A 459,916-nucleotide genomic window follows, 5' to 3' on the forward strand; every position below is an offset into this window, starting at 1 on the left:
TCAGCGAATGAAGGAGCATCCACGGGAGACATGAGACTCGACGACAGCGAATGGCCCGGGCCAGAGCTGGCCTCAGCGAAGTACTCCGACTCCCCCTCGGCATGCCGCTGGTCGATCTCGATAATGGCCTCGCGCAGCTTGTCCAGCTTCGCGGTCGGCGCATCTGATCTCGCCGAGTCTCCCCCGCGGGGTCGCGACTCGGCGAGGTCGCTGTCGCGATCAAGCGGCTCAGGAGACTTCGACGTCATCCGATTTCGAGCTCTCTGCTGCGGTGTCGTCAAGCTGGTCGACCTCTGCCTCGGCCTCGGGCTCGTCAACCTTGATCAGACCCATCTTGTGCTTGATCTTGAGTTCGATCTCCTCGGCCAGGCCTGGGTTGTCGCTGAGGAAGGTTCGCACCTTCTCCTTGCCCTGCCCGAGTTGGTCGCCGTCGTAGGTGAACCAGGATCCGGATTTGCGGATGATGCCGTTGTCGACGCCCATATCGATGAGGCTGCCTTCGCGGGAGATTCCGTGACCGTAGATGATGTCGAACTCGGCCTGCTTGAACGGCGGTGCGATCTTGTTCTTGACGATCTTGGCACGGGTTCTGTTGCCGACCGCTTCCGTGCCCTCTTTCAGGGTCTCGATGCGTCGCACGTCGATGCGCACGGAGGCGTAGAACTTCAGAGCCTTACCACCGGAGGTGGTCTCTGGTGAGCCGAAGAAGACACCGACCTTCTCACGCAGCTGGTTGATGAAGATCGCGGTGGTCTTCGACTGGGACAGTGCGCCCGCGATCTTGCGCAGGGCCTGTGACATCAGTCGTGCCTGGAGGCCCACGTGACTGTCGCCCATCTCGCCTTCGATCTCAGCCTTCGGAACGAGAGCCGCGACGGAGTCGATGACGATGACGTCGAGGGCTCCGGAGCGGATGAGCATGTCTGCGATTTCGAGTGCCTGCTCACCGGTGTCCGGCTGAGACACGAGCAGCTGGTCGGTGTCGACGCCGAGCTTCTTCGCGTATTCAGGGTCGAGTGCGTGCTCAGCATCGATGAAAGCCGCGATTCCGCCGGTCTTCTGCGCATTGGCGACAGCGTGCAGAGCCACTGTGGTCTTACCCGAGGATTCCGGGCCGTAGATCTCGACGACGCGGCCGCGCGGCAGGCCCCCGATGCCCAATGCGACGTCGAGTGCGATGGAACCGGTGGGGATGCAGGCGATCGGTTCGCGAACGCCTTCGCCCAGACGCATGATTGCGCCCTTGCCGTAGTTGCGATCGATCTGTCCCAACGCGGCGTCAAGCGCCTTCGACTTATCTCCGCCGGTCGGGATCTGCAGGTTCTTCGGTGTACGAGCCATGGTCTCTCCTAAAAGTTTCGTTTTCCGTTGAGACCAAGGCTAGAAGGTGGCACTGACATAACAACAGAGGAACGAATTCCCCCGTGGATAATCAGCCACTCATGGTCACAGGTCCCGTGATTCATTACCAGCATAACCGACATGGGAACAAGTGTTCTATATGTCGGCGCGTGTCGCACTATTTCGCACCTGACGACACTCCGCTCCCTGCCCAGCCACACTGCTCAGTCACCCGCGATCTCGCACTGCGAAGAGGCAGGATTCGAATGATGAGGAACAGTTCTGGGGACGACAGTCCCACGGAGGGACAACCCTAGAAGGGACGTGAACGCGGTTTCTCTTTGCCCAGGCGATGTGATTCGGGCACCCCGGAGGCATCACAGACAGCGATCCAGATATCGCGAGGTTCGATGCCTGCTCGGAATGCCTCTTCGGCGGTCCGAGAACCCAGGCTGCTCAGCGCGAGGTCCGTGTGCAGCGATGCAGCACGAGCCTCTCCGAACTCCTCGTTCATGAGGACCCAGTAGAGGGTGTGACGCATTACGGCTTGGCTGCCAGTCGTGGCACCGGGTATCCACCTGGGCGACCGAGGATCTTGTCGGAGAGTTCCTGTGGAATGGTGTCGGGAATCTCGACGCCCTCTTCGAGCGCGAAACGATCGGAGACCGATGACAGCAGAGCCGACAACGGCAGATCGAGTGCTTCACAGATCGCGGAGAGAAGCTCCGAGGAGGCTTCTTTCTGTCCGCGTTCGATCTCACTGAGGTAGCCCAGCGATACGCTGGCTCCCGTGGAGACATCGCGCAGGGTCCGCCCCTGGCGCCGGCGTACGGAGCGCAGTGCGTCACCGATTTCAACTCTCAGTAGCATTGCGCGTCCCTCCCTTTGTCTCCGTGAACAGTCGTGATGGTGTGGTCAACTTTACAGCCCGGTCGATGCCGAGCGCCAACCTGGGTACGTGACCTGATGGTTTTGCCAGTCCATTCGAAGGTGCCGATGTGTATTCGTCCAATTGCCATTACCTGGTCAACTTCGCCGAGGTCGAACTTATTCCGCGGCTGCACCGTCATGATTCTTCGGGCCCGTTCGCGTCGGGGCCGAACGCCAGCTGGGTGACGAAGTCGTCGAGGTCTGCCACCATGGCCGCGACCGTCTGTGCGCGCACAGTGTCTCGATCTCCGACGAAATGATGCTCGCTGACCTGCGCTTTTCCGGCGAAGGCGATGGCCGTGTAGACAAGACCGACCGGTTTGTCGTCCTGCGGCTCGGGTCCGGCGACTCCGGTGCAGGCCACCCCGATGTCGGAGACGCATTCCCTGGCCGCACCGGCCGCCATCTGAGCTGCGACGACTTCGTCGACGGGTCCTGTCTCTTCGAGCTGGTCGGCATCGACGCCGGCAAGCCGCGATTTGAGGTCGGTGGCATAGGCGATGAGTCCACCGCGGACCACGGCGGAGGCTCCGGGAACATCGACGAGCGTGGCGACGAAGCGACCGCCGGTCAGTGATTCAGCTCCAGCGACCGAGAGTCCCACCTGCGCACAGGTGGTGATGAGGTGCTGACTTCGGGAGAAGAGTTCGGTCTCGTTCACAGGTTCACTTCGGACTCGGGTCGGAGGCTCCGGTCTCGGCAGTTCCGTTGCCGCCACGCGATTCCTTGGCAAGTTTCGCGGCCTGGAGGCAGTAGTCGATTCCCGTCACGACTGTGACGACGATCGCGGCGACCATGATCAGCCAGGCCAGGATCAGCAGTGCGAAGGTCGCGCCTTCCGGGATGATCTGCGCCACGGGGCGCAGGAGGAGGAACAGCCCGATGGCGACGGTCTGCAGCACGGTCTTGATCTTGCCGCCTCTGGATGCGGGCATGACGGCGATGCGGATCATGAAGAACCGCAGCACGGTGATGCCGAGTTCCCGGACGAGGATGATGATGGGAACCCACCAAGGGATCTCAGCGATCGCGGCCAAGCCGATGAGTGCCGCAGCCATCAGAGATTTGTCGGCGATCGGGTCGGCGATCTTGCCGAAGTTCGTGATGAGGTTGTACTTGCGTGCGAGATCTCCGTCGATCTTGTCCGTGGCCATCGCCAGCAGGAAGACGACCAATGCCCACCACCGCATGGTCATGTCCTGGCCTCCATCGGCCAGGAGGAGGACGAGGAAGACGGGGACGAGCAGGATCCGCAATACGGTCAGGGCGTTGGGAACATTCCACGGGCTGGGCTCTGCCGGTGCGTGTCCCGGGGCGCCGTTCTCTGATCGATCATTCACGTATCAAGCCTATCGGAGTGACATGTGAATGGCGTGGAGCCGGCCACTCGTTTCAGAGGCCGGCTCCACGCCGAATTCAGATCTTCAGTTGTGCTGTGTCGCTGAAATCAGCGGCCTGTGAGCGACCAAGCGTCCTCACCGCTGGTCTCGACGACTTCCAGCCCTGTCTCGGGGTCGACGTCGCCGACATGCAGGTCTTCGGCATGCCCGACTCCCGTCGCATAACGATCCTCGGCACGGGAGCCTGAAGACCTCGCCGAGGTGTCTGCCCCCGAGCCTCCGAAGTCATCGAACTCCTCATCGTAGTCTGCCGCCGCCGACTGCCCGCCTGCATCATGCGCTCGGCTGGCGCCGTAGCCGTCATCATCCGCACCGCCGCCAGCCTCCGGGTTCGTGTCCTCGTCCGGCGGGGTCTCGCCCTTGATGATCGCCAGCGTTCCCGGCAGATCCTCGGGCCGCACGAGCACGTCGCGAGCCTTCGACCCTTCGGAGGGTCCGACGATGCCTCGTGATTCCATCAGGTCCATGAGACGCCCGGCCTTGGCGAAGCCGACGCGCAGCTTGCGCTGCAGCATCGAGGTCGAGCCGAACTGCGTGGTCACAACCTGCTCGGCCGCCTGGAGCAGGAGTTCGAGATCGTCGCCGATCTCCTCGTCGATCTGCTTCGTCGGCTTCTCCACCGCAACATCTTCACGGTAGTTCGGCTTGAGTTCGCCCTTGACGTGTTCGACGACCTTCTCGATCTCCGACTCGTTGACCCAGGCACCCTGGACACGCATCGGCTTGGCAGCCCCCATGGGCAGGAACAGTGCGTCACCCTGTCCGATGAGCTTCTCCGCGCCCGGCTGGTCGAGCACGACTCGGGAGTCAGCCAGGGATGAGGTGGCGAACGCCAGGCGTGAGGGCACGTTGGCCTTGATCAGTCCGGTGACGACGTCGACGCTGGGGCGCTGAGTGGCCAGGACCAGGTGGATACCGGCCGCACGCGCCAGCTGGGTGATGCGCTGGATCGAAGCTTCGACGTCGCGTGGGGCAACCATCATCAGGTCGGCGAGCTCGTCGACCACGACCAGCAGGTAGGGGTAGGGCTGGAGCACCCGTTCCGATCCTGCAGGAACTTCGACGCGGCCCTCCCGGACGGCCTTGTTGAACTCGTTGATGTGTTTGAACCCGAAGTTCGCGAGGTCGTCGTAGCGAGCGTCCATTTCGCGCACTACCCATTCGAGCGCCTCGGCGGCCTTCTTGGGGTTGGTGATGATCGGGGTGATGAGGTGCGGGATGCCTTCGTAGATCGTCAGCTCCACGCGCTTGGGGTCGACGAGGATCATACGCACCTCGTCAGGGGTTGCGCGCATCATGATCGAGGTGATCATGGAGTTCACGAAGCTCGACTTACCGGCACCGGTCGCACCGGCGACCAGCAGGTGAGGCATCTTCGCCAGGTCGGCGACGACGAATCCGCCTTCGACATCCTTACCCACGCCCATGACCAGGGAGTTCTCAGTCTTGCGGGCGGCCTTCGAACGCAGCACGTCGCCGAGGGAGACGTTCTCGCGGTCGGAGTTCGGGATCTCGATGCCGATGGCCTTCTTGCCGGGAATCGGCGAGAGGATGCGGACATCGGCACTGGCCACTGCGTAGGCGATGTTCTTCGACAGCGCCGTGACCTTCTCGACCTTGGTGCCCGATCCCAGCTCCACCTCGTACCGGGTGACCGTGGGGCCACGTGAGAAGCCGGTGACCTGTGCGTCGATCTTGAACTGCTCGAGCACGTCGCGCAGTGCTTCTACGACACGGTCGTTGGCCTCGGATCGCTCCTTTGCGGGCGGGCCGGGGGTGAGGTTGTCCGAGCTCGGAAGCGTGTAGGTGACGTCCCCGGCCAGAGTGAGCTGCTCGACGCGTTCGGGCAGCTGTTCGGTGGGTGGCGGCGCCGGATTGTTCGTCACCGGCACCGGCGCCGAGGCGTCACCTGGTGCGGCCTTGTTCGTGACCGTGGCGGCATCATCGTCCATGCCGATGGTCTTCTTCAGCGCAGCTGTTTCCCGCTCGGCCTTCGTCGGTCGACGTTCACCCGGCTTGAATTGCGGCCGTTCGATGACGGTGGTGTCGGCTTCTTCATCGCTGACATCGTTTTCATGGATATAGGCCTTGTCGTAGGCCTTGGTCGTCGTGTCATCGTCGGGATGTTCACCCTCGGGCAGGTCGGTCTTCTTTTTCTTGGTCCGACGTTTGGTGCCCATGACGGGCTTGAGGGTGGAGGTGCGCGCGTTCTCAGCGACGAGGTCGGTCGAGTCCTGTCCGTCCTGCTTCTCAGAACTGGGGCGCGCTCCCCCGGTCAGACGCAGGTAGAGATCCATCAGGCGCGTGGGGATCGAACGCACGGGTGTCGCGGTGATGACCAGCAGGGAGAAGAGTCCGAGCAGCACAAGCAGCGGCACGGCCACGAAGACGGTGGTCGCGATGACGAGTGGCGATGAGATGACGAATCCGAGTGCGCCGCCGCCGTTGGCCATAGCATCATTGGAGTTGGTGAAGGTGGGGTTGCCCGCGGAGATGTGGGCCAGTCCGGATGCGGAGAGCAGCAGGAGGATGATTCCGATGAGGATCCTGTTGTTTCCCCGGTTATCGTCTCCGCGCAGGAACAGTCGAATCGCGTAGCAGGTGAAGATCACCGGCAGTGCGAGTGCCACCCTGCCGAAGGTGCCTTCGACGACGTTGCGGACGACGTCACTGATGGCGCCGGGGATGTTCCACCATTCGAATGCTGCGATGATGATCGAGAGACCGATGAGGAAGAAGGCAGTGCCGTCTCTCTTGGTCGGTGACTGATCACTCGGTTCGTCACTGAGGATCTTTCGCGCACGGTTTCCGGCCATGTGGGCCACTCCCCTCCACGCACCGGTGACAACGTTTGTCCCGGGGTCTTCCTTGGTCCCCGCTTGCCCGGTCCGACCAGCAGTTTTGCGCGCTGTGCCTTTTCCTTTACCAGAAGCGGGGGAAGTCGTTCTGGTCGCCATGCTTCTCATCTTAGGGCGATTATGCGCTCCTGCCCAGTAAATCCGCAGGGTTCGGCGCGCCGAGGCCGGCTCGATACACCGTTGGATCGAGAGTCGTTCAACCCATAGCAGGATGCGTCTTCACAGCATTCAGGCCACAAAGACGCACCCGTGCCGTGGACGGTCCGGCGCATCCCGGACCTCGTTGATCCGGTGACTGGTCTTCATATCAGGAGTCGTCTGAGTTCTCAGCAGCAAGCCGATCGATGTCACGCCCGGATGTTTCACTGGGGTGCATGGCGATGAAGAGGGCCCACTGCTGTGCATCCTCGGTTTTGCGTCGAGATTTGAAATCCTCAAGCAGCTCCCGAATGCGGTCCCTGAACTCTGCTATTTCGTCCTCGGTCAGCATCGCGGCCATGCGCGCCATCGTGCGGTCTTCATAAGGCGCAGAATCGAATTCGGCCACAAAGGCATCGATCATCGGGTGCGTCATGTCACCGGTGTTGACGTACCAGCTCTTACCGGTGGCGCGATATGGGATTTCGCGTGATCCGCGCTTGCCCCGACGCTCCTCCTGAGCCTCAAGAAAGCCTGTCCCCACAAGCATTCTCACATGGTGCAGAGCTGTGGCCGGATTGAGGTCGAGCTCGGTCGCGATCTCTCGATTGCTCAGCGGCTCATCCAAGCACAGCCGAAGAATGCGCAGGCGCACGCCGGATGCCAGCGCCTTTGCCTCGGCGTCGGTCGCGTCTCGGCGCTCGAATTCGGGCATCGAATATTCGATCGACTGCTCGTTGCCAGTCCTGTTCGACGCCTCGTCTTTCATGGCTTCAACGGTACCAGCGGTGGGCTCAGACCAATCAGGCAAACTGAAGTGATTGACTTATCCCAATCGGTGCGCTTTGATAAGTGATTGAGAGACGCCAATCGGTGCGCTTTGATAAGTGATTGAGAGACGCCAATCGCTCGCCTAGGAGCCGCACAGTGCCGACCGACGACGTGCCCGACCGACTGCCGACAAACTCCGAAGGTCAGCCACACGACGCGGCCCGGCCCACACCCCCACCGCGGAGCACGCTGTTTCGACACCACGACTTCCGACAGCTGTGGATGGGCGATACCGTCTCAGTGTTCGGCGTCGAGTTCGTCACCTTCGCCATGCCGCTCATCGCCGTACAGCTCCTGCATGCGGATGCCTTCCAGATGGGGGTGCTCTCAACCTTGGAGTCCCTCGCCTTTCTTCTCATCAGTCTGCCGGCTGGTGCATGGGTCGACCGCTTGCGCAAAAAACACGTGATCGTCGCCGGCGACGTCCTCAGAGCACTCGTCCTTCTCACCATTCCCGTCGCCTGGGTCGTTGATGCCCTGTCCTTCGTTCATCTCTGCATCGTCGCCACCGTGATCGGAATCGTCACTGTCTTCTTCGACGTGGCCAACCAGTCCTATCTGCCCTCGATCGTCTCGAGCGACCAGATTGCCGACGGCAATGGAAAGCTGCAGGCCACCCAGCAGACGGCCCTGGTCGCAGGCCCATCGCTGGCTTCTGGACTCGTCAGTCTCATCGGGGGTCCGCTGACGGTCGGAGCCACAAGTGTGTGCATGGCGCTGTCGAGCCTGTTCATCAGCCGGATCCACCACCGCGAGCACCGGCCGGAGGAACGGGAACGCTCCAGCCTCCTCGCAGAAATCCGCGAGGGCCTTTCCCTGGTCCTCGGACACACACTGCTGCGCCGTATCGTCGCCTGCACGGGACTGTCCAACTTCGCGTCCTCGGCGATCTTCGCTCTCATCGTCCTCTATGCCCTGCGCACACTGGGTCTCAGCCAGTTCCAGCTCGGGATCGTCATGTCGGTCGGTGCGGCCGGCGGCATTCTCGGAGCCATCAGCACATCGTGGGTGCAGCGAATCGTCGGCGAGGGCCGTTCGATCGCCGTCTCCGCGGCACTGAGCGGGGTGTGTTTTCTGACAGTGCCCGCCGCTGATCTGCTTCCCTCGATGCCGACTCTGTTCATCGGCTGGTTCTTCATCTCGTGGGCCGTCGTCGTCTACAACGTTACCCAGGTCAGCTTCCGCCAACGGCTGTGTCCGAAACCCCTTCTCGGACGCATGAACGCCTCGATTCGGTTTCTCGTGTGGGGCCCGATGCCAGTCGGGGCCTTCCTCGGCGGAGCGATCGGACATGCGATCGGGATCGTTCCGACCCTGTGGATCTTCGCCGCTGCAGCCGTGTTCTCCTCGCTGCCCGTCCTCATCTCCCCTCTCATCTCGATGCGCGTCCTTCCGGACTCACTCAATCTGCTCGATGACGATGGGGATGATGATCAGTCGAGCTGATCCCTCAGCCCACTCCGTAGAGGTGCTCCGGCCTGCCTGTGCTTCCGTATTGGAGTGAGACGGTGACTGCCCGGGACTCGGCCAGTTTGGCTAGGTGGCGCTGGGCAGTCGCGCGGGAGGTGCCCACGACATCAGAGACCTCCATCGCCGTCAGCGAACGATCCGCGCCTTCGAGCGCCTCGAGGATCCGACCGCTGGTCGACGAGCCCGAGCCTTTGGCCGGTGCACTCCCCGGCGAGGAGACGTCATGCAGACTGCGCAGCTGACGTTCGAGCTCCGGCTGGCTGACCTTCTCGCGGTCCCAATAGCGCCTGAAGCGGGCATAGCGCCTGAGGAAATCCTGCAGCTCCTCGGCAGCGAAGGGTTTGATGATATAGGTCATCGCTCCTGCCCGCAGAGCCGAGCGCACCACGTCGGGATCAGCCACAGCCGAGAGCACGATGGCATCGACATCGGTCTCACGGATCAGTTCGACACCGTTGCCTTCGGGCAGAACGTAGTCGGCCAACAGCAGGTCCACATTCTCCTCGGCGATGATCGTGCGCGCGGTACGCAGATCTCTGACCGGTTCCAGGGCGTGGAATCCGGCAACCTCGTTGACGTACCGGCAGTGGATCTGCCCCACATAGAAGTCGTCGTCGAGTACCAGAACGTTGACCATCATCTCTCCTTGTCGTCCGCGGATGTCACGTCTGCGGGAATATCGTCTTCGTGGTTGCCGCCTGTGGAGATGTCGTCGTCCGCATCCTCGCTGAGCACATCGGGCAGGCCCATGGCGAAGCCGGCACCGCCGAGGTCTGGATCGTGGCCGCTGAGCAGCCACACTCTGCCGTTGTGTCTCCGGGCGGTCCTTCGGCACAGCGCCAGACCGATGCCGTGGCCATGTTCCGGGTCGAGACCGTCGGCGCTGCTGATCCCCTCGTCGAAGATGGACTCCGCATCAGCGTCATCGACTCCCCCACCGGAGTCGGTGACGACGGCATGCAGCTCCGGACCGGAGCCGAGCAGCGTCACCTCGACTCTGCCGAACACCTCGTCGGTTCGAGAAGCACCCTCAGCATCGCTGCCGCTTGCATTCGTTACCACAGCGCGCACCGCATTGTCGATGAGATTGCCGAGGATGAGTGTGACGTCCTCGGGCTCCTTCACCCGACCCAGCACCAAGGAATCCGGGGTGACTGCAAGGGTCACACCCGCCTCGGCGGCGGTGGTTCCCTTCGCCTCGAGCAGCGCACGAAGATACGGGTCTGTGATCACCTCGATGCCTTCGACGGGGGTCGCGATCGGTCCGGTCCGCAGGATCGTGGCGAGGTAGTTCCGTGCCTCATCGGTGGCCCCTGTGTCGACGAGGCCGAGGACGGTGTGCAGCCGGTTGGCGAACTCGTGGCGCTGAGTGCGCAGGGCCCGAGCCATCGACGTCACCGATTCGAGCTGACGGGCCATCGTCAGCACCTGGGTCTCATCGCGCAGGGTGACGACCCCGCCCACGGAGACCCCATCACGGCTCACCCGCACAGCCGTGGCCAACAGGATCCGATCGCCGACGGTGACTCTCCGACGCAGGGCACCGTGATCGGGTGCCTCGAGCATCATGCTCCTGATCACCTCAGGTACGTCCGCCTGCGAGGCGTTCGCGGCCCCGCCCGTGACCGAGGCCGTGGTGTCCTCGCCTGTGTCGACGCCGTCCTCGTCGGCATCGACATGGGCTATCCCGAGCAGCTCTTCGGCCGTCGCATTGCTCAGAGTCGGCTCCCCGGATGAGCTGAAGGCCAGAACACCGTCGTCGAGGCCGCGCAGAACTGCACCCTGATCACGTGCCATCTCCGCGAGTTCCTCGGGACCCACGCCCAGAGTCTCGCGGCGCAGCCTGCGCCCCAGAGCAAGCGAGGCGATCACGCCGATGGCCAGGGCGAGGACGGTGACAGAGCCGAGCACGAGGAATTCTCGTCGCAGGTCGGCATCAAGCACCGAGGCGTGGATGCCGACTGAGACCTGTCCGACGACAGTCTCATCATCGGAGGAGGAATAGATCGGCACCTTCGCCCGCACGGTCTCGCCGAGGGTTCCGCGCTCATGGCTGATGTTCTCCCGCCCGGCCAGTGCATCATCCGGGGAAGTCGACACATGCTTGCCGATATTGTCCCGGTCCGGGTGGGTCAGTCGGATTCCACGATCGTCGGTGATGACCGCGAAGACGATGCCCGAAGAGTCCCTCAGGTCGTCGGTGATCGTGATCAGCGCCGAAGTGATCGCGTCATCAGGCTCCTGTGCATGTTCGGCCGAAGCCCGAGTCGCGCCCCTCCTCACCTCTGGATCGATCGCCAGCGTCCGCGCCGTCGCCAGGGCCTTGGTCTCGGTGACCTCGGTGACCGAGCGCGCACCCATCCAGGCGAAGACTCCGGTCACCAGCGCCAGCGTCACCACAATGACCGCGAGCTGGCTGAGCAGCACACGGCGTGAGAAGGATCGGGTGGGACGTCGCACCGACCCACACTAACCACGCATGAGCGAAATGCGCAAAAGGTGCCGAAAAGGCAGAACGTGTTCAGTGCACACAAACGCGCGCCGCAGCAGAACGCGATCTAAGGTGTATCGGGCATCACATCCGCCTTCATAGGAGAAGCACGTGCTCGTAGTTCTCGGTTTCGCAATGATCATCGTCTTCATGACGCTGATCATGACGAAGCGACTCTCACCGATCCTGGCGCTGATCATCGTCCCGACCGTGTTCGGACTGTTCACCGGCGCAGGGCTGGGAATCGGCGAAATGGTCATGGACGCCATCGCGGACATGTCGTCGACGGCAGCGCTGCTGCTCTTCGCCATCATCTACTTCGGCATCATGATCGACGTCGGACTCTTCGACAAGCTCGTCGAGTTCATCCTCAGGGTCGCAGGCAACGATCCCGTCAAAGTCGTCATGGGCACCGCCCTGCTGACCGGAGCGGTCTCCCTCGACGGCGACGGATCGACGACGTTCATCGTCGTCACCGCCGCAATGCTGCCGATCTACCAGCGCCTTGAGATGTCGCCCGTGGTGCTGACCTGCGTCGCGGGACTGATCAACGGCACTCTCAACATCGTCCCCTGGGGCGGTCCGACGGCACGCGCCTCCTCTGCCCTGCAGATCGATGCCAACGAGATCTTCGCACCGATGGTCCCGGCTCTCGCTGCGGGCCTGCTGGTGTGCTTCGTCTTCGCCTACTTCCTCGGCATCTCCGAACGACGCCGTCTTGCCAAGAACGGTGTGGCCTGGGTCGATGAGTCCAGTTCGGGATCGAAGCGCTCCGACCTCGTCGGTGCCGTGGCCCGCTCGAGCACGGGTTCAGCTTCTGGTCCCAGCACCGGGTCCTCGGCGGGATCCGATCACGGCGCGCCAGCCTGGGCGGGATCATCGCTCGCGGAGACCGCGGGTGCCCATGACGGCTCAGAAGCCGGTTCCGGTTCCGGTTCCGCTCTGACCGACACCGCGCTCGACCCCAACCGAGCAACGCTGCGTCCCAAGCTCTTCTGGTTCAACCTGACACTGACCGTGGCCGTGATGGTCATGCTCATCGCCGACCTGCTGCCCCTGCCCTACCTGTTCATGATCGCCATGGTCATCGCCCTCATGGTCAACTTCCCGAATATCAAGGCGCAGCAGGAAGAGCTGGCTTCGCACGCCTCGGCGATCATCGCCGTGGTCGCCATGGTCATGGCCGCCGGCGTTCTCACCGGCATCATGAGCGGCACCGGCATGGTCGACGCCATGGCCGAGTGGCTCGTCGATGTCATTCCGACATCCATGGGCCCCTACATGGCCGTCATCACCGGGCTGCTCTCGATCCCGATGACGTTCTTCATGAGCAATGACGCCTTCTACTTCGGCATCCTTCCCGTGTTGGCCGAAACCGCCAGTCACTTCGGCATCTCCGCGGCTGATATGGCCCGAGCCTCCATCACGGGCCAGCCGGTGCACATGCAGTCACCGCTGGTGCCCGCGATCCTGCTCCTCGTCTCACTCTCGGGAGTCGAACTCGGAGACCACCACAAGAAAGTCCTGTGGCGTGCCCTCATCGTGTCCCTGGTGATGCTGACCGTCGGCGTCCTCATCGGCGTCATCGCCATCGGATAGGACCACGACCGACATGACTGATTTCTACTCAGCCCCTCGTCACCGCTTCCCGGCTCCCTCGCTGCGGGTAGCGGCCTCGGCCGGCATCGACGATGCCCAGGCCACGGTCATCCTGGCCTACCGGTCGGATTCCTCCACGGCACTCCTCGAGCAGGCGATCGCCGGCGCCCGGCGAGAGAACGCGGCTGTGCGCGCTGTCCACTTCGAATCGGATACGACGACCGCTCCGTCGACCGGTGCCCTGTCTCAGACGAAGGAGCTGGCCGATCGGCTCGCCGAGGCGGACCTCGAGTTCGAGATCCAACGCGCCGATTCCGATGTGGCCTCCCAAATCATCGACCTCGCCGAGGCATGGCAGGCGAAGCTCATCGTGTTGCCCTCCAAGCGCCGCTCCCCCGTGGTCAAGCTGCTTCTGGGCTCAAGCACGCAGAGGGTGATCCTCGAGGCAGAGTGCCCGGTGCTCATCGTCAAGTAGCGCGGCACCTACTCACGCAGCGTCCTCCAGCGGCCGCAGCAGACCGGGTGCCTCACCGCGTCAACAGGTCCCGGGCTCCTGCACCGGTGAGTGAGGCGTCGAGGAGTTCGATCGTGTGTGCGCTCGGCAGTGTGGCCTCTCCCTGTCGGCGAAGCGCGTCGGTGACCTGCAGCAGACAGCCGGGATTGCCGGTGACGACGATATCGGCTCCGGTGGCGGCGATGTTCGTGGCCTTCTTGTCCCCCAGTTCGCGGGCTGCCTCAGGGCGCACCAGGTTGTAGATTCCGGCCGAGCCGCAGCAGGTGTCGGCGTCCTTGATCGCAGCCAGTTCGACCCCGGGGATCTGCCCCAGCAGCTCACGTGGCGGGTTGCGCACACCTTGGGCATGGGAGAGGTGGCAGGCGTCGTGGTAGGCCACACGCAGCCCACCGCCGGCCACCGGGTGCCGTGGGGCGCTGGGTCCGAGTTCGACAAGGATCTCGGTCACGTCCCTGACCTTGTCCGCCAGCCCCTTCGCGCGCTGAGCGTAGGCGGGATCATCGGCGAGGATGTCGGCGTACTCCTTCATCGTCGAACCGCAGCCTGCGGAGTTGACGACCAGATAGTCCACGTCCGCCGAGGTGAATGTGTCCACGATTCTGCGTGCGAAGTCCTCGCCCTCTTCGCTGCGCCCGGCATGGACGGACAGGGCACCGCAGCAGCCCTGTGACTGGGGCACCACGACCTCGCATCCTTCCATGTTGAGAACACGCACCGTTGCGGCGTTGACCTGGGGGTAGAAGGTCCGCTGCACACATCCCAGCAGCATCCCCACCCGCGACCGGACAGGCAGACTTTCGCCCTCGGCCGTACGCGGCGGGTTCGACGCTGGAATGGTGACCTTCTTGGTCACCGGCGGTGCGATGGCCTCCATCGTGGCCAGAGTCGGTGAGAGCTTCTCGAGGATCTTGGATTTGCGGATGACCGAGGACAGTCCCGTCCGCTGGTAGAGCTTGAGGGGTGCCAACATGGTCCGGAGACGATCGGGATACGGGAACAGCTGGAAGATCGCCTCCCGCAGCGCAACCTCACCGCGGCTGCGATGCTGTTTGCCGTTGCGTTCGACCTGTCCGCGGGTGGCTTCGATGAGCTTGTCGTACTGGACTCCTGACGGGCAGGCGCTGACGCAGGCCATGCAACCCAGACAGGCGTCGAAGTGTTCGACCATGGACGCACTCATCGGCCCCTCCTCCAGGCCCTTCTCCATGAGGTAGATGCGTCCGCGCGGTGAGTCCTCCTCATTTCCCCACAGCTGGTAGGTCGGGCAGGCGGGAAGGCAGAAGCCGCAGTGGACGCAGTCGGCGATGAGACTCGGGTCCGGCGGGTTGAAGACGTCGAAGGCAGAGTGGTCCATGGTCGGCGGAGCCATCTCCATCGTTGCCTGACCCCCGGTCGCCATCGTGGCCTCCAGCGGTGTCGGGCCGGTCGCTTCACTGGGCGCTCCGCCGCCTTGGCAGCCTCCTGCGCCACCGCAATCGCATGACATCACAGTCCTCCTATTCCACGTCCGGGTGAGAGCAGACCGTTCGGATCGAACTGGTCCTTGATGGTGGCCATGAGCGCGAACCCTGGGATCTCGCCCCAAGCGTCGATCTCGTTCCACACTGCGGGCGGTGCGCACAGCACAGTCGCAATCAGCTGCTTCCGGTCCCAGGTCCGCAGGTGCTCGAGGACCACCCGTGTCGCGATCGCAGGGTCCATGTCGGGGGCGCCGACGCCGAGGTCGAAGACTCCCATGGCGGACCCGCGCAGCTGGATCGGATAGCCGATGGCGTCTTCGAGTCGGGCGATCTGAGCCACCAGCTCCGGCACCAGCGCCGGTGAGACCGAGGCCCGTATCGTCACGGGGGCCTGAGCTCGCCGTGCCCACCAGCTCGGTTCGATGCCCGCCTTCGCACCGGAGTAGGCCGCGATGATCTGCCGGGTTCGGGACTCGACCGACTCCGGGAGTCCTTCGACCATGACGACGGTCGTGGCCTCTGCACCAGGCGACCGGTCGATTTCGACCGCCGCCGGCGCGATCTGGGAGCCGAGGATGCCCAGCGCGGCCTCGGCGCCGGGAATCTCGACGTAACCCTGGGTTTCCGGCTTCGGGTACAGCCGGATCGCTGCGCTGGCGATGATCCCCAGCGTGCCCCAGGATCCGGTCATGAGCTTCGACAGGTCGTAGCCGGCCACGTTCTTCACCACCTTGCCACCGGCCTTCGCGATGGTGCCGTCGGCGAGGACGACGGTGACGCCGAGGACGACCTCACGCAGCGGCAGACGGCCGATTCGCCGTGGCCCCACGGCTCTGGTTGCGATGGCGCCGCCCAGCGTCGACCCGGAGTCGATCCGATCCGCAGGAAAGTCCGAGAGGAGTTCCTGGGCACCGGTTTCGGCGACGTCCTTGAGATCGGCGATCGTCGCACCTGCCTCGGCGACGAGAATGAGGTCTCCAGGAGAATGTTCGATCACCCGGTTGAGCCCGGTCATGTCGATGAGGAGACCCGGTGTCTCACCCGGCGGGTGGTCGTCGAGGGCTGTCCCGCCGCCGCAGACGGCGACGCTGTGTCCGTCTCGGTGTGCATTCGACATGATCTCGGAGAGCTCCTCGACGCTCTCGGGTCGAGCGAACCTGGGAAGTTCCTCGGTCAAAACAGCTCCGCCTTTCCTGCCGCCTGGAGGGGATGCTCCCCCGATGTTCGCCGAGGTGGTTCCCCGCACAGTCGTGGTGTCGGGAACACCTTTCCCGGGTTGGACAGATAGTCCGGGTCGAAGGCACAGCGCAGGATCTGCATCGTGTCCAGATCCTCATTCGTGAACATGCGCGGCATGAACTTGGCCTTGTCGGATCCGACCCCGTGTTCGCCTGTGATCGAACCGCCTTCGCTCAGGCACAGGTCGAGGATCCGACCCGAAGCGGTCTCGGCCAACTCGGTCTGGCCCTCGATGCTGCCATCGAAGAGCACAAGCGGATGCAGGTTGCCGTCGCCGGCGTGGAAGACGTTGGCGACGCGCACGCCGCATTCCTCCGCGATCGTCGAGATCGATGCCAGGACGGGCCCGAGCCGCGACCGTGGGATGACTCCGTCCTGGACGATGTAGTCGGGGCTGATCCGGCCGACAGCAGCGAACGCCGATTTCCGGCCCTTCCAGATCAGACCGCGTTCGACATCGTCGACGGCGACGCGAACCTCACCGGCACCGTGGTCCTTCGCTCTGGCGATAACCGTCTCCCGTTCGAGATCGACGTCGATGGCCGGCCCGTCGAGTTCGACGACGAGGACGGCACCTGCACCGTCTGGATAGTTGCAGGCCACGGCCTTCTCTGCGGCCTCGATGGCCAATGCGTCCATCATCTCGATCGCGGCGGGCATGATCCCCGCGGAGATGATGTCGCTGACCGCCTCCCCTGCCGCATCAGTCGACTCGAACCCGATGAGCAGCGTCTCCACGGCCTCGGGCAGCCGGGTCAGACGCACGGTCACCTCGGTGACGACCCCCAGCGTCCCCTCTGATCCGCAGAGCACGCCGAGGAGGTCGAAGCCGGGGTATTCGGGGGCCTGTCCCCCGATGTCGACGATGTCGCCCTGGGCGGTGACGAGGGTGAGGCCTGTGACGTGGTTGGTGGTGAAACCGTATTTGAGGCAGTGGGCACCGCCGGAGTTCTCTGCGACGTTGCCTCCGATCGAGCACACGCTCTGGCTCGAGGGATCCGGGGCGAAATAGTAGCCGTCGGGGTTGGCCTCATTGGAGAGATTGAGGTTGATGACGCCTGGCTGCACGATCGCGCGCTGGGCGGCAGGGTCGATGTCGAGGATGTCCCTCATCGTCGACATGACGATGAGCACGCCTTCTGCGTGCGGCTGGGCCCCACCGGAGAGCCCGGTGCCCGAACCGCGGGCGACGAAGGGGACGTCGAACTCGTGGCAGGCACGCACGGTCAGGGCCACCTCGGCGGTGGAGGTGACGCGGATGACCAGCGCTGGGACGGTCCTGTGCACTGCCAGACCGTCGCACTCGTAAGTCTTGCGCTCGTTCTCGTCGGTGACGATCGCCCCTGGTGGCAAATGTGGTTCGATCCGTGTGAGGACCGATTCGATTCTGCTCATGTCCACTCCCGCCTCCTTGCGTCGATGGTGTCGAGCTTAGCGAAGAACGCCGTCGAAAATGTGCTCCGCGGCACATTTTCGACGGCGTTCTTACGTGGTGAGACTCCTGAGCCGCGCAGATTCAGGGCCTGCACGGTCCTGCCTGTCAGGGCATGCTGGCGTATGCCGGCAGGGTGAGGAAGTCAACGTATTCCTCGGCGACGGCCACGGACAGGAACATGTCGACGGCGTCCTTCCAATCGGCCTCTTCGCCCGGCAGCTTCGCAACCTCTTCGGTCACGACCTGGTGCACGAAGTCGGCAGTGACGGTGACTCCGGTGTCGAGTTCGACTCCGGCGTCCACCCACTGCCAGACCTGGGAGCGTGAGATTTCAGCGGTCGCTGCATCTTCCATGAGCCCGTTGATGGCGACGGCGCCGTTTCCTTCCAACCAGGCGCGCAGGTACTGGATGCCCACGGAGACGTTGGTCCGCAGACCCTGCTCCGTCATCGACCCTGGGGTCGACTTGACGTCGAGGAGCTCGGCTGCGGACACGGAGACGTCATCGCGCTTGTTCTCGATCTGGTTGGCGTTGGCACCGAGCGTCTCGGTGAAGATCTCCTTGCACAGTGCGACCATGCCGGGGTGGGCCACCCAGGAGCCGTCGAAGCCATTGCCGGCCTCACGGGACTTGTCCTCGCGCACCTTGTTGAATGCGGCCTCGTTCGCCTCTGGGTCCTTCGCCGGCACGAAGGCGCTCATGCCGCCGATGGCGTGTGCGCCGCGCTTGTGGCAGGTGTGCACGAGGAGTTCGGTGTAGGCGCGCATGAACGGCACCGTCATCGTCACATCAGAACGGTCGGGCAGCAGGAAGTCAGCACCGCGGGCGCGGAAGTTCTTGATCACGGAGAAGATGTAGTCCCAGCGGCCGGCGTTGAGGCCTGAGGAGTGCTCGCGCAGTTCGTAGAGGATCTCTTCCATCTCGAAGGCCGCGGGGTAGGTCTCGATGAGCACGGTGGCACGGATGGTCCCACGGTCAAGACCGAAGGAGTCCTCTGCGTGGTCGAATACCTGGTTCCACAGGCGAGCTTCGAGATGGGATTCCATCTTCGGGAGGTAGAAGTAGGGACCCTTGCCCTTCTCGATCTGGAGCTGTCCGGCGGTGGCGAAGTAGAGCGCGAAGTCGACGAGCGAGCCCGATGTCTCCTCGCCGTCGACGAGGATGTGCTTCTCCGGCATGTGCCAGCCGCGAGGACGGACGACGATTGTCGGCAGCTCCTCGTCGGGGGCCAAGGTGTAGCTCTTGCCCTCGGGCGAGGTGAAGTCGATCTCGCGGTTGAGTGCATCGAGCAGGTTGAGCTGTCCGCCGATGACGGAATCCCACTGTGGGGTGTTCGCATCCTCCTGGTCAGCCAGCCACACCTTGGCTCCGGAGTTCAGTGCGTTGATCGTCATCTTCTTGTACGTCGGTCCGGTCATCTCCACGCGCCGGTCCTCGAGACCGGGTGCCGGTGGTGCGACCTGCCAGTTGGGATCGTTGCGGATCTCGGCGGTCTCGGGGAGGAAGTCGAGGTCAGCGCCGGCGGCAATCTGAGCCTGGCGCTCCTTGCGAGCCTCCAGTCGTTCGAGGCGGACCCCATTGAACTTCCGGTTCAGCTCGACGATGAGTTCGAGGGCTTTGGAGGTGAGGACCTTCTCTGCCCCGTCCGGCAGTTCGCCGGTGATCTCCATGCCTTCTGGAATGTCCAGATTCTCGATATGAGCAGTCATCGGTGGTTCTCCTTAGTCGGCACTTTCACTAGTGCATCGCTGATCGCTGGCAACGGGGTTTAGCCTGCGAAACTTTTCACATCGTGAAATTTATTGTTCACACACCGAAAAGAATAGGAGGTGATACACGTCTCGTCAAACGCTACCCTCGAGGTGAGACAGGCGAGTCCCTTGACGGTACAACACACCACCAGGCACGATGAACGCAGGTACTTCGTTTGCAGAGTCAGCACCATATCGTCTGCTGTTCAACCGATCAGAGGCGCCGGGGCGGACTCAACGACCAAGCGGCAATGACGCCGCGGATCGGATTCACGATGGACAACCTCGCTGTCGCGGCGCTTCTGGCGCTCGCCCCCATCCTCCTGGCAGGAATCCTGCTCATCGGATTTCGCTGGCCCGCGAAATATGCCATGCCCATCGGGCTGGTCGCCGCCGCACTCGTCGCGAACTTCGCGTGGCAGATCGATTGGGTGACGATCAGCGCTTCGGTGGTCCAAGGACTGTTCACCGCCGTCGGGCTGCTGTGGATCGTCTTCGGTGCCCTGCTGCTGCTGGCCACCGTCACGCGCTCGGGCGCGATCCAGACGATCCGTGCCGGTTTCGTCTCGATCTCTCCCGACCGACGCGTCCAGGTCATCATCATCGCCTGGCTCTTCGGTTCCTTCATCGAAGGAGCAGCGGGCTTCGGTACCCCCGCCGCGGTAGTTGCCCCGCTGATGCTCGCCCTCGGCTTCCCAGCCATCGCCGCGGTCCTCGCCGGTCTCATCATCCAGTCCACTCCGGTGAGCTTCGGCGCTGTGGGTACACCCATGGTCGTCGGAATCGGCACCGGGCTGTCGAAGGAAGACGGCAGCATGTCGGCCGATGTTGCCGCGAGAGCCTCCGAACTCGGGCTCAGCCAGTCGGAATTCATCGCCCACACGGCCACCCAGGTCGCCCTTATGCACGCCATCTGCGGAATTCTCATCCCGCTGCTGCTGTCCTGCATGCTCACAGGCTTCTTCGGTCGCACCAGGCGCTTCGCCGATGGCCTGGCCATCGCTCCGTTCGCCATCTTCTCGGCCCTGGCCATGATCGTGCCCTACCTCCTGGTCGCAAATCTGCTCGGTCCCGAATTCCCCTCGCTCATCGGCGGACTCGTCGGACTGGCGATCGTCGTCACCGCCAGCAAGGCCGGATTCCTCATGCCGAAGAAGACCTGGGACTTCGCCCCGCGCGAGATGTGGCCCATGCACTGGATGGGCACTGTGGACCCGGCCGATGAGGCGGCGGAGCTGACGAAGAAGATGTCGATGATCCGGGCATGGTCGCCCTATCTCATCGTGGTTGCGCTCCTGCTCTTCACCCGCAATGTGCCCCCGGTCAAGGAATTCCTCACCGGACCTGCCGTCATCACGATCAAGGAGATCTTCGGCACCGCGATCGGTTCGGATATGGATTTCCTGTGGTCCCCGGGCTTCATCTTCGTCATCGCCTGCCTCTGCACCTATCTGATTCACCGGATGAGCGGTTCGCAGATCGCCGGTTCGTGGAAGATCGCAGGGTCGCAGATCGCCGGTGCCGCCGTGGCGCTGCTGTGCTCACTTCCCCTGGTGCGTGTGTTCATCAACTCCGGCAGCGACTACAACGCCTCCGGTCTGGACTCGATGCCGGTCACCCTGGCCGAGGCGGCCGCGAGCACGGTGGGCAGCGGCTGGCCGCTGTTGGCCCCCTTCGTCGGAGCCTTGGGCGCATTCGTCGCCGGTTCGAACACGGTCTCGAACATCATGTTCTCGCAGTTCCAGTTCTCCACCGGTTCGGCGATCGGGGCGGCCAGTCCCGAAACGGTCGTTGCCGCTCAGGCTGTGGGTGGTGCGGCAGGAAACATGGTCGCCGTCCACAATGTCGTGGCCGCCTCTGCCACAGTTGGCCTCATCGGACGCGAGGGCGAGCTCATCAGACGCACCTCCATCCCGATGCTCGTCTATTCACTCACCGCCGGCGCCTTGGCATTCATCGGCATCAACGGACTCGGATTCAACGCCGGAACCGTGGTCTTCGGAGCAGTGCTCGTGGGCCTGATTGCGGCCGTCCTTCTCGTCCGGAGATCGCCTGGCAAGGAGCTCATGGCCACGGCGGAAGCCCGGGCCGCGAAGAAGGCGACGTCGATGCCGAAGGCCCAGTCCTCAGACTCCTGAGGCGTCGGCACGCCGCCATTTCACCGCCTCGGCACCCTGAACCTGCAAAAGCTCCCCACATGTGGGGAGCTTTTGCAGGTTCAGGTATCTGAAGAAGACTCGACAGTCGCCGAGGCGGTGCGCGGCGGGCGTTCTGTGTGTGCTTTGGCGAACGAACTGCGTCGAACGAACTCAGACGATGACGACCATGGGGACGATCATCGGCTTGCGGCGCAGCTTCGAGGACGCCCAGCGTCCCACAGTGCGGCGCACGACCTGCTGCAGCTGGTACTGGTCGGTGTTGCCGTCCTTGAGCGCATCCTCGACGGCCTTCGTGACCTTCGGCATGATCGAGTCGAAGACCGCATCGGACTCGGCCACACCGCGGGCGTGGATCTCGGGACCGGCGATGAGGGACTTGGACTGGCTGTTGATGGCCATGAAGATCGTGACGAAGCCTTCGCCTGAGAGCACGAGACGGTCTTTGAGGTCCGCTTCGGTGATCTCGCCGACCGAGGAGCCGTCGACGAAGACGAAGTTGCAGTCCACAGCTCCCACGACCTCGGCGTGGCCGTCCTTGAGGTCGACCACCCAGCCATCGTCGGCGAGGACGATGTTGTCCGGGTTCACTCCGGTCGCCTCGGCGTGCCTGGCGTTGGCCAACATGTGTCGCCATTCGCCGTGGACGGGCATGACGCCGCGGGGCTTGACGATGTTGTAGCAGTAGAGCAGCTCGCCGCCGGAGGCGTGTCCGGACACGTGGATTTTGGCGTCTGCCTTGGAGATGACGTTGGCACCCAGCTTCATCAGCCCGTTGATGACCTTGAACACGGAGTTCTCGTTGCCGGGGATGAGCGAGGAGGCGAGGATGACGGTGTCGCCGTCGCCCACCTCCACGCGGTGGCTGCGGTTGGCCATGCGTGAGAGCGCAGCCATCGGCTCACCCTGTGAACCGGTGCACATGAGCACAACCTGGTCATCGGGGAGCTTGTCGACCTCTTTGATGTCGATGAGAGCGCCACGGGGAACCTCGAGGTATCCGAGGTCCTCGGCGATCTTCATGTTGCGCACCATCGACCTGCCGACGAGTGCGACCTTGCGGCCATGTGCGTCAGCGGCGTTGAGCACCTGCTGGACGCGGTGGATGTGCGAGGAGAACGAGGCGACGATGATCCGACGCTCGGCATGACCGAAGAGGTTCTCGAGAACCGGCCCGATGTCCTTCTCCAACGCGGTGAACCCGGGAACCTCGGCGTTCGTCGAGTCCGTCATGAACAGGTCGACGCCTTCCTCGCCGAGGCGGGCGAAGGCGCGCAGGTCCGTGATCCGGCCGTCGAGCGGGAGCTGGTCCATCTTGAAGTCGCCGGTGTGGAGGATGTTGCCCGCGCCGGTGCGGATGAAGACCGCGAGAGCATCGGGAATCGAGTGGTTGACGGCAACGAACTCAAGGTCGAAGGGACCGAGCTGATCAAGGTCGTCTTCCTTGACCACACGGGTGATCGGCTTGATCCGGTGTTCCTTGAGCTTGGCCTCGATGAGAGCGATCGTCAGCTTCGAACCGAGGATCGGGATATCGGCCTTGCGACGCAGCAGGTAGGGCACGGCGCCGATGTGGTCTTCGTGGCCGTGGGTGAGCACGAGTCCGACGATGTCGTCGAGGCGATCATCGAGGTAGGCGAAGTCGGGAAGGATGAGGTCGACGCCGGGCTGGTCCTCTTCCGGGAAGAGGACGCCGCAGTCGACGATGAGCAGCTTGCCGTGGTACTCGAACACGGTCATGTTGCGGCCGACTTCGCCGAGGCCGCCGAGCGCGACGATGCGGACGGCTTCCGCGTCCATCTTCGGCGGAAGCTTCAGTTCTTGAGTCAATGCATTATTCACTGAGGTAACCACTCCTGGTCAATTGGGCGGTCACGAGGGCCATCTGCTCATCATCTGCTGGGAGCAGCGGCATTCGCGTACCGCGGTTGTCAAGTATTCCTTGGGCCTGTAGTGCGGCCTTGGCCGAGATGACTCCCGGCATGTGGTTCATGAGCGCGTCGACCATGTCTGCCGTTTCATGGGCAATCGCGCGGGCTGTGGTGAGGTCGTTGTTCGCCACGGCATCGACCATGTCAGCGAAGCGCGGTGTGCAGACATGGCCCGCCACGGAGACGACGCCGAGGGCACCCAGAGCCAGCAGCGGAAGGTTGAGCGCATCCTCACCCGAGTAGTAGACGAGGGAGCTGCGGTTCATCACCTGCGCCGAGGCGAAGAGATCGCCCTTGGCGTCCTTGACCGCGAGGATGTTGGGGTGATCGGCCAACTCGAGGAGAGTTTCCGTGCGAATCGGGACTCCCGATCGTCCCGGAATGTCGTAGAGCATGACGGGAAGGTCGGTGGAGTCGGCGGCTGCGCGCATGTGGGCGGCAATGGCCGGCTGTGTCGGCTTCGAATAGTAGGGCGTGACAATGAGGATTCCATCCGCACCGGCCTCTGCCGAGCGCTTGGACAGATCGATGGTGTGCGCGGTGACGTTGTTGCCGGTACCTGCAATGATCTTCGCCCGGTCGCCGATGACACCGCGGACGACCTTGAGCAGCTCGATCTTCTCGTCATCGGTCGTCGTCGGTGATTCGCCGGTGGTTCCGGACACCACGAGCATGTTGTTGCCGAGGTCGACAAGGTGGTTCGCAACCTTCTCCACGGCAGGATAATCAATGGTTCCGTCGTCCTTGAACGGCGTCACCATCGCCGTGCCGACCGTACCGAACGCATCAATTGCAGCGGCTGCTGCGTTGTCACCGAGAATCGCCATACGAAAAGGATACCGCGCACAGCTCACGACTGCGGCAGCGGCCGTGCGCGCGCCACCAGTGCATTTCCTTACCGCCTGCTGTCACCCGTGGCCGCATGCCGCTCATCGGCGGTGTGCGGGAGCGTCAGCTTCGACCTTTCATGACGGCGAGGCCACGAGAGACAGATCACACCGGCCGGGCTCTGACCCCTGCATCGGCTCCGGCCCTATCGTCGACGCCCAGCAGGCTTCGGGCGGTGAGTTCGAGGGATGCCGCGATCCGATCGGACGTCGGGGAACTGCGACCTGCGGCCACGCCGACATCGAAGCCGTCGATGACCGCGATGAGAGTGTCGACGATGAGATCCACATCGGCGTGCGGCCGGAAACTCCCGTCGTCGATGCCGCTGGCGATCAGCGCCCGGAAGTGGGCACCCCATGTGTCGAAGATCGCGTCGACCGAGCCTTGCAGGTACTCGTTGCGGGGCGAGGCGGCGACGAGCTCGATCCACACCTGCGAGCGCCGCTGCAGGTCACCGATCCTCGGGACGGCGCGCAGACTCGATTGCAGCCTGTCCCACGCTGTCCCCTGCTCCTGGGTAAGGCCCGCGATGGCGTCGACAATACTGCTGCTGTGGGTCGAGAAGGCGTGGTCGAGCAGGGACTCCCGGGACCCGAAGTAGTATTGCAGGGTACCCACCGACAACTCAGCTGCCTCGGCGATGTCCTTCATCCGCACGGCTTCCGGACCGTGCTGGGCAATCTGATCAAGGGCGGATTCGACGATGGCGCTGCGCTTGGACGCGACCTCTGCCGCGGAGTGCTGAGGACGCGGGCTCACGAGATGGCCGATCTCACGATGTTCACGAGACGGCCGCCAAACTGCTCGCGGCCTGCAGTCCTTCGAAGACGGCTTCCTCCACCGTCCGCGGTGCCACGGCATCCCCGATGGTGCGAACGCTTGCGGACCCGAAATCGAGATCTGGGGTCACGGACTGCGGTGCGCCGGAGACGATAGTGGCTGCCACGCCGTCGACCTCGTGGACGATCTCGCACAGCGTCGACTGCAGGTAGCCGGTCGACGCATCGACTCCGACGAGGCGGGCGTCGTTGAGGAAGTCGACTCCCGCCCGCAGAGCCTGGGACATGAGCAGTGTGCGTGTGTACTGCTGGATTGCGGCTCCGGCGAAGTTCGCCGCAGTCGCCAGTGTCACCGGTACGCGGGCTTCGGCCAAGCGCAGTGCGATGCCCAGACCGATCCAATCGCCCTTCCAGTCGGTGACGAGCACACGGCCCGAAGGCAGACTCGGCTGGGTGCTCAGATAGTCGCGGGCACCGATGACGACAGCCTCATCGTCGACCTCAAGTCGTGGCATACGCGCCTTGGCACCCGTCGCGACGATCACGTGATCGGGTGCAGACTCGGCGAGAATCTGCTGGGTCACCGGCGTCGACGTTCGAATGTCGACTCCCGCGCGTCGTGCCTCGGCGCTCAGGTTCGTCGCCGCTCCCCCGAATTCGGACCGGTAGGGCAGCTCCTGTGCCAGCAGCACGGCCCCGCCGAGGTGGGGCTCGCGTTCGCAGAGGACGACGTCATCGCCCTGTTCGGCTGCCACCGCTGCCGCCTTGAGCCCGGCGGGTCCTCCGCCGATGACGAGCACTCGACGTCGGGTCCTCACCCTTGGCCGAGGCAGGAACGTCAGCTCCCGACCCGATTCGGGGTATTGGATGCAGGAGATGGGCACGCCCATCTGGAAGTGCCCGATGCAGGCCTGGTTGCAGCCGATGCAGGCTCGGATCTCGTCCACGGCGTCGCCCTGGGCCTTGTTGGCCATCGCCGGATCGCAGATCATCGCCCGGGTCATGATCGCCATGTCGGTGCGGCCTTCGGCGATGGCCTTCTCTGCTTCGTGGGGCTGGTTGATCCGTCCGGCGACCATCACCGGTCGGTCGGTGATCTTCTTGACCTGTTCGGACAGGGTCGCGGCATAGGCCGGGTCGATCTGCATCGAGGGGACGATGTGCACCGCACCCTGCAGGGTCGAGGAGTCTCCGGCGGTGATCGAGAAGTAGTCGAGGCAGTCCATCTGCTCACCGGAGCCCCCATGCGCGACCTTCATCGCGTCGAGGTGGCCGATGAGGTCGAGCACCTCGGTGGCGACCAGACCGTCCTCGGTCTTCTCCTCTCCCGAGATCCTCAGGCCCACCACGATGTCTGGGCCCACCGCTTCGCGAACCCCGGCGACGACCTCGGCGAGGAAGCGACGGCGATTGGCCGGGCTGCCGCCGTATTCATCGGTGCGCGTGTTCACTCGCGGGTTGAAGAACTGAATGGGCAGGTATCCATGGCTGGCCACGATCTCGACTCCGTCGATGCCGGAGCCGGCGATGCGCTTCGCGGCACTGGCATACCCGGCGATGATGTCCTTGATCGCGGAGGTGCTCAATGCCTCGGGGACGACCTTGAACCTCTCCTGTGGTTCGTCGCTGGGAGCCACGGCGCGAGGTGCCATGCCGCGCTCACCGTCCATGACCTCACGGCCCGGGTGGAAGAGCTGTGCGAAGATGGCGGCACCGTGACGGTGGACCGCCTCGGCGACGGCCTGGTATCCGGGTACCGAGGAATCGTCGGTGGCCATGAGCACATGGTTCGTGTAGCGGGCTGTCTCGTGGACGCCGGAGACCTGGAGGACGATCAGTCCGCAGCCGCCCCTGGCTCGCTCTTCGTGATAGGCGACAAGATCGTCGCCGATCATCCCGTGGTCGTCGAGTACGGTGTCGTGGCCCGAGGACACGATGCGGTTGCGGATGGTCTTCGGTCCCAGCGTGATGGGTGCGAAGAGGTGAGGGAACAGTGAAGACATGATCTTCCTTGATGCATGCGGGGTAGGTCCTGACAGATAATTCATATCACGGTATTAATTACGATGGAAGGCCACGGTCTTGATGACGGTGGAGGGCCTGGACAGGTGGGGGCTCGGCTACAGGTTCGCGCCGTTCCCGCCGAAGGTGTCACAGCTTCCGAGGCCGTTCTCGTATCCGCTGGTGAACCATTTCTGGCGCTGCTCGCTCGAACCGTGGGTGAAGGACTCGGGGTTGACCGAGCCCGAGGACTGTTTCTGGATGTGGTCATCACCGACGACGAAGGCTGCGTTGAGGGCATCGTCGATCTGTTCTTGGGTGGGTGTCTCCAGATACGGGGTGCCGTTGTCGTCGGTCAGGGTGGTGACGTCGCCGAGCCACGCTCCGGCGTAGCAGTCGGCCTGGAGTTCGACGCGCACGCCGTTGCTGTCTGCTCCGGTGCCGTTGTTCGGATGATCGCTCATCGTGCCGGTGATGTTCTGGATGTGGTGGCCCCACTCGTGTCCGACGATGTAGAGCTGGGCGAGCTCGCCGGCAGAGGCACCGAATTGCTGCCGCATGATCTCGAAGAAGCTCGGATCGATGTAGACGCCCTGCTCAGGCGGGCAGTAGAAGGGGCCCACCGCGTTCGAGGCGGTGCCGCACTGGGTTGAGGTCTGACCGTCGACGATGGTCAGCTGGGGTGGTTCGTAGCCGTCGACGTGCTGGGACCAGTAGTCGTCGAGGACGACCTGTGCCCCGGCCATCCGGCAGTCGGTGGACGTGTTCGCGTCCTCGCCGGTGTCGCATTGGGCCATCTCTTCGACACCCGAGGACTGCGATGACTGCTCGCCGTCGAGCATGCCGCCGCCCACGAGCCCGGTGACATCGACACCGAGCAGCGGGCCGATGAGGAAGACGAGGAGGCCCACGATTCCGACGCCACCGCCGGCGATGGCGGTGTTGCGTCCTCGTCGGCTGGTCTTGTTGCCCGAGATGTCAGCATTCGGATTGAAGGTCATAGCCATAAAGATACAACGGCTTGTCACCTCTCATGTGAGAATCGAGGCATGAGCTCACACCGCTCCCCCACCTCGGCGACTGCTGGCAGCACAACGGCGACTGCTGGCAGCACAACGGTCCGTGATCGCCTGAGCCCTGCCGGGCGACTCATCGGCCTCGACGCCGCTCGCGGAATCGCCCTGTTCGCGATGATGGTCACGCACATCTTCGCCCTGTCCGATCCCGAGGGCCTCCCGACCTGGGCCGCCGTGTTCGCGGGGCGTGCCTCGGCGCTGTTCGCGGTCCTGGCCGGCTGTTCGCTGGTGCTCTCAACTCGGTCTCGGATGGCAGCTTCGGGACGTCTGCGCGATGCCGTTCCCAGTGTGCTCATCCGGGCGGGAGCGATCGTCATCATCGGACTGTGCCTGGGATCGATCTCGTCGCTGCTGGCCGTCATCCTCGTCAACTACGGGGTCATGTTCGCGATTGCGATGCTGTTTCTGCGCCTGCGCGCCAGCACACTCTTCGGCATCGCCGGTGCCTGGATGGTCCTCAGCCCTGTGCTCTCGATGCTCATCCGCAGTGAGTTCGGCCTGGAGCCGATGTATTCGTCGATGTCATGGTTCGACTTCGCGCGCCCTCTGACCATGCTCCATGACCTGGTTCTCACCGGCTATTACCCGATACTGCAGTGGCTGTCGTACATCGTGTTGGGGATGGCAGTCGCGAAGGTCGATATCGGCAAGCACCTCATGTCGCTCTTCGCCGCCGGTCTGGGGCTGTTTCTCGTCGGCAAGGGAGTCTCCTGGCTGCTCATCAACGTCGCTGGAGGCGGTCCTGTTCTGGTTCGGGTTTCCGAGCTGTACGGGACCGATCTCAATGCGGCGCTGTTCACCGGCAGCTATGGGGTGACGCCGACGACGTCGTGGTGGTGGCTGGCGATCGCGGGCCCACACTCAAGCACGCCCTTCGACCTGCTGTCCACGGCCGGGACCGCGCTGACGACCATTGTTGTCTGTCAGTCGCTGGCGATGCTGCTGGGGCGAAGCACCTGGGTGCTGGCGCCGCTGACGGCTCCTGGCTCGATGCCCTTGAGCGTGTACTCCGCCCATGTCGTCCTGCTCGAGATCACACGCCCCTGGATCGAGGCCAATCCGATGCTCGGCGGTGAGGCGATGTCGCCGCAGACCCTCGAGTTCGGTCTGCATGCTCTCGTGTTCATCGGCTTCGCTCTGATGTGGAAGCTGGCGATCGGTGCCCATGGCCCGCTTGAGGGTGGAGTCGCAGCGATCATCCGGTCCGCGTCACCGGTTCCAGGACCTGGGCCGGTGCCGGGGTCTGAGCCAGGGTCTGGGCCGGGGCCGGGGCCGGGGCCTGGACGTAGCCCGGGCCGTTCAGGGCCCGAGGCCGACTAGGAATTCTGCTTCACACCCGCTCGATGCATATTGACGGCCTTGCGCATCGTTGATCTGGCGCGCTTGCGATCTCCGCACGCATCGTAGGCGCAAGAGAGGCGGAACCATGAACGCCAGTTCTCGGGTGCGGCCTCTGCCTCGGCCTGGTACTGGCCGAAGGCTTCGTCGGCGGATTCGCGGATGATCCTCCCGCCCGGCGTTCGCGGCAGATCATCGACGGGCAGTCCACCCTCTGATTTGAGGATGCGCGCCAACTTCTCGGTCCGTGCACCGAACATGAGTTCGACGATCAGCGTCCAGGCTCCGATGAGCGGCAGGACGAAGAGGGCGATGCCCATCAGTCGTGGAATCAGATCGGGTTCCCTGACCAGCACCCATGCTCGATGCCCCATGAGGACGAAGTAGAAGACGAGCACCACTGAGACGACGATCGCCCCGATTTTCCCTTTGGACATCAGAGGTCGAGCATGGTCTCGAGGCCGTGCAGCAGGCCGGTGTAGTCGGAGATCGACCGCACTGCGGTGACGATTCCCGGCATGAACGCCGAGGTGGAATGTGAGTCCGTCCGGATGCTCAGGGCCTCGCCGCTGGAACCGAAGTGGATCTCCTCCGAGGCTGTCATGCCCTGCTGGCGGATCGCGTGCACGTGGATGCCGTCGACGACTGCGCCGCGAGCACCGTTGGGATCGATTTCGGTGGCGTCGGGTACCGGAGGCAGGCCGGCATCGTTCCGGGCTGCCGCGATTCGCTGCGCGGTGTGGTTGGCCGTTCCCGACGGAGCGTCGAGCTTGCGTGGGTGGTGGATCTCGACCACCTCGGCGGAGTCGAAGTACGGTGCGGCCAGCTCAGCGAAGCGCATGGCCAGGACCGCGCCGATCGAGAAGTTCGGGGCGATGAGCACGGCGGTGTCAGCATGCTCGGCTAGGAGCTCTTCGAGACCGGACAGCTTCTCAGCGTCCCAGCCGGTCGTACCGACCACGGTGTCGATGTCGTGCTCGACGAGGAAGCGCACGTTCGCCTCCGTCGAGGCGGGAACTGTGAGTTCGACCGCAACGTCGACGCTCTTCTCGAGCAGACTCTCCAGGGAGTCGCTGCTGCCAAGGGTCGCAACGAGTTCGAGGCCCTCGGCCTCGGTGATGGCGTCGACAGCTTGGGCGCCCATGCGGCCCTGCGCTCCGATGACGGCTACCCGAATCGCGTTCATAAGTTCGTAACTCCTTGCTCGACGTTCTCCGCAGGCCAGTCTAACGACTCACGGCGCTGCCACCGTCATCAGGTGCCGTGATCGGCAGCCGACGACCCGAGGGGCGTTGATCGCCACGCAGGCGGGCACATACCTCGGTGTCGAACCGGAACCCGTCGTAGAGAAGGCGCTCGCGTTCTCTGCCTTCGACTGCAAATCCTGCGCTCTTGGCAACTCTGCCCGATGCGGGATTGTCTACGCGGTATCCCAGTTCCAGGCGATTGACGTCCAGGTCGTCATGGAGATGGTCGATGAGACTGCGCAATCCGGCCGCGGCCAGTCCGTGACCGCGAACACTGGGATCGAGCCAGTAGGAGATCCAGGCCGTCGAGTGACGCTGCTCGATGGCTGTTGCCATGACATTGCCGACCGGAGTCAGGTCAGCGGCCACGATTGCGTAGGCCGCCACTGTCCCCTCGTCCTCGGCACTTCGGATCCTATCGAGCCATGCCTGCGCACCTGCTGGTGAGCGGTCGTCAGGGATGTTGCTGCGAAGGTCGGTATCGGCCCGGACGTAGATGTCGGCGAGAGCGCCCACATCATCGCGGCGCCAACGTCTGAGGAATTCGGCTATGGACACAGCTTAACGAGGCCATGGGCACAGCCTAACGGGCGCTCGGGTGCAGCCTGTCGGCGTCGGCGGGCCAGTCAGCGGATACGCAAAACGGCGGCCCCGCCGCGATGGGTCGGAGCCGCCGTCTCAGGGTCTGTCCGGCTATCAGCCGAGCAGGAGTCCCTTGGTCTGAGCCACGGCGCGGTCGAAGCGTGCGCCTGCGTCTGCCCAGTTCACGATGTTCCACCAGGCCTTGACGTAGTCAGGCTTGACGTTCTGGTAGTCGAGGTAGAAGGCGTGCTCCCACATATCGAGCTGGAGAACCGGGGTTCCGCCGAGCTGGATGTCCGACTGCTGGTCCTTGAGCTGCTCGATGAAGAGGTTTCCACCGAGCTGATCGTAGACGAGCACGGCCCAGCCGGAGCCCTGGATCGTGGTGGCTGCCGTGGTGAAGTGCTCACGGAACTTGTCGAAGGACCCGAACTGGTCGTCGATGGCTGCTGCGAGTTCGCCTTCGGGCTTGTCGCCGCCGTCTGGAGACATGTTGTTCCAGAAGATCGAGTGGTTGACGTGTCCGCCGAGGTTGAACGCGAGATCGCGGGTCAGCTTCGGCACGTTGGCGAGGTTTCCGCTTTCGCGGGCTTCTGCCAGCTGTTCAACAGCGGTGTTGGCACCCTTGACGTAGGTTGCGTGGTGCTTGTCGTGGTGCAGCTCCATGATGCGAGCCGAGATGTGCGGCTCAAGTGCGGAGTAGTCGTAGGGCAGTTCCGGAAGGACGTACTGCTCAGCCATGAAATTCCTCCTGAAGAGAATTGATGTCCGCCAAGGTCGGCGGCTTCATTTCGACCCTATAGCAGGGTCTCATCTCGAACAACACGGTAGTCGTGAGGACTATTCCAGATGACGCCAAGTGACATCGCGGCGCCACACGAAATCACTCACAGTGTCAGGGCAGATTCCGCGAGATCAGCAGCCGCATGATGTCTGAGGTCCCCTCTTCGATCTCCTCGAGCTTCGCATCACGCATCCACTGCTCGACGGGGTGCTCGCGCGAGTAGCCCCATCCGCCCAGGGTCTGGACTCCGGCCCAGGTGCAGAACATCGCCGTCTCTGATGCGCCCAGTTTGGCCATGGCTGCCGAGGCGGTGACCTTCTCCCGCGGCACGCCGTCACCGGCATCGATCATGCGGGCGGCGTTGAGGACCTGCAGCCAGGCGGCGTCGATGCGCGCGGCCATGTCTGCCAGCCGGAAGGCCACGGACTGGTGTTCGATGATCGTCCTGTCGAACTGTGTGCGTTCACGCGCATAGTCGCGGGCGTATTCGTAGGCGGCTCTGGCCGTGCCCAGTGCCGCGGCGCCGAGGACCACGCGGGAGATGTCGAAGGTGCGCATCAGTCCGTAGAAGCCCTGCCCCTCCGCGCCGAGGCGATTGGCGCTCGGAACGAACGCGTCGGAGAAGAAGATCTCCCGGCACACGATCGCGCGCTGGCCCATCTTCTTCATCGGTGCCCCGAACTCCATGCCTTCGGTCTCTCGCGGCAGGAGAAAGGCGGTGACTCCTCGTGAGCGCTGCGCAGGGTCTGTCTTGGCGAAGACGACATAGCCTTCGGCGAGTCCCGCGTTCGAGATCCAGGCCTTCTGTCCGTTGAGCAGGTACCCGCCGTCGACAGGCTCGGCCCTGGTGGTGATCGAGGCGGAGTCGGATCCGGACCCCGGCTCGGTCGTCGCCAGCGCGGTGAACATCGGTTCCGGCCCGGTCAGAGGGCGCAGCCAGGTCTCCTTCTGCTCTTCTGTTCCCAGCGCCAGGATCGGATCGGCGAAGAAGCCGTTGGAGCACAGAAGGTTGCCGATGCCGGGGTCCCCGAAGCACAGCTGCTCTTGGACGAGGCATTGTGTGAAGACGTCGGTGAAGCCGCCTCCGCCATACTCCTCGGGGATCATGAAGTCTGTGATGCCCACGCGAGCGGCCTCGTGGAACAGCTCGACCGGAGAATGGATGTCTGCCTCGTCGACGGCAGGACCCGCGGGACGGATCTTGTCCTTCGCAAAGGTCCGGCACAGTTCGATGATGTCGTTCTGCTCATCACTCAGCGGCCAGGGTGTGTAGCTCATGGCTCTCTCCTCGTCTCGTTCGAATTCTCACTCGGCTGGGTCGCACCCAGCATGTCCGTGGCCGCGCGGGAGTCCTCGGTCATGTGGATCAGGGTGGGTCCGGCGAAGTCCTCGGCCTGGCGCAGTGCCGTCGCCAGCTGCTCCTGGGTCTCGATGTGGAGACCGCGAGCGCCCATCGACTCGGCCAGAGCCGGGAAGTCGGGTCCCAGCAGTGCCACTCCCGCAGGAGTATCGCCCCGATCGACCATCTCGTTGCGGATCTCCCCGTAGCCGCCGTTGTCGACGATGATGAGGGACATCGACACCTGGGCCTGCACAGCCGCGGCGAGTTCGACGATCGTGAACATCGCTCCTCCGTCGCCCTCGATCGCCACAACACTGGCCTCTGGCACGGCGAGTTTCGCACCGATCCCCGCAGGCAGGCCGAATCCCAGGGTTCCGGCGCCTGCCGGGTAGAGGAAGCGATCTCCTCTGCGTGCCGCCCATCCGGTCTGCACTCCGTAGTAGCAGCACATCGTGGAATCCGCGGCGACGATGACAGGAGAGCTCGCCGAGGTGGTGTAGTCGTTGAGTGCTCCGCACAGCGGTGCCCAGGCTGCGCCTTCGGTCGTGGCAGCGGCCGTGATCGTGTCCTGCCAGCCGCGCAGCCACTCGATTGCCGCCCGGGTGAGGTTGGTCGACCTGGTCTGGTGCAGCCGGTGCGTCAGTGCGATCGTCGCGTCCTTCGCGTCGGCTGGGATCGGGTGGCTGACGCGGGCGTTGCGCAGCATCTGCACCTCGTCGAGGTCGATGCGAACGATCGTGCGCGGCAGCGGCATTGGCTCGGGCCAGAAGTCGCTGGGAGCCAGTTCCGTGCCGATTGCCACCACCGCATCAGCAGCACCGAGCACCTCCGGCAGCGCTTCGAGGACTCCGATGGCGCCGAGGTTGTTGACGAACTCATCGTCGATCGTTCCCTTCGCGTTCGAGGACAGGATGACCCCAGCCCCGAGTACCTGGGAGAGCTCTTCCACCTCCGCGCCGGCGCTGCGGGCCCCGGCCCCGACGATGAGAAGAGGGCGCTGGGAGCTTGCCAGCGCCTCGGCGGCTGACCTGATCGCCGACGGCTGCGGAGTCGGGTTGGGACGGGCCAGAGCCGGGTGCAGCCAACCGGGTCCGGTGGCTTCGATGAGGTCGAGTGGGATCTCGATGTAGGCGGGGCGGGTTCGTCCGCTGCGCATGCGTGAGAGCGCCTGTCCGACCGCCAGGGACACCTCACCGGGGCTGGTCACCCGGTGGCTGTCGCCGAGGACGGCGTCGATGGCCTGGCTCTGGTTGCGCACCTCGTGGAGGAGTCCGTTGCCGCGTCCGGGATGGGTCAGGGGCATACCGGGGCTGATGAGCAGGACCGGGACCGAGTCGGTGAAGGACTGCAGCAGAGCGGTCAGCGCATTGAGCACCGCCGGTCCCGTCGTTGTGACGACGACCTGCACCTCACCGGTGACTCGGGCCGCGCCGTCGGCCATGTACCCGGCTCCCTGTTCATGGCGCGGTGAGACGATGTCGATTCCCTCGGCAGCCAGCTGTGCGAAGATCTCGAGATTATGGGTCCCGGGGATCCCGTAGACCCGTGTGATTCCCTCGGCTCTCAGTGCCCGAGCCAGGTGCGCACCGCCGGTGATCTCTGCCTGTTCCTCTGTCATCGTGACTCCTTGTCGGGGTTGTCGGTGCTGCTGCTGTCGTTATCAGAGCCGCTGTCGTTGTCGGTGCTGCTGTCGTTGTCGGTGCTGCTGTCGCTGTCGTTGCTGCTGTCGTCTTCGTCTCGGTTCGTGACGACGAGCGCGTCGACGGCCAACGCCCCGTCCGGGGTGACGCGCACCGGGTTGATCTCGATCTCCTGGATCTCATTGCTGCCGGCGATCAGACGGGAGACCGAGACGATGATCTCGGCCAATTCGTCGAGGTCCGTCGCACGCCGACCTCGCCATCCTGTGAGCAGCCGGTAGCACGTGAGTCGGGAGACCATGTCGAGGGCCTCGGCATGCGAGACCGGCGCCAGCTCGAGCCAGGTGTCGCCGTAGAGCTCCGTCTCGGTGCCTCCGGCTCCCACCATCACAATCGGCCCGAAGTTCTCGTCCTGGCGTCCGCCGACCAGGATCTCGACGGCCCCATCGCGGGTGTCCATCTCCTCGACGATGTACTCACCCTCGCCGAGGCGACCTACCATCTTCACGTAGGCGTCTTCGAGAGCTGCGGCATTGCCGAGGCCGAGGGCGATCGCCCCGAGTTCGGTCTTGTGTGCAGGCCAAGAGGCCTTGAGCACGAACGGCGGTGTCAGGTCCGAGCCGGCCACCACCTCGGCGAGTTCGGCTCCGCGACTCAGCGTCAGCGCCCGCGGCACCGGCACCCCGGCCGCGCTGATCGTGTCCCGGGCCGCACCGTACCCGGTCCCCCAGGGTGTGACCGGACCCGACCGTTCCAGAGCCTCGGTGATGCGCCCGGAATGAGAGGCGTAGAACCCGGCTCCGGCGACGACGCGCATGACCGATTCGATCGAGGTGTAGACGGGTATCGAGTTCTCCCACAGGGCAGCGACGGCCTGTGAGTCGGCACTCATCGAGTGGACGATGAGAGGCTTGCGATGACTGTGCACGGTCTCACTCAGCCGGCCCACCTCGGCCAGCTCCGCATCGAGGAGAGCAGGAATGTCCTCGCCGTAGCAGCCGAAGTATCCGCTCAGGACGACTGCGTCGATGGCCTCATCGGCCAGGAGCGCATCGACGAGACGCGAGTGCACGGACAGGTCGGCCTCCCCTGCCCCGTCGAGGTCGATCGGATTGTCGATGTGACCGGCGTGCGGCAGATTCTCTGCGACCCGGGTGCGTGTGAGAGCGTCAAGGACGGTGACGCGCAGACCGTGGGACTCGGCTCGGTCTGCGGCGATCGCGCCCTGCCCGCCTGAATCGGAGATGACGGCGATCCTCCTCCCTGCGGGCAACCAGGACGTGGCGAGGAAACCGGCAAGCTCGACCGCCTCTCCGGGTGTCGAGAGTCGGATTGCACCAGCGGCGCGACAGGCGGCATCGACGGTGTCGATCGCCGAGGTGAGCGATCCGGTGTGCGATCGCGCGAGCCTGGCGCCGGCGTCCGATTGGCCCGTGGTGAGGATCATCGTGGGCTTCCCTGCCGCACGCAGTGCCTGCATGGCCGACACCAGGGCGCTGCCGCCGGTGAAGGACTCAAGATAGAGCACGACCTGCGTGGTGGCGGCGTCGTCGACCAGGGAGGACAGGATCTCTGCGGCCCTGACGTCCGACTGTCCGCCGATGGAGGCGAAGCGTGAGATCCCGAGGCCGCTGCGTGCTGAGAGGGTGGCGATCTCTGTTCCAAGTTGGCCGCTCTGCGTCACCACGGCCAGGGACCCGGGGGTGAAGTTGCCCCAGGCCAGAAGCAGATCATTGCTCGCATCGACGACGCCCAAGGACGAAGGGCCGATGAGGCGGGCTCCTGCGGAGATGATTCGCTGGGCCACCTCGGCGGCGCCGGGCACCCTGGCCGAGATGATGAGGAAGGCTCGCACTCCTGCGGCCAAAGCATCATCGACGACGGCCGGGACCCCGCTGCCCGGGATCGAGATGACAAGGAGCTCCGGCGTCTCAGGCAGCTCAGCGAGGCTGGGGAAGGTGGGTTCACCCTGGATCGAGGCGACTCGTGAGTTGATGAGATGGACCCGGCGCCGATGTGTTCCCTTCAACGCTCCCGCGGAGAGCCAGAATCCCCATTTGGCCGGGTCGTTCGAGGCTCCGAGGACGGCGACGCTGCCGGGGTCGAAGAACCGATCCATGGCTCTAACGCTCTGCCTTGGCGGCGGCCATCTGATCAGTGTCCCCTGAATCGACCCCGATCGCTGAACCGACCCCGATCGCTCGATCAGGCTCGGCCCGGAGCACTTCGAGGTTCGCATCCACCCGGGACTGTGCCGCCTGCCGGGGAGTGATGCCCACACGGTCGGCATCACTGAGCACCTCGGTCGTGAGTTCGCGCAGAGTCTCGATGACCAGGGACCGGCTGTCGTCCCAGCTGCCGTCGACATCGCCGAACGTCACCCACCACCACCATGCATTCGTCGCGGAGTTCGCGAGGAAGTCGGGAACGACTGTGACCCCTCGGGCCTGCAGGCGCTCTTCCGCATCGGGCAGCACGGGCATGTTCGCAGCCTCGACGATGAGCCCGGCGGTGATGGCCTCACAGTTCTCACGCGTGATCGCGTAGCTGACTGCCGCAGGGACAAGCACATCACAGTCAGCGGCCAGCCAGTCTCCGCGGTCACCGTCACGATCGTCGGGACGAAGTGCGGCTCGGTCGATGCCGCCGAAGGGATCGCGTGTGTCCAGCAGGGCCTCGACGTCGAGTCCGGCCGGGTTGGACACGAACCCGTCGGCATCGGCGATGCCGACGATGCGCACTCCCGCCTCGGCGAGGAATCGGGCGCTCGCCCCACCCATCGATCCGAATCCTTGGATCACCGCGGTCGAGTCGGCCGGGTCCCTCCCCTCGGCCTCGAGTGCGGCGATCGCCGAGGTGGCCACTCCCAGTCCGCCGACGAGCTCATCCTGAGCGAGACCGTCGACGATGACAGAGAAGGCGGTGGCCGTCCGCGCCCTGGCCGCTTCCGGGTCAGTCAGCAGCTTCTCCACGGCCGACAGGCCGCTGCCGAGTTCACGCTTGGCAAGGATGTCGTCAATATCGTTCTGGCGTACACCCAGGTCCTCGCCGAGGGCCCAATAGGCGCGCATGATCGGGTTCACGGCGACGAGGAACCGCTCGAGGATGTCGGTGGCTCCGGGGGCACGTGGGTCGAAGTCGATGCCGCCCTTCGCACCGCCGACGGGAACGTAGCGCCGGCCCGGCCGCAGATGGATCGCCTCCTTGCGCGTCATCCCCTGAGCCAGACCCCGCACCTCATCGAGAGTGCATCCCTGACGCATCCTCAGCCCGCCCGAGGCTGTTCCCCTCACCAGCGTGTCGATGACGACGAATCCGTGTGCTTCGGTGATCGGATCCTGCCAGGTGATGTCCATGAACATGTCGCTCCCAAGGGTTTTACTGAATCGCTGTTCAGTTAGGTTCAGATCACCAGTCTGACCGTCGGAGGGCTGCCACGTCAAGCGCGTCTGAGCGAGAGTTCCGGGCTCATTCCAATTCGCGTGCGACGAAAGCATCGACCCAAGCGGACAGGGTCTGAGGCGACACGCTTTCAGGGTTGAAGATGAGTTGGACTGCGAGCCCGTCGAGGTACGCGAGGATCCTCGTGGCGCAGTCATCGGCCAACTCCGCGACGGTGGTGCCTGTGGGCTCATGCGCGGACGCTTCCGTGGCCATGCGGCCGTGGCTGAATCGGAATTCCTCTGCCTCGAGCCCAGCGACGATGAGCTCGGACAGTATTGTCTTCCACTCTCGATCAAGGGTGGAGAACGTCGACTTCACCCCATCGTCGAAGAGTCCGGCAGACCACCCGTCGATCCAGATCTTCCAGCTCCTCGTCGAGCCTGTCGGCATGTACCACTGGACGACGTCTCTGAGCCGCTGCGATGCTGGCTTCTGCGTCGCGGCGAGTCGACGCGCGCGATAGAGGTCGTTCTCCCCGGCGTGTGCGAAGGCTGCGGCGACGAGTGCTTCCTTCGTCACGAAGTGGTAGATGACCAGGCTCGGACTCAACCCCAGCCGTGCAGCGACATCGGCGACTCGGAGGGTGCGCAGGCCGGTGCTTTCGATCTCCTCCACGGTCGCAGCCAGGATCTCGTCCCGACGCACCGATGCGCTCTTTCGCGACATGAATCTCTCCCCCACACAGACAGAAATGGCTGTACAACACGATTCATGTTGTACAGCCATTCTAGATGCTCACGGTTCGGAGCCTGCGGGCATCGCCTCAGGCCAGCGTCATCTCATCCTCAGCGCAGAACGACGTCGGCCTGCGGTCCCACGAGGGACAGCGACTTCGGGCGAGACATGAGGTCTCCTGCCATCGTCGACACCTGCTCAGCTGTGACCGAGCGGACGCGTTCGATGAGGTCGAGCGGAGATTCGAGGGAGATTCCGAAGATCTCCGATCGGGCCAGTCGATTCATCCGTGCCGCCGAAGACTCGAGTCCGAGGACCATCGAACCCGAGAGCTGGGAGACGATCGCGTCCAGCTCGGGGCGACTTGGCACCTCCTGCGCCAGACGGTCCCATTCGGCCAGAGCCAGATCGACGACGGCCTGCCCGTTCTCCGGCGTGCAGCCGGCGTAGATGCCGAACGTTCCGAAGTCAGTGAACTGGCTTGCCACACAGTTGACGGCGTAGGCGAGACCGCGTTCTTCTCGCACGCTCTGGAAGAGTCGAGAGGACATACCTCCGCCGAGCATCGTCAGCAGCACCGAATAGACGAAGCGATCCGGATGGCCCTCTTCGAGACCCTCGCAGCCGAGCAGGATTCCCAGCTGTTCGGTGTCTTTGACCGTGTGTGAGCGACCCGAATGGAACGTCGGCACCTCACGTGTGCCGCGGCCGGCCACCCCGCCTGCTGTCGCGGCGGGACTGTCCCAGGTGTGTGAGCCGGCCGGTGAGCCGACACCTGCCTGAGCCAATGCGTCCTCGACCATGCCCAGGACCTCCCCGTGGGTGGCACCGCCGGCTGCGGCGATGACCAGACGCGGGGGAACATAGGTTGTCGAGTGGTGTTCGAGAAGCGTGTGATGGCCCAGCACGCGGATCTGGTCCTTCGTCGCGCCGACCGGACGTGCCAATGGGTGGTCGCCGAAGACGAGTTCGTCGAAGTCATCGAAGAGGACGTCGCCGGGATCGTCGGCCGACATCGCCAACTCCTCGATGATGACGCCGCGTTCGCGTTCGAACTCCTCGGCATCCAGGTTCGAGTTCGAGACCATGTCGACGAGCAGCGAGGTGATGTCCGACAGATCCGTCACCAGGCAGCGCGAGTAGTAGCAGGTGAGCTCCTTGGCCGTGATGGCGTTGGAGTCTCCCCCGGTCCGGTCGAAGGCAGCCGCGATCGTCTTCGCGTCCTTCGTCGGCGTTCCCTTGAAGAGCATGTGCTCGAGGAAATGGGTCGATCCGGCGGTCTCGGTCGATTCGTCGCGCGATCCTGCCGCGACCCAGATGCCGATGGTCTCCGACGCCAGTCCGGGCATGTGTTCGGTGGTCACTGTCAAACCACCGGGGAGGACAGACCGATCGATTCGGCTGCCCTCCCCGGTGTGAGAATCCTTGAGTATCAGTTGTCTGATTCCTCTTCTGCTTCTTCGTCATCGTCGCTGACAGGCGAGAGTGACAGCTTGCCGCGGTCGTCGATCTTCGTGATCTCGACCTGGACCTTCTGGCCGACTCCGACGACGTCTTCGACGTCCTCGACGCGCTTGCCATCGTTGAGCTTACGCAGCTCGGAGATGTGCAGCAGGCCATCCTTGCCCGGTGTCAGGGAGACGAATGCGCCGAAGCTCATCGTCTTCACGACGGTTCCGAGGTAACGTTCGCCGACCTCGGGCACCTGCGGGTTGGCGATGGCGTTGATCATCGAGCGGGCGGCATCTGCGGCTGCTCCGTCGGCGGCACCGATGAGGACGGTTCCGTCGTCTTCGATGCTGATGTCAGCGCCGGTGTCTTCCTGCATCTGGTTGATCATCTTGCCCTTGGGTCCGATGACCTCGCCGATCTTGTCGACCGGGATGTTCACCGAGATGATGCGCGGAGCAGTCGGAGCCATCTCTGCCGGAGCATCGATGGCCTCGGCGATGACGTCGAGGATGACCATGCGGGCTTCCTGCGCCTGCTTGAGCGCGGCACCGAGCACCGAGGCGGGAAGGCCGTCGAGCTTGGTGTCGAGCTGGATCGCAGTGATGAAGTCACGCGTACCGGCAACCTTGAAGTCCATGTCGCCGAAGGCGTCTTCGGCACCGAGGATGTCAGTCAGTGCCGCGTATGCGGTCTGATCTCCGGTGTCGGTGGAGATGACATCGGAGACGAGTCCCATGGCGATACCTGCGACAGGAGCCTGCAGCGGCACACCAGCCGAGAGCATGGCCAGAGTCGATGCGCAGACCGAACCCATCGAGGTCGAGCCGTTGGATCCGAGTGCCTCTGAGACTTCGCGGATGGCGTAGGGGAAGTCCTCGCGCTTGGGCAGAACAGGCACGAGTGCACGTTCAGCCAGCGCACCGTGTCCGATCTCGCGGCGCTTCGGGCTGCCCACACGACCGGTCTCTCCGACCGAGTAGGGCGGGAAGTTGTAGTGGTGCATGTAGCGCTTCGTGGTCACAGGCGACAGAGAGTCGATGTGCTGTTCGAGCTTGAGCATGTTCAGCGTGGTGACACCGAGGATCTGCGTCTCTCCGCGCTCGAAGATGGCCGAGCCGTGAGCGCGTGGGATCACGTTGGTTTCGGCGGTCAGCGGACGGATGTCCTTGAGACCACGACCGTCGATGCGGATCTGCTCGGTGAGGATGCGCTTGCGCACGACCTGCTTCGTCAGCGCGTTGAGGGCCCCGGCGATTTCCTTCTCGCGGCCGGCGAAGCGTTCGCCGAGCTTGTCGAAGAGCTCAGAGAGCAGATCTTCGCCTGCTGCTTCGCGTTCCTGCTTGTCAGCGATCTGGAAGTTCTCGGTCTGCTTGGCTTCGGCGAGTTCGCGCACAGCCTCGTAGACGTCGTCCTGGTAGTCCTTGAAGACAGGGAACTCGACAGTGGGTTTGGCTGCACTGTCAGCCAGCTCCTGCTGCGCACGGCAGAGTTCGCTGATGAAGGGCTTCGCGGCTTCGAGTCCCTCTGCTACGACCTCTTCGGTCGGTGCGGTGGCACCGGACTTGATGCGGTCGATGGCGTTGTCTGTGGCTTCTGCCTCGACCATCATGATCGCCACGTCGTCACCGACGACACGGCCGGCGACGACCATGTTGAAGACGGCGTCATCGAGCTGCGAGTGGTTCGGGAAGGCAACCCACTGGCCGTCGATGAGTGCGATGCGCACGCCGCCGATGGGGCCGGAGAAAGGCAGTCCGGAGAGCTGAGTCGACATCGAGGCCGCGTTGATGGCCAGTGCATCGTAGATGTGGTCGGGGTGGATCGACATCACTGTGACGACGACCTGAACCTCGTTGCGCAGTCCCTTCACGAAGGAGGGGCGCAGAGGGCGGTCGATGAGGCGGCAGGTGAGGACCGCGTCGGTCGAGGGGCGTCCTTCACGGCGGAAGAACGAACCGGGGATGCGACCCGCGGCGTACATGCGCTCTTCGACGTCGACGGTCAGAGGGAAGAAGTCGAAGCCCTCACGGGGGTTCTTGCCCGCCGAGGTGGCCGAGAACAGCATGGTTTCGTCGTCGAGGTAGGCGACGGCAGAACCGGCGGCCTGCTGTGCAAGCCGTCCTGTTTCGAAGCGGATGGTGTGTGAACCATAGCTGCCATTGTCAATGTGCGCTACGGCGGATTCAGGGTTGAGTCCCACGTATTCTCCTTGTTTGTAACCGGTACGCGGACACCTTCGAAGAATGAAGGCGAAAGAAGCCCGCGTCTATCCGGTGGATATTGGCTCGGACAACCCCATGGATCCAAGCCGGTCATCGATCGGGGCCCACGGAAGCAGCATGCGCATGCGTGCTCTTCCGGAAGCCACTACCGAGGACCGAAACGTCCATGGCATGGTTGTCCACGTTGAAGTCTACCGCAGTTGCCCCTGTGAGCCATTGCCTCGCATTCCACTCGGTTATGGCATCGGCAGTCGAACGGCCGGGGACAACGAAGAAGCGCCCTGCATGATGCAGGACGCTTCGTTTCGTCTGAGGTGACTCGTTCGAGTCTGTGTCAGTTCGTCGGAGTCACGCTCAATGTCATGGGGCTGGTCTCAGCGACGCAGGCCCAGGCGCTTGATGAGCGAGCGGTAGCGCTCGATCTCCACGCGCTGCAAGTACTTGAGCATCCGGCGGCGCTGGCCGACGAGGAGCAGCAGGCCACGACGCGAGTGGTGGTCGTGCTTGTGATCCTTGAAGTGTTCGGTGAGCTCGGTGATCCGGCGGGTCAGCAGCGCAACCTGAACCTCGGGAGAACCGGTGTCGCCCTCGTGAGTTGCATATTCCTTGATGACTTCTTGCTTTTCAGCAGTACTGAGAGCCATGGACTTCTCCTTTTGATCGTTGCGCGGCGCCGAAACCTGTCAGTCTCAGCACTATCGAACCGCGGCCGGTGAAAACGGCAAGGTTCAGTTTATCAGGTGTGGAGCACCTCGCGCACATCAGCAATGTCCTCGTGCATCTTCACGACGAGCTCGTCCATGCCGGTGAACGTCACCTGTCCACGGATTCGTGAGACGAACTCGAGGATCATGTGCTTGCCGTAGACGTCGAATTCGCCGAACTCCTTGTCGAGGACGTGCGCCTCGACTCGTCGGACGTTGCCTTCGAACGTGGGGTTGGTGCCCACCGAGATGGCTGCGGGGTACGCCTGGTCCTCATCGGAGAATGTCGCCCACCCGGCATAGACACCATCGGCGGGAATGAGGCCCTCGGCATCTTCGGACAGGTTCGCGGTCGGGAATCCGAGGTCGCGACCGCGGGCGTCGCCGTGGACGACGGCCCCCTCGACCCGGTGGTAGCGACCCAGCTGATCGGCAGCCTCGGCGACATCTCCGCCGACGATCTGATCCCGGATCCGTGAGGAGGAGTACCGTCCCCCGCGCCCGACCTCTTCGATCGTCTCGGTCCGGAACCCGTATTTCTCGCCGAGGTGGCGCAGAGTCTCGATGGTGCCTTCGTTGTCCTTGCCGAACCTCACGTCATCACCGACGACGACGATCTCACAGCCCAGGGCCTCAACGAAGTAGGTGCGCACGAACTCCTCGGCACTCTGGGCCGCGAAGTCGAGGTCGTAGTGCTGGACGAACAGAGCGTCGATGCCGGTCTCCGCGATGAAATCGGCCTTCTGCTCGGTGCTCGTGATCATCAGCGTCGGCTCATCAGAGCGGTGGACCGTGCGCGGGTGCGGGTCGAAGGTCATGGCAACAGAGCGCAGAGAGCGCTCACTGGCCAGTGCCGCTACGGCTTGGAGAACAGTCTGGTGGCCGCGGTGGACCCCATCGAAGTTGCCCAGGGTCACAACGGTGCCGACATCGTCGGTCCCGACCTCATTCAGTCCGTGATAAAGCTCCACTCGACGTTTGCTCCTTCCGTGCACCGACTCAGGTTATCGCAGAGATGTTCTCACGTGCTAACCCACGCACGCCTCAGGAGATGACGGCCCAGCCGATCACGCCGACCAGGGATGCGATCGCGATGGAGAGGAACGTTCCGATGATGAATCGCTCGCCCGCGGCCGCCGAGGATTTGATCTCCGCGAAGCGTCCGAGCCCTTTGACTGCGACGACGACGGCCATGAGTTCGGGCCTGCCCAGCACGATGGCTCCGGCGATGAGGGCGCGCTCGACGATGCCGATCCACATTCCGCCGCGCAGGACGTCGATGTCCTCGCTGCCGGTGCGTCTCGGCTTCGAGCCGGGCCCGTCATGGGTCATCCGCAGGAACAGCGGAACCAGCAGGTAGCCACCCGCTGCCGACACGATCGCCGCAATGGCAGCGATGAGTAGGTCAAACCACATGGTCACCTGCCTGAAAGTCGCGGTCCCCGGTCTCTCCTATATGGGCCAGGTGGAAGGTCGACAGCGCGCAGGCACCCTCGATGAGCTCCACACCGCCTGGGGAGAGCACCCTGGACACAGCCTGTTGGGAGACGTCGAAGTGTTCAGCGATGTCGTGCTGAGTGGAGTCGGGATGGTCGAGCCTGCGGTCGATGTAGCGCCGAGACTGGGACCGGATATTCTCGAACGTCCAGACCACCAGGCGCAGAGCGCTTTCAGCCAGGCTCGAGTGCGCTGTCTCCGGGTCGACGACAAGATGAGCGGGTGCACCCTTTGCGGCCTCGACCGCGCGCCTGGCTGCATAGAAGGCCTCCCCCCTGCCCTCGGCAGTGGAAGACGGCAATGGAGTGTCGACCGGGCCGACTCCGATTCCGATATGCCACCCAGTTCGTGCGGCCAGCAGACGGACGGCCAGAGTCACCTGCTCGGGTGAGTCGAGAACGCCCTGCACCTCGTCGCCGATCGTACGTTCGAAGCCCCTCTGGGTCTCAACCCGGGTCAGAACGTCGAGCAGCTCGGGCACCTCATCAGTGCGTTCACGAGATCCTCGCTGGTCGATGGTCATGACGTACATGACTCAAGTACACCAAAGTCCACGACGATAGACAACCGTTTCAGTTGTATCTATCGAATACAAGCGAGTACGTTGTATTGCTCGCAGCATCGTTGCGCTCTCAGGCGAGGTCGATGGCGAAGGCCGTCTGAGACTTCAGCACTCCCCCGGCCCGCACCTCGGCGATCGAGACGAGCTCCTCGCCGACGATCACGGCCACCTCGTTGCCCTGATCCGGGCTCCGATCGGTGCCGATCGTCTTGCCCTGCATCAGGGCCTTGGCCTCCGCGGACTCGACGCACACGGTCGGAAGCAGGGCCCTGGCCACCTCGGCGAGAGAAGTCAGCGTGGGAGCCTCGATGTCAAGATCGTCGGGGATCGTCACCGCTTCGTCGAGGCTGAAGTCCCCCACTCGAGTGCGCCGCAGAGCGGTGAGATGTCCATGGACGCCGAGGCTGCTGCCGAGATCTCGCGCCAGCGCACGAACATAGGTCCCCGACGAGCAGTCGACTTCGACGTCGACATCGATGTGGCCCTGCGCAACGGAATAGCGAGTGGCGAGGATGGTGAAATCTGAGATCTCGACCCGGCGCGCCTTGAGCTCAACGTCTTCACCGGCACGGACGCGGGCGTAGGAGCGTTGGCCGTTGACCTTGATCGCGGAGACCGCGCTGGGGACCTGATCGATGGAGCCCCTCAAGGCTGAGACGCCGTGAGCGATCCCATCATCAGAGACTGCCGCCAGTGCCGCAGGCTCGGCGAAGAGGTCCGGCTCGGAGTCCGCATCATCGGTCGGCGTGGCCGAGCCGAGACGGATCGTGGCCAGATAGGTCTTGGACACGCCGGTGATATAGCCCAGGAGTTTGGTCCCACGCCCCAGCCCGAGGACGAGCACGCCCGTGGCCATAGGGTCGAGGGTTCCGGCATGCCCGACCTTGCGGGTGCCGTACCAGCGCCGAATCCGAGAGACGACGCCATGGGACGTCAGGCCTTGGGGCTTGTCGCAGACAAGGACACCCTGCGGGGAAGTATCGCTCACGCGTCAGGCTCGATCAGTTGAAGGAGACGTGCACATGGTCGAAGTGGTTGTCCGTGGGTGAACCACGGTCTTCCATGCTGCTCCAACCGCTGCCCGGGTTCCAGATGCGCTGTTCCCAGATCACGTACTTGACGTTGAGTGCTCCGGAGTTCTGGATCAGGTACTCGGCGATGCGGTCTCCGGTAGCGCCGGTGATCATGATGTCGACGGCTCCGCCGGTGTAGTGGTCCGAGGTGCCGGAGCCAGGCCGAACGCCACCGTAGGTCTTGACTTCGGGGAACTTCGCACACACGGCGCGGTAGCCGTTGACGGCATTGGGCTGCAGTCCGGATTCGATCGAGGATGAGACCGAGCAGGGTTCGTTCGAGATGCCCTCTGGAGTGCCTGAACCCTCTGATGACTTCTCATCCGAATCGGAGGACTTCTCGTCGGATGACTTCGCGCTGCCGGACTCCGTCTGCGCCTTCTCCGTCGTCGGGGACGGCTTGGGCTTGGGAGTCTTGACATCGAGTGTCGTCTTCGAGGTCTTGTTCTTGTACTTGGGATCGTCCTTGACGTCCTTGAGGTATTCTTCGCCGGCCTTCTCGCGCTGGGCGTCGATCTCATCCTGGCTGACGGCCGAGGGGCTCGACTTCGACTGCTGTGCAGAGGTGTCAGCGGCCTCGGTCGTGACATTGCCGGCCTCGGGCGGGCTCATGACGACGGTTGAGCCGACGACGGCGGCGGTGGCTGCGGCCGGAACCGCGATCGCGGCAACGACGGGACGCTGCCTGACAGTTGCCAGCACAGAGGTGGCGGTCGACGGTGCGTCCGAGGAGTGCCGACCGGAAGAGCGCTTGCTGGCGGGGGTCAGGTCCCGGACCAGCTGCTTAGCAAAGCCAGGCTTTGGCGAAGAGTGCTTACCCAATTCAGAAATCCCTTAACAGAGTCGTAATCATTTCGTTACCAGAAAAAGTCTAAACTAGAAGTGAAAGATTACAAAACTGTTACGTGAGGTTTTTTCGCGAGAGTGACAGAAGTCGCGGTTGCGCGCACGAGTCCCGCCGCGCTCAGCTGGGACGACACAGCCGAAGCACTGTCGCATCGATGGTCCGTTACAGCGCTGTGACCAGTCAGTCTTCGTCGTCGGCCTTCTTGTAGGGGTCTTCGTCTCCTGCGGGCTTCGCGTCCTTGGCCAGTCCTGCCACCCGAGCGTCATCTGCTGCGGCCTTGGCGAGAAGACCGTCGAGGTGAGCGGCGGCCTCCGGCACGGCGTCGGCAATGAATTCGAGGCTGGGAGTCAGTCGGATCGTCAGGCCCTTGCCGACCTCAGACCGGATGAAGCCCTTCGCGGACTCCAGGGCTTTGCCTGTGGCTTCGAGGTCCTGCCCGTCTCCGAAGACAGTGTAGAAGATCGAGGCGTGCTGCAGATCTCCGGTCACGCGCACATCGGTGACCGTGACGAAACCGAGACGGGGATCCTTGAGTCTGCGTTCGATCGTGCTGGCGACGATGACCTTGATCTGGTCGGCGATCTTACGCGCCCGAGTTGCATCTGCCATGGTGACTTCCTTCTTCGTCTGAACTGTGACAGTGACTGAGTTCGATTGGAACTGCCACTTGAGTATCCGTATCTGTGTGTACCTGTGTCTGTGTGTCTGGCTGGTGCTGTGGCCCGTGGAGCACTCCCCCGGCACATTCTCTCATCGTCGGCGACGTCCGTGCGCAACAGCACAGAGGCCTGCGAACCGCAGACCGGGTCCTGCCCGGGAGGTGCGCGGGCGAGTGGACTCATGCCACCCGCTCGCACATTCCCCGTTCAGAACCCGGTATGGGAAAGCGACGTGTCGATCAGTCGCGAGGCTTCTCACGCATCTCGACGGTCTCAATGATGTCGCCGACGCGCAGATCGTTGAAGCTGCCCAGGCCGATACCGCACTCGAATCCTTCGCGGACCTCGGTGGCATCGTCCTTGAAGCGACGCAGGGACTCGATCTTGACCTTGTCCCCGACGACCACTCCATCACGGGTGACGCGAGCAGACGCGTTCCTGGTGATGTGACCATCGCGAACGATGGAGCCGGCGATGTTGCCGAACTTGGAGGACCGGAAGACTTCGCGGATCTCCGCAGTGCCTGTCTGGACCTCTTCGTATTCCGGCTTGAGCATGCCCTTGAGCGAGCTCTCGATGTCGTCGATCGCCTGGTAGATGACCGAGTAGTAACGGACATCGACGCCTTCGCGCTCGGCCAGGTCGCGAGCCTTCGCCTCCGGACGGACATTGAAGCCCAGGACGATGGCGTTGTCGACCGTGGCCAGGTTGATGTCGTTCTCCGTGATCGCACCCACACCGCGATGGATGATGCGCAGGTCGACGTCGTCGCCCACATCGATCTTGAGCAGCGAATCCTCCAGCGCCTCGACGGCACCGGACACGTCGCCCTTGAGGATGAGGTTGAGCATATCGACCTTGCCCTCGGCCAGCGCCTTGGTGAAGTCCTCGAGGCTGATGCGCTTGCGACCGCGAGCCTGAGCAGCATTGCGCTCGATGGCGTCACGCTTCTCAGCGATCTGACGGGCGGTGCGATCGTCCTCTGTGGAGATGAACGTATCGCCGGCACGCGGCACGGAGGACAGACCCAGCACCTGGACGGGACGGGATGGTCCCGCCTCCTCGACGAGGTTGCCGTTCTCATCGAACATCGCACGCACACGTCCGTAGGCGGTGCCACACACGATGGCATCTCCCTGACGCAGTGTGCCGGAGTCGACGAGCACGGTCGCAACCGCGCCACGGCCCTTGTCCAGCTTGGCCTCGATCGCAATGCCGCGAGCCGACTTGTCCGGGTTCGCCCTCAGGTCCAGCGCAGCATCGGTGGTCAGCAGCACGGATTCGAGCAGCTGGTCGATGCCCTCGCGCTTGAGCGCAGAGATCGGCACGAACATGGTCTCGCCGCCGTATTCCTCGGCAACCAAGTTGTACTCGGTCAGCTGCTGCATGACCTTGGCGGGGTTAGCGCCTTCCTTATCGGTCTTGTTCACTGCGACCACGATCGGAATGTTCGCCGCCTGAGCGTGGTTGAGTGCCTCAACGGTCTGCGGCATCACGCCGTCATCGGCCGCGACCACGAGGATCGCGAGGTCGGTCGACTTCGCGCCACGGGCTCGCATAGCGGTGAACGCTTCGTGACCTGGGGTATCGAGGAAGGTGATCTTGCGATCGATGCCCTCATGTTCGACCTCGGCCTGGTAAGCACCGATGTGCTGGGTGATTCCGCCGGCTTCACGGCCAGCCACGTTCGCAGAGCGAATGGCATCGAGCAGCTTGGTCTTACCGTGGTCGACGTGACCCATGACCGTGACGACCGGTGGACGTGCTGCGAGATCCTCGTCTGCTTCGTCCGCGGCTTCCGCGTCAAGGTCGATGTCGAAGGTTTCGAGCAGCTCACGGTCTTCGTCCTCGGGTGAGACGATCTCGATCTTGTAGCCGAGTTCCTCGCCGAGGACCTCGAATGTGCCCTCATCCAGAGACTGGGTGATGGTCGCCATCTCGCCGAGGTGGAAGAGCACCGTCACGAGGTTCGTCGGATCGGTGTTGATCTTTTCAGCGAAATCGGCCAGTGAGGATCCGCGACGCAGGCGCAGTGGAGTGTTGCCGTCGCCGCGTGGAACAGAGACGCCACCGACCGACGGTGTCTGCATCTGCTCGAACTCGGCGCGCTTGGCCCGCTTCGACTTGCGTCCCTTCTGACGAGGACCGCCTCCACGGCCGAATGCACCCTGGGTGCTTCCGCGACCGCGACCTGAACCACGACCGCCTGGACCGCCGCCGGGTCCACCACCGGGTCCGCGACGACCTGCAGGTGCGCCGCCTGGAGCTGCACCCGGCGCACCGGGTGCGCCGCCGCCGGCGGGCGCGTTGCCGCGTCCTCCGCCTCGACCGCGGCCTGGAGCCGGCTTGTTCAGTGCGGAGTTCTTCATCATCGATGGGTTCGGGCGAGGTGCGCCCGGACGTGGTGCCGGACGTGGGCCTGCTGCGCCTTCCTCACCGGATGCACGAGGTGGCTTCTGACCTGGCTTCGGCATCCCCTGCGAGTTGGCGAACGGGTTGTTGCCCGGGCGCGCACCAGGACCGCCCTGGCCGCCCTGGCCGCCGGGACGATTGCCGGATTTCGGTCCGCCGCGTCCTGCCGGTTTGGGCATGCCCTGTGCTGGGGCGAAGGGATTGTTTCCGGGTCGGGCCGGCGAGCGACCGCCCGGTTTCGGAGCAGAGCCAGGCTTGGGTGCCGAACCTGGCTTAGGAGCCGCGGCGGGCTTCGCAGCAGCACCAGGCTTCGGCGCGTTCGGACGCGCGGCAGGCTTGGTCTGCTCAGCAGGGGCATCGGCAGACTTGGTCCCTGCAGCGGACGCGGCCGTGTCAGCAGCCTTGGCATCTGCATCGGGTTTGGCTTCTGCAGCGGGCTTGGCATCTGCAGCGGGCTTCGCGCTCGGCTTCGCACCGGTCGGCTTAGCTGCAGGCTTCGCCTCTGCTGGCGTGGATTCAGCAGCTTCGGTCGGTGCCGAAGTTGGCTTGGCACCGGGCTTGGCTCCTGGCTTGGCCGAAGTCTTTGCACCGGGCTTGGGAGCTCCGGGCTTCGCGGCAGGCTTGGCGCCTGGCTGAGCAGCCGGCTTCGAGTCGGCGGATGCGCCGGAAGTCTTGTCGCCGGAGCCGGCCGGACCGGACTCGGCGAACGCTTCTTTCACCTTGCGCACGACGGGTGCTTCGAGGGTCGAGGAAGCGGAGCGAACGAATTCGCCCAGGCCCTGGAGTTTCTCGAGGACGTTCTTACTTGTAGTGCCGAGCTCTTTTGCGAGCTCATGGACACGGGGCTTTGCCACAGTTCTCCTGTCCGGGTTCTTTCCCGGTCAGGAAAGAACCTCATCAATGAAGAGCAGTTCTCATTTCACTGCTCTCTCGAATTCCGATAGCGGTGTCATCGCACGACACTCACAACTTGTCATCCATTCGGGCTACCCGCTCTTCTTGGGTTCGGTATCCATCCTCGGCAGGTCCGAGGCGGTGACCTTCGTTCGAAAGGCTCGAGCAAAGGATGCGGTCGTCAATGCCTTCTTCAGGCATGTGGCGTCCGGGTGCACCCAGGCTCCTCGTCCCGGAAGTGTCGCTGACACGTCATGGACGATGGCCGGATGCTGATCGGGTCGAATCACAAATCGTGTGAGTTCGTCCCGGTCGGCCTTTTGCCTGCAGGCGATGCACGTCCTTCGAGGTGCCGCGCCCACAATCACAGTACATAATTCTACAGCACTTCCATCCCCACCCGCGCCACACCCCGAGTGGTTCAGATCACGCCCGATGCCTATTCGCCTGGGACGATGTCGATCTTCCAGCCGGTGAGCTTGGCCGCCAGGCGTGCGTTCTGCCCTTCCTTGCCGATGGCCAGGGAGAGCTGGTCACGGGGGACGACGGCGCGGGATTCCTGCAGATCGGCATCGAGGATGTCGACCTTCGTCGCCTTGGCTGGTGAGAGTGCATGGCCGATGAACTTGGCCGGGTCATCGCTGTAGTCGACGATGTCGATCTTCTCCTGGCCCAGCTCGTTCATCACGGCCCGCACGCGGGAACCGAGTTCGCCGATGCACGAGCCCTTCGCATTCACACCTGGCTTCGTGGCGCGAACTGCCAGTTTGGTTCGGTGGCCGGCCTCACGAGCCAGGGAGACGATCTCGACAGTGCCGTCGGCGATCTCCGGTGCTTCGTGCGCGAACAGCCGGCGGACGAGGTTCGGGTGCGTACGCGAAACAGTGACCGACGTTCCCTTCGGTCCCTTGTGGACGTCGGCGATGTAGACGCGCAGGCGCGTTCCGTGGCGGTATGACTCGCCGGGAGTCTGCTCGTGCGGCGGCAGGACCGCCTCGACATCACCGAGGTCGACCTGCACCATCTGCGGGTCCCGGCCCTGCTGGATGGTGCCGGAGACGATCTCACCCTCGCGGCCCTTGAAGTTGCCGAGCACCGATTCGTCTGCGACATCGCGCAGACGCTGGTGGATGACCTGGCGAGCCGTCTGCGCAGCGATGCGTCCGAAGCCCGTGGGAGTGTCGTCGAATTCGCCGATCGGGTTGTCATCATTGTCGAACTCGACGGCAAGGATGCGGACTTCGCCGGAGGTCTTGTCCAGTTCGGCGCGGGAATCCGGCCACGCGCCCTCAGTCTTCTGATAGGCAAGGAAGAGAGCTTGTTCGATGAGTTCGATCAGAGTATCGAGCGGAATCTCCCGCTCTCGCTCGATAATGCGCAGAACACTGAGGTCGATATCCATGGCCTATATCCTCTCCGGCTCCCTCGAGCATTGAATTGTCGGTCTTCATTTATGCAGGCGTGACATTCTATCTCAGATTACGCTCACCGAAATTTGAGTTCGACCTGCGCCTTGACGATGTCACCGAGCGAGACTGTCCGCTTCTCCCGACTGGCGGGATCGATTCCAGAAATTGAGTTCTCGCCCACATCATCGAGATCGAGCTTGAAGGAGTCCTTCTTCGTGCTGATTTCGAGTCGGCGACCAAGCACCCGTTTGAAGTGCCGCGGGGATTCGAGTTTCCTCGTTGCTCCTGGACTCGTGACCTCGAGCTGATAGGGCTTGTCGCGGAAGACCTCGACCTCGTCGAGGGCGTCGCCGACGAGTCGGCTGGATTCGGCGATCTTCTCCATCGACATGGGTTCTGTGCTGGACTCATCAAGGTCGACGACGACCGTCAGCGCCCGACGTTGTCCGGCAGCCACGGCCTTCACCGACTCCAGGTAGAAACCAGAGGTCTGCAGCGGCTCCCGCAGAATCTTCTCTATCTGCGCCACGTCCTCGTCCATGTGTCCTCCAGTCCTCGTCCCGCTGACGACGGTGTGCCCCGCGCGGCGACGTCTCTTCTGCCCTGCCAATTGCCTTAGCACCACCCTAAGCGACTCCCCGGGCGAGGTTAAGCATCCGCTAGGATTGGCCTATGCGTTTTCCCGTCAGCCGCCGCGCTCTTCTCCTCTACGGTGTGGGCGGGGCGAGTCTGAGCCTGCTGTCGGGATGCGGTGTGAGAATCGATACTCCTCCGGACGTGCCGACCCTCGATGAGACGGACCAGCTGCGCAACCGCATCGCCAGAATCCTCGCCGCCACCACCGCCGGAGACAACGACCCGGAGACCGCTGGTGAGGACCTGCAGAAACTCCGGGACGCCATCGGTCCTGTGTGGTCGCCACCAACCGAAATGGCCACCGAGCCCCCACCGTCGGAAGATCCCCGCACCTACATCGAAGCCGCCGAGGTGGTGTCGGATGCCGTCTTCACCGCCCTACCGACATTGGGCTCGACCCTCATTCCGGTGCTCGTGGACGTGGCAACCGGTTTGGCGCTGACTGCGGGCACCGAGCACGCAGAGTTCATTCGCAGCGCCGACGCCCTGATCCGTGACTCACGCAAATCCGGCGCTGCCGACGCTTCCGGCTCATCGGAACCCGCGGCGGCTTCGAACTCACCCGAGTCGCAGCCGCCATCCGCGGACGATTCGACCTCTCCCCCGGTGTGGAATGACATCCTCAACCAGGCCAGGGCAGCGACTTATGGCTATGAGCGGCTCGCTGTGAACTTCGACACGAAGTCACGCGAGCGCAGCAGTGCCGTGGCGCGACTGGAGTCCTTAGGCTCACTGGCCGGCGAGATGCTCGAAAAGCTCGGTGAGAAGAACGCTGAACCTGATGCTCCCTCGTGGAAACTCGACCCCATCCCACGTGACCCGGAGACCGCGAAGGAACTGGCTCTGGCCCTCGAAGACGGTGTGGCAGCAGCGATCCTTCCCTGGCTGCAGAGGGATTCGGAGGCCGCTCTGCGGCTGTGGGAGTCGGCTCGAACACGCACCATCTTCGCCAGCCCGCAGGTGCTGCGGTACTCGTATCCCGGAGATTCGGGAGAGGCAGAGGCGCAGAAGTGAAGGTCCCCCCGGTCCTGTACAACTCCACTCGCGACATCATCGGCGAGTACCGCACCTCGTCCTGGGTCGCCGCACTGGATTTCATGGCCAATGAGCTCACCGACCGGTGGAAGCTGAGCTTCGACGAAGTACCGGGCTCACCCTGGGCCGGCTGCGAAAGCCTCGTCATCCCGGTTCTGACTCAGGAGAACTATCAGGGGGTGCTGCGCTTCGCCGCCCCCACCTCGGCGGCATCGGCTGCACATGCGCAGGCGCTGCGGGCGCTGAAGATGTGGAACGGGCACGGCGCTGTCCGGGTGATCAGGGACGATCACAGCTTCAGGGTCACCCTGCAGGAGCGGTTGCGAACGAAGGACAATCTCTCCGTGTTGCCCCTGGCCGATGTGCCCCCGGTCTGGGGTGCCCTGCAGAAGTCGCTTGAGATCCCCTCGGGTTCCGATTTCCTGCGTGTCCAGGATGTGGCCGCAGGATGGCTGAGCACCTTTGACGCCGATGCGGGTCTGCTCAGCGGCTGGACTGAGGCAGGCCCTGGTGATTCTCTCCTGCTCTCCTTCGCGCGCAACTGGATGCGCACTCTTGCCGCGTCTGAGGAGAATTGGCTCATCCACGCCGATCTGCACTACTACAACATCCTCGCCGGCAACCCCGATGCCGCGGGCATCTCGACCTGGAAGGCCATCGACCCGCAGCCCTTGTCCGGACCGACCGCCTACACCTTGGCGCCGGTGCTGTGGAACCGTCTCGCGGAGATTCCGTCCCAACATCCGCAGGCCCAGGCCGCGTGGCTGCGCGGATTCGCCACCGACCTCGCGCTGTGCGCGGGCATGGACCCGCAGTACGGGATGGGTGCGGCCGTCGCTCGGGAGGTCACGAACATGTTCTGGTACCTCAGGTCAGCCCGCAGCGGATCGACCGGTGCGTTGGCCGATGCCGCGAGGTCTCTGTGGGTTGCCCGGGCACTGTCGGGAGCAGACGTCGCCGGCGTCAATGCCCACGCGCTCAAACCCATCGGCTGAGCACCCCCACTCAACCTCCCCGACGTCACTAATACCGCATGGCGCCGGGCGCAATCAGTGACGTCGGGGAGGTTGAGCGAGGGGATGCCTCAGTGGATGAGGCCGGAGACCACGTCGTAGCCGAGTTTGATGATCATCGCGGAGACCACGACGACGAAGACGACCCGCACGAATCCGGATCCCTTCTTCAGTGCCGTGCGCGCACCGAAGATTCCACCGGCGACGTTGCCCACGGCGACGACGAGACCGAGCGCCCATACGACCTGGCCATCGGGGATGAAGAAGACCAGTGCCCCGAAGTTCGTCGCCCAGTTGATGACCTTCGCAGTGGCTGAGGCCTGGAGGAATGAGAACCCGATGACTGTGACGAACGCGATGACGAGGAAGGATCCGGTGCCCGGGCCGAGCACTCCGTCATAGACGCCGATCGTGAGCCCGATCAGCCACGACAGCCCGTGATGACGTTTCGAGGATTCGCCGAACCGCAGGCTCGCATCGGCGCCGAGGCTGGGGTTGAGGACCGTGAAGACTCCGACCCCGATGAGAGCGACGAGGATGATCGGTGTGAAGAGTTCACCTGGGACCAAGGTCGCGAGTTTGGCGCCGAAGACGGCTCCGAGGAATGCCGTGGCGGCGGCAGGGATCGTCGCCGACCTGTCCGGGGTGATCGTGCGCAGATAGGTCACCGCCGAGGCGGTCGTACCCGCAATCGAGCCCACCTTGTTCGTGGCGACCGCTTGGACCGGTGTCATTCCCGGCACCAGCAGCAGTGCCGGCAGCTGGATCAGACCTCCGCCGCCGACGACGGCATCGATCCAGCCGGCCAGAACTCCTGCGGCCAGGAGCCACAGAAGCATACCGAGGGTGACATCGATGCCTGCGGTGAGTGCCTCCATCACCTGCGTCGGTTCACCGTGCGGCTGGTTCCGCGATTGCGGCGTCTGCCGCAGCGGCGGCCGTGGCGTAGGCGTCACGGATCGTGGCCACGGTGGAGGCGACGACCTCGGCGACGGGCTGTTCTGACTTCTCATCGGCCAGACGGTTGCGGACTTCGACGACTCCGTCGGCCAGGCCACGACCGACGACGATCACGGTCGGGATGCCGATGAGTTCGGCATCGGCGAACTTGAAGCCGGGTGAGACCTTGAGGCGGTCGTCGAGGAGAACGGTCACGCCTTCCGACTCGAATTCGGCCGTCAGCTTCTCGGCGACCGCGGCGATGTCCTCACCCTTGCCTGCGGCGATGATGTGAACATCGGCTGGGGCCAGGTGCTGGGGCCAGAGGAGACCGGATTCGCTGTGGTATTCCTCCGCGATGCAGGCCATGACACGGGTGACGCCGAGGCCGTAGGAGCCCATGGTCACGGTCGTGGCCTTGCCGTTCTGGTCAAGGACCTTGAGATCGAGGGACTCCGCGTACTTGCGGCCGAGCTTGAAGATCTGACCGATCTCGACACCACGGGCCAGCTCGAGCGGGCCCGAACCGTCGGGTGCGGGGTCGCCGAGTTCCACCTCGGCGGCTTCGATGGTGCCATCAGCGGTGAAGTCACGTCCGGCGACGAGGTCGAAGACGTGCCGGCCGGGTTCGTTGGCGCCGGTGATCCACCGGGTGCCCTCGACGACACGTGGGTCGAGGAGGAAGCGGAGCTTCGAGGTGCCTTCGAGGCCGAGAACCTGGTTGTCGAGGTCCAAGCCCGGTCCGATGTAGCCCTTGACGAGCTCCGGGTGAGCGACGAGGTCTTCGGCTGTGGCGGCTTCGAGGTCGACTTCACCATTGCCGAGCATTCCGGTGCCGGCGGCGCGGTCGAGGTCGACGTCACGGTCACCGGGCAGGCCGATGACGATGATCTCGCGGGTGCCGTCGGGGTGGGTGACAGCGCAGACGACGTTCTTGAGCGTATCGGCGGCGGTCCAGGCGCGGTCCTCGCGGGGGTGGTCTGCGTTCGCGGCGGCGACGAGGGACTCGATGGTGGGTGTGTCAGGGGTGTCCTCGACGTGAGCTGCAGGTGAGTTCTCGAACGGGATCGCCTCGGGCACGATCGAGGTCACGGCCTCGACGTTGGCGGCGTACCCTCCGGGTGATCGCACGAAGGTGTCCTCACCGACCTCGGAGGGGTAGATGAATTCCTCGGTGCCCGATCCGCCCATGGCTCCGGGGGTGGCCTTGACCGGCAGGCAGGGCACACCGAGTCGGGCGAAGGCCCGCAGGTAGGCGACGCGCATCGCTTCGTAGGAGGCGTCGAGTCCGGCATCGTCGATATCGAAGGAGTAGGCGTCCTTCATGATGAACTCGCGTCCGCGCAGCAGGCCTGCGCGGGGCCTGGCCTCGTCACGGTATTTGGTCTGGACCTGGTAGATCGAGAGCGGGAGATCCTTGTAGGAGGAGTAGAGGTCCTTGACGAGGAGGGTGAAGACCTCCTCGTGGGTGGGAGCGAGGATGTAGTCGTTGTCCCTGCGGTCCTTGAGGTGGAACAGATCGGGCCCGAAGGCCTCCCAGCGTCCGGACTTTCGGTACGGATCTGCAGCCAGCAGTCCAGGGAAATGGACTTCCTGTGATCCGGCTGTGGCCATCTCCTCGCGCACGATGGCTTCGATCTTGCCCAGGACCTTCAGTCCCAGCGGCAGCCATGTGTAGATCCCCGGGGCCGATCGGCGGATGTATCCCGCACGGTGCAGAAGTTTGTGGCTGGCGACCTCAGCTCCGACCGGGTCCTCCTTCTGGGTTCGCACAAACAGGGACGACATGCGCAGGGCCATGGGTGATACTCCTCAACTTGTCAAGACTCAGATCGAACACTATCGCACGCGAGTATCCGCACGGCAATTATGAGGCAAAACCGATCAGACCGGCGACGCAGAACAGTCATCTGGCAGGTCCGAATCTGCCGTCATCCGACCATGGATCCGCCCAGCTGTGGGCCTGGATTCGTCAGGTGGTGGAAGCGAATTAGACTGGTGGGCACACACGTCCACCAGGGCCTGAGCGATTCAGGCCGATTCGCTGTCCGACCGACTCGCTGACCGATACGAAGAGCATGCCTGATTCCACTCAACTGACGCAGTTCCCGCGGCCCTCGGTCGCGGTCGACACCGCGGTCCTCTGCCCCGTCCCCCGACGTGGCCTGCACGTGCTCCTCACTCATTCCGGCGACGGCGCGTGGCAGCTGCCGGGGTCGATCCTTCGCCCCCAGGAGCGACTCGCCGAGGCGGTTGCCCGGTGCCTGCGCGAAAAGGCGCGGCTCATCGACCGCGCCCCAGTTCAGCTCCACGTCTTCGACCAGCCCGATCGTGACGATCGGGGGTGGGTGATCTCGGTGGCCCACCTCGACGTACTGTCGACGAGAGATGTGGGATTCGGAGACGCAAGCTCCCCGGAGACCGAGCCCGACCCGCAGGACGCACGCCGGCGCAAACTCGCACCCGTGCATTCGGTCCGTGAGCTCAGCGCCGAACATCAGGAGATCGTCCGAGTTGCGGTCCACCGCCTGCGTTCGCTGCATGAGCGCACGCCGGACCCGTTCGGGCTGCTGCCAGAGGAGTTCTCGCTGCGGCAGCTGCGTGAGTTGCATGAGATCGTCTCGGGAGAGGACCTGCAGGCAGACACCTTCCGCCGCACGATGCTGCCGCTGCTGGCACCCACCGGGCAGGCTGTGTCCCAGGGGCGCGGCCGCCCCGCCCAGACGTTCACCCGCCGCACCGAGATCGCCCTGCGTCGCGATGTAGACATCGTGGGTCCGAGCACCGGCGCTGAGAATGACGGACGCTGACGGTGGTGCTCATACGCAGCGGAGGCTGTCTGTGGTGGACACTGTGGTAGTGCACACTGAGGTAGTGGAGGCTGACTGTGGAGATTGACCGCTCACCCGGCAAGCACGTTCGCGTGGACGTGTGGCTGTGGACGACAAGGATGTTCAAGACCCGAAACCTGGCTACTCAGGCCTGCCGAGGCGGTCACGTCCAAGTCGAGGGTCAGCGTGTCAAGGCGGCGCAGAAGGTCTCCATCGGACAGGAGGTGCGCGTACGCAAGGCCAGCACCGAGTTCATCTGGAAGATCACCGGCTTCGTGCCCACTCGTCCGCAGTCATCGATCGCCGTGCAGTGCTATGAGGATCTCACCCCGCCGCCGGATCCTGCTCTGCGCGGATTCGTCCCCCGCAGAGACAAGGGCTTGGGTCGGCCGACGAAGAAGGACCGCCGGGAGATGGAGAAGTTCCTGGGCGACATGGCCAAGCCTCGGAACCGAGATCGCCGAGACACCTGAAGCCGTCGCTAAGACCCCTGCCGTCGCGGCGGCTACTGCGGTGACTGCGGTGACTGCGGTGACTGCGGCCGGTCAGTACATGATCGTGGCGAAGGTGCCGACCTGCTCGAAGCCGACCCGTGTGTACATGCGCAGGGCCACCTCGTTGTAGTCATTGGCGTAGAGGCTCACGGTGGGGTGTCCGGCCGCCCTGGTCTGCGCCACGACTGCCGCCATTCCGGCAGCGCCCAGGCCCTGCTGACGCACGTCGGGATGGACCCAGACGCCCTGCACCTGAACGATGCGCGGCGCTCGGATGCCGATGTCTGCTTTGAACAGCACCTGCTCGGCCTGGTCCGTCGCCGGCCAGCGGCGCACCGGACCACCTTGGGGCAGTGTGTCCGAGATGCGAGCGAAGCAGTTCTTGCCCCTGATGATGTTGCGGACACGAGCCAGATAGCTTGACTGGCCGCCTTCGATCGGAGAGAAGCCCACCTCGTTGGTGAACATGTCGACACTGGCTGAGAACACCGCTGGCAGCTGTTCCACCGTGACCAGATGTACTGCCTCGTCGGGTTCGATCAAGGGGTCGGAGCTGATCGCCAGCAGCGGCTGCCGGTCACGGACGCCGCGGGGGCGTCCCCAGTTCAGGCGGCTGTGCAGATCGAGGATGATCTCACGGGAACCGATGAGGGAGCAGGAGTAGCGCCCATCGGCATTGAGCTTCTGCGCCAGGGCCTGATTCGTTCCCGGGGTCGCAGCCACGGGAATGATGTTGCCGCCCACCCAGTAGGCTGCCACCGGCTGGTCGCCGTCGAAGACACCCAGCAGGGAACCGGCGGGTGAGCCCATCTGCGCTGTCCCCGTGACTTCGAGCAGCGCGATGAGGTAGACGTTCTCACACGGGTTGAGCGCGAGCAGACTCTTCAGCCAACCGGTGTGCTGATGTCCCAGACGAGTGACTCTCAGCACGGGAGAGCCTCCTTGTTCTGATCCTCACACACCGGGCAGCTTTTCGGACAGGTCGGGTATCAGCCGACGACGACGTCGGGAGACCCGGACGGGGCGTCGGACTCAGCTGCGATGCGATTGGCCTCTTCGATGAGAGTCTCGACGATCAGGGCCTCTGGCACGGTCTTGATGACCTCACCCTTGACGAAGATCTGACCCTTGCCGTTGCCGCTGGCCACACCGAGGTCGGCTTCGCGCGCTTCACCGGGACCGTTGACCACGCAGCCCATGACAGCGACTCGCAGCGGAACTTCCATGCCTTCGAGGCCAGCTGTGACCTCGTCCGCGAGGGTGTAGACGTCGACCTGGGCGCGTCCACAGGACGGGCACGAGACGATTTCGAGTTTGCGAGGTTTGAGGTTGAGGCTCTCCAGGATCTGATTGCCGACCTTGATCTCCTCCACTGGTGGTGCGGAGAGCGAGACGCGGATCGTGTCGCCGATGCCCTGCGACAGCAGTGAGCCGAAGGCGGTGGCGGATTTGATCGTGCCCTGAAAGGCAGGACCGGCCTCGGTCACACCCAGGTGCAGGGGCCAGTCACCGCGCTCCGCGAGCATCTCGTATGCCCGAACCATGACCACAGGGTCGTTGTGCTTGACGGAGATCTTGAAGTCGTGGAAGTCGTGCTCTTCGAACAGCGATGCCTCCCACACGGCGGACTCGACGAGCGCCTCCGGAGTGGCCTTGCCGTACTTCTCCATGATCCGCTTGTCCAAGGATCCGGCGTTGACACCGATCCGGATCGAGGTTCCGGCGTCACTTGCCGCCTTCGCGATCTCCTTGACCTGGTCGTCGAATTTGCGGATGTTGCCGGGGTTGACGCGCACAGCAGCACAGCCGGCGTCGATCGCGGCGTAGACGTACTTCGGCTGGAAGTGGATGTCGGCGATGACCGGAATCTGCGACTTCTGCGCGATCGCCGGCAGTGCCGCAGCATCATCGGGTGACGGGCAGGCCACACGCACGATGTCACACCCCGAGGCGGTGAGCTCGGCGATCTGCTGCAGGGTGGCGTTGATGTCTGTGGTCTGAGTCGTCGTCATCGACTGGACGCTGATAGGGAAATCGGAACCGACGCCGACCTTTCCGACCTGGATCTGTCTCGTCTTCCGTCGCGGCGAGAGCACGGGAGGTGGTGGAGCAGGCATTCCGAGGTTGACCGATGTCACGAAGACAATCCCTTCATTCTCACTGGTGACCAGACTGATCGTTCGAGTCATTCATATTGTAGGACTTCAAACCGTGTCCGGGCTCCTCGACCACGGTGTGATCTCTCACCACAGCACCATTTCGCAGGTATTGTGAAGGAAACTTGCCAACCGATCAGAAGATCCGAGCAGAGGAGATGTCTGTGAGCCGAGGAGCCTCCGTGCCGTTCACCCACCCCGATGTCCAGGCCATCGTCGGTCGCCTCGAGACTGCAGCCGATGCCCTCGCCAAGCAGGGCGGAACACTCGCCTGGGGTGTCTTTCGCCGAGGCGAGACCGGGATGGCTGCCAATGGCGACGTTCCGTACCGGATCGCGTCGATGACGAAGTCGTTCACGGCCGCCGCGGTCGGTCTCCTCGCCGCCGATGGTCTGGATCTTGACAGCCCATTGGACCGGATCATCCCCGAACTCGAAGGCACATCGATTGCCGACCGCACCTGCCGTCAGGCGCTGACGATGGGCACCGGGTTCACGAAGGACGACCCTTGGGCCGATCGGGTGGAAGCGATGACGCGCACCGAACTCATCGACTACATCAAGCGCGGAGCCATCCCCATCGCTCCAGCCGACACCGGATACGAGTACTCCAACCTCGGCTACGCACTCCTCGGGCTCGTCACGGAGTCCGTGACCGGGAAGTCGTTCATCGAATTCGTCACCGCCGAGGTGCTGCATCCAATCGGTCTCAGGCGCACCGGTTTCGACGTCGCCGATTTCCCAGACCTGATGTCAGGCATCCGCATCGACCGCAACGGCGAGGGCCACCCGGCCGAGCTCACCGGCCCTGGCGTCTTCTCCCCCATCGGCGGAATCATCTCCACAGTCAACGACATCGGCACGTGGATGAGTGCCCATATGGACGCCCTGGACGACCTCGACGCCTACGCGACGGGAGCACTGCCGCGGATACTGACGGACAACCAGCAGTCGCATCGGCTCGTCGAAGTGCAGAGAAGCGAGCACCATACCGAGTCGGTGAACTACGGCTTCGGCCTGCAGCCCCGTCTCGATTCCCGTTTCGGTCGCGTCGTCTGCCATTCCGGCGGCTACCCCGGGTACGGCTCGCACATGCGCTGGTTCCCGGACCTGGGCCTGAGCATCGTCGTATTCGGCAATACGACGTACTACCCGGCCGAAAGCACCGTCAGAGACGCCGTCGACGCCGGCTGGGCCGCGGCCACGGGCGATCCCGATCTGCGGCTGACACGCACAACCACCTCGGTGCCGGCACCTCACCACCCAGTCGCACCCGAACAGTCCGCGACCGTGCTGCGGGCAGCGAACCTGGTCATCGACTTCGAGGAGAGCGTCGTCGACGAACTCTTCACCGTCAACATGGACCTCGATGAGCCCCGTGCCGAACGCCGTGCACGATTCGACGCATGGAGAGACGAGCTGCAGCTGACGCAGCCCTTCACACCTGACGATGTCACTATGACGACCCCGCTGAAGGGGACCGTGACGGTTCCTGACGCGCAGATCGGTGGCGAATCCGACTCGGCGAACACGACGGCGACGATCACGGTGAGCTTGGACCACCTCGGCGAGGTGCAGACGATCTCGCTGAGCAGCTGAGGGCGCCTATCCGGGGTCTGCCTATCCTGAGTTGAAGATCGCGTCGAGGGTGACGGGTTTGACGAGGTCGACGTAGACGAGCAGCGCCGTCATGCACAGCATCAGACCGATGACGACGTAGGTCAGAGGCAGCAGCCGGGCCGTGTCGAAGGGGCCGGTCTTGCCGCGCCCGCGGATCTTGTTGATCTGCCGGCGGGCGCCCTCGTAGAGGCCCACTGCGATGTGTCCGCCGTCGAGCGGCAGCAGCGGGATCATGTTGAAGGCGAAGAGGAAGATGTTGAGTGATCCCAACATGCCCAGCCCCACCTGGGCCTTGTCGACGATCTGGAGCTGGTCCGTCGACACGATCTCGCCGGCAATCCGACCGACTCCGACCATCCCGACCAGCCCCTCGGCGTCACGTTCCTTCGAACCGGTGGCCACCTCGGCGATGTCGACGAGCTTGACCGGCAGGGTCACGATGGCGTGGAAGACGCCGCTGACCTGATCCCAGACTGCACCGGGGAACTCGTTCAGCGGCAGCCCCTGACGCTCTTGGACGGGACCCACGCCGAAGAATCCTTCGGTCACGGTCTGTGGTGTGCCGTCGGCGTTCAACACGGGCTGTCCGCTGTCATCGACGCGGGCCTGCTCATGGGCGATGATCGGGACGTTGACGTTCTGAGTGTGACCATCGCGGGTGAACTCCACGTCGACCCGCTGGCCGGCATGGTCCTTGATGACGCTGGAGAGTTCGTCCCAGCTGTCGGTGGAGACACCGGCGACGGAGGTGATGTCATCGCCTGGTTTGATTCCGGCTTCCCACGCGGGGGTGAGCGGATCATCGTCCTGACAGGTCTTCTTCTGATCCGCAGGACGCTCCGCTGCTTCAGAGGCGGGAACCGCGCATTCGACGACGGTCTGCACCGTGGTCGTCGGGGTCATGATCCCGATGCCGATGAGTGAGATCGCCATGATGATGATCCCGAGTACGAGGTTGACCAGGGGGCCTGCGAACATCACGACGAGCCGTTTGGGCACGTTCAGGGCGTAGAAGGTCCGGTGCTCCTCTCCCGGTTCGATCTCCTGGTTCGAGAAATCCCGGGCATCGGCCATCGTGTTCTCGAACAGGCGTCCGCGCCGCTGCCTGCGCGGGTGGCTGGGAACATCGGTGGCGAGGTCGGTGTTGGCGGTTCCTTCAGCCGCGCCATCGCCGAGGTGGTCATCGCCGAACGCGGCATCAGCGTGTTCGGCAGAGGCGTCCGAGGTCGAGTCGGCCCTGCGCGTCGTCGCCTTGAGCGGGGGGTACATTCCCGGCATGGCGATGAATCCACCCAGAGGAAGTGCCTTGATGCCATACTCCGTCTCGCCGCGGCGGAAGGAGAATACCGTCGGGCCGAAGCCGACCATGTAGTGGGTGACCTTGACTCCGAACTTCTTCGCCGGTGTCAGGTGGCCGAGCTCATGGAGTCCGATCGAGATCGAGATCCCGATCAGGAACAGGACGATGCCGATGATGTAGAGGACGACTGTCATATCAGGAGCCGCCGAGAGTCTTGCTCTGTGCGGTTGCGGTCTGGGCGACCAGGTCCTGCCGGGCGAACTCGCGAGCCCAGGCGTCGGCGGCGAGAACGGTCTCGACCGTGTGCTCGGCCGCGGGTTCGTGGGCCTGCAGCGCCCGGTCGATTCCCTGGTCGATTCCGGTGAATGGGATCTCACCGCCGATGAAGGCCTCGACGAGGACCTCGTTGGCGGCATTGAACACCGCGGGGAAGCTCTTGCGCTTCCGTCCTGCTTCAACGGCCAGGCCCAGCGCCGGGAAGGCGATGTGGTTGACGGGTTCGAAGGACCAGTGCATCGGCTGCCCCCAGTTGTTGGCCACCGCCCCGGATGCCAACCGCCGAGTCTGACCGTCACTTTGAGTGCCGAGGGCATAGGCGATGGGCAGGCGCATGTCCGGCGGGGAGATCTGCGCAATCGTCGAGGCGTCGCTGAACTCGACCATCGAGTGGATCTGGGACTGCGGGTGGACGACGACTTCGATGTGGTCGAAGTCGATGTCGAAGAGCAGATGGGCCTCGATGACTTCAAGGCCTTTGTTGACCAGGGTCGCGGAGTTGATGGTGATCATCGATCCCATCGACCAAGTGGGGTGTTTGAGTGCCTGAGCCGGGGTGACACGGCGCAGCGCATCGCGGGTCATGCCGCGGAAAGGGCCGCCGGAGGCTGTGATGACAAGCTTGCTGACCTCGCCGTGGGTGCCCGAGCGCAGGGCCTGGGCGATCGCGGAGTGCTCACTGTCGACGGGGATCAGGGCGGCTCCGGTGCGGGCCGCAGCATCGAGGACGATCGAGCCGCCGATGATGAGGGACTCTTTGTTCGCAAGCGCCACGTCGGTGCCGCGGTCGAGGGCGGCCAGGGTCGCACCGAGTCCGGCGGCTCCGGTCACAGCGTTGAGGACGATGTCGGCAGCTGCCCCGGCGACCACCTCGGCGGCATCGGAGCCCACGTGGATCTCACTGACGGGATCGCTGATCCCGCGTTCACCTGCGGCCTGCTCCAGACGCCGCCGGATCTCGCTCGAGCCACCCTCAGGTGGGCTGGTGAGACCGATGACGGGGACCGAGAAATCGAGAGCTTGGACGACCAGCGCATCGAGTTGGGTTCCGGCAGCGAGGCCGATGACTTCGAAGTCCGCTGCGTTCTCTGTCAGGACATCGAGGGCCTGGGTGCCGACCGAACCGGTCGAGCCGACTACAATGATTCTACGTTTGCTCACGCCTACCGATCATGCCAAAGTTCTCTGGGAAATGACTCGACATCGGCGTCATCGGCGACGTGAGATATGCAATGCGAATCAATGGCGAGAGAGGTTTTTATGAGTGCAACGCTGAGCCCCGACGACATTCTGGGATTGGATTCGGTCTTCGAGGACGATGACCTCGAGTTCGCGTCGATCGTGAAGAAGTGGCTTGATGAGAACGTTCGCGACAAGATCGGCGACTACTTCCTCGATGCCACGATTCCTGCCCGAGAGCTTGCTGAGGGACTCGGAGAACTCGGCCTCCTCGGCATGCACCTCGATGGCTACGGCTGCGGCGGATCCACCGCCACCCAGTACGGTCTGGCCTGCCGCGAGCTCGAAGCCGTGGACTCGGGTTTGCGCTCGCTCGTATCAGTCCAGGGATCACTGGCGATGTTCGCCATCCACCACTTCGGCTCCGAGGCGCAGAAGGAAGAATGGCTGCCGAAGATGGCAGCAGGCAAGGCCATCGGCTGCTTCGGTCTGACCGAACCGGATGTCGGCTCCGACCCCTCGGGCATGAAGACGACCGCGAAGAAGGACGGGTCCGATTGGATCCTCAACGGCGCGAAGATGTGGATCACGAACTCCCCCGTCTCCGATGTCATGGTCGTCTGGGCCAAGACCGAGGAAACCGATTCCAAAGGCAAGCCCGTTGTCCGAGGATTCGTCGTCCCCAGCAACACCGAGGGTGTCCAGACGCCAGAGATCCACCGCAAGATCTCACTGCGTGCCTCGATCACCGGCGAGATCGTCCTCGACAACGTGCGCCTGCCCGAAGACGCCATTCTGCCCAAGGCCAAGGGCTTGAAAGGTCCGCTGTCGTGCCTGTCCGAGGCCCGCTACGGAATCGTCTTCGGCGTCACCGGCGCTGCCCGCGACGCCCTGCAGTCTGCGCTGGAATACACCGGGACACGCATCCAGTTCGACCGTCCGCTGTCTTCGTTCCAGATCAGCCAGCAGAAGCTCGCGAAGGCCTTCGGCCAGTACTCGCAGATCACCCTGCTCGCCGCTCATCTGGGCAAGCTCAAGGACTCGGAGAAGGGCGTGCGTCCCGAGCAGATCAGCCTCGGCAAGATGGTCAACGTCGACACCGCGATGAACGTGTGCCGCGACCTGCGCGCGCTCTTCGGCGGTTCGGGCATCACCAGCGAATACCCACCGCTGCGCCATGCCGTCAACCTCGAGACCGTGCTCACCTATGAGGGCACCCACGAGGTCCATCAGCTCACGTTGGGCCGCAGCCTCACCGGAATCAACGCCTTCGCAAACTGACGCTCACGCGCCGAACGCTGCAGTTGCGCTTACTCTGAGCGCCGAACAGCAACCGCTTGTCGAAAGTGTGTACGTAGAGCACAAGTGCAGTACGTACACACTTTTGGCAAGCGGTTGTCGTCGTCGCGCGGGCACAACCGTCGGGCGTCAGGTGCAGCTGCCGGGTGCTTGGCACAACAATCAGGCGTCAGCTGACGTCGTGTGGCGTGCTGGCGCGAGTCTCCTCAGCTCGAGCACCGTGGTCTGCTCGTCCTCGCCGAGGATGCAACTGGCGCTGAATTCCCGGGCCTCTCCGAAACCAGCGGCCGTGTGCCGCTGTTCGCGGCCGAGTTCGATGAGCAGCACTCCTCCCGGGGCCAACCACTCGCCTGAGTCCCGGATGAGGCTGCGCACAAGATCCAAACCGTCAGCTCCCCCGAACAGCGCTGTCGGTGCCTCGTGCTCGATCGCCTCTCTGGGGAGGAACTCCGCGGCAGCGTCGGGAACGTAGGGCGGGACTGCGGAGATGACGTCGAAGCTGCCCAGCAGAGACTGCGGCAGACCCGACAGACATGTGAGTCGGTGGCAGTTGACACTTGCTCCGACGTTCCTCCGTGCACACTCAAGCGCCGTTTCGTCATGATCGCCGAGGTGGATCTGCGTGTCCGGGAGCGCCCGGGACACCGTAGTGGCCACCGGCCCGACCCCACAGAAGGCTTCGAGGAACCGTGCCCCAGCCCCGGCTGCCTCCACCGCGCGCATCGTCGCCCCCGCCAGCAGCGCAGTCCTCTGCCGGGGCACGAACACGCCGGGTGCCACGTGCAGTCGCTGCCCCGCGAATTCGACCCATCCGACGATCTGCTCGAGAGGTTCGCCGGCAACTCGGCGGGCGATCAGCTCAGCCAGGAGGCTATTGCTCCTCTCAGCTGCGAGGCCTGACGATCTCGCCACGTGCGCAGAGGACATCGCAGCATCGATGAGGATGCGGGCTTCGTCCTCGGCGAAGACGCACCCTGCCGCGCGCAGTCGGGCCACCACCGTGGGCTGATCCAACTGCGCAGATTCGTCTGGAGCGGAGGAGTCAGGCCTCAGCGAGGATCTCCCGCGACAGCCACTCGAGGCTTGATCGTGCGTCGAGGGATGTCTCATCGGTGTGGATGAGAGCCTGGTCCGGAGTCAATGCGACCACTTCTGTCGGTTCGACTCGTGAGTCTCTCATTGCCTGGTCGAGGTTCGCTGTCTCCCCCGCGATCGCGATTCCCACGCCTTCGAAGCGTGAGCGGATGGCCTTGACCGAGGCCCGTCCCGATTCGACGGGTGGTGCTTCGATCGCGTAGACGAACACCGATGTGCTCTCGTCAGCGGCGGGTTCCGAGCGCACATCTACGCTCAGTCCGATTCGGACGGCACCGAGGATGCTCAGTGCCCGTGAGATCGGCGGCACATCCTCGGCGATGAGGATCCGTTCGCCTTCGCCGCCGGTGATCCCCATTGCACGGAGGACTCCGGCGAACTTCGCGCTCCGGTCGAGCACCTCGGCGCGGTCGAGCTCATCGGGTTTCGACAGTGCTTTGATCAGCCGCGGATCGGTGACCTCGCGGCCATCGACCATCGGTCGCTCCGGAGTCGGACCGGTCAGGACGATCTCATCGGCACCGCCCATGACGATCGGGTAGTCGAGCAGCTCGAACACAGGGTTGAGTGTGCCCGAGGACGTGTCGCTAGGCTGTTCGAAGTAGTGGAAATCAGTCAACGGAGGCCATCACTTCGACGACGCGGTCGATGAAGGCATCGACTTGATCCTCGTCGTAGGCCTTGTTGCCCTTGGCAGTCTTGAACAGAACACGGCGAACCTGGTCGACGCTCATCGCGACACCCTGCGTGAAGTAGGCGTTGACCTTCTCGCACATATCATCGACCTGTTCGATGTCGTAGCCGATGACGCCGGGTGCCGGATTGTCGAAATGCTCACCGGGTTCGCGGACCAGGCGGCCCCGCAGCGACGAGGCCACACGTGTAAGTTCGGATACCCAGGCATCTTGGCCCGACTGTGCGATGAGGCGGTCACGTGCCTGTTTGGCGAAGGCATCTTCGAGTCGGTCGAGTGCGGCATCGACGACGGCGACGTGGTATCCCTTGCGCACCAGATCGAAGCCGACGGTGCGCACCGCCCGGGAGTCGAGGTCGCCGGGCTGCGGGGTGGGACGTTCGAAGGATTCACGCGCACGTTTGAAGAAGCTGTCGACCTGTTTCGGGTCGTAGCCGTTCTTCCATCCGGACATTCGGGGGAAAGTCGTGTCCGCCATGTTGCCTCCAGAAGCGAATCGCCGTAATGGTCATTTCCACCATGATAAATGGCGGACGCGGAAAATGCGTGTTCGCAGCTTCTCAGTCGGCGGCAGCGAGCTGTCCGCAGGCTCCGTCGATGTCCGATCCGCGGGTATCACGGATGGTCGTCGGGATCCCCTGGTCGATGAGTCTGCGCACGAATTCGTCTGCCACCTCCGGCTCCGACGCGGTCCACACGGAGCCGGGAGTCGGGTTGAGCGGGATCGGATTGACGTGGACCCAACCGCGACCGCGAGCGTTGAGCTTCTTCGCCAGCAGCTCTGCACGCCAGGGGTGATCGTTCATGTCCTTGATGAGCGCGTATTCGATGCTCACCCGACGTCCCGTCACCTGGTAGTAGTTGTACGCGGCGTCGATGGCCTCATCGGCCTTCCACCGCGTGTTGACCGGGATCATCTCGTCGCGCAGCTCGTCATCGGGTGCGTGGAGGCTGAGGGCGAAGGTGACGGGGATGTCCTCGGCCGCGAGCTTGTTGATGCCCGGGACCAGACCGACGGTGGAGATGGTGATCCGGCGGGCCGACATTCCCAATCCCTGCGGTGCGGGTTCGACGAACCGGCGCACCGCGTTCATCACTCGCTTGTAGTTGGCCAGTGGCTCGCCCATTCCCATGAACACGATGTTGGAGACCCGTTCGGGTCCCGTCGCCGAGGTGGTCGTGCCCGATGCATCGACCGTGGCCTCAGAGGTCTCGCCCTGGTCCTCATCGGATTCGGCACCGAGTGCTGTCTCCCCCTCCGCCGGCATGTCGCCTGAGGGTGCCGGTGCGAGTTCGCCGGCGGCGATGACCTGGTTGGCGCGGATGACCTGCTCGACGATCTCGGCCGCGGACATATTGCGCGTGAGTCCCTGCTGCCCTGTCGCGCAGAAGGGACAGTTCATGCCGCAGCCGCACTGGCTGGAGACGCACAGGGTGACGCGATTGCGGTAGCGCATCAGCACCGACTCGACGAGCGCGCCGTCGTAGAGGCGCCACAGGAATTTGATCGTGTCGCCGTTCTCGGTTCGCAGACGACGAACCTCGGTCAGGAGGTGGGGAAAGAACCGTTCCTGCAGGTCCGCCCGCAGGTCCTTGGGCAGGTCCGTCATGGACTCGACGTCGGTCTGGTAATGAGAGAAGTAGTGGGTCGAGATCTGCTTCGCGCGGAAGGCGGGCAGTCCCATCTCCTTGACCGCGTCGATGCGTTCGTCCATCGTCATGTCGGCCAGATGCTGCTTCGGCTGACTGGCTCGCGGAGATTTGAAATTGAGCAGCGGACGGCCATCACGCGTCGGTGTCTTCGATGTCGTGCCGTCTGCGTGTTCGACGACGGGCCGGGTCTGCCTGTTACCTGCTTGAGAACTCACACGTCCATTGTCTCATGAGAGCAATTCTCGTGGGGTGTGTGCGCCGCCACGGCGGATGAGCGGGCGCCATCAGCAACTAAGGGGCGCCAGTACGCCTCGGTGCGAGTCGGTGCGAGTCTGACCGAGACGGATCAGAGATAGCCGGGCAGAACCGAGAACATCACCAGAGCAACAGGGGCGGTGGGCAGGATCGAATCGAGTCGATCCATGACACCGCCGTGTCCTGGCAGCAGAGTTCCCATGTCCTTGAGGTCGAGATCGCGTTTGATCATCGATTCGCTGAAGTCGCCGAGCGTGGCGAAGGCTGGGATGACGACGCCGAAGACCAGTCCGGTCCAGAACGGCGCATCGAAGAGGGTCACAGCCAGGGTGGTCGCGACTGCTGCGGCGAAGACCACCGAGCCGATGTAGCCCTCCCAGGACTTCTTCGGGGAGATCCTCGGGGCGATCGGATGTTTGCCCCAGAGGACGCCGAAGACGTAGCCGCCGGTGTCCGAGGCCACCACGCTGGCGAGGAACAGTATCACGTAGAGATTGCCGTCGGGTTGGGTCAGCAGATACACGACGAAGCAGGCCATGAGTCCGACATAGGTCAGCGCGAACAGGGACAGCGAAACATCCTTGACCGCGTTCTTGCGTCGCTCGACCATGGTGAAGAGCATGACCGCGCCGGCGCTGGCGGCGAAGGTCACCCACAGCGCCTCGCGGCCGCCGACGAAGGTCGCGAGCACCATGCAGGCGGCTGAGACCATGGTCGGTATCCGCGACACGAGTGATCCAGAACGCGACAGCGCGTTGGCCAGCTCCCACATCGCGGCGACGATGGCGATGAGGATGATGAAGAGGAAGGAGATCGGGAAGACGATGAGGGAGACCAGGACGACTCCGCCGATGAGCAGCCCGATGCCGATCGCAGCCGGCAGGTTCCGTCCGGCCTTGCCGTAGTCCTTCTCTGCCACCTCGGGGATGTCCTGCCCGGTCTCCGCGGCCGGGTTGGTCTCCGGATCGTCCGGTGAGTAGTCCTTGCCGGAGTTGCGCAGGTCTCTGCGCTTCGGGAACGGGGTGTCAGGCCCTGACGTATGCGGAACCGGATCCGGCTCCCCGAGGGGAGCCGGATCTGGTGCTGGATTGTCTGGCCCAGTCAACGAAATCATCAGACCTCGAGGAGCTCAGCTTCCTTCTGGGAGAGAAGCTTGTCGACACTGTCGACCTTGCTCTTCGTCAGATCGTCGAGTTCGGAGATTCCGCGTGCGACTTCGTCTTCACCGGCGTCTCCGTCCTTCTTGATGCGCTCCAGTGTTTCCTTGGCGTGCCGACGGATGTTGCGAATCGACACTTTGCCGTCTTCGGCCTTGCCCTTGACGATCTTCACGTATTCCTTGCGGCGTTCCTCGGTGAGTTCCGGAAGCACCACACGGATGACGTTGCCGTCGTTGGCGGGGTTGGCGCCGATGTCCGAGTTGCGCAGTGCAGTCTCAATGTCACCCAGCGCTCCACGGTCGTAAGGAGTCACGAGGATCGTGCGGGCTTCCGGGGTCTGGAATGAGGCCAGCTGCTGCAGCGGCGTCGGCGCACCGTAGTATTCGATCTCGATGGAAGCGAACAGCGCGGGATTGGCGCGGCCGGTGCGGATGGACGAGAAGTCCTCCTGCGTGAATTCCACGGCCTTGTCCATCTTCTCTCTGGCCTCTGCCAGTGTTTCTTCAATCACGACTCACTCTTTCCGTCGATGGGAGCTTTGGGTTCATTCTATGGGTCATAGCTCACGAATGCCGCACTCGATTGGTCCAGGGAGAGTCCTGGATTTCGTCTGAGGAGGTGTTTCGAGGCGATGAGTGCCCAGGGCATTGCGCCCTGGGGCTTTATTTGACTACGGTGCCGATCTTGTCGCCGACAATTGCCTTGCGCAGATTGCCTTCGCCTTCCATGCCGAAGACGTGCATCGGCAGCTTGTTGTCCATGCACAGGGAGAATGCTGTTGCGTCAACGACTTTGAGGCCCTTCTGCAGCGCCTCCTGGTAGGTGATCTCGCTGATCTTCTCTGCGGTGGGGTCGATGTTCGGGTCGGCGGTATAGACGCCGTCGACGCCGTTCTTGGCGATGAGGACTTCGTCGGCGTGGATCTCCAGCGCACGCTGCGCGGCAACGGTGTCGGTGGAGAAGTACGGCAGTCCGGCTCCGGCGCCGAAGATGACGACTCTGTTCTTCTCCATGTGGCGCATGGCCCGGCGCGGAATGTAGGATTCGGCGACCTGGGACATGGGGATCGCGGTCTGAACCCGGGTATCGACGCCTGTCTGTTCGAGGAAGTCCTGCAGTGCCAGACAGTTCATCACGGTGCCGAGCATGCCCATGTAGTCGGCGCGCGTGCGGTCCATGCCCCGCTGGGACAGCTCTGCTCCGCGGAAGAAGTTTCCGCCGCCGACGACGATGCTGACCTCCACCTCGTCGACGGTGGGGGCGACTTCTCTGGCGACAGCGGCGACGACATCGGGGTCGACTCCGATCTTGCCTCCGCCGAACACCTCACCCGAGAGTTTGAGGAGCACACGGCGGCGATGAGTGCGGACTGGTCTGCTGGCGTAGCTGGATTCGTGAACCGGGGTGGATGTCATTTAGTCCTTCTTCCGTCTGGGCAGGTAAGAGCCCGGATGAGTCGTCGGTGTCAGTGTAGCGAAAACGGGGCCGGACCGAATGGTCCGACCCCGTCAGCCGCTTATGAGTTCACTCTCAAGCGAGACGACTGCTGCGCGGGTCGGAAAACGACTCGCTCAACGGTCAATGGTGCTTCAGGCTCCGACGCGGAAACGCAGGAATCCGGTGGCCTTGACGCCGGCAGCTTCGAGGACCTTGCTCACGGACTGCTTGGGATCCTTGGCGAATCCCTGGTCGAGCAGGCAGTTCTCTTTGAAGAAGCCGTTGACGCGGCCTTCGATGATCTTGGGCAGAGCCTGCTCAGGCTTGCCTTCGTTCTTCGCGGTGTCCTCAGCGATGCGACGTTCGTTCTCCACGAGGTCGGCGGGGACATCGTCACGGGAGAAGTACTTCGGGCTCATCGCTGCGATGTGCACGGCGACATCGTGTGCGACAGATGCGTCGTCACCTTCGTATGCCAGCAGGACGCCCACCTGAGGGGGCAGATCCTTGTTCGTGCGGTGCAGGTAGGACTCGACGTTTGCGCCTTCGAGTCGTCCGACGCGACGAAGGGCAACCTTCTCGCCCAGAGTCGCACCGCTTTCGGTGATGAACTCCGAGACGGGCTTGCCGTCCTTCGTGGACTCGAGAAAAGCCTCGGCCGAATCAGCGTTTTCAGCAACTGCCAGGGCCAGAACTTCCTCGGCGAGTGCAACGAAGGGATCGGACTTCGCAACGAAGTCGGTCTCCGAGTTGAGCTCGATCATCGTTCCGACGCCGCCGTCGATCTGTGTAGCCACGAGACCGTCGGAGGTGGAGCGACCTTCACGCTTGGTAGCGCCCTTGAGGCCCTTCACACGGAGGAACTCAATGGCCTTCGACTGATCGCCGTCAGCTTCGTCAAGAGCCTTCTTGACATCCATCATTCCGGCGCCGGTCTTCTCGCGCAATGCCTTGATGTCAGCGGCAGTGTAGTTTGCCATTCTTTCTCCTAAAAGTTGGTGGAGTTAAAGGAAATCAGGACTCTGTCGACTCGGTGGAGTCCGCTGCAGCTTCTGCGGCGGGCTCTTCCGTTGCTTCGGCAGCAGGTGCAGAGGCTTCTTCAGCAGCAGGCTCCTCAGCAGCGGCGTCTGCGGCCGGAGCGGCAGCGTCGGCAGCTGGGGCAGCGGCTTCCTCGGAGGCTGGAGCGTTGCCCTCGAGCAGTTCACGTTCCCACTCAGGCATCGGTTCGACGGCGGAGACGTTCTTCTCTCCGCTGTCGTCGTCTGAGGAGTGGCGGGCGATGAGGCCCTCTGCCACTGCGTCGGCGATCACGCGGGTCAGCAGGGACACCGAGCGGATGGCGTCGTCGTTGCCCGGGATCGGGTAGTTGACGTCGTCAGGGTCGCAGTTGGTGTCGAGGATCGCGATGACCGGGATGCCCAGCTTGCGTGCTTCGTCGACAGCAAGGTGTTCCTTCTTGGTGTCAACGATCCAGACAGCCGAAGGGGTCCGCTGCATATCGCGGATACCGCCGAGAGTCTTCTCCAGTTTGTCCTTCTCACGACGGAGAATGAGCAGTTCCTTCTTGGTGTGCGAAGAACCTGCAACGTCATCGAAGTCGATCTCTTCGAGTTCCTTCAGGCGGCGCAGGCGCAGCGAGATGGTCTGGAAGTTGGTGAGCATACCGCCGAGCCACCGCTGGTTGACGTAGGGCTGTCCCACGCGCTTGGCCTGTTCGGCGATCGATTCCTGTGCCTGCTTCTTGGTGCCGACGAAGAGGATCGACCCACCGTGGGTCACGGTTTCCTTGACGAATTCGAATGCAGAGTCGATGTAGCCCAACGACTTCTGCAGGTCGATGATGTAGATGCCGTTGCGCTCGGTGAAGATGAAACGCTTCATCTTCGGGTTCCAACGACGGGTCTGGTGTCCAAAGTGAACGCCGCTGTCGAGCAGCTGGCGGATGGTGACGACGGCCATGCCGACGCCCTCCTTTCTCTCGCGCCCGAAGGCGCTTTTACGTCAGTGTTATCCGCCGGCTTTGAGCCGTCGGCAACAGTGACCTTTTCGGTTGATTCCTAGTATTCGGTTCATCCGCCCCACAAATTCGCCCTCGCGGACTATTTGCACCATGGGATGGAGAAGAAATCGAATACGCGTAGTCAGAAGACACGCTTCTGCTGAGGCCATCCTATCCCTGTTGCCCAAGGCTTTTCCAATCGATCCGGCACCTGAGGAATGGGCTGCATCACACCCTGCGCGGCATTTGGCCCGCCCGGCGGAGGAGAAATCTTTCGACTCGTGTCCACGCAGGTGTGGAAATCTTGGGTCCACCTTGGTACATCTGCACTGATGATAGCTCGCTGGTTCAGGGTCAGCACCTCCGCACCTGTCTGAGCAAAGGTTTCGCTTGGTCACTCTTTCGTTGTCTTCTGTGGATAGTCCCGACACTTGTGGTCGTTTCACCTGTGCACGTCAGAGGGTCGTCCACAGGCCCTGTCCGAGCGCCTGACATCTCGACGCGACCGAGCTTCCATGGGTTCATGGACTTCTTCGTCGATTCTCCTCACACCGTCCGTTCCACGTCGGATCGAGCACGGCCGGCATCGTCGCGGCTGCGTCTCATTGCGGCAATGACTCTGATGGTCCTGGCCCTCACCTTCGCCGAGGTGGGTGCACCGGTCCGGACGGCAGCTGCCGAACCAGCGTCCGACGTTCGACCGACGTGGGTCTCGCCCGTCCCTGCGATGGAGATCACCGAGGCTTTCGATCCACCTTCAGAGGCATGGTTGAAGGGACACCGTGGCATCGATGTGCTCACAGTCAGGGGTGAACCGGTGCGTGCGCCAGCTGCAGGCACCGTTCGCTTCCGAGGCACTGTGGCTGGCACCGCGATCACGAGCATCGAGACGGACTCCGGATACGTCATCTCCTTCCAGCCGGCTGAGTCGACGCTGGAGATGGGTGAGGCATTTCCCGCCGGCGCGGAGATAGCAGCAGTTGCCGAAGGCGGTCACTGCGACGAATCCTGCCTGCACATCGGCGTCTGGAAGTCCGCAGGTGTGAAGAAGTACATCGACCCAGCAGGCTTCTTCGGGCAGGAGGCGTCGATCCTGCTGCCGCTGTCACGCAAACCGGCAGAGGAACACACCGGGGATTCCACGACTTCAGGTGCAGGTGCCTGGGGTGGACATCGCAATGGTCGAATCCCCGCCGCTGCAATGTGTGTGGTGAAGTCGGCACCCGGACAGATGCTGCGCTGTGATGCCCAAGCGGCGTTCGACCGGATGTCCCACGCCTATGAAGCCAGATTCTCGACTCCGATCTCCGTGACGGATGCCTACCGTGACTATGACACCCAGGTCATCCTGAAGAGGCGCAAAGGTCGGATGGCGGCGACTCCCGGAACCTCGAATCACGGTTGGGCACTGGCCGTCGACCTCGGAGGCGGAATCAACTCGTTCGGCACCGCCGAGCACCAGTGGATGCGTGCCAACGCACCCAAGTTCGGATGGATCCATCCCGGATGGGCCCGCCAGACCGGTTCGCTGCCTGAGCCGTGGCACTGGGAATTCCGACAATGAAGTCCCCCAGCGAGTGAACTCAGGCCCGGGGGTGTGCCTGCCGATAGGTCTCCTGCAATCGCTGCATCGAGACATGGGTGTAGATCTGTGTGCTGCTCATCGTCGAGTGCCCCAGCAGCTCCTGGATCTGTCGCAGGTCTGCTCCCCCGTCGAGCATGTGCGTAGCCGCCGAGTGCCGCAGCCCGTGCGGGCCGATATCGGGTGCGCTGGGATCATCGGAGCCGTACCGATGAACGAGTTCCCTGACCTGTCTGGCTCCGATTCGTCCGCCTCTCACGCCCAGGAAGAGCGCATCACCGCTGGCGTTCGAGACCAAGGTCTCCCGCAGTGTCAGCCATTGCTGCAATGCCGATTGGGCGGGTGCGCCGAAGGGAACGCGTCGTTCCTTGTTCCCCTTGCCCAGGACAGTGATCATCGAGCGCTGATGGTCAACGTCGTTGCGGTTCAGCCCGGTCAGCTCAGATACGCGCACTGCCGTGGCATAGAGCATCTCCAGGATGGCTGCGTCCCTGGCCCACTTGGCTGCGTCAATGGGATCGCTGCTGTCCGCCTCCGTGTGAGCGGTACGCCCCCGGGACACCAGATCGGCAGCCTGCTGAGGCTTGAGGACGGTGGGAAGACGAGAGTCCTTCTTGGGAGTCCGCAGCCGCGCCGCCGGATTGTTCGTCAGTCCCTTGTGGTTCACGCAGTAGGCGAAAAAGGACTTCACAGCCGCGATCTTCCGGGCCACGGTCGACTTCGCCGCTCCGGCATCGTCGAGGGTGATCAGCCACGAACGCAGATCGTTGAGATCGATGTCGCCAACACTGGGCTCGGAGGTGCCCGCTCGGGTGCGGGCTGCCGCCGAGTGGGATGCATGGTCGAAGAAGTCTGTGACATCTGAGACGTAGGCCCGCGAGGTGTGGGTGGAGACGTCGCGTGATCTCAGGTGGTCGGCATAGCCGGACACCACCTCGGAGATGGTCATCGGTTGGGTCACAGCCCCAGGTTACGCGATCGCTCGGGCCACGCGGTGGACCTTCACTCAGCGGCGGGCTCCTCATCGAGGACTCAGCGCTGTCGGCTTCGACCTCTTATCGCTGTCTGCTGAGAAAAGTCATTTCTGTCTGTTTGGAAGAGTCATTTCTGTCTGCGCAGTTTGACCCAGCCGGAATCGCGGCGAGCGCTCAGGCCAGCAAGTTCAAGGAGGGCGAGCGCGGAGAGCGTGTTCGGCACTGTCAGTCCGGCCCGAGCCGCCACCGTTCCGACATCCAGCGCCTTGGTCGCCGAGAGCACATTGAGGCAGATCTTCTCTCGTTCGGCGAGGTCATCGATCGGATCTGCCGGCGACTGGCTTGGCCCCTCGGAACGGAGACGCGGGCCTTCGGTTGGAAGGCTGCCGTCGTTGAACAGCATCGGCTGGGCACCTTCGATGAGTTCGATGACGTCTTCGCAGCTGGTCACCAACTCCGCTTCATGGTGTCGGATGAGTCTGTGGGTGCCCGTCGATGACGCCGAATACACGGATCCAGGGAATGCCGCGACTTCACGTGAAAGCTCGAGTGCGTGTCGGGCGGTGTTGAGTGCTCCGCTGCGCCAACCGGCCTCGACGATGATGGTGACTTGGGACGAGGCGGCGATCAGACGGTTGCGGAGCAGGAAGCGGTGGCGCATCGGAGTCATCCCGGGCGCGGTTTCGGACACGATCGCGCCACACTCAAGTACTTGGTTGAACAGTTCGGTGTTGGCAGCTGGATAGAAGCGGTCGACTCCCCCAGCCATGAAGGCAATCGTGGTGCCGTCGCGGGCGATGGCTGCCCGATGGGCGGCCGCATCGATCCCGAATGCTCCGCCGGAGACGATGGTCAGGCCCCTCGCCGCCAGATCCCAGGCCAGGTCTGAGGCACATTTGGTGCCGTAGTTGCTGGCCGCTCGTGCTCCGACGATAGCCGCTGCCCGTTGCAGCACCGCGTCCAGTCGCGCCTTACCCCTGACCCACAGTCCCAGTGGTGCCGCCGGTCCGAGGTCTCTCAGAGCAGGTGGCCATTCGTCGTCGCTGGGGATGACGAGTCGCCCACCCAGTCTCTGCACTGCCTCGAGGTCACGTTGTCCCTGCGCATCCGCGCCTCGCACCGCCCACCGGTCGAAGGCCTCTCCGAGCTGTCCGCTGCCCGCGACCGCGTTCACGATCGGCGTCAGGCTGTCGGCGGCCTCGACTGCTGATGATTTTCCTGCTGCCACTGCCCGGATCAGTTCGAGCACTGCAATCGGACCGACCTCGTCAACGAGCCCTGTGAGCAGTCCGTCGCCGGGTTCGCCTATCCTCAGCAGAGCGGCCACAGCCGCTCGGATGTCTCCACTCTCGTCGTTCATTCTGTCGTCGTTCATGAGTCCTGTGTCCTCAGAGCCAGCGCCGCCGTGATCTTGTCAGGTGTCGGCACCATGGCCCCTTCTAGGTCGGCCAAGGTCGTTGCCACCCTGAGCACTCGGTCGTATCCGCGCATGGTGATCCTTCCTGTCTCGAGTGCGCGGTCCAGGTCGCGCAGACTGTTCGGACTCAGGGAGAAATGCTCACGCAGCCAGGCCCCGGGTGCGTTCGAGTTCAGCGACCACTCACAGTCGACGTATCGATCAGCTTGTCGCTGCCGGGCGAGTCTGACCCTTGCGGCGACGGCAACGCTGTCCTCCTGTACCCCACCGAGGCGGATGTCGGCCGGTGAGACTGGAAACAGTTCGAGTTGCAGGTCAACGCGATCCAGCAGAGGACCGGAGAGTCTGTTGCGGTAACGGCGCTTGTCCATCGGAGTGCATCGGCACGTGGAGTCGGCTCCGCGCATTCCAGCTCCACAGGGGCAGGGGTTCGCCGCCATCACCAACTGGAACGATGCTGGAAGCACCATGGAGCCCCAGGCACGATGGATGTGGACCTGTCGAGCCTCCATCGGCTGACGCAGTGCTTCGAGTACATCCCGTGAGAACTCGGGCGCCTCGTCCATGAAGAGGACGCCGCGGTGGGCCCTGCTGAGAATTCCTATCGACCCGGGTCTGCGCCCACCGATGAGCGCCGAGGCGGTGCTGCGGTGGTGGGGCGCTTCGAAAGGAGGCCGATGGTCGAGCCCCTCGCCGCTGTGCAGCTCTCCTCGCAGCGAGCGCACCGCCGCCACTTCGACCGCCTGCGGGTCGTCCAACGGTGGAAGGATCCCCGGCAGACACTGGGCCAGCAGCGTCTTCCCGGCTCCCGGTGTGCCTCGCATCAGCAGATTGTGCCCACCGGCCGCCGCGACCTCGAGCCCGAATCGTGCCTCAGCCTGCCCTTGGACTTCGGAGAGGTCGTGGCGTTCGGAGATTTCCGGGTCGGCAGTGTCGGCGCCAAGGACTGGTGGGAGCATCGGGACGTTGAGATCTCCGCCGTAGATGTTGATCAGTTCGGCCAGCGAGGCGATGGCTCGGACCCTGGCTCCCCCGAGCAGTGCTGATTCCTGACTGTTGCCCACGGGCACGACGAATCGTTCGAAGCCGGCCTGCAGGCCGCTGTGCAGGCTCGGCAGCACACCGTTGACGGGGCGGATGCGCCCGTCAAGGCCCAGTTCACCGCAATGGATGATCGATTCTGTGTCGGCTTCGTCGATGATGCCTTGCGCTTTGAGTACGGCCACGGCGATTCCCAGGTCGAATCCGGTGCCGATCTTCGGCACCGTGCCTGGAGTGAGGTTGATCGTCAGATGCTGTGTGGCCACGGGGATGCCCAGATAGGCGAGTGCGGCGCGAAGTCGTTTCCGGGATTCGCTCACGGAAGCGTCGGGCAGACCGACGATGTCGATACCCGGCAGGCCGGCGCTGACGCAGGCTTCGATGGACACGATCTTCCCCGCCAGCCCCCAGAGAGCGACGGCGGAGGCGCGCCCGATCACGTTGAGCTGCGCTTCTTCGCTCACGAGTCGACCTGCAGGTCACGGCGATGAGAGTAGTCGGGCTCGGGTTCCATGACGATGCCGAGGGCATCGATGCGGATGGCGGCGAAGAAGTCGCGCTGCCCGCGCAGCCAGATCGCCGACAGCATTCTGATCCGATTGAGCTTCGCCCTGGTCACGGCCTCGAGGGGAGATCCGAGGGCGAGCGTTCTGCGGGTCTTCACCTCGACGAAGACGATGGTCTCACCGTCTCGGGCGATGATGTCGATCTCTCCCCGTGGGCATCTGAAGTTGCGTTCGATGATGACCATGCCCTGTTGTTGCAGGAACTCTGCTGCCAGGTCCTCCCCTGTCTGTCCCAGAGCGCGCTGACGCATTCCCGGTGTCGTTGTGCTACGTCTGCCAGATGTTGGTCCCATGAGTGACAGATCACCACCGGCGATGCAGACGTGACAAGAGCAGACGATCGGCCTGTGGACGGCGCTACGTCGTCCACAGGCCGATCACGTGCAAGTCACGGTCCAGCCCACAGGCCGGCGCGTGCGAGTGCCTCTCCTGAATCGGCTGCTGGCCGCCGTCAGCTCCTGATCGACGTCGGTGGTTCCAGATCGCTCTTGGCGATCTCCTCGATGTTGACGTCTTTGAAGGTCAGCACGTGCACTGTCTTGATGAAGCGCGCCGACCGGTAGCTGTCCCACACCCAGGCGTCTCGCAGCGTCAGTTCGAAGTAGACGTCGCCGGCGTCGTTGTGGGCCTTGAGATCAACGTGGTTGGCCAAGTAGAAGCGACGTTCGGTCTCGACAACGTAGGCGAAGAGTCCTACGACATCTCGATACTCCTTGTAGAGCTGAAGCTCCAGTTGCGCTTCGTAATCGTCCAGATCATCAGTGCTCATGACGATCCCTCCTTCGCATCGTGCGCCGTTAGCAGGCGGAAGCTTCTCCGGTGGTGAATGCTGGGGCCGAAGTCGGCGATGCCCCGACGGTGTCTCATGGTTCCGTACCCGACATTCGACTCCCAACCATACTGGGGATGAGCCTCGGCGAGTGCGATCATCGCCTCATCTCGGTGCACTTTTGCCACAATACTTGCCGCGGCGATGACGGGAACGCTGCCGTCACCTTTGATCACGGTCCGCACTTGAGGCAGCTCCAGGTCTGCTGCGGGCCCGAATATCCCCAGGCAGTCGAGCGTAAGTGGAGCTGAAAGCCAGTCGTGTTTGCCGTCGAGGAGCACCATAGTCGAGGGCGGAAGAACCGCTGAGCCGAGCAGAGGCATCAGCATGTCAGAGAGTGCTCGACGACCGGCCAGGTTCAGTGCCATCGTCATTCCGAGCTCGTCGAGTTCGCTCGGCGTCGTCGACCCTACTGCCGTGGCTCGCGCCCACCCGTTGACGCGATCGGTCGCGGTCTGACGGGACAACGCGCTCAGCTGCTTCGAATCATGGATGCCTGCTGGCACCTCGGCGTCGGTGAGCTCTCTGAGGTCGAAGAGGGCCACACCCACACTGACCGGCCCTGCCAGTGCTCCACGACCGACCTCGTCGATGCCGATGACGAACTCGTAGCCTTCTGCGAGCAGGGCGCGCTCACAGCTGAGGTCGTGCAATCCGATCTGTGCCATCAGCTGCCGGTGATTCCTTCAGAGTCGGGGACATCGGCGAAGACTGACTCAGGCGTGGACATCCAACTGAAATGTTTGAAGGGCCAGTTGATGAGGAAGACGGTGCCCACCACGTTGTCCTCGGACACATAGGGCTGTGTGTCGACGTGGTACCGGGAGTCTGCGGAGTTGCTGCGATTGTCACCCATCACCCAATAGTGACCCTCTGGGACGGTGACTTTGAAGTCCACCTCCGAGGGGGCGGTGCCGTCGTCGAGGTATGTCTCATCGATGGGTTCACCGTTGACGAGGATGCGTCCCTGCGCATCGCAGCATTCGACGGTGTCCCCGCCGACGCCGATGACGCGTTTGATCAGCTGCTGGCCCCCGTCAGCGGGAGCCAGTCCGACGAACTCGAGGAGAGGGTTGGGCTCATACTCCGAGATCTCTTCAGGACTGAGCCAATGGTCTGGGTCGTCGAAGACGATGATGTCGCCGCGGTTGGCCGGCCCGAAATTCGGCGCCAGCTGATTGACAAGGACCCTGTCATCGATCTGCAGGGTCTCCATCATCGATCCCGAAGGGATGTAGAACGAGCGGACGACCCAGGTCTTGAGTGCGGTGGAGATGAGGATGGCGACGAGAATGATCGCTGCGGTCTCGAGCAGGCCACGGAGGAATCTCTTCGAGGCTGACGGTGGAGAAGCTTCTGATTCGGTTGACATTCGTTCGCTTTCGCATCGGACCACAGGTTCCGCATTGGGACTGAAATGAGCGTACCAGCACCCCGCCGCACCATCGTTCAGGCGGCGGTCATCTCAGTCGACCGAGGAACCATGCCCGATCACGGGCCCGATGACACGGTCGAGCGGAATGAATCCGCCTCCTGGCTTGCCCATGAGTGCGCGCGAGTCTGCGGACTTGTTCCGGTTGTCCCCCAGCACCCACATGGTGTCGGCGGGAATCTCGATCGAGAATTCGGTGGATGAGGCCGGGTGCGGCGCATAGCCCTCTTCCAGGGGTTCGTCGTTGAGCAGGAGCCGTCCCTGGGCATCGCAGCATTGGAGCGTGTCACCGCCGACCGCGATGACGCGTTTGACGTAGTAGACGTCTCGGTTCCCGAGCCCCACCCATGACCCCACCTTCTGCAGCGGGGTCGGCAGAGCATCGTCGACGAAGGAGCCACGGCCGTCGAAAACGACGATGTCTCCGCGTTGGATGTCTGAACTCAGCGCATCGGGACGCCACACGGTGATGTCATCGCCGACGTCGAGAGTCGGCTCCATCGATTCGCTGGGGATCGTGAACCGTTGGATGACGAAGCCACGAATCGATCCGCCGATGACGATGATGAGAATCGCGATGACAGCCACGATCTTCCAGAGGCGGCCCGAATAAAGAAGACGCGACCCGAAGGTCGCGTCTTCTCGGTTATTCGGCACCGCGTGATCACTCCCCACAGTGCCAGGCAATAATCAGGCCTTTTCGCGGATGCGTGCAGCCTTGCCGCGCAGTTCGCGCAGGTAGTACAGCTTGGCGCGACGAACGTCACCGCGGGCGAGGACTTCGAGCTTCTCGACGATGGGCGAGTGCACTGGGAATGTGCGCTCGACTCCGACGCCGAAGCTGATCTTACGAGCGGTGAAGGTCTCGCGGATTCCGTCGCCCTGGCGACGGATGACGATTCCCTTGAACACCTGGATACGCGAACGCGATCCTTCGATCACGCGCACGTGAACGTTGAGGGTGTCGCCTGGGCGGAACTCAGGAACGTCAGACTTCAACGAGGCTGCATCAACAACATCAAGCTTCTGCATTGTGTTTCTCCATGTGTCCCCAGCTTCAGGTCGAGGACACGCATATCGGACCGGTTGAACCGGTGATTGGATCGTCTGTCGGGATCACTCCCCGAAATTCTCCGATGCTGACACCTGAGAACGGTCTTGGGCATCCATCCCCCTGAAGCAGGTGAATGCCAACAAACGCGACGACCTATTCTTTCACGGAATCGTCCCCGGACTCAAACCGTTGCAGAACGGCGCGATCATGCTTGTCGAGACCGTTGAGTCCGGCCAGCAGATCCGGCCTGACCTCGGCTGTGCGTTCGAGTCTGCGGTCTCTGCGCCACCGTGCGATCGCGCCGTGGTTTCCGCTGAGCAGGATCTCGGGCACGTCCCGGTCTCTCCAACTGGCGGGCTTCGTGTAGATCGGGTATTCGAGGAGTCCGTCCTCATGGCTTTCCTCTGTCAGCGACTCGGGGTTGCCGATGACTCCGGGGATGAGGCGGCTGACTGCCTCGATCATCACCATTGAGGCGACCTCTCCCCCGTTGAGCACATAGTCTCCGATGCTCATGGGGCGAAGATCGTAATGTTCGCCCGACCAGTCGATGACTCGCTGGTCGATCCCCTCATAACGTCCGCACGCGAACACGAGGTGATCGGCAACGGAGAGTTCCTCTGCGATGCGCTGGTTGAACACTGGGCCGGCCGGGCTGGGCACGATGAGGATCGGCCTGCCCGCTGCGGCAGGGTCTTCGTCACCGGTATCTGCACCGACCGTCTGCTCGACGCTGGTTGTCCCCGGAGATTCCCTGCCGAGGATGTGCTCGAGTGCCAGCGCCCACGGCTCGGCCTTCATCACCATTCCGGCACCCCCACCGTACGGTGAGTCATCGACGGTGTTGTGCCGGTCGAAGGTGAAGTCACGCAGGTCGTGAACGCTCAGGTCGAGCACCCCCTGATCCACGGCCTTGCCGATGAGGGAGAGCTGAAGCCCGGCGAGATACTCCGGGAAGATGGAGACGACGTCGATCTTCATGGCTGGACTCACGAGGCGTCGAAGAGACCAGCCGGAGGCGTGACTCTGACCCATCCGCCTTCAACGTCGACCTCGGGGACGATCTCAGTGACGAAGGGAATGAGCGCCCGGTGTCCGTCGATGTGCTTCATGTGGAGCAGATCCTGTGCGGTGCCGTTGGTGACGTCGACGATCTCCCCGACCTGAGTCTCACCCTCGAGTACGCGAAGTCCGATGAGGTCTTCGAGGTACCAGGCGTCATCCTCGGCCTCGTCCTCGACCTGATCGCTGAGGATGAGGGTGTTGCGGATCTCCTCTGCCCGATTCCGATCGGGGACTTCATCGAAACTCAGCAGCAGACGGTCCCGGTGCCACCTCGCCGACGTCAGAGTCAGCTCACCGATATCGGGATCGGTGGAGTAGGTCTGACCGGGGACGAATCGCTCATCCGGTCGGTCGGTGCGCACCTCGACGGTGAATTCGCCTTTGATGCCGTGCGGTTTGCCCAACCGGGCGATCACCGTGTCCATACTGCTCCTCGTGTTCATGAAAGCGCTCGTTCATGAAAGCGCTCAGATTCGTGCGTGTGAAGATGCGTGACCGCAACGATGCCGCTACGCAGTCACTTCCAGCACACAGTTTAGTCCGCTGGCTTTGTCATATCTGCGCCGCATCCGGATTGCAGCGAGCATCGTCGCCGACAGAAGTGCGGTGAATACAGGAAAGGGGGACGCGGCGATGACACGCCGCGTCCCCCTTTCCCGATGAAGGTGTTACGCCTCGATGAGGTCCACTCGCACCGACTCGCGGCCGGCAAGAGAGTTGATCACGGTACGCAGAGCCTTTGCGGTTCTCCCCGCGCGACCGATGACACGGCCGAGGTCTTCCGGGTGAACCCGGACCTCGAGCGTGGTCCCGCGCTGTGACGAGCGGGATCGAACAGCAACATCGTCGGGATGATCGACGATGCCGCGGACCAGGTGTTCGAGCGAATCAGCCAACATGTCAGGCTTCAGCGCTCTCTTCGGAAGCAGCAGGTGCTGCTTCTTCAGCAGGTGCTTCCGCAGCCTTGTCCGAACCCTTAGGAGTGATAGCCTCCTTGATCACCGATCCGGCAGTGGGAGCCACGTAGGCTTCCTTCTCCGGCTGTGGCTTCACAGTGTTCACTGCTTCGCCGACGCCGGTGTGCTTCTGCCAGTCTCCGGTGAGCTTGAGCAGGGTGCGAACCTGATCGGTCGGCTGAGCGCCGACGGAGAGCCAGTGCTGAGCACGCTCCGAATCGATCTCAATGACCGAAGGGTTACGTGTCGGGTGGTAGATGCCGATCTGTTCGATGGCCTTGCCATCGCGACGTGTGCGCGAATCGGCCACGACGACGCGGTAGTGCGGTGCACGGATTTTGCCCATGCGGGTCAAGCGAATTTTGACTGCCACTTTAGTGGTGTCTCCTTTTGTGTTTTTGTTGCACAGAGGTTCCAGAAGAATCGTGGGGTTGACCTGTTGGAGTCTGTGACCTGGACTATCACCTCAACGTGGAAGAGAGGGCCCACGTCGGAAGCAAAAGTACAAGACCCAATTGTGCCAGAAAGCCCTATGACTTTCCACCTGGGAACATCCCGCCGAAGCCCTTCGGCAGATTCTTCATATCGAACTCTTCGTCACCGTCGAGATCGACGCCGCCGAAGGCCGAGCCGACCGGATCCTTCGTCTTTCCGGACTTCTTGTCCTCAAGCGCCTGAGCCTGCTGGGCACGCTTGGCGGGGTTGCCCGACTGGCCGCCCTTGCGACCCTTCTTCTTCCCCACAGCCTTCTTCTTGCGATTCGCTCCGCCGGCGGGCATTCCGCCCATTCCAGGCATTCCACCCATCCCCGGCATCCCGCCGCCTCCGCCCATTCCGGGCATACCGCCGCCGCGAGTCATCCCGCGCATCATCTTCTGCGCTTGAGTGAATCGTTCCATCAGCTGATTGACCGCGTTCACTGTGGTGCCGGCACCCTTGGCGATGCGCGAGCGGCGTGATCCGTTGAGGATCTTCGGGTTGGTGCGCTCTGCCGGAGTCATCGACCGAACGATGGCTTCGACGCGATCGACTTCGCGTTCGTCGAAGTTCTCGAGCTGATCTTTGTACTGACTCATGCCGGGCATCATGCCCAGCATCTTCTTCATCGAGCCCATCTTCTTCAGGCCCGACATCTGCGTCAGGAAGTCATTGAGGTCGAAGTCTTCACCGGCTTCGACCTTCTTCTGGAGCTTCGCAGTCTCCTTCTCATCGAAGTTCTTCTCGGCCTGCTCGATCAGGGTCATGATGTCGCCCATATCGAGGATCCGGTCAGCCATCCGATCGGGATGGAACTGTTCGAACTCCTTCATCGACTCACCGGTCGACGCGAACATGATCGGCTTACCGGTCACCTCGGCGACGGACAGCGCGGCACCGCCGCGTGAGTCACCATCGAGCTTCGAGAGCACGACACCGGTGAAGTCGACGCCTTCGAGGAAGGCCTCGGCGGTCTTCACCGCGTCCTGACCGATCATCGCGTCGATGACGAACAGAACCTCATCCGGGTTGACTGCCGAGCGGATGTCAGCGGCCTGCTGCATGAGCTCCTCGTCGATGCCGAGACGACCGGCAGTGTCGACGATGACGACATCGTGGAGCTTCGACTTAGCGACTTCAATGGAGTCGGTGGCCACCTGCACCGGGTCGCCTGTGCCGTTGCCGGGCTCGGGTGCGTAGACGAAGGCGCCTGCACGCTCGCCGACGATCTCGAGCTGGTTGACCGCGTTCGGCCGCTGCAGATCGGCGGCGACGAGCATCGGACGGTGGCCTTCGGACTTCAGCCAATAGGCGAGCTTGCCGGCCAGGGTGGTCTTACCCGCACCCTGCAGACCAGCGAGCATGATGACCGTGGGCGGGCGCTTCGCGTAGTTCAGTCGACGAGTCTCCCCACCGAGGATGCCGACCAGTTCATCGTTGACGACCTTGACGACCTGCTGGCCAGGATTCAGCGCACCCGAGACCTCTTCGGACAGCGCCCGCTCGCGAATGCGTCCGGTGAATGCACGAACGACGGGCAGGGCGACGTCAGCGTCCAGAAGGGCGCGACGGATCTCGCGGATGGTGCCATCCACATCGGCTTCGGACAGCCGGCCCTTGCCGCGCAGGTTCTTGAACGTCGCGGTGAGCCTGTCGGAGAGAGAATTAAACACGTACAAGCCTTCTTCACGATAATTGGTCGACTCCCTAGCCTAACAACTCACCGGTGTCCGACTGAAACCGAGAAAGCTGGGAAAGCGCCCACAACCCCCTCATCCCGGAACCTGTCGATGGGCCGTGAATGACCGATCGCCTCGGCGGGGTGGCTGCTTCCACCCCACCGAGGCGATCGGTGAGTACGCTCACGCACTCCCCCTCACCGAGGCGGCCGGTGAGACCGACCGGCCCCCTGGCGGGAGATTTCGGGGTTCAGCGGAACGAGTAGGCCTGCTCCGCGTGTTCGAAGGCATCGATGCCCGACAGCTCGTCTCTGGGGTCGATGCGCAGCCCCATGGTCTTCCGCAGGACGAGAGCAATCACCAGGGTCACGCCTCCGGCGTAGATCAGGGCCACGATCGTGGCCACGATCTGCGATACGAGGAGACCGAGTCCTCCACCGTAGAAGAGGCCGGCGGCCGAGTCTGCGCTCGGGACCGCGAAGAGTCCGATCATCACCGTGCCGATGACACCGGCGACGAGGTGGACGCCGACGACGTCGAGAGCATCGTCGTAGCGGAGGCGGTTCTTCGCCTCCACAGCGAGCACAGCTCCTGCGCCTGCCGCGATTCCGATGATGATCGCCGCGTACGGTTCGACGTTCGCACAGGCGGGGGTGATGGCCACGAGACCGGCGATCGCGCCGGAGACGCTGCCGATGCTGCTGGGGCGAGTCGCCCGTATCCGCTCGATTGCGATCCAGGTGATCATTCCGGCGGCAGGGGCGGCGAGGGTGTTGACCCAGATCAGTCCGGCCTGCTCGATCGTCGAGGCGGCTCCACCGTTGAATCCGAACCAGCCGAACCACAGCAGCGCGGCGCCGAGAACGGTGATCGGAATGTTGTGGGGTTTGTGCGGTGTCGAATACCGGGCCCGGCGGCCCATGACGACGACGAGCACGAGGGCGGAGATTCCCGCGTTGATATGCACGACCGTTCCACCGGCGAAGTCGATCGCGGGCCCGAAGGCGCTGCCGATCACACCCGATTCGCTGAGCAGTCCGTCGCCCCAGACCATGAAGGCCAGAGGGCAGTACACCAAGGCGACCCACAGTCCGGCGAAGACCAGCCAGGTGGAGAACTTCGCTCGATCAGCGACGGCACCGGCGATGAGTGCGATCGCAATCATCGCGAAGGTCGAGCCGTAGCCGATGGAGATGAGGGCTTCAGGTTCGTTGGCGACTGCGTCGGCGAGGCCGATCTGGGACAGCGGATTGCCGAAGATCCCCAGCACGGAGTCCCCGGAGCTCAGTCCGTATCCGAAGAGGACCCAGACGAGCCCACCCATCGCCATTGCCGAGAACACCATCATCATCATGTTGATGCTCGAGGTGATTCGGGTCATGCCGCCGTAGAAGAAGGCCACACCGGGGGTCATGAGCAGGACCAGACCGGCCGCGACCATCATCCAAACATTCACTGCGTCGAGTTCCATGTCGTCTCTTTCACGTCTCTGTCGGCTCCGTTTAGAACCGAACAGTGACAGTGTCCATGACGGATGTCACACCAGTGAGTCGACCATGTTTCCAGCATGTGACACAGGTGCTCTCACGCTGGAGAATACGCTCAGTCGAGCAGTGCGTCGACGAACCCTTCGGCAGTGAACGGCGCCAGATCGTCGGCACCCTCACCGAGGCCGATGAGCTTGACCGGAACCCCGAGCTCACGCTGGACGGCCACGACGATTCCGCCTTTGGCGGTGCCGTCGAGTTTGGTCAGCACGATGCCGGTGATGTTGACTGCCTCGGCGAAGACCTTGGCCTGCTGCATTCCGTTCTGCCCCGTCGTGGCGTCGAGGACGAGGAGCACCTCGTCGATCTCGTGTCCCTCGCCCAGAGGGCGTGTGGCCACACGCTTGACCTTGCCGAGTTCGTCCATCAGGCCGATCTTGTTCTGCAGGCGTCCGGCCGTATCGATGAGCACGACGTCGGTGCCGTCTTCCTTGCCGCGTTCGACGGCGGAGTAGGCTACGGAGGCGGGGTCGGCGCCCTCCTCGCCGCGGACGGTCTGCACGCCGACGCGACCGCCCCAGGTGGACAGCTGCTCGGCGGCCGCGGCACGGAACGTATCGGCAGCACCCAGCAGCACGCTCTGCTCTTCAGCGACGAGCACACGGGCGATCTTGCCCACGGTCGTCGTCTTGCCGGCACCGTTGACTCCGACGACGAGCATCACGGCTGGGTCGCCGTCGGTACCCGCGGTGGCAAGTTCACGATCCATGGAGGGATCGACGAGTTTGATGAGTTCTTCCCGCAGCAGTCCCCTGACCTCTTCCGGCTCACGGGTGCCGAGGACCTTGACGCGTTCGCGCAGTCTGTCGACGAGTTCGGTGGTCGGATCGACTCCGACATCGGCAAGGATGAGAGTGTCTTCGATCTCTTCCCAGGTCGATTCGTCGAGGTTGTCGCGCGAGAGCAGGCTGAGCAGACCGCGGCCCAGTCCGGAGTTGGACTTCGCGAGGCGTTCGCGCAGGCGAACGAGCCGGTTGCCAGGTTCGGTGGGAACCTCGGATCCGCGTGTGGCAGCCTTCTCCTTGGCGACCGCTTCGGAGATGTCGTCGATCTTGAGTTCGCCGGTGACATCGGCGTCGATGCTGCGCTCATCGCGCAGACCCTTCTTCTTGGCGTTGACGCGCAGGGTGAAGCCCAGCCCGACGACCAGAATGAAGACGATGGCTGCGACGATGAGCAATATGATCGGCTGATCCATTGACGTACGTCCTCCTTTGATTACCTTCCCTGGCCCCACGTTCTCGCGCGGTGGCCGCCGGTCAAGGGTGCTGTGCCGGTCATGGTGCGCACATCGGCGCGAAGCCGTTGTGCGTTCCGGTGGCCCGCACCCCAGCGCCCCGCTGTCTCGGGGCGCGTGTGATGATGTCGTGTGGTTCGGTCAGGAACCTCGGCTGCCGAAGAGCAGTCCGGCCGTGGTTCTCCACCCTGTGCCGGATTCTGGGATCTTCCAATGACGGGTGCGCGGCCTCACCGTCAGCAGTGAGGGTGCGGCGTGCCGGCGCGGTTGGGGCCGCAGGACATAGGAATGGTCGCGGATCGCGGTGACCGCAGCCTGTTCCCGAGTCGCCAGGTGAGAGGTGCCGTCGTCATGACCGAAGAATTCGTGGACCTCGTCGTCGTACCCGGTCCATTGTCCCGGAAGTCGGAACCGCTGCACATCGGATGAGTACTTCAGGCGACCTTCAGCTCTCAGTCCCGGCAGTGCGACGAGGAGCACGACGATGAGTGCCAGCGCGAATGATACGGCGAGTCCGACAATGACGACGAGTACTGCATTCATGCTCGCGAGTCACCTCGTGATTCAGCCGACTCGGCCATGGACGTCCCGCTCCTCAAGCTTTTCGACAATGCTTCCCTGCGCTCAAGTCTATCGTCCAAATCCACGACATTCGTGTTCGAGGGCCGTGAGCCTGTTGGAGAATTCCCTGGGACTCCCCTGGACATCTCTGCCGAATCGGCCTCCCGCGAACGGCTGCCGCTCATGGGATCCGCTGCGAGATGACCTTCGACACGCCATCTCCGTGCATCGTCACCCCGTAGAGCGCATCGGCGATCTCCATCGTTCGCTTCTGGTGGGTGATGACGATGAGCTGAGACGAATCCTGCAGCTCTTCGAACACGGTCAGCAGGCGGGACAGGTTGAGATCGTCGAGTGCAGCCTCGACCTCGTCCATGACGTAGAACGGGCTGGGCCGGGCCTTGAAGATCGCCACCAGCATGGCCACGGCGACCAGTGACCGCTCACCGCCGGAGAGCAGGGACAGTCGCTTGACCTTCTTGCCCGCGGGCCGGGCGTGGACGTCGACGCCGGTGGTCAGCATGTCGTTGGGGTCGGTCAGGCTCAGGGATCCCTCACCGCCGGGGAACAGGCGGGAGAAGATGTCTTCGAACTCCCGCGCGGTGTCCGCATAGGCCTCGGCGAATACTCGTTCGACGTGCCGATCGACCTCGTCGACGAGCTTCATCAGGTCCTTCCTCGAGGACTCGATGTCGGTGATCTGCTTTTCGAGGAACTGGTGCCTCTCCTTGAGCGCCTCGTACTCCTCGAGCGCCAGGGGGTTGACCGTTCCGATGCGCTTGAGGGCTGCGGTCGCCTGCTTGTGTCGCTTCTCGACCTCGGACCGCACGTAGGGACGCTCCTCCTCGCCTTCGTCGAAGGCAGGGACCGGAATATGAGGACCATAGAGCTCGACCAGCCGTTCGAGGCCGAGTCCGGTCTCCTCTCCCGCCCGGTTCTCGATCTCTTCGAGTTTGAGTCGGAATCGTTCCTTGGCGAGTTCAGCTTCGGCCGCAGCGTCCTTGAGTCGCTGCAGTTCTGTTCGCGTGGTGCCCAGTTCCTCACCGAGGCGGCCCTTCTCCTCTCGCAGCTGCCCGCGCTCTTCGACGAGGACCTGGATCTGGGAGCCGAGTTCGGACACCGTCGTCTCTGCGGCTGACGTCGTGTTCTGTGCAATCTCGACGATGAGCAGCGCCGAGGCGGCCGATCTGTTCTTACGTGCGATGGTCCGCTGGGTCTGCTCGCGTGCGGTCTCCTCTGCCGTGGCCTGGCGAAGCAGGGAGTCGACCCTGTCGGAGAGGAATCGTGCCCGGTCCGTGGCCGCCTTGTGGCTGATTCGGGTCTCGATGACGTCTTCGGAGGATTGGGACACCTTCTGGCTCAGTTCATCCCGTTCAGTGGTGTCGACGACCTCTTCGACGTCATCTGCCCCGGCGAGCGCGGATTCGGCGGTGCGGGCCTCGCGTTCGGCAGTCTCCAGGCGTGTCGCGAGCTCCGCTTCGTTGTCCTTGGCCCGCTGCAGGCGAGTCTGGGCCGTAGTGATGTCACCCGCGATCCGGGAGACCTCCTCCCCGGCAGCCATGATCGCCGCGTCCGAGGAGTGCAGTTTCTCAAGAGCTGCGGAAGCTGCTGTCTTCGCCTCGGCCAGCTTGGCCTCGACGCGCGCGATGTCCGCATCGATTCGGGTCCGAGTCTGCTGCAGTTCGGTGATGGACGAGCGCGTCTCCTCGAGCGCGGTCTGTGAGGCCAGGCGGGTGCCCGAAGCGGTGCGAGCCCGGCTGACCCGGGTTGCGGTGAGGATCTCACCGCCGCGGGTGACCACCGTGAGTTCGGGGCGCGAATCGATGATGGACAGCGCGCTGGCGGCATCGTCAACGCACACGACCGTCTCCAGCGCGGAGTTGAGCAGTTCGGTCAGTTCGGGCACGTCGCTGCTGACCACATCGCTGAGCCACCGGACCGACGGTGCGCCGTCGCCGGTCCCGCTGAGTTCGGGCAGCGTGGACGCAGAACTCGTGCTGCTCGCCTGGTTCGCGCCCTTGCCGGCCCTTGCACCGGCGCCTGCTGCAGCACCCGCCCTGGCCGTCGCCCCTGCCGGGATCGTGAGGTGGACATTGGTGTCCTCGCCGAGGTGGTCGAGCACTGTCAGTGCCACCTGACCGGAGTCGACGAGCACACCGGAGACCGTGTTCGACAGGGCTGCCGCCACCGCCATCTCGAACCCGTTGGTCACGGACAGGCGTTCGGTTACGGCCGAGCCGACTCCCGGCAGATCCGCGTTCACGATGTCCTCGAGGTCGGCCTCCAAGGCTGTGCCGAGTGACAGCGCCTCTGCTCGGGCCTCTGCCGAAGCCAGTTCCGATGCGGTCTTCGCCTTCTGCGCCCGGAGTCCCTCGAGGTCGGTCTCCAGCGTGGTCTGGGCCTCCTTGGCGGATTCGTACTCCGTGTCGAGTTCGCTCTCGCCTGCTTCGACCCCTTCGACGGCCGCCTCAGCGGTGCTCAGTTCCTCACGGCGTTCGGTGATGCGTCTCGACGCGGTGTCGATCTCGGCCCGATTGGATTCGATCCGAGCCGTGAGGTCGCTGATGCGTTCACGCGCCTGGGAGCTCTTCGACTGCAGTGCCGACCTGTTCTTGATCGCCTCGGTGATGGCCAGCTGTGTGGCCTTGACCTCGTCTTCGGCCTTCTTCAGGGCCAGTGCGAGCTCTTCTTTGCGCATCTGACTGCGATCCAATGCCGCCGCTGATTCCTCGACCGCCTCCTCCGCGGTGCGAAGCTCCTCCTTGTGGTGCTCGGCTTGGGACCTCAGCTCTTCCGGCGACTTCGTCTCCCGACGGCCCAGGCTCGCGACCTCGGAAAGCAGGTGCGAGCGTTTGTCCTCGGCACGCTGGGCAATTCCTCTGGCACGCACGATCTGGGTCTGTGTCCGTGATTCGGCGGTGCGCAGGTCCTCGAGCTCGGCGTCAAGAGTGCCCAGACGTGCCTCGATCTCCTGCAGACGCTGCTCAGTGCGGGATCGGCGATGCTCGAGATCGCCGATGCGGTCGCTGCCGTCTTCGCCGTCAGCGCTCGAGGTGGAGGCCAAGGAAGCCTGCAGCCGCACGGTGTCATCGGCCAGCAGCCGTGCAGCGGAATCGCGCAGGGTGGCTTGGACGGTGGCGGCCTTCTGCGCGGCCTCGGCCTGGCGTCCCAGCGGCCCCAGCTGCCGGTTGAGTTCGGTCCGCAGATCGGAGAGGCGATCAAGGTTCGTCTGCAGGCCGGTGAGCTTGCGCACGGCCTTGTCCTTGCGTCTGCGGTGCTTGAGGACGCCGGCGGCCTCTTCGATGAAGCTGCGACGTTCGATCGGGTCAGCGTGCAGAATCGCGTCGAGACGCCCTTGCCCCACGATGACATGCATCTCTTTGCCCAGTCCCGAGTCGTTGAGCAGCTCCTGGATGTCAAGGAGTCGTGCCGGTGTCCCGTTGACGGCGTATTCGCTTCCCCCAGTGCGGAAGAGTGTGCGGGAGATCGTGACTTCGGTGTAGTCGACGGGAATGGCTCCGTCGGTGTTGTCGATGGTCAGGGCCACCTCGGCGCGGCCCAATGCCTGACGCTTCGAGGTTCCGGCGAAGATCACGTCGTCCATCTTGCCGCCGCGCAGATTCTTCGCCCCCTGTTCGCCCATCACCCAGGACAGAGCGTCGACGACGTTGGACTTGCCGGATCCGTTGGGGCCGACAACGCAGGTGATGCCCGGCTCGAATCTGAGAGTCGTGGCCGAGGCAAAGGACTTGAATCCTCGCAGGGTCAGGCTTTTGAGATGCATTGTCCTCCCAGCATATCCCGAAGGAGTTCCGACAATTCTCGAATCTTTTGATAGAGTGTCTCCTCGTGCGCCGAATTCGGTGCCTTTCCTCCGTAGCTCAGTTGGCAGAGCATTCGACTGTTAATCGAAGGGTCGCTGGTTCGAGCCCAGCCGGGGGAGCTGATCAAGGCCTCGTCGTTCGCGACGGGGCCTTGACCATGCCCGGGGAGATTCTTCGCAGCGGCGAAGTCTTGACCCGCCTCGCATCTCATCTGAGAAGATCATTGGTGTGAACCGACAGGAAACTGACAAATCGGGCTAATTTGGAGTGAGCGCCCCACGTCGCCCGATGACAATCAATGCCGTCCAGGAACAGGAAGGAGCGCCGATCACGATCGCCTGCAGGACACCTGCGGCGCCACTGACCGGCAAGCATCCCTATGAGCACTGAAACTACGAAGACTCAGGAGCTGATCAAGCACCTGAAGAATCCGACGACCAAGCTGAGGCCGTTCAAGCGCGAAGGCCTCGACAAGGTCGTCTTCTTCGTCGCCGGCATCCTCGCCGTCGCGTTCGTCGTGTGGGGCTTCATCTCCCCAGACAGTCTTGGATCGGTCGCCGGCACCCTGCTGACCGGAGTCATGGACAACTTCGGGTGGTTGTTCGTCATCGCCGCGACGATCTTCACGATCTTCGTCATCATCGTCGCCATGTCCAAGTTCGGGCGGATTCCGCTCGGCAAGGACGATGAGAAGCCCGAGTTCAAGACCGCCTCGTGGATCTCCATGATGTTTGCCACCGGCATGGGAATCGGCCTGGTCTTCTCCGCCGTCGGCGAGCCCCTGTTCTTCTACATGTCTCCCCCACCTGCGACCGTCGACGGCTCGAGTCCCGAGGCGATGGGCACCTCGATGGGCACCACGCTCTTCCACTGGACCCTCTACCCCTGGGCGATGTACGCCATCGTCGGTCTTGGCGTGGCATATGGTTCGTTCCGCCTCGGACGGTCCCAGCTCTTCTCTTCGATGTTCACCTCCATCTTCGGCGAACGTGCGGTCAACGGGTTCGGCGGCAAGGTCATCAACATCCTCGCGATCCTCGCAACCCTCTTCGGCTCGGCCTGCTCGCTGGGTCTCGGCGCAATCCAGATCGGCGGCGGCATCGAATCGGCCGGCATCATGTCCGATGTCACTTCGCCAGTGCTCGTCATCATCATCGCGATCCTCACCGCTGCCTTCGTCGCTTCGGCCGTGTCCGGTGTCGAGAAGGGCATCCAGTGGCTGTCGAACATCAACATGGTCCTGGCGATCATCGTCGCACTCATCGTGTTCATCGGCGGGCCGACCCTGTTCATCCTCAACGTCATTCCGTCCTCACTCGGTTCATTCATCCAGGACCTGCCGCAGATGGCGTCGCGAACCGCAGCCAATGGTCCGGACGTCAACACCTGGCTGTCCTCGTGGACCGTCTTCTACTGGGCCTGGTGGGTCTCATGGTCACCCTTCGTCGGCCTCTTCATCGCCCGCATCTCCCGCGGCCGTACCGTGCGTCAGTTCGTGCTCGGCGTTCTCATCGTCCCTTCGGTCGTTTCGACCATCTGGTTCGCCATCTTCGGCGGCGGTGCCATCGGCATCCAGGAACGTGCAGAGCGCGGCGAAGGCACGGTCAAGGCCCTCGCGAACATCGTCGACGGAGAACCGGACATCAACATGGACACGATCCTGTTCGATCTCCTCGGTGCGCTGCCTCTGCCCAACGTCATCGCCATCGTCCTGATGATCGTCACCGTCATCCTCATCGCGATCTTCTTCGTCACTGGTGCCGACTCCGCGTCCATTGTCATGGGCACACTGAGTGCCAACGGCGTGCAGGAGCCCGGCAAGGGCCTCGTCATCTTCTGGGGTACGGCCACCGGAGCTGTGGCTGCGGTGATGCTCCTGGCAGGAGGTTCCGATCCCGCCGAGGCGCTCGAAGGGCTGAAGAACGTCACGATCGTCTCTGCGCTGCCCTTCGTCATCGTCATGCTGGTGCTCTGTGTGGCGTTGTGGAAGGACCTGTCGAAGGATCCGCTCATCATCCAGGGGCAGCTGGCCAGCCATGTCCTCGAGCAGTCGGTCGCGACGGCGGTCGACGAGTACGACGGCGAGGTCTTCGGACTCGAGACGTCCGAACTGCCTGCAGACGTCATCGCAGCAGACAATGAAGACGCCGAGTCAGGTTCGTCAGAGTCGTCTGATCTCAACGATGCCGATCACGAGCACGGTGACACGGTCAGGTAACTCCTTGTCGCGGCGCTGACCGCGCGTAATCGGTGATCGCCAGGGGCGGCCGGTGAGACTCGATGAGAGTCTCACCGGCCGCCTTTCGCCTGGATCAGCAGCTGCTGGGACGGATCACCACGGCACGACCCCGTCGTCATCGAAGAAGCCGCCACGAGGTCCGTCGTCAGGGAGAGTCGCGAGCCTGATCGCGACAGCGGCCCCCTGCTCTGCAGTGCGATCCGAGGCATGGCCTGTGAAGTCGGTCGCGACGTAGCCAGGGCAGTAGGCGTTGACGATGACATCGGTGTCGGCGAGTCTGCGGCTGTATTGGGCGGTGATGCTGTTGAGCATGCTCTTCGACGGCGCATAGGCGGCGAGCTGGGGGCCGGTCTGCAATGCCAACGACCCCATATTGCGCGAGGCGTTGACGATCCGTGGCGACGGTGACAGGCGCAGGAGCGGGAGCATGGCGTTGGTCACCCGCACCACGCCGAATACGTTGGTGTCCAGGACAGATCGCAGGACGTCCAGATCGAGGGTGGTCGGGTCCTGCTCACCATTGAGATAGCTTCCGCCGATGCCGGCGTTGTTGACAAGGACATCGAGGCGGCCAACCGTCTTCTCGATGGCTTCGGCCGCCTGCGCCGCGCTGTGATCTGAGGTGACGTCGAGAGCGACGCCGAATGCGTCCACGCCCGACGCGCGCAGACGGTTGACAGCATCTGCACGGCGAGTATCGTCCCGTGCGCCTACCGCGACGGCGAACCCGAGCTTGCCGAGACCCTCTGCCACCGCAAATCCGATGCCTTTGTTCGCACCCGTCACCAACGCTGTCTTCTTCATCGCATCACTCTTCATGAAACCTATCGTCGCCTCCAGCGATCGGAGTCGTCCAAGATCGATTCGGTGGTCTGTGATACCTGACAGATATGACGAGTAGGGTTGATCCATGCTTGACCTCGAGACGCGCGAGTTGCGCTACTTCGTCACCATCGCAGAGGAACTGCACTTCCGACGCGCTGCCGAACGTCTGGGCATGGCGCAACCACCGTTGTCGCGGGCCATCGCTCGCTTAGAGCGCCGCCTCGGCGTCCAACTCTTGGAGAGGAACCGCCGCGGGGTCAAACTCACCGACGCAGGATCGGTGCTGCTCGGAGAGGCTCGGAAGGCACTCGACGCGATCTCTGCCGCGGCAGAACTGACAAGGCGTGCTGGAACGTCACGTCAGTCACTCATACTCGCCACTCAAGCTGGTGCATCGCATGAATTGCTGCAGCGGCTGCTCGAAGCAGTCACGAACGAACACGGCCCCGAGTGTATGGAGGTGCAGCTGTGCGAGGTCGGCGAGCAGGCCGAGATGCTTCGTTCAGGGGCCGCAGACGTGGCTATCATGCACAGACCTGTCGATGACCTCATCGGGTTCGACACCGTGGACCTCTGCACAGAAGACCAGGTCGTGATCCTCCCCGCCATCCATCCTCTCGCACGCCGCAACGAGGTCACCTTCGCCGAATTGCAGAAGGAACACTCGGTGCCGTTGGCCAGATGGCCCCGCCTGGACGGCACCTATCCCGATGGGCCCGGGCCGGAGGTGCACACACAGTCTCAGATCGCCCAGCTCGTCGCCCTGGGGAAGGCTCTGCTCATCATCCCCGCATCCAGTCGTGCATGGCAATGGCCCGAGCATGCGGCCGTGGCAGTCACAGACGCACCACGCATCACAACGCTTCTGGCGTGGCCGGCTGGCAGCCGCTCAGCCGCGATCGCCGGACTCGTCCAGGTCGCTTCCGGTTTGGGAGACACAGAGGGCCACGGCGATTGGGCACCGCGATTGCCGAAAGGCGGATAGCGCCGACTGAATCTGCTGGGGCACTCGGGTGACGAGCCGTCGTGGAACGTCGCGAACTCCACCGAGGCAAGCACGTGTTTCACCTCGAGAAGGCACCGGTCGGTGACGCAGCACTCGAGGGACAGATCTGCCGTGCGTGGCGGCGGCCTCAGCGGTACCGCGGCGGCTTCTGGCAGTTCGGGCAGAAGTGGCTGCCTCGTCCGCCGATCGTCATCTTCTCGATCTCGGTGCCGCAGCGCACGCACTCCTGGCCGCCGCGCCCGTAGACGAGCAGGGCACGGTCGAAATAGCCGGACTCCCCGTTGACGTTGACGTAGAGTGCGTCGAAGCTGGTCCCACCCACGGCCAGCGCATCACTCATCACCGTCGCCGCAGAGTCGAGGACGGCGGCCAGGCGGGACTTGCGAGTGCGAGCGGGGATCGCCAGCGGGTGGATACAGGCCCTGAAGAGCGCTTCATCGGCATAGATGTTGCCGATGCCGCTGACCAGGGACTGGTCGAGCAGCGCTGATTTGACCACCGTGCGCTTATGAGAAAGCTGCTCGAGAGCGAGGCCGGGTTCGAAGGCCGGTTCCAGCGGATCGGCGGCAATGTGATTCGCCGAGGCGGGCACGAGCCGACCGTAGGCGTGCACCAGGGGCTGTACGCCGAGATGGCCGAAGATCCGTTGGTCGATGAAACGCAGCTGAAAGCTCTCACTCCCCCGCTCGAGGCGGAGGATCGCCCGGGTATGCTTGTGGACCTCGTCAGCGCCGTCGTGCACGCGCAGCTGTCCGCTCATGCCGAGGTGAACGAGCAGGCTGAGTTCAGGGGCAGCTGGCTCGGCAGCCGGGCCGGCTCCAAGGTCCTCCCCCAGGGTCAGCCACATGAACTTGCCACGACGTTCGGCGCCGATGATTCGCCGCCCGGTCACCGCTGCGACGAACTCGTCGGCTGCGGAAGCATTGATGCGACGCTGGGACGTGGTGCCGAGAATTCGGGGGTCGATCACCTCGGCGCCGGTGATGGTGGTTCCGGCGGTCCATTCGTGGACGCCGAGGCGCACGCTCTCTACCTCGGGAAGCTCGGGCATCAGGAATGCCTCAGCGCGTGTAGTCCGGATAGATGGTGCGGATGGCTTTGACGGCGACTTCCGCGGCTGCCGCCTCGGCGTTCTTCTTCGAAGAGCCGTCGCCGGTGCCCCAGCCGTTGTCACCCAGCAGGGCGGTGGCGGTGAAGACCATGGCGTGATCGGGTCCCGAGGAGACGATCTCGTAGCTCACGGCGCCCAGATCAAGATCGGCCGCTGCTTCCTGCAGAGTCGTCTTGTAGTCCATTCCGGCACCCAGATTCACCGCATCGGAGAGCATCGAATCAATGAGGCGGTGGACGAAGGCGAAGGCCTCTTCACGTCCGCGGGCAACGAAGGTCGCGCCGATGAGGGCCTCGACGGTGTCGGCAAGGATCGAGTCCTTGTCGCGACCGCCTGTCAGCTCTTCGCCCTTGCCCAGAAGAATGTGGGGGCCGATCTTGTGTCTGCGCGCGATCGACGCCAAGGCTTTGGTGTTGACGACGGCGGAGCGCATCTTGGCCAGTGAACCTTCGGCCAGATCCGGGTTGTCGTAGTACAGCGATTCGGTCGCCACGAGGCCCAGGACGGAGTCGCCGAGGAATTCGAGTCGCTCGTTCGTGGGTATGCCGCCGGCCTCGAAGGCGAAGGAGCGGTGAGTCAGGGCCAGACGAAAAGTCTCGGGATCAATATCGATCCCGAGACTCTTCTGCAGTTCTGCTGTGGTGTCAGTGTCCACAGGTCAGACGTCAGCGACCTTGCGTCCCTTGTATTCAAGGAACAGCGGGGTGCCGGCTGCGTCTTCGACAACTTTGGCCTGGTGAGGGCGCGAGTACACAACGCGACCGTTCTCCACAGTCTTGACCAGGCTGGGAGCCTGTGCCTTCCACTGCGAACGACGGTGGCGGGTGTTGCTGCGCGACAATTTACGCTTTGGAACAGCCACGTCTAGCTCTCTTTCTTCTCATCCAACAAATTCTTCAATGATGCGAACGGCGAATCCGATTCGCTGTCATCGACCTCAAGGTCCTCACCGAGGGTGAAGCTGAACTCATCACTCCTGTCCTTTGACGGACTGAAGGGCAGAGCCATGACGACAGCGTCTCTGATCGCGGGCTCGAGGTCGAGCTGATCGCGGTCGATGAGGTAGGAATCCTCGTCGCCATCGGCCTGCTCATAGACGTACATCTCTTGGATGTCGACATCTATAGGCAACTCGATTTCGTCGAGAGTCCTCACATCTTCGCCGCGGGCCGTGGCCGAGACTGTACCCGACACGTAGATTCCCTCCGACACGCTTTCGAACATCAGCTCGAGTGTCAGTGGTGAACCTTCTGCGACCCCGATCACTTCGATCTTGAGATCCGCTGGAGCAGACAGGGTGGTGTTCACCCGTTCCCATTCACCAGGATGACCAAGCAATCCCATCGACCTGAGATCGTAGACGAACTCAGACTGCTTCTTCATGCTCACTCCTCCTTTACGTGATTGAGGATGCTTACTCCTGCGTTCACACGCGACTCACCATTCTAGTCATCATCGGCGGTCATTACCAATCGAGCCTGCGAGGCTGCGCAGGTGTTCCTGGTCACCATTTCTCGTGCTGGTTGCGCCAGGTCACCCCACCGGCAGCCAAGAGCAGTGCCCCGGAGATCGTGAACACGATTCCGGATCCGGCGACGACGGTGAGCAGGGAGGCCGCCGAGGGGATCGCCACCTGACTGAGACGGTTGCCGGCAAGTCGGATCGACAGCACCGCTGCCCGGTTAGCCGGGTCCGACAGGGTCGAGACCCAGGTCATCGTCAGCGGCTGGGTGAGTCCGAAGCAGAATCCGGCCAGGATCAGCAGGATCGCCAGCATCCACGGCTGAGTGAACACCGGGATGAGAATGATGCAGACACCCGCCGCCACCGAGGCGGTCCACAGCAGCGAGAGGCTGCGCCACCTGCGTGTGAGCATGCCGATGATCAGCCGCGAGACCACCGAGGCCAGGGTGCGCAAGGTGAGCAGCCACGTCACTGTCGTCACCGACAGTCCGTTCTGCTGGCCGATGAGCGGCAGGTAGGCAGTCATCAGGTCGACGGCGGCCAGGGTGGTCATCGAGGCGAGGATCGCGGGTTTCATCCCTCGTATCGAGAGCAGGGACCAGGGCGTACGGGCACCTTTGGCCGCCTCGGCTCGGGAGACGTGGGGTGTCCGGCCGCGGAGCATGACGATGACCGCAGCAACCAGCGTCAGCGCGGAGATCCCCGTCATGAACCACAGGGCATTGACGATCTGCGGGGCACCGTCCGTCGCGCCGGCGATGGCACCTGCCACGGGCAGACCGATCGTCTGCCCGATGGAGACGCCGAGGGTGAGGTAGCCGAACTTCGAGGTCAGCGCCGAGGCAGGGAAGCTCTGTGGTATCAGTGCCTGCGAGGCAACGGTGGTCAGCAGCTGCCCCAGGCCCAGGCACATCGTGGCGATGAGGAGGACGCCGAGGTTGGGCGCCATCGCTGCGAGTCCGACGGGCACGATCGACAGGATCGTTCCCGTCCACAGCACAGCGGTGGCGTATCCGCGGTCGACGAGTCGGCCGACGAGGAGCGCCGTGAGCAGCGGCACGAGGGAATAGCAGGCGGTCATGAGACCGAGGACGACTCCGCTGCCGCCGAGTTCAAGGGTCCGGTAGGAGATGAGGACGCGCACGCCGTTGTAGGTGGCATGAGCGACCACGGTGTGGAAGATGAGGCCGAGGAACCACGCCCGAGAGGAGGAAGAGGGAAGCGGCATGCGTCAGCGGCTGGCGTTCAGCGCCGACAGCACTGCGCGTGGAACGAGACCTTCGATGTTCCCGCCGCCGGAGTGAACTTCCTTGATGAGCGAGGACGAGACGTGTTCATACTCGGGGCTGCCGGGGACGAAGATGGTCTCCAGCTCGCTCAGATGCTTATTCATCAGCGCCATCGGCAGTTCGTAGGCGAAATCCGTGCCCGAGCGCAGCCCCTTGACCACTGCAGGCGCTCCGATGGAGGCGCAGTAGTCGACGAGCAGGCCCCCGGCGACGGTCTCGATGGTGACGTTCCTCGCCTCTCGGGTCCGCTCATCGTCCTCCAGCGAGCGGCGGATGAGATCGGTGCGGACCTCGGGATCGAAACGTCCGGACTTCTTGGGATTGTGCACGACGGCAACGACCACCTCGTCGAAGAGACGGGCGCTGCGGGCAATGACATCGAGATGACCCATGGTGATCGGGTCATAGGAACCGGGGCAGACAACCTTCATGCCCTCATCGTATCTCTCAGCTGTGACCACTGGTCGTCGACGAGCTTGTCCTGATCGTCGGCCCTGACGATGACAGCCTCGGGTTCCGTCAGCGGGTTGTGCAGTCGGGCAGCGGCTCCGGCCATGACCCTTCCCACGACCGCCAGGGCTCGTGGTTCGTTCCCGGCTGCGATCGACTCGTTCAGTTCTCTGTGTGTCTCGATGAGGTCGCACCTGACCTCATATCCACGCGGGTCGGAAAGTGAGAGCAGTCGAGTGTGGACCATAGAGACCTTCATCAGATCACTGAGCCTGACCGACCCGGAGCAGGCGACGATCGAGTGATGGAAGTCGAGGTCGGCGTCGCCGATGGCGCGGGCGGTGTTCTCCTCGATCGCGAGCTCGAGTGTGGCCAGTGCCTGGTGGATGCGGGCAATCGGCTTGCCCGAGCGGATGACGATCTTCACCGCCTGTGCTTCGATGGCTTCTCGGACCGCATAGACGTCATCGATGTCGTCGGACGTCATCCGCTTGACCCAGACACCGCGGCCTGGCGCGTGAGTCATCACCCCTTCGCTGACGAGTCGCTGCAGAGCCTCCCGCAACGAGGGACGGGAGACGACGAGGAGCTCGGCTGTGCGCACCTCGTTGATGGATTGCCCCGGTGCCAGGGAGCCGCTGTAGATGGCGTTGCGAATCTGGTCGGCGATGAGGTCGATCGTCGAGGATCTGATGACCTTGCGCAGGACAGGGAGCTCCGAAGTCGCGGGTGAAGGCATATCACGATCATATAACGTTGTCTGACAGTGTGACATCCGGACAACGAAAGTATTGAATAGTGTTCTTGAGACGCATGTCACGAAGATGTGTCGACGTTCAATGAAAGGGACAGCTATGAAAGCCATCAAGGGGCTTGCCGCCGCGACCTCGATCATCGCCCTGACGCTCACACTGGGGGCATGCGGTGGAAGCGATTCCGATAAGAGCGCTCTCCAGAAGGCCATCGATGACGGGAAGATCTCCGTCGGCTTCGCTGGTGAGGCACCATACAGCTTCGAGAAGGACGGCGAACTCCAAGGAGCTTCCGTGGCAATGGCGAAGGCTGTCTTCAAGGAACTCGGCGTCGACGACGTCGAGGGTGTCAACACCGAATTCGGCTCACTGATCCCTGGTCTCAACGCCGATCGCTTCGGCGCGATCTCCGCCGGAATGTCGATCCTGCCCGACCGGTGCGAACAGGCTGCCTTCGGCAATCCTGAGTTCATGTACACCACCGCCCTGATGACCAAGGAGGGCAAGCAGGATGGAATGAAGAACCTCGACGATGTCAAGGAGAAGGGTGTCAAGCTCGCGACGATGACCGGAGCAGTCGAGTCCGACTACGCCAAGTCCCTTGGCCTCAAGACACAGGAAGTCGGCACTCCCCAGGACGGTATGGACGCTGTGACCACGGGCCGTGCCGATGTCTTCGCCCTGACCGGCATCTCGCTCAACTGGATGGCGCAGAACAACAAGGACGCCGGGGTCGAAGTCAGCGAATCCTTCGTCCAGGAGATCGATGGAGTTCCCCAGATCGGTGCCGGCGCCACGGTCTTCCGCACAGATGACACCGAACTTCGGGACAAGTGGAATGAGAAGCTCGACGAGATCGTCGGCGACGAGAAGAAGTACCTCGATATCGTCGGCGACTTCGGCTTCACGAAGGAAGAGCGCCCTGACGGCGAGATCACGACCGACCAGCTGTGCAAGGGCGAATTGCCCACAGCCAAGTCCTGATCCGGTCCTTGGTCATTCCCGATCATGACTGACAATGTCACAACGTTGCTGAATTCCCTCCCACAGCTGTGGGAGGGAATTCAGACAACGCTCATCCTCACCATCGCCGGATCGATCGGCACCATCATCATTGCGATCATCCTCGGACTCGCGATGACCTCTCCTCACGGCTGGATGCGCATCCCTGCCAGGATCATCGTCGAGTTCTTCCGCGGCACATCTCTGCTCGTGCAGATCTTCTGGCTCTTCTACGTCTTTCCGCTCCTGGGAGTCGAACTCGATCCCCTGATGTGCGGTATCGGTGCCCTATCACTCAACTACGGTGCCTACTCTGCCGAGGTTGTCCGATCGTCGATCAAAACGGTCAATCCCGGCCAGTGGGAGGCGGCCATCGCGCTCAGCCTCTCGCCGGCACGGCGCATGATCCGCGTCATCTTCCCCCAGGCGTGGGCCCTGATGATCCCCTCCCTGGCGACCCTGCTCATCCAACTCCTCAAGGGCACGGCAGTGGTCTTCTTCATCACGCTCAGTGACCTCACGGACAAGATCCAACAACTCCGGCAGTCAACAGGCGACACCGTCTTCGCGTTCACCGTCGGCCTCGTCATCTACTTCGTCATCGCCTGGCTGATTCAGGAGCTCATGAACCTTCTCGAACGCCAAGCCACCAAACGGCTGGGACGCAGACGCCCGAACTCCCGGTCCGATCGACGTGAAGCCCGTCGAGATGCTCGTGCGGAATCGAAGCGCGAAGCCGGTGCCACGACGGTTCCCGGCCCGAGTTCCGGGAACGTCGGATACGGAGGTGCCCTGTGACCTGGAACTGGGAATTCGCGGTCGAGGCGCTGCCGATCCTCCTCCAAGGGTTCGTCAACACACTCATCGCCACCGTCGTCGGCACCGTCATCGCCGCAATTTTGGGCCTCCTCATCGCCGTTGCGATCCGCACGCTGCCCCGTTGGATCAACTGGCTGGTCAGACTGCTCGTCGCCTTCGTCCGCAATACACCGCTGATCGTGCAGCTGATGTTCGTCTACTTCGCGTTCTCGGACATCCCGGGCCTGGTCAGCATTCCGGCGCTTGCCGTCGGCTGCATCGTCATCGGCATCCACTATTCGACGTACATGTCCGAAAGCTACCGTGCGGGCATCGACTCCGTGCCGCCTGGGCAGCACGAGGCCGCAACGGCTCTGTCTCTGCCGCCGGTGCGCACATTCACCGCTGTCGTGCTCCCGCAGGCTCTGCGCGCTACGATCCCCTCATTGGGCAACTACGCCGTGGCCATGTTCAAGGACACCCCGTTCCTGTTCGCGATCTCGGTCGTCGAACTCGTCACCTCGGCGAAGCAGTTCGGTGGTTCCACGTTCGCCTACACGGAGGCCTTCACCTTGGCCGGGATCATCTTCCTCGCCGCCAGCTACCCGACGTCCCTGCTCATCCAACGATTGGACAAGCGCCTTGCCACCTACTGAGAGCACCTCATCAACTCCGACGGCAGACCCGACGAGCTCGGCCACACCGGCGATCGAGTTCAAAGAAGTGGAGAAGTCCTTCGGCAAGACCACCGTCCTCAAGGACCTCAACTTCACTGTCGCGCCCGGGGAGCGTGTGACGCTGATCGGGCCCAGCGGTTCGGGGAAGACGACGATCCTCCGTCTGGTCATGACCTTGGAGGAGCTGACCGGCGGCTACATCTTCGTCGACGGCGAGCCGCTGACGCATACAGAGAAGAACGGCAAGCGAGTCGAACTGCCGTCGAAGACGACCCGCGCCATGACGACGCGGATCGGAATGGTCTTCCAGCAGTTCAACCTCTTCCCCAATATGACGGTGCTCGAGAACATCATCGAGGCGCCCATCCATGTGCTGGGCAGGTCCAAGGCCGATGCCGTAGCAGAGGCGAAGTCGCTGCTGGACAAGGTCGGACTCGCAGACAAGGCCGATGAGCATCCCACTCGCCTTTCGGGCGGTCAGCAGCAGCGTGTGGCTATCGCACGGGCACTGGCGATGAGTCCGGAGATCCTCCTCCTCGACGAGGTGACATCCGCACTCGACCCCGAGCTCGTGGGAGATGTCCTCGGAGTCCTCCGCGATATCGCAGAGACGACAGACATCACGATGCTCCTGGTCACCCACGAGATGCAGTTCGCCCGAGAGGTCTCACACCGGGTGATGATGTTCGACGGCGGCCAGGTCCTCGAAGAGGGTCCGCCTGATCAGATCTTCAACAATCCGCAGCATGAGCGCACGCGTACTTTCCTCTCCAGCGTGCAGTAACTCAGCTGCGGAAGCGGCGCACGAGCCACCAGATCCTCACGACGACGGCACAGGCGATGAGCACCATCGCCACCCAGAACAGGATGTCCGAAGGCCCGGCCCAGAACACATCGGAGCGCCTCACTGGGTCCGCTGCATTCGTGCCCGCGTCGGACCTGCCTGCACCTGCATCAGTGTCCGACTGACTCGTCAGCCACCTGAGTGCCAACCAGAGGAGCAGCAGACCCACCCCGCAGGCTGCGAACACCCAGGGCGTACGGTACCAGGGACGGTGAGAGCTCATGCCGACTCGTCTGCTGCCGTTGCACCTACTCCGCTGGCGACATCGGCCGCCTCTTCCGATTCGGCCGTGAGCTGGACGAAGTACAGTGCGGTCTCACCGAAGGTCTTCGAACGGAAGACCTCAAGGGCGGCCGGCATCGTCGGTTCGGGCGCTCGTGATGCCCGCTCGACCACAACGATGGATTCCATGTCGAGGAGCCCAACGAGTCGACGCAGGATCTGGGTTACGGCGTCCTCCCCCAGCGGGTAGGGCGGATCCATGAACACAAGGTCGAAGATGCGGCCCTCATCGCGATCGCTGCGGGCCTCCAACACCTGACCGTCCTGAACCTCGTCAAGGCCGCTGACAAGCTGTGCTCCCCCTGCGTGCTCCGCTCCTCCTGCGTGACCTTCGGAGTCTGATCCTCCTGCGTGTCCTTCGGAGTCTGCTCCTCCTGCGTGTCCTTCGGGTCGTCTGTGCACCGACGCGTGCAGTCCCAGAACACGCTGGGAGCTGAGGAAGGAGACAACATCCGAGGAATGGATCCGAGTCGAGTGAGCGATTCCGAGCTTCTGGGCATTCGATTGGACTGCTCGAGCCGAAGCGATGGCCGAATCGACGAAATCGACTTCCGCCGCACCCCTGGACATTGCTTCGAACCCCAGTCCGCCGGAGCCGGCGAAGAGGTCGAGGACATTCGCGGCTTGAAGGACCCCGTAGCCGTCGAGCATGGAGAACAGGGATTCCTTGACCCGGTCTGAGGTCGGGCGGGTATTGGACCCACCCGGTGCGACGAGCTTGGATCCTTTGAACGCACCGGCGATGATTCTCATTGCGCTTCCTCCTCAGCGGGGTGGTCCGACATCAGTTCGCCTCGATGAAGTGGGCTGACTCGGCGGGCAGGACTCTCTTGATGAAGGTACGCAGGGCCGGCAGTGAACTCAGATCAGGGTCGACGGAGATGATCTTCTCCGCAATGGTTCTCGCCTCTTCGACGATCGGCGCATCGCGCAGAATGGACAGGTGCTTCAGCGACGATCCTCCCCACTGCGAGGCTCCGAGCACATCGCCTTCTCCCCGGGTGCCGAGATCGTACTCGGCCAGGGCGAAGCCGTCGAGGGTGCCGGCGACCTCACTCAGGCGCTCGAAGCTCTCATCGGATTCGGAAGCCTGGGTGAGCAGGAAGCACATGGCTGCGCTGCCGTCTCGTCCGACGCGGCCGCGCAGCTGGTGGAGCTGAGCGACACCGAATCGCTCCGCTTCGAAGACGACCATCATGGTCGCCCGCGGCACGTCGACTCCCACCTCGACGACGGTCGTGGAGACCAGGATGTCAGTCTCGCCGGAGACGAATGCCGCCATCGTCCGGTCCTTCTCCACCGGTGACATCCGCCCATGGAGAAGCTCGATCGAACGAGCCCGGAGCTCATCGGAGTTCTTGAGCTTGTCCCGCAGGTCCTCAATTCCCTCTCTGCTGCCGACCACTTCTCCCGTTTCGGGATCTTCGATGTCGGAGGGGTCAATCCGCGGGAAGACGACGAATGTGCCGCGGCCGTCCTCGGCCGCCTCGTCGATGAGTTGGAGGACCCTGCCCAGCCAATTCGGATGGTCCCCCAGTGACACAGCGTGGGTGGTGATGTCCTTGGTGCCGGCGGGCATCTCGTCGAGAGTGGAGACGTCGAGATCGGCGAAGACGGTCATCGCGACGGTCCGCGGGATCGGCGTCGCGGACATCACGAGCGTGTGCGGGACCTTGAGCCCGGCTTTCGCCCGCAGTGCCTCGCGTTGTTCGACGCCGAACCGATGCTGCTCGTCAACGACGATGAGGCCCAGTCTGTCGAACATCGTCGTATCCGACATCAGCGCATGCGTGCCGACGACGATGTCGATCTGACCGGTGGCGAGATCGAGCGCCAGCTGTTTTCGTTCGCGGGCCGGCATCGACCCCGTCATCAGCGCCACCCGCACCTGATCATCGCCCGAGAGCAGAGGACTCAGCGCCATCTGGTCGCGAAGGAGGCTCTCAATGGAGCGGAAATGCTGAGTGGCGAGCACCTCTGTGGGCGCGAGCATCGCGGCCTGGGCTCCCGAATCGACGGCAGTGAGCATGGCCCGCAATGCCACGACGGTCTTGCCGGAGCCGACGTCGCCGTGGAGGAGGCGATGCATCGCCGAACGCCTGCCCATATCTGCCTCGATCTCCTCGCCGACCCGCAGCTGAGAGGCGGTGAGGTAGAAGGGCAGACTGTTGTCGAACCGCTCGCTTCTGGCTCCGACGTTGAGCAGAGGTGTGGCCTCGAGCTTTTCGTAATCGGCCTTACGGGAGACGAACTCCGCCTGCAGGGCGAGCGCCTCTTCCCATTTCCAGCGCTGTTTCGCCTTCTCCGTCGCCGCTGCAGACCTGGGCCGATGCATATCGTTGAATGCGGTGCGCAGGTCGGGCAGGTCAAGGTTCTCTCGCATGGCGGTCGGCAGGGGGTCCTCGAACTCGGCAGGGTCCGCGACGTCGAGGAGAACCTTGATGGCCTTCCACAGTCGTGTCTGAGCGATGCCCTTGACTCGTGAATAGACGGGGAACGGTGAGTTGAGGTCCTCCGGGGTCCACTTCTCATCGTGTTCGTCCCGATTGAGCCAGGTGGGCGAGTTCAGGGTCAGCTGCCCGCGGTATTCCTCGACCTTCCCGGCGAAGACGACGGTGAGTCCGGGCACCAGCTGGCTGTCCAGCCAGCGCTGGTTGAAGAAGGCGATCTTCATCGACTGCTGTCCGTCGTGGACGATCACATCGGTGATGGTGCCGCGGCGCTTCTGCATGCGCCGGGTGTCTACGGAGATGACCTCGGCCTGGAGGATCGCGGTCTCCCCCAACGGGAGTCCGCCCAGAGGCGTCTTCTCTCCGGGCACGAGGAATCTGCGCGGGAAGAAGCGGAAGAGATCCGCCACCGAGGTGATCCCTCGCTTCTTGAGTGCACCGCGGTCTCGTGCGGTGAAGTAGTCGTCGAGGCGGGCGCTCATTCGACTCCCATGATGAGGAGCGTCGCCCGGTCTCTCGAGTCGATGTCCTGGAACCTCACCTGAGAGTGTGATTTGCGGATCCAGTCCCGCAGGTGCGAGAGGACATCGGGTGCGCACCCGGGACCGTGGACGACGGTGAGGAGCTCTCCCCCGGCACCCAGGAGGCGATCGGCGAGCTTCTCGACCAGGGTCGTGAGTTCGGTGCTCTGAGTCTTCACCTTCCCGTCGATGAAGACCCGGTAGAACTGCGAGGGATGGGAGAGCGGGATCCTGCGCATGCCCACCGTGCTGGAGTCGAGCATCGATCCAGGCTCCGAACCCGCTCCCGGAACGTCGTCGATGACCGGCAGGGCACCTGTCGGCGGATTGAGGGCAAGCTGTTCGGCCGAGACGATGGTGCCCACACGGGTGCCGGCAGCAGCCTCGGTCATATCGGCGAAGATCTCTGCGGACGGGGCGAAGGGATCATGGACCGTGAGTGCCGAGAGCAGAGTGGCGAAATTGCGGGAGCGGACCACTTGTCCACCGGAGACCTGTCCCAGTGCTTTCAGGACGGTCGTCGAGCTGGGGACGACGATGACCGCACGGTCTTCCTCGGCGATGATGTCCCTGGTCATGGCCCGCACGTCACCGAAATCCGGCGTCAGGGCACTTGCCCCGTTGAGCGCGCAGTGCATGAGGAGCCCGGTGCCCGAGACGATGGCCACCAGGTGGGTTTCGCCCTCCTCCTCGTGCAGACGCAGGTCTTCCATGTCCAGACGGGCGATGCCGTAGCCGGCGAGGTGGTCGAGAATGGTCACGGCGGTGGCCTCGTCGGCGACATGGACGTGAACCTTGGGTCCATTGATGACGATCGATGTCCCGCCGAGGTCATCGAGCACCTCGGCGAGGGTGTTCGTCTTTTCGGAATCGGTGGATGCCGGATAGGTGGCCAGGATGGCGACGATCTCGAGTTCATCGGCACTGGCCTGATGGACGATGCGCGGTGACCTGGTGACTTCGCCGAGCATCGAATCCTGCGGTGTCCGGCCGGTGACCGTGGCGTAGAGGAGATCGAAGAGCTCCACGATCCCCGTCGAACCGGCATCGACGACCTCGGCTTCACGAAGCACTGGCAGCTGCCCGGTGGTCTCGCGCAGTGCCGAGCGGGAGCGCAGGCGCACCGCAGAGATGAGGTCGATGAGATTCGCCCCATTCTCGGCCTTCTCTGCTGCCTCGGTGGCCATGGCGTCGAGGACCGTGAGCATGGTGCCGTCGACGGGCCGGGCCACGGACTGCCGGGCCCTGGCGGAGGCGAGTTCGAGGGCTGCGGCCATGGCTTCGGGCGTCGCTACGGTCACGCCCTCCAGGGCATCGGCGACGCCTTTGAGTGCGACTGCGAGGATGAGTCCGGAGTTTCCGCGGGCACCGCGTCCTGCCCCCTCTGCGAGAGCCGCGACGACCTGGGGCAGTGTGACGGGTCCGGTGAGTTCTTCGACGGCCAGGTAGGCGGCGCGCAGGGTGTGGTACATGTTCGTGCCGGTATCACCGTCGGGGACAGGGAAGACGTTGAGTTCGTCGATTTCGACGCGTTCCTTGCGCAGACGATCAACGGCCCGCCGAGCCCACCTGGCGGCCAGACGCCCGTTGAGGCCGATGGCTTGATTGGGTCCGCTCATGTCACTTCCCGAAATGGCTGAAGCCGCTCGTCGGCACCGGTGCGCCGTCGAGACTGACCCCGCTGCCGACTCTCATCTCTCCGATTCTCCGCCAGCCTACCGGAGGTGTGTCGAACTGCGCCGACGACGCGACGAAGCCATGGTCCTCTCCCCCGTTGAGCACCCAGGCCAACGCCAGCTCCTCAGCCTCTGCGGCAGCCTGCGCGGCCCCTTCGCCTGACTGGGCACCCTCGATGGCGCCCGTCAGGTGCCGTGCTGCAGGCAGCAGCTCATCGATGAGCTCGTGGAGTGAGGAGCGGTCGATGCGGGCGTGGACGCCCGAGGCCGACGCGATCTGCCCCACGTCCGTGCTCAGCCCATCGGAGACATCGACCATCGCCGAGGCTGCCCCCATGTTCAGGACGGCCGCATAGTCCGGCTGTGGAGCCAATTGGGTGGTGATGAGTGACGTCAGGCTCTCATCGAGATCAGCATCCCCGTCGACTTCAGCATCCCCGTCGACGCCGGCGAAGAGGAGATCCAATCCGGCTGCGGCACGTCCGATGGTCCCCGCCAGGTAGATCGAATCGCCCGGCCGCGCACCCGAGCGGGTGATCGCCGCACAATCGGCGACGGTGCCCAAAGCGGTGATCGCGATGACGATGAGGCCCGAGGATGAGAGGTCTCCGCCGATGATCGGGATCTCGCAGCCCAGGTCGTCACCGGCACGCTCCGCCTCGGCGACAATCCCGGCAAAGAGCGCTTCGAGGTCCTCTATCTCGGTCGAGTTCGGCACGGCCAGTGACACCAGCAGCCCATGAGGTCTGGCGCCCATGACGCACACATCGGAGAGGTTCTGTGCTGCGGCTTTGATCCCGAGCCTGCCCCAGTCGAGCCAGGCACGAGTGAAATCCTCGTTCTCCACGAGCATGTCCGCGGTCGACACCAGGTTGCCGTCCACCGCGGTCACCGCGGCATCGTCTCCGGGTCCGATGACCACCTGCGAACCGCTGCGATTGTGAGAGAGGATGCGTTCGAGCACGTGTGATTCGCCAAGTTCGGACAGTCGGGTCATGGCTCAAGGTTATCGGGAGATACGGTAGTTGTATGAGATCTCGTCGCCTCCGCCCGTCGCCTCAACGTTCGACTCGTAAGGCGCGCACCATCGCCCTGGCCGCCATCGCCACCGTGGTGGCCGGAGTCAGCCTGGCAGGGTGTGAGCGCACGGTCGTCGTCGAGCCTGCTCAGGACGCGCAGAATCCCGACTGCGCCGACATCATGCTGCGTATGCCCGATGAGATCGCCGGCGCGAAATCACGCACGACATCCTCCCAGGGCACGAAGGCATGGGGAGATCCCAATATCGCAGTGGTCCGCTGCGGAGTCACCCCGCCCGGACCGACCACCGATCAGTGCGTGAGCGTGAGCAGCGTCGACTGGATCTCCAAGGCCTCCGAGGAGGACGACACTTGGGTCTTCACCAGCTACGGTCGTACCCCGGCAGTCGAGGTCCTCGTCAACCGCAAGGCGGAATCGGGCAACAATGTACTCGCAGCGATCTCGCCGGCGCTGACTGCTGTGAAGCCTGAGGCCAAGTGTGTGGGAGCCCAAGACCTCGACAGCTGAGCAGGTGTGCTCAGGGACGGCAGAAGCCCCAGATCCAGCGCGACTGAATGGGTGCGCGACTCGGGGACTCAGTGGGTGCGGGCGTGGTCGGCCAGGGCGATGGTGATGAGCTCTGAGATGAGCTCCGGGTATTCGATGCCGGAGTTCGACCACATGAACGGGTACGCCGAGGTGGGGGTGAACCCCGGGAGCGTGTTGATCTCGTTGATGAGGACGTCACCGGCATCTGTGACGAAGGTGTCGACTCGTGAGAGTCCTGTGCAGTCGAAGAGCCGGAAGACCTGGGCCGAGAGTTCTTGGATCCGGGCTGTCGTCTTCTCATCGACGCGTGCCGGGCAGGTCAGCTGCGCATCGGCGAGATTGAGGTATTTGGCCTCGAAGTCATAGAACGAGTGTTCGCCGGAGACTTCGATCTCTCCGGGGAACGAGACACGGACCTCACGGTCATGAACCGAGCCGAGCACCGCGCACTCGATCTCACGGCCGACGACCTGTGGTTCGACGATGACCTTGGAGTCATGCTCGAAGGCAGAGCGCAGCGCCTGATCCAGACCCTCGGCGGACTCGACGCGGCTGACTCCCATGGACGATCCTGCCCGTGCCGGTTTGACGAATACGGGCAGACCAAGTCCGGTGATACGAGCCTCGGCGTCGGCCTGCTCTGATTCCCACATGGTCTCGGTCACGAGCTCCCAGGGGCACGTCGGAATTCCGGCGTGGGCCATGAGGGACTTCGTGTAGTGCTTGTCCATGCTCGCCGCCGAAGCGAAGACCCCGGAACCGACGTAGGCCGTGTCGCTGAGCTCGAACAGGCCTTGCAAGGTTCCGTCTTCCCCGTACCGGCCGTGCAGGAGAGGGAAGTAGACGTCGACGGATCCGAGTTCGGTGTACTGCCCCTCGGCGTCCCGCTGCAGCAGAGGTGAGCCCTGAGCGGAGATCGGGGGGATGACCTCGGTTCCGTTGTCAACGACCTCTGGCATGTCAGCCGGGTCGAAGGCCATCGTCGACCAGTCTTCGACGATGCGCCACACACCGGCCTTCGTGATGCCGATCGGCAGAACGCGGTAGGCGTCGGTGTCGATGGCCTGGATGACCCCGGCAGCAGTGACGCAGCTGACGGCGTGTTCGCTCGATCGTCCGCCGAAGAGGACTGCGACGAGTGGCCGGTGATCAGATTCAGGCATAGAAATCCTTGGTCGTTAGCGCGCGTGACCGTTTGTACGGACTGGAAAACTCTAGCTCACTTGAGCTCGAACGTGCATTCCAGGGATGCACGAGCGATGCCTTTGAAGAACATGTTGAACCCGGCGAAGGCCGGCGAGGCAGATTCGTCGAGGCCAAGCGGCTGCGCCAGTGCTGTGACGATGAAGAAGTAACGGTGCGGTCCGTGACCCTGTGGTGGGGCGGCACCGACGAAGCGAGGTTCGCCCGCATCGTTGCGCAGGGTCACTGTTCCAGCAGGCAGAAGGTCCGCCGAGGGATCGCCGGCGTTGGCGGGCAGGCTGGTTGTCGACGCGTCGAGATCGGTCACGACCCAGTGCCAGAAACCGGAGCCGGTGGGTGCGTCCGGGTCGTAGCAGGTCACGGCGAAGGCCTTGGTCTCTTCGGGGAATCCCGACCAAGACAGCTGCGGGGAGACGTCCTGGCCGCCGTCGACGCCCATCGCGCCCGAGAGCTGAGGTCCGCTCAGTTCGCCCCCGTTCTCGATGTCCGTGCTGGTGAGAGTGAAGGTCGGAACTTCGGAAAGGTTGTAGAACGGTGAGTTGACGCTCATGTCTGCTCCTTGTCGTGCGGTGTAGTGGTCGTACGATGTCGTGGTCGTGCGATGTGGTGCCGGACGGCCTGAGGTGCTCAGGCGGGTGGTCCCTCGTGCTTACGCTTCCGAGACAACAGCAAACCAGCGAGTTCGTCAACCCTCAGCTGTCCTCCGAGGACCGCACACACGGCTTCGGTGATCGGCAGGTCGACTGAGTACCTGCGTCCCAGAGCGAGGATGGCGGGCGCCGATTTCACTCCCTCAGCGGTCTGCGAGGTGTGAGCGATGACATCGTCCAAGCTCATGCCCTCGCCGAGGTGGCGCCCGAATGTCCGGTTCCGCGACAGCGGCGAGGCACATGTGGCGACGAGGTCGCCGAGTCCGGCCAGACCCGAGAGGGTGTGCGGCTGGGCACCCATGGCAGCGGCCAGACGAGAGGTCTCGGCCAGGCCGCGGGTGATGATCGAGGCTTTCGAGTTGTCGCCGAGCTTCTGACCGTCGGCGATGCCGACTGCCAGGGCGATGACGTTCTTCACGGCACCGCCCATCTCGACGCCGACGACGTCGGTGTTGGTATAGGGCCGGAAGTAGCCGTTCGCGCTGATCTCAGCGACCACCTCGGCGGTCTCGATGCTCTCCGAGGCCACGACAGTGGCTGTGGGCTGACGATCGGCGATCTCACGGGCCAGGTTCGGGCCGGAGACGACCGCGATCTGGGTGGAGTCCACCTCGGCGACCTCGGCGATGACCTCGGACATGCGTTTGCCCGTGTCGACTTCGATGCCCTTCATCAGGCTCACGAGCTTCACTCCTGGGCGCAGGTGCGGCTTCCACCGGCTCAGGTTCTCCCTCAGGGTCTGCGCGGGAACGGCGAGGACGATGACCTCGGCGTCTGCGACGGCGGCGATGTCATCGGCGGTCGCGCTCAGCAGCTCAGGCAGGACCCGGTCGCCCAGGTACCGTTCGTTGGTGTGCGAGGAGGTGATCTCCTCGGCGACCTCGGACCGGCGAGCCCAGAGGGTGACGGGGAATCCAGCATCGGCGACGACAGCGGCATAGGTTGTCCCCCATGATCCGGCGCCCAGCACTGCGGTCTTCTCGACGCTCATTCGCCGACCTCCTTGTTGTGGAATCTCGCCGGCAGCTCACGGTTCGAAAGCTCGCCGACCATCCCTGCGATGGTGTTCGTCAGACGGTGGGTGAGCACCGTCTTGGCCCTCTTCTCCTCGCGGTGGGGCCACAGGTCCTCGTAGTCGAGGGAAGGCCCGAATCCGACGATGCAGCTGTGGCTCAGCGGTTTGAACCTCGGCAGTCGAGATCCGCGCGGATAGATTCCGTTGAGTCCCCAGTGGGCGACGGGAATGATCGGCGCCCCGGTTTCAAGGGCGAGTCGGGCAGTGCCGGATTTGAAGTGCTGGGGCCAGAAGTCCGGGTCCTTGGTCAAGGTTCCCTCGGGGTAGATGACCACGGTCTGGCCGTTGGCCAAAGCATCTTTGGCGTATTCGAGCGAGTCCCCAGCCTGTCCTGAGGCTCGCAGCACGGGGATCTGGCCGATCGTCTTGAGGATCGTTCCGAGTACGCCGGAGAACAGAGACGACTTCGCCAGGAAATGCGGCATCCGACCGTGACGTTTGAGGGCCAGGCCCACGAGGATCGGGTCGAGGTGGTTCGCATGGTAGGCGGCGATGATGGCGGCCTTGCCCGGCGGCGGCAGATGTTCGGCCCCCGTCACCGTCATCTTCGTGGCCGTGCGCATGAGCCCGAAGGCTGCGGTGGCGGCGATGGTGCCGGCCCGGTTCTGCGCACGCACTGAGGCGGGATCGAAGGAGACGAGGTCGTGATCATTCGAGTCCGGCTCGGTCACCGCACTCATGCGGCTACCTCGGCCCCGAGACCGAGAAGCTTGTCGAGGAAGTTCTCGTATCCGCGGTTGATGAGCTCGATGCCGTGGACCTGGCTGGTGCCGCGTGCTGCCAGGGCTGCGATGAGGTGGCTGAACCCACCGCGCAGATCGGGCACGTCGATACGTGTTCCGGTGAGTTCGGTAGGCCCGGAGACCACGGCTGAATGCTGGTAGTTGCGACGCCCGAACCGGCAGGGTGTGCCGCCCAGGCATTCGCGGTACAGCTGGATCTGGGCACCCATCTCACCGAGCGCATGGGTGAAGCCGAAGCGGTTCTCGTACACGGTTTCGTGGATGATCGACAGTCCCTCGGCCTGGGTCATGGCAACGACGAGCGGCTGCTGCCAATCCGTCATGAAGCCCGGGTGCACGTCGGTCTCCAGCGCGAAGGACGTGAGCTTGCCACCGGGGTGGCGGAAACGGATCCCGGTCTCCTCGACCTCGAATTCGCCGCCGATGCGCCGGAAGACGTTGAGGAAGGTGATGAGCTCGGGCTGAGAGGCACCTTCGACGAAGATGTCTCCGCCGGTGGCCAGCGCGGCAGAGGCCCACGAGGCGGTCTCATTGCGGTCCGGCAGCGCGCGGTGGATGAAGCCGCGCAGGGTCTCCACGCCCTCGATGCGCACCACACGGTCGGTGTCGACGGTGATGATGGCGCCCATCTTCTGCAGCAGGGCGATGAGATCCATGATCTCGGGTTCGATGGCCGCATTGCGCAGCTCGGTCACGCCTTCGGCGCGGACCGCGGTCAGCAGAACCTGCTCGGTGGCACCCACAGAGGGGAAAGGCAGTTCGACCTTCGTGCCCTGGAGTCGTCCTCGGGTGGTGAGCATGATGCCGCCGGAGGTCTTGTCGACCTCGGCACCGAACTGCCGCAGCACATCGAGGTGGAAGTTGATGGGACGATCACCGATGTGGCAGCCGCCCAGATCCGGAATGAAGGCTTGGCCCAGGCTGTGCAGGAGGGGTCCGCAGAAGAGGATCGGGATCCGAGAGGAACCGGCGTGCGCATCGATGTCGACGATCGATCCCTGTGCCATATCGGAGGGGTCCAGGTGAAGTTCACCATCGGACAGCTGCCCATCGGCCCCGGGCGTGACCCGAACCCCGTGGAGCTCGAGCAGACCGGTGACGATCTCAACGTCCCTGATCTGCGGCACTCCGCGCAGCACGGAGGGCGTCTCTCCCAACAATGAGGCGACCATGGCCTTGGGAACCAGGTTCTTGGCACCTCTGACCTGGACGGTTCCACCTAACGGGTTACCGCCGCGAACTTCGAGCATGTTCCTCCCTGCGTCACACTTGCACCCGGTAGGATCCGGACGTCGCCCAGACTAGTCCGGACTCGTCCAAGACTAGCGCAGACGCGGCGTGGGTCCCCTGTGGCACGGCTCTCAGACCGTCGCGTTCGACGATTCGAGCCTCCACTGAAAGGGCTCAGACCTTCACTGAGAAAGCGTCAGACTTTCGCTGAGGAAGGTTCAGACCTTCGCGGGCAGAGTCGTCGGCTTGAACCTCGCCCGTTTGGACTCGAAATCGGAGATCTCGGATTCCTTGGCCAAGGTCAGGCTGATGTCGTCATGGCCTTCGAGGAGGCGCCAGCGCGTGTAGTCATCGATCTGGAACGTCACCGTGACCGAATCGCAGGTCACGGTCTTCGCGTTCAGGTCCACGGTGATCGGGGTGCCCGGGTGGTTCTCCAGGATCTTCCAGATCAATTCGATGTCGTCCTGTTCCAGCTGAGCCGCCAAAAGGCCCTCTTTGCCGGAGTTGCCGCGGAAGATGTCTCCGAAGCGCGAGGAGAGGACGACGCGGAAACCGTAGTCCTTCAGGGCCCACACGGCGTGTTCACGCGATGAGCCAGTGCCGAAATCAGGTCCGGCCACGAGGACGGAGCCGGCCGAGAAGTCAGGGTCGTTGAGGACGAAATCGTCGTTCGTCCGCCACCGGTAGAACAGCGCGTCCTCGAACCCGGTGCGGGTGACCCGCTTGAGGAACTTCGCCGGGATGATCTGGTCGGTGTCGATGTTGGCGCGACGCAGCGGGACGCCGATGCCGGTATGTGTGCTGAAAGCTTCCATCAGTCGTCAGTCCTTAAGCGTTCGCCGAGGTGGGGGTCGGTGTCAGTGTCAAGGTGGGCTTATCGTCCGTCCACGCCACCGGTTCGGCGTCGCGTGGGAGATCCTTGACGTCACCGGGCGAGGACAACGTCCCGCGCACGGCGGTGGCCGCTGCCACGAGCGGGGACACCAGGTGGGTGCGCCCGCCCTTGCCCTGACGGCCTTCGAAGTTGCGGTTCGAGGTTGAGGCACAGCGTTCACCGTCGGCCAGCTGGTCCGGGTTCATGCCCAGGCACATCGAGCAGCCAGCGAAGCGCCACTCACCTCCGAAGTCCTTGAAGATCACGTCGAGGCCCTCGTCCTCGGCCTGCAGACGGACCTTAGCCGATCCGGGAACAACCATGAAGCGGACGTTCTCGGCCTTCTTCCGACCGCGAACCACCTCGGCGGCGGCACGCAGGTCTTCGATGCGTGAGTTCGTACACGAACCGAGGAACACGGTGTCGACTTCGATCTCACGCAGCGGGGTGCCCGGCGTCAGACCCATGTAGGCCAGAGCATTGGCGGCCGATGCCTTGTCGTTCTCGTCGGCGAAGTCATCGGGTGAGGGCACCGAGGCCGACAGCGGCAGACCCTGGCCCGGGTTGGTTCCCCAGGTCACGAACGGCTCGATGTCCTTGGCCTCGAGGACGACCTCATGGTCGAAGGTGGCGCCCTCGTCGGTGTACAGAGTCTTCCAGTACTCGACTGCGGCGTCCCAGTCTTCGCCCTCGGGTGCGTGCGGACGGCCCTTGACGTAGTCGAAGGTGGTCTCGTCCGGGGCGACCATGCCGGCGCGGGCTCCGGCCTCGATCGACATGTTGCAGATGGTCATCCGCGCTTCCATCGACAGCGCGCGAATCGCCGAACCGCGGTATTCGAGCACGTAGCCCTGCCCGCCGCCGGTGCCGATCTTCGCGATGATGGCGAGGATGATGTCCTTGGCGCTCGAGCCTTCGGGCAGTTCCCCGTCGACGGTGATCGACATCGTCTTGAACGCCTTGAGGCTCAGCGTCTGAGTGGCGAGCACGTGCTCAACCTCTGAGGTGCCGATACCCAGTGCCAGCGCACCGAAGGCGCCGTGAGTGGAGGTGTGCGAGTCACCGCAGACGACGGTGGTGCCCGGCTGGGTCAGGCCCAGCTGTGGGCCCACGACGTGGACGATTCCCTGGTCGGCATCGCCGAGGCTGTGCAGCCGGATCCCGAATTCCTGCGTGTTCTGCCGCAGGGTTTCGATCTGCGTGGCAGAGGTGGGCTCGGCGATGGGCTTGTCGATGTCCCAGGTCGGAGTGTTGTGATCCTCCGTGGCGATCGTCAGGTCGGGGCGGCGCACTGGGCGCCCGGCAAGTCGGAGACCGTCGAATGCCTGCGGGCTGGTGACTTCGTGGACGAGGTGGAGGTCGATGTAGATGAGGTCGGGCGCACCGTCTTCGCCCAGGGATACGACGTGATCGGCCCAGACCTTCTCGGCCAAAGTGCGTGGCATGATTCCTCCCGCTGGTACAGGGATTGCCTGTACGTGCTTACTGCTGTGACGACCCGTTTTCGGGCGTGGGTGACATTCGATCTGACCACTCGGCGAGTGCGCGATGTGCGCTCGACGAGTTCGTACAGGAAACCTACTCGCCCGTATCGCATTTCGAACTTGCATCTCGCCCACTGAGACGCGCACAATAGTGTCTATGACAAGCAATGGTAGCGGCGTCGGAGTCATCGACAAGGCCGCAATGGTTCTCTCCGCCCTTGAGGCTGGACCCGCGTCACTGGCCGAGCTGGTCTCACTGACCGGACTCGCCCGACCCACTGCCCACCGTCTGGCCGTTGCGCTCGAATTCCATCGCATCGTCGGGCGTGATCTGCAGGGTCGCTTCGTCCTCGGCCCACGCCTGGCCGAACTCTCCTCAGCCGCTGGCGAGGACCGCCTGCTCGCCGCGGCCGGACCGGTGCTCGGCCAGCTGCGCGACCAGACCGGCGAGTCCGCCCAGCTCTTCCGCCGCCAGGGCGACCTGCGCCTGTGCGTAGCCGCCGCCGAACGCCCCGTTGGCCTGCGCGACTCGGTGCCGATCGGTGCCACCCTGAGTATGCGCGCGGGTTCCGCCGCCCAGGTGCTCTTGGCCTGGGAGGAACCCGACCGCCTGCATACCGGTCTGCGCGGTGCCCGCTTCTCCGCCACCATGCTCTCCGGTGTCCGTCGCCGAGGCTGGGCCCAGTCGATAGCCGAACGTGAACGAGGAGTCGCCTCCGTCTCGGCCCCGGTGCGCGGACCCAGCAATCGCGTCGTGGCCGCTGTGTCGATCTCCGGCCCCGTGGACCGCCTGACCCGTCAACCCGGACGCCTGCACGCGAAGTCCATCATCGAAGCGGCCCGGACCTTGAGCGAAGCCCTCATCAGAGGCTGAGGACAACCCCATGATCGCCGCCCAAAGACGAAACGTGATCATCGAGACGATCGAACGAGACGGCGCCGTCTCCATCGCCGCCCTTTCGGATCTGCTGAGCACCTCAGCGGTGACGGTCCGTCGTGATCTCGATCAGCTCGCTGATGAAGGACGCCTGACCCGTACCCACGGAGGCGCGGTCGCCTTCTCCAGTGCCCGCGAATCGACGTATGCAGAGAAGCTCGAGCAGGCACTGGCGGAGAAGACTGCGATTGCGCGGGCCGCAGCCAAACATGTGCGCAACGGCGATGTCGTCGCCCTGGGCCCCGGCACCACGACCGAGCTGCTTGCCAAGGAACTCAGCGATCGCTCGGGCATCCGCATCGTCACCAATTCCCTCCTCGTCGCCGAGGCGATGGTCTCCTCCCCCGACGTCGAAGTCATCGTCGTCGGTGGAATCCTGCGGCACTCGATCCGAGCCTTCGTCGGCGGCGGCACGGTCTCAGCGCTTTTGGGCCTGAGAGCGGACACGGTATTCCTCTCGGGCAACGGGCTGGCCGCGGACTTCGGCCTCTCCACTCCCGCATTTCCTGTGGCCGACACCGACCGAGCCATGGCCGCCGGAGCCGGAAAGGTCACCGCGCTCGTCGACCACACGAAGGTCGGCCTGCGCTCCTCGGTGCTCACGGTCCCCACGGAGGAGATCGACCAGCTGATCACGGATTCCGGCAGCGACGGCGCCGAGCTGGATGCACTGCGCACCGCCGGCATCGATGTCGAGGTCACCAGCACCTCAGCGAGCTGACCGGCGACTCGCGCCCAGCTCGCCGGAGCCTCTCGACCTCTCGATCTGATGACGATCAGGTGTCACTTCTTGATTGTTTTGTTGTGATTCTGATAACTTCTGATCAATCGCGGCGATGGCGCCGTGCTGGACAGAAGAGGTACCTATGAAAACCGCACCACCGCGTTCAGTCCTCCAGGCCACTGCATTCCGAGTGTCCGCAGTCGCGGCAGCAGGTGCTCTCCTGCTGTCCGGCTGCACGAACGAAGGGTCGACGTCCGATCCGACGAGCAGCGGCGAGGCCGCCCAGGCAGCCGACAGCGCAGGTTCTTCAGGCCCCACCTGCACGATGGACGACTACGGAGTCGACACGATCGATCTCAAAGGGGCCAAGATCGGCTTCTCCCAATCAGAACCGGACTCTGCGAGCTTCAGAGCCGCAGAGACGAAGTCACTCAAAGACGCAGCCAAAGAGGCGGGATCAGATCTCGTCGTCACCAATGCCAACAATGAACTGCCCAAGCAGATCAGCGATATCGAGAATCTGCTCAGCCAGGATATCAAGGCACTGGTCATCGCCCCGGTCAACTCCGACGGTCTGGACTCTGCACTCAAGGCGGCCAAGGAGAAGAAGGTTCCTGTGGTCACCATCGACCGCAAGGTGACCAACAAATCCTGCGATGACTACCTCACGTTCATCGGCTCGGACTTCGTCAAACAGGGCGAGCGCGCCGCCGACGCCCTGGCGAAGGCCACAGACGAAAAGGCCAAGGTCGCGGTTCTGCTCGGCCCCTCGGGCAACAACGTCACCGATGGTCGGCAGAAGGGCTTCAAGGACCAGGTCAAGGCCGAGTATCCCGACATCGAGATCGTCGCGGAGCAGACGGCCAACGCCTCACGGTCGGAGGGCCAGGAAGTCACGGCTCAGCTTCTCCAGTCGAATCCCGAGATCGACGCCGTCTACGCCTTCAACGACGAAGAGGGCCTGGGCGCGATGGCTGCGATCCAGGAAGCGGGCAAGACACCGGGTGAGCAGGTCAAGATCGTGTCCATCGACGGCACGAAGAATGCGGTGGAGGCCATCGTCGACGGCAAGTACAACGCGGTCATCGAATCCAACCCTCGGTTCGGTCCGCTGGTGTTCGACACCCTCACGAAGTTCTACGACGGTGAGAAGATCCCTGAGGACATCATCATCAAGGACGGCGAATACACCTCCGACAATGCACAGCAGCAGGTCGGACAGGCATTCTGACGTGGCGGAGCCCGGATCCCCCTCGGCCGAGACTCAGCCGGCATCGGCAACCCAGCCTGTGCTGTCTGCGCGTGGACTGAATAAGTCCTTCTCCGGCGTGCATGTGCTCCGCGATGTCGACTTCGCTCTCGGCCCCGGGACCATCCACACGATTGTGGGTGAGAACGGGGCTGGGAAGTCGACCCTGATCAAGTCGCTGACCGGGGTCTATCAGGCGGATTCCGGCAGCATCGAACTTGCCGGGACCCCGGTGTCATTCAACCATCCGTCCCAGGCTCAGGACGCGGGGATCTCGACCGTCTACCAGGAGGTCAACCTCGTCCCGCTCCTCTCGGTCGCGCGCAACATCTTCCTCGGACGTGAGCCTCGCACGCGCCTGGGACTCATCAACCTCAAGGAGCTGAATTCTCGTGCCGCCGAGGTGGTGGCCGACCTGGGAATCGACGTCGACGTGACCGCCGAGCTAGGTGCGCTGGGGTTGGGGGTCCAGCAGATGATCGCGCTGGCGCGGGCCGTGACCACCGAGGCGAAGGTCATCATCATGGACGAGCCGACCTCCTCACTCGAACGGCGCGAGGTCGACGTCCTCTTCGGAGTCGCACGTCGGCTCCGGGATCAGGGTGCTGGGATCGTCTTCGTCTCCCACCGTCTCGACGAGCTGTGGGATCTCTGCGACGAGGTCACGATCCTCCGCGATGGTGAGGTCGTCCACACCGGTGCGATGGCTGACCTTGATCGCCGATCCCTCATCTCGGCCATGCTGGGCCGCGACATCGCCGAGCACGGCATGACATCGTTCGCTGAGGATTCTCCCTCCGCTGCAGACTCTTCCCCCACCGCCGAAGTGGTGCTCGAGGCAATCGGACTGAATGCTCCGGGACATCTGCACGACGTCGATGTCGAGGTTCGGGCCGGTGAGATCATCGGCCTGGCCGGACTGCTGGGATCAGGACGCAGCGAAACCGTCAAGGCGATCTACGGTGCCCTCGACACGAGCGCCGGTTCGGTCGCCGTCAACGGTGCACCCATTCGACGACAATCGGTGCCTGCGGCACTGAAGGCCGGCATCGCTCTGCTCTCCGAAGACCGCAAATCCGAAGGCATCGTGCCTGAGCTCTCCGTCCGCGACAACATCGTCCTGGGCATCCTGTCCCGTGTGGCCACTGCCGGAGTGCTGTCGCGAAAGAAGATCGACGAACTCGTCGACACCTACATCGATCGTCTGGGAATCAAGGTGGCTTCGCCCAGACAGCTCATTTCGGAACTCTCGGGAGGCAACCAGCAGAAGGTCCTCATCGCCAGATGGCTGGCCACCCAGCCGTCGGTCTTCCTCCTCGATGAACCCACCCGCGGAATAGATGTCGGAGCCAAGCAGGAGGTCCAGGCACTCATCGACGAACTCGCTGATCGGGGGATGGCCGTCGTCCTCATCTCCTCGGAGACCGAGGAACTCGTGGCCGGATCCGAATCCGTCATCGTGCTGCGTGACGGTGAGATCAGCGAGATCCTCACCGGCGATGAGGTCGACAACACGCGCCTCCTGCAGTCTCTGGTCTCGGGAGGTCGGGAATGACCGGAGCCGCAGCCACCACCTCGGCGCCGGTGAGACGCTCAACCTCGGTGCGCACGTGGATCGCCGCCTACGGTGTCTACCTCGCTCTTGCCCTGCTCGTCGTCGTCAACGTCATCATCACCCCGCACTTCCTCACCGTGTCCAACCTGCGCCTGCAGCTGATCCAGACCGCGCCGGTGCTCATCGTCGCTCTCGGGATGGCGATGGTCATCGGCACGAAGGGCATCGATCTCTCCGTCGGCAGCGTCATGGCCCTGTCGGCCGCGGTCATGCCGCTCTACATCGGGTATGGGACGATGCCGGCGATCATCGTGGGCATCGTCGCCGGTGGGCTCAGCGGGCTGATGATCGGCCTCCTCGTCTCCCATTTCGGGCTCCAACCGATCGTCGCCACCCTCGCCGTCCTCATCGGCGGACGGGGTTTGGCCAATGTCATCGGCGGTGAGATCAAGAATCTCTCCGATCCCGGCCTCGCGGTCCTGGGCACCGGTTCCATGTTGGGCGTGCCCTATTCGGTGCTCAGTGCGATCGTGTTCGTCATCCTGGTCGGCTTCCTCATGCGCCGGACCTCGTTCGGAGTCATGATCGAGGCGATCGGCGGCAACAAACGTGCAGCTGAGCTTGCCGGCATTCGGATCAAGTCGGTGCTCGTCACCGTCTATGTCCTCTCCGGCCTGCTCGCGGCCTTCGCCGGGATTCTCGTCGCCGCCCGGTCACAGGCCAGCGACCCGCGCACCCTAGGTCTGCTCATGGAGCTCTCCGCCATCGCAGCCGTCGTCATCGGCGGAACGTCGCTGGGCGGCGGCCGCGTCAGAGTCCTCGGCACCGTCGGAGGCGCACTGCTCATGCAGCTCATCGTCTCCACCTTGGTCTCCCACAATGTTGCGGACTCGATCTCGCAGATGGTCCAGGCCGTGGTGATCGTCGTCGCGGTCGCGCTCCAAGTCGGGAGGAGGAGAACATGACGAACCAGGATCCCATCGATGTGGTCTCTGCCAACCAGACGGCTCGCTCACGCATCGAGATGCTGGCCAGACTGACCCAGCGCAACGGCGCCCTGGCCATTCTGCTCGGACTCGTGGTGATCACGTCGATCGCGTTTCCGTCCTTCGCCTCGGCGGGGAATCTGTCTCAGATCGCCCTGCAGTCCGCATTCCTCGCTCCCCCGGCCCTGGGGCTGACCTTCGTCATCTTCACCGGCGGAATCGATCTGTCCGTCGGATCGGTCTTCGCCCTCGGCGGCGTGCTTGCGGCGTGGGCCTCGCAGTACGGCTTCCTTGCCGCGGTGCTCCTGCCTCTCATCGTGTGCACACTGATCGGGCTCATCCAAGGGGCAATCATCGCCGGCACGTCGATCCCGGCATTCATCGTCACCCTGGCCGGACTCCTTTTCGCCCGGGGTCTGCTGCTGGCGCTGACCCAGGAGGGCTCTGAAACGTACAAGGTGCCCGCCGAGGCGGCGTTCCTCCAGCTCAGCCGCGGCTCGTTTCTGGGATTGGGCTATCCGGTCTGGATCGTCATGGTCCTCTTCGCCATCGGCGTCCTCGTCCTGCATCGGACCTCCTATGGCTCCACCCTCCTGGCGATCGGAGGCCAACCGGATGCCGCTTCGCTGATGGGTCTGCCCGTGCTGCGCTCGACACTCATCGTCTATGCGGTCAGCGGCACGATGGCAGGTCTGGCCGGCGCCTTGACGGCCTCATACACGGCCTCCGGTGTCACGACTCTGGGAGTGGGCCTTGAACTCACCGCCATCGCCGCGGTCGTCCTGGGCGGGACCCTGCTCACCGGCGGGGCCGGCACGGTCGTCGGTTCGCTGGTCGGCGTCACGCTGCTGCAGGTAGTCGCCAATCTCATCAACCGCCTCGGGCTGACGAATTCGAACTGGCAGGCCGTCGTCAACGGTGCCGTCCTCCTCGTCGTCGCGGTCGCACAGGTTCTCCTCTCGCGGGTCCAGGCAACGGAGCGTGAGCGCAGACGCGGAGGCGAGGTCGCGGGTATCTCCGACACGCCGGGGGCAGGGGGAGAATCCCCGCTCACAGGCGAGCGATCATAAACAATCAAAACTTTTCATGTTCGATCACTGGAGATCGGTCGATCCGTCCTCTAGAGTATCCGTTTGAGGTGGCTTTGATCACAAGGAGCCATTCACCGAAGACGTTGGAGGAACCTTGGAAGACATCCGCCTGGACGCTCAGTGGATCGACTATCTGCTGATCGCGATCTACTTCGTATTCGTCCTCGGAATCGGCTGGTTCGCCAAGCGCGGCATCTCCTCGAGCATCGAGTTCCTTCTCTCCGGGCGCAGCCTTCCGGCATGGGTGACGGCCTTGGCCTTCGTCTCGGCGAACCTCGGTGCCGTCGAGATCATGGGGATGTCGGCCACCGGCGCCCAGTACGGCATGCCGACGATGCACTACTTCTGGATCGGCGCGGTCCCGGCGATGCTCTTCCTCGGTGTGGTCATGATGCCCTTCTACTACGGCTCGAAGGTCCGGTCCGTTCCCGAGTTCATGCGCAGACGCTTCGGCACCGGCGCCCACCTCGTCAACGCGCTGTCCTTCGCCGTCGCTCAGATCCTCATCGCCGGCGTCAACCTGTTCCTCCTCGGCACGATCGTCAATCGTCTCCTCGGTTGGCCGCTGTGGATCGCCCTGGTCGTCGCTGCCGCCATCGTCTTGTCATACATCACGCTCGGCGGGCTGACCGCTGCCATCTACAATGAGGTGCTTCAATTCTTCGTCATCGTCGCGGCTCTGCTGCCGCTGACGATCATCGGCCTCAATCGCGTGGGCGGTTGGGACGGTCTTGTGGCGAAGGTCAGCAATGACGGCATGCTCGGGGCCGAACAGCTGAGCAGCTGGCCGGGAGAGCAGCTCTCCGGGTTCTCCAACCCGGTGCTCTCGGTGGTCGGGATCGTGTTCGGGCTCGGCTTTGTGCTCTCCTTCGGCTACTGGACGACGAACTTCGTCGAGGTCCAACGTGCCATGGCTTCGAAGAGCATCAATGCCGCACGACTGACTCCGATCCTCGGCGCCTTCCCGAAGATGCTCATTCCGTTCATCGTCATCATTCCCGGAATGATCTCGGCGGTCCTCGTGACCCAGATGACGAAGTTCAAGCAGATCGCGTCCAGTGTGGACGAGGCGACCGCCCAGTCCCAGACCGGAGTGACCTACAACGATGCGCTCCTGCTGCTCATGCGCGAGGTTCTGCCCAACGGTCTGCTCGGCGTCGCCATCGCCGGCCTGCTCGCCGCGTTCATGGCCGGCATGGCCGCCAACATCTCCGCGTTCAACACCGTCTTCAGCTATGACCTGTGGCAGCAGTACGTGGTCAAGGACCGCGACGACGCCTACTACCTCAAGGTCGGCCGCTACGCCACGGTCGGCGCCTGCATCGTCGCGATCTTCACCGCTCTCATCGCCGGCAACTTCGCCAACCTCATGGACTACCTGCAGACTCTGTTCGGCTTCTTCAACGCACCGCTGTTCGCCACCTTCATCCTCGGTATGTTCTGGAAGCGCATGAGCCCGACTGCCGGCTGGGTCGGACTGGTCGGGGGCACCCTCTCGGCCGTCGCGGTATTCGTCCTCAGCGAGACCGGCGTGTTCGACCTGCCCGGTCAGGGCGCAGCGTTCCTTGCCGCCAGCACGGCGTTCGTCGTCGATATCCTCCTCTCGGTGATCGTCACCTTCAGGACCACACCGAAGCCTGCCCATGAACTGCGAGGGCTCGTCTATTCGGAGACGCCGAAGACCGACTTCGAAGATCTCAGTGAACCGAAGCCCCCGATCTGGAAACGCCCGGTACCCGTTGCGGGAGTCGCGCTGGTCCTCGTCATCATCCTCAACGTGGTCTTCGGCTGAAGGAGCAAGTGAGAACAATGAGCAAAGCCAACGAACTGACCAAGACCGCAGGTGCCTTCGACATCCGAAATTTCATCGGCGTGCTGCTGGGGATCTTCGGAGTCATCCTCGCCATCGCAGGTGTGGTCGACTACACCCCCGACGAGGCGGAGCGGACCGGCGGAATCGATGCCAACCTCTGGACGGGAATCGGCCTCATCCTCGCTGCGGTCTTCTTCATCGCCTGGGCCAGGCTGCGTCCGATTCGCATCATCGCCGATGAGTCGACCGAGGTGGCCGAGACCGGCGAGACCCGCGCCTAGTCCGGCCATGCGTTTCCACTGCCTCGTCGGCCGATTGTCCTGCCAGGTCAGGCGATTCTGCCCGCACCCTTTCCCGGACTGACTGCGAAGATATCGGGCCTGCGGAATCCGTGGTCGGCGAACGTCGCGCGGACGGCCTCGCCAACCTGGTCGACATTCGCCGTGTCGACGAGTGCGATCGCCGAACCCCCGAAGCCGCCGCCGGTCATCCGCGCTCCGATCGCACCGGCCGACATCGCTGCCGCGACAGCGGTGTCGAGTTCGGTGCACGAGACCTCATAGTCGTGGGCGAGGGAATCGTGTGAGGCAAGCAGAAGGTTTCCGATTCCGCGAATGCCGTGGCTCTCGCCGCCGCCCTCTAAGAGGTCGACCGTGGCTCGGACCCGGGCGTTCTCAGTCAAGACGTGCCGCACCCGCTTCTTCTGCTCCTCGTTGAGTGGGCCAAGGTCCACGCTCTCATCGAGTTCGCGCAGACTCGCAGCTCCGAGGATCCTGGCGGCCTCCTCACAGGTGCGGCGCCGGTCGCCGTATCCGCTCTCACTGTGAGAGTGGGACACGCGGGTATCAATGACAAGCAGCCGCAGCCCTTCGGCTTCGAGGTCGAAGGGGATCTGTCGAGTCCGAAGGTCCCGACAGTCGAGGAAGAGTGCATGCCCAGCCTCGGTCATGATCGAGGCCGCCTGATCGACGATTCCGGTTGGAGCCCCGACGAAGTCGTTCTCGGCGCGCTGGGTGAGCAGTGCCTTCTCTCGGTCGTCGAGTCCGATCCCGCAGATCTCGTCGAGGGCGATGAGAACCGCCACCTCGAGGGCATGGGAGGAAGACAGACCGGCTCCTACGGGGACACTCGATTCGATGTAGAGGTCGATGCCGCCGACGATCGTGCCCGTCGTCTTGGCGATCTCATCGACGACACCCGCCGGATGGCTGAGCCAGCTCGGCAGAGCTCCGGGGAGGAGTTCTTCGGCCGTGAACTGGCCTGCGAGCCTCTCCCCCGACTCGTCTCGATGGTCGGAGACGATCCGAATGCTCTCCTCGCGCCGAGGCGGTGCCGCAGTTCCGTGTCCATGATCCTCCGAACGGCACTGAGGACGCCGGCCGATGGCCACGTGAACGGCCCTGTCAATGGCGATGGGAAGGACGAACCCGTTGTTGTAGTCGGTGTGTTCTCCGATGAGATTCACGCGCCCGGGAGCCCGGAAGCAGTCGTTCGGCGGATAGCCGAACACCGCCTCGAACTCGCGGCGCAGGCTGGGATCCGTCGGAGCGGTGGCCGCGCTCATCTGGGACCGTCTTCGAGCGCGGTCGACACCGCACGCAGCCGTGCCGCGGTCTCTTCGGCGGAGACGTCACCGACGAAGGCTCCCATGGCCGCTTCGGATCCAGCGAGGAATTTCAGCTTGTTCTCGGCACGTCTGGGGCTGGTGATCTCGAGATGCATCCATTCTGCCGAGCGGTCCGCACAGTTGACCGGCGCCTGATGCCAAGCTGCGATGTATGGGGTGGGAGTCGAATACAGATTGTCGATCCTTCGCAGCACCTCGGGGTAGATGCCAGCGAGGTCGTCGCGTTCGGCATCACCTAGTTCGTCGAGTCCCAGCACCTGCCGGTGCGGGACGATGTGGACTTCGACGGGCCACCGAGCTGCAAAGGGCACGAAGGCAGAGAAGTATGCCGACTCAAGGACCATCCGCTCCCCCGAGCCGCGTTCGAAGTCGAGGACGTCGCCCAGCAGCGGCCTGCCCGTCTCACGCTTGTGCTGCACCGCTCGAGCCGAGGTGATGACGGTGTGCGGGGTGACGAACGGATAGGCATAGATCTGGCCGTGCGGGTGATTCATCGTCACACCGATCTCCTCGCCCCGATTTTCGAACACGAAGACCTGCTCGATCCCCTCTTGTGCGGCGAGCTCGCTGCTCCGGTTCGCCCAGGCGTCGATGACCGTGCGGGCACGTGCCGGGTCGAGGTCGGCGAACGATCCGTTGTGCTCGGACGAGAAGACGACGACCTCACAGCGTCCGTGGGCAGGGGCGGTCAGTGCGGGTTCGGAGGCCGCCTCGGCGAATTTCTGCCGTGGATCGGCAGGCACCGCTCCGAGTGATGGCCCCAGCGAAGGGAACCGATTCTCGAAGACGACGACATCGTAGTCGGCGACAGGGATCTCGGTGGGTCGTCCGGGTGCCGAGGGGCAGAGGGGACATTCGGCGGCCACGGGAAGATGCGTTCGTGACTGTCGATGTGTGGCCACGGCCACCCACTCGCCAGTGAGCAGGTCGAAACGCAGCTGTCCGCCGGTAGGACGTGGTTCTGCCGGTCGATGGTCCTCGGCAGGTGGTGCCGCCGTCGAATCTGCGTCCTGGAAGAACAAGATGTCTCTGCCGTCGGCAAGCGTGCTCCGACGAACCTGTGTGCTCAACGGACACCCACGAGTTCGGCGGCTCGTCGGTGGAAATGAGAAAAGCTGCACTGACCCATCAGACCTCCCAAAACTGATCATTTTCGATCATAATGCTAACATCTGCATGGGAGAGATCCCAGATCTCGCGTAGAATTCTGGGACACCGGAATATCCGCTCACCACCTGCTCAGGAGTCGCATGACCGATCTCATCGAGCTCGCCCTGGGCGACGACAGCGCCGTCGTCTCCACAGACGGAGCAGCTCTGCTCGACTACACCGTCGGGGATCGTCCTGTCGTCGTCCAGATGTCCGCCTTCGACGGCGCCGTGCTGGCACCGTGGCCGAACCGTATCGCCGATGGACGCTATGACTTCAACGGCAGCTCCCACCAGCTGCCCATCACCGAGGTCTCACGCGGAACGTCCCTGCATGGTCTTGTGGCTGAGACCGACTGGAAGGTGAGTCACCGCAATGATGCCTCGGTACGGCTCGACACAGACATCTCCGGCCCGCCGGGGTATCCCTTTGAGTTGTCCCTTGAGGTGACCTACACCCTTGTCGAGAGTGAAGACGAGGGCGACGGTGCGAATGAATGCGAGGGCAGAGGCGAGCTCCGGGTCCTGGCTCTCGCGCGAAACATCGGGCACGAGACCGCCCCCTTCGGTTTCGGCTTTCATCCCTGGATCCATCCAGGCGCGGAACGAGTCGATCAGGCGCAGCTCCTCATTCCGGCAGAGACCTGGTTCGAGACCGATGACAGACTCATCCCCCAGACGGTCAGGCATTTCGACACCGGATCGTACATCCCCGCCGATCACGGGCCCGAAGAAGCATCCTGCGTCCTCTGCAAAGACTTCCGCGCACTGCGCACTCTTGGCCCGGCGATCCTCGACGACGCCTTCGGCACCCCGCAGCGCGGTGACGACGGGTGGTCGCGCGTGAGGCTGAGAGGAGCCGACGACAGGACGGTCACCATCGGAATGGATGAGAGCTTCCGGGCTTGGCAGCTGTGCACCGGAGACGAACTCGACCAGCCGCTTCGCCGCAGCGCCATCGCCATCGAACCGATGACGTGTCCTCCCAACGCCTTCGCCTCAGGTTCGGACTTCGATGCCATAGAGGCGCAGGGCGAACTCAGCGCGGAATGGACCGTCTCCTTACGTTGAGAGTTCTGGCTGCAAAGGCAGCCTGCACTGATAAGTTGCCACTATCGGCTTCAACTCGTGCGAAGGAATATTATGTCGACACCACAGAACCCGTACTCCGGTTCGGATGCAGAGAACAATCAGAACATCCCGGGCGATCAGCCTGCACCTGACATGAACCAACCGCAGGAACCCGCGACTGGCGAACAGACGGCTCACGAACCAGCTGCTCACGAACCCGCAGTCGGCGAACAGCCAGGTGACCACCAGTCGCATGCTGGCACTGCCCAGTATGGCCAAGGCTCACAGTTCAGTCAGAGTGATCAGTACAACAGCCAGCAGACTCAGTTCGGTCAGTCGGAACCGTACAGCCAGCCGAGCCAGTTCGGTCAGCAGCAGCAATTTGGCCAAGGCGGTCAGTACTCGCCTCAGGATCAATACGACCAAGGCAGTCAGTACGACCCACAGAACCAGTACGGTCAGTACGGACAGTCAGCTCAGCAGGGTCAGTACTATCAGGATGCTGACTACGCTGCATACAACCAAGGCAATTACGCCGGCTCCCAGCACGCTCCGGTGGGCAATTTCCAGCAGCCGGCAGCGCCGCAGAAACCTGGCGGAAGCGGCGGTTTCTTCAAGTCGCTCTTCGACTTCCGCTTCGATAATCTCATCGCCGTGCGATGGGCGGGATTCATCTACATCATCGCCATCGTTGTGGCTGCGTTGTCATGGCTGGGATCCATCATCGGCGGAATCGTCACAGGTGCAGCAGCAGGAGCGGCGACCAGCTATCTCAGCGATGGCCCGAGCTTCAGTCCGTGGCCGCTGCTGCTGGCGATCATCTTCGGCTGGATCATTCCCGCGCTCTGGGTGATCTTCGTCCGATTGGCACTCGAGCTCATCGTGGCCAACGTCAAGACGGCGGAGAACACGAAGAGGATCGCGGACTCCCTCGGGCGCTGAATCACCTCAGCATTCTCTCGGAGTGCATTCGCCCTGAGTTCGTTCGCTCTGAGTTGCAGTGATCGGCGTCGAAGCCGAGCTCTGTGACTCAGAGCGAGCTGATTCAAAAAGGTCTGGACCCGCGAGGCTCAAGACGGCTCGCGCATCTGCAGAAAAATGGCCGTGAATTAGAGCGAGCCCCACACCGATTCCTCGATGCGGGACTCAACCGTACCCCCGAGCAGGTTCGAACTGCCGTTTCCGCCTTGAGAGGGCAGCGTCCTAGGCCACTAGACGACGGGGGCCGATAAACAGCTCAGAGTCATACTCCCGATGCTGTCCGCTGGGGTACCAGGACTTGAACCTAGACTAAATGTACCAGAAACACTCGTGCTGCCAATTACACCATACCCCAATGTCATTCAGGCTCATCCCCGAAGGAATTTCCCTGAGCAACGAGATATAACTCTACACAAACCCCCCGCTCGACTCCAAATCATCGGGGCTCATTTTCGGTGTGACCTTCTTAACACCGCTTCTCGCGAGAACGATTTGCCTCTCACTCGAACGATGTGCCACCTGCACGAACGAATTCACGCCCGCGCCAGGGAGATGAGACGATCGAGCACCCGGTATCCGTCTGCACGCAGTCCGTTGTGCTCGTACTCATTCGTCACCCATGGCTTCACCCCATCGAGAAGGTCCGCTGTAGCCAGTGAGTACTCCGGAGGAACGTAGGCGTCCTCGAAGTACACCGCTGCGCCTCCGCGCACGTTTGAGGACCGGAGCGCATCAACGTCGTAGAGCCTGGGCCATTCGTGCTGTGCCACGAGCTGGGCCACTTCGGCGAAGGGGGCAAGCTCCGGATCCTCGGCAAGTGACTCGGGCCCTGCGTGCTCGCCTGCCAAAAGGGTCGGATCGGCTTCGACGTCCGCAGGCATTGCCCTCCGAGCTGCCCAGTCGGTGACCGAGCCGTCGGCCCAGCAGGACTCGTGGACCACGGCGTAGAGCGGATTTCGTCCTGAGAACGGCAGTGCGGCAGCCAGATCATGACGGAATGCCGCCGAGGCGGGGTCCAGGTCCAGCAGGTAGTGCAGCTTCTCAGGTCCGTCAGAGGCTCCGAGGAAGTGCCCGAGGAGCCGGATGCGCTCCGTCGTGGCGCGGGCTCCGCCGGGCAGTGCGATGCCCCCATCGGCCTCGGCGAGGTCGATGACCCGGGCGAGCTTGTCGCGGTCACCGGGGAACGCTCGGTAGAACTGCTCCGACTTCCGCTTCATGCCTTCCCACGTCGTGGCATACACGGTGGCGGGGTCGGTTCCTATCGCCGGCAGTCCGCCGGTGAAGTAGACCTCGTTCAGCGATTCCGAATGCGCGGAGACATACCGCAGGGCGGTGAATCCTCCGAACGACTGACCCAGCAGCGACCACGAGTCGACTCCCAACCCGCGGCGCAGGATCTCAGCGTCCTCGACGATCGAATCGGCACGGTAGTGGCTCAGCGCCGCAGCGATGTCTGCAGGAGCCTCGCCGACTCCGTCGAGACCGGTGATGCGTCCGTCCACGGAGCCGATGGGGCTCGATCTCCCGGTTCCGCGCTGGTCGAGCATGACGACTTGGAAGTCCTCGAGTGCTCGCGCCAACCAGGTGGACTCGCCGACGGGGGCGGTGGGCCTGAGTGCTTCGACACCTGGACCGCCCTGCAGGAACACGAGGTACGGCTTGGTGCTGTCCGCCTCGGTCGCGGTGATCCGGGCGAAGACCTCGATGTGCGCCGAGGCGACCGCGGACAGCCCCGCTGGCCCACCGAAGTGGTCGAGCGGGGCTTCGAAGGTCACGTCCTTCAGGTGCAGTCCCCCACGCGTCCAGGCCGCCTGTTTGAACATCGTCACAGCTGGGCTGCCAGCGCCCGCAGGCGAGTCAGTGACGAGTCCTTACCGAGGATCTCCATGGACTCGAACAGAGGTGGTGAGACCTTGCGTCCGGACACGGCCACGCGCAGCGGACCGAAGGCCAGTCGAGGCTTGATCTCCATCTCGGTGACCAGTTTGACCTGAAGCGTTTCGTGCAGCGTGTCCGTCGTCCAGTCATCGACTCCTTCGAGGACCTCGATCGAGGCGGCGAGCACCTCGGGAGCCGAATCCTTCAGGGTCTTCAGGCCGTCCTCGGCCATGGTCAGCTCGGCATCGGGAGTGAACAGGAATGCGAGCAGGTCAGGAGCTTCGCCGAGGAGGTTCATCCTCGTCTGCACGAGCGGAGCCGCATGGCTGAGGATCTCCAGCTGAGCCTCCGATGGCTTCTCCGGGAGCACCTCGGCGGCCTGGAGATAGGGCACCAGACGGTCACGGAAGTCGCTGACGTCGAGGAGCCGGATGTGGTCGGCGTTGATCGACGTCGCCTTCTTCACATCGAAGCGGGCGGGGTTGGGCAGAACGTCGTGGACGTCGAAGGCCTCAACGAACTCCTTGACGCTGAAGACGTCTCGGTCGGGCCCGATGGACCAGCCGAGCAGGGCCAAGTAGTTGATGATGCCTTCGGGAATGAAGCCGTTGTCGCGGTGGAGGAACAGGTTGGATTCCGGATCGCGCTTGGACAGTTTCTTGTTGCCATCGCCCATCACATAGGGCAGGTGACCGAACTCGGGGGTAGCCTCGGCGACGCCGATGTCCTTGAGCGCCTCGTAGAGCACGACCTGACGTGGGGTCGAGGACAGCAGGTCCTCACCGCGCAGCACATGGGTGATGCCCATGAGGGCGTCGTCGACGGGGTTGACCAGGGTGTACAGCGGCTGGCCGTTCGCTCGGACGACGACGTAGTCGGGAATGGTGCCTGCACGGAAAGTGATCTCTCCGCGCACCAGGTCGGTGAAGGTGACGTCCTCGGCCGGCATGCGCACACGCCAGACGGGTTCGCGGCCTTCGGCCTTGAAACCGGCGATCTGCTCGGCGGTGAGGTCCCGGTCGTAGCCGTCATAGCCGAGCTTGGGGTCGCGGCCTGCGGCCTTGTGCCTGGCTTCGACCTCGTCGTTGGTCGAGTAGGACTGGTAGATGTGTCCGGCGGCCTTGAGCTTCTCGATCACGCCGGCGTAGATGTCGCCGCGCTGGGACTGGCGGTAGGGTCCGTCGGGTCCGCCGACGTCGATGCCTTCATCCCAGTCGAGGCCGAGCCACTTCATGGCCTCGAGGACCTGGCCGAAGCTCTCCTCGGTGTCACGGGCGGCGTCGGTGTCCTCGATGCGGAAGACGAACTTTCCGCCGGTGTGCTTCGCATACGCCCAGTTGAACAGGGCGGTGCGGACCATACCGACGTGCGGGGTGCCGGTGGGTGATGGGCAGAAACGAACTTTGACGCTCACTGTGATCCTTCGGTCTCTGGTGCTGCGAGTTGTGCGGCTGCTGCGTTGTGGGGCTGCTGCTTGGTGGGGCTTGAGCTGGTGATGTGTGCTGGGCTCAGGCGTCCATGACCATGTTGGTGAGGACTCCGAGCCCGTCGATGGCGATATCGACACGGTTTCCGGCGACGATCTGACCCACACCAGCGGGAGTGCCGGTGAGGAGGACGTCTCCGGGCAGCAAGGTGATCGTTTCGGACAGGTGCTCGATGATCGTCGGGATGTCGAAGATGAAATCGGCGGTTGTGCCGTCCTGCTTCAGATCCCCGTCGACCCAGGACCGGATGGAGAGGTCATCGACATCGAGTTCGGTCTCGATCCATGGTCCAAGTGGGCTCGAGGTGTCGAAGCCCTTCGCCCGGGTCCATTGATTGTCCGACTTCTGGATGTCCCGCAGTGTGACATCGTTGCTCGCGGTGTAGCCGAGGACGTAGTCGAAGGCGTTCTCTGCCTTCACACCTTTGGCGACGCGGCCGATGATGACGGCCAGCTCTGCTTCGTAGGACACGTATTCGCTGATGGCGGGCAGTCGGATCGGGTCTCCGGGGCCGATGACCGAGGTGTTGGGCTTGAAGAAGGTCAGCGGGCGCACGGGCACCTCATTGCCGAGCTCGGCGGCGTGGTCGGCGAAGTTGCGGCCGACGCCGATGACCTTCGACCGCGGCAGGATCGGGCTGAGCAGACGAACATCGTCGAACTTCAGCCGCTCCCCCGTCGACTGGGCCGGAGCGAAGAACGGGTCCTGGTCGAGAACGGCGAGGCTGAGGCCGGACGTGTCCCACGTGCCGTCCTCAATCTGCGGCACGTCGCCTTCGACGACTCCGTATTTGGGTTCATCCTGGTGCACAAATCTGGCAATACGCATGTGCCCCAGTCTAGTCAGTCGCTTGAGTCCCTGGCACACGGGCTTTCCGGCTGTCGGCTGAGACACTGGGGGCATGCCCGATTCTCGACCCTTCGACCTGCAGACCATCTCTGCGGGCCTGCCCGCTGCTGCGCTCATCGACCAGTTGGCGCACTCCTCTGTCGGCAGCTTCCCCCGTCTGGTCGTCGAAGCCCCGCCAGGAACCGGCAAGACCACTTTGGTGCCCCCGCTCATCGCCGAGCACCTGTCCGCGAGTCTGACAGGGCCCGCTGGTTCATCCGCTGACCTGGGGCGCATCATCGTCACTCAGCCAAGACGCATGGCGGCTCGAGCAGCGGCCAGGCGACTGGCGACGCTGACGGGGACCCGCCTCGGCGAGGACATCGGGTTCACGGTTCGCGGCGAATCGCGGACCTCGGCGCACACGCGAATCGAGTTCGTGACCACTGGAGTTCTGCTGAGCAGGCTCCTGCGCGACCCCGAGTTGGCAGGGGTCTCAGCGGTCATCCTCGATGAAGTGCACGAACGGCAGCTGGACACCGATCTGACGTTCGCGCTGTGCCGAGAGCTCATCGATCTGCGTGAGGACCTTGGTCTCGTCGTCATGTCGGCAACCCTTGATGCCAGGATGTGGGCGAGACGCTTGGGCTCCGGAGACAACACTGTCGGAGACAGCACCGCCGGAGACTTCTGTGACGGGATCTCCTCCGACGAAGATGGGGAGCCTGCGGTGATGCTCTCAGTCGCCGCCGAGGTCCATCCCCTCGACGTCAGATGGGCACCGGCGAAACAGCGACCACTGGATGCACGCGGGGTGACCTGGGACTTCCTCGACCACGTGGCGCGAACAGCCGTCGATGCCCTGTCTCGGCACGACAGTGGCGACGTGCTCGTTTTCGCCCCCGGTGCCCGGGAAGTCGAGGAGATCGCTTCACGGATCACCCGGTCACTTCACACCGGCGCGGGCACAGAAGTCCACACTCTGCTCGGACGCACTCCGGCCAAGGATCAGGATGCGATCCTGCGCCCCCATCCCGCCGAGGCTGGCCATCGTCGCGTGATTGTGTCGACCTCGGTCGCGGAGTCAGCTCTGACAGTTCCCGGAGTGAGCATCGTCGTCGACTCGGGGCTGGCCAGAGGTCCACGGTTGGACACTCGTCGCGGAATGTCGGGGCTGGTCACGACCCGCGAGTCCAAGGCCTCGGGAACCCAGCGTGGTGGTCGTGCCTCACGGCTGGGCCCGGGCACTGTCTATCGCTGCCTGTCCGAACCGGATTGGGCGAGTCTGCCCGAGCACACGCCGGCAGAAATTGCGACCTCCGATCTCACTTCGGCGGTCCTGACCCTCGCGGTGTGGGGCGGCGACACGGACCTGCTGCCGGATCCGATGCCAGAGGGCCCGCACCGCCTGGCCATAGAGAATCTCGTGGCCCTCGGGGCGATCGAGGTCGCAGAATCCGCAGAGTCGACGGGCGGTGAAAGCAGGGCGAGCGCCGAGGCTGGGGCCTTCGAGGACGCCGCTGTCACCGTGACGGAGCTGGGGCAGGCCATCGCTCGTATTCCCGCCTCTGTGTGGTCGGCGCGAGGCCTCTTCGACGGAGCCGCAATGCTGTCCCCGACCGCGGCAGCCGAGGCGATAGCTGTGATCGAATCCGACCACCGTGCTCCTGGCGCCGATCTCGTGGCCACACTGCGCGAACTGCGGCGCAGCAAGGACAGGCGGTTCATCCACGATGTGAAGCGCTTCGCGGGCCTGGCCACGGAGTTCTCGGATCCGCCCGGCGCTGCCGCACGCGACGCAGCAGTCAACCAAGCGCAAGGCCACAGCCCAGTACGGGGTGGTTCCCTGCGCCCCGATGATCTGGGTCTCGTGGTGGCGCTTGCCTACCCGCTGCAGATCGGACGGCTGCGCAGTTCCTCTGCTTCCGAGTATCTGCTGGCATCCGGCACGGCGGCGTCCCTGCCCCGGAACTCGTCCCTGCAGGGCAGCCCGTGGTTGGCGATCTCCGATGTCGGACTCTCGGGCGGTCGCGCCGTGATCAGGGCTGCTGTGGTCATCGACGAGGACACCGCTGAACTGGCAGGCGCCGGACTGATGGCGACCGAGGAGACTGCGACCTTCGAACACGGGAAGGTGCGTGCGGTGCGACGGACCCGCCTCGGCGGCATAGAACTCACTGCCACGCCGATCAAGGCGAGCCCGGATCTTGCTCGGTCGGCGATCGCAGCGTCTGTGCGCCAGCGCGGGGCCCGCGAGATTCTGCGACCCAGCGAGGCATTCGAAGAGCTGCGGTCACGATTGGGGCTGCTGCATGCCGTCTATGGGGCTCCGTGGCCGGACGTGCGCTGGTCGCGGCTGTCCCAGACTCTGATCGACTGGTGCCCGGCGGCCCTGGATCGGATCGCACGAGGGGCGGACCCGGGCAAGGTCGATCTGGTGTCGGCGCTGCGGACGCTCCTGCCCTGGCCGCAGGCGGCCCGGCTCGAGGAGTTGGTGCCGGTGAGCATCGAGGTGCCCAGCGGTTCACGGATCCGCCTCGACTACCCTGATCCCGACCTGGTGGATTCGGATTCCGAGTATGAGCAGGGACCGGTTCTCGCGGTCAGGCTCCAGGAGTGCTTCGGTTGGCAGACGGCTCCGAGCGTGTGTGAGGGCCGGGTTCCTGTGGTTGTCCACCTGCTGTCCCCCGCCCGCCGACCGTTGGCGGTCACCAGTGATCTCGCATCCTTCTGGGCAAATGCGTATTCCCACGTCAGAGCGGAGAACCGCGGACGGTATCCGAAGCATTCATGGCCCGAGGATCCGCTGACGGCACCCCCGCTGCGCGGGACCAAACGGTCTGGGACAATGAAGGGGTGACCTCCACCGCCTCTCTGACAGCCGACAGCACCGACGCACTCGGTGCTGCCGATGGGGTTGCCAGTGGTGCTGCCGAAGGAACCGGTGCTGCGATCAGCGCGTCCAGGTGGCGTGCGCTGCGTGATCATCACGCAACCCGGATCGCAGAGAGGACCGATGCGCACCTCGCCCGGCGGTTCAAAGGCGAGAAGCACCCGGTCGAAGACTTCCTATTCACCTACTATCCGTTCAAAGCGGGTCAGTTGGCCAAGTGGAATCCCGGCCCCGGCGTGCGGCTCGAACTGGCCAATGACGCCGACCGGTCCTATTTCGACCGTCGCTGGTACCAAACGAACCCTGCTGGCACGATCGCCGAGGTCGATGTCGAAGCCTGGCGCGAAGACCGGGGCGATGGAGCGAAGTTCATCGCCTCACTGCTCCAGTCGACCCTCCACCGTGAGGCGAATTTCGGGTGCTTCGGCATCCACGAATGGGCGATGGTCTACAAACTCAGCGAAGAGCAGCGCCGCCACCAGCAGGTGCCGTTGCGCCTGAGCCACGCGGCCACCGATGCCGTCGTCGAGAGCCACCGGATCCAGTGCTCGCACCACGATGCCTTCCGTTTCTTCACCGAACCCGCCCGGCCCCGCAACACCCTGCAACCCACCCGCGAGTCCATGGTGGCCAACGAACAGCCCGGCTGTCTGCACGCGGGAATGGACCTGTACAAATGGGCGATGAAGATCGGCCCCATCGCCCCCTCCGACCTCGTCGTCGACTGCTTCGATCTGGCGCTCGACATCCGCACCCTCGATATGGAGGCCTCGCCCTACGATCTGCGCGGATGGGGCTACGGTGTCGTCGCCATCGAAACCGCCGCGGGCAAGACCGAGTACATGGTCCGGCAGAAAACTTTCTCCGTACGTGCCCAGGCTCTGCGGCAGCGACTGCTTGACGCTCTGAGCCACGTCGGAATCCACGCCCGGTAGAGCTCGTCGGCCGGCACACAGTGTGGACCGCGCTGTGCAGCAGGAACGCCTCTGCATAGGATCGATGTGTGCGCGCAATCGTCTATGAAGAATTCTCTGTCCTCCCTCAGCTGAGAGACATCGAGCCTCCCTCCACCCCCAGTTCTGGTGTCGTCATCGACGTCGAAGCCACCGGAGTGTGCCGCAGCGACCATCACGCCTGGTCAGGCCACGATTCGACGATCACACTGCCCCACGTGCCCGGGCACGAGCTGGTCGGACGCATCGCCTCGGCGGGACACAAGGTCACGAAATTCCACACCGGCCAGCGTGTGACTGTGCCCTTCGTGTGCGGCTGCGGTCGCTGCCGGTGGTGCGTGAGCGGGAACGCACAGGTGTGTCCCGATCAGACTCAGCCCGGGTTCACCCACTTCGGTTCCTGGGCAGATCAGGTGGTCATCCACAACGCCGATGCCAACCTCGTCGCTGTCCCAGACGATCTCCCCGCCTCGGCGATGGTGGGACTGGGCTGCCGATTCGCCACCGCCTTCCACGGACTGCGCGTGCGGGCGAACCTTCACGAGGGTGAGACGGTTGCCGTCTTCGGCTGCGGCGGAGTCGGCCTGTCTGCGATCATGATCGCCCGTGCCATCGGTGCTCGGGTCGTCGCGGTCGACGTCAGCGATGCTGCGCTTGACCGGGCACGTGAGCATGGAGCCTCGCACACGGTCAACGCCACCGGTAAGAACCCGGACGAACTCTCCGCCGAGGTGATCGCGCAGTTCTCGGATCGATGCCCCGATGGTGTGGCGGTGAGCGTGGATGCCCTCGGCCGTGAGGACACGATCACTGCCGCGATCGCCTCGCTGGCGCCCTTGGGTCGGCACGTTCAGATCGGACTGCTGGCCGCGCCACCTGTCGTCGACGTGGGACGTGTCATCGGTCTCGAGCTCAGCGTGCTGGGTTCCCACGGGATGGCCGCGGCCGAATACCCGGAGATGCTCGACCTCGTCGTCGAGGGCAAGCTGCGCCCGCAGGATCTGGTCACGAACATCATCGGACTTCAGGACACGCCTGCAGCCATGGAGGCTCTGGGCTCGAACACCGGTTCGGGGATGACGATCATCGACCTCAATCGGTGAAAACGGGTCGTTGAGCCAGTGGATTCTCGTCGTCGACCCAGTGCATTCCGGCCGCTGCGTTGGCTCAGCGATCTTCCAGCGCCGACCTCATCGACGCTGCCAGGTCCTCGTTCAGCTCGGCGTCACCGCGGACACCGGGTGCGAACGGCAGCCTGAGCCGGTCCTTGCCCTTGTCGCGGTAACGCGGAATGACGTGCATATGGAAGTGGAACACCGACTGCCAGGCGTCCTTGCCGCAGCAGTTGAGCAGGTTGACTCCATCGGCACCCCAGACGTCGAAGACCTGTTTCGCGATGCGCTGCGATTCGATCGCCACGTCGGCAAGGTCAGCGGGCGGGATGTCGCACAGATCGGTGCTGTGACTTTTCGGGACGACGAGCAGATGCCCGTCGGAGCCCGGCTGGATGTCCATGAACGCGAAGGTCGTATCCGTCTCAGCGACCTTCGCGCTCGGCACGTCACCTGCGACGATCCCGCAGAACAGGCAGTCCTGACTCATCGACGCATCAGCCCGTCACACCATGACGGCGAGGACGACCGCGGACTCCTGCCCCGACCAGCGGCCCAAGAGCAGTCCCGCATCAGATCCCTCAGCCGGAGAGTCGAGATTGAGCTCATACAGCACCTGTACGTCTTCGGCACCGGCCAGCGGACCCGTGCCCCAGGCATGAGCCACATCGGTGATCTCTTCGATTCTGTTGCCCTCATCGTCGACGCGGTACTGCTTCGCAGACGTTCCAGCGGTGGCGATCGTGTGGTCCAGTCGCTGCCGGAAGAGAGGATCGCCCATCCCGGCGTAGACCCAGCGCTTGCCGAGGATGGAATGTTCCATGGTGGCGATCAGGTGCTTGTCGGCACCTGACAACTCTGCGCCGCGGTAGGTCAGGGGCACCTGGAAGACACGGTCACCGGCGGCGACGATGTGGATCTCGGCTCCAACCTTGCCTTCCGGATCATCCAACCGGTAGGAAGTGACCTTCTGCAGCGAGTCGGGAGCCACATCGGCCCCGGCTGCCCACGCCTGCTTGGTCAGCCAGGCAGAGATGACGTCGAGTTTCCCGGGGTTGAGTTCGGCGTTGTAGATGTCAGCCATGTCATGCCTTTCGGGTCCCGGGGATCCATTCCCCGTCGACCACTTCATAGTCGGAGAAGATCGCTGGGGCCTCTTCGAGCATGGCCTCACCGATCTTATTGAACACCAGTCGGATCTCTTCCTCAGCGCCCTTGGCGGTGCGCATCTCGATGACGTGACGCAGGGAGCGGAGGTTGGCGGTGTAGACGATGCCAGTGGCCAGGCCCTCTGGAGCGAAGCGACGCATGAAGGAAGTCATGTGCTTCTTATGGGAGAACTTGGTGCTGGCTTCGTCGAGTTCGAAGTGCTCGGCCATCCACTTCTGGTGCTCTTCGAGCGTGTCGAGGACCGTGAGCGAGCGTTCCATGAGTTCCGAGTCCTCACGCGCCCATTCGGGGAACCAGAACGGAATGTCGGCCAGGCGGACGTAGCGCAGGGATTCCTGCGAGAACGCTGATCCTGCACGGTGGCGGATCAGTTCGTGTGTGAGCACTCGCGAGACGTTGTGCAGCACGAAGGTGAAGTTCGCGTGTTCGAGCACCGAACCATGCTGGGAGGCGATGACGTTGCCCAGGTACTGGGCCGAATCCGTGCGCACGCGGGACACGTTCGGGTTCAGTCCCGGCTCCCACGAGCGGTAGCACATGCGCCCGGAGAACTCGAGCAGATCCTCGGCGTCGGGAGAATCGGCCTCTTCGACTCGATCCGCCCAGGTAGTTCCGCCCACCTCGTCGAGGTATGTCCTCATCGATTCCCAGTCGATGCTGGGTTTTGCGAGCAGTTCTACGGACGGTTCGACCTGGCGCATGGCTCTCCTTGTGCAGGGTATGGCTTGATTGATTCCCAATCCTACAGACCAGATCGCCGAGGTGGTCCGACGGTCCGTGCCGAATGTTTCCAGACACCGTCATCGCCTGCGAAAAGGCGAACTGTCAGGAGGGCTGTTCCGCCGGCGAGGAAGGGGATACGGCGCTGGCTGGGGAGGGGCATGCGGCGCTGGCAGACGAAGGGTACGCGGCGCCGCGCGGCTGCCGCTGAGCGAAGGCGTGTGCCTCCGTCTGCTGCTCACCCTTCATCGCAGCACCTGTCTGGGCACAGTGCCGGCGTGGGTGTGGGTGCTGTTCGCAGGATCGTTGTCGACGCCGGCGTCGAGTCGTGTTTCGCCTCGGCCGTCAACGACGTAGGCGTGTGCCTCAAATTTCTCCGCAATCACCGAGGTGGCTCTGGAGTTGTCGAAGACGACCGCAGCATGGTCATCGATGGCAAGCCCGGGTCCCGGAAGCTGGCCGGCTTCGATCCATGTTCGGAAAGTCTCAACCCGCCCGGGTTCACCGTGATAGTGCGGACAGGCGCTTCCGGGGATGAGTCCGAAGCCGTCGTTCAGCGGAGCCAGGGGCCCGAATGAATCTGTCGACGAGGCCTCGAACCAGCAGTTGGCACCGGGTGTCAGAGCATCATCCTTCATCGCCCTGTGGGCCCGTGAGGTCGTCTGCTCTGCCATTGGTCTCGGGCTTCCCGCCCCGTTCGGCCAGCCTTCACCAATGCCACGACGGCGCCGATTCCGAAGAACAGGAAGCCGATTGCTGCGACGACGAGCACCACGATCTGATGACCGTTCGCCCCGTAGGTCAGCGCTGATAAGAGTGTGAAGATGAACAGGAGTCCCATCCCGAGCCCCATCAGCAGCGCCACCCACAGGGTGAGCACGAAGGTGGTCCGGGAATTGGAGCCCCTGCGCATCAGGATGCCGCCGAAGAGACAGGCACCGAAGAAGACCAGACACACCAGGCCGATCAAGCGGAGAACGCCGACGAACATACACAGCAGCGAGACCGCCACGAACACGGCCGAGACGATGATGAGCACGGTTCCCTGCCATCGCTCCCGGCGTTGCGCTTCCACGGCAAGGGCCATCGCTTGGGCCTGCCACCAGGGGCCTTGATCGCCTGGGGACACACTCATGGCACCCGGTGTGTCCACTTCTCGGTGCCGAACTTCTCGTCAACCAAGGCCTGAGCCTTGTCCAGTTCGTCGGCGGTGAAAGTGTCGAAGCTTGCCCCATAGCGGTCGGCGAAGGTGTTGGCCATGACGTCGATGATGTCCTTGCGGGCTTCACCGGTCTGGCTGCGGAGGGGGTCGACGCGCTTCTTGGCACTCGCGACTCCCTTGTCAGAGATCTTCGCCTCACCGATACGCAGGACTTCGACCATCTTGTCGGCGTCGATGTCATAGCTCATCGTCGCGTGGTGGAGCAGAGTGCCATCGCGCAGTCTCTTCTGTGCCGCACCGCCGATCTTGCCACCGGTAGAGGAGATGTCATTGATCGGTTTGTAGAAGGCTTCGACACCGAGGCTCTTCAGCGCTGCCAGCACCCATTGGTCGAGGAAGACGTAGGACTCCTCGTAGTCGAGGCCGGCGACCAGCGATGGCGGCACGAACATCGAATAGGTGATGCAGTTCCCGCCTTCCATGAACATCGCTCCCCCGCCGGAGATGCGACGCACAACCTGTACGCCGTACTTCTCTATGCCTTCTGGGCGGAGTTCGTTGACATACGACTGGAAGGCACCGATCACTGTGGCGGTGTCGTCCCACTCCCAGAATCGCAGCGTCGGTTTCCGGCGTCCCGCCGCCACCTCCTCCAGCAGCACCTGGTCGAGAGCGACATTGACCTGCGTGGGCAGCACCTGGCCGCGGATGACCTGCCAGTCGAAGTCGGTGAAGTTCGCCGCCGACCCCAGAGCACGGCGGACGACGGTGGCGATGTCCGAGGTGGAGAATCCGTGCATCGCCAGTTCAGAGCCGTACCCGGCAAGTGCCGCATCGAGGCGCTGCCGCAGATTCGCGTTGTCGGCGATGACGCTGGCGCCCACAAGAGCTGGGGCAAGGTCGAAATAGGCCTCTTCGGGTTCGAGGAAGAAGTCACCGGAGATTTTGATCTCGGTGATGTGCTTCCCATCGGTCTCCACATCGGCGACAACAAGCTTCCCGCCGATGACCTTGTATTCGGCGTGAAAACGCTCGGGTTCGTGCATGTCGTTCGTCATGTCTCCAAACCTACTCTCGGGGCCTTCTTCGAGGCTGTGAACTTGATCACTCGCCGGTCAGTGAGTTCCACAGGAACCGGTAGCTCAGGGCCCGGGTGAATGCCGCCTGTCTGTTGTCCGATGCCGCTGAGTGTCCCCCTTCCGTGTCTTCGAAGAACCACACATCCGAGATTCCGCGATCCTGCATCCGCGCGGCCATCTTCCGTGCCTGCACCGGTCCGACACGATCATCAGAGGTTGCCGTCCAGAACAGAACGGGCGGATAGTCTGCGCCGTCTTCGAGCAGATGATAGGGCGAGAACTTCTGGATGAACGCCCAGTCCTCGGCCACATCTGGGTCACCGTATTCGGCCTTCCACGAATAGCCAGCACTCAGTCTGGTGTAGCGGCGCATGTCCAGAAGAGGCACCCCGCACGAGATCGCTCCGAAGAGCTCGGGGTGCTGCGTGAGCATGTTCCCCACCAGCAGCCCACCGTTCGATCCGCCGGCACAGGCCAGTTTCGACGGGCTCGTCACCCCACGTGTGATGAGGTCCCGGGCAACGGCAGCATAGTCCTCATAGGCTCGCATCCGGTTCTCCCGCATCGCCGAGGTGTGCCACCGTGGCCCGTATTCTCCACCGCCGCGGATGTTGGCGAGAACATAGACCCCGCGACGTCCTGCGGGAATCGGTGCCTCGGCGGTCTCATCGGCCTGCCGATCGGCGGGATCCTGTCGGGTTGCAGTCGTCGTGCGACCCAACCATCCGATGCCCATGACTGGGGAGTAGACCGGGGTCCGGCTGACTTCGAAACCTCCGTAACCGTCCAGGAGGGTCGGGTTGCTCCCATCGAGCACCAGCGTGCTGTCGGCGATCTGGAAGTAGGGGATCTTCGTCCCGTCCTCGCTGGTGGCGAAGTGCTGTTCCACACTCAACCCGTCGCTGGGAAAGAGTGCTGGTGCCGACTTGATGACGACGGGCTCACTGTCACGTTTCGAAGATAGCAGGCTCCCATACGACAGGGTCGATGGAGTCAGAAACCCCGTACTCACCAGCCAATAGTCGTTGGCGCTCGCGTCATCATGCTTGTCGACGGCTACCAACCCGACCATGTGATTGGCGGGGACTCCTGGCAGGGAAGACGACGAGAAGTCGTCATTCGGGTCAAGAACTGTCAGTTGCGACTGCACATCGGTCAGCAGCTCGAGGATCAGGTAGTCCCGTGTCCACGTCCATGACTGCAGGGCCGTGTGCTCATCCGGGGTGAAGATGACGGTCGGTGCGATTGTTCCGGCCTTCACCTCGGCGATGTCAGCGACGGCCAGACCTCCGGCCGGGACCGAGAGTTCATCATGAATCCACTCTGATTGGGGACGGAAGAGGACGTGGTCCCTTTCGAGCCCGACTTCCACATCGGTCGGCACCTCGACGACGGTCCAGTTGTTCTCCCATGCCGAGGCGACGGTTGAGACGGACCCCGACTCATCGGTGACTGCATCGAGGTCGATGAAGCTGAGCTGCGTATTGAAGAAGTCGATGGCATCGATGGCGAACGCCCTGTCAGTGACATCGGCCGCTGTCGATCCCACATCGCTGCCCACGAAGATAGCGACGTGCTCGCGGGGCACTTCGGCGACGATCGGGGCATCGGAGATGGCCTGTCCGCGTGTGAGGACACGTGCCTGACGCGGATAGGACGATGTGGTCAGTGAGTCTTCGCCGGTATCGGTGGCGACGATGATCGTGTCGTCGTCCAACCACGCGAAGCGAGTCTTCGCCGAGGGCAGGTCGAAGCCGCCGTCGACGAAGGTCTTGGTCACCAGGTCGAATTCGCGCACCCGGTGGGCGTCGCCACCGTCGGGAGACAGTGAGACGAGCGCTCGGGAATCGTCCGAACGACGCACCGACGCTCCGGCCCATACCCAGGCCGTCTCCTCAGTTGTCCCGAGTTCGTCGAGATCGATGAGGATCTCCCACTCGGGGGAATCCGAGACGAAGCTGTCCCATGTGGTTCGCCTCCACAGGCCTTTGGGATTGTTGGAGTCACGCCAGAAGTTGAAGTAGTGCTCACCGCGTTTGGCCACCATCGGGATCTTGCCCTCGGAGTCCAAGGCTGTCCGAATCTCTCCAGCGATGGAGTCAAACAGGTCGTCCTGGAACCGGGAGATGGTCTTCGCGTTCTGGTCCTTGACCCAGCCCATCTGTGCGTCACCGTGGATGTCTTCGAGCCACAGGTTCTCGTCGTGTGGCATCGGGGCAGTGTTCTGCGACTCCGTGGCCGTGGTGGAGGTTTCGGTCTTCTGATTGTCTGACGGAGCTTCTTTGCGCATGCCACCATCCTAGTGAACGGTTCGGCTCAGGCTGCTGGTCTGAACATCACCAGCCCGGGTTGGCCGTTGGGTGCCTGCGGCCCATGACCGAGTGTGAAGAAGCCGAGACTCTCATAGAGTCGGCGGGCGGGGCTGTCGATGTCACTTGTCTGCAGCCAGCAGCTGTATCCGCTGATTCCGGCCAGCCATGTCTGCAGAGTGGCCCGTCCGAGACCAGAACTGCGCAGAAGAGGATCACGTGCCAAAAGGTTGAGCGCGAACGACCATTCGATTGTCTGAGCGGCGTGTCCAAGAGCCGAATGGAGCTCGTGGGCCCAGTCGTAATCCTGTTCCAGCCACGACCAGAAATGTCCGTAGGCAATCGATCTTAAGCGCCCGCCAGATCGCCCTGCCACGACGAGGACCTGACCGTTTCGGACCGAGAGGTCGTAGAGATTACCGAACAGTGCCGCGTGCTTCGGATCTTCGCTCAAAGGAGGTTCGGCTGCCGCCGTTGCATAAAGTTCTTCGACCTCGTGGGGAGGAGGCAGCAGTCCCGGGACTCCAGCTGCGGAGCCGACGGGTTCCCAGCTTTGGCCCAGCCCGCCTGGCACGCCCCACACGAGTTCGACGTTGAGCTCTGCAGGTGAAGTTCCAGGAACTTCACGCTCGGCATATTCGTCCATGCTCCCAGCCTAGCCACGTCGGCAGTCGCGCAGTTGAACTCAGAGGGAATTCTCGCTGCGCGGCCAAGGACATGATGCTCTGCTGATGACATGGTGCTGTGCCAGGTGGATCAGAGTGCAGAGACGAATTCGGCCAGTTGTCCGACAAGGCACATTTCCACCTCGCTCGGCGGCTCTTCACGACTGTGCCACATATCTACCTTGAGGGATTCGAATCTTCCCTCAAGCCTCGGCGCTTCGACCTTTCGATATGGAGGAATCCTCACCGTGAAGGTGTTGGGTGTGCTGACTTCATCAATCGTCTGGTCGTTGGCGAGGTTGGAGCGAGGTAACTCACTGGAATTCGTCGTCGGGGTCCCAAGCGGCCTGGTGCCGATCTGATATCTGTGTCCTGTGGGAGTTCGTACGACCAGCTCTTCTGCTGTGGCCTCGTGTCGCCAACCTGGCAGCTCCTTGAGGAAGTTGCAGGCAGCGCATAGTCCCGATGCGTTGTCCCAGACGGTCTCACCACCAGCGGCGAATGCCTGCGAGTGGTCCGCGTGTTTGATCTGGGCATCGCACCACGGTGATCGGCAGACGTCATCGCGGATCACCACCATGCGTCGAAGCAGTCCGGAGAATTCACGTCGCTTCGAGTCCATTCGGACCAGCTGTCCGTCGGACGGACGCGTGTACAACCTGCGAATGAAGACTGCGGCTTCGTTCCGGGCGATGAAGTCGCGTGCCGTCTTTGCCGGAATCGGGCCGAAGCCGGGAAACCATGCCGGAGTCTCACCTGGGTCGAAGAGGCTGTTTTCATTCATCACCACGTGGACTTCGGTAGGGATAGCCTCAGCACTGTCTTGGCCCGTGGTTCTCTCGACCAAGAGATCGGCCATAACCTGTCCTTGAGTTCGCCCTTCGGATTGTCCTGTCCCGACGATGGACTGTGCCGATTTCGACAGGTTGGCATACGCTGCCACAGCCTGCGACAGGGGCAGGAGCGCTGTCAGATAGGCCATATTTCCTGGTGCAGGACGCACGGTGACGGCACGTTCTTCCACACATCTGTCGAGGTGTTCGACGGCTGCTTTCTGGTCGAGTTGCTGAGCCAGAGCGCGAACTTCGTTGCCGAGGCGACCGACGCCCACCTCGGCGAGGCGGTCGGCCATCCGGTCATCGACCTGGTGACGCTTGTCTCTGGGAAGCCAATCGGTCTCCTTCGCTACAACTCGCGCCTTCTCCTCTGAAATGTCTCCGCTCTTCAATGAGGCATAGGTCTTCGGCAGATCCAGCAGCAGGGACCGGGCGAAGCCGAGCAGGTTGCTGCCTCTGGCCCGCGACACCTTCCGAGCCAATCCGATCTCGGCACCGAGGCCCTTGCCCTGCCTGCGGCTCGACATACCTTCTTCGGCTTCACGATTCCGACGGTGCATGTCGAATGTCAGCGTCTCTCTGGCCTGAGCTGCCGCACTCGCTGAGGTCAGTTCTTCCAGCGCAGTGATTCTGTCGATCGCTTCGTCCTCCGTCTGCGCCGGAGGCAGATCGGACAGCACTTCGTGCCACCGATGAATTTCAGTGATCACGTCTGAAACCGACTCCGCTTCCATATCAAATACAGTAGCGGTCGGTCCTGACACGAGATTCTCGATCAGTGTCAGCCCAGGTCAGAGGTGAAGCCAAGCGACTGGAGCCTCAACCGAGCGCTTCGCCCGTGGTCTCGCGCGCAAGCAGTCCCATCAGCACCACCGCCACGATCACGAGCAGTCCCGTGAGGATGAAGGTCACTGTCAGTCCGAGGACTGGCCACATGAATGCACCGAAGACCAGCGGAGCGATACCGGTTGCAATGCGTGAGGCCGCAGATGCCCAGCCGAAGCCTGAACCTCGCAGACGCGTCGGGTACAACTCCGACACATAGGTGTAGAGAGTGGGAATCGCGATCTGCACGACGAACCCGAACCCGATGATGCTGGCCTTGGCAGCGAAGGTCAGCTCTGAACCCGAGGCCTCGATGGACACTGCCGCGCCGACCAGAAGGAGGGCGGAGACGATCGAGGTCACTCCGAGCACCCATTTTCGACCCACGCGTTCGACGATCAGAGCCGAGACGATGACGCCGAGGATGCCCACCGCGGTCATCGACCCGGTGACCATGAATGCTGCCTGATCGCCCAAGCCCTGCTTCTTCAGGATGCCCGGCAGCCACGTCAGTGCCGCGTAGTAGACAAGGAGAACGGACACGAACAGCGACCAGGAGACGAGAGTCGTCTTCGCCGAGTACTGCCAGAGCTGGACCAGCTGGCCGCTGGCTGCACGAAGCTGCTTGTTGACGGACGTCACCGTTCCAGCCGAGTCCGATGGCTTCACCGGCACCTGGGCCGCGCCGGTGACGTCGCCCGTACCGGCGGTCCGGGCTGCAGTCGTTCCGGTGGCACCTGAAGTGTCGGTCGCGCCCACGGTGGGGACATCGTGGGTCCACGTCGTCACCTCGGCGCCGGTGCGCTCGACGAGTCGGGAGATGATGGCGTCAGCCTCGGCGTACCGCCCGACGGAAGCAAGGTAGAGGGGCGATTCAGGAATTCCGAAGCGTACGGCCACCGTCAGCAGCGCGGGCACGATCATGACGAGCATGATGAGGCGCCAATCCCCCACGTCCAGCAGCATTGCAGAGACGAAGGCGCACAGCGAGGCGCCGATCGGCCACCAACCGTCCATTGCCGTCAGGACCCGACCACGGTGCTTCTTGGGGGTGAATTCCCCGACGAGGGCATAGTCGACGGGGATGCATCCGCCGAGCCCGAACCCAGCGAGGAATCGGAAGAGGATGAACCAGCTGAACGCTGGAGAGAAGGCGCCAGCGACGGTGAAGATCGAAAACACGAGGAGTGTGAGCGTGAAGGCCTTCTTGCGACCGATCACGTCAGCAATGCCACCCCAGATGAAGGCGCCCAACGCCATGCCGATGAGATTGGCCGTAGCGATCCAGGCGGCCTGGCCTACGCTCAGGCTCCAGTAGTCGCTGAGCAGTGGGATGAGGAACCCGTTGAGGGCCACGTCCCAAGCATCGAACATGAACCCGAGGCCGCCGATGATGAAGATGGCACCTTGGGTTCGCCACCGCCACGGAAGGTTGGCGACGACTTCGGAAGCGGTCGGCGTGGACGCCGAGGTTGCAGTAGACACGAGGCCACAATACCTCTTTAACGCATTTGTGAGTAAAATTCTCCAAATCTTGTCTGCCTGCTTCGATGCAGCAATGGAAGACGGAGACTCAGCACCCGAGTCCCGCCTTCGTCGGCGATCGTCGATGCACTTGCAACGGGAATCCCACCCAGGCGGGTTCGACTCAGCGCCAGTGCATGCGGAATCTTCTTCGCCGGCATGGCCCAGTGGCTGGGAATCACGCTGCTGCTCCCACCTGAGCCAGGTTCGCTTCTCTCGATCATCCCGATCTCAATCGGCCTTGGCACTGCGGTGACAATCGTCTTCACTGATGTGCACCGTCGTTGATGCAGCTCGTCGCTGATACACCACAAGGGCCGGGCGCAGCTCAAGAAGGTCAGGCGCAGCTCAAGAGGGTCAGGTGCAGCGATCGGAATCGCAGCACCCAACCCTCTCAACGCGGGGCAACGTGAGCCACCATGTCTGAGCAGCCCTCAGGCCCAAAGCCCTCTGCCCTCAAGCCTTCAGGCCTCAAACCCAGCCTTCAGGCCAGACGAACCATCCAGTTGTTCGTGTCCTCGGCGCGGCCATACTGGATGTCGAGCAGAGTCTTACGGAATTCCATGGTCTTCTCACCAGGCTCTTCACCGTGGTCGATCGTGAATTCGCTGCCGATGACACGGCCGATAGGAGTCACGACTGCGGCGGTGCCACAGGCGAAGGCTTCGACGATGTCGCCATTGGCAGCTCCCTCACGCCATTCATCGACGGAGATCTTGCGCTCTTCCGGCTTCAGACCCAGCTGCGGGGCGAGGTCGAGCAGGGACCGGCGAGTGACACCGTCGAGGATGGAATCACCGAGCTCCGGAGTGAGCAGGCGGCCATCCTTGGTCACGAGCATGAGGTTCATTCCGCCGAGCTCATCGACGTATTTGTTCTCTGCTGCATCGGTGAACAGCACCTGCTGGCAGCCCTGGGCTGCAGCTTCGTTCTGCGCTGCCAGCGAGCCCGCGTAGTTGCCGCCGCACTTGGCGAATCCGGTGCCGCCGGCGCCGGCGCGGTTGAAGTTCTGCGACAGCCAGATCGAGACGGGCTTGATGCCACCGGAGAAGTAGGGTCCGGCGGGGCTGGCGATGACGTAGTAGTCGACCTCATGGCTGGAGCGCACGCCCAGGAACCGCTCGGTGGCGATCATGAAGGGGCGCAGGTACAGGCTCGACTCGTCGGCCTCGGATTCAGGGGTGGGAACCCACTGCTGATCGAGTGAGACCAGTGCCTTGATCGATTCGATGAAGTCGGATTCCGAGATCTGCGGCAGCGCAAGACGTTCGGCGGACTTGTTGATGCGCGCAGCGTTGCGCTCGGGACGGAATGTCCAGACGGAGCCGTCTGCGTGGCGGTAGACCTTCATACCTTCGAAGATCTCCTGCGCGTAATGGAACACTGCAGCTGCAGGATCGAGCACCAGCGGGCCGTACGGCTTCACCTCGTGAGCGTGCCAACCATCGTCAAGGGTGTACCTGACATGGGCCATGTGGTCGGTGAAGTAGAGCCCGAATCCGGGGTCCTTCTTGATGTTCTCTCGCACCAGCTCGGGTTGCGGCTGGACATTCTTGAGAACGGCAAACTTGGTCATAAGAACTCTTTTCTCATTTGTGATGAGTGACACTGTCAGGGTAGTCCATCACCCCGGTGCGCGTCGCACCGGGGTGATGGCTCACGAATCGTCCAGTCGGCCCTCGCCGCGCCGAGGTGGTCGTGCCCGACCTCGGCCCCTGCAGGCCGCGTCAGCTCAGGCGGGCAGCGATCGCGTCGCCCACCTCGGCAGTGGAGCGCTTGGTTCCGTCGCGGTCGGCCAGATCGGCTTCGACAGCGGCCTCGATCGACTTCGCCACGACATCGAGCCCCAGGTGCGAGGCCATGAGCGCACCGGAGAGGATCGAGGCGGTCGGATCGGCGATCTGCTCTCCGGCGATGTCCGGTGCCGATCCGTGGATAGGCTCGAACAGGCTCGGTCCCGTGCCTTCGACGTTGAGGTTGCCCGAGGCGGCCAGGCCGATGCCGCCGGTGACTGCCGCGGCGAGGTCGGTGAGGATGTCACCGAAGAGGTTGTCGGTGACGATCACGTCATAGCGGCCGGGGTCGGTGACCATGTAGATCGTGCACGCGTCCGTGTGCTCGTAGTTGAATGTCACTTCTGGGTATTCCGCGCCGACCTTCTCGACGACGCGACGCCAGAGGTGACCCGCGTGGACCATGACGTTGTGCTTGTGGACGTAGGTGAGCTTCTTGTTCCTGGCCTGCGCACGTTCGAACGCATCGCGGACCGCCCGCTCCACGCCGTACCAGGTGTTGATCGAGACCTCGGTCGCGACCTCGTAGGGAGTATCGGTGCGCACCGAGCCGCCCATTCCGGTGTAGGAGCCTTCGGTGCCTTCGCGGACGACGACGAAGTCGATCTCGCCGGGGTCGGCCAACGGGCTGGTGACTCCGGCGAAGAGCTTCGAGGGACGCAGGTTGACTGCGTGGCTCAGGCCGAAGCGCATTTTGAGGATCACACCTCGCTCGAGCACACCCGACGGCACGCTCGGGTCACCGCAGGCGCCGAAGAAGATGGCATCGTGGGACCGCAGCGATTCCAACTCGTCGTCCGTGAGCGTCTCGCCGGTCTCGTGCCAGCGCTTGGCACCGACGTCATAGTCCGTGAGATCGAGTTCCACGGGTTCGCCGGACACCTCGATGGCGCGCTTGAGGACCTTGAGACCTTCGGGGACGACCTCGTTGCCGATACCGTCGCCGGGCATGACTGCAATTGAGAACTTCATGGTCTCAGACTAGAACTCATCTCAGCATGCAACTTGATCGTCCTACTATTCGGACACATGTCGACTGCCGGGTTCAGCGAATCCCGTCATCGACAATTTCATGTCTCAAACTTCGTTCCCGACTACAATTTCGCGGCCAGAGCGTCGAAGATGGGAGAAACACCTCGAAGCCCCCAGAGAAAGTCGATCATTGACAGAAACGATCCGCAACGCCCGAGCCGCCGCACTTCCCGCCAAGCTCTCACGCTCCTGGCTCTTGGTCAACGCGGCCAAGGAGGAGATCTTCACCGAGGCGCAGATCTCAGAATCGGATTCCGTCATCTTCGACCTCGAGGCCTCGGTCTCCGACGACAAGAAACTCGCCGCCCGCGACAATGTCGTACGTGCCCTTGAAAGCGGCATGTCCGCCTGGGTCCGGATCAACAAGATGGACTCTGAGTTCTGGGACGACGACCTCGCCTCCATCGCCATGCTCCCCGGCCTGCGCGGAGTGATGCTTCCCGAGACGGAACGTCCCGAGCAGGTCTCCTACACCGCGATGCGCGCGAAGGCAGGACTCCCGGTCATCGCTCTGCTCGAATCTGCGATGGGCGTGGAGAACGCGACCAAGATCGCCGAGGCACCGGGCACATTCCGCCTTGCCTTCGGAACGAACGACTTCCGCAAGGACACCGGCTTCTCCGGCGATCCGATGGCACTGGCCTATGCCCGCTCACGACTGACCATCGCCTCGCGCATGGGTGGACTGCCCGGTGCGATCGACGGCCCTTCAGCAGCCGTTGCCAGCGATGAACAGGTCCGCACGGACGCCGAGGTGACCCACATGATGGGCATGACCGGAAAGCTCGTACTCAACGTCGATCAGGTCGTGACGCTCAACGAGTCGATGAGCCCGAGCGAGGACGAGCGCGACTGGGCCCGCCAGCTGCTCGAGGCTGCCGAGGGCGGTTCCGAGATCACCGACGGCTCATACCTGCCACGCCTGGCCCGCGCCAAGAAGATTGCGTCCCTGGCATCGACCTACGGACTCTGGAACGCCTGAGTTCTCAGGAATGTCGGTCCGTCAACCCTCGTGGATTCTGTGGTCCACCCTGCCAGCGGTCCTCCTCGTCGTTGCCTTCGGCCTGTGGCTGAGAGTCAATGTCTCCGGGCCCACGACGGTTGACCAGGACTGGCTGAATCTCGTCGGACTTGAGCCCGACACCACCGGATACTGGCTGGCGGTCATCCTCGCCGAGGTGGGCGGGGGTACGGGGGCCGTGATCTGCACCGGCCTGCTGGCTGCGCTCTTCATACTCCTGCGACGATTCCGCTCCGCGGGCGTGCTCGTGACCACCATGCTCCTGGGAATCGTCCTGTCTGAGCTTCTCAAGGCCGTGGTCACCCGGGTCCGCCCCAGTGAACAGCTCTATGATTCTCTGGGCTATTCGTACCCTTCGGGCCACTCGATGGGTGCGGCTGCGTTGACCCTGGGGCTCGCCTTCATCGTCTCCCGAGCGCACATGCTCCGGCTGGCGGGAGTGGGCGCGGTTCCCCTTGTGGCGATCTCGCCAGAGGACAAAGACGACGCCGCGGCGCTGAGCACCAATGTCGACGAATCCAGCACTCTAAACGCGAGCGCGGCAGTTCCGACCGAGATCGCTCCCCCGCTCGAACCTGTGCGACTGCGGTTCCACTGGTCGATGATCCTGGCCTTCGTATGGATTGCGCTGATGATGTGGTCACGCACCGCGCTGCAGGTGCACTGGCTCTCCGACACGATTGCCGGGGCTCTCATCGGCGCCTCGGCCGCGGTACTCGCCGACGAACTGTGGACCTGGGTCACGATCAGGACCCGTTCACCTCATCGTCTGAGGTGAACGGGTCCTATTCGATCTGCTGTTACCGGCGGAGGTCAGTCCTCGCTCAGTGAGACTCCACTGAATGCGGAGGCATTGACTGCCCCGGCCACTGCCTTGACGACTTCCTCGGATACTGCCGAGTCGACTGCCAGCACGGAGAGTGCATCGTTGTCGGTCGCCGAAGGCGAGACCTGCATACCAGCGATGTTGATGTCATTGGCACCGAGAGCCTGGCCCAACTGACCGATGATTCCGGGACGGTCCTCATAACGGAAGATGAGCAGGTTGTCGGTGAGCTCGATCTCCAGGTCGAAGTCGTTGACCTCGGTGAGCTTCTGCACGAGCTTCGGTCCGGTCACTGTGCCCGAGACCGAGATCCGCTGCCCTTCGCTCGTCGTCGCGGTCAGACGGGTGACGTTGCGGAAGGATTCGCAGTACGGATCGGTGACCAGTTCGACGCCGATGCCGCGCTCCTCGGCCAGCAGAGGTGCGTTGACGTAGGAGACCTGATCGGACACGACGTCCTTGAACAGACCCTTGAGCGCGGAGAGCTTGAGGACGGACACGTCCTTGTCTGCGATCTCACCGTTGACCTCGACCTTGAAATGAGTGACAGAGGAGTTCGCCAGTGAGTTGACGACTCGGCCGAGTCGTTCGGCCAGGGGAATGCCCGGGCGCACGTCCTCGTGGATGGCTCCGCCGGCAACGTTGACCGCGTCGGGAACAAGTTCTCCGGCCAGGGCCTTGCGCACGGACTTGGCCACGGCGACGCCGGCCTTCTCCTGTGCTTCAGCGGTCGATGCGCCAAGGTGGGGCGTGACGTTGACGGCGTCGAGTTCCATCAGCGCCGAGTGCTCCGGAGGTTCGGTGTTCCACACGTCGATGCCGGCACCTCCGACCTCACCTGCGGCGATCGCCTCGGCGAGGGCGTCCTCGTCGATGATGCCGCCGCGAGCCACGTTGATGAACCGTGCACCCGACTTCGCGGCCTTGAATTCCTCGGTGCTGATCATGCCGACCGTCTCCGGGGTCTTTGGCATGTGGACGGTGACGAAGTCGGACACGGCCAACAGCCCGGGCAGGTCGACGACCTCGACGCCCATCTGTGCCGCGCGTGCCTGCGTGATGTAAGGGTCGTAGCCGACCAGACGCATGCCGAATGCCTTCGCACGCTCGGCCACGAGACCGCCGATGCGGCCGAGTCCGACGATGCCCAGAGTCTTCTCGTAGAGCTCCACGCCCGTGTACTTCGAACGCCTCCACTCCCCCGCCTTGAGCGAGGTGTTGCCGGCGCCGAAGTATCGTGCGGACCCGAGGATGTGGGCCATGGTGAGCTCAGCCGCGGAGATGATGTTCGAGGTCGGAGCGTTGACGACCATGACACCCGCCGAGGTGGCCGCCGGAACGTCGACATTGTCGAGTCCGACTCCGGCGCGAGCAATGACCTTGAGACTCTTTGCCGCACCAATCGCTTCGGCATCGACCTGAGTGGCGGAGCGGACGAGAATCGCATCGGCATCGACGATGTCGTTGAGGAGCTGAGAGCGGTCAGCACCTTCGGTGTGACGGATCTCGAAGTCGCCTCCGAGGGCATCGATGGTGGCCGGTGACAGATTTTCGGCGATGAGCACGATGGGCTTGGGCACTGAGTTCCTCCTGAAGCGTGTGGGACGCGTCCATCTTATGAGACTTTGTGAATGCTTTCACAAAGTCTCAAACTCTGGGAAGTGAGTCTCGGCACACTCAGGCGTTGGTGTCAGGCACATCGCCCACGACAGGGCCTCAGAAACCGTTGACTGAGCTCAGAAGCCGTTGGGTGAGTAAGGCATCCGACCCAGGTTGAACATCGAGCTGGCACGTACGGCAGCGCCCGGCACATTCTCGTCGATGCGTCCTGCGCGGGCGAGGATGACAGGATCGGCGCCGCCGAAGTAGAGGGAGCCGAGTTCCGCGATGCCCATGCTCAGATCGGCAGGGGCCGAATCCGGGGCGGTTTCGACGACGGCGTTCTCACCGTCGGAGGTGATCGTGTAGCGGCCACCAGCCAGATCCAGCGAGTCATCGATCTCGAGTACCAATGTGCCGGGCACGTACCAAGGTCTGGCCTCGAGTGCTGCCTTGACATCGAGGATCCGGATCCAGATGTTGTCCTCCGTGGACACGGTCCGAACGCGGCGGGAGTCTGTAAGCAGCCAGGGCAGCGGTGAGTCCTCGGCGGATTCCCCGAATGTCACTCTCGTCGACAGATCGATGGCGGCCAGGAAGGACCAGAGTGAGGCATAGGCGGCGTCGGTGACCGCGACGAAGTCGATGAGATCGATCGTCGGCGGATTCTTCGACCAGCCGGCGAACTTATAGGACACGTAGCCGTCGACTTCTCCCTGCTCGTTGAAGTGCAGGGCGGCACGCACACCGCGGTCGGCTTCGCCTGTGTCGGTGTTCAATGCACCGGTGGCACGCTCGATGTAGGTCTGTTGGCGTTCCATGGCACCGGGCGAGGTGCGCATGAACTCTCCGTAGATCCTCGGAGCCAGTTCGCGCAGTTCGCTGGGCAGGCACATCTCGACTCGGCGGTCGGGTTCGTGGACCATCTTGAAACCGGGCGAGGTGTCGACCTCGATGGAGTGGGCCCAGGTGGCGACGCCGAAGCCGAAGCGGGAGTAGATCCCACCTTCGGTCGCAGTCAGTGCGGCGAACGGGTATCCGTCGGCCTTCGCCTCGGCGAGGTCGGTCGTCATCAGTGACCGCAGCAGTCCGCGCCGGCGGTGCGTCGGGCGCACTGTCACCCATGTGATCAGATGACCGGGCACCAGACGCCCACCGCCCACGTTGACCAGCTTCTCGAACCACGCGAAGGTCGCGACGGGCACGCTGGTGTCGAGGGCGTGCTCGTATTCCTGCTTCGCGTAGACGGCGGTGAGATTCCGGCCGTCGGCGATGGCACGCTCGACACGGTTCTTCAGCGCATCATCGGTGGACCGGGCGTCATGGAATCCCACACTCGTCGACGCGAAGTATCCCTGCGTGCGTTCATCGGGGGCGCCGGTGGACTCGTCGAAGGCGGGCTTGAAGTTCTCGAACCTGTAATTCGTCACGATTCCAACAGTAATTCACATCACCAGGATTGAGGGTCCGCAATGAGTGGAAATAGTCGCCTCCCACCAGGAGCGGGTAAGACGAAGCCCCGGAGGCCAAGCGGCCTTCCGGGGCTTCGTGGTGTGACGATCAGCGAGCGGCAGTGCCCTCGGTGTAGTCGTCATCGGAGTCCTTGAGCCAGGCGAACATCTTGCGCAGTTCGCGGCCTGTGGTCTCGATCGGGTGCGTCTCTTCCTTCGAGCGCAGTTCCTTGAACTCGGCCGCACCGTTCTTCTGGTCATTCATGAAGCGCTCGGCGAACTTGCCGTTCTGGATGTCCGCGAGGACGGCTTCCATGTTCTTCTTCACGTCCGGGGTGATGACGCGAGGTCCGGACACGTAGTCGCCGTACTCAGCGGTGTCGGAGATCGACCAACGCTGCTTGGCGATGCCACCCTCGACCATGAGGTCGACGATGAGCTTGAGCTCGTGGAGAACCTCGAAGTAGGCGATCTCCGGCTGGTAGCCGGCTTCGGTGAGGACCTCGAAGCCGTACTGCACGAGGTGGGAGGTGCCACCACAGAGAACGGTCTGCTCGCCGAAGAGATCCGACTCGGTCTCCTCGGTGAAGGTGGTCTTGATGCCACCGGCACGCAGTCCGCCGATGCCCTTGGCGTAGGAGAGCACGAGCTCCCAGGCGCTGCCGGTGGCGTCTGCTTCGACGGCCACGAGAACGGGGACGCCGCGCCCATCGACGTACTCGCGACGCACTACATGTCCGGGACCCTTGGGTGCGACCATGATGACGTCGACGCCCTCTGGAGGCTGGATGTAGTCGAAGCGGATGTTGAAGCCGTGGGCGAAGAGCAGAGCGTTGCCGGGCGACAGATTAGGTGCGATCTCAGCATTGTAGATCTCGGCCTGAACCTGGTCAGGAGCGAGGATCACAACAAGGTCGGCCCATTCGGAGACCTCGGCCGGGGTGCCGACCTCGAGGCCTTCGGCTGCGGCCTTGTCGCGGCTGGCTGAGCCTTCCTTGAGGCCGATGCGGACCTCGACACCGGAATCGCGCAGGCTCAGTGAGTGCGCGTGGCCCTGGCTGCCGTAGCCGATGACGGCGACCTTCTTGCCCTGGATGACGGACAGATCTGCGTTGTCGTCGTAATAGCGTTCTGCTGCCATAGTTCTCTTGCTCCTTCAGAGGTTTGGGGTACTCCCCATTGTTTCACAGTTCGGTACTGCTGTTCACTTGTTGAGATGGTTGACGTTCCACGAAGTGGAACGTGAAGACCTCAGCTGCGCAGTGTCACATGATCAGCTGCGCAGGGCGCGGTCGGTGATCGATTTCGATCCGCGGCCGATGGCCACGGTGCCGGACTGGACGATCTCCTTGATCCCGAACGGCTCGAGGACTTCGCGCAAGGCCTCGACCTTGCCCAGCTCGCCGGTGGCTTCGACGCTGACGGAGTCGGGCCCCACGTCGACGATCTTGGCACGGAACATCTCCACTGCCGCAGCGACCTGCGGACGGGTGGTGGCATTGGCCTTGACCTTGTAGATGACGTGGGCTCGACGCACCGAGGTGGCCGGTTCGAGCTCGACGATCTTGATCACGTTGACCAGCTTATTGAGCTGCTTGGTCACCTGCTCCAGCGGCACGTCCTTGACGTCGACGACGACCGTGATGCGCGAGAGCTCATCATGTTCGGTCACCCCTACGGCGAGGCTGTGGATGTTGAAACCGCGGCGGGCGATGAGGCCGGTGAAGCGAGTGAGCACGCCGGGCTTGTTCTCGACCAGGACTGAGAGTGTGTGCCGGTTGTTCATTCCAGGCCTCCTTCGATCTGTGCCACGGAGCGAACCGTGCCGTCTTCTTCCGTGCCTGCGTCCGCGATCTGACTCTCGGCCTGCTCGTCGCCTTCGCCGTCGAACTCGGGGCGAATGCCGCGTGCGTATTCGATCTCGTCGTTGGAGACCCCGGCGGCGACCATCGGCCACACCATGGCGTCCGGTGGGACCGTGAAGTCGAGCACCACGGGACGATCATTGGTCTCCAGCGCCGTCTTGATCGCCGCATCGACGTCGTCGTTGCTGTCCACGCGCAGGGCCAGGCAGCCGTAGGCCTCGGCGAGTTTGACGAAGTCGGGGATCCGGATCGTCTCATGTCCTGTATTGAGATCGGTGTTCGAGTACCGGCCGTCATAGAACAGGGTCTGCCACTGACGAACCATGCCCAGTGACGAGTTGTTGATGATCGCGACCTTGATCGGGATGTCGTTGAGCGCGCATGTCGCGAGTTCCTGATTGGTCATCTGGAAGCATCCGTCGCCGTCGATGGCCCAGACCACCCGGTCCGGTTCGGCGACCTTCGCACCCATCGCTGCAGGCACCGAGTAGCCCATGGTGCCGAGGCCACCGGAGTTCAGCCAAGACTTGGGGCGCTCGAACTCGACGAACTGGGCGGCCCACATCTGGTGCTGGCCGACACCGGCAGCATAGACCGCCTCAGGTCCGGTCAGTGCCGAGATCCGCGAGATCACATACTGCGGATCGCAGAGTTCATCCTGTGTGTCATAGCCCAGCGGGTAGGTCGTCTTGAGACGGTTGAGGAAGCGCCACCAGGGCTCGCGCTGACGCTCGAGAGCCTTGGGGAACTTGCCGCGCATCTCGGTGAGCATCTCCGCAAGCACCTCGCGGGCATCACCGACGATGGCGACGTCGACGTCACGATTCTTCCCGATCTCTGCCGGGTCGATATCGGCGTGGATGACCTGCGCATTCGGTGCGAAGGAATCGAGGTTGCCGGTGACTCGGTCATCGAACCTGGCGCCGATGGTGATCAGGAGGTCGGATTTCTGGAAGGCGGTCACGGCGGGCACACTGCCGTGCATACCCGGCATTCCCAGGTGCAGCTGGTGCGAATCGGGGAACGCGCCACGGGCCATCAGGGTCGTGGCGACGGGAATGTTGGTCGCCTCGGCGAGCTTGAGCAGCTCCTTCTCCGCCTGGGAGCGAATGATACCTCCGCCGATGTAGAACACGGGGCGCTGGGCATCCGAGATGAGCCGGACGGCTTCGCGGATCTGCTTCGCATGCGGCTTGAGGATGGGACGGTACCCGGGCAGCTGCGGCTCCTCGGGCCAGACGAAGGGAGCGGTCCCAGTCTGGGCGTCCTTGGTGACGTCGACGAGGACTGGACCCGGCCGGCCGGTGGTCGCGATGTGATGGGCGTTGAGTATCGCCGAGGGAATGTCCTCGGGCTTGGTCACGAGGAAGCTGTGCTTGGTCACCGGCATCGTCATTCCCACGATGTCAGCTTCCTGGAAGGCATCGGTACCCAGCAGCTTCGAGCTCTGCTGACCGGTGATGGCCAGGATCGGGACGGAATCCATATGGGCGTCGGCGAGCGCTGTGATGAGGTTCGTCGCACCCGGACCCGAGGTTGCGATGCACACGCCCAGCTTGCCCGATGCTGCGGCATAGCCTTCGGCCGCGTGCCCGGCTCCCTGCTCGTGACGAACGAGGATGTGGCGGATCTTGTCGGTCTCGAACAGCGGGTCGTAGGTCGGAAGGATGGTACCGCCGGGAAGGCCGAAGACCGTCTCGACCTCGAGGAGCTCGAGGCTGCGGACGATCGCCTGAGCTCCGGTGAGGACCTCAGGGGTCGAGTTGCGTCGAATGCTTGACGGGGTCGCGGTCACCGGGGCTGGGCTGGGCGCAGTGCCAGTTCCCGCTGACTGGGCCGAGGGCGTGGCTGCCATCGTTTCGTATCCTTCCTAGTGATCCATCTTGTCTCCGCATGAAAAAAGCCCCTCCGGTTTCGGTAGGGGCGCGCGGAACGTGTCGTGTTGACAGGCTACGGAAGATCCGCGCGCTGGTGAATAACGACGACAAGAAGGTGAGTCATGGCTCAATAGTTCACTGCTGACAATAAGCGTGTCAAACGTCGCAATGGATCGTCTCGAAACTTGGGACTGACATCGACTGAAGGGTGAGATCGCAGGGCGGGGTCTGCAATCGCGCCCATGAAGCCGCCCATGGAGGAGGGGAAGGTTCGATTGTGAGAGCCATGGACTACGACACGCGCCCCGACTAGGCTCTCAAAGGTGCGTCCCCTCTTACGTTTCTGGCCCGATCTGCGTTCTCGCATCGGCGTGTACATCGCTGTACTCGCCCTCACCCTCCTCGCCAACGGCATCCAACTCATCATCCCTCTGATCACCGGTCACATCATCGACGGCCCCATCGCCCACCGCGATCTCTCGGGTCTGTGGCTGCCCGTGCTCGGCGTCCTCATCATCGGCATCGCCGAGGCGGTGGCACTGTGGGGTCGCAGACTCCTCGTCGCTCCCGTCGTCGCCCAATGGGAGATCACCTGGCGATCACGTCTCTTCGACCGACTCCAGTACACCTCGGTGGCCATCCACGATTCGTGGGAATCGGGGCAGCTGCTCTCGCGCGCGATCAATGATCTCTCGCAGCTGCGCCGGTTCTTCGCCTTCGGGATCCCCTTCCTCGTGACGACTCCGCTGATCATCATCATCGGCACCATCATCCTCACTTTCCTGCAGCCGGTCTTCGGTCTGATCATGCTGATCATGGCCATACCGACGATTGCGACGGTCACGGTCTTCGAGAAGCGCTACCGGGAGGCCTCCCGGCTCTCCCAGGACACCGTCGGTGAGATCACCACCGAGGTCGAGGAGTCGATTCAGGGGATCCGGATCCTCAAGTCCTTCGGCCGCTCCCCCTGGGCGGCACAGCGGTTCTCCCTTCTGTCACGGAAGTTCCAGGGCATCGAGGTGCGCAAGGCGAAGCTCGACTCCTGGTTCTGGAGTGTGCTGATCCTTCTGCCCACGCTCGCCCAGGCAGCCATCGTGGCGGTCGGCACGTGGGGCGTCGTGCAGGGGTGGACGACGATCGGCACCGTCGTCGCCGGCGTGACCATCTCGATGGTGATGCGGATGCCGATCGAGATGCTCGGCTTCCTCCTCGCCGATGCACTCATGGCCCTGACCGCTGCGGCCAGATACTGGGAGGTCATCGATATCAGGCACGACATCACCGACGCCGACGGTCGGATCGCCGATGCTCCCGATGTCGGTCGCTACAAGGGTGAGCTGGATTTCGAGGATGTCGACTTCCACTTCGCCGACACCGACCGCGAGACCCTGAAAAACCTCAACCTGCATATCGAGCCGGGCCAGACCCTTGCCATCGTCGGTGCGACCGGGTCGGGGAAGACGACCTTGGCCTCCCTCGTCCCACGTCTGCAGGATGTCACCGGCGGATCCGTGCGCGTAGACGGCACCGATATTCGCGATCTGCCTGTCAACGAGGTGCGCAATCTGGTGTCCGTGTCCTTCGAGGACCCGATCCTGTTCTCCACCTCGGTGGCTGAGAACGTGAGCATGGGTGCGCCCGGGGTCGACGACGACGCGATCTGGCGGGCCTTGGAGATCACGGCCGCGAAGGACTTCGTCGAGCGGCTGCCGGAGGGACTCGATACGCAGGTCGGCGAGCAGGGCCTGTCTCTGTCCGGTGGGCAGCGACAGCGGCTGGCCTTGGCGCGTGCGGTGATCGGTGCGCCCCGCATCCTCGTCCTCGACGACCCGCTGTCCGCGGTCGACGTCGATACCGAGGATCGGGTGCAGCGGGCGCTGCGGGAGATCCTGCCCGATTCGACGACGCTGATCATCGCCCACCGACCGTCCACCTCGGCGCTGGCCGATGCCGTTGCCGTCCTCGACGAGGGTCGCATCGTCGCGTTGGGCACCCACGATGAGCTGCTGGGCTCCTCCCCGCTCTACCGTGAGCTCATGGGTGCCTCGGGTGCGGCCGATCACGCGACGGTCGAGCGCTCTGCAGCCGAACACTCCTCGGAAGGGGGCACGCGATGAGCATTCCCCGTCTCAATGAGGACGAGGTCGAGCAGCTTCCGCCGGACATTGCGAAGAAGGCCCGTGCGCTGCTGCTCTCACTGGTGCGACCGCATCTGCCGATGGCGATCTTCCTGTTCGTCATCGTCGTGCTCACCGCTCTGTTCCTCGTCATCGGTCCGATCTTCATCGCCGATGCTCTCGACAACGGTGTTCCGAAAGCTGTGGAGGGCGATCCGGGACCGCTGATTCGGGCTGTCTCCGCCTTCATCATCTCCGCAATCGCCTCGGCGGTGCTCGCTTTCGCCTCGACGAGGCTGGTCGGCATCACTGCGCAGAAGGTCGTCTACACTCTCCGCTCTCGCCTGTTCGGACACATCCAGCGCCTCGACCTTGGCTACCACGAGCGGTCGACCTCGGGCCGGCTGGTGTCACGACAGACCTCCGACATGGAGTCGGTGCAGCAGTTCCTCACCTATTCGCTCTTCGACACGGCGCTGGCCCTGTTCGAGATGACGTTCATCGCCGTCACTCTCATCGTCCTCGACGTGCCCCTGGCCATCGTGGTCTTCCTCGGTTTCATCCCACTGTTCTTCATCACCAAATCCGCCCACACATCACAGCGCAACGCCTACCGCCGGACTCGGACCTCGATTGCCAAGGTCATCGTCCACTTCGTCGAGACCATGGGCGGGATCCGTGCTGTTCAGGCCTACCGCCGGCAGCCCGATCGCCGCGGCACCCTCAAGGACGAGGACACTGCTTACCGCGACGCCAACACCGATGCCCTGCGCGGCGTGGCCTGGTTCGCGGGCTGGACGCGGCTGGTCGGCAATGTCACGCAGACAGTCATCATCATCGTCGGCGCGTGGCTCGTCATCGAGGATTGGACTCAGGTCGGCGTGCTCGCGGCGTTCATCCTCTACCTGCGCCGGTTCTACGGTCCACTTGACGAACTGGTTCAGTCATTCAACCTCTATCAGTCCGCCTCGGCGGCGTTGGAGAAGATGGCCGCTGTCCTCGACACCGATCCCGAGGTGGTGGCACCGTCGCACCCGAAGACCCTGCCCGCGCACAGCTCCCACCAGGTCTCAGGCGCCACCTCGGCGGCGGAGGAGCTGGCTTCGAAGCCCAGCGGACGCTCGATCGATCTCAATCATGTCCGCTTCTCCTACGGCGACGGTCCCGATGTCCTCCCCCGGTTCGACCTGCGCATCCCAGCGGGAGAGATCGTAGCCCTCGTGGGCGCCACGGGCGCAGGCAAGTCGACCTTGGTCAAATTGGTCACGCGGTTCTACGACCCCAGTGAAGGTCGGGTCACGATCGATGAGGTGGACCTGCGTGATCTCGACGATACCCAACTGCGTGCGAGCGTCGTCATGGTCACCCAGGAGTCGTTCCTGTTCGCGGGCACGATCTCGGACAATATCCGCATCGGCAATCCCGATGCCGGTGATGACGAGGTCATCGCTGCGGCCACAGCCGTCGGCCTGGATCCCTATATCCGCAATCTGCCCGAGGGCTACGACACGGACGTGAAGAAGCGCGGCGGTCGGCTGAGTTCAGGACAGCGTCAGCTCGTGTCCTTCGCCCGCGTGTTCCTCGCGAACCCGGACATCGTCGTCCTCGATGAGGCGACCGCCCATCTCGACATCCCCTCCGAACGGCTGGTGCAGAAGGCGCTGGCGACTGTTCTCGAGGGACGCACCGCGATCATCATCGCCCACCGACTGTCGACTGTGGAGATCGCCGACCGCGTCCTCGTCATGGACTCCGGGCGAATCATCGAAGACGGCACACCGGATGAGCTGATCTCCGGGGCAGGCAAGTTCGCCCAGCTGCACAAGGCGTGGCGAGACTCGTTAGTGTAGGGCTGTGGAGAGACTCGTTGGTGTAGGAGGGCTGTGGCGGTCGCGGGACTCATTCTTGACGCCAAGGGCTCGGTCTCGGTCGTCGATCAGCGGGACGAACCGATAGAGCCCGTGCGCGGAGGTGAGGCGAGTGCGGGAGCGGGTGCGGATGACTTCAGCTACCCCAACCTGCGAAACGACTCCACCTGCACGGTGCTTTTGCGGCCTCACGTATCCAATGACTGCGCGACTCGCGCATTGACCAATCGGGCAAGCTCCGTGAACCTCCGCTGCCGGAAGAGATCCTTCCAGAACACCCTCACCACGTGGTAGCCGAGTTCGCGAAGCTGCCGCTCACGTTCGCGCTCTCTGTCAAAAGCCGCTCTGTGGTCACGATCATTGAGGAAATATTTGGCTCGCCCATCGAACTCGACGATGATCATCGCCTGCCGATGGAGGAAGTCAACGCGGGCCACGAATCTCCCCTGAGCATCGCGAACGTCGACTTGCGGCCGGAATCCGAGGATCTGGTTTTCGAAGAACCGCACCGCGACCATCGACTCGGCCGGTGACTCCCTGAGCGGATCCGTCAAATCGATCGCAGTAATCAAACGATTCCTGTTCCTCACCTCGTTGGCCGTGTCGACGACATCGAGGAGTTCTCGGTTGGTCACAAGGTTCCGGCGCAGTGCATTGTCGAGCATCGGAACACTGACATCCAAGCTGTAGTCACGAGCGATGTCAATGAGCGTCCTCGCAAGGGACGTAACGGCAACATCTCCGATTCTGTCGACGTGCTCAGGCGGGAGCTTTCGCTTCCGGACGAGCAGATTGGTGTGACGCCGACTGATTTCCGGTCGCATCACCTCAACACGTTCGTCGACCGGACGAGAGACCTCCAACTCCCAGAGGAGGGCTGCAGAGATGTGAGAGAAGACTTCACTGTGCAAATTGCCACTGGCAACCTGTTGCAGGCTGTTGATTCTGTCGGCTCGTGCCCTGATGAGAACCTTCAGCCTTTCGAGTACGTCACGGAAGTCGTTCTTCAGCTCAAGCAGGCTCGAATCCTCTTGGTCGATTGATTCCCAAATGCGTCGGTGGCGTTCGTCTTCACACCTGCGCCGGACTGCAAATCGACCGCGAGCCACGCGCTCCAGGCAGCAGTCGGCCGCCCTGCGAACTTCACGATCGGAAAACCCCAGCCTGAGCAAGCTTGCCGTGTCAAACACTTGATACATGCACCCATAGTGCAGCTAATATCATCAAATAACAATAAACAACATTCATCGGGTTTACTTCGAATACCTCAACCTGCGAGACAACTCCACCTGCACGGTGCTTTTGCAGGTTCGGGTGGCCGACGGCTGCCCCGGCTCGTGGGAGGTCTTCAATCTCGGACCAATGGGACGAAGCGGTACCGGCCGTGCCTTGTGATGGTGACACCGTCCACTTCGGCATTGGAGCGCTGGACCTTCAGCATCTCACCCTGGACCGGTATCACCATGACGCCTCCCTGCGCCAGCTGGTCAACAAGCTCCCGCGGCAGCATTTCTGCACCGGCTGAGACGAGGATACGGTCGAAGGGCGCTTCGTCAGGCAGCCCAAGGACGCCTGCGGTCGCGGTCCTGATCTCAACTCTGTCCACGTCGCCATTGTCCGCTCTGGCCAAGCTCAGTGACTTCCGGGCACGCTCAATGAGCTTCGCGTGTCGTTCAACACCTGTCACATGGCCATTGGGACCGACAAGGACGCCGAGGAGAGCCGTCGTCCATCCCGAACCTGACCCCACGTCGAGGACCCGATCACCGAGTTGCGGGTCAAGGAGCTCGAGCATGTCGGCGACCGTGCTCGGCTGGGAGTTCGTCTGGCCATGTCCAGCGGTACGTTGCTGGAGGCGGAGCCTCGCTCCTCCCTCGGCAGAAACAACTCGCGGGGTACCTGGGAAAAGGCCTCTGTGACCGAGACCTGTGGGTGTTTGGGTTCCACTGCGACCTCCGATCCGGTGGCGTCTACGCTACTCCCCACCGAGTATCGTTGCTCACCACCGAGTATCGCCAGCCCCCACCGAGTATCGTTGTCCCGTGACGAATACCGATCTCGAACGCGCACAGACCCTGATCACTTCGATTCCCGACTACCCGCAGCCGGGGGTGAACTTTCGCGATATCTCACCGCTCATCGCTGATGGTCCTGCACTGCGTGCCGTCACCGAGGCGCTCATCGCACCGTTCGAGGGCCAGTTCGACATCGTCGGCGGCCTTGAAGCTCGCGGCTTCCTCTTCGCCGGAACGATTGCGGCGATGACAGGAGTCGGGATTCTGCCCATCCGCAAGGCAGGCAAACTGCCTCGCCCGGCCGCAGCAGTCTCCTACTCACTCGAATACGGAACTGCGACCATCGAGGGGCCCGATGTCCTCAAGAAGGGCGAGCGTGTGCTCCTTGTCGATGACATCCTGGCCACAGGCGGAACCTTGTCCGCTGCTCAAGCTCTTGTGAAGGAGCTCGGGGCAGAGGTGGTCGGCTCGGCAGTCGTCCTCGAGCTCAAGGATCTTCGCGGTCGGTCGCTGACCGGGGATGTGCACACCGTCTTCGCCGACTGACGGACAGCGGCCGCAGGCTGTCCCGCTCCCCCGCGCCGAGGCGGTTCATTCTTCGGGTTCGCTCGTCCTCCGGCTACGCTCGTCGACAGAGCACCGAGACACGGATCACTCAAGTCGGGTTCGGCAGTCAGGAATGCATGGACACCATCGTCACGTTATAAGCTCGCAGAGGCACCGCCACCGCGGTACCTGGCACTGGCATCACAACAGACCACCAATTCGTGACGAAAGGCGGCACCTTGACGGTTCCAACACTCACACTCAATGACGGCAAGACCATTCCCCAGCTGGGCTTCGGCGTCTTCAAGGTCGATCCCGAGGAGACCGAGCGCATCGTCACCGACGCACTCGAGGTCGGCTACCGCCACATCGACACGGCTGCCGTCTACGGCAATGAAGAGGGCGTGGGCCGAGCCATTGCGAACTCCGGCATTGCCCGCGATGAGCTCTTCGTGACCACCAAGCTCTGGAACGACCGCCACGGTGCCGAGGAATCGAAGCGCGCCCTGGGCGAGAGCCTCGAGAAGCTGGGCCTCGATCATGTCGACCTCTACCTCATCCACTGGCCGACACCGGAGAACAACAACTCGGTCGAGACCTGGGAGGCCTTCCCCTCCTACCGCGATCAGGGCCTGACCACATCGATCGGTGTCTCGAACTTCGATCACCGCTACCTCCCGCAGATCCTCGAGACCGGGATCATCCCGGCCGTCGACCAGATCGAGTGCCACCCGCAGTTCCAGCAGGTCGAGACCCGTCCGCTGCTCACCGAGCACGACATCAAGGTCGAGGCCTGGGGACCGCTGGGACAGGGCAAGGTCGACTACGCAGACACCGTCATCGGTGAGATTGCGTCGACCCATGGCAAGTCCTGGGCGCAGACCATCATCCGGTGGCACCTGCAGCGCGGACATGTCGTCTTCCCGAAGTCGAACAACCGCGACCGCATGGCCCAGAACTTCGATGTCTTCGACTTCGAACTCACCACCGCCGAGGTGGCCGCCATCGACTCGCTGGAAAACGGCGGTCGCGTGTCCGGTGATCCCGCCGACGTGAACTGAGCCAGTCGCATCGGCTTCGCGCCGAAGGACTGCGGTCAGGGCCCACTTGGAGCATCATCGCTCCGGGTGGGCCCTTCCCTTGCGCCTGGGCCGACCCTTCGCCGTTGGCGGACGTGCCCGGCTCAGGTGAGCTGACGGATCGGCTCGGCCGCCTGCCATGCCGCGATGTCTTCGACTGCCTGGGTGAAGAGGATTCGGTACGTGTCCTCGGTGACGTAGCCCAGATGCGGGGTCAGCACGGTCCTCGGAGTGCTGCGCAGAGGATGGTCAGCTGGCAGCGGTTCAGTGTCGTACACGTCGATCCCCGCGCCGCGAATACGACCTTCTGCCAATGCGTCCTGCAGTGCTTCCATGTCGACGAGGCCCGCCCGTGAGGTATTGATGAAGATGCTGCTCGGCTTCATCAGCGACAGCTCTGCGGCAGAGACGAGTCCGCGGCTGCGCTCGCTGAGCTTGTAGTGCAGGGTCAGCACATCAGAGGTGGCGAAGAGCTCCTCCTTGCTCACCGCATGTGCCCCGACATCGGCTGCCCGCTCCTCATCGAGATTCTGACTCCAGGCCACGACATCCATGCCGAAGGCGGCACCGACACGGGCGATCTGGGTGCCCAGTCTGCCCAATCCGATGACCCCGAGCCTGTGTCCGAAGAGGTCACCGCCCACGGTGGACTGCCAGCCGCCGGAGTGCATGGCAGTGTCTTCGCTCGGGATGCTGCGCAGCACGGAGAGGATGAGTCCCCAGGTCAGCTCCGGAGTCGCCGAGGTGGTGGATTCTGTTCCGCAGACCGTGATCCCCTGCGCTCGGGCGGCGTCCAGATCGATGGAGGCGTTGACTCGGCCCGTGGTCACCAGCAGCCTCAGATCCCGCAGGCGTGACAACCGGTCGGCGGAGAAGAGGGTACGCTCACGCATGGCAACGACAACCTCGGCGCCGGCCACCGTCTGCACGAGATCCTCGGTGTCACGGATCGGGCGGGAGACGAAGTCGATCGAAGCCCCAAGCGCCTCCCAATTCGCGTAGTCAGCCGCCACGTTCTGGTAGTCGTCGAGCACAACGATGCGCATGCCTGTCCCTCTCCTCTCGGTCGGTCCCTGATGATCGCCGAGGCGGTGCGGACCGATGTCCGCACCGCCTCGGCGATGGATGGCTCTCCCTCACACAGCACCGGATCGCTCCCCTGCTGCTGCGGAATCACACGTCGATGATCAGACCATCGGGTGTTCCCTGCTCAGAAGCAGACGGCCCCGGTCGAAGCCGACTGCACGAGCTTGGCGTACTTGCCGAGCACACCGGTGAGGCGGTGGTTCTCGGGGATCGTCCAGGTCGTGCGACGCTCGGCGAGGACCGATTCTTCGACATGGAGTTCGATTGAGCGGGCCGCGATGTCGACGGTGATCTTATCGCCGTCCTCAACGAGCGCGATCGGTCCGCCGTCGACGGCCTCGGGTGCGACGTGGCCGATGCACAGTCCTGTCGAACCCCCGGAGAACCTGCCATCGGTGATGAGCAGAACGTCCTTACCGATGCCTGCACCCTTGATCGCACCTGTGATGGCGAGCATCTCGCGCATGCCGGGTCCGCCCTTGGGCCCCTCGTAGCGGATGACGACGACGTCACCCTTCTTCAACTCACCGTTCAGCACGGCATCCATGGCCGGCTTCTCCTGGTTGAACACACGAGCCGTGCCTTCGAAGACATCGGCATCGAATCCAGCAGACTTCACGACAGCACCCTCGGGAGCCATCGAACCCTTGAGCACGGTGAGGCCGCCGGTGGCATGGATCGGATTGTTGAGCGCACGCAGGATCTTGCCGTCGGGATCCGGCGGATTGATGCTCTCGAGGTTCTCCGCGACGGTCTTGCCTGTCACGGTCAGGCAGTCGCCGTTGAGCAGACCCGCGTCGAGCAGGGCCTTCATCACCACGGGCACGCCGCCGATCTTGAACACATCGTTCATCACGTACTGGCCGAAGGGCTTGACGTTGCCCAGGTGCGGGACCTTGTCGCCGATGCGGTTGAAGTCATCGAGGTCAAGTTCGACTCCGGCCTCGTGGGCGATGGCCAGCAGGTGGAGAACGGCGTTGGTTGAGCCGCCGAAGGCCATGACCACGGCGATCGCGTTGTGCAGCGATTCCCTCGTGATGATGTCCTTCGTCGTGATTCCCTGACGCAGCAGGTTGACGACGGCGTCACCGGATTTGCGCGCGAACATCGTGCGGTCACGGTGGATGGCCGGTGGTGCGGCCGAACCGGGCAGGGACATACCCATGGCCTCCGCGGCCGAGGCCATCGTGTTCGCAGTGTACATGCCTCCACAGGCGCCTTCACCTGGACAGACGGCGCGTTCGATGGCATCGACGTCGCCTTGGGTGATGGTCCCCGCGCGGCAGGCGCCGACAGCTTCGAAGGCGTCGATGAGGGTGACTTCCTTTTCGCTGCCATCTGACATCTTCGCGGTGCCCGGCATGATCGAACCGTTGTAGAGGAAGACGCTGGAGAGACCGAGGCGGGCCGATGCCATGAGCATGCCCGGGATCGACTTGTCACAGCCTGCCATGAGGACGGATCCGTCGAGACGTTCGGCGCTCATCACCGTCTCAACGGAGTCGGTGATGACCTCGCGTGAGACCAGCGAGTAGTGCATGCCCTCGTGGCCCATGGAGATGCCGTCGGAGACGGAGATCGTGCCGAACTCCAGGGGGAATCCACCTGATTCGTGGACGCCTTCCTTGGCAGCCGCACCAAGACGCTGCAGGGACATGTTGCACGGGGTGATCTCGTTCCACGAGGTCGCGATGGCGATCTGCGGCTTCACCCAGTCGTCATCGCCCATCCCGACTGCCCTGAGCATGCCGCGTGCGGCAGTGGCTTCGAGTCCGTCGGTGACGTCGCGAGATCGGGGTTTGATGTCCGGGGCGGTGGAGTTCGTATCAATGCTCATGCAGGCACTCTACGCCCGAGTCCATCATGCATATGCCAAGTTCTCGCATGTTGGAACTTGTTTTGAGCAGTTCATCGAGAAGTGATCAGCAGTTCCTCGAGAGCTGCTCCGATCACTGCGTGGAGACGAGGTTGAGCGGCGCTTCGCCGTCATTGAGACGACGGACCTGCTCGGCCAGGATCTTGACCACCCGAGGCTCGAACGCCGAGGTGTCGCCTCCCTCATGAGGTGTGATGAGAGTGTTCGGAGTCCCCCACAGAGGATGGTTGTCCGGCAGCGGTTCGGGATCCATCACGTCGAGGGCGGCATGGAGACGACCTGTGCTCAGTTCGGCGACCAGCGCGTCGGTGTCGACGACCTTGCCTCGAGCGACGTTGACGATGAGGGCGTTGTCGGGCAGCTGTGCCAGGAAGTCCTTGTCGACGAGCTTGTTCGTCGAGTCGGTCAGAGGCGTGATGAGGACGACCACCTCGGTGTGGGGAAGCAGCGTCGGCAGCTCCTCGACGCTGTGGATCTTCCCGCGATCGTCTTCGCGTGCCCTCGTCGCGACCCGTGTGAGGTCGACTTCGAAGGGTTCGAATCGATCGGCGATCGCCGATCCGATCTCACCGGCGCCGATGATCATGACGCGACGGTCCTGCAGCGAACGGTTGCGCTTGTGGTTCCAGATCCTTGCACTCTGCGCGCGCACGGCATCATCGATGCCGCGCAGGCTGGCCAAGGTCAGAGTCAGCGCGAGCTCGGCAGTTCCGCCGGTGTGCACTCCCGAGGCGGTCGCCACCTGGATGCCGCGCTCGGGCAGGTGCGCGACTGGGTCGTAGCCGGTGGTCTGGGTGACGACCAGGCTCAGGTTCGGCAGCTCGTCGAGCAGTTCGATGGTCGGTCCCGAATCGAGGTACGGAAGCACGACGACATCGACATCGTCTCGGCTCAGCTTCGCCGACTTCTCAACATCCGAATAGACGACCAGGTCGACGTTGGCGCGCTGGTGCGCCGGAATCCGGGCGATGACGCGGTTGCGGAGTTCGGAATCTGGGAAGGCAATGGTCTTGATCGACATAGACACATTGTCCCACGAACAGCCTCACTCGGGCAGGCCCGGACAAGGAGATCCTATTCGGGCAGCGCCTTGCCGATCCTTGCGAATACTCGCTCGATGACCTCGAGTTCATCATCGTCGACGTGGGAGAGGAACACCTCGTCGATGTTCTCCCGGTGCTGACGTCCCGCGCTGAGGAAGGCCTGCGCACCAACCTCGGTGAGGCCGACGTTGTGCGCCCGCTTGTCCTCCGTGCATTCCGTCTTCGTCACCAGACCGGCGTCTTCCAACACCTTGATCCGGTAGTTGAGCCGTGAGGGTGAGAACACCAGCTTCTTGGCCAGCACACTCATCGTCAGCAGGTGAGTCGGCTCTTCCCACAGCAGCAGCAGCGTGTTGTAATCGCTGACAGTCAGACCGGCCCTGTCCTTGAGGTTGCCCTCGAGGTTCTGCCGCAGGCGCTGCGAGGTCTCGAAGTACAGCCGCCACGATCTCTGCGCGAGCGCGTCACGATCGCGGCCGAGCTTGATCTCGACCATCGTCATCCCTCGAGAAGCTGGGCGAAGGGGGTGATGAGCTCGGGATTGAACTCATCATCGATGCTCGGATGCCGCCGCGCGCCGCGCCGGCCGAACTCGCCGGTCGTCGTGGACGCAGAGTCGGTGTCGGCACCCTTGTCAGCAGGGCCTGCGCTCGAACCGGCGCCGACGCCGTTCAGGCTCGCTGCCAATCCGATCAGCTCCTCGCTGGCCTGTGCGATCCGGGCGTTGAGGCTGCGGCCGCCTTCGATGCTGCCCCAATCATCGGTCGCGGCGAAGACCGTCGTCGGCACGACGATGCCCTTGAGGTAGGACAGCATCGGACGCAGCACGTTCTCCCCTGCCAGTGAGTGCCGCGGTGTGCCGCCGGTCGAGCCGATGAGCACGGGCTTGTTCGCCAGTGCCTTTTCGTCGATGAGCTGCCAGAACAAGGTGTGCAGGCCCACCGGTGCGACCTTGTACACAGGTGCGACGGTGACGATCACGTCCGCCTCGGAGACTTGCGCGAAGGCCGCTTCGAGGTTCTCCGAACGGAATCCGGTCAGGGCCATATCGGTGAGGTCCGAGCTCAGGTTCCGCACGTTGATGTGGTCTGCCTCCGCACTCAGACCCGCAGAGTCTGCCGCCGAGGTGGCCGCCGCGATGATCTTGTTCGACAGTTTCAGTGTGGTCGAGTCCTCGCTCAGCGAGGTCGTGATGCTGAGGATGCGCATCATCGTTCAGCTCCTTGGGTGTCGTTCTTCTCTGCAGCCTTGGCCTGACGGTCGGCATAGGCGCGCGATCCGGGACCGCCGCCGGGGATGGGATCCCGGCCCTCGCGGTGACGGATGACGAGTGATTCGTGTGTCGGTGCGTCGGGAACGTCGGCCGGACGGTCCTTCGCGAATTCCTTCCGCAGGACCGGGACGACTTCCTCACCCAGGATGTCGAGCTGTTCCAGCACCGTCTTCTGCGGCAGGCCCGCGTGGTCGATGAGGAAGAGCTGGCGCTGGTAGTCCCCGGCCCAATCGCGGAAACTCAGTGTGCGTTCGATGACCTGCTGGGGCGATCCGACGGTCAACGGGGTCTGCGTCGAGAAGTCCTCGAGGCTGGGGCCGTGGCCGTAGACCGGTGCGTTGTCGAAGTAGGGACGGAACTCCTTGACGGCGTCCTGCGAGTTCTTGCGCATGAACACCTGACCGCCGAGTCCCACGATCGCCTGGTGCGCAGCTCCGTGGCCGTAGTACTCATAGCGCTGACGGTAGAGCTGAACCATGCGGGCGGTGTGCGACACCGGCCAGAAGATGTTGTTGTGGAAGTACCCGTCGCCGTAGTAGGCGGCCTGTTCTGCGATTTCGGGACTGCGGATCGAACCGTGCCACACGAACGGCGGGACATCGTCCAGCGGTGTCGGGGTGACGGTGAACCCGTTGAGAGGAGTACGGAACTTGCCCTCCCAGTCGATGTTCTTCTCGCGCCAGAGGCGGTAGAGCAGGTTGTAGTTCTCAACTGCCAACGGAATGCCCGAACGGATGTCCTTGCCGAACCACGGGTAGACGGGCCCGGTGTTGCCGCGCCCCATGACTAGGCTGATGCGTCCCTCGGAGAGGTGCTGAGCATAGGCATAGTCTTCGGCGATGCGCACCGGGTCGGTCGTCGTGATCAGGGTGGTGGCCGTTGACAGATGCAGCCTCTTTGTCTGTGCCGCGATGTTCGCAAGCAGGACCGGCGGGTTCGCGGGTGCGACGAACGGCGGGTTGTGGTGCTGACCGGTGGCGAAGACGTCGAGGCCGACCTCTTCGGCCTTCTTGGCGATCTCGACTGTGTTCTTGATGCGCTGATTCTCAGACACCGTCGTCCCATTGGTGGGATCGGTGGTGACGTCGCCGATGGTGAAGATTCCGAGTTCCATGTCTGCTCCTTCTGCTCGCTGCTCGCGAACTCTCCTTGAACTGAATAACTTCAGTTTTGAAGTAACTAGTTGAAAGTTTAACAGACACCGCCGGAGAAGTATTCCCGAGCTTCGTCACACAGCAATCACGCGGCACGCTTAGACGCTGTGAGACAGCAATCGCCGGGCCCTGGGAGTCGAGATCCCTCAGGGATGCCGACGGGGTGGGCCCGGCGAAGATTGTGCTGGCGGGTGAGGCAGAAGACTGTATTGCTGGGTGAGGCAGAAGACCGTGCTGCTGGGTGAGGCGGTTGAACGGGCCTCCCGCTCAGAAATGGTTGGCACTCAGACGCAAATAGCGCTCAGATCTGGGTGGCACTCAGATCTGGGTGGCACTCAGATCCAGATGGCGGGGTCGATGAGTTCGAAGTCGGCGTACGTGGACCGTGCACCATCGGCATCCGTCGTGGCCGCCTCGGCGCCGGTGGGCTTCTTATAGGGCCTGACCTTTGCCGGGATTCCGACTGCACTCGAGTCGGCGGCGACGTCCTTGACGACGACCGCATTCGCGCCGACTGAGGAGTTGTCGCCGACGACGACAGGTCCGAGGATCTTCGCACCGGCTCCCACGAGGACGTGATTGCCGATGGTCGGGTGGCGCTTCGTCTGCTCCATCGACGTTCCACCCAGGGTGACCTGGTGGTAGAGCATCACGTCGTCGCCGATCTCAGAGGTCTCGCCGATGACGACTCCGTTGGCGTGGTCGATGAAGAAGCGTCGCCCGATCTGCGCACCGGGATGGATCTCGACGCCAGTCAGAGTTCGCACAGCCTGGGACATCAGCCTGGCCGGCACCTTGGTGGTGTCGTTCTGCCATAGTCGGTGCAGCCCGCGGTGCGCCCAGATCGCATGCATGCCTGGGTAGGAGACCAGCGAGACGAAGTCGTTCCTCGCCGCAGGATCGCGCCTGCGAACTGTGTCGAGGTCTTCGCGCAGAGCCGCGCGCACTCCGGGTCGGCTCAGTCCGTAGGCGGCTGCGCCGATCGCCCCAGCCGCCAGAGTCCACAGTGCCTTCATCTCAACAGTCCTTCACGCTCGTGATCGTCAATCCTCAATGCGGTGAGGGCGCCAAACATGTGTTTGACGCCCTCATCGGTCAGACCTGCATCTGCCTCAGGCAGCGCTCGGCCGAAGTCCCTCTGCTCAGTCCATGTACTCGGCGAACAGCGGAGTCGACAGGTAGCGCTCGCCGAAGTCGGGCAGAACCACGACGATGCGCTTGCCTGCGTTCTCAGGGCGTGCACCCAGCTGCTCTGCGGCGATGAGCGCGGCACCTGACGAGATTCCGACGAGCAGCCCCTCTTCCTTCGCGACCTCGCGGGCGCGGGTGAAGGATTCCTCGTTCTCGATGGTGATGACCTCATCGTAGATCTTGGTATTGAGCACGCCGGGGACGAAGTTGGCACCGAGCCCCTGGATCATGTGCGGGCCGGCGTCTCCTCCGGAGAGCAGCGGGGAGGCTGCAGGCTCGACAGCGACGATCTTGATGTCCGGGATGGCCTCACGCAGTGCGGCGCCGGCTCCCGTGATGGTTCCGCCGGTGCCGATGCCCGAGACGAAGATATCGACCTTGCCGTCGGTGTCGGCCAGGATCTCCGGACCGGTCGTGGCGCGGTGGATGTCGGCATTTGCCTGGTTCTCGAACTGGCGGACGAGGACCGCTCCCTCAGCAGCAAGCTCTTCCGCCTTCTCGACGGCGCCCTTCATGCCCTTGGCCTTCTCAGTGAGGACGAGTTCAGCACCGAAGGCGCGCAGAAGTGCACGGCGTTCCTTCGACATCGACTCCGGCATCGTCAGCAGGACTTTGTATCCGCGTGAGGTGCCCACCATGGCCAATGCGATGCCGGTGTTGCCGGAGGTCGCTTCAACGATGGTTCCGCCCGACTTGAGTTCACCCGAGGCCTCGGCGGCGTCGATCATCGCGACACCGATGCGGTCCTTGACCGAGTTCGCGGGATTGTAGGATTCGAGCTTAGCGACGATCTCTGCGCCGGAACGTTCGCTGGCCTTGTTCACGCGAATGAGCGGAGTGCGGCCGACCAGTTCGGAAACATTGTTGAAGATGGTCAAGACATGTCCTTTCAAGCTTGTTTGTTCGCCCGGTGCTGACGCCTGTGACGAATCTGTCACGCGACCATCAGCCGAAGGCTTCAGCTGCTGATCTCGTCTCGTGGACCGAGACGGTTCATCACCATCATAACCACTGCTCATTCGAGGTTGTTCCCACTGCGGTTGCTCAACAATCCATGTTCGCTTCGGGCGAAATATCATGTCATCACGAGTCATCGTCAATGAACAACCTGTTTCTGGTCGCGGCGAAGAGCGCTTGATCCGAGAGAACCGCTGAACAATCAGGGCTGCTTTTGCCTATCCCGTCTCGCCCTGAGGCTCCGACTTCGGTACTGAGAACCACGGTTTCGGCACTGCCGGAGGAGTGCGAATCTGAGACGCCGAGACGATCGTGGATCTGCGAGCGCCCGTGCAGAGCGCCGAGCGAAAAGGCAGGCGCAATGCCGTGGGGAAAGCCGATACGATTGTCCTCATGCCTATTCATCCCATCGTCATCTACGGCGAGCCCGTGCTGCACCAACGTGCGGAGAAGATCACCGACTTCGACGACGAGCTCGCTACCCTGATCGCCGATATGCATGAGACCCTCGACGCCAGCAATGGTGTCGGCCTGGCCGCTCCGCAGATCGGCGTTGCTAAGCGCATCTTCGTCTTCAACGCCGAGGATGACGCGGGAGTCCGCAGACGCGGCACGTTCATCAACCCCCTGCTCATCGCCTCGAAGATCCCCGACACCCGGCCGGATCCCGATGAGGAGACCGAAGGGTGCCTCTCGGTGCCCAGTCTCGACTTTCCGCTCAAGCGCGCGGATCGTGTCACGGTCAACGGTGTCGATGAGACCGGCAAGTCGGTGTCTCTGACCGCTGAAGGTTGGTTCGCCCGCATCATGCAGCACGAATACGATCATCTGCAGGGCACACTCTATGTGGACCGACTCGACAAGCGCTGGTCGAAGAAGTGGAAGAAGGAGCAGGCCGCCAACGGGTACAACGTTCCCGGCCGTTCATGGACGCCGGGTGTCGATCCCGATCCCTTCGGTCACTGATCCCGACGTCACTGGCCCCGACGTCCGCATTCGGTTCACTCCAGGCGACGGTCCTGCCCCGGTGAGGGCGTGGGTTCGAATGCATCGATCGACTCCTGGGCAGCTGCCAGTCGTGTGTCGAAATCGTCGAAGTCGTCTGCAGTCTGGTCGAGCTCGGCAACCAGGCCCGAGATGATCGAGGACTGTGACTCAGCGTCGATCCGCAGTTCCCTGAACTGCCAGTCCGCAGAGTCGTCGGCTGCTGTCCGGGACAGAACGTCGAGGACGCGGTCGCCGAGTTCACGCGAGCGTTCGGAATTGTGAAGCAGCATGAGCTGCTCGTCGAGAGCGATGAGATGCTCATAGTATTCGTGCATCGACAGCACACGGTTGGCCATCGAGGTAAAGGCCACTGCGAGTTTCGACAGGTATGTCTCCACCGACTTCGCGGTGCCCGCGTCCCTGATGCTCTCGATCTCCTCGCGCAGCCGGACCAGTTCGGCCAGTCGCACTCCGATCGAGGCGACAGCATGGTCGAGGTCGACACGTGAGACGTGGTCCCGCAGGATGGGGTGGGTCCAGGCGCGTGTCCGGACGATCTTTCGCGCGATCGTCACGGCGAGGTGGAACAATCGCTGTTCGTCGGTGTCGCGGCCCTCTTTGCGGCCAGGTTGGAACCCCAGCGAAGCTGGCGTGATCCACTGTGCCTGTCCGACCTGCTGACGGTTCTTCCGGCTCAGCCGTTTGGGATCACGGAAGTACTTCGGTCCGGTGACTGCGGCGAACACACCGGTACCCACTGCGGTCGCTCCTCCGAGAGCTCCGAATGTCAGCGCGGCGTCGGCCATTCCGGCCAGCAGCGCCAGCCCGCCCGGCGCTGCGAAGCCCGCAGTGACGGCGGCTCCGGTTCCTGTGCCGCCCTTGAACAGCATGCTGGAGCGGAAGAAGTTTCGACGCATTGCCCCGGTGAGCATGATCGCGCTCGGTGCTCCGGCGGTGTAGCGGTACCCGCGAGCGTTCCACGCCTTCACGATGCTCTGATTCACGCTTTCGGGCACGAGGATGCGATAGATCGGGATCGACTTCCCGCATTCGCTCTTCCACAACGACTTCCATGACTGAGACACCGCATTCACCTCCACGTACGGATGGCACCCTCACGCCTGATCCGCCGGATCCTGGTCCGGCGGAGTCGGCGTCTGGCCCGTGAGAATGCGAACAGCCACACCCTCCGGACTTCTGTGGTATCCGAGTCTAGAGGGTGTGGCTGGATCAATCCTGAGTTCTGTTCAGTCGCCTACTGAAGCGGCCGCCTGCGAATTCAGCCGTTGATCTTGGCCAGGATCAGGTCCTTGGCCTTCCCAGCATCGGCCTGACCGCGGGTGGCCTTCATGATCGGTCCCATCAGGGCGCCGATGGCCTGCATCTTCCCGCCCTTGATCTTCTCGACCACATCGGGGTTGGCAGCGATGGCTTCCTCAACGGCCGCCTCGAGCGCATCGGTGTCTTCGACGATCTCGAGACCACGGGCACTCATCACCTCGGCCGGTTCGCCTTCTCCGTCGGCAACGGCGGTGAGGACGTCCTTCGCGAGCTTGTCATTGAGCTTGCCCTCGTTGATCAGTCCGATCAGTGCTGCGATCTGCGTCGGTGTGACGAGTTCAGCGGTGGGCTGATCCTTCTGGTTGGCCAGCCTGGCGACCTCACCGGTCCACCATTTGCGCGCCGCTGGAGGCTTCGCACCGGCGTTGACCGTCTCCTCGATGACTTCGAGCAGACCGGCGTTGACGATGTCACGCATCTCCAGATCGGAGAAGCCCCACACACCTGCAAGCCGACGGCGCTTCTGCGCAGGCAGTTCAGGCAGAGTCGCCCGCAGCTCCTCGACCCATTCGCGGCTGGGAACGAGAGGCACCAGGTCGGGCTCCGGGAAGTAACGGTAGTCATCGGCGTCGGACTTCGGGCGCCCCGAAGAGGTCTCCCCCGTACCTTCATGGAAGTGACGGGTCTCCTGCACGATCTTCTCTCCGGCTTCGAGCCGGGTTGCCTGGCGGGCGATCTCGTAGCGGACCGCGCGTTCGATCGAACGGAAGGAGTTGACGTTCTTCGTCTCTGTGCGGGTGCCCAGTGGAGCGTCGGGGCTCTCGCGCAGTGACACGTTGACATCGGCACGGACGTTGCCCTGTTCCATGCGTGCTTCGGAGACGTCGAGGGCGCGGAAGATGTCGCGCAGCGTGCGCACGTAGGTGGAGGCCACCTCGGCGGCCCGATCCCCGGTCCCGGTGATCGGGTGAGTCACGATCTCGACCAGGGGCACACCGGCGCGGTTGTAGTCGACCAGGGAGTGGTCGGCTCCGTGGATGCGTCCGGTGGCGCCGCCGATATGGGTGTTCTTGCCTGCGTCCTCTTCCATGTGGGCGCGCTCGACGGGGATGGTGAACATCGTTCCGTCTTCGAGCTCGATCTCGACCTCGCCCTCCGCGGCGATGGGCTCATCAGACTGGCTGGTCTGGAAGTCCTTGGGAACGTCCGGGTAGAAGTAGTTCTTCCGGGCGAAGCGGCAGGTCTCTGCGATCTCACATCCCAGCGCCAGGCCGATCTTGATCGCGTACTCCACACCCTTCTCATTGACAACGGGAAGGGAGCCGGGCAGTCCCAGCGAGGTGGGGGTGATGTTGGTGTTCGGTCCCCCGCCGAAGGTGTTGGGTGCGGCGTCGAACATCTTGGTCGCGGTGCCGAGCTCGACGTGGACCTCGATGCCGATGACCGGATCGTATTTCTTGATCGCGTCTTCGTATTTCACTTGGTGGTCAGTCCTTCCGCGAGAGTATCGAGCACCCGAGTCCCGGAGGCTTCCAAGGCTGCTTCGAGCGGGCCGGCCACCTCGTACAGCTTCACGTCCTCACGTGCCGGGGCGAGGATCTGGAATCCGACGGGCAGCCCGTCGGCCAGTCCTGCGGGCAGTGACAGTCCAGGGATTCCGGCGAGGTTGGCCGGGATGGTCGCGACGTCGCCGAGGTAGAGGGCCATCGGGTCGGATGCCGCCTCGGCGCCGAACTTCAATGCGGTCGTCGGCGCCGTCGGCGAGACGAGGACGTCGCAGCTTGCGAAGGCCTTCGCGAAATCGTTCTGCACCAGGGTGCGGATCTTCTGTGCCGACCCGTAGTAGGCGTCGTAGTAACCGGCGGAGAGGGCGTAGGTGCCGAGAATGATGCGGCGCTTGACCTCATTGCCGAAACCGGCTGCGCGGGTGGCTGCCATGACCGTCTCAGCGGTGACCGGGCCCGACTCGGGCTCGACCCGCAGCCCGTAGCGCATGCCGTCGTAGCGGGCCAGGTTCGATGACACCTCGGAAGGCATGATGAGGTAGTAGGCGTCGAGTGCGTATGAGATCGACGGGCAGTCGACCTCGACGATTTCGGCGCCGGCAGCAGCGGCGACATCGAGGGCGGCGGAGAAGGCATCGCGGACGCCGTCCTGGTAGCCCTCACCGCGCAGCTGTTTGATGACGCCGAGCTTCTTGCCCCCCAGATCCGAAGTCTGTGCCGCGGAGACGAAACCGGCCACCGGGTCCGGCAACGAGGTCGAATCGAGCGGGTCGTGCCCGGCCAGCAGTTCGTGGAGAGCCGCGGCATCGGCGACATTGCGGCCCATCGGGCCGACCTGATCGAGGCTCGAGGCCATGGCGATGATGCCGAAACGTGAGATCGAACCGTAGGTCGGCTTCACACCGACGGTGCCGGTGAATGCGGCGGGCTGTCGCACCGATCCGCCGGTATCCGTGCCGACCGACAGTGGAGCCTGGAAGCCGGCGAGGGCTGCTGCAGCGCCGCCGGAGGAACCACCGGGAACGTGCTCGAGGTTCCACGGGTTGCGGGTGGTGCCGAAGGCCGAGTGCTCGGTCGTCGATCCCATCGCGAACTCGTCGAGGTTGGTCTTACCGAGGACCGGGAGTCCGGCGGCCTTGACCTTGTTGTGAACGGTGGATTCGTAGGGTGGAACCCAGTTCTCGAGCATTTTCGAGCCCGCTGTCGTGCGCACGCCTTCGGTGACGACGAGGTCCTTGAGTGCCACGGGCACCCCGGCCAGGGCGTGGACGTCTCCACCAGCGCTGCGCTCGGCATCGACTGCTTTGGCCGTCTCCAGCGCGAGATCGTCGGTGACGGTGATGAATGAGCCGAAGTCGGCTTCGGTGGCATGGATGCGATCCAGGTGAGCCTGAGTCACCTCGACGGAGGAGAACTCGCCGGCTTTCAATCCTGCGGCGAGTTCAAGGGCGCTCCTATTGATCAGTTCGCTCATCATTCCTCCCCAAGGATCTGTGGGACGAGGAATTTGTCATCTGCGGACGCCGGGGCCGAGGCCAGAGCCTGCTCGCTGGTCAGGGTCTCACCCACGACATCGGGGCGCAGCACATTCGACAGTGCGATCGGATGGCTGGTCGCTGGTACGTCATCGCCGGCCACTTCGTTGACCCTGGCGACATTGCTCAAAATGGTGCTCAGGTCACCGGCGAGCGATTTCAGCTCGTCTTCGCCCATGGCGATCCGAGACAGCGAGGCCAAATGCTCGACTTGCTCGGGGGTGATTGCGGAGGACTCCGTCATTCCCTGCCTTTCATCGTCTCTGTTTACTCGTCAGCAAGTCTAGTCTCTTTGCCGGACCGGTTCAGATTCGATCGCTGTGAGGTTCGCCGAGCTTCACTGCCCAGCTTCGCCGAGGTGCACGAGTGTCGCCAGGCAGGGTTCCAAACTCAGGTAGGGTTCCGAACTCAGGCAGGGTTCCGAACTCAGGCCCCGACGCGCTCTGGCCAGGTGCGTTCGCCTTTGATGTAGCTCGCGAGCTCGCTGAGCACCCTGTCTGCGTCATCCTGGGTGTACTCACCGGCGTCAACACCGGTCTGCAGGTCCTTCGCGAGATCTGAGACACGAGATTGGGCGTCGGCAGCGGTGTGTGCGACCAAGCCCGCCGAATCTCCAGCTCGCACGACGAAGCCACTGGCCTGCGATCCCGTGCCGGCTGCTTCGCTGGGACCTCCGTGCAGACGGTAAGAATCGTTCGGCTGCTCCCCGTCGGACCCTGTGCGGTGAGAGGCTTCGTCGTCGACATCGTCGCGACCTTCGCCACGAGACCTCACCGGCATCGGAAGCTCCGCAGTCGAGCCGGAGACTGCAGGCGCTGCGCGTTTGATCGGCGGCTGTCCCGGGTTGAGGACGAAGTCGGCGATACCAGCTGTCACCGGCGCAGTGGTGAGTACAGCAGCGAGGACGACAGCAGTGCCAGCGACCAACCGGGGGATTGATTTCATGCCTTCACTCTTTCAGACTGAGCTGTCTCCCCACTTGAATATGCCTGTGACGATCCTGAAATTCGATGGGCGATCAGTCCACGCTGCCGGTCTCCAGGAGCGTGCGGAATGTGTCCTCGTCGAGGACCCTGACTCCCAGTGATTCGGCTTTGTCCAACTTCGATCCTGCGTTCTCACCTGCCACCACATAGTCGGTCTTCTTCGACACCGAGCTGACCGCCTTGCCGCCGGCGGAGAGGATCGCCTCCTTGATCCCGTCGCGCGTGAATGTGCTCAGAGAGCCGGTGGCCACGATCGTGAGACCCTCCAGGGTCTGTGCGCCTGCTTCCTGTGCCTCGTCCTCCATTCGGACTCCGGCGGCAGCCCACGCTTGCACGATCTCGATGTGCCAGTCAACGGCGAACCAGTCGCGGATGCTCGCCGCGATCGTCGATCCGATGCCGTCGACGGCTGAGAGCTCGTCGAGCTCAGCGGCCCGGATCGCTTCGAGTGTCCGGAAGTGTGCGGCCAGAGTGCGTGCTGCGGTCGGACCGACGTGCCTGATCGAGAGTGCGACGAGGACTCGCCACAGATCCTGATCTTTGGCTTTGTCGAGTTCCTCGAAGAGCTTTGTCGTATTGGCGCTCGGGGCACTCGGCTTCTTCGCAGCAGCTCGCGTGTAGAAGTAGGGCACGAGTTCACGCTCCCCGGTCTCCACCCCTTTGACCTTCTTGTCCCGCCAGATCTTCACATCGGCCAAGTCTTCGGCAGTGAGGTCGAAGAGGAATGCCTCAGACGTCAGCGGCGGCTGCTCGGGCTCGGCCGGAGCGGTCAGTGCCAGCGCCGCCTCTTCGCCCAGGGCTTCGATGTCGAAGGCGGCGCGGGATGCCAGGTAGAAGATTCGGTTGGCAAGCTGTGCGGGGCATGACCGGGAGTTCGGGCAGCGTTTGTCCTTGTCCCCTGCCTTCTGCTCCCCCAGCTCGGTTCCGCATGAAGGGCAGTGAGTGGGCATGACGAACTCGTGTTCGCTGCCGTCGCGCTGTGCGACCACCGGGCCGAGGACCTCTGGGATGACGTCACCGGCCTTGCGCAGGGTGACCGTGTCACCGATGAGCACGCCCTTGCGGGTGACCTCGTAGCCGTTGTGCAGAGTCGCTCGTTCGACCGTGGATCCGGCGACGGTGACCGGTTCCATCACCGCGAACGGAGTGACTCGACCGGTCCTGCCCACCTGGACCTGAATGTCGAGCAGCTTCGTCGTCACCTCTTCGGGCGGGTATTTGAAGGCCGTCGCCCAACGTGGCGCACGTGAGGTGTAGCCCAGGGTCTCCTGGACGGCGATGTCGTCGATCTTGATGACGATGCCATCGATCTCGTGGGTGACATCGTGGCGGTGCTCGCCGTAGTAGGTGATGAACTCTTCGATCTCATCGACCGTCTCAAGCACCTTGAAGTACTCGCTGATGGGCAGCCCCCATGACCGGAACTGCTCATAGACCTCGGATTGGTGAGCAGGTTCAGGATGCGAATCATCGGCCGGGGTCCATACGGCGATGCCGTGGACGAGCATGTGCAGCGGTCGCACAGCGGTGACTGCCGGGTCCTTCTGGCGCAGGGATCCCGCAGCCGAGTTGCGGGGGTTGGCAAACGGAGCCTTGCCCTCCTCGACGAGGGCGGCATTGAGCTCGGTGAACTTCTCCAGCGGGAAGAACACCTCACCGCGGATCTCGACCTCGGCGGGTGGGTAGTCGGTATCGAGGTGATCGGGGATATCGGAGATGGTGCGGACATTGGCGGTGATGTCCTCACCAATGCGGCCGTCGCCGCGGGTGGCGGCGCGAACGAGTTCGCCGTTGCGGTAGAGGAGGTTGACGGCGAGTCCGTCGATCTTGAGTTCGCAGAGGAACTTCGACCTCGCCGAGGTGGCCGCGCGGACCCGGTCGTACCATCCCCTCAGCTCCTCGAAGTCGAAGACATTGTCGAGGCTGTACATCCGACCGATGTGCTCGACCGGATCGAAGGTCGAGGTGTCGACGCTGCCGCCGACGGTCTGCGTCGGTGAGGAGTCTGTGACGAGTTCGGGGAACTTCTCCTCGAGGTCTTCGAGCCTGTGGACGAGTTCGTCGTACTCGGCATCGGAGACGAGCGGCGAATCGTCCGTGTAGTAGGCGGCGCGCTGAGCTTCGATCTTCTCGACGAGATCTGCATGTGCCTGAGCGCGGGCGGTGGCATCTGAGAGGTCTGAGTTCGCAGCGGCCCCTGAACTCGCGGAACGGTCGGACTTGTCGGGCGTTGCGGTCATTCGATCTCCTCAAAGGCACGCCGCAAGCCTGCGGCGATCATCATCGTTCCCGTGCTGATGTTCTTCGCACCGTCCCCATCGACCGAGGTCAGCAGGGGCGGATAGGTCATCGGTAGCTCTTCGCCTGCGAGGACTCCGAAATCGCGCAGACTCTTCGTACTCATGCCGATGCGGTTCCATGGCGTCATGATCCGGTTCAGCCAGTGTTTGACCTCCTGCGGTCTCGAACCTGCGGCAGGCGGCAGGCCCATCCAGGTCCCGATCCCGGCTTCGGAGATCATGGCCAGCTGTTCCCAACCCTGTGCCTTCAGGCTAGCCAACGGCACTGACACAGCGGTGGCACCGGAGTTGCGAACCACCTCGGCGGCGGTGATCTCCTTACCTTGCAGCTGCAGGGGATCGAAATCCGGGAGGCTGAGCAGAGCCGGGGGAAGGTGGCGCAGCGTCGACTGCAGGGCAGCATAGACCTGGGTCTCGTTGACCGCGGGCAGGGTGGCCCAGCCGGAGACCGTGGGCCATGTGCCGGTGAGCACCGGATGCAGGCGGGTCTCGACGAGACGGACCACGGGCTGCATGCCGAGTGTGGAGAGTTTGTCGGCGAAGGCGGCTAGACCGAAGGCATAGGCCTGGATGACATCGCGGCGGGCGCCGAGGTCGCCGAGCACAGGAGCCCCGGATGTCAGGCTCAGCGCGGTGACCAGGGTCCAGGGTCCCGGCAGGGAGATCTGGACCCCACCGGTGTAGCCGTCGCCGTATTCGGCGATGGCGTCGAAGGCCTCACTCAGTGCCGAGGACTCGAGTCGTTCGTCTCTCCCCGCTGCGCTCGTCAGTCGCCAGCCGAAGGAGGCCCGGTCGACGTGGAGGTCAGTCAGCAGCCCGACTGCACGACCGATCGCGTCGGCGCCCCACCGGTCCTCGGCTCGGTGGGCGCTCAGCGGCACCGGTGGCAACTGCTCACCGAGGTGGGTGAAGGCCGCCGCGGCGGCCTCACGAACGGGGCTGTTCGCGATGTATCCAGAAGCACCGGACGCGGAGCCGGGCCCGGTCTCTGCTCTGGGTCCGGGGATCCAGACCCCGGTGGTCGTGCCTGCCGGGCCGAGGGTGGTGGGAGTCTCGACCGTTTCAGCCATGGTTGCGGCTGCGTGGGATTCCGAAGACGTCGGCATAGAACCCGAACTCGCTTTCCAGGGAATCGATGATGGTTTCGGCGCGGACGAATCCGTGGGACTCGCCCTTGTACAGACGGTAAATGTACTCCACTCCGGTCAGTTCCAACATATCGACGAATTCTTGGGCCTGACTGGGCGGTACGATCGGGTCCCGATCGCCTTGCATGATGGCCACCGGAACGTTGATCTGACTCGTCCGTCGAATCGGTGACCGAGTGATGTAAGCGTCCTGTGCCTCCGGCCATGGGCCGACCAGACCGTCGATGTAATGCCTCTCGAAGTCGTGGGTGTCGACGACGAAGCGCATCAGGTCGGTGACCCCGAAATAGGAGGTGCCGCAGGCGAATGCCTCTGATGAGGCCAGCGCCGACAGCACGGTCCATCCACCCGACGAGGCCCCGGAGATCGCGATGCGGTGAGGATCGGCCAGCCCCTCAGCCACAAGAGCCTCAAGGGCGGCAAGGGTGTCGGAGACGTCGACGATCCCCCACTGTCCGCGCAGGCGGTCGCGCCATTTGCGCCCGTATCCGGTCGAGCCGCCGTAGTTGACCTCCATCACGCCGATTCCCCGCGAGGTGAAGTAGCTTGACCGCGCAGACATGTCAGGGGTCGCCTGACCTGTCGGTCCGCCGTGAATGGAGATCACATAGGGCGGAAGTTCACGGTCGAGAGCGGTGAAGCGCGGGTTGTGCGGTGGGTGGATGACGACGGGGATGCCGCCGAGCTCTCGGGCGCGGGGCCGCGAATAGTAGTCCAGATGAGCATCGAGGCGTTCCTGGGCGATCTCAATGAAGGTGCCGCTGGACCGGTCCACGGCATACAGGGCTCCGGTCGAGTCCGCGGACTTCCCGGTCAGGAGAACATGGCTGCGGCTCAGGTCATGGAGTTCGAGGCTGCCGAAGAGCTCCCCCTGCGGTCTGATCTCCTCGGACTCACCGTCGTGTCTCGCCCTGATCAGGGAGGCGGTCGCGGACTGGGAGTGGGCCCAGATCTCCTCGTCGTCACTCAGATGCCAGTTGGTGCCCAGCTGCCACAGCGGTCCGCCGATCTCGCCGCCGGTGTCGAGGACCGGTCTCAGCGCGGAGATGCCGAGTTCCACACCGGCGTCGCTGCCCTGCTCGGAGTCCTTCGCAGCCACCCGTCGGTCGCGAACAAGGCAGTCGACCGGTTCGAAGTCCAATGAGTACAGTGCCCAGTGACCGTTGTGGTCGGAACTGACGATGAGAGAGGAGTCCGAGGTGAAACCGGGTTGCAGGAGCGAAACGTCACGTCCGTGCATGACCGCGGCGACGGGGGTGTCCTGAGTGCGGACGTCGATGAGCCACAGGCTCGTCGAGTCCCAGGGCATGTTGGGGTGCTCCCAACCGATGAACGCCAGTGTGGAGCCGTCCGGGGACAGTCGGGGCCAGGCCATGAAGTGGGAACGGCGCGAGAGCACATTCGTCGTTCCGTGCCTGGTGATGAGGACGATGGCTCGTTCCCTGCGCGTGGACCGGCAATCCTCACGCACGCACAGCAGACCGCAACTGGTCATCGTCAGGTCCCCGTACCGGATGCGGCCCGAGGTATCAGGGGTCAGCGCATGCGGGGCTCTGCCCGGAATGATCTGCCAGATCCGCTGGTCGGAGGCGTTGACGAAGTAGATGACTTCGCTGCTGGGGTCCAGAGCCCAGGCGGCTCCCCCGTATTCGTGTACGGAGGACCTGATGTTGAACTCCGCGGGCAGCACCTGCTCCTTCAGTCCCGGATGCGACGGTGAGGTCCGGATCAGGCCGGTGCGGGAATTCTCCGTTGGGACCTTCGTGGAGAAGTAGATGTGCTCACCGCGGAACGCGGCATCGAAGATCGGTGCGGAACCGGCAGCCACCTCCGCAGCGCTCAGCGGAGATGACCAGGTTCCGAAAGGTGCCGTGACGACATCTTGGGGAAATTCCTTCATGCCCCCAGGTTAACGCAGGGGCGATGAGCACAGCCCAGACGCCGAGGCCGTCCTTGTCCTCAGACGCCGAGGCGGTCCTTGGCTGTCACATCGATGGTGGCCTGGCCCAGAACCCGGGTTCCGCGGTAGATGACCATGGTCTGCCCGGGTGCGACGCCGGAGAGTTCCTCGTCGACGTCGATGTGCATGAGCTGTCCGGCAGGTCGTGCGGCCGGCACGTCGACCTCGTCGACGATCGGGTTCACTTCGTGCTCGGGTGCCGCGGAGATGTAGTCACCCAACCAGGCTCGAGCCGGAACCGGGTCGCTGTGGGCCCGGATCTGGACCTCACAGTCGATGGCGGTCGCCGGTTCGCTGCCGATGTCTGCCGGTGCCGGTCCGGCCCATGTCGTCCGGATCCCGGTCAGGTGGGAGACCCCGAGATCGCTGCGGGAGCCCACCGTGACGGTGTTCGAGGCCGGGTCGAGACCGGTGACGAAGCGCGGCTGGCCGTCGGCCGCGGGTTTCTGGATGCCCAGGCCCTTGCGCTGGCCGATGGTGTAGGTCATCGCACCGTCGTGTTCGCCAAGGGTCTCGCCCTCGGCATCCTTGATGAGGCCAGGACGCATGGGGATCTTGTCCGCCAGCCACGCCTTCGTGTCACCATCGGGGATGAAGCAGATGTCGTAGGAATCAGGCTTGTTGGCCACGGAGAATCCGCGCTCGGCAGCCTCGGCGCGGACTTCTGCCTTCGACGCGGTCGCGCCGATCGGGAAGTAGCAGTGCTCGAGCTGGTCGCCGGAGAGCACACCGAGGACGTAGGACTGGTCCTTCGCGAGATCCTCTCCGCGGTGGAGTTCCGGTCGCCCATCCTCGTCGCGCAGCACCTCGGCATAATGGCCGGTGGCGATGGCGTCGAAGCCCAGTGCCAGGGCACGGTCGAGGAGTGCCGCGAACTTGATGCGCTCATTGCAGCGCATACACGGATTGGGTGTGCGTCCGGCCGCATACTCGGCGATGAAGTCATCGACGATGTCCTCTTTGAACCGTTCGGAGAAGTCCCACACGTAGAACGGGATGTCGAGCATCCCGGCCACGCGGTGGGCGTCCCTTGAGTCCTCGATGGTGCAGCAGCCGCGTGAACCTGTGCGCAGTGTTCCGGGCATGCGGGACAGGGCGAGGTGGACGCCGACGACTTCGTGGCCGGCGTCGACGGCACGTGCCGCGGCGACTGACGAGTCGACTCCGCCGGACATGGCGACGAGTATTTTCATGATGCTCCTTGCATCCAGCGCGGAGTGGCGGAGACCATTCCGGCCTGGTGTGCTTGTTCGACGACCTCGGGCAGAACCTCGAGGAGACGATCGACCTCTTCTTCGGTCGAGTCGTGGCCGAGGCTGAATCGTTGGGCTGATCTGGCGACGTCTTCCTCCATACCGCAGGCCAGCAGCACATGGGAGGGACGTGAGACCCCGGCTGAGCAGGCCGAACCCGTCGAGGTCGCCAGTCCTCTCGCGTCGAGGCCGAAGAGCAGGGAGTCGCCCTCGCATCCTGAGAACGTGAAGTGCGCGTTCGCGGGAAGCCTGCCCGCACCTCGGCGACCGGACAATGCGGCATTGTCAATCGTGTCCTCGATGCCGGCGATGAGCCGGTCGCGCAGGAATGAGAAGCGGGCGGCTCGTGTCTCGATGTCGGCGGTGGCGAGGTCGACGGCCTTGGCGAAGGCCACGGCTCCGGCGACGTCAAGTGTGCCCGAGCGGACCCCGCGTTCCTGTCCCCCACCGTGGAGGATCGGTGCGGGGGCGGCACCGCGGTCGAGCAGCAGTGCACCGATGCCCACGGGTCCGCCGATCTTGTGAGCGGTGATCGACATGGCGGTGGCACCGAGGTCGGCGAAGTTCAGCGGAATCTGGCCCAAAGCCTGCACGGCATCGATGTGGAAGGGCACACCGACTTCCTTCGCGACTGCACCGATTTCGGCGATCGGCTGAAGGGTGCCGATCTCATTGTTTGCGGCCATGATGGAGATGAGTGCCGTGCGCTCTGGGGCGCGGCGCAGTTCGGCCAGGGCCACGTCGAGGTCGAGGCGTCCTTCTTCGTCGACGTCGAGGTAGACGATCTCGGCACCCTGACTGGCCAGCCATTCCACGGAGTCAAGGATCGCATGATGTTCGATCGTCGTGGTGAGCACGCGTGGGCGAACCGGTGCTTCGAAGGTGGAGTCGTTACGCGAGAGGTAGAGACCCTTGAGCGCGAAGTTGTCGGCTTCAGTGCCGCCGGAGGTGAAGATGACCTCCGATGATGTTGCGGCGCCCACACCACGGGCGATGTCCTCGCGGGCTGTCTCGATGCGCATCCGCGCGGCCTGACCTACGGCATGCAGGGCCGAGGGATTGGCCCGTCGGCTCAGCTCAGCGGTGTAGACGTCGAGCACCTCTGCCGGCATCGGCGAGGTGGCTGCGTGGTCAAGGTAAATCGGCACTTTCCCTAGTTTAGGCCGTGACGGGCACTTCGGCCAGGATCAGTGCCGCATCTCACCCGATACCGGGCCACCACCGGGCACCTGAAGTTCCGGGGCCACGTTCACGCCGACTAAACTGGGCCGGGTGTTCACCGTTTTCACCATCGTGCTCTATGCCGTCTCCGCCGTCCTGGCCATCTGGTCGATCATCGAGACCATTCGCAACCGCCCCGCTGGCAGACTGCTGCTCGGCGCGACCGCTGTGCTTCTGCTGCTGCTCATCGTGCAGCTGGTTCTCTCGATCGCCACATTCGGGTCGACCCACGGCATCGATCCGCTCCTGTACTTCGGCTACGTCATCACCGCGATCCTCGTCATCGCCCTAGCCGGCTTCTGGGCGTTCGCGGAACTGAGCCGCTGGGGGCCGGGAGTGCTCGCGGCAGCAGGACTGACGGTGATCGTCATGATCGAGAGATTGGACCAGATTTGGCAGTGAAGAAGCGAAACGACGATGGCGGTGCCCGCTCAGCGGCCGCCTCGGCGAAGAAGGAACGGGCCGCGAAGCGCAATCGCTCACCGTTCTCGGCGATGCACACCGGCCCGGGCCGAGCACTGACGGCCGTCTACGGGGTCTTCGCACTCTCGGCGACCGCACGCGCCGGCTACCAGGTCATCCGCGAGTTCGACGTGGCCCCGGTCGCGTACTCGCTTTCCGTGATCGCCGCCGTCATCTACATCGTGGCCACGATCTGCCTGGTCATCGGCAACCGCGCCTCGCACCGGATCGCGATCGGTGCCTGCCTCGTCGAGTTCGTGGGCGTCATCATCGTCGGCATCCTCAGCTTCACCCATCCGGAGGACTTCGCCAAGCCCTCCGTGTGGTCATCCTTCGGCAGCGGCTACGGGTTCATTCCGCTCATCCTGCCCCTGGTCGGATTGTGGTGGCTCTACCTCGTGGGGCGCAGAATCCGCACCAGCTGAGAAGTCAGGCCCCACCGAGGTGGGGCCTGAGCGGTTCTGTCACTCTCTGCGTGAAGACGCGTGAAGGGACCTGCGCTCACTCGATGCGTGAGGACAGCACATTCCAGTCGGTGGCCACGGCGCTCAACTCATCGCCGGTCTTCATCAGCACATACGGGTGGGCGGTGTCGACCTTGACGGTGTTTCCATCCTTGTCGTTGGTCTTCACCGCTTCGATGGTGTCGCCCAAGTCGACCGAATAGTCGTCGGGGACCTCGATCGTCAGGGTGCAGCGGACCTCGCCCATCCCGATGGCGCCGTGTTCGGTGCTCAGGGTCATCGAGGTGAAGTCGAGCTTCTCATAGGGCTGACAGGAGATATCGACCTTGTCGAATCCCGAGTCCTTGCCCCGCAGGTCACCCAGGTAGCCCCTGAAGTCCTTGAACCCGCCTTCTTTGAGCCCATCGGCATCCGCGGCCTCGGCCTTGCCGTCGACGAGGAACTTCGAGACCTGGTCCGCGGTCGTCGTCATCTCCTTGTCGAATCCCTCTGGGCCGGGCTTGACGGCCCCTTTCCCGTCGGCCATCAGCGTCGGCATCTGTTCGGTCGGGATATAGGAGGCAGTGCGCACGATCGGCTCGGTCGAGGCGGATTCCCGGGTCGCCAGCTGGACCTGCGTGAGCTTCGCGTCCCCTTTTGCGGTGCCGAATGCGTAGAACCACATCGGGTACTCGGTGAAGCTCGGGCTGCCGGCGACGACCTCGCTGAAGTTCGGTGCCCGCAGCTTCTGCTTCGCCTTCTTCGCGATCTGCATCTGCGCGCGGGTCCGATCGATCAGAGGTTCTCCCTGGATCTTTTCGAGGTCGTCGCCTCCATCATTGAGGATCTCATCAAGTGATTCGGTGTAGCCGGTCATGAATTCCCCGGCCTCACCCGGGCGCATCGCCGCGCGCTCATAGGGCGTGATGTCTGGGCTGTGCGGCTGTGCCACCGGCAGCGCGGTGCATCCGCTCAATGCCAGTCCGGTCGTCAGCGACGCGGCTGTCACGATGCGCAGCGATCGTCCGCCCCGTGAGTTCGCCCGCCGAGGTGGCTGCGCCGTCGCCGTGCCAGGGTTCTTCACGAGGCGAGAGCTGCGCACCCTGCCGGTGTTCGTCATGGGCCCGTGGGGGTCAGTCCCGGCGCCGGGGCCTGGGCCGGCACCGGGCCCTGGACCCGGACCGCGACCAGTCTTCCGGGCGACCGACCTCTTCTTCTCGGGCCGGATGCGTCCGTTGAACCAGCGCAGGAAGAAGTAGGCGCCGAATCCGGCCAAGATGATGCCCAGGGCGATTCCGACCAGGCTCAAAGCCAGGACTCCCTCCACACGCATCTTCAGCGAGACCGTGGTTCCATCAAGATTTTCGCCTTCGTCCGCGGCGGCGATGACCAGGACCTGCGGGTCAGCGTCGAGGTCGAAGGTCTTCGCCACCTTCTCTCCCGTGTCCTTGCTCGTCCACCAGTCCCTGTCGGTGAGAGTCGCTTCGGGAGCGTCGTCACCGGGGATGAACCGGTGCTCGACGGTGTTGGGGAACTCGACGTTGCTGATCTGCTCCTGCGCCACTCCGTCGAGGATGCTGTCGGTGTCGACGCCGTTCGCCGTGCCGACGAACAGCTTCTTGCCGTCGGCGTTCGCGGCCTCAACGGTCACGTTGGTGCCCGAATAGGGAACGATCGCCTCGTCGAGGACGACGGCGTGGGCGCCGTCCTTGACCGTGAAGTCCTTGGTCTCCGTGACCTCGTCGGTGCCGACGACGGACAGCGCGGAGATGACCAGTACTGCCACGATCACCGCTGCGAACGCGAACAGTATGGCTGTGGTGAGACGGATTCTCTGGATCAGAACAAGGCCCTCATCAATGCTGTGCGTGCCTTGGTCACGGCCGGATCATCCGCACCCAGGACTTCGAAGAGTTCGAGAACCCGCAGTCGCAGCGTTTCCTTCTCGTCGCCCGCGCTGACGCGGATCAGTGAGATCAGTCGGTTGAAGGCACTGCTCGGGTTGCCTCCGACGACCTCTGCATCGGCAGCCGCCTTGGCCGCCTCGGTGTCCTTCGGGTTCGCATCTGCGGTGGCGACGAGCTGCTGCGGATCGGCGTCGATGAGGCGGCGGCCCAGTCCGGCTCTAGCCAGACCGAACTTCGCTTCCTCATCGGCCGGTGACGCGGCCAAAGCTGTCTTGAACAGGGATTCGGCGGTGTCGAAGTCTCCCCGGCTCAGCGCCTCTTCGGCCTCCGGGTGAGCAGGGCCTGCTGGTTCCTGCTCGGCTCCGGCGACGACGGCGTGTCCGGTGACGCCGTTCTCTCCGGCGAGCTTGATCAGCTCATCGAAGTAGGCCTTCACCTGCTGCTCGGGCAGTGCACTCTGGAACAGAGGGACGGGCTGACCTTTGACGATGGCGATGATATTCGGAATCGACTCGACCCCGAAGGCCTGCTGCAGTCGCGGATTGGCATCGACGTCGACCCGGGCCAGCACCAGTCGGCCGCCGAAGGATTCGACGACACGCTGGACGATCGGCGAGAGCTGCTTGGCCGCTTCGCTCCGGTCCGCCCACAGGTCGATGACGACGGGAACCCGATCCGACATGGCGACGACCTCGGTGAAGCTGGCCTCGTCGACGTCGAAGGTCAGCGCCGGCACGGCAACCGCATTCGGGTCAGCAGGTCCGCCGGCGGCCTGTCCTTGTCCACCGGCCTGCTCCTCATGGGGCAGGTTTCTGCTGCGCACCGCGGACAGATCGAGTCCTTGGTTGGGCTGCGTGTTGTCCTGCGAGGGATCCATTGACACGTGGTCTCCTTTGTTGCGGGAAGTGCGAATTTCTACGGTGCGCGTCCGTCGGGAGCTCTCTGGTCCAGACGTTCGTGGGAAACTCTCAAGCTCGGACGGTGCTGATGACATCCAGCATAGAACGTATCAACACCGCCGGGCCTGCGACTATTCTTCCAGTTCGGACTAATCCAGTTCGGCTCCGCTGAGTGTCTCCAGTCCGCCGATGAGTCGCGCCTTGCCGTCCTTGGGCACGAGGAACGTCAGGACCTGAGTCGTCTTCGTCGTCACCGGCTGCTGGGTGCTGTCGGATCCGGTCAGTTCCTTCTGCGGGCTCGAGAGCGTCAGGGTACCGGTGCGTTGGTCAACGGATTCCGGAGAGATCGTGGATTCGGCCTCGATGACTCCGGTGACGACAGCGGCATCGCCTGCAGTTCCCTGCGCGACGATCTCCTTGCCGGGCGTGTACTTGTACTTGACCTCGGCCTTGCCCTCTTCTGCACTCTGCTTCTGCGCCTGCTGGTTCTTCCAGATCGACTTCGAGAAGTCATCGGATTCGAACTTCTTCGCTTCCTTCGAGTCCTTCCCCGAGCCCAGCGCCTTCGCGTAGTCGGACACGGCCTTCTCCGGTGTCATCGCGAAGTCCTTGGTCTTGGGATCAAGGAGCTGCGAACCCTGCCTGGCATCGGGGATCTCCGGCAGCTCCGTGCCCGGGACCAGCTGGGTCTGCGACCACAGCTTGTAATCGGAGCGGGGATCTTCCTGAGTCAGGACGAGCAGCTGGGTATCCTTGCCCGCCGAGGTGATGAGGCTGGTCATGCGCGGCCAGGAGTCGGTGGCAGCGGTGTAGTTGACGACGACCTTCTCATTGGCCACTGCCGGCGGCAGCTTCTGATCCTTGACCTTCTTCTTCACCTTGTAGGCGTCCTCGCGCTGCTGCAGGGCGGGCCCTGCAGCGCTCTTCTTCAGCTCGGTGCTGTCTGTGCCCTTGTCGGCGGCCTTGATGTCTTCGGCCACGGAGTCGAGGATCCGTTTGGCCTGGTCGTCATTGACTCCGGCTGCGGCAGAGCTCGGGGCCTCCGAAGGCTCAGGCTTGGGCAGCTCTTCAGGCCCGCAGGCACTGAGAGCCAGAACCGGAACGATCGCGAATGCGGTTCCGTATTCCGCCAGCTTGCGACGGCGCTCCTGACGGGCCGTGCGCCGGTTCTTCTCCTTCTTCGCACTGTTGCGGTTGAAGAAGAGGACGACGATGCCGCCGACGAACAGCGCACCGCCGATGATCATCAGCGGAATGGCCCACGGGGTCTCCGCATGGCTGGGCCAAGAGATGGTGACGGTCTTGACGTCGCCTGGCTCACCGCTGCCGGCGATGAGGAAGCCTGTCCGGTTCGCGTCATCAGTCCAATCAAGGGTCACGGAGTCGGTTCCGGTGACTTCGGAGGTCCAGAGGTCCGCCCCGGCCGGGTTGGGTACCTTGGCCTTGCCGTCCTGGGCCTTCACCGTCAGTTTGCCCTCGGGTGCCAGACCGGTCACATGCGCAGAGGCTGAGTCGCCCACCCAGGCATCGACGTTCTCGGCAGGCGCCTGAGCGATCGTGAGATCCCCGGAGCCCTTGACTTCGAGTGTTGCGGGGGTTTCGTAGAGATTGAGCATGCCGGGGTCGATGACGACGGCCGGTGTGTCTGCATCGATCTCTGTGGTGGCGGTGATCTGGTCGTCCGGCGCCCACAGGGTCTTCTGCAGAACACCGAGGCCTCCGACAACGACACCCACCACCATGAGAATCACAGCAAGTGTGTAGCGCACGTACGAACCCTTCCCTCAACAAAGTGTCTTCTGGCCCCACGTTCACTCGTGGGACAGTCCAAGTTTAAGTCACTGCGCGCGTATTGGTTTTGTGCGTGTACTCAGCGTGTGTCGGTGCGCACAGCCAGACGAAATGCTCAGAGTCGCCACTCTGCCTTAAGCTGGACTGGTGAGCAACGACAAAATTGTGTGGATCGACTGTGAAATGACCGGCCTCGACGAAGTCAGGGACGAGCTCATCGAAGTGGCGGCTGTCGTCACCGACTTCGACCTCACCCCCCTCGACGAGGGCATCGACATCGTCATCAGACCCTCCGCCGCGGCGCTGGAGAACATGAACGACTTCGTCACCCAGATGCACACGAGCTCAGGACTCATCACCGAACTCGATGCTGGCACGACGGTCGCCGAGGCGCAGACTCAGGTGCTCGAGTACATCAAGAAGCACGTCCCGGAATCGGGCAAGGCACCGCTGGGCGGCAACTCGGTGGGCACCGACAAGGTCTTCCTCACGAAGCAGATGCCCGAGCTCGTCGATCACCTCCACTATAGGATCATCGACGTGTCCTCCATTAAGGAACTGAGCAAGCAGTGGTTCCCTCGTGCCTACTTCCAGTCCCCGGAGAAGCATGGCGGCCATCGCGCACTCGGCGACATCCTCGATTCGATCGTGGAGCTCCAGTACTACCGCCGGGCCGTCTTCTCCGCCGAAGGCCCAACATCGGACGAGGCGAAGTCCATCGCCGCCGAGGTGGGCTCACACATCTCCCGCTGAATCACTCTGAGATCCATTCGCCGCTTCAGGCGATCATATGAAATGATGATTTCATCATGCCACTAAGTCACCAGCAGCGCCCTCTCTATGAGGTCAAGGCGAACCTGTTCAAAGGGTTGGCCCACCCCTATCGGATTCGGATCCTCGAACTCCTTGCCGGTGCTCCGGAGGTCAGCGTCACCGACCTGCAGTCCGAGACTGAGCTCGAAGCCTCCCACCTGTCCCAGCACCTCGCCGTTCTGCGCCGACACCGTCTGGTCGAATCCGAGCGGCGGGCCAGTCATGTCTACTACCGTCTGGCCGACCGGCGCACCGCCGAGCTGCTCTCCGCGGCCCGGTCACTGCTGCTGTCGATGCTCGAATACGACGAGGGTCGCCTGGCCGAGGCCCAGACGCTGCCGCAGATTCCCAGCCGTCCCGCGTCCGCCAGCGAGTCCGCTTCATGAGTTCATCGGCCACCGCCTCGGCGGCCATACTCAGCGGCCTGAGACGGGCACGCTCACTGCTGCCCGGCGTCTCTGACTACCGCGAGACCCGCCGGTCATGGCCGAAGGACCTCGTCGCCGGCGTCACCGTCGGCATCGTCGCACTTCCGCTGGCGCTCGGCTTCGGTGTGAGCTCAGGACTCACCGCGGAGCAGGGCCTGATCACTGCGATCGTGGCGGGCCTCCTCGCTGCGGTCTTCGGCGGTTCGCACGTTCAGATCTCGGGACCGACCGGCGCCATGGCCGTCGTGCTCGTGCCCATCGTCGCCACCCAGGGCGCCGAGGCTGTGGTGACGGTGACGCTCATCGCCGGGATCATCGTCGTCGCCGCCGGACTGCTGCGTCTGGGACGTGCGGTCTCTTTCATCCCCTGGCCCGTGATCGAGGGATTCACCCTGGGAATCGCGGCCATCATCTTCTTGCAGCAGATCCCATTCGTCACGACGGCGACCGATGCGCAGCCTGGTGAGCACAGCACGAACGCACTTGTCGCGGCCGGCCAGCTCATCGGCGAGGCCGACTGGTCCTATCTGCCCTACTCGCTGACGGCGGTCGCGATCGTCGTCGCATGCATGGCCATCGCGCCGAAGATCCATCCCTCGATCCCCGGATCGCTCGTCGGCATCATCATCGTCACGGTCCTTGCCGCACTCCTCCCCAACCCCCTCGCGACCATCGGAGAGATTCCACGATCGCTGCCGCTGCCCAGCATCCCCGACATCGACCTCGGCGCCATCGGCGGGCTGCTGCCGGCCGCGGGAACGATCGCCGCGCTGGCCGCCATCGAATCGCTGCTCTCTGCCCGGGTGGCCTCTTCCATGTCGGCCTCCGGTGCCTGCCGTCCCGACCGGGAGCTCGTCGGACAGGGAATCGCGTCGATCGGCTCTTCGCTCTTCGGCGGAATGCCCGCCACCGGCGCGATCGCCCGCACCTCTGTCAATATCCGTGCCGGTGGTCGCACCAGGCTGGCATCGATCGTGCACGCCCTCGTCCTACTCGCCATCGTCCTCGCCGCAGCAGCACCGGTGGGGCAGATTCCCCTCGCGGCTCTGGGCGGAGTCCTCTTCGTCACCGCCGTGCGGATGGTTCACTTGACCACGGTCCGAGCCATCATGCGCTCGACGCGCTCAGACGCCGCCGGCTTCATCGTCACCGCGCTGATCACGATCTCCTTCGACCTCATCATCGCCGTCGGAATCGGAATGGCCGTGGCTGCCGCTTTTGCTCTGCGCAACCTCTCCCGGACGACCGGAGTCACGATCGAAGAGGTCTCCACCGGACCCTCCGCACATCCCGGTGATGACTCGATCTCGATCGTGCGCTTCGATGGGCCGCTGTTCTTCGCCTCGTCCGACCGCATCTTCGACGAAGTCATGGAGTTGGACGGAAACGCGGTGGTGATCCTGCGGATGTCCCAGCTCGAACTCGTCGATGCCTCCGGCGCCCGCATCCTCGCCGAGGTGGTGCACGCCTTCGAACGCCGCGGGATCACGGTGCTCATCAAGGGGGTCAAGGACTCCCACGTCGATCTGTTCCGGCACGTCGGAGTCCTTCGCGCACTCAGGGACAACAGGCATCTCTTCGATGATCTGCCCAGTGCCATCGAGCATGCCCGCTCACATGTGGAGCGGGCATCGGCTCGACGCTGAACCGCGCCTCAGCTGGTCTTCTTCGCCGGCTGGGCGAAGACCGAGGACGGGAAGGCTCCTGACTGCGCCAGCACCTTGATCAGACTGCGGCTGGGAGACACAAGAGCCTCGATCTCCTCATCGGTCAATGCTGACCAGGCGGCGGCCACGGTGCCGTCGGTGAGCTGTTCGACCTGTTCCTTCAGGTCACGTCCTGCATCGGTGATGGCGGGCAAGTCGAAGCCGCGTTCGTCTTCATCGACGGTGAGGAGACCGGCTTCGACCAGGCGTGCCTGCGCAGCCTTCCATTCCTCATCGGTGTATCCGCGAGTCTTCTGCGCCGCACGCGGTTTGAAGGAGGCGCCCGTGGCGACGTCGAGCATGAGTGCGTCGATGCCTGGAACACCCGCAGTCACGAGCGAGGCGACGTGACCGTCTCCGCGGAATTCTCTGGCGATGGTGGCCACGTTCCACAGCTGCTCGAATGCGGTCTTCGGCTGATGCGCGGCGAGTGCGTCTGCCGTGGCCTGAGCCAGTGCCCGGCCCGAGAAATCCATGTTCGCCAGCACCGGGGCCATGGCCGTGACCAGCTCCGTGGCCGCCTCGGTGAGCAGAGCGATGTCCTCGCGAGCGTCGAAGAGCTCAGCCATGAAGGCGGTCACTGCATCGAAGCGCACCTGCACCATAGTCTCGGGAGAGACCTTGTCCCACAGCTTCGGCAACTGGGTTGAGAGGTAGGAATGTGAGTAGTTGTAGTAGGCGGCGCTGACGACGCCGGCGTTCACACGACCCAGCGGGGCAGATCGTGCCACCAGATTCCCTTCGACCCCGGGCTCGAGTCCGTGCTTGGCATATTCCCGGCCCACGGTCTCGGAGAAGTACATGGCCGAGTGGAATGAGTTGAGGCGGGAGGAGACGGTCCTGATGTTCTTCGTGCGCTGCGAGTTCATGGTGCCAATCCTAAGGTCAGGTGGTCGCATCTTCCGGTCAGCGATCAGCTGCGTCGATGCCTGTGGTCGTGGCGAACCAGTGGATGTGGGCCGCGCATTCGCGCCGGGCCCGGTCGGCATCGCCGGCGAGAATGCTGTCGAGGAGACCGGCGTGTTGCCTCGTGAGTTCGGCCTGCACCCAGGACCAGTCGTCGGTGGCGGCTGCAGCCGCGGAGACATAGTCGAGGATGCTGCTCGACAGTGAGGCGAGGATGATGTCGGTGACCGGATTTCCTGCCGCGGCGCACAGTTCACGATGGAATCTGGCGTCGAGATCGTGGAAGCGCTCTTTTGCAATGCCGGGGTCGCGCATCTCGGCCAGGAGTTCACCGGCTCGTCTGAGGTGGACTTCGCTGGGTCCAGGTGTCCGTGCGTTCGGACCGGTCTCGTCGTGGGCGACGGCCTTCGCGGCGCTGGCGACCGCATCGGATTCGAGGACGACACGCGTCGTCAGCACGTCTGCCGGGACGATATGCCGGGCCGAGACGTGAAGCTTCAGTGCCCGTGACAGGCCCACCGCAGGTTCGGAGACGATGACCGATCCGGCTCCTGGCCCCGATCCGACAGCGGAGCGGATGAGGCCGACGGCGTCGAGGATGCGGATGGCCTCTCGCACACTCGACCGAGAGACGTCGAAACGCTCGGCCAGGCTCCTCTCCCCCGGCAGCCGATCTCCGAGGGTGAGACTGCCGTCGAGGAATGCACGCTCGATTCCGGCAAGGACTATTTCATAAGCCTTATTCATCGTAATTGCCCTTTCACCGTCCGCGAGTTCGGCAGCACGCCCGGTATCTGCGCGGTCGTCAACGGCATCGGCGCCGAGGTCTTTGCTGGGACATCCCACTATGTTATGGTCTGACCACATTTGTGACAAGAACCACTTCCGTCGCATTCGAGCGGTCCCCGCTCAGGGATCATGCCCCGGATCCGATTCTTGGCACTGCAGGCAACTCGGCTTGGAGGTCAGATGAAGGTTGCACTGTTCGCCACGTGCATCATCGATGCCATGTATCCGGAGGTCGCGCAGGCGACTGTGACGATTCTGCGCAGGCTGGGTCACGAGGTGATCTTCCCCGAGGGTCAGACCTGCTGCGGCCAGATGCACATCAACTCGGGAAAGTTCGCGCAGGCCGAGCCCGTGATCGCCGCTCACGCCCGCGCATTCTCGAGCACCGAATGGGACGTCGCCGTCGCACCTTCGGCCTCCTGCGTGGCCTCCCTGGGACATCAGCAGCCCATGGTCGCCACGCGGATGGGCAATGAGGCTCTGGCCACGGAGGCTGCCGACATCGCCGGTCGCACCTACGAACTCTCCCAGCTGCTCACCGATGTCCTCGGCATCACCGACGCGGGCGCGGACCTGGGTTCGCACTTCCCCCACCGTGTGACCTACCACCCGTCCTGTCACGGGATGCGTCTGCTGCGCCTGGGCCAGCGACAAAGTGACCTGCTGCGATCCGTCGACGGAATCGACTTCGTCGAACTGCCCTTGGCGGACTCCTGCTGCGGCTTCGGTGGGACGTTCTCGGTGAAGAACCCAGAAGTCTCCTCAGCGATGCTCGCGGACAAGGTGCGCACCATCCATTCGACCGGCGCCGAGGTGTGCACCGGTGGGGATGCCTCCTGCCTACTGCACATCGGCGGCGGAATGTCGCGGTTCGAACGCACCGGGAAGTTCGAGGGCACCCCTGATGTGACCGCCGTGCACATGAAGAAGGACGACATGACTGCGGTCATCGGTGCCAGCGAGGCCGACCATCGCGTCCCCGGCGAGAGAGGCACGAGCCCGCAGGAGCCGAGCCGGCTGCAGTCAGGTCTGAGTGTCGGTCAGTCAGCGGTCCACTTGGCCCGGATTCTCGCGTCGACCAAGGAGAACCCGCTGCGTGTCCAAAGCGAAGGAGCAACCGTGAGCGGAGGGAGTCTGCGATGACTTTTCTGGGGATGCCGCTGCTGCGGTCCACACGTCACGACGACCAGGAGATCCCGGGCGGACAGGGCAACATCGTCGAAGACGAGTCCTTCGCGAAGGTCTCGCATCAGCACCTGTCGAATCAGCAGCTGCGCAACAACATCGGACATGCGACCGCCACGATCCGCGACAAACGCTCCGAGGTCGTCGCGGAACTCGACGATTGGGAGGCCCTGCGCGAAGCAGGCTCTCGGGCGAAGAACCAGGTGATGGAGAATCTGCCCGAGTATTTGGCGCAATTCGAAGAGAACTTCACCGCTGCCGGCGGAGTCATCCACTGGGCCCGGGATGCCGATGAGGCCAATGCCATCGTCACCGAACTCGTCGAGGCCAACGCCCCTGTGCTCGAGTCCGGGCGCCGTGAGGTGATCAAGGTCAAGTCGATGGCGACCCAGGAGATCGGACTCAATGAGCATCTCGAGACTCAGGACATCGACGCCTTCGAGACCGACCTGGCCGAACTCATCGTCCAGCTCGGCAACGATAAGCCCAGCCACATCCTGGTGCCTGCCATCCACCGCAACCGTGACGAGATCCGCGACATCTTCATGGAGAAGATGCCCGATGCAGGCGAGCTGACGAATGAGCCTGCGGTCCTCGCGGAGGCGGCCCGGAGACACCTGCGGCACAAGTTCCTGACCACGAAGGTCGCAGTCTCCGGAGCGAACTTCGGCATCGCCGACACCGGGACGCTCGGCGTCGTCGAATCGGAGGGCAACGGCCGCATGTGCCTGACCCTGCCGGAGACGCTGATCACGGTGATGGGCATCGAGAAGCTGTTGCCGAGCTTCGACGATCTCGAAGTCTTCCTGCAGCTGCTGCCGCGGTCCTCGACCGGGGAGCGGATGAACCCCTACACCTCGTTCTGGACGGGCACGACCCCCGGCGATGGGCCCCAGAACGTCCACCTCGTCCTCCTGGACAACGGACGCACCCGCGCTCTGGCCGATGAGCACGGGCGCAGCGCGCTGAACTGCATTCGCTGCTCGGCCTGCATGAACGTCTGCCCCGTGTATGAGCGCACCGGCGGGCACGCCTACGGATCGACGTATCCGGGTCCGATCGGTGCGATCCTCTCGCCTCTGATGACCGGTGTCGAAGCAGAGGAGAACGGCTCGCTGCCCTATGCCTCGAGCTTATGCGGAGCCTGCTACGACGTGTGCCCGGTCAAGATCAACATCCCGGAGATCCTCGTCCACCTGCGCGGCGAGGACGTCGAGGCCAACCACTCCCCCGTCTCCTCTCAACTCGACGCGGCACTCACCGGCGCCTCGTGGATGATGAGCGATGGCAAGAGGATGGCCGCAGCCGAATCCGGTCTGCCGATCGCCCACGCGGCCACCGGCGGAAATCCGATCAATTCGCTGCCCGGCATCGCCGGAGCGTGGACCTCGAGCCGCGACATCCCTGCCCTGCCGGAGAAGAGCTTCAGACAGCTGTGGGCCGAGGATGAGGCCCGCGCAGCAGGAGAGGACGAGGAGAGATGACGGACACCGCACGCGAAGAGATCCTCGGCCGCATCAACCGGGCCCTCGGTCGCCGAGGTGGGGGCGAGTACGTCTCCTCCGTCTCCGAGTCAGTGCCCGCCGCTTCACCGGCACGTGCAACGGGCACGGACGCAGCTCCGAAGGATCCGGGCGCTCCCGCAGCCGGCGGCGGCACCGTCAATCAGAGTGCGGACTATCTCCGCACGGGTGCGCATGAGGGTGAGGAACTCATCGAACTCCTCGTGGACAGGTTGGAGGACTACAAGGCCAACGTCCACCGCGTCAGCGGGGATCCTGCCGCAACCATCGCGGGACTCCTCGACTCGGGGTCGAACATCGTCGTCCCACCCGGGCTCGACCATTCCTGGCTGGCGTCATTCAACGGTGAGATCTCGGTCGATGCTCCCGGTCAGGAACTATCCATCCCCGAACTCGACGCACAGGCGGCAGTGGTGACCGCCTCTGCGGTGGCGATCGCACAGACGGGAACCATCGTCCTCGACGGATCCCCGGAGTGCGGCAGGAGGGCGATCACTCTCGTGCCGGATCATCACGTGTGCGTCGTCCGCGTCGCAGATATCGTCGACATCGTCCCCGAGGGGATCGCACGTCTGACTCCGGACGCGGCTCTGACGTTCATCTCCGGGCCCTCTGCAACGAGCGACATCGAACTCAAACGTGTCGAAGGCGTCCACGGTCCGCGCACTCTCGACGTGGTCATCGTCGATACGTGAGTCGGTCCCGACACGACACAGGCAATCGCTGTCCGGGAGAATGGGGACCATGACGACGGCCCGAACTCTGGAATACCCGCACGAACCACCTCGACGGAGATCTCGCCGGACGACGCTCATCGTCACCGCGGTCATCGTCGTGGCGACCCTCCTCATCGGCTTCATCGCCGCTGACCGGGTGGTCGACTTCACCACCGAACAGAAGATCGCCGCCGGTCTCGAGCCCTACGGCGATGCCGATGTCAACGTCGAGGGCTTCCCCGTGCTGACGCAGATGGCCGGGGGAACTCTCGACGCCGTTCATGTCACTGCTGATCAGGCGCAGTATGAGAACGTCGACTTCACCGACGTCGATGCCACGCTCTTCGACGTTCCCATCGATGCCTCACGCCCGATCGGCACGGTTGAGGCGAGCGCGGTGATTCCGCTGTCGACGATCGACTCGCTTGCCGCCGAACACGCCTCGCTGCCCGAGGGCATGGCATTCACCACGATCGACGGCGGGCTCTACCTCAAGGGCTCGCTGCTCGGACAGGATCTGCTCATCGGCATCGATTCGAAGGCTGAGTCACGACGCGTGGTGGTCAACGCCACGACGATCAGACTCGGATCCGCTGAGGTCGACATCGACTCGCTCCCTTCGTTTCTGACCTCGTCGATCTCAGACATCGTCATCGACCTCGATTTCCTGCCCGCCGGCCTTGAGCTCACTGACATCGAGGCCACTGATGCCGGTCTGGAGATCAGCCTCCACGGCACCGGCGTCTCCGTGAAATGAGCCGGGGACGACTCGAGGCAGGCCGTGAGTGAATGTGCGAGAGCAGCCTGTCTTCGCATAGACTCATGGTGATGACTCCCACAATGCTCGGCGCCGTATTCACACCGAAGGTGTGGGTCCTGGGACACCCGGGCACCAACGGCTACATCACTTCGTGGGGCATGATGCTGTCGGGGACAGCTCCATTTCCGGCCGGAGAACGACTCCGGCCCACGTTCTGAGCAGACCGTCATGAGCACGAGCGCCTCGGCGCTCGATCACCGACAGCTCTGACAGAGCACCCGCACATATTCGGGCCGGAGAAGCACATCTTCCGGCAACGAAATGGACACACCGTGACTTCATCATCTCCAGCACCTGGCACCGACTTTCGCCTGTTCGCACCTCTGCGCAGGGACACCGTCGGCGGCGGACTCCTCGTCATCGCCGCCGTCGTGGCTCTCATCTGGGCGAACTCTCCCCTCGCTGACACATACTTCGCTCTCAGAGACGTCGAGGTCGGCCCCGCCGCCTGGCACCTGCAGCTGAGCCTGGGAACCTGGGCTGCCGACGGCCTGCTCGCGATCTTCTTCTTCCTCGTCGGGGTGGAGCTGAAGACCGAATTCACCCACGGAGATCTGCGCAGACTCCGCACGGCCATCGTCCCGATCACCGCCGCAGCCGGCGGCGTCATCGTCCCTGCCCTCATCTACACAGTTCTCCTGATCTCCCACCCGGAGACGCTGCGCGGATGGGCGATTCCCACGGCCACGGACATCGCATTCGCCGTCGCGATCCTCGCGATCATCGGCTCCCACCTGCCCAAGTCTCTGCGCATCTTCCTCCTCACCCTCGCCGCCGTCGATGACCTGCTGGCGATCGGCATCATCGCCGTCTTCTACACCGAGACCATCTCTCTCGTTCCACTCCTGGGAGCTCTCACGGTCATCGTCGTCTACGGTCTCATCGCCGCCCGCTTCAGAACGTTCTTCGTGGACCGAGCCTGGGCTGCGTGGGTGATTCTGCTGCCACTTGGGCTCATCGCCTGGGCGCTCATGCACGCCTCCGGAGTCCATGCGACGATTGCCGGTGTGCTCCTCGGGTTCATGATCCCCGCCCTGGCCAGCCAGCGGCGCAGAGGTCAGGATCGGCAGGCAGATGACGATGACCGCCCGAACCTCGCCGAGGTGCTCGAACACCGCCTGCGGCCGCTGTCCGCAGGACTCGCGGTGCCCGTGTTCGCATTCTTCGCCGCGGGTGTGGCTGTGGGCGGACTCGAGGGTCTGGCCACTGCGTTCTCCCAACCGTTGACCTTTGCGATCATCGCGGCCCTGGTCGTCGGCAAACCGGTGGGGATCCTGGCGTCGACGTGGCTGGTCACCAGATTCACCTCGGCGGGCGTGGACCCGAGTTTGAGGTGGCCGGATCTGGCCGGTGTGGGTCTGCTTGCGGGAATCGGGTTCACGGTCTCCCTCCTCGTCGCCGAACTCAGCTTCACCCCCGGCTCCCCCGAACACGACTATGCGAAAGTCGCAATCCTCAGCGCTTCGGTCATCGCTGCTGTGTTGGCCACGCTGATCTTGGGCAGCAGGAACTCTCGGTACCGCAAGGCTGAGCGCGCTAGTCTGGGTGTGGACCACCTCTGAGGACCGCACACCACCACTGACGGCACCACCAGAAAGGCTCAACGATGAGCACGATCACGCCTGTAGGCGAACGTTTCGGCTCCGAACTCGCCGAACTCGCAACCCTCGTCGATTCCGAGCGTCCGGGCTGGACGAGGCGGGCGCTGAGCGAGTTCGACATCGCCGGACGCGACTATGCCCGCACCCTGATGAAGCAGGCAGGGTTGGCGACCCGAGTCGACGGGGCAGGAAACGTCATCGGAGTACTGCCCGGTCGCCTCGGCGGGCGAGAGATCATGCTCGGGTCCCATACCGACACCGTTGACGGCGGGGGCCGTTTCGATGGGATCACCGGCGTCCTCGGTGCTATCGAGGTCGTGCGGCTGCTGCGGGAGAACAACGTTCGACTCGACCACGACCTCGTCATCGTGGTCTTCTTCAACGAAGAGCCCAACGATTTCGGCTTCTTCTGCGTCGGCTCCCGGGCGATGACCGGGCTCGTCGACCGCACCACCCTGACCGCCACCGACACCACCGGCCGCAGCCTCGCCGCTGCTCTGCCGGACTCCGGCATCGACCCGGAAGCCTTCTTAGACGCACGCTACGACTTCTCGAAGGTCACCGCCTTCCTCGAACTCCACATCGAGCAGGGACCCGAGCTGGAGCGGATCGGCAAGCAGATCGGCGTCGTCGAGACGATCGCCGGCATCAACCACTTCAGGGCGCTCTTCACCGGCCGCCAGGATCATGCCGGCACGACCCCGATGGATGTCCGTGCCGATGCAGGATGTGCTGCTGCCGGCACGGTGCTCGCCGTCGAATCGATCGCTGAGTCGGGGACGAACACCCGCGGCACGAGTGGTCAGATCCAATTCACTCCGGAAGCCGTGAACGTCGTCTCGGCCAATGCCAGCGTCGAGGGCGAGTTCCGGGGTCCCGACGGCTCTTGGCTGCATGAGGCACAGCGCAGACTCACCGATGCCGCCGGGGAGAATGCTGCTCAGCGCGGTGTGCGTGTGGAGATGGAATGGACGACGGACGATGCGCCCGTTCCCCTGCACGAACCGATCACTTCGACCATCGCCGAGGTGGCCGATGACCTTGGTCATTCCAGAGCCACAATGTTCTCCGGTGCCGGCCACGACGCGGGAATCATCGCCGCCAAGACGCAGGTGGGCATGATCTTCGTTCCTTCCCATGACGGCCGCAGCCACTGTCCCGAGGAATTCACCGAACTCGATGACATCCTGCCCGGAATCGAGGTCCTGCTCGAGACAGTGCTGCGCCTCGACAAAGCTGCACCTGCTGGCGGGCCTGCAGCTTCCGGTGGGGTCGCGCAGTCAGGTGGAGCACAGTCAGTGTGACTAAGATCGGCGATGACACGACAGTCTGCTGAGAAGGGCCACATCATGCCATTCGACAAGTTCATCAACAAGGCCAAGAACCTGGCCAATGACCCGAAGATTCGCGAAAAGCTCAACTCCGAAAAGGGAGAGAAGGCCACTGATTCGATTCTCGACAAGGCAGCAGGGGTCGCCGAGTCCCTGACCAAGGGCAAGCACACCGACAAGATCCAGAAGGCCCGAGACGCCGCCGACCGTGCAGTCGGCAGCGATGGCAAGTCGGAGAACAACCAGCCCGATGGCCAGCGCCCGGCCGGCGATCAGAGCCCTGGTGACAACCAGCGCCCAACTGACGAGCCGCGTCCCTCCGGGGATCAGCGCCCCGATGTGAACCGTCGCAACGACGAGGGCGAAACTCGCCCCTGAGGATTCTCTTCTCGCAGAATCGATCCATGGGTCGAGGAGGCCGGCGTCGTCGGGGTTGAGAATGATCCGGACGACGGCGGTCTCTGCGAGCTCCCCTCATTTCACGACCGCCTGGAACCAACGGTCGGAAGCAGACAGCCGCTCCCCCGACATCTGCCCTCGCCTGCGCGGAGCCGGCTGCTGACCAGGTGGCCCAAGCAGCCGACGGCATGGATGCCGCACTCAGCTCCTGCGCTGAGACCTCCACGACGTGTGGCAGTACGAAGCACCCCGGACCACTGACCCGACCCGGTGGTGCGGCTAGTGGGCCACGTCTGCCCCGCGTTGGACTCCCCACCAGCACGGGGTGTGTGAGAATAGCACTCGGGCAACGGCGGCCCGCAACACACTCAGCCGAATCTCATCCCACGATCTTCATCACACTGCAGGAGGTGCAATGCGATCCCCTATCCCTGACTTCTTGGACGAGACGCTCGATCGTCACAGGTCAGACCGGTCCGGTGCGAACGCGGACTACATTCCGGATCTGGCCTCGGCCGACCCCGAGAAGCTGGGCATCTGCATCTCCACACTCGACGGGGTCGAGTACACCTCCGGAGATTCGGAGTTCGAGTTCTCCATCCAGTCGATGTCGAAGCCCTTCATCTATGGCCTGGCAATCGAGCAGGAAGGGTTGGCCGCAGTCCTCGACATGGTCGGTGTCGAACCCAGCGGAGAGGCCTTCAACGAACTCTCCCTGGACAAGATGTCCGGCAAACCGCTCAACCCGATGATCAACGCCGGTGCTATGGTCATCCATTCGCTCCTGGGCGAGCCGGGAACTTCGCTGGCCGAGCGGATCGAAATCGTGCGAGCCGGACTGTCCGAATTCGCCGGCCGCCAGCTGCGCGTCGACGACTCGGTGGCTGAAGGCGAATGGGGTGAGGCCTACCGCAATGTCGCGATCGCCAATATGCTCCGGTCCTATGGTGTCTACCCTGACCAGCCCGACGAGGTGGTCCAGGGGTATATCGCCCAGTGCTCGATCCTCATCACCGCCAAGGATCTGGGAATCATGGCCGCCACTCTGGCTGCGGGCGGACTCAACCCGGTCACCGGCAAGCAGGTGCTCTCACCTCGCGTGAACCGTCAGGTTCTCGGCGTCATGATGACGTGTGGGATGTACGACGCTGCCGGTGACTGGATGACAGAGGTCGGCGTACCCGCCAAGTCCGGTGTCTCCGGCGGAGTCTTCGGGGTCCTGCCCGGGCAGGTCGGCATCGCCACCTTCTCTCCGCGCTTGGACAAGCACGGGACGAGCGTTCGGGGAGCCAACATCTTCAGGACTCTCTCGCGCGAGCTGAGTCTTCACATCATGGACGCCCCCGAACCTGCTCGCTCGATCATTCGCCGTGACAGGCGCTTCGTGGATTCTCAGGGCGTCATGGTGCGCATCTGCAGCCTGCAAGGGCTCATCCAATGGAGCGGTGCCGAAAACGTCATCCGGACAATGGACGCTCCCGAATCCAATGTCGAGGCCTTCGTCCTCGACCTGCGCCGGGTCAATGAGATCAATGGAGTGGCCAGGCGCATGCTCACGGAGGCGATGAGTCGGCTCAAGGAGGACGGAAAGCGAATAGCGCTCATGGATCCCGAAGACATGCTCCTCTGCAAGAGTCCGAACTCGTCTCTGCCAGAGGTCGAATACGTCGACTCTCCCAAGGCGCTCAAGGGCCTGCGTCGGCTGCGCGAGGATTGGTCTCAGAGAGCCGTCTGATCAGGTCAGACATGGTCGTTTGCTAAGGTGAGGCTAACTACACTTTTTGTATCGGTGAAGTCTGCGGCCATCGCCGGCGGCCCACCCGAACAGCCAAGTTCTCACGCATCCCAGGAAGGCCCACAATGTCGACCACCCCAAGCGTGCCCGACCGCACAGCTCGACCACCCCGCCCGCAGGCCGTCATGACCGTGCAAGAGGTTGCAGGGATCACCCCGAACCTGATTCGGATCACGGTCGGCGGCGACGGCTTCGACGCGATCTCGAGCAATGAATCGACGGACAAATACGTCAAGCTCATGTTCGCCGATCCCACACACGGGTTGACACCGCCGTATGATCTGGCGGATCTGCGGGAGAACTCCCCAGAGAAGCTCCCCCGCAACCGCACCTACACCGTGCGTGAGATCAACGAAGACGAGAAATGGCTCTCCCTGGACTTCGTCATCCACGGCGATGAGGGCGTCGCGGGCCCCTGGGCCAAGACCGCGCAGCCAGGCGACACCATCGTCATGGTCGGCGCAGGAGGCAAGTACCAGCCGAATCCTGACGCCCCGTGGCATCTGCTCATCGCCGACCACACTGCGATCCCTGCCGTCAGCGCCGCCCTCGAGTCCATGGACGCCGAGGCGAGAGGCATCGTCATCGCCGCTGTCGCAGACGAGGCCGACCGACTGCTGCCCGAAGCACCGGCTGGAGTCACCGTGGTCTGGGTCAACGATGACGACGAGCTGATCGCCGCCGTTCGCGGCCTCGACTGGCCCGAGGGAACTCCACAGGTCTTCGCCCACGGTGAACGAGAGACGATCAAAACGATCAGGACAGTCCTCAAGGACCACGCGGTACCACGCGAAGCGCTGTCGATCTCAGCCTATTGGGCACGCGGTCGCGCCGAGGACCAGTTCCAGGCCGAGAAGCGCGAACCCATCGGCAAGATCGATTGACGCAGCATCAGCTCGACTGACGTCGCCTCAGTGCTCAATCCCACCCGGCTGAGCCGAGGTCCTCGGCGATCGATCGAGCCGGACTGGTTCGCTCGCCTTCGCGGCGCTGGCCGCGGCGACGCGTGAGGAAGACGGCCAGGACGCCGAAGCCGATGAGAGCCAGCGCGATACCGCCCAGAATGAGGTACTGGCCCAGATCAGCACCGGTGCGCGGGAGCGAGCCCGCGTTGTCGTCAGCCGCGTCTGTTCCATCGGAGACGCCTGCGTCGCCCTCCGCCGCGGACGAATCCGAGCCCTTCGACGATGAACCAGAGTTCGCGTCGTCTCCCTTCTCGGAGTCCGCAGCGGCATCGTCGGCTGCACCAGCGGAGTCTGCTGCACTGTCGGTGTCCACCTCGTTGTCAGAATCCACCTCGTTGTCAGAATCCACCGAAGCGTCGGAGTCGGCTGAAGCTTCAGAGCCGACCGAAGCACCTGCATCCGCAGAGTCATCGGAATCGGCGCCCGCGCCCTCGTCGTTGAGATCGGCGACAGAGTACAGGCTGGTGGTGCCTGAGACTTCGTTGCCGACGACGAGGGCCGCTTCGCCTGTCGGAGACTCATCAGCGCCCAGGAAGGCAATTCCTTCCGGACCAAGGTCCCCGGCCATGGAGAGCAGGACTTCGGGATCGGAGGCATCCTCGATCTCGTCTTCAACGGAGACCGAGAAATCACGGTTGTTGAAGTAGGTGACGAACTTCGGGTTCGAGGGGTCGCGGAGGTCGAAGGCGGCGATTCCACCTACCCGTTCGAAGCCGACGAAAGCGTAGGTGGTCTCCCCCACTTCACCGACGGTCAGAGCTTCGGGCTCTGGGCCCTTGTCATCGCTGCGCCCCTCGCGATTCGACTCCGAGTGGTTGGAGTTGAAGAAGTCGGGAATCGCCTCGGCCGTCAGCTGTTCGAAGCTGTCGCCCGAGTCGGCCACGAGTGTGCCATCGGTCGTCCACACGGAGAAGGAGCGGGTGCCGAATGCGTAGAGTTCCTCGTAGCAGTCACCGCTCTTGTTCAGCCCCAGGTCGGTGATGATGTTGAGTCTGCCCAGGGCCTCGTCACCAAGCTGGCCAGCCAGCGGAGAGTTCTCGCACACGGGTGCCAGTTCGTCCTCGCCGAGGTCCTTGACCCTGGCCGCGTCGACGAAGTCGCCCCATTCCCTTGAGTCTCCTTCATTGGCGGTGACCAGATAGTCGGTTCCTTCGGATGAGAATGAGGAGATCGTGTCGGGCATGTAGGCGCCCTTCAGTCCCGGGTGCTCTGCGATGTTCGTCTTCGGCGCGTCTTCTGGGTCGCGGTCGGAGGCGTCGAGTCCGTTCCCTGCCTGCCCGTGATCTTTGAAACCCAGCGGAAGAACGTCGGTGACCTCGGCTGTGGCGATGTCGACGACGGCGATCGCGTTCGCCTCCTGCAGAGTCACGTAGGCCCTGCCGCCTGCGACGGTGATGTATTCGGGTTCGAGATTGCGAGAGATCGGCAGATCCTCGTGCGGTGTGGGCCCGAACACGCGAACGTCGTCGTGCAGCGTCTTCGAACCGCCGTCTTCGAAGTCGTGGAAGTCAGCGGTGTGCACGTCCGATTCCTTCGGTGCGGCCACCTCGGCGGGCAGGTCGACCACGGCCACGGATCCTTCGGGGTCCGTGCCGAAGTCTTCGGACGGCTCCCCTTCGTTGGCCACGAGCGCGTGCGCACCGTCGGGGGTCAGCGCCACCATGTCCGGCAGCGATCCGACCGGGACAGTTCCCAGCACCCTCGCCGAGGTGGTGGTCGCGTCGAAGAACATCAGTGATCCCGATGCGGTCTTGTCCTCGTTCTCAAGCGCGATGACGCCGAGTCCGTCATCGCGGACGGCGATGGAGTTCGCGACACCGGAGCCGGCGACCGTACCTGTCTTCTCAGGTCTCTGCGGATCCGAGATGTCGATGATGTCGACTGTCGCGGCCTCGGCATTGACGGTGAATGCGGTGTCGCCGTGAACAGCGGTGATCTCCGCGGCGGACTCGTCGAACTGACCGGTCTCATGAGCGCCGAGGAACCCGAGAGCCAGGCTCGCATCCGGAGCGGAATTGCTGATCGGTTCCGCCACCTCTGCCGCCGACGCCTCAGCGAAGCCGAGCACCGTCGCGGCCGTGCTCAGGCCTGTGGTCAGCAGCAGGGCAGTCAGTGCGGCCGTGATTGAGCGCGAAGCGAATGGATGCGTCATCGGTTCTCCGGAGTCGAGGTGATCGAGAGGGCGAAACTGCCCGCAACCACTCATACATAGGCACACGGCCTGTCTCTGCGTCGAACTCTGGGTGGACTCCGGGTGAACTCAGCGAAGATTGAGCCCCTCGATCACCTCGGCGACCTTACGCTTTTGGACATCCGTGAGACCAAGGATCGGCAGAGGCAGAGAATCCGGCCCGACCAGTCCGAGGTGTTCTGCGATCGCGGCGGTGACTCGGAGGCTGCCGCCGAATTCGGCAAAGAGATCCCACAGCGGTTGGAGTTCGGCAGTGAGTTCCACCGCCCGATCAGTCTCACCGCTGCGCGCAGCTCGGGTGATCTCGAGCATCGGGGCCGGCAGGGTTCCGCCGACTGCCGTGTACCAGGCATCGCAGCCGGCATTGAGTCCCGCCGCACCGAACGCGTCGCCGGAGATGCCGATGCTCACCTGGTTGTCGGTGGCGGCGCGGATCCGCTCGATATGAGCGGTGAAGTCCGTTGGCGACATCGCCTGCCCGGGGATTTTAATCGATTCCACGCCGTCGAGCCCTGCCAGACGCGCGTAGAGATCGGTGGTGAAGGTGAAGTGCGTGGTGCCCGGATTGTCGTAGACGACGACGGGAAGGTCGGTCGCTGAGGTGACCGTGGCGAAGAGTCCGTACACGTCGTCCTCTGTCAGCGGCTGATAGCTGACGGGTGCGAGCAGGATCCCCTGGGCACCCGCGATTTCGGCCGCACGCACATTGGCCAGCACCTCCCGCGTGCGCAGGGCCCCGACCCCGACGAACACGGGGATCCCGGCGGCGTGATCGACGCTCAGCTGCGCGATTCGGGCACGTTCGTCCGTGCTGAGGTAGGCGTACGACCCGGTCGAGCCCAAGGCAGTGATCGAATCGACGCCGGCCGTGACGAGACGTTGGATCAGCCCCACGTAGGCAGCCTCATCGATCTCCTCCTCATGGATCGGGGTGAGGGGGAAGGCGCTCAGGCCAGTGAATAGTGTCATGCTTCAGTCTCCGTGGATGTCGTCGATGGCAGGTAATGCTCGAGCGAATGAAATTCTGGTTGGGCCGCAGGGTCCATGACGGCATCGGCACCGACGGCGTTGGCTACCGCCAGTGCTCGGTTGTGGGAGTATCCCGAGGCCAGCGCGATCGTCAGTGCCGCACAGAAGGCGTCTCCGGCACCGACGGTGCTGATCGGTCTGCGCGCCAGAGCGTCCGCGAAGGCAACCTGCCGACCGTGTTCGTACAGGCCGGAGCCCTTCGCACCGTAGGTGATGGCCACGAGCCCTGCGTCGCGCAGCTGCGGGAGCAGATCGTATTCGGTTTCGTTGACGATGATGAGATCGGCACGCGCGACCACCTCGGCGGGCAGGGGCAGTGCTGGGGCAGCGTTGATAACGACCCGCCCTTCGACGGTATGTGACAGTTCTGTTATCAAATCAAGGGAGACTTCGAGCTGGGTGAGCACGGTCTCCTCCGCTGGGAACCTTCGACCGGCGATGCTCACGTGCGCATTCGCGCCTTCGCAGACCGCGATCTGATTCTCGCCGTCCGCATCGACCATGATGAGGGCGGTTCCGGTCTCCGAGTCGACGACTGCGACGTCATCGGTCCCGACACCGGCGTTCTGCAGGGCCTGTCTCATCGCCGTGCCCGAGGCATCGGAGCCGACGGCGCCGACCATTCTCGTCCGTGCGCCCAGCCGTGCCGCGGCCGCAGCCTGGTTGGCTCCCTTGCCGCCGGGGCTATGGACGAGGCGTCCACCGCCGACGGTTTCACCGGGTCCGGGCAGGCGGTGTGTGAGCGCGGTGATATCGGCGTTGATGCTGCCGACGACTGTGAGATCGAGGTCAATGCTCATGTGATCTTCCATCAATCATGTCGGCACCCGAGAGATCTCCCTCGGGTGCCGACATGGTCAGAGCTTGTGGGTCAGAGCTTGCGGGTCAGGAGCCGTTGACGACGAGCTCGACCGGAATGTTTCCGCGAGTGGCCTTCGAGTAGGGGCACAGTTCGTGGGTGCGGTCGACGACCTTCTGAGCGGTGTCCTGGTCGACTCCGGGGATGGTCACGGTGAGCTTGACGCTGATGCCGAAGCTCTCCCCCTCCTTGCCGATTCCGACTTCGGAGTTGACGACGGACTTCGAGGTGTCGACCCCGAGCTCCTTGCCGGCCAGGCCCATCGCGCCCTGGAAGCAGGCTCCGTATCCGACAGCGAAGAGCTGTTCCGGATTCGCTCCACCACCCGGTCCGCCCATCTCCTTAGGGGTGCGCAGATCGACGTCGACTGCCTTGTCATCGGTAGCGCCGTGACCGTCCCGGCCTCCGGTGATCTCGGCCTTTGCGGTGTAGGCAATGCTCTCTGGGGTATTCATCAACCGTCTCCTGTTCGTCGAATCATGATTCACAGATCGGGTCCTTCACGAAGAAGGTACCTGAGACCGAGTATTGTCACTTCACCGATGGAAGTCCAGGGGGCGGCCCTGCGATCAGCTGAAAGAGGAACAGGGATGAGAAAAGCCCCGGAATCCTTGATTTCTCTGGGACTCCGGGGCTGAACTGCTCGGGGTGAGTAACGGGACTTGAACCCGCGACATCCGCGACCACAACGCGGCGCTCTACCAGCTGAGCTATACCCACCACATGCGCTGCACCGTGGCGCAGACAGCAAGATATATCCTAACCTCACTCCGGCACCCGGGCAAACTCACAGCGCATATGGTGCACAATGAGACACAGATCTCCTGACGTGCAACGATTCAGTAGCGATGTATAACGGTTTCGGAAAAACGGTAGGAGCACCCGATCGTATTCAATAGTATTGTCACGGTCCCACCCTCAATTTTATTCAAGGAACCCTGTACATGGCTCGTGCGCTGATCTCCGTCTCTCAGGACGGGTTCACCTATCTCACCCTCAACGGGGCGACGAGTCGCTACTCCGACACCGGACAGGCCATGACCTACCTTGGCGACTATGCCAAGGAGACAGCGACCCAAGTGCCTGTGACCATCGACGACGGCAAGCAGGAAGTCGACGTCCTCCTCGACGAGACCGGCAAGATCGCCCCCGCCGCGTCAACAACCCCGGAGCCTCCCCCCGAGCCCCCACAGGAGCCTTCCTCCTCGGCGGCACCTGCGGTCGCGAACGAAGACACATCGGCTGATGAGGCCACGACCGCCTCGGCGATGGAGACCACCTCTGCTGAGGCACCGACAGCACATCAGCAACAGCCGAAGACCGACGCCGAGGCGGGCAGCGGGGACGACTACCCCCTGGGCACGCCGTTCTCTGGACCGGCTGCCCCCAGTGCTCCAACTGTCAAGCGCACTCGGGTGCGCAAGCATGGACCACAGCACAGAAGCTCATCGCAGAGCCGCCCCCAACGTCTGAAGAAGATCACCGTGCCCGGTCTCGTGCTCATCGGCATCGTGATCCTGATGATCGGGGCTTTCGTCATTCCGAACATCGTCCCGACCGGTTCCCAGGACTCTCCGCAGACGATCCAATCCGAAAAGCAGATCAATCCGGCTTCCGAACTCTCGGTCGACAAGACCGAAGACGTCGTCCCCGGTTTCGACAACTCGGCGAAGTGGGAGACGAAGATCCCTCAGGACGCCTCGGTGACGGCCTCAGATCGCGGCGTGCTCGTCGTCGACGAGGGCAATCTCGAGGTGCTCGACTCCAGCACAGGAAAGACCCGCTACTCGGGAAAGACCAGCGAAGCGCCGACGTTCGCCGTCGACACGATGATCGACGGCAAGCCCGCACTGCTGTGGCAAGCCGGCAATACTGCTGAGGCGCTCATCGACGGTGAGGACAAGCCCAAGACCTACCAGCTGCCGGAGGATGCTCGCATCACATCGGCCGGCAAAAGCGTCCTCGTCAAGTCCGGCAACCGACTGTCGACGTTCGGCGCTGACGGGCTCGAGAACGTCCCGACACCTGAATCAGGGTCGACGCCCATGGCGATCGAGAACGACGAGCTCTTCAGCTCCGACTGGAACGGTCCCGTCATGGCGAAGGACATCAAGTCCGGTGACGAACGCTCCATCAAGCTCGAGGCACCCGCCGATGAGCTCCAGATCATCAAATGGGTCTCTGCAGGCCATGGCAAAGCGGTCACCCTGTGGGGTGAGCAGGGAGCTTCGACGAACTCCGGCCACCGCATCCAACTCGTCGTCCACTCCTTGGAGGACGGGTCCATCCTGTCGACCGTGACCACCACAACCGATATCGTCGGCGAGATGTCATGGGTGCGCGGGCAGGGCGGAAAGCGGGCATATATCGGCCCGTACCTCTTCGATCTGGAATCCGGGCTGCTGCTCATGGACACCTCCAGCAAGGACATCCACCTGTCTGAACCGCGGGGCTCAATAGTCCCCTGCACCGTCGACAACGATGACTCCTGTCTGCTGGCGGGCAAGCACGCCTACCGCACAGACACCAACCTGTTGGCACTGACCAACGACGGCGGAACGGCCATCGTCGACGGCGCCGATTCGACGATTCGCGCTTACGATAAGACGTCCCAACCGAGCGAGAGATAGACTCTGACTTTCTCACCCTGGACGTAGCCATTAGGATGGACAGCGACGTGCCTGTCTGTCATGTCCCCTTGTATGTTTGATGCCGGAGCCCCCACTGCTAAGGAACCCAGTGCCAGTTAGACACGAGCTCAGCCGCGCGGCGGCCGCCCTCGGCACTGCTCTTGCCCTGATCCTCCTGCCGATCACAGGCACAATCGCTCCTGCGAACGCGAGTTTCACGGACTCCGACCAGACCAGCGCATCAAGCTCGAGGAACACAACTTCCGATCCTGACGGATCCCCTGAAGGTGCTATAGCTTCGGATCCAGGCGAGGCGATCGATTCCGTCACGGCTGATTCCGATTCCGAGAACTCCAGTGCCGACGACACCGGTGGTAACGAAGAGACAGACCCCGGGGCCGAAGCGGACAACGACACCGAGGCACCCGAAGACGACCCCGCCTGCGACACACCCAGTGATGGTGGCGACACCAGCGCACCGTGTGAGGTCACAGACCCGATTGGCTCGACATGGAACCAGAACGCGAAGACCATGCAGGTCTCCAGCATGCCCAGAAGTTGGGAGGGGAAGGAATTCGCCGGCCCGGAAGAAGACGACGACGCCAAACGCTGGCCAACCCAGAACTCTTCGACTTCTGCCAATGACTCCGATTCCGCGGCAGACGGGAGCGAACCAGACAGCGCCACCGACGACAGTGGAAACTCCGTGCCCGAAGCAACGGAGAATGCACCGGAGAAGTATTCGTTCGATGAGGACGGCTACGTTCTCGACGCCGAAACAGGCGAACGGATGGTATTCACGGAGTTCGACGATCCTCCGACCCCCGAATGGACCTTCGTCTCAGACGGAGAAACCATCACCGTCGAAGATGGCGAGCCCTACCCACCGCCAAGCGACGAGGCTGAAAGCGAAACGAGTTCAAACAGTTCCAACGACGCTGAGGGCGCGCCTGACGGCTCCGACAGCGGTGCGAAGGACTCATCCAACGACGCGGATCTGAGTGCCTCCACCGATTCGGAGTCGGGCACCGACGGCACAGACGTCGACTCCTCCGCCGGCGACAATTCGGACTCCAACTCCTCATCGGATTCGGAGAGCGAGTCCTCGTCCGACACCTCTTCTGACTCCGAATCCTCAGACTCCGCGAACGCTGATTCCAAGGAATCCGACACCTCGTCAGACGCCGATTCGTCCAAGCAGGATTCTGGTTCGAACTCCTCATCAATATCCGACGGCTCCGATTCCGGCAGCTCCGATGACAAGGGCAGCGCGGACAAGGACGGCAGCAAGGACGACAATGGCTCCGCAGACCAGGACGGGTCCGGAACAACCTCCAGCGATGGCGGGCCAGTCGGCGATGACTCCACCCCAGACCCTGCGACCGGCAACGGTTCGTCGGACACACGCGATGAGATTCCCGGAGACGTCGGCGACGATTGGATGCCTGGAAACGGCGACTCCCCACCTCCGGACTACTCGGATCCCGTCCCTCAGAACCCTGACACCCCAGTGCCGGACGATGACAAGGACCTCATCACCGGAGGCGAAACGCCGAAGCCTCGCAGCGACAAACCACCATCGACCTCGTTCGGTGAGTCGATTGCGTCAACGATTGCGAGTTCGTGGCCGATCTTCATCCTCGCAGCCTCAGGGATGGCCGCAGTCGGCTTCATCATCTGGATCGTCGGCCGACGCAATAAACAGAACTGATCCGCCTCAGAACTGAGCCCCCTCATCGGTCCATGCTGTTCTAAGATCACAGCATGGACCTCTCCGATTCAGAACTCCAGGTGATCGACGTCGCCGAATCTCTGGCAGCCACACTCGGTGCCGATGAGAATCACACGGTGGCAGCCGCCGTTATGGACACTCATGGTCACATCCACACCGGCGTCAATGTCCACCACTTCACCGGTGGGCCCTGCGCTGAGCTCGTCGCCATCGGCAATGCGGCAGCCGCCGGAGCAGGTCCGCTGGTGACGATCGCGGCCGCCGGAGATGGCGGTCGGGGCCTCCTATCTCCCTGCGGACGCTGCCGTCAGATCATTCTCGACCTGCACCCCGACGCGCTCGTCGCAGTCCCCAGATCGGGCCCTGCCGGGTCTGCCACGATTGCTCCGATCTCCGTGCTCGTCCCCCACTACTACCGTCAGCCGGATTCGGCGCCCCAGCGTCTCCTGAGGTTCCACCCTCGCTATTACGAGGCGACCACCTCGGGGAGGAAGAGCCTGACCGTGCGGTGGAAGGAATCCCACTCGCCAGGCCCTGCCTTGGCCTACTTCGAAAACACCCAGCACGGGCCTGTGCCCGTTGACATCACCTCGGTGAATACCCATCGGCTGAGCGAGCTGACACCGCAGATTCTGCAGTTGCAGACTGGGTCGAGCACCGAGGGGTACATGACCAATCTGCGCAATCACTATCCCACCATGCCTGAGGACGCGGACGTCGATGTCGTGACTTTTCGGCTCTCCGCCGTCAATATCTGACACTGAGAGAATCAAGCGGTTAAGCTTGACACGAGGCACCGTGGCACCCCGTCACGTGCATGTATGTATTCTCGACCCGGAGGACCTGCCCCGATGACTGACAATGTCTACACCTCAGATGTGACCGTCGACTCAGCGTCACCCAGCCAGCTGGCGGAATCGATTCGCCTGCGCGAAGAGCGCATCGCGGACAACATCGATGAACTTGTGGGCCGTGTCCACCCGAAGGTCCTTGCGACTCGCGCCGCCAACAAGGCGAAGTCCGGCGTCGTCGATGAAGAGAGCGGCTCGGTCAAGCCCGAAGCTGTTGCACTCGGCGTCGGCGCCGTCCTCGGCGTGGCCGCACTGATCGTGGGCCTCTCCGGCCGCAGCAAGCGTGGCTGAAGCGGCTCTGCCGATCCGGATGCTGCATGACCGGATCCTTCTGGATCCGGGCGAGGAGGCCGGGGAGCGCAAATCCTCGGCCGGGATCGTGATCCCGGCAACCGCAAGCATGGGGAAGCGTCTCGTGTGGGGCAAGGTCGTCGCGGCCGGCCCACACGTGAGGCAGGCCAACCTCGGCGATACTGTCCTCTACGACCCTGAGGAACTCGCCGAGGTGGAGCTCGAGGGGAGCGCGTATGTGCTCCTGCGAGAGCGCGACGTCCACGCGATCTCGGAACCACCGGAACAATCGAGATCCGGGATGTACCTCTGACCTGCAGATATGCGAGCTACCTCACAAAACCTCAAATGAGTGGTTCTCAGTTTGCAAGAAGCCTGGCAACCTGAGTAATATTAATTCTCGTTGCGCGGCAAGTGCAGCTCGCACCTCTAGCTCAATTGGTAGAGCAACTGACTCTTAATCAGTGGGTTCCGGGTTCAAGTCCCGGGGGGTGCACCACAGCGAAGAAACCGCCGTTCGGATCATCCGAACGGCGGTTTCCTGTTTGTCTCCTCTGGCACGCAGCTGCCCGAGTATGGCCGCTAGCGCTGGCGCCGAGCCGGCGCCTTAGCCGCAGATCGGACCGGTGCCCTGCCCGCCGCTCGGGCCCTGCCATTCATACGGGTTCTATACGGCTTGAGCGCATTCTCCGAGACGCCGCAGCCGTCTGCGCACTCAAGCATGGGGTTCAAGTTGGCTCCGCCACCGGGCTCCGCAGCAGCGGCTGTGTCGATGAGACGGCCGTAGCAGTCGGGACAGAGATATGGTGCATACTTCATTGCGCACTCCTTGCAGATCGACCACTGTCTGATCTGCCGTTAGACATGCAGGCTCTGGGCCGACATGGGCGTATGCAATTTGCACAAACACGTCGCCCTCAGTCTAGCAGTCGGGCCCGGGCGGGCCCTGTGCCGAGATCAGCATGCTCAGGCCTGGCCGGCGCGCGCATATGCGCCGAGGACCTGACGTTCGGAGTCACCGAGGTAGGCACCGAGCGTCGCCGCCGCCTCCCTCGGGCTCTCATTGAGGTAGGCGTCGAGGACCTCTTGATTGCGTTCGACGAACGGCGCATGAAGAAAGTCGAGGACCTCGACCTTGAGGAAGGCCAGGCGGAGCTCGGCCAGCACATTCCCGAATGAGCGCATCAGGCGCGAGCTGTCCGACAATGAGACCACGGCATTGTGGAAGGACATATTCAGCGTCCCCACCCGCAGCCAATCATCGGCGGCCGCTGCCGTGTGCGCAGCCTCGACAGCCCGACGCATCCCCTCGGCGCCCGGGTGGTTCTTCGGAGCGTTCTCGAGCACAGAGCATTCGATGTGCCGCCGCACCCGGTAGATGTCGATGACGTCCGAAGTGTTCGGTGAGGCCACCGAGACCCCACGATGGGGGATGTGATTGACCAGCCCCTGCTCCCCCAATACCCGGAAGGCTTCGCGCAGCGTGTTCCGGGAGACATCGAACTCTTTCGCCAAGGCAGCTTCGGACAAACGGGCACCGGGGCGAAGCTCGCCGGCGATGAGGCGGTCGGTGAGCTGATTGACCAGGGACGATTCGTGATTCACAGTTCCATCCTAGTGATCGGGGCAACAAATAGCCCAGAATCGTGAGGACAATTCCAGAACTGAAATGTGACTCAGATCTATTCTTGTTGAACAATCCATGCTAGATTGTCTAACGCTTCTTCGATAGTGATACGGACCACCACCGTGGCTGGCTCTCGATCACATCGGGATGCGGACCACATTCCAGGCAACTTGGAGACCCCATGTCACAGCCACAAGAACAGACGCCGCACAACCAGGCGCCCGTCGAACAGACAGCGAAGTCCTCGGTCAAGGTCAGCCGCAGCGCGATCCTCGGCGCGATCTTCCTCATGGCCACCTCGGCGATCGGCCCGGGATTCATCACCCAGACGGCGACCTTCACCGCCCAGATGGGCGCGGCCTTCGCATTCGCCATCTTCATCTCGATCCTCATCGACATCGCCATCCAGCTCAATGTCTGGCGCATGATCACGTCCTCGGGCAAACGTGCGGCTCAACTCGCCTCCAGCGCCATCCCGGGCACGGGCATCCTCCTGTCCATCCTCATCGTCATCGGCGGCCTGGCCTTCAACATCGGCAACATCGCCGGCGGCGGCCTGGGACTCAACGCCCTCCTCGGCATCGACCCGAAGCTCGGCGGCCTGCTCACAGGCGTGCTGGCCATCGGCATCTTCCTGTTCAAACGCGCAGGCAAGGTCGTCGACACCGTCGTCATGGTCCTCGGAATCGGAATGATCATCCTCACCGTCATCGTCGCCATCGCCTCCAACCCACCGGTCGGTGAGGCGATCAAGCAGAGCTTCCTGCCCGACACCATCAACTTCGCCACCATCACGACCATCGTGGGAGGAACTGTCGGCGGCTACATCACCTACTCGGGAGCCCACCGTTACCTCGACTCAGGCAAGACCGGACCGGAGCATGCTCCCTCCGTGATGCGCTCGGCACTCACAGGAATCCTCGTCACCGGCGTCATGCGCTACATCCTGTTCCTGGCCGTCCTCGGCGTCGTCGCCTCGGGAGTCGCCCTCGACCTCAGCGGTCAGGCCGCTAACCCTGCCGGTCAGGCGTTCGCAGCCGTCCTCGGCGATGCCGGAATGCGCATCTTCGGTGCCATCTTCTGGGCCGCGGCACTGAGTTCGGTGATCGGAGCGGCCTACACCTCGGCGACCTTCCTGTCCGCGTTCTCCAAACGCCTCGGCAAGGGATGGCCGCTGCAGTTGGCCACGGTCGCGTTCATCACCGTCTCCCTCATCATCTACCTCGTCGTCGGAACAGCACCGGCGACCCTGCTCGTCTTCGTCGGAGGATTCAACGGACTCATCCTGCCGATCGGCCTGACGATCTTCATGTACATCGGCTGGTTCAGGCCTCACCTGCTGCGAGTCGACAAGTACCCCAGGTGGTTGCTGATCATCGGCACCGCGGCAACACTGGTGATGTGGTACACGGCCGCCGGATCGGTCGGCCCCATCTTCGCAATGATCGGAATCGGAGGGTGACAATGACCGCCACAGATACGAACGCCACCAGCACGGTGAGCATCGACCTCAACTCGGACCTCGGGGAGAACGTTCCCGACCGCGTCGTCAGCGACGATACGGCGATGCTGGACCTGGTCTCCAGCGCCAACGTCTCGTGCGGGTTCCACGCCGGCAGCCCCGAGGGCATCCGGGCGACCCTGGCAGCGGCGACGAAGGGCGGGGTCGTCATCGGCGCCCACCCCGGCTATGACGATTACGAGGGATTCGGTCGTCGTCCCCTCGACGTTCCGGCAGCGACCCTGCAGGCACAGGTCGAGTACCAGATCGGTGCCCTCCTGGGCCTGACTTCAGCCGTCGGCGGCTCGGTCGCCTACGTCAAACCCCATGGCGGCCTCTACAACGCCATCGTCCGCGACGAAGCGCAGGCCAAGGTCGTCGTCGATGCGGTCAAGGCCGTCGATGAGCGCCTCGTATTCCTGGGTCTGGCCGGCAGCGTGGCCAATCGCGTCGCCGCCGAGGCGGGGCTGAATGTGGCGGCCGAGGCCTTCGCCGATCGCTCCTACAACCCCGATGGCTCTCTGGTCTCGCGCACCGAACCCCACGCAGTGCTGCATGACCCGCAAGCCGTGGCCGCACGCGTGCTCAGGCTCGTCCAGACCGGACAGGTCGAGGCCATCGACGGCAGCCTCGTCGATGTCGACGCCCAGTCGATCTGCTTCCACGGCGACAGCCAGGGTTCGATCGACATGGCCCGTGCCGCACGAGAGCTCCTCGAATCCTCGGGTGTGACGATCGCTGCGTTCGCCGGTGCCGGTCGATGAGCAGCACACCACACACCATCGGAGCGCAGAAGTCGGCTGGATCAACGACCTCGGCTGGAGCGCAGGCTCGCGAGCGCATCCGGGCCGGGTCCACTGAACCGACCTCGGGTCTGGCTCCTGGTCTGGTTCAGGCCAACCTCATCGCGGTCCCTGCCGATTGGGCCTTCGACATGCTGCTCTTCGCCCAACGCAATCCGAAGCCGTGCCCGGTCATCGATGTCCTCGAACCTGGGCAGGTCGAATCAGCCCTGGCCCCGGGCAGTGACCTGCGCACAGACATTCCCGGCTACAGACTCTGGGAGAACGGGTCGCTCGTCGACGAGGTCGACGACGCCGGTGCTGCCTGGTCCCAGCATCCCGACCTCGTGTCCTTCCTCATCGGGTGCAGCTTCACCTTCGAGACCGGGCTGCTGGACGCGGGCATCCCGATCCGCCACCAGGATGCCGGCCGCAACGTCCCCATGTACTCCACCTCGATCGCCTGTCAGCCCGCCGGTCGGATCCACGGCAACATGGTCGTGTCCATGCGCCCCATCCCTGCCCGTCAGGTCGCCGAGGCGGTGCGCATCACCGACCGCTTCCCCGCCGTCCACGGCGGCCCCGTCCACATCGGAGAACCCGAACAGATCGGCATCACAGACCTCCACTCCCCCGACTTCGGCGACGCCCCGGCAATCCAGGACGGCGGTATCCCCGTTTTCTGGGCCTGCGGAGTCACGCCCCAACTCGCCATCCAAGCCTCGGCCCCACCGTTCGCGATCACGCACTCCCCGGGCCGGATGTTCATCACCGATGCGCCGGAAGGCAACTACCGCCAATGATCGACAACCTCGACTTCCACACTGCCTCTCGCCGTCATCTCCTCGTCGAATGCCCGAACCTGGCCTCGACGATGCACCTGCATCAAGCGCTGGAGGCAGCCGAGCTCGTCGGCGTCGACGAACTGGTCCCCGCCGCCCGAACCGTGCTCATCCGCTTCAATCCGGCCCGCACCTCGGCGCCGGATCTTGCCGACCGGATCCGCGGTCTCGAGCACACGGGGACGGACTCCGCCGAGCCCCGTGAGGTCACGATCGACGTCCACTACGACGGTGAGGACCTCACCGAAGTGGCTGATCTTCTGTCGCTGTCGACCGCCGAGGTGATCACCCGGCATCAGCGTGCAAGCTGGCAGGTCGCGTTCTCCGGATTCGCCCCCGGATTCGGCTACCTGGCCGGTGACGATCCGATCTTCGACGTTCCCCGCCGGTCCTCACCGCGCACCCGTGTGCCCGTCGGAGCTGTGGCCCTGGCCGGGGAATTCACCGGCGTCTACCCTCGTGCCTCCCCCGGCGGCTGGCAGCTCATCGGGCGCACCGACGCCACACTCTGGGACCTCGATCGCGAACCGCCGGCCCTGTTCGTCCCCGGGACCATCGTGACCTTCCGGGAGGCGAAGCGGGAATCAGTCACGGTCGCTGAGGCAAGCGCAAAATCCTCGTCGTCGCAGAAGGAAACACCTGCGCAGCCGGACAGAGTCGCATCGGCGCATGCCTTCACGGTCATATATCCCGGACTCCAGCTGCTCATCCAGGACCTCGGACGGCCCGGCTTCGCCGCCATGGGAGTCTCAAGCGCCGGAGCCGCCGACCGTTCAGCGCTGCAGGCCGCCAACCGCCTCGTCGGCAACGCCGAGACCACGGCCGGGCTGGAGAACTTCGGAGGTGGGGCGAAGCTGGCCATCGCCGGTGCCGGTGTGGCCGCTGTGACCGGCGCGTATGCCTCGATCACCGTGACATCTGCCGACGGTGCCGTGTTTCGGCACCACCCCGGCGAGGCCTTCTCACTGGACAACGGGGACGAACTCGAACTCGGCATGACCGAGCGCGGAACCCGAGCCTATATCGCCTTCCGGGGCGGGATCGAGACGGAGATCGCACTGGGCAGCGCCTCGGCCGATACCCTGGCCCATCTCGGCCCGGCACCACTGGAACCGGACACGACGGTTGCCCTCGGTCGACCGGAGTCGGCACCCCACCTCGTCGATCCGGCCCGCGGCTCAGGCCACGAACGGCATCTGCCCGCACCGGGAGAGACCATCGAGATGTCGGTGACCTTGGGACCGCGTGGTGACTGGTTCACCTCGGCAGGAGTCGAGACTCTGCTGGGCCAGGAGTGGACGGTCACCCACGAATCCGATCGCGTCGGGCTCAGGCTCGCCGGCGTCGTCCCACTCGAACGCGCCCGCACCGGTGAGCTGCCCAGCGAGGGCGCTGTCACCGGGGCACTGCAGGTCCCGCCGAACGGACAGCCTGTGCTCTTCGGCCCCGACCACCCGCTGACCGGCGGCTATCCGATCATCGCCAGCGTCGATGACACGGACCTGGCAGCACAGCTGGCACCCGGGGTCAAGATCCGCTTCGTCACCGACGACCCTCGACAGAACGACGCCGACCACACACACGACTCACCGGAGAACGGACACTGAATCATGCCGAAGATCCTCATCGCCAACCGCGGCGAAATCGCCGTCCGCGTCATCCGCGCCTGCTCCCACTACGGCCACACATCGGTCGCCGTCTACGCCGACCAGGACCTCGAAGCCATGCACACCCAGCTGGCCGATGAGGCCTACTCCCTGCCGGGATCCAGTGCGGCCGAGACCTACCTCAACATCGACGCGATCATCGCCGCGGCCAAGAAGTCGGGGGCCGATGCCGTTCATCCCGGGTACGGATTCCTGTCCGAGAACGCCGAATTCGCTGCTGCGGTCGAGGACGCGGGCCTCATCTGGATCGGACCGACCGCGGACACGATCATCGCGCTCGGGGACAAGGTCACCGCCCGCCAACTGGCCCAGAAGGTCGGCGCCCCGCTGGCCCCGGGCATCGACCGGCCGCTCAAGGACGCCGGCGAGGTTGAGGCCTTCGCGGCCGAACACGGACTGCCGATCATCATCAAGGCAGCCCATGGTGGGGGCGGGCGCGGAATGAAGATCGTCCATGACCTCGCCGAGGTCGCCGACGCCTTCGAATCGGCCACCCGTGAGGCTGTGGAGGCCTTCGGACGCTCCGAGTGCTTCGTTGAGAAGTTCTTAGAGCGTCCCCGCCACGTCGAGGTCCAGATCGTCGGCGACGGCCAAGGACGCGTCGTGGCCGTCGGCGACCGCGACTGCTCGGCCCAGCGCCGCAATCAGAAGCTCATCGAGGAAGCACCCGCCCCCGGGCTCAGCGCCGATCAGCGCGAGCGCCTGCACCGTTCGGCCGAGGCCATCTGCGCCGAGGTGAACTATAGGGGTGCTGGCACCGTCGAGTTCCTGCTGGCCGCCGACTCCACGATGACCTTCCTTGAGGTCAACACCCGTCTCCAGGTCGAACACCCCGTGACCGAGGCGGTCTCCGGTGTCGATCTCGTCGCCGAACAGTTCCGCATCGCCTTCGGCCAGGGGCTGTCGCTGCCGTCGACTCCCGAGCCCAGTGGGCATGCCATCGAACTGCGCATCAACGCCGAAGACCCGGGACGCGGCTTCCTGCCCACTCCGGGCCGCATCGATACCCTGACTGTGCCGGGTGGCCCCGGGGTGCGCTGGGACGCTGGTGTCCGTGCCGGTGACAGCGTACAACCGGCCTTCGACTCCTTGTTCGCCAAGCTCATCGTCCACGGACCCGACCGTGATTCTGCGATCGCGCGCACGGTCACTGCTGCCAAGGAACTGCACGTTCAAGGGCCTGCCACGGTGCTTCCCTGCTCGCTTGAGATTCTCAGGGATCCGGCGTTCACCGGAGCCGAGCTGGGCGTCCATACCCAGTGGATCGAATCCGAGCTCCTCCCCCGCATGACGACGCAGGACCGGCCGGCACCGATTCCCGAGTCCTCGCTGCAACGCTTGGACATCGAGATCGACGGCAGACTCACCCGGCTCGGACTGCCGACTGCGCTGCTGGCTGGACTGGGCACCGCCGGCGGCGCTGGCAACGATTCTGCCAGTGCTATCGGTTCGGACGGATCTGAGGGAGGCGCTGCGGATGGGGCCGTGAGCGCTCCAGTGCCCGGCAACCTCGTCGACTATCTCGTCGCCGACGGTGCTGAGGTGGCCGAGGGCGACGATGTCGCTGTGCTGTCGGCGATGAAGATGGAGACCCGGGTGCAGGCACCGGCGGCAGGTGCCCTGAAGCAGGTGGCGAAGGTCGGCGACATGGTGGCTGTCGGTGAGGTCATCGCTCGCATCGGGTGAGGCTGACCTGTGTCCTGGTCTCGGACTAGAGTGGTCTGTGAACTGAGAACTTCGGAGAAGTTCCGAACGAGAAGAGGAGACACTATGCCACGTCTGTCAGTCGGCGACACCGCACCGGATTTCACCCTGTCCAATCAGGATGGGAAGTCCGTGACCCTCAGCGAATTCAAGGGACAGCGGGTTGTCGTCTACTTCTACCCTGCTGCCATGACTCCCGGCTGCACGACCGAGGCCTGCGACTTCCGTGATTCGCTTTCGGCGCTGTCTGCTGCCGGACTGGTTGTTCTGGGCATCTCGCCGGACAAGCCGGAGAAGCTGAAGAAGTTCGCGGAGAAGGAGGGGCTGAACTTCGACCTTCTCTCCGACCCCGACAAGTCCATGATGGAAGAGTGGGGCGCCTTCGGGGAGAAGAAGAACTACGGCAAGGTCGTCCAGGGCGTCATCCGCTCGACGCTCGTCATCGATGCTGAGGGCGCCGTTGAACTGGCACAGTACAACGTCAAGGCCACCGGTCATGTGGCTCGTGTGCGCAAGGCCTTGGGCATCGACGCCGCCTGACCGGCTGCGTTATCTGATCGTTTCAGCATCGCGCCCTCGTCCTGCTAATCTTGAGGACGTCGCGCGCGAGTGGCGGAATTGGTAGACGCGCTGGATTTAGGTTCCAGTGTCTGCGGACGTGGGGGTTCAAGTCCCCCCTCGCGTACAGAGCGGAGAACGGCCTCTGGTTCGGGAAATATCCTCCCGGCCAGGGGCTTTTTCACATACTCTTGCAGTACATGTCGCCTTGCGGCGCTCACATGTCACCCCGCAGAACTATAAGGAAAGGCCCGGACAGTCATGGCAGATTCGTCGACCACTTCCGTTCGCCCTGTTGACTCGGCAGACGAGGCTCGCTGGCGTGAGCTCTTCCGCGGCTACCGCGAGTTCTATCACCTGCCGGAATCCGAGGACATCGTCTCCCGGGTGTGGGGCTGGCTCATGGATACAGCACACGAATGCCAAGGCCTGGTCGCCGAGGCGGATGGCCGCATCGTCGCAATCGCGGACTTCCGGAGATTCTCGCGTCCGTCGACCGGCACGGTCGGTCTCTGGCTCGATGACCTCTTCACCGATCCTCAGGCCCGCGGAACAGGATCCGGACGTGCGCTCATCGCCCGTCTTCAGGAGATCGCCGCGGACGAAGGGCGTTCGGTCGTCCGCTGGATCACTGCCGACGACAATGCTCAAGCTCAGGTGCTCTATGACAAGGTGGCGACGAAGACCAACTGGCTCACCTACGATGCGAAGCCGAAGGAAGCATAAGGACGAAGTTTCTCAAGCGTCTGTGCGCGGACCTCAACTCATGCGAGTTCGCAGTTTTTCGGCGCCTTCGCCCTCAAGCAGCGAAGCGAAGTCCGGACGTCCCGCCATCGCCATCACCAGATCCAGGAGCCTGCCTCTGACCGCCGGTCCGCTTCCGACCCTGAAGTCAGCATCGTCTGCGACGAGAGTCAGCCCTTTGACGAGGGTCCTGCTGTTGACGGCGAAGTCCTTCGCGGCGTAGAAGCGAGCGACCTCAAGGACTGCGCTGGGGTCGGGAGTCAGAGTCAGCCCGAGTGGCCGGGCGATGTCCTGAGAGTGGACGATGACCTCGCCGAGGAACGCAGGATAGTCCTTCGTCGGTACGATCGTGGCCGTGATGCAGGTGCGGAAGATCCCCAGAGCCTCTTCCGGCGACCTCCCTCGGAACCTGGCCAGGAGTCGGGAATTGTGCCGGTCAGCGTTGAATCCGGCGGCGGCGATGCTGCGAATCCACGCCCACCTGCCCGTGTTCGCCGCCGCGCTGAGATGGGCAACGACCTCGTCGACTGACCAGGCCGAACACAGCGTGTCAGCGCTCCACTGGTCAGACTCGAGCGTCTCCAGCAGTTTGACCAAGCGGGCACGTTCGGCATGGATGAGTGTCCAAAAGTCTGATTCCCTCACAGCGGGTGCCTCACATTCAAGGTCAGTCGCCGAGCCCGAGGCCGACGAACATCTCTCGACGCAGAGCGTCCACGTGTATGCGTGCGATATCGACGGCCGCCATCGGATCATGGGCGCGAAAGGCGGCAACGAGACGGGCATGATGGTCGCGGCCCTCATCGAGCTGTTCCTGCGGATAGGGAACGAAGTACCTGGTCAGCGCCTCATAGCAGGCGAGATAAGTCGGCACTTCCGGAAGGCCGCTGATCTCGGCGCACAGGCGGTGGAAGCGAGTGTCGGGGATGTGGTGCTCGTGCCAATCGGCGGCGTTCTTCGACTGCCGAATGAGATCGTCGAGTTCATCGCACTGTGCCGCCGTCGCTCGCTGTGCGGCTGCAACGACGATCGCACTCTCCATCAGGCTGCGCTGATCGATGAGCCGGAGGATCGACTGCTCGTCGGCCCGATAGGCCGTGACCGATGAGTCATTGAGCGCCGGTGGATCGTCGGCAACGAAGGTTCCGCCCCCGCGCCCTCGACGGCGCACCAGGACTCCATCGTCGACTAGGCTCTCCAGGGCACGGCGCGCGGTGATGTGACTGACCTCGAGGCCACCGGCGATGAGCTCAGTGCGGGGAAGCTTGCTTCCCGGCGCCAACAGCGCATGCTCGATCGACAGGAGAACTCGAGCTCGGACAGTGTCGACGGCTGAGAGCCGTGTGACCGCCGCAGATCCCGGAGCCGTGAACAGGGCCTGGTCAACCTCATGGGTCTCCCGGTTCGAGGCACGCGAATTTTTTCCCGCCATGTGTTGAGTCTATCGGCTCACAAGTTTATAGTGATCAAAATGAACACTTATGTTGATCAAAGGAGCTGCCGGTGCCACAGAGAGAACTGAGCGTCGGACTTGCTCAGCGCGCTCCGCTCCACGGCCCGAACGTGCTGGCCGAGCTGCACGCGGACGTCGAACGCACGCTTGCACGGCATCCTGGGCTCGACATGCTCGTCTATCCGGAGCTCCACCTCCAGGGAGTCGATCACCTGCCGACCGATGAACAGCCGGCCGCGCTGGCACAGCTGGCGATGCCTCTCGATGACCCCTTTGTGGCGATGATCGGCGAAGTGGCCGCAGCCTTCGGCATCTGGCTGTGCCCGGGAAGCATCGGCGAGACGACCAGCACGGATGCGCAGTACAACACCCAACTCCTCTTCTCCCCCGACGGGACGCTGGCCGCCACCTATCGCAAGATGTTCCCATGGAGACCATTTGAGCCACACCTCCCCGGAACGGAATTCGTCGTCGCCCCGATCAAGGGCCACGGCGTCCTCGGTCTGTCGAACTGCTATGACGCCTGGTTCCCCGAACACTCCCGTCACCTCGCGTGGATGGGCGCCGATGCGATCATCAACATCGTCAAGACGACCAGCCAGGACCGCGATCAGGAGCTCGTCCTCGCCCGAGCCAATGCGATCGTCAATCAGGTCTACATGCTCAGCGTCAACTGCGCCGAACCAGTCGGCCGTGGCCACAGCATTGCCGTCGGCCCCGAAGGGCAGGTCCTCGCCGAGGCGGGGGCCGGTGAGGACACTCTCGTCGTTCGGGTGGACTCCGGCCAGATCCAACGCGTGAGAGCTCAGGGCACTGCTGGGACCAATCGAATCTGGTCGCAGTTCACCCCAGAAGACGAACCGATCCCACTGTCGCTCTATGCCGGAACCATCGAACCCAAGCGATGGTCACCCCACTATCACGGGCACGACTGAGCCGAACATCGACCGCAGCGATCCCAACACACCGTCGCACCACCTCGGCGGCCTAATGTCATCACTGAGAACAATGGAGTAATCATGTCAGACACGCTCACGCTCAAACGGACGCTCAAGCTGCCCTCGCTCGTCATCTTCGGCCTCGCCTATCTCACGCCGCTGATCGTCCTGGGGATCTTTGGCGTCATCGCCTCCGAAACCGGAGGCGCAAGTGCCAGCGCCTATCTGCTGGCGCTCATCGCGATGCTCTTCACTGCCAACAGCTATGGGCGTATGGCTGCTGCCTTTCCGGTCGCTGGGTCCGCCTACACCTACGTTCGGAAGACCATCGATGGACGAGTCGGGTTCCTCGTCGGCTGGGCGACCATGCTCGACTACCTGTTCCTGCCGATGGTCATCTGGCTCATCGGCGGTTCATACCTGCAAGCACAGTTCCCCGGGGTGCCGATGGCCGTGTGGATCATCGGGTTCATCATCCTCACCACTGTGCTCAACATCGTAGGGATCAAGGTCGCCGATCGCGTCAATCTCATCCTCATGTCCTTCCAGATCCTCATCATCGCCTTCTTCGTCGTCCTGTCTCTGACTGACGTCTTCGGCACTCATGGCGCGAGCGGTCTCTTCAGCACCACCCCGTTCACGGGCGTCAATTCGAGCCTCGTTGCGATCGGCGGCGGTGCAGCGATCGCCGCGTATTCGTTCCTCGGCTTCGATGCAGTGACCACATTCACCGAGGAGACAATCGACCCCCGGCGCACCGTTCCCAAGGCGATCATGCTCATCGCGGTCATCGGCGGCGGCATCTTCGTCGTCGTCGCGTACGCTGTGCAGCTGGTCCATCCCGGTGGAGTGTTCGAGAACTCCGACGCCGCGGCATTCGAGATCGCGCGCAGAATCGGCGGTCACCTCTTCGGTGCCATCTTCCTTGCCGCTCTCGTGATCGCTCAGTTCACCTCGGGAATCGCAGCTCAGGCGGCGGGCAGCCGTCTGCTCTATGCGATGGGCCGTGACGGAGTCCTGCCTCGGCGCTTCTTCGGCAGGCTCAGTCCGCGCTTCCACACTCCTGTGCTCTCGCTGCTGGCGATTGCCGTGATCGGACTGATCGCGATTGTCATGAACGTCGCGACTTCGACCTCGTTCATCAACTTCGGCGCCTTCCTCGCATTCATCATGGTCAACGTCTCGGTCATCGTCTTCTGGGCCAAGGAACGTCGCGCCGGGCGCCATCATCGGGTTCTGCTCTATCTGGCCTGTCCGATCGTGGGAGTGCTCGTCATCGGCTTCCTCGTCTCCCAGCTCGATGTCCAGGCCATCACGCTTGGGTCGATCTGGCTTGTCATCGGCGCCGTAATCCTCGCGGTCATGACCAGGGGCTTTCGGACTCAGCCGTCCGAGCTGGCCGTCGACGAGGTGGAGGCGGGGTGATCGGGACGGTGGCGGGCCAGATTCGCCCCTCAGCCTGCGAAGACCAGCTCAAATCGCTCGCACACCACCGGCATGTCAGAAGAGAAGGCACGGGTGGTCTGCCCGTAGCACCGCCAGAACTGTTCGTGGACCTCTCGCCACTCCTTCAGCGTGCGGTCCCCCTCGCCCTCTGAATAGGCATGGGCGGCATCGACTGCTGAAAAAGCGACGATCTCGACGGACGTGGTGACGATGACCGCCCGCGGACGATTGCCACCGTCGAGGATCATGCTGGCCTCCCCCGCCTGCGGAACGGGTTCATCGTCGGATTCGATGTCCCACAGCGCCGAGGCGGTTGCGGTCTTCGTCCCGTCGAGGACGAGAGCGAGGAGTTCGTCTGCTTGATCCGATGTTGCGCCGAACGACCAGGGGGCGGGCATACGCACCGGCAGAGCAGGGACAGCCTCCCGTGCGGCCGACCAGAACTTCTCGTGTGTTGAGCGTGTCACGTGGCAACCGCCTCCAACTGCAGTCGCAGTCCATCGACGAGCGCACGCAGACCCAGTTCGAATGCGGCTGTCGCCGACGAGGTGTCGGCGCAGAGTGGATCGAGGGCAGCACGGATCTCGGAGAACCGTTCGTCGGCTGAGTCTTGGGAAATAAGGTCGGCAGGGGCGATGATATCGAGGGCAGAGCCGAGGACGTGGGCTTCGACGGTGCGCATGACCGCCACCGTCCGCGACCTGGGCCAGCCGCCTCGGCGCAGACCCGCGACCACAGTGTCGTACATCTGGTAGGTCGAGAGATCGCCGATCGGCGTCGTCGCAAGCAATCGGATGAGATTCGGATGCGCGGCGAAGGCACGCAGATACGACCGGGCCCAGGATTCGAGCGCCTCGTCCCAGCATTCCGAACGCTCGACCAGGCCGACTCGGGCAAATGCAGCCACGTCGATCTCGGCGACGATTCGAGCCCGCATGAGTTCAATGAGTTCACTGCGCCCGGACACGTGGTTGTACAGGGAGGAGACCTGACGGTCGACTCGGGCCGCGAGGATGCGCATCGACAGGGCCTCGGACCCTTCCACGTCAACGAGGTCAAGCGCAGCGTCGACGAGCCGGTCACTGTTGAGCCGCATATCGACCTTGTGCCCCCTTCCCCTGATTCCACACGAAGTGTATCGTGTTCTCAGTCACAATAACGAACAGTGTTCGTACGCGACGACGGGGTCAGCGACGACACGCAGTGAGACAGAGGACGGCCGAATTGGCATCGACGTACTTCCACAACGGCACCATCTGGCGAGGCACAGGCGTCGACACCGCGGATGCCCTCCTCGTCCGCGACGGAGTCGTCGTAGCTGTGGGATCAGCCGATGTGGACCGGCACTTGGCCGCTCTCGACACCGCATCTGACTCCGCCGACGCCTGCGACCAGGTCGACCTCGACGGCGGTTTCCTCATGCCGTCCTTCGGCGATGGTCACGCCCATCCCATCTTCGGAGGACTCGAGGCGGAGGGACCGCAGGTGCGAACGTGCTCCAGCGTCGACGAAATCGTGGCCGAGGTGCGTCGCTTTGCCCAAACCCATCCCGAGATCGAGTGGATCACCGGCGCCTCCTATGACGGCAGCCTTGTCGACGGCGGACTTTTCGACGCGCGCTGGCTCGACGAGGCAGTCGCGGACCGACCTGTGGTGCTGCGTGCTTGGGACTATCACACGGTCTGGTGCAATTCCCGGGCCCTCGAACTCGCAGGCATCACCGCGGAGACTCCCGAGCCTGAACTGGGCGAGATCCCCCGCCGAGGTGACGGCTCGCCCCTGGGAACACTGCGGGAATGGGGTGCCGTCGACCTCGTCGACGCAGTGCGTCCGCCGCTGGAGGAAACCGTGCAGCTGCGCGCGCTCGAGCGAGCAGCAGACTACTACCTCGAACGAGGGGTCACATGGGTGCAGGACGCCTGGGTCGAACCGGCAGATGTCGAGACCTACATCGCGGCCTCGACTCGTGGTCGACTCACGCTTCGGTTCAACCTCGCTCTCTATGCGGACCCGCGCCGCTTCTCCGCGCAGCTGCCCGCCATGGTCGAGGCCAGGAGGCGCATTCAGGAGCTCGGCGACCCGCTGCTGAGCGCGCACACTGTGAAGTTCTTCGCCGATGGCGTCGTCGAGAATGAGACCGGTTCGCTGCTCGAACCCTATTGTTCGTCTCTGCACAATCACGGCCTCCGGGTCTGGGAGGGTGAGACACTGGCCGAGGCGGTTCGTGCCGTTGACGCCGCCGGCTTCCAGGTCCACATCCATGCCATCGGCGACGCGGCCGTGCGCCAGGCGCTTGATGCCATCGAGTCCGCCATCGCGGCCAACGGACCACGCGACCGCCGGCCGGTCATCGCCCACGCCCAGCTCGTCGATTCGGCGGACCTCGCCCGTTTCGCCGAAATCGGGGTCATCGCGAACATGCAGCCGTTGTGGGCACAGCTCGATGACCTCATGACCGTGCTCACTGTGCCCCGCCTCGGCGAGTCTCGGGCTTCGAATCAGTATCGGATGCGCAGCATCCTCGAGCTCGGCGGGAGACTCTCCTTCGGCTCAGACTGGCCCTGCACCTCAGGCACACCCGTCGAGGGGCTGGCGATCGGAACGAGCCGACAGAACGATGCGGGCGAACCCGCCGGAGGTTGGACACCGGAGGAGATCGTCGACATCGACCGCGCCCTCGACACCTATTCGACCGCAGTCGCGTACCAGGCCTTCGCCGATACCTGGCCCGCGTCCTGGGGCGAGATCCGCCCCGGGGCGAGCGCCGACCTCATCAGATTCGACCACGACCCCCGGCATCTGTCACCGCAGGAACTCGCGGTGACAGCTGTTCGCACCACCTACCTCGGCGGCGTTGCCGTGCATTCTTCGATCTGAGAGAAAGGACCACCATGTCCCACTCACACGACACCAACGCGGCCCACAGAGGCGAGGATTCTCACGGTGGCGACCAAGGGCAACTCCGTCGAGCGCTCGGGGTTCCCTCTCTGGTGCTCTTCGGCCTCGTCTACATGGTGCCTCTGACAGTCTTCACGACCTATGGCATCGTCACCCAGGTCAGCGGCGGCAGGGTGCCGCTGGCGTACGTGATCACTCTCCTCGCGATGGTCTTCACCGCCAGGTCATACGCAAAGATGGCTCACGAGCTCCCATTTTCAGGGTCCGCCTACACCTACACGCAGAATAGCTTCGGGGCCGGCATCGGCTTCGTTGCCGGCTGGGCGCTCCTGCTGGACTACCTCTTCCTGCCGATGATCAATTATCTCGTCATCGGCATCTATCTGTCCGCGGCCTTCCCCATGGTCCCCGCCTGGGCCTTCGTTCTCACCGCGATAGTCCTGGTCACCATTCTCAATGTCATCGGCATCGTCTCTGTCGCCCGTGCGAACATCGTCATCATTGCCGCACAGACGATCTTCATCGTCACCTTCGCGGCGCTCGGCATCGCGTCGATGTCGGGGTCGGGCACGGTTGACCTCTCGGCGCCGTTCACCGGCGACGGCAGTGCGCCCGGCTTCGGCAACGTCATGGCAGGTGCCGCGATCCTGTGCCTGTCGTTCCTCGGCTTCGATGCGGTCTCGACCCTGTCAGAGGAGGCCAAGGACGCCAAGCGCAGCGTGCCTCGTGCCATTGTCATCGCCACTGTCACAGGCGGTCTGATCTATATCGCGCTCTCATTCCTCGCTCAACTCGTCTATCCGTCGAATGACTTCGCCGACGTCGATTCGGGCGCTCTCGACGTCATGAGTGCAGCGGGCGGTGAGTTCCTCACGACCTTCTTCACTGCCGCCTATGTCGCCGGTGCCTGCGGTTCCGCGCTGACTTCTCAGGCCTCGGTCTCGCGTATCCTCTTCGCGATGGGCCGCGACGGCGTTCTGCCCAAACGGTTCTTCGGCCGTCTCTCACCACGATTCCACACCCCGATCTTCGCAACACTCGCAGTCGGAGTGGTGTCGCTGTTCGCGCTGGCGGCCGATCTCGGATTCATCTCCGAGATGGTCAGCTTCGGCGCACTCATCGCGTTCTCAGCAGTCAACCTCTCGGTCATCGAGCACTTCGTCATCGATGGGAAGCGTCGCGGATCGAGCGCGATCGCCAACTACATCGTGCTGCCCGGCATCGGCTTCTGCCTCACCCTGTGGTTGTGGACGAGCTTGTCACCGAGAACGCTGCTCATCGGGGCGATCTGGCTGGCCCTCGGCATCGGCTACCTCGCATTCGTCACCCGTGGCTTCCGCCGTCCGACTCCGACGCTGGATCTAGCCGACTAGAGGACGGGCATGCGATCACGCTCATAGGTGATCGATGAATAGCCGTGAGGGTCTGGCTGCCCCGTCTCCCCTACGCTGACGAAGACGATTCTGTCGATGCTCAGAATGGACTTGCGCGTGATCATATTGCGCACCTGAGCTCGCATCGTCAGTGATGTGTTGCCGAAATGAGTTGCGACGAGGCCCATCTCGATGAGGTCCCCCTGGCGAGCCGAAGCCACGAAGTTGATCTCTGAGATGAGTTTCGTGACCACGCTGTGGCTGCCGAGCTGAATGATCGCGTAGATCGCAGCTTCCTCGTCGATCCACTTCAGCAGGCTTCCTCCGAAGAGCGACCCGTTCGCATTGAGGTCCTCCGGGCGAACCCACTTGCGTGTGTAGAAATTCATTCCGTCGACTCGATGAGTCGTATTCGCCGAGGTCATTGCCGATTCGCTCATCGCCATCCCTATCGCAGTGGTCTTGCTCTTGAACACAGGCTAGCTGAGGTGTATTTCGCCTGGATTTCAGGCAAGGAGCATACATTTCGAGCTGGTTTCACCTCAGCGCTCATGCTGATGCCCTGATGCCCAACTATATACTGCCTATTGCAATAGTGTGTGATACACACTATTGTGTGAAACATGAACGAGGATGAAGAACAGGCACTGGCGACACACGGACAAGAACTGAGACGAGGCACCGTCGTCTTCGCCAGTCTCGTTGCCTGTCGTCAGCCGCAGTATGGGTACTCGCTGCTGACGACTCTCACCGAAGCCGGCATCGCCACAGAAGCCAACACTCTCTACCCCCTGCTGCGAAGACTTGAGAAACAAGGGCTGCTCAGTGCCGAGTGGAACACCGAACAAGCGCGTCCACGCAAGTACTACAGCGTCACCACCAGCGGGGCCGAAGTCGCCGCAGCACTCCACTCACAATGGCTGGAACTCAACACCAGCATTACGAAACTCTGGAAAGAAGGAACACCATGAGTACGCTCACCACCATCTACGTCGACAATGTGGTCGGCCATCTCCCGGAGGACTCCCGAGGTGACATCGCGGCAGAGATCAAGGCCACAATCGACGACATGATCGAAGACCGCCTCGGCGGCTTGGACCATCCTGCCGACGAGCAGACCGCTGCTGCCGAACGTGAGGTGCTCGAAGAGCTCGGCGATCCGGCCCAGCTCTCCCGGGAATACACGAATTCGCCACAGCATCTCATCGGGCCGAAGTCCTACCCGGTCTTCATCTGGGCGATACGCTGGGTGCTTCCGCTCGTCGCCGTGGCCGCGGCCGTGACGAACTCAATCGCGTTCATCGCCACCAACGATGAGGTCCAGATCGGGGCGCTCATCGGTCAGCTCGTCGGCAATACGGTCATCGCGCTGCTCACGGCCTTCGCCACAATCACGATCCTCTTCGCCCTCGGCGACAGGGATATGAGCGCAGGTGCGGCAGATAAGATCGCCGGTGCGAAGAAGGGCTGGTCAGTCGATCAGCTGCGGGCGACGGATGCGAAGGCAAAGCAGATCCGCGCCGAGTCGGTCCTGAACCTGGTCTTCATCGTCCTTCTGGCTCTCCTTCCGCTCGTGCCCACCTCCTTGTTCTACGTCGGCCATCTCAACAATGACGAGCCATTCATCAATCCGGAACTGGGATTCGGATGGTTCCTCGGATACTGGGGATTCCTCGCGCTCATGGCCATCGTCGAGGTGGTGAAGCTGGTTCGCTCATCAGCGAAAACAGCCGTGGTCCTCACCGGAGCGATCCTCGACGTCGCGATGGCAGTCTTCCTCACGATCGCCCTGCTGACACAGCAGGTGCTGCACCCGGATCTCACGTCCCCTTCGGGCGCCGAAGTGCAGCAGATCATCACAGTGATCGCAATCTGGGCCATCGTCATTTGGGATCAGATCAGCACGTGGCGCGCCCACCGAGCGAACCGCTGACCGCGTAGCCTGGTCCGGGTGCAGCTTCATCGCTGCACCCGGACGAGAGGAAGTGGCTATTTCATGACCGAAGAGATCGGCGTCGTCGGCGCTCGCGAGCACAACCTGTCCGGTTTCTCCGTCACTCTGCCGCACAGGAAGCTCATCGGCATCTGCGGTGTATCGGGCTCGGGCAAGTCGTCGTTGGCCTTCGACACCATCTACGCCGAAGCCCAGCGCCGCTACCTCGAATCGGTCTCCCCGTTCACTCGTCACCTCCTCGGCGCAGTCTCTGCACCCCAGGTCGACCGGATCACGGGCCTTCCCGCCGCAATTGCAGTGAAACAGCTTGTGTCGACTCCCCCGGAGAATTCGAGCGTGGGCACCCTGTCACAGGTCTCTGATCTGCTGCGGGTGCTGTTCTCCCGCTTCGGCGACTACCCCGCGAACCAGGGTCGACTGCTTGCTTCTGCTTTCTCGCCCAACACCGTCGAGGGCGCCTGTCCGACGTGCGCGGCGAAGGGCAGCATCCATGACCTCGACCTCAACGCAGCCGTACCCGACGAGTCGCTGACCATTCGCGAGGGCGCCATCGCCGCCTGGCCGGGAGGCTGGCTGGGACGAAACTTCAAACACCTCGTCGAAACCATGGGCATCGACATCGACGCCCCCTGGAACAGTCTTCCCGCCAAGACCCGCGACTGGCTTCTGACCACCGAAGACACCCCGTCTGTCACTGTCAGGCCGGAGGATCTGCGCGAATACATCTCCCGCGGTTACACGGGCAAGTTCCGCAGTGCCCGCAGATATCTGCTCGACACGATGATCACGACCGGCAGTGAGACGGTCAGGGCACGCACGGAGGAGTACCTCAGCAACGAACTCTGCCCCGACTGCAATGGCAGCCGCATCAATCCGGCAGCTCTGTCGGTGACGATCGGCGGCGCCAATATCGCCGAGGTGGCCACACGCAGTCTCACCGATGTGGCCGTCTCCCTCCACGCGGCCATCGCCTCCGAACTCGACCGTGGCCACAATGGCGCGAAACGGTTCTCCAACGCCACCGATGAGGCGGCCCAGGTCCTCCTCGACGAACTCGACAAACGTACGTCGGTCATCGACAACCTCGGCGTCGGCTATCTCCCACCTCACCGCTCGGCGGCCACCCTCTCCCCCGGCGAGCTGCAGCGACTGCGCTTGGCGGCACATCTGCACAGCGGTCTGCACGGCATGGTCTACGTCTTCGACGAACTCTCCACCGGACTGCACCCCAAGGACACCGATCACCTCTTCACCCATATTGAGGCTCTGCGCGATGCCGGCAACACGGTCATCCTCGTCGAACACGATATGGAGCTGGTGCGCCGGTGCGACTGGGTCATCGAACTCGGTCCCGGTGGTGGTGCCCGGGGAGGGCAGCTGATGTTCTCCGGCCCCGTCGCCGAGGCACTCGACGGGAAGAGCTCAACCGCTGTCCGCCTGCGCAATGAGGCTCCCAGCGAACCTTGGCGAGCACCTCAGGAATTCGGTGATTGGGCTCGGTGCACCGGTCTGTCGGCGAACAACCTCCGCGCTCTGGCGCTGTCCTTTCCCATCGGCGGTCTCACGACCCTGACAGGAGTTTCCGGGGCGGGTAAGAGCTCGGTGCTGCGATCGTTGGCAACACTGGCCAGAGCCGCTGGAGCCTCCCCATTCGACGGTGAGGAGGAGCCGAAGACGATACCCCGGCGCAGCAGCACTAGTGGTGGCGGTGAGGGAGGAGATCTTGCCGAGGCAGATGCTGCCGGGCTCGAGGTCTTCGACCGGGTGGTCAGCTTCGATCAGTCCACCATCGGCCGGTCCCCGCGATCGGTCATCGGCACCTACCTGGGCATCTTCGACAAGATCCGCGGCCTGTTCGCGAAGACCGATCTGGCGCACAGTCGTGGCTTCACCGCCTCACAGTTCTCCTTCAACACCGCACGGGGACGCTGCCCCCGCTGTGAAGGACTGGGTTTCATCACCATCGATCTCGTCCACCTGCCGGCCTCCAGCGGCACCTGCCCCGAATGCGAGGGCCGCCGGTTCACCGAGGAGACCCTCGAGGTCACCGTCGAGGAGCTGACCATCGCAGATGTCCTCGATCTGTCGATCGACACAGCGGCGACGGTGTTCGCCCAACGGCTGGGACTCGTCGCCCATTTCGAGGTCCTGCAGAGAGTCGGCCTCGGCGGGCTGCTGCTCGGCCAGTCCTCGGCGACGCTGTCCGGCGGTGAGGCGCAGCGGCTGAGGCTGGCCGCGGTGATGCGGGCCAGGAAGCGACGTGAGCGCTCACTATTCATCCTTGATGAGCCGGCCAACGGCCTGCACCCCAGTGATGCTCGGGTGCTGGGGAAGCTCTTCGCCCAGATCGTCGAGGAAGGCGATACGATCCTCATGGCCGATCACAATATGGAGCTGGCCGCCGGCTCCGATTGGCTCATCGACATGGGTCCTGGCCCCGGTCCCGACGGCGGTCACGTCGTGGCCTCCGGCCGGCCGGACGAGGTCGCCAGGGCAGGTGTCGGGGCCACCGCCTCGGTGTTGGCACGTCGATTCGGCACAGCGGGCTCAGGCGCTGCAGTCGGCTGACGTCAACTCCGGCGGGTCAGCCGTCTGTACCCGAAGCCACCGGCCAACCCGGCTCCGGCGAGCGCACCGACAGGGAGGCTCACCGGGGCAATGACCAGCACCGCTTCCTGCCAGATCCCTGCTATGAGGTCGTTGACGATGATCATGGCGAGAGCTCCTCCGATGAACCCGAGCATCATCAGACCGATGACACGCGCCCACAGCCGACCACCTCGGCGGGCTTCGTTCCCGGTCACTGTCCGAGTCGATTCAGAGTCCAGGTTCCCCATCGCAGACGGCGGACGAGCAATGCCAGTCCCCCGGCGATGACACCCCAGACAGCGTTCGTCACCAGCATGGGGATGATGGCCAGCGGCTGCACCAGAGGCCCCTCGAGGTGGCCCAGCAGAATCGGGGACAGGACGCCGCTGAGAATGATGGCGCCGAGGGCGTAGATGACTCCGACGATGCCCCCGCTGAGGAGCGGGTTGGCCGACCGGGACAGCCCTAGTGCCAGCGCCCACACCAGTGTCACCAGCACCGTCATTCCGAGAGCGATAGCCGGGGTGGGAAGCCCGGAGTTCTCGAGGGCGATACGCGCCACGGGACGGACGAGGCCGAGCAACCCGAGAATGATGAGCAGAGGCCATTTGAGTTCACGAAAATACTTCATTGTTCGAGATTAGAGTCAGCGCACACCCGGCCGCATCGGCTCACACGCGCGACCGGCATCGAGATCTGAGGACATTCCCGTACGTCGAGAAGCGACATCGCTCGGCGCTTCCAACGGTGCCCACTGAGGTGAGACGTCTCTATGCTGGGATCATGGGACCGCGAAGAACCGACGCCATTCTCGCCCTTGTGGTGACAGTGTCGCTGGCAGCCATCATTGCACTGGCACAGATCGACGCAGGGACACCGTTGCGGTGGCTGCCCTTCGTCTTCGCCATCGGGTTCGGCGCCGTACTCCTTCTGCGACGCGGACTGCCGAGAACCGTCGTCGTCCTCAGCGTCCTGGGGACCTTCGCCTACTACAGCCTCGACCTCGTCCCGATCGGGGTCGCTCTGCCCGTGGTCGCTGCGTTCTTCTCCGTCGCCGAGGTGGGGCTGACCCGATTCGCCGTCGTCTCGGGAGCCGTGGTGTTCCTTGTGTCGACCGCTTTTCGGATTCGAGATGATTCGCTTCCGCTCGGTCGTCTTCTCGGGGCCGAGTCGATCTCAACGATCGCACTCATCGCCGCGGCGATTGCCCTCGGACATGCCGTGGCCACCCACCGACGCTTCCTCGACCAACACACCCAGCTGCTCCGTCTCCAGGATGAACACCTGCGCAAGGAATCCGAGAGACAGATCCAGCACGAAAGACTGCAGCTCTCGCGCGACCTCCACGACACGCTTGGACACAAGCTCTCGGTCATCTCTCTTCATGCTGCGGTCGGCATCGAGGCGATCGAACAGGGTGATCAGGAGAGTTCGGAGGCAGCAGAGGCCCTTGATCGTGTTCGCGCCGAAGCCGGAGAGTCACTGAACGATCTGCGATCCTTGGTCCGTCTCCTGCGCTCCGGGGACGAAACGACCCGCACCAGCCTCGGCATCGATGGCATTGAGACTCTCCTCGAACAAGCGAGGACCATGGGGATCTCGGTCGACTCGACGGTCGGACTCTCACCCGGCCAGGTGCCATCCCCTGTCGAAACGGTGATCTTCCGCGTGGTCCAGGAGGGAATCACGAACGTGCTCCGACATGCCTCGGCGACGGCCGTCAGCATCACGATCGGACTCAGCGATGATGACGTCACGGTGACAGTGGCCGACGACGGAACTGGAGCCGATTCCGCTGCCACGCTCGGAGAGGAGAGCGCGGGCGGACACGGACTCAAGGGGATGAGTGAGAGGGTGCGCCTCCTGGGCGGACAGCTCAGCACCCGATCCGCCCCGAATCGGGGCTTCACCCTGCACGCCACGCTGCCGAGGAGGATCGACTCATGATCTCCATTCTGCTTGTCGACGACCAGGAACTCGTGCGCACCGGACTGCGCCAATTGGCCGTCAGCGATGGCGATATCGATGTCGTCGCCGAGGCGGCAGATGGTCGAGCAGGGCTCGGCCTCGTGCGACAGCTGGCTCCCGATGTCGTGCTCATGGACATCAGGATGCCTGTGATGGATGGGATCACGGCGACGAGGCTCATCACCGGCGACCCTGGGCTCAATTCTACGAAGGTCGTCATGCTCACGACCTTCGACGACGATGAGGACATCGTGTCCGCCATCCAGGTCGGCGCCAGCGGCTACCTCCTCAAGGACATCAGACCGGCCGATCTGCGCTCGGCCATCCGCTCCGTCGCCGGCGGTGATTCGATCCTCTCCCCATCGGTGACCAATACGTTGCTGCGACGATTGAACGCCGGGCAGAAGGCCATGCCGCGACCCGAGCTGCTCGAGGCGCTCACCGATCGCGAGAGGGAGGTTCTGGCACGTATCGGTCGGGGTGAGTCGAACCAACAGGTAGGTGCCAGCCTGTTCATCAGCCCAGAGACTGCGCGCACCTACGCCAGTCGTCTGCTGGGCAAACTCGGGGCACGTGACCGGTCACAGCTTGTCGTTCTCGCCTACGAGTCCGGGCTTGTCGTCCCCGGAGATGCGGTGCCGGAAGGCAACGGCCAGACATAACTGATCGATCGCGTGAGCTCAACCGCGTCTGAGGCTGCGGACGACGGTGAACTTGCTGGTGCGAGCGACCTGTTCGCTGGGTCCGATGACACGCTCCAAGGTCTCGCGGTAGTGCAGGTGTGAGTTGTAGACCGTGAGGACTCGCCCCTCGGGTGCCAGCAGCTCGGCTGCTGTGCGCATGAGTCCGGCAGCGGTGTCTGTTTCGATGGTCGTGCCCTGGTGGAAGGGCGGGTTGAGCAGAATGAGGTCGTGCCCGCCGGCGCGCACCGAAGAGTCTGCGCCCGTCAGAGCCTGCACATCCGTGGCATCGGCGAGGATGGCCTCGACCTCGAGTCCGTTCGCCTCAGCGGTCTCCCTCGCCGAGGCGACCGCCGACTTCGATACGTCCACGCCAGTGCCCTTCTTCGCCGCCGTGACCTGCATCGCAGCTGTGAGCAGCCATCCGTTCCCACACCCGAGGTCAAGGACCGAGTTCGGGGAACCAGGACCCGCCTCGGCGAGTCGAGTCTCGGAGGACTCGGCCTCGGCGGGCTCAGATTCGGCTGCCAGAGCCGTGAGCAGCGCGGCCGAGCCCTCATCGCTTTTGACCCCGGAGAAGCAGGCTCCGTGGGCCCTGACCTGCAGCGGACCTGTGGCCGGATGATCGATTCTGCTGTGCCTGGGGAAGCTCGGCAGGCTCGGTGATGACAGCGACCTGCTGCCGATGATCATGCGGTGCTTGCCGACGCCTGGCGAGACGTCGACGCGGGCGAAACCACGCGCCAGTTCCTTGTTTACCGCTCGGCTCATCGAATCGCTACGACCGATGACGATGATCGTCCTCACGTGGGCCTGGATGGCAGCGATCGTCTCGGCCAACGCGTGGGTGGCCTTCGGTGCGTTGACGATCGCCCAGACTTCTTGTGCTTCCGGGGCGAAGACAGCGAGATCGTCGATGGGGCTGGCCTGATCTGCCACCTCGGCGACGGTGCGTGCTTCGTCTACCCGGTCGTTGTACGTGCGCACGGGGACGATCTCGCTCAACAGCCGCGACTGCAGTCCCTGGCCGTCATCGACGATGAGGACCTCGTGCGGAAGTCTCACGACCGCCTCGGCGTCCACGAATGTTCCTTCCGTCGCACGCCCGGAGACGTCGAGTTCTCCGCTGCGTCGCCCCAGGACATACTCGATGAGGATCCTTGCCTGTGGGAATCCCGGAACTTCAGCGAGCTCGGGAAACTGTTCCAGCAGATCCTGGCTGCGGTGGCGGGCAGGAGAATCCGGAGACAGGAGGGTAGAAGGCATTCGAACAGTCTAGTCGGACTGAGCCCCTGCTTCAGTCGCGGATGCGCCACCACCGGGAACGACCGACTCACACAGATCTGCGCTGCAGGCTGAGGCGGAGTTACATGCAGGTTGGGGCAGACTGAGGAGCGTCGCAGCACGCAGATGTGCTACTAATTGAGGGAGCTTCGTCCAGTGTCGCATCAGGAGAGATCATGACAATTCTCGTCGGTTATTCCCCCTCACCCGAAGGCAAGGCCGCCGTCACGTTCGGCATCGATCAGGCGAGGGCCTTCGATGACACCGTGATCGTGCTCAACGCCGGCATCGGAGAGACCCCCGACGAACGCGGTGTCGCGACGAATCAGGACATGGAGGAACTCAAAGAGGCGCTGCGCTCATCCAAGGTCTCCCATGAGATCCTGCAGTTCCTGCGCGGCAATGATCCCGTTGAGGAACTCCTCGCCCTCGCCGAGGCGACCGAAGACACCCGCATGATCGTGATCGGATCGCGTCGCCGCTCCCCCGTCGGCAAACTCATCATGGGCTCGACCGCCCAGCGCATCATCCTCGACGCTGACGTCCCCGTCGTCTCTGTCAAGGCTGACAAGAAGGCGTAGGGGCCGCGCCCTCACTCCCGCCCACGCAACACCTACCAGCCGTTGACCACGCTGAGGGTCAGGGACCGACGATGGCTGCGATGAGGTCGTCGACGTCCTCGGCGGTGGTATCGAAGGCACACATGAGGCGCACCACGTTCTTGGCCATGGGCCAGTCGGCGAAAGCGAATCTCTGCCGAGCTCGTGCTGCGACCTCCTCAGGCATGTGCACGAAGACCACGTTTGATTCGGTCTTCGCCACGATCGAAATATCGGGTGCACGACCGGCGGCGGCTGCCTCGGTGAGGCCATCTGCCAATCGTTGGGCCATGCCGTTGGCGTGACTCGCGGAGGTGCGCCACAGCTCACCGTCGTAGAGGGCGCCCAGCTGGGCGGAGAGGAAGCGCATCTTCGATGACAGCTGCAGGTTCATCTTCCGCAGGAACTTCATCCCCTGGCCGATGTCGGGGTTGAGGACGACGATCGCTTCTGCGCCGAGGAGTCCGTTCTTCGTCCCACCGAGGCTGATGATGTCGACGCCGGTCGCCGTCGTCAGCGACCCGAGCTCAGTGTTCAGATAGGCCGCGGCATTGCCCAGACGCGAACCGTCAACATGCAGGATCATATCGAGCCTGTGAGCCGTGTCGGCGATCTGGCGAATCTCCTCCGGCGTGTATGTCGTGCCCCATTCGGTCGATTCCGAGATACTCACAGCCAAGGGCTGAGCGTTGTGTTCGTTGCCGCGGCCAAGCACCGCGCCTTCGATGATCTCAGGAGTCAGCTTCCCGTCGGGAGTAGCTGCGCCGATGATCTTGAGCCCGCCGACCTTCTCCGGCGCACCGGTTTCGTCATAGTTAATGTGGGCGGAGGCTGCGGTGATGACAGCCGCCCAGCGGGGCAGCGCCGACTGCAGCGCGAGGACGTTGGCGCCGGTGCCGTTGAAGACCGGGAACGCCTGGGCGGAGGGTCCGAAGTGGCCCTTCATGACTTCACTGAAGCGGGCGGTCCAGGGATCACCACCGTAGCCGGGGGTGTGCCCGACATTGGCTTCCGTGATGGCGGCGATGACTTCGGGGTGGGCGCCGGCCCAGTTGTCGGAGCCGAAGTTGCGCGGATGAGCCGAAGGCGAGGTGTCGACGGGCTGCGGGTCGATCGGTTGCGGGGCGAGGGGCGTTGCCTGGTCGGCAGGTATGTTCTGGGACAGCGGTGTCTGATCATTCACACGTTCAGATTAGCCTCCCACGCGGGCCCCGCACAGTCCGTTCCAGAACCACCCGTGGCAACGGGGTGATTTGATGCTGGCGGGACGGACTGCTGAACTAGCTGGAGGGAAAGCGAGCCCGGGTGAACTATGCCCCCAAATTGAACGATTGTCGGTAGGCCGAGGGGGTGGTTCCGACGAGCGCTCGAAAATGTTCACGCAATTGTGTTGCCGAGGCGTACCCCACGTCGTGGCCGATCTGGTCGATTGACAGGTCTGTATTCTCGAGGAGCTCCTGCGCTCGCTGAACCCGCTGATGAGTCACCCATTTGAGCGGCGTGGTTCCGACCTGCGCAATGAATCTGCGAGTCAGCTGTCTCGTAGAGAGAGCGGAACGTTCGGCCAATGCGGCAAGATCCAGGTTCGTGCCCAAACGGGCCTTCGCCCAGTCCAAGGTCTCGGCCAGACCAGTGTCCCCTCGATCAGCGCCGGCCGCATCAACACGGCTGGGCCAATCGACGAACTGCTGCTGCCCGCCGTGTCGCAGCGGTGCCGTGACCATCCGTTTGGCGATCGTGCTCGCCGCGGCCGCACCCAGCTCTCGTCTCACAACATGCAGGCAGGTGTCGATGGCCGCCGCTGTACCGGCCCCGGTGACGACCCGGCCGGTGTCGGTGAAGAGGTTGGCACTGACGACGTCCACCAGTGGGAACCTGCGGGCCAGCTCATCTTCGAACAGCCAATGAGTGCTTGCAGACAATCCGTCCAGGACACCGGTCTCTGCGAGGATGAAGGCCCCGCTGCACAGAGACACCACGAGCGCACCGTTCGCATGCGCTTCCCTGATGGCTCGATGTTCCGCCGAGTTTCCGGTCGATGGAAGCGTCGCAGAGACGATGACGACATCGGCATCGGCGAGCCCCTCGAGACCATGTGTCGATTCGACGCACACCGACGGCCGGTGCTTCGATTCGACCCGGCCCGGGCCGCCGTCCGAGCACACCCGATAGTCGACGAGCGGCAGGCCAGCCTCTGAGCGGTCGATTCCGAAAACCTCCGCCGTCACCCCGAATTCGAAGAGCGAGATCCCCTCTCTGATCAGTACTGCCACAGTCCACATGTCATCCAGTATGGCCCTCAACAACGCAGATGTCTCGAAACCGTTGATGAATGTCATTTCAGCCACTCGTCGATCCGCCGTGTTCGCGATTGAGTGAAGATATGACAATGCACCAACAGCTCAGCTCGCGTCTCTCCTCGCGCATCACCGGCGTAGCCGCCGGTCTGGCGTCCGTCGTCGGCGCTGGACTCATCGGAGTTCCGGCGGCGGTGATCAGCGAAACCGGCTCCGCTGCAATACTCACGTGGATCGTCGCGGCCTTGGCATGTGTCCCTATGCTGTGTCTGTTCAGGGACACTGTGGTGAGTCGACCCGAGAGTCGTGATCCGCTGCGAGACACGGTGCGGTCGGGCCTGGGCCGAACGGCAGGAGACATGGTGCCGCTGCTGTTCGGAATCGTCGTGCTCGTCGGTCTGCCGGCGGGATCGGTGATGGCCGCCAGGAATCTCTCAGCCATCACGGGATCAGCACTGCCGGAGAGCGTGACTGCCATCGCGATCCTCGCAGTCGCTGTGGCGACGAACCTGCTGGGCAAACACGTCGGTCACCAGGTGGAGAGGATAGGGACAGTGGCCCTCATCCTCTCCCTGGCCGGAGTGGTCGTGTGGTCGACTCTCCATTCTCAGCGAGTCCCCGAGATCTTCCCCGACGGAGGAGACGTCCTGCTGGTCCCCGTCGGTTTCATGGTGGCCTTCTGGGCCTTCATCGGCTTCGAGAACCTCACCTTTCTGGCTCGGGATCTGCCCGACCCCAAACGAGAATTCATGCCCATCGCATTGACGAGCCTGGGTCTCCTGCTCCTCCTCACCACCTCACTGACCGTCGCGGTCCTCGTCCTCACGCCCAGAGCGGATCCGGTCACCGGGGTCGTCGACGCGCTGCGCACGACTCCCTACGGCGACGCCGCCGCATTGGTCCTCGCCGCATCCGGAGCAGTGGGGATGCTTCTCAACTCGGTCGCCTGGGTCCGCGGTGTCGGACTGGTCATCGATTCTGCCGCCAGGGACGGGATCCTCCCCCACAGCGTCGCTGGGCGCGACGCGCTGAATCCGCGGCGCGCCATCACGATCATGAGCTGCGGCTTCGCGATATCGCTGGTGCTGCTCCAACAGAAGCCGACCCTGGTCATCGATATGCTGGCCGCAGCCAGCGGAGTATTCATCGTCATCTACACCTTGTGCATCCTCGCCTACGTTCGAGCCTTCGGTCTCAGGGTGTCGACTGTCGCCAACCTGGCACTCGTCCCATTCCTCCTCTGGTCGCTTGCGTCTTCCGGGTGGAGAGCAGCGTTCCCGCTGGCCGCCGTCCTCATCGCGTGGGTCATTGTTCGTGTGGGAGTCCGCAGGACGAGTGTGCCGGAGATGCACGAAGCCCGCCTCCCCTGAGGGAGACGGGCTTCGAAACTGTGCTTCAGCCGAATCTATACTTCAGACGACTCAGGCGAGGAGTTCGCGCATGAGGTCAGCGGTTTCGGTCGGGGTCTTGCCGACCTTCACGCCTGCAGCCTCAAGGGCTTCCTTCTTCGCCGCAGCAGTACCTGAGGAGCCGGAGACGATGGCACCGGCGTGGCCCATGGTCTTGCCCTCGGGAGCGGTGAAGCCTGCAACGTAGCCGACGACCGGCTTCGTCACGTTGTCCTTGATGTAGGCAGCGGCACGCTCTTCAGCGTCTCCGCCGATCTCGCCGATCATGACGATGGCTTCGGTCTCAGGATCATTCTCGAACGCTTCGAGCGCATCGATGTGCGTGGTGCCGATGACCGGGTCACCACCGATTCCGATGGCAGTGGAGAAGCCGAGGTCACGCAGTTCGTACATCATCTGGTAGGTCAGCGTGCCGGACTTGGAGACCAGTCCGAGCTTGCCCTTCTTGGTGATGTTGGCAGGGATGATGCCTGCCAGCGATGCCTCTGGCGAGATGATGCCCGGGCAGTTGGGTCCGATGATGCGGGTCGCATTGCCTGCGGCCTGAGCACGTGCCCAGACTTCGGCGGCGTCCTGGACCGGGATGCCCTCGGTGATGATGACGAGCAGACCGATCTTGGCGTCAACGGCTTCGATGGCTGCATCCTTGGAGAATGCCGGGGGCACGAAGGCCACGGAGACGTCGGCACCGGTGGCTTCCATCGCCTCGGCGACTGATCCGAAGACGGGCAGCTCAATGTCGTTGCCGTCTTTGTCGGTGTGCTTGACGGTGGTGCCGGCCTTGCGGGCGTTGACACCGCCGACGACATTGGATCCTGCTGCGAGCATGCGCGCAGTGTGCTTGGTTCCTTCGCCGCCAGTGATGCCCTGGACGATGATCTTCGAATCGGAATTCAGGAAGATAGACATTTATGTAAAGACCTTTCCTTACTTGGCAGCAGCCAGTTCGGCGGCCTTATCGGCTCCACCGTCCATGGTGTCGGTCAGAGTGACGAGTGGGTTCGCGGCTTCCTTGAGGATCGCACGTCCCTCTTCGACGTTGTTTCCGTCGAGGCGGACGACGAGCGGCTTGGTGGCCTGGTCGCCGAGGATCTCGAGAGCCTTGACGATGCCGTCGGCCACTGCGTCACACGCGGTGATTCCGCCGAAGACGTTGACGAAGACTGACTTGACCTGCTCATCGCCGAGGATGACCTCGAGCCCGTTGGCCATCACCTCAGCAGAGGCACCGCCTCCGATGTCGAGGAAGTTGGCAGGCTTGACGTTGCTGTGCTTCTCACCGGCGTAGGCGACGACGTCGAGGGTCGACATGACGAGTCCGGCACCGTTTCCGATGATTCCGACTTCGCCGTCGAGCTTGACGTAGTTGAGGTCGAGCTTCTTGGCCTTGAGCTCGAGTGGGTTCTCTGCGCTGTCATCGCGCAGCTCCTCGTGCTCAGGCTGGCGGAAGTCGGCGTTCTCATCGAGAGACACCTTTCCGTCGAGCGCGATGATGTCACCGGCACCGGTCTTGACCAGCGGGTTGACCTCAACGAGGGAAGCGTCTTCCTTCTCGAAGACGGTCCACAGGGACATCAGCACGGGGGCAACCTTGGCGGCGGTCTCCGCGTCGAAGCCTGCTTCCTTGGCGATCTCTTCGGCCTTGGCAGCATCGATTCCGTCGATGGCAGAGACTGGGATCTTGGCGAGCGCTTCCGGACGTTCCTCGGCGAGCTGCTCGATCTCCACTCCGCCTTCCTTGGAGCACATGGCCAAGTAGGTGCGGTTGGACCGGTCGAGGAGAACCGAGAAATAGTACTCTTCAGCGATGTCTGCACCTTCGGCGATCATCACCTTTTCGGTGATGTGGCCCTTGATGTCGAGACCCAGGATGTCCTTGGCGCGAGCTTCGGCTTCTTCAGGATTCTTCGCAACCTTGACGCCGCCGGCCTTGCCGCGGCCGCCCATCTTGACCTGAGACTTGACGACGACTACTCCGCCGCCGAGTTCTTCGGCTGCCTTCTTCGCTGCTTCTGGTGTCGTCGCGACCTGAGCCTTGAGCACGGGCACTCCGTGCTTCTCAAACAGGTCACGTGCTTGATACTCGAAAAGATCCACGTGTATTCCTTCGTTTCTACTGCCGGGTCTTTTGGCCCCGCAGGTGCGTTGACGGATGCAACAACCATGACCACTTTATTCCCAAGTGGCCCCGTCCATCCAAACGTGCAGGCCAAATCAGCCGATGAGTAAGAAATATCTCGGTAAAAAGTATCTTTGGCACAAAGAATCTTGATCTGGACGTAAAATCGGAACATGGACGAGGTTGATCGGATTGTCGCGGCGTGGCGCCACGAGCGCCCGGATCTCGACGTGTCGCCGATGGAGATACTCTCCCGCGTCTCACGGCTGGCCCGCCAACTGGATTTGGCACGGAAGTCCAGCTTCAGCGACTACGACATCGAGGGGTGGGCCTTCGACGTGCTCTCCGCCCTGCGCCGTTCCGGTGCGCCCTATCAGCTCTCCCCCTCAACTCTGCTGCAGGAGACACTGGTCACCAGCGGCACCATGACCAACCGCATCGATCGACTCGTCACCGCCGGCTGGGTCGAACGACTGCCAGACCCCGGAGATCGCCGAGGTGTGCTCGTGCGGTTGACGGCCGATGGCCGCGCCACGGTCGACTCCGCGCTTGCCGACCTGCTGGTCAAAGAGCGTGAGATCCTCAGCGACCTGACTCCGGCAGGACGTCGCAAGCTCGCCTCGCTGCTGCGGCAGCTCTCGACCGGATTCGACGCCGACGAGAGCTGAACCCCTGTCGCAGGGTGAACTCGGGCAGACGCAGACCGATCGCAGGAAGAGTTCAACGACGAACGAGAAGGAGATGTCATGACCGACGCGAACCTCACCGACTGGACCGGGGTCAGTCCACCTCGGCGGGAGACGATCCACGGGCGCTATGTCGACCTCGAGCCCCTCGACCCTAGGCTGCATTCGGATTCGCTCTTCGCAGCAGCCTCGGCGGACGGATCAGATGAGCGTTTCCGGTACCTGCCGCAGATGCCGCAGACAGCACGGGAGGACTTCGACGAGTGGATTCACACAGCGTCCGAATCGCCGGATCCCCTTTTCTTCGCCGTGGTCGACCGCAGCACCGGGCGAGCCGAAGGTCGACAGGCGCTGATGCGCATCGATGCGAACAACGGCGTCATCGAGATCGGCAACATCCTGTGGGGACCGGCCCTGTCACGGACTCGAGGAGCCACCGAGGCATTCTTCCTCTTCGCTGACCTTGCCTTCGCCAGCGGATACAGGCGCTTCGAATGGAAGTGCGACAACGGCAATGCCCCCTCGAAGAAGGCAGCGACGCGTTTCGGCTTCACCTTCGAGGGACTGTTCCGACAGCACCTCGTCGTCAAGGGCCTTAACCGCGACACCGCATGGTTCTCCATCATCGACACCGAATGGGCCAGTCTGCGCGCGGCCTATGTGCAGTGGCTCGATGAGGACAACTTCGACGAAGCCGGACAGCAGAAGGTCAGCCTGAGCGATCTCATGCCGAACCGAGCACAGCAGCCGCGAGCACACTAGACAACGGACAACGCACGAGCTCCATGCGAGCCGAGCAATTCGGCTCCAGCAATCGCGCCCAGGCCAGCGCGTCCACCGGTGCGAGCGCGCCCTGTCGGATTAGGCTGGAAGGAGAGACCGGGCCCCGGGTCCGGCACCGCCACGACGACCACCTCACGAGGAACCATGCGAACTCGCTCTCTTGCCCTCCTGACCACCGCCGCAGTGCTGGCCACGATGACAGCCTGCGTTCCCACCTCGGAGGAGACCCGCCCCGAACCGCGACCCTCCGTCAGCGAGGAGGAAGTCACTCCGATCGAGACCCCCGATGACGCCCCGAAGGTCTCCATCGTCGATTCCTCCCCCGGAGGTGCGAAGGACGCTGATCCCCTGTGGCAGGGCCTCGCCGAGGCGGCCGCAAACAAGTCCGAGGCCTACCTCAAGGTCTACGTCCACACCGGCAACCCCGACGTTCCCGATTCGGGTGAGGCCACCATCACCGCCGACACCCCGGACAGTGTCAGTGTCACCGTCGATGCCGAGAGCGTCGACACCGCGAAGTCACCGTTCCTGCTCATCCAGGGAACCTTCACCGTTGAGGAGATCGGCGGATCCGCGTACACCCTGAAGGCGAAGAACTCCGATGACATTCCGGAGCTCGATCCGAAGGGCCCCGATGATGAGGCTCGCTGCACCGCCGAGGACGCGCAGGACCGAATCTCGCTGGCTGCACAGGATCTGGCCGATGATCCCGATAAGCGTGAGGATTTCCGTCAGCAGTGGGGCGCCTCTCCTCAGGTCTGGTGGGGCATCCAGAAGACCGCGAGCAGCCTCAACCAAGAGGGTGGAGTCGCCGGTGACTTCCTCACCGAGGCCTGCGGGGAGTATCTTCAGCAGTAAGGCAGACATCTCCCAAGTCGCACGAGAGGCCCGCACCCCATGAGGATCGCGATCGTCGGAGCCGGCATCGGCGGGCTCTCAGCCGCCGTGGGGCTGCAACGGGCCGGGGCGCAGGTCACCGTGCTCGAAAGGTCCGCCGAGGTGCGTGCCGGTGGTTCGGGTCTGTCCATCTTCGCCAATGGGCTCAGGGCCCTCGAATCGCTGGGCCTCGGCCCTCAGTTCGCGGCAATCACTGACAGGCAGGCCGAGTCCTTCGCTGCGGGCCAACGACGCCCCGACGGACGCTGGATCGCACGCCTTCCCACCGACAGCGTCGGTGAGCTGCGGATCGTTGACCGAGCCGACCTGCATCGGATACTGCTCGATGCCCTCGATGAGGGAACCGTGCGCACCAACTCTTTGGTCACCTCGGCGAGCATTGAGGGCATGATGACTATCCGGCCCGGGACGGATGTGGAGTCTGCAGAAACACAGTCGGAAGCCCAGGAACGCTTCGATCTCGTCATCGGTGCCGATGGTCTCAACAGCCAGGTGAGAGAGTCCGTTGAGTCCGGAATCGGCCCTCGCTATTCCGGATATTCGTGTTGGCGTGGAATCACAGAACGCCCGGTCGACCTCGATGGAGCCGCTGGCGAGACCGTGGGTCGGGGCCTGCGCTTCGGCATCGCTCCACTCAAGGACGGGCGCGTGTACTGGTTTGCGGTGGCGAACATGCCCCAGCACGCGAGCTTCGCCGATGAGAAGGCGGCTGTGCGGGACCTGTTCTCCTCCTGGCATGCGCCGATCGCCGATCTCATTGCCACGACACCGAGTGACCGAATCCGACGGACCGCGATTTCAGACCTCGCCACTCCCCTGGCGACCTACCACCGGGGACGCGTCGTCCTCCTCGGCGATGCGGCCCATGCGATGACCCCGAATCTGGGTCAGGGCGGCGGTCAGGCCCTCGAGGACTCAGCGACGCTGACCGCGCTGCTGGCACCGGTCATCGCGAACTCGTTTGGCCCCGTGACCCCAGCGGACCCGGTGAGCTCAGCAGATACGCCGACGTCAGCAGGAGGAATCGACGTTCAGCTGCGGCTCTACGACCGGCTGCGCAAGAGGCGCAGTCAGTCGATTGCGGCCAAGTCGCGAATTCTCGGTTCCGTCTTCCAGATGCAGTCACCGTTCCTATCCGGAATACGAGATGCGGTCTTCACTGCCGTTCCTGCACAGGTCACGGCGGCCCAAGCCGCCAACGTACAGAAGTGGAACCCGCCGAGCGCCTGAGCTGGCGGGTGGCGGGTGGCGGGTGGCAAAGCTTGTTCGCCCGATCTGTGTCACATCACGGGCGAGGCACGTCAGGGAATCCCGTCCATTGCAGATGCGGCGGCAGATGCCCCATGTCGTTGAACATGATGATCGTCGGCGGAAGCTGGAACCGGTGTTCGATGACAGTCAGCGCCGTGTTGGCACTGTTGAGGCCCAGCCACCTCTGCGGTGGCGCTTCCAAGGCATCACGCATCAGCCAGGCGATCGGATAGGCATGGGTGATAAGCGCCTCGTGCACATCACCATCGCGCCCGGCAATGGCGTCGATCCCAGCTGTGCCGAAACGAGCGGTGAGACTGTCAGCGATCTTGTGCCCGGCGTCGGCCGCAACGTTGGCATACCCGTCGAAGAACGGCACCCATGCCGGCGGAGTCTCAGTTGGCGTCGGCACGTAGGGAACGTGGTCGAGCAGCTCCGGTGCCTCTCCTACTGTGACCTTGCCGGTGAGGAAGATGTTGAGCTCCCGGGCGCTGTCGGCGGCGCGAGGCAGCGGAGAATGCCAGATAGCTTCGATGGGCAGATGCGCCAAGCGCCTCCCCAGGAGTCGTGCCTGCTCTCGGCCTCTGTCGGTGAGGTTCCCGAACGCGTCAGCATCGCCGTGTCGTGCGATGTAGAGATATCGTGTTCCCATCATCCAGTTCGGGGCTGTTTCAGCCGGCTGGCTCCCCCATGCCTTTCCTTGTGATCGCCGAATCGTTCTTTGTCGGGCGCGGATCGCCCCTAGTCGGTCCCGAATAGTGAGTCAGTGCATCGTGATCGTTCCCGCTGTTCCGTCGATGGTGATGAGATCACCGTTGGCAAGGCGGGCCCTCGCCGAGGTAACACCGAGGACCGCGGGGATGCCGTACTCCCGCGCGACGATCGCTGCATGCGAAAGTGCCCCTCCCACCTCGGTGACGACACCGCCTGCGATCGTGAACAGCGGCGTCCAAGAGGGATCAGTGAAGGAGCAGATCACTACTTCACCGGGCTTGACGTCGGAAAATGCGGACAATCCGGAGACGATGCGGGCAGGCGCAGTCACGACCCCGTGGGACCCCGGGGTCCCGTCCAGGGTCTTCTCCTGAGTCAGACCGGAGTTGCTGACCGAATCGGAGCCGATGGCCGGATCGATGGCGGGCATCGCCGGCAGCGGGGCGGTCACGGGACGCGATTGGATGATCCAAATCTCGTCGCCTGCAATGGCCCACTCGATATCCAGCGGACCACCGAGGACGGCAGATGCCCGCACACCCAGAGATTTCAGACTCCGGAGCGTCTCGTCATCGAGCGTTCGCCTTGTCTGCAGCTCTTCGGCCACCACACTGGTCTTCGTTCCATTGTGCTCTTCAACGGCATCGGTTCGGACGTCTTTGACGCCGATGGCGGCGGTGATGGCGCCGCTGGGTCCGACCTCGAACGCATCGGGTGTCAGTTCACCATTGACGACGGACGACCCAAGTCCCCACGAAGATTCGATCCGGGTCGGTTCGCCCACGCTGAGGGGTGTGAACATCACCCCTGAGACTTCGGCCTCCACGAGAACCTGCACGAGAACTGCCATGCCTGTCACAGGGTCACCCGAGCGACCGCCACGGCGACGGTAATCTCGCACGCGCGCCGAGTCTGCTGAGCGCCTGCAGGACGCAATCGCCGCACACACATCATCGATGCCGCGGACGCCGAGGACGGTGTCATACATACCTGCACCGGATGCGCCTGCCGTGTCTTCATCGGCGGCCGAGGAACGCACCGCCACTGCCGGATCACCCAAACGCGAGAGTTCCTGGTCAATCCGTTCGCGCACCGTTTCACCGCCCTGAGAGGCAAAGGAACAGTCGGCTTGCACGACGAAGCCGTCAGGCACCGGAAGTCCGGCGCGCAGAAGCCTGGCTAGTGACCTCGCTTTTCCTCCGTACAGAACCTCGCGTGCGTCGGCGAGTATTCTCATCATCGCCTCTCTCAACATTGTGTTGACAACATACCGTTGATGTTAGCAGAATGTGGCCTATGGATGGCAAGCACGAGACAGACCACACCAGCCCCGGAGACAGATCCGTCAGGGATCATGAACAAGCGCCGCGCGAACATGAAGCGCAAGCTCGACTCCTGACTCTCGGGGCGGATCAGCTGGAGGCCCGTGAGTGGCGCCCCGAACCAGCCCCGCCCACCGCGGTCGACCTCACCCAGTTCGCACTGTGGAGGTCGACAGACCTCGGCCCTGACGATCTCCGGGCGGCGTTGACCCTGCTTCCCGCAGCTCGCGCGGAGGTCGAGGGAGTCGAGATCGGGATCATCTTCGCTGCGCGAAGCGAGGGACTGACATGGTCGCAGATAGCCGCAGCAATGGGCTTCCGATCTCCACAGGCCTGCCAACAATACGTGGCCCGTTTGAACTCTCGCCAGGATATGCAGCGATGAGTCACCGCTCAGAGCCTCAGCTCCTGGTCCTCCATGCGGTGCGACTGCTCGGCTTCGCCGGTGTGGACGACATTGCACACCGTGCACGAGCCAGCACTGAGGATACCCAGGTCCTGCTGCGCCAGGCCGAACGCAGCAACTGGGTGCAGCACCTTGAGTTCTTCGACCTCAACGGCTGGTCGCTGACCGACATCGGCAAATGGGAAAATGAGCGACAGCTCGCACTCGAACGTCGCGATGCCGATCCCGACGACGAGATCGCTGCGGTCTACAAAGACTTTCTTCCACTCAACGCCCGGATGCTGAGTGCGACCACCGACTGGCAGATCAGGCCGAGCCCCGGCGATGCCTTCGCTGCCAATGATCACTCCGACCGTGATTGGGACGCACGGGTGCTCGAGGAGATCGAGATACTGGGGATCGAACTCGCCCCGCTGGTCAAACGGCTGACGAACGTCCTGACACGATTCGAGGGCACCCTGACTCGTTACGAGTCGGCTCTGCGCAGAGCAAGAGAAGGCCAGACCATGTGGATCGATCGGACCGATGTCGATTCGTGCCATCTCGCCTGGTTCCAGCTCCACGAGGATCTCATCGCCACACTGGGCATCGATCGCGGTGCTGAGACCTAAGCGGCGAGCCTACGGGCACGCAGTCGTCTGAGCGCTGAGGCCTCAGCCTTCGAGTGCCCGGTTATAGGCGTCGACGACCGAGGGCAGGAAATACCCCAGAAGCACAGCGAGCGCCGTGACCAGGCAAGCCAGGCCGAGCCACAGGGATCCGGCGATGACGCTGAAGGCGAAGACGATGACGAGCAGTTCGAACGCGATCGCCGCCGGCCGGGCCCAGCGATGCAGTTTCCATGATCCGCGCGCTGCAGCGGCCACGCCGGCAGCAAAGATAAGGAACATGACGGCCAGGCCCAGCAGAGAACCTGCAAGAGCACCTGCGCTGAATGCGGTGAGGATGAATGACAGGGCGGACCCCAGAAGGGCCAGCACCTGAATCCCGAGAACCACAACGACCAGCAGCATCGCTCGTGGCGTGGGAACACCGTGACCGTCAGACGCCGACGTATCGCCCGTGCCTGTTGATCTTCCCGACGCCGATGAACCACCCGACGGCGAGGAGCCGCCGGGTGTGTTCGAACGCTTGTCCCGTGAACTCAAATATTCACCCGGGCGAACCCTGGAATGAGGATCTCGTCGAGCATGCGCTCGCGCACATCGAGTGGCAGGAATGCCGCGGTGACAGCGTTGACGGTCGCCCACTCAAGGTCGGTCTGAGTCCAGCCGGCCTCATCGACGAGCAGACGCATCTCACGCGTGACCGACGTCGCTGACATCAGTCGGTTGTCCGGGTTGATGGTGACAGCGAAGCCCAAGTCCTTGAGGCCGGTGATCGGGTGGGAGGCGATGGTGCCGCCGATGTCGGTCTGCAGATTCGAACTGGGGCACAGCTCGAGCGGGATCTGCTGATCGAGGACCCAGGCAGCCAGGCTGCCCAGCTGACCTTCGCCTTCGACGATATCCATGTCCTCAACGATGCGGGCACCGTGGCCGATGCGCTGGGCATGGCAGATGGTGAGAGCTTCGTGGATCGAGTCCTTGCCGGCAGCCTCACCGGCGTGGATCGTCACGGGCACATAAGCCTGGTGGAGTGCGTTGAACGCGGACAGGTGCGCCGAGGGCGGGAAGCCGTTCTCCGGACCGGCGATGTCGAAGCCGACGACTCCGGATTCGGATCCCTTCTCGCGATGTCTGATGGCCAGTTCTGCAATGGCCATGGAATTGTCCGCCTGGCGCATTGCTGTGATGATCTGGCCGACGCGGATGAACTTGCCGTCGGAGGATGCTTCGATGACTCCGGCTTCGAGTCCTTCCTGAACGGCTTCGACGACCTCATCGAGTTCGAGTCCGCCTTCCAGGTGCTGCTCCGGAGCCCAGCGGGCCTCAGCGTAGAAGACCCCGTCGGCGACCTGGTCGAGGACCCATTCCTTGGCCACCCGCATCAGGCCCTCACGACTCTGCATCACGGCAGCCGTGTGCGAGAAGGTCTCGAGATAGCGGACCAGATCACCGGAGCTCGCGGAGTCGTGGTACCACTTGGCCAGCGCATCCGGTTCGGTGGCGGGCAGTTCGTGGCCGACAGAGGCGGCCAGTTCGATCAGCGTGGCGGGGCGAAGGCCACCGTCGAGGTGATCATGGAGGGAGACTTTGGGCAACTGCAGGATCGGGTCGTCTGCTGCGACACCAGCGGGAGTATTCAACACCCCCACAGCTTATCGGATCAGCGTGGAAGAACGATGTGCGAAACGTGTCCCGCCGTCGACGTCACCGCCGTCGCTGCCTCACCCCGGTGCTCAGGATTTCCTTGGATCGATGTCCCCGCTCTTGATCCGCTCCCGCAGATCGGCGATGCTGCGCCCTGCGTCGGAAGTCTGGCTGAGGAAGCCGTCCTCGGCGGCGACCCTCACACCGCCGTTGTCGATCGTGCCCTTGTAACGGCGGTCGGCAACAAGGAATCCACCCATCTCGGTGGGATCCACCTTCGACGCTTCGGCCACCTCGTCGGGATTCTTGCTCTGCGGCCATTCGGGGAACATGCTCCGCAGTCCCCTGCGGATGTTGGGCTCGATGGTCGCGATGATCGTGTCACTGAAGGCCCCCGGTGCCCCATACCAGATGACCTTCGGCAGAATAGGGTCATCGTCCTTGTCGTTCGACTTGGGCTCTTCTGTGGCCAGAGCCTGCTGCTTCTCGGTGGTCGCGGTGACAACTCCCATCGCAGCCGACGACCCGAAGGGGACGACGACGTCGACGTCCGAATCATGGGCTGCGTCGAAGAAGTCCTTCCCCGCATCGCTGGTGTCGGCCACGGTCCGATCATCGACCGCCTTTTCTCGGAAGGACTTCACATGTTCGACGTCCTCATCGGCCTCGTCGTTGTAGAGGTCGACCCCGGCATCGAAGGCGTCGAGTATCTTCTTCGCCTGCGGGAACCCTCGTGACACGACCGTGCCGACCTCGCCCGACTCGCTGGCCGTTGCCGCAATGTATCCGGCGATGAAGGCCGGCGGCACGAGGTCGAAGTCAATGCTGAGCACATTGTCCGGGAAGTCATCGTGACCGCTGGCCACACCCAGGTAGAGGTTCTTCGAGTGGGTTCTGGCCTGGTCTTCCAATTCGTCCGCGCCCCCGGGTCCGAGCACCGTGGTCAGTGCGCAGTCCTGATCGTTCATCCTCGTCAGCGCCGCCGAGGTGGCCGCTGAGTTGGTCACCCGCTGGCTCGAAGTCGCGGAGAACAGTCCGTGGGACCGCGCCAGCTCCGTCTCTGCGAGGGTCAGTGCCCCGGCCGAATGATCGTCGAAGCCGGCTGGGGCCGAGATCATGCATCCGAGTGTTTCGTCCTCGACGGGTTCGGGGGTCGACATCGAACAGGCGCTCAGTGCCACCAGGCTCAATGCGCTGAAGCCGGCGCCCAGCACCGCGCTCATGCCCTTTGCTCTCATGTCTCCAAGATTATCGGTTTTATCTGAGTTCCCGGTGGGGTGTCAGTTCCGCTCGAGAACCTTCAGCGCGGTGGCGGTGAATATGCGGGCGGCGATCTCGACGCTGTCTTCGTCGATGAGCAGGTCGCCCTGGTGGATGTCGTACGTCGTGCCGCCTGGGGTGCGAGTGCCCATGCGCACCAGGGCCCCGGGACAGTGCGTGAGGTACCAGGCGAAGTCCTCGCCGCCCATCGACTGCGGGGTCAGCTGGACGGAGTTCTCGCCGAGTTCTCCTCGGACTGCGGACTCGATGAGCGCAACCTGGTCTTCGGTGTTGACTACCGGCGGAACACCTCGGCGATGGTCGAGATCGACGGTGACCCCGTACGGTCCGGCGATCCTCTCCACCAACTCGGGAAGCACCTCGGCGACCTGGTTCCAGCCGTCGACGTCGAGGCAGCGCAATGTCCCCCTCAGAATTCCTTCGCTGGGAACGACATTGGCTGCGTGGCCGGCGCTGATCTCGCCCCACACGAGGGAGATCGCGTGGCGCGGATCGATGAGCCTGCCCAGCGTCGAAGGCAGGTCGGTGGCGAGTTTGCCCAACGCGTAGACGAGGTCTTCGGTCAGATGGGGCCGTGAGGTGTGCCCGCCGTGGCCTGAGAGACGGATGATGACGGTGTCACCGGCCGCGGTGATGGCGCCGATGCGCGAACCGATCCGTCCGACGTCGACATTGGGGTCGCAGTGGACGGCGTAGACCTCGGGCACATCGTCGAGGACACCCTGGGCGATGATGCGCAGCGCCCCGCCGGGAGTGACTTCCTCGCCGGGCTGGAAGATGAGTCGGACTCGTCCGCCGAGCCCTCGGGGTGTGGATTCGTGGAGTCTCTGCAGGGCGATGCCGGCGCCGACGAGTCCGGTCAGGTGCACATCGTGACCGCAGGCGTGTGCCACACCGGGCACCGTCGAGGCGAAGTCCTCGTCAATGAGGTCATCGATGGGCAGCGCGTCGATATCGGCTCGAAGCCCGAGGGCGATCGGCCCCTCGCCGACTTCGCAGACGACCCCCGTGCCCTCGAGCCGCTGAGGTGACAGACCGGCCGCTTCAAGACGCCGGATGATCTTGTCCGTGGTGTCGAACTCCTGGAAGGACAGTTCCGGGTGCGCATGGATGTCGCGGCGGAAATCGATGAGTTCTGCACCGATCTCAGCAATTGTCGAGCTGATCACGTCTGGTCCTTCTGGGAGCGCGACGCCGCCTGGGCGCGGTTCGGATATCTGAGACATTGACTGCAATGCTAAGCACTCGGCGTCACATTTGGGCGCACTGCGACCAAATTCGACATACTCTGCCGACGACTCCGGCCTGGGAGACCGGATACACCGCTTGACTACAGCAGGTCGTCGAGGCCGCGCTCACCGGCGGCCGAGACTGCCTTCTTCACATCCTGGGCGTGGGAGCGGGAGGTGATGAGCAGGACATCCTCGGTGTCGACGACGACGAGGTCGTCGAGGCCGACGATCGCTACCGTGCGCGGCTTCTCGGACTCGGAGAAGACGACCCCTGAGGCGTCGATCTCGAGGAGGTCGCAGTTCTGGCCGATCGAGATGACCCCCGCGGGCTCACCGGGCACCGGCTGGCGCAGGCGTGCCACGGAATCGAAGTCGCCGACGTCGTCCCAGCCGAAGTCGCCGGGGATGACGATGACACGGCCAGCCGCGGCAGCGGGCTCGGCGACGACGTAATCGATGGCGCGCTTCTCCAAACCGGGCCACACGTCGGCGAGCACCTCAGCCTGAGCATCGGAGCCCCACGCCTGCGCAATCCGCGACAGACCTGCGTACAGGGTCGGATCCTCGGTTTCGAGGACCTCGAGAAGGGCGGAGGCCTTGGCGATGAACATGCCTGCGTTCCAGCGGTAGCGGCCGGAGTTGACGTAGGCGCGCGCCGTACTCGCAGCCGGCTTCTCGGCGAAGGCCATGGCTCGCCGCGCAGTCGGTGCGCCGTCGAGGCCCAGCAGATCACCGGTCTCGATGTAGCCATAGGCGGTGGCGGGGTTGCGGGGCATGATGCCGATGGTGACGATGTCACCGGTCTCGGCGGCAGCGCAGGCCTGGTCGATGACCAATCGGAACTCGTCGACGTTGGTGATCGAATGGTCTGCGGAGAACGAGCCGACGATCGCGTCCGGGTCCTCTCGTGCGATGAGCATGGTCGCGAGACCGATCGCGGCTGCTGAATCCTTCGGCGACGGTTCGGCGAGGATCTTGTGCACCGCGATCTCGGGAAGCTGCTCAGCGACCTGATCACGGTGGCTCTCCCCCGTCACGACCCAGACGTTCTCGGGTCCGACGAGGGGTGAGACACGATCCCAGGTTGACTGGATCAGGCTTCGGCCCGTCCCCAACACGTCATGGAGGAACTTCGGCGATGCCTTGCGGGAGAGCGGCCAGAGCCGGGTTCCGGATCCGCCGGCGGGGATGATGGCGTGGAAGTGTGTGTTCACACCATCAGTGTCTCAAAGTTCGGGCACTCTCTGACCGATGTTGTCCGCCGTGTCGGGGTGAGGAGAACCGTAACCGGGCCGGCTCAAACCCGGAAAGCATCTCGACTCACCAGGTCAGCCCAGAGGCCAGAAAAGTTAGCGCATACGATTGTGATGTAATTGAATTTCGTCGTATCCGAGAATGACCGCTGTGAGGGAACTGCCAGGAACTTAATGTGATCCACCACGCTCAGGCGAAGCTCGACTGGCAACCAGGCGGCGTTCGGCGTAGTTTCTTGATGTACACAGTCGATTAATCCAAGATGGAGGATGCTCCGTGGCCAAAGCGTCTACGGGCACTCTGTACCGAGGAAATGAAGGAATGTGGTCCTGGGTCGCGCATCGCGTCACAGGCGTCGGAATCTTCTTCTTTCTGTTGGTCCACGTGCTCGATACTGCACTCGTTCGCGTCTCACCCGAGGCCTACAATGCCGTGATCGGAACCTACAAGACCCCGTTCATGGCCATCGGCGAGATCGCACTCGTTGCCGCAATCGCATTCCATGCGTTCAACGGCCTTCGCGTCATTCTCGTCGACTTCTCGAAGAGCGGACCGAAGAATCAGAAGAAGCTGTTCTGGGGAGTCATCATCGTATGGCTCATCATTATGATCGCCTTCATCCCCCGCCAGCTGATGCACACGTTCGGAGGATGACATGAGCACAACATCGATCCCGGCTCCGCGCACCGGCTACTCGCGCCACAAATCAACACGTTCGAAGTTCGAGATGTTCGCATGGCTGTTCATGCGCATCTCCGGCGTCGTCCTCGTCATCCTCATCTTCGGCCACCTCTTCGTGAACCTGTGGGCTGGAGAAGGCGTCCAGGCCATCGACTTCGGGTTCGTGGCCGGCAAATGGGCCAGCCCGTTCTGGCAGATCTGGGATCTGCTGATGCTGTGGCTGGCAATGCTGCACGGCACCAACGGCCTGCGCACCATCATCATGGACTATGCCGAGAAGCCCGGCACCCGCATGGCCCTGCAGATGATCCTCTACATCGCTTCGGTCATCGTCATCGTGCTCGGCACGCTCGTCATCTTCACATTCGATCCCTGCCCGGCCGGAGCCGACCCCGCATTGCTGGCGTCGTTCTGCTCGGCCGCATAGAAGGAGAAACATGCAGGTACATCAATACGACGTCATCATCGTCGGTGCCGGTGGCGCCGGGATGCGTGCAGCGATCGAATCGGGCCAGCGTGCCCGGACCGCAGTCCTGACCAAGCTCTACCCCACGCGTTCGCACACCGGTGCGGCCCAGGGTGGCATGTGCGCCGCACTGGCGAATGTGGAAGAGGACAACTGGGAGTGGCACACCTTCGACACCGTCAAGGGCGGCGACTACCTGGTCGACCAGGATGCCGCCGAGGTCATGGCCAAGGAAGCCATCGACGCCGTCCTCGATCTCGAGAAGATGGGGCTGCCCTTCAACAGGACACCCGAAGGCAAGATCGATCAGCGTCGCTTCGGTGGCCACACCCGTGACCACGGCAAGTCCCCGGTCCGTCGCTCCTGCTACGCAGCCGACCGCACCGGTCACATGATCCTCCAGACTCTGTACCAGAACTGCGTCAAGCACGGTGTCGAGTTCTACAACGAGTTCTACGTCCTCGACCTGGCCATGACAGAGGTCGATGGAGTCCGCCGTCCGGCGGGCGTCGTCGCCTACGAGCTGGCCACCGGCGAGATCCACCTGTTCCAGGCCAAGTCGGTCGTCTTCGCCACCGGCGGCGTGGGCAAGGTCTTCAAGACCACCTCGAACGCACACACCCTGACCGGTGACGGCATGGCCGTGGCCTACAACCGGGGCATCCCGCTCGAGGACATGGAGTTCTTCCAGTTCCATCCGACCGGCTTGGCCGGTCTGGGCATCCTGCTCTCCGAGGCGGCCCGCGGTGAGGGCGCGATCCTGCGCAACTCCGACGGTGAGCGCTTCATGGAACGCTACGCCCCGACGATCAAGGACCTCGCTCCTCGTGACATCGTGGCCCGTTCCATGGCCAATGAGGTGCGCGAGGGCCGCGGCTGCGGTCCGAACAAGGACTACGTTCTGCTCGACCTCACCCACCTCGAGCCCGCGCACATCGATGCGAAGCTGCCCGACATCACCGAATTCGCCCGCACCTACCTCGGTGTGGAGCCCTACACGGAGCCGGTCCCGGTCTTCCCGACCGCGCACTACGCCATGGGCGGCATTCCGACCAACGTCGGCGCCGAAGTGCTGAGCGACAACGACAACGTCATCCCCGGCCTCTACGCTGCCGGTGAGGTTGCCTGCGTGTCCGTGCACGGTTCGAACCGCCTGGGCACGAACTCACTGCTCGACATCAACGTCTTCGGCAAGCGCGCCGGCATCGCCGCCGCGGAATATGCGAAGACCGCTGACTTCGTCGAGCTGCCGGACGGCGCCGAGGGCGATACCGTCACACTCCTCGAGAAGATGCGGACCTCCGATGGCACCGAGCGCATCGCCGCCATCCGCAAGGATCTGCAGGAGCTCATGGACGCCAACGTCCAGGTCTTCCGCACTGACGAGACACTGCGCGAAGCGCTCGACGAGATTGCCAAACTGCGTGAACGTTACAACAACGTCGGCATTCAGGACCGCGGCAAGCGCTTCAACCTCGACCTCCTCGAGGCCGTCGAGCTGAACTTCCTGCTCGAACTCGCCGAGGTCATCTCCGTCGCCGCCATCCACCGTAAGGAATCACGCGGTGGGCACTTCCGAGAAGACTTCCCGGATCGTGACGACGAGGGATTCATGCACCACACGATGACGTACCTCGATCCTGATTCCGAGACCGACGGCATCAAGGGTATGCGTCTGGAGACGAAGCCCGTCATCGTCACCCGTTACCAGCCGATGGAGCGTAAGTACTGATGAGCACCGATACCTCAACCGAAACCCCGGAGCCGGCCTCGAAGATCGACCTGCCCGACCATGTGGCCGGCGACAGCGGTTCGATCCCGTCGTTCGACTGCACCTTCCAGATCGCACGCTTCGATCCCGAACAAGACGAAGAGGCGCACTGGGAAGAGTACAAGGTCACCATGTACGGCACCGACCGTGTTCTGGACGCGCTGCACAAGATCAAGTGGGAGGAGGACGGTTCGCTGTCCTTCCGCCGCTCCTGTGCCCACGGCGTGTGCGGCTCCGATGCCATGCGCATCAACGGCCGCAATCGTCTGGCCTGCAAGACCCTGCTGAAGGATCTTGACACGTCCAAGACGATCACCGTCGAGGCGATCAAGGGTCTGCCTCTGGAGAAGGACCTCATCGTCGACATGGAACCCTTCTTCCAGTCGTACCGTGAGGTCATGCCGTTCCTCATCACGTCCGGTCACGAGCCGACGCGCGAGCGTCTGCAGTCGGCCGAGCAGCGTGAGGCATTCGACGACACCACGAAGTGCATTCTCTGCGCAGCGTGCACCTCATCGTGCCCCGTGTTCTGGACCGATGGTCAGTACTTCGGGCCGGCAGCCATCGTCAACGCGCACCGCTTCATCTTCGATTCGCGTGACGAAGGCGGAGACATGCGTCTGGAGATCCTCAACGACAAGGAAGGCGTGTGGCGCTGCCGCACCACCTTCAACTGCACCGAGGCCTGCCCTCGTGGCATCGAAATCACCAAGGCCATCGCCGAGGTGAAGCAGGCAGTCCTGCAGCGCGCATTCTGATCTGAACTCCTGAATCGCCGAGGCGGTCGTGCACTCTTCGTGCACGACCGCCTTTCGCGTCCCCGCGGGGGGCGCCTGGGGTGTGCGCCCTGGGGGTGTGCGTGGGGGCGCCTGGGTGACCTGGCCAGCCTGAGTCAGATTAGACAGGTTTGAACCAACTCAGTCTGACTTCGACTGTCGAAATGCTGTGCTCAATCGCACGAGAGTCCCTGAGGACGACTGCTCCTTCACCGTCGTAGACTTGTACGCATGCTTTCTACCCGCTCTTCCTCTGCGTCGCTGACGACAACTGCCTCGCATTCGTTCGGCGTGGGAGTGCGCCTCATCGTCAGCGCCATCCTCGCATTGCTGCTGATCGGGGCGCAGCTGGTCCTCTCCCCCGGCACCTCGCACGGTGTGGGCCAACCGGGTGAGAAGCAGGAGAAGGTCTACGAAACTCCGGCCGACCTCGGCGATGGAGCGAAACCGCCGCAGCCGGTGGGCACGTCGTGGCTGGTGGGTGACCTCGACACGGGTGAAGTTCAGGCGGCGCACGATATCGACAAGAAGCACGCACCCGCTTCGACGATCAAACTCCTGACCGCGCTGGCTCTTGTCGACGTGCTCGACGATCCCAAACGGAAGGTCGAGGCAGAGTTCGAGGACATGGAGATCGACGGCACCAAGGTCGGTCTCATGCAGAAGAACAAGTACACCGTCGATCTGCTCTTCCACGCGATGCTGATGTCGAGTGCCAATGATGCCGCGAATGCCCTCGGTCGGGCCGCCGGCGGCCAGGAGAAGGCAGTGGCACTCATGAACAAGAAGGCCGAAGAACTGGGGATGACGAACACTCACGCAGCCAACACCTCAGGCCTTGACGACACGACTCAGCACATGACGGCCTCAGACATGATGAAGCTGGCGTGGGCAGTGTGCGAGAACGACTACCTGATGGACGTCATCAGCACCGAGACGTACAAATTCCCGGGTGGCAAGAACCCGGAGACCAAAGAGAAATTCAAGGGCTACGAAATTCAGAACCACACGAAGATCGTCGGCCAGATCGACGGTGGATTGGGCCTGAAGAACGGATTCACCCGCCAGGCCAAGGGGGCCTACATCGCCGTTGCCGAACGCGACGGCCACCGTGTGGTTTCGACGATGCTCGGCATCGACAACAACTCCCGCCAAGCCGCCGTCGACCTGCTCGAATGGGACTTCGCCCAGAAGGAACCGAAGTCTCTTCAGACCGTCCCTGTCGGCCAGTCGATGACGCCGAGTGCCGATGCGACTGCCTCGGAGAGCGGCAGTGATGCCGGCGGCGCCGACGCCGCTTCCGTCGGGACCGAGATGGACTCAGGCGATGGTGCAGAGTCGACTGAGTCCAAGTCCTCGGCGAAGATCCTCGGCGTCTCGAATGAAACGCTGCTTCCCATCGGAATGCTGGTCGTGGCGGCTGCGCTTCTGATCACCGCGCTCATCATCGTGCTGAGTCTGCGCCGGGGCAAGACCTTCCGCTGATCAACCACTGTTTTGACTTCTCGTCTCCGATGCGGTTAAGCTGATGTCTTGCGTGCGGAGTCGTCCGGCTTCATTGAACCATCTGATCCGCTGAGCACGATGACACGTCGCTCATGAGCGAGAATTCAGATCCAGGTTCGACATTGCAAATGATTCGCCACGGACACTGTCTCACTTCGAATCGCAGATCCCCCACCGTGAAGGATCAACCCACACCACGGTGACATTTCAGCAGGCCAGCATCCGATTCGCTCCGGTACTCGGCCGGCACCTCGGCGACCGCCCCGTCGCCACCACAAAGACAATGAGAACGATATGCGTTGATGCATGCCGTTCGACGAAGTAGCTAAGAAAGGAGGGAACGATGACTCAGTTCCCACAGTGGGTCCAGCGTGCCATTGAGCATGCAGGACTGATTGATCCGACGATCAGCACCCGCAACGGCAAAGTCACGATCAGTGACATCACCGGCCGCGTCGTACTGTTCACCGGTTCATCGCTGCGTGAGATCACGCCGCTGGCGGCCTGATCGCCGCCGTCTGTCAGGTTTTGCCTCGCACTGCTGGGTTTTAAGCAGAGCGAGAACCACGACAGTCTGAGCTCTGCCCGACATCTCGCAGGTTTCACCTGCGACATGTCGGGCATTTCCATTTTCCGCCCACTGCCCTTCGCCCAAGCCGATCAGCTGGCATGTATGCCTTGTAGAGTGATACCTCCATGCACTCTGTCCGAAAGGACGACCATTGCAGCAGAACTCACGACACCAGCTATCACTTCTGGCCAGACGCCCCGACGTCGCGACCGACATTCTCCAGATCGTCAAGACGGTGATCGCAGCCACCGGCGCCTGGTGGCTGTCTGATAATGTTCTGAACTCCCAGATGCCGTTCCTGGCTCCGTGGGCGGCACTGCTGACAGTCCATGCCACGGTCCACCGCTCGCTGTCTCGCGGAGCGCAGTCGACGATCGCCTCAACCCTCGGTGTTGCCTTGTCCTTCGTCATCGGCAACTACCTGGGAGTGAGCATCTGGACATTTGCTCTCGCGCTCCTGGTCGGCCTCACCGCTGCGCGGCTGCCGTGGATCCGCGATGAAGGTATTGCGATTGCAACGACCGGAATCTTCGTCCTCGGCAGCGGCTTCGACAGTCAGCAGCCCTTTCTCGGGGAGCGGATCTTGGAGCTCTGCATAGGCGTCGCCGTCGGCATCGTCGTCAACCTCCTGGTCATTCCGCCTCTGCGGGATCAGCAGGCAGCACGGTACGTCGACAGCATCAACCGGCGCATGGGTGACATGTTGGTCGACATGGCAGATGAACTGGATGACAGCTGGGACACCGCCGAAGCCGATGATTGGACCCAAGAGACCGAATCGATGAGCCACGAGTTGAACTCGGCATGGCAGTCGGTCAGATTCGCCCGTGAAAGCCAAAAGGCGAATCCGCGTGATCGCCTTCGCCGCAAGCGCAATCCATCGGGCGGGACCCAGGATTCCCAGACGTCTTCTGAAGAGGCCAGCTACGAGAACATCCTGCAGCGGGTGGATGAAGGCATCTCCCATCTGCGCCATCTGACGCGAACTCTGCGCGAAGGGTCATATGAGAACGGCCAATGGGACACGCGGTTCCGTGAGCAATGGACCTCCGTCGTCCGGGATGCAGGACGGGCGATTGCCGACCCCGATGCAGAGGTCGAACCGATCTACCAGCGGCTCGAACAGCTGTCCGTGAGAATGGCCGAGGACAAAGGGCTCCCCGAGCGATCTTGGCCCCTCTATGGGTCGCTGATCGCGAGCATGCAGCATATCGCTGTCATCGTCGATGACGTCGCCTCGGCACGATCGGCTCGCAAATCTAGCTGACGCTCGCGGCTGCGGGCACCTCGTCTCTGTCGTCAGCACGTGGCTCGAAGCGGACCATGACTGCCTTGAAACCCGGAGTGTTCGACTCCCGGGCGACAAGGTCACGATGGACGAGTGCATTGGCTTCTGGGAAGTACGCCGCCACACATCCCTTTGCTGTCGGGTAGCCGACCATTCGAAATTTCTCTGCCCGACGCTCCTCACCGTTGAAGACGGAGATGACATCGACGAGCTGCCGGTCCTCGACCCCGGCTCCTTCGAGATCCGCAGGATTGATCAATATCACCCGTCGACCGCCGGAGATTCCTCGGTACCGATCGTCGAGTCCGTAGAAGGTGGTGTTGTACTGATCGTGGGAGCGCATCGTCTGCAGAATCAGGTGGCCTGCGGGCGGAATCAGGTATTCGAGCTGGCGCGTGGTGAACTGCGCCCGGCCGTCGTCTGTCGCAAACGACCGCTCGTCCCGTGGAGGATTGGGGAGGACGAAACCGTACTTATCGCGGACACGAGTATTGAAGTCTTCAGTGCCGGGGATGACCCGGGAGGCATGGTCACGGATGACATCGTAATCCTCAGCCATCGCCCTCCAGTCCACGACGTGGTCGGAGCCGAACACTGACTCGGCTATTCTGGCCAGCAGAACGGGCTCTGCCAGCAGATGGTCGGAGACGGGCTCGAGGCGACCCTGCGTCTTGCTGACCACGGACATGGAGTTCTCGACAGACAGGAACTGGGCTCCCCCGGGGTGCTTATCATCGCGGTCAGTGCGTCCCAGTGTGGGCAGGATGATCGAAGTCTTGCCGTGGACGACATGTGAGCGGTTGGGTTTTGTGGAGATGTGTACCGTGAGTCCGGTCTGTTTGAGACCGGACTCCATCAATGCTGTGTCTGAATTCGCCATCGCCAGGTTTCCACCCAGCGCCACGAAGACATCGACATCACCGCGCGCCATGGCCCGCATCGCCTCGGTGGAGTCGTAGCCATGCTCACGGGGCGCGTCAATCCCGAACTCGGTGTCCAACAGGTGCAGGAACTCCTCTTTCGGCTTCTCCCAGACCCCGAATGTACGGTCGCCTTGAACATTGGAGTGTCCCCGTACCGGACACGCTCCTGCCCCCGGCTTGCCGAAGTTGCCCTGCAGGAGCAGCAGATTCACGATCTCCTTGATCGTGTCGACGGAGTGCGGCTGCTGTGTGATTCCCAGTGCCCAGCAGAAGATCGTGGCTTTTGAGGCCGCCAGCATTCCGGCGACATGTTCAATCTCCGCGCGCTTGAGTCCAGTGGCAAGTTCCGTCTCGTCCCAATCGAGATCCTCTCGTGCCTGCGCGTAGGATGCGAAGCCATCTGTGGATGAGTCGACGAAATCACGATCGACGACAGTGCCTGGAGCCTCAGCCTCCATCTTGAGCAGCAGATGGCCCAAGGCCTGGAACAGTGCCTGGTCGCCGCCGACACGGATCTGGAGAAACTCATCACTTGTTCGCTCCCCGTCTGCCAGCAGTCCTTTCGGTGTCTGCGGATCTTTGAAGTTCAGGAGACCGGCTTCCGGCAGCGGATTCACCGCGACGACTTTGCCGCCGTTGCGTCGGCATTCAGCCAGGGATCCGAGCATGCGGGGGTGATTCGTTCCAGGGTTCTGTCCCACGACGAAGATGAGCTCAGCGTGATCGAGGTCCTCCAGGGACACTGTGCCCTTGCCGATCCCGATCGTCGGGCTCAACGCCGAGCCGGAGGACTCGTGACACATGTTCGAGCAGTCGGGAAGGTTGTTCGTCCCGATGCTTCGGGCCAGGAGCTGGTAGAGAAATGCCGTCTCATTGGGTGTGCGACCCGAGGTATAGAAGACGGACCGGTCAGGCTCGGTGGCCCGAATGTGTTCACCGATGATCTCGAAGGCTTCCGACCATTCGAGGGGCGAGTAGTGCGTCTCCCCCTCCCTGATGATCATCGGGTGGGTGATTCGACCAGACTGCCCCAGCCAATACTCGGTCTTCTTCTCGAGGACGGAGATCGGGTGCTGTGCCCACCATCCGGGCGTCGCCACACGCGTCGTGTTCTCCTCGGCAAGTGCCTTCGCACCGTTCTCGCAGAATTCGATCTTCTTCCGATCACCCGTGATCGATTCCGGCCAGGCGCAGCCGGGGCAGTCGACACCGTCGGGCTGGTTGACTCGGAGCATCGACCGCATGGTCCGGCTGGCCCCGCCCTGTTTGAGGCCTCGTTCGAACGAGACCTCGACGGCCTTCAGACCCGCCGCCGAAGTCTTGGGTTCGGTCACCACCAGTTCGGATTCGTCGATATCGTCGAATTCGACTTTTCGCCCACGCACACGTGTCATGAAGATCGCCTCTGATCTTGAGATGAAATTGATATATCAAACCCTATCCTGTTCTCCGTGGACTGCGCACTCCTGGATCTGGGATTTGCCAGGTCGGTGAGTCAACCACAGCCGTACGAGCCCGGGAAGAAGCGGACACGAAAAGCGGCCCATCCAAGCAGTTATGCTCGGATGGGCCGCAGGCTTCAGGGCGTTCAGGCCCTGAAGTGACTCAGAAGTCCCAGTCGTCGTCTTCCGTGTTCTCGGCCTTGCCGATGACGTAGGAGGAACCGGATCCGGAGAAGAAGTCGTGGTTCGTTCTTCATCCCAGGTCAACCGTGCGATCGTTGAATTCTAGGCGGAGTTAACGGGTGTCTGCCGGGGTCTGCCTGGTGTGATCGTGGGCAAAATTTGGGCAGATTCTGGGCATTCACTTCCCCTCCCACCACACATCATCAGGGTGCAACCACACACCAGTGAACTTGCACCGCTTGTCCTGCAGTTCAACGAAGATCGCAGGGCCGGACGCATCCAGGCGTAGCGCGTGGCCGTCCTTCCACTCCTCTCCATCGTGTTCCCAGATGAGGCGAGCGCGGACGGGGATCTTGGTGCGGGATGGTTTGTCTCTGGCGGGGAGTGAGTTGATGACGTTCTGCCATTTGAGTGCGCTGCCGGTGAAGTGGACGGGGTTGTTGGACATGGGATCTAGTGTGCGCTTCGGGGCTGACACTGGGTTGGGGGCTTAGTCTGGTGGGCATGAGCAACTGTGCTGTTGTGTGGTGTGACCGGGCCGCGGTGGCGCGTGGCCTGTGCATGCGTTGTTATGGGCGATACCAGCGTGGGCTCGGCCCGAACGATACGCGGCACTATACGACGCGGGAGACGAAGGAGCGGGTGCGCTACGAGGTGACTGAGCGGCGTGAGGCGGGCGAGTCCATTGCCGACATTGCGGTCTCGGTAGGTGTCAACGAGTCCACGTTGGGGAAATGGTTTCGTGAGTGGGGTGTGCGGCCGGCTGTTGGTAAACATGGGCGTTCGTTGGCTCCGAATATCTGGAAGCCATGGACTCGCGACGACGCAGCGGTGGCATATACACGCACGGACCTGTCGATTGCGGAGCGTGCTGAGATGCTGGGTCGGTCATACACGGGGGTTGCAGGGTTCGTGCGCGACTATGGGCAGCGCTCTGGGGATCCGTTCGGGATCAAATAGAGACGACGAAACGGCCCCGACTCCGCTCTAGTGGCGGGCCGGGGCCGCAGCGCGATAAGCATCAGCTGACCGTGTATGTCACATTTGTCCCGTTTTTCCTCCACCCGCAGTCCAGGGTGAGACGGACATGCTCTTTCGGGCCGGTGAACTTGTATGTAGCAACCGCATCTTTACCTATGAAGCAGTCGCGTGAATAGGTAAGTGTTCCAGTCCCTGTACACCAGTGAGTGATGTAGGTGTGATTCTTCGAGTCGGACACATTGTTACAGGTAATGTTCGCCGCCGAAGCTGGGGAGCCTCCCAGCATAAGACCCGCAGCGACGAGCAAACCTGTCGAGGCCGTAGCAGCGATTTTTCGTATTGGTCTACGCATAGCTGAACTCTGCCTTTCCGAATCCCATGGCTCCACCAACGCGGAATTGTTTGTTGCCACCACGCTCGTACCATGTCCATTGGTGGGACTTGCCGAACTTGTAGGTTAACGTCACTTGCCCGGTACCTTGACAACTGGTTGTGATCAGCGTGTCCATGCCGTCACGTGAGATAGTGGGTGCTTTGCATGCCGCTTTCGCTGATGCTGGTGCTTCTGCCATGACAGTGACCGGTGCTGCGAGAAGTGTTGCTGCAGCGGCGGCCGTGATCACGCGTTTCATTGGCAACTTCGATCGTGCTGAGTTGGCTTTCATTCTGATCACCGACAATCTAGGTTGTACGTGCAGTTGCACTTTGTAACATACGCCACTCAAATCTGTTCGAAACTAATGTTGTCGTTTTCTCATTGACTGCCAAGGATGGCTTCGAAACAGATGTTCGAAAACGACGAGTCAGCCCCGTCCCCCACCGTGATGGCCGACTGCGCCGGCCAAACGATATCTGGCATTGACAAGAACGGCCCAGGTGCTATCGCTATAGTCGGTGAACTACCTAATTGCAGGAGGCGAATCATGGAACTGACCCAGAACAGTCAAGACGAATGCACTCTCCGCAATGACGAGAACGCTGTCATATATCACGTTGCGATCACCGGTGACGTGTTCAAGGACATCAATGTTCCAGAACTGCAGCCGAACCAAGACATCCAATTCGAACTCGCCCCGCCAGCCCAACGACGCTCGGGCGAGCTACGAGTCACATGGGAGACCCACTTAGGAGAAAAACAGGTGCTCACGCAGGCACTTCACTAGGCAACGACGGTCTGCCTCCTGCGCCTCGCGGCTCTGACGAACTTTAGGACGGGCAGTATCTGGCCTAGAGTAACTCAAACTAATCGTTTGTATCTGCCCGAGAGAGATTCGAGTTGTATACGCTCCTCAATAACACTGCCGATTCGAAGTTTGACCTGCATTTGGCTGGAAAACTCGTGGCTTCGCTGCACTACACATTCGACTCGTTCGAGAATGAGTTCCATTTCTTCCACTGCGAATCGCTCGAATCTGACGACGCTGACATTCACTGCAGAGAACTCGTAAATCGGGCTATCGCTACAGCTCGAAAGAGTTGGTTGAAAGTACACGTCACGTGCCCGATTGCACTCAAACACATGGACTTGGGCGCTTAGTAAATGTCCGGAAACGACGACAAGGCCCCCACCGCGTCCTGCGACGGGGGCCTAAATTCTGTCTATATCAGTGCTTCGGTTCGTAGCCGTCAAGTGGTGAGGCGTAGCCGAATCCGGCCACAAACTAGCTGTGCCTACGCCTCGAGTAGATGACCGCACACCAGATTAAGGTCGATCCGACTAGAGCTGCACAAAAGACCCACGAGACAAAGACCACCATCGATTGCAAAATCCACCCGTCTTCCGTACTGAGGTAAGTCACGGTCGCGGCGATGCTAAGCCCTACTGACAGAACAGAGAGAGCTACCAGGGCCCAGAACAGGATCTTCGCAATGATCGATTTCATAGTCAGTTATTCTTCCCCGAACCTTTGTAATGTCCCTTGCCGAATGTTCGCACGAAAGTCGAGTACATCGCAGCTTTTGAAAAGCAGTTAACCCGCGCCGAACCCTTCTTCTTCTTGGCGATACAGATTTTAGTCATAGCCGTGCGGAACTCATTGTCGCAGGTCTTCCTGTCCTTCTTCGACCCCTTGCTGTAGCAGCGGTCATGGTTGTCACAAGCTGGCTTGAACAGTTTATTCCAAGGCTTGTACCCCTTGAGTCCCTTGGGCACTGAGCAACCATTCGGCTTCGCATACGCACTTATCCCGGACTCGGCTCCTGCGTTGTCACGAATTAGAGCCTCCGCAGAAGTTTCGCCGTCGAACTCTCCTGCCTTCTTAAGCTCTTCCATTTGCTGGCTCAATTCATTCAGAGCCTCTCGGTCGATGTTATTTGGCTCGACCGCTGATGATGCAGTCGCGCCCGCGACCAACGCTAGCGAGAGGATAAACAGGGAGGCAACAAGAGTGCCAAGCACTCGCTTCAACGTATTCATAGAGGAGCCTTTCATAGATGCGGGTGTCGTCACAGCGTCGCATGCGCGTTGTGGTTCACACATCGCATGAAAGTATGAAGTTCGGTTCCCGTCTGGGACGATCAATTCGGCTGCTGCGTCGACCAACGAGCCAACGACGAATGACCCCGACCGCACCGTGATGGTGGGCCGGGGCCATTGTGTGTCCGCGGTCAGTGCTTCGGCTCGTAGTCGGCGGCGACTGGCGTGTCATCGGGTTTGACGTACTTGCCGGACTTGGCTGGGACGAAGTACGCGAGGGCACCGACGGTAAGTGTGACGACCGCGGCTCCGATGTACTCGGGAATTTTGAGTCCGTTCTCGGCGGCGACCCAGATAAGGACTGTCACGAGTGCGCCGGCCAGTACTTCGAGGCTGGTCTTCTTCGATGGTTTGGTGTCCATGGTGTTCTCTCTTTCGTTCGGTTACCAGAGTTTCCCGGCGTTGAGGTTGCGCTGTAGCTGCTTGACCATTGCGGACGGATTCGACACCTTGCCGTCCGCACCGGTGCCGAGCTTGCGCTGCAGGGCCTTGATCGTGTTCGGACCGATGCGTCCGTCATCATCGACGCCGAGCTTTCCCTGCAGAGCCTCGATGACGTTGGACGAGCGCGGGTTCTTCGTCCACTCCCACCCGGACAGCAGGCCCGGGTTGTCGGACTTGTACGCGATCGGCTGGAAACTGACCTGGCCGTCGACTGGTGTTCCGAGCTCTTCCTGGACACGACGTGTGGTGGACTCTCCCCACTTACCGTCAACCGTGAGCTTGTCGACCTTCGGCTTCGAGGGCTTGGACGGTTCCGGCTTTGGCTTGGCCGACTTGTTGAGCTTCGGCTTACCGGCCTTCTCCCATGCGGCCACGGTGTCTTCGCCGACGAGTCCGTCTGCCTTCACGCCGATCTGCTTCTGCAGATCCTTTGTGTCGGCCTCGGTGGTGGGGCCGAAGTAGCCGTCTGCCTTCTTCTCGTCGTAGCCGAGCGCATCCGTCTGCCAGTCTTTGACTCGGGTGCGACCGTCTCCGTCTCTGTCGTACAGACCGAGCGGGGCGTCGGGGCCGACGACGGTGTAATCGGACCCTCCACCGGACGAACCGCCACCCTTGACGGCATCGGCGCCGAGAATGCGCTTCATCGGCAGGTCGCCGGGGTCGCCGTGAGTGTTCTCCGGAGCATGCTGGTGGCCGAGAATGCCCTTGTACCGGGTCCATTCGCTGCCCGACATGCGGACGCTGCTATTGCCGTAGGAGCTCGGGTACGCCTTCCACGCCACGGAAGTCTTGAGCGGGATACCCGTCGCGTCGTGGATCTTCTCAAGCAGCCACTTGAGCCGGCTCGCCATGGCATCGGACATGTCGGGAAGGTACTGGTAGCCGTACTTGCGGGAGAACGACGCATCGCAAGTGCCGATGATCTCGATCTGTATCACACCGTCGCGGTTGGTCTGCACGCCACCGGACGCGTTGCGCAGTGCACGAGCGGCCCGGTTCATCGGGGAATGCTGACGGACCTCACCGTTTTCAAGGTCAATCGTGAAATGGGGAGCGGATGCTCCGCCACCGTAGCCGGGGAAGCTGCCCGTCTCGGTGGAGTGCAGGAGGATCTTGTCGGGGCTGGCGGTGAAGCTTCCGCCGTCGCGTCCCCAGGATTGGCGCTTAACGCCTGAGAGCCAAGTGGCCATGATGTTTCTCCGTTCGTGAATGACGAAACCCCGGCAGGAGTGTCCTGTCGGGGCTGATGGTGTTCAGTTCTGGGGCGTTGTTGTCTAGGGTTTGAGGATGGACGATGAAGAACGGCACATGGTCAGGGCGCAAATCACCGTCGAGATTGAGGTGACGGACTTGGAGAAATTGCGCTCATACTCCCCGCACACGCTTCGGGTGACTGACGATGAGACTGCCGCCGCGGTATTGGCCAGTATTGCCGCAGAAGCTTGGACCGGAGCTGGCGAACGAGTTGGCCTCGGCAGAGGGGTCGGGATGAAGGTCCGCTCCGTTCCGCGAGACGACGACTAGACCCGCAACTACGGTACCGCCATGGGTGCGTTCGATGCTGAAGTCGTCGGGGTGGGCTGAGTGGCTCTGCATGGCCCGGTCACGGTGACGGTGGTGCCGTCCGTGAACTCGAACAGCCAGTCGCCGTTCGAGGTGCAGGTGACGTCGGAAATGCCTCGGCCAGCGCTGCCCTTCTCTCCTGCAGATCCGGGGTCACCTTTGCTGCCGGGTTCGCCTTTTGGTCCGGGTGGTCCTGGTGGGCCGACAACGGATTCTCCTGGTGCCCCTTTGTCTCCTTTGGATCCTGCTGGCCCGGGAACGGATTTGCCGTCTTCGCCTGGTGAGCCTGGCTCGCCGGCAGGGCCTGGGACCTTGGAGTCTTCACCCGGCTGACCGGCAGGACCGGGAACGTTTGAGTTCTCACCATCACTCCCGGGTTTGCCAGCAGGCCCGGGAATGGTTGAGCTCGGCCCCGGTTCGCCCTTCGGCCCAGTCGGTCCGGGAGGTCCAAGGGGGCCGGCCTGGGCTGACTCCTTCACGTTCTTCTTCACCTGGTCGGCCTTCGTGCAGATGTTGCGGCCGTTGACCTTCACCTCACCGTTAGAACACGCCTCGGCAACTTGATCTGCGAGAGCATTCGCGTTGCTCGCCGCGTCGTCCGCTTCCTGTTTGGATGACGAGATCGACCACACGGTCCAAATCAGACAGCCGATGACGAGAACCATGCCGAGGGCAATAGACCAGCGTGGCGGAAACTCTCGGTCCCGGCGGTCGTCGTGCCTATTTCTCATCTGTCATCGCCTCCCCTGAGCCGCAGGAGACGATTCTCTGCCTCGAGTGCTGCGACCTTGGCGCGTTCGTCTGCGAGTTCTGCACGCAATTCCTTGTTGTCATTCTGTTCCCGGTCAATGTCTTCGCGCAGTTCAGCGCGGCGTTCGGCACTGAATTTCCGGTCAGAGATCGCCCACCACACTGCTGCGATTGCGAGGCCGCCGGGACCGCCGTAGGTGGCGAGGAACGATGGGATGTCCACACGTGATGTCCTCCCTGCTTTTGGGTATAGAAAACCGCACCCCGGAACGGAGTGCGGTCAATGAGTTGGGATCGGGCAGTGTAGTTACCGCCTCGGGTCGTCGACGAGGAACCCGTCAACACCGAGGCCCAAATAGGTGGGGGCGTTGATTCTCAGGTTCGCTCCCCACGTCCACAGCTTCACACCTGTGTCAGTGATGCGTTTCGCCGTGGTCTCGTTCAACCTGTCCATATGCATGCCGACCGCAGTGACACCGTCAACAATGGTGGGCGTGCTAGTTCCACTCACAAGCTGAATGGTGTTCATCCCGGATCGAGCGAGACGACTCGTGATCTGATCGTCAAACGACTGAGTGATCACCTCGCCGCGGTAGGGCCAAAGTATTTCGACGAACTTGTCGACGTTGGGTGCTTTCAACTCGATCATCATCACCGTGTCAGTTCCGCCGAACTCGTCGAGCATGTCTGAGAGAAACGTGGCCGGCGCCGGGTCGCCACCGTTCGGGGATTTGATGCGCAGCTGCTTCCACTGCGCGGTGGTCATGTCCGAGACTTTCCCAGTCTTCCCATCGGCAGCGATCCGGTCGATGGTGTCGTCGTGGATGACGACGAACGTCCCGTCCTTGAGCTGCTGGACGTCGAACTCGAGGATTACCTTCGGGTCTTCGTCGTTGACGGCTTTCGCCCCGGCCAGGGTGCACTCTGCGTAGAGCGCTGACCCACACCTGTGCGCTGCCACCGCCGGGTACTCGACTCGGGTGAGGGCGTTTGTCTCTTCACCTTTCGTGGCGACGCTGAGCACGCTTGCGAGTAGTGCCGTCACCGCAACCACAGCCAGAACGATGACCACCACTCGTTTACGCATGACACCGATTCTACTGTTCCCATAGTGACCTCACGATTTGTAGTAGTAGATGCCTTCGAGGGACACCCACGCCCCGCCGGACTGGCTGTGGTAGACACGAAACATTGTCGGCGAACCGGCAGACGAGAATTCGACGCGCCGCAGATTGGTCCCAGACGTTGATGCTGCAGGGCAGTTGACGGCTTGGGCAGGCCGTGCGGCAAATGGAACCGTGAACAGGTCTGCAGTCCCCAGCCTCATGTCGTTAGCTTCTGGTGGTGTTCCGCTGACCCGGACCACCCCGCGCCATTCGACTTTCTCATCCGGCCAGATCCGGTAGGCAGGCGTGAACCCCCACGTTTGCGGCCCGTACCCGGTCGCGAACGTAGTGACTGGAATCCATGCGGGAACGGCAGTCGATGACATTGTGCCGTCTGCGTGGAATACGAGTGGACCCATTCGTCCTGATCCGTCACCCCTGAATTCGATGTTGCCAAGGGCGGAGCGGACGATTCCAGGTGTTGAGTTTGGGAACGAATTTGATACGGGAGGCGCAGCCCCGAGCGTGGCGAAGTCCTGGACGATGAGAGAACCGCCTTCGGCGGACACCGGCACCAGACCATAGTCAGTGTCTATCGGTTCCGATGGTTCACGTGCAACATACACGCGCACCGAGGTAACTCCTGCTGGCATGTCTCCGGGTGAGAGTTTGATTCCTGACCTGCGGGACCAGGTGAATTGTCTCGGTGCGCTGATCGTTGTCTCGTTCACACCGTCACTCCACGTGTACACCGCCCACCAGTCGTTCGTTTCGGGACCGGGAGCACCGTTCGGGTACTTTGTGGTCGACATTGTGATGAGATTGCCGGAGGTCGACAGGTGGTGGAACCTGCCGTTGGCCCACACAGTGCCACGCACTTCTTCCTTGTCGCCTGCGAACCAGCCAGCCGACTCAGCTGCTTCTCCCGTTGTGGGATTAAAGACGTTGGTTGCCCCGCTATCGACGGCGCCCGTGAGGATTGCTGTGCTCGCTTCGAAGTCGAACGTGCCGATACTGAAAGCTATGACATCTCGATTGATTTTTGCTGTAGCGTCATAGCGAGCTTGGCCCGCCCCTGTCGTCTTGTCGTATTTCCGCCAGGAGACTTCACCTGTGGCCCAGCACTGAGCAACGAACACGTACGTGCCGTCAGTGCCGATCGCTGGCTGGTAAGTACCGGAACCGTAGGCGGCGTACTCCCATCTGCGTTTCAGCGTGCCCGCGAAATCGTAGACGTAAATGAACCGTTTCGACTTGTCCCGCAGATCGTCCTCTTCGATGCCGAGCGCAAAGATTTCATCCCCGATGACGGTGATGCCGTTGCGCACCCAGAAATAGTGGTCGAACGACGACACGAGATTCCCTGCAGCGTCGATGCGCTCCATCCGGTCCTGGGCACCGGTCACCGAGTTGTCCACGGCACGCCAGAAATATGTTCCATCGAACGCCAGACCGACAGCGTTCTCCGTCTCGGATAGAGGCGGGAACTGTGTGCGCTTCACATACGACGACACGTTCGGTGGAGTCGCTGGTGGGGTCACACCCGATTCGAGCTGCATCTGCCCACCGGAAGCAACCACTGCCGGGCCTTCGATTGCCATACGTCCAGTGGCGGTCAATGATTTGGCTCGCACATCACCTGCAAACGATGCTGGTGAACCGTCTGAGGGGAGGCTGATGTTTAGCGCACCGTCAGGCCCGAACTGGCGGATCCCGTAGTCCTCGGTGATTTCGACTGCGTTGCCGACACGGATGACGGGTGATTCGAGGAGGAGGCCGCGGGCTGCTTTGAAGTTGAGCGCGTCAGCTTCGAGGCTTCGGCCAGAGATGGTCTCGGCTTTGATCAGGATACCGTCGAGCTCGCCGACTGTGGCGGTGCCCAAATCGACGGAAGCAATTACCTCGTGGGCCATTTCAACCTGGACCCACCCGTCTGCTTGGTACTGGTATTGGGCGATGATCGCCAGATACTCGTCGCCGTTCTCACGCGTACGGAACTCGTTTACCCACCATGTATCGCCGACAATCCCCGGTTCGTCTGCAGTCGGCGGTCGCAGTGACCAGGTGATCTTGTTTTTCCCGTTAGCACTGTCCTGCACGGCCTCGATCGCACCCGACAGGTCAGTGACTTTCACCTCGACCGTGCCAGCTGAGAAGAACTCTGACTTCTTACCCGCCTGCGACACCGACCGAACAGCCACAGCCCACTGCCCGGTCTGGTTCGCCACGACCGTGGCAGACGCGCCCTCCTTCGCGTTGATGGTCGCGAACGAGACGGCGCCGGAATCCTCGACCAAAGTGGCCGCGAACTCGAGATAGGCCAGATCGTAGGTCGCTGGCGCACCATCCTGGAACGTGCCGTCCCAGGTGCCCTGAATCAGAGGACCATCCGCGAGAGCAGTGAAGCCGGCAGGAACAGGCGGAATCGGGCCGTCGAAGAATCGAGTGGCCCCGGAACCGTCTTCTTGGAACCCAATGGTGCTAATGAGGTTGCCATCTTCATCGTTGACGTCCATGGTGCCGGCCTCAATGGACGTGCGCTGAGCTTGCGGAGAGTTGGCGAGCGCATTGAATTTGCGTTCCAAGCGGTCATGGTCCGCAGCAAGACGGTCCAGACGTGAGTACAAGCTCATGTGATCTTCTCCGATCTGCGGATCTGCAACGTGGAATTGTTCTTTTCCGGGTGATGGATGATGCCGAGAATGCGCACCCACAAGTCGCCGAAGTCGGCCCAGCCGACACCGGACTGGATGAGGACTTCGTCACCGGCGTGATAGGTGCCCACCGGCGCATTGGGATGGTCCCACACCTCAATCTCAGTGATGTCGAGTTCGCCAGACAGGGCTTTCAGCTCCGAGGCGACACGGGTCTTCGCAACTTTGTCCTTGCCGATCGACTTATCGGAAACGACTTTCCACCGGCCGAGGCGCTTCGTGGGTTTCGAATCTTCAGCCCGCACCATCTTTCGGCCCTGACCGGATCCGAGGACGAGAACATGTGAGGCGTATTCGTCACCGTCATCCGTGACGGGAATGTTGTCGGGAATGTTCTCCCCCACGACGAACCTCAAGTCGGTGCGGCGTGACCCGAGTTTCGGGTATCCGTACTCGATCTCGTGGATGATACGGTCCTGGTCACCATCCGCCCACCGATGATTGACTGCCCACTCGTACCCGCCGATCTCAGCGAGTTGCGTGCGTTCCTTGTCCAGGTCGAGAGTCTGCCAGTACGCGAGATAGTACAGTTCCTTCTTTCCCGTCACCGTCTCCGACAACTGCACACGTTGAGACTCCTTCGCCCCAGCGGGAACCAGGCCGAGGTTGAACGGCTTCCGCTGGAACTCTTCGATGATGTACCGGTCGATGACCAGCGGGTCGGCAGTGTCGTACCTGTCCTCCCCGAGCCACGGCTGCCCCTCCCAATACCCGGAGAAACCGATACCGTCCAAGACGAGTTCGGGCCCATTCATGGGGTTCTGGGTGACAATGCCGGCGCCACGAATCTGCCCGGACGCTTCCGCATAGATCGCTGTCGACCAGGGAACAAAGATCGGTTTACCGTCGTCGTCTTTCAAGGTCGCAATCTCGGGGGTGATCTTCGCGTCCAATCCCCCGTGCCCGGACAGGGACTCCTGCACGGACACGTCAGAGAGGGGAAGATTCCAGTCCAGGAACGTCTCAGTACCGTCACCGTTCAACCTGCTCGCGATGTAACGCCACTCAGACATGAGGCTCCTTAGATAATGTCTTGGTCAAGCGGTGCCATGGAAAACACCACATGCATTCCCAGGCCGCCCAAAGCTGCCATCGTTATGCCTGCCGTAGACGCACTGGCATTCAGCCCGGCTTTAAAAACAAACGTCACTTCTTTGCCGCGCAACTTCTTCGGGATATACACCTGATCCATAAGCGGCCATGACTCTTTGTAGTTCGACCCGGCTCCCGTCGTATCGAACCCGAACTGTTGCGTATAGAACTCGTACTGCCGCCCACCTGGCCAGCCGTGTGCCTTGTACTGGTCCCCGAATTCGATCCAGTAACGACCATGCGAGTTCACACCACCGGCGACACTGATCCCCATCCAATCCGCACGGATCGACATGTGCGTGGCCCGGCTGGGGATCATCCGCCGAGTTTCGTTCGGGACGCCCGCGCCGCCGGGGAAGAACTCACCCCAATATGGGCCCACACCGTCAACTGTGAGCCGGTTAGTGAGCTTGATCTGCGCGCCGTCATCTTCCGAAATGCGGGGACGCGCAAACGTGAACTGGCCAACAATCGGGTTCGCAACTTCCCGCAGGTCCTTAATCATGCCGGGCTGGATGTCAGCCCGCGACGCAGGCTGGTCGATTTGCGCCAGCAACAAGTACGGTTGGAACTGTGGCAACGTCGTAGTCACGTGGTACGAGTTGTACGGACCGTCCTCTACTGAAGCGGGCGGTTGCCCCGTAAATTGGGTGTCTTCGATGAGCAGGTACACGTACTTCGTTGCCCCGCCAGATGACCCGGTGGGGGCAACAGGGACATCCGTATAGGAATCCTCCTGAACCACATACGATTGTCCAAACACACCCGGATAAGTCGACTTGATGACCCCCGAACCCTCGTGTACTCGAACGGCAGCCCCGGGAGTTGGCAATGCAGTGACCCGAAAGTCGGAGGGCTCAATAATTCCAGTTGCTGCCATAGTGCCTGCATAGGTCGCCGCTCGCGCCAGCTCACCGTAGTTTTCAGCGCCGCCTTCACCTTCGATACCGCCGGTAGTGAACCATGGGACTGGGTAAAGGGCCATAATCATGCTCCTAGGCTTGTGTGGGCGGAACCCCAACGGATAGTTGCCGTGGCGGATCCATCGGGTGATGTGCCACGGAATGTGAATTCTGATGCCCCTGCGGGGACTTGGATTTGATCAAGGCGGGACTTGCGGGTGAGCTTCCCGGCGAGGCTCACGCCGTCGTCTCGGGTGGCTGTCTTGGCGCGTGCGTCGATGACTACGAATCTGTCGTAGGCAAGGTTCGTGCCTAATTCGATTTCCCAGCCGGCGCCCGCGACTATTGGTCGGTTGACGGTGCCGTGGATGGTGATCGTCACGTCCTTGGTGGCTCTCAGGCCGGGACTGGTGACGATGCCCTGCCTGATACCGCCTTTGAGCGTGACGATCGGTGATCGCATCGGTGATTTGATGCCGGCCGACTGCGGCGGGGTGATGGACAGAGTCACCTGCCCTCCCCCGCCGGTGTCGGGGTCGCCGTAGAACAGTCCGTCAACACGGTCGAAGACGGCGGTGCCGTCGGCGTGCTTGCGGGCGAAGATCTCCGAATCGTCGATGTCGAGGTCTCGGGGCCGGCCATAGGCGCGAACCGTGTGACCGTGAACACCGATCTCGAGGACAGACTCTTCGCCCGGTTTCCGGTCGCGGGCAGCGGCCCAGGCGTTGGCGAATTCCGCCGCAACCTGGGCCGTTTCCTCAGCCGTGTCGCCTCGGAAGAACATGCCGAACTTGATGGGCTGAGGGTCCATGAAATCCCGCCCGACGAGGATGTTGTCCCCGACCGGGTTCGGCTGATCCTGCACCCGCCACCTGATACCGGTGGCGTTGAGAGTGGACACGTTGGCGTTGTGCCCACACCCGAACCTGTACCCATTGATCGCGAACTCACCGTTGTGGAGTTCCATTTAGCGTGCTCCGATCTTCTGAGATGACTTCGACAGGCGAGACCTGGACTGGTCGTAGCCAGCACCGACGACTGCGGTGACGGCGCCGGTGAACTGCTGCCCGTCTGCGTTGAACGTGATTCGCATTTTCGAGAGTGCGTCGGCCAGGTCGTTGGGGTTGATCTCGTTGGCCTGGATGGCGCCGGCGACAGCGTTGGTGAACGCTGACTGGTCGAACGACGGTCTGCCCGTGTTCGGGATGAACGTCCGGTTCTCGGCCAGTAGCTTCCGGGACTCGGCGGCGTTGTGGATCTGCTCGCCGCCGGAGAGGTTGACGAGCTCGGGCCCGTTCTCCCCCACGACAGCCCACCCGGACTTCGCGGACTGGGTGCCCTGCTCGTACCAGTGGTTGCGTTCCCAGAACGACCGGGCGCCCTGAACGTCGCCGTAGCGCTGCTTGATGTACTTGAGGCCGTACTCGAGCTGCATCTTCGGGTCCGAGGTCTTCGAGCCACCGACAGATCCCCATGTTGAGTTGAGGAACTGGAACAGTCCGTAGGCCGTCGACGTTGGATTCTGGGCGTTCGGGTTCCATCGCGACTCTCTTGTGAGGAGCCAGTTGAGGTCACCGAACTGGTCCCCCATGCCCATCTGCTCGAGCATCTGCTTGGCCATCGACTTGATAGGCCCGTTGGCGACATTTGAGAAGTCCGCCGTACCGGCGTTCTTCCCGTAGTCCTTCGCCTTGCCGATGAGCCCCTCGGAGGCTTGGGACATGATGCCCTTGCCGAGTTGCCCACCAATGCCATCAGGGAGCATCTTCGCGTGCTTGGCGTAGATCTGCTCAGTGAGCTTCTTAGCCGCCGCCTCATAGGACTTGGCCATGTTGTCACCAGGCTTCGCACCAGCACGATCGAGGAACGGGTGAGACATTTCGCCGCCCATACCTGGCAGTCCTCCTGCCAACGCTTCGGACAGCGCTTTCACTGCCGCGATGTGGACGTGGTTGTAGTGCATGCCCCGGACGGCGCCGGTGTACATGTAGTTCTGACCGTTCTTGATCTGCTTCCCATTCGCGGGCGAGTAGATCAGTTCCGCCAGGTCTGCACCGTAGGTGTTGCGCCAGAAGTTGAAGATGTCCATCGACGGTGACGTATCGATCGCGTTACCGCGTGAGTGGTGCGACCTGTTCCCCGATGCCGTGATCGACCCGCCACGGTAGGCGGAGTTCAATGTTGCGTTCGGGAACTTCTCCTTCGTGATCGCCCACAGATTCCGCCACACACCAGAATCAGCGAATGCGTTAACACCAGGCACGGGACCGAAGACCCCACCTGATGCGAATGCGTTGGACTGAGCGTGCAACAGGTCATCGAGACGACCCTGACGAGCAGCATCGTTCTGAGCCTTCACACCGGCTTCGCCACCCATGGCACGCGTCCACTCCGGCCGCATGATCGCCTCACCGCCGGAGAGGTACAGATCCCCTGCTGTGGGTGAACGGAACTGGTGGATATCACGGCCCGGCGAGTACCCGGGCATCACACCACCGGATTCGAACTTCAACGACTTCGGGGCAGCCAGCTTCACGCCAACATCACCGAACGCCTTGTTCACCGATGAAGTGAACTTACCCAGAACCCCAATCAGACTATTCAGACGACTACCCAGTTCGGGCTTTGCGTCCCGCATCTGGGCATCGATGCCGTCACGAACACCTTCCATGTTCGTGTTCGATGTGGACAAGATCGACTCGAAACCACGCTTATTCAGCCCTTTCAGACTGCCCAAACGGATGTCGTAGTCGTCGTAAATGTCCGACATGGTGCCGTCGGTTGCCCGACGCATGTCACCGAACTTGCCGCCTGTGGTCTTCTTCAACGATTCGAAGTCTTCTTCGGACTTCTTCTTCATCGAACCTTGCTTGTCGATGAGCATGAGCCGCATGAGTTCCTGCTGCTCAGTCGATGCCGTCAACTGCCCGGCTTGCTTCGACGCCACAGTCGACCGCATTGCTTCCTGCTGGGTCTGCGTGTTCAACAGCATGGCCGCGTTCTGCGTCTTAGTGTTCAGAAGCATTGCTGCCTGTTGTGTTTGCGTGTCCAGCAGTTTCCCCGCGTTTGCGGCCTGTGTGGTGGTGAGCATTCCCGTCTGGTTCAACTGTGTGTCCAGCAGCATGCCCGCCTGCGCGGTCTGCGTGTTCAGAAGCATCGATTCCCAGCCGAGTGCCACGGCCTCTTGCATCTGGCTCATGGCGTCGAGCGTGGTGGTCGACATGTCCTGCATTGCAAGACCTGCCAGACCCTCATCGTCGGCGACCACCGGGTTGGCGGTCACATCCATCGACATGTCTGCAGGCTGAAAAGCCATCATGTTCGGCACAGCCGCAGCACCCAACATGGATGCCGCTGACTGCACGTCAGTGACCCCGCCGAGCATGCCCTGCACGAGACCCTCAGCAGTGAACCCACCGAGCTCAGACATGACACGCGACGGCGAGTGGATACCCAGGACAGACTTGAACGTGGACTCCATGACCTTCGCCAGGTTGGCGATCGCGGACTCAACGTTCTTCTGCTTGCCTTCGAGACCCTTCACCACACCGTCAGCGGCAGCAGCTCCGCCTTTGTGGAATCCTTCGGTGACGTACTGGCCGGCCTGGTTCGCGTACTTCTCGTAATCGGACCAAGCACCCAGATAGGACTTGCGTTCAGCACTCGTGGCGTCAATGAAGCTGTCGGCCATGTTGGAACCCTCGGCCACACCAGCCTGGGCGATTTCCTGGATGATGGATCCGGGAATGCCCAGTTCGGTGAGCTTTTTCAGCTTCCCCGCGAACGCCTTCATCGCTCCGACGTCCATGGTCATGGACTTCGCTGCCTGGCCCAGATTGGAGTACGACGACCACTGCCCGTTCTCACGAGTCTGGTACGTTCCCACATCGAGATCTCGGCCACCGAGGAGACTCGAGGCAACCGAGTCCTTGATGCCCTTGAGTTCGGTGGCCTTATCCTGGGCCTTCTTGAGTTTGGCGTCGATCTTCTCAGCCTGCGAATACAGGGCTTTGAGGTTCGCTTCGAACGTCCGTGCCGACGATGTGGCTCGTGAGCGTGAGCCCTTTGACAGGTCCTGATTCCCGCCTAGATCAAACAGGCGATCAACAGCGGAGTACCCGCCGCTGAGCCCACCGGTGACCTGGTCGCGAATGTTGCCGCGGCGCACATCGGTGCGGAGGTCTCCCTGCAGTTCGCCGACACGTGCTCGGCGTTCCTTCTCCTCCTTGGCCTTCTGGTCGGCTATGCGCTTCGCTTCCTTGGCTGCACGCTCGTCGTCCTTGGCTTTCTCCTTCGCAGCCTTGAGCGATTTCTTTGCTGCCGCCAACTCGTCCTCAGCAGTACGGACGCGACGAGTCGCAGTCGCTTTCGCGAACTTCGATTTCGCGTCCTGTTTCGCACGCCGAGCCGCTTTCAGACGGTCCTCGGCCGAGCCGACCGTGGACTGAGCCGATGCAATTCCGCCCTTGGCCATGGGGATCATTCCAGGCATACGGGTGAGCGCTTCCACCATGATTTTCCATGACCGCTTCGACCCATCGAGAGGAATGAATGCCTCGTCGACGTCCATGCGGTCGCCGACAACACGCCACGTATTCGGCTTGACCATCTCAGCAATGTTCGAGTGAACACCACCGGCCGCCATGGGCATCAGGTCGATGCCGCCGTGGAACTTTGGTCCCCACTGGTTCAGGCTTCCAGGTGTTTTGCTTCGGTTCCTGTTCGGGTTAAGTAGGTTCTCCGGCATGTTCTTGATGCCGTTCTTCGGCTCAGTGACGTTGAAGTGGACGTTGATTTGAACGTCCTTGTCGATATCGTCGACTGCCTTCTTTGTCGCCCTCGCCTCCTTCTTGGCGGCATCGTCCATCCACGACTTCACGCTGACACCGGGCGGAATCTCAAGGATTTCCCGAGCCATCTTCTTGGCCTTGTCGCCACCAACACCGAACTGCTTACCCGCGGCAACCAAGTCGTCGTAGGTGTTCTGCAACTGCCCCTGGACATCCTCCTGAGATCTACCGTGTTCGGCCATGGCCTGTGCTGCGGCAATTCCCTCGCTGGCAATACCGTCCAGGGCGTCCTGGTTGTTTCGGCCCTTCTCGGTGGTGATGTCGAGACTGGTGCCGTTCTCTTTGATGGATTCGGTGACCGAGTCGATTGCGGCTTCGTACTGCCGCATCGCTTCGCGTTCGTCCAGATTTGCCAGACCGAGGGCCACAAGACCATCGAGCATGTCCGACAGTGAGTCCGACGCCTCGCCGGCCGCGCTGCCCACACCTTGGACGGCACCGGCGGCCGCACTCGCGTTGACAGGGAGTTCACCCAGTGCGATTTTTGCCAGGGTGGCATTATCTGTCGCGTATCCCATGGCCTTTGCTTGCTCGATGAGCTGGCCCTGAAGGGTAGGCATGCTGGCGATCACATCACCAGCGGAGTAGTCGAATTCCTTGGCCGACTCTGCGGCCGCCCGGAAGTTTGATTCGAGCATGTCCATGTTGCCTGCGGACATCATCGAGCTCAGTGACTGGTCCATGGCTTCCATGGAGTCCTTCGCAAGTTCGGCACTCGAATCGAAAATGCCAAACATCGATCCGGCGTTGTCGAGGAACCCGAGGAACCCGTTCTGGTTGATAACGTCCAGGGCGTCGCCGAATCCGTTAATATGCGCGGCGCCAGATCCGGTCACTTCGAACAGCTGGTCTAGGGATGCCACGCTCAGGCTGTTCTGGTCGTCAAGCTGGATGAGCGCGTTCGTCAGTTCCTGCGTGCTCTTCACATTGCCCGCAAACATGTCGGCCACCGCACCTGCCGCGATCAGGGCAGTGACAGCGCCCGTAGCGGCAACGGCCGCCTTGGTGACTCCACCAATGACACCTTTTGCCTTCGATGCGCCCGGCAGTGAGAGAACCTTGTCCAGCGCCTCCGACTTCGTGCGCAGAGTGTTCACTGCGTCGATCGTGTCGACGACCCGCGGGGCGAGGAGAAGGAAGCCACCTGCGGCGAGGGAGGTCACGCCTACTACGCCGGCGATTGCTCCGCCGAGCTTGATCATTGGCTCTGGTGCCTGCCCGACGATGCCGACGAGATTGCCGACCCCTTCAACGACACCGGCGACCGCAGGGGCGAAGGTGCCGCCGAGAGTGATCGCGGTGTCCTTGATCTGATTGCCCGCGATCTTGATTCGAGACTCGGCGGTCTCGTATCGCTTGGAGGCTTCCTGGATGAGGGCAGTGTTCTCTTCCCAGGCGGACTTGCCCATGTCCAGGGACTCGGTGAGAAGGTCACCAGCGCCAGCGAGCTGGAGCATGACCTGCGTTTCCTCGGTGCCCTTGATGCCGAGTTCTTTCATGGTCTCGACGACGTTTCCGCCGCCTTCCTTGACCCCATTGAGTCCGTCGGTGAGCATCGCGACAGCCCGGACGGGATCCTCTTCGTAGGCCTGCGCGAACTGCTTGGATGTGACACCGGAGACGCGGGCCAGCTCTTCCAGTCCCTCGCCGCCGTTCTTCACGTCGGCATACATGCGGTTCATGACACGCGTCATCACGCCACCACCGAGCTCTGCCCGGATGCCCACAGAAGCCATCGCGTTCGACAGCGCGAGAATGTCAGCCTCTGTGGCTCCGGCGAGCTTGCCGGCACCTGCCAGGCGCTGAGCCATGTTGAGAATGTCCTTCTCAGTGGACGCTCCGTTGTTGCCGAGCTCGACGAGGGTGGCGCCGAAGCGACCGACATCCTTGCCTGCGGTGCCCATGACGTTCGTGATCTGAGCGATCGAGGTCGCCGCCTCTTCGGCGGTAAGGTTCGTGGCCTCCCCGAGGTCGATCATGGTCTTGGTGAACGACACAACATCGTCGGTCTTCACGCCCAGCTGACCGGCCGCTTCGGCGACGGCGGCGATTTCCTCGTGGGTGGTCGGCAGCGTCTTCGCGAGATCGCGCAGGCCCGACTGGATGTCCGCAAGCTGGCGTGGTGTCCCGTCGACCGTTTTCATGACGCCGGTCCAGGCGGACTCCCACGACATCGTCGCCTTGGTTGCTAGACCAAGAGCCCCAACAACGACACCGCCGAAGGTCGCGAGTCCAGCACCAACAGTGGTCATTTCTTGGCTGTACTGCTGGGCCGCCTTCATGGCACGCCCTGCGCCGGTAGTGGATTTGTTCCAAGCGGTCTCTGTCTTGTTCGCCGCGTCCACTGCAGCCTTACCGGCTGCGGCCATGTCGGCTTTGTACTGGTTGACCTTCACCGACAGCAGGGCGGAGACGCTACGAACTTCGGTCATGGCAGTGGCCTCCTATATGATTTGGTGACTACAAGCGGGATGGATAGGACTAGCCATGGCCAGGACGAAAAGGCACGGATATCAGTACAAGCCGGTTACCGATTTCTCGGGAGCGCGGCCTGATGCGTCGACGCCAGCTGGCAGGGAGCGTCGATACACCCAGCTCAAGAAGCGATCAGTACTGCTGCTTCTGGTGGCGATCTGTTCCGCAGTCCTCTACTTCGTTCTCTTGCTCGTGGGTCACTTCGCGATTCCGCCTGCATCAAACGTGGCGGTCCAGGTGATATTCACGGTCGCGTTGGCGGCATCGCTTTTCCTGGCAGTGGGTTCAGCCTTCGCCGCCCTAATCGTGCGTTTGGTTGCCGCACTTAAGCGGTAGTTACTCGTCAACGACCACGTATGTCTTAGTTCCGCTGTCGAGTGCCTTTGCCTTGCCGGAATCCTGGAATTCCTCAATCTCCGCGCACGCCATGCACCGGGTGTTCTTCACCTCGTAGTCATGCGGGTGCTCGCCCGACGACAGCGACATCGGTTGACCGCACCCTTGGCACAGGTCTGCCTCGTAAAGCGTGAGGGCCAGGGCGAGAGAGCGGTCTTTCTGCGACCATTTCTTCCCTGGCTTACGTTCCCCGCGTAGCACGGACACGGGTTGGCCCCATGCCCGTGCCGTGCGGGTTTGCGTGAGTGCGTTTAGTCCTCGGCCGTCGGCCCAGGCTTCCGCGATTTTGGGATGAGCTCTCCCGGGTCATTGCTCGTCAGGTCGTAGAACGCCTTATAGAGCTTGTCCATCTGCGTATCCCCGAGCTTCTCGGACACGACACGCATCTGCTCGGGAGTGAAGGCACGCTCGCCGGTGTCGGTGACGACCGCGTGGGAGATGATGTGAATGCCGGCCTCTTTGCGCATGACAGCTTCGGACGCTGACAGTGATGCTCGCCGAACCGCATCCTTGATCTCTTTGCCGTCGCCGATCTCGGCTCGCTTGCACTCTTCACGCGCATAACCCGCAGCGTCCTTGGCTGCCTGATCGGCTCGGTCCTTCGCGCTCTTGCGCGCTTCCTTGGTGAGCTCGTCGATCCTGTCCTGCTCGAGAGCCTGGACAATAAACTCCTCCGCGGAGTCCTGCAGTTCATTCTGCAGTCGGTCGCGCTTCTCGATCAGCTCGGCACGTTCAGCGCCGGCGTCGAGGGTCTGCTCGTCATCGGATCCGGCCAGAAGCTCGAGATCAGCCTCGACTGCGCGCAGATGACCGGCCGCGTCGGCGGCCTTGAAGATCGTTACAGGCGTCTGCGCGGCGCTGATGCCTGCAATGAAGTCGTCGGGATTGAAAGCCATGATCTATTCCTCCATGTGAAAGATGTGGGGTTCTCCATGTGGGGGTAGACCAGTGGGCAGGCCATGGAGGAACCTGCCCACTGGGGTCTTGGATGGGTCAGCCGCCGACAGCGGCCGCGACGACACCTTCGAGTTCCATTTCCTGGAACGCGGCCGTGATCTTGCGCTTCACGTACCCTGTGCGGTCGACGTGAGTCGGGTTGTCGGCGATGCCGTGGAAGTATTCGTACTCGTCGCCGACCTCCCAGGTTTCCTTGGAAGTCTTCGAGGTCTCGCGCTGCACGAGGTAGATTTCCGTGCCCTTGGTCTTCACTGCCTCGTAGGCCTTGCCCTTATCCGAGGTGAGGTCGAGCTTGTTCTCGTCGTCGTAGTCGAGGAAGAGAGTGAACTCCATGGTGCCGTTGCTGGCACCCCAAGTGGAGGCGTTGCCCTCCTGGCAGAGAGCCTTCTCGTCGACGGACTCGGAAGTTGCGGCGCCCACGTTGTAGTCGGACATCATGATCGCGCATGATGCTTCAATGCCGGCTTCGAGCTCGGTGAGGGTGATCGCCTTGGGATCGGCGGGGGCGGTGGGGAGGATGGTGACCTTCGTCTTGCCATCTGCGAGTGGTGTTGGCATGGTTACTTGCCTTCCTGTTTGTTGACGACCTCAACGACTGAGGCGACATTGGGGCTGGGTGTTGGGGTGGGATGCTCCCGGTCCTGACGTTTCTGGACAGGTGTGGGCGAAAGCGTGCTGGAGAAGATCTTGAAGTGAGACGCAGGAACCTTGTACGGGAGCTTCTTCCCGGTACGTCGGTCCCATGCGTGCTTGAAGTCGGCCATGGCGGCTCCTTTTCGGGCAGAGAGAAAGCCCCGGAGGATACCGAGGCTTGAGGTTGACGTGGGCGATTACGGTTGCTGGAATTCGAACGCGACCGGCATGTAGAACCGGGCGGGGCTCACCTGGTCGTCGTGCTGGATAGGGATATGCGGCTGAGCGTGCCGATACTCTCCCCCGCCAGACACCGGGACTCTGTTGAGCTTCCGAATAACCTCTTGGGCGAGGTTGCGGACCGTGCCGACTGTTGCGCCGGCGACCGTGACCGTGAGTGTCCCTGCGGTCTCCTGTGCCGAGTAGTCGAGGGGTTGCTCGAAATGCTCACGAAGCGGCTGCGACCACAGAGCCAGGTACGGCTTGATGTACCCGCCCGCTGTGGGAACAGATCCGGGGACCATGCCGTCGTAAACATCCACGCCGATCGCTGTGAGGCGGGCAAGAGTCCACGTGTTGAGGGTGATGATGTCCAGGACGCTTCACCCCTTCCATGTGCCGTCGATCATGTCGCCGAGAGCTTTCTCGAACCCCGGTATTCGACGATCAAATGCGGGGCCAAGGTATGGCTGTGGTGCCATGCGACTCGTGCCCCATTCGACGAACCCGCCATAGTTTGCGGTGGGTCCAATCTCGGCGCCCGTCTCCCCGCTCTGGTCGAACAGGTCGTGACCGATGGAGTTCTTGAGGTTCCCGGTGTCTACAGGGGCGAATGACTTAGCGTCCGCGGTGATGTCTGCAGCAGTCTTGGCGACTACCGTTCGCGCACCGCGCTGGGCGTTCATCCCCGCCTTTGTGAGGTCGTGTCCGAGAGCTCGAAGTTCACTGGCATCGAAACTCACTAGGCGGCCCTCGCTTCCTGTCCGTTGACGTCCTGGCACAGATAGTCCCTGGTCCAGTTCGTGGTCCCGGACTCCGCGACCAGCACTTGGAACTCGCGCCCGTTGAGGTGTGGGTCGTCGGGGTTGTCGAGGACCTGGATGGTGTCCCCGTAGTGCAACCATGTGGAGGCGATGGGGACACTGATCCGGTGGGATGCGATGACCTCAATGCCGTCGGCGACGAGTGTCGGCTTGGATCCTCCGCCGAGGAACTGGGCTGAACACGGTGCATGTTCCCACTTGGGCGCGTAAGTGGGATTACTGCCGCCGCCAGGGGTCCAATCGCCGGGGGCGCCGACCGTGTAGGCGGTGCAGTCACCGGTGAGGAATCCGTAGGCGGTGGGGCGCGCATGCGCACTCCACCCGTCGGGGATCACCTTGAGTCGGCCTCGTGCGATGCGAGTCATAACCGCATCTCCTCGCCTTCCTGCGATGTAGGCCCACTGAGGTCGAAGGCCATGAAGAACGGTTCGTCGTCCTCCGCGTCCTCTTCCTCTTTGGCGCGTCCGCGCAATGCTGCTGCGTGCTTACGGAGCGCATCCGCGACAGCAGGCCCGTCAGTGGCACGATCCTGCGTCGTGAGCTTCTTCGAAAGCAGAGCTTCGCTCGTGGCGATCGCGTCCAGGGCGTCCGCAGCAGCACGCAACACGGAATCACGCGCAATGCTGAGAAAACCGCGGATCTGATCGTCATCGAAGTCCGGATCATCGGCATTCGTGTCGCCGATCAACAGGCGCACTTTTTGCACCGGTTCGTTGTATTCGGCCATCACAACTCCCTTCGTTGTGCCGTTCCCCGCCCCACACGATGGCAGTCAGTGCGGAGCGGGGACCGTGCATGAGGGGTGGATCAGGATGCGGTGCCGTTGGAGGCGTAGACGCCAACCGTGAAGGCCGGGTCGATGCCAACGACGGAGCGGCCGCGATACCAGATCGTGTCGTCGTTGAACGAGCCATCCTCGACGGAAATCTCGCCACCGCCAACAGACTGGCCCTGATCGCGCTTCACGCGAATGTCGACGTCGGGATGTCCGGCGAGCTTCGTGCGAATCAGGGAAGGCAGGTCGGAGGCCTTGCCGTGGACGAGGGCCCAGCCGTCAGCGTTCGCCGATCCGAGTCGGCCACCGATGGTGCGGGACTCGAGTGGTGCGACGATGCCACGGTAGGGGTTGTCGACCTCGGTCTCCGTGACCTTGGATCCGTTGGTGACCTTCGTGACGATGCGGGCCGAGGTGAGAATGCGTGCAACTTCTCCACGCAGACCGGGGCCGTGCACCAGGACGAGGTCGGCGGTGTCGATGAGCTCCCCGCGGTGGTTCTCCTTGAGTGCGAGAGCCTTGATCGCGGCGTCGAGGGCTTCGGGGGTGAGCTTCTCAGTGCCGACAGTGCCGAAGAATCCGGAATCCCAACCACTGTCGCCGACGAGAGTGTCAGCGACGAGGTTGTTCTGGGACTTCACTGCACCGTTGCCGAGTGCCTTGGGGAAGTTCGCCATGGCGGAGAACTGGCGTGCGAGACGCAGCTCCCACGTCAGTCCGTAGTTGCGGCCGAACTTGCCGGTGCCGTGCGAGACTTCAGTCTCGTTGAGGGTTCCGCCCTTGTACTCTTCGCCCTGGTTGACGCGCTCGAACGGATCGGCGCCCCACAGGTCGACGAGCTTCTGGCGGCGGAAGTCCTCGACGGTGGTGTCGTGGAGGATTGGCTCGAACTCGAGCGGGGTGTCCTTGTAGGCCTTGAGTGCCTGCTTCTCGAAAGCATCACCGAGGAGGACAGGGAAGTCCGAGGTGGAGAATGCTTCGATGAGGACGGCCTGGGCGAGGTGGTTGCCGCTGTTGCGGCCCTGTGCAAACAGGGATGCGGCTTCGAAGACCTTCTCGTCCCGGCTCGGTGCCCGACGGAAGCCCTCCTTCATGAGGTCAATGGTTTCCATAGTGTTCTCCTAAGTCAGAGGGGGTTGTCAGGCGGCAGGAGGTGCGGGCTGGATCATGCCGAATGGAGCAACTTCAGCAGGACCGGTGCCGGTCGCCTTGGCGACGTTGGCGACACCAAACGCGGTTGCGCCTGCAGTGGCTGTGAGGGTGCCGTTCGCAGCGAGGTACACGACCTGGCCGACGGTGAGTGCACCGGCGACGTCGATCTTGTAGGAGCCGTTGAGCCACACAGTGACCTGCTCGCCTTCGGCGGCATCGGCGAGGACAACGCCACGGTAGGCACCGATTGCAGCGGGCTGTCCGGACGTGTAGTCCTTGTCAGCGACGACCGCGATGTGCTTGTTCTCTGGGTACAGCTGGTTCTTCGCCATGATCAGGCTCCTTCCAGGACGTTGATGATGTCCTCAGTGGTTCGGGGGGTCGACTCGGACGCGTTGGCGGGGCGGGATTCGCCGAGGCCGCGCACGGAGCCGGTTGCGCCGGGTGCGAAGGTGAGTTCGTCTGCGAAGGTCTTCGCTTCCTTGACGATCTGCTCGGCGTCCTTGTCGGATGCGGTGAAGGACTCGATGAGTGCGTCCTTCGTGGCGGGTGCGTCGATGTTCTCGAATGCTTCCTCGACGATGCCGGCGACTTCGTGGCGGCGGGCTTCTTTCGCGCCCTGAGCCTTGAGGCGCTTGATCTCGGCCTTGAGCTCACCGTTCTCGCGGCGAAGCTTCTCGACCTCAGTCTCGCTGCCGTTGCCGGAGCCGCTGTTGTCTCCGCCCTTGCTGAACGGGTTGGGCTTCTTGGGATCGGCTTCGTCGATCCGGCTGGTATCCGTGGTGTCAGCCATGGTGGCTGCCTCCTTTGTGTCGGTTTCCTGATTTCCAGTCCCAGCCGGAGCGGGGATGGTCTGTGATGGGCGGAAGATCTCCGCGATTTCATCGAGCGTGGATGGTCGTTCGGATTCGAGGAGGGATAGGACCCTTCCTCCACGTCCTGCTCGAGTCACAAAATCGACTGAGCGGGCTTCTGCGAGGCGAGTGATAACGCGACCGCCCTGGGCCTCTTCGACTTCGCCTGAGGCGCGTATGGAGACGCCCACGAACTCGTTCATGGATTCGATGACGGGGCGCCAGTGCTCGAAGATCTTCGCCTCAGCAACCAGGCCACCCACTTCGTCATCCCAGTGAGCGTCCTCGGTGAGTACGCCCGCGAGATCCTTGATGGACCCTTCGGGGCGTTCCCATTCCTGGCCGTCGGTAGCGTGGTCGATGAAGGAGAGCGTGCCTGCGCCAAAGACACGATCGGCTTCGGCCTGCTTGAGCACCTTCTCGCTGTACTCCCCCGAGCTGCCTTTGCCTGGGGTAATCAAGACGAGCTTCATATGCCCGGCCTTGGAACGGGTGAGGGTGCCGGACTCTGTGAGATGTACGGTCATGGGTTCGCCGCCTTTCGGAGGTCTGCGAGCGGTGTCGCTTGGTATGAGGGGCGCCAGTCTGGGTTGTCGACGCGCCGGGTCAGGTCGGAGAGGTTGATCTGCCCGTCCTGCAACATGCGATAACGGTCAGGACCGAGAGCGGCCACGGCGTCCTGTGGATTCGTCTGCATCCAGTCCTCAACTGATGGGGTGGGGTCCGGAGGCTCCTCAATGTTGGGGAATCCGAGGTCTGCCCAGGACCTTGTCTTGGGAATGAACGTGCAGCGCCCGTTCTGGTGATCGAATGGGCCCGGGGTATCGGGTGGGTACTCTGTGCCGTGCTTGCCAAGGCAGGAAGGGCACGTGCGAGAGCTGAGTTCCGCATGCCAGACGACAGCGGTCACGGATGGGTTGGCGCTGTTCTGTGCCCGATTCGCGGCTCGATGGCTGTCAAGCATTTCGGTGCGTGCGATACGCATTGCGCGAGTCAGTCCGCCGTTGAAGCTCGATCGCGTGCGCTTGAGCATTTCCCGCGCCGCCCGGTCTGGATGCCATCCGCTGGGGATAGCTCGGATCAGTGCGGACTTCATGGCGTCGATCGCATCGTCGGCCAGTGGCAGGGAGGATGCGTGGATTTGGCCGAGGGAGCTTTCGATGATGTGCTCCAACGCCGACTGGTCAACGCGAGTGAACGAGGGTAGGAGTTTTGAGTCAACTGGCGGCATCTGCGACTGGGCCACGCTCGTCGTCAGGTCTGCAGTGCGCTCGACGACCTCACGCACGGAGTCCTCAAGCAGGGGCCCGATCTCGGCAGCGAGTTCCTGCAGTCTCACCGACGTCATGGCCAGGGCCCGTTGGGTTCGAGAAAGTTGGGTGATCTGTGCCGGGGTCAGTGGCTCTCCGGCGGCTTTGCGTGCCAGGACGACAGCGATCGTGTCCTGCCACTCTTGTGCGATCTCCTGCCACGCCTGCGCCCACCGTGCAGTGAGCGCCCGCGTGGAGGAATCCACGTAGTCGTCGACGATGGCTCTGAGTTCGGAGGCCCGGCGTAGCGTGAGTTCATTGATTGCCACGCCGGCACCTCCCTATTGGTTGTTGTTGACCGCCGCTGCTGGGTCTTCGCCACGGTTGAACGCGTCGACCGCAACATCACCAGCGGAGATGTTCGGGTCGATGAAGTTCCCGTCGTCGTCAGTCCAGGTGTCGAGGATCTCGTCGACATCCCGCACGCCGAGGGCACGCAACAGGAGTCGCATGGTCTCCAAGGGTGGGAGCTTCTGCGTGGCGTCGGCGTCGACTATGGCCTTGACCATGGTGTCGACGGGGGTCTCGTCAATGTCGGGCCATGTGATCGTGAGTGTGCGATCGGACTCGCCCTGCAGGATCACTTCTTCCTGCTGGGTGAACTGGTCGACGACGGTGCCACCCTTGAGCGGTCCCTGTGGCGCAAGGACAGCCTGGTCGATGACGTGACCGAGGATCGCCCGGTACGTTTCCGTCCACACTTCACGGCGCCCATTCATCTCCAGGCGGGTCGGCTGGTCCAGGGTCTCAGCGACAGCGCGTGCACCCGTCTGGCCAGGGTCAGCGAGGAGTGTGGTGACGGGGAGGCCGAACGCGGCCGCGATCATCGTGGCCAAGGGGCGACCTGATTCGGCGTCAATGGTGGCACCGGACTTCGGGACCGACTCCAACTGCGTACCTGGGTCCATGGCGGCCACTCCCCCGGCACCCATGCCGTTGAGTGAGGACCGTGCCTGCTGGGCGGAGGACTTCTTGCCACTGATCTGCCACGCGATACGCGACAGGGACTTCATGAGCTTCGCCCAGTCCTCAAGGAACTCGCGATAAGCACGCGCCCAGGGCAGTGCGGCGTAAGCGTCACCGATGCCGAATTTCCCGATCGTGTTCACCTTCGTGTGATGAACAGGCGCGGACCAGTCGACAGGGTTACCGTCAATGACGGCCATCCGCCGTGTGGGTTTATGCGTCAGTGCCGGGTACCAGGTGGTCTTCTGCCTCGTTGTGACTTTCGCGGTGCGTTCCCCGATGGTGGACTCCACGTAGTCGCGGCGGTAGAACCATGGATCCGTTTTGTCTTCGGGGTTCATGAAGATGTCAGTGATCTCCATCGGGTCGAGTGTGCGGACCCGCGTAAAGCCTGTCTTGGGCGTGGTGAACAGCACCGCGTACACGTTGCCGTCGGTGCCGAGCTGCTTCTCAAGCTCTTCATGGGCTTGTGCGCCAGTGAAGGCTCGTCGGTTGCCGGGATCGTCCAGGAACTCCTGCACGACTGTGTTGACGTCCTGCGTGCCGGTCTCTTTGCCGTCTGGTGCGAGGATGCCGACGCCGGATCCGAACACGTAGCCGGCGCGGATCGTGAGGCCACGTTTCACAAGGGGATTCGCTATGGCCATGACTCGGCAGAGCTCGGCCGCACGTCGGCGACCCTCGGGCGTCATGTCCTGTGCTGTGGACTGTGCGATCTGTTCCCAGCCGCGATCCTCACGGTAAAGCTGCTCCATGCTGTGTGCGGCTTCTTCGAGGCGGAAGTGAGCTGTTTCGAGTTCGGCTTTGAGGTGGCTCATCTCTTGGTTGGTGGATTCGCGGAGGCTGGGGAGCCAGTCGAACATACCCATGTGGGCCTCCTATCAATATGGCGAAATTGACCAACTGTCGTCTTGCCACTCTTCGGCAATGAGGTTCGATTGGTCGACGAGGTCGTGCAGTAGCAGGTATGACACTGCTTGCGAGAGGCTGTCGATTGTGTCGTCATTAGCTGAGTTGGGGAATGCTTTTGCCTCACCGAGGATTTCGGCAACGTTCGGGAGTAGGGCAGCTTCAGGAAGAAGCACGTTCTGCGCGAACACGAAAGGGCTGATCGCGCTGGCTCGTGCCAGTTTGGATCCTTCGGGTTCGATCGGAATCAGCCCCGGTACCGTCTTAGCGAGGTGGGCCATGACGGCGGACCCGTTGGCCTTGTCTTCGACTATTTTCGCGTTGGCTTGCGGCCATTTCGCGGTCATAGCTTTGACTGCTTCGACTGTGGTGTTGAAGTTCAGGCGGTCACGGACCTGATCAAGTAGGTACGCGTTGATACCCACGCGCAACCACACTTGGCCGACAACAAAGTCTGAGCCTTTGGTGTCTTTAAAGGTCATGTCCCAGGATTGGATGAGCTCGTAACCGTTCTCGGCCAGACCGGGAATGGTTCGGGATCCGTCGGGTCGTTCGATCCACATAGGTTGCGAGTAGCGTGCCCAGTCTTCCTCGGGCGGGAACACTCCCCCGCTGTCCGGCGCGGGGCGCCCTTGGAAGAGTGCCGCGAACGTGCGGGGCCCGGATTCTTTCTCGCGCTGCTCCCATTGGAGTCGTGAGCGGCCGCGGGCGGAGATCATGTACTCGCCGATCTCGCGGCCAAGTACGTCTGTTTCGCCTTTCTCTGGGCGGTGGTCGGCGCGGGCGGGAATGTTGAGGAATCGCCAGCGTGAGTCTTCCTGTTTCAGGAGCCGTCCTGCGAGGTCGTCGTCGTGCCAGCGGGTGAGGATGACGACGACGGATGTACCGGGCGCGAGGCGGGCGACGACGACGTCGGTGTACCAGTCCCACACGTTTTCGCGGTAGGTGGCGCTGTCGGCTTCTTTGCGGTCTTTGATGGGGTCGTCGATGATGACGAGGTCGGCGGGTTGTCCTGAGCCGGAGCCGCCGACGGATGTGGAGTACACGCCACCGGGGTGACCTTGCAGTCGCCAATCTGAGACGGCACTGTTGCCTTCTGCGATTTCGAGGCCGAGGCTTGGGTGCTCACTGATGGCGTTGCGGATTGCGCGGCCGTTGCGTTCTGCGAGGCGCTGGGAGTAGGACGCGGAGAAGATCCGTGTGTCCTGGTTTTGGGTCAATGCCCAGATCGGGAAGTCTTTGGCTGCCCTGGTCGACTTGCCTTCCTGGGGTGGCATGCTGATGATGAGGCGCGCATCTGGAGTGTTGTAGCAGTCGGCGAGGGCCTGGTCGATAAGGTCGAGCGCTGGTGTTTGGATGGTGTTGGGGGTGATGACTCGAGCGATGTCGAGTGGTGATTCCCAGGTGGTGCCGGTTTGCGCTTCGAGTTTGTCTGCGAGCGCCGTCATCCAATCGACGCTCATGACAGCATCCTCCTACGATGGGAAAGTCCCGCGGCGCGAACTCACGCAATAGACTGTCGGAATGGTTGACGAGCGTTATGTCGAGGACTGCACGGACGAAGAGCTGATGGAATCAGTGGTGCGACCGGCCGTCGAGCGAATCTTTAAACCTGGTGAGATCGACGATGCTCGCTTGGCGCCAGGTTCCATCGAACCTCGTGACTTGGTTTATCGCATTTCTGTCGGAGACGAGGAGTTCGAGCCTCGCGTTCGTCTCCACCAGTTCAACCAGACTGTCGAGTTTGTCGCTCAGCAGTTTTTTGACGATCTTCAGGACTATGTCGCTGAGTCTTCGTTCGCGTGGGGTGAGCTTCGGGGCGAATAAGCAATATCCTGTCAGAGGACACGGCGCACCTCCATGAAGTTGACCCGGTTTTGAGGCGAGTACCGGCAACTCGAACCACGGCGAGGCAGCGAGCCCGGTGCTGTGGTTGGTTTGATGCCCCTCGGAGCCTTCGATAGATGGTCGCGGCTGCAACGAGGGGCGGGGAACGCATTGCACGGGTAGAAAAGTGACGAAACACCCCGTGAATGCGAAAGATGGACTGGTGCCCGTAGACACTTCGACCCATCTACCGCATAGCTAATCCCCTAACTGGCTTTTTGTCCAGAGCGACACCCCGAGTGTTGGACGCGGGTGAGAACTTCTTCGAACCGGAACAGCAACGGGGCTTTAGGGCCTGGCCCTTTCCGGCCGACAGGGTGGAGTCCCTCGTATTCGCCGAGGGTACCGGTGGCCCGGTTCCTGTTGTCGACTTCGAGCAGCTTGAGGATCTGTTTCGCACTGATCTTGATGCCGTGGACTTGGGTGAGGACGAGGGCGCATTCCTTGGCGGTGAGGTCGACGTCCGCGATGCCTGCCTTGAGCCGGTCCTGCCCCTGCTTCGGCGTGTAGAGCTGTCCGTCGACAATGACACTAACTTGGTCGTGGCGGGCGTAGACGGCGCGGTCGTTGTGCCAGCCGCAGAAGCGTCGGTCATCGATATGCCGGTTGAGTTCTTGGTGGATGTCAGCGATAGCGTCTTCGACTTCAGCGATGAAGTCCTCGAACGCTGGGTGTCTGAACATCCAGTCGGCGTACCCGTAGATCCAGGCGGCGATGGCTGTGGTGTCATCTTTGCCGGTGTAGGCGTGGAGGCCCTCTTCGGCGATGAGTAGAGCCCAGGAGACGAGGGTCTGTTTCAGGTTGTCGCGGGCGATGACCATTGTGTCGGTCATTGGGGCTTTGGGTGCGTGTGATCCTCCCCCGCCTTCGGATCCGCCGTATGAGGCTACTGGTGCGGATGGTTCGATGGTTTCGTAGAGGTCGCTGATCTGGTCGCAGAGGCTACGGATCTTCTCCGCTGGGGTGGGTTCAGGCATGTGGCCTCCATTCGGCTGCTGGGGTGACGTGGAGGCTCCCGGTGGTGAGTGTGATGGTGAACATGTAGATCGGGCCGATGCAGATCATGGGTGCTTCGCCGAACATCATCTGTTCTTCAACCACTTCGCGTTCGTACCGGATGCCGGAGACTTTGATTCCGGAGTGGAGTCGTCGGTCTTCTCGCACATCCACCTCGGTGCCGACGGTGGACAGCGGCATGGTGTCGATTGGCAGCCACGGGTTATCGGTCATGGCTGCCCCTTGATGGTCCTGGTCATGCACTCTGAGCAGACCTCGCCGTCGTCGCCCGAGTACCACCCGAGGGGTTGCCCGGTGATGACTTGCAGGGGGTTGTAATCGTAGGCGTCGTTGATGGTGCGTTCCCGTCCGCACATTCCGCATGTAGGTGTCATGGTCGTCCTGCTTTCTGCATGTCGTTGACGAGTTGCTCGTACGTGTTGGCGATGAGTTCCGCGGCGGCCACCCAGGTCATCGCACCCGTACCGGCGGTGTTCTCGGCCTGGTGGATGCCGTCGTCGTAGATCGAGGCGGCGTGGCTTTTGATGGTCATCCCGTCGGGTGTGGTGCCTGCCGCGTGGTGTTCGACTGCGAGTAGCCCGGCGGCGCGGCGGATGCGTTCGCGTTGGGCTTGGACTTGCTGGATCGTCACTTGGGGCCTCCCCCGACGTTGCGGAGGATCTTCGGGATCTCGGCGGCCGCGGTCTGCATCTGCTCGGGTGTCGCCTTGATGGCGGTGAGCAACGATGTGAGGACGGTTTCGAACTGGGCGCCGGTCTGTTCGGCAATTCTGACTTGCCGTTCGTCGACGCCGGCTTTCAATGTTTCAGTGGCGTACCGGGCGAGCTGGTCCTGAGCTTTGTGCAGGAGCGTGTACACGACGTGCTGTCGGGCCTCCTGAACGGTCTCAGACTTTCCGCCCATGGGGTTGTCTTCCTCGGACTCCTTCGTCTTCCCCCACCACAGTTCACCGTCGGTCTCGAGGAGTTCCACCTGGTGCCGGAGCCATTCGGCTTCGCCGGCCTTCGATGCGACCAGGTCCAGAAGTGCTTGTGCGGGGTCGAGGTCAGTGTGGGGTGTGCCGAGGCGGCGTGCGACTCGAATGAGCTTCTCCTGCTCGAGGTTGCGGGTAGCGGCAGTCTTGGCGCGCTTGCTGGATCCTCCGTGCACCCGGCAGACGGTGAGTCCGTGCACGGGGTATGAGTTGCACTGCCGTTGGGTGGACTTGCTGAACCCTTGGCACTTGGCCGGATCCCACCCGCTGCGATCGATATCTTTACGCTTCACCATCAGAGCCCTGCCACTTCGGTGGTGACGTAGATGGTTGCACCGTTAGGCACCGAGTGCTGATGCTCCCCAATAGTGAGGGTGCTGGTGTCGTTGGCGGCGTTGAGGGTGATGGTGTGGAGGATGCCGCGTGAGCAGCGCCCGAGGGCTGCGAGCGTCGGGAGGGTGACTGTCTTCCCGATGGCGTCGGCGGTGAGGTGGCGAACTATCATGCACGGAGCATGCGACCGGACACGGGAAAGTTGCTAGAGACGACACGCGGTGTCGTCCAATTTCCACTCTAAGCGTGCGCTGCTACGCCAGACCCTCGGCCGACAATCGGCGAGGCGAGAGCCAACAGGATCCCCGCACCGGCCATCACGCCGCCGGTTGCCACGTTCCGTTTCGCGTCAGCTCGGCATTCGACGATTCCGTCCGGCAACTTCAGGCCGTTTGCTTCGGTAATCCGCATGGCGTTGAGGCCGGACGGACAGGCCCACATACCTTCATCATCAATGTAGGGTCCGTGCCACCCCATTTGGACGAAGAATCCACCAGCAATTAGGCCAACTGATGCGACCCCCAGCAGTGTGAATATAAGCCATTTGCGCTGTCTCTTGACGATAACGGTCAGATACCAGATCGCAATGGCTGCTCCTACTGCGAACCAGCCGAGCATCACCCACTCCACCCACTGAGCATCTCCCATGTGGTAGAGCTCAACCGATTCGTCAGTGGCCTGGATGAGCAATTGTGCGGGGTGTCCATTGGTCACAATGATTCTCCTTTAGGCCCTTCCAGATCGGTCTTACAGTCAATATGCCACACTGGCCCCTATGGTTCCTGGCACCGTGAACGAGTTATCCGATCATGATCGGATGATCCTCGATTTGGAGAAGACTGCGTCGTCTGCCGCAGCCCGTGAAGCGTTGTGCCGGCGCATCGATCTACCGCCTGAGAAGTACACCGTTGTACTCCAGGGGCTGGTGGATACGGACGCGGCGTACAGTTACGCTCCGGATGTTGTGGAACGGGTCAGGCAGTTGCGGGCGGAAGGGTTCGCGTTTGAGCGACGGCAAGGACGCTGGAAGAACCGCGATGCATGGTGACTCTGTCGCCACGTAGAAGAAGGGATCTCGATCTGTTGAATCGAGATCCCTTCTTCTACGGTCGGTCACTGCACGGCCCACGGCCGCGAGGGGTAGCTGAACTATGCGTTCGACTCAGCTGTCCTATGCTGTGCTGCCGAGATGATTGCGCTTATCCAGGTAGTAAGCGACGGTTTCCCAGACAGCGAACACCAAGACTCCGCCAATCAGTAGGAGTAGTGGGAGAGGCAATAGGAATTGTTTCTCAGCCCCGCCGAGCGCCCAGAGTACCGCAGCTGCGAGGGCCACGATTCCGGAGTTAATTAGGAACCATTTGACTCGCCGAGCCTTGATCTCTGACACAGTCGAATCCGCGGTCAATTCGTCACTTACACGCATTTGATCTCCTTCAGTGCTCCGTCGGCGGTACCTGTGACTCTAAGTGTCTTTCCACCTTTGCAAAGTCCATCATCCTCGAGGAACGACGCGATAGAGCTAAGCGCGGTCGTGCCAAGGAATTTCGTGACGAGCTTCCCTTTCAGGAAAACGCCGAGAGCCGAGAAGGCGGCTTTACCGACCTTCTTGATCTTCTTCTGATCTGACTGATTGAAGTAGATTATCGGCTCTCCCTTGCTGTTCATCTTGCCACTCAGTTGAGGCGATAGCCCAGACTGTGGTTTCGGGACTGTGATTGAAATTCCTTCACCGAGGTCGAACTCAGTCGCGACTTGGCCATCGATCTTGACGTCCTTCGAGGGGAGGTCAGATGCCTTGAGTTCGTCGTAGAACTCCTGGTGGCTCGTCTGCTGAGTTTCAACGCTCACGGAGTTGTTGGTACCCGAGTCTGTTGGCGTAGCTGAGGCTGCACCGCCGGCGCCGAGGGTGAGAGAGAGGGCTAATGCGGCAGCGACACCAACGTTCGTTGCTTTGGGGATTCTCATAGCGTGTCAACTTTCTTTCGGGGAATATGACGTCAGTCACGCTACCGACGGGTATTGAACTCTGCAACTGATTTTCCAGACAACGCCAGATGTTTCAATAGTGCAAACATCCCGTGTCTTCGTATCATCCGCTCAGGCTCAACCAGCACGACGGCTACCCCAATTCGGACCACAGTAACTATCGCGAGCGTGTAACAAAACTGATGACGTACTGTCATAGTCGGATATCGACTCTGTCTTTAGGGGACAGAACGATTCGACTCCTCGCCACGGAAGCCCACCAGCTCCGGCCCAGCTTCCCCGATGGCGCGAAGCCCCATCGGTATCCCCGCTCGAGCGCTGCGTTGCTCCCCCGATCGCACGTATCGTCCGCAGTCGAGCAGCCAGCGCCGGTGTGCGAAGCCCCACCAGTTGCGGTTCGTGCCGGTTGTTGTGGAACGGGTCAGGCAGCTGCGGGCAGAAAGGTTCGCGTTCGAACGACACCAGGGCCATTGGAAGAAATACAGCAACTTCAGGCTATAGTCGGACACGGCTGCTGAGGTTAGATCGGCGCGGATTCGTCGTATCCGTCTTCGTCGTCGATCTCCACGATGATGCCCTGTTCGGCGACATCCCCGTCGTCGGCCTCTCGGATCACAGTCGCGGTCGGCGCCGACACTTCGTTCCCGTCGGCTTCGGTGTATGTCGCAGTGTCAATGAGTTGTTCGCTCCAGTCCGGCTCGGGCACTTCCACACCAGGCTGCGTCTCATTCGTCGTCATTGCGTCCTCCTCAATTCGTACCGAAGCGAGTCGTTCTCATCCTGCAGATCGAGAATGATTCCGATGCTAGCGAGGTTTGCCCCCATGTCAACCAGCTCTCGCACCCTTAGCAATCGCGCAATGTCTCCTCGGTTGTACCGACGAGTGCCCCCATTCGTACGGGATGGTGCGACGAGCCCCCGTGACTCGTACTGGCGTAGCGTCTGCACTCCCATGCCTGTCATTTCCGCGACCACAGAGATAGAGAAGGTACGTCCGCGGGACGCACCAACCACAGCGAAGAACTCTTCCAAAAGTTTTCCTCCCATAGTCTTGACGAAGTGTCTTCTATCGGCTAAATATATGTGCATCAGATGATATAGATCATACCATCTGGAAAGTTTTCACTATCGAGTCAAGGAGGTTTCAGCAATGATCATGATGCGCACAGACCCATTCCGAGAAGTCGAACGCCTGAGCAGAGAAATCTTCGGAGCCACCGGCACAACTGCCCGTCCCGTAATGATGCCCATGGACGCCTGGCGCGACGGCGACACCTTCCGCGTCGAACTCGACTTACCAGGAATCGATCCTGACAACATCGACCTCGACGTTGAGAACAACGTCGTCACCGTCAAAGCCGAACGGCCTGCCCCCGACCATGGGGAGTCTTCAGTCGCTGCTGAGCGGCCCCGCGGAACTTTCAGCCGTCAGCTTGTCCTCGGCGACAACCTCGATACAAGCAATATCACGGCGGACTATGACGCCGGCGTGCTCACACTCAGTATTCCCGTCGCGGAGTCAGCGAAGCCTCGCAAGATCGCTATCAACTCGGGTTCTGCTGAACCGGCAGCCATCAGCGCATAGCGATCGCGGGCGGTGTGTTGTCATGCAGAACACGTATGCGCCAGATGACCAGCTGGGTATCGATGCTGCGTTCTGGGCGATCGTCCTCGGCGACCGCGAACTGCGTGACCTAGACACAAGTCATCACGCGAACAGGGAGCTACGGGTCATGATTCGCTGCGGGTGCCGGGTCTTCAGGCGTCCCGACCCGTGGCGCCAATTCAGGTCGCCTAGTACCTCAGGATGCCAGGTTGCCGCTCGCCGAGTTATCGCTTGTCAGCGTTCTCCTCCCCGATTTAAGGACGCTGACACCACGTTCGAAAGGAGGTGAAGCCTTTCTGCGTCTAGGTTGATCTATGCAGCCGTGTGGTCGCGCCCGCCATTCTTCCTAACTGTGTGCTCGACGCATGATGCGCGGCAGTGACGCCACAATGACGGTGAAAACGATGCGGGCCCGCACACGGCCTCCCCTTCTGGCCCCGGGTTAATCCCCGGGGCCAGAACATGTTCTGTTGAGACACGAGAAGCGAGGAGAACTTGATTATTAGCCTTTTGGAGAAACTGTTGATTGTCTGGCCCTGGCACGCTCGAGCACTTATCGTCAAAGCCATCTCATCCCGCCATCGTCCATCGGTGGGCGAGCAGCCAATGCCGCTTGACCGTCTCAGGACCCCGTAAGCAACGCGTTGACCAGTTCGCGGGAAGTCTCATCGTCGGCTTCTATGCCGACGGTGTCGTGTAGGTATGCCTGAACGCGTTCGACACTCTCGTCGCTTTTGAGTTTGCTTCGTTGCCATCGCGCACCGTCAACGAATGCTTCCCGTTTGTGTTCACGCAATGCATCCAACGAGTATGAATAACCAAACACGTCGAATTCCGGCTCTGGGTAACTGTGACCAGCCATTGTTGCTGCTTCTTCCTCCCAGATCATCATCTATTCCACCTGCCTTCTATTCCGTTCTCGCTGTGTAAGTAGTCAGATTTATACCCTCGATTGATCCGTAGATCCAATTCATCGATTCCTAGAGGATCGAGCCTGCGTCATTGATAGCAATGGGTGAGTTGTGGACCGTGTCCCGCAGTTCGTCACTCATCGGGTACTCCCATCCACGGGCAGTGGCTTTGTTCGCTGTGTGCCTTGTAGTTCCAGCATTCGTTCGCGTCGTGGTCGTTGATCTTGTGGCCGCAGGTGGTGCAGGTGCGGTCGTGCACGTCACTCATCGTTTCCCCCAGAGGCAGGTCACAGGCACAGCTCCTGGTGCATCCTGCGGGGCAACGTGCCAGGTCTCCCAATCGTCACGGCTCACGACCCACAGATGAGCGACGTCGTCTGCGGTCCAGTCCGACCAGTCCAGCCAGTCAAGTTCCGATGTGCCGCACTTTTGGTCCCACTCAGTTACGAGCTTCGCGAACGTCGCTTTGTCCTGGTGGCCCGGTCCGGTGATGTTGCAGTTCTCGGCTTCCACGAACGGGAGCCAGGTGGTGTCATCCCACCATGCCGACATGGCCTCGGCGGCCTTGTCGAGTTCGATGTATTTGCTCGGTATCGTTTTCATGGTCGTAGCTTCCTTCTATCCACGAGACTTTTAGAAGTCTCGACACGCGGTCCGTGAGGGGCAATTTCGACCCCAACGTTTGCTGAGGTTGGTGTGTGAGGTTCGGTCCCGGGTTTGTCGGTGTTTGAGGTTCCGCCCGAAGCTCTGTGTGCCTCGCTGAGCCGTTTGCGTGTCGCCCATGACTCCACGTGTGGTTCAAGGACGATTGCGGCCACGACGGCTGCAGGGACGAGTGCAGCGGTGACGATGAGGACGATCATGAGGTTCTCCTGTTCTGGTAACGGAGTTCTGGCGGGCAAGGCACGCGCTGCGGGTTCGATTCGAGCTGGACACGGTTCAAGCCGATGCGCCGATCGCGGAGCCTCTTGGCAGCGGCGAGAACGTCACCCGGCCTGGCGTTCCGGACGCCCTCCACCGAGTAGTAGCGTTCGATGGCGTTGCGCCACTCGGCTTCCGTGATCGTGGGGTTCTCGCTGACTTGGAATGCCCACGCTGTGATCTCGTCCGCTGTGAACTCGCGACCATCGTGGCCGGCAATGTAGCGCAGAAGTGTCGCGGCTAGGCTCCGAGCTGTCTTGGCCATTCTTCATTCCCTTCCTCCTCAGCTTGGACCTGAGCCCAGAGCGCGAGATTGTTGTCGTGTTTCATCTGTCCGAATGTGCGGGGTGAGTCCCGCTCCGATGGTCGACTGCCTGGTCGTGGCGCGAACTTGGGTGCGTTGTTCAACCACGTATGGAATCCGCGAGACCAGTCAACAAATGTCTTCCCATTCGCGATCGCGTGGTCTCGGAACTTCTCAGTCTCAGCATGGAGATCGACTCCGAGTTCGGCTGCCTTTGCTTCGTGCGATTCGTTGGGCGCCCAGTCGTCGGGGATCCGAGTCTTGCGGCTGGTGGGCTTTGGTTGCGGGTTGTCCCCTGGGGGACTTACAGGGGGTTTATTACTTAACTCTGTCTCTGACTCTGTCTCTATCTCTGCTACGTTTTTGCTAAGCAAATTGCTTGACACTTTGCTAGGCGTTTTGCTTGGCGCGGGCTTAGCATTTTGCTTCTTCGCCCTGCCGCCTTTCCTCCCCGCCTCCGCCCTGACCTGGCGTTTTGCTTCAATCTCCTGTTTTGTCTCCTGCATATCCTCGAATCCGTGGAGCAGGTAGTCACCACTGTCGAGCTCGAGCAGCGATGGCGCTTCGGTATCGTTTGCTTGCAGTTCGCTAAGCGCTTGCTGTGGCCACCGCTTAGCAATTTGCTTAGCAATTTGCCCGTCGGTCATGTATTTGCGTGAGTACAGGATCATTTCGACGTGAGCGCGGAATGCCTCGTCGGACAAGACTGCGATCTTCGGGTGGTCGGCGTAGTCGAGCGAGAGCCGTGCGAACAGACCTTCGCGTCGTGCCATTCCTATTCCCTCCCTGGTCGTGGTGGCAGCAGCCCGAGCGCTTCGAGAACTTCACGTGCTTCGTCGACGGGCAGCCATGATTCGACGACCTCGGTGGCCTTGTGGCGTTCGGCAGGTGTGTTGCGGAGTTTCTCGAGCGCTATGGTGCCGAGGTTGGTGCCGGCAGGGTTCGCGTAACCGATGCTGTTCGTCATGCTGCCTGCGCTCCCTTGACTGCGGTGATGTAGGTGTTGAGCTTGTCCGGTCGGAGACCGCTCCAGTGCTCTTCTGTTCCGTCGGGGTAGGTGACGCAGACGACGGGGGCTTGCTTGTGGCCGAGCGCTTTGACTGCCCTGTATGCGTCGAGGTCGGTGCCGAGGTCCACTGTCTGGTACGGGATACCTTCGCGGTTGAGAACGGCTTTCGTGAGCCTGCATCCGGAGCAATTGGGCGACTCGTAGATGGTGATTGCCATGGTGGGGTCTCCTTAGAATGGGACGTACTGGTCGATGAACTTGAGATGGATGCGGTACCGGTCCTTCACTGGCGCTTTGAGGCCGCGGCGGTAGTCGGGTCCGATGACGTGCCGGCTGTCGTCGTCGGGCCATGCACCAGCGTCTGTCAGGCCGTCGAGGGCAGCTTTGACCGCTAGCGATGCGTTCCCTGGATCTGCGCGGCCTCCGGTTCGGAATCCGATTTCAGCGACGACGAGCACGGGTGTTGGCAGGACGAGTTTCTGCTGCTTCGCGAGGTAGTGGGCGAGCTGGCGGATATGCTTCTTCCGCTTCGCCAGTGCCGCCCAGTACAGTCGATCGTTGTCGCTGATCCAATACGCCTTATGGATGTCGATGATGAGCTCTGTCATGCCGCGACTCTGAGCTGATTCGGACGACGGCACTGTGCAACGAACGTTTTGCCACGCGCCGTCTGCGAGTAGGCAAAGACATCCGCCCCAGTGACGGTCTCGCCCAGGTGGGTGGGTTCAGGTTCCTGCCCTACGCCAGCTTCGAACAGGATCGCGTCGGCAAGTTTGCGGGTGATGTTCACAGCTTCGGCGTTCATGGCTCTGTGCAGGGTGCGGGGTGTGACATTGAGTCGGCGGGCTAGCTCACCATGCGGGTATTTGCCGCGGAGGTCACCGAGCATCTGCCGGTACGGTGCGACCGGGGTGTATCGGGAACTGAGCGTCATTTCCTTCTCCATTACTTTCGCGCTGCCTTGAGGATCTTCTTGATCTGCGCGTCCGTGCATCCGCACTGTTTGGCTTCGAGGATCACGCCGAGCAGATCGTTCTTGTATGTGGTGTTGGGTTCGTCGTCGCGGAGGCGCAGACCGAAGTGCTGCTGGGCGCCGATCCGGAATAGGTAGATCTTCTGGTTCTCGCACTTGCCTGTCTCGGATGCACCGAATGCCCACCCGTTCGAGCCTTCGATATGCAGGTCCAGTGGATACGAGCCTTTTCCTGTCCATGACCACCCGCAGAACGGGCATGTAGTCGGATCTCCGTCACTGCCGAGCACGTCGAAGATGCTGAGCTGGCCGGCAGTCACGCCGCGTCCCTTCGTCGTTCTCGTTCGTATTCGCGACGGTGCTTGAGTCGGTGGACGTCGCGGTCGTCGTCGCAGTGTTCGGACCTGGTGATGATGGGTGATCCGCAGTCGGCACAGATTTTGCCGGGATCGAGATCAGCTCGCTGATGGCCGCTGAGTCCACCGCGGATACCGAACCTATCGCGGGCAGGCGTGCCGCGCTCCTCTTCGAGGGCGACGGTGAGGCAGCGTGCGCGGATTGGGCAGTCCCAGCAGAGTTTCACTGCCATGGCGCCCTGGTCGGGGCCGAGGGGGAAGAACATGCTGTCCGCCACCTCGGCACCGATTTGAGCGCACACTGCGCCTTCCCAGTCGTCGCCGTAGCGTTCAGAATGGCGGTTCGGCACTGCCTGCTCCTGGGTTTTGACCCCATCCGTTCGACCGCTGGGCCTGCTGCTGGTTGCCCCAATTGCCGCCCTGCTGCTGGCTCTGCTGGCCACTGAACCCACCGCCGCCAGCCTGGATCTTCGTGACCACGGCAGTCGCACGCTTGAGACTCGGGCCAATCTCGTCGACGTCGAGTTCCGTCACGGTGCGCTTCTCCCCCTCCTTCGTCTCAAACGATCGAGACTTGAGGCGGCCCTGCGCGACAACGCTTGTGCCACGCTGTAGGGATTCCGCGATGTTCTCGCCCAGCTTCTTCCATGCCGAGCACCGGAGGAACAGGGTCTCACCGTCTTTGAACTCGTTGGACCGTCGATCGAACTGGCGCGGTGTGGAAGCTATGGTGAAGTTCGCGACCGCGGCACCGTTCGGGGTGAACCGGAGTTCCGGATCCGCCGTGAGATTTCCAACGACTGTGATGATTGTTTCGCCTGCCATTACGCTGCGTCTCCCTTGATTTCTCCGTTGGCGTCCACGAGTTCCCCGTCAACGACTTCTTCTGTATGCTGGTTCTTCTCATTCGCGGCAAGGATCGATCCCGCCGAGTTCATCTGGTCCGCGATCTCCTGCGTCAACTCACCGGCGGCACTGCATGCCCGATAGAGTTCGCGAACATCTTCCGACGTCGCGCACTGGTCGAGCTCCGCCAACCAATCCCGCCCACTCCCCTGCTGCTTCGCGGCCACCGGCTTGTTTGCCTGCTCCCGTTGCTTGGAGGTTCGGGCCCTCGGCATGGGTGCCGCGTTCGCGGCGACATTGACGGGATTGCCGTCCTGATCGACGACAGCACCGAGTTCGTCCGGGGTGTACGAGATGCCCATGAGCGCTTCGGGGCAGGCTTCGCGAGCAACCTCGGTGATGGCGCGGGCCTTGAGCATCGCGATCGGATACTTCTTCCAGTTGTCCTTGTTCGTCGACCCGGCACGCTTCGCGTCGTCCATCGTCCAGGTGACCTCGAACGTGTAGTCCGGATCGTCGTTGCGGATGATCTGTGCTGTCGCAGCCATTGCTTCCCGGTCGACGCGGATACGGAGGACGTGGCCGGCGCGTCGAACGAGTCCACCGATGAGGTTCGCTGAGGCCGACGGTTTACCTTCGATGACGTGTACTTCGTTGATCGCCTGGATCGGCGGAATGGACAGGGACTGCCCTAGTTCCATGGCGAGGAGCACGTTTGCGGGGTTTCGTTGGTACTGCTTCGGCAGGAGTGATGCCTGGGCAAGTAGTTCTGCGTACTGCTGTTTTTCGCCGATGGTCATGGCCGCAGCAGGGTTGGTGATTGCGAGTTCGGTAGACATCAGGCTGCTTCTTTCGTTTCGATGATGGACAGGCGGCGCGTGGGTGCGCCCTGCTTGGTGTATTCGTCCTCGATGGTTTTGAGATTCTGCTTGGTGGGTTCGAGACCACGGTCGGCGGCGATCTTCTCGAGCACTGCGGTCTTGTCGAATGAGCGACGGCCAGCGACTTGCTGCCAACGTGCGACGGGATGGCCTGCGAGGGTGAGGTACTCGTGGTCGCCGATGACTGCTTTCAGCCGGGTTTCGATCGCGGTGCGGGACTCCTTGAATTCCTTCTCGGCCTCCTTGATCTCGGCAAGTTTCATGAGGTCGTCCTCCACAAGTTCCGGCAAGGGCGCCTCAGCACAGGACTCAGGGTCGAGCACATGCGGGTACCGGCTACTGAGCTCTTCCGACGTGACAGACGACAGGTCCACCGGTGGCGGAGTGTTTGCTTCAACGTAGGTCCAGAACTCGGCTGCGGTCGCCTGGATCTCGGCGATCAGCGTCTCGTCCCTCTCGACGGGTCCGACGATGTACGGGGTCCGGTCGACGAGAGCAATGAACCACAGGTGCGAGCGGCCCGTCACCGCCAGGTACGTCTGACCCTGCACGTAGGCGTTGTCGGGGATTTCTCCGGCTTTCCAGTCCTTCGCCTTGTCCGTGTAGATGCCGGTGGTCTTGATCTCGAGGACTCCCCCGTCGGCGGTGAACCGATCGGGATTAGCCAGGAGGAACAGGTGCGTCTTCGACTGGTACGTCCCGACGTTGCGTGTGCCGATACCGGTGTCCGCGGTGAAGCGTGCAGCCAACAGTGGTTCGACTTCCTGACCGAACCAGAAGATGTCCTTCTCTTCCTCCACGGGATCGTCGGTACTGGTTTTGTCTTGCCAGATCTCGAACGGCGTGGAGAAGTTGGAGGCACCGGTGATCTCTGCCATGTCGGATCCGCCGAGGCCGATGCGGCGGGTTTTCAGCCAGTCATCGCGCCCTGCGTCAGCGGGGAGGATGAGTTTGCCGTGTGGGGCTTTCCAGTTGCTTGTCATTTCTGTGTCCTTTTCGGGAGGGCGAGACTCAGGACGAATCCGCCGATGATGAGAGTTGGTGCGCCGACGACAAATCCGCCGTTGACGGTGCCGGCTGAGGCGCCGACTAGGGCGAGGCCGGTGATCGCGAGGATCAGGCCGAGGGTGAAGCGTGCGAGGTTCATGCCGCACCTCGATCCAGGGGGAAGGCGGCGCCGCGGTCTCGGTAGTGTGACTGCTCGAGAACTGCGTCCTCGACGTCGTTGAGGAACTGCGCCCCAGCACCGTCGGCGAGGACTCCGATGACCTGCTTGCCCTTGATGGTGGTGAACTCGACGTGGAGTTCCCCGTTGATGTGATTCACGGTCGCGGTCTTGGCGTTGAAGTGCATCATGCTGCGACCCCGTTCGTTTCGTGGCGGTCGAGCCAAGCGTCGACTGCAGCCTGGCGTGTGCCGCGAGCTCGGGGCCGCCATGAGGTGCCAACCTCGATCCATGCGGGGATCCGGTCGCCGCCATCGCCGCGGTCGAGGGCACGATCCGCTTGGAGCTGGTCGACGCTGATGCCGATCTGGTCAGCGACTTCCTTGTCAGTCAGTAGTGCGGCCATGGTCTTGTCCTTCCTGTGAGTTGCGGTGCTGGTCGCGTTCAAGTTCGTATTGGGCCCAGCCGACGGCGGTGATCATTCCGAGGGCGACGGCGGCCATGACGGTCACGGCTGTGGCGACGATGACTTCCTCGGTCATGGGTGGACCCTCACTTCCGTGAGTGCCGCATTGACGCGGGATTCCCAGGTGCGCTGGTGGAGCTCGTCGAGGTGCTTCTCGTGCTCGGTGCGCTCGTCATGGCACTGGTTGCACCATGTGAGGTGGTCTGTGATGACCGACTGAACTGTCTGCCCCTCTGCGATGGGGATACAGTCACCACAGTCGAATGCGACGGCGTTCATGCGGCCGCCCTCCCCTGCTCGGTGGCCCGCCAGATCAGGTTCCGGTTTGAGTGCCGGGACGGCCGGTTCGGCTTCACAAATCCGATTGGTTCAATGAGGCCCTTCCGTGATGCGGCGCCGATGATGGCGGGCAGAAGGTTCGGGCGTTTGAACATGGCCCGAGCAACTAGATCGCTGGCTTCGAGTTCTTCACGGACTCCATCGGCTGAGAACTGCTGGCCTGTCTCAATGAAGCGCAGGAGCGTGGCCCGGATGATTTTGCCGGCGTTGGCTTCGACGGAATCGTTGACCATGACGATGTGCTGCCCGGTCTGACGGAGTTCATCGCCGGTTGGGCTGATATTCTGGTTCATGTTGTTGGTCCTTTCTGGATCGTTAGCCCTCGGTGTTGCCGCACCGGGGGTCTTTTCTTTGTCCTGGTTCATGTCGGCCCCTATGCTGCGGTGATTGATCGAGCATCTAGCACATCGGGTAAAAAACACACCTCCCTCGGGATCCCCCACGCCGCTTCGATCTTGCGAGCGGTTGCCAGGTTCACCTGAGTCTTTGGAATGCGGCGACCATCTTTGGTGGTCTCGAACCCCTTGCGAAGCGACTGGATAAGCGTGTGCGACAGGCGAGTACGCATTGCGACTCGGCGTTCGGAGCCGTGCTCTCGAACCTCCTCCGCCAGGTACTGATTGAAGATCCGTCGGTTGACTTTGTATTTCATGTTCATCTCCTTGTCGATAGATCTAGCGTATAGCGCTTTCCAGGGCATGGCAAGTCCCAGATTGAGAAATGTGTATATACAGCTTGGTATCAACGAATTACAGCGTTGTAGTTCCGTGCCAGGACTGGCAAGGGTAAGTTTGTATATACAGACCACCTGCATGAAAGTGATCCTTGTGAGCGAGCTATCCGATCGTCTAGCAGCAGCGAAGAACAAGCTCGGCATCTCCACACGGAAGATGTCCGAGCTCGCACAAGCCAACGGGTACCGGCTGTCGAACTATTCGGCCACCGTGTACACCAACGGTTCGCATCCAGCTACTGCGGATCCGGCGACTCTCGAAGCATTGGCATTCGTCCTACGATTGCCGTCGAATGAGGTTCGCCGGTTGGCCGGAATTGCCCCTGACCTCGGGGAGTTCGAGCCAGACGAATCAGCAAACTTGCTCACGCGTTCTCAGCGATCGGCTGTGAATGAGATCATCCGCCAACTGGCGGAGGCGAACACGAGAGCAGGTGATGGCAGTGAACACGGTGCCACCTCCATGAACCAAAAGCGCAAGGACCTTGTGGTAGATGAGGAAAACGGGGCCGGCGACAACGTCTACTCACTAGTCCCTCCCCCTCCCGCAAGCGACACCGCTGCGTACCGTGCACCAAATCGGGGCAAGAAGCAGAAGGACAAGCAGGATGAGGACGCCGAAGGGTCACAGGATCCGGAGGACCAGGAGTGAATTTACTCCCCAGACCAAGCTAAACACCGCTAAGCCGTCGGGGAGACTATGCTAGTGGCTAAGGCGTAAGGGAGGTTATCCAGGTATGACAGAACGCGTAGCGGTGAAACCTGAAGTCCTGCAATGGGCCCTCCACCGTTCCGAAAGGGACCCGTCGGACCTATCGGGTGCCGCAGGGTTAAAGAACGTCCACGCGTGGCTCGAAGGAAGCGCGAGCCCCACAATGAATCAGCTCCAAACTTTCGCAAAATGGACGCGAGTTCCGTTTGGGAAACTCTTTCTTGCAAAGCCTCCGGAAGAGGCATTGTCTCTACCTGACTTCCGGACAGTGAACAATCGAGCCCCGGAGCCGTCCGCCGATTTGATCGACACTATTCGATGGGTCGAAGTTCGCCGCGACTGGTACGTCGACTACCTGAGACGCCACCACGAAGATCCAGTGGAGTGGGTTGGTAGCGTGAAAGTCGGCCAATCCCCCAGATCAGTGGCAGACCAGATCAGGAATACTCTGGGGCTAAAACCCGCGATTGCTGAAGGCTACAAGAAGATTCAGGACGCGATCAATAGCATTTCTCAAGCTATAGAGAACGTCGGTGGACTGGTGCTAAGCAGTGGGGTGGTCGCTGGAAATAACCGACGGCCTCTGGATACCGAAGACTTCCGCGGTTTCTCGGTCAGTGAGAGGTGGGCACCACTGATCTTCGTTAACGGAGCCGACACGAAGAACGGACAGGTTTTCACTCTCGCGCATGAGTTGGCGCACCTGTTTAGCGGAACATCCGGAGTCTCCAACCCTGATTACACAGATCAAACTGCTGGACGCACAGAATCCTGGTGCAACCGCGTCGCTGCTGAGCTTCTAGTGCCGAAGGAAGCGCACCAGTGGGAGCGATTCGACGGGCAAGTACCACGCGGAACCCTCGATACTTTATCCCGACAGTTCAATGTCAGCACTGTGATGATCCTTGTTCGACTAAAGGCTTTTGATTGTGTAACCAAGGAAAGCTTTGAGAAACAGTTCGGGCCGGAAGTGCGACGGGCGCGCAAGCTAGCTCGAGAGGCCAAACTAAGCGGGAAGAGCGGCGGGGGAAACTGGTATAGCAACCAAGCAATCCGGCTGGGTAAAACTATTGCGCGATCGCTTGCCGTGGATACGTATGAGGGTGGGACCACATACGGCGAAGCGTTGCGAATTGCGGGCACGCGTAGGCCCGAGACCTTCAACGAACTAGCACGGACTGTTGGGGTGTAAGGGTGTATCTTCTGGACGCAGACTCCATGATCGACGCAAAAAACCGATACTACGGTTTCGATATCGCGCCTGGCTATTGGGATTGGCTTGTTGCTGCACACCATAGAGGCACGGTGCATACAGTCAAATCCGTGCGGGATGAAGTTGAGTTAGGTAACGATCAACTTGCAATGTGGATGAAGGGCCTACCCAAAGGGTTCTCGATTTCGCCCACAGCTGGTGATGCCACCGCATTCGAGACTCTTGCCACATGGGCTGAAGCCGGGTATTTCAAAGATAGCGCAGCGTCGGAGTTCCAAAGCAAGGGCGACTTTTTTCTAGTCGGACAGTCGTTGTCGAACAATTCCGTAGTTGTTACCAACGAACTCTCTGAACCCAACCGCAAATCGAGAGTGAAGATCCCAGATGCTTGCGATCATTTAGGAGTTGAGTGCATCACTGCATTCGAAATGTTGAGACGAGAGCGAGTGCAACTGAAGTAAAACGTGTGTCACCCCCTCCTCGTATGGTCTTGAGGTATGCACCATCCATGGAGAGAACTACGTGAGCGCGGGGACGGCGTTGTCCTGCACCGCACCAAGTTCAACGACACACGAATAGCCGCCACGAACGGCAACAACGCCATCTGGCTCGACGCCGACCTACTGCAAGTCGAGAGACGCTGCGCAGTCCAACACGAACAAGCACACATCGACCTCGGGCACACGAACTGTGACGACCCGAAAGAAGAGCAAGCAGCGCGTCGACTGACTGCCCGAAAACTCATCGACTGGGATGCCCTCGTCGACGTCTTCCGATGGGCCCACACAGCTCACGAGGCGGCCGACGAGCTCAACGTCATACCAGAGGTGCTCGAAGACCGACTACGGTTCCTGCACCCACACGAGAAGGTGCTGCTCCGACTGATCGGGCAAGCACGGAACGGATAGGTTATGGCAACGATCGAACCCTACGAGACGAAGAAGGGCCGACGGTACAGGGTTCGGTACACGAAGCCGGATCGTAAACCCACCGACCGCCGCGGCTTCAGAACGAAGAGAGAAGCACAGGTCTTCCTCAACACCGTCGAGGTCTCGAAGCTCGAGGGCAACTACGTCGACCCAACCAAGGGGAAAATCACCGTCGGAGAACTCGGCGCACATTGGTTGAAGACCGTGAGCGTGAAGCCCTCCTCAAAGATCGTCTACGAGACCACCCTAAGGGTTCACATCTACCCGGAGTTCGGCGCCCTCGCCGTCAATCGCGTACACCGGTCCCAAGTTCGCAATTGGGTGTCTGCGCTGTCGGAGAAGCGGAAGGCTCGCACCGTCCGACGGGCGCACTATGTCTTGCAGGCGGTCCTGCAGTTGGCGGTCGATGACTATCTTCTCTCGCGTAACCCTGCTAGCGGAATCAAGAACCTTCCCACACTGTCCCATCGCAAGAACGTGTACCTCACCTACGAGCAAGTCGAGAAGGTGGCACAGGCCGCCGATGAGCACCACCTGCGGCAACAGCGCGGCCGGTACGGATTCGTCATCTACGTTGCCGCGTACATGGGTTTGCGGTGGAACGAGATCGCGACACTCACGCCCGACGATGTTGACCTCAAATCTCGCCGAGTGAAGGTCCGTGCCGAAGTATCGAAGAACGGTCGGGAACGGTCCGTAGGATATCCGAAGTTCATGCACGACCAGTTCCGTACACTCACGCTCAAGGCTGGGCCGGATGGACTCCTGATCCCAGAACTCGCCGAGCCTAAGAATCAAGAGTCGTGGTTCCTGTCCGTGAGGAAGAAGGCCGGACTGGCTGAGGGCTTCGTCTTCCACGATCTGCGACATTCGGCGGCATCATTCGCGGTGTCTGCCGGCGCGAGCGTGAAGGTCGTACAGAACATGCTCGGGCACTCCTCCGCAGCCATGACACTGGACGTGTACTCGGACCTGTTCGACACCGACGTCGATGACGTTGCCCAAAGGATTGATGCAGCTCGCAGTGCACGGCTCGCGTGAAGCCTTCACCATAGATAGAGTGGGCGTGAGAACGAAGTGCAAATTCGTTCTCACGCCCGGATGGGGATCCTGCAGAGGGATCAGTACTTACTTCTTCTTGGGCTTATGAACGACGGTCGTCCGCGGATTGCGGGCGGCCGTCGACATCTTCACAAAGCGTCCAGTGATTGCGCTGCGCGCACGTCCTTTGGCCATTTTCCTTTCACCTCCTTTCGCATTCGGGAATGGGCAAACTTTGGGCAGGTGGTGGAAACGACGAAGGCCCCGAGTCGCATCGGCATCTTTACAAGATCCAAGACTCGAGGCCTCCACCGCTGTCACCTGCGAATTTAGAAGTCCCAGTCGTCGTCTTCCGTGTTCTCGGCCTTGCCGATGACGTAGGAGGATCCGGATCCGGAGAAGAAGTCGTGGTTCTCGTCGCTGTTTGGCGAGAGAGCTGCGAGGATCGCCGGGTTGACCTCGGTGACCTCCTTCGGGAACATCGCTTCGTACCCGAGATTCATCAGGGCCTTGTTGGCGTTGTAGTGGAGGAACATCTTGCAGTCCTCGGCCAGACCTACCGAGTCGTAGAGATCATGGGTGTAAGCGACCTCGTTCTCGTAGAGCTCGAACATGAGGTTCATCGTGTAGTCCTTGAGCTCCTGCTTGCGCTCTTCAGACTGTGACTCCAAGCCCTTCTGGTACTTGTAGCCGATGTAGTAGCCGTGAACAGCTTCGTCACGGATGATGAGGCGGATGAGGTCCGCCGTGTTCGTCAGCTTCGCATGTGCAGACCAGTACATGGGCAGGTAGAAGCCGGAGTAGAAGAGGAAAGATTCCAGCAGTGTGGAGGCAACCTTGCGCTTGAGCGGGTCATCGCCTCGGTAGTAGCTGAGGATGATGTCCGCCTTGGACTGCAGGTAGGTGTTCTCCCGCGACCAACGGAACGCCTCGTCGATCTCCTTCGTCGAGCACAGGGTCGAGAAGATCGAAGAATATGACTTCGCATGCACGCTCTCCATGAACGCGATGTTCGTCATCACGGCCTCCTCATGCGGCGTCACCGCATCGGGAATCAAGGAGATCGCACCCACGGTGCCCTGAATGGTATCGAGCAGTGTCAGACCGGTGAAGACGCGCATCGTCAGCGTCTTCTCCTCCTCCGTAAGTGTCGCCCACGAAGGGATGTCGTTGCTCAGCGGCACCTTCTCAGGCAGCCAGAAGTTTCCGGTGAGGCGATCCCAGACGTCATCATCGACGGGATCGATGACACGGTTCCAGTTGATGGCATCGACATGCGACGCCAAAGTCAGGTTCTCCAACGTTTCCATCTCTCTTCCAAGTTGCAGGTACGCCGTGCGTACGTGTGGTCTGCCCAGCAGACTGAGAATGCTTTCTGCCCGGATTCCTTGTGCGGGCTCAGGTCCACTCAACTCGCGGAATCTGGGACATGGGTTCAGCGGGCCGGTTCACACCGACCCGCTGAACCCATCGGTCACAGCATGCAGGATACGCAGCCATCGACCTCGGTGCCCTCCAGCGCGAGCTGGCGCAACCGGATGTAGTAGATGGTCTTGATGCCCTTGCGCCACGCGTAGATCTGCGCCTTGTTGATGTCACGAGTCGTGGCGGTGTCCATGAAGAACAAGGTCAGCGACAGCCCTTGATCCACGTGTTTCGTGGCCTCGGCATAGGTGTCGATGATCTTCTCATAGCCGATCTCGTAGGCATCCTGGTAGTACTTGAGGTTGTCGTTGTCCATGAAGGGCGCCGGGTAGTACACACGCCCGATCTTGCCTTCCTTGCGAATCTCGACCTTCGAGGCCACAGGGTGGATCGACGAGGTCGAGTTGTTGATGTAGGAGATCGATCCGGTGGGTGGAACGGCCTGCAGGTTCTGGTTGTAGATGCCGTGCTCGGCAACTGCGGCCTTGAGCTCACGCCAATCATCCTGAGTAGGGATATGCACGCCGGCTTCGGTGAACATCGCGGCCACACGCTGGGTACGTGGTTCCCACGCTTCCTCGGTGTACTTGTCGAAGTATTCACCAGTCGCGTACTTCGACCTCTCAAATCCGGCGAAGGCAGCTTTACGTTCCTTCGCGATCTCCATCGACGCACGCACACAGTGGTAGGCGACGGTGTAGAAATACATGTTCGTGAAGTCGAGACCCTCGTCCGAACCGTAGTAGATGTGCTCCCGGGCAAGGTAGCCGTGAAGGTTCATCTGACCGAGTCCGATGGCATGCGACATGTCATTGCCGCGAGCGATCGAAGGAACCGACTGGATGTCGGAGGTCTCAGCGACAGCCGTCAGTCCGCGGATCGCGGTCTCGATGGTCCGACCGAAGTTCTCGGAATCCATCGTCAGTGCGATGTTGAGAGAACCGAGGTTGCAGGAGATGTCCTTGCCGACGACGTCGTATCCCAGATCGGAGTCGTACTTACTGGGCTCGGAGACCTGAAGGATCTCCGAACACAGGTTCGACATGATGATCTTGCCGTCGATCGGGTTCGCCTTGTTCACCGTGTCTTCGAACATGACATACGGGTATCCGGACTCGAACTGGATCTCTGCCAAGGTCTGGAAGAACTCGCGTGCATTGATCTTGCTCTTCTTGATGGCCGCGTTGTCGACCATCTCCTCGTACTTCTCTGTCACGTTGACGTCAGAGAAGGGCATGCCGTAGACGCGCTCGACATCGTAGGGGCTGAAGAGGTACATGTCCTCGTTGCGCTTGGCCAATTCAAACGTGATGTCCGGAATGACGACGCCCAATGACAGAGTCTTGATCCGGATCTTCTCATCGGCGTTCTCGCGCTTGGTGTCGAGGAACTTGTAGATGTCGGGATGGTGAGCGTGCAGGTACACAGCTCCGGCGCCCTGCCGTGCACCCAGCTGGTTGGCGTAGGAGAAGGAGTCTTCGAGCAGCTTCATGACGGGGATGACGCCCGAGGACTGGTTCTCGATCTTCTTGATCGGTGCACCGGACTCGCGGATGTTGGTCAGGGCGAAGGCCACACCGCCACCGCGCTTCGACAGCTGCAGGGCGGAGTTGATGGAGCGGCCGATGGACTCCATGTTGTCTTCGATGCGCAGCAGGAAGCAGGACACGAGTTCGCCGCGCTGCTTCTTACCCGCGTTGAGGAAGGTCGGGGTGGCCGGCTGGAAGCGACCGTGGATGATCTCGTCGACGAGCTGCGTAGCCAGGGTCTCGTCGCCGCGAGCAAGGAACAGTGCGACCATGACGACGCGATCTTCGAAGCGTTCGAGGTAGCGCTTTCCGTCGAAGGTCTTCAGCGTGTAGGAGGTGTAGAACTTGAAAGCACCGAGGAAGGTCTGGAACCGGAACTTAGCCGAATAGGCGTGCTTCGAAAGCTCCTCGATGAAGTCGAAGGAGTACTGTTCGAGGACTTCGGGTTCGTAGTATTCCTTTTCGACGAGGTAGTCGAGCTTCTCCTTGAGGTCATGGAAGAAGACGGTGTTGTTGTTGACATGCTGCAGGAAGTACTGCCTGGCAGCCTGTTTGTCACGCTCGAACTGGATCCGACCGTCCTGGTCATACAGATTCAGCATGGCGTTGAGCGCATGGTAGTCGAGATCCGTCTCTTCGCGGATGATGTCTTCTACATTGCGGTCTTCAGCGAGCTCACGCACAGTTTGTCCAATCCTAAATTCACTGCTTCGACGTCCTCTGGGGTTCCGAGGAGTTCGACACGGTACAGCACGGGTACATTGCATTTCGCGGCCACTTTGCGTGCCGCGCGACAGTATTCTTCGCCGAAGTTCGTATTTCCGGCGCCGATGACGCCGACGAGGTGGCGGCGATTCGATTCGATATTGAGGAACTTGATCACTTGCTTGGGGACGGCGCCTCTGTTGGGGCCGGCTCCGTAGGTGGGAGTCACAAGGACGAACGGTTCGTCGATCGCCAGCGTCTCATCTTTTGTCAGCAGGGGAAGTCGGCGTGAGGGGTGCCGCAGCTTGCTGACGAATCGGTCGGTGTACTCAGAGCTGCTCGAGTAGTAGACCAGGAGCATGTCAGGCTACAACGGAAACCGAGGTCTGCTCTCCGGCCAGGGTGGCGATCTTGTCCGGACGGAAACCTGACCAGTGGTCGTTATCAGTGACAACGACGGGAGCCTGCATGTAGCCCATGGCCTTGACGACATCCAAGGCGTTCTCATCGACACTGAGATCGACCGATTTGTACTTCAGCCCTTTGGCATCGAGCGCACGGTACGTAGCGTTGCACTGGACGCAAGCTGGCTTGGTGTACACGGTGATCATCGCGACTCCTCATTTCTGCACTTCGGCTTAGACTTCACGGTATTTCCACCGGGCTCATGACCTTGACAATGACGAATATCACGCAGATCATGCCCCAGGGCGACCACTAGATGTTGTGTTCGAGATCGACTCTACCCCTATATCCAGTGTTACACCAGTGTTCTTTTGACCATCCACAACCTGTGTTCGAACCGTCCACAGTCATCCACAAGTCACGAATGACACTGATGTAGTTCGATCACCTGCGAGGACACTGGTCTATGGGGCCGAAAAGCCATTTTCAGACACCCCAGCCGAGACCGTTTTCCACATCTGTCCACAGATAAAAATTTCCCCTGTGGGTACTTCGTCGGCGTGTCACATTCGATTCCCTCTCCGAGCGCCCAGCATCCCATTTCGCGGTCGCTCCCACTCCATCTCCGCGGGGCTCCCACCTCCTTCCCACGGTCTCCTCTGAGTCTTTCGCGCTGTTCTTCATCATTGCGTGTCGGTCTTCAAATGGTATGTGTCGGTACTGACACGAAAGAGTCCAGTCGGGTGTCAGGGTCAACCCATATGCTGGTTCTGTCAGCCAGTTGAGATTCGAGAGGCACCACCATGACGGCAACGGCACCCGCCAACACTCAAGAGATCGCACACGCCCAATCGATCCTGAGCGGTCTGGAATCCTATCTTGACCATTTCGTCGTCGGACAGCAGCGCCTGCGCGAGAGTCTGCTCATCGGTCTCCTCTCCAGCGGCCACCTTCTCCTGGAGAGTGTCCCCGGGCTCGCCAAGACAACTGCGGCGGCGGCGCTGGCCAATGCTGTGGATGGAAAGTTCTCCCGCATCCAGTGCACGCCCGATCTGCTGCCCGCGGACATCATCGGCTCGCAGATCTACAACGCCCAAGAAGGCTCTTTCAATACAGTCCTGGGCCCGGTGCACGCCAACATCGTCCTCCTCGATGAGATCAACCGCTCGTCGGCGAAGACGCAGAGCGCCATGCTCGAGGCGATGCAGGAGAAGCAGACGACGATCGGGGGGCAGCGGTTCGAACTTCCCCGTCCTTTCCTCGTTATGGCCACACAGAACCCGATCGAACAGGAGGGCACCTACCAGCTGCCCGAAGCGCAACTCGATCGGTTCATGATCAAGGATCTCCTGACCCATCCCAACCCCAATGAGGAGATGGAGATCCTGTCGCGACTCGATTCGGGTGTCTTCGATCGCGACTCTGTCCCGAAACCCTCCTGCAGCCTCAAGGATGTGGAGACGCTGCAGCAATACGCACGCACCATCTACGTCGACCCGTCGATCACCCGCTACCTAGTCGAACTCGTCCATGCCACGAGGAACACCACGAAGTATCTGGGTCGCCTGGCTCCCTTCATCGAATATGGCGCCAGCCCCCGCGCCTCGATCGCCTTCACCAACGCGGGACGGGCTCTGGCGATGATCCGTGGCCGCAATTACGTCATCCCCGAAGACATCAAGGATCTGGCCCACCGAATCCTCGCTCACCGCATCCAACTCAACTTCGAAGCCGCAGCGGAGAACATCACGAGCGCACAGGTCGTCGATGCCCTCCTCATGGCCGTCCCCACTCCCTGATCGGGTGCATCGATGACTGCTCTGCTCAATCGGATCAAAGCGCGGATGACCATCCACGCGCACCGTCGAACCCGCAGGCTCCTCGACGGGGACTATTCCTCTGTCTTCCACGGGCACAGCCTCGACTTCGACGACCTGCGCGACTACATTCCCGGCGACGAGATCCGCGACATCGACTGGAAGGCCACGGCCCGACACTCGAACCCGCTGGTCAAACGCTATGTTGCCCACCGCAGGCACATTCTCGCACTCGTCGTCGACTCGTCCCGTCACTTCGACGCCGTGACTTCGGCCGGGGTCGACAAGCGACAGCTTGCGATCCTCATGGCCGGAATGACCGGATACCTCGCTGTGCGCCATGGTGATGACGTGATGCTCATCCACGGCAGCGCACAGCGCACCACCGCGTCCCCCCGCAAGGGCAGCGAAGCCCACTTGGAGAACCTTCTGCAGCAGATCCTCGCCGAGGCGGGCACCGACGGAGACGGTTCGATCGATGAGCAGCTGCAGTGGATCGCCTCGCACATCAACCACCGAATGCTTGTGGTCGTCATCTCCGACCAGGCTCCGCTCGGCGCGAAGGAGGAAGCCACCATCAAACGTCTGCGTGCACAGCACGAGATCCTATGGATCACGATCACCGACGCGGACCTTGCACAACTGCCGGCCACCTCGGCGCCGTTCGACGTCTCCCGTCCTGATGTCGGTCTGCCCACCTCCGTGATGGCCAACCCGAACGTACGCACTGAATTCCTCGCTGCGGAAGCAAGCCGCAGGCAGCACAGAATCGACCTGCTCTCGAAGCTCGGAATCTCACACACCGAAATCGCCCATCCGGACCAAGCCTTGGGCAATCTCCACACTCTTCTGCTGAGGCACCGCCGTGGGCCCCGCTGAGCTCGTCGGCCCCCTGCAGATCTCGGTCTGGTGGTATGTCGCCGCCGCCGTGGTTCTGCTGGCAGCCGCCCTCAACCTGTTCGCTCCGCTGCTGCGCGCGGCGGCGGGATCAGGGATGAAGTCCCGACCGCGGATTCCCATCCCTGTCCGCAGCACCTACATGTCTCGGATCGCCGCAGTCGAGTCGAAACTAAACGCGGGCGAAGCCGATGTCCGCGATTCAGCTCGGGAACTGGCGAAGATCGTGCGCGAGTTCGCCCATCACGCATGGGGCGTCAAGGCCGAACACCTCACCTACCGAGATGCGGCTGTGGCCGGCCTCGACGACCTCGCAGAGTCCTTGTCTGGCCTCTACGAAGCAGAGTTCGCCGAGGACGACGCCAAGGATCTGGGGCCCCAGATCGCTGGCGCAAGAAAGCTGGTGACCCGATGGTCCTGATGTTCTGGTGGCTGGCCCTCATCCTTCTCGTGCTTGCCGCGGCAGCAGTCTTCTTCTTCCGCAGACCCAAGGCCACCGCGTCGTCACTGGCCGTGGCGCACAGCGGCCGAATGACAAGCCTGCCCAGCTTCCGCAAAGCCATGCGGACCCGTCTGATGACGACCGTCGCCTTCCTCGCCGTCATCGCACTCACCGGCCTCTCCACCCTCGCAGGGATCTCTCGCCCCGCTTGGGTCGAGACCGTCAATCCGGAGAAGAAGCTGCGAGATGTCATGCTCTGCCTCGACGTGTCCGGTTCGATGCTCGGCTATGACGCGGACCTCCTCGAGGCCTACCAGGAGCTCGTCGACCGATTCGACGGTGAACGCATCGGAATGACCGTGTTCAACTCGACCGCCGTCTCCGCCTTCCCTCTCACCGATGACTACGACATGGTCCAGAACTATCTCGAGGAAGCCGAGGAGGGCTTCCGCACCTGGGGCTCTGAAGGCACCGATTACTCCTGGTCGACCTCACCTCCCAACATCGGCGGTTCCTCCCTCATCGGAGACGGACTCGTCTCCTGCGTGGACAATTTCGACCGTCAGGACGAAGACCGGTCTCGTTCGATCATCTTCGCCACCGACAACATGCTTGCCGGTGACCCTCTGTTCGACCTCGACGAAGCGACCGACATCGCTGTGGACTCCGAAGTCAGGGTCTACAGCCTCTCTCCCCCGTCGGTGCTCACGAACCCGCAGACAAAGGAACTGAAGTCGGTCTCCGATCGCACCGGCGGCAAACAGTTCGACATGGGTTCGGCATCGACGATCGATCGGATCGTCGCAGAGATCCAGAGTCAGGAGGCCGAGAACACACCTGGGCGTTCCTACACCGTCGTCCATGACATGCCCGCAGTTCCCCTCGGAATCGCGGTCTTCGGCCTCGCCGGTGTCTTCGTTCTGGCTTGGAGGACGAAATCATGATCTTCGATCCCGTCTTCACCTGGTTCGGATGGGGCTTCCTCGTCCTTGCCCTGCTGACCGTATGCATCATTCCGGCAGTGCGCGGGGATGGACCTCGCTGGAAATGGTTCGCACGCATGGGCATCGTCGCCGTGCTCGCACTCGCCCTGGCCCGCCCGGGCATTCCCATCAAATCCTCGACCGAGGAATACGAGGCAGCCGCCGACGTCTACTTCCTCGTCGATACGACGACCTCGATGGCCGCCGAGGACTATGACGGTGACAAGACCCGACTGGAAGGGGTGAAGAAGGACATGTTGGAGCTGGCAGAGCAGCTGCCCGGCACCAGGATGAGCATCATCTCCTTCGCCTCGACTGCATCGACGGTCATGCCCCTGACGACCGACCATTCGGCGTTCGCTTCCGCCGTCGATGTCCTGAGTCCGGAGATGTCACTGAACTCGAACGGATCCTCCATCACCGAGGCGGGAGCTGAGCTGGACGAGCGGATGAAGTCCAATCAGGAAGATCGTCCGGACAACAAGAGCCTCGTCTTCTACTTCGGCGACGGAGAGCAGACCTCCGAGTCCCCCGTCGACTCGTGGTCATCCTTCGCCTCCCGCATCGACAGCGGCGCGGTGTTCGGCTACGGAACGTCTCAGGGCGGAAAGATGAAGGAGTCTCAGCCCTTCGGCTACGGTGCGGGTCCGGGCGGGGGCCCCGGTCTCGGTGATCCTGGTGACACCGGCGGGACCGGGGATGGTGACGGGTCCGCAGGAACGGACGGCGAGTACATCCTCGACGGACAGGGCAATCCTGGGATCTCAACGATCGACGAGTCGAACCTCAGACAGATCTCAGACGACCTCGGTGTGAAGTACCACCACCGTGACGGCGGAGCTTCGATGTCGAGCATGTACACAGCACCGAAGTACGATCAGACGCTGGTCCAGAAGGATGGGCGGGTCACCGTCGACGAATACTTCTGGGTCCCCCTGCTTCTCGTGTTCGCATGGATCGCGGTCGAAATGGTCTTCGGCGTCCGCGAGCTGCTGCGGCTGCGCACGATTGCGCCCAAACCAGGAGGAGGACGGTCATGAATCGGATCACTCGCAATTGGTCGACGATGCGCAGGCTCTCTCGCGTCAACCTCATCATCGGAGCCGTCCTCCTCCTCGTGTTCGGTTATGTGGCTGTGACCGTCTACTTCGGCGCAGCTTCTCAGGTTCGCTACGCGTCGAATGATTTCCCTGGAGCGAAGAAGGCCTCAACCACGTTCCTCACACTCAGCCCGATCCAACGGCATATCGGCTACTACAACCGCGGCACTGCAGAGGCGGCCGTCGGCGATTTCGAACCGGCGCAGGCAGACCTCGAATCCGCCCTTGAGATCGCCCCTGCCCGTGACGAATGTGCCGTGAGGATCAACCTGTCCTACGTGTATGAGAAGCTCGCCGACGAGGTCGCGGACCAAGACCCAGGACAGTCCGACGAACTCTACGACCAGTCGCTGCAGACCTTGGAAGGTGCTCCAGAGGAATGCCAGCCCAAGAAGAGCGAAGAGAAGCAGAAGAGCGACGAAGCGAAGAAGCGCGTCGAAGACAAGAAGGCCGGAGAGAAGTCGAAGCAGGAAGGCTCCGAGAGCGACGACTCCGGTGGCTCCGAGGGCGAGGATCCGAAGAACGGTGACTCCGGAGATGACTCGAAGAAGAAGGACGAAGGTCAGGACTCCGGCGAAGGCGAGGAGAAATCCGACGGCTCGGAAGGCAAGTCCGAAGAGGAGGAGAAGCGCGACAAGCTGAAGGAGCGCGGCGAGGACTCGGAACGTCAGCAGCGCCAGCAGGGACCCGGCGGAGACGGGGGCCGTTCCGCCCCGGACAAACCGTGGTGAGGCACCTGTGAAATCATGAGTCCATGAACTCTCCGGACACTTCTGCTGGCAGCACTTCGACCCCGCGGCTGCGGGCCTCACTGACAACATTCCCTCCGTACGTTCCGGGGAAGGCGCCCAAGCGAATCGACGGGCTCGCCTCGTTCAAGCTGTCCTCGAACGAAAACTACCTCGAGCCGCTGCCGGCGGTCACCGACGCCATGGTCGCTCACGCGAAGAACCCCGCTTTGTACCCCGATGACGCAGCACTGGCGCTGCGCACCGAGCTGGCCGAGCGTCTCGGCGTGAGCATCGAAGAACTCGTCGTGACCACCGGCGCCAGCGAACTGCTCGTGGCACTGACCCAGATCACTTCGGACGCCACCACGGAAGCCATCTATCCCTGGCCGTCCTTCGAAATGTATCCCCAGACGACAGGGCTGGCCGGATCGAAAAGGATCGAGGTGCCGGTACGCAACGACGGTCGACACGATCTGGACGCCATGGCGGCGGCGATCACCGATCGAACCAGTCTCATCATTCTCTGCTCCCCGAACAATCCGACGGGACCAGCACTTCGCGACGATGAAGTCCGGCGGTTCCTCGCACAGGTGCCAGACCATGTCCTCGTCGCCCTCGACGAGGCCTATTGGGAGTTCGCCACCGCCGAGGGCGTCGTCAACGGCGTCGACCTAGTGGCCGATCATCCCAATGTCGTCCTGGTCAGGACCTTCTCCAAGGCTCACGCCCTGGCAGGCCTGCGGGTCGGATACGCCCTCGCTCACACAGCCGTGGTCCAAGGGCTGCTGAAAGCCGTCATCCCCTTCGGTGTCACCGATATCAGTCAGGCGGCCGCACTGGAATCACTGCGCCACAGCGATGAAGTCGACGTCCGAGCCAAGGAGATCGCTGCCGTTCGCGACGACTTCGCCCACGCGCTGCGCGACCAGGGTTGGGACGTGCCTGAAGCGCAGGGGAACTTCGTGTGGCTGCCCCTTGGCCAGCTGTCGGCAGCCTTTGAAGATGCCTGCGTCGAGCAGGCCGTTGCGGTACGCAACCTCGGCGACGGGGTGCGTATCAGCATCGGTGAACAAGAAGGGCTCGACCGTGTCCTCGCGGTCGCCGCAGCCTTCTACTCCGAACACTTCGACTGAGCACATCGAGCTGGCCGGGCCGGGGCACCTCTCAGAGTTCTGCAAGCTCAAGGGCCAAGGCCACGGCTTGGACCGATTCCGCCCGAGTGAGGTCGCGGCCCAACAGCGTCTCGATCTTCGCCATTCGTGCACGCACTGTGTGGCGGTGGATGCCGAGTTCAGCAGCGATCGCATCCCGCACTCCTCCTGCCGCGATGAAGGCTCGCAGCGTCAGCAGCAGGTCCTGTTCGTCGCGTGAAGCAAGGAGCATGCCCAGCACTCGGTCGACGAATCTCTGCGCCGCTGACTCATCGATCGACGACAGCAGTGCCCGCACATCCGAGGTCGCGCTTTCGTGCTGCGTTCGCCACACGGTCCAGGTGTGGTGGACCTGGGTCAGTGCGATCATCTTCGCAAACAGCGTGTCGAGTCCGGTGACCTCCGCAACCCGATCGACCGTACTCGCATGACCCGCTGCCAGTTCGGCCGCATCGAGACGGCTCTGGTCCGCCCCCTGAGCACCGGGTTCGATGACCCCGAGCATCGAACCGGCACGGACCAGGAGTGTTCCATCTCCCAGATCACCCAGCAGCGTCTCCGGGACCCCACCACGCACATTGCCGAAGACCGTGAACTTCACTCGTGAGACCGGAGCCAGGCCGGTCTCACGCACCCACTCGGACCGAGCCTGTCCTGCCGTCAAGGGAGTTGCGAAGAGCTGTGAATCCGACCGCCGAGGCGGGACCTCTGTGATGTTCAGACTCAAGAGCGCCGCCGCAGTGGAAAGCAGCAGGCCACGGGTGCGCGGATTGCCGCTCACCTCGGCGGGGGCGAGGATCCATCCTCGAACCTGCTCGTCTCCGACCGGAACGGCTTCGACGATTCCTAACTCAGTACGCAGAAGACGCGGCGCCATCGAGGGTTTGATAGCCTCGGCAATCAGATCATGCCGCACCAGGTTCTCAGCATCGGTGCCAGTCAGTCCCCTGCCTGTGGGTGAGACGAACCGAACGTCCGTCCCCAAAGTGCTGGCCAGATCAGCGACAAGCGCGGCGGGCCCCTGATGCGCAAGGTCGGTGGCGAACCGCCGCCCCGCACTGCTGGCCCGCGTGAGCTCTCGGTTCGTCTCCTCCTCCCGCATTCTGGTGAAGGCATCGACGACCGCGACGAAAGGAACAGGTTCGGGGACACCGAACAGTGGGAGCTCCTGAGCTGCCGCGTGCTCGATCAGCGCCGGTGGAAGCGCCCGCCACGGCAAAGCGGAGCCGAGCCCGATGCCGAGTGCAAGGACACCCGCACGCTTGAGGCGCCTGACATAGTCGCCCACGCCCTCGCCGCCGAGGTCCTGGCCGACGCCGATCGTGAGCAGAACCTCTCCCCCGGCCAACCATTCGTCGACCGCGGGCAGCTCCGAGGAGTGCACGATCGTGACGTCGGCCGATCCGGCGTTCGGCGAATCGACGACGACATCGAGAGCGAGTTCCTGACGCGCCCAGAGCTGACCCAAGGTGACCATGAGATCCATACTATCCGCACTGGATAACTACATTTCCAAATCCTCCATGCTGGATATTCGCGTTGTGTGAGCCACGTCCTAGGCTGATGGCAATCACACACCACCGAGAACACTCACGAATTCGCAAGGAGAGCCGATGTCGACTCAGCCCATTGGACCAGCCGATTACAGCAAGACACCACGTTTCGCGGGTCCTCCGACCTTCGGTCTGCTCCCGCGCATCGACGAGGTCGAAGCACAGCGACCAGGTGAGAAGATCGACGTCAAGATCCTCGGCGTCCCCTTCGACGCCGGCGTCAGCTACCGTCCAGGTGCACGATTCGGCCCCGCCCACATCCGCCAGTCCTCCAAGCTGCTGCGCCCTTACAACCAGGCGACGAACGTCCACGCGTTCACCTGGCAGCAGGTCGCTGACTGTGGTGACCTGGGCGTCAACCCCTTCGACATCGAAGAGGCCATCACCGAAGTCGAACGGACAGCCGATGAGATGCGCGCTGATGGGGCCAAGCTGCTCACACTCGGCGGCGACCACACACTGGCCCTGCCGAACCTGCGTTCCCTGCACAAGACGCACGGCAAGATCGCGGTCCTGCACTTCGACGCCCACCTCGACACCTGGGACACCTACTTCGGTGCCCCGTACACGCACGGCACCCCGTTCCGTCGCGCCAGCGAAGAAGGTCTGCTCGACCTCGAGTCCTGCATGCATGTCGGCATCCGCGGACCGCTCTACGGTGAAAAGGACCTGGAAGACGATGCTGTGCTCGGATTCCAGATCATCCGCAGCGACGACTACCAGTTCACGTCCGTCCAGGAGGTCGTGGCACGGATGCGCAGACGACTCGGCGATGCACCCGTCTACCTGTCCGTCGACATCGACGTCCTCGACCCTGCTGCCGCCCCCGGCACAGGCACCCCCGAGGCCGGCGGCATGACGAGCCGCGAACTGCTCAACTCGATTCGCGGCCTGCAGGGGCTCAACGTCGTCGGCGCCGAGATCGTCGAAGTGGCGCCCGCCTATGACCATGCCGAGATCACCGGACTCGCCGCCGCCCACGTCGGCTATGAAATGCTCTCCCTGTGGGCTGCCGAGGCCAATGGTCTCACCGGACCTTCGGGCCCCAGCGGCGAAGCACTGGGAGTCTGAAGATGGGAGATGACAAGAACACCATGCCTGACGAGGAGTTCCGCAACGGCGGCCGGGCCGTCATCGCGACTCTGGCCGCGCACGGCGTCGATACGATCTTCGGAATTCCCGGCACACACAACCTCGAGTTCTACCGACACCTGAGCGAATTCGGCATTCGTGCCATCACACCACGCCATGAGCAGGGTGCCGGCTACGGTGCCGACGGATACTTCCTCGTCTCCGGCAAACCCGGAGTCGTCATCACCACATCGGGTCCGGGACTGACGAATGTCATCACGGCCGCGGCGACCGCCTATGCGGAGTCGCGCCCGATGCTCATCCTCTCCCCCGGTGTTCCCACCGGGCTCGAGCGCGCCGATGTCGGAATGCTCCATGAGACAAAGGACTCCTCCGGGGCGCTGAACCGCCTGTTGGTCTCCTCTCAGCGCACCCGCACGGCCGAGGGTGCTGCGCAGGCCGTCGCCGAAGCATTCGCCATGTTCTCCTCCTCGCGCCCCGGCCCCGTTCACATCGAGGTTCCCCTCGACGTTCTTGAGGGCGTCTGGAACGGCAGTGTGCCGACGCAGATCCCTGGCCGCCGTCCGGGCCTGGACCCGCGAGTCATCTCCCGTGCCGCCGAGGCGGTGGGCGGTGCCACTCGTCCGCTCATCGTCGCCGGTGGCGGGGCCCGCAAGGCGAGCGCCGAGGTCAGGGCCTTCGCGGAGGAACTCGATGCCCCTGTGGCCACAACCGCCAATGGCAAGGGCATCATCTCCGAGGAGCACCCGCTGTCCTTGGGCTCCAACGTTCGCTTCCCCAGCGTTCAAGCTGAGTCTGCGGCAGCCGACGTGCTCATCGTCCTCGGCTCCGAACTCGCCGACTCCGACCTCTGGGGCGGACTCATCGGCGCCCAGACATCGGCCGGCATCCGCAACGAAGCCTCCACACAGGTCGTCATCCGCTGCGATATCGACCCCGACCAACTGGGCAAGAACCTCGGCGGGGACATCCTCGCCTGCGCCGATGCAGGGGAATTCCTCACCGCGCTGATGACCGAACTGGATCAGAACGCGCCCACGACCACCTCGGCAAGAGATATTCCCTCCACAGGAAGCGGAGCCGAACGCGTTCAGGAGATCCGAGCCTCCTGGGGTTCGGACTTCGACTTCGAGTCCATCGGCGCGCGTGTCACTCGCCTCGTCGAACAGGGTGCGGGACCTTCCGTGGTCATCGCCGGGGACTCCTCCCAGGTCACCTACGACGGGTCGGTGCACGCGCTGACTGCCAACACGCCTGATCAGCTGCTCTACATGCCCGGTTTTGCGACCTTGGGGTACGGGATTCCTGCGGCCATCGGGGCCAAGCTGGCCGACAGTGCGCGTCCGGTTGCCTGCATCCTCGGAGACGGAGCTGCCATGTTCTCCGTCCAGGAGCTGATGACGGCGGGCGAACTGGGGTTGGGGATTCCCTTCGTCATCGTCGACAACGGCGGATACGCCGAAATCGAGGCTCAGATGGTCGACCGGACGATCGAGCCGTTCGCGGTCAGGCTCGCCCGTCCCGACTTCGCGGCCCTGGGGCAGTCCATGGGTGGGTCAGGGGTGACGATCGCGGAGTCCGACATCGACGAGCTGCTCCCGACCGCCGTCGCCGAGGCGCTCGACCGGACCGTTCCCACCACCATTCACATCACACTCGGGTGCTGAAGCACCCGTTGAGCCGATTGCTCATGCAGCCAACCAAGAAAGGGTCGACGTGGACTCTCTAGTCGTCATCATCTATCTCGCCGCCATGGTGGGATTCGGAATCTGGGGCCGGTACAAGGCGAAGAATCAGGACGATTTCCTCGTCGCGGGCCGCCGCCTGGGCGGGTGGCTGTACACGGGCACGATGTCCGCGGTCGTCCTCGGAGGGGCCTCGACTATCGGCGGTGTCGGCCTCGGCTACACCTCGGGGCTGTCGGGGATGTGGCTGGTCTTCAGTATCGGCCTTGGCATCATCCTGCTGTCGCTGTTCTTCGCCCCGCGGATTCAGAAGCTGGAGATCTACACGGTCTCACAGATGCTGGAGCTGCGCTACGGAAAGGGCTCCCGCCTGGTCTCTGGCGCGATCATGACCGCCTATGGGCTGATGATCTCCACGACGTCGACGGTCGCCTATGCGACGATCTTCCACGCGCTCTTCGACATCAATAAGTTCTGGTCCGTGCTCATCGGTGGTGGAATCGTCATCCTCTACTCGATGCTCGGCGGAATGTGGTCGATCACGCTGACCGACTTCGTGCAGTTCTTCATCCAGACCATCGGCATCTTCCTCATCATGCTGCCGATCGTGCTGAGCAAGTCCGGTGGCATCGGAGAGCTCTTCTCATCGCTCCCGGCTGAGCAGACCAGCCCGGTGGGCATCGGCTGGCAGGCAATTCTCGGCTACATCCTCATCTACACTCTGGGCCTCCTCATCGGACAGGACATCTGGCAGCGGGTGTTCACCGCACGCAGCCCGGGCGTGGCCAGGTGGGGCGGTCTGTCGGCTGGCGTCTACTGCCTCCTCTATGCCGTGGCGGGTGCGCTCATCGGCATGGCCGCCACGAAGATCGTTCCCGGCATCGAAGTCCAAGACGATGTGTTCGTCGCCGTCGTCGATGCTGCGATGTCGCCCCTGCTGGGCGGATTCGTCCTCGCCGCGGCACTGGCAGCAATGATGTCGACAGCCTCCGGCTCGCTCATGGCGGCTGCGACAGTGTGCCGCCAGGACATCGTCGAACCGCTGCTTGCCCGCAAGGACATCGTTCCGGTGACTGCTGAATCAGCCGGTGACGCCGATTCGGTGCACGGCGACGGTTCTCCTCTCAGCTCCGGCGAGGCGAGGAAGTCGACGCTGGTGAAATCGCTGGTGCGCGAGACCGGCGACGAGATCCGTGATTCTCGCATCTACCTCATCGGACTCGGCGTCGTCACCCTCATCCTTGCGATGATCATGCCCAGTGTCGTCGAGGCGCTCACAGTCGCCTACAACCTGCTGGTGGCCGGACTCTTCATCCCCATCCTCGGTGGGCTGATCTTCAAACGCGGAAACATCATCGGCGTCATGGCGGGTATGATCCTAGGTTCGCTCACCACGATCGTCATCATGATCACCATGGGAATCTACTCGAACGAGGCCATCTACCTGGGCCTCATCGCATCACTGCTCGGCTACGTCATCGGCTCTCTGGTATCGAAGCCGACACCACCGGAGGTCATGGCCGCATGGAAGGAACGACTGAACAGGTAGCAGGCACCCAGCCACCAGCACCCCCGCAGCTGGCTGCGCTGCGGAGCCGCCATCGAGAAACGCACGCTGCGTCGAATCTCTCATGCGCGCGTGCGCTTTTCGACGCTCGCAGCGTTTCTCGGTGCAGCAGGTCCATGTGGACCAGCAGAACTTTGCCGACCGGCTCGCCGTGATCTATATTCGAATGGTCAGGCCGGTGCCAACGTCGAATCCGGTTGCTGCCGAACAGCCGGCGCTCGAAAAAGGAGCGCGAAGCCGCGGAATTCGCGTGTGAGACATATATGGATCGTTCTCTTCCATATCTCTCATCCGCGAAAGGCCCCTGATGGCTCACACTTCGGCACACGTCGCCCACACTCTGGCCCACCACATCGATGAAGTCTTCGGACTCATGGGCAACGGCAACGCCTACTTCCTCGATGCTCTTCTGACCTCCACCTCGGCGACTTACACTGCCGTTCGACACGAAGCCGGCGCCGTCGTCGCCGCCGACGCGCACTTCCGCACCTCCGGCAGAATCGCCGCGGCCACCACCACCTACGGCGCCGGGTTCACGAACACCCTCACTGCGCTGGCCGAAGCCGCGCAGGCCAAGGTTCCACTCGTCCTTGTCGTCGGCGACGAACCCACGTCCGGCCCGCGGCCCTGGGACGTCGACCAGATCGCCATGGCCTCCGCGGTAGGTGTGCGCACCTATACCGTCGGTCGCGTCGATGCGGCGGCCGCGACTGTCACCGCAATCGAGCACGCGCTGACGTACCGAGTGCCCGTTGTCCTCGCGATCCCCTACGATGTCGCAACCCTCGACATCGGTGAGATACCCTCGGTTCCGGGTCCCGGACGACCTGCTCCCCTGGCGCCGTCGTCCGAGTTCTCACAGACCTCGCTCGCTCGTCTGACAGCTGCCCTCGCCGAGGCGGAACGTCCGATCCTGCTGGCCGGCCGAGGTGCGTGGTTGGCAGGAGCAGAGGCCGAGCTCGGCGCCCTGGCAGAAGCCACAGGGGCGTTGACTACGACTACCGCCCTTGGCCGCAATGTCTTCCCAGATGCCGACTATGACCTCGGCGTGGCCGGAGGATTCGGTGCCCCTGAGGCCATGGAGCGAATCCGTGAGGCAGACATCGCCGTCGTCTTCGGGGCTTCGCTCAACCAGTTCACGATGCGATTCGGCGAGCTGTTCCACCCGTCGACAGCGGTCTGGCAGATCGACACCGATGATCGGGCTACGAATGCCCGGGTCGGCGGTTTCATCCGCAGCGATGTCAAGCTTGCTGCGGGCGAGCTGGTCACACGGCTGGAGGCCTCGGGTGCGGTAGCGAGCGGGTGGCGCGAGACCGTGGATACGGCGGCTGACCGGGCCTACGAAATGGGCACGGAATTCGCCGAGGACGGTCGCCTGGACCCACGCGCTGCCGCTGCACGCCTCGGTGCGCTGATGCCAGAGGACCGAGTTGTGGTCTCCGATGGAGGTCACTTCATCGCATGGGCGAATATGTTCTGGGAGCCCAGCGCACCCGACCGTCTGGCGATGGTCGGCACGGCGTTCCAATCGATCGGGCTCGGCTGGCACAGCGTGGCAGGCGCGGCACGCGCCAATCAGGAATCGACGATCGTTCTCACCACCGGCGACGGGGGCGGGGCCATGGCGCTGTCCGACCTCGATACCGCAATCCGTTCGGCCGGGGGCCGCGGCATGGCCGTCGTCTTCAATGATGCCGCCTATGGCGCAGAGGTGAATCTGTACGGACTCAAGGGACTGAATAAGGCACCGATGCTCATCGATGAGATCGACTTCGCGGCGCTGGGCAGCGCCGCCGGAGGCCGCGGGGTTGCCGTCCACTCGCTGGCCGACCTCGAAGTCGTCAACGAATGGAAGGCGACTCCGGTCGACGATCGGAGGTTCCTGGTGCTTGACCTGCGGATCTCGGGTGCGGTCATTGCCCCGTATCAGGAGGAAGTCATCCGTGTGAACTCGTAGAGATCGGCGCTGACGTATCCAGGTTCTGGCCACTCAGACATCAAATTGCCAGAGTCGTTCAGTCCTGATCATTCGTGTTCTGGAGGTCGGGGAGAGACGAGTCCCTGGAACAAGGGTGCCGGGAACCAACAGAAAAAGCCCTGGGTTCACAAGGAACCCAGGGCTTTGAAGTGGAGATGGCGGGAATCGAACCCGCGTCCGTCGGCAGATTGTCAGGACTTCTCCGGGCGCAGTTCGTGAAGTAGTTTCTTAGGTTCTGGCCCTCACACGAACATGTGGACCAACGAACGGAGTTGAGTAAAAGTCCCTCAGATACCCTCAACGAATATCTGAAGCAGTGGCTCCCTAAGCGACGCCAGGACCTAGAGTGGAAGCAACTCTAGACTGACGGATTCGCAGCTCGGCCTAATCAGGCAGCGAGGGCGAAATCGGTGCGGTTATTAGACTTAGCACCTATTGTTTTGCAGAGGACATTAACGAGATGACTCTACATTCTCGGCCCGCTTCTCCCGTCGCAGTGTCCGACGTCGAAACCGATCATCCCCATATTCTTTTACCAAAGCTGCCCAGCTCATCCACCTGCGCAAACAGGCTCATGCGCCGACCAGAATAACCAGCATACTCCCACAACACCACACGACCCAATTGCATTCCCGCGGACGGGAATTCAATCAGATCTTCGATGTCAGAGGGCCAGGTTCAGAGGAACTGCTTGGACTTGATCGCCCGCTCAGCCTCACGCTTGTCCTGCGCTTCACGCAGGGCCTGACGCTTGTCCCATTCACGCTTGCCCTTGGCCAACGCGATCTCGACCTTGACGCGCGATCCGTCGAAGTACAGCTCCAGCGGAATGAGGGTGCGCCCCGACTCCTTGACCTTCTGCGACAGTCGGAGAATCTCCTCGCGGTGCAGCAGCAGCTTCCGGCGACGGCGCGCAGTGTGGTTCGTCCATGTCCCCTGTGCGTACTCGGGAATGTAGACACCCTCCAGCCACGCTTCGTTCTGGAAGATCAGCGCAAACCCGTCGGTCAGCGACGCCCTGCCCTCTCGCAGTGACTTCACTTCGGTTCCGCTCAGCACGAGACCGGCCTCCCACGTATCTTCGATGAGATAGTCGTGGCGCGCCTTACGGTTCCTCGCGATGACTTTCTTGCCAGTTTCCTTCGGCATGACCGGCCTCCTTCCTCTGTCTCAAATCAGCCTGTCCGGCCCCGGCTTTCAGTCTCAGAAGACTGCTCAACCGCGTAGACACGCAGACCCACAATTCTATCTCAATGATATCGCGTGCGAAAGGCCACGGTGCCGCCTACCGAAGGCTCACCTCGGCGAGGCCGGGCTCAATCGGCTGCGGTCAGGAGATGTAGGGCATCGGATCGACGTATCCGCCGTTCTTCATGACCTCGAAGTGCAGATGGCAGCCGGTGGATGCGCCGGTCGTACCCGAATCCGAGATGACCTGACCCTTCTTCACCTTCTGACCATCGTGGACCTTGAGGTCCGTGTTGTGGTTGTACGTCGAGGCGATCGAGTCGCCCTTGATCTTTCCGTGGGAGATGACGACGCGGTTGCCGTAGCCGCCTGTCCATCCCGAGGTCACGACGATGCCGTCGCCGGCGGCCCGGATCGGGGTGCCGCAGGGGACGCCGAAGTCGGTGCCCGAGTGCAGCTTCTTCGCACCGGTGATCGGGTGGATACGGTAGCCGAAGGGCGAGGTGATGGGATACCCCTCGGCCGGATTGGCCAGCTCGCCGTCTCCATAGACGAATTTGCCCTTCTTCTCCTGCTCCTTCTCCCACTCGCGAACCTTCTTCGCCAGCCGGTCCTGTTCGTCCTGCTCCTTCTGCAGCTGTTCCTCGGTCGTGGCTTTGTTGTCAGAGATCGTCTTCTCCGCATCGTCCTTCGCGGAGATGATGTCGGCCAGGCTATCGGACTTCTTCTTCGCGTCGATCTGTGCGGCCTCTTTGGCCAACACCGCCTCGGCGGCTTCGTCCTTGAGGTCCGAGATCTCATCGGTGACACCCGAAAGGCGCTCCTCGTTGTTCTTGTTGACCGCTCGCTGCTCGGAGAGGTTGTCGATCGTGCGCTGCTGTGACCGGACGGCGGAGTCCACGCGCCCGATTCCACCGTCGGCGCTTGTCCCCTCGGCCATCTGCAGCAGCATCGCCAGGTCAGAGGTGATGCCCGAGTTCTGATATGCCTGACGCCCGATGCGCGCGGCAGAGGTCTTGTGCTTGTCGATCTCCTCCGCGCCGTCCTTGATCGAGGTTCTGAGGTCCGACTGTGCATTCTCCGCCGAGGTGAGTCGAGCGGCCATGGCATCATCCGTCTCAATGGCCTCACTCAGCGCATCGTCGGCCTTCTTCGACGCGGCCTCAGCCTCGGGCAGCTTCTCCTCCGCCGCGTCGCGTTCGGCGATGACTCGAGCCAGGTCCTCGTCGAGACCCTCGAACTCCTGCTGGAGCTCCTTGACCCGGTCATCGACCTTGCTCTTGTCATCGCGGGGATCGGCCCCCGCCGAGCTCACGGGCAGGACGACAGCCAGCACCGCTGCCGTCACCGCTAAGCCGAGTCTGCGTTTCATCTCAGACCTTCGTGTACTTATTCAAAGTGATCAGGGATGATGCACCGGCCATGATCACACCGATGGCAATGAGAATCGGGGCAACGATGAGGACGTTGACTCCGGAGATCAGGCTGAAGCCCGTCGCCTGCCCTTCCAGCCAGCCGCTGACGCCGAAGTGGACGAGGAGCCCCAGTGCACCAGCGGACAGGGTCGCACCGATCGCCGAGGCGATGACGCCTTCGAGCAGGAACGGGAGCTGAATGAAGGTGTTCGACGCACCCACCAGCCGCATGATTCCGGTCTCGCGCCTCCTTGAGAACGCGGAGAGTCGGATGGTCGTGGCGATGAGCAGCATGGCGCACAGCAGCATGATTCCGGCAATCGCGACCGCGACGACGGTGGCAATATTGAGGACGCTGAACAGGCGATCGAGGAGCTGGTTCTGGTCAACGACCTCCTCGACGCCCTGGGTCGAGGAGAACGATTCTTTGATGATGTCGTACTTCTCGGCGTCCTGGAGTTTGACCCGGAACGACTCGTTCATCTCGTCTTCGGGAACGGTGCCTTCGAGGCTGGTGCCCTTGAACTGATCCTGGAAGTGCTCGAAGGCCTCACCCTTGTCTTCGAAGTAGACCTCGTCGACGTAGGGGGCAAGCTCTGAGCTGTTCAGCTGATCTTCGATGTTCTTCTTCTGCGTATCGGTGGCTTCGCCTTCGACGCAGTTGGTGGCTTCGGAGTCCGGCGGGCACAGGAAGACGGAGACCTGGACGCGGTCGTACCAGTAGTCCTTCATCTGCCCCACCTGCATCTGCAGCAGGATCGCGGCGCCGACGAAGAGCAGGGACACAAAGGTCACGAGCACCACGGACAGGACCATGGACACGTTCTTGCGCAGCCCTGACCAGACCTCGGAGAGGATGAATCCGGCCCTCATGAGGCGACTCCGTACGTGCCCTCTTCGACGTCGCGGACGATTGTCCCCTCGGAGAGTTCGATGACTCGTTTTCGCATCCGGTTGACGATCTCTCCGTCGTGAGTGGCCATGAGCACTGTGGTTCCGTTGCGGTTGATCTTCTCAAGCACCGACATGATATCGGCACTGGTGGTCGGGTCGAGGTTGCCTGTGGGCTCATCGGCGAGCAGGATACCCGGCTTGTTGACGACGGCACGGGCAATGGCAACGCGCTGCTGCTCACCGCCGGAGAGTTCGCTGGGGTAGCGCTTCTCCTTGCCGGCCAGTCCGACGGTCTCGAGCACATCGGGGACCAGGGTCGACATGGATGCCCGGGATTTGCCGATGACCTGGAGGGCAAAGGCGACGTTGGCGAAGACGGTCTTGTTCGGCAGCAGACGGAAGTCTTGGAAGACCGTGCCGATCCCCCGCCGCAGGTAGGGCACCTTCCAGCTGGGCATCTTCACGACCGATTTTCCGGCGATGTGGATGCGCCCGGCGCTGGGGACCTCTTCGCGCAGGATGAGGCGGATGACCGTGGACTTACCCGAGCCCGAAGCACCGACGAGGAACACGAATTCTCCACGCTCGGCCTCGAACGAGATGTCGTCGAGTGCTCTGCGGGAGCGTGTGTCGTAGGACTTCGAAACTGAGTCGAATTTGATCAAGAGGGTCTTCAATCATGTCGCGGATGGCTCGGCCGCTTCCACTGTACGTAACAGCCCCGTCATGATCCGGGAGGCTTAAGGGCGTGTGTTGCGCATTGGAGGAAGTTCACAGCCGCCCAGGCGGTGCATCGTCTGGGCACTGAGTCACCCGGACCTGCCGCCCAAACGTTCTGTCCAGAGCTTCCGTCCAGAGCTTCGGAGGCACCATGTTTTCCGCTTACCTGAGTTCTGTGGAAATATGATGGCTTGAGGAACAGACACGGAGAAGTGGTTATATGACAGACGAGGCCGGGACTAAACGAGGCAAGCCCCGCCCCAGCATCAAGGACGTCGCCGCCTTGGCCGGTGTCTCATGGCGCACCGTCTCCAACGTCATCCACGGACATCGCTACCTGCGGCCGGAAACTAAGGCAAAGGTTGAGAACGCGATCGCCGAACTGGGATACAAACCTCAGATGGCGGCTCGGCAATTGCGCAGTGGGCGCAGCGATGTCATCACACTCGCAATTCCCTACATCGACCACCCCTATTTCGCCAGCTTGGCGCACGCCGTCGTTGAGGCGGCCAAGGCATACGAATACACAGTGTTGATCGACGAGACTCGCGGCCTGCCTGACAAGGAAGAACAGGTTGCTCGCGGTTACCAGAGCATCCAGACGGACGGCATCATCTTCAGCCCCCTGACGCTGCCTGTCGACTCAATTCTGGCTGCGCGCGACGACACACCGCTCGTCCTGCTCGGGGAGCACACGCTCGATCCCAGAATCGACCATGTCACCGCCGACAATGTCGAATCGACCCGCGAAGCGACTGAACACCTCATCTCACTCGGCCACCGCCGAATCGCCTTCCTCGGCTATCTCACTGAAGGCACCCTCGGCACCGGAGACCTGCGACTCGAAGGCTACCGCCGCGCCCTCGCCACAGCCGAGATAGACGAGAACCCAGAGCTGATCATCGGCGCCGCTCCACAGTCCGATCTGGCCGAAGCAGTCGGCGCAGAAAGCGACTACTCCCGCGAGGAGGGCTACTCCCGCGCTCAGCAGATTCTGCTCCTGCACCAGGCAACTCAGATCGATGCAGTTGTCTGCGCGAACGACCTTCTGGCCATCGGCCTGCTTCGTGCGCTCAGGGAAGCCGATGTGAAGATACCGAGCGACATCGCTGTCACCGGCTGGGACAACACCCCGGAAGGCGGATATTCCGCCCCAACGCTCACGACGGTTGCGCCTGACATGAATGCAATCGCGCGGTTCGCCGTTGAAGCAGTGCACAAACGCATCCAGGGCTCATCCGAGGCTCCGGTCGGCCGCGTGGCACCTCACCGCCTGATGATCCGCGAATCGACAGCGGGCACTGCGAGCTAAGCACTCACGTCCCAGATCGGGCGCCTGTGCTTCTCACGCGGATCGGCTCTGCCCGTCTGATATTGACTGGGTTCGCGACCTCACTGACCCTGTTCGTCGGCAGCATCTCTGCCCACCTTCGATACTTCCTTCGATACCTCGGCCCATTTATTTCCACGTTGCAATACGCTCGTCGGTCTGCTTAGATCTTCATACAGAGCACCTTTGGTGAGGCCCCTCGCCTCTCCGGCTGTGCTCACATCTGCACGCCTGGCCTCGAACCAATCAATCGCCTGGTGTGGAAAGTGAACGGCACCCCCGCCGAATAGCGCGTCAGAAGTCAGAGCCTTCTGACGCCTGGAATGACCAAGGAAGCTCATGCCTGTGAACAGCACCGCCAACCCGATCAAACAGCGCGATCTCGAAAAGCCTGGCCTCGTCGAGAAACTCGGCTATGGAATGGCAGGTGGCGCCAATAACGTCGTCTGGACCGGGATTTCAACCTTCCTCGTGTACTTCTATACCGACGTCGTCGGCATCGCCGCAGGGCTGATCGGAACCATCTTCCTCTTCTCACGGCTCGTCGACGGGGCGAGTGATGTGGTGATGGGCGTCGTCCTCGACAAAACGCGCACTCGCTTCGGTAAGGCTCGACCGTGGCTCCTATGGATGGCCCTGCCGTTTGCCGTCGTCGCCACGGCACTCTTCGCGGTTCCCGACGCCAGCACAACCACCCAGATCATCTACATCATCATCACCTACAACATTGCGCTCCTCGTCTACACCGCCGTGGAGATCCCACACGGCACGCTCGGCGCGCTGATGACCTACGACCAGCACCAGCGATCGGTGCTCAACGTAGCGAAGATGGTCGGTGCCTATGTCGCCATCATCGCCATCACGAACATCACCCTGCCGATCGTCGACTTCTTCGGCGGAGGCCAGTCCGGCTGGATCTACGCATTCATCCTCTTCGGGCTCATCGCCGCTGCCACGTATTTCTTCACGTTCTGGTCCACAAAGGAACGCACGGATCCTGTCGGCACCAAACAGGACAAGGACCGCCCAACCGTCAAAGCCAGCCTGGTCTCGCTGGTGCGCAACAAATACTGGTTCATCTCGACCCTCGTCCTGCTGCTGATGTACATCTACAATGCGATCACCGCCGGAGTCGCGATCTACTACTCCGAGTATGTGCTCGGATCGCCTGCGCTGGTCGGGCTTGTCGCCACTGCACTCACCCTTGCCACTTTGGGCGGCATGCTCATCGTCGTGCCCATCACTCGTCGATTCGGCAAGCGCAACACCGCGATCGTCGGCTGTCTGATCGCCATCATCGGTTCCATGATCATCTTCGCCGTACCCGACAGCACTGCCGTCGTCGTCATCGGACAGGTCGTCCGGGGAATCGGCAAAGCCGCGATCATGGGCGTCATCTTCGCCATGCTCGCCGACACCATGGAATACGGCGAATGGAAGACAGGCATCCGCATCGAAGGACTCATCTACAGCGGAGCGAGCATGGGGATCAAAGTCGGCACCGGCCTGGGAAGCGCCCTCATCGGCTGGGGACTCGCAGCGAGTGGGTATGCAGGAGACCAGGCGACACAGTCTGCGGAATCGGTGACGATGATCTCGAATCTCTTCATCTGGGTGCCGACACTCGTCAGCGTCCTCATGGCAGTGCTCCTCTACTTCTTCAAGCTCGACAAGCAGTATCCGCAGATCCTCAAGGAGCTCCAGGAGATGAAGAGCGCGAAGGCCTGATCGTCGACACTTCGAGGCATCATTGTCTGCGGCAGAGCGCTGTCTGCCCCAGCTCGGAGTCGAACCACGACTCGCAGGTGAACCGCACGAACCGAACCACGATTGAACCAGAGCAAGGGAAACACATGGAGAATGAACTGCACGAGCCCGTCGACATGTGCCTCAGTGACGGCACACTCAACGAAGCGGCCGTCGGATGGAGTCGGTTCCCGCTGCACAGGGCTAACCTCAAGGGCTGGGGCCGTCGGAAGAGGTTCGACTACTGGTGCATCGTATCGCCGGAGATGATCCTCGCATTCTCCATCTCGGACACCGACTACAAGTCCGCTACGTCCCTGTTCTTCCTCGACAGAACAACACAGACGGAGACGACAGCAGGCAGCATGGACTGGTTCAGGTCCAATCCGACCTCACGCGCACCATGGGGCACCCAGCCGATCCACTCGGGCAAGAAGGACCTCGACATCTCGATCACGCCCGGAGATCAGGCAATGATGCTCAACGTCGCGACACCACATGTGAACGCCGAGGTGGAAGTGAGCATTCCACATGATCATCAGTCGATGGGCGTCCTGGTTCCGTGGAGCAAACGGCGTTTCCAGTACACCCGCAAGGACAATTGCCTGACCGCGAGCGGACGTGTTCGAGCCAATGGTGTCACCTACCTGCTGGATGAGAAGACGACGACGGCGACCATGGACCACGGGCGCGGGAAGTGGCCATACGAAACCCTGTGGAACTGGGCCTCAGGCAGCGGTATGACGAACGGTGAGGAAATCGGCCTGCAGTTCGGTGCCAAGTGGACCGAAGGAACCCCATCGACAGAGAATGCGCTGCGCCTGGGCGGTCAGATCGAGAAGATCAGCGAAGAGCTCGAGTGGACGTATGACACCGAGAATTGGATGGCTCCCTGGACGATCAAGGGCGAACGAGTCGATCTTCAATTCACTCCCGAATACCATCGCCATTCCGAATTCGACAAGAAGATCGTCAGCAGCCGAGAGGATCAGGCCTTCGGCTACTTCTCCGGCACCGTGTGGTCACTCAGCGGTCGCGCGTACCCGGTTGAGAAGGTCTTCGGCTGGGCTGAAGAAGTTCACCGCCGCTGGTGACGCTGCTCAATCCGAGCAGATGAATGTGGGCGTGCGGTCGATTCCTTTGAGGAATCGACCGCACGCCCACATCTCGTTCGGGGCAGGCTCGCACCTGTGAAGGTCAGGAAGCCTCTTCGGCCATCTCCTGCTCCTTGCGCCAGCGAATTCCGGCTTCGATGAGGCCGTCGAGGTCACCGTCGAAGACGTTCGAGGGGTTATTGACCTCGTAGCCTGTGCGCAGGTCCTTGACCATCTGGTACGGGTGGGTGACGTAGGAGCGCATCTGGTCACCCCAGCTGGCCTTGATGTCACCGGCCAGTTCCTTCTTCTGCGCCGCTTCTTCCTTACGTTTGAGGTCAAGGAGGCGTGACTGCAGCACGCGCATCGCGGCTTCGCGGTTCTGGATCTGGGACTTCTCATTCTGCATGCTCACGACAACGCCGGTGGGCTCGTGCGTGATGCGCACGGCCGAGTCGGTCGTGTTCACGGACTGACCGCCGGGACCCGATGACCGGTAGACGTCGATGCGCAGGTCGTTCTCATCGATGTCGACATGGTCGGTGGATTCGATGAGCGGTACAACCTCGACAGCGGCGAAGGATGTCTGGCGACGTCCCTGGTTGTCGAAGGGACTGATGCGCACAAGACGGTGGGTGCCTGCCTCAACGGACAAGGTTCCGTAAGCGTAGGGAGCATTGACCTGGATCGTGGCGGACTTGATGCCCGCGCCCTCAGCGTAGGAGGTGTCGAGCTGCTGCACGTTGTACCCGCGGTTCTCGCCCCAGCGGATGTACATGCGGATGAGCATCTGAGCCCAGTCGGTGGCATCGTCGCCGCCGGCACCGGAGCGCACAGTCACCACGGCCGAACGTTCGTCGTATTCGTGGTTGAGCAGCGTCGAGATCTCGAGCTCGGCCAACTGGTCGTGAAGCTTCTTGAGGTCACGCTCGGCTTCGACCTTCGAGTCCTCATCGCCTTCGTCCTCGGACATCTCGATGAGGAGCTCGGCATCGTCGATGCGTTCACCGAACTTCTCGAGCTTCTCCAGGGTTCCCTGCTTGTGCGAGAGCGTGGCCGAGATCTTCTGCGCTGAGTCCGGATCGTCCCAAAAGGACGGCGCCGACGCCTGCTCCGTCATCTCGGCGACCTCTGAGCGAAGGTTGTCCAGATCAGACACGTCCAGGATCGCCTTGTAGGTCTGACGGAGGTTGGCGATTTCAGCAGAATAATCAATGGCCATAATGAGTCCAGCCTAGTGCATCGCGGCCCTCAGGCTTGAATCCTCACCCCTGCCTCTCACCGACGACCGGCGCCGAGGTAGTACGTGATGTCGCACCACCTCGGCGCGGGATCGAGTGGGCACCGACACAATTGAGCGCCACCAGCAGGAGATCAAGTCATCCCGCCGGTGACGCGGTCCGTAGTGCGCGAGGCTTGAGCGGAAAGCCACTGCAACAGTGATGAGAAACTCTACCCGATTAGGGGAATGTGCAATGCGAATTCAGTCGCGAGTCGACTCGAAATCTTCGTGCTGAAACTACAGGTATGACATTTTACCGTCATGACGAGAGTTATCCACAGATTCGCGGAATCACTGGATTCTTGATTCGACTACATATAGGTTAAAAACAAATCAAGCTGTGAGAAACATGATTCGTATTCTGGACGCCAGGGGTTCAATGTGGAAGCCACCGAGGTCATCAAGAGCGAAGTTCACAAGAGGATCAGAGACCTCGATGTGGACCCTCGCGCCGATATGCAACGCTCGCGAAAGGTCATTCGCACTGTCATCTCTGAGTACGACGAACGCAGCCTGGTCGCGGATCTTCCGCCCTTAGAAGACAAGGAAGCAACGTTTCGCTCGATCGACAACCAGCTTTCGGGCTTCGGTGCGCTGCAGGACTATTTCGATGATCCCCGGGTCGAGGAGATCTGGGTCAACTCCCCCAGCGAAGTCTTCATCGCCATCGACGGACTCCATCAGCTGACAACGACGAAACTGACCGCAGGTGAACTCGATGATCTCATCGAGAGAATGCTGCGCACCTCGGGTCGCAGGGTCGACCTGTCACAGCCTTTCGTCGATGCCATGCTTCCCGACGGCTCCCGACTCCATGTCGTCCTGCCCGATATCACCCGTTCCTTTCCTGCGGTCAACATTCGCAAATTCATTCAGCGTCCGCGGAACCTCGCCGGCCTCGTCGCCCAGGGATCCCTGACACCGGCGGCCGCCAGATTCCTTGATGCGGCAGTGGCCAGCGGTGCGAATATCTTAGTCTCCGGGGCCACTCAGGCAGGCAAGACCACCATGCTCAATGCTCTGGCCGGTTCCATTCCCGCCCGAGAGCGCATCATCTCCTGTGAAGAGGTGTTCGAACTCAACCTGCCTAGCCGCGACTGGGTTCCTATGCAGTGTCGCCAACCGTCGCTTGAGGGTACCGGCGAGGTCACCCTGCGCTCGCTGGTCAAGGAAGCTCTGCGCATGCGACCGACCCGCATGATCGTCGGGGAGGTCCGTGAGGCCGAGAGCCTCGACCTGCTCGTTGCCTTGAATTCGGGGCTGCCCGGCATGGGAACGATCCACGCGAACTCTGCCCGCGCCGCGATCACGAAGATCTGCACTCTGCCGCTTCTGGCCGGGGCGAACAACTGATTAGGGGTGTGCAACTTCCCCACACCAAACCAGTAGCCGGGTAGTCATCGGCCTATTGATTGGCGACACTACGCGAAATCGGCCGCGAAAGCTGACGCATAGCCGAAGCAACCAAAGAACTCTTTTACCCACGTCGCCCACATCTCCTACTGAAAATTCTATTCGCATGGGGATCCATTGAGGCTCGGGCCCCAGCCATGCCTCATGTGCAAACCAATGACACGCGCCACGGCACCGCGTGAGCCGCTTTTCAGAGGCCCGTCACCCGCTTGACAGCGACCAGAACAACAAATAGCGTATTCACCAGCGAGACGCTGTCTCGCTAGGAGGAACACACGAAGAGGTGAACATGCTCCATCGAACGCTGACCGTCGCAAGCCTCATGGCTGCATTAAGTTTGATCGTCGGTTGCTCAGCACCGATTGATTCAGATCTAGCGAAAACGAATTCTCAGGCATCTCAGGCACCGGTTGAACTAGAACCATCAAGCCAGGTTCAAAACCTCATGCCCGAGGAGCTCACTGACAAAGGACAAATCAACATAGTCGGCACGCAAGGGTCTCCCCCAACTTCATTCTCGAATCCGGCAATTGGATCAGACGGTTTGAACGCCGACTTAGCACGCGCGATCGCATCGATTATGGGATTGGAAGCAAACATCACACTGATTCCAACCGACGGAATTGTCCCAGGGCTCCAGTCCAACAAATACGACCTAGCTGTCGCGTCAATGTCACCCAGTTCGGAACGCCTCGAAGTCCTTGACATGGTCGCGTTCACTAAAGGCGGCTCGGCAATCGGAGTGCCAGAAGGAAACCCTCGAGACCTCACTCCACAAAAGTTGTGCGGGCTGAGAGTTGGGGTTCCGAGAGCGTCCTTCCAATCAACACATCGACTCCCGGAGCTGAACGAGGAAGAATGCTCTTCCAAGAATCGCCCAAGTATCCGAGCTGTCACGCTCCCTGACCAGGGCCAGACGCTTCTCTCGCTGACCACGAATCGCGTCGAGGCCATCATGGTCGACGGACCAGTACTGTCCTACGCGCTCAAGAAACAAGGAGAAAACCTCGACGTCCTCAAGGATGACTCCAACCCTATGTCAACAGGTGGATTGTCGGTTACAAAAGGAAGCACACTTACTCCGGCATTGCTCAAAGCGATGGAAGTACTCCGAGATTCACCAGAGTACGAGCAGATCTACAAGAAGTGGGGAATGCCCGAGTATGCCCTTCCGCATGACGAACTAGGCGAACTAGAGGAGTGAACCCGACCATGACTGCGGACATTCAAGAATCGGTCCAAACCGGCCAGACAGACAAACGGAAACCACCTCCGCGTGGAAAGATGACATATGTCGCGATTGCGGTTGTGACTATCGGCCTACTTGGCCTCGCTCAGGATGTTGTGACCAACCCCAACTTCGGCTGGCGCGTTGTCGCCCAGTACGTATTCAGCGGTTACATACTCAAGGGGCTTACACTCACCATCGCGTTGACTGTTCTAGTCATGTTGCTTGGAACTCTTGGGGGACTCGTCATCGCCATGATGCGAATCTCCAACAGCGTGTTCCTCAAGATAGTCGCCAATTGCTACATCAATCTCTTCCGAGGCATACCACTGCTGATTCAGGTACTCTTCTGGTTTAATATCGCAGCTCTATTTCCAAATATCAGAATCGGCATACCCTTCGGTCCCACTTTCTCAGAACTCGATACCAACATGCTAGTGACACCTTTCATTGCTGCGGTGATCGCGTTGACTCTCAATGAGATCGCATATATGGCCGAAATCATTCGAGGTGGACTACTTGGGGTAGACAGCGGACAGTACGAGGCGGCGGAAGCATTGGGGATGCCGCCTCGCATGACGCTGAATGTCATTCTCCCGCAGGCAATCAGAATCATTATTCCTCCCACTGCAAATCAACTCATAACGACGTTCAAAAACACGGCGCTTGTCAGTGTGATCGGCTTGGCAGATCTCCTTCATTCGGCCCAGATCGTGTACGCGATAAATTACCAGACAATCCCCCTTCTTATTACCGCTTCACTGTGGTATCTCTTACTCTCCTCTCTGCTGAATTGGTTGCAGTCAGTACTTGAGAAGCGATATTCAAAGGGGTTCCAGCCACGCACTAATCGTCGTAAGCCGAGCACTGATAAGACCCCGGAAGAGACATTGGTTTAGAAAGGGAACGATGACCATGACAACGAAAGGGGGCAGTGTGCCCACACCCAAGGTTGATCTTCAAGGTGTCATAAAGCGCTTCGGGGACCTGCAGGTCCTCAACGGAATTGACCTGCAGATATCTAGTGGTGAGGTGTGCTGCCTCATCGGTCCCTCCGGTTCAGGCAAATCCACTCTCCTACGTATGGTGAATGGTCTGCTTCTCACAGACGAAGGTCGCGTATACGTTGACGGCACTCTCATGGGCTTCCGCGAAGAGGGCAATGATCTAATCGGAATCACATCACCGCAATTGGCACGTCAAAGACGCAATATTGGTATGGTCTTCCAACGGTTTAACTTGTTTCCCCACTTGACTGCACTGGACAATGTAACGATCGGCCCGATTAAACTGCTTCAGATGAACCGCAAGAAAGCCGAAAACAAGGCTCAAGAGCTGTTGGCCCAAGTCGGCCTTTCGGCCCGTGCAAGCTACTACCCGAATGAACTCTCTGGCGGTCAACAACAACGCATAGCAATTGCGCGAGCCCTGGCCATGGATCCCAGTGTCATGCTTTTCGACGAACCAACGTCAGCGCTTGACCCAGAACTGGTCGGAGAGGTTCTCAGCGTCATCAAATCGTTGGCTGCGGATGGGATGACGATGCTTGTCGTCACCCACGAAATCTCCTTTGCACGCGAGGTCGCAGACACGGTGGTTTTCATGGATCAAGGAAAGATTGTGGAAAAGGGGCCGCCGGAGCAGATTCTCACCCGGCCGCAATCAGGCAGAACTCAAGACTTTCTCGCACGAGCTACGGAGGCCCGATGACAATCGAGCTAGACCGAATCAGAAACGATACTCCCGGCGTGGCCGACCGAATCCACTTCAACAATGCTGGCTCTTCCTTGCCGCCCAGGCCGGTAGTCGCAGCCGTTGTCAATTATCTTGAGCAAGAAGCATTGCAAGGCGGATACGAACTCCGAGAAGCACGGTCAGCCGATATCGCCGACGTTTACAACCGGATTGCTTCGTTCATCGGAGCTTCTTCACCACAGGAAATAGCACTCAGTGAGAACGCAACTCGCGCCTGGGACCTTGTATTCTACGGTCTCAACTTCAAACCTGGAGACATCATACTCACCTGCGAAGCCGAGTATGGGTCGAATGCAATCGCGTATCTCCACCACGGAAAAGCTCATGGGGCCGAGATACGTGTCATACCAAACGATGCCACTGGCCAGATTGATTTGGAGATACTAGAGCGAGAGTTGACCGATCCTAGGGTAAGACTCGTCTCGATCAATCACGTCCCGACTCAGGGGGGACTAGTTAATCCAGCAGAGGAGGTAGGAACACTTGCCAACCAAGCTGAAGTTCTCTATCTACTCGACGCCTGCCAGTCCATAGGACAGTTGCCAATCGACGTCGACACCATCGGCTGCGATGTACTGACCGCGACAGGACGTAAATTCTTAAGAGGACCGCGCGGAACCGGATTCCTCTACGTACGAGAATCCGCGATTGAACAATGTAACCCGGCATTTCTAGAAAACGGTTCGGCAATCTGGGATAGCCCATGGAACTACTCTCTCAAGCCAGGCGCACAACGCTACGAGTCCTGGGAAAAGTCTTATGGCCTTCTCGTCGGCCTAGGCGAAGCTGTTCGGTATGCCTCGAATGTCGGCATCGACAACATCTGGGCACGGGTCTCACTGCTGGCTGGCGACCTGCGTGATTCGCTAGAAAGCATTCCTGGAGTTTCCATCTCCGATCAGGGGCAGCAACGTTGCGGCATCGTCACTTTCCAAGTGATTGGACATGATCATCAGAAACTACGCGAGGCTTTGCACGAACACAGTATTAACGTCAGCGTCTCTCGGTCGACGTCTTCTCAATGGGATCTTCCCGCTCGCGGTTTCAAAAGCGTGATGCGGGCCTCGATACACTACTACAACACCGAAACCGAGGTGGATACTTTCACCGACGTGCTTTCCACACTGCTGAAAGAGGCATAACGTGTCGACTTCCCTGCCAGACCCCTCTACACGTACCACGGCGCAGCCGCTCGAAGCGGTTGAAAGGTCAACGCGCATACTCAATGCTTTCACCGAACGCGCGGAATGGCGCGTTTCTGAGCTTGCGAGACATCTAGACCTTCCAAAAGCGGGGGTTCATAGGGTCATGTACTCATTGGAGCTGTGTGGCTACCTGAACCAAGAGGAGTCCCGCGGCGCATACACGTTAGGTACCCGGGCTGTTGCTCTTGGCCGCCAAGCCTCGGCTCGTGCTTCTGCGATACGTCCCCACCGCCAGTTGATTCAACTTTCCGAATCCACGGGGACAATGGCACTGTATTACGAACTGCGGGGGCACAGATATGTTTGTCTGGAGCGCCTAGACGTCAACGCTTTCTCTCCGATGACCGTTGAGATCGGCGACACCGTTGGCCTCCACGCTGGGGCGGGGAAAAGCATCCTTGCCTATCAACCTACGCAGTTCGTTGATGAGGTCCTGTCTGCGCGGCTCCCTCAGTATTCGTCGAGCACTCCCACCAACCCACGAGCAATCCGCGAGATCCTAACCGAGATTAAGAACGATGGATTCTGGATCAGCTACGGGGAGATAACTGAGGGGTCGGTTGGCATCTCAGCACCGATCACGGACGCTCACGGTTTCGTCACCAAGTGTGTCTGCATTTCGTTCCCCGAAAGCATGGCTAAGACCGAACTGCTCGATCGGTGGTCCAACGAAGTCCGCCAAGTCGCAGCAACCATCTCGCAACAATTTCGCGGTGCCTCCCTCCACCAACTCTCTGACCTTTCATGATTGCTATCTCCGCAAGCAAAATCATCTGCGATTTCGCCGATCCCGCCTCCGACATAGTCAACGGAACAGTCCTTGTAGACGGCGACCAAATCATTTCTCTCGAAGGTCCCAACTGGCAAGGAGAGACAGCGCAATCGATCAACCTACCTGGCCGCACCGTGGCCCCGGGGCTCATGGACTCTCACGTTCATCTCGCATTTGACGGTACAGCAGACCCTGTAGGAAATATGCATCAACGGGATCGGGAACAGACTGCGATCCAAGCGGAACGTGCAGCGCGTGATCTCTTACTCGGCGGAGTCACTTTCGTACGAGACCTAGGTGCACCCGACAGGGTGGCGCTCAACTTGCGTGACCAAATTGCATCGAAGGCGATCACTGGACCAACAGTATTCTCGGCGGGCAGGCCATTGACTCGACCCCAAGGACACTGTTGGTTCATGGGCTCGGAAGTCCATGATGCAGCTTCAGCACAGAGCGCTGTCAATACAGAAGTCGAGCGTGGCGCAGACCTGATCAAGGTTATGGTCACGGGCGGCCGCATGACTCCCGGCACAGATCCGCTGGGCGTCGAGCTTAACGAGATCGCGCTTCGCTTCGCGGTCAAGGAGGCGCACGACCTCGGCCGTCCCGTTGCTGCGCATGCCTTATCCGCTGCCGGGGTGCTAGCTGCGGCGACTGCTGGCGTTGATACGATTGAGCACGGCACTCTCATCTGTTCCGACCCATATGCTGTTCAGCATACTGACGCAGACCGTCGATTACGCAAGCGAGCGATCGCAGCAGTGATCGATTATGGAACGGCTATCTCGCCGACGTTCTCGGTGCCAGATGCCGGCACACATCCGGTTACACCACAGATACGCGCAGACTGGATTAGTACATTTCACGAAGCCGGGGTGCCGGTAATAGCGGGAACAGACTCGGGCATCAACGGCCATCCTCACCGAGGGGCGGCAATCTCCGGTATCCGTGGTCTCGTCGCCGCAGGAATGACAAATTCCGATGCTTTGGCCGCAGCCAGTGGAAAAGGCATGGTCGCGGCGGGTCGGTCCGCCGCCGGATACTTGCGGCCAGGGTTCAAAGCTGAATTAATAGTTCTCAACGATGATCCACGACGTAACTTGGAGACGGTCTCTGCCCCCGCAGGGGTGATGGTCGGCGGAGTCTACTATCAAGTCGTTCGTCACGATAACGATAACCATCACGATCAACTAGTCCGAATCACACAATGACGCTGCAAAAAAGGTGCCCGGTACTAATCGATACGGACTCAATCGATGCTACAGATCGTCCTCGAATGCGAGTCCTTCAGAGTCTGAGGGCAGCTTCACAGATTCCGTATCTGCAGATACTTACCTTCTCATCTTGCGAGAATCTTGCTGCGAAAAGCGTGAATCAGCCCGAAGCAATAGGCGGAGTTCGGCTAGCTGGTCAGGCGATTGCAAATCGAATCCAATTTGCGATCGGATTAGAGAAATTCTTTGGACCAGCGTATTGCGATGTAAATGCATCTTACGGGCTGCCTCGGAAGTCGTTGTCGACGCACTCAAAGCCGATACAACCTCCTTCACCCTCTGTCGTCTAGCCGGTGGCTGCTGGTTGTAAGCGGCTAGACGACGATTCATCAGATAACGCTGCGAATGCGCCAGCCAGTCCGCCACTTGGTCCATTAGCGTATCAGCAAGCAGAATTGGACCGGAATTCTGCGATGACGAGCTTAGCGCGTCCCGTAGCGACTGCAATGTTATTGGGATGTAGTCAGTGCCAGCAGGCATATCCCAGACAAGATCCAGTTCTCGGAGAACGGCAGCTGGATCCGACTTACGAGTCAATTGCCACAATGCGAACGTCCCCTCAGGGAGACTGCTGATTCGAAAGACCGCCTTGGGATCACGCTCTATAATACGCTGCTCAATCTCCTCGGCAGATTGCAGAGTTGCAATCGCAACTAGCTCCTGCTTTACATTGAAGCCAATCGACTTCAATGCAGAATGCACAGATCCTGGTCGATGTACACTTCTAGCCAGAAAAGACGCAATAGTGGCGTCAGCTCGAAGTCTTTTCGAGCGCCGAAGTTCTTGTTCCCGTTCGTGGTAAGCAAGAAGGACCGCATTGGAATAGCGCTCGATAGCACGCCAAACATGCGCTCCGATAGCCAACACTTCGCTACGAGTGAGGTCAGCTTCATCCGCCGTTAGCGCTGCCCAACACATCTCGAAATCGATATTGAGAGCCTGCAGCAGCTCGTCGGACGGTACACCCCATTCGGCTCGAGTACGTCCGAGATATCTTGGGAACAACGCATCAATATCGGATTCGATTCCGCCAATTGTCGAGAGAATGAACCGAACCGACCTTGCACCGGCCGCAATCTGTTCGTCCCAGTCGATGAGTTCGCTTTCGTATGAAACAAGTGTCGGATTATTCGACATCCCCATCCGAGATAGCTCGTCGGAACGACCAATCAGGAACGCGCATCGTCTTGCCACTCGTTCAGGTACGGGATTTAAGGCCATGTGTCGAATATACACACTTCATGGGACATAAAACATGCAAAATGTGTCTATTTAGCGAGAAGGACTCTCCCTAGGATGAGGTCAACGACATCTAAGGAGGGATGGATCCAATGGAGGTTCCACAAGCAGTCTCCACGAGCGCACCGAAGTCAAGAAGTCGTCGAACAGCGTTCGCGGCTTTTACTGGCACCGCCATGGAGTGGTATGACTTTTACCTATTCGGCACCGCAGCGGCGTTAACATTCGGCACTGTGTACTTCCCGTCAGAAGATCCAACTGCCGGGGCTTTGTCTTCGTTCGCGACTTTTGCTGTCGGATTTATCGCTCGTCCACTTGGCGCAGTCATATTCGGACATATCGGTGATCGTGTTGGACGCAAACGCAGCCTGATGATCACCATCTGGCTGATGGGCATCGCGACAACACTGGTCGGATTCGTCCCTGGCTATGACACGTTAGGAACTTCTGCCGCCGTCATCCTGGTCACACTTCGAGTCATCCAGGGAATCGCGATGGGAGGCGAATGGAGCGGCGCTTCGGCTCTCATAACCGAACAGGCTCCCCATGGCCAGCGGGGATTTTACGCGATGCTACCCCAGTTGGGTAACCCGCTCGGGATCCTTCTCGGCACCCTTGCTTTCAGCATCACAAGTTGGCTACTGAACAGCGACGACTTCGTAACCTGGGGATGGCGAATACCTTTCCTGCTTGCTCTACCATTCATGCTCGTAATCGTTTGGCTGCGGCGAGCACTCAATGACCTTCCGATTACTCGCGAACAAATCACATCAGTTCCACTGGTAGACCTCCTCCGGGCACATAAGATGCCGTTGTTTATTGCCGTAGGAGTCGCAGTCCTCGGCGTCGCCGGCTACTATTTCACCGACACATTCGTCCTGGGCTACGCAACCCGTGAGTTGAATATCAGTCCGACTCCGTTGCTGAATGCGGGTCTCATCGGCTCAGTGCTCGACACCGCACTATTCTTCGGCTGGGGGCTATTAGCGAACCGAATTGGTGGGGCTCGAGTCGGGATGATCGGCGCAGGAGCCACAATCATACTAGCTCTACCGGTATTCGGATTCGTTATTGGTGGCACAACTTTCGGTGTCGCCTTCGCGATCATTGCCGGATCAGCACTTGTCTCGATTTCGTACGCAGCCAGCGGCGAAGTACTCAACGGCCTGTTTCCTGCACACATCCGCCAAACGGCAATTGGAGTTGCATACAACCTCGCAGGGGTGGTTGCCGGGGTCACCCCATTCCTCGCGACCTTTGTCATGAACATATCTCATGGCTCAGCCTGGTGGACCGCATCATTGCTTATTGGCATGGCTAGCATCACCTTTGTATCGCTTGCTTGGTCACGCCGCCGCATCGACCATTCCGCGGCCGAACGTCAAATCAACTGACCTCAATTCACAACCAGTAGCTCAATCACAACCAGTAGAAGGAACTCACATGATCAACCACGCCAATGTTCACGAAGCACTAGGGCCAGAACCAGAACCCGACTTCCTCGACCAGTCCGAACTGGCCGATAACTGGGGCAAGGTCTGGGGCGCATCCGACGAGATCAGCAGATTGCGCTCAGTTTTGATGCGAAAACCCAACCCCGGCATCAAGCGCATATGTCAACACCATTGGAACGAAACATTCGAAGCATGTATCCTACCGGACAAGTCAGGCTACTGGTATGACCAGCAGCCCCCAGACTGGGACAAGATCATTGAGCAACACGAATCATATGCAGACACGTTACGCCAGGAAGGAATTGAAGTTGTCCTGGCTCCTGATCTTCCCGATACTTTCACCAAATCGCTCTATACCCGTGATCCACTAGTCACAGTGCCAGGTGGTGCAATTATTTTGAGGTTGGCACCACGGATGCGTCGTGGCGAAGAACAATCCATCACCCAGACTGTGGCGAACGCCGGAATGCCGATCCTGGGCACGCTGACCGGTAATGCGGTAGCCGAAGGAGGAAGCTTCATCAAGCTACGCAAGGACCTCGCCGCATTTGGTACTTCAATCCGATGCAATTCCGAAGGGGCGCGACAACTTCGCTTCCATCTCGAGTCCATTGGAATGCGCCTAGTCGAAGTACCATTGCCCGGCTATCTAATCCACATCGATGGCGGCATGCTGATGATCGACCACGATCTGGCACTCATTGACAGTTCTCAACTTCCTTACACCTTCATACTGGAGCTGCATCGGAACGGTATCGAAACCGTTGAGGTGCCCCACGGCGAGCATTGGGCCGTCAACTCACTCACAGTATCCCCCCGGAGAGTGATCATCGGTAGCCACCTGCCGTTGACCGCCGAACTTCTCGCAGACAAACACGGAGTCCAGATCGTCCCTGTCGATTACGACGAGATCGAGAAGAACGGAGGCAGCTTGCATTGCAGCACAATGGAACTAAGGCGAGACTGGTGACTCCACCCGTGAATGAACCTGGTCATCTGAGGCACCAGATCTGCATCAGTGATCGCTACGAAGCCCTCCGGACAATTGAATCCTTCAAATTGGCTTGGAGTGAGTCTCTTTAATAGAATCGCGCACTGTCGGTGCGAGAGCATAGGGCACACGCCAACCGTGAATACACTTCGATCAGGTGATTGATTTCCGCCGCAAACTTGAGGTACTTTCGCGATGAGTACACACTGATCGCGCATAGCTACCGTAATAACCTGCTGCGTTAGGAGGGATGGCGGTCATCTGCGACCGCGGGTCACCATAGAGAATCGATAGGCGCGCGGTGCAAATCTTTCTTTCCTCTGAGCTTACCTGTCCATAATCAGTCAACGGTCAGCCAGCGATGGTCACCATCAAGGCGAACTCTGCCCGCGCCTCGATCACGAAGATCTCCACACTGCCCCTCCTCGCCGGGGCGAACAATCGATTAGGGGCGTGCAAAACGATGACCATCTTGTCCGTAAACCGTCATTGTCCCAACACGACCTTACCCACAAACGCGACACAGCCTTCGGCTAAGGTGCACTCCCGCAGAAACAGGGAGACAGAACTTATCCTCAGAGCCAAAATTCAAGTAGCCCCGCAGCCTCTGAACTGCTTCCCGGAGGCTGGCGAGACCACCCAAACAACGGTAGAAGACGCTGGCTCTTTACAGACCGTCGCCTCAGGCGCTGAACTCAGCCGGACGGACTGGCTCTGTATCATAGCCGAAGTACCGAGGACCAGCTAGCTCAATCCCGCCCTCGGAGTGCCAGCGCTCATCGGCTGGAGCGACGATGAGACTGATCCGGGTACCGAAACGCAACTGCTCTGTTGTCACTGCCTCACCGGTATCGGTGTCAAGTCCGATAATGAGGTCCGGAGTCGTCGCCACCACTTCGTCACCTCGGCGAACGAGGAGATTCTCGTTCTGAAACTCGATCTCGACAATCCCTCTATCTGTCGCCAGCTCAGCTCTGCCACGCGCAAAGCCAGACGTGGTGCGGCGTTCAACATCGCTGATCTTGCCTTCCGCGATCTGCACAGCACCGAGGCGTTCGATGACAGAGTCCTTGGCCGAGCCAGCATGATGGCGGGCGTAGGAAATGCACTTTCCCAGCTCGCGACACAGGCTCAGAGTTCCAGGTACGAACGCCCGCTTCACCTGCTCACCGGTCATGGCGTAGAGACTGACGATCGTCGAACATCCCATCTCCACAGTAGCGGTGCGTGCCAAGCGCTCGGCCCACTTATTACTCACCGTCTCTAAAACGATCGAGTTTCCCTTCTCATCGCTGATCGACATCGGCGCAGCCTGCACGTCGAACAGTGTCGCAAGCACCATCTGCAGCTCGGGGAACGCGCGCCCCATCCCATCGGCATCGATAAGTGGCAATCCAAGCTCAGCAGCTGCGGCCATCGGAATCATCGAGTTGACCCCGCCGGCCTCCATGCAGGCAATATGAGTGGGTTCAACACCGAGATACTTCGCAATCGCACGGATCGACTCGACAAACTGCTCCGCCGAAGCAAGTTTCTCGACCATTACCGTCGGAGCGCCCATCATTGCAACGGGAATCACGACCGCATCGTCGGGAACGTCCTCGAGCTTCACCAAGTCGACGGGCCCGTGTTTCTCCAAGGCAGCCTGAGCCATGAGCATTCCAATATGAGGGTCTCCTCCACCCCCGGTACCAAGAATCGCGGCACCTGCTGCAAAGTCCAAGCAGTGCTCCGGCAGCACCTGCCGAGTCTGCGCAATTGCGTTATCTGTCATAGTCGTGCTCATCGTGCCATCTCCTTAATGCCGAGATCTCCTACAGCCTTCACCCGTATCCGAGTCGCATTGCCAGGCAAGTACGGGATCGGGAACTCGTCAAACTCGACGACCTCGACGTTGTCCGCAGAAGCGCCCGCAGCGATCGCCTTTTCTATCGCATCTGCTTTCGCCTCCTCGACGACAGATGAACGGTCCCTGGTAGCCAGCGAGTAGACTTTATCGACCTCGCCACTGACCTGAGCTATCGCAGCGCCAATTGCATTGGCGACACCCGAATTCTCCGGCAGATAGATTTCACCAAGGCCCGGCAACACTTTCGGCAAAATGACTGAACCACCGCCAACTGCCACAACTGGCAGAGGTGCCGAGGAAGTGCGCATGCGCTCGACCGTGTCGGCGACACGACCCGCGATCTGATCAACCATTGCCATGACCATGTCGCGATCAAGGTGAGCCACCGCGCTGGCATCACCCAGGTCGACGAGGCCCGCTGCGACGGCAATGTCGGTTGCGGTCAGAGTGGAACCGCCAAAGACGAGCGCTTCTGAAGTTAAGCGGTAGCCGACGGAACTAGGACCTACTTGACCGTCGGCGACGATTGAACCGCCACCGATACCCATTGATAGCACGTCGGGCATACGGAAATTGGTCCGCACTCCAGCTACGTCGATGACAGTCGTCGCTTCCCTAGGGAATCCGTTGGTAAGTACTCCCACATCTGAGGTGGTTCCTCCAATGTCAATAACCGCACAGGTCTCCAAACCTGAGGTGATTGCGGCCCCTCGCATCGAGTTCGTCGGACCCGAGGCAAACGTTGCGACTGGATATTTCCGCGCATACTCAACATCCATAAGGGTTCCGTCGTTCTGGCTCAGAAACAGCGGACAGCTGTACCCTTCAGCATCAATCACAGCGACGAGTCGTCCGATGATCTTGTCGGCCAGCTCTCGAAGCGAAGCGTTGATGATCGTCGCGTTCTCTCGCTCAAGCAACCCAACACGGCCGATCTCATGAGACAACGACAAAGCAACTCCAGGTCCGAGCTCCTCGCGCAGAATCTCAGCCGCATGTTCCTCGAACTCGTCATTGATCGGCGAGAACACCGACGAAATCGCAACTGACCGAACTCCTGCGGCCTCCATGTCGTGGGCAAATGCACGAATCTCGTCTGGCTGAAGAGACGAGATTTCCTGCCCGTCGAACTCATGGCCACCGTGTGCAAGAAAGTACCTGCCCCGGGTCGCGGAGATGAGACGCTGGGGCCAGCCAACCATTGGCGGCAGCGAGGCCGTTGCCGGTAGCCCGAGACGCAGCGTCGCCGTGGGCGCGAGGTCCCGCCCCTCGACGAGTGCATTGATGAAATGGGTGGTACCGAGCATGATTGCGTCGACATCTGTTGGCCCAAATTCGTGCTGTGTCCTCAGCGAGTGCAGTGCCTGTACAATCCCGGTCGTGACGTCTTCGCTCGTCGTTTGTTTGACGCTGGCAAGAACGTTTGTGCCTTCCAGTGCCACTGCGTCGGTGTTAGTGCCACCAACGTCGATTCCAATTCTCATGCCTGACCTTCCAGATGGGGTTCGTTGATGCTTGTGTTTGCGATTGGGTCTTCGTGGTGGGTGCCGTAGCCTCGGATGAGCCCCAGCTTGCCGAGAATCAAATAGAGGAAGAACGCCGACGCGACTGCGTTGATCGACGGAATTCCCCAGGGTAAGAAGTACGCTCCCATCGAGGACGCCGCCCAGATGAGCAGTGTCACCGGCACAAAACGCGGCGCGGCGCGTGGGAATTCATCTCCCTTGGTGGAATCGAGGTCGTGCCGCCAATTTTTGACGAAGAAGTATTCTGCGATCATTATTCCGGCGATCGGAGGGAAGGCAACGCCGAGAAGAGTGAGAAACCCAACGAGTTTGCCAAGGATTCCAGCGGCAGCGAGGAGAGAGCCTGCCACGCCGAGGACGCCAGTAACCAGGGCACGGTTCATCTTGCGGCCGAACATAGTGTCGATGAAATTCACGACGCCCAACCCGGAGCTGTAGAGATTCCAGTCGTTGATCTTAAAGGTACCCAGCACGATGATGAGGACGCCGATCCAGCCGACTGAAGAGATGATGATCTGCGTAATGTCAGCGGTTTTGAGCGCGTGTGCCAGCAACACACCGGACATGCCGATGATGTACTCACCGAGAGTAAAGCCGAGGATGGTCTGCTTGACGACGTCGCCAACGGTGCGATTAAAGCGGCTCATGTCAGGACAGATGACTGCGCCGACCATAAAGCTGCCAGCCACGATTGTGGTTCCAGCGACGAGGCTGATCGGTTCGCCAGCCGGGGCCGACGCAATCATGTTGGAAATGGAGTGGTTACTCAGCTCCGAGATGACGGCCCACCCGACCAGCACCATGAATATCGGAACCGTGATATTGGCGATCCACTGCATAGAGCCGATACCGCGCACGACGACCAAGGTGATAAGGATTCCGAAAATCAGCGACCACGCCCAGCTCGGGAGGAAAGGCATGATCAATGCGAGGCCATCGGCAGAGACCCCTGACTGGATCCCGAACCAACCGATGGCACTGATGCCGATCGCCAGACCGATAATCGCGGAACCCACAGTTCCGAATCCAGTCCATCGGGTGACCACCGAGGTGCTCATTCCTTGTTTCATACCGATGATGCCAGTGAAAATCGTTACTACCTCAAGAATGACGGCACCTAAGGTGAAGGCGAGAAATGCGTTCCAGAACGACATTCCGAAGCCGAGAGTGGCACCGATCAGAAACTGAGATAGTGCGGACAGCTGGCCAAATCTTTGCACCGCAATGAGAAACCAGTGATAACGGGCGGACCTCGGAACTCTGCTTAACGAGTAGTCGTCGGAAACGCTGGGTGTCTTCTTTGACATGCTTGTTCCTCCTTCTGGGACTTCCAACTCAAACTGAAGCCCTTACACACTTTGGAGCATGGGCAAATTGCACTTGCCGACGACCTCACTTGCGCATCGCACTTAGTCGTCGAAATATTCAGCAGTGTCCCTGCCTATGTGGATGCCAAGTGGTGCTGCACCCAGACGGACCGGGCTATTGAAGTAGCGCCCACCTCTGATCAGATCGAACGAACTTTTGCCGGCGGAACCATGTAGGTGGTGCGGCTCGGAAAAACGCCGAGTCGGTGGCTACTCTCAAGCCAGGTGATCGCAGCACCTGTGGGATCGACCACAGGGACCCTGTGACCATCTGCGGCGAGCTTAGCCATCAGCTCCTGAACGACGCCCAGCATCCCGGTGCAGCCGAGAACGAGGACATCCGCCTCATTCCTCTCGATCGCGTCAACCGATTGCTCGAAGAGGCGCTCGACCATCGTCTCTCGATCCTCCAGGCCCAGCACTGGCAGATCGATCACGCGAATTGTGCCGACTCGATTCTCGATTCCATAACGGCGCGAAAGACTATGGAGCATAGGGAGCACATTCGGCAACACGGTGACTATGCCGATCCTCTCCCCCAGACTCATTGCGGTAAGCATCGCCGGCTCATAACCGCCTACCACCGGAACATCGATGATCTCGCGGGCCGCGTGCACGCCTGGATCGCCGAAACATGAGATGAAGACACCGTCGACACCATCAGCCTTGGCTTCAACGATACGATCCAGGATGCCAGGTGCCGCCAGCGCTTCGTCATACTCGGATTCAATGCTGGCAGTTCCACGAGCCAACGAGGCTGTATCGACAGTGGTTCCGGAACCAACCCAACCTTGAACTTCCTCCGTGACATGGTTGAGGAGAGCGTCGCCAATAACAGGAAGGATCACGCGAATATGCATATCTGCTCCATTGCTCGATTGTGCTCTGTCCCCTTACGCTAAGGTCAACTCACAAACCTCACCATGTGCAGAGTGCACTCTTTGACCGATCAGGCTATGCGTAGCGCCCAATTTCCGAGTGCAAAAAGCTCGATCAATCTGGAGACTAGGGTCGCACTCACGGTGCTGGGGCAATAAAGGCGAGTTCAGATTGCAATCGCGCGGCAGGCGACTTGGAATGCCAAGCGCTGACTTGGTTCGTTGAGGTCAGCGTCTAACCGCGACTCAACTTGGTGTATTCGGGCGGCCGCAGTGTTGCGGTGGATCCCCAAGACACTTGCCGTCGCCGTTGTTGATCCGCCACTTTCCAAATAGGCTTGCAGGGTCTCAATCAAATGTGGTGAATCTGTGAGCGGGGCCAAGGCGGACTCCGCAAACGCTCGTGTCACTTCGGAGCGCTGCCAGGTTGCCAGTAGCCTCGCGACCCCGAGCTCGTCGACATGCTCGGTGGCAGGACGGAAGCTATGGCTCGCGGCCAGGTCGGAAGCGTCTCGCGCCTCGTGCACAGTGTCCGAAAGGCCTCCTGGGCCCTTACGTGGACGTCCAATACCCGCAATCACCTTCTCTCTACGATCCAACGTCAAGGTCGCTTGCCGTAGTTTCCTGAGAATTGCGCGGCCGTCGTCAGCGCTCGGTTCAGTCTCGGTCGTCACCCACATGACATGCCCGTCGCTGCGATGAATGCTGGTAGTGACGACGATTCCCCGATTCGCCAGTTCCGTCCGCAGTAGGTCCACCGTAGTTTGCGCTTGGTCGACCTCATCGTCAGCGCAGAGGAAGATCCCGGTGTGCCAGTCTTGGAGCCGCCAGCCAAGCGACGTCGCTAACTCTACATAGTCGCGGCTGATCGTGTCTCGGGCGGAGACGATTTCGGAAAAGAGTTGGGCCTGGAGTACCCGGCTCTTCTCAGTTTTCGCTCGTTGCGTCGAGAGCCACGAGCGAAGGAACGGTTCAATGACCATGAGTCCAATCTCGAGAACATCTAAACGAGCAGAGGCTGCCTGACCGAATGGAGCAATCAGCCAGGCCGCTGGACGGTTGTCGTCCGGGTCAAGCACCGGGTGAATTAGCGTGTGCCGCCCTGTCTGCGTCACAGCCTGGTCGAGACGCAGTTCCTTATCGAGATCGAGATCCTCGCCCAGAATGTTTGACCCATCCGGGGTCACCAGCCCGAGCTTCGTTTGCAGCACCGAATTCGCAGTCGTGAGGATTTCCGCACCTGTGCGTTTCGTACTTAACTGCCGCGTCAGCATCACCACAGTCGAAGCCTGTACCAGCTGAGGTGCCCGGACCATCGTGATCAGTTCAGGCACCACCACCGCTGGGTCTGCTTGCAATGTCTGAATCACGGGAAATTTCAACCGATCGGCCAATCGCACGGTCGACAGTACCGGAGGTCGGTCGTCTGAAAGTATGAGTAAGCCTGCTGCTCCGGCTCCGTGAGCCTTCCTGACCAGTGAGTCGAGTTTGTAGGCCGGCACGCTGTACTCCCGTGCACAGACGATCAGCGAACGCGCGATTGCTGTCGTATCCCCGGTAAACCAGACGACGTCATCCATCCCACCGTCGAGTCCACTGGTGCCTGCAACAACGCGCGCCCCTTCCAACTCCGGATACGACAGCAGGTCCCTGACCTTGACCGATTCGACCATGTCTCAATCCTCTTCCAGATCTAGCCCATATGCTTTCGGTCCGACCAGCGGCAGTGCTTCCTTGGGCCATTCATGAATACTTGGCAGCGTAGAAACAACCACGGACTGTCCGCGTATGACCTCGTCACACCGCAATGGACGATTAGTCGTCCTGTTTAAAACTATGATGATTTCTGGTGTCTTCGCCACGCACACCCCGTCGACGGTGACAGCGAGAAACTCATCGATGAAGTCAACTCTCGCCGTGCTTTGGAACATAGAATTAACGACTGTCAGCGAGCTGAGATCCGGCTCGTCCCCGCCGCGTATCTCCTCGACTACTCCTTCGGCCACTACCTGGCCGCCGATGACGTTTGCGAGCTCAGCGGTTTCTCGGTCCACATTTTCCAGGAATGCTCGACCGATGTCTAAGCAGTGACTCAGGCTCCGCCCCATTCCGATCGATCGAAGCTGCGCCGCGCGCACCGGATAAAGAGCCGCCGCTGCAGCGCCACCCATCGCGCTGATAATCGCTGTCAGCATCGCCTCAACCCGTCGTGGGGAGCCGTCTTTGAGAAGAGCAACATCCTGACTGGGGCTCACCAATGACAGTGGCGTGCTCTGTTGACCGTGAGCGGAGAGCAAAGTCATCTGAATACGAGGAAAGGCCCTGCCCATCAGGTCGCCATCGACTATAGGAACACCCAAATGAGCGGCCACCAGCACACCGATGAGCGCATTGAGACCGCCTATTTCAATGCATCCGATTGCGTCCACCTCTCGACCCACGAGCTCAGCGATCGCTTCGGCTGCCCGTGCGAAGTCTGCAGGATCAAGCAGACGTTCGCTGACGACATCGGGAGACCCGGCAGTGCCCACATGCACAACGCCAGCATCGTCCGGTAACGCCTCGGCGGTGACTACTTCGACGTTAGTGTCGCTTGGGAGGACGCTCAGGAGATTCTGGCCGATCCGGCCATCGCCTCCACCACCGGAACCAAGAAGTGCGGAGCCAGCCGCGAGAGGCTCAAAATCATCTGGAGTCAGCCTCCACTTTGACGGCGCATAAGTGTTCACGGCACCATCATCTCGTGCAGAGCGCGGATCTCGCAGCTGGATCCAAGTTTCGGGTCTCCCGGGATGGGAATGTAACGCGCTACCTCGGAACGCAGAGGTTTGAGTCGATCAACCGCACTCCCAGACGCCTCGATAGATTCAGCCCAGAACGGTTCCACGACATCGAACGGCCGGTAAACACACAACTGACCGTCGGGTCGTTATGCAACCAGATCATCCATAGCTTCGTCTTTCAGCTCTATCTCGAAGCCGACTGCACAACCAGTGTCTTGCTCGTGTCTGACCGTGACCGAGGCAAACATTTCAATGGGATCAGATTCAAGCTTCTCGCAGACCTCTTCGATTATGTTGGACGCGAAGACGTCATAGAATCCAGACGCACAATAGTTGACGAAGACGAGAAGGTCACGAACATCTCCAATCACGATACCGTGGACTGATCCGATCGAGAACGGATGGCTCCGTACCGGTGACCTCTGGCGTATCGATGCCGACGGGTATCTCACAATCTCGGGTCGGCTCAAGGACAATATCGTGAGAGGTGGAGGAAACGCCGCCGTCCAATTATTCTACCGAGGCCTTCATGTGAAGTCCTCGGGAGAATATTTGGACGATCGTCACTGCCATCGCTACTAGCGCGACAAGATCCAACTCGACGTCTGATGGCCGAGAGAAGAATGCCTACCTGCTGCGGCCTGAAGGTGCTACCTCACTGTCGAAAAAGACCTTCAGAACCGCAGGATCAGACCGCTTTGTCAATGGGCAGACGATAAGCATCGCGAGAACGTTAACGAGAATTCCAGGAATAACCGGTGAAACAAACGGCTGGCCAATCAAGTACCACAATAGACACACACCGAATCCCCCAACCATAGCGAATATAGCACCAAATCGATTCGCCTTTCTCCAGAACATACCAAACACAAGGGGCGCGAATACCGTCGAACCAATGAGAGCTGCATAGGCGAGAACGATAAACTGAACAACATCGAGTTGCATAAATGTCAATATGATTGGGAGTACTCCCAAGGCGATAGTGGCAACTCGGTTTACAACCATCCGTTGTCGTTCAGACGCATCTGGCCGGATGAACTTCGCATACAAATCATGAGACACGGCCGGTCCTATCACTAGGAGCACCGAATCCACAGTACTGAGCACCGCCGCAATGACAGCCGTCAACATCAGTGCTCCAAGTACGCTTGGAACCACGTCCGTGGCGAAAACGCTGGACGCTAAATCAGCATTCTCGAGGTCGGGGCTAATAACCCGCATCGACATACCAATGACCGCAACACATCCGAAAGTGATCATGGTAAAGAAGACAGCTACAAGCGAACCTTTGGCACACGTCTCACGATCTCTCATGGCGTAGAAGCGCATGAGGAGGACTGGCGCGACCATAGCAGCAAACCCAAACCCCATAAGAAATCCGAGCAGATCCACCCAACCGTAATGCCATCCAGCGAAATCACCTCCCACACTCGCAAATTCTTGGGACAGATTCGCAAGGCCGCCAGCAGAATTGATTGCAAATGGGACGCCGATGACAACAGCGCCGCTCATGACAATCTGTTGGATGAAGTCAGTTCTCATCACCGCCGTCATGCCACCCACTACCGTATAAAGTACGATGAAAACCATCAACAATGTTGAGCCCCAGTAAAACGGGATCCCAAACACCTGTTCAAAGACGATTCCGCCAGCCTGGTACTGAGCCGAGAGGAAGACAACGTAGGCACCTATTAAAAGTATTGTGATAATTACGCGAGGCAGCTTTTGCCCATATCTATCCCCAATGAAATCGGGAAATGTCAAAGCTCCTCGCCTATCAATGTACCTATGCAGTTTTGGTGCTATGACAAATCCAGCGAAAATAAAAGCTAGCCAAATGCCTATTGTCGGCATAAGGAAGGATGAGCCCGTCAGGTAATGTATTCCCATAGTGCCAACAAAGGTTCCTGCGCTCATCTGGGTGGCAGCAATGCTAGCGCCCCCTACCCACGCACCCATACTGCGGCCTGCAACAAGATAATCATGCTCGCCTTTGTTTTTCGCAGCGCTCCTAAAACCTTCATATAGAACAAGCGCCAGAAACACGGTAAGGACGATAATAAAAACAGTTGCAAATTTCATGCCGAGCCCTCCGAGTCTTCGAGCCCTGATTCTGTTTTCTCACTGTTATTGCGCTTGAAATCATCCTTGCCAATTTTTGCATACCATTTCGATCGGACGACAAACCAGGCGACCAATAAAATCACTAACCCACTGACCAGCCAGACACTAAAGGGTGACCCGAATGTGTTGATAATATTCTCTTGCATGACATACCACGCTTAATTAGATACGAGACCTCGGCACCATAGATGCCGTCGCTTTGAAAATGCAATTAACTATTGTCAATCCTCATAACCACCTTTCCCATTCTATTTGAAGTTTCAATAGCATTGTGAGCGTCATGAACGTCTTCCATCGGCACTACCCTGTCTATAACAGGATGAATCTGATGAGTTGCGATTGTGTCGACGACGGATCTGAAACTTTGCAATCCGCCCAGTGGAGCTCCGATGATTCGTTTATGTGCCTGATACAACTCACGAATGCTGATGCCTGGGTCGTCCCCAGAAGAAGCCCCACATGCAACGAGGCGTCCACCTGGTCGCAACGACCGTAATGATTCTTTCCATGTGGCTGCTCCTACGGGATCAACAACAACGTCAACCCCGCAGCCATCTGTAAGATCGGCAACGAAAGTGCTCCAGTTCGGGGTGGACGTGTCGAATAATTCGCTTACTCCCAATGCGTTCAGTGATCGGGCAAAAATGTCCGGAGAACGGGTCCCGGCCCAAACCACAGCCCCGGCAGACACCGCCAATTGAATTGCGGCAGTTGCCACTCCCCCGCTGGCACCAACTACTAGGACCTTTTCACCGACTCGAACCGCGCCGGCAGAGATGATCAGGTTCCATGCTGTGGTGAAAGCGACCGGAATCGCAGCCGCTTCTTCGGTAGTCAAGCCCTGAGGAACCATGGCGACGTTCCGTGGATCGACCCATATTTCCTCCTGTTGGACACCGTCAGTGTCCTCACCGAGCAATTCGAATTTTGGACACATGGATGTTTCGCCAATACGACAAAATTGGCATTCTCCACAGGACAAACCGGGATAGACGACCACTCGATCACCAATCCGCAGGTCAGACCGGGCGTCCATGCCGAGTGCCCCAATACGTCCAGCTGCGTCGGCACCCATGACATGAGGAAACTTCTTAGGCAACCGGATCCCCGGCCCTGAGTGTCCACTTCTGACTGCTACGTCCAACCAATTCAGACCACAGGCTTCGACATCGACTCGAACCTTAGTCTCGTCGCCACGATACGTTGGACGATCGGCAATGCGAAGAACCTCGGGTCCTCCGAAACTATTGATACTCACATTTCGCATCGCGGACCTCCGGATGCACCGGCGGCTACCAAACCTCGTTCAGTACCCGCAGAGTGTTCGTGCTCACAACTTTGACGATGTCCTCATCGCTGTATCCGTGCTTAACCAACCAGCCGATAATGTTATAGAAACACTCAGTTGGATTCTCGAGGCCCGCCACGTACGGCATCTTCGGATATTCAGGACCGACGTGTGCCTGGTGTACCCCCAAATTGGCGGCGAATTCGTCATGGAGCCCGACATGATCCCCGTACAAAGTGTCGGGACCAAAAGACACATGGTCGATCCCCATCAGGTTCACGCAGTACTCGAAATGATCCATAACGGATTCCAATGAATGTTCAATGTGATTTTTTGACAAGGATGTGTGAGGTGCCGCCTCGAGACCCAGGACTCCACCAACTTCCGCGCAACCTTTCAATACCTCATCCGGCTTCATCCTTGGAGTTGGCCAGACCCCCCGAGCTCCTGCATGCGTGATTAGAACAGGCTTGCTGGAAGCAGAAAAGGTATCCATGCACGTGTAATCACTGGAGTGCGACACATCGATTGCGATTCCCAGTTTGTTCATTCTCTCCACCGCTTGACGACCAAAGACGGTTAAGCCCCCGTCACGGGGTTCTTTGAGCCCGGTTCCCAACGTATTCGACTCCGAATAGGCGATTCCCATTGAGCGGATGCCGAAACCGTAGAGAATATCTAGTCTGTCGACTTCATTTTCGATTGGGGTAGAAGCCTCGAGGCTCATGATCAAGGCGACTTCGTCATTCTCATGTGCTTGAGCGATATCTTCAACGCCGCGACACACACGGACGAACTCTTGATGCGCGATATCGCTGAGCCTCATGCCCAAGTCGTACAACACGTCATCGAACTTCCAACCGAACTTACTGGTCACACACGCCGTACCATCCATTAGATTATCGAACACGGCTGTCATGCCAGATCGTGAAAGCCCTCGATAAGCAGTCCGCTGCCGCCCAGTGCGGTTATAGCTGCGCACTTCGCTCATGTGGGAAGGAAAGACTTGTGGATGATCATGAAGGCTGATCACGATGTTATCGCGCAGTAGCTTCGCGGCTCGCTCCGATTGCTCCTGGTCGAGCCCTAAGTCGTACACAGGCTTCCTGTCCAACTGCTCCACGAGATCAAATTCTGTGTAGTCTGCCCCTGATTCTAGGTATGAGTACGACTCGTATCCGTTGTATTTGCCGGAAGAGTAGTGTTCGCTCATTTCGGTACTGTTGCTCACGATATTTCTCCTTCTGGATTGCGCATACCGCAGCATGTCTTTTCTGCGATCTACGGTGATCACTGACAGCGCTTGGCAAATGTGGTGGACCTTGCCTCCGGCCGTTTACTTTCGGCAGTTCCAAGATCTGCAGGATTGATGTCATCTCAAGGATCTCTATGCTGGATCTGCTGCTTCTAATATCCCTGGATGACGTAAACCTGTCAACCCTAGTTCTGTGAGAAAATAGCCTGCATGAACGAGATACAGAGCTTTGCCACGCCCGAAGCGACTTCACTCCGGCAGGATGCGGCGCACATTCTCGATTCGACCGATCAAAAGATTGTCGCGGCATTACAACTATCGCCGCGCGCATCGTGGGCGAGAATATCCGAGATCTTGAATGTATCGGAGTCAGTAGTACTGCGCCGAGGTCGCCGACTGCTCAGTTCAGGAAAAGTACGGGTGTCAGCGTTGCCTGATCCGCTTCGCTGCGGGTTCGGATTTCCAGTAATGATTAGGCTGAAATGCGAGATAGGAAGCGCCCAAGCGGTAGCGCAAACTCTTGCTTCACGACCGGACGCACGACTGGTGATCATCCTTGCCGGGAGTTATGACGTGTTACTCGAATTGGTTGTGTCAACAAGAGCTCAGCTAGAGGATGTTCTAGTTGACAGCTTCAGAGAAATACCGGGGATAGTCAGTAGCGAAAGCGCAACAGTGATTCGTACGTTTAAGACTTCTTATGACTGGGGTAGGAGGATACTCGGCGTTGAAGGTGACAACCTGGCAGATTCCGCTACACCGTCTCCGGACGGCGAGATGTCACGTAAGCTTGACTCCACAGACCGCCGCTTGATCGACCTGCTCTCCACAGACGGACGATTGAAGCTAAAGGAGCTCTCAGCTCGCTCTGGGATCAGCGAATCGTCGGTTCGTAGGCGGGTTGATTCACTATGGAACTCCAAGAGCATTCAGTTCGGCACGTACGTCGATCCCTCTCTACTCGGGTACGAGGCTCCGCTAATGGTTTGGATTCAAGTGGGAACAGAGCGTCTCGAGTCCGCGGCAATTCAATTGAGTGCGATCCCGGAAGTTCGATACGTCTCGGCGACAACCGGGGACTATCAATTGGTCGCTGAAGTTATCCTAAAAGACATTGACAGAATATACGAGTTCATCACGTCGGACGTCTCCGCCCTGACGCACGCTCAGCAGACAAGTATCGGGCTGGAGCTAAGAACCGTTAAACGCGGCTATTTCCCACAGCAAACATGAAATTAACACAAGAAGGCTGCCATTTTCCAAGTACTTGATTTACTCTTTAATATGCGAACTTTCGATGCGTTAAATCATGTGTAGATAGAATTTCGCGTTCCGAATTTTGGTGACGTTTCAGTTTTCCACCGCGGTTCTAAGCCTGTCAAGATTGGCCAACGATTTGCGATCGATCTTGCCCACCGGAGTGACAGGAAGCTCATCAAGAATATGTATATCCTCAGGAACAAACGGCCGACTGAGTGCAGACTCTGCCCAGTTCTTTAGGTCCGCGATGATTGTCGTCGACGCCTGCCCGCTGACGCTCACGTAGGCCACAGGTACCTCACCGAGGTCGTGATGCTCACGTCCGAGGACACACACATCGGTGACGCTGGGATGACTGACTAGTGCCTGTTCGATAGTTGCCGGTGAAATGTTTTCTCCTCCCCTCACGATAGTGTCTTTGAGCCGACCAGAGATCATGAGATACCCGTCCGCATCGATACGCCCGAGGTCACCGGTATGGAGCCATCCGTTCTCGATCGGATCGGCTCCGTCAGCTCCGAGATATTCGGCCATCAGGGTGTCTCCGCCGATTAGTACTTCTCCATCACGGCCTTCAGCCACAGGGTCCAAGCTTCCGGGCTTGGCAATGCGAATAGTTTGACCCGCGAGCACGGTGCCCACTGAACCTGCTTTCCGCCGTTCCGGCGGGTTCATTGTTGAAGTACACGTCGCTTCGGACATGCCATACGAGAGAACGACGGGCACTCCGAAAGCGGCTTCTATATCCTTCACCTGCTCAGTCTTGATCGGCGCGGACCCGCATCGAATCATGCGCAGGTTCTCAAACTCATCATTGGGCTGCACGTAAGGAAGCATGCGGAGAAACATCGTCGGCACTCCAGTCACAATGGTGGGCTCGGTCCTCCTTAGAGCCTCCACGGCCAACTTTGGGCGGAATTTCTCCTCGAGCACTACCCGTGCACCGGCGATCAGCGGTGCGATGATCTGATTGTTCACGCCGTTCGTGTGAAAGATCGGCATTAAATGCAGGAGCACGTCGTGGTCCGACAGCGAAGTCCGCTCGATCAAACTTGCTGCGTGTGTTGCGACCGCGCTGTGCGAGAGTACGGCTCCTTTGGGGCGGCCCGTACTCCCGGAGGTGAACAGCAATAGTGCCTTATCACTGGCAACGACGTCGGCCACGATAAGTTCGATACTTTGCTGCGCGCCTAGTTCCCCTGTCGACACGACCATGTCGGAGACTGCGGCAAGCTCGTCGTAACGTTCGGGCTCGCAGACTAGCGATTTCAGACCGACAATCTCGCACTGCTCTCTGAGCAGGCTCGTCGAACTGCGTGGATCGATGAAGGCAGGACAGGCACCCATGAGAATCAAACCGATGAATGCCGCAATTGACTCGGCGGTCTTGTCGACGACGAGTCCAACCCGGTCTCCCCTGTTCAGGCGCAGGCACGAAAATCTGCTCTGGGCTCCTGCGATAGTGTCCCGCAGATCGGCGTAAGTCACTTCGGCATCTGTCGAGCTGAATGCGGTCCGCCCTGAGCCCGCATGACGCGCCAGTGATTCGCTCAGTCTCCGGGAAAGCGTCAGATATTCGGTTGTCATTTCACACTCACTTCGTTGTCAGCAGCGATTGAGCCATCGGGGTCCAGCGAATGCAGTCCTTGGAGTTCTCGCCGTGTCGGTGGTGGAGTCGGTCCGGCTCCCTGGGAGGAAAAGCCAAATCCGGTCCGCTCTCGAACCGTTTCGAGCGACGTGGCAGGGTTATACGACTTCAGAGCCAGTGCCCCTTCGATGAGTTCGAACACGGCCAGCGGTGTCACGAGTCCGTGCATTCCACCGTCCGCCGTAACGAAGTCCAGTTCGTTGACGAGGGTTCTCTTGCTGTGCTCAGTTCGCCACGTGACGCACCGATTCGCGGTCGGAAGCATCACGGCGGCACCACCCCCACCGGGGAGACGGACTTTCGGATGCGTCCACGAGCCAATCACCGAGTTGTTCGTCCTGCCTTTTCCATCAATCTGAGCCGCTCCCAGGAAGCTCAAGTCCATGCCGCCGCGGCAGCTGAGGTCGTAGAAGTCTTCATTGTCGAAGATCGAGGCGGTTCCGGTGGTGAGGAGGGGGTCCGAGCTCGAAACGGGAACGCTGTCGGGTGTTGGATCGACTCCACCAGCGACATTGACATAAGTAAATGGGAAGTCATAGGCCCGCTTGGCGAGCAGGCAGGCCAACATGGGAAAGGTCGAGTTGACCCCGCTGAAGGTCACTTCGTTGGGACGGATGAATCTGGCGAGATTGACGACCATGTATTCGAATGCCGACGTCGCATCAGGCTCGACGTCCTGGACAAGTGTTTCAATCATGCTTGGCCTCCAAAGCCTCGGGAGCTGAGCGCAGATGCATATCGAACGCTTCGTCACCCGCTTCCAGGTACTGTTCCACTGCGGGGTAGTCGACTTCATAGTCGGGCCAGCAGGATCCGGGCCACGCGGTGCCGGGAGCCACCGAATACGCGTCGACAAGGAAGTGGGGAACCAAAGTGAGATTGGGAGCCTTCTGGAACTCAGCCTTGTCGACTTTCCTCTCCGCGACGATGAGGACCTTCTCAGCGGCCCTGCTCATGACTCGATCCCAGTGCGAGGTGCCGAGCACCCGGGCATCGCCGTCTCCGGTGATCTCGTTGACATGGAGGATCGCGTAGTCGGGCCGGATGTACGGGATCGCCCAGCCGTGACGTCCGCTGCCATATGGGTCATCGATCTTCACCCACCCGTTGAGTTCGGCGAGGTCGGAACCATCGATACCAGCGCACAGCTGGAATGGGTTTCCGAACACCGACGCGCGAAGCCCTGCGGTCAAGGTTGCACAGGAATGCTCTTCAAGTTCAAGTGCCCCAGATTCCACAGCTTCTCGGTAGTGAGGAGCGAGGCCAAAATTGCCCTCAATCGCGACGATTCCGGTGCGTGCTCTGTCTACGACACCGGCCCGGCACAAGAGGTCGATGTCATATCCCGGCGACTGCTTGACGATTTCGATGTTTCGTTTGCCCTGTCGCACGAGCTCTCGCGCAACACCATTGGGTGAGCGGTGGAGGAAACTTCCCCCGACCGCGATCGATGCACCATCAGGGATACGCTCTACAAGTTTCGACAGCGAAAGCTGCTTGCTATCAGTTTGAGTTCGAGCTGTCATTACCGGGGCCCTTCTACATAGTTCTTAATCCGCATCTGCAGGCCAGGCGTGGCCACGCTGCGTGCGAGATCGGCGAAATCGGCATCGAAATCGCCGACGGACAATGCTCGGCTCAAGGAAGCAGCCGCTTCAGGAGACAATGACGATGCTTGGTCGAGTGCCGTATCGACAACGCCTGGCCAGTCGTCGCGATCTGCGATTTTGGTCGCCAGTCCCATGGCAAACGCTTCATCTGCGGTGATTGTGCGTCCCTCAGCAAGTACAGAGCGGGCGGATTCTGTTCCGATACGGTCGATAATACGACGCGTTCCGAGTACGACGTCGAAGCGTAACCCGGGAAACCGAAATGTGCTGTCGGGGGCGACGATCCTTGTATCACATGCTGCGAAGAGATCGGCTCCTGCGCCAAACGTTGGACCATGGGCCATTGCCAGCGTCGGGATCTCGGCGCTGGCAACGTCCTGGAGGAGAGTCTCTAGACGGAGAAACCTGTGAGCCAGAACGGCGTCTGATTGATTCGAAAGATCGGTGAAGTCAAAGCCAGCGCTGAAACTCTTTCCCTCACCCTGGAAGACGATGAGGCGGGCCCCCTCTTCTCGAGCATAACCAACTGCACCGATCAGCGCCTCGACGAGGTCAGCATTCAGGCTGTTGCGCTTCTCCGGCCTGTCGAGAATTACTCGGTAGACGACGCCGTCCGAGTGCACCGCGACCGGCGGAGTAGTCGTTTCTATCATGTGATTGGCTCCTTTGCCGCTTGAGAACGAACGAGTTCGTTGATGATCTCGTCGTGGTGCTCATCAAGCAGTGGTGGTTGTCGAACGAGGTGGTTGGGTTCGCCATTGATCTCCACCGGAAATCCGAAGGTCTTTGTGTCGTCTCCGTTTGGCAAGTTCAGATCCTGCACCCAGCCCATGGCTTCGACTTGCGGATCGGCGAGAGCTTCCGAATATTGGTTGATTGGAGCGCATGGAACACCGGCACCGTTGAGATCATCGAGCACTTTGGCGCGGGAGCGGCCAATGAGAATCTCGCTTTCAACAATGGCTTTGAGTTCAGCTTGGTTTGACGCGCGTTTCTCCGTACTCGTAAATCTCGGATCTTCCAACAGGTCGCGGCGGTCGAATGCAGTGCAGAATGCCGCGAACAGTCCATTGTTTCCGGCTGCGATTGCAACATCTGAGTCCGCACAGCGAAAGACTTCATACGGGGCGTTTCGAGGATGCGCGCCTCCAAGAGCCACGGGGTCCTCCCCGCTGCCGAATAGCTGGCTGGTCTGCAAGGCTGAGATCCCGAGGCTCGAACCCAGCATCGACACGTCCAGTCGCGCCCCGATCCCGCTCGAGCGAGCCTGGAGGAGAGCCGACGATATCGAGTACGCGGCGTAGAGCCCGGTAGCGAAGTCGGAGATCGGCACTCCGCATTTGACCGACGCACGTCCCGGCTCTCCCGTGACGCTCATGATTCCACTCATGGCTTGGACGGTGAGATCGAAGCCGGCTTCGCTGCTGCGGGGCCCACGTTGGCCGTATGCAGAAATCGAGCAGTAGACAATTCCAGGGTTGGCGATTCTCACGGACTCGTACCCGAATCCAAGACGATCCATGACTCCTGGTCGGTTGTTCTCCACAATTACATCGGCGTCGTCGATCAGCTCGCTGGCGACGTTTCGGTCTTCGTCATTCTTGAGATCGAGTGCTATCGAGCGTTTGTTGCGGTTGAGTGAAGCGAAATTTTCGCTGTAGCCATTGCTGAATGGAGGCCAACCACGCATCGTATCGCCCGTCTCAGGTCGTTCGATTTTGATGACGTCGGCACCCATGTCAGCGAGCAACATCCCGCAGTAGGGGCCCGATGCGACTGTACACACTTCGACGACGCGGACTCCGGCGAGTGGAGTATGAGTCATTTTCGTCCTTCCCATTGAGCGACAGTGCGCTCGTAATCTCGACATCCCAGCGCCTGGGAGATGTCGTGCGCCGCAGCGAGGACTTCCTCGCGATTGACCTGAAGGCTGGTCTGGATTCGCTCGAGAGGGCCGGAAACACCTACAGCCGCAACCGGTTTGTCATTGTGATCGAAGACAATTGCACCGACGCCCCCGACCTCCTCACGCCATTCGCCGCCGTTGATGGCCACTCGCTGTCGGCGGACTTCGGTCAGTTGCTCGGCCAAGTCCGATCGTGCATTCAGAGTTGTCGAAGTATATGAGGTCAGCTCATCCGGGAAACGGACGAGATAGTCATCAGCTTGGTAGGCCAGCAGTGCTTTGCCCGACGCAACGCAGTAGGCGGGGGCTCGACCGCCGACTCGCGAGTACGCTCTGATCGGCTCGGAGCTCTCGATCTTATGTAGGTACACGACATCGGTGCCTTCGAGCACGCCAAGGTGAACGGCCTCGCGAGTCTTCTCCGCGAGGGATTCCATCGCTGTTTCGGCTCTCGAGCGAACATCGATTCTGCTCGTGATCAGGCTACCGAGCTCGAAAAGCTTCAGCGTGCACTCGTACTTCCCGTTCGCATCCTGCTGGACGAATCCGGCTTCGACAAGGGCGCTGAGGGTTCGATGCACATTACTCTTCGGCAATTCGAATTCTCGCACGAGCTCACTAATCGATCGGCTCTTCTCACTACGAGCGAGCAGTTCCAACATTTTCAGTCCTTTGAGCAGTGTCGTATTCATGCGTTCCATTATATAGGACGCCGTTCTGTTTTCTAGTTTACACAGACACAATTTACCCGCAACTGTCGCTCGAGCCGATAATCCGCGGCTTTTCACCCGACCCCCTTGACATCAATAAGCCAGCGAAGCAACTATAGTTACAGCATTCGAAACTTAGTTCTATATATCAGAACGGATTGAGACAACGATGTCACTACCTACTCCACGCAAGAAGCTGGCTGGGGACGTTTTCCGAGCGACTGGCGGCAACTTCCTCGAAATGTACGACTTCATGGTCTATGGGTTCTACGCCGGGGCCATCGCAGCAACAATGTTCCCCCCGGGGAATGAGTACTTCTCGCTGATGCTGTCATTCGTCACCTTTGGTGTCGGCTTCATCATGAGGCCTCTTGGTGCAATCGTGCTCGGTAGCTATATCGACCGTAAGGGGCGACGGAAGGGTCTCATTCTCAGTCTCACGATCATGGCGGCGGGTGTCCTCATCATCGCGTTCACACCAACCTACGGCGCGATCGGGATCGCAGCACCCATACTCATTCTTGTTGGCCGACTGCTCCAGGGCTTCTCTGCAGGCGCTGAATCAGGCGGAGTCTCCACCTATCTTGCCGAGATCGCACCCAAGGGCCGTCGCGGTTTCTTTGTTTCATGGCAGTCAGCGAGCCAGCAAGTATCAGTGATGGTTGCGGCCGTCATCGGTGTATCGCTCTATCTGAGCCTTTCCACTGAACAGGTCCAGTCCTGGGGTTGGCGCATCCCGTTCATCTTTGGCTCCTTACTCGTGCCCTTCCTGTTCTACATCCGTCGCACTTTGCAAGAGACCGAGGAATTCAGTTCACGAGAGAAGAAGAAGCAGACACCCGAGATCAAGACGATCTTCATGACATTGCTACAGAATTGGAAGATCGTAGGGATCGCGATCCTCCTCGTCGTTCTTACGAGCTCGATGTTCTACCTCATCACGACCTACACGCCGACTTTCGGGCAACGCGAACTGCATTTGTCGGCAATGGACAGTTACATCGTGTCCTTCGCAGTGGGCCTTTCGAACTTTATCTGGATCCCGATCATGGGTGCGCTTTCCGACAAGGTCGGGCGCGGCAAGCTACTGCTCGCATCGTCGATCATCATCGGTATCACCGCGTATCCGGTCATGATGTGGTTGGTCGCCGCGCCATCATTTGGTCGTTTACTCACTGCGCTACTGTGGCTCTCATTCCTCTACGGGAGCTACCAGGGCGTCATGGTGGTCACCCTCACCGAGATCATGCCTGCACAGGTTCGGGCTACCGGATTTTCTGTTGCCTACAGCCTCGCACAAGCAGTGGTCGGAGGATTCACCCCTGCGATCGCAACCGGCATGATCCATCAATTCGACAACACCGCCGCACCTGGAATTTGGCTGGCCGCGACCGCTGTAGTCAGTCTCATAGGTGCAATCATTGCCATTCGTACCGGTGTCGTGTCGCTCGGACCACGTCGCGAGCAGCAAACGGAACCAGTCGAAAGACTCCCAAGCACTACGTGATGTCGAAAGTATGACGACGCGTGCTGGTGGCCAGGGGTCAATACCGCCTGGCCGCCAGCATATTGATTGAACTCATCCCCGTACCGAGGGCGATCATTTCAGACCTCGAGTGTTCGATGTCCACGAACAGAGCGCAGCCGACCCAATCTCTAGCCGTTCCGTTCGCGACCGATTACAACACTTAAACTCTTCGTCCAACGCCATTCACCAGGTCATGAAGAGGAAAGCCCATAGTGGCAATAGGCAGCTTGCAACCATGCTCAACAGCTTGAGAAAGTGCCAATATTCTCTTTAACTCTCTTTCCATCTCAGCTCTCACCTCTCGAAGAGACTCAGGCTGTGACTGATCAATACAGTAACCAGCCAACGATGTCATTGCGCACGACAGCGGCTCGACAGACGACGGCGAACTTGTCACACCACGACGTGATTCCTCGCCAGACGCTGTGCCACTGATGGGCAGATGGTTCGGAAATTCCGGCCTCGATCCGGCGAGAACACAACATCTTCCGCCCGGCCGCCGACGAGTGAACTTTTTCGTCTAGATTCCAATCCACCCGGGCGTGGTGGCCGATTTTCAGGTGCTGGCCTTCGCCGAGTAGATGCGTCTGGTGCTCACATCATGCGGGTGAGCACGCGTGATCGTCGAGTCGACGGCGTCCGTGAAACCAACCTTGTTAGTCTTCGCTGCGTGAGCAGTGATGATCGAGCAGAGGGCACCCACGTGCGTTCATCTGCAGGGTTTCGCTGCCAGCGACACACAGTCTGTTATTTGTCGGCGGTTGCGGGAAGATCGAGCCATGCAATGCCGGGCCTCACATCTAAGCAGGATTCGGCCGTGTGCAGTCGCTCGACATTTGCTTCGGACAGGTGTGCGTCGATGGCTATGCGACGGGCCCCGGTTATTCGCGCTCAAACGCGGTGACAACCTTGCGATTGAGGAACTCCTCGAGACCGAGCGTCCCAAGCTCCCGGCCGAACCCGCTACGTTTCACGCCACCAAACGGCAAGGCCGGAACGTTGGGCTTTCGTCCGTTGACAGCGACCATACCGACTTCTAGCCTATTCGCGACAGAACGCGCCAGCGACTCATCGCCTGCGAACACAGTGGATCCGAGACCAAAACTAGAGTCATTGGCAAGCGCTACTGCGGCATCGGCATCGGCAACTCGGTACAGCACTGACGCTGGCCCGAAAAGCTCCTCGTCGTAGGCCCTCATACCGGGCCCAACATCAGCAAGCACTGTAGGAGCGTAAAAGGCACCGGTGTCGCCGACACGGTGACCGCCGGTCAGCAACGTGGCCCCCTGGGCGACGGTGTCGGTGACCTGTTCGTGCAATGACTTGAGTGCGGCTTCAGACACGAGTGGACCCAACACTGTGCCGGGGTCCGATGGATCACCGGGTGCTACCGCTTCCATTCCCGCGACGAATGCCTCGGCAAATTGGTCGAAGACTTCGTCGATGATGATGAAGCGCTTGGGCGCGGCACACGCTTGGCCGCTGTTGTTGAGGCGCGATGCGACAGCGGTGGCCGCCACTTCATCGAGCTTGTGTTCATCGAGGACGATAAATGGATCGCTACCGCCGAGTTCGAGCACCACCTTTTTGAGTGCCGACCCTGCGGCAGCGCCCACAGCCGCACCTGCCCGTTCTGAGCCTGTAAGTGAAACTCCCTGGATCTCAGGGTGGGCAACAATTGCGGCGATCTGTTCGTTTGAGGCAAAGATGTTCACATAGGCGTCCACGGGCAGCTCTGCGGCAAAGATCCGTTCCATTGCAAGTGCCGAAGCGGGACACTGGCTTGAGTGTTTTAGTAGGAGGGTGTTGCCGGCGGCCAGCACTGGGCCGGCGAATCGAGCGACCTGGTAATAGGGAAAGTTCCACGGCATTATTCCGAGGATCACGCCGATGGGCTGGCGCTCGATGAATGCCTCACATTCCTCTATCTCCGCTAGCAGCTGTGGTGCGAGTCCTTGAGCCGCGTTTTCGGCGTAATAGCGAACGATAGAGGCCGAAGTCTCTACTTCGCCGCGCGCTGCGGTGATCGGCTTACCCATTTCAACGGTGATGATGCGAGCAAGTTCATCGCGTTCGGAGAGCATTGCGTCAGCAACACGCGACAGTGCTTCGCAACGTTTGTCGATCGAGGTGTCGCGCCAACTGGTGAACGCCGCAGCAGCGCGACGCACTGCTTGATTCACCTGCTCGTCAGTCGCGCTCTTGAAGGTCTTGATGGTCTTGCCAGTTGCTGGATTGGTGATCGAATACATGTTGGGGATCCTTGCTATAGGAAAGTAAATGGGCGTCTTCGAAGTCACTTATGCCGAATGCGTTCGAACGCTTCTGGTGGGAATTCCGCCTCCCGATCCCCCAAAGTAAGCAAGCGGTATGTCATCTCGGCTGCTTGCTCGAGGTTGAGTGCTCGTCGATACGCCATCATCGGATTTGGTCCTACACATGAGCTGCCGTGGTACGCCATCACTACACAGTTGGCCTTCTGCGCAGCAGCGGCTGCGGTGTCGGCGAGTTCATCCGTGCCGTTGTGGTAAAAGTCAGTTCGTGCGATCTTCCGCACATAGTTCGCGTGGTCCATGGTGAGCAGACGAATGTCGTGGCCAAGCGCATCGATCATCAGCGACATCTGCGGGTGCAGGTGCACCACCGAATGAACATCTTCTCGGGAACTATAGGTACGCGTATGCAGCTTCCATTCGCTTGAAGGACGCGCTGCGCCCGCGATTAGTTGACCGTCCATGTCTATGACGCAGAAGTCATCGATTGTCAGCCGGTCCAACCAAGTACCACTGCGGGTGATAAGGACTGTTTCGTCGTCGAGGCGCACCGACAGGTTGCCTCCGCTTGCAAGCACAAGTCCGCGTTGCACGGCATCGGCTCCAATCCCGATTAGTTCCTGGGCGGCGTCTTCATGTACGGCCATCGTTATCATTCAACTGACTCCTAACGCTTATGTGAGGTGAGTGCCCGAGCGAGATCTGCGTCGACGACCAAATCGGTAATGCTCCCGCGGTTGAGCAATGTGGAAATCGCAATGGCCTTGCCTGCGCCGGCTGCGATGACCATCATTCTTGGGATCGCCAACACCTTTTCCAGGTGAAGCGCGAGCAAGTCGTCGTCGATAGACGTGTGGACGCTCCGGCCCTTTTGATCGAAGAACCGCGCAGCGATGTCTCCGACTGCACCTGCTTGGTTGAGTTCGGCGATCGTGTATTCGCTTAATGAATCACGCATGCGACCGCCGCCGGCCTGCATTGAACCGACGCCGACCACCATATGACTAGCGCTCTCGGCCATAGATAATGCGGCTGCAATGGCCGGATCGTCTTGTAATGCTGCCGCGATTTCTGGTGATGAACGCAGTGGCCCGGGAACTGTGTAAGCCGTGCCACCTACGCGCCGCGCGAATTCCACTGCGAGAGCCGCCGAAGTCTCCGCGCTCGTCCGACTCACCGATCCAGTTGTCGCAGCGAACTGCAGGCCGGGCCTATGCAGAACATTCAGCTTGTCCGCAGCCGCCGCGACCGCCCCCGACATAGCAACGGCAACCGTCCCTTCCTCTGGGAGAAACCCCGGGAGAGCTTCTGCACCGACACGACCGAGAGAGTTCAACGTGCGGTGGCGTTCCGTGAAACTCGGACTCACTCTGCATTTTTTAAGGTCGAAAGAAACTTTCAACGAACGCTCGAGGTTTTCGAACGGCGCGACGGGATCATGTATAACGAATTCGACGAGAGATCGTTTTCGAGCTTCCTTAAGCGCTCGAGTCACTTTGACTCGATTCCAACCGAGTTCTCGACCGATCTCCTCATGTTTCATCTCATGCTGGTAATACAGCATGGCGACCTTGGTCAGAATCTGATCGTCCATCTTATTTCGTCCTTCGAACATAGGGAGGTTGATTAGTCACTACGTTCCCTAGTGTCGGTCGGCTCCGACGCCACCAGTCCGTAATCGGCACGCCCTGCTCCTGCCTGCTCGGAGCCTCCGACGGCTCGAGCGGGACTCACAGCGGTCTCATCAAGCATGTCTCCGTATGTCGTCTCGGAATCGTCTGGTGTGCCTTGCCGCTGTCTTCTCGGTTCCAACAAATATGTGAGAAAGAAACCTACCATGTAGACACTGGCAACAATCCAAATGACTCCGACAACTCCCACAGAGTCGAGGAAGAGCGTCGGAATGAGGGCTCCCGTGACGTGAGCCAAACCCGCACCGAGGTTGAGAATAGCAATCGCCGCGGCCTTGTTCTCCCGGGCGAGCAACGGCACGATAGCGCTTAGCGGTACGAACGCGGCCAGGGCGAATCCATAACAAACGACCGCGAAGATCATGAGGGGATAGCTTGCGCCAGCCCATATTGACATGTAGATGATGAGAAGGGTGCCGATCGCCGTGCCCAGGCAACCGAGCCAACGTACAACTCGAACTCGTCCGAGCTTGTCGCCGAGATAGCCGCATAGAACGTTGCCAATGATGTTCGACAGCTGCATCGTTCCCCAGATGAACTGCCATCCTTCAATCTTGAAGCCGACATCTTGCGTCATATAGACCGGCAGGAATACCCCAAACGAGTAGACAGCGACAGAGTTGACCATGCGCACGAGACCACCGACGCCAACTCTTGGGTGAGTAAACGCCACAGTCACAGCACCTGCTGCCTGGCGCATCTTCTCAGCCGTACTTTGTTGATCGCCTCCGGGCACGTCCCGAACTAAGAAGTAGATGAGTGCGCAACCGACTGACACGAAGAAGAGTGAGGTCCAAATCGTACCTGTTTGACCCAAGAACGGTATAGCGAAACCTGCCCAATACGCGCTAATGACGCCCAGGCCCATCGAACTGAAGAACCAAAACCAGCCCACAGCACGCCCCAAGGTCTTCTCAGGAGTAGCCATAGTCACCCACGCGAGGAATCCGAACTGGAATAGCGGATATGCAGCCCCTCGTGCGGTGTAGAAAAGCAGTGCCAAACCGAAGTTGGCCTGCATGACACCGAGTGCAATGAAGAGCACTTGCAAAACGAACCAGATCACGAACCCCGCGAGCATGACTCTACGAGGGCCCCAACCGGCGCTCAGCGCGCCCGCAAGCCACGAAGCGATTGCGACCGTCACTCCATACATGGTGAGCAGTAGACCGACCTGACTACCGCTAAATCCCACGGAATCAAGCAATGTCGGAAGGAATCCCAGTTCCAGTCCGTCGCCGATCATGAAGAACGTAACACCAACGAAGCCCCAAGCGAGCTTCGGTTCAATACCTTGAGTTGAGAGAACCTTACCGAACTTACTGAACTGTGGCGCGCCACTCTGCACGGTCCACCTCCTTGTGTCCCGGAGCAAATGAACATTTGTTCATTTGCTAATGTTCTTTTTGCTACTGTACCTGGGCAACCTCGACTGTCAAGAACAAATTCAATATTGACTCTCCGCTAATCGGTACGTATAGAATGCAAAGACATTCGCTGCCACTACCCTGGAAGAGACCGTAAACCGGAAAGATGCAAAGGTGCACAAATGTTCATTACTCATAATCGAGGATCGGTACTTGCACTCGATGCAGGGACTACTTCGATCAAAGCAGCGGTCATTGACGCAGAATTCCGAGTCGTCAGTATTTCCGAGTGCCAAACTCAGGTGTTGTCACCCGCTCAGGGATTGCGCGAGCTCGACATGGACGTTTTCGGCGAACAAGTATTCGATAGGCTCGCGGACGCGATGGATGGCGTAGACCCATCGACGATCGCGGGTATAGCTATAACGGGGCAAGGCGACGGAGCCTGGCTGTTGGATGTCGACGAGCGTCCTCTCGGCAACGCGATTTTGTGGAACGACGCCCGCAGCGCCGAGGTGCTGGTCCGAATGCGCGAGGCTGGCGAAGTCGACAGGATCAGAAGCACTACTCATGGGTCGGTGCACCCCGGAAGTCTGTGCGTAATCGCCAGATATTTGAATGAGAACGACCCCCAACGACTTTCTCGGGTTCATCATCACTTGCATTGTAAGGATTGGGTGCGGTTCTTGCTTACTGGTGCGCTTGAGGCAGAGGCGAGCGACGCCTGCCGGTCCTACCTCGACACTTCATCCCGGCAATGGGACAGCGAGCTAATGAACGATCTCGGCGATCTAGCACCGGAGACGACTCTTCCTGTTGCAGACGCCGGCGAGACCCGGCCTTTGCGCTCGGCTGCCGCGGCCCGCCTCGGACTTCCTGATGGCCTGCCTGTTGGGGTCGGCTTGATGGATGTCGCAGCGACGGGCTATGCGTTTTGCAAAGACCAACCGAATCAGTCCTGGGCAATAGTCGGGACCACGTCTTTCGTAGGAGTGGTCCGATCAGAGCTCAACGCATCTGTGGGTAACTGGATGGCGTACGGTTGCGATGGACTCATGCTGAATAGCCTCGCCCCGATGACGGGTACGCCCTTGCTCGAGTGGGCAAAACGGATCCTGGGTCATGAACAGCAAGATTGGGAATGCTTCGCAAAGTTTGCCCGAGAAGGCGCTGTAGATGGGGTCAGACCCCTAATGTTGCCCTACCTCGCACCGTCGGGCGAGCGAGCTCCATTCGCAGACCCATTTGCACGCGGTTCGCTGCATGGATTGACCTACGACACGACACCGGCAAATTTCGCATGGTCCGTTTTTGCAGGCGTAGCGCTTTCCATCGCCGAATGCATTGATGACTTGCGTGTCGAGGACGCGGTGCAAATTGCCGGTGGAGGCAGTAGTAGCGATCTATTGTGCCAGTTAGTGTCCGACTTCAGTGGGCGGGTTCTCCAACGGTCGGCTATGTCTGCCGAGGCGGGACTGGTCGGCGCGGTGAGAAAGCTAAATACGTCGCTTGGGGTCGATTCGAAACCCTCGACTTCCAACACAGTCCTGTTTAGACCATCGATTGCATCTATTGAACGTCTCGACTCCCTCTCCGAGCTCCGAGCGGCACGAGATTCCGAGCGAGTCACGTGGCAAATGATGGCCGCCCGATCATGAAAACTGAAGAAAGGAATAGAATGAATAAGCCCATTGCTATCGCCACATGCCCCGTCGATGAATCATTGCTTGAGTCACTCAACGACCAAGTCGAAATCCGATACGCCCAGACGACGAATCGACGGATATCTCTTGCTGAGCAAGTTGCTGATCAGCTGGCCGAGGCGCACATTATTGTTGCGGAAATCGATCTTGTGGACAAGGCAACATTGGCCGCTGCCCCCAATCTCCAACTAGTCATCAGTTGTCGTGCTTCGCCGGTCAACGTTGACCTAGACGCTTGTCGAGAACGTGGAGTGCCGGTTTGCACGACTCCGGGCCGAAACGCTGATTCGACCGCGGACCTGTCGTTTGCACTCATTCTCGACGTCACTAGACGAGTGACTGAGGCGTCAATGTGGATGCGGTCTGGCCAGTGGAAACCGGAGGACTCAGGCGAGCCGTATCGTCGATTCAAAGGTCCGACCCTGAACAGCAGAACGCTCGGCGTCGTCGGCGGCGGAGCGGTGGGCCAGCGTGTCGCCCAGCGCGGCCTGGGATTCGGCATGGAAGTCCAAGTGTACGACCCGTTCCTGACTCAGGATCGACTGCCGAAGGGTTGCACCATAGCCACTCTTGACCATCTCCTTTGCACTAGCGACGTCGTGACGCTCCATGTCCCGTTGCTGGAGGACACGATCGGTCTCATTAATGAGCAGCGTCTCTCGCAGATGAGGGAAGGGGCCTACCTCGTCAATGCATCACGTGCGGCCGTGGTAGTACAACCAGCGCTCGTCCGCTTCTTGCAGGACGGGCATTTGGCCGGTGTCGGGCTCGACGTCTTCGCCGACGAACCTCCAGCTGCAGACGATCCTCTTCTGGAGTTGCCCAATGTCGTCGTCACCCCCCACATTGCCGGCGCGTCGGCGGACGTTGTACGTTCTCAGACAAAAATGGTGGCGGAGATTATCTCGGCGTACCTCGACGAGGCCGAGCTGCCATATCGTGCTCGCGAAGATCTCGTCGACTTCCGTAAGGTTGACGCGGCAGCTGCTTTGTGAAGCGCTCCAGCGCACCGCAAAAAGGCCGTCGTGTGGTTGGAGCGATGTTCCTGGCTGGTGCAGGGGTCTATGTACAGACCTATGACGTTCAAGCGATCCTACCGGGCATCGGGGCTGCGCTCGGAGTCAGCGCGGCTCAGAGCGTCTTGCTGCTCTCCTCGACGACAGTCGGAATGGCAATCGGGGTGATCCCCTGGGCATATGTCAGTGATCGATTCGGCAGGCTAAACATCATCCGTAGCTGTCTACTTCTGGCTACTCTCATCTCGCTTGTCTCGCCATTCATACCCGGATTCGTTCCCATGCTAATCGCGCGGTTCGTGAAAGGTGTGTTCCTCGGTGGTGTGACCGGGCTCGCCGTAACTTATCTGTTCGAAGAGTTGCCGGTGAAACGCGCTGTAATCGCTTCAGGCATCTATATTTCAGGAAACACAGTCGGCGGGGTGGCCACTCGCGTGCTGTCTGGCACCCTCGCGCATGCTTTCGGATGGCGAGCATCGCTCGAACTAATAGCAGTGCTAGGTCTATTGATCGCGTGCGTCTTTCTGTTCGTTACGCGGGACCTGAGCACGGGTCGCCCTGGGCTCAGGGAGCGATCCGATCACAGGTTGTTGAAGTCATTCTGGCGTTCAGGCGTCCTCTTGTCCTTCATTCAGGGTTTCGTAACGCTCGGCGTCTTCAACGCACTCTTCAGCGTGATCCCGTTCAAAGTGTCCGACTCCTATCCGACTCTTGGCGCTGTCCTGACCAGCGTGGTGCTCGGACTCTACGTTGTCGCCTTTCTGCCTGCACAGATCGGTGGCCGATTGGCAGCTCGTTTCGGCACTGGCCGAGTGCTTGCCCTCGGGTATCTGCTGGCGCTTGGAGGTCTGTTCATGATAAATGCGCCGACGCTTTCACTGCTTATCGCAGGAGTCTCTGCGCTGGTGTTCGGGACTTTCCTCATTCACCCACTAAGTAGCGCAGAGTCTGGTCGACGAATGCCAAACCACCGAGCCCAATCGACTGCGCTCTACCAAATCAGCTGGCTCACTGGTGCAACTCTCGTATCGCCCCTTGCTTCAACTGTGTACGTTTCGGCAGGTTGGACATGGAGTATTGGACTACTGACCGCGATTCTCGCAATTGGCGCAGTGGGCGCGTTCGCAGATAGGCGCGGTTCTACCAGGTAGCATGCCATATCGAGGTCGACACCGAAGTGATGGAATGGATCGCCGTGACAATACACGACCTCAGCCACAGTGCCCGTCATCTGCGGCGCGCTTCTGCACGACGCGTTCGTCTGACTTTTGCAGCCGCCACTCCGAAGCGAATTCGTCTACGACTATATGCCGCCCAACGTTCATATACTCATGTTGCCAAAACCACAACCGATGGGAGAAGCCCCGCATCTGGGGAAACTAGCCTCGCAATTCTGCAGCTAGGCGAGCTACATTTCTACAATCCCGCCGTTGGTGCAACTGGCCCATCCGGATTTCCTTCACGATCGACCAATACAGCTGAATACCTCAGTCCTGACTGTGCGCTGAGACTGGGAATACGTTGTATGAGCGCATCCAGCGTCTGGCGATAACCGTCGTAGAGAATTAGATCAGACGCCACCATAAGCCTTAATGTTCCAGGCGTCGAAGACGACCAAAGTGAGGTCGCAGCACTCTCTACGCAGCCAGACCTCATCAGTGAACTTGGTACCAAGCCTCGACCAACGCGCCTGCCAGCACCAGGAAACACACCACAATAGCGATAAAGTTGGGTAAGAATCGGAACCGAGACAGATACACGATTCGACATCGCCTACCGTATCGAGGAGCCGCCAATGTTGCTGGAAAAACGCCAGATTAGATGACGCGACCACCCCTTGCACCAGTCGCTCGGCCAATCACACTCCTTCTGGAGATGTGAGCACCACCTTTATTCTTCCTTTTCGAGGCACCGAATAAGAACGGAATGCTTCGTCTACTCGTACGATTGGGAAGACGTCGGTGACATAGGCATCGCACAAGCTCGGGTGCTCAATCAGATACTGTTGCGCTTGTCTCAAGAAGACCTGCCAATCTCGAGTCGTCCCGGCCCAAAGCGTGAGATTCTTACGGAAGAACCGGCGCATTGGGAAGACATAATGATCCTCTGGGAGACCGAAGATGATGAGTTTCCCCTCGTCGCGGACTGCATCGACGGCATCAGCAAGGTGTTCCTGCCGATGCCCAATTGCCTCGATGACAATGTCTGGAGCTTCTTCAATAGCGCAGGTCCTCGCCCAGTCCCGGACTTCTCCATGAATCAGGCGATCAATTCCGAACCGAGATGCAACGTCGGAACGATCGACTCGGTCTATTCCGATCACTTCCGAAGCGCCCAAAGACTTCGCTACATGTGTGAATAGGAGTCCAAGCGGCCCTAGACCGAACACTGCGACTCTTTTACCTTCAAGCTCTCCAGCATGCGACAACGTACTTAGAACCGTCGAAACTGGTTGCACAACGGTGGCCTCAACATCTTTTAGCTGATCGTCCACCGGAAAAAGAAGATGTGCAGGATTCCTGATGACCTCGCTGAGCCCTCGTGACCCTTTGGCAATGCCGACAACACGCTGCCCCTCCCGCAGCGCCGTATCGCGGCTAGCTTCAATCGTCCCGACGATCTCGTGAAGCGGGGCTCCCGGGAGCCCTGTGTCAGGATTGTCCGAATCGTGATGGCCCAGAAACTTCGGTATGTCGCTTCCGCAAATGGCACCCGCACTGAACCGTACCAACACTTCACCTTGTTCTAGGCAATCGCCTGTCGGTTCGCGAACTTCGCTTCGTTGGAACTCCGACGGTGCCGGTTGATGGTACTGCCACATCGCAATCAGACACTCCATTTCCGAACTCGATACTCGATCGTGCAGGTAGACATCATTTCAGTCACCGACTAACAGCGATCGGTTGATATCTGTAATCTCACAAACTCCACATAAGGCCATTGCCTGCTCTAACTCCTCACGAAAAATACTGAGAACTTCAGCGACACCACTCGGCCCTGCCGCAGATAACCCCCACAGCACTGGTCGACCGATGAGCACACCGTGCGCACCATGGGCAAGTGCAACGAGGACATCGCTACCACTTCTAATCCCACCGTCGACTAGAACGAGATCTTGGTCCCCAACTGCATCGGCAATACTGGGTAATTGGGACAAGGGCGCTGGCAGTGCATCGAAATTGCGTCCGCCGTGATTCGAGACGACGACACCGGACATGCCCGAATCGCTACATCGCAGAGCGTCATCGGGGTGCAACACTCCTTTTCCCAGCACTGGAATGTTCGCATAATCGACAATAACTTCCACCGCCGACCAATCAAGTCCGGCCCAAGTGTAGGCGTCCCATCTGACGTTCGAAGTCGGCAACATCGGACGATTGATATGCGTCGGAAATTCGGGAAGCGCCCTTCTCTGCTCATACCGCATACCAGGCACCGGTGTGTCCAACGTAAGGATAATTGCCTCTGCTCCTGCCTCTTCCGCAGCCTCAATGAGCGAGCGCACGAGCCCATCGTCTTGTTGAGGAGAGATCTGGCACCATTTCCTCTCGACCTCGATTGAGCTCCACGGTTGACTCGTTTCCATACTCAAGATCAGAGGAACATCTGAATTTCCTGCCCCCTCCGCGGTTCCCTGCTCTCCACTCGCGTCGAAGAGCTCGTGGCTTGCCATGGGGGCGATTGCGAATGGAGATGACATGTCCTTACCCAACCAACGAGTGGTCAAGTCGACGACAGAGACGTCGCGGCAGACACGTGGGAGGAGCGTCGTTTGAAGATATGCCTCTCGGCTCCGCTTTGCAGCGCGACCGTCCCCTGCCGCCGCGTTCAAATATGCCCAAGCGCCGGCGTCCGTTCGTTGTTTTCCAGCAGCTTTGATCAATTCCAGGGGTAAGAACTCGCGGTCAGGAGTTTCTGCTACCGGAATCCCAGTCATCGTCAGACAACTTCCATACCGTGAGCTACCAAGATCCGCCGCAGATCGTCGAGACGTTCACCTTCGATTGGCAATCGAGGACGACGCGGAAAACCGGCAGGCTGACCGATGAGATTAAGAATTGCTTTCAACTGACCAGGAATCCCGCCGAATGCTCCGTTCCCATCGGGCAGGTTGAGATCATTCTGCAGCGCAGTCAATCTGTCAACGAACAAACGAGCGTCGTCAAGTCGATTCACCCACACTGCTTCGAAAGCCTGGCTCAGCTCTCGTCCGAACAACATTCCGCTTCCAATGTATCCGTCGGCACCCCAGTCACTGGCGAGCAATCCCACACCTGGTCGATTCATAAGATTGCCGAAGATCCGAAGCTTGTCCCCCGCCAACAGGCTAGTTTCATAGAGATGCCTGTCGTCTTGGTTGCTTTCTTTGATCGCAACGACCTGCTCGATCTCCGCAAGTTCCGCAGTCACACTGGGGGCAAGGTCAGTTGCGACATCGGCAGGGATGTTGTACAGCATGACAGGCAACGTCGACGACTTGCATAGGTCGGTGAAGTAGGACACGATTTCTTCGTTATTCAACCTCCACCCTGGAGGCGGAGAGAACATCACCCCGTCGGCTCCGATTTTTCCAGCGTGAGCAATTAACTGCCTCGTCGTCTGAGGAGCGATGCTGGAGACTCCGATGATCACAGGTATTGCGCCCGCCGTCTCATCGACCGCCACACGCGCCACGCTCTCACGTTCCTCAGAGTCCTGTGCATACCACTCACCGCTGCTTCCATTAATAACAAGGCCGTGAGCGCCCTCGTTAATGAAATAGCGAATCAAGAGTCGCAATGATTCAAGATCGAGAGGCCCGTCCTCGGTGAAGGGCGTTGGAACGGCGGCAAAATAGCCTCGCCATGGAACGTCGAGGGATCGCATTTAAGTTGTTCCTTTCATTGATGTAATGCTCGTTGGTACGTGTATTTGGGGAACGACTATGCCTTCGCCGCCGATTCGACCCATCGGAGTGGGCGTTTGAAGAGCCAGGCCAGTAGCCGATCACTGAGGAATCCGAGAGCTCCAAGGCTGATCATGCATGCCACGACGTAGTCAAAACGGAATTGGTTGTATGCATCCATGAGCACATAACCAAGCCCGGATCGTGCGCCGAGTATCTCCGCAACAACGACGGTTGTCCACGCCAGAGCAAGGGCCACTCTCATTCCGGTAGCGATGGATGGCAGGGTTGCAGGAAAGGTCACTCGCACCAGCATCTGCCATTTATTCGCACCGAGCATTGCGGCAGCACGGAGCAAACGCCCCTCGGCCGACATTGCCCCGATCAGTGTGTTGACATAGACAGGGAAGAATGTTGCCATGCTCGTCAGGAATATTGCCGGAGCATTGCCAATCCCAAAGAAGATCAAGGCCAGCGGGATCCACGCGGTGATTGATATGGGGCGAAGCGCATCGATCATGGGATTGACAAGCAGACGCACACTTTTCGAATATCCCGAAAAGAGACCCAGGACCACTCCAAGCACCGATCCGAGGACATATCCGGAGAGTATGCGCTGCGATGAGTCCAGGACGGAGGTGACCCAGTCTCCAGAGTATGGTGCAGACTGCTCGGCAGTACCGAAGAGAAAGTCGCTGAGTGCCTCAATCGACGCAGTGAAGCTCGGGAACAACCCGTCTGCGATCATCCGGTTACTACCGGTGTATTGCCAAATGGCGATGACAATCAGCGGAATGACCATTGATAGAAGCACGGGAATGCCTCGAACCCTGCCTTTTCGTGGCCGTCTCGGCCCCGTGCCTGGGGCCAATGGAGGATTCACGTGCGACATTCCGGATGCGGTGATAGCCATGTCTTCAGTTCCCCTCTGACTTGCCGAGTTCTTCTGGGCTCATACCCGTCGATTTTGACAGGAAGTCATAATTGACCCTGTCGCGCAGCTCACCACTTACATCGTCGGGCACAGCACCGAACTCGGCCATCGCTTTTGCCATCGAACCCAGCTTGTCCTCTTCCATTAGAAACCAGGGTTTATCGTCTTCAAGGGCTGTGAGCAATAAATCACGATCACCGGCCTGGTACTTGAGGGCCGTATCAACCCACACGTTCTTATCGTCGAACTTCCTTGTTTCGGCAACAAAGGTGTCGACGATCTTTTGAACCGATTCCGGGTCGCTTTCGATCAAGTCGTCGCTCGCATAGATTCCCGTTGGAACACTTGCCCACTCGGTCATCTCGGTGTTCATGTCTTCAGGCATCTCTGCCACACCGTCTTTAACTGCTTGTGCGGTGTACGGTTGATAAGTCACGGCTGCGTCAATATCACCGTTACGAAGCGCCAGCAGCAGATCTGCGGGTGCCTGGAGAGTCGTAATCGTAGTGTCCTGATCCATGTCGATATCATTGTGGGCCAGTGCGATCTTGAAGATCAGCTCATCGGTCGAGCCCCGGATGACGCCGAGGTTCTTTCCTTTTAGATCGCTCCAATCACCGATCTCGCTCTGGTCCCGAACAATGATTTGCGACCGTCCCGGCGATACACCAGCAATCATCTGCATTGGCGTGTCTGGGTTCTCTACCAGGCCATTCACCATGACATTCATACCCATGGAAGCGACCTGAACGTCGTCGCTTCTCATGGCGACAAAGACGTCAGCGGAGGATTTGAATTGTACGGCCTCAACGTCGAGGTCTCCCTCACCGTCCTCCAACGCTGTATTCGTTGCTGACCATGCGGCCCAGTACAAGGCGGGAACATTGCCCAGTGCTATCGAATCACCGCCGCCTCCGCATCCTGTCAGGATGAGCGCCAGGGCCGCCACCATACCGGAAACCCTGGTACAGAGCTGCTTCTTCTTTTTCATGAGTCTCTCCCTTGAACTTGGTATTTCGAATCTCGAAGTCCGGAATCAGGCAACGATGCCTTCTGCTCTTTCCGTTTCGCTGTGAAGTTCGTCCATAAGATGCCTGCGCATCCCGAGAAACTTCTCGTCCGAAGTGATATCAAAAGACCGAGGCCGCGGAAGGTCCACACGAACAACTTCTTTTACCCGCCCGGGGCTGGCAGACATGACAACGACCCGATCTCCCAACAGCAGAGCTTCATCGATATCGTGTGTCACAAAAATGACTGTTTTGCGGTCACGCTCCCATAGGTCGAGCAGCAACTCTTGCATGAGAATGCGAGTCTGCGCATCGAGCGCTCCGAAGGGTTCATCCATCAGCAACACCGACGGGTCGTTGATGAGGGTCCGAGCAAGACCCACCCGTTGACGCATTCCACCGGAAAGCTCCAATGGCAGGTGCTGCTCGAATCCAGTGAGTCCGACTCGCTCGACGAATTCTGCCGTGCGCTCTTTCACTTCGTTTGACGAGCCCTGCCGAAGGCGAGGTCCGAACCCGATGTTCTGTTCAACAGTGAGCCACGGGAATATGTTCGCATCTTGAAAGACCACCCCTCTCTCAGGGCCCGGCCGATTCACGGCTTGTCCATCCACCAGCATGGTTCCTGCAGTCGGCTCGAGAAAGCCGGCAACCACGTTCAATACCGTCGATTTGCCGCAACCGCTGGGGCCAAGAATGCATACAAACTCCTGATCAGCAATTTGCAGATCCACGTGGCTTACAGCTAATCGGGGGTTTCGTCCCCGGGGGTCGGGAAACTCAATGCTCATATCATCGAAAAACACTTCTGGCATGTCATAACCTCGTCGTTCGGCATTGCTGAATGTCGTTCGTTCTAAGACAGCATCATTCCCGAAACGGGCAGAAAGGTCAACAGATTTTTCGATAATGTCGTATGGTATTCGGTATGAACGAACAGCAGGGCTCCTCGAAATCGCCGCGGACCGGGCGGGTACAAAGCGTGGAACGCGCATTGGCCATCGTCGATCTACTCGGAGAGCCTAAAAACGCAGCGGGCGTGAGCCTCATTCAGATCGCTCAGGAACTCGGAGTATCGAAAAGCACAGCACACGCTCTTTTGAAGACACTCAAGCACTATGGCTTCGTCACTCGAGTCGAACCAGGCCCACGGTTTCTTCTGGGCATGAGCCTCATGCGACTCGGGGAACAGGTACAGCGTCGGATGCCGATCACGGATGCTGCGCAACCAATTCTGCAATCGCTTGCAACCCAGACCGGTTGTACCGCACGTCTAGTTGTGTCAGACCACGGATACCCGCTGTACGTGTCCCGAGTTGAGGGCCTCGGTTCGATCCAGTTCACCGCTCAAATCGGCAGACGGGAACGTCCCCATTCGACAGGAGTAGGGAAAGTCATCCTCGCAGGGATGAGCGATGACGAGGCGCTGGGATTCTCATCCAGTCGGGGCCTCGAACGGATGACGCCAAATACCATCACGGATCCCGAAGCTCTTGTCGGTGAGCTCGCCTGGATCCGAGAACATGGCTATGCCGTCGATCGAGCCGAAGATGTGGAGGGGATCATCTGCGTAGCAGCTGGGCTATACGATACAGCGAGGCGGTGCATCGGGGCCCTCAGCGTCTCAGACCTAGCCTTCCACATGACTGCTGAGAAGATCGACGAGACCGCGGTGGTAGTAAAGGATCACGCCGAACAATTGATGACGATTCTGGCATAGTCCCCTGCCATCAGTCCGCCTCGGCGATTTCTCGAGAGATCGCCGCTGACTGCTCGGCACTCGACTGCATACCCGCGGGGATGGCTTCACCCATCCCTCGCTCGTCGAATGTAAGAAATGCTGCGCGAGTCGTTCCGCCGGGCAGCACCATCTCTCGACGGAGGTCCCCAGCAGCACTAGGATTGTCAGCAACCTCGTTTGCAAGAATTTTCGCAGCTCCAAGAAGTGTGTCGGCAGTCAACCTTGCCGCAGTTTTCTGGTCAAACCCCAGTCCTATTCCTGCCTCGGTCATATGCTCAGCGAGGTAATAGAGATAGCCCGGAGCAGAACCGGCCATAGCGTTGAACTCGTCCATTTGTGATTCCGCTATAACGTGCACACGTCCACCGGGAGAAAAAAGGTTGCGCAACAGATCCACGTCGTCATCATCGACATGGGGACCAGCCGTCAGCCCAACTGAACCTGAGCCGACGGCCAACGGTGTATTTGGCATTGTGCGGACCACGGGCTGGCCCGGTCTCAGCGCAGATTCAAGCGCTCCGATACTCACACCGGCGGCGACAGAGACAACGAGAGCATGACAGGGCAAATCTTGAGAAATTTCCGTACAGATGCCAGCCACATAAGGAGGAAGCACTCCAACGATCGCGAGGTCAACGCCATCGACTGCCAACCTGTTTGCACCAGATTGCTGCTCGTTGGCAAGCACACGGATGCCGAGCTCTCTGCTCGTCAAGGTAGCCGATAATGCGCTCATTGTCGTACCAATCACGTTTTCAGGCTGGATTCCGGCTTTGATCAGGCCTTTAAGAATTGCCACATTCATTGAGCCAAGTCCGAGCAAGGCAACTTTGAGCCCGTCAACGTTCCGCATCGACACCACAGTCTCCTACCTTCAAATCCACAGTGATTCTTCGTATCAACGCTACAGGCTCCTTGCGAACGTGAGCGTCGGGAGGTTGCAAACCGGGGAGACGTTAGTTCCATTGTCAATATCACCACAATCCGCAGTGGTTCCAAACTGAGCAATGTGCTGCTGAACCTCGCCTAAGCGTGGGCACAAGGTAGGCGCCCCCAAGTGGACTTTGACCTCCACGTCGGACCAAGTGCCAAGGCTTCTGTTTCGTCAAAAGCACGAAACTCAACCTACTAACGCTTCCAGCACCCATGACAGGTGCTTCGGCTCTACACTTTTCCTGTGCTGAGAGACCAGCATGCCTGGGAAAACTTCATCAGGAAGTCCTCCGCAACCGCAATTCCGGGCAATTCGTTCTGCCACAATGAAATGTCAGAAACACTTGCGCAGAGAATCAGGCGCGGCACGCCATCGTCAAAAAAGATGGCTGCGTCGTTTCGGATGCTCGCTGAGTTTCCGTCGCCCCCGCGTGCCAAATGCGCCACCTTGGTCTTGAACGGGCCGTAGCCAGGCAATCCCCGCCCGAGACCGCCACCTTTGAGCACGGAACCGAGCACCGCGAGACAGCCCTCAGCAATCTCGCGAGGCAGACCACCATCTGTGTCAGAGAACGGCCCCTCAACAAGACCGTGAAGCAAGATACTTTGCTCGTCCGTCGTCGTTGAACCGATTTTCACCCCGGACAATCCCGGCGGAGAGAGCACCGGTCGACCCTCGATACCGCCCTCCCCCTGTTCCCGCAGGAACCGGTCGACCACTTCTACAGAGGACACACCTTGGACTCTGACGGATTCAGCGGTCACGGCGAACGCAGCTGGATCGCCTGTGATGACAGTTTGCGCCAAGAAGTCGCCGAGACTAAGCCTCAATCCGTTAGACATGCATCCAAGAACTCCCTTGTTGCCATCCGGTCGGTGACGCGATTCCAGGGTGCATGCCACGGAAAGGTCAACCTCTCCTCGATCGCTGGCATGGGCGAGAGCAAGGTACCAGATAAGTGCGTCGAAGTCGCCGATCGGCACCGACTCTTCGTTGCGGGACGCAGTCCGACCTCCAGTCTTCAGATCCAAAATTGTCCAGGAGGTTCGCGCGTCCACCTCTGAGGCGTAATAGTCGAGCGTTTTGACAAGTGAATCCGTGGTCATCGTCATGACGTCACCGGCCTTCCGTAGTCGAGAATGTTTGCTGGGACTTCGGTGTTGTTGACGACGAGCTCCCACGCGCTACGACCGAACGCGGAGATGAGATCAATTGCGAGATCATTGCCCGGACGACCGTCACGCAAACGGGTCTGCACCCAGTCTGTATATACAGCCAATGCACATGCCGCTCGACCATCGCTGTCAAAGATCACTCCTATCTCGGACCTACCACGGACCCCTCGGCCACCTTTCTGGGCAACGACTACGTCGTCGGGGAGGAATCGGGCGAACTCGAACGAGTCCCATCCCAACGTCATCAGCTCCAGCGCATAGCTGCACAGATCCTTGCTCACTGCGATGAGGTCGGAGCCGGATGCCGACTGGCTTCCCGCCACGATGGCCTTGAGCAGTCTGATCTGGTCAATAGGGGTCGACGTCGTCATGGGCGCATCGGTGTGGAACCAAGGAATCCTACTGGTGTCTGGGAAGACGTGCCGGTGGATGGTCTGATGTAGACCTGAGTTTTGACAGAAGTCGTTGATGACACGCAGCTGCTCTCGCTCGTCGGCTCCGAGCGACTCAAAGACGAGCCGCGTACAGACGTTGTCGCTGGAGACAATCATCTGTGCCAGTGCGTCTCGGAGCGGAAAAGAAAATCCTGGAGTCATGTATCGGAAGGTCCCCGATTGGACGCCTTCAGCCATGCCCGACGTGTATTCGACTTCGCGATCAAGATCGATTCTGCCTGCGGTCACCTCGCTGAGCACGCACATCATTACCGAGACCTTGCGTGTGCTTGCAGTCCACTGCGGTTCGTCGAATCGTTCGCCGTAGAACTGAGCATTGCGAAAATCGTAGAGGGCCCAACGAGTGGTGAACGGTTGATCTCTCATCAATGTCGATAGTTGTTCTTGTATGCGGTTCATGGTTTCCTTCTTAGCGAGGCTCATACTTCGGTGAATCCGTAAGTCCGCGGCAAGGTCGGCACGGCTGTCAAAAGTGTCTTTGTGTAGTCCGAGCGAGGATCAGCGAAGATCTCTTCGGCCGGTCGCTGCTCCACAATGACGCCCTTGCGCATCACTGCGATGTCGTCGGAAATATAGCGCGCGACTCCCATGTCGTGAGTGATGAAGATGATGGTCAGGCCACGATCATCCCTGAGATCGTTGAGCAGGTTAAGAACCTGAGCTTGGCTTGAAACATCAAGCCCGGACACAGCTTCGTCGCAAATGAGGGCACGCGGTCGCGAGATCAGGGCGAGAGCGATAACTACGCGCTGCTGCTGACCACCTGAGAGTTGATGCGGGAAGCGATCGAGGTGCGTATGCGGCAGTCCAACATCGTCGAGGGCATTGCGGACGATCGTCGTTCGATTGCCGTACTCGCCGGAACGATGGATCTTCACACGTTCAGCGAGGAGGTGCCTAATCCTCAGCTTCGGATTTAACGCTGACGACGGGTCTTGGAAGACCATCTGCATCTCGCGGGCAGCTATTTTCCTTCGCCGACCCCGCAATGTTGACATGTCCACACCGTTGTAACGGACCGTTCCACTTGAAATCGACTCGAGACCGAGGATGGCGCGGACTGTCGTCGACTTTCCACTTCCTGATTCCCCGACGATCCCGAAGGTACGTCCAGCCCTCACATCGAAGCTCACTTCATCGACTGCTTTCACCAGCGAGGCACCCAGCATGCGGGCTAGCGCACCAGGACTGAAATCGACGGACACAGACCGAAGCGATAGTAGCGGAGGCTCTATGTCGTTTGCCGTTTCAGCAGTCATTACTGCTCCTTTCAACGTCGACTCGGCTCGTTTGGGCCTTACGAACGAAATGATTCGGACTCACAGCATCGAATTCGGCACTGTCGTCGTCCCATCCTCCGCCCCCTTGGCCCCCATCGTGGCGACGTTCGATTGTGGCCAAGGGACGACCTTTCTCCGTCTCCAGGCTCGGCACAGCAGCTAGGAGTCCTCCGGTGTACGGGTGGACGGGCGCGTCGAAAATGTCTTCGACAGCGCCATGTTCGATGACGATCCCGAAGTACATCACCGCCACTCGGTCACACAACTGCCAAACGACGGCGAGGTCGTGAGTGACGAAAATCAGAGCCATGCCCGTGTCGGTGCATAACTGCCTCAGCAATTTGAGGATTTGCTTCTGCGTAGTAACGTCAAGCGCCGTGGTCGGTTCGTCCGCCACTAGCACTTTTGGACTCTGAGCTAGAGCGATTGCGATAACGACACGTTGACGCTGACCACCTGAGAGCTGGTGGGGGTACTGCCGCAATCGTCTCTCAGGATCATCAAGACCGACGCGTTCGAGCAGCGATATCGATTCAGCGTGGACTTTCCGTTTGTCTGTGATTCCTCCGAGACTGATCGCATTCTTCAGCTGAGTACCAATCGTGAACACCGGGTTGAGCGATCGGAGAGGATCTTGAAAAATCATCGCAATCTCGGATCCCCTCAGAGATGGAAGCGAAGTGTCTTTCAGGCTGAGCACCTCAGTGCCGTCAAGGTGAATGCTTCCCTGATAACGCGTGCTCGCTTCGTCGTTGAGTCGCAGGAGTGATCGCCCGAGTGTGCTCTTGCCACATCCGGACTCACCGACAAGACCGAGGATCTCTCCGGGAGCGACGTCAAGAGTGATTCCCCGCAATGCTGAGAAGGGGCCGTAGTCGGTCTCGTAGTCGACGCTCAGGTCGCTTATGGAGAGAATTGGAACGCGTTCATGCGTGGTCGTCATCTCAGTCTCCTTGTAGTCTTAGGGTCAAGCATGTCGCGGAGTCCGTCGCCAGCGAGGTTAAGGCCAATCACGGCGGTGACCAGGCCAAGTGCCGGAAATACCGCCACCCACCAGGCAGAGAACAGCAGCGTCTTACCGTCAGCGAGCATGTTTCCCCAGCTGGCGTCAGGCGGCGGCACACCAGCGCCGAGAAAGCTCAGCGTTGCCTCCGCAATGACGGCATCGGCAAACACAAAGGTCGCCTGCACAACCACCGTCGTGAGGATATTCGGCACAATGTGAAGACTCACAAGCCGAAAGAAATTCGGGTGCTGTAGCTTGATCGCCTCGATGTAGGTCTCTTCCTTGACAGAGATGACTCTCGAACGAACAAGCCGGGCCATAGTCGGAGTCGAAACGACAGCCATGGCGATGATGACATTGCCGACTTCAGGGCCGAGCGACGCCATGAGACCAATTCCGAGCAGGACCCCCGGGATGGCGAGTAGCCCGTCGGCAATTCGCATCAGAATCTGGTCAAGCCAATTTACGTAGCCAGCGAGAATACCGACAACGAGTCCGAGGCCGGTAGCGGCGGCTGCCGAGGACAGCCCAACGATCAGTGATATTTGGCCGCCATGAAAGAACCTCGACAGCACATCACGTCCGAACTGGTCGGTACCGAAAGGATGCTCCGGCGATATGCCCTCGAGCCGATGGTTCGCATCGACGGCGTTAGGGTCGGCCGAAGATAGAACCGGAACGACAAAGCACGCGATGGCAACGACAATTACTAAGCCGCAACCGATCGCCAGACTCCGATTCTTGCCGACCCAATCGACGAAACTGTGCTTTCGGGTAGAGGGGGATGCGCGGAAGATATTGTCTACAGCCATGATTCCTCCTTCAGAGTCGGCCAGCATTGAGTCGCACCCGCGGATCGAGAAATCCGTAGAGGAGGTCGATCACAAAGTTGAGACCGACGTAGAGCAACGCGCCTAGGAGCACGACTGCCTGGATGACTGGATAGTCGCGACGACCAATGGAATCTACGACGAGCTGTCCAATGCCCGGGATGTTGAACACCGTCTCCGTGACGACTGCACCGGTGATAAGGCTGCCAAATGTCGTTCCCAACACGGTGATGATCGGCAGGGAGGCATTGCGGAGAACTTCCCGGTAGACAATTCGTGTCTCTCCCATGCCGATCGAGCGCGCCAGTTGCACAAAGTTCTCCGCAAGCACGTCCATCATGGACCCGCGGGTCATTCTCGCTACCAAGGCCGAGAGGACGACGGCAAGGGAGACCGCAGGGAGGACGAGATAGCTAAGGTAAGTGCCAAGACCGTCAGAGAGTTCGGCCCAACCAGCCGTCGGCAGTACCTGGAGAACAACGCCGAAGATCAGAACTAGGAAGATTGCGAGCACGAAGCTGGGAATGCCCATGCCGATAAGTGCAACGACCATGACCGACCGGTCCATCGCTCCACCTGGGCGGCGTGCCGCCGCGATTCCCAACGGCACGGCGACTAAGACGATAATGAGTTCAGCAGCGATCGCAAGTGCCGCAGTGGGTCCGATGCGTTCGGCTAGCACCTGTGTGACCGGTTGCTGCATGAATACTGAAGCTCCAAGATCACCTTGGACAGCGTGAGTCAGCCACTGCCAATACTGGACGAAGATCGGCTGGTTGAGGCCCATCTCCTCCCTCAGGCCAGCCACCTGGTCCATCGGAGCCTCCGCTCCGAGTATTACCCGAGCTGGGTCGCCGGGTGTGAGGTGGACGAGCATGAAAACAACTATTGAGACGACGAGGAGTACCGGTATCGTCGCAACGATGCGTCTGACAATGAATGTCACCATTTCTGGCCTCCCGTTGGAGAGCGGTCGTGTCGCTTCAAAGTCACTTCGCGGTAGCCTTCCAGAGAACAAGGCTGCCGCCGACAGCTGTGACACCTGTGATGTCGCTGCTGACTGCGTAGAGTTCCGCGGCACTGCCGAGGTTGACGACTGGAATGTAGGAAGTGAACCATTTCTGCATCTGGTCGCTGTAGACCCTCTGCTGATCGGCCGTGGTCTCTGCTGCTTGGTACTTCTTGACGATCGGTGCCAGTGGTTTCGGGTCTGTCCATCCCGGGTTGTCCTCGGGTATGTAAAACTGCTGCAGAGGTTCGATCTTCGCGATGTTATTGATGACGATGATCTCCCACGCGTCCGGTTCAGTACGCTTCGAGTTGAGCGTCGCATAGTCGAAATTCTCGAGCTCAGCGTTCACACCGAGACCTTTGAGCTGCTGCTGTAGGACCGTGGAAGCCTGATAGGCCCGTCCAGCGTCACGCGAGGTGATGATGCGGACTTTCTGGCCGTCATAGCCAGCCTCGGACAGTAGCTTCTTGGCCTTCTCTGGATCCACTGCTCCCGGCCTCTCACTATCGGCGCAGGGCCATTGGTTCGACAGAGCTTGCGGCATCATGCAGCCATTCGCTGCTTCGTAGAACTTTGGGTCGGAGTAGGACGACTTGAGAATGGCGTCTCGATCAAGACCAATGGCAAGCGCCTCTCGAGCTTTGACATCAGCAAATAGGCCCTCCTTCTTGTTGAAGTAGAGGTTTGGCAGGGAGACCTTATCGGTAATTTCGAGTGAGAGCCCGGAGTCGCTGGCAAGCTGGTCGTAGTTGTCGTAGGGCAGGGTCTGTGCCACGTCGTACTTGCCAGACTGCAATCCGGCAATCTCTGTGGAGGGATCGGGGGTGAACTCATATGTGAGCTTTCCAAAGCCTGCGGTCCTGTCGCCGGCAAGCCCGCTGGGCTCACCGTCAGCCGGAGTGTAATCGTCGAACTTCGACAGTTGCAGGTTCTGCCCCTTGTTCCAAGCGGTAAAGGTGAAGGGCCCCGTGCCGATGTTCTCGGTCATTGGCTTCGATCCGGCTTCCTCCGCAATCTCTGCAGTGGTGATCAAGGGAAGACTTGACTCACCGTAGGACAGCACGAGGGCAGCCGCGCTGTTCGGGGTCTTGAGCTTCATGACGACTTCCGTGTCGTTGGTCTTCTCGAAGGTCGCGCCTTTGAAACTGTATTGAGCAGCCGCAGAGTTTTCCAACCACCGCTTCATCGAACTAACGACATCGTCAACTTCCATCACGCTGCCGTCGTGAAATTTGACCCCATCACGCAAGGTGAAAGTGATTCGTTTGTTGTCCTTGGACTGTGTGAATGATTTCGCCAGCATCGGTGTTGGCTCACCTTTGTCGTTCTGCGTCAACAGAGTTTCGAATACATTGCGCATCGGTTCAGTTGTCGGCACCTCGGTCGAGATAACCGGGTCAAAATTCGAAGCTTCTTGTGGATATGCCACCGTGAGTTCGTCCAAAGTGCCTTGGGAGCCGCTTGTTCCGCCGCACCCCGATACTGCAATCGCAAATGCACCGGCCATCGCTAGAGAAACTATTCGGTTTCGCTTCATGCTGGTCTACTCCTCAACTTCATCGTCGATAGAATTTCGCACGCTCGAACGAATCGAGCTGGGATCGGTGGTCGGCAAGATCGTCCAGGCAAATTCCGCCTCAGCCATTGAGCGACCCGTGTTCGCACCGTGTTCAATGAGGCTATATGCTCGTCGAGACGGTGACCCTACGTTTAACAGGAAGTGCCCAATCGTTGTGGAGCTCGCTCCCAAATGGCTCCCGGTTCTGTGAAATTCTGATCGATGTCGCACCGTGCAGTCGACCGCTTCATGGAGGGGCGCGGAGGAGGATCGACTCTGACTATTGTTTTTAAGCTTCCGGGATTTTCGGCGTCTGACTTCCATGTCGTCATTTCGCCTCTGACCGAAATGATGGCGGTTCTCCATGCCATGGCAGAACCCGACCACCATCTTGAAGCTCGTTCAGTCCTCAGCACCATCTCGGAATCAATCAACAACGCGTACGCGCGTGAATTCAACTTCCTGTCACCACTGTGGGCGCGATTCCGATGCCGCCTCTTCTTCCCGTTTTCACCAGAGTCGCAATCGCTCGACGCCGAGCTACAGGCTGTCGAAGCTCTGCCGATACGAACTTTCGTTTGGCTATGCGCTGAGGGAGTACAAGGAATGCGCGGCCCTATTCCTCCAGTTGATCGCCTCATCCAGGAAACGCCTGAACGCAGGCGCTTCCTTGACTACTGTTTGTCCCGATCGACCGCACGACACGATCTCGCTGTTGCACTGCTCAATGATCCGACAGCTGTGCGTCGCCGACTTCTCTGCTTTCTCGCCGAAACGAACACCCTGTTTTTCGGCCACGAGTGGATGATCGTCCGCGATGAGATCAGAAGAGCAGCCGCATCTCACCAGCATCAGACACGCACGCTCTCCAGTGGAGATGCGCTGGCGCGCCTCCACTACAGCGCGCATCATGCAATTGAACTAAACGAAGTCCGAATCGACAAGCTCCAGCAATACTCGGTGCCGCTGAAGGACAGAACGGTGATCGCAGTGCCCTCAGTGCGGATAGGCTCACACCTCACTGTCAAGTGGGAGCCTGATGTGCCGATCATCATCCATTTCCCGTTAAGAACCGCCAGCGCAGGACCATTGGGCATCGGGGCGATGAGGCAACGACTTGCCGCGCTCAACTCCGATTCGAGAATGGAACTCTTCCGGCACCTTGTCGGAGAACCGATCACCACTTCCGAACTCGCTTCGCGAATGAACCAAACGCCGGCTCAAATATCCCGCGAGTTGAGGGTACTCCGCGATGCCGATCTACTGATCTCCGAACGCCGCGGCAAACTCATCTTCCACCGAATGGACGTCGACAAGATTGTTCACCTCGGTCCCGATCTACTGTCGACAGTGCTACGTTGACAGTGCCGGATTTATCCGGCGTGTTGACCGTTCCCCTTAGAAGTCCGTGCTGCTCGACGTATCAGTTTTCGTTGGGACACACTCGCCCGGATTCATAAAGTCCACCCTCCATCGACAGTCACAACCGAGCCAGTCATATATGAGCTACCACCACCGAGTAGAAACGCTGCCACTGAAGAGATCTCGTTCGTGCGACCGGGCCTACCGAGTGGAATCTCGGCTCGCATTCGCTCGGCGTGCTCTTCGTCGGCCCAACCGGACTCCGTCATCGGCGTGAGCACAGACCCTGGCCCGATCGCATTCACCCGGATACCAAAGGGGGCCAATTCACGAGCAGCCGAGCGGGTCAGGTTAATGATCGCGGCCTTCGACGAGTTGTACGCGATCTGATGCTCCACAGGGCGATCGGCGACGGCCGACGCGAGGGTAACGACCGACAGGTCCTTAGGCGTCTCAGCATCGACGGGTCGACGCGATGCCCAGCGGAGCGCGAGGAAGGTGCCGACCAGGTTGACTTCGATAACGGATCGAAAAGATTCCAACGATGTTTCAGCAAGAGGTGAACGAACGCGAATCCCTGCTGCGTTCACAAGTCCGGTAACGCCCTCGTAAGGCAGTCGCGCCCAACAGTTCTCGTCTGTGACGTCGAATCCTTCTCCGTCGCGATCTCCGTCGATGTCCAATCGGCGCACGTCGATGTTCTCATCGGCCAAGCGGTCCGCGATGGCTCTGCCAATACCGGACCCAGCTCCCGTGACGACTACTCGCTGCGGCTCAGGCATCGTTCGTCTCCATACTTCGCACGGATGGTCGCGGCACCGAAGTTTCCTTGGCGACGAATGCCACGACCACATACGTTGTGATGGACAGGCCGACAGCAACGATGACGGGTGGCAAGACTCCTACCGATACCACACCTGTCAGCCCCAGCAGTGCAACGATCGCACCTACCGCCATCGAGACGAAGGCAGCGACCCTGCCTCCGAACCGGGTGAAAAGTCCGAAGATGAACGGAACGAAAACCCCGGAACCGTACATCGTAAAGGCAATCGTGAGCACCTCGATGATCCCAGGGACCAGCAAGGAGAACCCGAGTGCGAGAAGACCGAGTCCAATCGTAAGAATTCGCGACCACAGCAGTTGCCGCTGCGGGTTGTTCCTGATCGACGGCACGTACAGGAGGAAGTCATTCGAGATGTTGCTGACCGCTGCGAGCAGAAGCGCATCAGCAGTGGAAATCACCGCAGAGATTATCGCCGCCATCAAGATGCCGGCTGCCCAGACAGGGAGAACGTTGCTGATTAGTGCCGGTACCACACCGACCGTGGGGTCGAGGTTCGGGAAGAGGTCTCTGGCAGCCATGCCGGCGAGAGCCGGAACAACTGCGAACAACGCAGTGAGAACCCCCGCGATGCCGGCACCGGTCGCAGCAGCTCTTGCGGACCTGGCCGAGAACACACGCTGCATGACGTCCTGCCCCACTAGCTTGTGGACGATCACGGGCAACGCAGCACCCAGGAAGAATGACCATCCCTGATTCAGCGGATTGAACGGCTGGCTGACCCCAGACGACACGAACGTGTCCGATATGGCCGCCAGCCCGCCGGCCGCATCGACTGCGATGACTGTCACGAGGAGCAGCCCCGCAACGATCACGATGAACTGAATGAAGTCGGTAATTGCGACGCCCCACATGCCGGACAAGACCGTGAACGCTATGATCAGGACAATCCCGACGACTGCGCCCCAATTGTGGCTCAAACCCAGTGCAGTGAGGGACGACGCTGCTGCACCGACCTGTCCCGCGAGGATCCCTGCCAGGGCAAGAATCGACAGGGCGGAAGCAAACATTCTTACGGCGGGGCCGCCGAATCGGCTCTGCAGAAAATCCGGGACGGTGACAAAGTCTCCGGACCTCACTCGCTTGGCAACGAAGAACGCGAGGAAGATAAGTCCGACGAATATCCCCATGGCAAATGAGATCGCTGCGAAACCAACAGAATAGGCGTCCTGACTCGTTCCAAGCACGAATGCGCCGCCGAAGTTCGTGGCGAGCAACATGACGGCGATGAGGACTGGTCCCATTTTGCGCCCAGCCAGGAGATAGTCGGTATCGTTCTTGACTCGTTTCCTCAGCCACGCCGCGATGGCGAACATCACCAGTAGGTAGGCGACGATCATCGCCGTGATTCCGAGATTCACTATCGCTCCAATTTGTAGCGTTGAATGCTTCTCTGCATCCATTTTGCGGCAACATTATCCAGTTCTCGGACATATTGCAACCAATTTGGAAAAACACATATCAAAACCTCTAGGCGTTTCGATCTCGATCTGTATAATTTAGCCCCATAACAGACAATTCTTGACGATCCGAAGAAGAATGGGGATTGTATTGCAGTATTCGGAACCAGCTATCGACAGCCTTGATCGAGGGGTGCTGAAGGCACTGAGAGACAATCCCCGCGCGACCATGGGCGAGATGGCCATGGCAGTTGGAGTCTCGAGGACCACATTCAAGGCGAGACTGGACCGACTGTGGGACAGCGGGTTGATCGTCGGCCATGAGACTCAGCTAGATCTTGCGGCGCTGGGGCTGCACGTGCAGGCCTGGGTCGAGCTGAATGTTCACCAAGGAGCACTCGCAGCCATCAAAGAGGTCCTCGACGGCATGCCTCAGGTCATCGAAGCCTTCGCAACAACGGGTGGAGCCGACGTTCAATGCCGAATCGCAGCGCGCGACACGGCCCATCTCCAGGAAATGCTTCTGGAGCTTTCGTCGTGTTCTTCCGTCACACGGACAAAGAGCGCGGTGATCCTCAGCAGCCTCGTCAGCCATCGAAAGGTACAGGCGCTGGATCTCCTTGACCTGTGAGCCTTGCGCATCCTCTGAAGGAGGCAGATTCAGTACGGCCGAGTGAAGAATAACCAAGTGCGCCAACGAAGGCGTCAGAAAAACCAAGTGCTGTCGCAGGCAAGAACCGCACTCATGCAGATTCACGCTGGCCGAGACAACTTCCAGTCTCATGATCACTCTGCGTCGAGGCTTCTCAGCTTCTAGTCGTCTCAGTCATCATCTGTAACCAAACCTCTCTCGCTGCGCTAATATGAGCTTCGGCACGCTGGTCGAGGATCTTCACGAGCACAGAAATGACAATAGCCAGATACGAATTACCGACTTCTTCGGCAATAGATCCCTCTTTCCTCAGCAAGGGCAGGCGCGAACCAAATAAGAACGGTACGGTCGGCCATTGCGTCGCCAGGTCTATGGCAAATAGTCCCAGGCGTCAGACACACTTTTCACTGAACCAGTCTCTCAGCTTTGCGGTGCAACTATTCTTCTCAGTCGGCAAGGTGAGGAACGAAAGCTCACCGGCACTGGTCTGCCAAGGACTGTCGCGCTCGTCCCGCGGTAAGGCCCCATCTACAGCAGGGTAGGCCAGCGCCGCGAGCGGTGCACCGAAGGTCGAAGAATAGGCGTGCATTTGATAGAGGTCCTCGCGGTCGACGCCTCGTCGACCTCCGAGCCTCTTATACTTGGCGTCCAACAGCGCTGTGACCGGATGGTCCCCCACCAAGACATCAGGATAGAGCTTGCCCATAGTACGTCGAAGGTCGACGGTGGAGCGCGCCAGGTGGCCTGACGTCTGCGTGGTCGTGCCATGTCGTACGAACCGCTCCGTCGCCAACCCTGCGCAGTGCAGGACGAACATCTCCCAGAGCTCGGCGACGTCGATCAGCACTCCGTAGGTCGACTCGTCCTCAGCAGCCACGCCGAGCGGATCCCTGTTCAAGATCCGCCACGACAGCTCGGCCGCCCGACGCCACTTAATCGTGATCGGGCTATACCGCGCCCTTTGGATTTCATACAATTTCGGCTTCTTCGGTCGCGCACCAGTGGCGTTGCGCAGCACGGCCAGCTGCTCGTCGAGACGGGGTCCTCGCCAGCGAGCACCAGCAAGGTGACTATCAAAGTAGCGATCTGCTAGGACGACCGCCCTGGCCGGCGCGTTGTCGTAGGTGCGCATGATACGTGTGGAGACGAGATCAATATGACCAGCTGCCCGCCGACGTGCGGTAGCGCCTCCGTCTAGGCGACCATTCACAGTGAGTCCGTGCGAGCTCACCTTCTGCCCTGTTCGCGGCAAGGCGTGCTGCCCTGCAGTGAGGACCGACGCGCGCCATAGGGCAGCTAACAGTTGCGTGACTGCATTGCTCACACCATTCGCCTGCTGTGCAGTACGGGGTAGGACTTGAACGTTTAGAATCGTGCTGATCCACGACATGATCGTCTCGACGCCGAGTCTCGGCTGGATGACCAGTGTCCTGCCCTGGTGGCGAATCTCTCCGATGTAGCGATTCGCTCGCCAGCCGTCGATGTCGCGGGCCAGGATCGGTTCAATCGTCGGTTCATGGTCGGCCTCAAGCTGCGCATCCAGCACATAGGGCTCCGGAGACAGGTCGGCAATTGACGTCAGCCAGTCCCGTTCCGCCGGGGTGGGTGTACGGTCCCAGTACATCTCCGCAGTCAAGTCCTTGATCACGAAGGGCTCTAGTGTCGCTCTTCCCCTGGCGACGGGACCTTTTCTGGCAGCCATCTTCAGCGGGCCGACCGAGTCACGAGCAGTTGCCTGAGTTCCTCCAGCTGTTCCACACGCCGGTCAGAGCCAGCCAAATATTGTGAAAGTACGGGTTCAATCGAAAGGGTCCAAAGAGACAGCAAGGGATCGCGCTCGTGGCCACGGTCGTTCCAGAGAATTTTTGCCTGTCGACGACCTTGAGTTTTGTACCGCCACTCAAGTCCGACGAAGTACGGAAGATCTCCGAACACCGCAGCCCCGAGCTCGTATTCCGGTCCCAGGTCGGGCAGCTCAACGATCCTATTATTCAGGCGAGAGATACTCTCGGCTAGCTCTTCGAGCTGAGGAATAGCGTCACACCACTCCACAGTCATCGACTGCTCAGCCCACTGGGATTCCCAGATGGTGAAGAGGACCTCCTGGTCGAATGGAGTGGGGAACCAGAAGAACCGGCGTCGCATCGCAAAATCCAGAGCCTCGACAGACTGGTCGATCTCATTCATCGTCCCGATGATGTAGAGATCCTCCGGCATGGAGAATCGGATCGGCTTGCCGTCGTCCCCTTCGGCGAAGAGTTCCATCTCGACGCCGCGCTTGTCGCGCTCCATCGCACTGAATGCCTCCCCGAACATGGCACTTAAGTCCGTACGATTAATCTCGTCGAGAATCAGCACGTGGGGAAGTGCCCGCTCCCCCTTCTCCTGTTTCTCGTCGCGCATCCCATCGACGAGTCTCGGCAGGGCCCCGGGCTGATAGCTGGTCCCACCGCCGGCATCCAACCGCAAGCCCATCATGAATTCGGCGTACCCGTATGATGGATGCATCTGAAGTCTCACTACGTGATCGCTAACTGCTTCCGTGACCCTATCGACGTCACCGAAGTACTCGTCGACGCCCCAGCGCTGCAACGCAGCCGACCTGATCACTCTTTCTGCGAGCTCACCTGCGGTGAAAGTCTTCCCGGTCCCAGGAGGGCCATAGAACACAATCTGCTTCTTGTAATCCAGGGCGAACGCGGGATCCCTCGTCGCGCCGCCCCCAGATCCACCCGACGGATGCCAAATGGGCTTGAGATCAGGTTCGTAGTAGTCACGACGCGCCTCTCCCCAGTCGGGCAGGCGTTGCTTCAACGACTGACGGACTGAGTACAATCTCTGGTCCTGGCTCGCGTCTGAGCCGCTCGAATCGAGCTCGCCGAACGCCCTGAGAATCAGCTGCTTGTGGGTGTTCGAGGCGATCCGTTCGAAGTACTCGGGATAGAGAAGATGGCAGACGACATGCCGCATGGTGTCACTTTGATGCTCGCCCCCCTCGGCAAATTCGGCGAAGCCCCAGGGATCGTCACCAAGTAGTACAGAACGGTCCTCAAACGACATGTTCTTCAGGCGCAGCGCGAGCTCCATTAGATAGCCCACGTGGAGGTCCTGCCGAGTGTTGTAATACAGGCCCGGGTTAGCGATCCAGTTCTTCAATGCCTCGTACACATCGCTATCGGTGGCGACGTGTAACTCTTGATTGTCGGACCCGATTGTATTGTTGATCATCTCGAGCTTCCGATCAGGACCGACCGACGCCGTGATCAGGTAGTAGATCAGCAGACACTCTGCAGCGAGCAGTCTGACCTCGATGTCGGCACCTTCGAGCTGAACTGCCCACTTGCTCTCAAACTTTCCGCCAGCTTCCTCCCCCTCGATGAGGTTCTCCCAAAACCTCTTGTTCAGCTGGTCAAGCGCAGGTTGCGACCAAGCCTTCGGGAACTCGTCGGGATAAAGCAACGAGGCGTCACCGATCAATGATCGCTCATGCCACCTCGCACACACTTCATCGATCTGTTGACGATCTTGGTCGGAGTAAACAGCCATGCTCCAGCATCTCATTGCGAACTTGCGGTGAGGCATTCGCGACACACCTGTTGCCTGACGAGCAACCAACGGCATCCACGCACCCGGCCATTCGATTCTCGCCGAACCGATACCGTCCCGCTGGCGATGATCTGGGCGGCTTTGGCTCGTCTTTCGTTTCGTCCCTGGTAGCGGCCCGGCTCCTTCGACGCAGTGTTCGTTCGACCGGCAATGTTCTTCCACTCGGGGCACTGCTGACTGAAGAAAGACGCCGGGGCAACTGGTGTCAGTTCGAGTTCACCTTCAATCCATTCGCGACGGATTCTCTCCCGCCAAAAGCCTTAACGAGCAGGGGGTCTCAATTGATTTCGATCCGCAAATGATCGCGACACGCATTCGGCTTCAATAAATTCGACAATCATAGATGTGGGAACAACGAGAGAAATCGATCCCGGGTCTTCTCGGATGTTTATATAGCGATACAACATGCGGCTCTCGGCGGTCGTGGCAGATAATCCGAGGCGCTTGATCAGATCCTCCCCACCGTCTGTCTCGACATACGTATTTGGGTCTATCGCGCCACATGTAGAACTCACACTCGATGATTCTCGTAAACGCGCTCGGTACAGGTAGCTCTCACGAGACTCACTACTGGCACTAGTGCGCAACTCATTGTCAATAGCCGCTGCTTTGGTCCCAATATGAAGATAGCCAACGCGGATGGAGCTCATGCATAACCTATTGGGGCTTGAATGCCACCACTCTCGATCGAAGATGCCATCTGGTTCTTCGACAAGCAGTTTGTCCTTAGCCTGAAGCTTCGCCCGTTCTAAACGGCTCGGGGCCACATGTCCTTGGGGGCAGAAGAAGCAATCCCTATGATATCTAAATTCTGCAAACTCCCGTGGTTGCCGGATCGCCCAATCACTGCACCCTTCGTCGTTGCAAGTAATGCCCAGTCGGCCCTGTGGAGCGACCTCGATTTGTTCGAACTCATTCCATCCGGACGAGCCATGCGCCATGAAACTGCCACGCACATCGGACATACTTCATCGCCTTTCGGGTTCTGAACTTCTGCTTCTTTCGACCAGCCTAAATCTATGCCAAGGTACCGGCAGTCGTGTGGGAACATCGCCGCGTCCCCGCGGTCGCCTCCGCCGCATTCTGCAGGTCACCGTCGCAACGTTGAGCCGAGCGAACGTATAGACTATTTCGTCGACACGATTGGTTCCAGGAATCAATCGGTGGCCGAGATCGCGCGTCCACAAGCGCATGCCTCACTCCACACCAGCCGCACCCCTACCCACATGTGCTCCTCAGTGAACAGCAGAAGTCCTTTCGCTGTGGTCATGCCGATGATTCGGGTACGGAGCGGAAGGTCACAGGAGTCCGTGACAGTCAGATGTGCGTTTCGTGCGACTCCCTGCGTGTGACTTCGGCGCGAAGCTCCTCAAGACTAAACGCCGCCAGCACCTGTCGGGTCAGAGCTGCTCTACCCGCGGCGTGAGCCTTGGCCTCTGCATCGGAGCTGAAGGTCGTTGGCAGGCCCTGTTCGGACTCACCGATCTCATCAAGCAACTCGGCGGCGCGCTCCCGGCCCGCCTCGCGCAACGGGGCCGATTCGATGCCTAGGACCGAGCCGAGCTTCACCAGCGTGCGGTCAGGCGGCACCGCAACCTTGGCCACGCCGTCGCGGTAACGGAACCCGTTGAGAGCAATGTGGATCGAGCTGACACTCAGCCCCGAGGCCGCGGCGAGGTCGGCAACCTTGATCCCCGACTTCTTATACGTCATCCGCAGGAGGGCCGACTCCGGCGGGATATGGAGATCCGGGGTCTGCTCAATCGGTGGGTCCGGGGTGCTTGGCATAACGCTCCTTCACGGGCATACGGTAGCGAATCGGTACACGAATACTTTGCCACATGCACAGGAAGAATCCTAGTCATGAGAGTAGAAGTACTGGCGGTTACTCACCGCGAACGGTATCGGTCGTAAGCGCGCTTCCAGGCTCCATGCGGCTCAACGTCGCAAGCAGCGCCATGTGCGTCGCCGTCGCCACCTGGTGCAAGTCCAGTGGGAAGTCCCCGGGAACTCGCCTGTCCCCTGAAATCGTCAGCAGCAGACGCGGCCAGAAGTACCCGTGCGCAAGACCGCTGTACGTGTTCCACAGCCATGTGACGTGGTCTTTGAGAATGTCGTGTCCGAGCTCTTCTCCCATTCCCGCCAGCTCCAGCGCTTCGTACATGACGGCGCTCATGCCCTCGACTATTCTGCCGTCGCCTGGCGGGTTTCCGTTTGGCCATAGCTCTTTGCGATGTCTCGACAGCTTATCGACGAGATCCTGCGGAGCACCAAACGCCTGCATACCCTCGAACTTTGCGAACTGCTCCATACTCTGCCTCCCGCTCTCGGTGTCTCGCGCAACAACCTTGCACGCTCGCTCGAGACGGTCATCTGGGCCGGTGGGCAGCATGACGAACAATGTACGGGCCGAACCCACCAGCGCTGCGCGCAGCAAGGTCTGAAGTACAACCGGGGAAGTCGGGACAGGATTCTGGATAATATGGCTGATCTGGTACAGGCAGGATCGAGCGGTCTCCAAGCCCACACCGATAACTCCAGTGATATCGACGGGGCCGCGCGGCATCGCCTCGTACAGCCGATTTAGCTCGCTTTCTTTGATATCGTCCCGAGCTTTCAAGAATTCGCCCCAGCAGTCTTCGACCGGACCGTCGATCACCTGCAGGGCTCGGTTGAACATTTCAGCGACCTGCGGGTCGTCCAAGCCAAGATCAATCATTCAGAAAGCATCGCATGCGCCACTGACATTGCGGGTGTGCTGCATGTGGTGCCGCAATACCCATAGAGTCTCGGTGTAGCGCAGTGACGAGTCAGAAATTGAGAACACGTCGATCGGAGATGTTCCGTGGGGCGGTCTCGAGCGCGTGGTGATCCGCTGCTTGACGGACGACCCCGGACTCAATGGTCCGTCCTGTTATTGATCGGGTCGCACAAGTTAGTCGAGTGGGCGGTTGGCGGTAGGCCTGCATGAGAAGGACTGCGCTGCGCGCTGAGCCCGTGTTCGCAACGTAAGACCCTGGTGTATCAAGCTGGTGTGACAGAGGAGTTAGGAGGGTGAGGTGGGTTAGGGTCACTGCCACTCGCATGGCGAGAGAACTTATCTTTTTTGACCTAGCATGCGTCTGCGCGACGAAAAGATTTGTACTTCACACGCCGGGCGCTTCGTCGTCCTAACCATCCTCACCTTCCTCACCTTTCAGCGACGGAGTGATACCGAGATCGCGGTCTATCGGCAGGTACCGCAACGTTGGGTCCGCCTCACAGCCCGAGGTTATCTCGCCGCCAGTCCTCGGCATCGCGGTTCATTTCCTCTCGTCCCTCATCGTCTGCCTGACCCTGCAGGGCATCGAGCTGCTCCCGCAACCCATCGACGACCTCTTGTCGACGACTGACCTCCTCGACAGCGATGCCCAGTGCCGCTTCTGCATCCGCGAGAGCAAATCGCATCTCGTCCATCCGAGCCTCAAACGAACCTTCGTACGTGAGCAGCGCAGCCAGTGGTACGCCTAACACATCCGCGATCGCGACCCCCTCGCCGAGCCTGACACCTCGCCGTTCCTTTTCTATGCGCGTGACCGAGCTGCCGTCGACAACATAGCCGACCGACTCCGACAGTCTGCGCGCGAATTCGTTCTGGCTCAGGCCAGCGCGGATCCTTTCAGCGCGCATTCGGCCGACGAACATAACCTCAGATGGATGGGTCATCATAGTCTCCAGCGTTGAAATCAGATCATGACATAATCGCATTGCACCCGCACGTACACTGCGGTAAACTCAGAGTATCAACCCAGGCCCCCTTCGGGGAGTCGAGAAACGTCCGTCACAGAGTGGCGCGTCCTACACAGAAGGACGGATTAACCGGCGGAACTACCCCGCCGTACGTGATCGGGGCACGCAGAACGTGCACAGGACCCGACTTTCTCGATTCTGACCACGAAGGGGTCCTCGCTATGAGCGAACCATTCATCACCCTCCAGCCTGAGCCCATCGGCCCGGTACGCGCCACTCTGACTCGAGAGCAGGCCGCGGAGTACCTCAACATCCCGCAGGGAACTCTCGACGTCTGGCGCACACGCAAGAAGGGTCCGTGCTATGTCCGCATGGGTCGGAACGTTCGCTATCGAGTGGCCTCCCTGGACGCATATCTCCTGGCCAACGAGACGGGCGGGAGCGCAGCTTGATGAACGACTTTACGCACCGTCTCGCCGTGGCCGTAGAAAGCGCCCCCGAGGCGGACACCGAGATCGTCCAGTTCTGGTGCGACGCCCAGCTCACCCTTAGTATCGCTGCCGCCATTGTGAACTCTGAAGGACTCGCGGCTCTGTGTCACCTCGATGCCGACGCAGTCGGCATCGCCCTGTTCACCTGGGAAGAGCTCGAGACCGAGTGGTCCGCGTGGCGAGAGCTGGGCAAACACTCTCCCGCCGTCAACCCGCTCTTGTCAGATGTAACCGACTGATACCTACGGATACGAAAACGCCCCGGCGGCAACCGGGGCACTCTCTAAATATTCGTCCGCCTAAAAGAGCTAACCACTCGTGATCAGGCGCATCCGTCGAAAGGATTGAATATGTCTATTCTAACCAACGCTGAACAGGAAGACCAGCCTGAGGACGCGCTGTTCACGCTGATCCACGGCGATGACAGCTGCCACCAGGCTTGGCTCATCGTCGGGTGGGATCAAGCTCGGATCGCTGCCGAGTGTCATCCCAACGACGCCGCCGTCTTCGGCATCGACCAGCGCGCATTGCTAACGCTTTCCGCGGTCTCAGGGCTCGAAGTGTTCGAGGGGAAGCCGGTGTTAATCTTCCCACTCGGCGACCCGGCGACCGACCATACTGTCTTCGAACGATCCGCAACACTTGGCCGACGTTGCGAAGACGAAGGCGCGATTAGCGTCGAATTCGTCTGGCTCAGCACAAACCTCGACACTCACCTGGGTGACCGTGCAGGAGAAGAGCGTCTTCGTCGCCTGAGCACTCTGGCGAGCAGCCGCACAGGCAAGAAGCCAGCGAAGGCGAAGCCGAAAGCTCCGACCGCGTCTGCGCAGAAGGTCGAGGCCGACCTCGCGGAGCTCGAAGCGAACGCTCTCAAAGAGGGTCGCCCTGTCATCGATGTCAACGACGACCGCCTAGTGGTCCTCAACAGTCTCGTCGACGCGCTTCGTACCGGCCGCGATGGCGAGCGGATCTACAACTTCGGCGGGCAGCTAGCCCACACAGTCAACGATCCCGACAGTGGTTCCGAGGCGATCATCGCAGAAACCCTCGATGACACAGGACTCCTCAATCATTTGAGTCGAAGCGCACAGATGATGTCGACAACACAGCGTGGAGTGTCAGCCGCATGGCCAGAAACGAAGACCCTGTCTGCGCTCTACGGCCGTCACGCGGACTTCCGCCTTTTGCGCGGCATCGCACCGTCACCCATTGTCCGCGCGGACCACACGATCGCCACAGTCGACGGGTACGACGAGGCGTCCCAGATGCTCCTTGATCTCCGTGGTCTCGAACTGGAACTCCCAAAGGCCCCGACCACGGATGAGGTCAGTGATGCGGTGGCCCTCCTGATGGACGACTGGCTGGGCGACTTCCCGTTCGCCACCAACACCGACAAGGCAAACATGCTCGCTCTCATCCTCACTTATCCGCTGCGCGAGCTCTGCACCCTCATCCCACTGGCTGTCATTTCAGCGAAATCGATGGGCACTGGCAAGTCGAAGCTTGTGAGCCTCGTCGTGCGGCTGTTCACCGGCGATGACCCCGAGATGGACTCGCTGCCAAGCACTGAAGAGGAAACCCGTAAGCAGATTACGACACTTTTGCAAAAGGCCCTGCCCTTCCTAGTCTTCGACGAGAGTCCCGAGATCGGCGGCAAATCGATCAACCGGTTGCTGACTGCTCAGAAATGGAGCGACCGGCTGCTGGGCGGAAACCAGCGCGCGTCACTGCCGAACCAGGCTGTAAAGGTCGCGGCCGCCAACAATGTCGAAGTCTTCGGGGACACCATTCGACGGTATTATCCCATCGAGCTCTTCTTCGACGGCGAGGACCCTCACGATCGTCCCGAATCCGACTTCCGCCACGCTGACATCGAGGCCTGGACGGACGAACATCGAAGCGAGCTTCTCACAGCGGTGTTCACGCTCATCCGCGCATGGCAGGTCGCCGGTCGACCGAAGCGCACCACATCGTTCGGATCGTTTGAACGCTGGGAGGCCGTCGTCGGCGGCGTCATCGAACACGCCGGAGTTCGGGGCTTCCTCGGTAATTTGAGCGAACACCGCAAATCGGCCGACTTTGAGGCCGGGTTGTGGGCCGCCCACTGTGAATGGCTTGCAACAAAATTTCCCACAGGCCAGTTCACCACCCGCAAAGTCGTGACCGCCATGACGGACCGGAAGAACCATCTGGTCGTCGTCCGAATGGATGTGGACCTCCCACCTGGCATCGACACCTCACCGAATGATCCGTCGTACGCAGCGAAGCTCGGCAAGCTTTACCACTCCCGACAGGATGGATGGTTCGACGGCTACCGCATCACAAAGGCCCCCGAAAAAGCCGGCGGTAATCAAACGAAGTGGCTCATCGAGATGGCGGATCGAGTCGAACAAGCACACCTTAACAACGACACCGCAGTGCAACGTGCTCTGCGGACCGTCCCAGAAATGGAAGCGGATCTTGCAATGGAAGTGCGTGAACACGGATCCGACTCCGTGATCGCCGGGAACACGAGGATCGATCTGGAGATGAAACGGCAGGTTGACCGCCTGAAATCCGCCGGCTGGTTTTCGCCTTCAGATCCTGACGAACAACAACCTCAGAGTTCGAACATCGTCGGGCGAGACCAGACTGACAACGCAGATTCTTCCGCCGAAGAGGTGGCCTGATATGCCCAGCCCCGACTCTTTCGACCCCCTGGCCAACTTCTCCGACTTCTACACCAGCGCTGCGATACGGTCGCTGTCGGACGCGTCACGCTGGACAGTTTCCGGGCGACTCGGTGACGAGACCAAGGGCAAAGCACCCATCGACCTCAAACATCTGCTCGTCACCGGAGGGCGGGTCCGCGGAGCTTGGTCGCGCGACGAACAGTGCTTGGTCACGCTCAACGAACTGACTGAGCACCTGCCGACCGCAGCCAATGCGGCGTTCTACTTACAAGCTGCCACCGATGGGCTCATTGTCATCGACATTGAGCCTAGCTGTCCGGCGGAGATCTCTGCGCAATTGCTGGCCCTGCCCGAGACGATCTACTCCGAATTATCCATGTCCGGACGCGGGTACCACCTCGTGGCCCCGTTGCCCGAGAACTTCTACGACCACAACGCCGCCGCTGGCAAAAAGGTGCTGCGCGAGGAGCACGGCTACTACGAGATCCTCCTTGAGCACTGGTGCACATTCACTCGCCGGCCAATCTCACAAGAGGACTGGAACCGCGTTCACACGGCCAACGAATCCGAACCAGAGCACGCGTCGACTGCGGCGCTGTACGCCTCACTGGCGAAGACTGCGAAGGCAACAGGCACCACCTCGACCACAGTGCGCACGTCCGAAGAGACTCCGGAGATCACCGGAGGCGAAGAGATCGTCAGCCGCACTTTGGACGGTGCTGACCCGCGGTTCAAGACCCTCGACGACTTCGCCGGCGACGCATCGCGATGGGAGTTTTCTGTCCTCGGCACTCTGTACAACGAGATGCGCCACCATCTCTTGTTCGTCGAGTACGTGAGAAGAACCAGCTTTTCCGACGGTGACGTGGCGTGGCTACTCTACGAGGCCGTGCAGCAGGTCTTGCCGCCCCGGTCGAAGCATCGGGAGCGACGCAACGGTCGGCCATTTCTGCTCGACCGGTCGGCGGCAATGATTGCGGAGAACAGGCGCAGAGCAACTGGAAGGTCAGGCCCCACCTCGGATGACTGAGACTCACAAACATGATCAAGCGACGATCGCCCTGAAAAGCTACGAGAGGAACAAAAAATGAGCTCCACCGACCAGAACCACGTCGTCGACATCGACCCGATCATGCTCCTCAAAGAGCATCAGAATGGCCACTGCGCTGTTTGTGGGGAGGTGCGTATGCGTCTGCGCATCGACCATGACCACGACACCGGCCTGGTCCGGGGGTTGCTGTGCAACGGGTGCAACACCAGCGAAGGTCGTGACTTCCGCGCACCATGGTTCGAGCGTTACCGCGCCAATCCGCCTGCCGCGCGACTGGGACTGCGAGTTCAGTACAGGAATCGGATGCCCGTAACACGTGAGATCGAATCGCTCATCAAGGAGCTCGCGGAGCTGATCCGAGAAGACGGTTGGGGCATCGGAGAGCTGAGCCAAGTCAAGGGTGACGCCGCCTTCAACATCGTCGATGACACGGAAATCGTGGAGTGCGTCTCCCTCTGGAGCGAAGGCCAGCACAAGGCGCAATTCACGTGGGGTAACACTGGGAGATGCAACGACTTCGGACAGGTCCTGAACACAGAACACACTCTTCCTGCCTCGACCCCGGTGGAGCGAGTCGCCGACATCGTGACCTGGACAATGCGAATTGACCAGGAGAGTGAAAGGTTGACACACCTCCTGCACCAACGCTTCGGTCTGGTGAACGTAGACATGTCGTTCAATATCGAGCGAGAGATCGCGGTCGCGAGCTTCGACTGTGGTGACGGTCAGCTCAAACGCATCGTCACCAATGGCTCTGACATCTACTTCTGGTCAGATCCCGCGTTCCGAACCTCGTTGATCGTTCCGGACGAAATGGACCTCGAGCGCGTCGCGACGTGGGTTTTCCAGCGTGCGAACGAACTGATCGAGTATGACGAGTCCAAAGGTCTTAACCACAGTGAGTGATGATCACGACGACCCAGTGGACCGGGTGACCACGGGGCCACGTGCCCCTATGCAGCGGTGGTCATACACGGGAGCGTTGCGGGCGCTTCGAGGACTCGAAAAGGGCATCGATGGGTCTCTGCGCTTCGTCCCCACAAAGTTGGTCATTCCCGGGTCTGATCGAGCCCGGGTTTGGACACGAGGAGACCTCAACGGGCCTGCGGCCCACCGGCCGCGGTGTGTCGGTCACGTCCGGGTGCCATCGGGGTCCTTCTCGGTCGGCGATTGGTCGGCGATGGCTCCAAATTGGCCACTCTGTTACGGCGCGTCATCGGGTGCGACTGATCAATCGCACCCGATGACGGCTGCGGATCGACATCGAAGCATCGCGGCAGACGCTGCGAGGCCCTGCTGCCGGTTCTGGATTCCGTCGACTCCTGGCTCCTTGCTGAGCGGCGTCACCAGCATTTGAGCAGGTCGTCGCGAGCAGGCCACGATCGGGTTCCCAGCCAAGCGCGGAGCGCGAGGAATGAGTACCGGGGGTCCATGGGGGCGCAGCCCCCTGGCCAGCGCCCAACGGATTCAGACGAGCGCTTGCGCGAAGTCTGATATCCGGGGGGCTTGCTAGCTATGTCGTCGTACCGATGCCTCTTTCCTGTACGTACCGACAACCAAGCGGTACGATATTGAGAAACAATTTCATTGACCCCAATGTACAAGTGCATCTCAGAGGAGGCGGATTTCGATGGTCACGGTGAAGCGGGCGCAACCAAAGAGCGCCTCGAAATACGTCGCCGAAGTGTTCACGCGACTGACCTCCAAACAGGCGCAGCGCCTGGCCGCGGTGCAGGCGATGGAGCCGGCGCTACCGAGCCGGCCCGACGCCGTGCGCCGCCTTATCGAAGCACTCGATGATGACGACCTGGACAGGGCCGACGCCGCCGAAGGCAAGGAGGCCCTGTCGGGCAACGACGTCGACACGATCGTCGCAGCAATGGAAGATCGGACGCGGGCGTACAACGAGTTCACCAAGCAGGTGCACGCGATAGGCGTGAGCTGCAATCAGCTCGTGAAGCTCGGGCACCAGATCAATCTGGGAGCCGCAAGAACCATCCCGACGGAGGCGGTCGAAGGCATCGGGCGACAGCTCTCGGCAGTCAAGGATCGCACCTCGGTTCTCGCTCACCAGGACGCCTACGTCGAGTCGGTGGTGACCTCGTGTCTGCCACAGTGAAACACATTCCGTCGACGTCGTCGAGCAACCTCGACGCCTACCTGGATCGAGAGAAGGAGGGCAACGGTCTGCCCCGCGTACTCTACGAGTTCGGCCAGCACTGCCGGCCGGAGACTGCGGCACAGGAGTTCCGGGCATTGCGGGAAGCGCACGGCCAGCAGGGCGCGGTGCGCAAGGTCGCCGCCAAGTACAAGGAGCCCGAGGACCCGGCAGGTGCGACACATCTCAAAATCGGGAAGAACTGGCGTGAGGCCACGGCGACGGAGACCGCGACGCACCTGCGGATCGCCCCCGAGGTGCCGTACGTCAAGCGCGATGAAGCGCACCACTTCATCTACAGCTTCGACCTCGCAACGGTCAATCCGCAAGACCCGGAGCAGACGCAAGGAGCATTCGAAGCTGTCGTCGCCTTCCGCGAGGAATACACGCCAGGTACGCAGTCGAAGTTCGTCGCTCACGGCGATGCCACCGGTTCCAAGGTCGCGATCCAACGCGGCGAAGGCGGCAAGTTCCACGTCCACGAAGCGATGAACGCAGTCGTGCACACCGGCATGGAGGTAGATGGTCGGCAGTACCGAAAAGGGCAGCGCGTCGCCGGCGCGATCACGCACGTCGACACCTATCGCGCGGCCTGGGATCAGTTCCTCAAGACCCGCGGCCAGGAGTTCGGGCTCTCGCCTCAGGACCGCTCAGTGCTGCCCGAGGTCGGCAGTCCCGAGTACCGGGCTGTGCGTCGCACGGAGCAGGACTTCTGGGCACGAGAGCGCGGCGAGATCTCCGACCACGACCGCGCCCGGAGCGGCATAGAGACCGCGTACGCAAGGCTCGCCGAGGACCCCGCGCAGCTGGCCGGACTCGACTACGCCGAACGCATTGAGCGCTTGGCTGCTGAGGCCTCTGCAACCGGTGACGTCGAGCTCAAGCTGAGGAGGACGAAGGCCGACGAGGTCAAGATCCGCTCTTTCGTTGTGCCGGGCAGGAAGCAACCGATCGCCAGCACGAAGCTCGGAGAGCGCTACGCCAATGCGACCGCCACCGTCGGCGGGGCACAGGAGCAGCTCGTCTATATCGCGCAGGGAAGCTGGAAGCCGTTCGCACGCGGCGAGGTCGGTCCACCGAAGCAGATCGAGAGACTGCCGGATGCGGAGGTCGCGAATCTCCAGTGTGCCGCCGACGGCTTGGCCCGTGAAGAGCGGCAGATCCAGCAGGCCGAAAGCGAGCCCCCTCGACGTCAGCCCCGACCGAAGACGGTCGCCACTGCAACTGAGGTGCTTGGGCCCTACAAGCGCGACTACGGCCGAGAACTGGCCGAGGTGCGTCGGACACTCGTCGACGAACACTTGCGGCAGCACCCGGGCACAGAGCCAAGGGTCGCCGCGCAGATGGTCGATGGGCAGCTCTACACACATGCGTTGGACGGCTCACTCAAGACCGACCTCGAAGCGGTGCGCGCCGACCTCGCGCAGCATCAGAAGTCGGCCGAGCAGGAGCATCCCCGCAGTGATGTCCGTACGTCCGAGGCAGCTTCGGACTCGCAGGACAAGGAGCCCGCAGCCGATCGTGACTGGCAGTCCGAGCGGTTGCGGGAGCCGGCAGCCCCGACGCCGAAGCGTCCGACGCCCCCGCGTAATGAGCGCCGGGCGCGGTCCCTGAGCATCGAGGAACGACGTAGTGCGGAGTTGATCGCTGTGGTGCGCAGCGAGAGGGCCGACGGCGGGGCCTATGTCGACTTCCAGCTCGCTGCGCCCGGGCCGGGAGAGCACCAGCGTCCAGGTCTGCACCTGCTATCCGCGAAGACGGCGGTCAAGCAGAAGGACGGCACCGAGCGCGAGGTCACGCGGACCTGGACGCAGCTGACCGCCCCACAGTACGACCGACTCAAGCTTGCCTCGGGTGAGAACCGTGTCGAGACCGAGGGGAAGACGGTATACGGTTTGGCCGCCGACGTCGAGATGCCCAGGCAGGGCGGTCACGCACCCAACCCCAACACGTTCCAGTCCTCTCGCCGGAAGCAGATCGACCAGAATATTCTGGCCGAACAACGGGCTTCAGAAGACCGCGGGCGCGCGGCCGAGCGCGCCCACAGGAAGGCCAGGAAGAGCGAGCCGAGCGCGTACGAGATCGTCTCGCAGGCCAACAAGGACCGGGAATCGGGACTGAGCATGAGCCGATAACGAGGAGACAGAGAGGAGGTGATGACTGATGAACAGGGTGACTGAGATCGAGGTCCGGGGCCTCGAATCGAGGGCGGACCTGCTCGAGCGCCAAGCGAATGACCGGGAAGCGGAGACCCCGATGCTCCACCGATCGGTGGAGCAGCTACTACGACTCGCTCGAGCGGATCGAGCGGTACCGGCGGCAGGCAAAGGATCTGCACGCCCAGGCGGAGCGTCTGCGGCGCAAGGCGTCGTAGCTCCGATCGAACAACTAACAAACAAGCGAGAGAGAAAGGACAGAGACCATGGCTACCGAAAGCGCCATCGACCAGCAGGAAATCGACGAGAAGAAGGCGGCCCAGATCCGTCATCTGCTCGCCGAGGAGAACGAAGAGGCGGTCAAGCGCCGCTTCGGGGAGCAGGAGTTCAACTCCCCCGAGTACCAGCAGGCGAAGCAGGAACTCGCTCAGCGAGGCAGCGCCCGGACCGAGCACTTCAAAGCTGAGATCGAGGAGCAGGGACAGATCGATCGCGAGCGTGAGGCCGAGCTTGCGCGTCAGAAGGAAGCCGAGCGCCAGGCTCAGGAACAGGCCGTGCAAGAACCGGAGACAGAGCAGAACCAAGATCAGGAGGTCGAACAGAACCAGGAAGCCGAACCGGACCACGACCGCGGACAGAAGCGGGATCGCCCTGAGCTGGCCGATGCGCCGCGACCTGAGAAGCAGTCCACGCGCGACGGCAAGCACAGGGGCGGTACCGAAAGCCAACGGCAGGATCGCGTCAGCAGTGCGCGCCGACAGGTGCCTGAGACTACCGGGGCGGACACGGCCGATCAGGGCGACTCTCAGGGTCATGAGACTCAGCGCCCGGAGAGCACCTACGAGCGGGTCGCCCGCTCCCAGCGCGAGAGTCGGGAGAGGTCGACACACGGCATCGACCGGTGAGACCCGATGCCTCCAGGCGACCGCGATGAGCCCGCATGAGAAGGCCCCCAAAGCAATGCCCCGGTGGCCGCTTCATGACCGTCAGGCGGCCTGCTTCGACGTGAACGGGATGGCGCTGATGTCGACGAGGGTCACCATCAGTCCCTTCTCGTGGATGCCGTCATGGTCGGCCTCGGCGAGGTTGGGGCGACGGCCCCGCAGGAGCCGTCCCTCGTTGCGCGTCTTGGGGAGGAAGTCCGACCCCTGGAACGCCTCAACCCGCTCGGAAGTCTGCGACTGCTTGCCGAGGTGGTCGACCGTCGTCTTCTGCTGCTCCGTCTGGCCGTACCACCAGGCCGCCTTCTCGAGGATCTCCTTCTCGGGAGCGCCCACGAGGCAGAGCACTGCGGGCCAGGTGTCGCGCAGCGCCGTCATGCCCGCCGAGCCGTAGCGCAGCTCGAACTGGCTGGTCGCCTGCACGGCGCAGAGCAGGTTGATGCCCATCGCTCTCGACTCCGTGACCACGGTCGGGAGCTCCTGCCACGGCATCGTGTTGCACAGTTCGTCGACCACCAGGAGCAGGCGGGGCAGCTTCGTCTTCTCCGTCTGGTTCGCCCGCCAGCGCTTGGTGATGGCCGCGGCGGCCCCGACTGCTGCGCCGGCGGCAACACCCGTGGCCGGGGCCACGATGAAGAGCGTCGCTCCTTTGCGCTCGAGCATCTCCGGCGTCAGAGGCGGTGTCGTACCGTCACCGCGGACGGTGGAGCGCAGCCACGGGGCGACGGCGGCCTTCATCGTGATCATCACGTTCGAGACCTGCTTCTCGTCCTGCACGGACGCGGAGAGCAGTTCCTCAGACAGGATTGGCGAGACCTCCTTGAGGCGTTCGATCGCGGTAACCCAGCTCGGCGACTCATCCTCTGCGCTTTCGCCCTGGAGTCTGCTCACTGCCGAGCGCGCCCAGGTCATGCCGTCCGGGCCAGCTGCCCGCAGGATCGCCGCCAACGGAGCCGTCGAAAGGGTCTCGAAGAACTCCGCGGTCCCGTCGCCGCCGCCACCGCCACCCGAAGCGCCGCCGGCCCCGGCCGAACCCGACTGCAGCAAGATCGTCGCGAGGTCGAGGGCGTCGTCGTCGCCTGCCACGAGCGCCGTCGGGTCGACCACCACACGCGTCACGCCCTCGGGCAGCTGGTCATCGGGGACCTCTCCCGAGAGGTCGAGGACGTAGGTGCAGCCCTTTCCGCCGCGGTCCAGGCGCATCTGCAGGCACTCTTGGATCAGATCGGGCTTACTGCTCACGGCAACCACCGGACCGTTCCACATGAGGATCGCGGGAGCGAGCACGCGGCGGGTCTTGCCCGAGCCGCTGACTCCCGACACCAGCAGATGAGGGGCCGTCTCGGCCGGCACCCCGTCGACGAAGCCGCCGAAAGGCGTGGGCGGACGCATGTAGGTCGGCGGCGTCTCCGCAGCGGCGGCGGTACTGCCTGTGGGCGCACCCTTCTTGCTGTTGAACATGGTCATTTCTCCTTCTTGTTGTTGTCGTCTTTCGCGTTCCAACGGCGCTCGATGTTCGCGCGCCCGGCTGCACTGATGCGTTCCCGCTCGTCGGCCGCTTCCTCAGCGACTAGCTCTTCGCCCTCTGGCGAATCGATGCGTTGGAGGCCGTACCGCAGGCACACGCGGGCCAGGAGCCCGTTCCCGATGCCTCGGAAGCGCGCCTGCTGACGGATCGACTCGCGGTCCTCCGTCGTCAGGGCGATCGTCTGCTTGGCGTCTAAGGACCTGCTCATCAACGCCTTCCCTTCTGCCTCGTCGGTTGTTCTACACCCGTTCCGGGTATAGTATTATGGTACCTGATTTTATTGACCGTTTACTACGTGCAGAGAGGCCTCGAATGGGCAAGTTCATCTTTCAGACGGTCATCGTGCTGGCAGTCGTCGGCACAGTCTTCGTCTTCGGAGTCGTGGTCGGGGGCGGCTTCGCCAACGACGCAGCCGAAGCCGGCATGCGGACACGCGTAGCGCAGTGCCTGCCGATGGAGACAGCAGACGACCTAGAGACGTGCCTGGCCGCGGATGAGGAGACTCAGTGAGCACGCCACGGTGGGAGGGCGAACGCAGCGCCTGGTTAAAGGCGCGGGCTGGACATCGGCTCGGAGTCAGGCGTCGGGCAGAGCAACTCGCTCTGGTCGCTCGGCGACAAGAGCGACTGGAGGCCGGCGTCGGCGACAGCGCCTTCGGCGAGGTCACGACCCGAAACGTCTTCTACCGCAGCGTTCACCGCGAGGAAGGCGCTGCGAACCTGGCCGGCTGGATGATCTGGACGCTGATCTGGATGTCCGCGACCTATGTGCTCGTCGGGCCCGCGCTACTCATCGGCCTGGGGGCGTACGGCATCTGGTGGCGGAAGGTCGAGGAGTGGGGCCGAATGCGGAGCGTGCCGTACTTCAAGGCCGCGGGGGCCGTCGCCGCGATCGGCGTCGCAATATTGACCGCCCACTCCCTGCTGGCAACAGAGGGCGTGACGCGGATCCTCATCGGCTCCTGGCAGACCTGGCCGCTCGAGGGCGGCGCGGCATTCCTGACTGGTTACCTCTGGCTGCAACTCGTCCTGGGTCTCGTTCGCGCCGGGTGGCGCGTGCGTGCCTGGGGCTGGCCCGCAGTTGCGCGAGTAGAGCGGGCGGGGGCGACAGCCGTCCAGGCGGTCGAGCTCGAGGGATTCGATCACGCCGAGCTGGAGGAAGCGCCGCACAGCGACGCACCGGCCATTGCCCCCATCGAGATCAGCGTCGACGACGAGGAGCTCGAGGACTGGATGGTCGAGGAGCAGGACGAGCCGGTGTATGCGGATGAGAACGACAACGCCCAGAAGACAACGCAATGACCAAAAACGAAAGGGACAAGGACAATGAGTGAACAAAACATCAATGTGAACGTCGAGCGGGGCGCTGGCCCGGACAACCACGCATGGACCGTGCTGGGCACACTGCTCGCCTGCGGTGCCGTGGGCATGGCCGCCTGGGCAATCTCCAACGCGGGCATGCTCGACATGGCTGCTACGGGGCTGAGCTTCTTCTTCATCCAGTTGATCACTATGATGATGAAGGCCGGCCTGCTCGTCGTGCCAGAGAAGCACAGCACGGACTTCTCGGAGTCACGGGGCATCATCAAGACTCTCTGGCGCGAGTTTCAGGAGTTCCAGGGCAACTCTCCGATCTGGAGGATGGCTCTGCTGGCACTGGGCTTCACGCTGGCGTACCTAATCTTCCGTTTCGGCCTGTCCGTGGCCCTGGGCGTCTTCGAAAACATCTGGATCGCTGGCGCGGCGTCGGCCTTGATCGCCTCGTTCATCGTCTCGCCCCAGCTCTTCAAGACGATGTTTTCGAAAATGAAGACCCGCAGCGGCGTGCAGATCAAGTCGACGCCTGCGGAACCTGAGGCCTGGGAAGGTGGTGTCGCGTGATGACGGTACACGGAGTTGCTGAATCAGGAGGGGAGGTGACGTTGCGATCATCTGGCGACGAGCACAAAGTCTTCACGCGATTCACGAGATCGGCCATGCGTGGGCTCATCACCACGTGGGCCGTGCATTTCGATACATGACGGTCCGCCCGCGCCAGCTCGGCCTCGCCGGCGTCTGTCGATCGTGGCCACGAAGGCGAACCGACATCGGCGAGACGACGCAGATCGCTGCTGCCGGGCCAATCGCCGAGGCGATGTACTCGGTGCGATACCAGCGGGCCGATAACGAGGAGCTCCTGTCCTTCTTGTCCGATGCGATCGCGCTCGGCGGACAGGTCGATGCTGAACAAGCCTGCGGCCTTCTGAACTTACCCGAGGCCATCGAACTGACACGATCGCAGCTCGAAGCAGACTGGCCGACGGTCGAACGGCTCGCCGACATGCTCGTCGACCGCGGAGCCGTCCCCGGCCGACGTCGGGAGTCAGGAGGAAAGTTTCATAGATCTGTGCGTCGGTGACGGAGAGACGGTGACAGGCATCGGATGCTAGCGAAAAGAGCGAAGAACGACCCCGGCACCGATGGTGCTGGGCACCTTTCAATTGACTCAGGCGAACTGCTCCAGCTCAGCTCGTCGACGTGCAACGTGTGCGTACAGGGTGGATTTACTCATCCCGACGGCTCTGGCGACCTCGTTGCCGGTCATGTCCGTCGTATCGAGGAACTCCATTGCCCGAGCGACCTGCTCGGGGATGCGTGAGGGCTTGCGACCCCCAAATCCGTTCCCCACGTCGATGCTTGACGTCCAGAGCCGACTTCGTCCGCTCAGCAATGAGGTCGCGTTCCATCTGACCGACCGCCGCGACGATTGTGAAGATGAGCTCGCCAGCCGAAGTCGAGGTGCCGATGCCGAGGCTCCAAGATGCGCAGCCCGATCTCCCGATTCTTGAAGTCGTGCAGCAGTGAAGTCAGCTGCGTCGTCGACCGGCCCAGCCGGGACAATTCGGGGACATAATCAGACCAGACGAAGGAGGGAAAGCATGGAGCACACCAGGAAGTCCACGTCGACGATGACCGAGCACGACCGGCAAATGGCTAGGAAGCTCGAGCGCATCACCAGCGATCCCGAGGGCTACTACGCCACTGCCCGCAAGGCTGCCTATCGCGACGAGCTGCGCCGCGCGCTCATGCCTTGGCAGAAGCATCGGCCCCATTCGAATTCGAGCGGATTCTGACTCCCTACCGATTAAAGGACGGATAATTTCCCTGGTTACTTCATGCGATCGGTCAGCTGGTCGAAGAACTTGGTCAGCATCGCGCTGGCCCTGACGTCAGCAGCTCGGCTCCGCCGAACCGGTAGACCTCGTAGCCGTCCAGCCTGAGCCGACGGTCCTCGGCGACCATTTCGCTATAGAGCCGAGGAATTGCCTTCTCGCCCTCCGCATAGTGCTGCTTCCCATCAACCTCGAGCACGACGCGGTGACTGCTGGAGAACAGGAGGAGGAAGTCCATCCACTGCCGCGCCAACGGGCTACGGTTCTGCCCAGCCGTCCGACGAGCCAGCTGAGCGGCCGGGTCGAAGTGCAGGTAGACCTGCGGGATCAGTGCCGGAACGTCGAACGTTTTGTCCTTGTACCGCGCTGCGTAGGCGTCGAAGACCACCTGCTCGACCTTGTTGTCGTCCAGAGAGGACCGTAGGCGATTGTGCAGATCCAGGCCGACTTCCCGTGGTGGCACGTCGTTGGCAAAACCCTGCCGAGCGCGCCACCACTCGATGAGCTTGCTCTACGTCAGGCCATCGGCCGGGATCGGCTGGTCGAAGACCAGACAGAACTCCCCGTCAACAACGATCTCGATATCGTTGTTGACGGCATCTCGGAGCACCAGCTCGGGTTTGGGACCGTTCGCCGCGAAGATCAAGTTCTTGGCCGGGGTGCCGACCCCTCCCCCGCGGTCGTACTCAGCAAGCAGCGCCGTCATTTCATCCAGAAGCACGCCGGTGACATCGAGTTCGGTGACCATGCGACGCGCAAGGGCTACCAGGCGGGGAAGCTCCCAGCCCGCAGTGTAGCCCCTGATCACGTCGCGTTTCGTGAAGTCGTCGTCCGTTGGCTCGTGATCCGTCTTCAGCCATTGCAGCTTGAGTTCTTCAGCGAGCACAGTCTCGAGATCGCATCGTGTGTAGGCGTCGATGAACGCTTCTTCGATCGCTCCCCAGAACGAGCGCGACGACACCCTCACCGGCCCCTTCGCGTTATCTGCGAGGAGCCCTTCGAAAGAGTTGAATCCGCTCACTCCACTATTATCCCAGCTTGAGCCGACGGATGGGCGAAGACTAGCCTGGGACGTTATTATGTGAAATCAGCTCCTAATAAAGTGCTGCATTGAGCACGGGACTTCTGAAAACCCGATGTCAATAGTCGGCGGCACAACTCCCGATTTCATGCGGCTGGACACGCAATCGCCTTCTGAAACTGACAAAATCTGGGCAACTTAACGTGGCGCACAGACTGCGCCCGCCAGTGCCGCGAGACGCCTCATATCCCTAGGGATATGAGGCGTGTTTCCTGTACCGCTGAGTCAGTACGGTTATCCGACATGTTGCATCAGTCCCAACGACGCGGCGTTGTGCTGGCAAGCAGGATAATTACACGACTCACGGATCATTCGCGGAGGCAACGTCGCGTGTAGACAATGGTGCCTAGAACAAAATCGTTCGGCCGTTCGACGCTTCGAGATCTCGTTTTGAACAGCCGGAGCAAGATGAAGCAGCCCAATGCCGCGAGGACGAACACAGCCACAAGAGGAGCGTTTTCTATTTTGGGAGAATTTGGGTCGGCCAGCGGCGTAGAGCGTTGGAGAATGCATAGCAATAGAGGCGCGACAAGGAGGGTGCAGGTGGCGATGAACCGTAGCCACCAACCGACAAGATTGTCTCGTTCCTCTCGGACTTCTGTCGTGAGCCCGTCTTCTCCGGGAAATATTGCTACGTTCAACTTTTTCATCATCAACGGAATCAAGTGAAGGACAACCGCCATCGAAATTAGGCCGAATGGTGTCACACCGCCAGGACCCGTGAGGTACTCATGAAAATCACTTGATTCTTCGAGCGTTCCTCTTGCCATGGCCGGTGTCCATCTTGCCCAGGCGATCAGTGGATCAGCGGCGAATGAGAATAACTCCGGATTCAACGATTTGAGCATCACTGCTCCGAGCGCAGTCCCGCCACCAATGACTAGCATTTCCGCCCAGAATCCAAAGAACACCACCATCGACACCAGCAGCCCTAGCAACACAATTCCCGCCATAACAAAGAACCCGCTTACGGAGACCGTTGTAACGATACCTCGACCGAATTGATTTGCCCACGGCACAAACTTGATTGGAAGCAGACTCCACGCAAAAACCACAGCGGCAATAAGAATCAACCCAAAGAGCGCCCACTTGACGGCGCGTGGACTGCTCAAAATGATTCGTAGCGGAAATGTGAAGAACCTATTCAGTGGCCTGAATAGCTGCGTCACTGCAACTGTCACTCCCCAGCCTAGAACGGTAATTTCATCTAGGACGACGAGGGCCTTGTTTTCATCCTGATGCGGGCGGAGCGTCAGACGGCTGCGAACTCTGACGACGACTATTGCGAAGTAGAGCGGGAATGGGCACACCATAAACAGCCAGATCAATGTCGATTCGTCAGTAGGCACCCTCAGACCAACTACTGATGCGAGACCAAGGGGAATTAACCCGCATATGAAAATCCACGCAATCGTTGGAAGTATTGCGATCGATCGCGCAACGAACTGGACCGGAAATGATCTCAGCAGGATAATTGCCCGGCCTACCCATCGAGGAGCGAATGAAGCCTGCGCGGCCCAGTCGTAGCTGTCGGGATCGGGCACCAATGCCTCCTTGAAATTTTATGTATGAGGGTTCAATGCAGGCAGAGCAGCTCCACCCCAGAAGTCAGATGCATGGGTGCATACGTGTCGTTTACGGCTTGAACTTCGGCAGCACGTTGTCGGTGATGAACTGCTCGCCGACCGATTGCTCGACAACTTCATTTTCAGAAGTTTCATGCATGCCCGATCCTGATCTAGTGGATGACCGAATGCCCGCAGTCATACCATCTGCCGAAACAGTGAAGTCTGTATTGCCTCGCGGCTCTTCGTCGCCTCCTGTGAACGAAATGTCGATGCCTAAGTCTTCCTTCGATCCTGAATCGTTTTCATAGAAGGCATGGGCCTGACAACGGATAGTCCCGTTGTCCGAGCCTTCATTGGAGAAACCGTTGTCGTCAGGGAAATACTCGTCTGCCCACCCGCCCCCTTCCTGGTACCGGTCATCCGAGAATCCGAATTCCGTATTCTCCGGGACATCGAGGTCCAGTTTCTTGAACACATCTTCGATCTCGCCGAACTCCTGCAAGCAGATACCCGCTATGTTGTCCGCGCTAATCGAGGCGATGCTAATTTTGTCGTCCCCGGCATCACTGCCTTGCGACTGATCGTTCTCGTCCGCGTCGACCTCCTGCGGGCCGCCGCCACACGCCACGAGCGATGATGTGAGCGCGACTACGCCGATGAGCGTCACTGCTCGATGTGTAACCTTCATGCTGTTCCTGTCTTAAAATCGGGACTCGTGTTGGGTGAGTAGTTCCGACGCATTCACGGCTTGAATTTCGGGAGCACGTCGTCATTCAAGAACGAAGCTAAGATTTCGTCATCAGGTCGATCGGAAGTCTGCAATGCCATACCTGCGCTCATGTCATCCGAGCGTTCGCTTACATGATTGACACCGCGCGGTCTCCCCATACCGGACGCCACGTTAATGTGCACAGCCTCGGCATCCTCCACATTTACGCTAGCTGTGGCGTGACAACTGAATGTTGCCGCAGTAGAACCAACCTGTTCTTCGTAGGAAGCGGTCCAATCGCTATAGCCGTCCATGTCGATGTCAGCAGTGTCCAATTCGAGTCTCGACAACACGTCATCAACTTCTCCGAACAGTTCGGTGCACAGGCCATCTATGTTGTCTTCGGTGATCTTGCTAAAAGTCACCGTGGACCCATCAAATGGTTCAGCTTGCTGTTGCCCTTCCGACTCCTCAGAGGATCCTCCCGCATCACTGCCTTGCGGCTGATCGTTCTCGTCCGCGTCGACCTCCTGCGGGCCGCCGCCGCACGCTGCGAGCGTCGAGGCGAGGGCTACAGAGCCTAAGATGGCTGCGATGCGTTTCGTGACTACCAAGTCCCGTCCTAACGTCGTGTTTCGTCGTTGCCTGCCACGACGCTACAAGGACGTCTGTTTGTCCTGACCGGTTGTGGCGGTGTCCGGACAGGCCCGTACAAGCCCGAACAGGACGTGCATGCCTCCGTGGGGCCACATACAATGCCCATGAGGTCACACACGGGCCGAACAGATCGTGGAGGAATGCAAGTGGAGCAGGAACGCGACGACGAAGCGAAGTCGGAGGGTTCGTTTGACGGCATTGTCACCGACCTTCGCGCACTCCGTGTCAACACGGGCGTTGTAACCTACGCGGAAATCGCGCGTCGCATTGGGCGGCATCGTGGCCAACTGAACGGCGACGGGGTGAATGATGCACCGGCGCGATCCACTGTCTACGATGCGTTTCGTTTAGGTCGCAGCAGGCTGAATCCCGAACTGGTCGGAGAAATTGTTCGCGCATTGGGTGAAGACGAACAGTCCGTTCGTCAGTGGAAGGTCCGTTGTTATCAGGTGCAAGCATCTTCTGAACGCAATTGCGAGCGTGATCCTGTTTGCATCGAAGATGCCGTTGTACCGGCCAGGAACCCTGAGCTTCTCAAGTCGCATCGTTCGCGTTACATCTATGTGGGTTCGGTGCTTGCCGCCTGCATGCTTCTTGACCTAATCGGACATGCGGTTGTCGGGAAGCTTCACCTGGCGTTGTTCCTCGACATGATCGGGACAGCAACGGCAGCTATCATGCTGGGTCCGTGGTACGGGGTCGCAATCGCGCTGCTTGGCAACTCCGCCGGCATGGTGATCCACGGGTCCATGGCGCTACCCTTCGCACTCGTTAACGCAGCTGGCGCGCTTGTGTGGGGCTACGGTGTACGACGGTCTGCTTGGGTCGCAACGTTCACACAATTCTTCCGATTGAACTTCACCGCGGCTATCGTGTGCACGCTAGTCGCCGTCCCGATCCTGATGTTGGGTTACCACGGCGGGACTGGTCACGAATCCGATCAGCTTACGAATACGTTCACATCATCTGGTCAAAACCTGTTGAGCGCGGTCCTTCTTTCGAACGGCATAACGTCGATACTCGACAAGCTCGCCACTGGCTTCATTGCCCTCGTCGTGATTCAGTGGTGCACGTCCCGAATCAAGTCAGTCGATTCCGAATTCGTCAGTCCAGTCGACAACCTCTTCCGGTTTTCTCTGCGCCCTACGGCTCGGAATGTGTGGCCGCTACGTGACTACTCTGCGGTCTTAGCCCGCAGGGTTTGATGCAGGGTTTGGTGACATCTGATCACGGATCGTCCCGACTTCCGACCAGTTACAGGACAACGGTTTTGAATCTCATTGCGACATAAGAAGCAGGCTGCCGCACATCATTGAACAGACGACGCTCTCAGACACATGACGAAATTACAGAAGGCCCACCAGCCATCTTCGTCCAACAGCCTGTCCAGCGCGTCCCCTCGTCGGAAGCTGGCTGCGTCTAGCGCAGAGTGCAGTTCTGCCACGGTCCCACCCCAGGCAGCTACAGATGGGAGTGCATGCATCAAGAATTGATGCCATAGGTCAACCTCTGCCTTGCCGCCGCCTTTTCCTGTGTGAACTACCGAGCTTCGTTTGCCATAGAGTTTCTTAATCATCTTTTGAACTTCGAAAGCGTTGTTGCCACGTGCCACCAAATGCGCGGCCCGGGTGCTAATCAGAGTGCCCAATTCCCCGTTCCCCTTGCCAAAAAGGATCTCTGTCGCTATCGCAGATGACACCAACGCCCGGCTGAAATTTCCCTGTGCCCTGTCGAGCAGCGACTCCCTGTAGTAATTCACCGAAAGTGTGAGCGCAGCATCTGGTTCAGACGGCCACTCGTCTAAGAGCGTGGCCCATGTTGAAAGCCGTGACTTCGGCACATGAGCGCACCTCAGATCATATGAAGGCTCCCCCGTGCTGAGATAGGATTCTCTTCGCCAGATTGAGCCGTCAAATCTATCAATGACAGCATAGGCAGCAGAAAAGTACCCGCGCACGCACAGTGAAAGTTTTGAAAGTGTGCCAATAACTAGTTCTGATAGCTGTCGACGCTGAGCTTCATCGTGAAAATCATGTTCCTCCTGTGAAATCTGCCCTAAGATCTCCAACCGGACAAACGCGTTGATCCTGTACGGACCATCCAGGAGTCTGTTCTGCTCTGCGTCATCGAGCGCCGTTACTTCGTACCCTGGCTGAAGTACGATACTGAACGGATCGTCAATGATGGTGCCGTCATCTTCGATAAGACACATTGATGAGATAGGGACCGTGATTCGGATGTCTCCTGCAATCGGCGCATGAGGACGATTTGTACCCTGCCCCGAAACACCAGCGACATCAGTCTGCATCTCTTAGCCTCTTTGCTCGCCGTGGCAGTAAGTCATGTTCAATCACCGCGCAACAGTAACGAATACGGACCCTATCCATAAACCTTCATCAGTCGGTGTCATCGCCTTCAGATAGTTCCTCGTCCAAGTCCACGAGTGCCGGCATGTCCGCGTTTTGCCGGTCGGGTCCTCTCGTGTCGAGCATTGCGTAGATACGAGTAGTCAGCTTCGCACGGCGCTCGTCGAAGAAGTCTATGAAGTCGTCTACCGAGTGGGGCAGAGATTGCGGCAGGTCGTGACGCGCGAGGAACGCGCTCCGTTCGTCTGCAGATGGGTATTCTGCGGCAAGCCACTCATCGGGTGCCTTATCCGACTTGACGATGTTCTCCAGCCCTGGAAGTAGCTCCAAGTTTGACAAGCTGTTCCGGCGCTCGAGTAAGTCGTCGATTTCTTCAGCGGTGAGCGTAGGGGTGCCATCTGGATTCTGGCGACGTTTCAGCAACTTCCGGTCGAGTTGGGCTCCAGGGAACACATGATCGACGTGGAACTGGTTGCGAGTGTCGACGTGCGGGAACAGTGCGGCCAGCACAGCGAAGGTCCGCGGCTTGCCGTACGTCAAACTAAGGATGTCATCAACGACTGCCTCAGTCACAGTCAGAGGCTTGCCCCGCAGAGTCATCGCACGCTCGATTGCAGCGACCGGGAACTCTGCATCACCTTGCGCTTTGATGACCTCCCTAAGGTCACGAAGCAACGTATCAAGTCCCGAGCCCCATACTCCCCGGATGATGAGAGATCGCAGTACCCAGGATCTGAGGGCCTCACGGTCCTCGCGAGTCTTCGGAGACTCGCGATAGGTGTGGTCTAATCCGCGGTGATGGACGTAGTACGCGACAGGAATTAGTACACTGTCCGCAGTTAGCATCCCTCCCGAGAGGCCGAAGTCGCCAAGAAGCCCGACAGCCACTTGCAATGAACAGCTCATCGCCTCCCATCCTGCTTCGAGCTTCGACATATTGGCGTTGGTGAAGTTCTTAACCTTAAACCCGATGTCGCCGACATCGGCGAGTACAAGACCAGCCTTTAGAACCGTGTCGCGGGAGAACCGGAACCCGTTTCCGGTCTGGTTGAGTTCGTCGACGAGTCCATGAACTGCAGCCCGAGCGTCGCCTTCCCACTGGGCAGTTGCGATCGACAACAACAGGTCGCTGTACGACAAAACGGTACCGCCAGAGTTAACCCTGACGAAGATGTCAAGGACGCGCTCGATGTCTTGGTCCGTTTCTTCGTAAAAATGAAGGCTCCGGTTGTTGTGCACCTCCTGCCAAAGTTTACTGACAAGAGCTATAGCCTGTTGATCATTTCCCATGCCATACCGGGCAGGGATCTGCATCACCTCAACAGGTTCGGCCGCATCAAAGATCTCCGAGATTGGTAGCCACGTCCGACTCCCATCAGTTCGGCCGGCCTCAATGTCAGCTTTGACCAAGAACTGGAAATGGTACTTCAAGCCAAGCTCGTTCTCAGGAGCCTCTCCCTCCAGGTTCAAGCACAAGCGTCGCTCGGGATAGGACCACGATTTGTTCGCCCACCCGCCGTGATTCTTATACGCATAGGTGCCGCGCAATCCAATGTTGAGGGACGTCAACCGCTGTTGACCATCCAGAATAGCTACGATTTCACGGTCTGTGGGAATGTCAATCACGGGGTTGTGTCGGTTGTCGAAGGCGCTGTAGTCCTTCATGAAGCCGTAGAACTTAAACTGTTTGATGGTCTCAGGAGAAACCCTCCAGGAGAGAAAGCTGCCGACTGGATAACCACGCATGATGGAGTCAAACAGCCGGATCACCTGCGACGGCTTCCACAGGTACTCGCGTTGAATGGCCGGCAGTATCAATCGCCGGTCCTGAATTTGGTGCAGAGCATCGGCAATCGTCATTGGTTCCTTATGTCCCATGACCCAACATTAATCGCCGACCCCCGATAGACACGAAAAGGAACTGCACTCATGCAGATTCACGCTGGCCGAGACAACTTCCAGTCTTGTGGCCAATCTGAGTCGAGGCTTCTCAGCTTTTCGGCATCTCAGTCATCATCTGTAAGCGAACTTCTCGTGCCGCGGTCATATGATCTTCGGCAAGCTGTCGAGCACTCTCACCATCACGATTGATAACAGATTCAAGGATCTGGTCATGCTCTTGAATCGCTTCACGCCAGCGCTCCTCGCGCTCGAAGGTCGTCCGCGGGTATCTGACGAGATGAACATTCAGGCGCTCTAATAGATCAATCAAAGTGGGGCTGTGACTCGCTGCCCACATCGCCTCGTGAAATAGCCTGTTGGTTAGCGCTCGCTCGGCGGGTGACGTAGCATCTTTCAAGTTCTGTGCGGCGACCTTGAGACGCGCAATATCAAGCTGACTTGCACGCTCGGCGGCACCCTTGGCCGCGGCCCCTTCCAATGAGATCCGCACATAGTAGATGTCGAGGATCTCTTCAGGACTGGTTTCACGCACGTGCACGCTGCGGCTCGCTCGCTCAAGAAGTTGCTCAGTCTCCAAACGATGCAGCGCCTCGCGAACTGGAGTTCGCGAGGCACCGAACCGCTCTGCGAGAGCGTTCTCGGAAAGGGTCTGGCCCGGAGCGAGTTCACCAGTGAGTATCGCTTCTCTAATCTGGTCATATACCGAGCTCTTCAACGGGCCTCCTCCATTCTGAACCTCTCAATTCTCCTTGGACAGTGTTAAGTATCTAGGCTATCGCGCCGGCCCTTCTTCCAAACACCACTCCCGCTGCCAATCCCGAACCACCTGGATAGTTCACACTGAAGAGCCCGCCAAGAGCTTCACCACAGGCTAGTAGTCCGGGAATGGGCTCACCGTCGTTCTTAAGCACTCGCCCGTCAAGATCACCTTTGAGTCCGCCAAAGGTGAAGGTGATTCCGCATGTAACCGGATAGGCGAAAAAAGGGCCCGTGGCGATCGGTGCCGCCCAGTTGCTCTTCGGAGGCTCTACCCTGGCAGCTTTTCCATCTTTGATCGTCGGGTCGAAAGTGCGGGACACGTCGACCGAGCCATTGTATTCGTCAATGGTGTGCACGAGCTTCTCGCCGGGTATGCCCAGTTTCTCGGCTAGTTCGTCGATGGAGTCCGCCCGGACCTCGGATATCCCGGGCATCTCATACTCTTCCGCGCGCAGCAAGGGGCATAGATCAGCATCGAATATCTGGAATGCAATCGATCCGGGTTGCCTGAGTATCTCCCTTCCATACTTGGCATAGGTATAGTTGCGGAAGTCCGCGCCCTCGTCGAGGAAGCGCTCTCCAGCCCTGTTTACGAGGATGCCAAACGGGTACCCTTGGCGGGTGAGACGGTTGGTCAGTTCCCGGTTCGATGCATTGTTTTCGTTCCACGCATCCCACTGCACGCTGTGGCAGGTTGACCAATCACCGCCTTTCGCCGCACCAACGTCGAGCCCTGCCTTAATCATGCGACCGGTATTGTTCGGCGTGCCGCGCACAACCGCGTGCTCCCACCCGTCGCCGAGATATTTCTGTCGCAACGCTGGGCTGGATTCGAAGCCACCGGCAGCTATGACCACTGTTTCACCGTAGGCCTCAACATCACCCTCGACGGACTCTCCACGTACCCCGATAACACGACCGTCCTCCGTGATCAGGTCGGTCGCGGTCACCCCATAGACTATTTGCTCGCCCAGCTTCAATGCGACATCAGTGTGGTCACGAATGAGCCCTTCTCCACCACCGACGTTTCCCACATGAAGCCCACCCCAGAATAAGTAGGAACCGTCGGGTCGTTGGTAAGCCTGCCGTTCATACATAAGCCGGTATTTGAGTCCCAGTTGCTGCAGCCATCGGACCGTATCTGACGCTTCGTGAACGAGTACGTCTGCCATCTCTTGATCGCCGCGGCCCTCCGTCACCTTTCTGAGATCGCCAGCATATTCTTCCGCGCTGTAAGGTGGCACCTCTGTCCGCGTGTGCCGTTCATCGGCCTCGACTATGTCTAGGAGGCTCTCAAGACCTTCGTGTGGAAATCGAGTAGCCCCAGCGGTGTAGTAGCTATTTCCCCCAGCGCTGGATTCATCTCCTCGTTCAATCACGACGACCTTTCGCCCTCGTTCCGCAGCGGCGTGTGCGGCAGAGAATCCTGCGTTGCCGCCACCGATGACAATGACATCGGCATTGATCGTCTGTTTCATTTCTTCTCCTCAAGACTCGCCGGCAAGAGCCGGATTATTGCTTCGTCGTAATGGGGCAATGGCTGATGGCGCTCAGCCACACGTGGGTCATGGCCAGGCACAACGACCCCCTGACTACCGGCGAGTTCATTCAGGCGGTCAAATGCGGTGTACATCAGCGGAAGTTCGTGGACGACCCCATAGGGCTTGTCCTCCTCGATGTTGGCGTAAAAGTGACTGGCGTCGCTGGCGAGTAGGACGGGCCCATCGGACGTCGAGACGCGGACGACTTGGGTACCCGATGTGTGGCCCCCGACCAGGTGAAGCGAAATGCCAGGCTCGATTGTCCAGTCTCCTTCGATCACGTTGAGTCGTCCCTCGGCTTCGAGACGACCGATCGTATCGAGATCGTTGCGATTGAGTAGATGTTCATAGGCACCTCTGCAGGCCATCCCTGAACGCCAAAACTCAAGTTCAGCACGCTGTACGTGGACACGAGCTGAGTCGAATGCTCCAACGAAACCGGTGTGATCGTAGTGCAGATGAGACAGCACTACGTGCTCGACGTCGCTGGGATCGACCCCGAGGACGTCAAGGAGTTCAATTGGTGACTCGCCATAATGCCGCTTACCTCGTCGAGTCGCCTCTTCCCGTGTAAACCCGGTGTCCACCACCACGGTGGTATCGCCGTCGAGGATGGCCCAGATGTAATAGTGAATCGGCCACGGACCCATGCAATCCTCAGGATGGCCGTAGAAGTGTTCTCCGCGCACCGATGACTCGCGAGTGGCGTACCGCAGTGCATAGACACCGTCGTCTGCTTTTCTCATGACTGGTCATCTCCGAACCGCAGATCTCGATCAGTCCATTTCTCCCACAGCATCGCAACGCTGGCGTAATCCTCTCGGCCCAGTTCATCTGCCATTGCAAGTTCATACACCGTGTGGGCAGCCTGTGTCGCGAATAGCGGAACACCGCCTTCCTGCGCTAGAGCTAGCGCCAGGGTTGAATCCTTCCGAGCCGCGTCAAGCGGCATCCCGCCCGCGAAATCGCCGCGCGCAACACGATCTGCTATTCGATGTTCGAGTGGGCGTTTGAGCCCACCATCGGCCTGCATCAGCATTTCGGTGATCTGTGCAAGATCGATGTCCTGCGACCGGGCCATTGCAAAAGCTTCAGTGAGAACCACCATCACTGCATGCGCGACTCCATTGTTGACAACCTTTGCTGCCATGCCTGACCCGATGGGGCCGAAGTGTTGTGTGCCCCCGGGTCCGATCGCCGATAGTATGTCGGTCACTTCATCGATCACGTCGATCGGACCGCCAAGCAAGATTGTTGCGCTCCCAGACGACATCTGGGAGACACCAGACAAAATCGCAGCGTCAAAGACACGAGCCCCGTACGGTTCGACGATTTTCGCTAATCGACGAACGTCCGAAGGAAGGACGGTGCTGGTTTCGATAATGATCGTTCCCGAGTCAAGGTGCGGTGCCAGCTCCCCCACGACCGCCCGTGAAATGGCGGGCGTCGGCAATGAAAGTATGATGCGCGAACAGTCAGCAATCCTTCTCAATTCATCGGTGGTCGTGGTGCTTTCAATGCTGTCAGCAAGGGCTCGCCGTTCAACGCTGATGTCAAAGGCTATAACTTCGGCGGCGGCAGCCATTCTCTGACAGATAGTCAGACCCATCTGCCCTAGTCCTACAAGACCCTGAGAGGTGGTTGCAGACATATTGGTTCCTTTCGCTGAGCGTTGTTTTTGAACGTCCACTGTGGCTTACGAGCGGATGGCAAACGGGTCCCTGATTTCGCCAGAAAGGTCGATGAGAACATTCTTCGTACGCAGGTACGCATCGATCGCTTCCAGCCCTCGTTCTCGGCCGAAGCCAGATTTTTTGACTCCCCCAAAGGGGGCCTGTGCGGCGGAATACCGATAGGTATTGACCCAGACAGTACCGGCTAGAAGTTCACGGGCGACGCGGTGAGCCCTGGTCAAGTCTGTAGTCCATAATCCTGAGGCGAGTCCAAATTCGGTCGAGTTCGCAATGCGAATCGCTTCTTCCTCCGTATCGAATCGAGTGATCGCGAGGACTGGGCCGAATACCTCTTCCTGAGCGAGGGACGATGCCGGGTCGACGTCGGCGAAGACAGTCGGGCTAACGTAGCTCCCGCCATCCAGCACTGCATCACTAGGCGTCGACCCCCCGGCGAGCAGGCGCGAGTTCTTCCTAGCTTCTTCGACGATCGAGAGGATTCGACTGCGTTGGCTACCAGAAGCGACGGGACCCATCTGGGTCGACTCATCAAATGGATCACCAAGCTGAATGTTCTTTGCCACGTCAGCCAGCCTTGTTTCAACTTCCTCTGCGACGTCACTGTGCACTAGGAGGCGTGATCCGGCGATGCAGGTCTGTCCTCCGGCGGCAAATATCCCTGCCACTGCGCCAGGAACCGCTCGATCGAGATCTGCGTCGTCAAAAATAATATTTGCACTCTTGCCGCCAAGCTCCAGAGTCACTGGTACCAGTGTCCTCGAGGCAGCCTGTGCAATCGCCTGGCCCGTAGCCACGGATCCGGTGAAGCTGATCCCCCCAAGGCGGGAGCTTGACGTCAGCGCGACTCCGGCCTCGACACCACCTGTGATGATGTTGACCACGCCAGGCGGAAATCCTGCCTCGGAAATGAGCCTGCCAAGCTCCAGCGTCGAAAGTGGCGCGATCTCACTAGGTTTAATGACGGCTGTGCAGCCTGCGGCAAGTGCCGGTGCCAACTTGTTCGCCAGAAGTTGCATAGGCGAGTTCCACGCGGTGATCAACGCGACCACGCCCAGCGGTTCTCGCTGCGTGTAATCGAAGGTCTCCCATGAATCGAGCGGGACAGTCCGTCCTTCCAGCTTGTCTGCTATTCCTGCGAAATAGCGATAGTTCCTTGCGGCAAAGAGCGCCTGTGCTTTGGTTTCCCGAAGTAGCTTTCCATTGTCAAGAGTCTCAAGCCGGGCGATGGCATCAGCCTCTGCCTCGATGAGGTCAGCGAGACGATTCATGAGCCGAGAACGCTCTACGCCGCTGACTTTACGCCACGTGGCGTATGCCACTTCGCCAGAGACTATGGCATCCGTGACTTGGTCCGGGGACGCGTCGGACACGTGCCCGAGTACTCGGCCATCAATTGGGCTAGTGACGGGAATCGACCGCTGCTGATCCAGAGGTATTCGTTGGCCGGCGATCAGCATACGCGTTTCAACCATGAGTTTTCCTTTCGATTATTTCCAAAGCCTTGGTGAGGTGAGGCGAGAATAACTCTGGGTTCTCACAAATTGGGAAGTGGCCGAGACCAGCCATGGTCCAGAAGATTGAACCCTCGATCTGTTCTGCAGTGGATTCCGACATCTCCGGAGTGCACGAATAGTCGTAATCACCGGTGAGCATGACGACCGGACATTCATCAGTATCGATATGGCCTAGTTGTCCTCGGGCGTCCCAATCACCGGAGTAGAAGTCAATGTCTCCAGAAAAGGTGCCGTAGCCGCCCTGCGAGTACTGCCACCGAATTAGCTGCCGCTGCTCTACCGGCGCGTCGGGACCGATGAGCCCATCGATCCACTCCGCCGTGAAGATCATGGAGTTGACCCCAGGCTCTTTGGGCCACTGAGTAGTCCGACCTGGGACGCGCTCCGATGCTTCACACGCGATCACTCCACCAAGTAGTTGCGAATCGTGAATGGCCATCGCCAGGCAGGCTTCACCCGCCATCGAAGCTCCGATGAGGATCGGCCGTTCCAAACCGAGTGCGACGATGACGGCCTCGATGATTTCTATATACAGCTCCGTCGTCAGTGTCCAAGCACCGAAGCTGTGCTCTAGACACTCCGAGCTACCGTGCCCGGGCATATCAAAGGCGACTGCTCGATAACGTCCTAGAACAGCTGAATCACTCATGATCGCGTGTGCTTGTCGAGAATCAGCACCGGCCGTGTGAAGGATCAGCAATGGAGGTTTGGATCTGTCTCCGCACTCTTCGACATGAAGGTCAACTCTCTGGCCCGCCGCCGAGATCTTGACATACCGACCACTGATCGCTGATCGATCAAGCATTGCCGGCGCGGGCAGGCTCCTTCTTCCGTTCACCACTTCGCGCGCAAGCTCAATAAGGCGGCGCGCAATATGAGCATGCTGGGCGAAAGCCCTTTCGTCTCCGCCGATTCGAGTCCCCTCAACGCGCATCAGCATCGCGAGAAAATGATGGTATCGCGGCTTCGGCCGTTCTTTCAGGCATTCATCCCAACTCGAGACGTGTGCGTGCATTGATGTGTCCGGCATGTCAGCAGGCCGAATCTCACCTTGTTGATAGATTCGCACGCCGTCTACATCAGCTCTCACAACGATGCCATTGACTGCCCCGTAGTCATCCGTGCCAAGCATTCCGATAGTAACGGTACGGCTAGGGAGATAAGACGATAACTCCTCGTCTTCCTGGATTGACTCATCGAAATCGTCACTTAGCGTCAGAAGCGTGAGGAATTCGTCGTTCAAGGAAGTCACCACGATATTGAGTCCTCCGTATTGTTCACCGCTTTATACCGCCGACCTGGCTTAGTCGCAGACCATACAGCTATGAATGTGAGGATTGAGACCAAAATCATGTATGGCGGGATGGTCGCGATTGCCCCGAGTCCTGTGGCCAACAATGATGTCAAGATCAACGGTGCGAAGCCCCCGCCGAAAATTGCTCCAATCTGATATCCCAGTGATGCTCCGCTGTATCGGATCTGCGGTGGGAACAGCTCCGCGAAGAGAGTCGCCATAGGCCCATACATGAACGGGTGGATTAGTGCGAGTCCAACGAACACCGATATCGCGAAAGTTGCCTTCGTTGGAATCGCGTCGTTGATCAAGAAGAACGGGTAGGCATAGAGAGCGAAGAGGACTGCGCCGGTGAGGAATATCTTGCGCCGACCGATTCGATCCGACAGCGCAGCACACGCAGGAATAGTGAAGATCTCGACGAATCCGGCTACCGCAACTACTACGAGGACAAAGCTCCGGTCGAACCCAAGTTCCGTCGTGGCATAGGTAAGAATGAACGTCGCGAACAGGTAGAAATTGACGAACGGGGCGAGGCACATCACCGCCGCTAGCAAGATGTTCAGCGGATGCTTGCGAATCGCCTCAAGCACTGGCACAGGCGCTTTCGTATCTGTTTCTGCAACGGCGTTGAATTCCGGGCTTTCAACAATTTTGAGGCGGATGAAGAGACCCACTAGTACAAGGACCGCGCTGAACAGGAACGGGATGCGCCAGCCCCAGGACATAAAGGCTTCCTGCGGCATCAGGCTGACCGCCCCGAAAATGACTGTGGACAAAACTAGACCGGCAGGGGACCCTGCCTGAGTCCAGCTGCCGGCGAGACCGCGTTTGCCTTCCTCTTCGTGTTCGACTGACATCAGTACAGCACCGCCCCATTCTCCTCCGACAGCGAATCCCTGCAATAGGCGAAATGCGATCAATAGAATGGGGGCTGCAACGCCAATCTGCGCATAGCCAGGCATGAGACCGATGAGAAATGTCGCCGTGCCCATCCCCGTCAAGCTCCATACGAGCATCGCCTTTCTTCCGACTCGGTCGCCGAAGTGTCCGAAGACGATCCCGCCGATCGGACGTGCCAAGAATCCCGCAGCAAATGTGCCGAAGGAGGCGATCGTACCCACGAGCGGATCGAAGTCGGGGAAGAAGAGCGCGTTGAAAACGAGTGCAGAGGCAGTGCCATAGAGGTAGAAGTCGTACCACTCGATTGCAGTCCCGAAAAAGGATGACAGTACTACCCGTCGTTTCATAGACCGGTCTATCACTACATCGTGTTGAACCATTCTTATGTTCCTAACCGTGATCCAGCGCCGACACCCTTGCCGACGGGATACCATTGTATACATATGGATGCAATGAAACGCAATGGAAGTTTCGACCTTTGTATTGCGACGGGAAGCCGCCGCAGATCCTCCCCCACGACCAACGTTGTCTTCAAACGTGAAGTGGTCGGACTGAACGCCCATTCCATTCCGACGCATGACCACGAAACACCTCCGGGCGATGATGTGACGTGCGAGCGATCGATGGCCGACTACCCATCGAGGCATTGGCTACGCCTCCTGCAATGGCAGAGGGCATATCGACTTAGAACGAGGCCGCACACGACTGTTGTGCTATGCGCGTATACTCAGCCACGCCAACACCAAGCACATGAGCCGCTTAAAGACCAAAGAGATGGTTCCTAGGGGATTCTAACTAGACGTCCGGACAACCTGAGGTACGACCATGGGACCGCCAGTTTTCTCTACTGGATTCCATAGGGGTCGCCAGGTCGCTTCCTGTAGTCGCGGACGAATCCAGCCACTGCAGTGTATGACCGGCCCAGGAGTTCGGCACGCTTCGCGATCGACAGATCCGTGCGCGTATACGCAATAGCAGCATCATCGCGAGTCCACCGCTTCCACTGATTCTGCGCCAAAGACTTCCCGAACTTCCCGCCTGCAGGCCGCACTCCCCGCCCTCGAAACCATTTGCCCAGTGTCGATTCGTTGATACTCAGAGAAACTGCGATGTCAGCGATACCTTCACCAGCCTCACGACGCTGGGTAGCCTCGTACCGCACCCGCTCTTTCGCTTCCCAAGTCGCGTACTGTCTCGTCTCGTTCGGGCCGAGCCCGCGTTTGTACCGCGCATAGCACCGCTTGCACAGGCCACGCGCCATCGCGGATCGGTCGCACCAAACAACCGCGCACGTGCTCATACTGGACTCATCGTCGAGAACATCTT

General features: G+C 61.6%; 441 protein-coding genes, 6 tRNA genes, 1 other RNA gene and 2 pseudogenes (1 of these 450 running past the window's edge). 152 read left to right on the forward strand and 298 right to left on the reverse strand.

All coding sequences use genetic code 11. The features are described from left to right. The 8 genes from JTF07_RS00470 to JTF07_RS00505 all read right to left on the reverse strand — a co-directional run. Positions 1-248: the start of a regulatory protein RecX gene (locus tag JTF07_RS00470; protein ID WP_204232413.1), read on the reverse strand. The gene continues 496 nt to the left of window position 1, outside the view; the window shows 248 of its 744 coding nt (coding positions 1-248); its start codon is at positions 246-248; its stop codon lies off the left edge, out of view. Continuing rightward, positions 229-1,341, reverse strand: a complete 1,113-nt coding sequence (gene recA / locus JTF07_RS00475) for a recombinase RecA (protein WP_204232414.1) — start codon at positions 1,339-1,341, stop codon at positions 229-231. The genes JTF07_RS00470 and recA overlap by 20 nt, the downstream gene beginning before the upstream one ends. A 313-nt stretch (positions 1,342-1,654) precedes the next feature. Further along, positions 1,655-1,882: a DUF3046 domain-containing protein gene (locus JTF07_RS00480; protein WP_101619758.1), complete on the reverse strand. Its 228-nt coding sequence runs from the start codon at positions 1,880-1,882 to the stop codon at positions 1,655-1,657. Then, entirely contained in the window at positions 1,882-2,211 is a 330-nt protein-coding gene (locus JTF07_RS00485) for a helix-turn-helix domain-containing protein (protein WP_143922548.1), read from the reverse strand. The genes JTF07_RS00480 and JTF07_RS00485 overlap by 1 nt, the downstream gene beginning before the upstream one ends. Before the next feature lie 196 nt (positions 2,212-2,407). After that, positions 2,408-2,932: a CinA family protein gene (locus JTF07_RS00490; protein WP_204232415.1), complete on the reverse strand. Its 525-nt coding sequence runs from the start codon at positions 2,930-2,932 to the stop codon at positions 2,408-2,410. 4 nt (positions 2,933-2,936) lie between these two features. Further along, entirely contained in the window at positions 2,937-3,611 is a 675-nt protein-coding gene (gene pgsA / locus JTF07_RS00495; protein WP_204232416.1) for a CDP-diacylglycerol--glycerol-3-phosphate 3-phosphatidyltransferase, read from the reverse strand. A gap of 107 nt (positions 3,612-3,718) precedes the next feature. Then, entirely contained in the window at positions 3,719-6,487 is a 2,769-nt protein-coding gene (locus tag JTF07_RS00500; protein WP_204232417.1) for a DNA translocase FtsK, read from the reverse strand. Positions 6,488-6,836: 349 nt separating this feature from the next. After that, the gene (locus tag JTF07_RS00505) at positions 6,837-7,436 is read right to left on the reverse strand and encodes an ArsR/SmtB family transcription factor (RefSeq protein ID WP_502710948.1); all 600 of its coding nucleotides are present in this window, start codon (positions 7,434-7,436) and stop codon (positions 6,837-6,839) included. 158 nt (positions 7,437-7,594) lie between these two features. Here JTF07_RS00505 and JTF07_RS00510 point away from each other — a divergent pair, with 158 nt between their 5' ends. Continuing rightward, positions 7,595-8,944 (forward strand): MFS transporter, encoded by a 1,350-nt coding sequence (locus tag JTF07_RS00510; RefSeq protein WP_353843834.1) that lies wholly within the window; start codon positions 7,595-7,597, stop codon positions 8,942-8,944. Between the two features lie 4 nt (positions 8,945-8,948). Here the strand turns inward: JTF07_RS00510 and JTF07_RS00515 are convergent, their stop codons facing one another. Next, a complete protein-coding gene (locus JTF07_RS00515) occupies positions 8,949-9,605 on the reverse strand; it encodes a response regulator (RefSeq protein WP_204232418.1) in 657 nt (218 codons plus the stop codon). Next, positions 9,605-11,428 carry a sensor histidine kinase gene (locus JTF07_RS00520; RefSeq protein WP_204232419.1) on the reverse strand — a complete coding sequence of 608 codons (1,824 nt, stop codon included), beginning with the start codon at positions 11,426-11,428 and terminating at the stop codon, positions 9,605-9,607. Before JTF07_RS00520 ends, JTF07_RS00515 begins: the two co-directional genes overlap by 1 nt. 142 nt (positions 11,429-11,570) lie before the next feature. On the opposite strand from JTF07_RS00520, the gene JTF07_RS00525 reads away from it, so the two are divergent. Further along, the gene (locus JTF07_RS00525) at positions 11,571-13,058 is read left to right on the forward strand and encodes a CitMHS family transporter (RefSeq protein ID WP_204232420.1); all 1,488 of its coding nucleotides are present in this window, start codon (positions 11,571-11,573) and stop codon (positions 13,056-13,058) included. Between the two features lie 13 nt (positions 13,059-13,071). Continuing rightward, positions 13,072-13,533: a universal stress protein gene (locus JTF07_RS00530; protein WP_204232421.1), complete on the forward strand. Its 462-nt coding sequence runs from the start codon at positions 13,072-13,074 to the stop codon at positions 13,531-13,533. 52 nt (positions 13,534-13,585) lie between these two features. On the opposite strand, the gene JTF07_RS00535 is transcribed toward JTF07_RS00530, so the two are convergent. The 4 genes from JTF07_RS00535 to aceB form a co-directional block, all read right to left on the reverse strand. Further along, on the reverse strand, positions 13,586-15,058 hold the full coding sequence (locus JTF07_RS00535; protein WP_204232422.1) for a (Fe-S)-binding protein: 1,473 nt from the start codon (positions 15,056-15,058) through the stop codon (positions 13,586-13,588). After that, on the reverse strand, positions 15,058-16,278 hold the full coding sequence (locus JTF07_RS00540) for an FAD-binding oxidoreductase (RefSeq protein WP_353843835.1): 1,221 nt from the start codon (positions 16,276-16,278) through the stop codon (positions 15,058-15,060). The genes JTF07_RS00535 and JTF07_RS00540 overlap by 1 nt, the downstream gene beginning before the upstream one ends. After that, entirely contained in the window at positions 16,206-17,666 is a 1,461-nt protein-coding gene (locus tag JTF07_RS00545; protein ID WP_213018568.1) for an FAD-linked oxidase C-terminal domain-containing protein, read from the reverse strand. The genes JTF07_RS00540 and JTF07_RS00545 overlap by 73 nt, the downstream gene beginning before the upstream one ends. A 145-nt stretch (positions 17,667-17,811) precedes the next feature. Then, entirely contained in the window at positions 17,812-19,416 is a 1,605-nt protein-coding gene (gene aceB, locus JTF07_RS00550) for a malate synthase A (RefSeq protein ID WP_204232425.1), read from the reverse strand. Between the two features lie 293 nt (positions 19,417-19,709). Here aceB and JTF07_RS00555 point away from each other — a divergent pair, with 293 nt between their 5' ends. Beyond that, complete coding sequence (locus JTF07_RS00555) at positions 19,710-21,596, forward strand: L-lactate permease (RefSeq protein WP_353843836.1); 1,887 nt, start codon at positions 19,710-19,712, stop codon at positions 21,594-21,596. Positions 21,597-21,767: 171 nt separating this feature from the next. On the opposite strand, the gene JTF07_RS00560 is transcribed toward JTF07_RS00555, so the two are convergent. The 5 genes from JTF07_RS00560 to ypfJ form a co-directional block, all read right to left on the reverse strand. Next, a complete protein-coding gene (locus JTF07_RS00560) occupies positions 21,768-23,414 on the reverse strand; it encodes a ribonuclease J (protein WP_204233534.1) in 1,647 nt (548 codons plus the stop codon). A 34-nt stretch (positions 23,415-23,448) separates the two neighbouring features. Then, a complete protein-coding gene (gene dapA / locus JTF07_RS00565) occupies positions 23,449-24,372 on the reverse strand; it encodes a 4-hydroxy-tetrahydrodipicolinate synthase (protein ID WP_204232426.1) in 924 nt (307 codons plus the stop codon). Positions 24,373-24,538: 166 nt separating this feature from the next. Next, positions 24,539-25,192 carry a TetR/AcrR family transcriptional regulator gene (locus tag JTF07_RS00570; protein ID WP_204232427.1) on the reverse strand — a complete coding sequence of 218 codons (654 nt, stop codon included), beginning with the start codon at positions 25,190-25,192 and terminating at the stop codon, positions 24,539-24,541. Positions 25,193-25,214: 22 nt separating this feature from the next. Further along, entirely contained in the window at positions 25,215-27,215 is a 2,001-nt protein-coding gene (locus JTF07_RS00575; protein ID WP_204232428.1) for an oxidoreductase, read from the reverse strand. Positions 27,216-27,332: 117 nt separating this feature from the next. Continuing rightward, positions 27,333-28,214: a KPN_02809 family neutral zinc metallopeptidase gene (gene ypfJ, locus JTF07_RS00580; protein ID WP_204232429.1), complete on the reverse strand. Its 882-nt coding sequence runs from the start codon at positions 28,212-28,214 to the stop codon at positions 27,333-27,335. Positions 28,215-28,262: 48 nt separating this feature from the next. Here ypfJ and JTF07_RS00585 point away from each other — a divergent pair, with 48 nt between their 5' ends. After that, positions 28,263-29,609: a heparan-alpha-glucosaminide N-acetyltransferase domain-containing protein gene (locus JTF07_RS00585; RefSeq protein ID WP_252199206.1), complete on the forward strand. Its 1,347-nt coding sequence runs from the start codon at positions 28,263-28,265 to the stop codon at positions 29,607-29,609. Here the strand turns inward: JTF07_RS00585 and JTF07_RS00590 are convergent. From JTF07_RS00590 to rimP, 22 genes are all read right to left on the reverse strand, one after another. Continuing rightward, positions 29,606-30,064, reverse strand: a complete 459-nt coding sequence (locus JTF07_RS00590; protein ID WP_204232430.1) for a hypothetical protein — start codon at positions 30,062-30,064, stop codon at positions 29,606-29,608. The genes JTF07_RS00585 and JTF07_RS00590 overlap by 4 nt on opposite strands. Further along, positions 30,064-30,813: a 4-hydroxy-tetrahydrodipicolinate reductase gene (gene dapB, locus JTF07_RS00595; RefSeq protein ID WP_204232431.1), complete on the reverse strand. Its 750-nt coding sequence runs from the start codon at positions 30,811-30,813 to the stop codon at positions 30,064-30,066. The genes JTF07_RS00590 and dapB overlap by 1 nt, the downstream gene beginning before the upstream one ends. Before the next feature lie 40 nt (positions 30,814-30,853). Next, entirely contained in the window at positions 30,854-31,432 is a 579-nt protein-coding gene (locus JTF07_RS00600; RefSeq protein WP_353843837.1) for a GNAT family N-acetyltransferase, read from the reverse strand. A 138-nt stretch (positions 31,433-31,570) separates the two neighbouring features. Further along, positions 31,571-32,197 (reverse strand): superoxide dismutase, encoded by a 627-nt coding sequence (locus tag JTF07_RS00605; protein WP_204232432.1) that lies wholly within the window; start codon positions 32,195-32,197, stop codon positions 31,571-31,573. 154 nt (positions 32,198-32,351) lie between these two features. Next, positions 32,352-33,518 (reverse strand): acyl-CoA dehydrogenase family protein, encoded by a 1,167-nt coding sequence (locus JTF07_RS00610; RefSeq protein WP_204232433.1) that lies wholly within the window; start codon positions 33,516-33,518, stop codon positions 32,352-32,354. Next, entirely contained in the window at positions 33,515-35,200 is a 1,686-nt protein-coding gene (locus tag JTF07_RS00615; RefSeq protein ID WP_204232434.1) for a thiamine pyrophosphate-binding protein, read from the reverse strand. Before JTF07_RS00615 ends, JTF07_RS00610 begins: the two co-directional genes overlap by 4 nt. Next, positions 35,197-37,341: an acetate--CoA ligase family protein gene (locus JTF07_RS00620; protein ID WP_204232435.1), complete on the reverse strand. Its 2,145-nt coding sequence runs from the start codon at positions 37,339-37,341 to the stop codon at positions 35,197-35,199. The genes JTF07_RS00615 and JTF07_RS00620 overlap by 4 nt, the downstream gene beginning before the upstream one ends. Positions 37,342-37,345: 4 nt before the next feature. Further along, on the reverse strand, positions 37,346-38,584 hold the full coding sequence (locus JTF07_RS00625; RefSeq protein ID WP_252199208.1) for a glutamate dehydrogenase: 1,239 nt from the start codon (positions 38,582-38,584) through the stop codon (positions 37,346-37,348). A gap of 106 nt (positions 38,585-38,690) precedes the next feature. Beyond that, the gene (locus tag JTF07_RS00630; RefSeq protein WP_213018570.1) at positions 38,691-39,332 is read right to left on the reverse strand and encodes a TetR/AcrR family transcriptional regulator; all 642 of its coding nucleotides are present in this window, start codon (positions 39,330-39,332) and stop codon (positions 38,691-38,693) included. Between the two features lie 119 nt (positions 39,333-39,451). After that, positions 39,452-40,705, reverse strand: a complete 1,254-nt coding sequence (locus JTF07_RS00635; protein ID WP_353843838.1) for a M16 family metallopeptidase — start codon at positions 40,703-40,705, stop codon at positions 39,452-39,454. A 68-nt stretch (positions 40,706-40,773) separates the two neighbouring features. Beyond that, positions 40,774-42,993: a polyribonucleotide nucleotidyltransferase gene (locus tag JTF07_RS00640; protein ID WP_204232436.1), complete on the reverse strand. Its 2,220-nt coding sequence runs from the start codon at positions 42,991-42,993 to the stop codon at positions 40,774-40,776. A gap of 396 nt (positions 42,994-43,389) precedes the next feature. After that, a complete protein-coding gene (gene rpsO, locus JTF07_RS00645) occupies positions 43,390-43,659 on the reverse strand; it encodes a 30S ribosomal protein S15 (RefSeq protein WP_009882989.1) in 270 nt (89 codons plus the stop codon). 92 nt (positions 43,660-43,751) lie between these two features. Then, positions 43,752-44,690, reverse strand: coding sequence for a bifunctional riboflavin kinase/FAD synthetase (locus tag JTF07_RS00650; RefSeq protein WP_204232437.1), 939 nt, complete (start codon positions 44,688-44,690; stop codon positions 43,752-43,754). Between the two features lie 73 nt (positions 44,691-44,763). Continuing rightward, on the reverse strand, positions 44,764-45,135 hold the full coding sequence (locus tag JTF07_RS00655; RefSeq protein WP_204232438.1) for a hypothetical protein: 372 nt from the start codon (positions 45,133-45,135) through the stop codon (positions 44,764-44,766). Next, complete coding sequence (locus JTF07_RS00660) at positions 45,125-45,748, reverse strand: hypothetical protein (protein ID WP_204232439.1); 624 nt, start codon at positions 45,746-45,748, stop codon at positions 45,125-45,127. The genes JTF07_RS00655 and JTF07_RS00660 overlap by 11 nt, the downstream gene beginning before the upstream one ends. A gap of 100 nt (positions 45,749-45,848) precedes the next feature. Further along, a complete protein-coding gene (truB, locus tag JTF07_RS00665) occupies positions 45,849-46,766 on the reverse strand; it encodes a tRNA pseudouridine(55) synthase TruB (RefSeq protein WP_204232440.1) in 918 nt (305 codons plus the stop codon). 13 nt (positions 46,767-46,779) lie between these two features. Further along, positions 46,780-47,673: a VldE C-terminal domain-containing protein gene (locus JTF07_RS00670; RefSeq protein ID WP_204232441.1), complete on the reverse strand. Its 894-nt coding sequence runs from the start codon at positions 47,671-47,673 to the stop codon at positions 46,780-46,782. Between the two features lie 205 nt (positions 47,674-47,878). Continuing rightward, positions 47,879-48,307, reverse strand: a complete 429-nt coding sequence (rbfA, locus tag JTF07_RS00675) for a 30S ribosome-binding factor RbfA (RefSeq protein WP_204232442.1) — start codon at positions 48,305-48,307, stop codon at positions 47,879-47,881. 289 nt (positions 48,308-48,596) lie between these two features. Further along, positions 48,597-51,623: a translation initiation factor IF-2 gene (gene infB / locus JTF07_RS00680; RefSeq protein ID WP_204232443.1), complete on the reverse strand. Its 3,027-nt coding sequence runs from the start codon at positions 51,621-51,623 to the stop codon at positions 48,597-48,599. A 132-nt stretch (positions 51,624-51,755) separates the two neighbouring features. Further along, positions 51,756-52,031: a YlxR family protein gene (locus JTF07_RS00685; RefSeq protein WP_198398301.1), complete on the reverse strand. Its 276-nt coding sequence runs from the start codon at positions 52,029-52,031 to the stop codon at positions 51,756-51,758. A gap of 71 nt (positions 52,032-52,102) precedes the next feature. Next, entirely contained in the window at positions 52,103-53,065 is a 963-nt protein-coding gene (gene nusA, locus JTF07_RS00690) for a transcription termination factor NusA (RefSeq protein ID WP_204232444.1), read from the reverse strand. Between the two features lie 83 nt (positions 53,066-53,148). Continuing rightward, positions 53,149-53,613 (reverse strand): ribosome maturation factor RimP, encoded by a 465-nt coding sequence (rimP, locus tag JTF07_RS00695; protein WP_204232445.1) that lies wholly within the window; start codon positions 53,611-53,613, stop codon positions 53,149-53,151. Positions 53,614-53,744: 131 nt separating this feature from the next. Between rimP and JTF07_RS00700 the strand changes: the two genes are divergently transcribed. Further along, entirely contained in the window at positions 53,745-54,722 is a 978-nt protein-coding gene (locus tag JTF07_RS00700; RefSeq protein WP_204232446.1) for a hypothetical protein, read from the forward strand. Then, positions 54,719-55,738 carry an aminoglycoside phosphotransferase family protein gene (locus tag JTF07_RS00705; protein WP_204232447.1) on the forward strand — a complete coding sequence of 340 codons (1,020 nt, stop codon included), beginning with the start codon at positions 54,719-54,721 and terminating at the stop codon, positions 55,736-55,738. Before JTF07_RS00700 ends, JTF07_RS00705 begins: the two co-directional genes overlap by 4 nt. Before the next feature lie 89 nt (positions 55,739-55,827). Here the strand turns inward: JTF07_RS00705 and JTF07_RS00710 are convergent, their stop codons facing one another. Further along, positions 55,828-56,634 (reverse strand): TSUP family transporter, encoded by an 807-nt coding sequence (locus JTF07_RS00710; protein ID WP_204232448.1) that lies wholly within the window; start codon positions 56,632-56,634, stop codon positions 55,828-55,830. A 13-nt stretch (positions 56,635-56,647) separates the two neighbouring features. Next, positions 56,648-58,495: a proline--tRNA ligase gene (locus JTF07_RS00715; protein ID WP_204232449.1), complete on the reverse strand. Its 1,848-nt coding sequence runs from the start codon at positions 58,493-58,495 to the stop codon at positions 56,648-56,650. Between the two features lie 278 nt (positions 58,496-58,773). On the opposite strand from JTF07_RS00715, the gene JTF07_RS00720 reads away from it, so the two are divergent. Together JTF07_RS00720 and JTF07_RS00725 are read left to right on the forward strand one after the other, a co-directional pair. Next, positions 58,774-59,505 carry an NUDIX hydrolase gene (locus tag JTF07_RS00720; RefSeq protein ID WP_204232450.1) on the forward strand — a complete coding sequence of 244 codons (732 nt, stop codon included), beginning with the start codon at positions 58,774-58,776 and terminating at the stop codon, positions 59,503-59,505. 77 nt (positions 59,506-59,582) lie between these two features. Continuing rightward, positions 59,583-59,999 (forward strand): RNA-binding S4 domain-containing protein, encoded by a 417-nt coding sequence (locus tag JTF07_RS00725; protein ID WP_204232451.1) that lies wholly within the window; start codon positions 59,583-59,585, stop codon positions 59,997-59,999. A 72-nt stretch (positions 60,000-60,071) separates the two neighbouring features. Here the strand turns inward: JTF07_RS00725 and JTF07_RS00730 are convergent, their stop codons facing one another. Next, complete coding sequence (locus tag JTF07_RS00730; RefSeq protein WP_204232452.1) at positions 60,072-60,950, reverse strand: GNAT family N-acetyltransferase; 879 nt, start codon at positions 60,948-60,950, stop codon at positions 60,072-60,074. Between the two features lie 59 nt (positions 60,951-61,009). Next, positions 61,010-62,158 carry a flavodoxin-dependent (E)-4-hydroxy-3-methylbut-2-enyl-diphosphate synthase gene (gene ispG / locus JTF07_RS00735; protein ID WP_204233538.1) on the reverse strand — a complete coding sequence of 383 codons (1,149 nt, stop codon included), beginning with the start codon at positions 62,156-62,158 and terminating at the stop codon, positions 61,010-61,012. Positions 62,159-62,301: 143 nt separating this feature from the next. Here ispG and JTF07_RS00740 point away from each other — a divergent pair, with 143 nt between their 5' ends. After that, entirely contained in the window at positions 62,302-63,774 is a 1,473-nt protein-coding gene (locus tag JTF07_RS00740) for a serine hydrolase domain-containing protein (RefSeq protein ID WP_204232453.1), read from the forward strand. A gap of 21 nt (positions 63,775-63,795) precedes the next feature. Here JTF07_RS00740 and JTF07_RS00745 read toward each other — a convergent pair whose 3' ends face one another. Together JTF07_RS00745 and dxr are read right to left on the reverse strand one after the other, a co-directional pair. Further along, the gene (locus tag JTF07_RS00745) at positions 63,796-65,289 is read right to left on the reverse strand and encodes a M50 family metallopeptidase (protein ID WP_204232454.1); all 1,494 of its coding nucleotides are present in this window, start codon (positions 65,287-65,289) and stop codon (positions 63,796-63,798) included. A 1-nt stretch (position 65,290) separates the two neighbouring features. Continuing rightward, a complete protein-coding gene (dxr, locus tag JTF07_RS00750) occupies positions 65,291-66,532 on the reverse strand; it encodes a 1-deoxy-D-xylulose-5-phosphate reductoisomerase (RefSeq protein ID WP_204232455.1) in 1,242 nt (413 codons plus the stop codon). A 99-nt stretch (positions 66,533-66,631) separates the two neighbouring features. Between dxr and JTF07_RS00755 the strand changes: the two genes are divergently transcribed. Further along, positions 66,632-67,831, forward strand: coding sequence for an acyl-CoA dehydrogenase family protein (locus tag JTF07_RS00755; protein ID WP_204232456.1), 1,200 nt, complete (start codon positions 66,632-66,634; stop codon positions 67,829-67,831). A 180-nt stretch (positions 67,832-68,011) separates the two neighbouring features. Here JTF07_RS00755 and JTF07_RS00760 read toward each other — a convergent pair whose 3' ends face one another. From JTF07_RS00760 to rpsB, 9 genes are all read right to left on the reverse strand, one after another. Further along, positions 68,012-68,863 (reverse strand): N5-glutamine methyltransferase family protein, encoded by an 852-nt coding sequence (locus tag JTF07_RS00760; protein ID WP_204232457.1) that lies wholly within the window; start codon positions 68,861-68,863, stop codon positions 68,012-68,014. A gap of 28 nt (positions 68,864-68,891) precedes the next feature. Then, on the reverse strand, positions 68,892-69,563 hold the full coding sequence (locus JTF07_RS00765) for a hypothetical protein (protein ID WP_204232458.1): 672 nt from the start codon (positions 69,561-69,563) through the stop codon (positions 68,892-68,894). Then, positions 69,556-70,116 (reverse strand): DivIVA domain-containing protein, encoded by a 561-nt coding sequence (locus JTF07_RS00770; protein WP_143922508.1) that lies wholly within the window; start codon positions 70,114-70,116, stop codon positions 69,556-69,558. Before JTF07_RS00770 ends, JTF07_RS00765 begins: the two co-directional genes overlap by 8 nt. An 82-nt stretch (positions 70,117-70,198) precedes the next feature. Next, positions 70,199-71,506, reverse strand: coding sequence for a 23S rRNA (adenine(2503)-C(2))-methyltransferase RlmN (rlmN, locus tag JTF07_RS00775; protein WP_143922507.1), 1,308 nt, complete (start codon positions 71,504-71,506; stop codon positions 70,199-70,201). Between the two features lie 131 nt (positions 71,507-71,637). Continuing rightward, a complete protein-coding gene (locus tag JTF07_RS00780) occupies positions 71,638-72,660 on the reverse strand; it encodes a phosphatidate cytidylyltransferase (RefSeq protein WP_204232459.1) in 1,023 nt (340 codons plus the stop codon). Continuing rightward, positions 72,660-73,217, reverse strand: coding sequence for a ribosome recycling factor (gene frr, locus JTF07_RS00785; RefSeq protein WP_143922505.1), 558 nt, complete (start codon positions 73,215-73,217; stop codon positions 72,660-72,662). Before frr ends, JTF07_RS00780 begins: the two co-directional genes overlap by 1 nt. A 151-nt stretch (positions 73,218-73,368) precedes the next feature. After that, positions 73,369-74,121 carry a UMP kinase gene (pyrH, locus tag JTF07_RS00790; RefSeq protein ID WP_143922504.1) on the reverse strand — a complete coding sequence of 251 codons (753 nt, stop codon included), beginning with the start codon at positions 74,119-74,121 and terminating at the stop codon, positions 73,369-73,371. A gap of 174 nt (positions 74,122-74,295) precedes the next feature. Then, complete coding sequence (gene tsf, locus JTF07_RS00795; RefSeq protein WP_204232460.1) at positions 74,296-75,123, reverse strand: translation elongation factor Ts; 828 nt, start codon at positions 75,121-75,123, stop codon at positions 74,296-74,298. A 34-nt stretch (positions 75,124-75,157) separates the two neighbouring features. Further along, positions 75,158-76,102: a 30S ribosomal protein S2 gene (gene rpsB, locus JTF07_RS00800; RefSeq protein ID WP_204232461.1), complete on the reverse strand. Its 945-nt coding sequence runs from the start codon at positions 76,100-76,102 to the stop codon at positions 75,158-75,160. Between the two features lie 653 nt (positions 76,103-76,755). On the opposite strand from rpsB, the gene JTF07_RS00805 reads away from it, so the two are divergent. Further along, entirely contained in the window at positions 76,756-77,706 is a 951-nt protein-coding gene (locus JTF07_RS00805) for a D-alanyl-D-alanine carboxypeptidase family protein (protein WP_252199210.1), read from the forward strand. A gap of 19 nt (positions 77,707-77,725) precedes the next feature. Here the strand turns inward: JTF07_RS00805 and JTF07_RS00810 are convergent, their stop codons facing one another. The 18 genes from JTF07_RS00810 to smc form a co-directional block, all read right to left on the reverse strand. After that, on the reverse strand, positions 77,726-78,685 hold the full coding sequence (locus tag JTF07_RS00810) for a tyrosine recombinase XerC (RefSeq protein WP_353843839.1): 960 nt from the start codon (positions 78,683-78,685) through the stop codon (positions 77,726-77,728). Between the two features lie 140 nt (positions 78,686-78,825). After that, positions 78,826-80,073: a DNA-processing protein DprA gene (dprA, locus tag JTF07_RS00815; protein ID WP_204232463.1), complete on the reverse strand. Its 1,248-nt coding sequence runs from the start codon at positions 80,071-80,073 to the stop codon at positions 78,826-78,828. After that, positions 80,070-81,620: a YifB family Mg chelatase-like AAA ATPase gene (locus JTF07_RS00820; RefSeq protein ID WP_204232464.1), complete on the reverse strand. Its 1,551-nt coding sequence runs from the start codon at positions 81,618-81,620 to the stop codon at positions 80,070-80,072. The genes dprA and JTF07_RS00820 overlap by 4 nt, the downstream gene beginning before the upstream one ends. After that, positions 81,617-82,015: a YraN family protein gene (locus JTF07_RS00825; RefSeq protein ID WP_204232465.1), complete on the reverse strand. Its 399-nt coding sequence runs from the start codon at positions 82,013-82,015 to the stop codon at positions 81,617-81,619. The genes JTF07_RS00820 and JTF07_RS00825 overlap by 4 nt, the downstream gene beginning before the upstream one ends. 158 nt (positions 82,016-82,173) lie before the next feature. After that, positions 82,174-82,491: a DUF2469 domain-containing protein gene (locus JTF07_RS00830; protein ID WP_143922497.1), complete on the reverse strand. Its 318-nt coding sequence runs from the start codon at positions 82,489-82,491 to the stop codon at positions 82,174-82,176. Then, complete coding sequence (rnhB, locus tag JTF07_RS00835; RefSeq protein ID WP_204232466.1) at positions 82,488-83,219, reverse strand: ribonuclease HII; 732 nt, start codon at positions 83,217-83,219, stop codon at positions 82,488-82,490. The genes JTF07_RS00830 and rnhB overlap by 4 nt, the downstream gene beginning before the upstream one ends. Then, the gene (lepB, locus tag JTF07_RS00840) at positions 83,219-83,923 is read right to left on the reverse strand and encodes a signal peptidase I (protein WP_204232467.1); all 705 of its coding nucleotides are present in this window, start codon (positions 83,921-83,923) and stop codon (positions 83,219-83,221) included. The genes rnhB and lepB (JTF07_RS00840) overlap by 1 nt, the downstream gene beginning before the upstream one ends. Before the next feature lie 93 nt (positions 83,924-84,016). Next, positions 84,017-84,640: a signal peptidase I gene (lepB, locus tag JTF07_RS00845; protein ID WP_204232468.1), complete on the reverse strand. Its 624-nt coding sequence runs from the start codon at positions 84,638-84,640 to the stop codon at positions 84,017-84,019. A gap of 33 nt (positions 84,641-84,673) precedes the next feature. Continuing rightward, on the reverse strand, positions 84,674-85,015 hold the full coding sequence (rplS, locus tag JTF07_RS00850; RefSeq protein ID WP_143922493.1) for a 50S ribosomal protein L19: 342 nt from the start codon (positions 85,013-85,015) through the stop codon (positions 84,674-84,676). A gap of 175 nt (positions 85,016-85,190) precedes the next feature. Beyond that, positions 85,191-86,018 carry a tRNA (guanosine(37)-N1)-methyltransferase TrmD gene (trmD, locus tag JTF07_RS00855; protein ID WP_204232469.1) on the reverse strand — a complete coding sequence of 276 codons (828 nt, stop codon included), beginning with the start codon at positions 86,016-86,018 and terminating at the stop codon, positions 85,191-85,193. An 8-nt stretch (positions 86,019-86,026) separates the two neighbouring features. After that, positions 86,027-86,527: a ribosome maturation factor RimM gene (gene rimM / locus JTF07_RS00860; protein WP_204232470.1), complete on the reverse strand. Its 501-nt coding sequence runs from the start codon at positions 86,525-86,527 to the stop codon at positions 86,027-86,029. 243 nt (positions 86,528-86,770) lie between these two features. Then, positions 86,771-87,001: an RNA-binding protein gene (locus JTF07_RS00865; protein ID WP_009885102.1), complete on the reverse strand. Its 231-nt coding sequence runs from the start codon at positions 86,999-87,001 to the stop codon at positions 86,771-86,773. Between the two features lies 1 nt (position 87,002). Further along, positions 87,003-87,431, reverse strand: coding sequence for a 30S ribosomal protein S16 (gene rpsP / locus JTF07_RS00870; RefSeq protein ID WP_143922490.1), 429 nt, complete (start codon positions 87,429-87,431; stop codon positions 87,003-87,005). Between the two features lie 157 nt (positions 87,432-87,588). After that, complete coding sequence (gene ffh / locus JTF07_RS00875; protein WP_204232471.1) at positions 87,589-89,208, reverse strand: signal recognition particle protein; 1,620 nt, start codon at positions 89,206-89,208, stop codon at positions 87,589-87,591. 256 nt (positions 89,209-89,464) lie between these two features. Beyond that, on the reverse strand, positions 89,465-90,685 hold the full coding sequence (locus JTF07_RS00880; protein WP_204232472.1) for an ammonium transporter: 1,221 nt from the start codon (positions 90,683-90,685) through the stop codon (positions 89,465-89,467). A gap of 131 nt (positions 90,686-90,816) precedes the next feature. After that, positions 90,817-91,959 carry a signal recognition particle-docking protein FtsY gene (ftsY, locus tag JTF07_RS00885; RefSeq protein ID WP_204232473.1) on the reverse strand — a complete coding sequence of 381 codons (1,143 nt, stop codon included), beginning with the start codon at positions 91,957-91,959 and terminating at the stop codon, positions 90,817-90,819. A gap of 180 nt (positions 91,960-92,139) precedes the next feature. Beyond that, complete coding sequence (locus JTF07_RS00890; protein WP_009885107.1) at positions 92,140-92,541, reverse strand: hypothetical protein; 402 nt, start codon at positions 92,539-92,541, stop codon at positions 92,140-92,142. A 199-nt stretch (positions 92,542-92,740) separates the two neighbouring features. After that, a complete protein-coding gene (gene smc, locus JTF07_RS00895; protein WP_204232474.1) occupies positions 92,741-96,343 on the reverse strand; it encodes a chromosome segregation protein SMC in 3,603 nt (1,200 codons plus the stop codon). A gap of 86 nt (positions 96,344-96,429) precedes the next feature. On the opposite strand from smc, the gene JTF07_RS00900 reads away from it, so the two are divergent. Further along, positions 96,430-96,502 (forward strand) — tRNA-Asn (locus JTF07_RS00900). 260 nt (positions 96,503-96,762) lie between these two features. Next, the gene (locus JTF07_RS00905; protein WP_252199212.1) at positions 96,763-98,601 is read left to right on the forward strand and encodes a BCCT family transporter; all 1,839 of its coding nucleotides are present in this window, start codon (positions 96,763-96,765) and stop codon (positions 98,599-98,601) included. Positions 98,602-98,715: 114 nt separating this feature from the next. Here JTF07_RS00905 and JTF07_RS00910 read toward each other — a convergent pair whose 3' ends face one another. Then, entirely contained in the window at positions 98,716-99,426 is a 711-nt protein-coding gene (locus tag JTF07_RS00910) for an SDR family oxidoreductase (RefSeq protein ID WP_204232475.1), read from the reverse strand. Positions 99,427-99,532: 106 nt separating this feature from the next. Here JTF07_RS00910 and JTF07_RS20555 point away from each other — a divergent pair, with 106 nt between their 5' ends. Continuing rightward, positions 99,533-100,432 (forward strand): LysR family transcriptional regulator, encoded by a 900-nt coding sequence (locus JTF07_RS20555; protein ID WP_204232476.1) that lies wholly within the window; start codon positions 99,533-99,535, stop codon positions 100,430-100,432. Between the two features lie 148 nt (positions 100,433-100,580). Here JTF07_RS20555 and mutM read toward each other — a convergent pair whose 3' ends face one another. The 7 genes from mutM to JTF07_RS00950 all read right to left on the reverse strand — a co-directional run bounded on the left by mutM (position 100,581) and on the right by JTF07_RS00950 (position 105,506). Beyond that, a complete protein-coding gene (mutM, locus tag JTF07_RS00920; protein WP_204232477.1) occupies positions 100,581-101,504 on the reverse strand; it encodes a bifunctional DNA-formamidopyrimidine glycosylase/DNA-(apurinic or apyrimidinic site) lyase in 924 nt (307 codons plus the stop codon). Between the two features lie 10 nt (positions 101,505-101,514). Continuing rightward, positions 101,515-102,219, reverse strand: coding sequence for a ribonuclease III (rnc, locus tag JTF07_RS00925; RefSeq protein WP_143922483.1), 705 nt, complete (start codon positions 102,217-102,219; stop codon positions 101,515-101,517). Between the two features lie 3 nt (positions 102,220-102,222). Continuing rightward, entirely contained in the window at positions 102,223-102,426 is a 204-nt protein-coding gene (gene rpmF / locus JTF07_RS00930; protein WP_009885115.1) for a 50S ribosomal protein L32, read from the reverse strand. Positions 102,427-102,428: 2 nt separating this feature from the next. Beyond that, entirely contained in the window at positions 102,429-102,947 is a 519-nt protein-coding gene (locus tag JTF07_RS00935; RefSeq protein WP_204232478.1) for a YceD family protein, read from the reverse strand. A gap of 121 nt (positions 102,948-103,068) precedes the next feature. Then, complete coding sequence (locus JTF07_RS00940; RefSeq protein ID WP_204232479.1) at positions 103,069-104,256, reverse strand: MFS transporter; 1,188 nt, start codon at positions 104,254-104,256, stop codon at positions 103,069-103,071. Between the two features lie 3 nt (positions 104,257-104,259). Then, complete coding sequence (gene coaD, locus JTF07_RS00945) at positions 104,260-104,748, reverse strand: pantetheine-phosphate adenylyltransferase (RefSeq protein WP_204232480.1); 489 nt, start codon at positions 104,746-104,748, stop codon at positions 104,260-104,262. Next, complete coding sequence (locus tag JTF07_RS00950; RefSeq protein WP_204232481.1) at positions 104,745-105,506, reverse strand: GntR family transcriptional regulator; 762 nt, start codon at positions 105,504-105,506, stop codon at positions 104,745-104,747. Before JTF07_RS00950 ends, coaD begins: the two co-directional genes overlap by 4 nt. Positions 105,507-105,621: 115 nt before the next feature. On the opposite strand from JTF07_RS00950, the gene JTF07_RS00955 reads away from it, so the two are divergent. Genes JTF07_RS00955 through ehuA form a run of 4 tightly spaced genes read left to right on the forward strand, consistent with a single transcriptional unit; the run spans position 105,622 to position 108,780 of the window. Beyond that, positions 105,622-106,503 carry a transporter substrate-binding domain-containing protein gene (locus JTF07_RS00955; protein WP_204232482.1) on the forward strand — a complete coding sequence of 294 codons (882 nt, stop codon included), beginning with the start codon at positions 105,622-105,624 and terminating at the stop codon, positions 106,501-106,503. Positions 106,504-106,527: 24 nt separating this feature from the next. Beyond that, entirely contained in the window at positions 106,528-107,319 is a 792-nt protein-coding gene (gene ehuC / locus JTF07_RS00960; protein ID WP_204232483.1) for an ectoine/hydroxyectoine ABC transporter permease subunit EhuC, read from the forward strand. Then, complete coding sequence (gene ehuD, locus JTF07_RS00965) at positions 107,316-107,975, forward strand: ectoine/hydroxyectoine ABC transporter permease subunit EhuD (RefSeq protein WP_143922476.1); 660 nt, start codon at positions 107,316-107,318, stop codon at positions 107,973-107,975. Before ehuC ends, ehuD begins: the two co-directional genes overlap by 4 nt. After that, positions 107,962-108,780 (forward strand): ectoine/hydroxyectoine ABC transporter ATP-binding protein EhuA, encoded by an 819-nt coding sequence (ehuA, locus tag JTF07_RS00970; RefSeq protein WP_213018573.1) that lies wholly within the window; start codon positions 107,962-107,964, stop codon positions 108,778-108,780. Before ehuD ends, ehuA begins: the two co-directional genes overlap by 14 nt. A 1-nt stretch (position 108,781) precedes the next feature. On the opposite strand, the gene JTF07_RS00975 is transcribed toward ehuA, so the two are convergent. Genes JTF07_RS00975 through thiL form a run of 5 tightly spaced genes read right to left on the reverse strand, consistent with a single transcriptional unit; the run spans position 108,782 to position 114,766 of the window. Beyond that, on the reverse strand, positions 108,782-109,063 hold the full coding sequence (locus JTF07_RS00975) for a hypothetical protein (protein ID WP_204232484.1): 282 nt from the start codon (positions 109,061-109,063) through the stop codon (positions 108,782-108,784). Further along, entirely contained in the window at positions 109,060-109,875 is an 816-nt protein-coding gene (locus JTF07_RS00980; protein WP_204232485.1) for an RsmD family RNA methyltransferase, read from the reverse strand. The genes JTF07_RS00975 and JTF07_RS00980 overlap by 4 nt, the downstream gene beginning before the upstream one ends. Positions 109,876-109,906: 31 nt before the next feature. After that, entirely contained in the window at positions 109,907-112,054 is a 2,148-nt protein-coding gene (locus tag JTF07_RS00985) for an ATP-dependent DNA helicase RecG (RefSeq protein ID WP_204232486.1), read from the reverse strand. Continuing rightward, positions 112,051-113,712 (reverse strand): DAK2 domain-containing protein, encoded by a 1,662-nt coding sequence (locus JTF07_RS00990; RefSeq protein WP_204232487.1) that lies wholly within the window; start codon positions 113,710-113,712, stop codon positions 112,051-112,053. The genes JTF07_RS00985 and JTF07_RS00990 overlap by 4 nt, the downstream gene beginning before the upstream one ends. 1 nt (position 113,713) lies before the next feature. Next, positions 113,714-114,766, reverse strand: a complete 1,053-nt coding sequence (gene thiL / locus JTF07_RS00995; protein WP_204232488.1) for a thiamine-phosphate kinase — start codon at positions 114,764-114,766, stop codon at positions 113,714-113,716. A 32-nt stretch (positions 114,767-114,798) separates the two neighbouring features. On the opposite strand from thiL, the gene JTF07_RS01000 reads away from it, so the two are divergent. Then, on the forward strand, positions 114,799-115,317 hold the full coding sequence (locus JTF07_RS01000) for a DUF3515 family protein (protein ID WP_252199213.1): 519 nt from the start codon (positions 114,799-114,801) through the stop codon (positions 115,315-115,317). A gap of 68 nt (positions 115,318-115,385) precedes the next feature. On the opposite strand, the gene JTF07_RS01005 is transcribed toward JTF07_RS01000, so the two are convergent. The 7 genes from JTF07_RS01005 to leuC all read right to left on the reverse strand — a co-directional run bounded on the left by JTF07_RS01005 (position 115,386) and on the right by leuC (position 122,561). After that, positions 115,386-116,501, reverse strand: coding sequence for a D-alanine--D-alanine ligase family protein (locus tag JTF07_RS01005; RefSeq protein ID WP_204232489.1), 1,116 nt, complete (start codon positions 116,499-116,501; stop codon positions 115,386-115,388). Between the two features lie 56 nt (positions 116,502-116,557). Next, positions 116,558-117,091: a YbhB/YbcL family Raf kinase inhibitor-like protein gene (locus tag JTF07_RS01010; RefSeq protein WP_204232490.1), complete on the reverse strand. Its 534-nt coding sequence runs from the start codon at positions 117,089-117,091 to the stop codon at positions 116,558-116,560. A 77-nt stretch (positions 117,092-117,168) separates the two neighbouring features. After that, positions 117,169-118,182: an NAD(P)H-dependent glycerol-3-phosphate dehydrogenase gene (locus tag JTF07_RS01015; protein WP_204232491.1), complete on the reverse strand. Its 1,014-nt coding sequence runs from the start codon at positions 118,180-118,182 to the stop codon at positions 117,169-117,171. Continuing rightward, positions 118,179-118,946, reverse strand: a complete 768-nt coding sequence (locus JTF07_RS01020; RefSeq protein WP_204232492.1) for a lysophospholipid acyltransferase family protein — start codon at positions 118,944-118,946, stop codon at positions 118,179-118,181. The genes JTF07_RS01015 and JTF07_RS01020 overlap by 4 nt, the downstream gene beginning before the upstream one ends. Beyond that, positions 118,943-120,259: a UDP-N-acetylglucosamine 1-carboxyvinyltransferase gene (gene murA / locus JTF07_RS01025; RefSeq protein WP_204232493.1), complete on the reverse strand. Its 1,317-nt coding sequence runs from the start codon at positions 120,257-120,259 to the stop codon at positions 118,943-118,945. Before murA ends, JTF07_RS01020 begins: the two co-directional genes overlap by 4 nt. Positions 120,260-120,457: 198 nt before the next feature. After that, positions 120,458-121,057 carry a 3-isopropylmalate dehydratase small subunit gene (gene leuD, locus JTF07_RS01030; RefSeq protein WP_204232494.1) on the reverse strand — a complete coding sequence of 200 codons (600 nt, stop codon included), beginning with the start codon at positions 121,055-121,057 and terminating at the stop codon, positions 120,458-120,460. Positions 121,058-121,070: 13 nt separating this feature from the next. Next, complete coding sequence (leuC, locus tag JTF07_RS01035) at positions 121,071-122,561, reverse strand: 3-isopropylmalate dehydratase large subunit (RefSeq protein ID WP_204232495.1); 1,491 nt, start codon at positions 122,559-122,561, stop codon at positions 121,071-121,073. A gap of 196 nt (positions 122,562-122,757) precedes the next feature. On the opposite strand from leuC, the gene JTF07_RS01040 reads away from it, so the two are divergent. The 8 genes from JTF07_RS01040 to JTF07_RS01075 all read left to right on the forward strand — a co-directional run bounded on the left by JTF07_RS01040 (position 122,758) and on the right by JTF07_RS01075 (position 131,236). Further along, positions 122,758-123,474, forward strand: a complete 717-nt coding sequence (locus tag JTF07_RS01040) for an IclR family transcriptional regulator (protein WP_009882470.1) — start codon at positions 122,758-122,760, stop codon at positions 123,472-123,474. Between the two features lie 10 nt (positions 123,475-123,484). Further along, positions 123,485-124,258 carry a DeoR/GlpR family DNA-binding transcription regulator gene (locus JTF07_RS01045; RefSeq protein WP_204232496.1) on the forward strand — a complete coding sequence of 258 codons (774 nt, stop codon included), beginning with the start codon at positions 123,485-123,487 and terminating at the stop codon, positions 124,256-124,258. 145 nt (positions 124,259-124,403) lie between these two features. Then, positions 124,404-125,492 carry an ABC transporter substrate-binding protein gene (locus JTF07_RS01050; RefSeq protein ID WP_204232497.1) on the forward strand — a complete coding sequence of 363 codons (1,089 nt, stop codon included), beginning with the start codon at positions 124,404-124,406 and terminating at the stop codon, positions 125,490-125,492. Position 125,493: 1 nt separating this feature from the next. After that, positions 125,494-127,065 carry a sugar ABC transporter ATP-binding protein gene (locus tag JTF07_RS01055; RefSeq protein WP_353843840.1) on the forward strand — a complete coding sequence of 524 codons (1,572 nt, stop codon included), beginning with the start codon at positions 125,494-125,496 and terminating at the stop codon, positions 127,063-127,065. After that, positions 127,062-128,030, forward strand: a complete 969-nt coding sequence (locus JTF07_RS01060; protein WP_204232499.1) for an ABC transporter permease — start codon at positions 127,062-127,064, stop codon at positions 128,028-128,030. The genes JTF07_RS01055 and JTF07_RS01060 overlap by 4 nt, the downstream gene beginning before the upstream one ends. After that, the gene (locus JTF07_RS01065) at positions 128,027-129,121 is read left to right on the forward strand and encodes an ABC transporter permease (protein ID WP_204232500.1); all 1,095 of its coding nucleotides are present in this window, start codon (positions 128,027-128,029) and stop codon (positions 129,119-129,121) included. Before JTF07_RS01060 ends, JTF07_RS01065 begins: the two co-directional genes overlap by 4 nt. 115 nt (positions 129,122-129,236) lie before the next feature. Next, on the forward strand, positions 129,237-130,934 hold the full coding sequence (locus tag JTF07_RS01070) for a sodium:solute symporter family protein (protein ID WP_204232501.1): 1,698 nt from the start codon (positions 129,237-129,239) through the stop codon (positions 130,932-130,934). Between the two features lie 17 nt (positions 130,935-130,951). Continuing rightward, positions 130,952-131,236, forward strand: a complete 285-nt coding sequence (locus JTF07_RS01075) for a hypothetical protein (protein WP_204232502.1) — start codon at positions 130,952-130,954, stop codon at positions 131,234-131,236. A 47-nt stretch (positions 131,237-131,283) separates the two neighbouring features. On the opposite strand, the gene galK is transcribed toward JTF07_RS01075, so the two are convergent. Next, entirely contained in the window at positions 131,284-132,519 is a 1,236-nt protein-coding gene (gene galK / locus JTF07_RS01080) for a galactokinase (protein WP_204232503.1), read from the reverse strand. Continuing rightward, on the reverse strand, positions 132,516-133,652 hold the full coding sequence (gene galT, locus JTF07_RS01085; protein WP_252199215.1) for a galactose-1-phosphate uridylyltransferase: 1,137 nt from the start codon (positions 133,650-133,652) through the stop codon (positions 132,516-132,518). The genes galK and galT overlap by 4 nt, the downstream gene beginning before the upstream one ends. Before the next feature lie 180 nt (positions 133,653-133,832). On the opposite strand from galT, the gene JTF07_RS01090 reads away from it, so the two are divergent. Beyond that, positions 133,833-134,801, forward strand: coding sequence for an aldose 1-epimerase family protein (locus JTF07_RS01090; RefSeq protein WP_204232505.1), 969 nt, complete (start codon positions 133,833-133,835; stop codon positions 134,799-134,801). Positions 134,802-134,873: 72 nt separating this feature from the next. Further along, positions 134,874-135,743, forward strand: a complete 870-nt coding sequence (locus JTF07_RS01095) for a DUF4282 domain-containing protein (RefSeq protein WP_204232506.1) — start codon at positions 134,874-134,876, stop codon at positions 135,741-135,743. Between the two features lie 211 nt (positions 135,744-135,954). Here JTF07_RS01095 and JTF07_RS01100 read toward each other — a convergent pair. The 5 genes from JTF07_RS01100 to JTF07_RS01120 form a co-directional block, all read right to left on the reverse strand. Further along, positions 135,955-136,027 (reverse strand) — tRNA-Glu (locus tag JTF07_RS01100). A gap of 38 nt (positions 136,028-136,065) precedes the next feature. Then, positions 136,066-136,137 (reverse strand) — tRNA-Gln (locus JTF07_RS01105). A gap of 178 nt (positions 136,138-136,315) precedes the next feature. Continuing rightward, complete coding sequence (locus JTF07_RS01110; protein WP_204232507.1) at positions 136,316-137,605, reverse strand: alpha/beta fold hydrolase; 1,290 nt, start codon at positions 137,603-137,605, stop codon at positions 136,316-136,318. Between the two features lie 2 nt (positions 137,606-137,607). Beyond that, on the reverse strand, positions 137,608-139,020 hold the full coding sequence (gene gltX, locus JTF07_RS01115) for a glutamate--tRNA ligase (RefSeq protein WP_252199431.1): 1,413 nt from the start codon (positions 139,018-139,020) through the stop codon (positions 137,608-137,610). Positions 139,021-139,168: 148 nt separating this feature from the next. Then, positions 139,169-139,975 carry a fumarylacetoacetate hydrolase family protein gene (locus tag JTF07_RS01120; protein ID WP_204232509.1) on the reverse strand — a complete coding sequence of 269 codons (807 nt, stop codon included), beginning with the start codon at positions 139,973-139,975 and terminating at the stop codon, positions 139,169-139,171. Between the two features lie 73 nt (positions 139,976-140,048). Between JTF07_RS01120 and JTF07_RS01125 the strand changes: the two genes are divergently transcribed. The 3 genes from JTF07_RS01125 (at position 140,049) to JTF07_RS01135 (ending at position 144,924) form a co-directional block, all read left to right on the forward strand. After that, positions 140,049-142,835 (forward strand): ATP-dependent RNA helicase, encoded by a 2,787-nt coding sequence (locus tag JTF07_RS01125; RefSeq protein WP_204232510.1) that lies wholly within the window; start codon positions 140,049-140,051, stop codon positions 142,833-142,835. Beyond that, on the forward strand, positions 142,832-143,803 hold the full coding sequence (locus JTF07_RS01130) for a 3-methyladenine DNA glycosylase (protein WP_353843841.1): 972 nt from the start codon (positions 142,832-142,834) through the stop codon (positions 143,801-143,803). The genes JTF07_RS01125 and JTF07_RS01130 overlap by 4 nt, the downstream gene beginning before the upstream one ends. 68 nt (positions 143,804-143,871) lie before the next feature. Next, positions 143,872-144,924: a zinc-binding dehydrogenase gene (locus JTF07_RS01135; protein WP_204232511.1), complete on the forward strand. Its 1,053-nt coding sequence runs from the start codon at positions 143,872-143,874 to the stop codon at positions 144,922-144,924. A gap of 64 nt (positions 144,925-144,988) precedes the next feature. On the opposite strand, the gene JTF07_RS01140 is transcribed toward JTF07_RS01135, so the two are convergent. The 12 genes from JTF07_RS01140 to JTF07_RS01195 all read right to left on the reverse strand — a co-directional run bounded on the left by JTF07_RS01140 (position 144,989) and on the right by JTF07_RS01195 (position 157,988). Further along, positions 144,989-145,423, reverse strand: coding sequence for an HIT family protein (locus JTF07_RS01140; protein ID WP_204232512.1), 435 nt, complete (start codon positions 145,421-145,423; stop codon positions 144,989-144,991). Between the two features lie 15 nt (positions 145,424-145,438). Further along, positions 145,439-146,017 carry a maltokinase N-terminal cap-like domain-containing protein gene (locus JTF07_RS01145; protein ID WP_204232513.1) on the reverse strand — a complete coding sequence of 193 codons (579 nt, stop codon included), beginning with the start codon at positions 146,015-146,017 and terminating at the stop codon, positions 145,439-145,441. 1 nt (position 146,018) lies between these two features. Beyond that, entirely contained in the window at positions 146,019-146,804 is a 786-nt protein-coding gene (gene thyX / locus JTF07_RS01150; RefSeq protein ID WP_204232514.1) for an FAD-dependent thymidylate synthase, read from the reverse strand. Between the two features lie 264 nt (positions 146,805-147,068). Beyond that, positions 147,069-147,497 carry a Type 1 glutamine amidotransferase-like domain-containing protein gene (locus JTF07_RS01155; protein ID WP_252199217.1) on the reverse strand — a complete coding sequence of 143 codons (429 nt, stop codon included), beginning with the start codon at positions 147,495-147,497 and terminating at the stop codon, positions 147,069-147,071. After that, entirely contained in the window at positions 147,458-147,958 is a 501-nt protein-coding gene (locus tag JTF07_RS01160; RefSeq protein WP_204232515.1) for a hypothetical protein, read from the reverse strand. Before JTF07_RS01160 ends, JTF07_RS01155 begins: the two co-directional genes overlap by 40 nt. Continuing rightward, on the reverse strand, positions 147,955-149,043 hold the full coding sequence (gene lplB, locus JTF07_RS01165) for a lipoate-protein ligase small subunit (RefSeq protein WP_204232516.1): 1,089 nt from the start codon (positions 149,041-149,043) through the stop codon (positions 147,955-147,957). The genes JTF07_RS01160 and lplB overlap by 4 nt, the downstream gene beginning before the upstream one ends. A 46-nt stretch (positions 149,044-149,089) precedes the next feature. Continuing rightward, entirely contained in the window at positions 149,090-151,354 is a 2,265-nt protein-coding gene (locus JTF07_RS01170; protein ID WP_204232517.1) for a prolyl oligopeptidase family serine peptidase, read from the reverse strand. A 26-nt stretch (positions 151,355-151,380) separates the two neighbouring features. Beyond that, on the reverse strand, positions 151,381-152,019 hold the full coding sequence (locus JTF07_RS01175) for an N-acetyltransferase (protein WP_204232518.1): 639 nt from the start codon (positions 152,017-152,019) through the stop codon (positions 151,381-151,383). Positions 152,020-152,129: 110 nt separating this feature from the next. Continuing rightward, entirely contained in the window at positions 152,130-153,584 is a 1,455-nt protein-coding gene (locus JTF07_RS01180; RefSeq protein ID WP_353843842.1) for an HNH endonuclease, read from the reverse strand. 109 nt (positions 153,585-153,693) lie between these two features. Then, the gene (locus JTF07_RS01185) at positions 153,694-155,184 is read right to left on the reverse strand and encodes an MFS transporter (RefSeq protein ID WP_204232520.1); all 1,491 of its coding nucleotides are present in this window, start codon (positions 155,182-155,184) and stop codon (positions 153,694-153,696) included. Positions 155,185-155,707: 523 nt separating this feature from the next. Then, positions 155,708-156,799, reverse strand: coding sequence for a branched-chain amino acid aminotransferase (locus JTF07_RS01190; protein WP_204232521.1), 1,092 nt, complete (start codon positions 156,797-156,799; stop codon positions 155,708-155,710). A gap of 151 nt (positions 156,800-156,950) precedes the next feature. Continuing rightward, positions 156,951-157,988, reverse strand: coding sequence for a 3-isopropylmalate dehydrogenase (locus JTF07_RS01195; protein WP_204232522.1), 1,038 nt, complete (start codon positions 157,986-157,988; stop codon positions 156,951-156,953). A gap of 190 nt (positions 157,989-158,178) precedes the next feature. On the opposite strand from JTF07_RS01195, the gene JTF07_RS01200 reads away from it, so the two are divergent. Both JTF07_RS01200 and JTF07_RS01205 read left to right on the forward strand, forming a co-directional pair. Beyond that, the gene (locus JTF07_RS01200; protein ID WP_204232523.1) at positions 158,179-159,030 is read left to right on the forward strand and encodes an HpcH/HpaI aldolase/citrate lyase family protein; all 852 of its coding nucleotides are present in this window, start codon (positions 158,179-158,181) and stop codon (positions 159,028-159,030) included. A 10-nt stretch (positions 159,031-159,040) separates the two neighbouring features. After that, a complete protein-coding gene (locus JTF07_RS01205; RefSeq protein WP_204232524.1) occupies positions 159,041-159,847 on the forward strand; it encodes a phosphatase PAP2 family protein in 807 nt (268 codons plus the stop codon). Positions 159,848-159,882: 35 nt separating this feature from the next. On the opposite strand, the gene serA is transcribed toward JTF07_RS01205, so the two are convergent. The 5 genes from serA to JTF07_RS01230 all read right to left on the reverse strand — a co-directional run bounded on the left by serA (position 159,883) and on the right by JTF07_RS01230 (position 166,665). Further along, positions 159,883-161,475, reverse strand: coding sequence for a phosphoglycerate dehydrogenase (serA, locus tag JTF07_RS01210; RefSeq protein ID WP_204232525.1), 1,593 nt, complete (start codon positions 161,473-161,475; stop codon positions 159,883-159,885). Between the two features lie 156 nt (positions 161,476-161,631). After that, a complete protein-coding gene (locus JTF07_RS01215) occupies positions 161,632-162,924 on the reverse strand; it encodes a GNAT family N-acetyltransferase (RefSeq protein WP_204232526.1) in 1,293 nt (430 codons plus the stop codon). 130 nt (positions 162,925-163,054) lie between these two features. After that, complete coding sequence (ilvC, locus tag JTF07_RS01220) at positions 163,055-164,086, reverse strand: ketol-acid reductoisomerase (protein ID WP_143922433.1); 1,032 nt, start codon at positions 164,084-164,086, stop codon at positions 163,055-163,057. Positions 164,087-164,218: 132 nt separating this feature from the next. Further along, positions 164,219-164,731 (reverse strand): acetolactate synthase small subunit, encoded by a 513-nt coding sequence (gene ilvN / locus JTF07_RS01225; RefSeq protein WP_204232527.1) that lies wholly within the window; start codon positions 164,729-164,731, stop codon positions 164,219-164,221. Next, on the reverse strand, positions 164,728-166,665 hold the full coding sequence (locus JTF07_RS01230) for an acetolactate synthase large subunit (protein WP_204232528.1): 1,938 nt from the start codon (positions 166,663-166,665) through the stop codon (positions 164,728-164,730). Before JTF07_RS01230 ends, ilvN begins: the two co-directional genes overlap by 4 nt. A gap of 345 nt (positions 166,666-167,010) precedes the next feature. Between JTF07_RS01230 and JTF07_RS01235 the strand changes: the two genes are divergently transcribed. Then, complete coding sequence (locus JTF07_RS01235; RefSeq protein WP_204232529.1) at positions 167,011-168,804, forward strand: ABC transporter ATP-binding protein; 1,794 nt, start codon at positions 167,011-167,013, stop codon at positions 168,802-168,804. Continuing rightward, positions 168,801-170,654 carry an ABC transporter ATP-binding protein gene (locus tag JTF07_RS01240; RefSeq protein ID WP_204232530.1) on the forward strand — a complete coding sequence of 618 codons (1,854 nt, stop codon included), beginning with the start codon at positions 168,801-168,803 and terminating at the stop codon, positions 170,652-170,654. The genes JTF07_RS01235 and JTF07_RS01240 overlap by 4 nt, the downstream gene beginning before the upstream one ends. Before the next feature lie 206 nt (positions 170,655-170,860). Here the strand turns inward: JTF07_RS01240 and JTF07_RS01245 are convergent, their stop codons facing one another. After that, a complete protein-coding gene (locus JTF07_RS01245; RefSeq protein WP_186293047.1) occupies positions 170,861-171,337 on the reverse strand; it encodes a putative endonuclease domain-containing protein in 477 nt (158 codons plus the stop codon). Positions 171,338-171,427: 90 nt separating this feature from the next. On the opposite strand from JTF07_RS01245, the gene JTF07_RS01250 reads away from it, so the two are divergent. After that, entirely contained in the window at positions 171,428-171,715 is a 288-nt protein-coding gene (locus JTF07_RS01250) for a hypothetical protein (RefSeq protein ID WP_186293046.1), read from the forward strand. Positions 171,716-172,020: 305 nt separating this feature from the next. Here JTF07_RS01250 and JTF07_RS01255 read toward each other — a convergent pair whose 3' ends face one another. Further along, positions 172,021-172,467, reverse strand: a complete 447-nt coding sequence (locus tag JTF07_RS01255; RefSeq protein ID WP_353843843.1) for a protein-L-isoaspartate O-methyltransferase family protein — start codon at positions 172,465-172,467, stop codon at positions 172,021-172,023. A 247-nt stretch (positions 172,468-172,714) separates the two neighbouring features. Between JTF07_RS01255 and JTF07_RS01260 the strand changes: the two genes are divergently transcribed. Together JTF07_RS01260 and JTF07_RS01265 are read left to right on the forward strand one after the other, a co-directional pair. Then, positions 172,715-173,233, forward strand: a complete 519-nt coding sequence (locus JTF07_RS01260) for an adenine phosphoribosyltransferase (protein WP_204232531.1) — start codon at positions 172,715-172,717, stop codon at positions 173,231-173,233. A gap of 239 nt (positions 173,234-173,472) precedes the next feature. After that, on the forward strand, positions 173,473-174,294 hold the full coding sequence (locus JTF07_RS01265) for an aldo/keto reductase (protein WP_204232532.1): 822 nt from the start codon (positions 173,473-173,475) through the stop codon (positions 174,292-174,294). A 122-nt stretch (positions 174,295-174,416) separates the two neighbouring features. Here the strand turns inward: JTF07_RS01265 and JTF07_RS01270 are convergent, their stop codons facing one another. The 8 genes from JTF07_RS01270 to cysK form a co-directional block, all read right to left on the reverse strand. After that, complete coding sequence (locus JTF07_RS01270; protein WP_204232533.1) at positions 174,417-175,358, reverse strand: D-2-hydroxyacid dehydrogenase family protein; 942 nt, start codon at positions 175,356-175,358, stop codon at positions 174,417-174,419. A 164-nt stretch (positions 175,359-175,522) separates the two neighbouring features. Beyond that, positions 175,523-177,235 (reverse strand): dihydroxy-acid dehydratase, encoded by a 1,713-nt coding sequence (ilvD, locus tag JTF07_RS01275; protein WP_204232534.1) that lies wholly within the window; start codon positions 177,233-177,235, stop codon positions 175,523-175,525. Positions 177,236-177,347: 112 nt separating this feature from the next. Continuing rightward, positions 177,348-178,295 carry a 2-hydroxyacid dehydrogenase gene (locus tag JTF07_RS01280; RefSeq protein WP_204232535.1) on the reverse strand — a complete coding sequence of 316 codons (948 nt, stop codon included), beginning with the start codon at positions 178,293-178,295 and terminating at the stop codon, positions 177,348-177,350. Positions 178,296-178,348: 53 nt separating this feature from the next. Next, on the reverse strand, positions 178,349-178,813 hold the full coding sequence (locus JTF07_RS01285) for a MarR family winged helix-turn-helix transcriptional regulator (RefSeq protein WP_204232536.1): 465 nt from the start codon (positions 178,811-178,813) through the stop codon (positions 178,349-178,351). Positions 178,814-178,815: 2 nt separating this feature from the next. Beyond that, positions 178,816-179,529, reverse strand: coding sequence for an NAD(P)H-dependent oxidoreductase (locus tag JTF07_RS01290; RefSeq protein ID WP_252199218.1), 714 nt, complete (start codon positions 179,527-179,529; stop codon positions 178,816-178,818). After that, positions 179,526-180,704: an LLM class flavin-dependent oxidoreductase gene (locus JTF07_RS01295; RefSeq protein WP_204232537.1), complete on the reverse strand. Its 1,179-nt coding sequence runs from the start codon at positions 180,702-180,704 to the stop codon at positions 179,526-179,528. The genes JTF07_RS01290 and JTF07_RS01295 overlap by 4 nt, the downstream gene beginning before the upstream one ends. 375 nt (positions 180,705-181,079) lie before the next feature. Next, positions 181,080-181,760, reverse strand: coding sequence for a serine O-acetyltransferase EpsC (gene epsC / locus JTF07_RS01300; protein ID WP_204232538.1), 681 nt, complete (start codon positions 181,758-181,760; stop codon positions 181,080-181,082). A 126-nt stretch (positions 181,761-181,886) separates the two neighbouring features. Next, entirely contained in the window at positions 181,887-182,813 is a 927-nt protein-coding gene (gene cysK / locus JTF07_RS01305) for a cysteine synthase A (protein ID WP_204232539.1), read from the reverse strand. Positions 182,814-183,285: 472 nt separating this feature from the next. Between cysK and def the strand changes: the two genes are divergently transcribed. Then, positions 183,286-183,858: a peptide deformylase gene (gene def, locus JTF07_RS01310; protein ID WP_143922418.1), complete on the forward strand. Its 573-nt coding sequence runs from the start codon at positions 183,286-183,288 to the stop codon at positions 183,856-183,858. Between the two features lie 35 nt (positions 183,859-183,893). On the opposite strand, the gene JTF07_RS01315 is transcribed toward def, so the two are convergent. The 10 genes from JTF07_RS01315 to JTF07_RS01360 form a co-directional block, all read right to left on the reverse strand. Beyond that, complete coding sequence (locus JTF07_RS01315) at positions 183,894-184,964, reverse strand: hypothetical protein (RefSeq protein WP_204232540.1); 1,071 nt, start codon at positions 184,962-184,964, stop codon at positions 183,894-183,896. 194 nt (positions 184,965-185,158) lie between these two features. Further along, on the reverse strand, positions 185,159-186,640 hold the full coding sequence (gene gatB / locus JTF07_RS01320) for an Asp-tRNA(Asn)/Glu-tRNA(Gln) amidotransferase subunit GatB (RefSeq protein ID WP_204232541.1): 1,482 nt from the start codon (positions 186,638-186,640) through the stop codon (positions 185,159-185,161). After that, positions 186,637-188,139, reverse strand: coding sequence for an Asp-tRNA(Asn)/Glu-tRNA(Gln) amidotransferase subunit GatA (gene gatA, locus JTF07_RS01325; protein ID WP_204232542.1), 1,503 nt, complete (start codon positions 188,137-188,139; stop codon positions 186,637-186,639). Before gatA ends, gatB begins: the two co-directional genes overlap by 4 nt. Next, positions 188,139-188,444 carry an Asp-tRNA(Asn)/Glu-tRNA(Gln) amidotransferase subunit GatC gene (gene gatC / locus JTF07_RS01330; RefSeq protein WP_009882665.1) on the reverse strand — a complete coding sequence of 102 codons (306 nt, stop codon included), beginning with the start codon at positions 188,442-188,444 and terminating at the stop codon, positions 188,139-188,141. The genes gatA and gatC overlap by 1 nt, the downstream gene beginning before the upstream one ends. 182 nt (positions 188,445-188,626) lie before the next feature. Continuing rightward, the gene (locus JTF07_RS01335; protein ID WP_204232543.1) at positions 188,627-189,145 is read right to left on the reverse strand and encodes a hypothetical protein; all 519 of its coding nucleotides are present in this window, start codon (positions 189,143-189,145) and stop codon (positions 188,627-188,629) included. Positions 189,146-189,218: 73 nt separating this feature from the next. Continuing rightward, positions 189,219-191,426: an NAD-dependent DNA ligase LigA gene (gene ligA / locus JTF07_RS01340; protein WP_204232544.1), complete on the reverse strand. Its 2,208-nt coding sequence runs from the start codon at positions 191,424-191,426 to the stop codon at positions 189,219-189,221. Next, entirely contained in the window at positions 191,423-192,556 is a 1,134-nt protein-coding gene (locus JTF07_RS01345; RefSeq protein WP_204232545.1) for a hypothetical protein, read from the reverse strand. Before JTF07_RS01345 ends, ligA begins: the two co-directional genes overlap by 4 nt. Continuing rightward, a complete protein-coding gene (locus tag JTF07_RS01350) occupies positions 192,549-194,534 on the reverse strand; it encodes a S9 family peptidase (RefSeq protein WP_204232546.1) in 1,986 nt (661 codons plus the stop codon). Before JTF07_RS01350 ends, JTF07_RS01345 begins: the two co-directional genes overlap by 8 nt. A gap of 59 nt (positions 194,535-194,593) precedes the next feature. Beyond that, entirely contained in the window at positions 194,594-195,787 is a 1,194-nt protein-coding gene (mnmA, locus tag JTF07_RS01355; protein ID WP_204232547.1) for a tRNA 2-thiouridine(34) synthase MnmA, read from the reverse strand. Continuing rightward, positions 195,784-196,995, reverse strand: coding sequence for a cysteine desulfurase family protein (locus tag JTF07_RS01360; RefSeq protein ID WP_204232548.1), 1,212 nt, complete (start codon positions 196,993-196,995; stop codon positions 195,784-195,786). Before JTF07_RS01360 ends, mnmA begins: the two co-directional genes overlap by 4 nt. 124 nt (positions 196,996-197,119) lie before the next feature. Here JTF07_RS01360 and JTF07_RS01365 point away from each other — a divergent pair, with 124 nt between their 5' ends. Beyond that, positions 197,120-197,470: a hypothetical protein gene (locus JTF07_RS01365; RefSeq protein ID WP_204232549.1), complete on the forward strand. Its 351-nt coding sequence runs from the start codon at positions 197,120-197,122 to the stop codon at positions 197,468-197,470. Continuing rightward, positions 197,461-197,955 (forward strand): hypothetical protein, encoded by a 495-nt coding sequence (locus JTF07_RS01370; RefSeq protein WP_502710949.1) that lies wholly within the window; start codon positions 197,461-197,463, stop codon positions 197,953-197,955. Before JTF07_RS01365 ends, JTF07_RS01370 begins: the two co-directional genes overlap by 10 nt. Before the next feature lie 76 nt (positions 197,956-198,031). On the opposite strand, the gene JTF07_RS01375 is transcribed toward JTF07_RS01370, so the two are convergent. The 3 genes from JTF07_RS01375 to JTF07_RS01385 form a co-directional block, all read right to left on the reverse strand. Then, entirely contained in the window at positions 198,032-199,759 is a 1,728-nt protein-coding gene (locus tag JTF07_RS01375; protein ID WP_204232550.1) for a hypothetical protein, read from the reverse strand. 53 nt (positions 199,760-199,812) lie between these two features. Then, complete coding sequence (locus JTF07_RS01380) at positions 199,813-200,757, reverse strand: tetratricopeptide repeat protein (protein ID WP_204233545.1); 945 nt, start codon at positions 200,755-200,757, stop codon at positions 199,813-199,815. Between the two features lie 171 nt (positions 200,758-200,928). Further along, the gene (locus tag JTF07_RS01385; protein WP_204232551.1) at positions 200,929-202,548 is read right to left on the reverse strand and encodes a hypothetical protein; all 1,620 of its coding nucleotides are present in this window, start codon (positions 202,546-202,548) and stop codon (positions 200,929-200,931) included. Positions 202,549-202,717: 169 nt separating this feature from the next. On the opposite strand from JTF07_RS01385, the gene orn reads away from it, so the two are divergent. From orn to JTF07_RS01400, 3 genes are read left to right on the forward strand one after another with little or no spacing between them, the layout of a single operon-like run. Further along, positions 202,718-203,323: an oligoribonuclease gene (orn, locus tag JTF07_RS01390; RefSeq protein ID WP_143922404.1), complete on the forward strand. Its 606-nt coding sequence runs from the start codon at positions 202,718-202,720 to the stop codon at positions 203,321-203,323. A gap of 56 nt (positions 203,324-203,379) precedes the next feature. Further along, positions 203,380-203,769, forward strand: a complete 390-nt coding sequence (locus JTF07_RS01395; RefSeq protein ID WP_204232552.1) for an ArsR/SmtB family transcription factor — start codon at positions 203,380-203,382, stop codon at positions 203,767-203,769. Further along, entirely contained in the window at positions 203,766-205,457 is a 1,692-nt protein-coding gene (locus JTF07_RS01400; protein ID WP_204232553.1) for a SulP family inorganic anion transporter, read from the forward strand. The genes JTF07_RS01395 and JTF07_RS01400 overlap by 4 nt, the downstream gene beginning before the upstream one ends. Before the next feature lie 8 nt (positions 205,458-205,465). Here the strand turns inward: JTF07_RS01400 and JTF07_RS01405 are convergent, their stop codons facing one another. Beyond that, positions 205,466-206,386 (reverse strand): SCO6745 family protein, encoded by a 921-nt coding sequence (locus JTF07_RS01405; protein ID WP_204232554.1) that lies wholly within the window; start codon positions 206,384-206,386, stop codon positions 205,466-205,468. A gap of 37 nt (positions 206,387-206,423) precedes the next feature. Further along, a complete protein-coding gene (locus tag JTF07_RS01410; protein ID WP_204232555.1) occupies positions 206,424-207,269 on the reverse strand; it encodes a FadR/GntR family transcriptional regulator in 846 nt (281 codons plus the stop codon). Between the two features lie 123 nt (positions 207,270-207,392). Between JTF07_RS01410 and JTF07_RS01415 the strand changes: the two genes are divergently transcribed. The 10 genes from JTF07_RS01415 (at position 207,393) to JTF07_RS01460 (ending at position 217,466) form a co-directional block, all read left to right on the forward strand. Further along, positions 207,393-208,355 carry a (Fe-S)-binding protein gene (locus tag JTF07_RS01415; protein ID WP_204232556.1) on the forward strand — a complete coding sequence of 321 codons (963 nt, stop codon included), beginning with the start codon at positions 207,393-207,395 and terminating at the stop codon, positions 208,353-208,355. After that, entirely contained in the window at positions 208,352-209,881 is a 1,530-nt protein-coding gene (locus JTF07_RS01420; protein WP_502710950.1) for a lactate utilization protein B, read from the forward strand. The genes JTF07_RS01415 and JTF07_RS01420 overlap by 4 nt, the downstream gene beginning before the upstream one ends. Continuing rightward, a complete protein-coding gene (locus JTF07_RS01425; RefSeq protein WP_204232557.1) occupies positions 209,878-210,615 on the forward strand; it encodes a LutC/YkgG family protein in 738 nt (245 codons plus the stop codon). Before JTF07_RS01420 ends, JTF07_RS01425 begins: the two co-directional genes overlap by 4 nt. A 49-nt stretch (positions 210,616-210,664) precedes the next feature. After that, positions 210,665-211,393, forward strand: a complete 729-nt coding sequence (locus JTF07_RS01430) for an LmeA family phospholipid-binding protein (protein ID WP_204232558.1) — start codon at positions 210,665-210,667, stop codon at positions 211,391-211,393. 71 nt (positions 211,394-211,464) lie between these two features. Beyond that, positions 211,465-211,614 (forward strand): hypothetical protein, encoded by a 150-nt coding sequence (locus JTF07_RS01435; protein ID WP_186293043.1) that lies wholly within the window; start codon positions 211,465-211,467, stop codon positions 211,612-211,614. 114 nt (positions 211,615-211,728) lie between these two features. Continuing rightward, positions 211,729-213,018: a Na+/H+ antiporter NhaA gene (gene nhaA / locus JTF07_RS01440; protein ID WP_353843844.1), complete on the forward strand. Its 1,290-nt coding sequence runs from the start codon at positions 211,729-211,731 to the stop codon at positions 213,016-213,018. 44 nt (positions 213,019-213,062) lie between these two features. Further along, positions 213,063-214,361 (forward strand): M20 family metallo-hydrolase, encoded by a 1,299-nt coding sequence (locus JTF07_RS01445; protein WP_204232559.1) that lies wholly within the window; start codon positions 213,063-213,065, stop codon positions 214,359-214,361. A 12-nt stretch (positions 214,362-214,373) separates the two neighbouring features. Continuing rightward, the gene (locus JTF07_RS01450; RefSeq protein ID WP_252199219.1) at positions 214,374-214,766 is read left to right on the forward strand and encodes an antitoxin; all 393 of its coding nucleotides are present in this window, start codon (positions 214,374-214,376) and stop codon (positions 214,764-214,766) included. Between the two features lie 436 nt (positions 214,767-215,202). Further along, positions 215,203-216,522: a glutaminase gene (locus JTF07_RS01455; protein WP_204232560.1), complete on the forward strand. Its 1,320-nt coding sequence runs from the start codon at positions 215,203-215,205 to the stop codon at positions 216,520-216,522. A gap of 125 nt (positions 216,523-216,647) precedes the next feature. Then, entirely contained in the window at positions 216,648-217,466 is an 819-nt protein-coding gene (locus tag JTF07_RS01460; RefSeq protein ID WP_204232561.1) for a siderophore-interacting protein, read from the forward strand. A 34-nt stretch (positions 217,467-217,500) separates the two neighbouring features. Here the strand turns inward: JTF07_RS01460 and JTF07_RS01465 are convergent, their stop codons facing one another. From JTF07_RS01465 to JTF07_RS01485, 5 genes are all read right to left on the reverse strand, one after another. After that, entirely contained in the window at positions 217,501-219,699 is a 2,199-nt protein-coding gene (locus JTF07_RS01465) for a choice-of-anchor I family protein (protein ID WP_204232562.1), read from the reverse strand. A gap of 108 nt (positions 219,700-219,807) precedes the next feature. Beyond that, positions 219,808-220,707 carry a dihydrodipicolinate synthase family protein gene (locus tag JTF07_RS01470; protein ID WP_204232563.1) on the reverse strand — a complete coding sequence of 300 codons (900 nt, stop codon included), beginning with the start codon at positions 220,705-220,707 and terminating at the stop codon, positions 219,808-219,810. Then, the gene (locus JTF07_RS01475; RefSeq protein WP_204232564.1) at positions 220,704-221,567 is read right to left on the reverse strand and encodes a ribokinase; all 864 of its coding nucleotides are present in this window, start codon (positions 221,565-221,567) and stop codon (positions 220,704-220,706) included. Before JTF07_RS01475 ends, JTF07_RS01470 begins: the two co-directional genes overlap by 4 nt. Before the next feature lie 85 nt (positions 221,568-221,652). After that, a complete protein-coding gene (locus JTF07_RS01480) occupies positions 221,653-222,081 on the reverse strand; it encodes an organic hydroperoxide resistance protein (protein WP_092107016.1) in 429 nt (142 codons plus the stop codon). Between the two features lie 192 nt (positions 222,082-222,273). Then, positions 222,274-222,346 (reverse strand) — tRNA-His (locus JTF07_RS01485). A gap of 224 nt (positions 222,347-222,570) precedes the next feature. Here JTF07_RS01485 and JTF07_RS01490 point away from each other — a divergent pair. The 6 genes from JTF07_RS01490 (at position 222,571) to JTF07_RS01515 (ending at position 227,629) form a co-directional block, all read left to right on the forward strand. Next, a complete protein-coding gene (locus JTF07_RS01490; protein ID WP_204232565.1) occupies positions 222,571-224,256 on the forward strand; it encodes a hypothetical protein in 1,686 nt (561 codons plus the stop codon). A gap of 109 nt (positions 224,257-224,365) precedes the next feature. Beyond that, positions 224,366-225,967 carry a hypothetical protein gene (locus JTF07_RS01495; RefSeq protein WP_204232566.1) on the forward strand — a complete coding sequence of 534 codons (1,602 nt, stop codon included), beginning with the start codon at positions 224,366-224,368 and terminating at the stop codon, positions 225,965-225,967. 53 nt (positions 225,968-226,020) lie between these two features. Further along, entirely contained in the window at positions 226,021-226,746 is a 726-nt protein-coding gene (locus JTF07_RS01500; protein WP_204232567.1) for an ASCH domain-containing protein, read from the forward strand. 93 nt (positions 226,747-226,839) lie between these two features. Further along, on the forward strand, positions 226,840-227,130 hold the full coding sequence (locus tag JTF07_RS01505; RefSeq protein ID WP_143922387.1) for a DUF3618 domain-containing protein: 291 nt from the start codon (positions 226,840-226,842) through the stop codon (positions 227,128-227,130). Continuing rightward, entirely contained in the window at positions 227,123-227,443 is a 321-nt protein-coding gene (locus tag JTF07_RS01510) for a GroES family chaperonin (RefSeq protein WP_204232568.1), read from the forward strand. Before JTF07_RS01505 ends, JTF07_RS01510 begins: the two co-directional genes overlap by 8 nt. A gap of 110 nt (positions 227,444-227,553) precedes the next feature. Next, positions 227,554-227,629: transfer RNA gene (locus tag JTF07_RS01515), tRNA-Lys, on the forward strand. Between the two features lie 467 nt (positions 227,630-228,096). Here the strand turns inward: JTF07_RS01515 and JTF07_RS01520 are convergent. Continuing rightward, positions 228,097-228,735, reverse strand: a complete 639-nt coding sequence (locus JTF07_RS01520; protein WP_204232569.1) for a GntR family transcriptional regulator — start codon at positions 228,733-228,735, stop codon at positions 228,097-228,099. A gap of 203 nt (positions 228,736-228,938) precedes the next feature. Here JTF07_RS01520 and JTF07_RS01525 point away from each other — a divergent pair, with 203 nt between their 5' ends. From JTF07_RS01525 to JTF07_RS01560, 8 genes are all read left to right on the forward strand, one after another. Then, positions 228,939-230,219, forward strand: coding sequence for an NRAMP family divalent metal transporter (locus JTF07_RS01525; protein ID WP_204232570.1), 1,281 nt, complete (start codon positions 228,939-228,941; stop codon positions 230,217-230,219). Positions 230,220-230,221: 2 nt separating this feature from the next. After that, entirely contained in the window at positions 230,222-231,022 is an 801-nt protein-coding gene (locus tag JTF07_RS01530; RefSeq protein WP_204232571.1) for a LamB/YcsF family protein, read from the forward strand. Beyond that, a complete protein-coding gene (locus JTF07_RS01535) occupies positions 231,019-231,843 on the forward strand; it encodes a putative hydro-lyase (protein ID WP_204232572.1) in 825 nt (274 codons plus the stop codon). The genes JTF07_RS01530 and JTF07_RS01535 overlap by 4 nt, the downstream gene beginning before the upstream one ends. Continuing rightward, entirely contained in the window at positions 231,840-233,489 is a 1,650-nt protein-coding gene (locus tag JTF07_RS01540; RefSeq protein WP_204232573.1) for a 5-oxoprolinase subunit B/C family protein, read from the forward strand. Before JTF07_RS01535 ends, JTF07_RS01540 begins: the two co-directional genes overlap by 4 nt. A 3-nt stretch (positions 233,490-233,492) precedes the next feature. Then, a complete protein-coding gene (locus JTF07_RS01545) occupies positions 233,493-235,235 on the forward strand; it encodes an acetyl/propionyl/methylcrotonyl-CoA carboxylase subunit alpha (protein WP_204232574.1) in 1,743 nt (580 codons plus the stop codon). Between the two features lie 84 nt (positions 235,236-235,319). After that, positions 235,320-235,793 carry a thioredoxin-dependent thiol peroxidase gene (gene bcp / locus JTF07_RS01550; protein ID WP_096157327.1) on the forward strand — a complete coding sequence of 158 codons (474 nt, stop codon included), beginning with the start codon at positions 235,320-235,322 and terminating at the stop codon, positions 235,791-235,793. Positions 235,794-235,856: 63 nt separating this feature from the next. Next, positions 235,857-235,938, forward strand: a tRNA-Leu gene (locus JTF07_RS01555). Positions 235,939-236,072: 134 nt separating this feature from the next. After that, positions 236,073-236,537, forward strand: coding sequence for a GNAT family N-acetyltransferase (locus JTF07_RS01560; RefSeq protein WP_009885147.1), 465 nt, complete (start codon positions 236,073-236,075; stop codon positions 236,535-236,537). Between the two features lie 33 nt (positions 236,538-236,570). Here the strand turns inward: JTF07_RS01560 and JTF07_RS01565 are convergent, their stop codons facing one another. Together JTF07_RS01565 and JTF07_RS01570 are read right to left on the reverse strand one after the other, a co-directional pair. After that, entirely contained in the window at positions 236,571-237,200 is a 630-nt protein-coding gene (locus tag JTF07_RS01565; protein WP_204232575.1) for a maleylpyruvate isomerase family mycothiol-dependent enzyme, read from the reverse strand. Between the two features lie 22 nt (positions 237,201-237,222). Next, on the reverse strand, positions 237,223-237,987 hold the full coding sequence (locus JTF07_RS01570) for a FadR/GntR family transcriptional regulator (RefSeq protein ID WP_204232576.1): 765 nt from the start codon (positions 237,985-237,987) through the stop codon (positions 237,223-237,225). A 71-nt stretch (positions 237,988-238,058) separates the two neighbouring features. On the opposite strand from JTF07_RS01570, the gene JTF07_RS01575 reads away from it, so the two are divergent. Together JTF07_RS01575 and JTF07_RS01580 are read left to right on the forward strand one after the other, a co-directional pair. Next, complete coding sequence (locus tag JTF07_RS01575; protein WP_204232577.1) at positions 238,059-238,943, forward strand: carbon-nitrogen hydrolase family protein; 885 nt, start codon at positions 238,059-238,061, stop codon at positions 238,941-238,943. An 84-nt stretch (positions 238,944-239,027) separates the two neighbouring features. After that, positions 239,028-240,371 (forward strand): APC family permease, encoded by a 1,344-nt coding sequence (locus JTF07_RS01580; protein WP_204232578.1) that lies wholly within the window; start codon positions 239,028-239,030, stop codon positions 240,369-240,371. 29 nt (positions 240,372-240,400) lie between these two features. Here the strand turns inward: JTF07_RS01580 and JTF07_RS01585 are convergent, their stop codons facing one another. Together JTF07_RS01585 and JTF07_RS01590 are read right to left on the reverse strand one after the other, a co-directional pair. Next, positions 240,401-240,859 carry an ASCH domain-containing protein gene (locus JTF07_RS01585; protein WP_353843845.1) on the reverse strand — a complete coding sequence of 153 codons (459 nt, stop codon included), beginning with the start codon at positions 240,857-240,859 and terminating at the stop codon, positions 240,401-240,403. Then, a complete protein-coding gene (locus tag JTF07_RS01590) occupies positions 240,856-241,488 on the reverse strand; it encodes a TetR/AcrR family transcriptional regulator C-terminal domain-containing protein (protein WP_204232579.1) in 633 nt (210 codons plus the stop codon). Before JTF07_RS01590 ends, JTF07_RS01585 begins: the two co-directional genes overlap by 4 nt. Positions 241,489-241,616: 128 nt before the next feature. On the opposite strand from JTF07_RS01590, the gene JTF07_RS01595 reads away from it, so the two are divergent. Beyond that, positions 241,617-243,269: an amidohydrolase gene (locus JTF07_RS01595; protein ID WP_204232580.1), complete on the forward strand. Its 1,653-nt coding sequence runs from the start codon at positions 241,617-241,619 to the stop codon at positions 243,267-243,269. A gap of 14 nt (positions 243,270-243,283) precedes the next feature. Continuing rightward, the gene (locus JTF07_RS01600; protein WP_204232581.1) at positions 243,284-244,663 is read left to right on the forward strand and encodes an APC family permease; all 1,380 of its coding nucleotides are present in this window, start codon (positions 243,284-243,286) and stop codon (positions 244,661-244,663) included. Here the strand turns inward: JTF07_RS01600 and JTF07_RS01605 are convergent. Then, entirely contained in the window at positions 244,660-245,103 is a 444-nt protein-coding gene (locus tag JTF07_RS01605; RefSeq protein WP_502710951.1) for an acyl-CoA thioesterase, read from the reverse strand. The two genes, JTF07_RS01600 and JTF07_RS01605, sit on opposite strands and share 4 nt — an antisense overlap. A 183-nt stretch (positions 245,104-245,286) precedes the next feature. Between JTF07_RS01605 and JTF07_RS01610 the strand changes: the two genes are divergently transcribed. The 3 genes from JTF07_RS01610 to JTF07_RS01620 all read left to right on the forward strand — a co-directional run bounded on the left by JTF07_RS01610 (position 245,287) and on the right by JTF07_RS01620 (position 249,185). Further along, positions 245,287-245,634 carry a PadR family transcriptional regulator gene (locus JTF07_RS01610; RefSeq protein ID WP_204232582.1) on the forward strand — a complete coding sequence of 116 codons (348 nt, stop codon included), beginning with the start codon at positions 245,287-245,289 and terminating at the stop codon, positions 245,632-245,634. Then, positions 245,631-246,596: an HAAS signaling domain-containing protein gene (locus tag JTF07_RS01615; RefSeq protein ID WP_204232583.1), complete on the forward strand. Its 966-nt coding sequence runs from the start codon at positions 245,631-245,633 to the stop codon at positions 246,594-246,596. The genes JTF07_RS01610 and JTF07_RS01615 overlap by 4 nt, the downstream gene beginning before the upstream one ends. A gap of 63 nt (positions 246,597-246,659) precedes the next feature. After that, positions 246,660-249,185 carry an excinuclease ABC subunit UvrA gene (locus JTF07_RS01620; RefSeq protein WP_204232584.1) on the forward strand — a complete coding sequence of 842 codons (2,526 nt, stop codon included), beginning with the start codon at positions 246,660-246,662 and terminating at the stop codon, positions 249,183-249,185. Between the two features lie 2 nt (positions 249,186-249,187). On the opposite strand, the gene JTF07_RS01625 is transcribed toward JTF07_RS01620, so the two are convergent. Continuing rightward, entirely contained in the window at positions 249,188-249,421 is a 234-nt protein-coding gene (locus JTF07_RS01625; RefSeq protein WP_204232585.1) for a hypothetical protein, read from the reverse strand. Beyond that, positions 249,418-249,837, reverse strand: coding sequence for a hypothetical protein (locus JTF07_RS01630; RefSeq protein ID WP_204232586.1), 420 nt, complete (start codon positions 249,835-249,837; stop codon positions 249,418-249,420). Before JTF07_RS01630 ends, JTF07_RS01625 begins: the two co-directional genes overlap by 4 nt. Before the next feature lie 152 nt (positions 249,838-249,989). Here JTF07_RS01630 and JTF07_RS01635 point away from each other — a divergent pair, with 152 nt between their 5' ends. Together JTF07_RS01635 and JTF07_RS01640 are read left to right on the forward strand one after the other, a co-directional pair. After that, positions 249,990-251,153 carry a sensor histidine kinase gene (locus JTF07_RS01635; protein ID WP_204232587.1) on the forward strand — a complete coding sequence of 388 codons (1,164 nt, stop codon included), beginning with the start codon at positions 249,990-249,992 and terminating at the stop codon, positions 251,151-251,153. Beyond that, a complete protein-coding gene (locus JTF07_RS01640) occupies positions 251,150-251,836 on the forward strand; it encodes a response regulator (protein WP_204232588.1) in 687 nt (228 codons plus the stop codon). The genes JTF07_RS01635 and JTF07_RS01640 overlap by 4 nt, the downstream gene beginning before the upstream one ends. Before the next feature lie 18 nt (positions 251,837-251,854). Here the strand turns inward: JTF07_RS01640 and JTF07_RS01645 are convergent, their stop codons facing one another. After that, positions 251,855-253,120, reverse strand: coding sequence for a class I SAM-dependent methyltransferase (locus tag JTF07_RS01645; RefSeq protein WP_204232589.1), 1,266 nt, complete (start codon positions 253,118-253,120; stop codon positions 251,855-251,857). Positions 253,121-253,314: 194 nt separating this feature from the next. Here JTF07_RS01645 and JTF07_RS01650 point away from each other — a divergent pair, with 194 nt between their 5' ends. Further along, positions 253,315-253,719 (forward strand): universal stress protein, encoded by a 405-nt coding sequence (locus JTF07_RS01650; RefSeq protein ID WP_204232590.1) that lies wholly within the window; start codon positions 253,315-253,317, stop codon positions 253,717-253,719. Positions 253,720-253,777: 58 nt separating this feature from the next. On the opposite strand, the gene JTF07_RS01655 is transcribed toward JTF07_RS01650, so the two are convergent. Together JTF07_RS01655 and JTF07_RS01660 are read right to left on the reverse strand one after the other, a co-directional pair. After that, positions 253,778-254,920 (reverse strand): threonine aldolase family protein, encoded by a 1,143-nt coding sequence (locus JTF07_RS01655; protein ID WP_204232591.1) that lies wholly within the window; start codon positions 254,918-254,920, stop codon positions 253,778-253,780. Positions 254,921-255,047: 127 nt separating this feature from the next. Then, complete coding sequence (locus JTF07_RS01660) at positions 255,048-256,019, reverse strand: GlxA family transcriptional regulator (RefSeq protein ID WP_204232592.1); 972 nt, start codon at positions 256,017-256,019, stop codon at positions 255,048-255,050. 101 nt (positions 256,020-256,120) lie between these two features. Here JTF07_RS01660 and JTF07_RS01665 point away from each other — a divergent pair, with 101 nt between their 5' ends. Beyond that, complete coding sequence (locus tag JTF07_RS01665; protein ID WP_204232593.1) at positions 256,121-257,404, forward strand: APC family permease; 1,284 nt, start codon at positions 256,121-256,123, stop codon at positions 257,402-257,404. Positions 257,405-257,455: 51 nt separating this feature from the next. Here the strand turns inward: JTF07_RS01665 and sucD are convergent, their stop codons facing one another. Both sucD and sucC read right to left on the reverse strand, forming a co-directional pair. Then, complete coding sequence (gene sucD, locus JTF07_RS01670; protein ID WP_204232594.1) at positions 257,456-258,352, reverse strand: succinate--CoA ligase subunit alpha; 897 nt, start codon at positions 258,350-258,352, stop codon at positions 257,456-257,458. An 18-nt stretch (positions 258,353-258,370) separates the two neighbouring features. After that, a complete protein-coding gene (sucC, locus tag JTF07_RS01675) occupies positions 258,371-259,540 on the reverse strand; it encodes an ADP-forming succinate--CoA ligase subunit beta (protein ID WP_143924159.1) in 1,170 nt (389 codons plus the stop codon). Positions 259,541-259,735: 195 nt separating this feature from the next. Between sucC and JTF07_RS01680 the strand changes: the two genes are divergently transcribed. From JTF07_RS01680 to JTF07_RS01695, 4 genes are all read left to right on the forward strand, one after another. Further along, positions 259,736-260,230, forward strand: a complete 495-nt coding sequence (locus JTF07_RS01680; protein WP_204232595.1) for a MarR family winged helix-turn-helix transcriptional regulator — start codon at positions 259,736-259,738, stop codon at positions 260,228-260,230. Between the two features lie 78 nt (positions 260,231-260,308). Then, positions 260,309-261,010 (forward strand): GNAT family N-acetyltransferase, encoded by a 702-nt coding sequence (locus tag JTF07_RS01685; RefSeq protein WP_204232596.1) that lies wholly within the window; start codon positions 260,309-260,311, stop codon positions 261,008-261,010. A 165-nt stretch (positions 261,011-261,175) separates the two neighbouring features. Then, complete coding sequence (locus JTF07_RS01690) at positions 261,176-261,889, forward strand: hypothetical protein (RefSeq protein ID WP_204232597.1); 714 nt, start codon at positions 261,176-261,178, stop codon at positions 261,887-261,889. Between the two features lie 39 nt (positions 261,890-261,928). Then, on the forward strand, positions 261,929-263,158 hold the full coding sequence (locus JTF07_RS01695; protein ID WP_204232598.1) for an FAD-dependent monooxygenase: 1,230 nt from the start codon (positions 261,929-261,931) through the stop codon (positions 263,156-263,158). 55 nt (positions 263,159-263,213) lie between these two features. Here the strand turns inward: JTF07_RS01695 and JTF07_RS01700 are convergent, their stop codons facing one another. Together JTF07_RS01700 and JTF07_RS01705 are read right to left on the reverse strand one after the other, a co-directional pair. Then, positions 263,214-263,831: a histidine phosphatase family protein gene (locus tag JTF07_RS01700; protein ID WP_204232599.1), complete on the reverse strand. Its 618-nt coding sequence runs from the start codon at positions 263,829-263,831 to the stop codon at positions 263,214-263,216. Between the two features lie 111 nt (positions 263,832-263,942). Beyond that, entirely contained in the window at positions 263,943-265,130 is a 1,188-nt protein-coding gene (locus JTF07_RS01705) for a PEP/pyruvate-binding domain-containing protein (RefSeq protein WP_252199221.1), read from the reverse strand. 59 nt (positions 265,131-265,189) lie between these two features. Here JTF07_RS01705 and JTF07_RS01710 point away from each other — a divergent pair, with 59 nt between their 5' ends. Beyond that, positions 265,190-265,600, forward strand: coding sequence for a DNA-binding protein (locus JTF07_RS01710; RefSeq protein WP_204232601.1), 411 nt, complete (start codon positions 265,190-265,192; stop codon positions 265,598-265,600). After that, positions 265,597-266,232: a transcriptional regulator gene (locus JTF07_RS01715; protein WP_204232602.1), complete on the forward strand. Its 636-nt coding sequence runs from the start codon at positions 265,597-265,599 to the stop codon at positions 266,230-266,232. Before JTF07_RS01710 ends, JTF07_RS01715 begins: the two co-directional genes overlap by 4 nt. Positions 266,233-266,274: 42 nt before the next feature. Here the strand turns inward: JTF07_RS01715 and JTF07_RS01720 are convergent, their stop codons facing one another. The 5 genes from JTF07_RS01720 to JTF07_RS01740 all read right to left on the reverse strand — a co-directional run bounded on the left by JTF07_RS01720 (position 266,275) and on the right by JTF07_RS01740 (position 271,600). Further along, complete coding sequence (locus tag JTF07_RS01720) at positions 266,275-266,634, reverse strand: hypothetical protein (RefSeq protein WP_143924248.1); 360 nt, start codon at positions 266,632-266,634, stop codon at positions 266,275-266,277. A 131-nt stretch (positions 266,635-266,765) separates the two neighbouring features. Then, positions 266,766-267,872, reverse strand: a complete 1,107-nt coding sequence (locus JTF07_RS01725; RefSeq protein WP_204232603.1) for an adenosine deaminase — start codon at positions 267,870-267,872, stop codon at positions 266,766-266,768. A gap of 90 nt (positions 267,873-267,962) precedes the next feature. After that, entirely contained in the window at positions 267,963-269,111 is a 1,149-nt protein-coding gene (locus tag JTF07_RS01730; protein WP_252199222.1) for a BMP family ABC transporter substrate-binding protein, read from the reverse strand. 42 nt (positions 269,112-269,153) lie between these two features. Next, a complete protein-coding gene (locus JTF07_RS01735) occupies positions 269,154-270,323 on the reverse strand; it encodes an amidohydrolase (RefSeq protein WP_204232604.1) in 1,170 nt (389 codons plus the stop codon). Positions 270,324-270,484: 161 nt separating this feature from the next. Next, positions 270,485-271,600 (reverse strand): mannose-1-phosphate guanylyltransferase, encoded by a 1,116-nt coding sequence (locus tag JTF07_RS01740; RefSeq protein ID WP_204232605.1) that lies wholly within the window; start codon positions 271,598-271,600, stop codon positions 270,485-270,487. 316 nt (positions 271,601-271,916) lie between these two features. Here JTF07_RS01740 and sdhC point away from each other — a divergent pair, with 316 nt between their 5' ends. The 7 genes from sdhC (at position 271,917) to JTF07_RS01775 (ending at position 278,678) form a co-directional block, all read left to right on the forward strand. After that, positions 271,917-272,294, forward strand: a complete 378-nt coding sequence (gene sdhC, locus JTF07_RS01745) for a succinate dehydrogenase, cytochrome b556 subunit (RefSeq protein WP_101572978.1) — start codon at positions 271,917-271,919, stop codon at positions 272,292-272,294. A gap of 1 nt (position 272,295) precedes the next feature. Continuing rightward, a complete protein-coding gene (gene sdhD, locus JTF07_RS01750) occupies positions 272,296-272,748 on the forward strand; it encodes a succinate dehydrogenase, hydrophobic membrane anchor protein (protein WP_204232606.1) in 453 nt (150 codons plus the stop codon). 10 nt (positions 272,749-272,758) lie between these two features. Beyond that, positions 272,759-274,519, forward strand: coding sequence for a succinate dehydrogenase flavoprotein subunit (gene sdhA, locus JTF07_RS01755; protein WP_204232607.1), 1,761 nt, complete (start codon positions 272,759-272,761; stop codon positions 274,517-274,519). Beyond that, positions 274,519-275,316 carry a succinate dehydrogenase iron-sulfur subunit gene (locus JTF07_RS01760; protein ID WP_096157341.1) on the forward strand — a complete coding sequence of 266 codons (798 nt, stop codon included), beginning with the start codon at positions 274,519-274,521 and terminating at the stop codon, positions 275,314-275,316. The genes sdhA and JTF07_RS01760 overlap by 1 nt, the downstream gene beginning before the upstream one ends. A 249-nt stretch (positions 275,317-275,565) precedes the next feature. Next, a complete protein-coding gene (locus tag JTF07_RS01765) occupies positions 275,566-276,819 on the forward strand; it encodes a D-alanyl-D-alanine carboxypeptidase family protein (RefSeq protein ID WP_204232608.1) in 1,254 nt (417 codons plus the stop codon). Between the two features lie 364 nt (positions 276,820-277,183). Then, a complete protein-coding gene (locus tag JTF07_RS01770) occupies positions 277,184-277,348 on the forward strand; it encodes a hypothetical protein (protein WP_204232609.1) in 165 nt (54 codons plus the stop codon). A 214-nt stretch (positions 277,349-277,562) separates the two neighbouring features. Then, a complete protein-coding gene (locus tag JTF07_RS01775; protein ID WP_204232610.1) occupies positions 277,563-278,678 on the forward strand; it encodes an FUSC family protein in 1,116 nt (371 codons plus the stop codon). Here JTF07_RS01775 and JTF07_RS01780 read toward each other — a convergent pair. From JTF07_RS01780 to JTF07_RS01790, 3 genes are all read right to left on the reverse strand, one after another. Beyond that, positions 278,671-281,016, reverse strand: a complete 2,346-nt coding sequence (locus JTF07_RS01780; protein WP_204232611.1) for an FdhF/YdeP family oxidoreductase — start codon at positions 281,014-281,016, stop codon at positions 278,671-278,673. The two genes, JTF07_RS01775 and JTF07_RS01780, sit on opposite strands and share 8 nt — an antisense overlap. Before the next feature lie 409 nt (positions 281,017-281,425). Further along, positions 281,426-281,695, reverse strand: coding sequence for a hypothetical protein (locus JTF07_RS01785; protein ID WP_204232612.1), 270 nt, complete (start codon positions 281,693-281,695; stop codon positions 281,426-281,428). A gap of 877 nt (positions 281,696-282,572) precedes the next feature. Then, the gene (locus tag JTF07_RS01790) at positions 282,573-282,893 is read right to left on the reverse strand and encodes a hypothetical protein (RefSeq protein WP_204232613.1); all 321 of its coding nucleotides are present in this window, start codon (positions 282,891-282,893) and stop codon (positions 282,573-282,575) included. Positions 282,894-283,151: 258 nt separating this feature from the next. Between JTF07_RS01790 and JTF07_RS01795 the strand changes: the two genes are divergently transcribed. Further along, positions 283,152-283,391 (forward strand): hypothetical protein, encoded by a 240-nt coding sequence (locus JTF07_RS01795; protein ID WP_204232614.1) that lies wholly within the window; start codon positions 283,152-283,154, stop codon positions 283,389-283,391. 722 nt (positions 283,392-284,113) lie between these two features. Here the strand turns inward: JTF07_RS01795 and JTF07_RS01800 are convergent. The 3 genes from JTF07_RS01800 to JTF07_RS01810 form a co-directional block, all read right to left on the reverse strand. Next, entirely contained in the window at positions 284,114-284,644 is a 531-nt protein-coding gene (locus tag JTF07_RS01800; RefSeq protein WP_204232615.1) for a phospholipase A2 family protein, read from the reverse strand. A 191-nt stretch (positions 284,645-284,835) separates the two neighbouring features. Next, positions 284,836-285,066, reverse strand: coding sequence for a hypothetical protein (locus JTF07_RS01805; RefSeq protein WP_204232616.1), 231 nt, complete (start codon positions 285,064-285,066; stop codon positions 284,836-284,838). 21 nt (positions 285,067-285,087) lie between these two features. Beyond that, positions 285,088-286,338 (reverse strand): peptidoglycan-binding domain-containing protein, encoded by a 1,251-nt coding sequence (locus tag JTF07_RS01810; protein WP_204232617.1) that lies wholly within the window; start codon positions 286,336-286,338, stop codon positions 285,088-285,090. Between the two features lie 97 nt (positions 286,339-286,435). On the opposite strand from JTF07_RS01810, the gene JTF07_RS01815 reads away from it, so the two are divergent. Continuing rightward, positions 286,436-286,672, forward strand: coding sequence for a hypothetical protein (locus JTF07_RS01815; RefSeq protein WP_204232618.1), 237 nt, complete (start codon positions 286,436-286,438; stop codon positions 286,670-286,672). Between the two features lie 8 nt (positions 286,673-286,680). Here the strand turns inward: JTF07_RS01815 and JTF07_RS01820 are convergent, their stop codons facing one another. From JTF07_RS01820 to JTF07_RS01855, 8 genes are all read right to left on the reverse strand, one after another. Continuing rightward, positions 286,681-287,442 (reverse strand): collagen-like triple helix repeat-containing protein, encoded by a 762-nt coding sequence (locus tag JTF07_RS01820; RefSeq protein ID WP_204232619.1) that lies wholly within the window; start codon positions 287,440-287,442, stop codon positions 286,681-286,683. Continuing rightward, on the reverse strand, positions 287,439-287,684 hold the full coding sequence (locus tag JTF07_RS01825) for a hypothetical protein (RefSeq protein ID WP_204232620.1): 246 nt from the start codon (positions 287,682-287,684) through the stop codon (positions 287,439-287,441). Before JTF07_RS01825 ends, JTF07_RS01820 begins: the two co-directional genes overlap by 4 nt. A gap of 84 nt (positions 287,685-287,768) precedes the next feature. Next, positions 287,769-288,548: a glycerophosphodiester phosphodiesterase gene (locus tag JTF07_RS01830; protein ID WP_204232621.1), complete on the reverse strand. Its 780-nt coding sequence runs from the start codon at positions 288,546-288,548 to the stop codon at positions 287,769-287,771. 30 nt (positions 288,549-288,578) lie between these two features. Continuing rightward, positions 288,579-291,200: a hypothetical protein gene (locus tag JTF07_RS01835; protein ID WP_204232622.1), complete on the reverse strand. Its 2,622-nt coding sequence runs from the start codon at positions 291,198-291,200 to the stop codon at positions 288,579-288,581. Further along, positions 291,197-292,294, reverse strand: coding sequence for a hypothetical protein (locus tag JTF07_RS01840; RefSeq protein ID WP_204232623.1), 1,098 nt, complete (start codon positions 292,292-292,294; stop codon positions 291,197-291,199). The genes JTF07_RS01835 and JTF07_RS01840 overlap by 4 nt, the downstream gene beginning before the upstream one ends. Positions 292,295-292,302: 8 nt before the next feature. Continuing rightward, positions 292,303-293,358, reverse strand: a complete 1,056-nt coding sequence (locus JTF07_RS01845) for a hypothetical protein (protein WP_204232624.1) — start codon at positions 293,356-293,358, stop codon at positions 292,303-292,305. Between the two features lie 2 nt (positions 293,359-293,360). Then, a complete protein-coding gene (locus JTF07_RS01850) occupies positions 293,361-294,242 on the reverse strand; it encodes a hypothetical protein (protein WP_204232625.1) in 882 nt (293 codons plus the stop codon). Next, a complete protein-coding gene (locus JTF07_RS01855; protein ID WP_204232626.1) occupies positions 294,243-300,557 on the reverse strand; it encodes a phage tail tape measure protein in 6,315 nt (2,104 codons plus the stop codon). Positions 300,558-300,612: 55 nt separating this feature from the next. Between JTF07_RS01855 and JTF07_RS01860 the strand changes: the two genes are divergently transcribed. Next, the gene (locus JTF07_RS01860) at positions 300,613-300,936 is read left to right on the forward strand and encodes a hypothetical protein (RefSeq protein WP_204232627.1); all 324 of its coding nucleotides are present in this window, start codon (positions 300,613-300,615) and stop codon (positions 300,934-300,936) included. Between the two features lie 311 nt (positions 300,937-301,247). On the opposite strand, the gene JTF07_RS01865 is transcribed toward JTF07_RS01860, so the two are convergent. The 13 genes from JTF07_RS01865 to terL form a co-directional block, all read right to left on the reverse strand. Further along, the gene (locus tag JTF07_RS01865) at positions 301,248-301,892 is read right to left on the reverse strand and encodes a hypothetical protein (protein WP_204232628.1); all 645 of its coding nucleotides are present in this window, start codon (positions 301,890-301,892) and stop codon (positions 301,248-301,250) included. 97 nt (positions 301,893-301,989) lie between these two features. Further along, entirely contained in the window at positions 301,990-302,511 is a 522-nt protein-coding gene (locus JTF07_RS01870; protein ID WP_204232629.1) for a phage tail tube protein, read from the reverse strand. Positions 302,512-302,513: 2 nt separating this feature from the next. After that, positions 302,514-302,717 (reverse strand): hypothetical protein, encoded by a 204-nt coding sequence (locus JTF07_RS01875; protein ID WP_204232630.1) that lies wholly within the window; start codon positions 302,715-302,717, stop codon positions 302,514-302,516. Between the two features lie 66 nt (positions 302,718-302,783). Next, entirely contained in the window at positions 302,784-303,128 is a 345-nt protein-coding gene (locus JTF07_RS01880) for a hypothetical protein (RefSeq protein ID WP_204232631.1), read from the reverse strand. A 60-nt stretch (positions 303,129-303,188) separates the two neighbouring features. Then, positions 303,189-303,587, reverse strand: coding sequence for an HK97-gp10 family putative phage morphogenesis protein (locus JTF07_RS20230; RefSeq protein ID WP_353843846.1), 399 nt, complete (start codon positions 303,585-303,587; stop codon positions 303,189-303,191). Next, positions 303,548-303,994, reverse strand: coding sequence for a DUF6093 family protein (locus JTF07_RS20235; RefSeq protein WP_252199225.1), 447 nt, complete (start codon positions 303,992-303,994; stop codon positions 303,548-303,550). Before JTF07_RS20235 ends, JTF07_RS20230 begins: the two co-directional genes overlap by 40 nt. Then, positions 303,991-304,356, reverse strand: a complete 366-nt coding sequence (locus JTF07_RS01890) for a hypothetical protein (protein ID WP_204232633.1) — start codon at positions 304,354-304,356, stop codon at positions 303,991-303,993. The genes JTF07_RS20235 and JTF07_RS01890 overlap by 4 nt, the downstream gene beginning before the upstream one ends. A gap of 80 nt (positions 304,357-304,436) precedes the next feature. Continuing rightward, positions 304,437-305,516, reverse strand: coding sequence for a phage major capsid protein (locus JTF07_RS01895; protein ID WP_204232634.1), 1,080 nt, complete (start codon positions 305,514-305,516; stop codon positions 304,437-304,439). Positions 305,517-305,543: 27 nt separating this feature from the next. After that, complete coding sequence (locus JTF07_RS01900; protein WP_204232635.1) at positions 305,544-305,888, reverse strand: DUF2190 family protein; 345 nt, start codon at positions 305,886-305,888, stop codon at positions 305,544-305,546. Positions 305,889-305,890: 2 nt separating this feature from the next. Then, on the reverse strand, positions 305,891-306,937 hold the full coding sequence (locus JTF07_RS01905; RefSeq protein ID WP_204232636.1) for a hypothetical protein: 1,047 nt from the start codon (positions 306,935-306,937) through the stop codon (positions 305,891-305,893). Continuing rightward, positions 306,934-307,989 carry a phage minor head protein gene (locus JTF07_RS20755; RefSeq protein WP_204232637.1) on the reverse strand — a complete coding sequence of 352 codons (1,056 nt, stop codon included), beginning with the start codon at positions 307,987-307,989 and terminating at the stop codon, positions 306,934-306,936. The genes JTF07_RS01905 and JTF07_RS20755 overlap by 4 nt, the downstream gene beginning before the upstream one ends. Positions 307,990-308,001: 12 nt before the next feature. Further along, a complete protein-coding gene (locus JTF07_RS01915; RefSeq protein WP_204232638.1) occupies positions 308,002-309,555 on the reverse strand; it encodes a hypothetical protein in 1,554 nt (517 codons plus the stop codon). Between the two features lie 12 nt (positions 309,556-309,567). Beyond that, positions 309,568-311,058 carry a phage terminase large subunit gene (gene terL, locus JTF07_RS01920; RefSeq protein WP_252199226.1) on the reverse strand — a complete coding sequence of 497 codons (1,491 nt, stop codon included), beginning with the start codon at positions 311,056-311,058 and terminating at the stop codon, positions 309,568-309,570. A 61-nt stretch (positions 311,059-311,119) separates the two neighbouring features. On the opposite strand from terL, the gene JTF07_RS01925 reads away from it, so the two are divergent. Beyond that, the gene (locus tag JTF07_RS01925) at positions 311,120-311,422 is read left to right on the forward strand and encodes a hypothetical protein (protein WP_204232639.1); all 303 of its coding nucleotides are present in this window, start codon (positions 311,120-311,122) and stop codon (positions 311,420-311,422) included. Positions 311,423-311,688: 266 nt separating this feature from the next. Here JTF07_RS01925 and JTF07_RS01930 read toward each other — a convergent pair whose 3' ends face one another. From JTF07_RS01930 to JTF07_RS01960, 7 genes are all read right to left on the reverse strand, one after another. After that, positions 311,689-312,459 carry a hypothetical protein gene (locus JTF07_RS01930; RefSeq protein WP_204232640.1) on the reverse strand — a complete coding sequence of 257 codons (771 nt, stop codon included), beginning with the start codon at positions 312,457-312,459 and terminating at the stop codon, positions 311,689-311,691. After that, a complete protein-coding gene (locus JTF07_RS01935) occupies positions 312,452-312,712 on the reverse strand; it encodes a hypothetical protein (RefSeq protein ID WP_204232641.1) in 261 nt (86 codons plus the stop codon). The genes JTF07_RS01930 and JTF07_RS01935 overlap by 8 nt, the downstream gene beginning before the upstream one ends. Further along, the gene (locus JTF07_RS01940) at positions 312,709-312,873 is read right to left on the reverse strand and encodes a hypothetical protein (RefSeq protein WP_204232642.1); all 165 of its coding nucleotides are present in this window, start codon (positions 312,871-312,873) and stop codon (positions 312,709-312,711) included. Before JTF07_RS01940 ends, JTF07_RS01935 begins: the two co-directional genes overlap by 4 nt. Continuing rightward, positions 312,870-313,130 (reverse strand): hypothetical protein, encoded by a 261-nt coding sequence (locus JTF07_RS01945; protein ID WP_204232643.1) that lies wholly within the window; start codon positions 313,128-313,130, stop codon positions 312,870-312,872. The genes JTF07_RS01940 and JTF07_RS01945 overlap by 4 nt, the downstream gene beginning before the upstream one ends. After that, positions 313,127-313,768: a hypothetical protein gene (locus JTF07_RS01950; RefSeq protein ID WP_204232644.1), complete on the reverse strand. Its 642-nt coding sequence runs from the start codon at positions 313,766-313,768 to the stop codon at positions 313,127-313,129. The genes JTF07_RS01945 and JTF07_RS01950 overlap by 4 nt, the downstream gene beginning before the upstream one ends. Continuing rightward, positions 313,768-313,977, reverse strand: coding sequence for a hypothetical protein (locus JTF07_RS01955; RefSeq protein ID WP_204232645.1), 210 nt, complete (start codon positions 313,975-313,977; stop codon positions 313,768-313,770). The genes JTF07_RS01950 and JTF07_RS01955 overlap by 1 nt, the downstream gene beginning before the upstream one ends. Positions 313,978-314,045: 68 nt before the next feature. Further along, positions 314,046-314,519: a hypothetical protein gene (locus JTF07_RS01960; protein WP_204232646.1), complete on the reverse strand. Its 474-nt coding sequence runs from the start codon at positions 314,517-314,519 to the stop codon at positions 314,046-314,048. 61 nt (positions 314,520-314,580) lie between these two features. Here JTF07_RS01960 and JTF07_RS01965 point away from each other — a divergent pair, with 61 nt between their 5' ends. Beyond that, entirely contained in the window at positions 314,581-314,853 is a 273-nt protein-coding gene (locus JTF07_RS01965; RefSeq protein WP_204232647.1) for a DUF3263 domain-containing protein, read from the forward strand. A gap of 368 nt (positions 314,854-315,221) precedes the next feature. On the opposite strand, the gene JTF07_RS01970 is transcribed toward JTF07_RS01965, so the two are convergent. The 3 genes from JTF07_RS01970 to JTF07_RS01980 form a co-directional block, all read right to left on the reverse strand. Continuing rightward, positions 315,222-315,773 (reverse strand): hypothetical protein, encoded by a 552-nt coding sequence (locus JTF07_RS01970; protein ID WP_204232648.1) that lies wholly within the window; start codon positions 315,771-315,773, stop codon positions 315,222-315,224. Between the two features lie 541 nt (positions 315,774-316,314). Then, a complete protein-coding gene (locus JTF07_RS01975; RefSeq protein WP_204232649.1) occupies positions 316,315-316,533 on the reverse strand; it encodes an Rv3202a family protein in 219 nt (72 codons plus the stop codon). Next, on the reverse strand, positions 316,530-316,883 hold the full coding sequence (locus JTF07_RS01980; protein ID WP_353843847.1) for a MerR family transcriptional regulator: 354 nt from the start codon (positions 316,881-316,883) through the stop codon (positions 316,530-316,532). Before JTF07_RS01980 ends, JTF07_RS01975 begins: the two co-directional genes overlap by 4 nt. A gap of 64 nt (positions 316,884-316,947) precedes the next feature. Here JTF07_RS01980 and JTF07_RS01985 point away from each other — a divergent pair, with 64 nt between their 5' ends. Beyond that, positions 316,948-317,379 carry an Hsp20/alpha crystallin family protein gene (locus tag JTF07_RS01985; protein ID WP_143924251.1) on the forward strand — a complete coding sequence of 144 codons (432 nt, stop codon included), beginning with the start codon at positions 316,948-316,950 and terminating at the stop codon, positions 317,377-317,379. Positions 317,380-318,022: 643 nt separating this feature from the next. Here JTF07_RS01985 and JTF07_RS01990 read toward each other — a convergent pair. From JTF07_RS01990 to JTF07_RS02085, 21 genes are all read right to left on the reverse strand, one after another. Then, positions 318,023-318,292, reverse strand: coding sequence for a hypothetical protein (locus JTF07_RS01990; protein WP_204232650.1), 270 nt, complete (start codon positions 318,290-318,292; stop codon positions 318,023-318,025). Between the two features lie 152 nt (positions 318,293-318,444). After that, the gene (locus JTF07_RS20560; protein WP_286672893.1) at positions 318,445-318,579 is read right to left on the reverse strand and encodes a hypothetical protein; all 135 of its coding nucleotides are present in this window, start codon (positions 318,577-318,579) and stop codon (positions 318,445-318,447) included. Then, positions 318,576-318,914 (reverse strand): hypothetical protein, encoded by a 339-nt coding sequence (locus tag JTF07_RS01995; RefSeq protein WP_204232651.1) that lies wholly within the window; start codon positions 318,912-318,914, stop codon positions 318,576-318,578. Before JTF07_RS01995 ends, JTF07_RS20560 begins: the two co-directional genes overlap by 4 nt. A 256-nt stretch (positions 318,915-319,170) precedes the next feature. Beyond that, positions 319,171-319,497, reverse strand: a complete 327-nt coding sequence (locus tag JTF07_RS02000; RefSeq protein ID WP_204232652.1) for a hypothetical protein — start codon at positions 319,495-319,497, stop codon at positions 319,171-319,173. Then, the gene (locus tag JTF07_RS02005; RefSeq protein ID WP_204232653.1) at positions 319,473-320,309 is read right to left on the reverse strand and encodes a hypothetical protein; all 837 of its coding nucleotides are present in this window, start codon (positions 320,307-320,309) and stop codon (positions 319,473-319,475) included. Before JTF07_RS02005 ends, JTF07_RS02000 begins: the two co-directional genes overlap by 25 nt. Positions 320,310-320,311: 2 nt before the next feature. Further along, positions 320,312-320,503: a hypothetical protein gene (locus tag JTF07_RS02010; RefSeq protein WP_204232654.1), complete on the reverse strand. Its 192-nt coding sequence runs from the start codon at positions 320,501-320,503 to the stop codon at positions 320,312-320,314. After that, positions 320,500-320,763 carry a glutaredoxin domain-containing protein gene (locus JTF07_RS02015; RefSeq protein WP_204232655.1) on the reverse strand — a complete coding sequence of 88 codons (264 nt, stop codon included), beginning with the start codon at positions 320,761-320,763 and terminating at the stop codon, positions 320,500-320,502. The genes JTF07_RS02010 and JTF07_RS02015 overlap by 4 nt, the downstream gene beginning before the upstream one ends. Before the next feature lie 12 nt (positions 320,764-320,775). Further along, positions 320,776-321,153 (reverse strand): RusA family crossover junction endodeoxyribonuclease, encoded by a 378-nt coding sequence (locus JTF07_RS02020; RefSeq protein ID WP_204232656.1) that lies wholly within the window; start codon positions 321,151-321,153, stop codon positions 320,776-320,778. Beyond that, on the reverse strand, positions 321,150-321,479 hold the full coding sequence (locus JTF07_RS02025; protein WP_204232657.1) for a hypothetical protein: 330 nt from the start codon (positions 321,477-321,479) through the stop codon (positions 321,150-321,152). Before JTF07_RS02025 ends, JTF07_RS02020 begins: the two co-directional genes overlap by 4 nt. 11 nt (positions 321,480-321,490) lie before the next feature. Further along, entirely contained in the window at positions 321,491-321,838 is a 348-nt protein-coding gene (locus tag JTF07_RS02030) for a hypothetical protein (protein ID WP_204232658.1), read from the reverse strand. Further along, on the reverse strand, positions 321,835-322,224 hold the full coding sequence (locus tag JTF07_RS02035) for a WhiB family transcriptional regulator (RefSeq protein WP_204232659.1): 390 nt from the start codon (positions 322,222-322,224) through the stop codon (positions 321,835-321,837). The genes JTF07_RS02030 and JTF07_RS02035 overlap by 4 nt, the downstream gene beginning before the upstream one ends. After that, entirely contained in the window at positions 322,205-322,699 is a 495-nt protein-coding gene (locus JTF07_RS02040; protein WP_204232660.1) for a single-stranded DNA-binding protein, read from the reverse strand. The genes JTF07_RS02035 and JTF07_RS02040 overlap by 20 nt, the downstream gene beginning before the upstream one ends. Continuing rightward, the gene (locus JTF07_RS02045; protein WP_204232661.1) at positions 322,699-323,559 is read right to left on the reverse strand and encodes a recombinase RecT; all 861 of its coding nucleotides are present in this window, start codon (positions 323,557-323,559) and stop codon (positions 322,699-322,701) included. The genes JTF07_RS02040 and JTF07_RS02045 overlap by 1 nt, the downstream gene beginning before the upstream one ends. Beyond that, complete coding sequence (locus JTF07_RS02050; RefSeq protein ID WP_204232662.1) at positions 323,559-324,584, reverse strand: YqaJ viral recombinase family nuclease; 1,026 nt, start codon at positions 324,582-324,584, stop codon at positions 323,559-323,561. Before JTF07_RS02050 ends, JTF07_RS02045 begins: the two co-directional genes overlap by 1 nt. Next, entirely contained in the window at positions 324,581-324,748 is a 168-nt protein-coding gene (locus JTF07_RS02055; RefSeq protein WP_204232663.1) for a hypothetical protein, read from the reverse strand. Before JTF07_RS02055 ends, JTF07_RS02050 begins: the two co-directional genes overlap by 4 nt. Continuing rightward, positions 324,745-324,957, reverse strand: coding sequence for a hypothetical protein (locus tag JTF07_RS02060; protein ID WP_204232664.1), 213 nt, complete (start codon positions 324,955-324,957; stop codon positions 324,745-324,747). Before JTF07_RS02060 ends, JTF07_RS02055 begins: the two co-directional genes overlap by 4 nt. Next, entirely contained in the window at positions 324,954-325,172 is a 219-nt protein-coding gene (locus tag JTF07_RS02065; protein ID WP_143924227.1) for a hypothetical protein, read from the reverse strand. Before JTF07_RS02065 ends, JTF07_RS02060 begins: the two co-directional genes overlap by 4 nt. Beyond that, the gene (locus JTF07_RS02070; protein WP_204232665.1) at positions 325,153-325,308 is read right to left on the reverse strand and encodes a hypothetical protein; all 156 of its coding nucleotides are present in this window, start codon (positions 325,306-325,308) and stop codon (positions 325,153-325,155) included. The genes JTF07_RS02065 and JTF07_RS02070 overlap by 20 nt, the downstream gene beginning before the upstream one ends. Then, positions 325,305-325,511 carry a hypothetical protein gene (locus JTF07_RS02075; RefSeq protein WP_204232666.1) on the reverse strand — a complete coding sequence of 69 codons (207 nt, stop codon included), beginning with the start codon at positions 325,509-325,511 and terminating at the stop codon, positions 325,305-325,307. The genes JTF07_RS02070 and JTF07_RS02075 overlap by 4 nt, the downstream gene beginning before the upstream one ends. Further along, positions 325,508-325,864 (reverse strand): hypothetical protein, encoded by a 357-nt coding sequence (locus JTF07_RS02080; RefSeq protein WP_204232667.1) that lies wholly within the window; start codon positions 325,862-325,864, stop codon positions 325,508-325,510. Before JTF07_RS02080 ends, JTF07_RS02075 begins: the two co-directional genes overlap by 4 nt. Before the next feature lie 80 nt (positions 325,865-325,944). Next, the gene (locus tag JTF07_RS02085) at positions 325,945-326,223 is read right to left on the reverse strand and encodes a hypothetical protein (RefSeq protein ID WP_204232668.1); all 279 of its coding nucleotides are present in this window, start codon (positions 326,221-326,223) and stop codon (positions 325,945-325,947) included. Positions 326,224-326,398: 175 nt separating this feature from the next. Between JTF07_RS02085 and JTF07_RS02090 the strand changes: the two genes are divergently transcribed. The 5 genes from JTF07_RS02090 (at position 326,399) to JTF07_RS02110 (ending at position 330,199) form a co-directional block, all read left to right on the forward strand. Beyond that, entirely contained in the window at positions 326,399-326,956 is a 558-nt protein-coding gene (locus JTF07_RS02090) for a hypothetical protein (RefSeq protein ID WP_204232669.1), read from the forward strand. Positions 326,957-327,179: 223 nt separating this feature from the next. Then, positions 327,180-328,208, forward strand: a complete 1,029-nt coding sequence (locus JTF07_RS02095) for an ImmA/IrrE family metallo-endopeptidase (protein WP_204232670.1) — start codon at positions 327,180-327,182, stop codon at positions 328,206-328,208. Positions 328,209-328,210: 2 nt separating this feature from the next. After that, positions 328,211-328,690: a DUF4411 family protein gene (locus tag JTF07_RS02100; protein ID WP_353843848.1), complete on the forward strand. Its 480-nt coding sequence runs from the start codon at positions 328,211-328,213 to the stop codon at positions 328,688-328,690. 36 nt (positions 328,691-328,726) lie between these two features. Then, positions 328,727-329,137, forward strand: coding sequence for an ImmA/IrrE family metallo-endopeptidase (locus tag JTF07_RS02105; RefSeq protein WP_204232672.1), 411 nt, complete (start codon positions 328,727-328,729; stop codon positions 329,135-329,137). 3 nt (positions 329,138-329,140) lie between these two features. After that, the gene (locus JTF07_RS02110; RefSeq protein WP_204232673.1) at positions 329,141-330,199 is read left to right on the forward strand and encodes a tyrosine-type recombinase/integrase; all 1,059 of its coding nucleotides are present in this window, start codon (positions 329,141-329,143) and stop codon (positions 330,197-330,199) included. 329 nt (positions 330,200-330,528) lie between these two features. Here JTF07_RS02110 and nrdF read toward each other — a convergent pair whose 3' ends face one another. The 4 genes from nrdF to nrdH all read right to left on the reverse strand — a co-directional run bounded on the left by nrdF (position 330,529) and on the right by nrdH (position 334,469). Then, positions 330,529-331,509 (reverse strand): class 1b ribonucleoside-diphosphate reductase subunit beta, encoded by a 981-nt coding sequence (nrdF, locus tag JTF07_RS02115; protein ID WP_198396928.1) that lies wholly within the window; start codon positions 331,507-331,509, stop codon positions 330,529-330,531. 164 nt (positions 331,510-331,673) lie between these two features. Next, complete coding sequence (gene nrdE, locus JTF07_RS02120) at positions 331,674-333,800, reverse strand: class 1b ribonucleoside-diphosphate reductase subunit alpha (protein WP_353843896.1); 2,127 nt, start codon at positions 333,798-333,800, stop codon at positions 331,674-331,676. Positions 333,801-333,805: 5 nt separating this feature from the next. Then, positions 333,806-334,219 (reverse strand): class Ib ribonucleoside-diphosphate reductase assembly flavoprotein NrdI, encoded by a 414-nt coding sequence (gene nrdI / locus JTF07_RS02125; RefSeq protein ID WP_143923443.1) that lies wholly within the window; start codon positions 334,217-334,219, stop codon positions 333,806-333,808. Between the two features lies 1 nt (position 334,220). Continuing rightward, positions 334,221-334,469, reverse strand: coding sequence for a glutaredoxin-like protein NrdH (nrdH, locus tag JTF07_RS02130; RefSeq protein WP_092106910.1), 249 nt, complete (start codon positions 334,467-334,469; stop codon positions 334,221-334,223). Positions 334,470-335,066: 597 nt separating this feature from the next. Here nrdH and JTF07_RS02135 point away from each other — a divergent pair. From JTF07_RS02135 to JTF07_RS02165, 7 genes are read left to right on the forward strand one after another with little or no spacing between them, the layout of a single operon-like run. Then, positions 335,067-336,062, forward strand: coding sequence for an AAA family ATPase (locus tag JTF07_RS02135; protein ID WP_204232675.1), 996 nt, complete (start codon positions 335,067-335,069; stop codon positions 336,060-336,062). A 12-nt stretch (positions 336,063-336,074) separates the two neighbouring features. Further along, positions 336,075-336,959 carry a DUF58 domain-containing protein gene (locus JTF07_RS02140; RefSeq protein WP_204232676.1) on the forward strand — a complete coding sequence of 295 codons (885 nt, stop codon included), beginning with the start codon at positions 336,075-336,077 and terminating at the stop codon, positions 336,957-336,959. Next, positions 336,946-337,398 carry a hypothetical protein gene (locus tag JTF07_RS02145; RefSeq protein WP_204232677.1) on the forward strand — a complete coding sequence of 151 codons (453 nt, stop codon included), beginning with the start codon at positions 336,946-336,948 and terminating at the stop codon, positions 337,396-337,398. Before JTF07_RS02140 ends, JTF07_RS02145 begins: the two co-directional genes overlap by 14 nt. Next, positions 337,389-338,363 (forward strand): vWA domain-containing protein, encoded by a 975-nt coding sequence (locus JTF07_RS02150; RefSeq protein ID WP_143923447.1) that lies wholly within the window; start codon positions 337,389-337,391, stop codon positions 338,361-338,363. Before JTF07_RS02145 ends, JTF07_RS02150 begins: the two co-directional genes overlap by 10 nt. After that, positions 338,360-339,442, forward strand: a complete 1,083-nt coding sequence (locus JTF07_RS02155) for a vWA domain-containing protein (protein WP_204232678.1) — start codon at positions 338,360-338,362, stop codon at positions 339,440-339,442. Before JTF07_RS02150 ends, JTF07_RS02155 begins: the two co-directional genes overlap by 4 nt. Continuing rightward, positions 339,439-340,233 (forward strand): tetratricopeptide repeat protein, encoded by a 795-nt coding sequence (locus JTF07_RS02160; protein WP_204232679.1) that lies wholly within the window; start codon positions 339,439-339,441, stop codon positions 340,231-340,233. The genes JTF07_RS02155 and JTF07_RS02160 overlap by 4 nt, the downstream gene beginning before the upstream one ends. 23 nt (positions 340,234-340,256) lie before the next feature. Continuing rightward, positions 340,257-341,366, forward strand: coding sequence for a histidinol-phosphate transaminase (locus JTF07_RS02165; protein ID WP_204232680.1), 1,110 nt, complete (start codon positions 340,257-340,259; stop codon positions 341,364-341,366). A gap of 31 nt (positions 341,367-341,397) precedes the next feature. On the opposite strand, the gene JTF07_RS02170 is transcribed toward JTF07_RS02165, so the two are convergent. Then, positions 341,398-342,861, reverse strand: coding sequence for a PucR family transcriptional regulator (locus tag JTF07_RS02170; RefSeq protein WP_204232681.1), 1,464 nt, complete (start codon positions 342,859-342,861; stop codon positions 341,398-341,400). A 136-nt stretch (positions 342,862-342,997) separates the two neighbouring features. Between JTF07_RS02170 and speB the strand changes: the two genes are divergently transcribed. From speB to JTF07_RS02195, 5 genes are all read left to right on the forward strand, one after another. Next, entirely contained in the window at positions 342,998-344,008 is a 1,011-nt protein-coding gene (speB, locus tag JTF07_RS02175) for an agmatinase (RefSeq protein WP_204232682.1), read from the forward strand. A gap of 2 nt (positions 344,009-344,010) precedes the next feature. Further along, a complete protein-coding gene (locus JTF07_RS02180; RefSeq protein ID WP_204232683.1) occupies positions 344,011-345,696 on the forward strand; it encodes a thiamine pyrophosphate-binding protein in 1,686 nt (561 codons plus the stop codon). 49 nt (positions 345,697-345,745) lie between these two features. Continuing rightward, positions 345,746-347,263 (forward strand): sodium:solute symporter family protein, encoded by a 1,518-nt coding sequence (locus tag JTF07_RS02185; protein WP_204232684.1) that lies wholly within the window; start codon positions 345,746-345,748, stop codon positions 347,261-347,263. A gap of 121 nt (positions 347,264-347,384) precedes the next feature. Next, complete coding sequence (locus JTF07_RS02190; protein ID WP_204232685.1) at positions 347,385-347,537, forward strand: hypothetical protein; 153 nt, start codon at positions 347,385-347,387, stop codon at positions 347,535-347,537. A gap of 51 nt (positions 347,538-347,588) precedes the next feature. Beyond that, positions 347,589-349,241: a thiamine pyrophosphate-binding protein gene (locus tag JTF07_RS02195; RefSeq protein ID WP_204232686.1), complete on the forward strand. Its 1,653-nt coding sequence runs from the start codon at positions 347,589-347,591 to the stop codon at positions 349,239-349,241. Between the two features lie 168 nt (positions 349,242-349,409). Here JTF07_RS02195 and ssrA read toward each other — a convergent pair. The 5 genes from ssrA to ftsE all read right to left on the reverse strand — a co-directional run bounded on the left by ssrA (position 349,410) and on the right by ftsE (position 353,424). Beyond that, positions 349,410-349,786: a transfer-messenger RNA gene (gene ssrA, locus JTF07_RS02200) on the reverse strand. 154 nt (positions 349,787-349,940) lie between these two features. After that, entirely contained in the window at positions 349,941-350,411 is a 471-nt protein-coding gene (smpB, locus tag JTF07_RS02205; protein WP_198396913.1) for an SsrA-binding protein SmpB, read from the reverse strand. Positions 350,412-350,592: 181 nt separating this feature from the next. Further along, on the reverse strand, positions 350,593-351,822 hold the full coding sequence (locus JTF07_RS02210; protein WP_204232687.1) for a peptidoglycan DD-metalloendopeptidase family protein: 1,230 nt from the start codon (positions 351,820-351,822) through the stop codon (positions 350,593-350,595). 1 nt (position 351,823) lies between these two features. Continuing rightward, a complete protein-coding gene (ftsX, locus tag JTF07_RS02215; protein ID WP_143923457.1) occupies positions 351,824-352,738 on the reverse strand; it encodes a permease-like cell division protein FtsX in 915 nt (304 codons plus the stop codon). Beyond that, complete coding sequence (ftsE, locus tag JTF07_RS02220; RefSeq protein ID WP_204232688.1) at positions 352,735-353,424, reverse strand: cell division ATP-binding protein FtsE; 690 nt, start codon at positions 353,422-353,424, stop codon at positions 352,735-352,737. Before ftsE ends, ftsX begins: the two co-directional genes overlap by 4 nt. Before the next feature lie 275 nt (positions 353,425-353,699). On the opposite strand from ftsE, the gene JTF07_RS02225 reads away from it, so the two are divergent. The 3 genes from JTF07_RS02225 (at position 353,700) to JTF07_RS02235 (ending at position 357,649) form a co-directional block, all read left to right on the forward strand. After that, entirely contained in the window at positions 353,700-354,791 is a 1,092-nt protein-coding gene (locus JTF07_RS02225) for a LacI family DNA-binding transcriptional regulator (protein ID WP_204232689.1), read from the forward strand. Positions 354,792-355,148: 357 nt separating this feature from the next. Next, positions 355,149-356,537 (forward strand): MFS transporter, encoded by a 1,389-nt coding sequence (locus JTF07_RS02230; protein ID WP_204232690.1) that lies wholly within the window; start codon positions 355,149-355,151, stop codon positions 356,535-356,537. Positions 356,538-356,662: 125 nt separating this feature from the next. Then, positions 356,663-357,649 (forward strand): DUF2804 domain-containing protein, encoded by a 987-nt coding sequence (locus JTF07_RS02235; RefSeq protein ID WP_204232691.1) that lies wholly within the window; start codon positions 356,663-356,665, stop codon positions 357,647-357,649. Between the two features lie 103 nt (positions 357,650-357,752). Here JTF07_RS02235 and prfB read toward each other — a convergent pair whose 3' ends face one another. Further along, entirely contained in the window at positions 357,753-358,871 is a 1,119-nt protein-coding gene (gene prfB, locus JTF07_RS02240) for a peptide chain release factor 2 (protein ID WP_204232692.1), read from the reverse strand. 441 nt (positions 358,872-359,312) lie between these two features. On the opposite strand from prfB, the pseudogene JTF07_RS02245 reads away from it, so the two are divergent. The 7 genes and pseudogenes from JTF07_RS02245 to JTF07_RS02275 form a co-directional block, all read left to right on the forward strand. Further along, positions 359,313-360,278 (forward strand): annotated as a pseudogene (locus JTF07_RS02245) (TadA family conjugal transfer-associated ATPase); the annotation flags it as partial. Between the two features lie 355 nt (positions 360,279-360,633). After that, positions 360,634-361,548, forward strand: a complete 915-nt coding sequence (locus tag JTF07_RS02250; RefSeq protein WP_204232693.1) for a transporter substrate-binding domain-containing protein — start codon at positions 360,634-360,636, stop codon at positions 361,546-361,548. Between the two features lie 8 nt (positions 361,549-361,556). Next, positions 361,557-362,471 (forward strand): amino acid ABC transporter permease, encoded by a 915-nt coding sequence (locus JTF07_RS02255; RefSeq protein WP_204232694.1) that lies wholly within the window; start codon positions 361,557-361,559, stop codon positions 362,469-362,471. A 10-nt stretch (positions 362,472-362,481) separates the two neighbouring features. Beyond that, the gene (locus tag JTF07_RS02260) at positions 362,482-363,282 is read left to right on the forward strand and encodes an amino acid ABC transporter ATP-binding protein (RefSeq protein WP_286672894.1); all 801 of its coding nucleotides are present in this window, start codon (positions 362,482-362,484) and stop codon (positions 363,280-363,282) included. A 38-nt stretch (positions 363,283-363,320) separates the two neighbouring features. Further along, on the forward strand, positions 363,321-364,469 hold the full coding sequence (locus tag JTF07_RS02265) for an aminotransferase class V-fold PLP-dependent enzyme (protein WP_204232695.1): 1,149 nt from the start codon (positions 363,321-363,323) through the stop codon (positions 364,467-364,469). A 1-nt stretch (position 364,470) separates the two neighbouring features. Further along, positions 364,471-365,280: an IclR family transcriptional regulator gene (locus JTF07_RS21015; protein ID WP_204232696.1), complete on the forward strand. Its 810-nt coding sequence runs from the start codon at positions 364,471-364,473 to the stop codon at positions 365,278-365,280. Continuing rightward, positions 365,277-366,515: an amidohydrolase family protein gene (locus JTF07_RS02275; protein ID WP_204232697.1), complete on the forward strand. Its 1,239-nt coding sequence runs from the start codon at positions 365,277-365,279 to the stop codon at positions 366,513-366,515. The genes JTF07_RS21015 and JTF07_RS02275 overlap by 4 nt, the downstream gene beginning before the upstream one ends. 120 nt (positions 366,516-366,635) lie before the next feature. Here the strand turns inward: JTF07_RS02275 and JTF07_RS02280 are convergent, their stop codons facing one another. Beyond that, positions 366,636-367,799: an RsbRD N-terminal domain-containing protein gene (locus tag JTF07_RS02280; RefSeq protein WP_204232698.1), complete on the reverse strand. Its 1,164-nt coding sequence runs from the start codon at positions 367,797-367,799 to the stop codon at positions 366,636-366,638. A gap of 110 nt (positions 367,800-367,909) precedes the next feature. Between JTF07_RS02280 and JTF07_RS02285 the strand changes: the two genes are divergently transcribed. Together JTF07_RS02285 and JTF07_RS02290 are read left to right on the forward strand one after the other, a co-directional pair. Continuing rightward, positions 367,910-369,211, forward strand: coding sequence for an MFS transporter (locus JTF07_RS02285; protein ID WP_204232699.1), 1,302 nt, complete (start codon positions 367,910-367,912; stop codon positions 369,209-369,211). A 49-nt stretch (positions 369,212-369,260) separates the two neighbouring features. Next, positions 369,261-370,241, forward strand: a complete 981-nt coding sequence (locus JTF07_RS02290) for a dimethylarginine dimethylaminohydrolase family protein (protein ID WP_204232700.1) — start codon at positions 369,261-369,263, stop codon at positions 370,239-370,241. A 703-nt stretch (positions 370,242-370,944) separates the two neighbouring features. Here the strand turns inward: JTF07_RS02290 and JTF07_RS02295 are convergent. The 6 genes from JTF07_RS02295 to JTF07_RS02320 all read right to left on the reverse strand — a co-directional run bounded on the left by JTF07_RS02295 (position 370,945) and on the right by JTF07_RS02320 (position 378,611). Continuing rightward, a complete protein-coding gene (locus tag JTF07_RS02295; RefSeq protein ID WP_252199231.1) occupies positions 370,945-372,048 on the reverse strand; it encodes an S-methyl thiohydantoin desulfurase family protein in 1,104 nt (367 codons plus the stop codon). Beyond that, positions 372,045-373,595 carry a hydantoinase/oxoprolinase N-terminal domain-containing protein gene (locus tag JTF07_RS02300; protein ID WP_204232701.1) on the reverse strand — a complete coding sequence of 517 codons (1,551 nt, stop codon included), beginning with the start codon at positions 373,593-373,595 and terminating at the stop codon, positions 372,045-372,047. Before JTF07_RS02300 ends, JTF07_RS02295 begins: the two co-directional genes overlap by 4 nt. Continuing rightward, positions 373,592-374,944: a purine-cytosine permease family protein gene (locus JTF07_RS02305; RefSeq protein WP_204232702.1), complete on the reverse strand. Its 1,353-nt coding sequence runs from the start codon at positions 374,942-374,944 to the stop codon at positions 373,592-373,594. Before JTF07_RS02305 ends, JTF07_RS02300 begins: the two co-directional genes overlap by 4 nt. A gap of 200 nt (positions 374,945-375,144) precedes the next feature. Beyond that, the gene (locus JTF07_RS02310; RefSeq protein WP_204232703.1) at positions 375,145-375,864 is read right to left on the reverse strand and encodes an aspartate/glutamate racemase family protein; all 720 of its coding nucleotides are present in this window, start codon (positions 375,862-375,864) and stop codon (positions 375,145-375,147) included. 185 nt (positions 375,865-376,049) lie between these two features. Next, positions 376,050-377,555 (reverse strand): helix-turn-helix domain-containing protein, encoded by a 1,506-nt coding sequence (locus JTF07_RS02315; RefSeq protein ID WP_204232704.1) that lies wholly within the window; start codon positions 377,553-377,555, stop codon positions 376,050-376,052. A 3-nt stretch (positions 377,556-377,558) separates the two neighbouring features. Beyond that, positions 377,559-378,611 (reverse strand): S-methyl thiohydantoin desulfurase family protein, encoded by a 1,053-nt coding sequence (locus tag JTF07_RS02320; protein WP_204232705.1) that lies wholly within the window; start codon positions 378,609-378,611, stop codon positions 377,559-377,561. Between the two features lie 14 nt (positions 378,612-378,625). On the opposite strand from JTF07_RS02320, the gene JTF07_RS02325 reads away from it, so the two are divergent. After that, positions 378,626-379,051, forward strand: coding sequence for a hypothetical protein (locus JTF07_RS02325; RefSeq protein ID WP_204233639.1), 426 nt, complete (start codon positions 378,626-378,628; stop codon positions 379,049-379,051). Positions 379,052-379,292: 241 nt separating this feature from the next. Here the strand turns inward: JTF07_RS02325 and JTF07_RS02335 are convergent, their stop codons facing one another. The 3 genes from JTF07_RS02335 to JTF07_RS02345 all read right to left on the reverse strand — a co-directional run bounded on the left by JTF07_RS02335 (position 379,293) and on the right by JTF07_RS02345 (position 383,308). After that, a complete protein-coding gene (locus tag JTF07_RS02335; protein WP_204232707.1) occupies positions 379,293-380,747 on the reverse strand; it encodes a sodium:solute symporter family protein in 1,455 nt (484 codons plus the stop codon). Between the two features lie 253 nt (positions 380,748-381,000). Continuing rightward, positions 381,001-382,056 carry a zinc-binding dehydrogenase gene (locus JTF07_RS02340; RefSeq protein WP_204232708.1) on the reverse strand — a complete coding sequence of 352 codons (1,056 nt, stop codon included), beginning with the start codon at positions 382,054-382,056 and terminating at the stop codon, positions 381,001-381,003. A gap of 25 nt (positions 382,057-382,081) precedes the next feature. After that, positions 382,082-383,308, reverse strand: coding sequence for a dipeptidase (locus tag JTF07_RS02345; RefSeq protein WP_353843849.1), 1,227 nt, complete (start codon positions 383,306-383,308; stop codon positions 382,082-382,084). 234 nt (positions 383,309-383,542) lie between these two features. On the opposite strand from JTF07_RS02345, the gene JTF07_RS02350 reads away from it, so the two are divergent. Further along, positions 383,543-384,565 (forward strand): Lrp/AsnC family transcriptional regulator, encoded by a 1,023-nt coding sequence (locus tag JTF07_RS02350; RefSeq protein WP_204232709.1) that lies wholly within the window; start codon positions 383,543-383,545, stop codon positions 384,563-384,565. Between the two features lie 117 nt (positions 384,566-384,682). Here JTF07_RS02350 and JTF07_RS02355 read toward each other — a convergent pair whose 3' ends face one another. Genes JTF07_RS02355 through JTF07_RS02380 form a run of 6 tightly spaced genes read right to left on the reverse strand, consistent with a single transcriptional unit; the run spans position 384,683 to position 390,544 of the window. After that, a complete protein-coding gene (locus JTF07_RS02355) occupies positions 384,683-386,179 on the reverse strand; it encodes a class I adenylate-forming enzyme family protein (protein WP_204232710.1) in 1,497 nt (498 codons plus the stop codon). Further along, complete coding sequence (locus tag JTF07_RS02360; RefSeq protein ID WP_204232711.1) at positions 386,176-386,937, reverse strand: CoA-transferase subunit beta; 762 nt, start codon at positions 386,935-386,937, stop codon at positions 386,176-386,178. Before JTF07_RS02360 ends, JTF07_RS02355 begins: the two co-directional genes overlap by 4 nt. Then, a complete protein-coding gene (locus JTF07_RS02365) occupies positions 386,930-387,766 on the reverse strand; it encodes a CoA transferase subunit A (RefSeq protein ID WP_204232712.1) in 837 nt (278 codons plus the stop codon). Before JTF07_RS02365 ends, JTF07_RS02360 begins: the two co-directional genes overlap by 8 nt. Then, entirely contained in the window at positions 387,766-388,503 is a 738-nt protein-coding gene (locus JTF07_RS02370; RefSeq protein WP_204232713.1) for an enoyl-CoA hydratase/isomerase family protein, read from the reverse strand. Before JTF07_RS02370 ends, JTF07_RS02365 begins: the two co-directional genes overlap by 1 nt. Next, complete coding sequence (locus tag JTF07_RS02375; protein WP_204232714.1) at positions 388,500-389,675, reverse strand: CaiB/BaiF CoA transferase family protein; 1,176 nt, start codon at positions 389,673-389,675, stop codon at positions 388,500-388,502. The genes JTF07_RS02370 and JTF07_RS02375 overlap by 4 nt, the downstream gene beginning before the upstream one ends. After that, positions 389,672-390,544: an IclR family transcriptional regulator gene (locus JTF07_RS02380; protein WP_204232715.1), complete on the reverse strand. Its 873-nt coding sequence runs from the start codon at positions 390,542-390,544 to the stop codon at positions 389,672-389,674. The genes JTF07_RS02375 and JTF07_RS02380 overlap by 4 nt, the downstream gene beginning before the upstream one ends. Before the next feature lie 91 nt (positions 390,545-390,635). Between JTF07_RS02380 and JTF07_RS02385 the strand changes: the two genes are divergently transcribed. Next, positions 390,636-391,973 carry an MFS transporter gene (locus JTF07_RS02385; protein WP_204232716.1) on the forward strand — a complete coding sequence of 446 codons (1,338 nt, stop codon included), beginning with the start codon at positions 390,636-390,638 and terminating at the stop codon, positions 391,971-391,973. A gap of 577 nt (positions 391,974-392,550) precedes the next feature. On the opposite strand, the gene JTF07_RS02390 is transcribed toward JTF07_RS02385, so the two are convergent. The 5 genes from JTF07_RS02390 to JTF07_RS02410 form a co-directional block, all read right to left on the reverse strand. Beyond that, positions 392,551-392,697, reverse strand: coding sequence for a hypothetical protein (locus tag JTF07_RS02390; protein ID WP_204232717.1), 147 nt, complete (start codon positions 392,695-392,697; stop codon positions 392,551-392,553). 178 nt (positions 392,698-392,875) lie between these two features. Beyond that, positions 392,876-394,246 carry an aldehyde dehydrogenase family protein gene (locus tag JTF07_RS02395; protein WP_204232718.1) on the reverse strand — a complete coding sequence of 457 codons (1,371 nt, stop codon included), beginning with the start codon at positions 394,244-394,246 and terminating at the stop codon, positions 392,876-392,878. Between the two features lie 44 nt (positions 394,247-394,290). Continuing rightward, positions 394,291-394,914, reverse strand: a complete 624-nt coding sequence (locus JTF07_RS02400; protein ID WP_204232719.1) for a class II aldolase/adducin family protein — start codon at positions 394,912-394,914, stop codon at positions 394,291-394,293. Between the two features lie 20 nt (positions 394,915-394,934). Further along, positions 394,935-395,861 (reverse strand): sugar-binding domain-containing protein, encoded by a 927-nt coding sequence (locus tag JTF07_RS02405; protein ID WP_204232720.1) that lies wholly within the window; start codon positions 395,859-395,861, stop codon positions 394,935-394,937. 32 nt (positions 395,862-395,893) lie between these two features. Further along, complete coding sequence (locus JTF07_RS02410) at positions 395,894-397,306, reverse strand: MFS transporter (protein ID WP_204232721.1); 1,413 nt, start codon at positions 397,304-397,306, stop codon at positions 395,894-395,896. A 201-nt stretch (positions 397,307-397,507) separates the two neighbouring features. Here JTF07_RS02410 and JTF07_RS02415 point away from each other — a divergent pair, with 201 nt between their 5' ends. From JTF07_RS02415 to JTF07_RS02425, 3 genes are read left to right on the forward strand one after another with little or no spacing between them, the layout of a single operon-like run. Beyond that, positions 397,508-398,983: an FGGY family carbohydrate kinase gene (locus JTF07_RS02415; RefSeq protein WP_204232722.1), complete on the forward strand. Its 1,476-nt coding sequence runs from the start codon at positions 397,508-397,510 to the stop codon at positions 398,981-398,983. A gap of 20 nt (positions 398,984-399,003) precedes the next feature. Continuing rightward, positions 399,004-400,023: an NAD(P)-dependent oxidoreductase gene (locus JTF07_RS02420; RefSeq protein WP_204232723.1), complete on the forward strand. Its 1,020-nt coding sequence runs from the start codon at positions 399,004-399,006 to the stop codon at positions 400,021-400,023. Next, positions 400,020-401,195, forward strand: a complete 1,176-nt coding sequence (locus JTF07_RS02425; RefSeq protein WP_204232724.1) for an MFS transporter — start codon at positions 400,020-400,022, stop codon at positions 401,193-401,195. The genes JTF07_RS02420 and JTF07_RS02425 overlap by 4 nt, the downstream gene beginning before the upstream one ends. Positions 401,196-401,902: 707 nt before the next feature. Here the strand turns inward: JTF07_RS02425 and JTF07_RS02430 are convergent. The 6 genes from JTF07_RS02430 to JTF07_RS02455 form a co-directional block, all read right to left on the reverse strand. Beyond that, positions 401,903-402,883: a zinc-dependent alcohol dehydrogenase gene (locus JTF07_RS02430; RefSeq protein ID WP_204232725.1), complete on the reverse strand. Its 981-nt coding sequence runs from the start codon at positions 402,881-402,883 to the stop codon at positions 401,903-401,905. A gap of 39 nt (positions 402,884-402,922) precedes the next feature. After that, a complete protein-coding gene (locus tag JTF07_RS02435; RefSeq protein ID WP_204232726.1) occupies positions 402,923-403,981 on the reverse strand; it encodes an alpha-hydroxy acid oxidase in 1,059 nt (352 codons plus the stop codon). Between the two features lie 2 nt (positions 403,982-403,983). Next, complete coding sequence (locus JTF07_RS02440) at positions 403,984-404,910, reverse strand: dihydrodipicolinate synthase family protein (RefSeq protein WP_204232727.1); 927 nt, start codon at positions 404,908-404,910, stop codon at positions 403,984-403,986. Between the two features lie 56 nt (positions 404,911-404,966). Continuing rightward, positions 404,967-405,731: an ABC transporter permease gene (locus JTF07_RS02445; protein WP_204232728.1), complete on the reverse strand. Its 765-nt coding sequence runs from the start codon at positions 405,729-405,731 to the stop codon at positions 404,967-404,969. Between the two features lie 115 nt (positions 405,732-405,846). Continuing rightward, on the reverse strand, positions 405,847-406,854 hold the full coding sequence (locus JTF07_RS02450) for an ABC transporter substrate-binding protein (RefSeq protein WP_204232729.1): 1,008 nt from the start codon (positions 406,852-406,854) through the stop codon (positions 405,847-405,849). Positions 406,855-406,899: 45 nt separating this feature from the next. Next, on the reverse strand, positions 406,900-407,688 hold the full coding sequence (locus JTF07_RS02455) for an ABC transporter ATP-binding protein (RefSeq protein WP_204232730.1): 789 nt from the start codon (positions 407,686-407,688) through the stop codon (positions 406,900-406,902). A gap of 113 nt (positions 407,689-407,801) precedes the next feature. On the opposite strand from JTF07_RS02455, the gene JTF07_RS02460 reads away from it, so the two are divergent. Further along, a complete protein-coding gene (locus JTF07_RS02460; protein ID WP_353843850.1) occupies positions 407,802-408,593 on the forward strand; it encodes an IclR family transcriptional regulator in 792 nt (263 codons plus the stop codon). 10 nt (positions 408,594-408,603) lie between these two features. Here JTF07_RS02460 and JTF07_RS02465 read toward each other — a convergent pair whose 3' ends face one another. The 8 genes from JTF07_RS02465 to JTF07_RS02500 all read right to left on the reverse strand — a co-directional run bounded on the left by JTF07_RS02465 (position 408,604) and on the right by JTF07_RS02500 (position 416,666). Further along, positions 408,604-409,467, reverse strand: coding sequence for a pyrroline-5-carboxylate reductase family protein (locus tag JTF07_RS02465; protein WP_252199479.1), 864 nt, complete (start codon positions 409,465-409,467; stop codon positions 408,604-408,606). A 311-nt stretch (positions 409,468-409,778) separates the two neighbouring features. Then, complete coding sequence (locus JTF07_RS02470) at positions 409,779-410,660, reverse strand: serine hydrolase (RefSeq protein WP_204232733.1); 882 nt, start codon at positions 410,658-410,660, stop codon at positions 409,779-409,781. Continuing rightward, a complete protein-coding gene (locus tag JTF07_RS02475; protein ID WP_502710952.1) occupies positions 410,657-411,601 on the reverse strand; it encodes a serine hydrolase in 945 nt (314 codons plus the stop codon). The genes JTF07_RS02470 and JTF07_RS02475 overlap by 4 nt, the downstream gene beginning before the upstream one ends. After that, positions 411,598-412,437 carry an ABC transporter ATP-binding protein gene (locus JTF07_RS02480; protein ID WP_204232735.1) on the reverse strand — a complete coding sequence of 280 codons (840 nt, stop codon included), beginning with the start codon at positions 412,435-412,437 and terminating at the stop codon, positions 411,598-411,600. The genes JTF07_RS02475 and JTF07_RS02480 overlap by 4 nt, the downstream gene beginning before the upstream one ends. Then, positions 412,427-413,401 carry an ABC transporter ATP-binding protein gene (locus tag JTF07_RS02485; protein ID WP_204232736.1) on the reverse strand — a complete coding sequence of 325 codons (975 nt, stop codon included), beginning with the start codon at positions 413,399-413,401 and terminating at the stop codon, positions 412,427-412,429. The genes JTF07_RS02480 and JTF07_RS02485 overlap by 11 nt, the downstream gene beginning before the upstream one ends. Continuing rightward, positions 413,398-414,276, reverse strand: coding sequence for an ABC transporter permease (locus tag JTF07_RS02490; protein WP_204232737.1), 879 nt, complete (start codon positions 414,274-414,276; stop codon positions 413,398-413,400). The genes JTF07_RS02485 and JTF07_RS02490 overlap by 4 nt, the downstream gene beginning before the upstream one ends. Positions 414,277-414,286: 10 nt before the next feature. After that, positions 414,287-415,336: an ABC transporter permease gene (locus JTF07_RS02495; RefSeq protein WP_353843851.1), complete on the reverse strand. Its 1,050-nt coding sequence runs from the start codon at positions 415,334-415,336 to the stop codon at positions 414,287-414,289. Further along, positions 415,284-416,666: an ABC transporter substrate-binding protein gene (locus JTF07_RS02500; protein ID WP_204232739.1), complete on the reverse strand. Its 1,383-nt coding sequence runs from the start codon at positions 416,664-416,666 to the stop codon at positions 415,284-415,286. Before JTF07_RS02500 ends, JTF07_RS02495 begins: the two co-directional genes overlap by 53 nt. A gap of 420 nt (positions 416,667-417,086) precedes the next feature. Here JTF07_RS02500 and JTF07_RS02505 point away from each other — a divergent pair, with 420 nt between their 5' ends. Beyond that, positions 417,087-418,226: an ArsR/SmtB family transcription factor gene (locus tag JTF07_RS02505; protein ID WP_204232740.1), complete on the forward strand. Its 1,140-nt coding sequence runs from the start codon at positions 417,087-417,089 to the stop codon at positions 418,224-418,226. A gap of 92 nt (positions 418,227-418,318) precedes the next feature. Here the strand turns inward: JTF07_RS02505 and JTF07_RS02510 are convergent, their stop codons facing one another. Both JTF07_RS02510 and JTF07_RS02515 read right to left on the reverse strand, forming a co-directional pair. Further along, positions 418,319-419,008: an SDR family NAD(P)-dependent oxidoreductase gene (locus JTF07_RS02510; protein ID WP_204232741.1), complete on the reverse strand. Its 690-nt coding sequence runs from the start codon at positions 419,006-419,008 to the stop codon at positions 418,319-418,321. Continuing rightward, positions 419,001-420,428 (reverse strand): sodium:solute symporter family protein, encoded by a 1,428-nt coding sequence (locus tag JTF07_RS02515; RefSeq protein WP_204232742.1) that lies wholly within the window; start codon positions 420,426-420,428, stop codon positions 419,001-419,003. Before JTF07_RS02515 ends, JTF07_RS02510 begins: the two co-directional genes overlap by 8 nt. 160 nt (positions 420,429-420,588) lie before the next feature. Between JTF07_RS02515 and JTF07_RS02520 the strand changes: the two genes are divergently transcribed. Continuing rightward, positions 420,589-421,098, forward strand: coding sequence for an Lrp/AsnC family transcriptional regulator (locus tag JTF07_RS02520; protein WP_204232743.1), 510 nt, complete (start codon positions 420,589-420,591; stop codon positions 421,096-421,098). 412 nt (positions 421,099-421,510) lie between these two features. On the opposite strand, the gene JTF07_RS02525 is transcribed toward JTF07_RS02520, so the two are convergent. The 5 genes from JTF07_RS02525 to JTF07_RS02545 all read right to left on the reverse strand — a co-directional run bounded on the left by JTF07_RS02525 (position 421,511) and on the right by JTF07_RS02545 (position 428,430). Then, positions 421,511-422,767 (reverse strand): 5-methylcytosine restriction system specificity protein McrC, encoded by a 1,257-nt coding sequence (locus tag JTF07_RS02525; RefSeq protein ID WP_204232744.1) that lies wholly within the window; start codon positions 422,765-422,767, stop codon positions 421,511-421,513. Positions 422,768-422,823: 56 nt separating this feature from the next. Next, the gene (locus JTF07_RS02530) at positions 422,824-424,665 is read right to left on the reverse strand and encodes an AAA family ATPase (protein WP_204232745.1); all 1,842 of its coding nucleotides are present in this window, start codon (positions 424,663-424,665) and stop codon (positions 422,824-422,826) included. Between the two features lie 1,377 nt (positions 424,666-426,042). Then, positions 426,043-426,513, reverse strand: coding sequence for a MarR family winged helix-turn-helix transcriptional regulator (locus JTF07_RS02535; protein ID WP_204232746.1), 471 nt, complete (start codon positions 426,511-426,513; stop codon positions 426,043-426,045). Between the two features lie 97 nt (positions 426,514-426,610). Further along, positions 426,611-427,444, reverse strand: coding sequence for a hypothetical protein (locus tag JTF07_RS02540; RefSeq protein WP_204232747.1), 834 nt, complete (start codon positions 427,442-427,444; stop codon positions 426,611-426,613). A 539-nt stretch (positions 427,445-427,983) separates the two neighbouring features. Next, complete coding sequence (locus JTF07_RS02545; protein ID WP_204232748.1) at positions 427,984-428,430, reverse strand: helix-turn-helix domain-containing protein; 447 nt, start codon at positions 428,428-428,430, stop codon at positions 427,984-427,986. A gap of 245 nt (positions 428,431-428,675) precedes the next feature. Here JTF07_RS02545 and JTF07_RS02550 point away from each other — a divergent pair, with 245 nt between their 5' ends. From JTF07_RS02550 to JTF07_RS02585, 8 genes are all read left to right on the forward strand, one after another. Then, positions 428,676-428,906 (forward strand): helix-turn-helix domain-containing protein, encoded by a 231-nt coding sequence (locus tag JTF07_RS02550; RefSeq protein WP_204232749.1) that lies wholly within the window; start codon positions 428,676-428,678, stop codon positions 428,904-428,906. Then, on the forward strand, positions 428,906-429,184 hold the full coding sequence (locus JTF07_RS02555; protein ID WP_204232750.1) for a hypothetical protein: 279 nt from the start codon (positions 428,906-428,908) through the stop codon (positions 429,182-429,184). The genes JTF07_RS02550 and JTF07_RS02555 overlap by 1 nt, the downstream gene beginning before the upstream one ends. Positions 429,185-429,295: 111 nt before the next feature. Then, on the forward strand, positions 429,296-431,614 hold the full coding sequence (locus JTF07_RS02560; RefSeq protein WP_204232751.1) for a hypothetical protein: 2,319 nt from the start codon (positions 429,296-429,298) through the stop codon (positions 431,612-431,614). Between the two features lies 1 nt (position 431,615). Beyond that, entirely contained in the window at positions 431,616-432,647 is a 1,032-nt protein-coding gene (locus tag JTF07_RS02565; RefSeq protein ID WP_204232752.1) for a hypothetical protein, read from the forward strand. 57 nt (positions 432,648-432,704) lie between these two features. Next, positions 432,705-433,574, forward strand: a complete 870-nt coding sequence (locus tag JTF07_RS02570) for an endonuclease domain-containing protein (RefSeq protein ID WP_204232753.1) — start codon at positions 432,705-432,707, stop codon at positions 433,572-433,574. Positions 433,575-434,298: 724 nt separating this feature from the next. Then, positions 434,299-434,787, forward strand: a complete 489-nt coding sequence (locus JTF07_RS02575; protein ID WP_204232754.1) for a hypothetical protein — start codon at positions 434,299-434,301, stop codon at positions 434,785-434,787. Next, positions 434,772-436,961 carry a hypothetical protein gene (locus tag JTF07_RS02580; protein ID WP_204232755.1) on the forward strand — a complete coding sequence of 730 codons (2,190 nt, stop codon included), beginning with the start codon at positions 434,772-434,774 and terminating at the stop codon, positions 436,959-436,961. Before JTF07_RS02575 ends, JTF07_RS02580 begins: the two co-directional genes overlap by 16 nt. 287 nt (positions 436,962-437,248) lie before the next feature. After that, positions 437,249-437,887, forward strand: a complete 639-nt coding sequence (locus JTF07_RS02585; RefSeq protein WP_204232756.1) for a hypothetical protein — start codon at positions 437,249-437,251, stop codon at positions 437,885-437,887. Between the two features lie 81 nt (positions 437,888-437,968). On the opposite strand, the gene JTF07_RS02590 is transcribed toward JTF07_RS02585, so the two are convergent. Then, positions 437,969-439,390: a type IV secretory system conjugative DNA transfer family protein gene (locus JTF07_RS02590; protein ID WP_204232757.1), complete on the reverse strand. Its 1,422-nt coding sequence runs from the start codon at positions 439,388-439,390 to the stop codon at positions 437,969-437,971. Further along, positions 439,387-439,659, reverse strand: a complete 273-nt coding sequence (locus JTF07_RS02595) for a hypothetical protein (protein ID WP_204232758.1) — start codon at positions 439,657-439,659, stop codon at positions 439,387-439,389. The genes JTF07_RS02590 and JTF07_RS02595 overlap by 4 nt, the downstream gene beginning before the upstream one ends. A gap of 104 nt (positions 439,660-439,763) precedes the next feature. Between JTF07_RS02595 and JTF07_RS02600 the strand changes: the two genes are divergently transcribed. The 4 genes from JTF07_RS02600 to JTF07_RS02615 all read left to right on the forward strand — a co-directional run bounded on the left by JTF07_RS02600 (position 439,764) and on the right by JTF07_RS02615 (position 441,848). Beyond that, the gene (locus tag JTF07_RS02600; RefSeq protein ID WP_204232759.1) at positions 439,764-439,961 is read left to right on the forward strand and encodes a hypothetical protein; all 198 of its coding nucleotides are present in this window, start codon (positions 439,764-439,766) and stop codon (positions 439,959-439,961) included. Further along, a complete protein-coding gene (locus tag JTF07_RS02605) occupies positions 439,958-440,752 on the forward strand; it encodes a hypothetical protein (protein WP_204232760.1) in 795 nt (264 codons plus the stop codon). The genes JTF07_RS02600 and JTF07_RS02605 overlap by 4 nt, the downstream gene beginning before the upstream one ends. A gap of 24 nt (positions 440,753-440,776) precedes the next feature. Continuing rightward, entirely contained in the window at positions 440,777-441,331 is a 555-nt protein-coding gene (locus JTF07_RS02610; protein WP_204232761.1) for a hypothetical protein, read from the forward strand. Between the two features lie 136 nt (positions 441,332-441,467). After that, on the forward strand, positions 441,468-441,848 hold the full coding sequence (locus JTF07_RS02615) for a hypothetical protein (protein ID WP_204232762.1): 381 nt from the start codon (positions 441,468-441,470) through the stop codon (positions 441,846-441,848). 87 nt (positions 441,849-441,935) lie between these two features. Here the strand turns inward: JTF07_RS02615 and JTF07_RS20255 are convergent, their stop codons facing one another. After that, on the reverse strand, positions 441,936-442,118 hold the full coding sequence (locus tag JTF07_RS20255) for a helix-turn-helix domain-containing protein (RefSeq protein WP_252199232.1): 183 nt from the start codon (positions 442,116-442,118) through the stop codon (positions 441,936-441,938). 52 nt (positions 442,119-442,170) lie between these two features. Further along, positions 442,171-442,272 (reverse strand): annotated as a pseudogene (locus tag JTF07_RS20765) (hypothetical protein); the annotation flags it as partial. A gap of 96 nt (positions 442,273-442,368) precedes the next feature. On the opposite strand from JTF07_RS20765, the gene JTF07_RS02625 reads away from it, so the two are divergent. Next, entirely contained in the window at positions 442,369-442,563 is a 195-nt protein-coding gene (locus tag JTF07_RS02625) for a hypothetical protein (protein ID WP_204232763.1), read from the forward strand. A gap of 73 nt (positions 442,564-442,636) precedes the next feature. Here JTF07_RS02625 and JTF07_RS02630 read toward each other — a convergent pair whose 3' ends face one another. The 5 genes from JTF07_RS02630 to JTF07_RS02650 all read right to left on the reverse strand — a co-directional run bounded on the left by JTF07_RS02630 (position 442,637) and on the right by JTF07_RS02650 (position 446,574). Next, positions 442,637-443,065 (reverse strand): putative endonuclease domain-containing protein, encoded by a 429-nt coding sequence (locus tag JTF07_RS02630; protein ID WP_204232764.1) that lies wholly within the window; start codon positions 443,063-443,065, stop codon positions 442,637-442,639. 48 nt (positions 443,066-443,113) lie between these two features. After that, a complete protein-coding gene (locus JTF07_RS02635) occupies positions 443,114-443,623 on the reverse strand; it encodes a hypothetical protein (RefSeq protein WP_204232765.1) in 510 nt (169 codons plus the stop codon). Positions 443,624-443,991: 368 nt separating this feature from the next. Next, positions 443,992-445,227 (reverse strand): hypothetical protein, encoded by a 1,236-nt coding sequence (locus tag JTF07_RS02640; protein ID WP_204232766.1) that lies wholly within the window; start codon positions 445,225-445,227, stop codon positions 443,992-443,994. A 91-nt stretch (positions 445,228-445,318) separates the two neighbouring features. Then, the gene (locus JTF07_RS02645) at positions 445,319-445,939 is read right to left on the reverse strand and encodes a hypothetical protein (protein WP_204232767.1); all 621 of its coding nucleotides are present in this window, start codon (positions 445,937-445,939) and stop codon (positions 445,319-445,321) included. 53 nt (positions 445,940-445,992) lie between these two features. Next, on the reverse strand, positions 445,993-446,574 hold the full coding sequence (locus tag JTF07_RS02650; protein ID WP_204232768.1) for a hypothetical protein: 582 nt from the start codon (positions 446,572-446,574) through the stop codon (positions 445,993-445,995). A gap of 189 nt (positions 446,575-446,763) precedes the next feature. Between JTF07_RS02650 and JTF07_RS02655 the strand changes: the two genes are divergently transcribed. Next, a complete protein-coding gene (locus JTF07_RS02655) occupies positions 446,764-447,822 on the forward strand; it encodes a hypothetical protein (protein ID WP_204232769.1) in 1,059 nt (352 codons plus the stop codon). Positions 447,823-447,926: 104 nt separating this feature from the next. Here the strand turns inward: JTF07_RS02655 and JTF07_RS02660 are convergent, their stop codons facing one another. The 10 genes from JTF07_RS02660 to JTF07_RS02705 form a co-directional block, all read right to left on the reverse strand. Then, positions 447,927-448,925, reverse strand: coding sequence for a HEPN domain-containing protein (locus JTF07_RS02660; RefSeq protein WP_204232770.1), 999 nt, complete (start codon positions 448,923-448,925; stop codon positions 447,927-447,929). Positions 448,926-449,013: 88 nt separating this feature from the next. Further along, on the reverse strand, positions 449,014-450,843 hold the full coding sequence (locus JTF07_RS02665) for a DUF262 domain-containing protein (RefSeq protein ID WP_240371924.1): 1,830 nt from the start codon (positions 450,841-450,843) through the stop codon (positions 449,014-449,016). A 130-nt stretch (positions 450,844-450,973) separates the two neighbouring features. After that, positions 450,974-451,600 carry a GntR family transcriptional regulator gene (locus JTF07_RS02670; protein WP_204232772.1) on the reverse strand — a complete coding sequence of 209 codons (627 nt, stop codon included), beginning with the start codon at positions 451,598-451,600 and terminating at the stop codon, positions 450,974-450,976. A 52-nt stretch (positions 451,601-451,652) separates the two neighbouring features. Further along, positions 451,653-453,122 carry an FAD-dependent tricarballylate dehydrogenase TcuA gene (tcuA, locus tag JTF07_RS02675; protein WP_204232773.1) on the reverse strand — a complete coding sequence of 490 codons (1,470 nt, stop codon included), beginning with the start codon at positions 453,120-453,122 and terminating at the stop codon, positions 451,653-451,655. Further along, on the reverse strand, positions 453,119-453,931 hold the full coding sequence (locus tag JTF07_RS02680; protein WP_204232774.1) for an N-acyl homoserine lactonase family protein: 813 nt from the start codon (positions 453,929-453,931) through the stop codon (positions 453,119-453,121). Before JTF07_RS02680 ends, tcuA begins: the two co-directional genes overlap by 4 nt. Next, positions 453,928-454,836, reverse strand: a complete 909-nt coding sequence (locus tag JTF07_RS02685; protein ID WP_204232775.1) for an NAD(P)-dependent oxidoreductase — start codon at positions 454,834-454,836, stop codon at positions 453,928-453,930. Before JTF07_RS02685 ends, JTF07_RS02680 begins: the two co-directional genes overlap by 4 nt. Before the next feature lie 45 nt (positions 454,837-454,881). Further along, complete coding sequence (locus JTF07_RS02690; protein WP_204232776.1) at positions 454,882-456,351, reverse strand: aldehyde dehydrogenase; 1,470 nt, start codon at positions 456,349-456,351, stop codon at positions 454,882-454,884. After that, the gene (locus tag JTF07_RS02695) at positions 456,344-457,636 is read right to left on the reverse strand and encodes an alpha/beta fold hydrolase (protein WP_204232777.1); all 1,293 of its coding nucleotides are present in this window, start codon (positions 457,634-457,636) and stop codon (positions 456,344-456,346) included. Before JTF07_RS02695 ends, JTF07_RS02690 begins: the two co-directional genes overlap by 8 nt. A gap of 5 nt (positions 457,637-457,641) precedes the next feature. Next, positions 457,642-458,970, reverse strand: a complete 1,329-nt coding sequence (locus tag JTF07_RS02700) for an MFS transporter (RefSeq protein ID WP_204232778.1) — start codon at positions 458,968-458,970, stop codon at positions 457,642-457,644. Between the two features lie 464 nt (positions 458,971-459,434). Continuing rightward, entirely contained in the window at positions 459,435-459,851 is a 417-nt protein-coding gene (locus JTF07_RS02705) for a hypothetical protein (RefSeq protein ID WP_204232779.1), read from the reverse strand. Between the last annotated feature and the right edge of the window lie 65 nt (positions 459,852-459,916).

This window comes from Brevibacterium sp. RIT 803, assembly GCF_016892625.1.
Lineage (GTDB): Bacteria > Actinomycetota > Actinomycetes > Actinomycetales > Brevibacteriaceae > Brevibacterium.

What these genes read in the sequence shown, in the direction of transcription:
- JTF07_RS02135 (WP_204232675.1), top strand. Translation starts at nt 335,067, where the DNA reads ATGACGGCAACGGCACCCGCCAACACTCAAGAGATCGCACACGCCCAA.
- JTF07_RS01500 (WP_204232567.1), top strand. Translation starts at nt 226,021, where the DNA reads ATGGACCTCTCCGATTCAGAACTCCAGGTGATCGACGTCGCCGAATCT.
- JTF07_RS01580 (WP_204232578.1), top strand. Translation starts at nt 239,028, where the DNA reads ATGTCAGACACGCTCACGCTCAAACGGACGCTCAAGCTGCCCTCGCTC.
- JTF07_RS02150 (WP_143923447.1), top strand. Translation starts at nt 337,389, where the DNA reads ATGGTCCTGATGTTCTGGTGGCTGGCCCTCATCCTTCTCGTGCTTGCC.
- JTF07_RS02470 (WP_204232733.1), bottom strand. Translation starts at nt 410,660, where the DNA reads ATGACGATGACCACGGATTCACTTGTCAAAACGCTCGACTATTACGCC.
- JTF07_RS01190 (WP_204232521.1), bottom strand. Translation starts at nt 156,799, where the DNA reads ATGACCAAGTTTGCCGTTCTCAAGAATGTCCAGCCGCAACCCGAGCTG.
- JTF07_RS01865 (WP_204232628.1), bottom strand. Translation starts at nt 301,892, where the DNA reads ATGGCTTTCAATCCCGACGACTTCATTGCAGGCATCAGCGCCGCGCAG.
- JTF07_RS01175 (WP_204232518.1), bottom strand. Translation starts at nt 152,019, where the DNA reads ATGGACGAATATGCCGAGCGTGAAGTTCCTGGAACTTCACCTGCAGAG.
- dapA (WP_204232426.1), bottom strand. Translation starts at nt 24,372, where the DNA reads ATGGCGATTCTCGGTGACAACGCAGCAGCCGCTGCAATTGATGCGTTC.
- JTF07_RS01995 (WP_204232651.1), bottom strand. Translation starts at nt 318,914, where the DNA reads ATGAAAACGATACCGAGCAAATACATCGAACTCGACAAGGCCGCCGAG.
- JTF07_RS01195 (WP_204232522.1), bottom strand. Translation starts at nt 157,988, where the DNA reads ATGAAGTTCTCAATTGCAGTCATGCCCGGCGACGGTATCGGCAACGAG.
- JTF07_RS00990 (WP_204232487.1), bottom strand. Translation starts at nt 113,712, where the DNA reads ATGAGCGGACCCAATCAAGCCATCGGCCTCAACGGGCGTCTGGCCGCC.
- dprA (WP_204232463.1), bottom strand. Translation starts at nt 80,073, where the DNA reads ATGAACGACGACAGAATGAACGACGAGAGTGGAGACATCCGAGCGGCT.
- JTF07_RS01545 (WP_204232574.1), top strand. Translation starts at nt 233,493, where the DNA reads ATGCCGAAGATCCTCATCGCCAACCGCGGCGAAATCGCCGTCCGCGTC.
- JTF07_RS02250 (WP_204232693.1), top strand. Translation starts at nt 360,634, where the DNA reads ATGCTCCATCGAACGCTGACCGTCGCAAGCCTCATGGCTGCATTAAGT.
- JTF07_RS02540 (WP_204232747.1), bottom strand. Translation starts at nt 427,444, where the DNA reads ATGATTGATCTTGGCTTGGACGACCCGCAGGTCGCTGAAATGTTCAAC.
- JTF07_RS01430 (WP_204232558.1), top strand. Translation starts at nt 210,665, where the DNA reads ATGACGACGGCCCGAACTCTGGAATACCCGCACGAACCACCTCGACGG.
- JTF07_RS01570 (WP_204232576.1), bottom strand. Translation starts at nt 237,987, where the DNA reads ATGGCGGGAAAAAATTCGCGTGCCTCGAACCGGGAGACCCATGAGGTT.
- JTF07_RS01435 (WP_186293043.1), top strand. Translation starts at nt 211,465, where the DNA reads ATGACTCCCACAATGCTCGGCGCCGTATTCACACCGAAGGTGTGGGTC.
- JTF07_RS00940 (WP_204232479.1), bottom strand. Translation starts at nt 104,256, where the DNA reads ATGCCGCTTCCCTCTTCCTCCTCTCGGGCGTGGTTCCTCGGCCTCATC.
- JTF07_RS01590 (WP_204232579.1), bottom strand. Translation starts at nt 241,488, where the DNA reads ATGCGGCTCAACAGTGACCGGCTCGTCGACGCTGCGCTTGACCTCGTT.
- JTF07_RS00590 (WP_204232430.1), bottom strand. Translation starts at nt 30,064, where the DNA reads ATGTCCAAAGGGAAAATCGGGGCGATCGTCGTCTCAGTGGTGCTCGTC.
- JTF07_RS02095 (WP_204232670.1), top strand. Translation starts at nt 327,180, where the DNA reads ATGAATCAGCTCCAAACTTTCGCAAAATGGACGCGAGTTCCGTTTGGG.
- JTF07_RS00975 (WP_204232484.1), bottom strand. Translation starts at nt 109,063, where the DNA reads ATGAGCTCTCACCGTCCCTGGTACCGTACGCCCTGGGTGTTCGCAGCC.
- JTF07_RS02595 (WP_204232758.1), bottom strand. Translation starts at nt 439,659, where the DNA reads ATGAGCAGGTCCTTAGACGCCAAGCAGACGATCGCCCTGACGACGGAG.
- JTF07_RS01335 (WP_204232543.1), bottom strand. Translation starts at nt 189,145, where the DNA reads ATGAAATCAATCCCCCGGTTGGTCGCTGGCACTGCTGTCGTCCTCGCT.
- JTF07_RS01155 (WP_252199217.1), bottom strand. Translation starts at nt 147,497, where the DNA reads ATGGCAGAGCAGACGACCTCACGGGCCCACAGGGCGATGAAGGATGAT.
- prfB (WP_204232692.1), bottom strand. Translation starts at nt 358,871, where the DNA reads ATGGCCATTGATTATTCTGCTGAAATCGCCAACCTCCGTCAGACCTAC.
- JTF07_RS02490 (WP_204232737.1), bottom strand. Translation starts at nt 414,276, where the DNA reads ATGGCTGTAGACAATATCTTCCGCGCATCCCCCTCTACCCGAAAGCAC.
- JTF07_RS01940 (WP_204232642.1), bottom strand. Translation starts at nt 312,873, where the DNA reads ATGACACCTACATGCGGAATGTGCGGACGGGAACGCACCATCAACGAC.
- JTF07_RS00805 (WP_252199210.1), top strand. Translation starts at nt 76,756, where the DNA reads ATGACTCTGATGGTCCTGGCCCTCACCTTCGCCGAGGTGGGTGCACCG.
- JTF07_RS01010 (WP_204232490.1), bottom strand. Translation starts at nt 117,091, where the DNA reads ATGAGCGTCAACTCACCGTTCTACAACCTTTCCGAAGTTCCGACCTTC.
- JTF07_RS01245 (WP_186293047.1), bottom strand. Translation starts at nt 171,337, where the DNA reads ATGCTCGACAATGCACTGCGCCGGAACCTTGTGACCAACCGAGAACTC.
- JTF07_RS02285 (WP_204232699.1), top strand. Translation starts at nt 367,910, where the DNA reads ATGGAGGTTCCACAAGCAGTCTCCACGAGCGCACCGAAGTCAAGAAGT.
- JTF07_RS01020 (WP_204232492.1), bottom strand. Translation starts at nt 118,946, where the DNA reads ATGAGTGCGGTGACCGAGCCGGACTCGAATGATCACGACCTCGTCTCC.
- JTF07_RS01560 (WP_009885147.1), top strand. Translation starts at nt 236,073, where the DNA reads ATGGCAGATTCGTCGACCACTTCCGTTCGCCCTGTTGACTCGGCAGAC.
- JTF07_RS01605 (WP_502710951.1), bottom strand. Translation starts at nt 245,103, where the DNA reads ATGAGCGAATCGGCAATGACCTCGGCGAATACGACTCATCGAGTCGAC.
- JTF07_RS01280 (WP_204232535.1), bottom strand. Translation starts at nt 178,295, where the DNA reads ATGTCGATCAAGACCATTGCCTTCCCAGATTCCGAACTCCGCAACCGC.
- JTF07_RS02040 (WP_204232660.1), bottom strand. Translation starts at nt 322,699, where the DNA reads ATGGCAGGCGAAACAATCATCACAGTCGTTGGAAATCTCACGGCGGAT.
- JTF07_RS02275 (WP_204232697.1), top strand. Translation starts at nt 365,277, where the DNA reads ATGATTGCTATCTCCGCAAGCAAAATCATCTGCGATTTCGCCGATCCC.
- JTF07_RS00585 (WP_252199206.1), top strand. Translation starts at nt 28,263, where the DNA reads ATGAGCTCACACCGCTCCCCCACCTCGGCGACTGCTGGCAGCACAACG.
- pyrH (WP_143922504.1), bottom strand. Translation starts at nt 74,121, where the DNA reads ATGACATCCACCCCGGTTCACGAATCCAGCTACGCCAGCAGACCAGTC.
- JTF07_RS02170 (WP_204232681.1), bottom strand. Translation starts at nt 342,861, where the DNA reads ATGGTCACCTTGGGTCAGCTCTGGGCGCGTCAGGAACTCGCTCTCGAT.
- aceB (WP_204232425.1), bottom strand. Translation starts at nt 19,416, where the DNA reads ATGACTGCTCATATCGAGAATCTGGACATTCCAGAAGGCATGGAGATC.
- nrdI (WP_143923443.1), bottom strand. Translation starts at nt 334,219, where the DNA reads ATGCTCCTGGTCTACTACTCGAGCAGCTCTGAGTACACCGACCGATTC.
- JTF07_RS01000 (WP_252199213.1), top strand. Translation starts at nt 114,799, where the DNA reads ATGAGATCTCGTCGCCTCCGCCCGTCGCCTCAACGTTCGACTCGTAAG.
- JTF07_RS00935 (WP_204232478.1), bottom strand. Translation starts at nt 102,947, where the DNA reads ATGAAGAAGCAGTCTGAGTTCGTCTACGATCTCAGGTCGATGGGATTG.
- JTF07_RS00950 (WP_204232481.1), bottom strand. Translation starts at nt 105,506, where the DNA reads ATGCCTTCACCCGCGACTTCGGAGCTCCCTGTCCTGCGCAAGGTCATC.
- JTF07_RS02590 (WP_204232757.1), bottom strand. Translation starts at nt 439,390, where the DNA reads ATGACCATGTTCAACAGCAAGAAGGGTGCGCCCACAGGCAGTACCGCC.
- JTF07_RS00615 (WP_204232434.1), bottom strand. Translation starts at nt 35,200, where the DNA reads ATGACAGAGGAACAGGCAGAGATCACCGGCGGTGCGCACCTGGCTCGG.
- JTF07_RS01645 (WP_204232589.1), bottom strand. Translation starts at nt 253,120, where the DNA reads ATGCCTTCTACCCTCCTGTCTCCGGATTCTCCTGCCCGCCACCGCAGC.
- epsC (WP_204232538.1), bottom strand. Translation starts at nt 181,760, where the DNA reads ATGAAGGCACTGTGGACTCTGGCGGCTGGGGCGATCGGCGCAGCCGCC.
- JTF07_RS01295 (WP_204232537.1), bottom strand. Translation starts at nt 180,704, where the DNA reads ATGGAACTCGGAATCTTCACCATCGGCGACGTCACCACCGATCCCACC.
- JTF07_RS01830 (WP_204232621.1), bottom strand. Translation starts at nt 288,548, where the DNA reads ATGCGTAAACGAGTGGTGGTCATCGTTCTGGCTGTGGTTGCGGTGACG.
- JTF07_RS01715 (WP_204232602.1), top strand. Translation starts at nt 265,597, where the DNA reads ATGAGTCACCGCTCAGAGCCTCAGCTCCTGGTCCTCCATGCGGTGCGA.
- leuC (WP_204232495.1), bottom strand. Translation starts at nt 122,561, where the DNA reads ATGCCACGCACTTTGGCCGAGAAGGTCTGGGCCGATCACGTCGTATCC.
- JTF07_RS00660 (WP_204232439.1), bottom strand. Translation starts at nt 45,748, where the DNA reads ATGTACGTCATGACCATCGACCAGCGAGGATCTCGTGAACGCACTGAT.
- JTF07_RS20560 (WP_286672893.1), bottom strand. Translation starts at nt 318,579, where the DNA reads ATGAGTGACGTGCACGACCGCACCTGCACCACCTGCGGCCACAAGATC.
- JTF07_RS02000 (WP_204232652.1), bottom strand. Translation starts at nt 319,497, where the DNA reads ATGGCCAAGACAGCTCGGAGCCTAGCCGCGACACTTCTGCGCTACATT.
- JTF07_RS00610 (WP_204232433.1), bottom strand. Translation starts at nt 33,518, where the DNA reads ATGAGCTACACACCCTGGCCGCTGAGTGATGAGCAGAACGACATCATC.
- JTF07_RS02685 (WP_204232775.1), bottom strand. Translation starts at nt 454,836, where the DNA reads ATGTCTGCAACCACCTCTCAGGGTCTTGTAGGACTAGGGCAGATGGGT.
- ilvN (WP_204232527.1), bottom strand. Translation starts at nt 164,731, where the DNA reads ATGAACAACCGGCACACACTCTCAGTCCTGGTCGAGAACAAGCCCGGC.
- sucD (WP_204232594.1), bottom strand. Translation starts at nt 258,352, where the DNA reads ATGTCTATCTTCCTGAATTCCGATTCGAAGATCATCGTCCAGGGCATC.
- JTF07_RS01850 (WP_204232625.1), bottom strand. Translation starts at nt 294,242, where the DNA reads ATGGAACTCCACAACGGTGAGTTCGCGATCAATGGGTACAGGTTCGGG.
- def (WP_143922418.1), top strand. Translation starts at nt 183,286, where the DNA reads ATGCCTATTCATCCCATCGTCATCTACGGCGAGCCCGTGCTGCACCAA.
- JTF07_RS01060 (WP_204232499.1), top strand. Translation starts at nt 127,062, where the DNA reads ATGACCGGAGCCGCAGCCACCACCTCGGCGCCGGTGAGACGCTCAACC.
- JTF07_RS01470 (WP_204232563.1), bottom strand. Translation starts at nt 220,707, where the DNA reads ATGACACTATTCACTGGCCTGAGCGCCTTCCCCCTCACCCCGATCCAT.
- JTF07_RS02340 (WP_204232708.1), bottom strand. Translation starts at nt 382,056, where the DNA reads ATGCGAAATGTGAGTATCAATAGTTTCGGAGGACCCGAGGTTCTTCGC.
- JTF07_RS01620 (WP_204232584.1), top strand. Translation starts at nt 246,660, where the DNA reads ATGACCGAAGAGATCGGCGTCGTCGGCGCTCGCGAGCACAACCTGTCC.
- JTF07_RS02450 (WP_204232729.1), bottom strand. Translation starts at nt 406,854, where the DNA reads ATGAAAAAGAAGAAGCAGCTCTGTACCAGGGTTTCCGGTATGGTGGCG.
- JTF07_RS02140 (WP_204232676.1), top strand. Translation starts at nt 336,075, where the DNA reads ATGACTGCTCTGCTCAATCGGATCAAAGCGCGGATGACCATCCACGCG.
- JTF07_RS02065 (WP_143924227.1), bottom strand. Translation starts at nt 325,172, where the DNA reads ATGGCCGCACTACTGACTGACAAGGAAGTCGCTGACCAGATCGGCATC.
- ehuC (WP_204232483.1), top strand. Translation starts at nt 106,528, where the DNA reads ATGACTGACAATGTCACAACGTTGCTGAATTCCCTCCCACAGCTGTGG.
- JTF07_RS01450 (WP_252199219.1), top strand. Translation starts at nt 214,374, where the DNA reads ATGACACGACAGTCTGCTGAGAAGGGCCACATCATGCCATTCGACAAG.
- rimP (WP_204232445.1), bottom strand. Translation starts at nt 53,613, where the DNA reads ATGGACGAGGACGTGGCGCAGATAGAGAAGATTCTGCGGGAGCCGCTG.
- JTF07_RS02585 (WP_204232756.1), top strand. Translation starts at nt 437,249, where the DNA reads ATGGCTACCGAAAGCGCCATCGACCAGCAGGAAATCGACGAGAAGAAG.
- JTF07_RS01445 (WP_204232559.1), top strand. Translation starts at nt 213,063, where the DNA reads ATGAGCACGATCACGCCTGTAGGCGAACGTTTCGGCTCCGAACTCGCC.
- JTF07_RS02210 (WP_204232687.1), bottom strand. Translation starts at nt 351,822, where the DNA reads ATGAAACGCAGACTCGGCTTAGCGGTGACGGCAGCGGTGCTGGCTGTC.
- JTF07_RS00710 (WP_204232448.1), bottom strand. Translation starts at nt 56,634, where the DNA reads ATGGAGGCACTCACCGCAGGCATCGATGTCACCCTCGGTATGCTTCTG.
- JTF07_RS02560 (WP_204232751.1), top strand. Translation starts at nt 429,296, where the DNA reads ATGTCTATTCTAACCAACGCTGAACAGGAAGACCAGCCTGAGGACGCG.
- JTF07_RS02310 (WP_204232703.1), bottom strand. Translation starts at nt 375,864, where the DNA reads ATGCATATTCGCGTGATCCTTCCTGTTATTGGCGACGCTCTCCTCAAC.
- JTF07_RS02535 (WP_204232746.1), bottom strand. Translation starts at nt 426,513, where the DNA reads ATGCCAAGCACCCCGGACCCACCGATTGAGCAGACCCCGGATCTCCAT.
- JTF07_RS02645 (WP_204232767.1), bottom strand. Translation starts at nt 445,939, where the DNA reads ATGAAGGTTACACATCGAGCAGTGACGCTCATCGGCGTAGTCGCGCTC.
- rnhB (WP_204232466.1), bottom strand. Translation starts at nt 83,219, where the DNA reads ATGGCACAGATCGGATTGCACGACCTCAGCTGTGAGCGCGCCCTGCTC.
- JTF07_RS02355 (WP_204232710.1), bottom strand. Translation starts at nt 386,179, where the DNA reads ATGACAACCGAATATCTGACGCTTTCCCGGAGACTGAGCGAATCACTG.
- JTF07_RS01015 (WP_204232491.1), bottom strand. Translation starts at nt 118,182, where the DNA reads ATGAGCGTCGAGAAGACCGCAGTGCTGGGCGCCGGATCATGGGGGACA.
- JTF07_RS02370 (WP_204232713.1), bottom strand. Translation starts at nt 388,503, where the DNA reads ATGATAGAAACGACTACTCCGCCGGTCGCGGTGCACTCGGACGGCGTC.
- JTF07_RS02195 (WP_204232686.1), top strand. Translation starts at nt 347,589, where the DNA reads ATGGCTCACACTTCGGCACACGTCGCCCACACTCTGGCCCACCACATC.
- JTF07_RS00910 (WP_204232475.1), bottom strand. Translation starts at nt 99,426, where the DNA reads ATGAAGAAGACAGCGTTGGTGACGGGTGCGAACAAAGGCATCGGATTT.
- JTF07_RS01415 (WP_204232556.1), top strand. Translation starts at nt 207,393, where the DNA reads ATGAAGGTTGCACTGTTCGCCACGTGCATCATCGATGCCATGTATCCG.
- coaD (WP_204232480.1), bottom strand. Translation starts at nt 104,748, where the DNA reads ATGAAGGTTGTCTGCCCCGGTTCCTATGACCCGATCACCATGGGTCAT.
- JTF07_RS01040 (WP_009882470.1), top strand. Translation starts at nt 122,758, where the DNA reads ATGACAAGCAATGGTAGCGGCGTCGGAGTCATCGACAAGGCCGCAATG.
- JTF07_RS02180 (WP_204232683.1), top strand. Translation starts at nt 344,011, where the DNA reads ATGGGAGATGACAAGAACACCATGCCTGACGAGGAGTTCCGCAACGGC.
- JTF07_RS02050 (WP_204232662.1), bottom strand. Translation starts at nt 324,584, where the DNA reads ATGACAAGCAACTGGAAAGCCCCACACGGCAAACTCATCCTCCCCGCT.
- ligA (WP_204232544.1), bottom strand. Translation starts at nt 191,426, where the DNA reads ATGACCGCAACGCCCGACAAGTCCGACCGTTCCGCGAGTTCAGGGGCC.
- smc (WP_204232474.1), bottom strand. Translation starts at nt 96,343, where the DNA reads ATGCATCTCAAAAGCCTGACCCTGCGAGGATTCAAGTCCTTTGCCTCG.
- JTF07_RS01205 (WP_204232524.1), top strand. Translation starts at nt 159,041, where the DNA reads ATGTCGGTCCGTCAACCCTCGTGGATTCTGTGGTCCACCCTGCCAGCG.
- JTF07_RS02395 (WP_204232718.1), bottom strand. Translation starts at nt 394,246, where the DNA reads ATGTATTCGATCACCAATCCAGCAACTGGCAAGACCATCAAGACCTTC.
- JTF07_RS02660 (WP_204232770.1), bottom strand. Translation starts at nt 448,925, where the DNA reads ATGCAGACTGATGTCGCTGGTGTTTCGGGGCAGGGTACAAATCGTCCT.
- JTF07_RS01930 (WP_204232640.1), bottom strand. Translation starts at nt 312,459, where the DNA reads ATGCCTGAACCCACCCCAGCGGAGAAGATCCGTAGCCTCTGCGACCAG.
- JTF07_RS02080 (WP_204232667.1), bottom strand. Translation starts at nt 325,864, where the DNA reads ATGAACCAGAATATCAGCCCAACCGGCGATGAACTCCGTCAGACCGGG.
- JTF07_RS02085 (WP_204232668.1), bottom strand. Translation starts at nt 326,223, where the DNA reads ATGAAATACAAAGTCAACCGACGGATCTTCAATCAGTACCTGGCGGAG.
- JTF07_RS00890 (WP_009885107.1), bottom strand. Translation starts at nt 92,541, where the DNA reads ATGAATGCAGTACTCGTCGTCATTGTCGGACTCGCCGTATCATTCGCG.
- JTF07_RS01705 (WP_252199221.1), bottom strand. Translation starts at nt 265,130, where the DNA reads ATGAGAATACTCGCCGACGCACGCGAGGTTCTGTACGGAGGAAAAGCG.
- JTF07_RS00955 (WP_204232482.1), top strand. Translation starts at nt 105,622, where the DNA reads ATGAAAGCCATCAAGGGGCTTGCCGCCGCGACCTCGATCATCGCCCTG.
- JTF07_RS01895 (WP_204232634.1), bottom strand. Translation starts at nt 305,516, where the DNA reads ATGGAAACCATTGACCTCATGAAGGAGGGCTTCCGTCGGGCACCGAGC.
- JTF07_RS01240 (WP_204232530.1), top strand. Translation starts at nt 168,801, where the DNA reads ATGAGCATTCCCCGTCTCAATGAGGACGAGGTCGAGCAGCTTCCGCCG.
- JTF07_RS00720 (WP_204232450.1), top strand. Translation starts at nt 58,774, where the DNA reads ATGCCTGATTCCACTCAACTGACGCAGTTCCCGCGGCCCTCGGTCGCG.
- gatC (WP_009882665.1), bottom strand. Translation starts at nt 188,444, where the DNA reads ATGACGGAGTCCTCCGCAATCACCCCCGAGCAAGTCGAGCATTTGGCC.
- JTF07_RS00755 (WP_204232456.1), top strand. Translation starts at nt 66,632, where the DNA reads ATGAGTGCAACGCTGAGCCCCGACGACATTCTGGGATTGGATTCGGTC.
- JTF07_RS01540 (WP_204232573.1), top strand. Translation starts at nt 231,840, where the DNA reads ATGATCGACAACCTCGACTTCCACACTGCCTCTCGCCGTCATCTCCTC.
- JTF07_RS01665 (WP_204232593.1), top strand. Translation starts at nt 256,121, where the DNA reads ATGACAATGCACCAACAGCTCAGCTCGCGTCTCTCCTCGCGCATCACC.
- JTF07_RS01875 (WP_204232630.1), bottom strand. Translation starts at nt 302,717, where the DNA reads ATGGCCGACTTCAAGCACGCATGGGACCGACGTACCGGGAAGAAGCTC.
- JTF07_RS02440 (WP_204232727.1), bottom strand. Translation starts at nt 404,910, where the DNA reads ATGCGATCCCTCGACGTTCCATGGCGAGGCTATTTTGCCGCCGTTCCA.
- JTF07_RS02020 (WP_204232656.1), bottom strand. Translation starts at nt 321,153, where the DNA reads ATGACAGAGCTCATCATCGACATCCATAAGGCGTATTGGATCAGCGAC.
- rpsB (WP_204232461.1), bottom strand. Translation starts at nt 76,102, where the DNA reads ATGGCCGTCGTCACCATCCGCCAGCTGCTCGACAGCGGCGTTCACTTT.
- JTF07_RS02415 (WP_204232722.1), top strand. Translation starts at nt 397,508, where the DNA reads ATGTTCATTACTCATAATCGAGGATCGGTACTTGCACTCGATGCAGGG.
- JTF07_RS02335 (WP_204232707.1), bottom strand. Translation starts at nt 380,747, where the DNA reads ATGAAATTTGCAACTGTTTTTATTATCGTCCTTACCGTGTTTCTGGCG.
- JTF07_RS00505 (WP_502710948.1), bottom strand. Translation starts at nt 7,436, where the DNA reads ATGAAAGACGAGGCGTCGAACAGGACTGGCAACGAGCAGTCGATCGAA.
- JTF07_RS02070 (WP_204232665.1), bottom strand. Translation starts at nt 325,308, where the DNA reads ATGACCGAGGAAGTCATCGTCGCCACAGCCGTGACCGTCATGGCCGCC.
- JTF07_RS01045 (WP_204232496.1), top strand. Translation starts at nt 123,485, where the DNA reads ATGATCGCCGCCCAAAGACGAAACGTGATCATCGAGACGATCGAACGA.
- JTF07_RS01345 (WP_204232545.1), bottom strand. Translation starts at nt 192,556, where the DNA reads ATGGCTGAAACGGTCGAGACTCCCACCACCCTCGGCCCGGCAGGCACG.
- JTF07_RS01285 (WP_204232536.1), bottom strand. Translation starts at nt 178,813, where the DNA reads ATGGTCGAGATCAAGCTCGGCCGCGATCGTGACGCGCTCGCGCAGAGA.
- JTF07_RS02615 (WP_204232762.1), top strand. Translation starts at nt 441,468, where the DNA reads ATGACGGTCCGCCCGCGCCAGCTCGGCCTCGCCGGCGTCTGTCGATCG.
- JTF07_RS01005 (WP_204232489.1), bottom strand. Translation starts at nt 116,501, where the DNA reads ATGCCTGAATCTGATCACCGGCCACTCGTCGCAGTCCTCTTCGGCGGA.
- JTF07_RS01730 (WP_252199222.1), bottom strand. Translation starts at nt 269,111, where the DNA reads ATGAGAGCAAAGGGCATGAGCGCGGTGCTGGGCGCCGGCTTCAGCGCA.
- JTF07_RS02565 (WP_204232752.1), top strand. Translation starts at nt 431,616, where the DNA reads ATGCCCAGCCCCGACTCTTTCGACCCCCTGGCCAACTTCTCCGACTTC.
- speB (WP_204232682.1), top strand. Translation starts at nt 342,998, where the DNA reads ATGTCGACTCAGCCCATTGGACCAGCCGATTACAGCAAGACACCACGT.
- JTF07_RS01965 (WP_204232647.1), top strand. Translation starts at nt 314,581, where the DNA reads ATGGTTCCTGGCACCGTGAACGAGTTATCCGATCATGATCGGATGATC.
- JTF07_RS00480 (WP_101619758.1), bottom strand. Translation starts at nt 1,882, where the DNA reads ATGCGTCACACCCTCTACTGGGTCCTCATGAACGAGGAGTTCGGAGAG.
- JTF07_RS00515 (WP_204232418.1), bottom strand. Translation starts at nt 9,605, where the DNA reads ATGGTCAACGTTCTGGTACTCGACGACGACTTCTATGTGGGGCAGATC.
- JTF07_RS00655 (WP_204232438.1), bottom strand. Translation starts at nt 45,135, where the DNA reads ATGTGGTTTGACCTACTCATCGCTGCCATTGCGGCGATCGTGTCGGCA.
- rplS (WP_143922493.1), bottom strand. Translation starts at nt 85,015, where the DNA reads ATGCAGAAGCTTGATGTTGTTGATGCAGCCTCGTTGAAGTCTGACGTT.
- JTF07_RS02500 (WP_204232739.1), bottom strand. Translation starts at nt 416,666, where the DNA reads ATGCGCAATGTATTCGAAACTCTGTTGACGCAGAACGACAAAGGTGAG.
- JTF07_RS01270 (WP_204232533.1), bottom strand. Translation starts at nt 175,358, where the DNA reads ATGCGCATCGTTGTGCTCGACGACTACCAGAACGTGGCGGCTGACTAC.
- sdhD (WP_204232606.1), top strand. Translation starts at nt 272,296, where the DNA reads ATGAGCACAACATCGATCCCGGCTCCGCGCACCGGCTACTCGCGCCAC.
- JTF07_RS01400 (WP_204232553.1), top strand. Translation starts at nt 203,766, where the DNA reads ATGAGTTCATCGGCCACCGCCTCGGCGGCCATACTCAGCGGCCTGAGA.
- JTF07_RS01810 (WP_204232617.1), bottom strand. Translation starts at nt 286,338, where the DNA reads ATGGCCACTTGGCTCTCAGGCGTTAAGCGCCAATCCTGGGGACGCGAC.
- JTF07_RS01860 (WP_204232627.1), top strand. Translation starts at nt 300,613, where the DNA reads ATGGCCAGGACGAAAAGGCACGGATATCAGTACAAGCCGGTTACCGAT.
- JTF07_RS01380 (WP_204233545.1), bottom strand. Translation starts at nt 200,757, where the DNA reads ATGGATCCCTCGCAGGACAACACGCAGCCCAACCAAGGACTCGATCTG.
- JTF07_RS02460 (WP_353843850.1), top strand. Translation starts at nt 407,802, where the DNA reads ATGAACGAACAGCAGGGCTCCTCGAAATCGCCGCGGACCGGGCGGGTA.
- JTF07_RS01760 (WP_096157341.1), top strand. Translation starts at nt 274,519, where the DNA reads ATGAGCACCGATACCTCAACCGAAACCCCGGAGCCGGCCTCGAAGATC.
- JTF07_RS01660 (WP_204232592.1), bottom strand. Translation starts at nt 256,019, where the DNA reads ATGTGGACTGTGGCAGTACTGATCAGAGAGGGGATCTCGCTCTTCGAA.
- JTF07_RS02160 (WP_204232679.1), top strand. Translation starts at nt 339,439, where the DNA reads ATGAATCGGATCACTCGCAATTGGTCGACGATGCGCAGGCTCTCTCGC.
- JTF07_RS00830 (WP_143922497.1), bottom strand. Translation starts at nt 82,491, where the DNA reads ATGAGCACTGATGATCTGGACGATTACGAAGCGCAACTGGAGCTTCAG.
- dapB (WP_204232431.1), bottom strand. Translation starts at nt 30,813, where the DNA reads ATGAACGCGATTCGGGTAGCCGTCATCGGAGCGCAGGGCCGCATGGGC.
- JTF07_RS02315 (WP_204232704.1), bottom strand. Translation starts at nt 377,555, where the DNA reads ATGGTCGAATCGGTCAAGGTCAGGGACCTGCTGTCGTATCCGGAGTTG.
- JTF07_RS01800 (WP_204232615.1), bottom strand. Translation starts at nt 284,644, where the DNA reads ATGAATACGTTGAAGCGAGTGCTTGGCACTCTTGTTGCCTCCCTGTTT.
- JTF07_RS01680 (WP_204232595.1), top strand. Translation starts at nt 259,736, where the DNA reads ATGGACGAGGTTGATCGGATTGTCGCGGCGTGGCGCCACGAGCGCCCG.
- lepB (WP_204232467.1), bottom strand. Translation starts at nt 83,923, where the DNA reads ATGTCAACCGAATCAGAAGCTTCTCCACCGTCAGCCTCGAAGAGATTC.
- JTF07_RS02025 (WP_204232657.1), bottom strand. Translation starts at nt 321,479, where the DNA reads ATGACGCTCAGTTCCCGATACACCCCGGTCGCACCGTACCGGCAGATG.
- ilvC (WP_143922433.1), bottom strand. Translation starts at nt 164,086, where the DNA reads ATGGCAGCAGAACGCTATTACGACGACAACGCAGATCTGTCCGTCATC.
- JTF07_RS01255 (WP_353843843.1), bottom strand. Translation starts at nt 172,467, where the DNA reads ATGCTCGAGCTCCTTGACCCGCAACTCGGTGATCGGGTCCTCGACGTG.
- JTF07_RS01600 (WP_204232581.1), top strand. Translation starts at nt 243,284, where the DNA reads ATGTCCCACTCACACGACACCAACGCGGCCCACAGAGGCGAGGATTCT.
- JTF07_RS02555 (WP_204232750.1), top strand. Translation starts at nt 428,906, where the DNA reads ATGAACGACTTTACGCACCGTCTCGCCGTGGCCGTAGAAAGCGCCCCC.
- JTF07_RS01145 (WP_204232513.1), bottom strand. Translation starts at nt 146,017, where the DNA reads ATGGCTGACATCTACAACGCCGAACTCAACCCCGGGAAACTCGACGTC.
- JTF07_RS02405 (WP_204232720.1), bottom strand. Translation starts at nt 395,861, where the DNA reads ATGGACGATCAGATTCTGACCAAGGTCGCCATGCTGTATTACCAGCAT.
- JTF07_RS01505 (WP_143922387.1), top strand. Translation starts at nt 226,840, where the DNA reads ATGACTGACAATGTCTACACCTCAGATGTGACCGTCGACTCAGCGTCA.
- JTF07_RS01465 (WP_204232562.1), bottom strand. Translation starts at nt 219,699, where the DNA reads ATGACGCATCCATTCGCTTCGCGCTCAATCACGGCCGCACTGACTGCC.
- recA (WP_204232414.1), bottom strand. Translation starts at nt 1,341, where the DNA reads ATGGCTCGTACACCGAAGAACCTGCAGATCCCGACCGGCGGAGATAAG.
- JTF07_RS01640 (WP_204232588.1), top strand. Translation starts at nt 251,150, where the DNA reads ATGATCTCCATTCTGCTTGTCGACGACCAGGAACTCGTGCGCACCGGA.
- ilvD (WP_204232534.1), bottom strand. Translation starts at nt 177,235, where the DNA reads ATGAGCATTGATACGAACTCCACCGCCCCGGACATCAAACCCCGATCT.
- JTF07_RS02045 (WP_204232661.1), bottom strand. Translation starts at nt 323,559, where the DNA reads ATGTCTACCGAACTCGCAATCACCAACCCTGCTGCGGCCATGACCATC.
- JTF07_RS02510 (WP_204232741.1), bottom strand. Translation starts at nt 419,008, where the DNA reads ATGCCTGAGCCGCAGCGAGTAGTCGTCACGGGAGCTGGGTCCGGTATT.
- JTF07_RS01785 (WP_204232612.1), bottom strand. Translation starts at nt 281,695, where the DNA reads ATGTCCAACAACCCCGTCCACTTCACCGGCAGCGCACTCAAATGGCAG.
- JTF07_RS02610 (WP_204232761.1), top strand. Translation starts at nt 440,777, where the DNA reads ATGAGTGAACAAAACATCAATGTGAACGTCGAGCGGGGCGCTGGCCCG.
- JTF07_RS01065 (WP_204232500.1), top strand. Translation starts at nt 128,027, where the DNA reads ATGACGAACCAGGATCCCATCGATGTGGTCTCTGCCAACCAGACGGCT.
- JTF07_RS01405 (WP_204232554.1), bottom strand. Translation starts at nt 206,386, where the DNA reads ATGAACTCGCAGCGCACGAAGAACATCAGGACCGTCTCCTCCCGCCTC.
- galK (WP_204232503.1), bottom strand. Translation starts at nt 132,519, where the DNA reads ATGAGCGCGGCCACCGCTCCGACGGATCCCAGCCTGCGCCGCGAGTTC.
- JTF07_RS02600 (WP_204232759.1), top strand. Translation starts at nt 439,764, where the DNA reads ATGGGCAAGTTCATCTTTCAGACGGTCATCGTGCTGGCAGTCGTCGGC.
- JTF07_RS00605 (WP_204232432.1), bottom strand. Translation starts at nt 32,197, where the DNA reads ATGGCTGAGCAGTACGTCCTTCCGGAACTGCCCTACGACTACTCCGCA.
- gatA (WP_204232542.1), bottom strand. Translation starts at nt 188,139, where the DNA reads ATGAGCGAACTGATCAATAGGAGCGCCCTTGAACTCGCCGCAGGATTG.
- JTF07_RS02400 (WP_204232719.1), bottom strand. Translation starts at nt 394,914, where the DNA reads ATGGCCGTACATGAAGACGCCGCCCAGGAACTAATCGGGATTGGAGCC.
- JTF07_RS02385 (WP_204232716.1), top strand. Translation starts at nt 390,636, where the DNA reads ATGTCACTACCTACTCCACGCAAGAAGCTGGCTGGGGACGTTTTCCGA.
- JTF07_RS01845 (WP_204232624.1), bottom strand. Translation starts at nt 293,358, where the DNA reads ATGGCCCTTTACCCAGTCCCATGGTTCACTACCGGCGGTATCGAAGGT.
- JTF07_RS02680 (WP_204232774.1), bottom strand. Translation starts at nt 453,931, where the DNA reads ATGAGAAAAGCAGACGACGGTGTCTATGCACTGCGGTACGCCACTCGC.
- JTF07_RS01395 (WP_204232552.1), top strand. Translation starts at nt 203,380, where the DNA reads ATGCCACTAAGTCACCAGCAGCGCCCTCTCTATGAGGTCAAGGCGAAC.
- murA (WP_204232493.1), bottom strand. Translation starts at nt 120,259, where the DNA reads ATGCTCGAAGTTCGCGGCGGTAACCCGTTAGGTGGAACCGTCCAGGTC.
- JTF07_RS00545 (WP_213018568.1), bottom strand. Translation starts at nt 17,666, where the DNA reads ATGAGCAGAATCGAATCGGTCCTCACACGGATCGAACCACATTTGCCA.
- sdhA (WP_204232607.1), top strand. Translation starts at nt 272,759, where the DNA reads ATGCAGGTACATCAATACGACGTCATCATCGTCGGTGCCGGTGGCGCC.
- JTF07_RS02060 (WP_204232664.1), bottom strand. Translation starts at nt 324,957, where the DNA reads ATGATGCACTTCAACGCCAAGACCGCGACCGTGAATCACATCAACGGG.
- JTF07_RS01790 (WP_204232613.1), bottom strand. Translation starts at nt 282,893, where the DNA reads ATGAAAGCCAACTCAGCACGATCGAAGTTGCCAATGAAACGCGTGATC.
- JTF07_RS01975 (WP_204232649.1), bottom strand. Translation starts at nt 316,533, where the DNA reads ATGACGACGAATGAGACGCAGCCTGGTGTGGAAGTGCCCGAGCCGGAC.
- JTF07_RS02010 (WP_204232654.1), bottom strand. Translation starts at nt 320,503, where the DNA reads ATGACGAACAGCATCGGTTACGCGAACCCTGCCGGCACCAACCTCGGC.
- JTF07_RS01630 (WP_204232586.1), bottom strand. Translation starts at nt 249,837, where the DNA reads ATGAAGTATTTTCGTGAACTCAAATGGCCTCTGCTCATCATTCTCGGG.
- JTF07_RS02005 (WP_204232653.1), bottom strand. Translation starts at nt 320,309, where the DNA reads ATGGCACGACGCGAAGGTCTGTTCGCACGGCTCTCGCTCGACTACGCC.
- JTF07_RS02480 (WP_204232735.1), bottom strand. Translation starts at nt 412,437, where the DNA reads ATGACTGCTGAAACGGCAAACGACATAGAGCCTCCGCTACTATCGCTT.
- JTF07_RS02055 (WP_204232663.1), bottom strand. Translation starts at nt 324,748, where the DNA reads ATGAACCTCGCACGCTTCACCCTCGGCCTGATCCTCGCGATCACCGGC.
- JTF07_RS02455 (WP_204232730.1), bottom strand. Translation starts at nt 407,688, where the DNA reads ATGCCAGAAGTGTTTTTCGATGATATGAGCATTGAGTTTCCCGACCCC.
- JTF07_RS01110 (WP_204232507.1), bottom strand. Translation starts at nt 137,605, where the DNA reads ATGTTCAAACAGGCGGCCTGGACGCGTGGGGGACTGCACCTGAAGGAC.
- JTF07_RS02705 (WP_204232779.1), bottom strand. Translation starts at nt 459,851, where the DNA reads ATGGCGCGTGGCCTGTGCAAGCGGTGCTATGCGCGGTACAAACGCGGG.
- JTF07_RS01870 (WP_204232629.1), bottom strand. Translation starts at nt 302,511, where the DNA reads ATGCCAACACCACTCGCAGATGGCAAGACGAAGGTCACCATCCTCCCC.
- JTF07_RS01160 (WP_204232515.1), bottom strand. Translation starts at nt 147,958, where the DNA reads ATGAGTGTGTCCCCAGGCGATCAAGGCCCCTGGTGGCAGGCCCAAGCG.
- JTF07_RS00715 (WP_204232449.1), bottom strand. Translation starts at nt 58,495, where the DNA reads ATGGCCCTGCGCATGTCGTCCCTGTTTGTGCGAACCCAGAAGGAGGAC.
- JTF07_RS01690 (WP_204232597.1), top strand. Translation starts at nt 261,176, where the DNA reads ATGCGAACTCGCTCTCTTGCCCTCCTGACCACCGCCGCAGTGCTGGCC.
- leuD (WP_204232494.1), bottom strand. Translation starts at nt 121,057, where the DNA reads ATGGAAGCTTTCAGCACACATACCGGCATCGGCGTCCCGCTGCGTCGC.
- bcp (WP_096157327.1), top strand. Translation starts at nt 235,320, where the DNA reads ATGCCACGTCTGTCAGTCGGCGACACCGCACCGGATTTCACCCTGTCC.
- JTF07_RS00745 (WP_204232454.1), bottom strand. Translation starts at nt 65,289, where the DNA reads ATGACAGTCGTCCTCTACATCATCGGCATCGTCCTGTTCCTGATCGGG.
- JTF07_RS01765 (WP_204232608.1), top strand. Translation starts at nt 275,566, where the DNA reads ATGCTTTCTACCCGCTCTTCCTCTGCGTCGCTGACGACAACTGCCTCG.
- JTF07_RS01820 (WP_204232619.1), bottom strand. Translation starts at nt 287,442, where the DNA reads ATGAGAAATAGGCACGACGACCGCCGGGACCGAGAGTTTCCGCCACGC.
- JTF07_RS02350 (WP_204232709.1), top strand. Translation starts at nt 383,543, where the DNA reads ATGAACGAGATACAGAGCTTTGCCACGCCCGAAGCGACTTCACTCCGG.
- JTF07_RS01815 (WP_204232618.1), top strand. Translation starts at nt 286,436, where the DNA reads ATGGACGATGAAGAACGGCACATGGTCAGGGCGCAAATCACCGTCGAG.
- thyX (WP_204232514.1), bottom strand. Translation starts at nt 146,804, where the DNA reads ATGCGCCAGGTCGAACCGTCCGTAGAACTGCTCGCAAAACCCAGCATC.
- JTF07_RS00560 (WP_204233534.1), bottom strand. Translation starts at nt 23,414, where the DNA reads ATGGACGCGGAAGCCGTCCGCATCGTCGCGCTCGGCGGCCTCGGCGAA.
- JTF07_RS00700 (WP_204232446.1), top strand. Translation starts at nt 53,745, where the DNA reads ATGCGTTTTCCCGTCAGCCGCCGCGCTCTTCTCCTCTACGGTGTGGGC.
- JTF07_RS02700 (WP_204232778.1), bottom strand. Translation starts at nt 458,970, where the DNA reads ATGGTTCAACACGATGTAGTGATAGACCGGTCTATGAAACGACGGGTA.
- JTF07_RS20235 (WP_252199225.1), bottom strand. Translation starts at nt 303,994, where the DNA reads ATGACTCGCATCGCACGAGGCCGACTCAAGGTGATCCCCGACGGGTGG.
- JTF07_RS01835 (WP_204232622.1), bottom strand. Translation starts at nt 291,200, where the DNA reads ATGAGCTTGTACTCACGTCTGGACCGTCTTGCTGCGGACCATGACCGC.
- JTF07_RS01050 (WP_204232497.1), top strand. Translation starts at nt 124,404, where the DNA reads ATGAAAACCGCACCACCGCGTTCAGTCCTCCAGGCCACTGCATTCCGA.
- JTF07_RS02075 (WP_204232666.1), bottom strand. Translation starts at nt 325,511, where the DNA reads ATGAACGCCGTCGCATTCGACTGTGGTGACTGTATCCCCATCGCAGAG.
- JTF07_RS01350 (WP_204232546.1), bottom strand. Translation starts at nt 194,534, where the DNA reads ATGAAGGAATTTCCCCAAGATGTCGTCACGGCACCTTTCGGAACCTGG.
- JTF07_RS01615 (WP_204232583.1), top strand. Translation starts at nt 245,631, where the DNA reads ATGAGTACGCTCACCACCATCTACGTCGACAATGTGGTCGGCCATCTC.
- JTF07_RS01610 (WP_204232582.1), top strand. Translation starts at nt 245,287, where the DNA reads ATGAACGAGGATGAAGAACAGGCACTGGCGACACACGGACAAGAACTG.
- JTF07_RS01780 (WP_204232611.1), bottom strand. Translation starts at nt 281,016, where the DNA reads ATGACACGTGTGCGTGGGCGAAAAGTCGAATTCGACGATATCGACGAA.
- JTF07_RS02255 (WP_204232694.1), top strand. Translation starts at nt 361,557, where the DNA reads ATGACTGCGGACATTCAAGAATCGGTCCAAACCGGCCAGACAGACAAA.
- JTF07_RS02375 (WP_204232714.1), bottom strand. Translation starts at nt 389,675, where the DNA reads ATGACTCATACTCCACTCGCCGGAGTCCGCGTCGTCGAAGTGTGTACA.
- JTF07_RS02105 (WP_204232672.1), top strand. Translation starts at nt 328,727, where the DNA reads ATGCACCATCCATGGAGAGAACTACGTGAGCGCGGGGACGGCGTTGTC.
- rpsO (WP_009882989.1), bottom strand. Translation starts at nt 43,659, where the DNA reads ATGGCTCTCAGTACTGCTGAAAAGCAAGAAGTCATCAAGGAATATGCA.
- JTF07_RS01635 (WP_204232587.1), top strand. Translation starts at nt 249,990, where the DNA reads ATGGGACCGCGAAGAACCGACGCCATTCTCGCCCTTGTGGTGACAGTG.
- JTF07_RS01140 (WP_204232512.1), bottom strand. Translation starts at nt 145,423, where the DNA reads ATGAGTCAGGACTGCCTGTTCTGCGGGATCGTCGCAGGTGACGTGCCG.
- JTF07_RS01170 (WP_204232517.1), bottom strand. Translation starts at nt 151,354, where the DNA reads ATGCGCAAAGAAGCTCCGTCAGACAATCAGAAGACCGAAACCTCCACC.
- JTF07_RS01490 (WP_204232565.1), top strand. Translation starts at nt 222,571, where the DNA reads ATGGCTCGTGCGCTGATCTCCGTCTCTCAGGACGGGTTCACCTATCTC.
- JTF07_RS02445 (WP_204232728.1), bottom strand. Translation starts at nt 405,731, where the DNA reads ATGGTCATTCCGCTGATTGTCATCGCCATTTGGCAATACACCGGTAGT.
- JTF07_RS00905 (WP_252199212.1), top strand. Translation starts at nt 96,763, where the DNA reads ATGAGCACTGAAACTACGAAGACTCAGGAGCTGATCAAGCACCTGAAG.
- JTF07_RS02360 (WP_204232711.1), bottom strand. Translation starts at nt 386,937, where the DNA reads ATGATTGAAACACTTGTCCAGGACGTCGAGCCTGATGCGACGTCGGCA.
- JTF07_RS01420 (WP_502710950.1), top strand. Translation starts at nt 208,352, where the DNA reads ATGACTTTTCTGGGGATGCCGCTGCTGCGGTCCACACGTCACGACGAC.
- JTF07_RS01120 (WP_204232509.1), bottom strand. Translation starts at nt 139,975, where the DNA reads ATGCGTATTGCCAGATTTGTGCACCAGGATGAACCCAAATACGGAGTC.
- JTF07_RS02475 (WP_502710952.1), bottom strand. Translation starts at nt 411,601, where the DNA reads ATGAGCCTCGCTAAGAAGGAAACCATGAACCGCATACAAGAACAACTA.
- JTF07_RS00535 (WP_204232422.1), bottom strand. Translation starts at nt 15,058, where the DNA reads ATGTCATGCGATTGCGGTGGCGCAGGAGGCTGCCAAGGCGGCGGAGCG.
- JTF07_RS02435 (WP_204232726.1), bottom strand. Translation starts at nt 403,981, where the DNA reads ATGACTGGGATTCCGGTAGCAGAAACTCCTGACCGCGAGTTCTTACCC.
- JTF07_RS02015 (WP_204232655.1), bottom strand. Translation starts at nt 320,763, where the DNA reads ATGGCAATCACCATCTACGAGTCGCCCAATTGCTCCGGATGCAGGCTC.
- ftsY (WP_204232473.1), bottom strand. Translation starts at nt 91,959, where the DNA reads ATGGATCAGCCGATCATATTGCTCATCGTCGCAGCCATCGTCTTCATT.
- JTF07_RS00620 (WP_204232435.1), bottom strand. Translation starts at nt 37,341, where the DNA reads ATGGATCGGTTCTTCGACCCCGGCAGCGTCGCCGTCCTCGGAGCCTCG.
- JTF07_RS01990 (WP_204232650.1), bottom strand. Translation starts at nt 318,292, where the DNA reads ATGATGATCTGGGAGGAAGAAGCAGCAACAATGGCTGGTCACAGTTAC.
- JTF07_RS02505 (WP_204232740.1), top strand. Translation starts at nt 417,087, where the DNA reads ATGTCGCACCGTGCAGTCGACCGCTTCATGGAGGGGCGCGGAGGAGGA.
- JTF07_RS02665 (WP_240371924.1), bottom strand. Translation starts at nt 450,843, where the DNA reads ATGACGATTGCCGATGCTCTGCACCAAATTCAGGACCGGCGATTGATA.
- JTF07_RS02430 (WP_204232725.1), bottom strand. Translation starts at nt 402,883, where the DNA reads ATGGAGTGTCTGATTGCGATGTGGCAGTACCATCAACCGGCACCGTCG.
- JTF07_RS01230 (WP_204232528.1), bottom strand. Translation starts at nt 166,665, where the DNA reads ATGGCAGCCACGCCCTCGGCCCAGTCAGCGGGAACTGGCACTGCGCCC.
- tsf (WP_204232460.1), bottom strand. Translation starts at nt 75,123, where the DNA reads ATGGCAAACTACACTGCCGCTGACATCAAGGCATTGCGCGAGAAGACC.
- JTF07_RS00865 (WP_009885102.1), bottom strand. Translation starts at nt 87,001, where the DNA reads ATGTTGGCTGATTCGCTCGAACACCTGGTCCGCGGCATCGTCGATCAT.
- JTF07_RS01720 (WP_143924248.1), bottom strand. Translation starts at nt 266,634, where the DNA reads ATGCTGCTGGTCGTTGTGGTTCTCGGGATTCAGGTGCTGGCCCTTCTG.
- JTF07_RS02570 (WP_204232753.1), top strand. Translation starts at nt 432,705, where the DNA reads ATGAGCTCCACCGACCAGAACCACGTCGTCGACATCGACCCGATCATG.
- JTF07_RS01950 (WP_204232644.1), bottom strand. Translation starts at nt 313,768, where the DNA reads ATGGTGAAGCGTAAAGATATCGATCGCAGCGGGTGGGATCCGGCCAAG.
- JTF07_RS01980 (WP_353843847.1), bottom strand. Translation starts at nt 316,883, where the DNA reads ATGCACATATATTTAGCCGATAGAAGACACTTCGTCAAGACTATGGGA.
- JTF07_RS00880 (WP_204232472.1), bottom strand. Translation starts at nt 90,685, where the DNA reads ATGGAACTCGACGCAGTGAATGTTTGGATGATGGTCGCGGCCGGTCTG.
- JTF07_RS01925 (WP_204232639.1), top strand. Translation starts at nt 311,120, where the DNA reads ATGGTTGACGAGCGTTATGTCGAGGACTGCACGGACGAAGAGCTGATG.
- JTF07_RS00980 (WP_204232485.1), bottom strand. Translation starts at nt 109,875, where the DNA reads ATGAGAATCATCGCCGGTGCGTTCAAAGGATCCAAGCTCGTCGCACCG.
- JTF07_RS02465 (WP_252199479.1), bottom strand. Translation starts at nt 409,467, where the DNA reads ATGCGGAACGTTGACGGGCTCAAAGTTGCCTTGCTCGGACTTGGCTCA.
- JTF07_RS02165 (WP_204232680.1), top strand. Translation starts at nt 340,257, where the DNA reads ATGAACTCTCCGGACACTTCTGCTGGCAGCACTTCGACCCCGCGGCTG.
- JTF07_RS01525 (WP_204232570.1), top strand. Translation starts at nt 228,939, where the DNA reads ATGTCACAGCCACAAGAACAGACGCCGCACAACCAGGCGCCCGTCGAA.
- JTF07_RS01090 (WP_204232505.1), top strand. Translation starts at nt 133,833, where the DNA reads ATGACCGATCTCATCGAGCTCGCCCTGGGCGACGACAGCGCCGTCGTC.
- JTF07_RS01840 (WP_204232623.1), bottom strand. Translation starts at nt 292,294, where the DNA reads ATGTCTGAGTGGCGTTACATCGCGAGCAGGTTGAACGGTGACGGTACT.
- rbfA (WP_204232442.1), bottom strand. Translation starts at nt 48,307, where the DNA reads ATGGCAGATGCAACTCGGGCGCGTAAGATCGCCGACCAGATCAAGGTC.
- tcuA (WP_204232773.1), bottom strand. Translation starts at nt 453,122, where the DNA reads ATGAAACAGACGATCAATGCCGATGTCATTGTCATCGGTGGCGGCAAC.
- JTF07_RS02550 (WP_204232749.1), top strand. Translation starts at nt 428,676, where the DNA reads ATGAGCGAACCATTCATCACCCTCCAGCCTGAGCCCATCGGCCCGGTA.
- JTF07_RS00500 (WP_204232417.1), bottom strand. Translation starts at nt 6,487, where the DNA reads ATGGCCGGAAACCGTGCGCGAAAGATCCTCAGTGACGAACCGAGTGAT.
- JTF07_RS02305 (WP_204232702.1), bottom strand. Translation starts at nt 374,944, where the DNA reads ATGTCAAAGAAGACACCCAGCGTTTCCGACGACTACTCGTTAAGCAGA.
- lplB (WP_204232516.1), bottom strand. Translation starts at nt 149,043, where the DNA reads ATGACGAACGACATGCACGAACCCGAGCGTTTTCACGCCGAATACAAG.
- JTF07_RS01695 (WP_204232598.1), top strand. Translation starts at nt 261,929, where the DNA reads ATGAGGATCGCGATCGTCGGAGCCGGCATCGGCGGGCTCTCAGCCGCC.
- JTF07_RS01710 (WP_204232601.1), top strand. Translation starts at nt 265,190, where the DNA reads ATGGATGGCAAGCACGAGACAGACCACACCAGCCCCGGAGACAGATCC.
- gltX (WP_252199431.1), bottom strand. Translation starts at nt 139,020, where the DNA reads ATGGTCCGCACCGCCCTGTTCAACTGGGCGTATGCGAAGCACACCGGC.
- JTF07_RS02530 (WP_204232745.1), bottom strand. Translation starts at nt 424,665, where the DNA reads ATGGCTGTTTACTCCGACCAAGATCGTCAACAGATCGATGAAGTGTGT.
- ypfJ (WP_204232429.1), bottom strand. Translation starts at nt 28,214, where the DNA reads ATGACCTTCAATCCGAATGCTGACATCTCGGGCAACAAGACCAGCCGA.
- JTF07_RS00555 (WP_353843836.1), top strand. Translation starts at nt 19,710, where the DNA reads ATGACGCCGCGGATCGGATTCACGATGGACAACCTCGCTGTCGCGGCG.
- JTF07_RS02225 (WP_204232689.1), top strand. Translation starts at nt 353,700, where the DNA reads ATGACAGACGAGGCCGGGACTAAACGAGGCAAGCCCCGCCCCAGCATC.
- JTF07_RS01650 (WP_204232590.1), top strand. Translation starts at nt 253,315, where the DNA reads ATGACAATTCTCGTCGGTTATTCCCCCTCACCCGAAGGCAAGGCCGCC.
- JTF07_RS01700 (WP_204232599.1), bottom strand. Translation starts at nt 263,831, where the DNA reads ATGGGAACACGATATCTCTACATCGCACGACACGGCGATGCTGACGCG.
- JTF07_RS00530 (WP_204232421.1), top strand. Translation starts at nt 13,072, where the DNA reads ATGACTGATTTCTACTCAGCCCCTCGTCACCGCTTCCCGGCTCCCTCG.
- JTF07_RS01935 (WP_204232641.1), bottom strand. Translation starts at nt 312,712, where the DNA reads ATGACCGATAACCCGTGGCTGCCAATCGACACCATGCCGCTGTCCACC.
- JTF07_RS01855 (WP_204232626.1), bottom strand. Translation starts at nt 300,557, where the DNA reads ATGACCGAAGTTCGTAGCGTCTCCGCCCTGCTGTCGGTGAAGGTCAAC.
- smpB (WP_198396913.1), bottom strand. Translation starts at nt 350,411, where the DNA reads ATGCCGAAGGAAACTGGCAAGAAAGTCATCGCGAGGAACCGTAAGGCG.
- mnmA (WP_204232547.1), bottom strand. Translation starts at nt 195,787, where the DNA reads ATGAAAATACTCGTCGCCATGTCCGGCGGAGTCGACTCGTCAGTCGCC.
- JTF07_RS00625 (WP_252199208.1), bottom strand. Translation starts at nt 38,584, where the DNA reads ATGTTCATGGACATCACCTGGCAGGATCCGATCACCGAAGCACACGGA.
- JTF07_RS00780 (WP_204232459.1), bottom strand. Translation starts at nt 72,660, where the DNA reads ATGATTTCGTTGACTGGGCCAGACAATCCAGCACCAGATCCGGCTCCC.
- JTF07_RS01915 (WP_204232638.1), bottom strand. Translation starts at nt 309,555, where the DNA reads ATGGGTATGTTCGACTGGCTCCCCAGCCTCCGCGAATCCACCAACCAA.
- JTF07_RS01125 (WP_204232510.1), top strand. Translation starts at nt 140,049, where the DNA reads ATGCCCGATTCTCGACCCTTCGACCTGCAGACCATCTCTGCGGGCCTG.
- JTF07_RS01095 (WP_204232506.1), top strand. Translation starts at nt 134,874, where the DNA reads ATGTCGACACCACAGAACCCGTACTCCGGTTCGGATGCAGAGAACAAT.
- trmD (WP_204232469.1), bottom strand. Translation starts at nt 86,018, where the DNA reads ATGAAGATCGACGTCGTCTCCATCTTCCCGGAGTATCTCGCCGGGCTT.
- JTF07_RS01970 (WP_204232648.1), bottom strand. Translation starts at nt 315,773, where the DNA reads ATGAGAATCCCCAAAGCAACGAACGTTGGTGTCGCTGCCGCATTAGCC.
- nusA (WP_204232444.1), bottom strand. Translation starts at nt 53,065, where the DNA reads ATGGATATCGACCTCAGTGTTCTGCGCATTATCGAGCGAGAGCGGGAG.
- JTF07_RS02365 (WP_204232712.1), bottom strand. Translation starts at nt 387,766, where the DNA reads ATGACAGCTCGAACTCAAACTGATAGCAAGCAGCTTTCGCTGTCGAAA.
- JTF07_RS02235 (WP_204232691.1), top strand. Translation starts at nt 356,663, where the DNA reads ATGGAGAATGAACTGCACGAGCCCGTCGACATGTGCCTCAGTGACGGC.
- JTF07_RS01795 (WP_204232614.1), top strand. Translation starts at nt 283,152, where the DNA reads ATGGAACTGACCCAGAACAGTCAAGACGAATGCACTCTCCGCAATGAC.
- JTF07_RS01475 (WP_204232564.1), bottom strand. Translation starts at nt 221,567, where the DNA reads ATGAGCATTGACCTCGATCTCACAGTCGTCGGCAGCATCAACGCCGAT.
- JTF07_RS01955 (WP_204232645.1), bottom strand. Translation starts at nt 313,977, where the DNA reads ATGATAGTTCGCCACCTCACCGCCGACGCCATCGGGAAGACAGTCACC.
- JTF07_RS00630 (WP_213018570.1), bottom strand. Translation starts at nt 39,332, where the DNA reads ATGTCGCGAAAGAGCGCATCGGTGCGTCGGGACGAGATCCTGGCTGCG.
- thiL (WP_204232488.1), bottom strand. Translation starts at nt 114,766, where the DNA reads ATGACCCGACTGTCCGAACTTGGCGAATCACACGTGCTCGAACGCATC.
- JTF07_RS02300 (WP_204232701.1), bottom strand. Translation starts at nt 373,595, where the DNA reads ATGAGAATTGGAATCGACGTTGGTGGCACTAACACCGACGCAGTGGCA.
- JTF07_RS02295 (WP_252199231.1), bottom strand. Translation starts at nt 372,048, where the DNA reads ATGAGCACGACTATGACAGATAACGCAATTGCGCAGACTCGGCAGGTG.
- JTF07_RS01455 (WP_204232560.1), top strand. Translation starts at nt 215,203, where the DNA reads ATGCGATCCCCTATCCCTGACTTCTTGGACGAGACGCTCGATCGTCAC.
- rimM (WP_204232470.1), bottom strand. Translation starts at nt 86,527, where the DNA reads ATGGACACGGTGATCGCCCGGTTGGGCAAACCGCACGGCATCAAAGGC.
- JTF07_RS02485 (WP_204232736.1), bottom strand. Translation starts at nt 413,401, where the DNA reads ATGACGACCACGCATGAACGCGTTCCAATTCTCTCCATAAGCGACCTG.
- JTF07_RS02545 (WP_204232748.1), bottom strand. Translation starts at nt 428,430, where the DNA reads ATGACCCATCCATCTGAGGTTATGTTCGTCGGCCGAATGCGCGCTGAA.
- JTF07_RS02280 (WP_204232698.1), bottom strand. Translation starts at nt 367,799, where the DNA reads ATGGCCTTAAATCCCGTACCTGAACGAGTGGCAAGACGATGCGCGTTC.
- JTF07_RS00485 (WP_143922548.1), bottom strand. Translation starts at nt 2,211, where the DNA reads ATGCTACTGAGAGTTGAAATCGGTGACGCACTGCGCTCCGTACGCCGG.
- JTF07_RS02420 (WP_204232723.1), top strand. Translation starts at nt 399,004, where the DNA reads ATGAATAAGCCCATTGCTATCGCCACATGCCCCGTCGATGAATCATTG.
- JTF07_RS01905 (WP_204232636.1), bottom strand. Translation starts at nt 306,937, where the DNA reads ATGACCGTACATCTCACAGAGTCCGGCACCCTCACCCGTTCCAAGGCC.
- nrdF (WP_198396928.1), bottom strand. Translation starts at nt 331,509, where the DNA reads ATGGAAACGTTGGAGAACCTGACTTTGGCGTCGCATGTCGATGCCATC.
- mutM (WP_204232477.1), bottom strand. Translation starts at nt 101,504, where the DNA reads ATGCCCGAGCTTCCCGAGGTAGAGAGCGTGCGCCTCGGCGTCCACGAA.
- JTF07_RS02155 (WP_204232678.1), top strand. Translation starts at nt 338,360, where the DNA reads ATGATCTTCGATCCCGTCTTCACCTGGTTCGGATGGGGCTTCCTCGTC.
- JTF07_RS00770 (WP_143922508.1), bottom strand. Translation starts at nt 70,116, where the DNA reads ATGGCGGACACGACTTTCCCCCGAATGTCCGGATGGAAGAACGGCTAC.
- JTF07_RS02260 (WP_286672894.1), top strand. Translation starts at nt 362,482, where the DNA reads ATGACCATGACAACGAAAGGGGGCAGTGTGCCCACACCCAAGGTTGAT.
- JTF07_RS02230 (WP_204232690.1), top strand. Translation starts at nt 355,149, where the DNA reads ATGCCTGTGAACAGCACCGCCAACCCGATCAAACAGCGCGATCTCGAA.
- JTF07_RS02690 (WP_204232776.1), bottom strand. Translation starts at nt 456,351, where the DNA reads ATGGTTGAAACGCGTATGCTGATCGCCGGCCAACGAATACCTCTGGAT.
- JTF07_RS20555 (WP_204232476.1), top strand. Translation starts at nt 99,533, where the DNA reads ATGCTTGACCTCGAGACGCGCGAGTTGCGCTACTTCGTCACCATCGCA.
- JTF07_RS01770 (WP_204232609.1), top strand. Translation starts at nt 277,184, where the DNA reads ATGACTCAGTTCCCACAGTGGGTCCAGCGTGCCATTGAGCATGCAGGA.
- JTF07_RS01890 (WP_204232633.1), bottom strand. Translation starts at nt 304,356, where the DNA reads ATGGCCGAATACAACGAACCGGTGCAAAAAGTGCGCCTGTTGATCGGC.
- JTF07_RS02625 (WP_204232763.1), top strand. Translation starts at nt 442,369, where the DNA reads ATGGAGCACACCAGGAAGTCCACGTCGACGATGACCGAGCACGACCGG.
- JTF07_RS02575 (WP_204232754.1), top strand. Translation starts at nt 434,299, where the DNA reads ATGGTCACGGTGAAGCGGGCGCAACCAAAGAGCGCCTCGAAATACGTC.
- JTF07_RS01460 (WP_204232561.1), top strand. Translation starts at nt 216,648, where the DNA reads ATGTCGACCACCCCAAGCGTGCCCGACCGCACAGCTCGACCACCCCGC.
- JTF07_RS00575 (WP_204232428.1), bottom strand. Translation starts at nt 27,215, where the DNA reads ATGTCTTCACTGTTCCCTCACCTCTTCGCACCCATCACGCTGGGACCG.
- JTF07_RS01425 (WP_204232557.1), top strand. Translation starts at nt 209,878, where the DNA reads ATGACGGACACCGCACGCGAAGAGATCCTCGGCCGCATCAACCGGGCC.
- JTF07_RS01290 (WP_252199218.1), bottom strand. Translation starts at nt 179,529, where the DNA reads ATGATGCGCATCCTCAGCATCACGACCTCGCTGAGCGAGGACTCGACC.
- JTF07_RS02110 (WP_204232673.1), top strand. Translation starts at nt 329,141, where the DNA reads ATGGCAACGATCGAACCCTACGAGACGAAGAAGGGCCGACGGTACAGG.
- nrdH (WP_092106910.1), bottom strand. Translation starts at nt 334,469, where the DNA reads ATGATCACCGTGTACACCAAGCCAGCTTGCGTCCAGTGCAACGCTACG.
- ftsX (WP_143923457.1), bottom strand. Translation starts at nt 352,738, where the DNA reads ATGAGGGCCGGATTCATCCTCTCCGAGGTCTGGTCAGGGCTGCGCAAG.
- JTF07_RS01685 (WP_204232596.1), top strand. Translation starts at nt 260,309, where the DNA reads ATGACCGACGCGAACCTCACCGACTGGACCGGGGTCAGTCCACCTCGG.
- JTF07_RS01900 (WP_204232635.1), bottom strand. Translation starts at nt 305,888, where the DNA reads ATGGCGAAGAACCAGCTGTACCCAGAGAACAAGCACATCGCGGTCGTC.
- JTF07_RS01530 (WP_204232571.1), top strand. Translation starts at nt 230,222, where the DNA reads ATGACCGCCACAGATACGAACGCCACCAGCACGGTGAGCATCGACCTC.
- JTF07_RS01480 (WP_092107016.1), bottom strand. Translation starts at nt 222,081, where the DNA reads ATGAATACCCCAGAGAGCATTGCCTACACCGCAAAGGCCGAGATCACC.
- JTF07_RS01075 (WP_204232502.1), top strand. Translation starts at nt 130,952, where the DNA reads ATGAGCAAAGCCAACGAACTGACCAAGACCGCAGGTGCCTTCGACATC.
- JTF07_RS02290 (WP_204232700.1), top strand. Translation starts at nt 369,261, where the DNA reads ATGATCAACCACGCCAATGTTCACGAAGCACTAGGGCCAGAACCAGAA.
- JTF07_RS00985 (WP_204232486.1), bottom strand. Translation starts at nt 112,054, where the DNA reads ATGAGCGCCCGCCTCGACGACTACTTCACCGCACGAGACCGCGGTGCA.
- JTF07_RS00825 (WP_204232465.1), bottom strand. Translation starts at nt 82,015, where the DNA reads ATGGGACCAACATCTGGCAGACGTAGCACAACGACACCGGGAATGCGT.
- terL (WP_252199226.1), bottom strand. Translation starts at nt 311,058, where the DNA reads ATGAGCGTCGATTGGATGACGGCGCTCGCAGACAAACTCGAAGCGCAA.
- JTF07_RS01805 (WP_204232616.1), bottom strand. Translation starts at nt 285,066, where the DNA reads ATGGACACCAAACCATCGAAGAAGACCAGCCTCGAAGTACTGGCCGGC.
- JTF07_RS01535 (WP_204232572.1), top strand. Translation starts at nt 231,019, where the DNA reads ATGAGCAGCACACCACACACCATCGGAGCGCAGAAGTCGGCTGGATCA.